Below are 459187 nucleotides of genomic sequence, written 5' to 3' on the forward strand. Positions count from 1 at the left end.
GCGTGCGAGGCTGGCGCAACAAGTTGCGCGCGCTGTTCGCACCGCCCGCATGGGCGGCGGCTTATCACGCGCGCCGCGCCGCCGGCGCGAGTGCCGATGCGGCGGCATCTAGCGGTGATAGGCGCATTGAAGAAAACCATACGGCCGCGTTTCAAACACCGCGCAGGCCGTAGACGATTCTGTAAGCATGTCGTCATGCCGCCGACGCGGTGGGCGACTGCCTGCAATACATGGCACAAGGGCCACACATACGAGGAGATGCAGCCAACATGAAACAAACAACATCGAAGCAACGCAATTTCGTGCGCGTCACGCAGATCGCTATTGCCAGTGCGGCGTTTGCGCTGCTCGCAGCATGCGGGGGCGGCAGCGATAACAACAGTTCGAGCAGCAGCACGCCGGCGGGCGGCGTGAAATTGCAGGTCGTGTCGTTCGGCGACAGCTTGTCGGATGTCGGCACGTACGCGCCCGTGATTCAGTCCAGCTTCGGCGGCGGCCGCTTCACGACGAACCCGGGTGAAGTGTGGACCCAGAAGGTCGCGGAATACTACGGCGGCACGTTGACCGCCGCGTATGTGGGCGGCTTTGGTCAGCCGCTGGTCGCGACAGGCGGGTTCGGCTACGCGCAAGGCGGCTCGGACGTCGTCAACGCCCAGGGCGAAGGCTGGGCGCCGAACAGCATGGCGGCGACAACCGTGCCGGTGGTGACCCAGGTGGCAAACTACCTGGGCGCGCATACGAGCTTCAACTCGAACCAGCTCGTGCTGGTGAACGGCGGCGCGAACGACATCTTCCAGTTCTCGACCACCGCCAATCTGACGGCGCTCGCCACCGCCCTGCAGACGCAATACCCGCTGCTCGTGCAGGCCGGCAAGCTGCCGAACACGCAGGCAGGTCAGGTCGAGTTCATCGCCGGCTACCTGCAGCAACTGGCCGACCCGCAGGTCGCGACAGCCGCCACGCAGCTCGCCGCGCAAATCCAGACCATCGTCAACTCGGGTGCGACTCACGTGGTGGTGTCGACGGTGCCGGACATCGGCAACACGCCGCAAGGCGTCACGGCCAACGCAGCCTCGCCTGGCGCAGCTGCACTCCTGTCGGGGATTACCGCGGCGTATAACGGCATCCTGGTCCAGAGCCTGACGACCCTTGGCCTGCTGGGCACGGGCAAGGTCATCGTGGTCGATGCGTTCACGTGGATCGATCAGCAGTTGCCGAACTTCCAGGCGCTGGGCTTTACGGTGTCCAACACAGGTACGGGCTGTAACCTGACGTCGATGGTGGCCAACGCAACCGCGTACGCCACCGCCAATCCGAGCGCAACGAACGGACTGACCGCAGCCCAGTACGGCGCCCAGTTCGGCTCGTCGCTGTTCTGCTCACCGCAGACCTACACGGTGGCTGGCGCCGACCAGACCTATATGTTCGCGGACCTGGTCCACCCGAGCACGCACCTGCACGCCTTGTTCGCGCAGTTCGTTCAGCAGCAGGTCGCCGCCACCGGGTTGGGGAAATAAGTTGAGGATTGCCGCGTAGCGGCGATGGTGTTTGTTCTGCGAACGCCCGGCTTGCTGATCGAGCCGGGCGTTTTTTATCGTTTTTTATTGCGTGCGCCGCGCTTCGGATCAGGTGCCTGCGGCGTTAGCGTGTTGTGATCGGTTTGCCTGCGCGGCGCTCGATGTCTATTCGCCTGCTGCGTGCAACGTTGGCGCCACGCAGGCAAGACGATCCAACCTTAACCTTGCGCTTCAAAAGCCGCCGCGGCCCTGCCTAGCCGGTCGTTCACCGCGATCCACTCGATGGTGTCCGGCAACTTCTCGATGAGAATCCGGCTCACGTCCGCGCGGTCGAGCGCCCTCAACAGGCCATATAACTCGCGCGCATAAACGTGCGGGTCTTCAGGCGCGGCAATGAAATGCACGCCCTCGGCATGGGCCCACTCCCCGGCGCGAGAAGCCCGCGCCACCAAGGCCACGCGTTCATCGCCCTGGCGCGCCGCAAGCAGAAGCTGCAACGCATCAAAAGGCAGCAAGACCAATGGCGTGCGCGGCGCATAGTGCGCCTTCAACGTCCCCGAGGCGCGCGGGGCCGTCGCATCCGAACCGTCCGGCAACCTCGGCGCCTCACCGAGTACATCCGCGATGTCCTGCGGCGTGACGCGGCCCGGTCTCAACAACGCCGGAAACCCGCGTGACAGATCCAGGATCGTGGATTCGATCCCGACATCCGACGCGCCGCCGTCCAGCACGTGAATCGCGCTGCCAAACTCGTCGCGCACGTGCTGCGCGGTGGTGGGACTGACGTGGCCGAAGCGATTCGCCGATGGCGCAGCCACGCCGCCGTGCCCACCGCGCAATGCACTGAACGCCTCGAGCAGGGCTTGCGCGACCGGATGGGACGGACACCGCAAACCCACCGAGTCCTGGCCACCGCTCACCGCTGCGTTAATCCGCTCGGCACGCTTCAGGATCAACGTGAGCGGCCCCGGCCAGAACGCATCGATCAGGCGACGTGCCTCCGCCGGCAAATGTTCGACCCAGTAGTTCGGATCGCCCTGCGGCGCCAGATGCACGATCACCGGATGATTCGCCGGCCTGCCCTTCGCCGCGTAAATACGCGCGACCGCGTCAGGACTTTCGGCGTCGCCGCCGAGTCCGTAGACCGTCTCCGTGGGGAACGCGACCAGACCGCCCGCGTCGAGCAGTGCGGCGGCGTGCGCGATCTGCTCGGCGCTTACAGGCAAGGCGCTCGCGGCGGGTTTCTGTTGATCCGGCATGGCGTTCGCGTCAGCTCGTGATGATATGCAGGAGCCGCGCGCAATCGCGCGCCGCCGTGCGGGCTTCTTCGAGCGTTGCAGCCGTGAAGTTCACGTGCCCCATCTTGCGGCCGCAACGTGCTTCTTCCTTGCCGTACAGATGCAAACGCGCCGCCGGCATCGCGGCGACTTCATGCCAGGGCGGCGTGACCGCTGCGCCCTTCGGGCCGCTCGGGAACCAGACGTCGCCGAGAATGTTCAGCATCACCGCCGGCGAGTGCTGGCGTGTGTCGCCGAGCGGCATGCCGGTCATCGCGCGGACCTGCTGTTCGAACTGGCTGGTCGCGCAGGCGTCGACGGTGTAGTGGCCGGAGTTGTGCGGACGCGGCGCCATTTCGTTGGCGACCAGCGACCCGTCTTCGAGAATGAAGAACTCGACGCACAGCACGCCGACATAGCCGAGCTTGTCCGCGATCTGCAGTGCCGCCTGTTGCGCTTGCCCGACCAGCGTCGGGCTTGCATCCGGCGCGGGAACGATGGTGTGCGACAGCACGCCGTCGCGATGGGTGTTCTGCGCCAGCGGATACACCACCGAAGCGCCGCTCGCGGCGCGCGCGATCAGCGCGGACACTTCGAACTTCAGCGGCAGGCGCTTTTCCAGCACGCACGGAACGCCCGCGAGCGACGCATGTGCCTCGCGCACTTCCTCGGCGTTACGCACGCGGATCTGACCTTTGCCGTCATAGCCCATGCGCGCGGTCTTGAGAATGCCCGGCAGCACGGCTTCGAGCGTCGCGTCGTCGAGCGCGGCCAGCGCGTCCGACGACTCGATCACCACGTGCGGCGCCACCGTCACGCCTGACGAAGCGATAAAACGCTTCTCGGCGATCCGGTCTTGCGCCACGGCGACGCAACGGCCGGCCGGACTCACAAACGTGGTTTTCGCAAGGAAATCGAGGCTCGCCGCCGGCACGTTCTCGAATTCGGTCGACACTGCCGCGCACAGCCGCGCGAGTTCGGTGAGCGACGCTTCGTCGTCGTAAGCCGCGCGGATATGGCGATCGGCAACCGCGCCCGCGGGACTGGTTTCGTCCGGGTCGAGCACGGCGACGCGGTAGCCCATCGCCTGAGCGGCAAAGCAGAACATGCGGCCGAGCTGGCCGCCACCGACCATGCCAAGCCATGCGCCGGGCAGAATCGGTGAAACCGGTGTGTTGTCTGGGTTCATCTTAGTGGTCGGTCGCGGCCGGGTGCTGCAATCACGCAATAGCAGCATCCGGCCGGGGGTCGGACGGGGGACGTCTAAAAGCAATCAGCCTTGGCGCTTACAGCGCCGGCAGCACCATTGCGTGGGCCGCTTCGTTCTGGCGCACGCGGAACGCGGCCAGTTTCTCCGCATATTCGGCGCTCGTGCCGCTCAGAATCGACACAGCGAACAGCGCCGCATTCGCCGCACCCGCTTCACCGATTGCAAACGTGGCGACCGGCACACCCTTGGGCATCTGCACGATCGAATGCAACGAATCGACACCCTTCAAATACTTGCTCGCCACCGGCACGCCGAGCACCGGCACCGTGGTCTTGGCGGCCAGCATGCCCGGCAGATGCGCCGCGCCGCCCGCGCCTGCGATGATCGCGCGAATGCCGCGCTCACGCGCGCTCTCGGCGTACGCGAACATCTCGTCGGGCATGCGGTGCGCGGACACGACCCTGGCTTCATACGGCACGCCGAATTCTTGCAGAATCGCCACAGCGTTCTTCATCACTTCCCAGTCGGAACTGGAGCCCATCAGCACGCCGACAATTGGCGCGCCGTGCGTATGGGCAGTTTGTGCTTCACTCATCTTACGGCTTCCTTGTTTCTTGAGAGCGCCCCCAACTGTCGCTTCGCGCCAGCCCCCCGAGGGGGTGAGAAAACTTGGGGCGGCCCGGCGTTTTGTTAATACGCCCCCCAATCTGTCGCTTCGCGCCAGCCCCCCGAGGGGGTGAGAAAACTTGGGGCGGCCCGGCGTTTTGTTAATACGCCCCCCCAATCTGTCGCTTCGCGCCAGCCCCCCGAGGGGGTGAGAAAACTTGGGGCGGCCCGGCGTTTTCTCATGCGGTGCAAATCCAACCAGACGCGCGCAATCAGGCGAGCTTGTGTCCGGTCAGGCGTTCGAGCGCTTCCTGATACTTCTCGCCCGTCTTCGTGACCACGTCGTCCGGCAGTTTCGGTGCGGGCGGCTCTTTCTTCCACGGTTGGGTTTCGAGCCAGTCGCGCACGAACTGCTTGTCGAACGACGGCGGGTTGGTGCCGACCTGGTACTGGTCAGCCGGCCAGAAACGCGACGAATCGGCGGTCAGCGCCTCGTCCATCAGATACAGCTGGCCGTGGTTGTCCAGACCGAATTCGAACTTCGTATCCGCGATGATGATGCCGCGCGTGGCGGCGTAGTCAGCGGCTTCCTTGTACAGCTTGATCGAGATGTCGCGGATCGTGGCCGACAGTTCGGTGCCGATGCGGCGCTCCATCTCGTTGTAGGTGATGTTTTCGTCGTGATGGCCCATTTCGGCCTTGGCTGCCGGCGTGAAAATCGGCTCAGGCAGCTTTTGCGCGTTTTGCAGACCCGGCGGCAGTTCCACGCCGCACACCGAACCGGTTGCCTGGTAGTCTTTCCAGCCACTGCCGGCCAGATAGCCGCGCACCACCGCTTCGACGAGGATCGGCTCGAGGCGCTTCACCACCACGGCACGGCCCTTGACCTGCTCGACTTCGTCAGCCGCCACCACGGATTCGGGCGCCACGCCCGTGAGGTGATTCGGCACCACGTGCTTCAGCTTCTCGAACCAGAAGTTCGCCATTTCGTTGAGCACGCGGCCCTTATTCGGAATCGGCTCGCCCATGATGACGTCGAACGCCGACAGACGGTCGGTCGTGACGATCAGCAACTGGTCGTTGCCCACCGCATAGTTGTCGCGGACTTTACCGCGGCCGAGCAGCGGCAGCGAGTGGAGCGTGGATTCGTAAAGGGTAGACATCGTCGTGGTTCGCTAAAAGTGGGGCAGAAAGTGTGACCGGAACAAAAGGGAAACGCCGTTCCCCGGATGATGCGGGAACGGCGATCGAACGACAACCTGGCCAATCAGCCAGGTGCAGAGCCTGGATATAGCTTAGCGGACGACTTGCGCGAGCTCGCCCGATTTGTACTTCTCCGCGATTTTATCAAGCGAAACCGGCTTGATCTTGCCGGCCTGGCCTTCGCAGCCGAATTGCGTGAAGCGGTCGAGACAGATCTTCATCGCGGCTTCGCGCGCCGGCTTCAGGTAGTCGCGCGGATCGAACTTGCCCGGATTGGTCGCCATGTAGCGGCGGATCGCACCGGTGATCGCCAGACGCAGGTCGGTGTCGATATTGACCTTGCGCACGCCGTTCTTGATGCCTTCCTGGATTTCCTCGACCGGCACGCCGTAGGTTTCCTTCATGTCGCCGCCAAACTCGCGGATTTCCGCGAGCAGTTCCTGCGGCACCGACGACGAACCGTGCATCACAAGGTGCGTATTCGGAATGCGCTGGTGAATTTCCTTGATGCGCTGGATCGACAGGATGTCGCCCGTGGGCTTCTTGCTGAACTTGTACGCGCCGTGCGACGTACCGATCGCGATCGCCAGCGCGTCGCATTGCGTCAGCTTGACGAAGTCGGCAGCCTGCTCCGGGTCGGTCAGCAGTTGCTCGCGGGTCATCGTGCCTTCGGCGCCGTGGCCGTCTTCCTTGTCGCCCTTCATGGTTTCCAGCGAACCGAGCACGCCCAGCTCCGCTTCCACCGTGATGCCGATCGAGTGCGCCGCTTCAACCACCTTGCGCGAGACTTCGACGTTGTATTCGTACGATGCGACCGTCTTGCCGTCGGCTTCGAGCGAACCGTCCATCATCACGCTGGTGAAACCGCTGCGGATCGCCGCCATGCAAACTGCCGGCGACTGGCCGTGATCCTGGTGCATCACGACCGGAATGTGCGGATACGACTCGACCGCGGCTTCGATCAGATGGCGCAGAAACGGCTCGCCCGCGTACTTACGCGCGCCGGCCGATGCCTGCATGATGACCGGGGCGTTGACCTTGTCGGCCGCCGCCATGATCGCCTGCACCTGCTCCAGGTTGTTCACGTTGAATGCCGGAATGCCGTAGCCGTTTTCGGCGGCATGGTCCAACAGTTGACGCATTGATACGAGAGGCATGCTTAACTCCTTAGATTGAAACGAATTCTGTGCCGTCGGCATCTTTTAGGGCGATTTTATCGCGAAGCAAGCTGCATACCCGTTCACACATTCCCTAAAGCACGTTCCTGCGGACCCTTACCGCACGCGCGATTGGAGTCTGTGCGCCGCCTCTCGCGGGGCATCACAGCCTGCTTCGCTCAATCAAGCCTGTGTCGATCGAGCAGTTTCCGGTGTCGATCGGAGTTAGCGCTTTAGCGCTTACTCCGATCCCATGCAGGATGGTTGCTACTCAATCAATACGGCTCGCCGACGCGCACGATCTTCAGCGTATTCGTGCCGCCTGCCTGGCCCATCGGCTCGCCGACCGTCAGCACCACCATGTCGCCGCGCGACGCGTAGCCCTTGCTGACCACGGTTTCCAACGCCTGCTGCAACGCGGTGTCGCGGTCGGTGCTGGTGTCCAGGTGCAGCGACCTGACGTTGCGGTAAATCGCCATGGCCCGTTCGCTGCCGACGCGCGGCGTGAGCGCGAAAATCGGCACGTGCGTCCAGTGACGCGACATCCACAGCGCGGTCGAACCCGATTCGGTCAACGCGACGATCGCCTTCGCGCCCAGATGGAACGCCGTGAACAGCGCGCCCATGGCGATGGACTGGTCGATTCGCGTGAACGTGCGGTCGAGGAAATCCTTGTCCAGCTCCGACTGCTCCGACTTTTCGGCTTCGAGGCAGATCGCGGACATCGTCTCGATGGTCTGCACCGGGTATTTGCCCGCTGCGGACTCCGCCGACAGCATCACCGCATCCGTGCCGTCGAGCACCGCGTTGGCGACGTCCGACACTTCGGCGCGGGTCGGCACCGGCGCGTAGATCATCGATTCCATCATCTGGGTCGCGGTGATCACGAACTTGTTCGAATCGCGCGCCATACGAATCATGCGCTTTTGCAGCGCGGGCACGGCGGCATTCCCCACTTCCACGGCCAGGTCGCCGCGCGCAACCATGATGCCGTCGGATGCGTCGAGGATGCCTTGCAGCGCCGGAATCGCTTCCGCGCGCTCGATCTTCGCGATCATCTTCGGCTTGATGCCGTAGGGCGCGCCCGCGATGTTCGCGAGCTGGCGGGCCATTTCCATGTCGGTGGCGTTCTTGGGGAACGATACCGCGACATAATCCACGCCGAGCGACATCGCCGTGCGAATGTCTTCCATGTCTTTGGCCGTCAGGGCCGGCGCCGTCAAGCCGCCGCCCTGGCGGTTGATGCCCTTGTTGTTCGACAGATCGCCGCCGATCTTCACGGTGGTGTGGATCTCGCTGCCGAGCACGCGCACGACGTCCAGCACGATCAGGCCGTCGTTGAGCAACAGCACGTCGCCCGGTTTCAGGTCGCGCGGCAGGTCTTTGTAGTCGAGGCCGACGCGGTCGTCGTTGCCGAGTTCGCACTCGGCGTCGAGGATAAATGCGCTGCCGGGCACGAGCGTGGTCTTGCCGTTTTCGAATTTGCCGACCCGAATCTTCGGGCCTTGCAAGTCAGCCATGATGGCCACTTCACGGCCGGCCTGACGGGCCGCCTCGCGCACGAATTCGGCGCGCTGGCGGTGGTCGTCGGCGGTGCCGTGCGAGAAATTGAGCCGCACCACGTCGGCCCCTGCCTGAATCATTTGCAGCAGGATTTCCGGCGTGCTGGAAGCCGGTCCGATAGTAGCGACAATCTTGGTAGCGCGATGCATGAGTCTCCTCGTCTGGATGGGATCGCTGGGATGAGCGCTGCGAGTCGGATGCGGAGGCTGCGCACCGAAGGGTGCTGCTGGGGGCTGCGCGCCGGTTGAAACCAGCGTCGCTTTATGGGGTGAAGCGGTATTCGACACCGGCACGGGGGATGCCGGCGGGGGGGCGAGCACAACCGCCTGATCCGGGAGTTCTGCCCGCGAGTGGGCGGTTTGTCCGGCGGACAATTCCGCTGCCTCGCCGGCAGTGGTCAACTCCGCGAGCGCGAGGGACGACTCGGATTCCTGCGGCTGCCGGGCCGCAGCTTCAGCCACGGCCGTTGTGGCGGCGGAGCGCGCTTCGCGCTCCCCTGCCGCTGCTGCTACGGTGTTGCGCGGCTTGCCGGTAGGCCGGCTGCCGCGCGCTTTTGCAGACTTCGCCGAGGGGGAGCGCGTCGCCACGTTAAGCCCGCGATTCCAGCACTTCGACCGCGGGCAGCTTCTTGCCCTCGAGGAACTCGAGGAAGGCGCCGCCGCCCGTCGAGATATAGCTGACCTTGTCGTGGATGCCGTACTTGGCAATCGCCGCGAGCGTATCGCCGCCGCCTGCAATCGAGAACGCCGACGATTTGGCGATCGCGTCAGCCAGCGTCTTCGTACCGTTGCCGAACTGGTCGAATTCGAACACGCCGACCGGACCGTTCCACACGATCGTGCCGGCCTTTTCCAGTTGCGCGGCGAGCACCTTGGCGGTTTCCGGTCCGATGTCGAGGATCATGTCGTCGTCTTCTACATCGGCGACGGCCTTCACTTCAGCCTTGGCGGTCGGCGAGAACTCTTTCGCCGTGACCACGTCGGTCGGGATCGGCACCGAGGCGCCGCGGGCTTTCGCTGAGTCGATGATGGCTTTGGCTTCGGCGACCAGATCGGCTTCGGCAAGCGACTTGCCGATCTTCAGGCCGGCCGCCAGCATGAACGTATTGGCAATGCCGCCGCCGACGATCAGCTGATCGACCTTGTCGGCCAGCGACTTCAGAATGGTCAGCTTGGTGGACACCTTCGAGCCGGCGACGATCGCCACCAGCGGCCGCTTCGGCGCGCCCAGCGCCTTGCCGAGCGCTTCGAGCTCGGCGGCGAGCAGCGGGCCCGCGCAGGCGACCGGCGCGTATTTGGCGATGCCGTGCGTGGTGGCTTCGGCGCGGTGCGCGGTGCCGAACGCGTCGTTCACGTAGATGTCGCAGAGCTTCGCCATTTTCTGCGCGAGCTCGTCGGAATCCTTCTTTTCGCCCTTGTTGACGCGGCAGTTTTCCAGCAGCACGAGCTGGCCCGGCGCGACGTTCACGCCGTTTTCAACCCAGTTGGCGACCAGCGGCACGTCACGGCCAAGCAGTTCGGCCAGGCGCTGCGCGACCGGCGCGAGCGAATCTTCCGGCTTGAAATCGCCTTCGGTCGGGCGGCCCAGGTGCGACGTGACCATCACGGCGGCGCCCGCGTCCAGCGCGGCCTTGATCGCCGGCACGGAGGCGCGGATACGGGTGTCTTCGGTGATGTTGCCTTGATCGTCCTGCGGCACGTTCAGATCGGCGCGGATGAACACGCGTTTGCCGGACAGCTTGCCTTCGGCGATCAGATCGGAGAGACGCAATACCTTGTTCATGGGCGTGTATGTGCGAGTTGATGGGAAGGCGGTGGCGGACGACGCGCTCGACACCAGGCGCGGCAAACTCCAGCGCCTCGGCACGGCAGCGGCTCCACTGAGCCGGGCGCCGGCGGCCAAGCCGCGGCTGTCGCGCCATGCAGCGGCGCGCTTATCCCGGAAAGGGCCATTTTAACTGATCCGCACTGCCTTCTGACCCGCAACCAGGCGAATGTCCCGTATTTGAAGAATGCGCCGCGCATGTCGCGACGCAGCATTTCCGACCCAACCAACTACATGAACAGGCGCAAGAGCGTAAACACAGCCATTCCCACCACAATCGTACCGAGCATGGTGCGCCGCCACATAAACCACGCAAAGGCGGCCAGCGCCGCGTAAAACTCGTGATTCGACGGTGCGAACGAGAGCCCCTCCGGCGTCGCCAGCACATCGGGCAGCACGACGGCGGCCAGCGCCGCGGCCGGCGCGTAGCGCAGCATCCGCTGGACGCGCGCCGGCAAAACCGTGCGCTCGCCGCCGATTAGAAACATCGCGCGTGTCACCGCGGTGACGAAAGTCATGCCGATAATGGCCAGCCAGATCTGCGTGGATGTCATTGGGAATCTCCGGCGCTGTTGCGGATGCGGCGCAAATCGGCGCGCTCGACCATCAGGTCGGCCGCACTGCCGGCGACAATCGCCGCAATGACCGCCAGCGGCAGCGCGAGCCGGTACGGCAGGTCGAAAGCGAGTAGCGACACCAGGCCGGCAATGCTAACCGCGACCAGCGTGGAGCGCGTGGCGATCGCCGACACCATGATGGGCAGCAGCGCCAGCGTGCCGGCCAGCGCCAGCCCCCAGTTGTCGGGAATCAGGCTCGCCAGCAGGATGCCGGCAATCGACGACACCTGCCACGACAGCCAGCTGCATATCGCCATGCCCCAGAAGTACGCCTCCTTGCCCGGCACGTAACCGGTCTGAAAGCTCTTCTTCTGGAACAGCAGATAGATCACGTCGCCGTTGAAGTAGCCGAGCAGGATGCGCCGCCACATCGGCAGATAGGAAAAATGCGGCGCGAGACCGGCGCTGAAGATCACAAAACGCGTATTGACCATCGCGGCGGTGAGCAGCGCGGTCCAGACCGGCAGCTTGGCGGCCAGCAACGGCAGCACGGCCAGTTGCGACGAACCGGCGTAGCACAGCAGCGACATGGTGAGCGCCTGCGGCAGCGTGAGCACGGACTTGCTCATCGCGATGCCGGTGACGAGGCCCCAGGAGAAGATCGCCATGAGCGTGGGCGAATAGTCGCGCGCGCCCTCACGGAAGGCACGGCGATCGGTATCTGACAAACGAGCGAGCATGAGGCGAAACGCGGGCGCCGGACAGCGGCGCAATGAAGGGAGGTCGGCGCCAGGTCGTCAAGCACCCGCTGGCGCATCCGGATCTGAATTATGCGTGCGCCGAATTATAGCGCCCGGCACGCGGCCAAATGCCCGTTCCTTGTGCAAAAGACGCTAAAATAACGCTCTTTCACCGCACCGCTGGAGAATCGTATGTCAATGGCCGACCGCGACGGCAAGATCTGGATGGATGGCAAGCTCATCGACTGGCGCGACGCCAAGATCCACGTGCTGACCCACACGCTGCACTACGGCATGGGCGTTTTCGAGGGTGTACGCGCCTACAGGACGGCGGACGGCGGCACGGCGATTTTCCGCCTCCAGGAACACACCAAGCGCCTGCTGAACTCGGCCAAGATCTTCCAGATGGACGTGCCGTTCGACCACGAAACGCTGGCGGCCGCGCAATGCGAAGTGGTTCGCGCCAACAAGCTGGAATCCTGCTACCTGCGCCCGATCATCTGGGTCGGCTCGGAAAAGCTCGGCGTGTCGGCCAAGGGCAACACGATCCACGTGGCGATCGCCGCCTGGCCGTGGGGCGCCTACCTCGGTGAAGACGGCATTGCCAAGGGCATCCGCGTGAAGACCTCGTCGTTCACGCGCCATCACGTGAACGTCTCGATGGTCCGCGCCAAGGCATCGGGCTGGTACGTGAATTCGATCCTCGCCAACCAGGAAGCGATCGCCGACGGGTACGACGAAGCGCTGCTGCTGGACGTGGACGGCTACGTGTCGGAAGGCTCGGGCGAAAACTTCTTCCTCGTGAACAACGGCAAGCTGTACACGCCTGACCTGTCCTCCTGCCTCGACGGCATCACGCGCGACACGGTCATCACGCTGGCGCGCGACGCGGGCATCCAGGTGATCGAAAAACGCATCACGCGCGACGAGGTCTATACCTGCGACGAAGCGTTCTTCACCGGCACCGCCGCCGAAGTCACGCCAATCCGCGAACTCGACAACCGCACCATCGGCTCGGGCGCACGCGGCCCGATCACCGAGAAGCTGCAATCGGGCTTCTTCGATATCGTCAACGGCAAGAGCGAGAAGTACGCGCACTGGCTCACCAAGATTTAACGCGCGCTGCGCCGGCCTCCGGGCCCTCGGCTTTCTGGCCGGCGCAACGCACGCCCCCTGCATACAACGAGAAAGTCCCCATGAGCGAAATCAAGGAAATGCCGCTGGTCGAATTGTCGGCAAAGGATCTGCCGGCGTACTGCCCGAATCCGGCCATGCCGCGCTGGAGCGCGCATCCGCGCGTCTTTATCGACGTCACGCACGGCGAAGCAAAGTGCCCGTATTGCAGCACGCGCTACAAGCTGCGCGACGGCGAAGTGGTCAGGGGTCACTAATCTTGAGCACCGCGCACTGAGCGCTGATCGCTTGCGGCGCCCGTTGTTGACGCGCCCGTTGCTGGCGCATCCATTGTCGGCGCGCCTGTTGCGCGGGCCGTCATGCGACGGGCCGGCTGTGCTTCGGCAGCAGGCGGCGACAGCGCAAGCGCTTCGCAGCAACGCCGCAGCCGCGGCGGGGCCGGCCCTGCCGGATCCGCGCCGCAAGGCTCGCGGCTTCTCCCTTTTTACACAATCGAACGCCACGCGCTTGGTGCGCGCGGCGCTTCGTTTCGACACCGGACACTGACTCTGATGCGTCGCGCGTTGGTTATCGCACCGAACTGGATCGGTGACGCATTGATGGCGCAGCCGCTGTTTGCGCGCCTCGTGAAATTGCATCCGCGCATCGTGATCGACGCGGTCGCGCCCTCGTGGGTCGCGCCCGTGCTCGAACGCATGCCCGAGATTCGCGACGTCTACGCAACCGACCTCGCGCACGGCAAACTGCAGATGCTGCGCCGCTGGCAACTGGCGAGCGACTTGCGCGATGTCGGTTACGACGCGGCCTATGTCCTACCCAACTCGCTCAAGTCGGCGCTGATTCCGTGGATGGCGGGCATTGCGCTGCGCATCGGCTATACCGGCGAAAGCCGCTACGGCTTGCTGAACGTACGTCACGCGAATCCGCGCAAAGACGAGCGCCCGCCGATGGTCGGCCATTACGCCGCGCTCGCCTACGCGCAAGGCGCCAAGGTCCCCGACGACCTGCCGATGCCGCGGCTCGACGCGGACCTGAACGAAACGTCGCGGGTCTCGGCGCGTTTCAATCTGGATACGCGTGTGCCGCTGCTGGTGTTCTGTCCGGGTGCCGAGTACGGTCCGGCCAAGCGCTGGCCGCCTGAGCATTTCGCCGCGCTCGCGCAGATCGTCGGCCAGTCGTTCCCCTACACGCAGATCGTCGCGCTGGGCTCGCCGAAAGATGCACCGCTTGCCCAGGCGATTGCCGAGAAGGCGCCGAACGTGCGCAACCTGTGCGGCCAGACCGCGCTGAGCGAGGCTTGCGCGCTGATCTCGCGGGCCAATGCGGTCGTCACCAACGATTCCGGCCTGATGCACGTGGCCGCCGCGCTGCGCCGGCCGCTGGTGGCCGTGTACGGTTCGACCGATCCGCGCCACACGCCGCCCTTGTCCGAGCTTGCGAAGGTACAATGGCTTCATCTCGAATGCAGCCCCTGTTTTCAGCGCGAGTGTCCGCTCGGGCATCTGAACTGCCTGAAGCAGTTGAGTGCCGAGCAGGTGTTCAGCGATTTGCGCGGCATGTTGCTTGCGCAACGTTGAACCAGACTGATCCAGCTGATACTTGCACGCAACACCGCACGCCCCTGAACGCGTCGCGTCATGTTCGCGCCTTGCGGCGCGGGCATCCTCGCGCTTGGGTGCGATTGTCCGGTGCTCCGGACTGTCCCGCTGACCGCTGCCCCGCAACCGCGCGCCGCGCACAAGAGACTGACGAGCCATGCCACGTTTTGCCCATATCTTCGAAGCCGCCGCCGATACGCTGAACGCCTATTACCAGGCCGTCGCCGAGCTGAATATCGACAGCTTGATGGGCCTGTGGATCGATGAGGAATTCGTCAGCTGCATCTGCGCCGACGGCTCTCACCTGCACGGCCTCGACAGCATTCGCGCCGGCTTGCAAATCCAGCTTGAAGCCGCGCCCGTTTCGATTGAGCCGCTCGATATTCGCGTCTACGACAGCCTCGGCACCGTCGTGTACGCCATTGCCGAAGCACACCGCCCGGCCGATCCGAAAGCGGCGCCCGCCATGGTGTTCACCACTTACGTGATGGTCCACGAACGCGGCGAGTGGCGGATCGCGCATATTCATGCGAGTCCGATGCCGAATGAGGCCGCCAGTCAGTTCGCGACCAAGATGCGGCATGGCCAGGGATCGCTGCACTGACGGCTGACGGGCGCATTTCGCCTGTTCGGCCTGTTTCAACGGTTTTATCTTTTTGCTTTGAAGCCGGCATGAGCACGCCCCGCAGAGAGTCACCCGTCCCGAACGCAGTCCCCTCGGGGGAATGGGGGGCGACGCACGATCAATCCGCTTCCACCGGCGCAGCACGCGCGGTGAGCGCCGTCGAAGCGACCGTCGAGTTGCTCTACCGCGCGCCGCTCTGGCTGCCGAACCGGCACGTGCAGACCATTGTCCCGGCGCTGTTTGCGCGCCGTCCGGCTATCACGTTCCGGCGCGAACGCTGGGATACGCCTGATGGCGATTTCATCGATCTCGATTGGGTGGTGCACGACGGCAAGCCGGCCTCTACGCCGACCTCGGCCACCCCCGCCAGGATTCCCGCCGACAACGCGCCGCTATTCGTGCTATTCCACGGCCTCGAAGGCGGTTCCACCTCGCACTACGCCGCCACGTTGATGGCAGCCGCACGCGAGTACGGCTGGCACGGCGTGGTACCGCACTTTCGCAGCTGCAGCGGGCCGCTGAATCGGTTGCCGCGCTTCTATCATCTCGCCGACAGCAACGAAGTCGACTGGATCCTGCGGCGCTTGCGCGCCTCACATCGCGGGCCGATCGTGGCGGCGGGCGTATCGCTCGGCGGCAATGTGCTGCTGCGCTGGCTCGGCGAGCGGCGCGAAGATGCGTCGCCGGTACTCTCGGCGGCCGCGGCGATTTCGACGCCGATCGACGTGCACGCCGGCGGCCGTGCGTTGTCGCAGGGCTTCGGCATGATCTACACGCGCAGTTTCCTGAAGACGCTGAAGCAGAAGGCCGAGCAGAAGCTGACGCAGTTTCCGGGTCTGTTCGACCGCGACGCCATGCTGGCGAGCCGCACAATGTACGACTTCGACAACGTGGTGACCGCGCCGCTGCACGGCTTTCGCGATACTGACGACTACTGGAGCCGTGCGACCACGCGGCCGTTGCTGCCGGGAATCGCCGTGCCGACCCTGGTGCTGAACGCGCGCAACGACCCGTTCCTGCCGGCCGAGGCGTTGCCGGCACGGCATGAGGTGTCGGCCGCGGTAGAACTCGATCAACCCGAACACGGCGGCCACGCCGGCTTTATGACCGGGCCGTTTCCGGGCCGCATCGACTGGTTGTCGCAGCGCGTGCTCGGCTATCTGGAGCAGTACGTCGATCATGGATGACATCGTCAAGCAGGCGCTGGCCAAATGGCCCAACGTGCCGAGTTGCACAGGGTGGTTGATGTTGGACCGGCGTGGCAACTGGCGCATGCGTGATGAAGCCGCTCAGGCTAGCGGTGCGCCCGGTACGGCGATCCGGCATGAGGCGTTGCTCGGGTTTATCAATCGGAATTACGACGCCGACGAACGCGGGCAGTGGTTTTTCCAGAATGGGCCGCAGCGCGTGTATGTCGAGTTGGGCTATACGCCGTGGGTGGTGAGATTGTCAGCCGATCGTGCCGGAGTACTTTCCTTGACGGACCAGGCCGGTGGGGCCTTCGAACCTTCGGCTGTGTTCGTCGACGATGAAGGTGGGATTCTCTTTGCCGATGGCTCGACGCCGCCGAGGGTCGCCGTTTTGCACGACCACGACCTCGAGGTTTTTTCTGATCACGCCGCGTTGGGCGACGACTCGATGAGCGGCGCGTTTCGCTGGAACAATGGGGTCGTGTTGCCCTTGCAAGGCGTGCAGCGAAATGCGGTTGCCGCGCGGTTCGGGTTTGTCGAGAGTCCGGCGGCCAGCGCTTAAGTATTTTGCCTGCCTGGCACCTGATTCCTGTGCAGGCCGCAGCGGTTCCGGTCAGATAGCGAAGGCCAAAAGCGGCCCTCAACTCTTCTCGTCAAGCCGTTCCTCTTTATAGCGGCTCTCCATTTCATGTAACCGGGCGTCGACGGTCGCGAGATCGTAGTAGCCGATCGTCTTCAGATCCCGCGCTTCCTTCAGTTGCCGGATGGCCGACGGCCACGCCCCCTCGAGCGCGAATTTTTCGGCCAGCGCCCGATGCTGCGTCAATGCATCGCCGCTGCCTGCGCTTGCCTGCGCGAGATACATCCACCAGGCGGGCTGATCGGGTTGCGCACGCGTTTCCTTCAGGGCCAAAGCCTGCGCGCCGGCAAATCGTTTCAAGTTCAGCAAGGTCTGGATATGCATGTCGATCGCGGCGTTCGACTGCGGCCAGCGCTTCTGCGCGAACTCGGCCAGACGCGCCGCCTCGTCATCACGCCCGGCGCGGCGCGCGATATCGGCTGCCAGCACGTCGAGGCTCGGCGAACTGCGCATGGGCTCGCCCTCCCCGCGTTCGCTCGTGGCAAATGCGGCACGCGACGAAGCCAGCGACGCGGTCGCATCGTCATAACGCTCGAGCAGCATCTGCCCATACGCGATCCCGTACCAGTTCGCGGCGATGTTCACTGCGGTGCGGTCCTCGATTTCGGAGCGCAGGCGCGAAATCTCGTCCGCGTATTCGCTGCGCGAGCGATCCTGCAGCAAGCGCGCCCGAGCCCGCACGAAACCGTACTCGGACGTCTGGTGCGGTTGCCGGTAAGGCGCGCGGCGCGCCCGGTCCTCCATGTCGGCAATCCGTTCGCCCGTCAACGGGTGGGTGCGCGCGTAGGCCGGTATGCCCGTGTCGCTCATCGCCGCGCGATCGAGACGGCCGAAAAATGTCGTCATGGCATAAGGGTCGTAGCCGGCGCCGGCCAGCAGCAGAAAGCCGACGCGGTCCGCTTCATGCTCGGCGGAGCGCGAGAAACGCAACTGGTTGTCGACTGCATAAGCCTGGCCGCCAATCGCAATCGCGCTGCCGAGGTCGCCGCTGTGCGCGAGCACGCCCGCCAGAATGCCGAACAACAGGCCGGCGAGCGCGGCATAGCCGCCGCGCTCGCCGGTGGTGATCATCCGCGAAATGTGCCGTTGCAAGACGTGCCCCATCTCGTGGCCGAGCACGGAGGCGAGTTCGGACTCGGTTTGCGTCGTCACGATCAAGCCGGTGTTCACGCCGATAAAACCGCCCGGCAGCGAGAAGGCGTTGATTTGCGTGTCACGGACCGCGAACAGCTCGAAGTCCGGACGATAGCCGCCGATGTAGAGCGCGTTCGCCGCCGCGGAGAGTTTCGCGGCGACCGAGTTCAGGTAGTCGCGCACGAGCCAGTCGTCGAGATAGTCGGGGTCGCGGCGCAACTCGCGCATCACGCGTTCGCCGAGCTTGCGCTCGGCTTGTGGCGTCAGCGAGCCGGAGCCGCCGTTGCCGAGGTCGGGCAGTTGCTGCGTGACGATCGGGGCGCGCCAGCCGGTGGCCGTGCCCGCGTTGCCGGAGAAGCGGCTCTGCGCGCCGCCATAAACGCCAAATACGCCTTGGGCGATGTCTGACGGCACGATGGGGTCAGCGAAAGTGTCGGCCGGGCCGCTTACCAAAGGCGGTTCCGTGGGCTGGATGTTGAGCGCGACGATTGTGCTTGTGCTTGTGCTTGTGCTTGTGCTCGTGCCCGTGTTCGACACACCGCGCGATTGCGCGTACGCGCCCGGCGGCACCGCGAGCGCGACAGCCAACAACGCAGCAAGAACCCGTTTCGAACGCATCGCGAGGTCGATATGACGAAGTCGAAAATCGACGCCCGCCGCTCGGACTAAGATAGCGGGCATGGGGCAATTGTAATCATCTCAACCGGCCCAATCACGCTGCTATGATAGGCGCCCTCTGAAGGAGCCCAACCATGCCCGAACTCACTCATTTCGACGCTGCCGGCCAGGCCCATATGGTGGACGTCGGCGGCAAGCAGGAGACCAGGCGCGTCGCCATCGCGCGGGGCTCGATTCGCATGCTGCCGGAGACGTTCGCGCTGATCCGCGACGGCAACGCCAGGAAAGGCGACGTGATCGGAATTGCGCGCATCGCCGCGATTCAAGGCTCGAAGCGCACCGCCGATCTGATCCCGCTATGTCACCCGCTCGCGCTGACCCGCGTGAAGGTCGATTTCGAACTCGATGAAACGTTGCCCGGCGTACATTGCACGGTGCAAGTGGAAACGCTGGGACGCACGGGCGTGGAGATGGAAGCGCTAACCGCCGTGCAGGTCGGGCTGCTGACGGTGTACGACATGTGCAAGGCGGTGGATCGCGGGATGACGATTACCGAGGTGAAGGTGCTGGAGAAGCACGGCGGGAAGTCGGGGGATTGGGTGGCGGGTTGATGACAGCCAACGTCATCGCCCCGCTCCACAGCTACAGCTACAGCTACAGCTACAGCTACAGCTAAGGATATCAAACGGCGGCGCGCCTCAATCGTCGTCGCTGTCGTCGTCCTGATTGATGTCGCCTGGCGGCATGCCATACCGCTTGAGCAGTTCCGCCTTGAAACCGGCCAGCGTCTTTTGCTCGTCGCACAGCTCGTACACATAGGCCAGCTGCGACGGCCAGTCCTTCAACTCCTGGGCAAAAATCTTCAGGCGCTCGACGGTGTCGAACGCCCCCGCCGCATCCCCGCTCAGCGCCTGCAGGACCGCATACCGGCGCAGCACGGTTTCGCCCGGCAGCAGCGCGATTGCCTGCTTGTGCATGGCGAGCTTGTGTTGCAGGTTCATCGAATTCATGGGCTCCAACGTCGCAAGGCCATACTCGCCCCACGCCCGGAACAGAAACGACGGATCCGCGCGGTACTGCTCGGCAGGCCGCGAACCGTAATACAGCACCTCGGCGCGAGTGTAGTCCTTGAACACGGGATACAACGCAGCCAGCCCGCCGACCACCACCACCACGAACGCGCCGAATGACACGCGGCCAGGCACGAGGCGCAGCGGCCGTGTCTCGAGCAATCCGAACACGAACATCGCCGGCAGCAGGAAGAACATGTACTGCTGCGGATATTCGACCAGCGCGTGCATGACCAGCACGCCGATCAGCGCGATGCCGAACACGCGCGCCGCGCTCTGCGGCGCGCGGACCACGCGCACCAGCCACGTGATCAGGCCGAACAGCACGATCGCGAGGCCAATCAAGCCCGTCTTCGCGAGCAGGTCGATGAAGATGTCGTGCGAGTTGTTGGCGATCTCGACGCCGCCCAGCGACTTCACATATTCGAACTGATAGCTCGGAAACTCGCCCCAGCCGACACCCAGCAGCGGATGCGCCTTGAACATCGTCCAGCCGTACTTCCAGAGCGCGAGGCGCGGCGCGATCTGGCCGGCGTCCTTGAAACGCTCGGCCGCCGACTGCCCAAGCTCCAGGTGATAGTGCACATTGGCCCAGCGGATCAACGCATTGATGACGAAGAACAGCAGCGCCAACGCGACCGGGATCAGCCATTCGCGATTGCTGCGGCGGAGCAGCGGCTGACTACGCGTCTGCGCGAAGGCCATCCAGAAACCCGCCACCACGATCACGCCCATCTGCAGCCAAGGGCCGCGCGACACGGTCAGCGCGAGTCCAATGGCGAAAATCGTCGACGCGAGCAGCCAGATGCTGACGGCAAGGCGGCGCGTCTGCACGAGGAACAGCGCTCCCGCCATCGCAAATGCAATATAGGTGGCGAGGTGGTTCGCCTGCGCCATATTGCCGAACGGCCGACGCTCGACGGTCACGTTGTAGGCGACGACCAGCGGCGACACGCGCGTCTCGAGGTGAAACAGCTGGATCACCTGGCAAAACACCGCAAACAGACCGCCGACGATCAACGCCCCGGCTGCCCAGCGCAGCGCTGTTTCGTTCAGCTTGGCGCGTGTGAAACCGTAGCCGGCATGCGTCGCCATGAATGCGGCAAGCAGGTAGCCGCCGCCGAGCCAGTTCATCGACGGCTGCGAGACCGGCAGCAGCACCGACTGCGCCACCAGCACCAATCCGAATAGCAACGGCACCAGCGCGACCACGGGCGAAGCAAACGTCACGCTCGGGCTCGCCGTCCACACCAGCAGCACGACGCCCGCGCCCGTCAGCAGATACAGCGCGAGCGCCGTGAATTCAGCGTAGAAGGTTGGAATCGGATACGTGTGATTGGCGACTGCGTAAGGCAGCACCAACGCGAGAGCCAACAGGATGAGAGACAGATAGCGCGCAAATGGGGTGGGCATCGAGTAACCGGAGGGCGTCAGCAACCGGCGCACTATACAAAAAAATTCTCCTGCTGTGCGCCGGCTGGGCTGAAATATCCCGAAAATCAGCCCTTTACGTTCGGATAACAACTCTCCCTATCTTTCGCCCCATTGCTTACGCACGACACTCCGGCGGCGCGAGATTCGACGGCAAGGAAGGCGCATCGGCCGGTGCGGGCCCTGCACCTGGCGCGGGCAACGAAGAGGCCGTTTTGCCGCCGGTGAAACATTCCCAGGTGACCGCGCCCGCCTGCACGACACCCTTGCTCAACGAAATGCGCGCAGTCGGTGCGTCGGCATTGTCCGGCACCGAAGGCACCAGGGTCAGCGTGTTCGACCCGGCCGGCGCGACGCGTGTCGTGAAGGCGACGGTAATCTGACCGGTGTCGTCGTCGACGTGCACGGATTCGACGTTGCGGGTGGCAGGCGGCGACGCATAACCGCCACCGAACGCATTGCCGCTCGCGGCGTTTTCGGACACCGCGAGCCGCGCGGATGCGGCCAGCGAGAGACCCTCGCCGACGCGGCTGCGGGCCAGATAATCCTGATACGCCGGAATCGCATAGGCCGCGATCACGCCGACAATCGCCAGCACGATCATCAGCTCGATCAGTGTAAAGCCGGAACCGAAACCGGAACCGAAACGGCGGCAGGCGCGTGCGAACGGCACGGTCCAGCGCGCCCGTTCGAACGCGCTCCGCGGTGAAAGCGTGGACTGTGAATAAGGGGAGTACGGCAAAGTGACGGTCATCGGCAGGCTCCTGAAACGAAAAACGCCTGCCCCTCGAATCGGGGACAGGCGTTTCAATCGTAACCAGCGGCGCGCGTTCGACACAGTCAGCCGAATGGCTAACGTAGCGCCGACGCGGCGGTGCTCAGGTCAGTCCAAGTCAGCTCAGGTCGGCGTGCGGCACGCATTGCGCTGGATCGCTGATGCCGTGGTTCAGGTTCAGGTTCAGCCCGCCACGCGGCCCGTGCCGCGACGCTCGACCGAAACCCGGATTCTGCGTCAAGCCGCCGCACGATGCGCGTTGCGGCGCTTGAGCAGATAACCGAGGATCACGACGAACAACGCACCGGCGATGCTCGTGCCGTACTCGGCCACCGGCGTATCGAGGATCGGCCACCGGTCGCCAGCGGGATCATTGATGATCAGGCCACCCGCAATCCAGCCGAGAAGCGCGGCACCGAACGTAATGATGACCGGAAAGCGGTCGAGCAGCTTCAGCACCAGCTGGCTGCCCCACACGATCAGCGGAATGCTCACCACCAGACCGAAAATCACCAGCGCCAGGCGATGCTCGGGGTCGGCCGCCTCCGCCGCGCCGGCAATCGCGATCACATTGTCGAGACTCATCACCGCGTCCGCGACGATGATGGTCTTGATCGCCGATATCAGCTTGTCGGCCGGCTTGACGTTCTCGTGGATGTCATGCGCAGGCGCCATCAGACGCACGCCGATCCACAGCAGCAACAGGCCGCCGGTGAACTTCAGCAACGGCACGTCGAGCAGCGCCACGGCAAACGCAATCAGCGCGATGCGCAGTGCGATGGCGCCGGCCGTGCCCCACAGCACGCCTTTCGTACGCTGCGCAGGCGGCAGGTTGCGGCAGGCAAGCGCGATCACGACCGCATTGTCGCCACCCAGCAGGATGTCGATGACGATGATCTGAATGACTGCGCCCCAATGGAGCGTGGCGAAAAACTCGAGCATGAGTAAAAGAATAAGAAGGAATCGGACGCGCGGGCAATAAAAAAGCGGAGGAGTTTGCACTCCCCCGCTTTTTACGACTTCCCGCTCACGAAAGGGTTTCGTAAGCGTATCAAAAACGCGCCGTGACTGCGCGCGAATTTCGTTTTTACAGCATCGCCTTCAGAAGACGCGCCATTTCCGACGGGTTCTTCGTGACCTTGATGCCGCAGGCTTCCATGATTTCCAGCTTGGCTTCAGCCGTGTCCGCACCGCCCGAGATCAGCGCGCCGGCGTGGCCCATGCGCTTGCCCGGAGGCGCCGTGACGCCGGCGATGAAGCCGACCACCGGCTTCTTCATGTTGTCCTTGATCCACTCAGCGGCATTCGCTTCGTCCGGACCGCCGATCTCGCCGATCATGATGACGGCGTCCGTTTCCGGATCGTCGTTGAACATCTTCATCACGTCGATGTGCTTCAGACCGTTGATCGGGTCGCCGCCGATACCGACTGCCGACGACTGGCCGAGGCCGATCGCCGTCAATTGACCGACTGCTTCGTACGTCAGCGTGCCCGAACGCGACACGACGCCGATGCGGCCCTTGCGGTGAATGTGACCCGGCATGATGCCGATCTTCAGTTCGTCCGGCGTGATCGTGCCCGGGCAGTTCGGTCCGAGCAGCAGCGTCTTGCTGTTCTTGGCGCGCATGCGTGCCTTGAGCTCGATCATGTCACGGACAGGAATGCCTTCCGTGATACAGATCGCCAGATCCAGATCGGCTTCCACCGCTTCCCAGATCGCAGCAGCAGCGCCTGCCGGCGGAACGTAAATCACCGACACGGTCGCGCCCGTTTCAGCCTTGGCTTCAGCGACGCTAGCGTAGATAGGAATGCCTTCGAAATCTTCGCCGGCCTTCTTCGGGTTCACGCCTGCAACGTACGCTTCGCGGCCGTTTGCATATTCACGGCAAGCACGCGTGTGGAACTGACCGGTCTTGCCGGTAATGCCCTGCGTGATGACCTTGGTGTCTTTGTTAATCAGAATCGACATGTATTGACCTCTGTTCGTTTGGCGCCGCGTGGTGGCGCCGCGAGGCAGGATGTTCTCCGCCCGCGTCGCTCACGCGCCGCCATTCGTAATCCTGGTTATCCTGGCAGGAGCGCCTAAAAACAGCGCCCTGCAACAGCCGCCTGGAAATCGCTTGGCTCAGTCTGGCTTACGCCTTGCCCGAAGCGGCCGCGACGACCTTCTGAGCCGCTTCTTCCATGCTGTCTGCCGCAATGATCGGCAGGCCGGATTCAGCGAGCATCTTCTTGCCCAGGTCTTCGTTCGTGCCCTTCATGCGAACCACGAGCGGCACCTTCAGCGACACGGCCTTCGACGCCGCGATCACGCCTTCCGCGATCACGTCGCAGCGCATGATGCCGCCGAAAATGTTGACCAGAATCGCGGTCAGGTTCGGGTTCTTCAGCATGATCTTGAACGCTTCCGTGACCTTCTCGGTCGTGGCGCCACCGCCCACGTCCAGGAAGTTCGCCGGTTCGCCGCCGAACAGCTTGATGGTGTCCATCGTTGCCATTGCGAGGCCGGCGCCGTTCACGAGGCAGCCAATGTTGCCGTCGAGCGAGATGTACGCGAGGTCGAACTTCGACGCTTCGACTTCAGCCGGATCTTCTTCGTCCAGATCGCGATACGCGACGATTTCCGGGTGACGGAACAGTGCGTTCGAATCGAAGTTGAACTTGGCGTCCAACGCGATGACCTTGCCGTCGCCGGTCAGGATCAGCGGATTGATTTCGGCCAGCGATGCGTCGGTTTCCCAGAATGCCTTGTACAGGCCTTGCAGGATCGAGCGCGCTTGCGGCAGCGACGCGGCGGGCACGCCGATCTTCGTTGCGAGCTCGTCGGCTTCGGCGTCTTTCAGACCGGTCGACGGGTCGACGGCGATCTTGTGGATCAGCTCAGGCGTCTTTTCCGCGACTTCTTCGACGTCCATGCCGCCTTCGCTCGATGCCATCACGACGATCTTCTGCGAAACGCGATCGATTACCAGGCCGACATACAGTTCCTTCTTGATGTCAGCGCCTTCTTCGATCAGCAGACGATTCACCTTCTGGCCTTCCGGACCGGTCTGGTGCGTGACGAGCTGCATGCCGAGGATCTGGTTCGAGTATTCGCGAACCTGATCCAGCGACTTGGCGACTTTCACGCCGCCGCCCTTGCCACGGCCACCCGCGTGGATCTGAGCCTTCACGACCCATACCGGGCCGCCGAGCTCTTCCGCGGCCTTGACCGCATCATCCACCGAGAAGACCGGCTTGCCGCGCGGTACCGCGACGCCGAATTTCCGCAGGATTTCCTTACCCTGGTACTCGTGAATCTTCATGCGTGATTCCCTTCAGTCTGAGAGTTGGATTGAACTTCGTTTCCGCTGCCGTCGTTCATGCCGGACGCGTTGCCGCCCTCACCTGTCTGGCGGGCTGCCCCGTCGCCTGACGAAGCCGCGCGATCCGCTGTATACGGAGCGCGGCTATACCAGCGCGGATAAAACTGTTGCACCGCCTCGCCGTCGAAACGCAGCGCGTGGCAGCGTCCCAACTGGAATGGCGGTTTGTTGTTGGAATGCTCGTCTGTGCTGTCTTTGCTTCTGGACTGCTCGTTCCCGGAACTCGCCGCTGCGCCCGGCGTGTCGTCATTGGTGTTCCACACGTCGCCGGCGAATGCCTGGATTGCGGCAGTCGGCAAGAGCGCACACAACTCCGTGAGATGCGTGCAGCCGGCCGTGCCGGCCAGCAAACGGGCAGCATCGCGACGGAAGTTGTGGAACAGATTGAGCCCGATGAGGGCACGGTAGGCGGGATTGCTGGCTTGGCACAAACCTGGATAGGGCACCCAGTCGGACGACGCCTCGGCGTCGACGACATTGAGCTTGCGATCGATGGTGATGCGAAGCCAGAGTTCATGGATCGGCTGACCATTGGGCCGGACGCCCGACGCAAGCACCACATCGCGCGGTTTTTCGTCGGTCAAGCACGCTTCCACATCCCACAGGCCATCGGCTCGCTCATAGGCTTCCGCTCGGATTGCGCGACGATGGCGCAACTGGCGGGATACGGGCTGGGAGAGCGGCATGCGGGAAGGAAAGGCCGGATTGGAAAACCCACGAATTTTAGCATACTGGGTATTTGAGACAGACCGGAATGCGCAGGGCCGCCCGGCAGGCCGGTGAGCGCGGCAGACGCTATCTCAAAGTGGGAACCGCGCAGGTATCCGGCACGAGCCGTGCGCCAAACAGGATGGCGCAGCTAGTCGCCACGTCACTCCTCGTCGAACCCTTTGAGGATTTTGCCGATCGTGGCGCCCGAGAATCCACGCGATGCCAGAAAGCGCGCCTGCTTGGCGCGCTCGGCCGGCGTTTCGGGAAGCCGGTCGAATTTCTTCCGCCAAACGGCTTGAGCGCGCGCCAGTTCGGTTTCGCGCAGTTGCGCACTGGCTTCTTCAACCAGCGTTTGGTCCACGGCATGTTGCTTCAATTCGCCGACGATCCGGCTCGCGCCCAACCGTGACGAGCGCCGATGGATCAGGCTTTCAGCAAACCGTGAGTCGGACAGCCAGTTTTCGGCTTCCAGCGAGTCGAGCAAGGTATCGAGCGAATCGGTTTCTTCGACGAACGGTTTCAGCTTGCGCGCCAGTTCGGAGCGGCTGTATTCACGTCGGGACAAATAGCCGAGCGCGCGTCCTTTTAACGAACGGGCCGGGCGTTGGGATTTCTTTGCGTCGTCCTGCCCCGGCTTCGCCTCGCCAGGTGTGCGACGCGAGCGGGTATAGGTGGTTTCGGTGGCTTCGGTGGCTTCGCTGGTTTCGGACGGATCCGTTGCAGGCTGCGCGGATGGATCAGACTGCGGCCGGCGACCTGCGGCGCGATCGTGCGCGTCGAACGACTCGAAGGGATCGTCATCGCGATCACACGGGCCGTCCGTGTTGCGTCCAGCGTTAGCAGCGTTGGACAACGGCCGGCCCTTGCGTATCACGTGCTGGTTACTCTTCTTCGCCTGCGACTTCAGCAGCCGCGCCGGTCGCCACTTCCGCCATGGCATTCACACCCAGCGATTCGCGGATACGGTTTTCGATCTCACGGGCGATGTCCGGATTTTCACGCAGGAACTCGCGTGCGTTGTCCTTACCCTGACCGATCCGTTCGCCGTTGTAGCTGTACCAGGCGCCGGCCTTGTCGACGATCTTCGCTTGCACGCCAAGGTCGATGATTTCGCCCTGACGCGAAATACCTTCGCCGTACAGGATGTCGAAAATCGCTTCCCGGAACGGTGGCGACACCTTGTTCTTCACGACCTTCACACGCGTTTCGTTGCCGATCACTTCGTCGTTCTTCTTGATCGAACCGATCCGGCGAATGTCCAGACGCACCGACGCGTAGAACTTCAACGCGTTACCACCCGTGGTGGTTTCCGGGTTGCCGAACATCACACCGATCTTCATACGGATCTGGTTGATGAAGATCACGAGGCAGTTGGTGCGCTTGATCGTACCGGTGAGCTTGCGCAGCGCTTGCGACATCAGACGCGCTTGCAGACCCGGCAGCGAGTCGCCCATTTCGCCTTCGATTTCAGCCTTTGGCACAAGTGCCGCGACCGAGTCGATCACGATCATGTCGATCGAGCCCGAGCGCACCAGTGCGTCGGCGATTTCGAGCGCCTGCTCGCCGGTGTCCGGCTGCGAAACCAGCAGCTCGTTCACGTTCACGCCGAGCTTGCCCGCGTACTGGATGTCCAGCGCGTGTTCGGCGTCGATAAACGCTGCCGTACCGCCGATCTTCTGCATTTCGGCGATGACTTGCAGCGTGAGCGTGGTTTTACCGGACGATTCCGGACCATAAATTTCGACCACACGGCCACGCGGCAAACCGCCGACGCCCAGCGCGATGTCGAGGCCGAGCGATCCGGTTGAGACCACCTGGATGTCTTCGACTACCTCACCTGCGCCGAGCCGCATGACCGACCCTTTGCCGAACTGCTTTTCGATCTGCGCAAGCGCGGCAGCGAGTGCCTTGCTTTTTTCAGCAGTCAGTCCAGCCGAGCCTTTCTTGCTTTCTTCCATGAATCGTCCTTTGCTATGATGAACGGCGTCTGAGGCAGATGTGCAGCCCGAGTTTCAACCCAAGTTTGACTTGTCCTTAATGTGTTCACCAAGGACAGCACACGAGACCCAGACACTGTATAAAAAAACAGTAGTTTTGGCAAGCGCGATTCTCATGCGAACGCGCATTTTTACCGTCGCGCTGCCCAACTACCCACAATAATTTTCGGAGACCGCTGTGCGCCGGGGGGATCACCCCACGGTGCCGGCAAGGCCAGGCTGGCGCACCATGCGAATTCTGATTGCCGAAGACGACAGCATACTCGCGGACGGCCTGGTTCGGTCCCTCCGCCAATCGGCCTATGCCGTCGATCACGTGAAGAACGGCGTCGAGGCCGACACCGCGCTGTCGGTGCAGACTTTCGACCTGCTGATCCTCGATCTGGGCCTGCCGCGCATGTCCGGGCTCGAGGTGCTGCGCCGCCTGCGCGCCCGCAACTCGACCGTGCCCGTGCTGATTCTCACGGCGGCGGACAGCGTCGACGAACGCGTCAAAGGCCTCGACCTCGGCGCCGACGACTACATGGCCAAGCCCTTCGCGCTGAACGAACTCGAGGCGCGCGTGCGCGCCCTGACGCGGCGCGGCGCGGGCGGCGGCCCGACGGTGGTGCGGCACGGTTCGCTGTCGTTCGACCAGGTCGGCCGGATCGCCTATGTCAACGAGCAGGTGATCGACCTGTCGGCGCGCGAACTCGGTTTGCTCGAAGTGCTGCTGCAGCGGATCGGCCGACTGGTGTCGAAGGAACAGCTCGTCGACCATCTGTGCGAATGGGGCGAAGAAGTCAGCAATAACGCGATCGAAGTCTACGTGCACCGGCTGCGCAAGAAGATCGAGCCGAGCGGCGTACGCATCATTACGGTGCGGGGCCTCGGGTATTGCCTCGAGAAAGCCGCCCTGCCGTCAAACGCGAACCCGAACCCGAACCCAAGCGCCGACGCGCCCGCTGAACCCGATCCGTCCTCCTCGTCCCCGTCGGCCGCAATGCCGGCGAGCCACCACTACAAATAGAGGCCGCCCATGTCCGCACGCGCAGACCGCGCTACGGCGCACGCGGCGGACCTCGACGAGGTGCGCGACGAGCGCTACGCCAATCCGTTCGCCCCGCCCGACGAGACCGAAGCCGCCGCTGAAGCGCGCCCGCGCTCGCTGTTCGGCGAGATTCTCGACTGGATGCTGGCGCCGCTGCTGCTGCTTTGGCCGATGAGCCTCGCGGTCACCTACCTCGTCGCCAAGTCGATCGCCAACGGCCCGTTCGACCGCGCGCTCGAAACCGACGCCTACGTGCTCGCCCGCCAGATCCATCCGATCAACGGCGTGGCGGAGCTGTCGCTGCCCGATTCCACCCGCGACTTTCTGCGCGCCGACAATGTCGACAGCGTGTTCTATCAGGTGCTCGGCACGCGCGGCGAGCTGGTGGGCGGCGAGCGCGACATGCCGCTGCCGCACGAGGAGGATCGGCCGCAACCGGGTCTCGTCGAATTCCGTGACGACGTATTGCGCGGCAACGATATCCGCGTCGCCTATACGACCGTCGAGTTTCCGCAGACGCCCGGTGCGCAGCCGGTGCTGGTGCAGGTCGCCGAGACGCTCGACAAGCGCAGCCAGCTTGCCAACGACATCATCAAAGGTGTGATCCTGCCGCAGTTCGTGATCCTGCCGCTGGCGATCGTGCTGGTGTGGTTCGGCCTGTCGCGCGGACTCGCGCCGCTGCATGCCCTGCAGGCGCATATCCGGGCGCGCCGCCCGGACGATCTGTCGCCGCTCGAAGCCCGCCGCGCGCCGCCGGAAATCGAGCCGCTGGTGACGTCGTTCAACGATCTGCTGACGCGCCTCGAACAGAACATGGAGTTGCAGAAGCGCTTTATCGCCGACGCCGCGCATCAGATGAAAACCCCGCTTGCCGGCCTGCGCACCCAGGCCGAGCTCGCGCTGCGCCAGGACGCCTCCGCGGAAGTCCACCGCTCGCTTGAACAGATCGCCACCAGCTCGGAGCATGCGGCGCGCCTCGTCACCCAGTTGCTGGCGCTGGCGCGCGCGGAAAACCGCATGTCAGGCCAGATTTTCACGCCGGTCGAGGTGACCGAGGTGGCGCGCAGCGCGGTGCGGGACTGGGTTCAGGCCGCGCTCGCCAAGCAGATGGACCTCGGCTACGAAGCCCCCGAAGAGCCGGTCGAAGTCGACGGCAATCCGGTCATGCTGCGGGAAATGCTGTCGAATCTGATCGACAACGCGATCCGTTACACGCCGGCTGGCGGGCGAATCACCGTGCGGGTGCGGCACGACGTGGCGGCGCGGCTCGTGCATCTGGAAGTAGAAGACACCGGACTCGGCATTCCGGTAACCGAGCGCTCGCGGGTGGTCGAGCGGTTTTACCGGATTCTCGGCCGCGAAGGCGACGGCAGCGGCCTCGGGCTCGCGATCGTGCGCGAGATCACGACGATGCACGGTGGGGAGATGACGATCGACGATAACGTCTATCAAACCTCCCCTCGGCTTGCCGGAACGCTCGTGCGCGTCAGCTTGCATGTGCTCGAGCGGGCCCGGGACTTACCCTAAGGGCGCAAGAACCCACGCCTGAGGCGCCGCCATATTGAGATACGTTTGCCAAAACTTAAGCGAACTTGCCGGGGCATTATCGAATTTTGACGGCATATCCCGTCACACACCCGAAACCGCTATTTCACCCCTCCACGTCAGTACGCCGTAAGTTTCCACTCCAATAATCGGTTCCACGGGAACGCCTTTGCCGGCGGATCGCGTGCACATATCAATATTGGAGACGACATATGGCTACCGTTGGCGGGCAACTCTCCCACGCGCCGATGACGCGCGATGAGAAGCGGGTGATCTTCGCATCGTCGCTAGGTACGGTTTTCGAGTGGTACGACTTCTATCTGGCCGGCTCACTCGCCATCTTCATCAGCAAGAGCTTCTTTTCCGGCGTCAATCCGACTGCCGCCTTCATCTTCACGCTCCTCAGTTTCGCCGCGGGCTTCGCGGTGCGGCCGTTCGGCGCAATCGTGTTCGGCCGTCTCGGCGACCTGGTCGGACGCAAATACACGTTTCTCATCACGATCGTGATCATGGGTTTGTCGACCTTCCTGGTCGGCTTCCTGCCCGGCTATGCCTCGATCGGCATTGCGTCGCCGGTGATCTTCATCGCGATGCGCATGCTGCAGGGTCTGGCGCTCGGCGGCGAATACGGCGGCGCGGCCACCTACGTCGCGGAACACGCACCGGCGGGACGCCGCGGTTTCTACACCGCGTGGATCCAGACCACCGCCACGCTCGGCCTGTTCCTCTCGCTACTGGTGATTCTCGGCGTGCGCACGGCCATGGGCGAAGACGCGTTCGGCGCATGGGGCTGGCGCGTTCCGTTCCTCGCGTCGATCATCCTGCTCGGCGTGTCGGTATGGATTCGCCTGCAACTGAATGAATCGCCGGTGTTCGCGCGCATCAAGGCCGAGGGCAAAACCTCGAAGGCGCCGCTGACCGAAGCATTTGGCCAGTGGAAGAACCTGAAGATCGTGATCCTCGCGCTGATCGGCCTGACCGCCGGCCAGGCCGTGGTCTGGTACACGGGCCAGTTCTACGCGCTGTTCTTCCTGACGCAAACGCTGAAGGTCGACGGCGCATCGGCCAACATCCTGATCGCAATCGCGCTCCTGATCGGCACGCCGTTCTTCCTGTTCTTCGGCTCGCTGTCGGACCGCATCGGCCGCAAACCGATCATCATGGCCGGTCTGCTGATTGCCGCCTGTACGTACTTCCCGCTGTTCAAGGCGCTGACTCACTACACGAACCCGGCGCTGGAGGCCGCTACAGCAAAGGCGCCGATTGTCGTGATTGCCAACCCGGACGAGTGCTCGTTCCAGTTCAATCCGGTCGGCACGGCCAAGTTCACGAGTTCGTGCGATATCGCCAAGAGCGCGCTCTCGAAAGCCGGCTTGAACTATGAGAACGTCGCGGCGCCGGCGGGCTCGCTGGCGGAGATCAAGGTCGGCGATACGGTGATCAACACGTATGACGGCAAGGCCGCCGACGCCAAGGACCAGGGCAAGGCGTTCGACAAGACCCTGGCTACCACGCTGAAGACCGCCGGCTATCCGCCGAAGGCCGATCCGTCGCAGATCAACTGGCCGATGAGCGTAGTGATCCTGACGATCATGATGATTTACGTGACGATGGTCTACGGGCCGATTGCGGCGATGCTGGTGGAGATGTTCCCGACGCGCATCCGCTATACCTCGATGTCGCTGCCCTATCACATCGGCAATGGCTGGTTCGGCGGCTTCCTGCCGGCGACCGCCTTCGCGATCGTGGCGGCCAAGGGCAACATCTACTCAGGGCTGTGGTATCCGATTGTGATTGCGCTTGTCACGCTCGTGATCGGTATGTTGTTCGTCCGCGAAACCAAGGACTCGGACATCTACGCGAAGGACTGAAACGCCTGATGGCCGGGGCAATTTAAAAAAGTTGCGCATCGGGGGTTGACAGCCCCCGGCCCTATCCTCATAATCTCGCTTCTTTCGGCGAATTAGCTCAGTTGGTTAGAGCGACGGAATCATAATCCGCAGGTCCGGGGTTCGAGTCCCTGATTCGCCACCAGTTGCAAGGAAAAGCCGCTGATCCACAAGGTCAGCGGCTTTTTTGTTTTGGCTTTCCAAACAGCAACTTCAAGGAGGTTTCTTGATGACGTTCCGCACTGCCGCGCTTGCCGTGGCCACCGCATCTCTCACGCTTTTCACCGCCGCCTCTCCGCTCACCGTCAACGCCCAAACGTCGCCCGACAGTCAGTGGCGCGCCAGTTCGCTCATGCTTTCGACGCTGCTGCAGGACGGCTACAAAATCGTCGCGGTAGTAAATGACGCGCACGGAAATGCCAGCCCGGCCGATACGATTTTCGTCCAGCGCGATCAGAGCGCGTTCAAATGCATCGATCCGTCGCCGGCCGATACGAAAACCAAGGCAGCCTGTTACGAGCTGGTCCAGCCGTCCGGTGCGGTTGCGGCGTCTGAGGCCAAATAGGCAAGTACTCGCAAGCGGCGACGACGGCAGTGAAGTAGTCGCGCACTTGCGGCGTTCGAGGTCGACTAGTCGAGCGCGCGCCGTGCCCGAGATGGGAGAGTCGCCCTTGCCGTACGCTTGCGGCAATCGCGCCCTGCCCAATCGCGGGCGCAGCCGTGCTTTCACCGATCCACCAACCGGCTCAAATTCCCGCGCACCCGCTGCAACAACGCGATCAACTGCTTCGCCTCGTCATCGCTGAAACCGCTCAGCGCTTCCAAAGCGACTACATCGCCCACTTTGCGAGCCTTGCCTAGCGTGCGCTCGGCTTTCGGCGTCATGCGCACCTGGCGCTCGCGGCGATCCTCCGGATTGGCGATGCGCTCGATCCAGCCGCCCTCTTCCATGCGATCCAGCAGCCGTCCCGCCGAAATCGGCGCGACTTCGAGCAGATCCGCGAGCCGCGCCTGATTGATGTCGCCGTAATGGGCGAGATAGGCCAGCGCGCGGCATTGCGCACGCGTCAGATCGACCGACGATTTCGCGAGATCGTCGTAACGCTTGCCTGTCAAGCGGCCGACGTCGGAAATCAGAAAGCCGAAGCGCTCTTCGAGTTGAGTGGTCATGGTCGGATTATACGAAAGGCCGCTGTTTGCCAGCGTCGGAATGGGTACACACGAGCGCCACTCAGGCTCCGCACAATTCCTGGTGGGCGCCTGTTCTCGCTACCGATATAATAAGCATGCTTACTATATTGAAGACCCCACTCCCCCATGCCCACCGACTCCGCGTCGACGAGCGCCGCCGTCCCGCTCAACCGGCCGATGATCACCGTCTCGATCATGCTCGCGACGCTGATCCAGACGCTCGACAGCACGATCGCCAACGTCGCGCTGCCGCATATGCAGGGCACGCTGTCGGCGTCGCAGGATGAGATCACGTGGGTGCTGACCTCGTATATCGTCGCGGCCGCGATCGCCACGCCGCTGACCGGCTGGCTATCCGACCGGCTGAGCGTCAAGCGGCTGCTGATTTTCTCGATCGGCGGCTTTACGGTGGCCTCGGCGCTGTGCGGGTTGTCGGAAACGCTGACGCAAATCGTCGCGTCGCGTTTGCTGCAGGGGATTTTCGGGGCCTCGCTGGTGCCGCTGTCGCAGTCGATCCTGCTCGACATCAATCCGCGCGAAAAGCAGGGCCAGGCGATGGCGGTATGGGGCATGGGCGTGATGGTCGGGCCAATTCTCGGGCCGACGCTCGGCGGCTGGCTCACCGATAGCTACAACTGGCGCTGGGTGTTTTTCATCAACGTGCCGATCGGTGCGTTCGCGCTGTTCGGCGTGGCGACCTTCCTGCCGGCACGCGAACCAAAGCACGACGCGAAGTTCGACGCGTTCGGCTTTGCCACCCTCGGTCTCGCCATCGGCGCGCTGCAGGCGATGCTCGACCGCGGCGAGCAGCTCGACTGGTTCGGCTCGCATGAGATCGTCATCGAGGCGCTGGTCGCGGCGATCAGCTTCGCGTTTTTCCTCGTGCACACGGCGACGGTCGGCGAGAAATCGTTCTTCAAATATGAGTTGCTGAAGGACCCGAACTTCGCCACCGGCACGTTCTTCATCTTCGTGATCGGTGCGGTGATGTATGCGACGCGCGCATTGCTCCCGCCGATGCTGCAAAACCTGATGAACTATCCCGTCGCGACCACGGGCCTCGTCACGGCGCCAAGCGGCGCGGGAACCATGGTCGCGATGCTGTTTGCCGGACGGCTATTGAGGCGGATCGATGCGCGGCTGTTGCTGCTCGCCGGCTTTCTGATCTCCGCGTTCGCGCTGTGGCAAATGATGCATTACACGATCGTGCTGTCGGCGTCGGACATTGTCTGGCCCGGCGTGATTCAGGGCTTCGGTCTCGGCCTCGTGTTCGTGCCGTTGAGCGCGCTGACCTTCTCGACGCTCACGCCCGAACTGCGCGCGGACGGCACCGCGACCTACAGCCTGATGCGCAACATCGGCAGCAGCATCGGCATTTCGATCGTGCAGACGCTGATGACCCGCAACACGCAGGTCTCGCATGCCGACCTCGCGGCGAATGTCACGCCCTTCAATCCGGCAATCCAGCCGATGCTCAATAGCGGCTCGAATTACGATCTGGCGGCGCTGAACGCATCGATTACGCAGCAGGCATCGATGATCGCGTATCTGAACGACTTCAAGCTGATGTTCGTGGCGACGCTGCTGGTCATTCCGCTGCTGCTGTTGATCCGCCCGGCGCGCCAGGCGCCGGATGCATCAGTGGCGCATGCGGCGATGGATTGAGCACGAAGGATGAAGTTGCGGGACTCGCGCCCCCGCGCTCACCCTTCGATTCTTCCGCGCGTCACGCCCAGCAATCCGGCCATCGCCTCTCGCGCCGCCGGTGCATCACGGTCGCGAATCGCTTCGAACACCGCCGTGTGCTCGGCCAGCGATGCATTGAACACATCCGCGCGTTTCGCGTTCAGGCGTAGCTGCGCTTCGAGCGTTCGCTCGATCAGCGTGCCGAGCGGAATCAGCAATTCATTGCTGCAGGCCGTCAGCACGCTCAGATGAAACTGCAGATCGGCGCGCACCCATTCATCGACATTGCGCGCCCCGACCATCGACGCATGCGCTGCCGCGAGCGCATTGAAGGTGTCGCCGGTGTGCGAGGCCGCCGCCAGACCCGCCGCGTACGGCTCGATCATCTCGCGCATTTCCTGCAGCTTGAGTGCGAAGGCCATCGGCTCGGCGACCCGCGAATACCAATCGAGCACATCGACGTCGAGCAGATTCCACGCATGTTTCGGCCGCACCCGCGTACCCACTCGTGGCCGCGATTCGATCAGCCCTTTCGACGTCAGCGTGCGCAGCGCCTCGCGCAACACCGTGCGGCTCACGCCGAAGGTGTCCATCAATTCCGCCTCGCGCGGCAGGATCGAGTCGGGCGCGTAGTCGCCACGCAGAATCGCGGTTGCCAGCAGATGGGCGACGCGCCCATGCAGATCGTGCTGAATAGCTTTCTCCCAGCAGCCTCTCGGCGCTATTGATATCGGACCTGAGTCCGGAATGGACCGCGATTATCAGGCATCTCAACCCGCCAACCTCTGGCTTCGGCGCCGCTCCGGCCTGGGCGATGCTGGCCGGCGCCCGGCTGCGGCCCTGTCGTCGCCCGGCAGGTATCCCGCCGTCCCGGCCAATATCGCCACGGATACCCGGCCACTATTTGGCAAATAGTACTATTAATAGTACTTAAACGCGATTTTGTTGTAGCATGTGAATCCTCGAAATTGCCCGCACTCAGGCATCCAAGCCGCAAGGAGACGCACACCATGAAAATCACCAAGCTCGAAACCTTCATCGTCCCGCCGCGCTGGTGCTTCCTGAAGATCGAAACGGACGAAGGCATCGTCGGCTGGGGCGAGCCGGTGGTCGAAGGCCGCGCGCATACGGTGGCGGCCGCTGTCGAGGAACTGGCCGACTATCTGATCGGCAAAGACCCGCTGCTGATCGAAGACCACTGGCAAGTGATGTATCGCGCGGGCTTCTACCGCGGCGGCCCGATCAGCATGAGCGCGATCGCCGGCGTCGACCAGGCGCTGTGGGACATCAAGGGCAAGCATCATGGCGTGCCGATTCACGCGCTGCTGGGCGGCCAGGTACGCGACAAGATCAAGGTGTACTCGTGGATCGGCGGCGATCGTCCGAGCGATGTCGCGAACAACGCACGCGCTGTGGTCGAACGCGGCTTCAAGGCGGTGAAGATGAACGGCTCGGAAGAGTTGCAGATCATCGACACCTTCGACAAGGTGCAAGGCGTCATCAACAACGTCGCCGCCGTGCGCGAGGCGGTCGGGCCGAACATCGGCATCGGCGTGGACTTCCACGGCCGCGTGCACAAGCCGATGGCGAAGGTGCTGGCCAAAGAACTCGACCCGTACAAGCTGCTCTTCATCGAAGAGCCGGTGCTGTCGGAAAACGCGGAAGCCTTGCGCGACATCGTCAACCAGACCAACACGCCGATCGCCCTGGGCGAACGTCTGTATTCGCGCTGGGACTTCAAGCACATCCTGGCGGGCGGCTACGTCGACATCATCCAGCCGGACGCGTCGCACGCGGGCGGGATCACCGAGTGCCGCAAGATCGCCTCGATGGCCGAGGCGTACGACGTCGCACTCGCGCTGCACTGCCCGCTCGGTCCGATCGCGCTGGCCACCTGCCTGCAGATCGACGCAGTGAGCTACAACGCGTTCATCCAGGAACAGAGCCTTGGCATTCACTACAACCAGGGCAACGACCTGCTCGATTACATCAAGAACCCTGAAGTGTTCAAGTATGAAGACGGCTTCGTGTCGATTCCGCAAGGCCCCGGCCTCGGCATCGAAGTCAACGAAGAGAAGGTGCGCGAGATGGCGAAGGTCGGCCACCGCTGGCGCAATCCGGTGTGGCGCCACGAGGATGGCAGCGTCGCGGAATGGTAAGCGCGTGACTGCTTGATGGAGCGCCGCCTGCGGGCGGCGTTTTGTTTTGAACGGCCCACGGCCATCGTCAGAAAAACTCGTCTGAAGGTCAAGGTCCCGAGTGTGGGCGCCGCCAGCCATGAAGAAGGCTTAGCCCAAGCTCACCGGCGCGCACGTTACGGCAGACGTAGCACGCGCCGTCTCAGTTACGTAACATCGCGGACCGGAACGGTCTGAAGTCGCGCTCTCCGGCTTCTTAAAGGCCCCGTCTCGCGTTGCGCAAAGCCTTATCCACAAAGGCTTTCAAGCCGTTTGTTCGGCACCGGACATACGTATGGCCCACTCCTTGCTCCAATGCATTCAAAACGACACATGCATCGGGGAACATCATGGGCGAATTCCTTCCAGACTATCTGCTCCGCGAACAGGCCGCCGTCGGCGCGCTGGTGGTGTTCGGCGTGCTTCGCATCATCGGCGCGATGCTCGCCTATGAACGCGGCTGGCGCATTTCCGTGGTCGAAAAATGCTTTATCGCCGCCGCGGTCCTGTACTGCCTGCCGCAACTCTTCGATCTGCTGACGCATACGTACGGCTCGCGTGCCGCAGGCGCGGAACTGGAAGGCAAGGCAGCGGGCTGCGCGATCGCGCTCTTCTGCGCACCGATTCTCGGACATCGGCTCGGCCTCGAATGATTGGGTTCATCGAACGGATGCTCACCATGCGACAGGGAAAGAAACCTGCACGGCGCGCGAAACCCGGGGAACCCGCAAAACCCGCTTACCGCGCCGGCGACGTCCTGACGCTCAAATCCGGCGGACGTCCGATGACAGCCACCTGGACCGGACCTGTGCTGTTCGCGCCGGGCAACTGGTTGATCTGCCAGTGGTTCGGCGACGACGGCGAATTGCAGCAGGAGATGTTTCCGGAAGAGATGCTGAAGCGGGTGCACAACGTGTTCGCCGCCTAGAGAGCAGTACGGATCGGCCGGCCACCGCCGGGCGACCGTGTGTATTGCGCCGCACGCATTTGCTGTGCGGCGCTTTTTTTAGCCTCAGCCCAGTGCGGCGAATGCCGGCACGCTATGCGACAACACGGCCGCGGCGACGAACACACCGACCATCGCGAGCGCTTCCAGATACAGCACGTTGACGAAGGTATGCGCGTCCATCGTCGAGGCCGTGCGGCGCAGGCGCGGCAACGCCGAAAAGCGGTTGAGTCCGCCGAGCACCAGCGCAAGCGCGACCAGCGCAAGCTTCAGCGTCAGCACATGGCCCCACGTGCTCACCTGGATCGCTTCGAACGAGCCGCCCGATCCGCGCGCGGCATTGAAGACACCGGTGAGCAGCACCAGCCCGACCGCCACCACCGATACATGCGACACCTGCGTCGCCGTGCGGATCAGTATCCCGCGTGCGGTCGAGGTGCCGAGCGCGGGCAATATCGCGAGCCCCGCCGCCATCGCCAGCCCGCCCCAGACGCTCGTGACCAGCACATGCAGCGTCTGCATGCCGATCGCCGCCGAGGCCGGGCCGGCATCGGCCGCATGCCCGAGCGACGCCTTGCCCGCCGCGATCGCGATCACCGCGAGCCACAGCAGCGCATTGCGCAGCATGCCCGTATGGCCGGCCAGCGCCGTGCCAAGCAACACCAGCGCGCCGGCGAACGCCACGCTCCAGCCGAAGCCAACATGGGTTTGCGTCAATACGGTCGGCACCACGCCAAGCGCCGACGGCAACGCGACGCCGCTCATCGACGCCGCCTGATACAGCAGCCAGCCGAGATCCGCGAGCACCAGCACGACGCTGGCCGTCAACATCGACCGTTGCGCGCGCAACCAGGCGGGCCGGGCGGGGGCGATCTTGGCTTGCGCGTCCTTGGCGAGCCACGCACCGAGCAACGCCGAACCGACGGCAAACGCAAACGCGACGTTCATGAGCGCGGCCATGGCGACCTGCCCGATCCACAGTCCGTCGACGCTCATTTGACGATGAAGGCGAAGTCGCCTTGCGTACGGTGGCCATCCGTGGCAACCGCGATCCAGTGCACCGCGTAGCGGCCGGCCGCCAACTGCGGCAGCGCCAGGCGCATCACCTTTGCATCACTTTGGTCGACTTGCGACGCAGCCGGCGCAGCAGGCTTGCCGCCGGCATCGCTCAGTTCGATGCGGCTGAAAGCCGGCTCGAGCGGCTCGGTGAAATGGATCATCACTTCAGTGGCGGCGGCCACTGCGGCGTTCGCCGCCGGCTCGCTCGACACCAGATGCGCATGCGCAAATGCCGTGGACGTCATGACCAGCGCCGCGGCGCCGAACGTCAACGCGCGTAGCGCCGGATGGGAAAAATTGAATAGCTTCATGTAAGGCCGATAGCTTGTGGAAAAGAAAACGGTAAGCGGTGAGTCAAGGGGGCGTCCGTCCCGGACGGACGCCGGCGCGCCCGGAAGTGTACGCTTCGATGGCCCGCACGCGCGTCGGTTCAACCTGCTTTGTCATGCGGGCCCGCTAGAACGGCATGTGCGCCGGCGATCCGGCGAACAAAATCGAAATGGCCGCCCCACTTGCGGCGCGGCGGCGCGCGTCAAACTGTCGCATCGCCGTGACACCCGGAACCTTCTCTAATGTGGCAAATAGTCACCATCACCCTTCGATGATAGAATGCTGCGTCGCCGCAGCGCCGGCTGCCCTTCACACCGAGCCGCTCGAAGTTCGGTCAGGTCCCCGATTTTGATGGAGTTACGCGTGTCTTCAAGACGCATTTTCCGCCCGCTGCTTGCCCTTCTGCTGATCGGCACCGCGGGTGTCTATAGCGCTGCGAAAGCGCAGACTCAACCGAAGGCCCCCGATACGATGGAAGCGCGCGTGCAAGGCTGCACGGCCTGCCACGGCTCGCACGGCCAAGGTACCGACAACGACTATTTCCCGCGTCTGGCGGGCAAGCCGGCCGACTATCTTTACAACCAGTTGCAGAACTTCCGCGAAGGGCGCCGCAAGTACCCGCCCATGAACTATCTCGTCACGTATCTCTCGGACGACTACCTTCATCAGATCGCCACGTACTTCTCGCAGCAACGCCCGCCGTACCCCACGCCGGCCAAGCCGACTGTGTCGGCGGCCATCGTCGCGCGCGGCCAGCAGATCGTCCTGAACGGCGACGCATCCAAACAGATTCCGGCCTGCGCGGCGTGCCACGGCAAGGCGCTGACCGGCATGGAACCCGCTATCCCGGGTCTGGTCGGCCTGCATGCTGACTACATCAGCGCGCAATTGGGCGCATGGCGCTCGGGCTCGCGCCATGCCATCGCACCTGATTGCATGCACACCATCGCCACCCGTCTGACTGACGAAGACGTGAACGCCGTCGCTGCCTGGCTTTCCACGCAAAAGGCGCCACAAAACCCCGTGCCGGCTCCGGCCCGCTCGTTGAAGACTCCGCTTGCCTGCGGCAGCGAACCGCAATAAGGCACCGGGAGAGACACTCAAATGAAACGCAAGTCTTTGTTCGCCCTCTCGGCAGTCGTCGTCGTTGCGGCTGCCGCACTCGTTCCCGTCCTGTGGTCGGGCGGCGACAATCTGCACAACGGTACGGCCGTGGCGGCAACGCCCGCCGACCAGGCAGCCCTGATCAAGAAGGGCGAGTACCTCGCCCGCGCTGGCGACTGTATCGCCTGCCACACGGTGCGCGGCGGCAAGCAGTTCGCCGGCGGCCTGCCCATGCTCACGCCGTTCGGCACGATGTTCACGCCGAACATCACGCCTGACGACCAGTACGGTATCGGCAAGTGGACCCAGGACGACTTCTACCGCGCCATGCACACGGGCCGTTCGAAAGACGGCAGCCTGCTGTACCCGGGCTTCCCGTTCACGAGCTATACGAAGGTCACGCGCGCCGACTCGGACGCGATCTACGCCTACCTGCGCTCGGTCACGCCGGTCAATGTGCCGAGCCGCCCGCACGAGCTGAAATTCCCGTTCAACCAGCGCAACATGCTGATCGGCTGGCGCACGCTGTTCTTCCGCGAAGGCGAGTACAAGGCTGATCCGACCAAGTCGGTGGAATGGAACCGTGGCGCTTACCTGATCGAAGGCCTCGGCCACTGCGGCATGTGCCACACCTCGATCAACGCCATGGGCGGCCCGGTCAACTCGGCGGCGTTTGCCGGCGGCCTGATCCCGCTGCAGAACTGGTACGCACCGTCGCTGACGTCGAACAAGGAAGCCGGTCTCGGCGACTGGGAAACCAAAGACATCGCCGACCTGCTGAAGACCGGTGTGTCGAACCGCGGCGCGGTGTTCGGTCCGATGGCTGAAGTGGTTCACAACAGCCTGCAGTACATGTCGGACGAAGACATCAACGCGATGGCTACGTACCTGAAGACGATTCCGCAGAAGAGCGAAGCACCGGAATCGCTGCAGCTCGAAACTTCGGAAAAGTTCGGTGGCGAACTGTTGAAGCAAGGTCAGAAGATCTACGCTGACAACTGCGCAAAGTGCCACGCGGAAAACGGTCTGGGTATGCCGCCGTCCTTCCCGCCGCTGGCAAATAACCAGTCGATCCAGATGCCGTCGGCCGTCAACCCGATTCGCATGGTGCTGAACGGCGGTTATCCGCCGAGCACGAACGCCAACCCGCATCCGTACGGCATGCCGCCGTTCGCGCAGGCATTGTCGAACACGGAAGTGGCAGCCGTCGTGACGTACATCCGTATGTCCTGGGGCAACCACGGTACGGCGGTGTCGCCGCAGCAAGTGTCCGATCTGCGTTCAGCGCCGCTCGACTAAGCAGCGTCAGATGTATCTGGGGCGCGGCCTGCGAATCACGCGGCCGCGCCCTTCGTTTTTTGCAGGACCGGTATCATGTGGGTATAAACCCTTATGAAACCGCGCAGGAGGAAAGAGCCGTGCATGTCGGAGAGCGTTTCAACAGCATTACCCATCTCGTCGGCGCCGTGCTGTCGGTGGCGGGGCTGGCCACGCTCGTGACAATGGGCGCGCTCGACGGCGACGCGTACAAGGTGGTGAGTTTCAGCGTCTACGGCGCAATGCTGTTCGTGCTGTATGCTATCTCGACGCTCTACCACAGCGTGCGCAACCCGCGTGTCAAAGCGGTTCTGCAAAAATGCGACCATTCGGCGATCTATTTGTTGATCGCCGGCAGCTACACCCCGTTCACGCTGGTCACCTTGCGTGGACCGTGGGGCTGGTCGCTATTCGGCGTAAGCTGGGGGCTTGCCGCGCTCGGCATCGTGCAGGAACTGACGCTCGGGCGACGCACCCGCAGCGTTTCGATGGTGCTGTATGTCTTGATGGGATGGCTCGCGCTCGTTGCCGTCCGCCCGCTGGTTCAAGCTTTACCGGCAGCGGGTACCGCCTGGCTCGTGGCCGGCGGGGTCATCTACAGCGCCGGCATCTACTTCTTCATCAACGACGAGCGCATCCGGCACGGACATGGTATCTGGCACCTGTTCGTACTGGCGGGCAGTCTGTGTCAATTCGTCAGTGTTGCGCGCTACGTCGCGTGACATCCCACGGCGGCGAAATGCAACTTAAGGCCAGTCAACGTGTCTGCATAGCGCGTTGAAGCATTCGGCACGCACTTGAGCGTGCCGCCGATTTCTCTGCGACCGGAACTGGGCTCTGGCCTCGAACGCGCCATGCGGGCGTGTTCATGCCGTGCCTGCACCCGCTGGTTCCCGCCTGGGTCCATTGGGTGCCGTCTGGTGCCGTTCGCGAAACTGCATTGCAAAGAGCATTTATGTCTTTTGATTCCCTCGGCTTGTCCGAACCGCTGGTCCGCGCCGTACACGAACTCGGCTACACCACCCCGACTCCGATCCAGACGCAAGCGATCCCCGCCGTGCTCAACGGCGGCGACCTGCTGGCCGGCGCGCAGACCGGCACCGGCAAAACCGCCGGCTTCACGCTGCCGATCCTGCAGCGTCTGAACACCATGCCCGCTGTCGCCACGGCGTCGGGCAAGCGCGCCGTGCGCGCGCTGATCCTCACGCCGACGCGTGAGCTGGCCGCACAGGTCGAAGAAAGCGTGCGCGCCTACGGCAAGTACCTGAAGCTGAAGTCGACCGTCATGTTCGGCGGCGTCGGTATCAATCCGCAAATCGGCGCACTGCGCAGTGGCGTGGACATCGTCGTCGCGACGCCGGGCCGTTTGCTCGACCACATGCAACAGAAGACCATCGACCTGTCGCATCTCGAGATTCTCGTGCTCGACGAAGCCGACCGCATGCTCGACATGGGCTTCATTCACGACATCAAGCGCGTACTCGCCAAGTTGCCGCCGAAACGTCAGAACCTGCTCTTCTCAGCCACTTTCTCCGACGAGATCAAGACGCTTGCCGACAACCTGCTGGACTCGCCGGCGCTGATCGAAGTCGCCCGCCGCAACACGACGGCTGAAACGGTCGCGCAGAAGATTCACCCGGTCGACCGCGACAAGAAGCGCGAGCTGCTCACCCACCTCATCAAACAACACAACTGGTTCCAGGTACTGGTGTTCACGCGCACCAAGCACGGCGCGAACCGCCTCGCCGAACAACTGACCAAAGACGGCATCAGCGCACTGGCGATTCACGGCAACAAGAGCCAGTCGGCTCGTACCCGCGCACTCGCCGAGTTCAAGGACGGCACGCTGCAAGTGCTGGTCGCAACCGACATCGCGGCGCGCGGCATCGATATCGATCAGCTGCCGCACGTGGTCAACTACGATCTGCCGAACGTGCCGGAAGACTATGTGCACCGCATCGGCCGCACGGGCCGCGCAGGCGCGACGGGCGAAGCGATCTCGCTGGTGTGCGTCGACGAACTGCAACTGCTGAAGGACATCGAGAAGTTGATCAAGCGTCCGGTGCCGCAGGAAGTGATCGCCGGTTTCGAACCGGATCCGACTGCCAAGCCGGAGCCGATTCTGCGCCGTGGTCAGGGTGGCGGCGGTGGTGGTGGCAATCGTCAGCCGCGCCAGAGCCAAGGTGCGCCGAAGCGCGATGGCGCGTCGTCGGCAAAGCCTGCGCAACGTTCGGGCCAACGGCCGGCGAATGGTCAGCAACAACCGAAGCCGCAAGGCGCGAAGCCGGCCGGCAACGGCGGCCAGCCGCGCCGCGACGGCCAGCGTCATGACGGTCAGCCGCGTGCGGCGGCGCACGAAGGCAGCGCTGCGCAACACGCACCGCGCAAGCCGCATGGCGCAAAACCGCAAGGCAGCAATCCGGGCGCGTTGCTGGGTGGCGCGAAGCCGCGCAACGACGCGCCGCGTGGCGGCCAGCCGACGCGCAGCGGCCAACGCGGCCGTTAAGTGTCAAGCGCTGCTGCTCGCTGGCCGTAGTCGCAGACTATCGGCTAGCCGCAGCGGCGGCCTGCTTCAGGTGCTCGATCTGCCGTTCCCATCGATCGAGCACCGCCTTCCCGTCCCCCTCCAGTTCAAACGTAATGCCGCCTGTCAGGCGCGCATAACGCACGCTCTGCGCCTCCCCTGTGTCGATCGAGCCGATGAGGTACACGAGGCCGCTGTCATCGCCTGTCACGCGCGTTAGCGGCGTCAAACGCAGCTGCACCTGATAGAACGCCTCGTCGCAGACGAACGTCAGCGCGGCCCGGCCGGTTTGCCCGATTACGCGCGCCGTCCGGGACTGCGGCCACAAGGCGACACACAGCGATCGCGAATCCGGCGCGTACAACTCGCCGGCGCCCAGCAGCGACGTACGCACGTGGCCGTTCGCATCGACGGTAAGCAGCGACGCGGTGAACCCTGTCTTGCTCGCGAGAGACGAGCCGTCGAACAACGTGCGGGCGGCGTCGGGCCATTCGTCGAACACGTTCTGTTCGAGCAGCCGTTCGGGTGAAGAAGAATCGCTCATCGTATCGATCCGGTCAGTGGCGGGTTGCCGAGGTTACGAGGGTTGCCGGTGTTGCAAGGATCCATCATGCCTCGAAAGACGAATGGCCCGCACAAGCGGGCCATTCGTCTTCATCTCTGTACGCCGCGAACTCAGCAGAAAAACATCAGCGAAAGAACACGTGCTGCGTGATTTTGGCGAGCGGGTAATGCACGCCCGGCTGAATCTTGGCCGGAATGTCGAGCGGTTTGAGCAGCATCTTCACGCACATATCCGCCGACAGATTGCGCCGCACCAGCGCACTGATGCGCGCGGCGCGTTCGCGGTTATAGGCCGAATCGTGCACGCGCTCCGGATAACGAATCGCGAAGACGTGACGCAAGGCGATCTCCGAGTCTTCGTTCTTGATCTCCATCACACGCCGCATCAACGCGCCGAGAACCGCAAGGCGGCCGTTGCCTTCGATCTTGTTGTACTTCTTGAAGAACTTGAAAAAGTGTTTGTAGTGACGAACTTCGTCGGTGCGAATGTTGTCGGTGATCTGCTTGAGCACCGGCTCGTCCGAACACTCGCCGATCGCACGGTAGAGCGTTGCGGTGCCCGTCTCCACCACGCAGCGTGCAACCATTTCGAGCGCGCGGGTCTTTTCGAAGTCTTCGACCGAGCAGGTCAGCGAGTACTCCTCCATGAAATTGCGGAATGCCGTGTCCCAATCGAACTCAGGCCAGACGTAAGCGACATAGGTCTTGAGCGCACGGCCGTGCTGCATTTCCTCCGGCTCCCACTCCTGATTGAGCCAGGCGGAAACTTCCGGGTCGCCGTCGAAGAAGGTGCTCAGATTGCTGGTGTAAAGATCGGTGCCGCTTTCGATAAACGAAGCGGCGCACAGCAGAAGCAGCAAGTCTTCGTTGGCCACTGCCTTCTGACGATCTATGCGGGTGAGGTCGATATCCTCGATCCGCCAGGGCATCACATGGTTCAGCTCAGTGTGCATTGTGTCTTAGCTCCGAAACCTGTATCGACTCGTGGAGCGCTCGAAACCGCCCACTATCGCAAAGGCAGTTCGCCGGGCCAGATACAGCGCCTTGATTAGAGTTAACCCCTTGTATCTTGCATCTTAGCCGGTGTTTCACAATTCTGCAGATAACCCAGCACAGACCGTGCCGAACCGCCGCAGTTCCAATTTCACGGTAGTCGAATACTGCGGATAGTTACAAGCAGCGCATGCAAGGCAAAAAAAAGCCAGCTGGAAGAGCTGGCTTTGACCCGAGCTGAGCGACAAGTACCTCAAGCGCGACAAGGCTCGCTACGAAGCCTTGTATGTGCCGCGCGAGCAGAATCAACACGAGCGCCGCCAGACCGGTCGACGCTTACGGCGGCATCACCGCCATCGCGAAGGTGCCGCAAAACGCGGCGGCCCAGGCGGCGCCGCGCTTCGAATGAAACGTTCAGAACCCGGCTGCCAGCCCATCGCGGCGGCTGTCGCTCGCCGCCACATAGCCGCGATCCGGATCGTTGCGGTCGAGCTTCCAGATGTACTGACCGGAGCCGAAGTCCATGTACGGATCGTCGACCGACTTGATCGTGTGGCCCAGCTTCTGCAGCGCCGCGGCGGTCGTCGGATCGAGCGTCGATTCGATGTCGATCGTGAAGTCGCGGTTGACCTTCCAGCGCGGTGCATCGCAGGCGGCCTGCGGTTGCTGACCGTAGTCGAGCATCCGCACGATCGATTGCAGGTGGCCTTGCGGCTGCATGTCGCCGCCCATCACGCCGAAGCTCATCACGGCTTCCTGCCTGCCGTCCACCTGCTGCGTGAGGAACGACGGGATGATCGTGTGGAACGGCCGTTTGCCGCCCTCCACCACGTTCGGCGACTTCGGGTCCATCGAGAAGCCGCAGCCGCGGTTCTGCATGGCGATGCCGCTGTCCGGCACCACGATGCCTGAGCCGAAGCCCATGTAGTTCGACTGGATGAAGCTGACCATCATGCCGCGCTCGTCCGCCACCGACATGTAGATCGTGCCGCCGGCCTTCGGCATGCCGAAGTCGAACTGCGTGGCACGCTTGTGATCGATCAGCTTCGCGCGCGACGTGAGGTACGCTTCGTCGAGCATCTGTTCGGGCGTCACGTCCATCGAACGCGGATCGGCGACGTAGCGGTAGACATCGGCGAACGCCAGCTTCATCGCTTCGATCTGCAGATGCTGCGACTCGACGCTGTCGACGGTGAGCTCTTTCACGTCGAACTTTTCGAGGATGCCCAGCGCGATCAGCGCCGCGATGCCCTGGCCGTTCGGCGGAATCTCATGCACGGTGTAGCCGCGATAGTCCTTGCCGATCGGCTCGACCCAATCCGCTTTGTAGTTGCGCAGATCGTCGAAGGTCAACGCGCCGCCGCCTTCGCGCGCAAACGCCGCGATCCGCTCGGCGATCTCGCCTTCGTAGTACGCACGCGGACCTTGTTCGGCGAGCTTGCGCAAGGTCTTCGCGTGACCGGGAAAGCGCACCAGTTCGCTGACTTCCGGCGCGCGGCCGCGCGGCATGAAGGTTTGCGCGAAGCCGGGCAGGTCTTTCAATTCTGGTACGGCGGCCGCCCATTTGTAGGCGACGATGCTCGCCACCGCGTGACCACGCTCGGCGATCTCGATCGCCGGCTCCATCAGATCGGCGAACGGCAGCGAGCCGAATTTCCGATGCAGCGCCTCCCAGCCGGCGATCACGCCCGGCACCGTCACGGCATCCCAGCCACGCTTGGGCTGCCTCGCGAGACCGTTTTCCTCGCCGTACTTGCGCCTGAAATAGTCGACGTTCCAGGCCGCCGGCGACACGCCGGAAGCGTTCAGGCCATGCAGCTTTTTGCCGTCCCACACCAGCGCGAAGGCGTCGCCGCCAAGACCGCACGACACCGGCTCGACCACCGTAATGGCGGCGGCCGCCGCGATCGCCGCGTCGACGGCATTGCCGCCTTTCCACAGCATCCGCAGGCCGGCCTGCGCGGCGAGCGGATGCGAAGTCGAAACGATGTTGCGCGCGAATACGGGCAGACGCGGCGTCGGATAAGAGTTTTGCCAGTTGAAGCCAGTCATGTCGAACACTCTCGAAAGCGTGGTCCGGCGCGTTCTCGATCGCCGGACACCATGGGAAACGGGTAACACGCGGGTGAATCGCGGGCACATCGCGGGTAAAGCGCGAAGCCTTGGATTGCAGCGCGATCCGGCCCAAAAAACAAATTCATTTATCAAATGAATAAATGCGCAAACGACCTGAATGGATCGTCGCGCGGTCGTCCCGGATCCGAACCATGACGCATGAGTTGGCAGACAAGGGGGGCGATGGTCTTACAATACGCTCACCCTCGTTCACGCATTACCCGTTTTCCGGACCCGCTTATTGGGCCGGCGGCGGGCAGCGCCGATAAAAACCCACGACCCGAAACCCATGACCCGAGACCCCCGCCTGACTCTCAATGCCCGGCAACAGGAACTGCTGGAGTGGGTGCAACGCGATGGCTTCGTGACCGTGGACGACCTTGCGGCCCACTTCGACGTGACGCCGCAGACGATCCGCCGCGACGTCAACTGGCTCGCCGACATGAACCTGTTGCGTCGCTATCACGGCGGCGCCAGTCTGCCGACCAGCTCCGAGAACGTCTCGTACACGGCGCGTCAGCGGATGTTCCACGAAGAGAAGCGGCGCATTGCAGCGCTAGTGGCCACTCACATTCCGGACCAGGCGTCCCTCTTCATCAACCTCGGCACGACCACCGAGGAAGTCGCACGCGCGCTCAACCGGCATCGCGGTCTGCGCGTGATCACCAACAATCTGAACGTCGCCAGCATGATGAGCGGCTATCCGGATTGCGAAGTGCTGGTGACCGGCGGCATCGTGCGGCCGTGGGACAAGGGCATCGTCGGCGAACTGGCGATCGACTTCATCCGGCAGTTCAAGGTGGATTTCGCGATTATCGGCACCTCGAGCATTGAAACGGACGGCACGCTGCGCGATTTCGACACCCGCGAAGTGCGCGTGGCCGAGGCGATCATCCAGCACGCGCGCACGGTGTTTCTCGCCGCCGACCACTCCAAATTCGGCCGTCCGGCGCTCGTGCGTCAAGGACATCTCGATCAGATCGACGCGCTTTTCACCGACGCCGCACCGCCGGCCGAGATGAACGAAACGCTCGCCGCCGCCAATTGCCAGGTGTATATCGCCGGGTAATCCAGGCGTCTTCGGCCATGCTGCAGTGCACGCGAAACTTCGAGTGAAATCAAGGATCTGGCCGCTGCTCCAAACCGCCTCTGCAGGTTCCATTTGTCAAAGGGAAAATTTACTGGGGCCCATTTGGGGTTTAACGGGCGGTTGACTACACTCCAGTTCCCCGGCGTCCGTTCCGCGTTACGCGGAGCGCCGGCAGCGTGAACTTGTCGTGATAGCCGCACCTCCCGCCTGATCCTCTAGCGGACTTCACTGGCATCGTGCCAGTCGCCGGCATGGCCGTCCGCGTTTGCTTGACATGGAGAGAACGATGCTGAGTCCGCATGAATTCGCCACGTTGTTGCTCGTCAAGGACGCTCCCAATCAAGTCGACATGGAGCGAGAAGAACTCGACGCCCTGCTGGAACGCCAGCTTGTGCAACTCGAACGGCTCGCGTCGGGCAACGAACAATGGCGCGTAACCGAAACCGGCGACAGTGCGCTTCGGGCCATCAAGCGTTTTTCCTAGTACGTTGGATTACAAAGCAAAGCGGCCGCATGAACGGCCGCTTTGTTGTGCCCAATTCATTTACACAGTAAATTGACGCGACGGACCTCCTGCCTTCGCGCATGCCAAAAACACTCTCCTCCGACGACATCCAGCAATTCCGCGAAACCATGCGGCGCGTGGCCGAAAACGCGTTCGCCACACGCGGCGCGCAAGGGGTGACGATGCGCGAACTGGCGAAGGAGTTGGGATGCAGCGCGATGACGCCCTATCGCTACTTCCGCGACAAAGACGAAATCCTTGCGATGGTCCGCGCGGCCGCGTTCAACCGCTTCGCGGCGCGGCTCGAAGCAGCGGCGAAAGAAGCAGCCGCAGCTGACCGCTCCGCCGTCAGCGACGCCTACGTGGCGTTCGCGCTCGACGAACCACACGCCTATCGCCTGATGTTCGATCTAACCCAGCAAGACGGCGCCTATCCAGAGCTCAGAGCAGCATCGCAGCGCGCCTGGAGCATGCTCGGGGCGCACTTCGAGCAGCTCGTTGCCGCGGGCATTCTGGAAGGCGACCCACAATTGATCGGCTACGCCTACTGGGCAAGCCTGCACGGCTTCACCATGCTGGCGCTCGCCAATCAGTTGCCTTTGCCACAGGCGCAACAGGCCCCAGGGAGCGACGCGCCGACGCGCGAGGCCGTATTCGCGCAGATTCGCCGGATGTTGTGGCGCGGCGCGCAGCCGCAGCGCGGCTAGCCCGGGTCAGCCCATCCACTCATTCGACACGGAATAACGCGCCGAAAAGTACAGGGTGGCAAAAACCGAACTCGAAGTTCAGCCCGCGCGCAGGGTCGGATCGGCCGCCGCGCGCCAGCTCAACGCCTTGGCCCGCTGGTCGGTAAAGAACGCGACCCACTGATTGCGCACCTGCGGATCGGCGCTCACCCCCTGGCTCGCATAGTGCTGCGCGAGCGACGCCTGGAACGCGCAGTAATCGTCCTTCGACAACTTGCCGCGCCGGTTCGCCACGTACGCATCGAACAGCGTCGCGTAGACGCCTTGCGAGTCGCGACCGTAGTCGACTGTCTGGGCACTGCACATCTGCTGCAACGATGCGAACGAGGGTGCGCCCATCGTCCCATTCAAGCCCGGCGAGCTGACGCATCCCATCAGGAACGCAGCGGCGCCGATCATCCAAAGTCCACGCATGAATTCACCTCGAAATGACTTCTGCCGAGAGTATCGTCCGTGACCGCGCGTTACGCCATATCTTCGCGAACGCTAGAAACGCACCTAAGAAAATCGAACTTTACTTTTTCGAATATGTTCACTAAAGTTCGCAAACGAACACTATCGGTTCGATAGTTTTTCCAAACCGCTTTCTGAATACGACGCAGAGGACACAGCAGGTGACGCAAGGCTCGAGATACGATTTGCTCGTCGTGGGCGGCGGGATCAACGGCGCAGGCATCGCACGCGATGCGGCGGGCCGCGGCCTGTCTGTGCTGCTCTGCGAACAGGACGATCTGGCGGCCCATACGTCGTCGGCCAGCACCAAGCTGATTCATGGCGGCCTGCGGTACCTCGAGTACCGCGAGTTCGGGCTGGTGCGCAAAGCCCTGCAGGAGCGTGAAACGCTGCTGCGCGCGGCGCCGCACATCATGTGGCCGCTACGCTTCGTGATGCCGCACATGCCCGATCTGCGTCCGGCCTGGCTGATCCGCGCCGGCCTGTTCCTTTACGATCACCTCGCCAAACGCGAGCTGCTGCCCGGCTCGCGCGGCATCGTGATGCGCAACCATCCTGCCGGCGCGCCGCTGGTCGATTCGATCAAGCGCGGTTTCGTGTATTCGGACGGCTGGGTGAACGACGCGCGTCTGGTCGTGCTGAACGCGCTGGATGCGAAGGAGCGCGGCGCGGAGATTCTCACGCGCACCAGGCTGCTGAGCGCGGTGCGCGCCGGCGGCGAATGGCACGCGCAACTCGAACGCGCGGACGGCACGCTCCTCGACGTGCGCGCCGCCTCGATCGCGAATGCGGCCGGGCCGTGGGTCGGCGAATTGCTGCAGGGCGCGCTCGGCCGGGAAGCGACGCATAGCGTGCGTCTCGTGAAAGGCAGCCATATCGTCACGCGCCGTCTGTTCGAACACGACCACGCGTACATCTTCCAGAATCCGGACAAGCGGATCATCTTCGCGATTCCGTACGAACACGATTACACGCTGATCGGCACGACCGACCTCGAATATCGCGGCGACCCGTCGCAAGTGGCGATCAACGCCGACGAAACACAGTACCTGTGCGATTCGATCAACCGCTACTTCAAGCAGAAGATTTCGCCGAAGGACGTGCGCTGGACTTACTCGGGCGTGCGTCCGCTGCTAGAGGAGGAAGGTGCGGACAATCCGTCGGCGGTCACGCGCGACTACTCGCTCGAGCTCGACGCGCCGGCGGGCGAAGCACCGCTTCTGTCGGTGTTCGGCGGCAAGATCACGACCTTCCGCAAGCTGGCGGAAGAAGCCGTCGACAAACTCGCGCAGGCGCTGCGTAACGGTACGCCTTCCTGGACAGCCGGTGCGCCGTTGCCTGGCGGCGATATTCCGCAAGCCAACTTCGAGCGCTTCCTTGCTGGTTTCAAGCAGCAGCATGCATGGCTGCCCGCCGATCTGGCTCACCGCCTCGCGCGTGCGTACGGCACGCGCGTGAAGCATATCATCGGCAATGCGCGCTCGGTGGCCGACCTCGGCCGCGCGTTCGCGCCGGGTCTCTACGAAGCCGAACTCACTTACCTGCGCGACACCGAATGGGCGCGCAGCGCGCAGGACGTACTGTGGCGCCGCTCCAAGCTCGGCCTGCACGTCGAACCGGGCACGCTCGATTCGATCACACACGACATTGACGCATGGTTCGCCCGCGAGCCGTTCCGACAGAGTGCCTAGCCAAACCAGTTAGTTAACTCGTTCAGTTAAGCGATTTAGATAAACCACTTAGTTTGGTTATTTAATCAGGTCACTCAGTTAAACCATTTAGCTGAGCCATTTAGTCAGACCGCCTGGTCAGGCTATAGCAACACGGCCTGGGCACGTGAATGAACCCGCACGAACCGAATCGATTTTCATCCCTCGGCTACTGACAAAGCCGGGACGCACAACCGCAAGCTGTTGCAGCCCGCTTAAAACAATAAGCCGTTCCCGTCGCCGGTCAGCAAGCCGGCGATTCATAAAACGCATGGAGAAGAGACAATGCAGGATCAATACATCCTCGCGCTTGACCAAGGCACCACCAGCTCACGCGCGATGCTGTTCGATCGGCTCGGCAATATCGTGTCGACCGCTCAGAAAGAATTCCAGCAAATCTATCCGCGTCCGGGTTGGGTGGAACACGACCCGCAGGAGATCTGGTCGACGCAGGCCGGCGTCGCCGCTGAAGCGGTTACGCGTGCCGGCATGAACGGTACGTCGATCGCAGCGATCGGCATTACCAATCAGCGCGAGACCACCATCGTGTGGGATCGCGAAACCGGCCATCCCATCTATAACGCGATCGTCTGGCAAGACCGCCGCACCGCCGACTTCTGCGACCAGCTCAAAGAGCAAGGTCTCGAAGAAAAAGTCCGCGCGAAAACCGGTCTGCCGATCGACTCGTACTTTTCGGCCACCAAGATCCGCTGGATTCTCGACAACGTCGAAGGCGCACGCGAAAAAGCGAAACAAGGCCGCCTCGCCTTCGGCACGGTGGATAGCTGGCTGGTGTGGAATTTCACCAAGGGCGGACTGCACGTCACCGACGTAACCAACGCGTCGCGCACCATGCTGTTCAACATCCACACGCTGAAGTGGGACAACGAACTGCTCGAAGCGCTCGACATTCCGCGCAACATGCTGCCGGAAGTGCGTGCGTCGTCGGAAGTGTACGGGCCGACCAAGACCACCGTGTTCGCCTCCAAGATTCCGCTCGCGGGCATTGCGGGCGACCAGCACGCGGCCCTGTTCGGCCAGATGTGCACGGAGTCCGGCATGGTGAAGAACACCTACGGTACCGGCTGCTTCCTCGTGATGAACACCGGCGACAAGCCGATCGAATCGAAGAACAATCTCGTCACCACCATTGCGTGGCAGATCGGCGACCAGATCAACTATGCGCTCGAGGGCAGCATCTTCATCGGCGGCGCGGTGGTGCAATGGTTGCGCGACGGCCTCGGCATCATCAAGAACGCGGCCGAAATCGAAACGATGGCGCGCAGCGTGCCGCATAGTGACGGCGTGTATCTGGTGCCTGCGTTTGCAGGCCTCGGCGCGCCGCACTGGAATGCACGCGCGCGCGGCACGCTGTTCGGCGTGACCCGCGGCACGAGTTCGGCGCATATTGCCCGCGCCGCGCTCGACTCGATCGCCTATCAATCGCTCGACGTGCTGAAAGCGATGGAAGCCGACTCCGGCATTCGCATCGGTGAATTGCGCGTGGACGGCGGCGCTTGCGCAAACAATCTGCTGATGCAATTCCAGGCGGACATTCTCGGCGTCGACGCAGTGCGTCCGAAGATATCGGAGACGACCGCACTGGGCGCGGCGTATCTGGCCGGCCTCGCGGTCGGCTACTGGAAAGACGTGAACGAACTGAAAAGCCAGTGGGCGCTCGATCGTCGTTTCACGCCTGCATTGCCGCACGCCGACGTCAAGGAATGCCTCGACGGCTGGAAGCGCGCGATCCGCGCCGCGAAGGCCTGGGCCGACACGCCCTGATTGCGGTCGATCATCGCCACAAGACATCTTTCGCCATAACGAAGCCGCTTATCCAGTGGCTTCCCCAACAACAATATTTCGGATAACCAATCATGTCTCCTTACATTGCGGAATTCATCGGCACCGCACTCCTGGTGCTGCTCGGCAACGGCGCGGTTGCCAATGTGCTGCTCGCGCGCACCAAGGGCAAAGGCGCGGACCTGATCGTGATCGTGATGGGCTGGGCGATGGCCGTGTTCATCGCTGTGTACGTCACGGCATCGTACAGCGGCGCGCACCTGAATCCGGTGGTCACGATCAGCCTCGCGCTGGCAGGCAAATTCGCGTGGGCCAAAGTGCCGGGTTACGTCGCGGCTCAGATGCTAGGCGGGATGGCGGGCGCCCTGCTCGTGTGGGCCGCGTATCGTCAGCACTTCAATAAGGAAGGCGATGCCGACGTGAAGCTCGGCGTGTTCTGCACGTCGCCGGCAATTCGCAGCGTGCCGCATAACCTGCTCACCGAAATGATCGCAACGTTCGTGCTGATTCTCGGCGTGCTGTATCTGGCTTCGCCACAAGTTGGCCTCGGTGCGCTCGACGCACTCCCGGTCGGCCTGCTGGTGCTCGGCATCGGCATTTCGCTCGGCGGTCCGACCGGTTACGCCATGAGCCCCGCACGCGACCTGTCGCCGCGTCTGATGCATGCACTGCTGCCGATTCCGGGTAAGCGCGACAGCGACTGGCGCTATTCGTGGATTCCGGTGTGCGGTCCGCTGCTGGGCGGCGCGGCGGCAACAGGGCTGTATTTGTACCTCCACGCGCACTGATCCTGCAGCGCGCATGGGATGCACGTAGCGCGCACATTGGCGCACTAACGGCACACCAAGGGCACACCAGGGGCGTAATCAGCGCCGACGGAAAGCGACGGCGCCGCGCACGCGGCGCCAAAGCACGTATCATGATGCTTTCAATCTCCGCGTATGAGCTTGCAATTGCCTTGCCTGCGCGCCTCTCGCTTTCCGTTTTAAAGCATGATCGACCACCTCATCTGTGACTGCGACGGCGTACTCGTCGACAGCGAAATCATCGCTGACCGCGTGATGCTCGAAACGCTGTCCGCCGCCTTCCCCGGCCTCGACTTCGAACCCGTCGTCAAGACAGCGTTCGGCCAGCAGACCTCGCGCTTTCTCGACGGTATCGAGAAGTCGTTCGATATCACGCTGCCTGCCGACTTCTTCAATACGATCGAACACAACGTCGAGCTTGCGCTCGCGGCGTCGCTCAGTCCGATTAACGGCGTGCGCGACGCCTTGCAACGCGTAACGCTGCCGGCCGCGGTCGTGTCGAACAGCCGGATGGCGCGCGTGAACGCGTCGGTGCGGCGAGCGGGCTTGCAGCAGATTTTCGGCGAGCGGATTTTTAGCGCCGAACAGGTCGCGCGGCCGAAACCTTTTCCGGATGTGTATCTGTTCGCTGCAAAGACGCTGGGCGTGGAGCCCTCGCGTTGCGTCGTCGTGGAAGACAGCGTGGCCGGTTTGAATGCCGCGCGGGCGGCGGGGATGAAGACGATTGCCTTCGTCGGCGCGAGTCATATCCCCGACGGCTATGCTGACGCGCTGCGCAAGATGGGTATGACACGCATCATGAAGCATATGGATGAGCTGCCCGCGCTGGTCGAGGCCGGTGTGCGCGGCGAGTTCGGCGACGTGCAGTCTTAGCGGATGCCTCAATAAAAAAGCCGGCTTCGACAGCCGGCTTCAGATTCCTGCGAGACCCCGCGCTTTTTTCGAGCGTGGGGGTTTTATCAAGCCTCATCCGCGACGCATTCGCGCGCCGTCGCCAGCGCCTGGCGGAATTCCGCCAACTCGGCGATCGTCAGCATCGGCAGATTGTGTCGTTGAGCGAAGCGCTCCACGTCCGCGCCGCGCGTCATCGTGCCGTCCGCGTTCATCAGTTCGCACAGCACGCCGGCCGGCTTCAGACCCGCGAGAACCGCCAGATCGACCGTGCCCTCGGTATGGCCGCGGCGCGCGAGCACGCCGCCGGGCTGCGCACGCAGGGGAAACACATGTCCCGGACGCACGATGTCGGCAGGCTTCGCCGTATCGCTGATGGCCGCGCGAATCGTCGTCACGCGATCGAGTGCGGACACGCCGGTGGTCACGCCGTCGCGCGCTTCGATCGAGACCGTGAACGCGGTGCCATGACGGCTTTCGTTATTGACAGCCATCGGCGGCAGTTCGAGTGCACGGATCTTGTCGTCGGGGAGGCACAGGCAGACGATGCCGCTGCATTCGCGAATCAGCAAGGCCATGGTTTCGACGGAAAGACGCTCCGCGGAGACGATCAGATCGGCTTCGTTCTCGCGGTCGTGATCGTCTTGCAGGACGACGGCGCGGCCTTCGCGCATGGCTTGCAAGGCGGCGGCGATACGCGGCGGAACGGGCTCGGTGGCGAGCAGCGGGAGATCGAGCGATGCGTCATCCGCAATCACCGACGGAGCAGGAAAAGTAGCAAAGGACATAGTTGAAACGCTCATCGCAAAAGTTGGGCGAAAAACGTTTCAGGGCATTGCAAACAGACAAAGACGCGCCGTTGAGCGCCGCGCAAAGCGACGCTCATGCACCGCCTCAACTTCTGGCGGCGTCACGGAAACGAACATGACTATCTGCACATCTTCTTCCATCCGGACTCTAACCGTCGGCTCTGGCTTTTCACCAGATCTGCTGACCCCGTGTGTCGATCTGAGTGAGTGCAAAGCGCTTACTCTGATCCCAGCAACGTAGTTGCCCGAACAACCACATTGACGACGCGGGCGCTCGCGGGCTCACCGGCTCACGCTTTCGCGCTGCCGGCATACCGCCGGTGGGGAATTTCGCCCCGCCCTGAAGACGCACTGATTGCCGGATCAACCGGCGGGCAAAGAATACAACAGTCGCGCGGAACCTGCAGCGCAACCCTCACTGACTGGACGGACACCCCGGCTTCCCGGCGCATCCGCCTGAAAAATATTGCCCGTCAGACCGGCTCAGCCTGCCGCGTCAAATCGTGCGGCGCGGGCACATCCCAGCGCGGCGGCGTTTCCGCCTTCAGCGTGACGCGAAACGCGCGCGCTTCGGTGTCGCCGGGATTGCGCAGACTGTGCGGCTGGTCGGCATCGAACACGATCGCGTCGCCGGTGGCCAGCAATTGACGCTGGTCGTGCACACTGACTTCCAGCGTGCCTTCGCTCACCACCAGATTCACCGTGGTGCCCGGCGCGCGGCGCGTGCCGGCCTCGGTATGCAGCGGCGCGATGCGTAGCTCGTGAAATTCGGCGGCGGTCGGCTCGGCGTCGGGATAAAGCGGCCGGGCCGAGTAGCGTCCATTCGAACTGACGAGCCGCGACGAACGATCCGCGGGCAAATGCTCGAAGCCGTTGGTCGCATGACGCCGCAAGAACGCCGCCACCGATACTTTCAGCGCGGCTGCCACCTTGCACAGCACCTTGATCGACGGCACGCTGCGCGCCGATTCGATTTGCGCGAGCATCGCTCGCGAGACGCCCGAGGCGCGGGCCAGGGCGTCGAGCGAAAGTTGGCGCTCGGCGCGCAAACGGGCGAGATTCACGCCGACCAGATGTTCAAGAGCATCGAAAGGTTCAGCAGCACGCGGCGACGCATCGGTGTCAGCCGTGGGATCGCGAACCAGCGCAAGCGGGGAATGCATGATTGCCTCCAGGAGCGCCGCCGGACGGCGGGCAAGCGGTTAGTGGAAGCAAGATAGCATCGCGACTTGCCGCGCCCAACGAAGTTATCTTCACACTGTTATCAGCATTGCGGAGGACGATTCTCGCAAAGCTTGTGCGAATTTTTCATATGGGCGGGTTCGACCCAGAGGCGTTTGAGCGCGAACACACGCACTCAGGCACATCCGTGGGCATCAGGTGTGCTCGCGCAAACTCAGGCGCTTTGCGCCACAGTGGTTGCCGGCGCATCCATCCGCGCCGCGAACCATGTCAGCAGCAACGCCACGACGCTAACCGCCGCCGCAACCCACGGCAGGGTATCGAGCGAATGGCCGTGATTGATCACCAGACCGCCGAGCCACGCGCCACCCGCATTGCCCACATTGAACGCACCGATGTTCAGCGTCGAGGCCAGATTCGGCGCGGCAGCGGCTTTCTCGACCACACGCATCTGCAACGGCGGCACCGTCGCGAACGCCGCAATGCCCCACACGAAAATCGTAATAGCCGCGGCCACCTGCGAGTGGCTGGTGCGCGCGAAGATCGCCATCACCACCGCGAGCGCCACCAGAATGCCCATCAGCGAAGGCATCAACGCGCGGTCCGCGAGCTTGCCGCCCACGGTATTGCCAATCGTGAGGCCAATACCGAACAACACCAGGATCAGCGTCACGCCGCGGGGCGAAAAGCCGCTGACCTGCTCCAGAATCGGCGCGATATAGGTGAACACGACGAACACACCGCCGAAACCGAGCACCGTCATCGCGAGCGCGGTCCATACTTGCGGATCTTTCAGCACGCGCACTTCATGGCCCAAGCCGACCGGGCCGGAATCATGGCGATTCGGCACCAGCAGCGACACGCCCGCCAGCGACAACACGCCAAATGCGCTGACGATCCAGAACGCCGCACGCCAGCCGAACTCCTGGCCGACGAACGTCCCGAACGGCACGCCGAGCACATTCGCGAGCGTCAAACCGGTGAACATCAGCGCAATGGCGCTTGCCCGCTTTTCGGCCGGCACGAGCGAAGCCGCCACGACCGCGCCGATGCCAAAGAACGAGCCATGCGCGAACGACGTCACCACCCGCGCGATCATCAGCACCGAGTAGTCCGATGCGACCGCGCACAGCGTATTGCCGACGATGAACACGCCCATCAGCAACTGCAACGCGAGTTTGCGCGGCATCTTGCTGGTGACCACCGCGAGCAGCGGCGCGCCGACGGCCACGCCGAGCGCATAGCCGCTCACCAGCAAACCCGCCGACGGAATCGACACGGCCAGGTCCCGCGCGACCTCGGGCAGCAAGCCCATGATCACGAACTCGGTGGTGCCGATCGCGAAAGCGCTGATCGCGAGCGCCAGTAATGGAATGGGCATGTTTCTACTCCTGGTTCTAAAGTTGAGCGTGTTAGCTGCGGTGGGCGTCGCGCAACGCAGTCACGAATTCGATGACCACACCTGGCGCGAGCGCGACGAAAAGTTGCTGTTCGGCTTGCCGCGCCCCCATCTGCGGCACGTCGGCAAGCTGATAAGGCACGTCCGCCGCATGCAGGCGCTGCAAGAGCGTCTGCCATCCGTCGGCGCTCTCCAGCCGGAAGGCGATATGGTCGATGCGCGGCGTGGCCCGGCCCGCTATGGCGGATGGGGTCGCGTCGATCAGATGAATCACCGGGCGGCCGTTTGCATACAGCCAGTAGCCGCCGATCGAAAACGGTGGACGCGCGCCCGCCGTCAACCCGGCGACGTCGACGAAAAAGCGTCGCGCGGTCTCGAGGTCGGCCGTGACGATCGTTGCGTGATCGAGTTGCATGGCGTGGGCTGCACGGAGCACAAAGGGTTGACGAGGGGTGGATTGTGAGCGGAACACACCGATTTGATAATTGGCGTAGCATTTGAAGCATTTTCAAATTAATTTGAAAGATCGCGATGGATAACCTCGGTGACATCCGCCTGTTCGTCGAAGCGGCGCAGCAAGGCAGCCTGTCGGCGGCGGGTCGCAAGATGGGCCTGACGCCGGCCGCCGCCAGCGCGCGGCTGGCCAAGCTCGAGGCCGGCCTGAAGGCGCGTCTATTCGAGCGCACGACCCGTCAGCTGAGGCTCACGGACGAAGGCCGCCTCTACCTGAACTGCTGCCGCCAGGCGCTGCAATCGCTCGACGACGCCGAAGCCGCGCTGCAAGCCGGCCAGGGCGTGGTGCGCGGCAAGGTGCGGATCTCCGCGACCTCGGACTTCGGCCGCAACCTGCTGATGCACTGGCTCGACGAGTTCAACGCGCTTTACCCGGAAGTCACGTTCGCGCTGACGCTGTCGGACTCGCTCTCGAATCTGGTGCAGGAAGACATCGATCTGGCAATCCGCTTCGGCGTGCCGCAGGACAGTTCGCTGGTGGCCCGCAAGCTGGCTCCGAACCGGCGTGTGCTGTGCGCGTCGCCGGACTACATCGCACGCAAGGGCGAGCCGAAGGACCCGAACGATCTGGCGAATTTCGACTGCATCGTGCTCGGCACCGCGTCCGGCCCGGCCAACGAATGGCGTTTTACGCGCGGCGACGAAGTGCAACACTACACAGTGCCGTTCGAAACATCCCGGGAAACCAACGACGGCGCCGTCGCCCGCGAATGGGCGCGGCGAGGCTACGGGATCGTCATCAAGTCGATGTGGGACGTGGAAGCGGACTTGCGGAGCGACTGCCTGAAAATCCTGCTGCCCGAATGGCGCTATCCGGACGCGCCGCTGCACGCGCTCTACCACCGCAACCGTTTCATGGCGCCGCGCGTGCGCGTTCTGCTGGATTTTCTGAGCGAGCGCTTCGCGCAGGTGTCGGACGAACTGGAAGGCCTGCTGGGCTTGCCGCCGGAGCGGCCGAGCGCGAAGGCCGCCGCGGAAACCGCATCCGGTGAAGGGCTATAATATTGAGCTACGCTGCAAACGTGCATTGAAAGCGGACCGAAATAGGCTCAAGCGGGCTCAATCAAGCCCAAGCGGGCTCAAGCGCCGCCCCGCGGCCCGTCCGCGCGCTACCCGCACGTTTGGCCCCTCATCACCTTTTAAACGACGCCCCCAGGTTAACCACTGCGACCGGCGAAAATCGATGACCAAGAAAGTTTATGTAAAGACCTACGGCTGCCAGATGAACGAGTACGACTCCGACAAGATGGTCGACGTACTCGGCGCGGCTGAAGGCCTCGTCAAGACCGACACCCCGGAAGACGCGGACGTCATTCTCTTCAACACCTGCTCGGTGCGCGAAAAAGCACAGGAGAAAGTCTTCTCCGAACTCGGCCGTGTGCGCGAATTGAAAGAGGCGAACCCGAATCTGATCATCGGGGTGGGCGGTTGCGTGGCGAGTCAGGAAGGCGCGTCGATTGTGGCGCGCGCACCGTATGTCGATCTGGTGTTCGGGCCGCAAACGCTGCACCGTCTGCCGCAAATGATCGACAAGCGCCGCGAAAGCGGCCGCGCTCAGGTCGACATCTCGTTCCCGGAAATCGAAAAGTTCGATCACCTGCCGCCGGCGCGCGTCGATGGCGCGAGCGCGTTCGTGTCGATCATGGAAGGGTGCAGCAAGTACTGCAGCTACTGCGTCGTGCCGTACACGCGCGGTGAGGAAGTGTCGCGTCCGCTCGACGACGTGCTGACCGAAATCGCCGGCCTCGCCGACCAGGGCGTGCGTGAAGTCACGCTCCTCGGCCAGAACGTGAACGCTTACCGCGCCGGCATCACGCTCGGCTCGTCGGAGATCGCCGACTTCGCCCAGTTGATCGAATATGTCGCGGACATTCCCGGCATCGAACGGATTCGCTACACCACGTCGCATCCGAAGGAATTCACGCAGCGCCTGATCGACACCTACGCCAAGGTGCCGAAGCTCGTCAGCCACCTGCATCTGCCGGTGCAGCACGGTTCCGACCGCATCCTGATGGCGATGAAGCGTGGCTACACGGTGCTCGAATACAAGTCGGTGATCCGCAAGCTGCGCGCGATCCGCCCTGACCTGTCTTTGTCGACGGATATGATCGTCGGCTTCCCCGGCGAGACGGAAGAGGACTTCGACAAGATGATGGCGTTGGTGCACGAGATGAAGTACGACACCAGCTTCTCGTTCGTCTACAGCCCGCGCCCCGGCACGCCGGCTGCGAATCTGCACGACGACACCCCGCACGAAGTGAAGCTCAAGCGTCTCTACCATCTGCAGGCTACGATCGAAGAAAACGTGCAGCGCATCAGCGATTCGATGGTCGGCAAGGTCGAGCGGATTCTGGTCGAGCGCCCGGCGCGCAAGGACCCGAACGAACTCGCGGGCCGCACCGAGAACAATCGCGTGGTGAATTTCCCGGCGCCGGTCGCGTCGCACGCACGGCTGATCGGCCAGATGGTGGACGTGAAAATCGTCCATGCGTACCCCCATTCGTTACGTGGCGAGCTCGTGCTGGTGCACGACGACGCGCCCGCCACCACCCACTGAGCGACGCCCGCCAGCGTCACGAACCCGACAGGATCGATCCTCCGCCTTGAAGACCACTCAGCAGCATCTGGAATTCACCGCACCGCGCGACGACAACGCGCGGCTCGCCAACCTCTGCGGACCGCTCGACGAAAATCTGCGGCAAATCGAGCAGGCGCTCGACGTGACGCTGCAACGCCGCGGCCACCGCATCACGATTCGCGGACGCGGCGCAAAACTCGCGCTCACCGCGCTCGAAAAGTTCTACAACAACTCGCAGAAGCCACTGTCGGTCGACGACATCCAGCTCGCGCTCGTTGAAGTGCGTCAGCCGGCGCGCCGTCGCACGAACGGCAACGGCCATGGCGCGGAAGCGCTGGACCCGCGCTTTCCGGGCAATCCGGATCACCCGTTCGACCAACCCGCCGACAGCGACGACGAAGACCTCGAAGAACTCGGCCCGAAGCTGTACACACGCCGCGCCGACCTGCGCGGCCGCACGCCGATGCAACGCGAGTATCTGAAGCAGATCATTTCGCACGACGTGACTTTCGGCGTCGGCCCGGCAGGCACGGGCAAGACGTATCTGGCCGTGGCTTGCGCGGTGGACGCGCTGGAACGCGATCAGGTCAAACGCATCGTGCTGACGCGTCCCGCCGTCGAAGCGGGCGAGCGCCTCGGCTTCCTGCCGGGCGATCTGGCGCAGAAGGTGGATCCATATCTGCGTCCTCTGTATGACGCGCTGTACGACCTGCTCGGTTTCGACAAGACCGCCAAGATGTTCGAGCGGCAGATGATCGAAATCGCGCCGCTCGCGTACATGCGCGGCCGCACGCTGAATCACGCGTTCATCATCCTCGACGAGGCGCAGAACACCACGCCCGAACAGATGAAGATGTTCCTCACGCGGATCGGCTTCGGTTCGAAGGCCGTGGTGACCGGCGACACGACCCAGGTCGACTTGCCGCGCGGCCACAAGAGCGGGCTGATCGAAGCCCAGCAGGTGCTGGCGAACGTGCGCGGCATTGCGCTTACGCGCTTCACGAGCGCGGACGTGGTGCGGCATCCGCTGGTCGCGCGAATTGTGGAGGCGTACGATGCGCATTCGCAGAAAACCGCCAGTCCGGCGGATTCGCGCTGATTTGCGCCGCTAGTTTGCGTCGCTAAATTGAGCCGAACTCCACTGGATAAGCCGCAGCAAACCGGGCAACAAACCGATCAAGCATGAGCCGTGCACCGAAACTGACGTTGAATCTGCAATTCCCCGCCGCCAAAACCTGGCCGGAACACAAGGCGCTGCTGCCACGCGCCACGGTGGCCGGCTGGATCAAGGCGGCGCTCTTCGCGGACGGCGAGCTGACCGTGCGTTTCGTCGACGCCGAAGAAGGCCGCACGCTGAACCGCACCTATCGCGGCAAGGATTACTCGACCAACGTGCTGACCTTTGCGTACGCCGAATCGGAAGACGATCCGGTGACGGGCGACCTGATCCTGTGCTGTCCGGTGGTCGAAAAGGAAGCCGCCGAACAGGGCAAGCCGCTGATCGCGCACTACGCGCATCTATTGGTGCACGGCACTCTCCATGCTCAAGGCTACGACCACGAGGTCGAGGAAGAAGCCGAGGAAATGGAAGCCATCGAAACCGAAATCCTCGGCAAGCTCGGTTTCCCGGATCCTTATCAATAAATAGCCGTTGCCATCGTCTTTATCATCACCGTTAGAAGCCACCGTGAGCACCTCCTCCCCTGAAGCCGAGACGCGAAACACACCCTGCCCGGACTATCCGCCCGCGCTCGGCGAACCGCGGCTGCTGACGGAAGATGAGTTGCGCGCGTCGCTCGAATGCACGTTGCGCGACTGGGACCGCAAGAGCGATCTGTGGCTGTTCGGCTATGGTTCGTTGATCTGGAATCCCGGTCTGCCTACCGTCGAAGCCGCCCGTTCCAAAGTCCACGGTTATCACCGCGGCCTGTATCTGTGGTCGCGCGTGAATCGCGGCACACCCGAACAGCCGGGCCTCGTACTCGCGCTCGATCGCGGCGGCTCGTGCACCGGCATCGCCTTCCGCCTCGCCGCCGAGGGTGCGATGCCGCACCTGGAAGCGCTGTGGCGCCGTGAAATGCCGATGGGTTCATATCGCCCGATGTGGCTGCCGTGCGTGCTCGCGGATGGCCGGCGCGTCGACGCCCTCGCGTTCGTGATGCGCCGCGACGTGCCGACCTACACCGGCAAGCTGCGCGACGAGGTCGTCAAAACGGTGTTCGGCTGCGCGTCCGGTCGCTACGGCACCACGCTTGATTACGTCAGCCGCACCGTGCATGCGCTGCGCGAGAGCGGCATGCCGGATCGCGCACTGGAAGCGCTGCTTGAACGCTGCCGCGAGGCCGATTGTGAAGTTGACCGGCAAACGAGCCAGGGGCCGACGCGATAAGCCGCGAACCGGCTGGCGCGGAAGTCGCCGCTTACTCGGGCACGGCCGGGCCGGGCGCCGCCGGGACACTGCCGAACGGGCGTCCCGAAGGAAAGTAGGCCGCTCCAGCCAAACCCGCATCGGCAGCGCGCACGCCGCCACAATCCGTACTTTTTTGCTCGAAAACGCTTTTCCCCGCGCAATCAGTTAGGATTGACCCATGCCCACCGCACGCGGCCGGGCGGCAGCATCACAGCTTCACCCATCGCCCAGCCCGTCAGGACACGGTCCTGCCATGTGCCTGGTGTATCCTTAATGCTCTGCAACAGCGCGCCCAGTCTCGCCGGGCGCACTACCATGAACGACACGTATCCCAGTCGACACCGAACTAGCGACAAACCACAGGAAAAACGCTCACTCCTCGAGCGTCTGACCGACTTCATCTCGCCCGAACCCGATTCGCGCGCCGAACTTCTGGAAATCCTGCAGGACGCGCACGAGCGCAATCTGATCGACGCCGACTCGCTGTCGATGATCGAAGGCGTGTTCCAGGTGTCCGAACTCAGCGCGCGCGACATCATGGTGCCTCGCGCGCAGATGGACGCGATCAACATTGCGGACAATCCCGCCGAATTCATTCCCTACGTGCTGGAAAAAGCGCACTCGCGCTATCCGGTCTACGAGGGCAATCGCGACAACGTCATCGGCGTGCTGCTCGCGAAAGACCTGCTGCGCTACTACGCCGAAGAGGAATTCGACGTACGCGGCATGCTGCGCCCCGCCGTCTTCATTCCGGAATCGAAGCGCCTGAACGTGCTGCTGCACGACTTCCGCGTGAATCGCAATCACCTCGCCGTGGTGGTCGACGAATACGGCGGCGTGGCCGGCCTGATCACGATCGAAGACGTGCTGGAGCAGATCGTCGGCGACATCGAAGACGAATACGATTTCGACGAGGAAAGCGGCAATATCATCGCCTCGCCGGACGGCCGCTTCCGCGTGCGCGCGCTCACGGAGATCGAGCAGTTCAACGAGTCCTTCGGCACGCATTTCCCGGACGACGAAGTGGATACGATCGGCGGCCTCGTCACGCATCATTTCGGGCGGGTGCCGCATCGCGGCGAAAAAGTCCGCCTCGACGATCTGATCTTCGAGATTCTGCGCGGCGACGCTCGCCAGATTCACATGCTGCTGGTGCGCCGCGACCCGCTCGCCGGCCAGCGCGAGCGCGAAGCACAGCACGTGCAAACCTGATCCGCTTCTTGTCCTCGCTTTTTCCACTCCTCACGCCGACCGCGCAACAATGGCCGACCCGATTACATCCCGTTCGCGCCGCGGCGTGAGTGCCCCTGCCGCCCCGGAAGCGCGCGGCCGTGCACTGCCCCGCTGGCATTACCTCGTCGCGCTGGCCGCCGGTGCGGCCAATACGCTGTCGTTCGCACCGACGCCGCACGGCGGCTGGCTCGAACTCGTGATCTTCGTGTTCTTTTTCGCCTGGCTCACGCGGACAACCGGCTGGAAAAGCGCCGCGCTGACGGGCGGCGCGTTCGGCTTCGGCAACTACGTCACCGGCGTGTGGTGGCTGTACGTCAGCATGCACGACTACGGCGGCATGGCCGCGCCGCTGGCGGGCGCGGCGGTCGTGCTGTTCTCGCTGTATCTGGCCGTGTATCCGGCGCTGGCTGCGGGCATCTGGTCGTTCTGCGCAGGGCACGCACGCAATGGCGCGCCCGATACCGACCAACCGTTCTCGCCGACCTGGCACGGGGCGCTGGCGTTCGCAAGCGCGTGGGCGATCGGTGAATGGTTGCGCGGCACAGTGTTCACCGGCTTTCCGTGGCTTGCGAGCGGTTATGCGCAAGTCGACGGCCCGTTCGCCGGGTTTGCGCCCGTGGCGGGTGTGTACGGCGTCGGCTGGATACTGGCGCTGGCCGCTGCGTTGATCGTACAGGCGCTGGTGCCGCTGTTGGCTTCGCGCGGGCGGTTCGATGCCATCGACGCCGGCCATGCGGGAACTGCCGGCCAGGGAGGCAGGCGCGGTGTCGCGCGCGTTGCCGTGCCGGTGGCAATCTCGATTGCGCTGATCGCCGCCGGCCTGCTGCTGCCGCTCGCGCAATGGACCCTGCCGGCCAACGCGCCGCTGACGGTGCGCCTGCTGCAAGGCAACGTCAAACAGGAAATGAAGTTCGAGGAAGCCGGCATGCGCGCCGCGATCGACCAGTTTCAGCAGATGATCACGTCGAAGCCGGCCGACCTGATCGTCACGCCGGAAACCGCCATTCCGGTGCTCGCGCAGCAATTGCCGCCGCAGTTCGCGTCGGCGGTGCGCAACTTTTCGGATACGACGGGCAGCGCGATCGTATTCGGCGCAATCGGCGGCACCATCACGCCAGAAGGCCAGGTAGTCGACTACACGAACAGCCTGTTCGGCGTCACGCCGGGCACGCGCGAGGTCTATCGCTACGATAAACACCATCTCGTGCCGTTCGGCGAATTCGTGCCGTGGGGCTTCCGCTGGTTCGTCAATCTGATGAGCATTCCCCTCGGCGATTTCGCACGCGGCGCGCCCGTGCAGAAGCCGTTCATCGTGCATAACCAGCCGGTGGCCGTCGACATCTGCTACGAGGATATTTTCGGCGAAGAGATCGCACGGAGCATTCGCGAGAGCGATACGCCGGCGGGTGTGCTGGTCAACTCGACCAATCTCGCCTGGTTCGGCGACACCATCGCGCTGGATCAGCATCTGCAGATCGCGCGCATGCGTTCGCTGGAAACCGGCCGGCCCATGCTGCGCGCCACCAACACCGGCATGACCGCCGCGATCGACGCCCACGGCAAGGTGATCGGGCGCCTGACGCCGTACACGATCGGCTCGCTCGACGTAACGGTACAAGGCACCTCGGGCAGCACGCCTTATGTGACCAGCGGCAATAACACAGTGCTGGCGGTTTCGTTGCTGCTGCTGGCGTTCGGGTTTGCGTTCGGGCCGGGGATTACGCGGCGGCAAAACGGCAAGAAATAAATCGCGCTAGATCGCGTGACTGCACCCATGCCGCGTATACGCGATAACGCCGCAGTGAATCGCGGCGTTATCTCATCCCTTACCCGTCACGCCAATAGAAAAACGCGCGCTCCGAAACACCGTGAGCGCGCGCTTATAAGAAAATCAGGCTTTACTGATTCGACGCAATCCGCTGCTGAATATGCTGCGCACGCGCCGGTGAAGCCGGATGCGAACTCAACATGCTCGACTTGCCACCGTCCAATTGGGCAAGCTTGTTGAACGCCGTCACCAATCCCGACGGATCGAGATTTTTCTTTTTCTGCAAGTCGAATGAATAATCGTCGGCCGCGCTTTCCTGGGTTTGCGAGAACTGCGCATTAATCAGCTTCTCGGAAAAATCGCCCAGCTGCGAACCGGACAACGCCCCCGCCACACCACCCGCCGACGAAGCCACCGAGCGCGCAGCCGAGGTCGCGTACGCCACCTGCATTGCCTTCTTCGTATGGCCGAGCGCCACGTGGCCCATCTCATGGCCGACCACGCCGCGCACCTCGTTGTCATTCATCATGTCCATCAAGCCGCTATACACGCGCACGCAGCCGTTGGCCATCGCCCATGCGTTGACGTCCTTGGTGATGTACACCTTGTAGTTCACCGGCACACCGTTGATGTTATCGCCCAGTTGCGCGGCGATCTTGTTCAGACGTTTCTGGTACTTGCTGTTCGCAGCGGCAATCTGATTTTCGCTGTCCAGCTGTGCACATGACTTGTCGGTCAGCGCGCGCACGTCGGCGTCGCTGAGTGTGGCGGCCTGAGCGGCCTGCTGGCCGGACTGGATCAGCGCGGTCGGGTTAACGTTGCCGACGTTCGAGCACGCGGCAAATAGTGCGCAGGCAGAAACGGCAATGACAAAGCGGTACGTTTTCATGGTGGAAGTCTCTTTTGCGGACGTTATTAACATCGACGGCACGTTTTAATGCACCGCCCATTCGCAATGGCCGCATATCACCGGAGAAAAACTCCAAATATGTCGATTGCATAAACCATTGCCTCACGCGACAGACAAAAAATGCGCCTGACGGGCAGGCGCATTTTTACCACAAACGTAATCTTAAATTCATGCTTATGAAAGCAGGAATGACATCATTTTGCAATTTAGCGGAAATTGCGGGCAGCGCGATGCAGATAACCGCATCGCTGCGAACCTGCGAGTACTTCGCTCAACCCACCGGCACCGTATCGATGAACGACTGACGCAGCGACAGTTTCTGGAAATGTTTATCCAGATTCGGATAGCCTTCGCGCCAATTCAGCTCGGGCATGCGGAAATCGAGGTAGCCCAGCGCGCAGCCCACTGCGATATCCGCGAGCGTGTAGTGATTGCCCGTGCACCACGGCTTGGTGCCCAAACCCTGCGACATGGCAATCAGGCCTTCGTCGATCTTGCGCTGTTGCCGCGCGACCCATGCGTCCACTCGCTGCTCGGGCGTGCGCTGGGTGCTTTCGAGGCGAATCAGCACCGCGGCGTCCAGCATGCCGTCGGCGAGCGCCTCCCAGCAACGCACTTCGACGCGCTCGCGACCGGACGGCGGAATCAGCTTGCCGACCGGCGACAGCGTATCCACGTATTCGCAGATCACCCGCGAGTCGAACACGGCTTCGCCGTCTTCCATCACGAGGCACGGCACCTTGCCGAGCGGATTGAAGGTGTGAATCGTGGTGTCGGGCGCCCAGACGTTCTCGGGCACGAGTTCGTAGTCGATCTTCTTGTCGGCCAGAACGATCCGCGCTTTGCGCACGAACGGGCTGGCGAGCGAACCGATGAGTTTCATCATTACCATCTGCCTTTTCTTGAATTCGGCGAAAGTATAAGTGGTCGGCGGCATTCCCGAACACAGCGCAGTCGCTTCGCAAGCCGCATGGATGCTCGCTGTGGATGGATTGCAACATTGCCGCTGCGAGCGCGCGCCGTCTACCCGGCCAAATGGCCAACACGGGCCAACGCGGCTGGCGTGCCCCTCTCTCCCCGTCAGTATCCACGCAGAATAAGTCGCCGCATTGGGCGCTACAATCGCAAGATGAACCAGCCGACCGAACCCACCATCGCCATCGACGTCTACCGCACGCGCCGCGAGCGCGTCCTCGCCGCGCTGCGCGCGGCGGGCGGGGGCGTCGCCATCGTCCCCACCGCGCCGGAAAAGCTGCGCAACCGGGACGCCGACTACCCCTACCGGCACGACAGCTACTTCTACTATCTGACGGGCTTCACGGAACCCGAGGCATGGCTGGTGCTCGATGCAAGCGCCGCGCCAGGCGAGCCGGCTTCGATCCTGTTCTGTCGCGAGAAGAATGTCGAGCGTGAAACGTGGGAAGGTTTCCGGTTCGGGCCGGACGGCGCGCGCGAGGCGTTCGGCTTTGACGCCGCCTTCGCGGTAAGCGAAGTCGACACGCAACTGCCGCGCATTCTCGCCGACAAACCCGCGCTGCATTACGCGCTCGGCACTTCGGCGGAACTGGACGAGCAGGTGCGCGGCTGGCTCGACGCGATACGCTCGCTGGGCCGCAGCGGCGTCGCCGCGCCCGCGGCCGCGCGTGACCTGATCCCGTTGCTCGACGACATGCGGCTCGTCAAGGACCCCCACGAACTCGCCATCATGCGCCGGGCCGCGAAGATTTCGGCGCAAGCACATCGCCGCGCGATGGCCGCCTGCCACCCCGGCGTGCGCGAGTACGAACTCGAAGCCGAGCTGCTCTACACCTTCCGCAAATTCGGCGCGCAAGCGCCGGCCTACACGTCGATCGTCGCCGCGGGCGCCAATGCCTGCGTGCTGCACTACCCGGCCGGCAACGCGATTGCCCAGGACGGCGACCTGATCCTGATCGACGCAGCCTGCGAACTCGACGGCTACGCGTCCGACATCACCCGTACCTTCCCGGCGAGCGGCCGCTTCACGCCTGCGCAGCGCGAGTTGTACGACATCGTGCTGGCCGCGCAGCAGGCTGCCGTCGACGCCACCCGCGTCGGCGCAAGCTTCGACGATCCGCACCAGGCCGCCGTGCGCGTGCTGTCGCAGGGGCTGCTCGACACGGGTATCGTCGACCGCACGAAATTCGCTTCGGTCGACGCGGTGATCGCGGAGCGCGCCTATGCGCCGTTCTACATGCACCGTACCGGCCACTGGATCGGCATGGACGTGCACGACGCCGGCGACTACCGCGAACGCGGTGCGCCGCGCGACGAAGCGGGCGCACTGCCGTGGCGCACGCTGCAGGCGGGCATGGCACTGACTGTCGAGCCCGGCCTGTATATCCGTCCGGCCGAAGGCGTGCCCGAGCGCTACTGGAACATCGGCATCCGCATCGAGGACGACGCGATCGTCACGCCAACCGGCTGCGAGCTGATCACACGCGACGTCCCGGTGGCGGCCGACGAGATCGAGGCGTTGATGCAGGAAGCCCGCGCGGCCCAGGAAACAAAGCAGTAATCCAGGCAGTAACCCAAGGAAGCAACCCGCAATGAACGACGTTTCCCAGTCGACGGTGATTCTGAAACCCGCCGCGTCCGACCGTCCCTTCGATTTCGACGTGACGATCGTCGGCGCCGGGCCGGTCGGGCTGGCGCTCGCCGGCTGGCTGGCGCGCCGCAGCGCGACGCAGGCGCTGAAGATCGCGCTGATCGACGCGCGCGAGCCGGAAGATTCGATTGCCGATCCGCGCGCGATCGCCGTCTCGCACGGCAGCCGGATGATTCTCGAGCCGCTGCGCTGGCCCGCCGACGCTACCGCGATCCAGCGCATCCACGTATCGCAGCGCGGCCATTTCGGCCGCACGCTGATCGACCATGGCGAACACGGTTTGCCGGCGCTCGGCTACGTGTTGCGTTATGGCTCGATCGTACATGGTCTCGCCGAAGCGGTTCACGCAACCTCCGTGCACTGGTTCCGCTCCACTTCCGCGGCGGCGCCGACCCAGGACCACGACGGCGTCACGCTGCCGATCGAAACCGCGGGTGTCACGCGCAATCTGCACACGCGAATTCTGGTGAGTGCCGAAGGCGGCCTGTTCGGCGACCAGAAAACCGGCAAGCTCGGCGATGACAAGGACAAGGGCGTGAGCGGCAAAGCCGGCAGCCGCACTGGCGAGGTCGGCACCCGCGATTACGGGCAAACCGCGCTGGTCGGTACGGTCACGGTATCCGCGCCGCAACCGCATGTGGCCTGGGAGCGCTTCACGTCGCAAGGGCCGATCGCGCTGCTGCCGATGGGCGGCGTGCGCGGCGCGAACTATGCGCTGGTCTGGTGCTGCGCACCCGACGAAGCCGCACGGCGCGCGCAACTTTCCGACGACGAATTCCTGCGCGAACTCGGCACCGCATTCGGCAGCCGCATGGGCCGCTTTACGCAAATCAAGGGGCGCGCGTCGTTCCCGCTGGGACTGAACGCAGTCGACACGCTGGTGAACGGTCATGTCGTTGCAATCGGCAATGCGGCGCAGACGCTGCATCCGGTGGCCGGTCAGGGTCTCAATCTGGGCTTGCGCGACGCGCACGCGCTCGCCGACGCCCTGTCGGCGGAAGGCCCCACCCCACTCGCCTTGGCGACGTTCGCACAACGCCGCGCGCTCGACCGCCGCCTGACGATCGGCGCGACCGACACGCTCGCGCGCCTTTTCACCGTCGACTTCCCGCCGCTCGCCGCCTTGCGCGGTCTCGCCCTCACCGCGCTCGAATTCGTGCCGCCGGTGAAAACCGCGCTGGCGCGGCAAATGATGTTCGGTCAGCGTCGCTGAGCGCGCCACTGGCTCACGCCCTACAGCCGCGGCGGCCTTTTTCAGGCGCCGCAGTCAGGCACATGAGTCAGGCGCATGAGCGGTGCCGCGCGAACGGAGCCGGTTCTATGAAACGGACCACTTTCATAGAAGATTTAATGAGTTACGGCAGATTCAAGTCGGGTGTCGACTATCCGTTAACGCTAAAATGGTGGTTTTCCTTCGCATTTCGCGCACGCTCCGATTGACAGAAACTTAACAATCGGCCACAAGCGCGTCCAAGTCATGCCTACTCTCGGCTCCCACAATCTGCGTAACAACCTGTTCGTCGCCCCCATGGCCGGCGTGACCGACCGGCCGTTCCGGCAGCTGTGCAAACGGCTGGGCGCGGGCTATGCGGTGTCGGAAATGGTCGCCTCGAACGCGCAGTTGTGGAAAAGCGAAAAAACCATGCGCCGCGCCAACCACACGGGCGAGGTCGAGCCGATTGCCGTGCAGATCGCGGGTGCCGATCCGGTGATGATGGCCGAAGCCGCTCGTTACAATGTGGCGAACGGCGCGCAGATCATCGACATCAACATGGGCTGCCCGGCCAAGAAGGTGTGCAACGTGGCCGCGGGTTCTGCCTTGCTGCAGAACGAACCGCTCGTGCAGCGCATCGTCGAGGCGGTGGTGGGCGCGGTGGGCGTCGGACCGGACGCGGTGCCCGTCACGCTGAAAATCCGCACCGGCTGGGATCGCGACAACAAAAATGCCTTGTCGGTCGCGCATCTGGCCGAAGCCGCCGGCATTGCCATGCTCACCGTGCACGGCCGCACACGCGCCGACCTGTATCACGGCGACGCCGAATACGAGACCATCGCTGCCGTGAAAGCAGCCGTGCGCATTCCGGTGGTCGCCAATGGCGATATCACGTCGCCGCAAAAAGCCCGCGAGGTGCTCGCCGCCACCGGCGCCGACGCCATCATGATCGGCCGCGCTGCGCAGGGGCGTCCGTGGCTGTTCCGCGAGATCGAGCATTTCCTGCAAACGGGTGAGTTGCTGCCGCCCCCGCGCATCGACGAAATCCAGCAGGTCATGAACGAGCATCTCGAAGATCACTACGCGTTCTACGGCGAATTTACGGGCGTGCGCACTGCGCGCAAGCATATCGGCTGGTACACTCGCGGCCTTTCTGGCGCCAACGTGTTCCGGCACCGCATGAATACGCTGGACACCACGCGCGAACAACTCCTCGCCGTCAACGAATTCTTCGACGCCCAAAAGGCGATCTCAGACCGTCTCGTCTATGTCGACGAGACGCTCAGCAAGGACGACGGCGAGCCGGACCATACCGACCGACTAGCAGCATGAGCAAGAACAATATCGAACAATCTGTCCGCGACAGCCTGGGCATGTATTTCCAGGATCTCGACGGCTCCAATCCGCATGACGTCTACGACATGGTTATTTCATGCGTGGAAAAACCCTTGCTCGAAGTGGTGCTCGAGCAGGCCGGCGGCAACCAGTCGCTGGCCGCCGAGTATCTCGGCATCAACCGCAATACGCTGCGCAAGAAGCTGCAACAGCACGGTCTTTTGTAGTTCGTTGTAGTTTCAGGCGCCCTGCCACGTTTCCCTTCGGCTTTTCGTCTTCATCATGATCAAGCAAGCGCTCATCTCCGTTTCCGACAAGTCCGGCATCGTCGACTTCGCCAAGTCGCTGTCGGACCTCGGCGTCAAGATCCTGTCGACCGGCGGCACCGCGAAACTCCTCGCGGACGCGGGTCTCTCCGTCACCGAAGTCGCCGACTACACGGGCTTCCCGGAAATGCTGGACGGACGCGTGAAAACGCTGCATCCGAAGGTGCACGGCGGCATTCTCGCGCGCCGCGACCTGCCGGAACACATGGCAGCGCTTGAAAAGCACGACATTCCGACGATCGACCTGCTGGTCGTGAACCTGTACCCGTTCGTGCAGACCGTGTCGAAAGAAGAGTGCTCGCTGGAAGACGCGATCGAGAACATCGACATCGGCGGCCCGACCATGCTGCGCTCGGCCGCGAAGAATCATCGCGACGTGACGGTCGTGGTCGATCCGGCGGATTACGCGGTCGTGCTCGACGAAATGCGTGCAAATAGCAACGCGGTTTCGTACAAAACGAACTTCCGCCTCGCCACCAAGGTGTTTGCGCACACCGCCCAGTACGACGGTGCGATCACGAACTACCTGACGAGCCTGACCGACGAACTGCAACATTCGTCGCGCAATGCCTATCCGGCCACGTTCAACCTGGCGTTCAACAAGGTGCAGGATCTGCGCTACGGCGAAAACCCGCATCAGAGCGCTGCGTTTTACCGTGACCTCTCCGTGCCGGCGGGCGCACTGGCGAACTACAACCAGTTGCAGGGCAAGGAGCTGTCGTACAACAACATCGCCGATTCCGATGCAGCGTGGGAATGCGTGAAAACGTTCGACGTGCCGGCTTGCGTGATCGTCAAGCATGCAAATCCGTGCGGCGTGGCAGTCGGCGCGGACGCGAACGAAGCGTACTCGAAGGCGTTCCAGACCGACCCGACCTCGGCGTTTGGCGGCATCATCGCGTTCAACCGTGAAGTCGACGAAACAGCCGCGCTTGCGGTGGCCAAGCAGTTCGTCGAAGTGCTGATCGCCCCGTCGTTCAGCGCGGCGGCTCGCCAGGTGTTCGCGGCCAAGCAGAACGTGCGTCTGCTGGAAATCGCGTTGGGTGAAGGCCATAACGCGTTCGATCTGAAGCGCGTCGGCGGCGGCCTGCTGGTGCAATCGCTCGATTCGAAGAACGTGCAGCCGCGCGAATTGCGCGTGGTCACGAAGCGTCATCCGACACCGAAAGAGATGGACGACCTGCTGTTTGCGTGGCGTGTGGCGAAGTATGTGAAGTCGAACGCGATCGTGTTCTGCGGCAACGGCATGACGCTCGGCGTCGGCGCGGGCCAGATGAGCCGCGTGGATTCGGCGCGCATCGCCAGCATCAAGGCGCAGAACGCGGGTTTGACGCTGACGGGTTCGGCCGTGGCGTCGGATGCGTTCTTCCCGTTCCGTGACGGTCTGGATGTAGTGGTGGCGGCAGGCGCGACCTGCGTGATTCAACCGGGCGGCTCGATGCGCGATGACGAAGTGGTCGGCGCCGCGGACGAGCACAACATCGCCATGGTGTTGACGGGTGTGCGTCACTTCCGGCATTGAGCGACTAACTTCACTGTCTACGCAATCCGGCGATATGGCATATCGCCGGATTATCTTCCTGGCTCCCGCCATTCTGCTGGACCTCTGAACCACGTTCTGTGGTTTTCAACACTTCTCAACACTTCTCAGTTCGCTCATCGACTGCGTTTCTCCACGTAGATCGCTGACTACCTGCGCTTCACTTCCTGCAATTTCTTAATCCACAACAGGTTCGCCCTCCGCGCCGTTGCTAAAGGCTTAACTAACGCCACGATCCTGACCGCAACAGACATGGCAGGCAGACACGACCTCATCATGCCAATTATTTCGGCATCCTTCGCATATTGTTTTGAGATGAAGTTCCACACAAAATAGTAGAGCACGGCAGGATGCGCGGGACGAGATCCACACCCAGGCACATGCCAGACACCTGGTGGCAATCCGCATCCCAGCCTGCTCACTCAACAGGCGAAAAGTGTTTTAACTTCGCATTATCCGGAAACACCATGTGCATAAGAACCAAATCGGCAATTGTTATTCTGTTGCCCGCTTTGCTAGTCGCCGGCTGTAGTGGCGGCGGCAATAGCCTGGATACTCCTTCGCCAGCGGTGAACAACGCACAGGTCGAACCTGATCCGCTTGTTCAATATCAATGGCATCTGAAAAACACCGGTCAAACCGCGTTCTCAGCCGCTGCGGGTGTTTCGGGCATCGACCTGAATGTCACCCCCATCTATAGCTCGGGGCTGAGTGGCAACGGCGTCAAGGTCATGGTGGTCGACAGCGGAGTCGAGATTCTTCATGAAGATCTTGCACAGAACGTCGACCACTCGATGCTCCACAATTTCGGCGCGGACGCAACCGACGCCAACGACCCCACCCCCGCCAATGGCACGATCACAGACGCACATGGCACCATGGTAGCCGGCATCGTCGGCGCCGCCGCAGGTAGCGGGTTAGGTGGCCAGGGTGTCGCCCCGCGCGCGTCGCTCGGGGCGGTCAGGCTTGTCGGCTGCGGCGACAGTTGCAACAGTCCCGTCGCGGAGCTGGACGCATTCGGCGGAGCACCATTTTCGAATGGTGCGGATATTTTCAATGGATCGTTCGGCAAGGCTCCCACGTCGCCTATGTCCGTTGACCCGCTGACCGATTATTCCGCAGTCATGCTTCAGCACCTTGAGACGCTTCGGGGCGGCAAAGGCGCAATCAATCTGCAGGCAGCCGGCAATGAATTCGACAACAATAATGGCGAGAGAGACGTCTGCGAGAAATCGATCGCCGCTGGCGTAAGTTGCTCGAATGCGAGTTTCGACCCGAGCCGCACGTTTCCGCAAACGATCGTCGTCGGCGCGGTGAATGCATCCGGCGTCCGCTCCAGCTACTCCACAGCCGGTTCAGCCCTGTTGATCTCCGGCCTGGGCGGCGAATTCGGCAACGCAACAGGCCCTGCAATCCTCACAACCGATCTATCTGGCTGTTCGAAGGGAATGGTTCAACGGCGATCCGATCCCACCGCATACAGAAATGCCTTCGAAAATCCGGATTCCGATATCGGCAAGGCGCTCAATCGGGACTGCAAATACACGTCGACAATGAATGGCACGTCTGCGGCGACGCCAACCGTCGCTGGCGTCGTGGCATTGATGCTTGAGGCCAATCCGAATCTGACATGGCGCGACGTGCGGACAATTCTTATGAAGACGGCACGACGAGTTGATTCGTCCCGCGTTGCAAAGACGCTCTCGTTGCCATCCGGCCAATCGTATGTTGGAGAACCTGCCTGGACGCGCAATGCGGCAGGCCTTTGGTTCGACAACTGGTACGGCTTCGGTCTCGTTAACGCCAGCGCCGCAGTCGCGATGGCGCGCGGTTACACCGGCTATCTGAAAGGTTCGATGGTAACAAGCACGCTCGGTGGTCCGCTGGAAAACGCGATGCCTGTCCCGCTCGGTTCGGCGGATGGGCTCACCCTACCCGTTCCGAACTCTGGTTCGTCGATCGGGACAATCGAATCGATTCAAATAGTGCTCTCGCTCGGCAAGGCAAACATGGGTGACATGGCAATTGAGGTCCTCTCGCCATCCGGCACGCGTAGTGTGCTGCAACAGCCCTTCAATGTATTGAAGAACGACGGCGCGGACGTGGACAACTTTTTGTTGGCGTCGAATGCGTTCAATGGGGAATCTGCGCAAGGCACGTGGAAGATACGCCTCATCGATGTCAACGCGCGAGCAGGCACGGAGCCGGCACAGGTCCAGCTAGCCGCCTTGCGCGTTTTTGGACACTGATTTCGCTAATCGCACACGACACGTCGAGGTATTGCATGAATACATTCATTTCGTTTCTAGTCACTGTCGCGACTGCGACCGTGGCATGCGCGTCAGCCGCAAACGCCCTTGCAGATACAGTTCAACCAGGAACTACCGCGCCTGCATCCGTGGTCAAACAAATCAGCGCCAACGCCGCCGTTACGATCGGCTCGGTGTCTGTTCGCCCCATTCCACGCTCAATCGAAGGGGTCCGTTCCACCACACCGCCCGGAACCACGCTAGTCGCACGAGCGACAGACAATCTCGTGGGCACGAGCACAAACGACCTCGTGGTGATTTACGGCGACGTCGACGCAATCACGGGGCGCGCCGCGACAATGGGCGGCGGCGTATCAACGAGAGCGTATCCGACTATGGGCATGACTGTTGTCCACGTAGCCAGTTTCGATCAATTGCAATCAGTCCAACGACAAATTGCACAAGCATTCCCAACCGCAACGTTCGATTTGCCAGTTCGGTATTTCGACACAAAACCTCGATAGAACACGCACGCCTCTTCAAACCGGCCTGAGTCGGAACGCCGGATCGGCTCGCTTCTTCAACGCGTCTTTTGCGCAATGAGTGCGGGCGAGGTGCGCAATGATTCCCTGTCATTGCGCACCTCATTCGTTGTAGTATCACAGGCTATATAAATCCCGCCGTCAGCAATGAGAATTCTTGGCATCGACCCTGGCCTGCGCGTGACCGGCTTCGGCGTGATCGACCAAAACGGCCACACGCTCAGCTACGTGACGAGCGGCGTAATCAAAACCGCCGACGCCGATCTGCCGTCGCGCCTCGGCACCATCTTCGACGGCATTTCCACATTGATCCGCCAGCATTCGCCGGACCAGTCGGCGATTGAAAAAGTATTTGTCAACGTCAACCCGCAATCCACCCTGCTGCTCGGCCAGGCACGCGGCGCGGCGATCTGCGGACTGGTGGCGGGCGGCGTGCCGGTCGCCGAATACACCGCCCTGCAGTTGAAGCAGGCCGTGGTGGGTTACGGTCGCGCAACCAAGGAGCAGATGCAGCAAATGGTGGTACGCCTGCTCAATCTCTCCGGCGTGCCAAGCACCGACGCCGCCGACGCGCTCGGCATGGCAATCTGTCACGCGCACGGCGGCACGACGCTAAGCACCTTGGGCGGCATCGCCCCTTCGCTGGCGAAGAAGGGGTTGCGCGTGAGGCGCGGGCGTTTGGTCGGATAACGCGCCAAACGTCAACCACGCAGCCCCTCAGCCACTGGCGCCTCACGCGTACGGAGTTCGCGGCTCGCGTGCCCAGGTGCGCAACAGCGCCGCGTCGCGCGCCCGGCGCGCACTCACTGCGCTACACTCGCCCTTTCTCTCGAGATTGAATCCGCCATGATCGGTCGCATTGCCGGCGTTCTGCTGGAAAAAAACCCGCCGCATCTGCTCGTCGACTGCAACGGCGTCGGTTACGAAGTCGATGTGCCGATGAGCACGTTCTACAACCTGCCCTCGACCGGCGAACGCGTGGTGCTGCTCACGCAAATGATCGTGCGCGAAGACGCGCACCTGCTGTACGGCTTCGGCACCGCCGAGGAACGCTCGACGTTCCGCGAACTGCTGAAGATCACGGGCATCGGCGCGCGCATGGCGCTCGCCGTGCTATCCGGCATGAGCGTGCATGAACTGGCGCAAACCGTCACGATGCAGGACGCAGCGCGCCTGACTCGCGTGCCTGGCATCGGCAAGAAGACAGCGGAGCGGCTACTCCTCGAACTGAAGGGCAAGATCGGCGCCGACCTGGGCACGATGGCCGGCGCGGCGTCTGCAACCAACCATGCCTCCGATATCCTGAACGCGCTGCTCGCATTGGGTTACTCCGAAAAAGAAGCGTTGACCGCCGTCAAAAACGTACCGGCCGGCACCGGCGTTTCGGAAGGCATCAAGCTCGCGCTGAAGGCCTTGTCCAAAGCTTGAATCCCAACCTTGGGCCTCGACATGCACGCGATGGATGAAGCTTCGCACAAGCCGGCAAGCCGAGCACCCTGGCCATTCGGCCGAGTTTCGCAGCGGGCGGCTCGCGGTACAATGACCGCATGATCGAAACCGACAAACTCGCCGCCGAGCGCATCATCGCGGCCACGCCCGTCTCGCCGAACGAAGAAGCGTTCGAGCGCGCGTTGCGCCCGCGCCAGCTCGAAGAATATGTCGGGCAGGAAAAAGTGCGCGGTCAGCTGGAAATCTTCATCGAGGCCGCCAAGCGTCGCTCCGAATCGCTCGACCACGTATTGCTGTTCGGGCCGCCGGGTCTCGGCAAGACCACGCTCGCGCACATCATCGCGCGGGAAATGGGCGTCAATCTGCGACAAACGTCAGGCCCGGTGCTCGAACGCGCCGGCGACCTTGCCGCATTGCTCACCAATCTCGAAGCCAACGACGTGCTGTTCATCGACGAAATCCACCGGCTCTCGCCCGTCGTCGAAGAAATTCTGTATCCGGCGTTGGAGGACTATCAGATCGACATCATGATCGGCGAAGGACCGGCCGCGCGCAGCGTGAAGCTAGATCTTCAGCCGTTCACGCTGGTCGGCGCGACCACCCGCGCGGGCATGCTGACCAATCCGCTGCGAGATCGCTTCGGTATTGTCGCGCGGCTCGAGTTTTATAACGCCGAGGAACTGGCGCGCATCGTCACGCGTTCGGCGTCGTTGCTGCATGCGCAAATCCATCCGGATGGCGCATTCGAAATCGCCAAGCGCGCACGCGGTACGCCGCGGATCGCGAACCGGCTCTTGCGCCGCGTGCGCGATTTCGCCGAGGTAAAAGCGGACGGCAACATCACCGCGCAAGTGGCGGATGCGGCACTCAAAATGCTCGACGTGGATGCGGTCGGCTTCGACCTGATGGACCGCAAACTGCTCGAAGCGATTTTGCACAAGTTCGACGGCGGCCCAGTCGGCGTGGACAATCTGGCGGCGGCAATCGGCGAAGAGCGCGACACGATCGAAGATGTGCTCGAGCCGTATCTGATCCAGCAAGGCTTCCTGCAGCGAACGCCGCGCGGCCGCGTCGCCACGCTGCTTACTTACCGGCATTTCGGTCTCGCCGCGCCGGACGCTTCGAGCCCTATCTCCGGCCTGTGGGATTCGGCCGAAACGTAAGCCGGATGGGCGAGTTGAAGTAAGCCTCGCCGCTCAACGCCCCGGTTCCGGCACCCTCTTCCTGAAACTATCGTCGTCGCTCGGCGCGTCGAGATGCGACACGTCCGCCCACGACACGATCGTCGCCTTGCTGGCGTCGTCGGCATAGTCCACCACATTGACGCTCGTGTTCAGCAACGCGTAATCACGCGGCGCATCGAGCGACAACCCGCACGCAAAACGACGCACGCAATCGAGCACACCGCCGTGCGCGACGACAGCGATCCGTCCACCCGGATGCACGGCCACCAGAGGCTCGATCGCATGCAGCACGCGATGGTAAAGCGTGCGCTGCGATTCACCTTCAGGCGGAGCAAAACCCGGATCGCGGGTTTGCCAGTGCGCGTATTCATCGGGGAAACGGACAGAGATCTCGTCGCTGTCATGCCCCTGGAACGCGCCGTACGAACGCTCACGCAAACCTTCGCGCAATTGCAGCGCCAGGCCGAGCGCGTCGGCGATCGGCTGCGCCGTTTGCTGGGCACGTAGCAGATCGCTCGAATAGATCGCGTCGAGCCGGGCGCCCTCTTTCACCTCATTCGCGATGCGGCGTGCAAGACGCTGCGCCTGCGCGAGGCCGGTCGTTGCGAGTGGAATGTCGATGTGACCTTGAATGCGCTTGATGCGGTTCCAGTCGGTCTCGCCGTGGCGGATGAACAGAATCTGCGTGGTCATGAGATGAGAGTGGGCGCCAGTAGCCGGTTATGCCGAGCCGCTATTGTCGCAAAAAGCGGCTGGAGCAGTGGATGCACGCCGCCTACCCCATGCGGCGGCGGTTGAATCTCACGCGTTCGTCTGGAGCCAGAACGTAACCGGCCCGTCGTTGACGAGCGAGACCTGCATATCGGCGCCGAACTCGCCCGTCTCGACGATCGGATGTTTGGCGCGCGCTGCCGAGACGAAGTAGTCGAACAGCCGCTTGCCCTCGTCGGGCGGCGCGGCGGGCGTGAAACTGGGACGCAGGCCGCTGTTGGTGTCGGCGGCCAACGTGAACTGCGAAACGAGCAGCAAGCCGCCTGCACGCCCTGCGCCGTCGAGATTCTGCACGGAGAGATTCATCTTGCCGGCCGCATCGCTGAAGACGCGATAACCGAGCACCTTGGCGAGCAGCCGGTCGGCTGCCGCGTCCGTGTCGCCGCGTTCGGCGCACACGAGCGCAAGCAGACCCGCCTCGATCGCGCCCGTCACGCGGTCGCCCACGCGCACTTCCGCACGCCGCACGCGCTGGATCAGCGCGATCATGGGTGCGAGTCCTGCCGCATGGCTCGATTCGTCATCGCGTTAGCGCTGGACCAACAAACCATCAAGCCGTCAGCGTGACGCGCGCAAACCGGCGCTTGCCGACCTGCACGACATACTCGCCGGTTTCAACTTTCAGGCCCTTGTCAGACACGGTCGTGCCATCGATCTTCACGCCGCCCTGCTCGATGTTGCGCAGCGCCTCGCTGGTCGACGGCACGAGGTTGGCTTGCTTGAGCAACTGGCCGATTGCGAGCGGAGCGCCCGCGAGCGTCACGGCCGGAATGTCGTCCGGCACGCCGCCCTTCGCGCGGTGATTGAAGTCTTCGAGCGCGCGTTCGGCATCCGCTTGCGAGTGGAAGCGCGCGACGATTTCCTGACCGAGCATCACCTTGAAATCGCGCGGATTGCGGCCCGCTTCAATTTCTTTTTTAAAGCCGGCGATCTCGTCCATCGGACGGAACGACAGCAGTTCGAAGTAGCGCCACATCAGCACGTCGGAAATGCTCATCAGCTTGCCGAACATGTCGGTCGGCTTTTCGCTGATGCCGATGTAGTTGTTCTTCGACTTGGACATCTTCTCGACGCCGTCCAGGCCCTCGAGCAACGGCATGGTCAGGATGCACTGCTGATCCTGGCCGTACTGCTTCTGCAGTTCGCGACCCACCAGCAAGTTGAACTTCTGGTCCGTGCCGCCGAGCTCGAGGTCGGCATTCAGCGCGACCGAGTCGTAGCCTTGCATCAGCGGATACAGGAATTCGTGGATCGAGATCGGCACGCCGCCCTGGAAGCGCTTGGTGAAATCTTCGCGTTCGAGAATCCGCGCCACCGTGTAGCGCGAGGCAAGCTTGATCATGCCGTCGGCGCCGAGCGGCATCGACCACTCGCTGTTGTAGCGGATTTCGGTCTTGTCGCGGTCGAGCACGAGCGCGGCCTGCTCGAAATACGTCTTCGCGTTCGATTCGATCTGCTCCCGCGTGAGCGGCGGCCGGGTGGCGTTGCGGCCCGATGGATCGCCGATCAGCGACGTAAAGTCGCCGATCAGGAAAATCACCGTATGACCGAGGTCCTGCAACTGGCGCATCTTGTTCAGCACGACCGTGTGGCCGATGTGGATGTCGGGCGCGGTCGGATCGAGGCCGAGCTTGATGCGCAGGGGCACACCGGTGGCCGCGCTCTTCGCGAGCTTCTGTGCGAATTCGTCTTCAATCAGCAGTTCGTCGACACCGCGTTTGGTGACGGCGAGTGCGTGGCGGACTTCGTCGGTGATCGGGAAGGCGGGGCTGGGCTTGGTGGACTCGGTGGTCATGCTGGAAACGTGAAGTCGCAAAAAAGAGATTGTCCCATAGATGCGCGCCGCCGCGCCCACTGACTCGGCCGCAAGCGCGCCCCCGGCGCACGATTTCGACATGTCGGGACGCGCCAATGGCATCGCAGCGCTTTATATTCGGCCGCGCTTGCGCGGATAATCTGCTAAAACAGATCGCAACAGAACCTCGAGAGGAGCGGCAACGTGGCGCAAGACCCCGCAGACGGCGTCTACTTTGGATTGATGTCCGGCACGAGCATGGACGGCGTGGACGGTGTCGCCGTCAGATTCGCCAAAGGAAAGCCGCCGGTGGTGCTGGCCGAAGCGTTTGTCGGCTTCGCGGCAGGCTTGCGCGAAGCGCTGTTCGCGCTTCAACAGCCCGGCGACAACGAGATCGAGCGTGAAGCGCTGGCCGCCAATGCGCTCGCCACGCGCTATACCGTGTGCTGCCACGAATTGCTGGGCGCCAGCCGCGTGCCGGCCTCAGAAGTCCGTGCAATCGGCGTGCACGGTCAGACGGTGCGGCATAGGCCGGAAAAGGGCTACACGCGGCAGATCAACAGCCCCGCGCTGCTCGCGGAAATGATGCACATCGACGTGGTTGCCGACTTCCGCAGCCGCGACGTCGCGGCCGGCGGCCAAGGCGCGCCGCTCGTGCCGGCGTTTCACGCCACGGTGTTCGGCGCGAAAGACGAGACGCGGGTGGTCTGCAATCTCGGCGGCATCAGCAATATCACGATCCTGAACGCGACCGGCGGCGTACGCGGTTTCGACTGCGGGCCGGCTAATGCGCTGCTCGACGAGTGGGCGCAGCGCCATCTCGGCAAGCCTTTCGACGAAAACGGCCATTTCGCCGCGGGCGGACAGGTCGACCGCACGTTGCTTTGCGCGTTGCTCGACGAACCCTTTTTCGCGCAACAACCGCCGAAAAGCACCGGCCGCGACCTGTTCAATCCGCAATGGCTGGATGCCAAGCTCCAGCCGTTCGCCGCCCTCGATCCCGCCGACGTGCAAGCCACGCTGGTCGCGCTGACCGCCGTAACGGTGGCGCGCGAAATCGAACGGCATGCATCGGACGCCAAAGCGGTCTATGTGTGTGGTGGCGGCGCACGCAATCCGGAGATTCTGAAAGCGCTGCGCCAGGCGCTGGAGGACAGCGGCGTAAGCGGCGTGCCCGTGATGACAACCGACGCGCTCGGCGTACCGCCAAGCCAGGTCGAGCCGCTGGCCTTTGCCTGGCTGGCGATGCGCTGCGTGGCGCGGCTACCGGGCAATTTGCCGGCAGTCACCGGTGCCGCGGCCGAGCGCGTACTGGGGGCGATCTACCCGCGCTGATGGGGCGAGCGAGTTCAGTTCAGGCAAAAAGAAACGGGGCCGAAGCCCCGTTTTCTCTTACGACCTGCCGACGACCAATCAGCCATCAAACCGAGAACGACGAGCCGCAACCGCAGGTGGTCGTGGCATTCGGGTTCTTGATGACGAACTGCGCGCCGTTGATGTCGTCCTTGTAGTCGATCTCAGCGCCGACCAGATACTGGTAGCTCATCGAATCGATCAGCAGCTGGACGCCGCTCTTGTTCATGACGGTGTCGTCTTCGTTGACGGCTTCGTCGAACGTAAAACCGTACTGAAAGCCCGAGCAGCCGCCGCCCTGCACGAAAACGCGCAGTTTGAGGTCCGCATTGCCTTCTTCTTCGATCAGTTGCTTGACCTTGTCAGCCGCTGCGTCGGTAAAAACGAAGGGGGCGGGCATCTCGGTCACGGGTGTATCGGTGACTGCGTTCATTCGAACTCTCCAAAAAGCTTTAACCGCTATTGTAGGGCTGATCTGAATATCGTGCTGAAGCCCACAGAATCAATGGGTTTTTCCAGGAAATTCAATGACCGGCCTCGGTGCCGCCACCGGCCTGCCTGAGCTGGCCACAACGCCCGCCGGCACCACAATCCCTGTCGTGAGGCCAGACCGCAAACCCATGAAAAAAGCCGCCTTCGCGAAAGCGTTGGCGGCTTTTGCAGCATTCCAGCCCGAAAGCCGGATTGCACCCGAAGCGATTAACGCTTCGAGAATTGCTTCCTGCGACGTGCCTTGTGGAAGCCGACCTTCTTACGTTCGACTTCACGAGCGTCACGCGTCACGAAGCCTGCGTTCGACAGTTGCGGCTTCAGCGTTGCGTCGTAGTCCATCAGCGCGCGGGTGATGCCGTGGCGAACCGCACCGGCTTGACCCGTTTCACCGCCACCCGTCACGTTGACCTTGATGTCGAACGTAACGCCGTGGTTCGTGAGTTCCAGCGGCTGACGCACGATCATCAGCGACGTTTCGCGCGAGAAGTAATCGGCGATAGGCTTGCCGTTCACAACGATATCGCCCTTGCCTGCCTTGATGAAGACGCGTGCGACGGCGCTCTTGCGGCGGCCCGTGCCGTAATTCCAGTTACCGATCATGTGGGCTCCCCTTAGATCTCGAGCGCTTTCGGCTGTTGTGCCGAATGCGGATGCGTTGCTTCAGCGTAGACCTTCAGCTTCTTGATCATCGCGTAGCCGAGCGGGCCCTTCGGCAGCATGCCCTTGACCGCTTTCTCGAGCGCACGGCCCGGGAAGCGTTCTTGCATCTTGCCGAACGTCGTTTCATAGATACCGCCCGGGTAACCCGAGTGACGGTAGTACTTCTTGTCAGTCGTCTTGTTGCCCGTGACTTTCAGCTTGCCGGCGTTGATAACGATGATGAAATCACCGGTGTCGACGTGCGGAGTGAATTCAGGCTTGTGCTTGCCGCGAAGACGGTGTGCCACTTCGCTGGCGACACGCCCGAGAACCTTATCCGTCGCGTCAATCACGTACCATTCACGCGTAACCTCATGGGCTTTTGCGGAAAACGTCTTCATGATCGATCCAAAAAAATTGCTGCGCCCAATGATTTTTTTCCTGCTTGTAGTGTGCGCATCGAGGCGCGTGCAGGCTCTCCCTGGTTCTTCCTCCGCGGGCGCGGATGCGGAAAAGCTCTGAATTATAAAGGAATTTGTCACGCCGAGTCAAAACTTGCGGAGGCTCGGGCGAGAAACCGGGCGATCCGGCACCCAGATACCACCATTTGCCCTTCACACCAGCCCCGAAACCGGCGTCGGCAGATCGAAGCTGCGGGCGAAAAAAAACCCGAACGAGCGGTTCGGGTTTAATCCACCAAAGGAGGAGGTGGAGGAGACAGCGGAGGTTGCAGAACTGCTGCAACCGATGGAGCTGATTATATGAGGCGCCCTTGTGCGACGCAAGAACATTTGCATTGTGAAATGTGATTTTACAATGTGGCAGATAGGCCGGCTGACCAAAGATTCCAGAATTCTTTTTAAAATCAAACACAAAAGTCTTCTTAAGGGCTTGCATACACAGACATCATCTAGAGTAAAACCCCTAAATCTGTCAGGGCATTCCCGAATCGCCGAAACATGCCGCACCGCAACACGCAAGCCATCATTGCGCATAAGTTCCTGCGAAAGTCCCTTCGGGCGGACGCGCAAACACCGGGCTACAATGCGTTTTCGATATAAGCGCAGCGCGGTGGAGCACAGCATGGAATGCAAAGTTAGCTGGATGGGGCAAGACGGGATGGCATTTGCGGCCGAGACGGGCAGCGGTCATCTGGTTACGATGGACGGCGCGCCGGAAGGCGGCGGCCGCAATCTCGCGCCGCGTCCGATGGAAATGGTTCTGCTCGGCACGGGCGGCTGCACGGCGTACGACGTCGTGATGATCCTGAAGAAGAGCCGCCAGGAAATCGCCGGTTGCTCAGTGACGCTGAAAGCCGAGCGCGCCAGCGAGGACCCGAAAGTGTTCACCAGGATTCACTTCCACTTCACCGTGACGGGCAAGAATCTGAACCCGGCTACCGTGGAACGTGCGATCAACCTGTCGCACGACAAATACTGCTCGGCGTCGATCATGATCGCGAAGACCGCTGAGCTCACGCACTCGTTCGACATCGTCGCGGGTTGAGCGCGGCACTTCGGCCTCGGCTTCTGCACGGATAACCGCGCATTTGGCCAAACCAGCGCGTCAAAATAAAAATGCCGGCGTCCACACGGACGCCGGCATTTTTTGTTGGGTGGCAAAGCTGGCCGATAAGCCGGATTCTGTGCACGCGCCACATCCGAAGACGCGACGTGCGTAGCAGTCATTCCTCTAGGCGCGCCATTACTGACGCGCTCAAGCTTCCTACCCGCTGACGTGACGGGGGCCCCGTCCTGCATCTCGAAGATGCTAGCCAGCCTACTTGGAATTGCTCCGGGTGGAGGTTACCGTGCCGGTCTGCCTTGCAGCAGCCGCGGTGCGCTCTTACCGCACCGTTTCACCCTTACCTGATCCCGGCTTGCGCCGGGCCATCGGCGGTTTGCTTTCTGTTGCCCTGTTCCGCGTGTCGCCACGGATGGCCGTTAGCCATCACCCTGCCCTATGGAGTCCGGACTTTCCTCGCCCTCTTTGACCGAAGCCGCAGAGGCCGCGACTGCCTGGCCTGCTTTGCTGGGGCGCATTTTAACATCTGCAGGAACGGGAAGCCGCCTCGGCGGGAGAAATAGCATGATGGCGGATGGCGAGACGCAAGCAATTCGGATCGCACCGCGACGCCGCGACGCCATGTCCGTGCGGCCAGTGTGTGTGCCTGGCCATTTACCGACGCCGCTGAACAACGTCAGGACTGGGAAAGCTTGTCGCGTGCACGCCCCCAATGCAGCCACTTTCAGGCAATTTCACGTGGACCGACAAGCCCTACCGCGTGCGGCGTCCTGCTCGAAATACCGAGGCATCCTCGTAAAACGCCGGCGCTTCGTTCTCGGGCCACCACCCCGGAATTCCCAGTACGGGAAGCGGCGCGAACATGCGGCTCGTCAATGCTTCGGTGCCCAAAAGCGCCGTGCTGACAGACTCGTCGAGCCATGCATCGCGCGTCGCGGCGCCCCATTCGAAGTACTCAGACGGCACGTCGACGATCCAGGCGTGGCCCGTGCAAGCCTTGAACGGCGCGATCAGCTTTTCCAGCAACGCGTGTCCGAAGCAGCGCACTTCGCAGCGCGCCCCCCAGGCATCACGCTGAGCAACCAGCAGCGTCTGCCAGTCAAATCCGCGCAACGCCGCGCTCAATGCCGGATCGGCACAGGCGAACAGCAGCGCGTTTTCGTCGAACAAGGTCAGCGTGTCGCGAACGCCGCCGCGGGTCGGGCCGACGCCTAACACGTCGATCGCCGCCGACTGCCGCGCATTCAGCGCCGCCTTGATACGCGGAAACGCAAACCACATCGACCCGTTGAAGAAGTCATGCAGGTTGTGGCGCGTCGGCACGCAGCCGGTCGACGCGATATGCGCCTCGTAAGCCGCGCCGGGCGGCAGATCATCCTGCGCGATGAACGCGAGACGCTGGCTGCGGCCGGTACGTTGCCGCATGGCGAGCGCATCCGCATTCATCTCGGCGAGCAACGCCGCATGGCTTTGAAGCGCGGCCTGCTGCCAGCGCTCGCCGCGCGCCGCGAACTGCGTGAACCACGGCGTCGACCAGTCGATATCGGCGAAACCGGAGCCCACGCCCGGCGCCTCTTGCACCTGCATCTAACGCGGCCTCAGACGAGGCGCCAGCCAATCGACTCGCCGCCACGCAGCGGCACAACAGGTGTGTCGCCGACCGGCAATTCGGCGGGCAGCGTCCATTCCTCGCGACGCAGCGTGACCTTCTCTTCGCTGCGCGGCAGGCCGTAGAAATCCGCGCCGAAGAAGCTGGCGAAGCCTTCGAGCTTGTCCAGCGCGCCAGCCTTGTCGAACGCTTCCGTATAGAGTTCAAGCGCATGCAGCGCCGTGTAGCAACCCGCGCAGCCGCACGCGTGTTCCTTCAGGCCCTTCGGATGCGGCGCGCTATCCGTGCCGAGGAAAAAGCGCGGATTACCCGAGGTCGCCGCCTCGACCAGCGCCACGCGATGCGTCTCGCGCTTCAACACCGGCAGGCAGTAGTAATGCGGGCGAATGCCTCCCTGGAAGATCGCGTTGCGGTTGTACAGCAGATGGTGCGCGGTAACCGTCGCGCCCAGCAGCCCCGGCGCCACGCCGGCTTCGCGAATGTAGTCGACCGCATCTTTCGTGGTGATGTGCTCGAACACCACCTTGAGCGCCGGAAATTCGCGGCGCAGCGGCGTCATCACGCGGTCGATGAATACTTTCTCGCGGTCGAACAGGTCGATCGACGAATCCGTCACTTCGCCGTGCACCAGCAGCGGCATGCCGGTTTCCTGCATCACTTCGAGCGTTTTGGCGCACTTCATGATGTCGGTGACGCCGGCGTCCGAGTTGGTCGTCGCTCCCGCCGGATACAGTTTCACGCCATGCACGAAGCCGCTTTCGCGCGCGCGGCGGATCTCGTCCGGCGGCGTGTTGTCGGTCAGGTACAGCGTCATCAGCGGCTCGAACTTCGCCCCGGCCGGGATCGCGGCGACGATGCGCTCGCGGTACGCCTGCGCCATCGCGGTCGTGGTGACCGGCGGCTTCAGGTTCGGCATGATGATCGCGCGGCCAAACTGGCGCGCGGTATCCGGCAGCACGGCCGCGAGCATCTCGCCGTCGCGAACGTGCAGGTGCCAGTCGTCCGGGCGGGCGAGCGTAACGGTGTCGATGGAATCGAGGGGGGCGTTGGAAGCGGTCATGGCGAGAGGAGAACGAGATTCGGCGATAAAAGCGTGATTGACGTGGGCACGCCGCGGCAATTCGTGCCGTTGCGGCCTAAACACACGTCAATTTTGCTATTTGGCGCCTTTGGCTCGGTGATATGCTTGGAAAATCATCATTGTAACGGCTTGCCCCGTTCACAGGCTTACCCGCAACATGTGCCAACTTCTCGGAATGAACTGCGCCGCGCCGACGGACGTCACGTTCTCGTTCACCGGCTTTGCGGCGCGCGGCGGCGTCACCGATCACCATGCCGACGGCTGGGGCATCGCCTTCTTCGAAGACAAAGCCTGCCGCCTGTTCATCGACCATCAATCGTCGGCCACCTCGCCGATTGCGGAAATGGTCAAGCGCTACCCGATCAAGTCGAAGAACACGATCGCGCATATTCGCAAGGCGACGCAAGGGCACATTCTGCTCGAGAACTGCCATCCGTTCATGCGCGAACTGTGGGGGCGCCACTGGATCTTCGCGCACAACGGCGACCTGAAAGATTATTCACCGGCGCTCAACGGGGTCTATCAACCTGTCGGCACGACGGATAGCGAGCTCGCTTTCTGCGCGTTGCTGCAAGGTTTGCGCAAGGCTTTCCCGGGCACGCAGCCGCCGCTCGAGGAATTGTTCGCCGCGCTCGAAACCCTCACGCGCGAAATCACGCAGTTCGGCGTATTCAATTTCCTGATGTCGAACGGCCAGGCGCTGTTCGCGCATTGCTCGACGCATCTGCACTACATCGTGCGGCGCTGGCCGTTCTCGACCGCGCATCTGGTCGATGCGGACGTGTCGATCGACTTCGCCAAATACACGACGCCGGAAGACCGCGTCGCCGTGATCGCAACCAAGCCGCTCACCGACAACGAAGTGTGGACCGCCTTCAAACCGGGCGACCTGATGATGTTCCAGCACGGCGAAGTGATCGGCCGCGTCAACGTGCCGGTGCCGGCCTCCGTGCTGGAAAAGCTGCGCAATCCGGCGTTGGACGCGTCGGCTTCCGCAACCACGATCGCGGCTTCGGCTGGGGCGGTGGCCACGGCCGAAGTCAATGCCGACGTCGACCTCGAAGCTGCGGACGATACCGCCGCTTTCGAATCCTGATTTGCGAATGCGCTCACTGGAGTCGGAACACCTGGCTCAAGCCGCCATTCGCGAGCACCAGAATGCCTGACCCGCGCCCATCGTCACAAAGGCCGGAACGCGTCACATACGTCCGCCTGGGTGCGCTTTATCCCTGATTCCTTTTGACTCTCCTTCGAAGGCTGGCAAAGTGTCAACGCGCTTCAGGACGAGTTATCAGAAATAAAAAAAGCCGCTTCTTTCGAAGCGGCTTTTTTTTCGCCTTGCCCAAACCACGCCATAAAAGCAGCGTGGCCAGACAAAGACCTCAGTGCAGGATCTTCGCCAGAAAGTCCTTCGCGCGATCCGACTTCGGATTCGCGAAGAAGTCTTCCTTCCTGTCGTCTTCCACGATCAGGCCCTTGTCCATAAAGATCACGCGGTGCGCAACCTTCTTGGCAAAGCCCATTTCATGCGTGACGCACATCATCGTCATGCCTTCCTGCGCGAGCTCGACCATCACGTCGAGCACTTCGTTGATCATTTCCGGGTCGAGCGCGGAAGTCGGCTCGTCGAACAGCATCGCGATCGGGTCCATCGACAGCGCGCGCGCAATCGCCACACGCTGCTGCTGACCGCCCGACAACTGCCCCGGAAACTTATCCGCATGCGCACGCAGACCGACGCGATCGAGCAGCTTCAGCCCCTTCGCCGTGGCTTCGTCTTTCGAGCGACCGAGCACCTTGACTTGTGCAAGCGTGAGATTTTCGACGATCGACAGATGCGGGAACAGCTCGAAGTGCTGGAACACCATCCCGACCTTGGCACGCAGCTTCGACAGATTGGTTTTCTTGTCGGTCAGCGATTGGCCGTTGATCACGATCTCGCCCTTCTGGAACGGCTCGAGGCCGTTGACCGTCTTGATCAGCGTGGACTTGCCCGAACCCGACGGCCCGCACACCACCACCACTTCACCTTTTTTGACTTCCGTCGTGCAGTCGGTCAGCACCTGGAACTGGCCATACCACTTCGAAACATTCTTGATAGAGATCATCTTGCGACCTTTTTCTGAAGACCTTTGACGAGGCTCGACGCGATCACGCAGATCACGAAATAACATGCTCCCGCGAACAGTACCATCTCGACATTCGTCCCGTCACGGTCGCCAATATTCGTGGCGGTGCGGAAGAAGTCGGCAAGGCTGATCACGTAGACGAGCGACGTATCCTGAAACAGCACGATACCTTGCGTAAGCAGCAGCGGCACCATCGCGCGGAATGCCTGCGGCAGCACGATGAGGCGCATTGCCTGCGGGTAGCTCATGCCGAGCGCAAACGCGGCATTGACCTGCCCGCGTGGCACGGCCTGAATGCCCGCACGGATAATTTCCGAATAGTACGCGGCCTCGAACAGCGAGAAAGCGACCATTGCCGACGCCAGCCGGATGTCGATATCCGGCGACAAGCCCAGCACGTTCTGCAGCACCTGCGGCACGATCAGGAAGAACCACAGCAGGACCATCACCAGCGGGATCGAACGGAAGATCGTGACGTAGCCCTTCGCGAACCATTCGAACGGCTTGAACGGCGACAGCCGCATGATCGCGAGAATCGTGCCCCAGACAATGCCGATCACGATCGCGATCAGCGTGATCTTGAGGGTGACGATAGCGCCGGTCCACAGCGTAGGCAGTGCGCCCGGAATACCGCTCCAGTCGAAATGATGCATCACTTACCTCCGATATAGCCGGGCAGCCGGGTCTTGTGTTCGACCCAGCGCATCAGTTGCATCACGATCAGATTGATCAGCACGTAAGCCAGCGTGACCGCGATGAACGACTCATACGTCTGCGACGTGTAGTCGACCAGTTGGCGCGCCTGGGCCGACAGATCCAGCAGACCGATGGTCGACGCGACCGCCGAGTTCTTGAAGATGTTCAGAAACTCGGACGTGAGCGGCGGTACGATGATCCGGTAAGCCACCGGCAGCAGCACGTAGCGATACGTCTGCCATTGCGTGAAACCCATTGCCAGACCGGCGGCGCGCTGGCCCTTCGGCAGCGCGTTGATGCCCGAGCGCACCTGCTCGCACACGCGTGCGGCTGTGAACAGCCCGAGACAGACGATCGACGACGAGAAGAACTGCGCACTCGGCGGCAGTTGCTTATACCAGGTACCGATCGACACCGGCAGCAATTCCGGTATCACCAGATACCAGATGAAGAACTGCACGATCAGCGGAATGTTGCGGAAAATCGCGACATAGAGCGTGCCGATGCCCGACGCCCACTTGTTCGGCACTGTGCGCAGCACGCCGAATAACGAACCGACGATTAGCGCGATCACCCAAGCCGACAACGACACGGTAATCGTCACCCAGAAGCCGGACAGCAACCAGCCCAGATAAGTGGTCGGCTCGCCGGTGGAGACCGGACTCAGCAGAATGCCCCAGTTCCAGTGATATGACATGGCCAAGACTCCAGCAAAAAGAAACGGAAGAAGCGCGCGGCCCCTTCCGTTTCGTTCAGCGTTTCAAAAAAACAGCTAAGGTTTAGTCGATAGCCTTGTCATTCGGGCTCTTGTAGAGCGCCTTGATGTCGTCGCTTTCCGGGAAGTTCAGGTTCAGGCCCTTCGGCGGAATCGGCGATTCGAACCACTTCTTGTAGATCTGATCGGCTTCGCCCGAGGTTTCGACCTTCGCGATCGCGTCGTCGACGACCTTCTTGAATTCCGGATCGTTCTTGCGAATCATGCAGCCGTACGCTTCATGCGATTGCGGCGCGCCGACGATCACGAAGTCGCCCGGGTTGTTCGACTTGGCGCGCTCGCCTGCCAGCAGCGCGTCGTCCATCATGAACGCAGCGGCGCGACCCGTGGAGAGCGTCAGGAACGACTCGCCGTGGTCCTTCGCGCTGATGATGTTCATGCCCATGCTCTTGTCCTGGTTCATCTTGCGAAGCAGGCGCTCGGAGGTGGTGCCGGCCGTCGTGACGACGGTCTTGCCCTTCAGGTCGGCGAAGTCCTTGATACCGGAGTCTTTCTTGGTCATCAGGCGCGTGCCGATCACGAAGATCGTGTTCGAGAACGAAGCCTGTTGCTGGCGTTCGGCGTTATTCGTGGTGGAACCGCATTCCATGTCGACCGTGCCGTTCTGCACCAGCGGAATACGGTTTTGCGACGTGACAGGCGTCAGCTTGACCTTCAGGTTAGGCATGTTCAGCTTCTGCTTGACCGCCTCGACGACCTTCAGCGCGAATTCCTGCGAGTAGCCGATGACATTCTGCTTGTCGTCGTAATACGAAAACGGGATCGACGATTCGCGGTGGCCCAGCGAAATGACGCCCGTGTCCTTGATCTTTTTCAGTGTACCGGCGTCTTGCGCATGCGCGCCAACCGTAAACAGTCCGAGAGTCGCGAGCAGCAGCGCAGCTTTTTTAACCTTCATGTGTGATCTCCTTGGCAAGAACCGGCGCCAGTTTAGCAAAGTAATTATTCTGAAAGTATTGCTACAAACCATGTTTGTTGCGTACGCGCGCCGCTACGGGATTACAACACCTTAATCCGGCGATGCAAACACAGCGGACACGCAAAGGCGGGCGGCATCGATAAGATGCCGCCCGCCGGGTGAAACACGCGGTCTTGTGAACCACGTCAAAGCAAGGATTCACAGCGGCCCGCGAGGTGGCGGACCGCCGTTTCGTGCCGATCGATCAGGGATACAGGCCGCGCAGTTCACGCGCTTCGAGGATCCGCTTACAGGCGACGATAAACGCCGCGGTCCGCACGGAGACCTTCTGTTCGCTCGACACTTGCCACACGGCAGCAAACGCTTCGCGCATGACGCGTTCGAGACGCTGGTTGATCTCGTCTTCGGTCCAGAAGAAGCTCGAGAAGTCCTGCACCCACTCGAAGTACGACACCGTCACGCCGCCGGCGTTGGCCACGACGTCCGGAATCACGAGGATGCCGCGGTCGTGCAGAATGTCGTCCGCTGCCGTGGTGGTCGGGCCGTTGGCGCCTTCCACGACGATCTTCGTCCTGATCTTGCCGGCGTTCTTTTCGGTGATCTGGTTTTCCAGCGCGGCCGGAATCAGGATGTCCGATTCGACGGTCCAGAATTCTTCGTTCGTGACTGCATCGGCTTCCGGGAAACCGCCCACGCCGCCCGTCTTCGCAACGTGATCCAGCAGCGCGACCGCATCGATACCGGTCGACTTGTAGAGCGAGCCGGTATGGTCTTGCACCGCGACCAGTGTCGAGCCGGCTTCCTGGAACAGACGCGCAGCGATACCGCCCACGTTACCGAAGCCTTGCACGGCAATCCGTGCGCCTTCGATGTCGACGCCGATACGGCGTGCGGCTTCGGAAGCCACGACGAACACGCCGCGGCCGGTCGCTTCGCGGCGGCCCAGCGAACCACCCAGCGTGATCGGCTTGCCCGTCACGACGCCCGTGGCCGTTTGGCCCTGGTTCATCGAGTACGTGTCCATCATCCACGCCATGATCTGCTCGTTCGTATTCACGTCCGGCGCGGGGATGTCGGTGTTCGGTCCGATGATGATGCCGATTTCGCTCGTGTAGCGGCGCGTCACGCGCTCCAGCTCGCCACGCGACAGCGTGCGCGGATCGACGCGGATACCGCCCTTCGCACCGCCGTACGGCACGTTCACAGCAGCATTCTTCACCGACATCCACGCCGACAACGCCATCACTTCCGAGAGCGTCACGTCCTGGTGGTAACGCACGCCGCCCTTACCTGGACCGCGCGACACGTTGTGCTGCACGCGATAGCCTTCGAAGTGCGCGACCGTGCCGTTATCGAGCTCGATAGGCACGTCGACGACCAGAATGCGCTTCGGGCGCTTCAGGGTTTCGAGCCAGCGGGACAGCGAGCCGAGGTACGGCGCGACGCGGTCGACCTGGCGCAGGTAGTTGCCCCAGGGGCCGAGGTCGTCTTTGTTCAGGTAGGAAGGAACAGACTGCAACATTGATGCGGATTGTGCGGCTTGTTGCTGGGATGACATGAACGCTCCGGCGTTGATCAAGTGACAGCATTGTCGAAAAACGCTGTTTTGAAATCCAATGCCGTTTCCTTATCCGATTATGTTTTTATTGCATAACCATCAAGAAGCCGCAAATTCGCGTCGCCGGGAGGCAGGTTCTCAGGCAGCGCCCGCGCGTTGGGCCAACTCCTCCGACACCACGTCCCACAGTTGCCGCACGAGCATCTGCCGTGCATCGTCACTCTTCGCCGCAAGCTTGTCACGATAGAGCCTGATCTCCATGGTCAGCGTGAGTTGCCCTTCGGGCGTGCCGCGGATCGCGCGATCGAGCCGGATCAGCTTGCCTTCGGCGACTGCGTCTTCCACCGCGCTGTGCGGCAGGAAAGCAATGCCGTGGCCGGCCAGCGCCATGGCCTTGAGTCCCTCGGCCATATCCGTTTCGTACAAGCGGTCGAGATACAGACGCTCCGGTGCGTTGGCGAGGATCACCTCGGTCATGCGGCCCAGATACGCGTTCGGCGTGTAGGACAAATAGGGAGTGGGCGCCTCGGCGCTGCCCGGCAACGTGTGACGCGCCCGGCCGGCACGGCCCGGCGCCGAGAACGGACTGAGCGGCTCGTTGCCGAGCGCGAGCATGTCGTAGCGCGCCGGATCGAGTGCGATTGGATGGCTCGGATGGTGATAGGCCATCATCAGATCGCAGCCGCCCTCCACCAGCGCCAAAGCCGCGTCGTGCACGTTCAACGCCCGCAACCGGGTGTGGATCGGTCCCATTTGCGCTTCGAACCGCTGCAGCCAGCGCGGGAAGTAGGTGAGCGACAGGGTGTGCGGCACCGCGAACTCGATGGTGGCCTGCGGCGTCGCCGTGTGCCCGCGCAGCAAAGCGCGCGCCTCGTGGAACTGCGACAGCATGGTGAGCGCCTGCTCGTAGAACACCTGGCCTGCCGCCGTCAGCCGTGTCGGGTAAACCGAACGATCGATCAGTTCCGTGCCCAGCCACGCCTCCAGCGCCTGAATCCTTCGAGAAAACGCCGGCTGCGTGACATGACGCGATTCGGCCGAGCGGCTGAAACTACGCGTTTCCGCGAGCGAAACGAAGTCTTCGAGCCATTTCAGTTCCATGCGGAGCCTGCTGCCAGCGGGAGTGAGGAAGTCAGCATTCTAGCGGCGCGGCTAAGGCGCCGGGGTTGAGTGGTAAAATCCGCGATTCCCTCCGTTCCCGATCCGCTCCCTGAGCGCTCACGCCCCCATCATGTCCGACACCCGCCCCGACACCCTGTTCGCGCTGAACGCGCTCTCCCCGCTCGACGGCCGCTACGCCTCGAAAACCGAAGCCTTGCGCGACTGGCTCTCGGAAGCCGCTTTCATGCGCAATCGCGTGACGGTTGAAATTCACTGGCTGATCGCGCTCTCGCATGCCGGTTTCGCCGAAGTGCCGCGCTTTTCCGAAGCGTCCGAACAATTCCTGCTGCAGCTGGCCGAGCGCTTCACCGCACACGACGCCGCACGCATCAAGGACATCGAGCGTGTGACGAATCACGACGTGAAGGCGGTCGAGTACTGGCTGAAAGAATCGGTGAAGGGTCAGGAAGAGCTGGAACGCGCGAGCGAATTCATTCACTTCGCCTGCACGTCGGAAGACATCAACAACACCTCGCACGGCCTGATGCTCGCGGGCGCCCGTGAGCACGTCATTCTGCCGGCGCTGCGCTCGGTGCATCAGCGTCTCGTCGCTCTGGCCCACGCGCACGCCGAGCAGCCCATGCTGTCGCGCACGCACGGCCAGCCGGCCAGCCCGACCACCCTCGGCAAGGAACTCGCGAACGTCGCGGCACGCCTGGAACGCGCCATCGACCGTATCGCCAAGGTCGAACTGCTGGGCAAGATGAACGGCGCGGTCGGCAACTTCAACGCGCATCTGTCCGCGTATCCGGAGTTCGACTGGGAAGCGTTCTCGCGCGAAGTGGTCGAACAGCGCCTGAAACTCACGTTCAATCCGTATACGATCCAGATCGAGCCGCACGATTACATGGCTGAACTGTTCGACGCGGTATCGCGCGCCAATACCATCCTGCTGGATCTGGACCGCGACGTGTGGGGCTACATCTCGGTCGGCTACTTCAAGCAACGCACCAAGGCGGGGGAAATCGGTTCGTCGACCATGCCGCACAAGGTCAACCCGATCGACTTCGAAAACTCGGAAGGCAACCTCGGCCTCGCGAACGCCACGCTGCGCCACCTCGCCGACAAGCTGCCGGTGTCGCGCTGGCAGCGCGACCTGACTGACTCGACGGTGCTGCGCAATATCGGCGTCGCGTTCGGTTACTCGCTGCTCGCGTACGACTCGCTGATTCGCGGTCTGGATAAGCTCGAGGTGAACGCACAACGTCTGAACGAAGACCTCGACAACTGCTGGGAAGTGCTGGCCGAGCCGGTGCAAACGGTGATGCGCCGTTACGGCATTGAGAATCCGTACGAGCAGCTCAAGGAACTGACACGCGGTAAAGGCATCACGCGCGAAGCGCTGCAAACGTTCGTCAATGGTCTGGCGATTCCGCAGGACGCGAAAGATCGCCTGCTCGCGATGACCCCGGGTTCGTACATCGGCAAGGCGGTCGAACTGGCCAGGCGGATTGCCTGATGCAATGACGTCTGTATTATCGGCGCTGTCCGGCTGAACAACAGGCGGTGCGAACTGGAAGGGCTCGCTTGCGCGAGCCCTTTTTATTGCGTCCGGTACGGACCGAAGCTTCAATGATCGAAGCTTCGGACGTGCGTCAACTTAGTAGGTGTAGCGCGCCGATACCATGTACTGCTGCGCCTGGGGTGCATAGTTGGCCTGCTGCTGGCCCTGAGCGGCTTGCCACGCCTTAAGGGCCGCTTGCTCGTTCTCCCGACGCTGTTGCTCGGCTTGCTGCGCCGCCCGCGCTGCTGCTCTCGCTTCTTCCGCACGCTGCTGCTCAACTTGCTGGTTGGCCAGCCAAGCCTTGTAGTCCGCCTCCATCTGGGCCTGACGGGCTGCTTCCTCGTTCGCCAGACGCTGTTGCTCGGCTTGCTGGTTGGCCTCCCACGCCCGGTGATCCGCTTCGATCTGGGCCTGACGGGCGGCTCGTTGGGCCGCTTGTTCGTTGACGAAACGCTCCACCTCGGCTCGCTGCGCCGCATCTGCTGCGGCCCGCGCTTCTTCCGCACGCTGCTGCTCGGCCTGCTGGTTGGCTTCCCAAGCCTGGCGACCCGCTTCGTTCTGAGCCTCACGGGCCGCTTGTTCCTTCGCCAGACGCTCCTGCTGGGCTTCCCAAGCCAGGCGATCCGCTTCCCCCTGTTTCTGCTGCTGGTCCACGCGCGCCGCGTCTTCCGCTGCCGCGCGTCCAGCGTCGCTGACGCGCCATGCGATGTCGTTGATCAACGCAATCTTGCTGCTATCGGACAGACTTGCATCGTCTGCGGGCGAATAGTTGATATATTCGTTTGCCTTGACACGCTCAGCGGCAGCTTCCTGTTTCTTCGCCGTGAAATATTGCGCCTCGTCAGGTCCAGCATGCTCAGCGCTGCGGACGAAGCTTGTGAGGCCTTCAGCGCCAGCAGTCGCATGGTTGCCTCGCAGGGTGATATCCGAGCCGTACATTTGCACGGCGAGGCCGCCACGGCCCGCCACGATCTTACCGGCGCTGTTCACTCCCAGACCATGCTCCGAACCTTCCAGCACGATCTTGTTCGCGTACATGCCTCCCAACTCCGAGACGTCGAGCGCAATCACCGGCTTGACGCCCGCCGCGTTCGACGTCAGCTTGCCCGCGAAGTTGCCGTCCGCGTCGCCGTCGAACTGCGTGCCGTTTTGCGAATTGATCGTCCAGCCCTTGACCGCGGCGTTCACCAGCGTCGCGCGTGACAGCAGGTTGACCTGCCCCGCGCCGACGTTCAGGCCGTCGCCGTCGATCTGGATCGTCGCCGGCGTTGCGCGGCTCGTATCGACGCTCAAGGCGAGCGGGCTGTCTGCGCGCGGGTTGAAGCTGGCTGCCGCGAGCGTGAGCACAGGCGCGTTGATGGTCGTTGCGCCGTTCACGGAGATGCCGGCCGCATTGGCGATCAGCAGATGCGCGGGCGCACCGGCGACTTCCATTGTGCCGTTCAGCTTCGATGACTGTGCCGAGTTGACGTCGGCGACGATTACCTTGGCGGCCGTGCCCTTCAGGTTCGCGTTGGCGGCGAGTTGGCCCGCAAGCCGGCTTACGCCCGCCGCGGTCAGGTTGTTGAAGACGACGCCATTTTTGTCGACGTCGAAATTGCTGAATGTGTTGCGCGAAACGCCCACTGAGTTGGCGCCCGCAATGTTCACGATCGGCGTGTTGCCTGGCGTGACGACCTGAGTCTGTCCGCCCGCGCTGACGATGCCGCCGGCGATCGCACTGCCGCTTGCACCCAGCGCCGCGAGTATTGCCAGATTCAATACGTTGAGACGATGTTGTTTCATCAAGATTCCTAAAGGTTAAAAAGAAGAACTCAACCGGACGTTGAGGACGATCGGATCAGCGTTCAGCCGTTTGGGAGCAAACAACGGAGCACCGACCGAAAGCGAGGCGGTAACGCCTTTCCAGGAGGTCGATGCGCCGATTGCGGCACCGACCAGGTTTCCGCTTGCATTGGGTTCGCCGCTTACCGGGACGACGCGGCCCGCGTCGACCGCAGCCGTCATCGTCACGCGCGTACCGAGCGACGGAAGCGGCACGCTCCAGTCGACTTCGTTGCGCAGATAAGCACCGGTATTCGCGTACAGGTATTGATCCCGGAAACCTCGAACGGAGGTGTCGCCGCCCACCACCATGCGCTCGCTGCTGAACAGTGCGGCAGGCGCCCACTGCGCGTAAGCCGATGAGAGAAACGCCACGTTCGGCGTGATTTGCGTGTACAGGCTGGCGCTTGCCGCCAGTTTGCGAAAGCCCGCCGACGGGCCGCCGTCCTCGCTCATATCGCGAGTGGCAAACGGCAGGCCCTGCGTGAACGCCGGACTGAATGTGAAGTAGCTCCTGCTTCCGACTCGTGTCGCGAAGTTGACGCCGACCTGCGCAGTGCTGGTCCGCTCCGAGCCGTTCTCCAGTTGAAACTCTTCGATGAACGAGTTGCCGACGTAACTGGACAATGACGCAAACACGTCTATCTTGCGGGCGGCGTTGCGCTCGACCGTCCTGGTAACGGTGAAGCGGTTCTGGAAGCTGCTGCCGTGGTAGCGAAGCTTCACGCCGGAGACGTCGAGCGGCACCGCAAAGCTGCCCGCCGCGCCCGAGTAGCCGAAGCTCCAGTAGCCAAGTGGCACGGTTGCAAAGGCGCCAAAGGTTCGGCGAAATCGGTCGCCGTGCAATGCGGGGGTTGTTGTCGCCGATACGCCCAATTGCTCCGCCCGGCCAAGGGCGTTATTCACCGTCACCGCGGCGTTGAAATTTTGCCGGCCGGTACTTTTTTGACCGCTATTGTCGATGCCGGCAACGAAGTTGAGCAGGCGCACGGGCTGGCCGCTCAACACCACATCCGAATAGCCTTCCTGCGGCGCCGCGCGCACGGCCGCCTTCACGCCGCCAGGCACGATGCGGTCGATCTGGTCAACCCCCTGTTCGATATCGCGCAGATTGAGCGGTTCGCCAGCCGTGCCCGCAAACGCCATGCGCGCGGCGCTGTCGGCACGGCTCGCGCCATCGCCATCGCCATCGCCATCGCCATCGCCAAAGTACACGCGTGACAGCTTGCCTTCCACCGCGGCAATCACCAGTGCGCGGCTTCCGGCTTCTCGCGTCGGCAGCCAGGCGTGGCTCGTGACGTAGCCGTGCTGCACATACCAGTCGTTGACTTCGTCGAGCAGATGGGTGAGCTCAGCGTTGTCGAGACAACGGCCTGCGGCGTTGAGCGCAATTTGATACTTCAAGCCATCCGGCAGCAGCGCCGCGCCGCTAAAACCAACGTTTTCTACTGGCAGGCAGGTCTGCGCACCGAGTATGTCCAGCGTCTGCGGCGTCGCTGCGCGCCGCGCCACGGCAGGCGACGCGGGCTCACGCGCACTGAGACCTTCACGCTGTTCACGCGCCTGGTCGAGCAGCCTTTGTTGCTGCAGGTCCAGAATGGCGTGGTTGGCGGGATCGGCTGCTTCAAATGCGATCGCCGAACTTGCCGTGCTTGCTAGCAGCGCGCCGACATAGGTCATCGATACCAGCTTCGGGGCGCCGCGTGTCGATATGCGCAGCCGCTTTGCGTCGGGCGCGTGCGCATCGAACCCGACGCAAGTTGAAGCGATCGGTTTGGGGGAAGTCTTCACAGCCTGTACATTTCATCCGCTAATCAAAACACTGCGCCAAGGAGCGCAAAAATCAGCGCGGACTGTAAGGCATCCGAATGGAAATATGCTTGAGAAATGTCAGAACGCGCTCGCCTATTTCCACCACATGAGCGACGTCAAATGGCATCGGTACGGTGTGGCAAATGGCGCGCGTTTGTCGCAGCAAGACGACGGCTCAAACGAAGGAAGACAAATGTGCGCGACTTCCATGCAAAACTTTGGCGCACACGTCAATGAAGAAGTATCGTGGACGGCACACGGCCGTGGCGCGCTAGAACGCTGCCCGGCAATTGAAACTCGACGGCAAATAATTTTAACGAGAATCCACCTCGCGTTGCAGCGAGGCGGATCAACAACAGAACATCAAAATCTATACGGGCGGAGAAGCACCCTTAGCGGACTTCCATCTGCTTCAACACCTCGTCGACGATTTCTTCCGGCGACAACTCGATGCTCACCGTGATCGCCTCGTCCGGGCCCGGCTCTTCGAGCGTATCGAGCTGGCTTTGCAGCAACGATGGATCGAAGAAGTGACCGGTACGCGTGCTCAGCCGCTCACGCAACATCTCGAACGAACCCTTCAGATAGACGAAGCACACGTCCTTATCGCCGTTGCTCCCACCGCGCAGAACATCGCGGTACGAGCGCTTCAGCGACGAACACGTGAACACCGCTTTCTCGCCCGCCCTCCGCTTCTCTTCGATCGCCGCGCGGATGGTTTGCAACCACGGCCAACGGTCTTCGTCGGTGAGCGGAATGCCGTGGTGCATTTTCTCCTTGTTGGCGGCGCTGTGAAACGCGTCGCCGTCGGTGAACGCGCAGTGCAGGCGTTCCGCCAGCATTTCGCCAATCCTCGTTTTGCCGGCGCCCGACACGCCCATTGCGATCAGAATCATCAAAAACTCCTTACACGACCGTCGCGAGCGCGAAAGTCAAACCCAAACCCATCAGCGAAATGACGGTTTCGAGGAGCGACCATGTCTTGAAGGTCTGCCCCACCGTCATACCGAAGTACTCCTTGATCAGCCAGAAACCGCCGTCGTTCACGTGCGAGAAAATCAGCGAACCCGAACCGGTGGCAAGCACCAGCAATTCCGGCGTAACCTGCACGCCGCTGGCGGCCGTGATAGGTGCGACGATGCCGCAAGCGGTCGTCATGGCGACGGTCGCCGAGCCCGTGGCCAGACGAATCAGCGCGGCCACCAGCCAGCCGAACAGCAGCGGCGACAGGTGCATGGCCGTCGCGACCGTGACGATTTCCTTCGAAATGCCGCTATCCATCAGCACGCGCCCAAAACCGCCACCCGCGCCAACGATCAGCGTGATACCCGCGATCGGCGCGAGACATTCGCCACAGAACTTCTGGATCTGCTCGCGATTGAAGCCGCGGCTCGCACCGAAGGTCCAGAAGCTGACCAGCACGGCGATCAATAGTGCGACGTCCGAATTGCCGACGAAATGCAGCAGATCGTTCGGCAAGGTCTTCGGCGTGGAGACGAGGTCGGCCCAGCTGCCGATCAGCATCAGGATCACCGGCAAGAGAATCGTGAACAGCGTGACACCGAAACTCGGCAATTCGCGCTTCGGCGCCGCGCTCTTCGCGTTATTTTGCGCGTCGTCGCCGTGGCCGAGAAATTGCGCGGCAAGCGGGTTGTTGTTCGGCAGCTTGATGTAGCGGCTGATCAGCAGCGCGAACAGCGGACCGGCGACGACCGCCGTCGGCACACCGACGATCAGACCGTACGCAATCGTCTTGCCGATGTCGGCGTGATACGCCTGCACCGCGAGCATCGCGGCCGGATGCGGCGGAATCAGACCGTGCACGACGGACAGGCCCGCGACCATCGGCAAGCCGACCAGCAGCAGCGACTTGTTGGTGCGTTTGGCGACGTTGAACGCGATCGGAATCAGCAGCACGAAACCGACTTCGAAAAACACCGGCAAACCGACGATGATCGCCACCACCATCATCGCCCAGTGAATGTTCTTCTCGCCGAACTTGTCGATCAGTGTGGTCGCGATGCGCTCCGCACCGCCCGATTCGGCCATCATCTTGCCGAGCATCGTGCCAAGACCGACCACGATCGCAATGTGGCCGAGCGTATTGCCGTTGCCGGTTTCGAACGATTTGACGATCGTGCCGATCGGCATGCCCGACACGAGCCCCAGCAGCAGCGAAACGATGATCAGGACGAGGAACGGATAAACCTTGTAGCGGGTGATCAGCAGGATCAGAAGTGCGATGGCGATCACCGCGAAGACCAGCAGCGTGCTGCCGTGGACAGCTTCCATGAAGCGCCTCCTTTGCGTTATTGATTGTCGGTGCTGAACACGGCCAGCACCTGTCTCACGGCGACCTCAAGCGGTGCCTGAAAACCCGGCAAGCCGCGCGGACGCTGAATTTTACTGTTTGTTGTCTCTAAAAGCGCGCGAATCCGGCACACATATCGAAAAAGGAGCCTCGCCGTGGCAGCCTGACGGGCTGTTTCGACGAGGCTCCTTTGCATAGAAGCTAGCGAACTATCGTGTCGTGCGCCAACGCGGTTTAGTGAGCGGGCGCGGCCAGCTCGCTGGCGGCACGCGCCAGACGCGTGACCTCGTCCCAATTTTGCGCGGCCAGGGCCGCTTTCGGCGTCAACCACGAGCCGCCCACACACACCACATTCGGCTGTGCGAGGAAATTGATGGCGCTTTCGGACGTGATGCCGCCGGTCGGGCAGAATTTCAGCGTCGGGAACGGGCCGTAGAAAGCTTGCAGCATCGGTATGCCGCCGGCTTGCTGCGCCGGAAAGAACTTGACGATTTCGTAGCCGAGTTCGAGCGCCGCGATGATATCGCTTGGCGTCATGACACCCGGCAGTAGCGGCAAACCCGCATCCTGCGCGGCCTTGTGCATGTCTTTCGTCAGGCCCGGCGATACGCCGAATTGCGCGCCCGCTTTCTTCGCCTGAAAACAATGCTCGGGCTTGGTGATCGTACCGACCCCGACCACGATGTCTTCAGCCAGCTGGCTCGCGCGTTCGATCGCGCCGAGTCCGGCTGCCGTGCGCAGCGTGATTTCCAGCACTTTCACACCGCCAGCGTGCAGCGCGCGTGATACGTTTTCGCCCTGCTCGACCGAGTCGAACGCGAGCACCGGAATCACCGGGCCGAGGCGCACGATATCGCTTACTGTTTTCGCTGTCATAGTCAGACTCCTAGTTTCTGCAGCGTTTAGCTGGCTTGAGTGGTGCTTGAGTGTTCTTCTGCGTGAGCTTTGACCCGCTTACCGTGTTGCGCCGCGTGCTCTCCTACCATCGGACCGAACACCGAAGCGCCCTGCTCCGCGGGCGCTGCCGCCGCACGGAACACGCCGAACAGTTCGCGGCCGAAGCCGACTTCGTTTTCCGCCTGATGCTGCGGCAACGCTTCCTGCCGCGCGGCCCATTCGGTTGCATCGATTTCGATGTCGAGCACGCCCGCGTCCGCGTCGATCACCAGCAGGTCGCCCGTGCGAACCTTGCCGATCGGACCTTGCAGCAACGCTTCCGGCGACAGATGAATCACCGCCGGCACCTTGCCCGACGCGCCCGACATGCGGCCGTCGGTCACCAGTGCAACGTGGAAACCTTGATCCTGCAACACACCGAGCAACGGCGTCAAACGATGCAACTCGGGCATGCCGTTTGCGCGGGCGCCCTGGAAGCGCACCACAGCGATGAAATCGCGCTTCAGTTCGCCGTTGTCGAACGCGGCCTGCACCGCTTCCTGCGAATCGAACACGATGGCCGGCGCCCTTACCTTGCGATGCTGCGCTGCAACTGCCGAAATCTTGATCACGCCGCGACCGAGCTTGCCCTGCATCAGACGCAAGCCGCCGTCTGGCTGGAACGGTTCCTTGATGCCGCGCAGCACCGCCGTGTCTTCGCTTTTTTCCGCGCCCGGCACCCATTGCAGCTTGCCGTCGATCAGCTTCGGCTCTTCGGTGTAGTGATGCAGTCCCTTGCCGGCGACCGTGTTCACGTCTTCATGCAGCAAGCCGCCTTCCAGCAGATTGCGAACCAGGAACGCGACGCCACCGGCCGCGTGGAAGTGGTTCACGTCGGCCTTGCCGTTCGGGTAGATCTTGGCCAGCAACGGCACGGCTTGCGACAGCGTGTCGAAGTCGTCCCAGTCGATCACGATGCCGGCCGCCCGCGCGATCGCGACCAGATGCAATGTGTGATTGGTCGAGCCGCCCGTTGCCAGCAACGCGACGATGCCGTTGACAATCGCCTTCTCGTCGACCACATGGCCGATCGGCGTGTAATTGCCGCGCTCCACCGTCAGATCGAGCACACGGCGCGCGGCCTGGGCGGTCAGCGCGTCGCGCAGCGGCGTATGCGGATGCACGAACGCGGAACTCGGCAGATGCAGGCCCATGACTTCCATGAGCATCTGGTTGCTGTTTGCGGTGCCGTAGAACGTACACGTGCCGTGGCTGTGATAGGCGGCGGCCTCCGCTTCGAGCAGCGCGTCGCGACCGCACTGGCCGGTGGCGAAGAGCTGACGTGTCTTGGCTTTGTCGTCGTTCGAGAGGCCGCTGCCCATCGGGCCGGCCGGCACGAAGATGGTTGGCAGATGGCCGAACTGCAGTGCGCCGATCAACAGGCCCGGCACGATCTTGTCGCAAATGCCGAGGCACAGCGCCGCGTCGAACATGTTGTGCGTCAGCGCGACTGCCGTACTCATCGCGATGACTTCGCGCGAGAACAACGACAGTTCCATGCCCGCGTTGCCTTGCGTGACGCCGTCGCACATGGCCGGCACGCCACCCGCGAATTGCGCGACGCCGCCGTTTTCACGCGCGGCCGCTTTGATGATGTCGGGGTAGTTTTTGTACGGCGCGTGCGCGGACAGCATTTCGTTGTACGAGGACACGATACCGATGTTCGGCTGACGAATCTGCTTGATGGCGAACTTGTCGTCGCCTTCGAGTCCAGCAAAACCGTGAGCCAGGTTGGCACAGGAGAGCGCGCCGCGTGCCGGAAATTTGCCTTGAGCCTGGTGAATGCGGGCCAGATACGCCTCGCGAGTGGGCTTGCTGCGCTCGACCACGCGTTGCGTGACCTTCAACAATTGCGAATGCGGGGAAACCATCGGAGCTCCTTCGTCGCTGGCTAAAGGGACGGGCGGGCATGCGCGCACTGTGCCAGGTAGGTATCGCGGGGATGTCGAATCAGTCGACGATGCAATGTTAGTAGAAAAACTACATGATCGCAATGGTGATTCCTGTTGCACTGCGACATCGTTGAAACGGTCATATCACCTTACTGACATTGCCTTAGCGGCATTCACAGTAAAACCTAGGGATTACACCTAGAGCGCGATATGTAGTTTTTGTACCTTATTCGGCAATCAGATATAGTCCATGCATTCTTCAGCATAGTGCGAGTTTTCCGATGATGCTGTCTCAGGTGGAAGAGATGCGCGATCAGTTGCGGCCGTCCGAGCGTAAGCTGGCCGACTACGTGATCGAGGCGCCGCGCGAGGTGCTGGATCTGTCGATGACGGAAGTGGCCGCGCGCGCCGGCGTCAGCCAGCCGACCATCGCACGGTTCTGTCACGCGCTCGGTTTTTCGGGCTTTCGTGAGTTCAAAATACGGCTCGCGCAGGGGATTGCTGCGGAAGTGCCCGCCGTCTATCGCGACGTGCGGCCGGACGAGCCGACGCCGGGTGTGGCCGCAAAGGTGCTCGACCGGACCATCGGCGCGCTGATTCAGGTGCGCAACAATCTGTCGTCGGATAGCGTCGCAGCGGCGATCGCGCTGCTGGCGCAGGGGCGGCGCATCGAGTTTTACGGCGCGGGTGGTTCCGGCATCGCGGCGTTGGATGTGCAGCACAAGTTCTTTCGCCTCGGCATGCCGAGCGTCGCGTATTCGGACCCGCATACATTTTTGATGTCGGCGGCGCTGCTGGGCGAAGGCGATGTAGTGGTGGCGATTTCGAACACGGGCCGCACGCGCGATATTGTCGATGCGGTGAAGTTGGCGCTGGCAACCGGCGCGAAAGTGATCGCGATCACCCACGGTAATTCGCCGTTGGCGCGGCTTGCTACTGTAGGCTTGTTCGCCAACGTCGACGAAGACACGGATATCTTTTCGCCGATGACCTCACGGGTCTCGCATCTGGCGATTGGCGACATTCTGGCGGTGGGTGTGGCTTTGAGCCGGGGGCCGGAGCTCGTCGAAAAGATGGCGCAAGCGAAGGAAGTGATCACCCGAAGAAGGATCGATCCGTAAGCCTAACGGCGAGACGCACGCCAGCGCCTCATCCGAATCGACTTCCCGCAATATCAAATCAAAAAATATTCCTACTTTAGAACGGCTTGATCACCACCAACGCCACGGCCGCGAGCATCCCCAGCACAGGCAATTCATTGAACATGCGATACCACTTGTCCGAGCGGCGATTCTCGCCGCGCTCGAAGGTCCGCAGCAGTACGCCGCAATAAGCGTGGTAGATGATCAGCAGCATCACCACGCCCACCTTCGCATGAATCCAACCCTGCCCGCGCCCGATGCCGATCGCCAGCCACAACCACAGCCCGCACGCCAGCGCCGGTACCGCGATGAACGTCATGAAGCGGAACAGCTTACGCGCCATCGTCAAAAGCCGCGCCGTCGCGGCAGGTTCCGTCTCCATCGCCAGATTGACAAAGATGCGCGGCAGATAGAACAGGCCGGCGAACCAGGAAGCAATCAGAACGATGTGAAACGTTTTTACCCAAAGCATCAGCGGTCCTTGCGACTTGTATCGTGGAAATCAGCGCTCTTGGCGGCGCGTTCGTGGTGAAAGACGTGACCGGCCGCGCTTATCAACGGCGTTCGCGATCAAACGCGCGGCAGACGGCGGCTTATTGCCGGCCTTCGCCATGCCCGAGCACGACGTACTTCAACGACGTCAATCCTTCCAGCCCCACCGGGCCGCGCGCGTGCAGTTTGTCGTTCGAGATGCCGATTTCCGCGCCCAGACCGAATTCGAAACCATCGGCGAAACGGGTCGATGCGTTGACCATCACGCTTGCCGAATCGACCTCACGCAAGAAGCGCATCGCCCGGTCGTGGTCTTCCGTGACGATCGCGTCAGTGTGGTGCGAGCCGTACTCGTTGATGTGGTCGATCGCCGCATCGAGACCATCTACCACCTTGATCGCCAGCACCGGCGCGAGATATTCGGTGCGCCAGTCTTCTTCGGTGGCATCGACGAGCGGTCCCACTCCCGCATCCGCCAACACCGTGCGCGCCGCAGCGTCCACGCGCAACTCGACTTCCTTGTCGCGATACAGCTTACCCAAAGGCGGCAGCACCTCAGCCGCGACACCACGCGCGACGAGCAGCGTCTCCATGGTGTTGCAGGTGCCGTAGCGGTGCGTCTTGGCGTTGTCGCAGACGGTCAGCGCCTTGGCCAGATCCGCGCGGTCGTCCACATACACGTGGCAGATGCCATCAAGGTGCTTGATCATCGGCACGCGCGCTTCGTTCATCAGCCGCTCGATCAGGCTCTTTCCGCCACGCGGCACGATCACGTCGACGAATTCGGTCATCGTGATCAGTTTGCCGACGGCCGCACGGTCCGACGTTGCCACTACTTGCACGGCGTCTTGCGGCAATCCCGCCGCTTCCAGCCCTTCGCCGATCAGCTTGGCCAGCGCCGTATTGCATTCGAGCGCTTCCGAACCGCCGCGCAGAATCGTCGCGTTGCCGGACTTCAGGCACAGCGCAGCTGCGTCGATCGTCACGTTCGGACGCGATTCGTAGATGATGCCGATCACGCCCAGCGGCACGCGCATCTGGCCGACCTGAATACCGCTCGGCCGATACTTCAGATTGCTGATCTCGCCGATCGGATCGGCCAGCGCGGCGACTTGCCACAACCCTTCCACCATCGTATTCAGCGCCTTGTCCGATAGCGTCAAACGGTCGATGAACGCGGCATCGTGGCCTTTGTCGCGAGCCCGCGCGAGGTCGCGCGCGTTGGCCTCTTTCAGCAGCGCGGCATCGCGTTCGATAGCCTGTGCGACTGCCGCAAGCGCGGCGTTTTTTGCCGCCGTCGACGCGCGCGCCATCGCACGCGAAGCGTGACGGGCGCGACGGCCGAGGTCGGTCATGTACTGGTCGATATCCATGGTGATTCTCGTGGTGCCGCGCACGTCGAGGTGCTACGGACAGGCAGAATTAGCGAAAGATCAAACGATTGTAAGTCGGGTGGCGAAGCTTTGCTTGGCCCGGCGCCCGTAGGACCCAAGGACTTCAAGCTCTGCACCGCGACGTTGCTCGAGAATGCGGCCGCAGGAGGGCGATCGCACCGGCAATGGATTCCCGGCATGGACGCTGTACGGTTGACGAGCACAGTAAGCGTCGCTGGCGTGAAGACCTGCCGGAGATACTGGTGGTGAGACTCACACCCTGGCGTCCTGCGCATTGCGCCGCGCGAAGCCGCCAGCTCAAACCATGTCCTCAGCCTGGCCTTCGAACCGGCGCACCTGCTGCAGGGCGAGGTCGTGGCGGCGGTACAGGCGCCGCTTTTGCCGGCGACGCCACCGTCATGGCCAGTTCGAACAAGCCATCCCACGGATCCGGCGGAGGATCATTGCGATGATTGCCCGGCGTACCGCCCGACAATCCCTTCACCTGCCGATCCAGCCGCGCCGCCAGAGCAAGTGCCTTTTCAAGCGCACTCTCGGTGACGCGCGACAACGCCGGTCCAATCAGCCGCTCGCGCGGCCCCCATACGCGGTTCTCGCGTACCAGCATCGCGAGCGGCTTGCCGGCCGTGACGCCGCGCTTGATACGCAGCAGCGTCCGCACTTCTTCGACCACTGCCCACAGCACCAGCACGGCCGCCTCGCCTTCGCCGCGCAGGCCGTCGAGCATGCGCGCGAGGCGGCCGACATCGCCCGCCAGCATTGCCTCGTTCAGCTTGAAAACGTCATAACGGGCGACGTTCAGCACAGCGTCCTGAATCTGCTCGAAGCTCAACGAACCAGCCGGATACAGCAGCCCGAGCTTCTGGATTTCCTGATGCGCGGCAAGCAAATTACCTTCTACGCGCTCGGCAATGAACGCCAGCGCGCGCCGCCCTTCCTCACCGGCAACGACCCGCTGGCCCTGAGCCGCGAGCCGTTGACCCACCCAATTCGGCAACTGCGCGCGCTCAACGGGATCGATTTTCAACGCGACACCCGCATCGGACAGCGCGGTGAACCATGCCGACTTCTGCGTGGCCGCATCGAGCCGCGGCAGCGTGATCATCGTGAGCACGTCGTCATTCACGGCGGCGGCGAGCGCCTTCAGCGCATCCGCGCCTTCCTTGCCCGGCTTGCCCGACGGAATGCGCAACTCGACCAGTTGACGGTCGCCGAACAGCGACATCGACTGGCTCGCGCCAAGCAGCGAGCTCCAGTCGAAGCCGCGCTCGACGGTGAACACCGAGCGGTCGGTAAAACCGGCTGCTCGCGCCGTCGCGCGAATGCGGTCGCTGGCTTCCTGCGCGAGCAGGTGCTCGTCGCCGTACACGACGTACAGTCCGGCGAGTCCCTTGGCGAGATGCGCTTCGAGCGCGTCAAGTCGCAGTTGCATGGCTACCGATCGGCGAGGTTAAACAAGTGCATGGGCGAGTGCGTGAGCACGTGCAGCAAGCTAAACAAAGACACAGCACGCCGCTCACAACGGCGGCGGCGGCAACGGCGCGCGCGGCGCAACCGACGGCACCTGCTCACCCGGCGCCGGATGCAGCGAGCGCACCAGCGACAGACGGCGCGTCAGCTGATCGATCGCGTCGTTTTCCATGTCCGCGAACAGAATGTCAGCTTCAGCGGCCTTGGCCTGCGAGTACTGGTCGCTATAGGTCATCGCGCGGTTCAGCGCGATCACGCTCGGCGGAATCAGCACCGTGCCATCCTTGCCGACCAGCGTGTAGGTCATCGAGAGATTCATCGCGTACTCTTCGACGACGCCAAGCGTATTCAGCGTGAGCGTATTGATGCCGCGGCCTTCGGTGATCTGCAAGGTTGCGTCGGCATTCGCGACGGAAGTGACCACCACCGTGTCGCTGCCGCCCTGCACGATACGGGTCAACCGCGCGCCGGCCGCGGCCGAACCGCCGGAGATAAAGAGTCGTTTGAATGCGTAGTCCTGCTGCCCGCGCAACTGGAAGCCGCAGGCGGACAACATCAGCACGCTGCACACCAGCGTCAATAACGATCTGCGAGTCACTTTGGCTCCTGGTTCGCAGTAGATTCCGCAGCGCGGACAAGCGCCGCCGCACGCGGCGGCGTCCTGTCTGCAATCATGTTTGGGTGCGCCGTCAAACGACCACGTTCACAAGACGGCCAGGCACCACGACGATCTTCTTCGGGGCCTTGCCTTCGCTGAACTTCCCGACCGCCTCATGCGCGGCGGCGAGCTGTTCGATCGCTTCACGCGAAGCGTCTTTCGCTACCGTGAGCGCGCCGCGCACCTTGCCGTTCACCTGCAGCACGAGCTCGATTTCGGCCTGTTCGAGCGCCTGTTCGTCGACCTTCGGCCATGCCGCGTCGAGCAGCGAGCCGAATTCGTCGGCGTAACCGAGTTCCTGCCACAACTGGAAAGTCTGATGCGGCACGACCGGATACAGCACGCGCAGCAATACGCTGTACGTCTCGCGCAGCACCGCCGGTTGCGCGCCCTTCGCGCTGTCGAGCGCGTTGAGCATCTTCATCGCCGCCGACACCACCGTGTTGTATTGCAAACGTTGATAGTCGAAGTCGGCCTGCTTCAGCACGCTGTAGATCTCGCGGCGCAGCACCTTGTCGACTTCGCCGAGTTGCGCGGCGTCGATGTTGCCGCCGGTGCGCAGCGCTGCTTCGTTCGAATGACCGAAGCCCCACACGCGACGCAGGAAGCGGCTCGCGCCTTCCACGCCCGAACCGGACCATTCGAGCTGTTGCTCCGGCGGTGCGGCAAACATCACGAACAGACGCGCGGTATCCGCGCCGTGCTGGTCGATCAGCAACTGCGGATCGACGCCGTTGTTCTTCGACTTCGACATCTTCTCGACGCCGCCGAGCACCACCGGCTGGCCGTCCTCGTTCAGCACGGCGCCGACCGGGCGGCCCTTGTCGTCGAACGAGACGGTGACGTCAGCCGGGTTGTACCAGGTCTTCTTACCCGCTTCGCTTTCGCGATAGTAGGTTTCGTTGAGCACCATGCCCTGCGTGAGCAGGTTCTTGGCCGGCTCGCCGAAGTTGACCAGGCCCATGTCGCGCATCACCTTCGCCCAGAAACGCGAGTACAACAGGTGAAGGATCGCGTGCTCGATACCGCCGATGTACTGGTCCATCGGCGCCCAGTAGTCGGTGCGCTCGTCGACCATGGTCTTCGCGTCCGGCGCCGCATAGCGGTAGAAGTACCAGGACGAATCGACAAAAGTGTCCATCGTGTCGGTTTCGCGCTTGGCCGCGCCGCCACAGGTCGGGCACGTGCAGTTCACGAATGCCTCGGACTTCGCGAGCGGATTGCCCGAGCCGTCCGGCACGAGGTCTTCCGGCAGCACGACAGGCAGATCTTTTTCCGGCACGGGCACGTCGCCGCACGTCGGGCAGTGAATGATCGGAATCGGCGTGCCCCAGTAACGCTGGCGCGACACGCCCCAGTCACGCAAACGCCACGTGATCTGCTTGTCGCCGAGGCCGAGTTCTTTCAGATCGGCGGCGATCGCGTCGACCGCCTGCGTGTAGTTCAGGCCGTCGTACTTGCCGCTGTTGACACAGACGCCGCCCTCCTTCTCGCCATACCATTCCTGCCAGGCTTCGGTGGAGAATTCCTTGCCTTCAATCTCCACCACCTGCTTGATCGGCAGACCGTATTTCTTCACGAACGCGAAGTCGCGCTCGTCGTGCGCCGGCACGCCCATCACCGCGCCTTCGCCGTAGCTCATCAGCACGTAGTTGCCGATCCACACTTCGACCTGTTCCTGCGTCAGCGGATGCGTGACGTAGAAGCCGGTGGGCATGCCCTTCTTTTCCATCGTCGCCATGTCGGCTTCGGCAACGCCGCCGCGCTTGCACTCTTCGATGAAGGCTTGCAGTTCCGGCTTGTCTTGCGCGAGACGCGTGGCGAGCGGATGCTCGGCGGCAACCGCGCAGAAGGTCACGCCCATGATCGTGTCGGCGCGCGTGGTGAACACGCGCAGCAGCTTCTGCTCGCCGTCGATTTCATACGGGAAACCGAAGTTCACGCCGAAGCTCTTGCCAATCCAGTTCTGCTGCATGATCTTGACGCGCTCGGGCCAGCCGAGGCCTTCGAGGTCGTTCAGCAGTTCATCCGCGTACTGCGTGATGCGCATGTAGTACATCGGGATTTCGCGCTTTTCGATCAGCGCGCCCGAACGCCAGCCGCGGCCGTCGATCACCTGCTCGTTGGCGAGCACGGTTTGATCGACAGGGTCCCAGTTGACAGTACCGGTTTTCTTGTACGCGATGCCCTTTTCGAGCATCTTCAGGAACAGCCACTGATTCCACTTGTAGTAATCCGGGCTGCAAGTCGCGACTTCGCGCGACCAGTCGATCGCGAGGCCCATCGACTGCATCTGCTTCTTCATGTAAGCGATGTTGTCGTAGGTCCACTTCGCCGGCGGCACGTTGTTGGCCATGGCGGCATTTTCCGCCGGCATGCCGAACGCGTCCCACCCCATCGGCATCAGCACGTTGTAGCCGTTCATCCGCAGATAGCGGTACATCACGTCGTTGATCGTGTAGTTGCGCACGTGCCCCATGTGCAGCTTGCCCGACGGGTACGGCAGCATCGAGACGCAATAGAACTTGGGCTTATCAGTGGTTTCTGACGTCTTGTACGCGTCGATGGCGCGCCATTGCCCTTGCGCGGCGGCTTCGACGTCGGAGGGAACGTATTTTTCGTGCATGGTGTGATGAGATCGCTGGGTTCGGTGCTTTCGCACCGGCCGCTTTGGTGCTCTGCTGGATGAAAATGGCGTCGTTTCCCCTTCTGCGGGGAAAGGGCTGATTATACCGTTCGCGGACGGGCACGCCGCGCGGCGTGGTGCGCGAGGGCGACGGCGTTCGGCCTGAGCGGGCGCGGTATCGCCGGCGCCGCTATGGCTTCGCGCCCGGCGGCGGCGGATCCGTCACGAAACCGATCCGCTCAAGCCCAGCCTGTTGCGCCGCGCCCATCACCTGCGCGATCACCTCGTAGCGCGTCGAGCGCTCGGCACTCAGGTGGATCTCCGGCTGGTCGCCCTGCGCCGCTTTGCCCGCTGCCATGAATTGCGCACGCATCTGCTGCAGCGTGATGACGTTGCCGTTCCAGTACAGCTTGCCGGCGGCGTCGATTGAAAGAGAGATGGTTTGCGGCGTTTGCCGCGCGGGCGCCGCCGCAACCTTAGGCAGGTCGAGCCGGATCGCGTGCGTGAATAAAGGCGCCGTAATGATAAAAATTACCAGCAGCACGAGCATCACGTCGATCAACGGCGTCATGTTGATCTCGGCCATCGGCGCGGCCGTCTGCTTTTTCTCGAGTCCGCCGAATGCCATATCGCCTCCGTCTCTCTTCCAGCTTCAGCGCTGCGCGTGGTGGCTCAGGGCCGGCGCTGGCTGATGCTGCGGCCGGGGCTGATCCGCGGGCGCGCACACATAGGCGTGCAGATCGTGCGCGAAGCCGTCGAGTTCTTCCGACAACTGCCGCACCATCCGCCCGAGCACGTTATAGGCGAGCACCGCCGGGATCGCGACCACGAGGCCGAAGGCCGTCATGATCAACGCCTCGCCGACCGGCCCCGCGACGTTTTCGATCTGGGCCTGACCGCTCGCCGCAATGCTGCCGAGCGCGTGATAGATGCCCCACACGGTGCCGAGCAAGCCGACGAACGGTGCCGTACTGCCCACTGAAGCCAGCAGCACCTGGCCGAATTCGAGCCGCCGCTGCGACGCGTTGAGCGCCTGACGCAGCGCTCTCAGCACTCGCTCACCGCGCTCGACGCGCGCGAGCAGCGCGCCCGGAATGTCCACTTCAGCCGCATGCAGCGCGGCCTCGGCGAGCGGCGTGAAAACGCGCTCGCGATCCGCGCGCTTCAACGCCGCGACGCCGTCCGCCAGCGTCGACGCCTGCCAGAACTGCGCAATCGCCGGCGCAGCCTGACGTTTGGCGCGCGTGAGGATCCAGCTTTTGACGATCAGAAAGCACCAGCTCGCAATCGACATAGCCAGCAACACGTACGCGACGCCATGCGTGATCGCGTCGCTGGTTTCCAGGTAATGGATGATGCCGCTGCTACCTGCCATCTGACCTCGCCGTTAGAAAGTGACTTCGGGGGCGCTGCTACTAACGAGCAAAACGGGGCCGAAACCGGCCCCGTGGGACGCTCAACGCAGGCCGAGCACGTCCTGCATGTCGAAGAAGCCGTTCTCGCGGCCTTCGAGGAAACGTACGGCACGAAGCGCGCCTTGCGCATACGAGAGGCGGCTCGCCGATTTGTGCGTGATCTCGATGCGCTCGCCGATGCCGGCAAACAGCACCGTATGGTCGCCGACGATATCGCCGCCACGAATGGCCGAAAAACCGATCGTGGACGGATCGCGTTCGCCAGTTACGCCTTCGCGGCTGTAGACCGCGCAGTCGTCGAGATTGCGGCCGAGCGCGTTGGCGATCACTTCGCCCATGGTCAGCGCGGTGCCGGACGGCGCATCGACCTTGTGGCGATGATGTGCCTCGATGATTTCGATGTCGTAGCCGGTCGCGAAATGCTTGGCGGCGTACTCGAGCAGCTTCAGCGTGACATTGACGCCCACACTCATGTTCGACGAGAACATGATGGCGATCTTGTCCGCCGCGGCGCGCAGTTGCGCTTTCTGTTCGTTATCGAAACCGGTCGTGCCGATCACCATTTTGACGTTGTGGCGCTGCGCGGCTTCCAGATGCATCAGCGTGCCTTCGGGACGCGTGAAGTCGATCAGGTAGTCGGATTCCGCGAACACGCGTTCCACGTCGTCCGTCAGCAACACGCCCGTCTGTTTGCCGAGAAACGCGCCGGCGTCCTGACCGAGTTGCGGGGAACCCGCACGGTCGAGCGCGCCGGACAGCGTGGCATCTGAATCATTGAGGACGGTTTCGATGAGCATCCGGCCCATACGGCCCGATGCGCCAGCAATGGCAATTTTCATGGCTACGAGGGTTCGAAAGGGGTAAAACGCGGCAAAACCCGTCAAACGCGGGCAAAAGCGGCGGCGGGCACACACCCGGCGCCGCACATACCGGGCCAGCGGACGACCCGCACAGGCACAGCGAAAAGGCCGACGGGCGCGGCGTACAGTGCATTCCGACGCAGCGCCCGTCTAACCGTCCCAAGAGAAAGACAGCGTGCTTAGCCGCCCGTTCCCACGGTGGATGAAGATGACGTCAACGGCGCGTTATGCGTTGGGCCGCCGTTATCGCTTTGCGGGCCCGTCGGTCCCACCGGATTGTCCTGCGTACCCGGAACCTGCGGCGGCGGCGGACGCGTGAACTGGAACTGCGGCTGGCCGGCGGCCGTTGGGCCTTGCGGCGGAATACCGCCACCATTGGCGGTCGGCGCGGTAGAGCGCACCGACGACTGCGTTTTGCCCGACGGCGATTGCACCGCATTGGTCAGCCGATTGGCGGCTTGCGCGGCTTCGGCGTTGGCATCCGTGGACGGCACGGCCACCGCGGTGGCGCCTTCGACGGACGGCGAGCGCGTGGTGTCCACGGCAGCCGGCGCTGCGGCCACCGGCGCGCTGGCGCCAGTTGCAGCGCTTGCCACGTTCGGCGCGGCAGCCTTCTTCTTGCCGGACTTGTCGCCGTCGATTTCCGCCAGCAACTCGAGGTTGGACGGCAGATCTTCGCCGCCCGACCAGCTGGCGACGCGGTCGCCCGCGAAGATGATCACGAAGTCGCGCTGCTGCACGACGTTAGTCGAGCCGCGCTTGAAATAGAACACGTAGTCCCAGCGGTCCGCGTGGAACATGTCGGTCAGCAAGGGCGTGCCGAGCAACTGCTTCACCTGCGCGCGCGACATGCCGACCTGCATCTGTGCAGCCGCTTCCTGCGAGACGAAATTACCCTGCACCACCGTAATCCGGTACGGGGTGATGCTTTGGGCAACGCGCTGCGTCAAGCTGTCGTAGGTGGAACATCCGGCAAGAACCGCGACAGTCGCAACAGCGATCAAGGTACCCCGCATGCGGCTCCCCCGGTAGATCAATTGAGATTTTGAAATCATTTCACTCACCGTGCGGGCCCGCTGACGAGCCGCGCGAGATTCATTCCATCGAAGATGACCAGAACGGCAAAAACACATTACTATGAGAGCCCAGCATTGTACTCTAGGGATCCCTTGTCATGACCAATCCAACCGATCTCAAGAATATCGGGCTCAAGGCGACCCTTCCGCGCCTCAAAATCCTTGAGATTTTTCAGCATAGCCCAGTACGCCATCTGACTGCAGAAGACGTCTACCGCAACCTGCTGCACGAAGAACTCGATATCGGCCTCGCAACCGTGTATCGCGTGCTGACGCAGTTCGAGCAGGCCGGCCTGCTCTCGCGCAGCAATTTCGAATCGGGCAAAGCCGTGTTCGAATTGAACGAAGGGTCGCATCACGACCACCTCGTTTGCCTCGATTGCGGGGTCGTCGAAGAGTTTTTCGACTCCGAAATCGAGAGCCGGCAGCAATCCATCGCGAAGGAACGCGGCTTCAAGCTGCAGGAACATGCGCTGGCGCTGTACGGCGCGTGCACCAAGGAAAATTGCCCGCATCGCAAGCACTAATGTCGGATTAGTGGGCTGCCGGCCGCGTCGGGGTGCGCGGTTCGGTGGACAAACAAAAGACCCGGCCGATGACAATCGGCCGGGTCTTTTTACGTGCGTGGCGGCTGTCGTAGCGCCGGAATGCGGGCGCTTCCGTGCGTGCACGGCAGATTCTGGCCTATTCCGGCAACTCCACACTCGCCGATCCGCCCGACTTCGGCAACGTGACGCTCGCCGATTGCGGCCTATTCAGCCAACTCCACACTCGCTTCAAACAGCAGGCGCCAAGGTTCGGCCAACGGCAGTTCATCGCAGTTGGGCTGCTCGCCGCCACGATCCACCACCACAAAATCGCTCACCTGATCGAGTGCGAGCAGCGGATGGTGCCAAACCCCTTTCGCGTAGTTCACACCCTGCCAGCCGTCGCTCCAGAACGCCCGCATTCGCGCCGGATCGAGTTCGCCCGCCGGCGCGACGACCACCAGATAACGGCGCGCCGTTAAGGGAATGAAAGCCTGGCTGCCGAGCGGATGCCGCTCCATCATCGCGATTTCGATCGGCAACGCGCGCGGCTGCGCCCGAAACAGATTGATCAGCGGCCGGCCGCCGTGCTCCATCACGTCGACGTTCGCGAGGTCGTGATAGCGCTCGGTCGTGCCGCCGTTGATCGGGAAATGGCGCGCGCCGTCCAGTTCGATGACGTCGCCGAACGGCGCGAAGGCCGCGCGCGTCAGACGTTCCACATGCAAGGTCTTCATCGGCATGGCTCCGTCAGGCGATCTCGCCCCACAACCGCAGGCGCGACACGCCGCCATCCGGAAAGATATTGAAACGAACATGCGTCACCGGCCCGAGCGACGCGATGCCGTCCGCGAACGTGTGCACGTGGTCCATCTGCAGCTTCTGTTCGCCAAGCAGCACCGGCCAGAACATCGCCTGCGTGACGAGCGAATCGTCCGTGCCGCCCGTGACCGAGGCCGCCTGCAGCGAACAGCGATCGGGATAATTACCCTTGAAGTGGGCCGTATCCACTTCGATCTTACGAATCACGCCCGGCCGCGCGAGCGCGACGATCGCCCAGTCGTTGCCCGGCTCGCGACGGCGTCGCGTCTCCCAGCCGTCACCCATATTGACGCCGCGGCCCGGCATCAGCATCTGCGAGGCCGGCCCGAAATGCTGGTTGTTCGCGGCAACGAGGTATGCGCCGTTCTCGATCGCGGCGAGGTCGAGCAGCGTGCCGCGCTCGACGCGTTCCCAGTCGCGTTTCGGCTGACCATAGACGCGCAGACGCGCGAGACCGCCATCCGGATACAGATTCACCCGCAGATGAGTGAAAGCGCGCGCGTCGCTCACTTCGACGTAATGGTGATGGTTGCCCTGCAGCGTGGTGGCCGGCACCAGGACCTGCCAGTCGGCGTTGTCGGGCGGAACGTCGCCGTCCACGTAGCACGCGTCGATCGACGCGGCCGGCGGGAAATTGCCGGTGAAGTGGCTCGTGTCCAGATCGACGCCGTGCACGACGCCCGGCCGCGCGAGCCGGATCACGCAATAGTCGTGGCCGGTGGTGCGCTTGCGGCGCGTTTCCCAGCCGTCCATCCATTTGCCGTGGTCGTCGTATTTGCCGGGAATGAACACCGCCGGCTGCGGCTCGAGCATGCGTTCTTTCGGCGCGAAGAATTCGTCGCTCGCGTGGAGCGCCTGGGCGCCCAGACGCGGGTCGGCGAGGTTCATGTAGCGACGAGTAAAAGCGGGGGCGTTGGGGTCGAGGATCGGATTAGCCATAGTCTCGGTCAGGCAGCGAAAAGTAAGGAAGAGGCGGCGGAGTCGGAACATCCGCCGGAGCAGAACGCGCGCTGCGTTGGCGCGCGATTGATTAGCGAAGAATCTGGCGACAGGGCGGTGTGATCGGAACCCGCTCAGACGGCCGGCACGTGTTCGCCGGCGGCCGGCTCGGCGCCTGCGTCTTCGCCTGCGGGCACATAGCGCAGCGCTTCGTCACGGTTCAGCACGCGATGGGCGCGCGCCCGGTCGATATCGTTTTCCCACACGGCGACCACCACCGTCGCGACGCAGTTGCCGATCAGATTGGTCAGCGCACGGGCAATGCCGACGAACCAGTCGACCGGCAGAATCAGCACGAGGCCGAGCACGGGAATGGCCGGAATCGCCGACAGCGTCGCAGCCAGAATTACGATGGCCGAGCCGGGAATGCCGTGCGCGCCCTTCGACGTCACCAGCGACACCAGCACCACCACGATCAGGTCATGCACGGACAGCGGCGTGTTGGTGGCCTGCGCGATGAAAATCACCGCAAGCGTCAGATAAATGGAGAAGCCGTCGAGATTGAAGGAGTAGCCAGTCGGAATCACCAGCCCGACGGTCGAATCCTTGACGCCCATCCATTCGAGCTTGCGCATGATCTGCGGCAGCACCGCATCCGACGAAGCCGTGCCGAGCACGATCGACAACTCTTCGCGCAGATAGCGGATCAGCTTGAAGATGCTGAAGCCGGCCAGACGCATCACCACGCCCAGCACGACGACCACGAATGCGAAGCAGCTCACGTAGAACACCAGCACCAGCATGCCGAGTTGCTTGAGCGACTCGACGCCATAGGTGCCGGTCGTGAACGCGATCGCACCCAGCACGCCGAGCGGCGCGAGCTTGATGATGAAACCCATCACGCGAAAGAACACCTGCGCAAGCTCGTCGATCAGGCTGCTCACGCGCTGCGCCTTATTGCCCAGCAGCGACAGCGCCGAGCCGAACAGCACCGAAAACACGAGGATTTGCAGGATGTCGCCGGTCGCGAATGCGTTGATGGCCGTGTCGGGAATGATCTTCAGCAGAAAACCGGCCGTGTCCTTCAGGCTCTTCGCGTTCTCGGTGTAAGTCGACAGCGAAGCGGGGTCGAGCGAATGCAGGTTGATATTCATGCCGACGCCAGGCCGCGTCGCGTAGGCCAGCACCGCGCCGATGACGAGCGCGATCGTCGTCATGACCTCGAAGTAGATCACCGCCTTCAGCCCGACGCGGCCCACTTTGCGCAGATCGCCGGCATGCGCCATGCCGCCCACCACCACGCAGAAAACGATCGGGCCGATCACCATCTTGATCAGCTTGAGAAAGCCGTCGCCGAGCGGGCGCAGCGATTGGGCGAAATGCGGAAACACGGCACCGATCACAATGCCCGCCACCAGCGCGATGACGACCCGGCCAAACAGTGAATTGAAGAACTTCAACACGGCTTCCTCCTGAGTAGGATTCACATCTGTTCAGACTGGTCCGACCAGTACTGTTATGGCGAATAGTAGGAAGCCGATATACTGACGTCAAGGATTCAATAAATAGCGTTTACCCGCTGTCTTTTGCGTATTTCCTAGTCTGATTGCCCATCCTGGACGGCTACCCGTATGAGCGTCCAGAACGCGTATTACAATGCTGGTCAGACCGCCCACCCAAGTGAGCCACGATGAAAAACGTTCCGCATACCGTTACCGATGCCGCCATCGCGACCATCCGCGAACGGATCGAAGCGGGCGTCTATCCGGTGGGCAGTTTGCTGCCGGCGCAGCGTCAGCTCTCGGAGGAACTGGCGATCAGCCGCGCCTCACTGCGCGAGGCGCTCTCGACGCTCGAAGCGCTCGGTCTGCTGATGATCCGGCCCGGCAAGGGCGTGTATGTGGAAAGTGCGCAGGCCGCAGCCGCGCAATCGTGGCGCTTCGCGGAACAGTCGTCGCTGCCGGACACCTACCAGATGCGTTTCGCGCTGGAAGGCTTTATCGCGCGCATGGCGGCGCTGGCGGTCAGCGATTCCGACCTCGCCTGGCTCGAAGACAACATCGCGGCCATGCAAACGGCGCTCGCCTGCGACGAACTCGATGAAGCCGCCCGCCTCGACTACGACTTCCACATGCGCATCGTGAGCATTGCCGGCAACGCGGCGATCGAGTCGATCCTGAGCAGCGCTGCGGAAATCATGAAGGAAAGCCAGCGGATGCCCTTTTACCGGCGCGAGTTAGTGCTGTCCACGTACACCGAGCATCGGGCGATTCTCGACGCGCTCCAGGCTCGCGATTCCGCCGCCGCCGGCAAGGCGATCGAAACGCATATCTCGAACGCCGCGCAGCGCGCCGGCGTTTATTTCCCGATTCCGCAGGCGTAAAAAAAACCGCTCCTAGGAGCGGTTTTCTTTTGCGGTTGCACCGCGCCGCCGGCCCAAGGCCAGCAGCAGAGGCGCAGCTAAAATATCCGCTTACTTCGCGTTGGCCAGCGCCACAGCCGTGTCCAGCATGCGGTTCGAGAAACCCCACTCGTTGTCGTACCAGCTCGACACCTTCACCAGACGGCCCGACACCTTGGTCAGCGTGGCGTCGAACGTCGACGAAGCCGGGTTGTGGTTGAAGTCGATCGAAACCAGCGGCGCCTCGTTGTAACCGAGGATGCCCTTCAGCGCGCCTTCCGATGCCTCCTTCATGATCGCGTTGACTTCCTCGACCGTCGTGTCGCGTGCAGCGATGAACGACAGATCGACGACCGACACGTTGATCGTCGGGACGCGAATCGCGTAACCGTCCAGCTTGCCGTTCAGTTCCGGCAGCACCAGGCCGACTGCCGACGCAGCGCCGGTCTTGGTCGGGATCTGGCTGTGCGTGGCCGAACGCGCGCGGCGCAGGTCTTCGTGATACACGTCCGTCAGAACCTGGTCGTTCGTGTACGCGTGGATCGTGGTCATCAGACCGTTCACGAGGCCGATCTTGTCGTTCAGCGGCTTGACGAGCGGTGCGAGGCAGTTGGTCGTGCACGATGCGTTCGAGATCACCGTGTCCGATGCCTTCAGCACGTTGTGGTTCACACCGTAGACGATCGTTGCGTCGACGTCCTTGCCGCCCGGCGCCGAGATGATGACCTTCTTTGCGCCGCCCTTGATGTGCGCGCTCGCCTTTTCCTTGGTCGTGAAAAAGCCCGTGCATTCCATCACGACGTCGACGTTCAGCTCGCCCCACGGCAGTTCTGCCGGATTGCGGTTAGCCAGCACGCGGATCTTGTCGCCGTTGACGACCAGGTAGTCGCCGTCCACCGACACTTCACCCGGGAACTTGCCGTGCGCCGTGTCGTATTGCGTCAGGTGAGCGTTGGTCTTGGCATCGCCGAGATCGTTGATGGCGACGATCTCGATATCGTGCTTCTTGCCGTTTTCATAGAAGGCGCGCAGCGTGTTGCGGCCGATCCGGCCGTAGCCGTTGATTGCGACGCGAATCGTCATGGTCTATCTCCTGATGGCTGAAAAAAAATCTTCCATGTTCGTCTGCCCTTGCGGCGCAACCGCGTGTGGGGTACACGCGGCGGCGCTTACCGAAGGTCAGCCGAGTGCGGCTTTAGCCGTCTCTACCACGTGCTCGACGGTGAAGCCGAAATGCTTGAACAGCACGCCAGCCGGGGCCGATTCGCCGAACGTGTCGATCCCGACCACGCCGCCTTCCAGGCCCACGTACTTGCGCCAGAAATCCGTCACGCCCGCTTCGATCGCGACGCGGCGCACGCCGCGCGGCAAGACGCGTTCGCGGTACTCGGCGTCCTGCTTGTCGAACACGGTGGTCGACGGCATCGACACGACTCGTGCCGCGATGCCTTCACGAGCCAGCGGCTCGACCGCGTTCAACGCCAGTTCGACTTCCGAGCCGGTGGCGATCAGGATCACCTTGCGCGCGACGATCTCGTCGTTCCAGTCGCGCAGCACGTAGCCGCCCTTCTCGATGTTGGCGATCTGCGCGTCAGTACGCTCCGAGAACGGCAGGTTCTGACGGCTGAAGATCAGGCACGACGGACCGTGGTGCTCGACCGCATGGGTCCAGGCCACCGCCGTTTCGACCGTATCGGCCGGGCGCCACACTTGCAGATTCGGAATCAGACGCAGGCTCGCGACGTGTTCGATCGACTGGTGAGTCGGGCCGTCTTCGCCCAGGCCGATCGAGTCGTGCGTGAACACGAAGATCGACGGCGCCTTCATCAGCGCGGCGACGCGCAGCGCGTTGCGGCTGTAGTCCGAGAACGTCAGGAACGTACCGCCGAAGGCCTTGAAGCCGCCGTGCAGCGCGACGCCGTTGATCGCGGCGCTCATGCCGAATTCACGCACGCCGTAGTTCACGTAGTTACCGGCGGCCTTGCCTTCAGCGTTCACACGTACCGGCTTGGCGGCCTTCCAGTTGGTCAGGTTCGAGCCGGTCAGGTCGGCGGAACCGCCCAGCAGCTCCGGCAACACGGCCGACAAACCTTCGATGGCCTGTTGCGATGCCTTGCGCGTCGCGACCGTTTCCTTGCGCTCGTTCGCGCCGGCGATGATGGCCTTGGCCTTTTCCTTCCAGTCGGCGGGCAATTGCTTCGCGTCGCGGCGCTTGAATTCAGCGGCTTCCTGCGGGTATTTGGCTGCGTACGCAGCGAATGCCTTGTCCCAGTCGGATTCGTTGCGCGCGCCGGCTTCCGTCGCGTCCCATGCTGCGTAGACCTCTTGCGGGATGACGAACGGCTCCCACTTCCAGCCGATCGCTTCGCGGGTTGCGGCGATTTCCTTGTCGCCGAGCGGCGAGCCGTGCGAATCGTGGCTGCCGGACTTGGTCGGCGCGCCTTCGCCGATCACCGTCTTGCAGCAGATCAGCGTCGGCTTGTCCGACAGCTTGGCTTGCTTGATCGCGGCGTCGACCGCGTCGACGTCATGACCGACCACGTTCGGGATCACGTTCCAGCCGTACGCTTCGAAGCGCTTCGGCGTGTCGTCGTGGAACCAGTGAACCACTTCGCCGTCGATCGAGATGCCGTTGTCGTCGTAGAGTGCGATCAGCTTGTTCAGCTTCAGCACGCCCGCGAGCGAGCACGCTTCGTGCGAGATGCCTTCCATCAGGCAGCCGTCGCCAAGGAACACGTACGTGTGGTGGTCGACGATCTTCGCGTCAGGCTTGTTGAATTCGGTGGCGAGCAGCGATTCGGCGAGCGCCATGCCGACTGCGTTTGCCAGACCCTGCCCGAGCGGGCCGGTGGTGGTCTCGACACCCGGCGTGATGCCGTATTCCGGGTGGCCCGGCGTCTTCGAATGCATCTGGCGGAAGTTCTTCAGCTCTTCCATCGGCAGGTCGTAGCCGGTCAGGTGCAGCAGCGAGTACAGCAGCATCGAGCCGTGGCCGTTCGACAGCACAAAGCGGTCGCGATCGGCCCATTGCGGGTTCTTCGGGTTGTGACGCAGATGGCGCGACCACAAAGCCACGCCGATTTCGGCCATGCCCATCGGCATGCCGGGGTGGCCGGAATTCGCTTTTTGAACGGCGTCCATGGACAACGCGCGGATTGCGTTGGCCATCAGGGAGGTGGGTGCGGGAGACGGGGTCGTCATGTCGAGTCCGGAGACAGAGTCAGAAGGCGGTGCGCGCTTGAGGCCCGGATGCTCGAATGCCAGTCCACTTCGGCGCACGGTGCGGCGCCAGGAGACGCGAAACGGGCAGAGCAAACGGACAAGGCTGAAAGCGTGACATTCTAACAGAACGTTGACCGGCCCCTCGCGCGCAAAGCCACCCAGCGGCCTGGTTTCGGGCTGGTTCAGCGCTGGTTCAGGGCTTATTCCGGCCTGGCAGTGCGCCGGTTTTTGGCCGCTTGAGCAATTATTGCTGGCTGGCGGTGCGCCGGTTCCGAGCCGTCGCTGCACACGGACGAGGGGCCACGCCGCGCCTGCGCCTTTACAATTGAGCGACATCAACCCACCGCGCTCCCGACGGAGCCCGCCATTCGTGAGCGCTCCCCTGCTGTTCCACCCCACCGCCGGCGCAGTCTACGGATTTTCGAACGCGCGGCGGCTTGCGCAAGTCGATTCGCCCTACCAGCGTATCGAGGTATGGGACACGCCACAGCTCGGCCGGCTGTTTACGCTCGACGGCCGCCCGATGAGCGCCATCGGCGACGAATTCATCTACCACGAATGCATGGTGCATCCGGCCGCGCTGGCGCATCCATCGCCGAAGGCCGCGCTGGTGCTGGGCGGCGGCGATGGCGGCGCCGCGCGGCAATTGCTGAAACATCCGGGCATCGAGCGGATCGTGGTGGCGGAGCTCGATGCGGAAGTCGTGCGTCTGACCCGCGAGTATCTGCCTGAGATCCATGGAGGCGCTTTCGACGATCCGCGCGTCGAGCTGGTGATCGGCGACGCTGCGGATTACGTCGCGGCCGTCGCCGTCGCCGCCCAGTTCGATCTGGTCGTGTTCGATCTGACGCCACCGGACTCACCCGCCGCAGGCCTGTACACGCCCGACTTCTACATGCGGCTCAAGCGCGTGATGAGTCCGGCAGCCGTGCTCTCGCTGCACCTCGGGTCGCCGTACTTCCATGCCGAACGCGTCGCCGGTCTGCTCGACGATCTGCGCGACACCTTCGCGATCGTGCGCACGATGAGCACTTTCATCCCGCTCTATGGCTCGCTCTGGATGATGGCGACCGCCAGCGACACGCTCGACCCCGGGGGCGTCACCGTCGAAGCACTCTCCGAGCGCCTTGCCGCGCGTCGAATCGACGCGTTGCGGTACTACGAGCCGGCCCTGCATGCCGGACTGCTCTCGGCATCTGGGTCCGTGCGCGATAAACTAAGTCAATTCTTAAAGCCATCAAGCTAACGCCCGGGCAAAATGCGCGGTTCGGTCGGCGCTCGCTATCGGTGCGCCGACACGCGACCGACCTCCCGCCTGGCCTCGCCGCATGCATCCCGCAACCGCAATAGATCCGGAGAATCCCATGACCGCCCCCCGCCCAGCCGGTGTGCCCTGGTTGACCCCCTATCTGACGGTGCGCGACGCGCGTGCCGCGACGGCGTTCTTCGAAGCGGCATTCGGCTTCGAGGTACGCGACAGCGTCCAGGACGACGGCGTCGTCATGCATGTCGAGATGACCTATCAGGGCCAACTGATCGTGATGTTCGCGCCGGAAGGCGCGTTCGGCTCGGCGGCGAAAACACCCAAAAGCGCGGGCGCGATTGCGCCGCAATCGTTCTATGTCTATGTCGACGATGTCGACGCGGTTTACTCGCGGGCGCTAGCCGCCGGCGCAAAATCGCTGAGCGAGCCACAGGATCAATTCTGGGGCGACCGGTTCGCCCAGGTCGAAGATCTGGACGGCTACCGTTGGGCGCTCGCTCGCCACCTTTCCTGAACCAATGAGTATTTTTCTGATGCCTCGCTTCTTCGTCGGTACGCCTCTCAAGCCCGACGACATCATGCAGTTGCCCGATGACGTCACGCGCCACATCCTCGTACTGCGCTTGCAGCCCGGCGATTCGATCGTGCTTTTCAACGGCGAAGGCGGCGAATACAGCGCCGAACTCGTCGAGGTCGAACGCCGCTCGGCCAAAGTGAGGATTCACGAATTCCGCAATATCGAAGTGGAAGCGCCGTATCACCTCACTCTCGCGCAAGGCATCGCCGGCGGCGACAAGATGGACTGGCTCATCGAGAAGGCCGTCGAACTCGGGGCATCGTGTTTTGTACCGCTCACGACCACCCGCAGCGTCGTGCGTCTGTCCGGCGACCGCGCGCAGCGGCGGCACGTGCATTGGCAAGGCATCGTGCGCGCGTCGTGCGAGCAGTGCGGGCGCAATCGCCTGCCGGAAGTGATGCCGGTGCGCGAGATCGCCACGTGGCTCGGCGCGTTGCCTCGCACGCCTGAAGAAGGTGAAATGCGCATTCTGCTGTCGCCGCGCGCCAGCATCAGCTTTTCGGCGCTGCCCGCCGATCCGCCGTTCGGACGCGTAACCGTGCTGGTCGGCCCGGAAGGCGGCTTTTCAGCGGCGGAAGAAGCCGCTGCGACCGACCACGGATTTACCGCCGTCGGCCTCGGTCCGCGGGTGCTGCGCACGGAAACCGCGGGCATCGCCGTGCTTTCGGCGCTGGCGGCGCGCTGGGGCGGCTGGTAAGCCAAAAGCAAAGGCCCGCCAATTGGCGGGCCTTCTCTTTGTTTTGCTACGGTTGGCGGGGTTCCGGCGAACCGTTCAGGCAGCCTGTCGGATGTACCTCAGGCAAACGAATAAAACACCCGGAACGCCACCTTGCGCTCGGCCCAGAACTCGGCCGCTTCGCGGAATACGTCCAGTAGCGTCTCGCGCCCTTCCTTGTCGAACTTTTGTGCAACCGGCAACTGCTCAAGCACGATCACGAACCCGGGCTGCGCGCCTGCCTTATGGACCAGATCGGTCAGGCAATCATAAAGCGCGTCGTAATTCTTGCCGAAATGCTTCGGAAACAGGAACGACGTAGCAATGGTCTCCAGCACTTCCTGTTTGGACTGAGCGTTCGCGCAGTAGGCGTACAGAAAATGCTGGCCGAGTTGATTGGCCTCGTCAGCGAGATCCTGCACGCGAAACGCGCGGATCGACTGTACGATGTTCGGTCGTACGGTCTTGAAAAGGCTCATGGGCTCCTCGTTCGATGAAAGCACAGTGCTGGCTTCGCTCTGGTTATCCCGGCCCTGGTCGCCGGCGCGCATTCGCATGACGCGTTGGAACAAATTGCCGTCGCCGGCCGCGAAAAGATCCGTCGCGACTCCGGAGTCGTGCGCGTAGACGTTGTCGCTCATGCCGTTCATCCCGATGTCATTCAACAATACGATTAAAACTGGTGTAATGGTCGTCCGAGTAGTAACAGTTGTCGATCCGCTGTAGCGGACCTCCGCAGACGATGCGACGCGCCCCGCGGTTTCGTGAACGAGGCGTGGGAACGGTGTATTCGTGGTAATAGCCGCGCCGATGCGGCGGTAGCAACCGTTCGCGATTGCCGAATACGATGCCGTCCTTCTCATACGGGTAAGGCCCGCCTGCGGCAATCAAGTTCAATGTATTGACCGCTTCGCGTGGCAACTGCGCCGCCGCGATGGTGCCCTGCACCTGTGCTTGTGTATCGGCAGGTGCCGTGTAGTCGCGCGCAAACGCGCCAGGCACGGAGCCGGATAAAGCGCAGAGCGTCAAAGCACCGATCAGCACGCCTTTAATGCGCAGCCACTTGCGTGCCATGAATCAAGGTTCCCCGCTGTTAGATCACGAGTTTGACGACCATGAAAGTCGTAAGGGTATCGCTAAAACCCCACAGAATCAACGTTCGCCGGACAGGCAAAAGCCTCCAATCGCGCGGGAAAGAGCCACGGATCGGGCTTTGACGACTTTTGACAGAATATTTAGCCTGTACAAGCTAAAATTAATCTAACGAAGCAAATCAGGGTGACCCCAAACCCACGGGTCGCCCATTGCGCAGTCCATTTCCTGTAGTAGGAGCCTTACGGCTTCCACAGTCTCTCAAAGGCGGAATGGTTTTATTCGGCCTTTTTTAGGGTGGCTATCCCCTGTTCACCCGCAGGCGTGCCCGTTGCGGGCACGCCTTTTTTTTGCATGGCGTCCGTTCACTCGACGCCACGCTTCAGTCCCGGATCGAGAATCAGCGGGAAGCGATCACGTCTGCCACCAGCAGCGCCGTCATGTTGACGATACGGCGAACCGTGGCCGAAGCCGTCAGCACGTGCACCGGCTTGGCCGCGCCGAGCAGCATCGGCCCGATCGCGATGTTGTTGCCCGCAGCGGTCTTCAGCAGGTTGTACGAGATGTTGGCCGCGTCGATGTTCGGCAGCACCAGCAGGTTCGCGTCGCCTTCGAGCGTCGAGTCGGGCAGCACTTCGCGGCGCAGATTCGCGTCGAGCGCGAGGTCGCCGTGCATTTCGCCGTCCACTTGCAGTTCCGGCGCGCGCTCGCGCAGGATTGCCAGCGTGTCGCGCATTTTCTGCGCGGTCGGGGCATTGCTCGAGCCGAAGTTCGAATGCGACAACAGGGCGACCTTCGGTTCGATACCGAAGCGACGTACTTCCTCGGCTGCCATGATCGTGATCTCAGCGAGCTGCTCCGGCGTCGGATCGACGTTCACGTGCGTGTCGACCAGGAAAATCTGGCGGTTCGGCAACACCAGCGCATTCATGGCCGCATAGACCTTCGCGCCTTCCTTCTTGCCGATCACCTGATCGATGAAGTGCAGGTGGCGATGCGTGGTGGACACCGTGCCGCAGATCATGCCGTCCGCCTCGCCCTTCTCCACCATCATCGCGCCGATCAGCGTGGTGCGGCGGCGCATTTCGAGCTTCGCCATCTGCTCGGTGATGCCCTTGCGGGACATCATCTTGTGATATTCCTGCCAGAAATCGCGGTAGCGCTCGTCGTGGTCGGTGTTCACGACCGAGTAGTCCTGACCCGCGACCAGACGCAGGCCGTAACGCGCGATGCGCTGTTCGATCACCGCCGGACGGCCGATCAGGATCGGCTTCGCGAGCTTTTCGTCGACGATGATCTGCATGGCGCGCAGCACGCGCTCTTCTTCGCCTTCCGCGAACACAATGCGCTTCTTCTCCGGCTCGACGCCACGCGCCAGCTGGAAAATCGGCTTCATGGTCGTGCCGCTGTGATACACGAACTGCTGCAGATGCTGTTCGTACGCTTCCATGTCCTCGATCGGACGCTCAGCCACGCCCGAAGCCATCGCGGCCTTCGCCACAGCCGGCGCGACCTTGACGATCAGGCGCGGGTCGAACGGCTTCGGAATCAGATATTCCGGACCAAACGAGAGATCCTGGATGCCGTACGCGGTCGCGACGATATCGCTCTGCTCCTGGCGGGCCAGCTCGGCGATCGCATTGACCGCCGCAATTTCCATTTCACGCGTCACCGTCGTCGCGCCCGCATCCAGCGCGCCGCGGAACAGGAACGGGAACACCAGCACGTTGTTCACCTGGTTCGGATAGTCCGTGCGGCCCGTGCAAAGCACGGCGTCCGGACGCACTTCGAGCGCCAGTTCCGGCATGATTTCCGGCGTCGGGTTGGCCAGCGCGAGGATCAGCGGCTTGTCCGCCATCTGCTTGACCATGTCCTGCTTCAACACGCCGCCGGCCGAGAGACCCAGGAAAACATCCGCGCCGCCGATCGCCTCAGCGAGCGTGCGAGCGTCGGTTTCGCGTGCGAAGCGTTCCTTGTCCGGGTCCATCAGTTCGACGCGACCCTTGTAGACCACGCCGGCCAGGTCGGTGACGGTAATGTTTTCGAGCGGCAGGCCGATGTCGACCAGCAAATCCAGACAGGCCAGCGCCGCCGCACCCGCGCCGGACGACACCAGCTTGACGTTCTTGATGTCCTTGCCGACCACCTTCAGACCGTTGGTGATGGCCGCCGCGACGACGATCGCCGTACCGTGCTGGTCGTCGTGGAAAACCGGAATCTTCATGCGCTTGCGGCATTCGCGCTCGACGATGAAGCAGTCCGGCGCCTTGATGTCTTCGAGGTTGATACCGCCGAAGGTCGGCTCCAGCGCGGCGATGACCTCGACCAGCTTGTGCGGATCGGACTCGTTCAGCTCGATATCGAACACGTCGATGCCGGCGAACTTTTTGAACAGGACGGCCTTGCCTTCCATGACCGGCTTCGAGGCGAGCGGCCCGATGTTGCCGAGACCCAGCACCGCGGTGCCGTTCGTGACGACGCCGACCAGGTTGCTGCGCGCGGTGAAGCGTGCGGCGTTCAGCGGGTTTTCGACGATTTCCTCACACGCGAACGCGACGCCCGGCGAGTACGCCAGCGCGAGGTCGCGCTGGTTGATCATCTGCTTGGTCGGGGCGATCGCGATCTTCCCGGGGGTCGGGAACTCGTGATAATCGAGGGCGGCTTCGCGGAGTTTGCTATTGGCGGGAGTCGTCATAAGGCGGGCTTCGAAGTGCGGATTAGAATAGATGTTCGACGGCATTGTAGCCCCAATTGCCGGCTCAATTCCTTCAATACGGGTACAACTGCCGCGACTGAAACATAGCGAAAGGCAGACTCGGCGCGCTTTGGGCCAGCCGCCAGTTGAATCGGAGTTGAGTGCGAATAGAGTGTTTACCCGCAGACATCTCCGTACAATGCGCGCCGTTAGCGGTTTTTCGTTGCACTTACCCGTTCATCCATTGCCACCATGCTCTCCGAGTTTTCGCTGATCGATCGCTTCTTCACCCGCCGCGCCGCCGCTGTGTCGACCCGTGTCGCGGAAGGCGCGCTCGGCATCGGCGACGACTGCGCGCTGCTTGCGCCGCGCCCGGGAGAAATGCTGGCGATATCGACGGACATGCTGGTAGAAGGCCGCCACTTCTTTCCCGACATCGATCCCGAGGCGCTCGGTCACAAGGCGCTCGCGGTGAACCTGTCGGATCTGGCCGCCATGGGCGCAACGCCACAGGCGTTCACGCTGGCGTTCTCCTTGCCCAAAGCCGACGAAGCGTGGCTCGCCGCCTTCAGCAATGGCCTCTTCACGCTGGCTGAGCGCTACGGCTGCGATCTGATCGGCGGCGATACGACCGGCGGGCCGTTGAATCTGTGCATCACCGTCTTCGGCAGCGTGCAGCCGCACGTTGCGCTGCGCCGCGACGCCGCGCAACCGGGCGACGACATCTGGATCTCCGGCACGCTCGGCGACGCACGCGCGGGCTTGGGCGTCATGCGCGCCGAGTGGCCAGCGGATGCCGGCGACACTGCGACGTTTCGTCGCGCCCTCGAGCGCCCGGAGCCGCGCGTCTTCCTTGGTCTCGCGTTGCGAGGCATCGCGCACGCAGCGCTCGACCTATCGGATGGACTTGCCGGCGATCTGCTGCACATCCTCAAGCGCTCTGACGTGCAGGCCACGGTCGACGTCGACGCCGTGCCGCGTTCGGCCGCGCTACGCCGCCTCTCGCCCGAGATCCAGCGGCGCTGCACGCTGGCCGGCGGCGACGACTACGAGTTGTGCTTTACCGCGCCGGTTGCGGCGCGCGCCAAGGTCGAAGCGGCCGGCCGCGAGGTCGCCGTACCCGTCACCCGCATCGGTACAATAAGCGCTCTCCAAACGGCGGCCGACCGCCCCTCGATCGGCTGGCGCGATGCCGCCGGCGCGCCGCTTACTCTGACGTTGCAAGGCTTCGACCATTTCCATGCAGACTGATCCCCCGCTGGTTCCCACCGACGATCTGATCGGCCATCCGCAGCCCAACGGGTCCGGCCCGCGCGCGCCGCGTCCTCAGCCGCGCCGCGCCACCGCGCGTTTCATGCTGTCGCATCCGCTGCACATGCTGTCGCTGGGTTTTGGCAGCGGCTTGTCGCCGATTGCGCCGGGCACCGTCGGCACGCTGTTCGCCTGGGCTTCGTTCACCGTCCTGAGCCGTTATCTGACCGTGCTCGAGTGGGGCGTGCTGATCGTCGCCGGGTTTTTCGGCGGCATTGCGATTTGCGGTTTTACCGCGAAGAAACTGGGCACCGACGATCCGTCGCCGGTGGTCTGGGATGAAATCATCGCGTTCTGGCTGGTGCTGCTGATGGTCACGCCGGTCACGCTGGCCGGGCAGTTCGCCGCGTTCGTCGTGTTCCGTTTCTTCGACATGGTGAAGCCGCCGCCCATCGGCTATTTCGATCGCCGACTGAAAGGTGGCTTTGGCATCATGTTCGATGACCTGGTCGCCGCGTTCTTCACATTGCTCGTGATTGCGCTCTGGCGCATGTCGGTTTAACCGTTGGCCGTTGGCCGGCGCCGGCGCGTAGCTGCGCGCCGGCACCGGTGGCCGACTGCCTCCCGCAGCAGTTCCCCGTTTTTCCGGATTGACGCCATGCCTACCGATTCCGTGGTTCACCAGCTTGCGATTCGCGTAAGCAACCGCCTGCGCGACGAACGCCTGATGCTCGTCACCGCCGAATCCTGCACGGGCGGCATGGTAGCGACCGCGATCACCGATATTTCCGGCAGCAGCGGCTGGTTCGACCGAGGCTTCGTCACCTATTCGAATCAGGCGAAGTCCGAGATGATCGGCGTGCCGGCCGACCTGATCGAAAAGCACGGCGCGGTCAGCGAGCAGGTGGCCCGCGCGATGGCCGAGGGCGCCCTGCGCAACAGTCGCGCGCAGGTGTCCGTATCGATTACCGGCGTTGCCGGCCCGGGCGGCGGGACGGAAACGAAGCCGGTCGGCATGGTGTCGTTCGGCTGGAGCAATCGGCTCCATACGTCGGTGGAAACCAAGGTCTTCAAGGGCGACCGCGAGAAGATTCGCGTGCAGGCCGCCGCGCATGCGTTGCGCGGCCTGCTGGCCTTGCTCGACGAGCGCGAACATTAACGTGAACATCAGCGTCTGGTTCAAAACCTGAGGCGCCGCCTACGATGGCCAATATGCCGACTTCGCAAGCAGCCAAAGACGAGTTGATCCGCCGCTTCGATCTGAAGCCGCATCCGGAAGGGGGATTTTTCAGCGAGACGTATCGGTCCGCGGAATCCGTGCTCCGCGCTGACGGTTCAACGCAGACGCGCTCGGCGTCCACCGCGATTTACTACCTGCTCTGTGACGGCGCGCATTCGGCGTGGCATCGGATCAAGTCCGACGAGGTCTGGCATTTTTATGCCGGCGAGCCGTTGAATGTCCACGTCCTCGACGAAGCAGGCTCGCTGATTACGCACAAGTTGGGCAACGCACTGACGCATTCGGATGCGGTATTTCAGGCGGTGGTGCCCGCGGGGTTGTGGTTTGCCGCGGAATGCGCGGACCCGGCGACGTTCGCGCTGGTGGGCTGCACGGTCGCGCCGGGGTTTGAATTCAGCGAGTTCGAGCTGGCGGATGTCGAGGCATTGAAGGCGCAGCATCCGCAGCATGCGGCGTTTATCGAGCGGCTGGGGCCGATTACCTGACCAGCATCCGCCGAAGGCAGGGGCTCAAGCCGGCCACTTGATCAGCTTGGACAGACGCAAAAGCTACGACTAGCGGCAGCATGAGAATCAACAAAACGCCAAGGCTGCCACCGTTTGCCTGAACAGCCTCGGCAGAGACAAAGATTCAAGCCGGCCACTTGACCCGTCCGAGCAAAACTGAAATCGATTCTAAGGCCGTCGCTCACGACGGCCGCCATCCATCACCGGAACGCGTTGATCCGGTCACGCGTTGCCATCGCGGCTTTCGCTGCTGCTTCCGCGAAATCGTCATCCTTGCCGGCGTAGATAATCGCCCGCGACGAGTTGATCAGCATGCCCGTGCCGTTCGCCGTCCGGCCGGCGTTGACCGTCGCCTGGACGTCGCCGCCTTGCGCGCCGATGCCCGGAATCAGCAGCGGCATATCGCCGACGATCCCACGCACCACTTCGATTTCCTTCGGGAAAGTCGCGCCGACCACGAGTCCCAACTGCCCGCTCGCGTTCCACTTGTCCGCCGCCAGTTGCGCGACGACCTGATACAGCGGACGTCCGCCCGTCTCCAGGAACTGCAGGTCCGAACCGCCTGCGTTCGAGGTCCGGCACAACACGATCACGCCCTTACCCTCATGCTCCAGATACGGTTCGATCGAATCGAAACCCATATACGGATTCACTGTCACCGCGTCCGCCTGATAGCGCTCGAAGGCCTCGCGCGCGTACTGCTCGGCGGTGCTGCCGATATCGCCGCGCTTCGCGTCCAGAATCACCGGCAGACCCGGGTGGTTCGCATGAATGTGCGCGATCAGTTGCTCGAGCTGGTCTTCCGCGCGATGAGCGGCGAAGTAGGCGATCTGCGGCTTGAACGACGACGCATAGGGCGCGGTCGCATCGACGATAGTGCGGCAGAAGTCGAAAATCGCTTCGGGGCGGCCGGCAAGCGCGCCTGGGAATTTGCTGGGCTCGGGATCGAGGCCGACGCACAGCAGCGAGTTCGTGCGCCGCCAGGCGTCGTTGAGTGTCTGAATGAAATTGGACATGGTGAGTCTCGCGGCGAGCCGATAACGGAAGAGGCGCGTATTTTACCTGTCCTGCACGGCGGGCCGGAACGCGTGCGCCCGTTCCGTACCGCCCCGCTCGCCTCTACTGCCGCCGCCGCGAACTACGCGCGCCCGGCATCGAGCGCAAACCCGTGCGTTCGACGGTAAAGCGGAACGTGCGCGTGAGCCGTTCGCCGCGCGCGAGCATCGTCATCCCGTTCTCGCACGCGCCGCCCGCCAGATTCATCGCGTTGATCGGATGGTCGACCGGCTCGAAGCAGAAGAAGTCTTCGCGCGGCGGCGTGTACAGCACGTAGTAGTCGGTGTCGGCGGCGATATTCAGCGACAGGCGCCGTTTCGGCCACACCACTGCCGCCTGCCCGCTCCAGCCCGTGAACGCGTGATTGACGATGGTCTCCGGCAGCGGATACGCAACGCCGAATTGCCACGCGGGCGGTGCCGGCACATGGCGCACCGGCAGCCAGTCGTCGCCGGAGAGCCACAGTCCGCCGGCCGCCGCCGACAGCTCGGTATCGGCGTCACGCACGAAAAATGGATGCACGCCCAGCCCGAAAGGCAGCGCCTCGCGGCCGGCATTCTCGATGTCCAGCGTGATGACGAGCGTGGGACCGTCCAGCGTATAGGTTTGCGTCGCGCGGAACGCGTACGGTTTGCCGTCGTGGCGATCGAGCGTCAGCCGGACCCTTTCACGGTCCGACTCCGCGACCTGCCAGGCCGAGAGCCAACCGTCGCCGTGAATCGGCAAGGGTTCGTCGGCGCGATTTTGCGGCACCTCGACGCGCCGCCCCGCCACATTGAATTGACCGCCGCCGATCCGGTTCGAATACGGCAGCAGCGGATAGCAGGCCAGCTGGTTCGGCTGGGTATCCGAGGCGACATGACGGCAGCGCCGGAAAATCGGCGTGAGCGCGCCATCGTTGCGCCAGTCGAAGCGGGTGACGCCGCCACCGAGCGTCGGCGCGACGTCGAGGCGCAAATGCGCGTTGGCAAGCGTGATGCAAGCGAGTTCGCCACCGCTCGTCTCACCGACCGCAACCGCGGAAGTACTGGGACCCGGAAGCACCGGATTGGCCGCCGCGTTGAGTCGCGCGCGCCGGCTCTGAGAAGAGGCGGAAACAGGATTCGCAACAGTCATATCTGGCTCCATCGAGAGGCGTGGGACATGGCCGTCATTGCTGACGGATGCTGTTGGGCGATTTTTTTGCACCGGTCGCCTCTGGGTCCGAACTGCATGCTGCCGATTTGCTGGCACTGGGTTTGCGACATCAACGGCTGATTCATGTTCAAGATTACGGCTCGACTGCACTCCGCGGCCTCGCGACTGAGGCTGCGTCATTCTGCGCTATGCGGGCGCGCCCTGGAATACCGGCTCGGGCAAACCTTGTTGCCCGGGCGTTGCGATGAACACGCCGCCCGCATGGAAATCGCCCGCGAGCGCGGCGGCATCGAGATCGATACGCGCGCTCGTGATGTAAAGCGTGTCCAGTTCCGGGCCGCCAAACGCGACACAACTCGGCTGCGCGGTCGGCACGTCGACACGCCCGGTTTCCACGCCATCGGGGCCATACCGCACCACTCGGCTGCCGCCCCATTGCGCGTTCCACACACCGCCGTCGCGGTCGACGGTCGAGCCGTCGGGTTCGCCGGTCGCGTCCGTCAATCTCGTGAACACGCGGTCGTTGGCGATGCCGCCGTTCGCGAGATAGTCGCAGACGCGAATTTCACGCGTCGGCGAGTCGCAGTAGTACATCGTCGCGCCGTCGGGGCTGAACGCAATGCTGTTCGAAATCGCCGGTGCGGGCAACGGCAAACGCTCCAGCGACAAATCGTGGTTCAGACGATAAAACCCGCCGATCGCCTGCAGCGGCGAGCCCTCGTCTTTCGTGCCGAATACGAAACGACCCTGACGATCGCAGCGGCCGTCGTTCACACGTGTGTTCAAGCCAGGTTCGACGTCGACGATACGCTGCGTCTCGCCGGTTGCCAGATCGAAGAACGCCAGATGCGTCGCCAATCCGAGCAGCAGATAGCGCGGATTGGCGCACAACGCAAAACTCCCGAGACGCTCGGGCATGCGCCAGAACGTGCTGCCGCCGTCGCTCGCGTCATGGCGCCACAGCCGCGCGCCTTCAATGTCGTTCCAGTAGAAGCGCTCGGTCCTCGCGCACCACGTCGCGCCTTCGCCGAGCGTGCACTGGGTGTCGAGCAGCAGCGCCGCGTCATGTGCAGGCAAACCCGCATTCGAACCCGCACTCACGCCCAGCCTCCGTCGACGATGATGTCCTGCGCGGTGATCATCCTGCTGTCATCGGCTGCGAGGAACAGCGCCATGCGGGCAAGATCGGCGGGTTGCAGTTCAGCGTCGATGCACTGGCCTTCCTTGATCGAGCGACGGCCAGCGTCGTCGAGCCACAGGCGCTTCTGCTTTTCCGTCATTACCCAACCCGGCACGAGCGTATTGACGCGGATATTGAAGTGGCCGAGGTCGCGCGCGAGGCCGCGCGTCAAACCCTGCACCGCCGATTTCGACATCACGTACACCGGATAGCCGCCGTTTTTCAGCATCCAGCTGATCGAGCCCAGGTTGATGATCGAACCCGCATTGGCGGCTTTCATGTCCTCCATCACGGCCTGCGCCGCGAAGAACTGGTGGCGGATATTCACCGCGATACCCGCGTCGAAAGACTCGCGCGTCACGTCGCCAATCGCGTGGCGTTTGTCGTTCGCCGCGTTGTTCACCAGCACCTGAATCGGACCGAGTGCGGCTTTGACATCGGCGATCGCCTTTTGCAGCGCGTCGATATCGGTCAGATCGCAGGGCAGGAACAGCGGCTTGTGTTTCGAATCGCCGAGTTCATCGGCGAGCGCTTCACCCGCGGTCGCATCGATATCGAAGAACGCGACGCGCGCACCCTGCGCCGCGAAATGCTCGACGAACGATGCACCGATACCGGTCGCGCCGCCCGTGATCAACACCGTTCGATCAACGAGACTCGGATAGCGGGCAAACGCGTTGTCCGCGAGGCGGTCGTTTGCATTGGCCGGAGACGACATCGTTCGATTCCTTTTAGAACAAGGTGGGTGAGCCGCGGGTTTAATCCCGGGAGCCGCGGTTCTTCAACTGATCGAGCAGCACGGCGGCGAGCAGGATCGCGCCGCGCACGAGGTACTGATAGAACGCGTCGATGTTCATCAGGTTCATCACGTTCTCAACAGTTCCCATGATCAGCACGCCGATCACGACACCGGAGATCGTCGCGCGACCGCCGAGCAGCGACACGCCGCCCAGCACGCAAGCCGAAATCACGTTGAGCTCGAAACCTTCCGCCGCATTCGGCTGACCCGATGTAATCCGTGAAGCCAGAATCACGCCGGCCAGCGCGGTGACGGCGCCCTGAATCAGGAAAATATAAACGCGCGTGCGTTCGACATTGATACCGGCCAGACGCGAGGCTTCCGGATTGCCGCCGATCGCCAGCGTATTGCGGCCATACACGGTCTGATTGAGCATCACGCCAAACACGATAAAGCACAGCAGCGTGACCCAGATCGGCAGCGACACGCCGAAGAAGCTCAAACCGCCGAGCGCGATAAACGTATCCGACGATACGCCCACGGCTTGCCCATGCGACACGATAAAGCCGAGACCGCGCACGATTTCCATCGTTGCGAGCGTCGTGATCAGCGCATTGATACGCAGATACGCGATCACCGCGCCGTTGACGAAGCCGATCACGGCGCCCGCCGCCACCGCCGCGATGATGGCGATGAACGTGTTACCGGTCGCGTTCAGCACCATTGCGCACAACACACCGGCGAACGCGACCGTCGAACCCACCGACAAGTCGAAATCGCGCGACGCCAGACAGAACATCATCGTGCACGCGACCATGCCGATCTGCGAAATCGACAGGGCGAGACCGAGCATGTTCTCGATCGAGAAGAAGTGGTCCACCGTCAGCGACATCGTGATGAACATCACGACGAAGATCAGGATCAGGCTGTACTCGGTGATCTGCTGCCACCATTTCGCCTTATCGTTGCCCTGCGGAATCAGCGCTTCGGCCGCACTTTTTGCGGCTTGTTGCGCGAGGTTTTCTCTGGCTTGCATGTTGAAGACTCCTCCCGTTCCCCACGGGTTGCCGGACTTTCGTCCAAATAATGTTCAGGCCGCTTGCTGGGCGGCTGCGGTTCCGGGCAGCGCAGTCGAGCTCTGCGGCAAGGCGAGGCCCAACACGGCTTGTTCCGTTGCGTCCTTACGCGCCAGCTCGCCGGAAATCCGCCCCTGGCGCATGACGACGATCCGGTCGGACACGCCGAGCACTTCCGGCAATTCCGACGAAATCATCACGATCGCGCAGCCGCGTTCGGCAAGCTGATAGATCACGTTGTAGATCTCATGCTTCGCGCCGACGTCGATTCCGCGCGTCGGCTCGTCGAGAATCACCACCTTCAGATCCGGCTCGGCCAGCCAGCGCGACAGAATCGCCTTCTGCTGGTTGCCGCCCGACAGGAAACGAATCTTCTGGCGGCGGCTCGGCGTCTTGATCTTCAGCAGCTTGATAAACCGGTCGGCGGTATCCGCTTCTTTCTTGCGGTCGAGAAACATCCCCGCGCGCAGATAGTGACGACGGCAACTGATGTTGATGTTCTCCGACACCGTCGCCATCGCGACGATGCCTTCTTCCTTGCGGTCTTCCGGGCACAACACGATCCCGTGTCTGATCGCTTCACCCGCGCTGCGCACCTTGATCGGCTTGCCGTCGAGCACGATTTCGCCGGCCTTCTTGTGATCCGCGCCATACACCAGATGCATCAGTTCGCTGCGCCCGGCGCCCACCAGACCGAAGAAGCCGACGATCTCGCCGCGCCGCACCTCGAAGCTGGCCGGCTGCGCGAGCGCATGTCCTTCGATCGCTTTCGCCGCGAAGCGCACTTCGCCGAGCGGCCGTGCCGAATAGTTGTAAATATCGGCGATTTCCCGTCCGACCATTTCGCTCACGATGGTGTCGCGCTTCACGCCTTCGAGCGTCGGATGCGAAGCAATTTTGCGGCCGTCGCGGAAGATCGTGCAGGCGTCGCACAGCTCGTAGATCTCGTCCATGCGGTGCGAGATGTAGATCATCGCGCGGTTGTCGGCACGCAGATCGCGCACCAGCTTGAACAGCACTTCGGTCTCGCGATGCGACAGCGAGCTGGTCGGCTCATCCAGTGCGATGACGCGTGCGTTGCGCAGCAGCGCCTTGCAGATTTCGACCATCTGCCGTTGCGCGATCGAGAGCTTTCTCAGCTTCGCGTTCGGATCCAGCGCCACGCCCATCGCTTCGAGGCGTTCACGCACGAAGCGTTTGGCCTCGCGCTTGTTGACCCAGCCGAGCGAGTTCGGCAACTGGCCGAGCAGCAGATTTTCCGCGACCGTCAGATCGGGCACGTATTGCAGTTCCTGGTGAATCACCGCAATCCCCGCCGCGATCGACGATGCCGCGCTCGTAAAGCGCACCTCATTGCCGTCGATCATCACGCGGCCCGAATCGGGCTGGTATTCACCGCCGAGAATCTTCAGCAGGGTCGATTTCCCCGCGCCGTTTTCGCCCATCAGGCCGTGCACCTGGCCGACGTTGACGTCGAAGGACACACCGTCGAGCGCGCGCACGCCTGGAAAGACTTTGCCGATATTGTCAAAACGTAGCGTCGCTGACACTTCGCCTCCTCTGTCGACCGGAGTTAGCGCTTCGCGCTCTTACTCCGGTCCCATGCAAGTTAATTGCTGCTTCGTGTGAACCGTGCGTGTTTTGCGAGGCGGTCACGCCACCGGCAAACACGGTCTGTCTCAACTGCCGATCTTGTATTGCTGTTGCCGGCGCGCCCAATCCCTGGCGAAACGACGCACCGGCAGTTCACTTCATTCGACTACGCTACAGCCGCTTAATTTGCCGCGAGGCCCATCTTCTGGCGCACATCGGCGACGTTGTCACGCGTAGCCAGCATGCCGGTCGTCAGCGTGAGCATCGGCGGTTCCTTGCCTTGCGTGATCCAGTCGTACATCAGCGTCGAGGTTTCTTCGCCGTGGCGCTTCGGGCTGATGATGACCGTGCCGAAGAAGCCCGTCGGCGACGGCTTCTTGAACTCGTTCAATGCCGATTCCGAGCCGCCGATGCCGATACCGATCATGTTGTCCGCCTTGAACCCGCGGCCTTCCGCTGCGCGCACCGCGCCGAGCACGCCTTCGTCGTTCAGTGCATAAGCGATCCAGTGCTTGAAGTTCGGGTTCTTCGTCAGCGCGATGTTGGCGGCGTTGAACGCGTTTTCCGTGTCGGTCTTCGCTTGCGGCGCGGCAATGATGTTGGCCTTCGGGAAGCCGGCAGCGACCAGTGCGTCGGTCGCGCCGCTGGTGCGGTCATGCGCGGTCGGCAGCTGTTCGTAGGTCACGTCGATCGCGCCGACGTCCTTCATGTCCCAGCCGCGCTTCTTGATTTCCGCAGCCAGCCCGTCGCCCACCTGCTTGCCGATGTTGTACGCCGAAATGCCCATATGCGGCACCGATGCGATCGGCTTGCCCGCGCCGTCGACGAGGCGGTCGTCGACCGTCATCATCTTCAGGCCGTCAGCCTTGGCCTTGGCGACGATGCCCGGTCCGAGCTTGACGTCGGGCGTGCAGATCACAAAACCTTGCGCTTTCTGAGCCGACAGGTTGTCGATTGCGCTCATCACCTTCTCGCCCGACGGCGCGCCGATTTTCACCAGCGTGAAGCCCTTTTCCTTGGCGGCGATCTCGGCGAACTTCCACTCGTCCTGGAACCACGGTTCTTCCGGTTGCTTCACGAGGAAGCCGATCTTCACCGGATCGGCGGCCTGCGCGACCGGTGCGTTGAAGAGCACACCCGCCGCCGCTGCTGCCAGCGTGAGGAAAATTCTTCGTTTCATAATGCGTGTCTCCTGACTAATTGATAACGAGAAGGTATCGGCCGCGTCTTCTTGTACCGGGTGTGACACACGCGGCCAGCGCGTCGTCCGGTGAAACTGTGCTGCTTTGTTCTTGCTGCTTGTTCGCTTCGTGTTTCTTTTAGTGCTTCGTTTCCCGCTTGCTGTCGCGCGCTGCTCCGCGGCGTTCAACTACGTTCAGTCGTGATACAGCACCGAGCGGCCGCCATCCACGGTGATACAGGTGGCGTTGATGAACGGCGCTTCGTCCGAGGCGAGAAACACCGCTGTCATCGCCACTTCTTCCGGGCGGCCGATGCGCTTCATCGGTTGCAGATCGAGCGTCGCCTGTTTCGCGGCGGCCGGATCGGCTTGTTCGTTCCACCAGTCGTGCGTCAATTGCGTTTCGATGTACCCCGGCGCGATCGCGTTGACCCGCACGTTGCGCGGCGCGTATTCGATGCCGAGCGCGCGCGTCAAGCCGATGACGCCGTGCTTCGCGACCGGGTACGGAAAACATCCCGGAATGATCTTGAAGGCGTGCGTCGAAGCGATATTCACGATGCTGCCCGCGCCGCGTTCGACCATGCCCGGCAACACCGCGCGACATCCGTTCCAGACACCGTCGAGGTCGACCGCGAAGCAACGCCGCCAGTCGTCGTCTGTCATTGTCAGCGGGTCGCGGAACACGTTGATGCCGGCGTTGTTGACCAGCACGTCGAGCGCGCCGAACGCATGTTCGGCCTCGCTCACCGCGTGCTGAACCGACGCCGGTTGCGTCACGTCCGTCTGCACCGCGAGCACTTTTACTTCGCTCGATCCGTGCGATCCAAGCGTGCCATCTACACTTGCGCCAAGCGCCGCCCGGATTTCGCGGGCGGTCCCCTCGGCCGTTTCGATATCCAACTCCGCCAGCACGACCGCCGCACCCTCACGCGCAAACGCGAGAGCGATCGCCGCACCGATGCCGCGCCCGGCGCCGGTGATCAACGTGACTTTGTCGGCGAGCCGCTTCATTTCTTCGCGCCCGCCCGCGCGATGCGCAACCCGTTGATGAAAGCTTTTGCGTGCGAGGCGGTCACCGCCACACTCTGCCCCGGTTTGTACAGCGCCGAGCCGAGGCCGAAACCGTTCGCGCCGGCACTCAAAAACGGGCCCATGTTGTCCGGCGTGATTCCGCCGACCGGCACCAGCGGCACTTCCGCCGCGATCACCGCGCGCCACGCCTTCACAACCTGGCAGCCGAGTTGTTCGGCGGGGAACATCTTCAGCACGTCCGCGCCGTTTTTCAGCGCGATGAAGGCTTCGTTCGGCGTCGCGACGCCCGGCGCGCAAGCCATGCCTTGCGCTTTCGCCGCGCCTACGACCTCCGGATCGCTATGCGGCATCACGATCAGCTCGCCGCCCGCCGACTTCACGTCGTTGACGAAACTCGGATGCAGCACCGTGCCCGCGCCGACGATCGCATCGGCCGGCAACACCTTGCGGATCGCCGCGATGCTGTCGAACGGCTGCGGCGAATTCAACGGCACTTCGACGATGCGAAAGCCGGCTTCGTACAGCGCCTGGCCGTGCTCGGCAGCATCGGCGGGCGTCACGCCACGCATGATCGCGATCAGCGGACAGACCTCGAACGCCGCGATCAACCCGGCATGCGGCATGTACGGGGCGGGCAGATTGATGTGAGGTTGCATGTCGTCGGTTCCTTGTTTCATGAGCGGCGGCGCTGCCGGTTAGTCGACATGCGCCGCTTGGGGCATGGGCTTGACGAGCCCCGCCTGGGTGGCGACGCGCCACAAGCCGCGCTCGGTGGCGTGCTTCACCAGCTCCGAGTGAGTGCAGCCGAATTGCACCAGTGCCACGCGATAGCGCTCGCACAGCGCTTCGTTGCCGATCAGACGCAGATGCTGGCCGGCAAGCGAGTTTTGCTGCTGCGCCAGCACGGCTTCGAGACCGGCGAGTTCGTGCCCGATCAGCAATCCCGACAGATAGTCGGGCTGCTGTTCGCGCGTGAGTTGCCCGGTGAGACCCAGCGTGCGAGCGCTGAATACGGTTGCCAGCGGACCCGCCTGACCTTTGTCGCGGGCAATGTTCACGCCATGCAGGAACGCAGCGGTATCCGGGCGATCCGGCGTCATCATCGTGCGGCCGAGGATGGTGTGCTCGCGCAATGCCGCGAACACTTCGCCCGTCATGAAGGTATGAAAACGTTCGATGCGGCCCGCCTGCACCACGGCCCATTTCGCGTGCGTGCCAGGCAGACCGATCAGTGCGCGCTTACCGCTGTCGGCCGCACCCGCGTCCTGCCCCAGCGCGCCGAAAATCTGGGTTTCTTCGCCGCGCATCACGTTGGGCAGCTCGCCGCGCTGCAGGACGCCCGGCACGATGTGCAGCGTCACACCACACGCAGCTTGCACACGGACGATGCCGGCCACCAACGCATCGGCATTTGCCGGCGCGTCGACATAGGGCGCTTCCACCCAGCCTTGCGCGCTGCCGACCATACCGGCCGCGATCACCGACACGGAGGGCGCCTGTTCGAGCCAGGCGCCGCACGCATCGTCGAAGGCGGCGTCGAAGCCGCCTTGCTCGGCGCTATGCGGCAGATTCATGATGCCGGCCGTCGATGCCCGCGTCGCCAGCACTTCGCCGGCTGCGTCGTACAGATACGCGCGCAGCGAGGTCGTGCCCCAGTCGAGCGCAATGAGCGCGGCGTGCTGGAGGTTGGCGTCGGCGACCGCGGCGGTGTCGTGCACTGGATTAACCGCTTGCGTCTGGGAGGCCGCTCGCTTCATCGCTTGATCCTGCGGGTTGCCGGTTGCGGGGCGCGCCAGCCGAGTTCTTCCGAGATCGCACGCGCTTCGCGCTGCACGACCGGAATCAGTTCATCCATGCGTTCGAGCGACATATACGGAATCGTGCTCGCCACCGACAGCGCCGCCACCACCGCGCCCGATGCGTCGCGCACCGGCGCCGCGACGCAACGGATCGACGCCTCGTTTTCTTCGAGGTCGAAGGTGTAGCCGCCGGCGGCGTAATTGGTCATGCGCTGCATGAAAGTCTGCGCGTCGGGACGGTTGTCCGGCTTGAAACTGACGCCGGCAAGCGCACGCCGCGATGCTTCGAAGAGCGACTGCCAGACGTCCGGCGTGAGGTCGAGCATCATGGCTTTGCCGATACCCGTCGACGCCAGCGGCATCCGGTGACCGACGCGCGAACGCATTTCGAGGCCGCGGGTGCCGGGGATCTTGTCGATGTACAGCACGTCGTCGCCGTCGCGCACGCCGAGGTGGATCGTGTCGAGCGTTTTCTCGGCAAGCGATTCGAGATGCTGCCGGGCCACGGCCGTGAGCGGCATCTGTTCGAGCGCGATGGTGCCGAGTTCGATCAGCTTCGGGCCGAGCAGATAGCCGCCTTGCACTTGCCGCAGATAGCGCGCTTGCACAAGGCTGCTCACCAGCCGGTGCGTGGTGCTGCGGGTCGTGCCGAGCGCGGCGCCGAAGGTGCGCAGATCGCGCACACCGGCGGCGGCGGCTTCCAGAATCGCCAGACCGCGCAGCAGCGTTTGCGTGCCGGCCTGCTGCGGCGTGATATCGAGCAACGTGCTGGGCAAGGCGATCTCGTCGGCCACGGGCGGATGCAGGACGCCGGCGCGTGAAGCTTTCGCCGCGTTGGCAGCCTGCCGCGGCGCGGCGCTGGAAGCGCGATCGGCCTGCGGCGCCAGGTCGGCGTCAGACTCGCTTACGACGTGAGTGGGCATCGCTTTGTTCATGGCGATTCGCTTTCAGGTAGTTTTTTGCGCTTGCAGCGCGGGGCCGGAGAGGAGGCCTGCTTTGCTCGCGGCACGGTGCGTGTTGCCACTGGCGCGAGTATGCGGTTGCTGCCTTTGGGTCTTAGGCATGGTTCGGCTTGTCTCCGGTTTTTTTCTTGCTGTCGCTGTCCGCAGCCGGTTTTTTCGGCTCACGGTGCGTGTTGGGTTGGATTGTAGGGCGGTTTTTCAGAAAGCTCCAATATGTGAGTGTTTGATTCATATATTGGGAAAATTAGACAAGGACGGACGCGTCGATAGATGACGGCGCTCAAAGGAGCGCGCTTGCTTCGGGTGGGTGGATGAATCGGTTGATCAGCCGTGACGGCTCGCCCGCTGCGAGCCGAATGGCCGACGGACACGATTGCTACTCTGGCGTATTTGCGCTTCTCGCTGACGCGCCGCGCACGAGACTGCGAGTCGGGCGACCTGGGTCAGCGAAGCATGTCGGCGGCGTAATGCGCCGATGGGAACGTCACTGTGAATCCGGCAATTCCGCGGCGCCCATCCTGCGAGCGATCACCCCGGCGCGCTGCCTGAGGTAGGCCGACCCGCGATGCTCATCGAAATACTTCGGCTGCGGCAGCATCACGGCCAGCCGGGCCGACTGCCCGGCAGTCAATTTGGCGGCGGAAGTCTTGTAGTAATAATGCGCGGCCGCCTCAGCGCCATAAACGCCATTCCCCCACTCGACGGAGTTGAGGTAGATCTCGAAGATCCGCTGCTTATCCATCAAGGTTTCGAGCATCCAGGTAATGATCAGCTCCTGCCCCTTGCGGATATAGCTCTTTTCACGGGATAGAAAAAGATTCCGCGCCAACTGCTGCGTAATCGTCGAGCCGCCGCGAACGATCTTGCCCTTGGCCTTGTTCTTCTCCCACGCCTGCAAAATGGCGTCGGTCTCGTAGCCGTTGTTATTGACGAAGTTCGCGTCTTCGGAGGCGATAATCGCGCGCTTCAGATTGTGCGAGATCTGTTCGTACGACACCCACGTATGCTGCACCGAAAGATCCGGCCGATCCGCAGACAGGCGCCATGCGTCCGATCGCATGAAAGCCGTCGACCTGGGATTCACGTAATTCCACACCGCGATCTGCGCGAAGTAAAACGCCTGCGTCGCGAACCACGCGATCGCCGCCACGGCGCCCAGATAAAACACCCATCGCACCGGACCTGGCCGGCTCGCGCGCCGCGTTGCTGTCATCGTGCCGGGATTCCTCGAGTCAGTGAGTCGGCGTGTTCTGGAAAGTAAAGCGAGCGGCCTAGGCGTGCGACGGCGTCGTCAGCAACGCCCGCAATTCGGCCAGCACCGGCGCGCCGTCGGGCCGTACGCCCCGCCAGACATAAAACGATTCGGCCGCCTGCTCGACCAGCATGCCGAGTCCGTCGGCACCGCGCGCACCCAGCTTCCGCGCGTGTTCCATGAACACCGTCGGATGCGCGCCGTACATCATGTCGTAGGCAAGCGTGCCGCTGCCGAACGCGCGGTCGTCGCACTCCGGCAACGACGCATCCAGACTGCCCGCCGTCGCGTTGACGATCACGTCGTACTCGCCCGCCTCGATCGCTCGCGCGCTGCCGCCTGTCAGACGGCATGCGGCATCGCGTGCGGCTTGCGCGAACTGGCCGACAAGCGCTTCAGCCTTTGCCGCCGTACGGTTGACGATCGTCAGCGCGTGCGGCCCGCGGTCCAGCATCGGCAGCACGACGCCACGGGCGGCGCCGCCCGCGCCGAGCAGCAAAATCCGTGCGTCCTTCAACGGCACGCCGAGATTCACTTCGATGTCGCGCACGAGACCGAAGCCGTCCGTGTTGTCGCCGTAGACCCCGTTCGCGTCGAACCGCAGTGTATTCACCGCGCCCGCTGCCGCCGCACGCGGCGACAGGGTGTCGGCGAACGCATGCGCGTCGAGCTTGAACGGCACGGTGACGTTCATCCCGCAGCCGCCCGCTTCGATAAAGGCGCGCACGTGCGGTACGAATGCATCTACCGGCGCGAGCAGGTGGCCGTACTCGATCGGCTCGCCGGTCTGCGCGGCAAAGCGGCCATGAATGAACGGCGATTTGCTATGGCCGACCGGGTTGCCGATGACCGCGTAGCGGTCACGTGAATCATGGGCGCTCATCGTCCTGGCTCCGCGACATGCTGCTGATCGGCTGCCGCATCGCCGGCGCCATTTTCGGCGTCGCCCTGTTCAGCCGCGCCGCCGTCGAGGTCGGCTTCCGCCTGGGCCTCGGCTTCGCCTTCGGCGCTTTCGTCCGCCGCGTCGATGATTTCCTCTTCGCCCTCTTCGGCTTCCTCAGCTTCGGCGCCGCCCGCCACGGTGGGCGCGTCGAGCACGTGCAGCAAGCGCACGGACGCTTCGACGGTCAGTTCGTCGATCGACATCACTTCCATCTGCAAGCGCGTACCCCGTGCGTGCACACCGAGACCCGGCACGTGCAGCAGCAGCGGAATCTCTTCCAGACGCACGAGATCGCCCTTCACGACCGACGCCACCACCTGCTTCCGGTTCTCCTGCTTCAACCACCGCAGGCACCAGAAGTACTCCATGCGACGCTGGTGATCGGCGTAGGCGCTGTAGGTGTCGTCGAAACCTTGCACGACGGCGAACAGATCGGCGTCCTTCGGCTTGAACGGCGCGGCCAGTTTCGCGGTGACGCCATGCTGCACGCAGGCGAGCAACTGCCACTGGTTGACGAGGTCGACGTAGCGGCGCAGCGGCGACGTGCTCCACGCGTATTGCGTGACGCCCAGGCCTTCGTGCGGTGCGGCATTGGTCTGCATGCGGGTGCGCTTCGGGCCGCTCGGCGCGCCGAACGCGCGTTGCGTGCGGTAGATGCCCGGCACGCCATGGTCGTGCAGGAACGCGCCCCACGACGAGTTGGCGAGAATCGCGAGCTCCGCGACGATCGTGTCGAGCGGCGACCCGCGCCGGCGCGGCGTGATCGTGATGTGCTCGCCTTCCACGTAGAAGTTGAAGTCGGTGTTGCGCTGCACTTCGCGGCGCAGGCCGTAACCGGCGCGCGCGGTCTGACGCTTTTCGAACAGCGCCTGCGCGAACGGCCACAGCACGGCGATGTCTTCCTTGTGCGGATAATCGCCGGTACCGGCCGCGAGCGCTTCTTCGGTGACCAATTCGTCAAGCGTGTTGTGGCGCAGATTGTTCTTCACGAACACGCGCTCGGCGCGCGTTTCGCTCGCCACGATTTCCTGCGTCTCGCGATTGATGATCACGTACAGCGACAGAGCCGGACGCAAGCCGCCTTCAGCCAGCGTGAATGCTTCGACGACGCTATCGGGCAGCATCGTGATCTTGTCGCCCGGCATATAGACAGTCGACAGACGCGTGCGCGCGATCGCATCGACCTCGTCGCCGCGCGCGATGCCGAGCGCCGGCGCGGCGATGTGCACGCCAATCCGCACACGGCCGTCGGCCAGATGCTCGACGGAGAACGCGTCGTCGATTTCAGTGGTGGTGATGTCGTCGATCGAGAACGCCTGCACATCGGCTTGCGGCAGATCGTCCGGCAACGCGCCCGCCGTGACCGGCGGAAAACCGATGCCGTGCGGGAAAAACTCGGAGAGGAATTTCGCCTCGTGCAGCGCGCGAGCCGACGGAATACCGCCGCATTCGAGCATCAGCCGCGCTTGCGAGATGCCGCGCGCCGCTGCCGCGCCTTCGAGCGCCTTGTACTCGATCGTGTTCTTGTCGGGCCGGGTGAGCAAAGCCAGCGCCTTGCTGCCGCTGAAGCCTTCCGGCAGACGGCCGGCCTTCAGTTCGTCTTCGTAGCCGGCTTGCACCAGCGCCTGCTGACGCTTGCGCTCCAGCCCGGCGAGCGCCATCTTGAGCTGCTCCTGCGGGGCGCGCTGATACATGCCGCGCCCCTTGCGACGGAAGTACACCGGCGCGCCGTGCATGCGCAGCACCAAGGCCGCGCGCTCGATGGCGCCGAAGCCTTCGCCGAAATACTCGGCGCCTAGCGTGGCAAACGGAAATTCGTCATCGGGCGCGCATTCCCACAGGAAGTCCAGATCGATGTCCTGCGCGGCGGCGTCAGCCTGTTGCATCAACTCGCCGGCAGTCGGTTTTTCGAATTCGATCAGCACGTCTTTCGCGCGCACCTTGGCGCGCCGGCCGCCCGGCAGCTCGACCTGGAAAGCATCGCCCTGGCGCGACAGCACGCTGCCCGCCTTGAAACTGCCCGATTCCTCAAAGAAAACGTTCACTCAATACTCTCGTTCTGTCTTGCATCTGCCGGCGCGCCCGATTGGGTTCAGCGATCGGTCGCTGCGTGCGCGGCACGGCAACGTGTTCGTGGTAGTGGATCCGCGGCGCGATACGCACGCGCCGGCGGCATGATTCTGGTAATCCGCAACGGCCTCGCTGCGGAATCGTCGGTACGGTCAGGCCGCTTCGCGCGGCGCCGGCGGCTCGACTTCCTGGGCATCGCAAAAGGCCAGCACATCGTCGACGTATTGCGCGAATTCGCTGATCGCGTGGTCGCTTCCCTCGATCAGCGTAGTGCGCGCGCCCGGATAGTGCGCAAGCATTTCGCGGTAGTCGAGCACTTCGTCGCCGGTGGCAGCCATCAAATAATAGCGTTCGGGCCGCGTGATCGACGCGACGCCAAGCGCACGCAACTCGTCCAGATGATGCGGCTCGACGGTGATACTGCCCCCGCCGTGCCACAACGGCTGCTCGCCAAGATAGGCGCTCAGATCGCGTTGCGGCACGACCGCGGGATTCAGCAGCACCGCCGGCCAGCCGTGCTTCTCGGCAAGATGCGTGGCGAAGTAGCCACCGAGCGAGCTGCCGATCACCGTGACGTCTTTCGGTTTCGCGGCCGCCACCAGCGACTCGGCGAGCGCCACGGTCTCGAATGGCGAGACCGGCAGCATCGGGCAGCACCATTCGTCGCCGCGGCCAAGTTCGACGAGACGCGCCGCCAGCACACGCGCCTTGAACGAATTGGGCGACGAGCGAAAACCGTGCAGATAGAGGATCACGAAGTGCCTCGCGCGGAAAGTGCCGTGGACAATGCGTCAAGCAGCCTCTGATGGACACCGCCGAAGCCGCCGTTGCTCATCACCAGAACCTGGTCGCCGGGGCGCGCTGCGTGGACTACCGCTTTGACCAGCGCGTCGAGATTGTCGAAAGCCTGCGCTTTGCCGCCGAGCGGCGCGAGTGCTTCGCCGAGATCCCAGCCGAGTGCGTCGCGGCCGGCCGGCGCGCCGTAGCCGAACACCAGGTCGGCGTCGGCCAGACTCGCCGGCAGTTGCGCTTTCATCACGCCGAGCTTCATGGTGTTCGAGCGCGGCTCCAGCACGGCCAGGATTCGGGTGTTTTCGCGGCCGACGCGTGCGCGCAGTCCGGCCACCGTGGTGTCGATTGCCGTGGGGTGATGGGCGAAATCGTCGTAGACCGTCACGCCGTCGACGCTGCCGCGCACCTCCATGCGGCGCTTCACGTTCCGGAAGCTCGCCAGCGACTTCGCGGCTTGCGCCGGCGGCACGCCGACATGGCGCGCGGCGGCAATCGCGGCAAGCGCGTTCATGCGGTTGTGCTCGCCCTGCACCTGCCAATCGACCACGCCGACGCGCTCGCTGTTGTGATACACCGCGAAGCGCTCGTCGACCGGCACGCCGCCTTCCGCCGGCAAGGTTTCCCAGCCGCCCTGCACGCCGAAACGCTCCACTTCGCTCCAGCAACCACGCGTCAGCACGCGCTCCAGCGCGTCTTCACGACCGTTCGTGACGATGCGGCCGATGCCCGGCACCGTGCGGATCAGGTGATGGAACTGCGTTTCGATCGCCGCCAGATCCGGGAAAATGTCGGCGTGATCGAACTCGAGGTTGTTCAGGATCGCGGTTTTCGGCCGGTAATGAACGAATTTGGAACGCTTGTCGAAGAAGGCCGTGTCGTACTCGTCCGCTTCGATCACGAAGAAGCTCGAATCGGTCAGCCGCGCCGACACGCCGAAATTCAGCGGCACGCCGCCGATCAGGAACCCGGGATTGAGACCCGCATCGTCGAGCAGCCAGGTCAGCATCGAGCTGGTGGTGGTCTTGCCGTGGGTGCCCGCCACGGCCAGCACCCACTTGCCGTTCAGCACGTGCTCGCCCAGCCACTGCGGACCGGAGACGTAAGGCAGGCCGCGATCGAGGATCGCTTCCATCAGCGGGTTGCCGCGCGAGACCACATTGCCGATCACGAACAGGTCGGCGTTGAGGCCGTTCAGCTGCTCAGCGTCATAACCTTCGATCAAACGAATGCCCTGTGCCTCGAGCTGCGTGCTCATGGGCGGATAGACGCCGGCGTCGCAGCCCGTCACGGTATGACCCGCGCCGCGCGCGAGGACCGCGAGTCCGCCCATGAACGTGCCGCAGATACCGAGGATGTGAATGTGCATAAGCCTGTCGTGCCGCGCGGGCGTATTTTTTGCGTGGGATGGGAGTGCAGAAGAGCGGTCGAAACGACTGTCCGCAAAGGACGCTATTGTAACCGACGCCTCTGAATCGCCCTACGAACGGGGCCGCCAGGATGGCTGCCCGCCCCGCCCCCGCGAAATGCCCGGCGTGAACCGCCCAGAAAGGGCTGTCATCAATCTCTAGTATGATTGAGAGATGGTTCGCAAATCACATTTCGATCCGCAGCGCGTGCGCGAGGAAATCGCCATTGCAGCTGCCCGGATGATCGCTGAAGACGGTCTGGACTACGCAACGGCCAAGCGCAAAGCGGCACGGCAGGTAGTCGGCGAGAGCCGTGTTGCCGGCGAATGGCTGCCGGATAACGATCAGATCGAAGAAGAAATCCGTGAATACCAGTCGCTTTTCCAGGGCGACAGTCAGCCGGCGCTGTTGCGGCGGCTGCGCTGCATCGCGCTCGACTGGATGGAGCGGCTCGCGCCGTTCAATCCCTATCTGACCGGCGCGGTGCTCGGCGGCACTGCCGGCGAACACTCGGATATCCACCTTCAGGTGTTCTGCGACAACCCGAAAGAAGTGGCGATCTACTTTTTGAACGCCAACATTCAGTATGACGTTTCGGAGACGCGGCATTTTGCCGGCCGCGGCTACGTCGAGACGCTGAGCTTCCTGTGGCACCCAACAGACGAAGGGCGCGATGCGGAGCCGGCCGGCATCCACGTCGCCCTGTACGAAACGGACGACTTGCGCGGCGCGGTTCGAGCCGACGCGCGTGGCCGCACGGCCCGGGCGAATCAGCAGGCGGTTCAGGCGCTGCTCGACAGCAGCGACGTCACCTCTTCAACTAATTAGACAGACCTGGGATGAATACGAGACGGATTCTGGCAGGCTCGCTTGTCGCGATCGCCGCCGCGGGTGGCGGTGTGCTGGCCAATCATTGGCTGAACGGCGGCCCGGAAGTCGCGCACGCGGCGCAGCCGGGTTCCACGCAAAGCGCGGTCGAGCAACTTTGGACCGCGCCCGTCACGAATGTCGACGGCAAGCCGCAATCGCTAAGTTTGCTTAAAGGCCACCCAATCGTCGTCAACTTCTGGGCGTCGTGGTGTGGGCCGTGCGTCGAAGAAATGCCCGCTCTTTCGCAACTTCAGCGCGAATATGCAAAGAAAGGGATCCAGTTCGTAGGACTTGGCGTCGATTCCGATAAAAACGTCCAGGCGTTCCTGCAGAAAGTGAAAGTAGCCTACCCGGTCTACGTGACCGGATTCGGTGGCGCCGACCTCGCGCGCGCGTTTGGGAACACTGCCGGCGGCCTGCCCTTTACCGTCGTCATCGACGCGAAGGGCAATATTCGCTCGACAAAATTAGGGCAAATCGACCCGCAAGCGCTGAAACAGACGCTCGACGCGCTCTAAATTTCACATTCTTTTGACGATCGAATAGGGGCAAAAGGCGTGAAATTACGCGCCAATCGCTCAAATTTGAGAGAAGATGGGCGCCCGGAGAGGTGGCGAAAGGTCGCCGGGATCGTTTCCATCGCGCATGAAACTAGACAAGTTTCTCTAATCAGCGCTAAAGTGCGCCCAATTCCACGGAAAAAGAAGCGACCATGACGCGACTGCTGGTACTGCACGGCCCCAACCTCAACCTTCTCGGCACCCGGGAACCGGAGGTTTATGGCCGAGTAACGCTGCCGCAGATCGATCAGGCACTCGCGGACCGCGCAGCGGACGCAGGCGTCGAACTCGCGTCGTTCCAGAGCAATCATGAAGGCGCGCTCGTCGATCGCATCCAATCCGCCCGGACTGAAAAAACCGATTTCATACTGATCAATCCCGCCGCGTACACGCACACCAGCGTGGCCATTCGGGACGCACTGGCGGGGGTCGGCATCCCGTTCGTCGAGATTCATCTGTCGAACGTACATCGCCGCGAACCGTTCCGGCATCACTCGTATTTCTCCGACCAGGCTGAAGGCGTGATTTGCGGCCTCGGCTGGAAGGGATATCTGTACGCGCTCGAATTCGCGCTCGACCGGCTGGCCGCCGGTTCGTCGCGCGGCTGATTCCAAACACATCCAATTTAAGCCGGGTACTGCGATTGCACGCGCCGGCACTTTACGCATTGAAAGGGGCTTCCTGATGGATCTACGTAAACTGAAAACTCTGATCGACCTCGTCTCGGAGTCCGGTATTTCCGAACTCGAAGTGACCGAGGGCGAAGGCAAGGTCCGCATCGTCAAGAATGCGCCGCCGGTTTACGTGCAACCGTCCGCTTCGTACGCGCCGCAATACGCGCAGCCGGCACCGATGGCGAGCGGTGAAGCCCCCGCCGCCGCCATTGCAGGCGCTCCGGCTGCACCGGCCGCCGCCGCGCCGCAAGGCCACGTGGTGACCTCGCCGATGGTCGGCACCTTCTACCGTGCGCCGTCGCCGGGCGCCGATCCGTTCGTGCAGGTAGGCGACACGGTCAAGGAAGGCCAGACGATCTGCATCATCGAAGCGATGAAGCTGCTCAACGAAATCGAGTCGGACAAGTCCGGCGTGGTGACGGAAATCCTCGTCGAAAACGGCCAGGCGGTCGAGTACGGCCAACCGTTGTTCGTGGTCGGCTAACGCGGCACGCTTTGCGCTTTTTGCGCCTGCCGCCCGCGCGCCCGCTGTCCGGGGCGCGCGACCGATCCTCTGAGGCAGCCCGCGTTGTGATCGACCGGGCGCCCATTGATGAGTCGAAAACCCGCTATGTTTGAAAAAATTCTCATTGCCAATCGTGGCGAGATCGCGCTTCGTATCCAGCGCGCCTGCCGCGAACTCGGCGTCAAGACGGTCGTCGTCTATTCGGAAGCCGACAAGGAAGCCAAGTACGTGAAGCTCGCCGACGAGGCGGTCTGTATCGGCCCGGCGCCTTCGAATCTGAGCTACCTGAACATGCCGGCGCTGATTAGCGCGGCAGAAGTGACGGACGCCGAAGCGATTCACCCCGGCTACGGCTTCCTGTCGGAAAACGCCGATTTCGCCGAACGCGTCGAGCAGTCCGGCTTCACCTTTATCGGCCCGCGCCCGGAAACCATCCGGATGATGGGCGACAAGGTGACCGCCAAGCAAACCATGATCAAGACGGGCGTGCCCTGCGTCCCGGGTTCGGAAGGCGCGTTGCCGGAAGATCCGAAAGAGATCGTGAAAATTGCCCGCCAGGTCGGCTATCCGGTGATCATCAAAGCCGCCGGCGGCGGCGGTGGCCGGGGCATGCGCGTGGTCCACACGGAAGCGGCGCTGGTCAACGCGGTCAATATGACGCGCGAAGAAGCCGGCCGGGCGTTCGGCAACCCGCAGGTCTACATGGAGAAATTCCTGGAGAACCCGCGGCACATCGAAATTCAGGTGTTGTCGGATTCGTTCAAGAACGCGGTCTGGCTGGGCGAGCGCGATTGCTCGATGCAGCGCCGCCACCAGAAGGTGATCGAAGAAGCGCCGGCGCCGGGCATTGCGCGCCGCCTGATCGACCGCATCGGCGATCGCTGCGCGGACGCCTGCAAGAAGATGGGCTATCTTGGCGCGGGTACGTTCGAGTTCCTGTACGAAAACGGCGAGTTCTACTTCATCGAAATGAACACGCGCGTGCAGGTCGAGCATCCGGTGACCGAGCTGATCACGGGCGTCGACATCGTTCAGGAACAGATCCGCATCGCGGCCGGCGAGAAACTCGCCTTCCGTCAGCGCGACATCGTGTTCAAGGGCCATGCAATCGAATGCCGGATCAACGCGGAAGATCCGTTCAAGTTCACGCCGTCGCCGGGACGTTTGACGTCGTGGCATATGCCGGGCGGCCCCGGCATCCGCGTCGATTCGCACGCCTACAATGGCTATTTCGTGCCGCCGAACTATGATTCGATGATCGGCAAGCTGATCGCTTACGGCGCGACGCGCGAACAGGCGATCAAGCGGATGCGCATCGCGCTGTCGGAAATGGTCGTCGAAGGCATTTCGACCAACATCCCGCTGCACCGCGAATTGATGCTGGACGCGAAGTTCGTCGAAGGCGGTACCAGCATTCATTACCTCGAAAACCGGCTGGCCGCGAAACAGCAAGCCGCGCCGGAAGAAGCATAAGTCATGAGCTACCGGGAACTGATCGCCGAGCTGGCACGCGAGCACGCGGAGGAATTCTCCGACGCGCTGCTCGAGCTGGGCGCGCTGTCCGTATCGGTTGAAGATGCGGACGCCGATACGCCCGACGAGCAGCCGCTGTTCGGCGAGCCCGGTCTCACGCCGGATCGCACGGCGTGGCAGCGTTCACGCGTGATCGCCCTGCTCGCGCCGGAACACGAGCCGGCTGTGCTGCTGATGGCGGCGGCCAATGAGTTGGGACTGGAAACCGCACCGTCGTTTACCGTGCGCGAGGTCGAAGAGCAGGATTGGGTGCGTCTCACGCAGTCGCAATTCGATCCGATTCCGATCGGCGAGCGCATCTGGGTCGTGCCCTCGTGGCACGATGCACCGGACCCCGACGCACTCGTGCTGGAACTCGACCCAGGCCTCGCATTCGGAACCGGCAGCCATCCCACCACGCGCCTGTGCATGGAATGGCTGGAGCAATCGGTGAAGCCGGAGCAATCCGTGCTCGACTACGGCTGCGGCTCGGGCATCCTCGCGATCCTCGCGAAGAAGTGCGGCGCCAACCCGGTCTACGGCATCGATATCGACCCGCAAGCGGTCGAATCGGCGCGTCACAACAGCGAGCGCAACCGGGCGGAAGTCACGTATGGTTTGCCTGACGAATGCCCTACCGGCGAGTTCGACATCGTGGTCGCCAACATCCTGTCCAATCCGCTCAAGCTGATGGCCTCGATGCTGTCGTCGAAGGTCAAGCCGGGCGGCCGGATCGCGTTGTCAGGCATTCTGGCGCGCCAGGCGGACGAAGTGGCGCAGGTCTATTCGCGATGGATCGACATCGGCGTATGGCGCGAACACGAAGGTTGGGTATGCCTGACGGGAACGCGCCGCGAAAGCCATTAGAATAAGGCGTATTGTCCAACCAACGGCCTTTCGGCTTACCGGCTCAATATGCTCCTGGCGACGCGTTGCCCCTTCTGCGAAACCGTCTTCCGCCTGCAACCGGCGCAGCTCGCGCTGCGCCGCGGTCTCGTGCGCTGTGGGCATTGCCATGAAGTATTCGACGCATCGAGCAGCCTGTTCGAACTGGACGAGCACGGCGACTTCTCGTCCGCCAAGCCCGTTGCCGCGGCTGCGGCGATCGAGGCGTTGTCCGGCGTACGCCCCAAAGACCCCGATTTCAGCGCTGAAGCATGGGATCCGTGGGCGCCGGCGCCCGACGCCGCGATCGACAACCGCCTGCTTCACAACGCCAGCAATCTGCCGCTTACGCCGGTCTCCACCGGCGCAGGCATCGCTGTCACGCCGCGCCACGCAACCGAGCCGGAACTGCCGGCGAGCGCCTTCACCACACCGATTCCTCCCGACGACGAACCCAGTCTGGCGAGCGCGCCGCCCGACCCTCTCGCCCACTCGGCCCACGCGGCCGAGGCGCCCGCGGACGTCCCGAGTGAACCTGCCGCCAGCAAGGCCGATCTGTCTGCGGAGGCCGCGCCGCGAGTCTGGCACAAGACCGAACGCGCTTCTGGACACCTCGCTGATGCCGACGAGCCGGTTTTGAACGAGCCCTCCCCCTTGCGGGGCATTCCCGACAATGAACCGCATTTCGGTGCGGCCGGAACAGGTCGAGCCGGCCCAGGCGGCCCTGCAGGCATAGGTGCGGCGGCCGGCGCGGGCGGCGGCTCGACGCCGGGTCCGGCCACATTTGGATCAAGCGGCGAACCCTTTTCCGTCCAGCCGGTACATGACGGCGTCGATCCCTTCCCGGTGGTACGCGAAACACGCCCGGCCGAACCGCGCCGCCTCGGCTGGATCATCTTCGGCTCGGCGGTCGCCGGGCTCTTCGCGATCGCCCTGCTCGCGCAACTTGCCTGGTGGCAGCGCGAAACCGTGCAGGTCTTCTTCCCACGTTCGCAGACGCTCTACGCAAAAGCCTGCGCGCAGCTCGGCTGTCAGATCACGCCGCCGCACGACATCGACGGCTTGCAGGTCGAGCCGTCCGATCTGCGGCAGATCGACGGCCCGCACAAGCTCGAACTGAAGATGCCGCTGCGCAACCGCTCCAATATTGCGCTGGCCTACCCGGCCATCGAACTCACGCTGCTCGACGACCAGAACAATGTCGCCGTGCGACGCGTGCTGTGGCCGCAAGACTACGTCGCACCCGGCACGCCGATCGCGGCCGGACTGCCGGCACACACGACCCAGACCATGATCGTGCACCTCGACACGGGCAATGCGGTCGCGTCCAATTTCCGCGTACAGATTTTTTATCCGTAACGCATCCTCGCGCGCCCGGTACCGACCGGGCGTATTCACCGTCATCACTGACGAATTTTCGGAGCACGACAACATGAGTCAAGTCACGCTGGGTGGCAACCCGATCGAAGTAGCCGGCACGTTCCCGACCGTGGGCCAGAATGCCCCCGCCTTCTCGCTGGTCGGCAAGGATCTGAAGCCGGTATCGCTGGCCGACTTCGCCGGCAAGCGCAAGGTGCTGAACATCGTCCCGAGCCTCGACACGCCGACCTGCGCCACGTCGACCCGCAAGTTCAACGAGGCTGCGGCCAAGCTGAGCAACACCGCTGTGATCGTGGTGTCGGGCGACCTGCCGTTCGCCGCATCGCGCTTCTGCACGACCGAAGGCATCGAGAACGTCGTGACGGCGTCCACGTTCCGCGGCCATGAGTTCGCGCAAGCCTACGGCGTCGATGTCACGAGCGGCCCGCTGACGGGTCTGACGGCACGCGCCGTGGTGGTGGTCGACGAGAACGACAAGGTCGTGCACGCTGAACTGGTCGGCGAGATCAAGAACGAGCCGAACTACGACGCAGCACTCGCCGCGCTGAAGTAAAACCTTCGCGCACGAACCCCGGCGCCGCGCTTCATGCGCGGCGCTGTCACGTCGTCGCGCCTATTCCCTTTATCGATTTTTACAGGAACGCTCGCCTTGGCTACGCTGATTTGCGGTTCGCTCGCCTACGACAACATCATGACTTTCGAAGGCCGCTTTCGGGATCACATCCTGCCGGAGCAGGTCCACATCCTGAACGTGAGCTTTCTCGTGCCGACGATGCGCCGCGAGTTCGGCGGCTGCGCGGGCAATATCGCCTATTCGCTGCATCTGCTGGGCGGCGATGCGCGCATCATGGGGACGCTCGGCGCGGTCGACGCGCAGCCCTACATGGACCGCTTCAAGCAACTCTGCCTGTCGACGGAAAGCGTGCTTCTCGTGCCGAACACCCACTCGGCGCAAGCAATGATCACCACCGATCTGGAAAACAATCAGATCACCGCGTTCCACCCCGGCGCGATGATGCAGTCTCATCTGAATCGCGCCGACGAAGCGAAGAACATCACGCTCGCTATCGTCGGGCCTGACGGCTACGACGGCATGATCCAGCATTCCGAGCACCTGGCAGCGGCCGGCGTGCCGTTTATCTTCGATCCGGGTCAAGGTTTGCCGCTGTTTGACGGCGAATCGCTACGCCGCATGATTGAACTTGCTACTTATGTAGCTGTCAACGATTACGAAGCCAAACTGGTGAGCAACAAAACGGGCTGGTCGATCGAAGAGATCGCCGGCAAGGTCGAGGCGCTGGTTATCACGCTCGGCGAACAAGGCGCACAGATCCATCACGCCGGCGGTATCGAAGAGATTCCCGCGGTAAAGGCGCAGCAGGTGCTCGATCCTACAGGCTGTGGCGACGCGTTTCGCGGCGGCTTGCTGTACGGCATCGAGAACAAGCTGGGCTGGGCGACCACCGGGCGGCTCGCGAGCCTGATGGGCGCGCTGAAGATCGAACACCAGGGCCCGCAAAACTACGCGCCCAGCCGGGCGGAGATCAACGAACGGTTCAAGCAGGCGTTCGGATACGACCTGCAGTAATACCGCAAGCTATTGGAGTTAGGGAATGAGAATAACGAGTCGCCTGGTCGTGGCCGCCTTGATTGCCGGTTCGCTGGCCATGTCGGGGTGTGCGTACAACAGCAGTTCCGCAGACGTCTACACGGCATCGCAGGCACAGCGTGAAGAGACGGTCCGCATGGGCACGGTCGACAGCGTTCGGGCCGTGAAGATCAGTTCGAACAACGGCCAGCCGAGCGGCCTGGGCGCGATCGGCGGCGGCGCATTGGGCGCGGTGGCCGGCAGCGCGATCGGCGGCGGACGCGGCTCGATCGTGACGGGCATCATCGGCGGCCTGGCCGGCGCGGTGGCGGGCAATGCGGTCGAGAACGGCGTCGCGGTGCACGACGGTCTCGAGATCACCGTGCGACTCGATAACGGCGACATGCGCGCCATCACGCAAAGCGCCACCGGCGAAATCTTCCGCGCCGGCGAGCGCGTGCGACTGCTCTCCAGCGGCGGCGTCACACGCGTCACGCACTAAAGTTTCCCCTCTCGTGCGGTCGCGCTTCACGCGCCGCCGCGACGACCTCAAACGCATGTCCGCCCCCGTCGACCGGAGTTAGCGCTTTAGCGCTTACTCCGGTCCCATGCAATGTGGTCGCGGTGCATGCGTTTTTTTCGCCCGCAGATTTGACGCGTTCCTTGTAGCCGGCGCCTTCGCCAGATAAAAAAAATCCCGTCGCCAGAAACCCGGCAACGGGACCCTGACCGAGTAGCGCTCGGTCTTGCTGCTACAAGCGCTACTCGATCATCGACACAGGATACAGCGTGTCGAAGTACTTCTACCGCTCATTGGCCACTCATCGGCCACTCGACGGCCAATTACGGACGGCTGCCCGTCGGGAACGGCCATGCCGCTGCCGGGTTCAGCGCGGTCTTCACCGTCGCCGCCGGTGCGCTCGAGACAGAAGTCGCAGCGGGTGCAGGAGCCGCCTTCTTGGCGACAGCCTTCTTCGCAGGGGCAGCCTTCTTGGCAGGAGCAGCAGCCTTCTTCGCGGCAGCCTTCTTGGCAGGCGCAGCCTTTTTAGCGGCAGCCTTTTTCGCAGGCGCAGCTTTCTTGGCAGCAGCCTTTTTCGCAGGCGCAGCCTTCTTGGCAGCAGCCTTCTTAGCCGGCGCCTTCTTTGCTGCGGCCTTCTTCGCCGGTGCTGCCTTCTTTGCTGCAACCTTCTTCACTGCGGCCTTCTTAGCCGGCGCTGCCTTCTTTGCCGGTGCCTTCTTCGCTGCAACCTTCTTCACGGCGACTTTCTTGGCTGCAACCTTCTTGGCCGGCGCAGCTTTCTTCGCTGCAACCTTCTTAGCCGGTGCCGCCTTCTTCGCTGCAACCTTCTTCACTGCGACTTTCTTTGCAGCGACTTTTTTCGCCGGAGCGGCCTTCTTTGCCGGAGCAGCTTTCTTTGCTGCGGGTTTCTTAGCTGCGGCTTTCTTGATCGTTGCCATCATTTTCTCCTTCAGGTTTTCAGATGAGAGTCAGTTCAAACTACACCCTTCGTCAAAACCCGCTTCCCGCGGACGCTTCTCAGGGCGCGCGCTACGAAGCGGGCTATTCATCGGCGTACGCAGGTGCTGCGCGCTTACGCTAATGAATGCGGTAAGGCGCGCCGTGCCCTTGGGCACCGCGCGCCAGATCTGGTCGGCGCTGGATCTCAGCGCCGGCAATTGCTTGATCGGGCCGCTGGCGGCGACGCCAGCGGCTTTTTCCGGGGGGAAGTTTGCCCATCCCACTGAAGGGTTCGCAAAGTGCCAGCCATGTTTGTGGGCCGCGAAGGCACGCGACGCACCGGGCACAATTTGCATCAGGCGGTTCTGCTCCTAACTAAATTGCCGCGGCCGAAGCCTGCCGGCATCCCCAAAATGAATGCATCTGCGACACGAACCCGGATCACTCCCAGGTCAGCGCGCCGCCAGTCTGATATTCGATCACTCGCGTCTCGAAGAAGTTGCGTTCCTTCTTCAGGTCGATCATCTCGCTCATCCACGGGAACGGGTTTTCCTCGTTCGGGTACAGCGGATCGAGACCGATCTGCTGGCAACGGCGGTTGCAGATGAAGCGCAGATAGCTCTTGAACATCGACGCATTGAGGCCGAGCACCCCGCGCGGCATCGTATCTTCTGCGTAACGATATTCAAGTTCGACCGCTTGCTGGAAGATCTCGCGGATTTCCGCGCGGAACTCAGCCGTCCAGAGTTGCGGGTTTTCGAGTTTGATCTGGTTGATCAGGTCGATGCCGAAGTTGCAGTGCATCGACTCGTCGCGCAGGATGTACTGGTACTGTTCCGCCGCGCCGGTCATCTTGTTCTGACGACCCAGCGCCAGGATTTGCGTAAAGCCGACGTAGAAGAACAGGCCTTCCATCACACAGGCGAACACGATCAGCGAGCGCAGCAGGGTCTGGTCTGCCTCGAGCGTGCCGGTCTTGAAGGCCGGGTCGGTCAGCACGTGGATGTACGGAATCAGGAATTCGTCTTTCGCGCGGATCGAGGGGACCTCGTGATACGCGTTGAAGATTTCGCCTTCGTCGAGGCCCAGGGATTCGACGATGTACTGGTAAGCGTGCGTGTGAATCGCCTCTTCGAACGCCTGGCGCAGCAGGAACTGGCGGCATTCGGGCGCCGTAATGTGGCGGTAGGTGCCCAGCACGATATTGTTGGCGGCGAGGGAATCGGCCGTCACGAAGAAGCCCAGGTTGCGCTTGACGATGCGGCGCTCGTCTTCGGTCAGACCGTTCGGGTCTTTCCAGAGGGCGATGTCGCGCGACATGTTCACTTCTTGCGGCATCCAGTGGTTGGCGCAGCCAGCCAGATACTTTTCCCAGGCCCACTTGTATTTGAACGGCACCAACTGATTGACGTCGGTCTGGCCGTTGATGATGCGCTTGTCGGCGACATTGACTCGCGCTTCCGAAACGGCAGCCGTTCCAGCTGCCGCGTTGGTCACATGAGCGACGGGAGCGACAGCGATGTCGTTCGCGAAGATGTCTTGAGCCGAGGGAGCATGAGGAGCGGAACGCGTTCCGACTTGCGAACCGACAGCCGATCCCGCAGCGTTGCGCAACACATTCTGTTGCGTAGCGCTCGAGGGAGTTACGGCAGTGATCTCGTCATCCCAGTTGAGCATAAATGTCACCATCAATTTAGAACGGTTTGTACCATCTTTTCACGAGCGATAAAAGAGTTCGCTGATGAAAAATCCTGTTTTCGATTCGCGTTGCTACGTTCATACAACACTTTGTTCAACAGACTGTGTGTATCGCCTCATGTGAAGCGTGTTGAACGCGTGTCGTCGAGGTGCTTCGCGAGCTCGAAGAGCAACGTGTCGAAGCGACGTTTCGCTGCTCTATCTATCTGTATTGCGGAGCGTGCTTGCAGCGTTTTGCGATTGCTTCCTGCTGTCTCGCCGACGCGGCGGTTGCCTCGTGCTTGCCTGCTCGTCCGTGCTGGCGAGGTGAAGTTCAATGCAAGGTCGAGCGATGCATCGGGCCGGCTGTGTCGACCGACCATCGACCGGAGCGTTTGCTGAGCGCTTCATGTCGAGCGCTTCGTCTGTGGTGCCGATTGCTGACTGCGTCATCTACTACGCGCTTACTGCTTGTCTGTCGCTTCACGGCTTCGGTTGCTTGCCGTGCTTCGCTGCTTTTCGACGAGCGGCGCAACGTCGATTTCGTTTCGCCGCGCCGCTCATCCACTTCGCTTGTGCATCACTTCTGTCAGGCTGGCGATCGCTGCATGCGGGTCTTTACCTACCGCCCTCAGTCAGGCAGCGATCCTGCCGCCTGCTTCGTGCTTGCCTAACGATCGCCACGCGTCTTACTGGCAAGCCTCGCACTCGTCGAAACCAGGATCGCCCGGGCGCATCATGCACACCGGCCCGTCCGCTTCCGGCGCTGCTTCGACCGCAACAGCGGGCGCTGCCGCCGCTACCTGGATGCCGCCCGATGCTGCACCGCCGCTCACGCCGAAGCCGCCGGCCGCGCCACCGCCGACACCACCGGCACCGCCCGACCCTTCGCCACCACCCGAGCTCACCGCGTTCAGCGCGCCGTGCGCCACCGTCGACTTCTCGACGTGAGTCGCTGCCATCGTGCGGAGGTAGTACGTCGTCTTCAGGCCGCGCACCCATGCGAGCTTGTAGATCTCGTCGAGCTTCTTGCCCGACGCGCCGCCCATATAGATGTTCAGCGACTGCGCCTGGTCGATCCACTTCTGACGACGCGACGCCGCCTCGACCAGCCACTTCGGATCGACTTCGAACGCGGTCGCGTAGATCGCGCGCAGGTCGGCCGGGATGCGGTCGATGCGCGACAGCGTGCCGTCGAAGTACTTCAGGTCGGCGACCATCACTTCGTCCCACAGACCGCGTTCCTTCAGGTCGCGCACCAGGTAGTCGTTGACCACCGTGAACTCGCCCGACAGATTCGACTTCACATACAGATTCTGGAACGTCGGTTCGATACAGGCCGACACGCCGATGATGTTCGAGATCGTCGCCGTCGGCGCGATCGCGATGCAGTTCGAGTTGCGCATGCCGTAGGTGGCGATGCGCGAACGCAGTTCGGTCCAGTCCATCGATTCGCTCGAATCGACTTCGACATACCCGCCGCGCGCTTCGGCCAGCAGCTTCACCGAGTCTTGCGGGAGGATGCCGCGATCCCACAGCGAGCCGCGGTAGCTGGAGTAACGGCCGCGCTCCTGCGCCAGTTCGGTCGACGCGTAGTAAGCGTAGTAGCAAACCGCTTCCATCGACGTATCGGCGAACGCGACCGCCTCTTGCGACGCGTACGGCGTGCGCAGCAGGTGCAGGCAGTCCTGGAAGCCCATGATGCCCATGCCGACCGGGCGGTGCTTCAGGTTCGAGTTACGCGCCTTGGCCACCGCGTAGTAATTGATGTCGATCACGTTGTCGAGCATGCGCATCGCGACGCTGACGGTGCGCTTGAGCTTGTCGTGGTCGAGCACCAGGGTGCCGTCGGCCTGTTCCTTCAGGTGAGCGACGAGGTTCACCGAGCCCAGGTTGCAGACGGCGATTTCGGTGTCGCTGGTGTTCAGCGTGATTTCCGTGCACAGGTTCGACGAGTGGACGACGCCGACGTGCTGTTGCGGCGAGCGCACATTGCACGGATCCTTGAACGTGATCCACGGGTGGCCGGTTTCGAACAGCATGCCCAGCATCTTGCGCCACAGTTGCGCCGCCGGAACCTTCTTGAACAGCTTGATCTCGCCGCGCGCGACCTTGTCCTCGTAAGCCGTGTAAGCCGTTTCGAACTCAGCACCGAACTTGTCGTGCAGGTCCGGGCAGGTGGACGGCGAGAACAGCGTCCAGTCGCCGCCTTCGTGCACGCGCTTCATGAACAGGTCGGGAATCCAGTTCGCCGTGTTCATGTCATGGGTGCGGCGACGGTCGTCGCCCGTGTTCTTGCGCAGCTCGAGGAATTCCTCGATGTCCAGGTGCCACGTTTCCAGGTACGCGCAGACCGCGCCCTTGCGCTTGCCGCCCTGGTTGACCGCCACCGCCGTGTCGTTGACGACCTTCAGGAACGGCACGACGCCTTGCGACTTGCCGTTGGTGCCCTTGATGTGCGAGCCGAGCGCACGCACGCGCGTCCAGTCGTTGCCCAGACCGCCGGCGAACTTCGACAGCAGCGCGTTTTCCTTCAGCGCTTCGTAGATGCCGTCGAGGTCGTCGTCGACCGTGGTCAGGTAGCACGACGACAGTTGCGAGCGGCGGGTGCCCGAGTTGAACAGCGTGGGCGTGGACGACATGAAGTCGAAGCTCGACAGCACGTTGTAAAACTCGATCGCGCGCGCTTCGCGGTCGATCTCGTTCAGCGACAGACCCATCGCGACACGCATAAAGAATGCCTGCGGCATTTCGATGCGCACGCCGTCGTGATGCAGGAAGTAGCGGTCGTACAGTGTTTGCAGGCCGAGGTAGCCGAATTGCAGGTCGCGGTTGTTGTCGAGCGCGGCGCCGAGGCGCTTCAGGTCGAACTGCAGCAGCTTGTCGTCGAGCAGCTCGGCTTGCACGCCGCGCTTGATGAATTGCGGGAAGTACTCGGCGTAGCGCTCGCCCATTTCCGTTTGCGTGACTTCCTCTTCGAGGATCTCGCGGCGGATCGTGTGCAGCAGGATGCGGGCGGTGACCTGGCTATAAGCCGGGTCTTTTTCGATCATCGTGCGGGCAGCCAGGATCGCCGAGTCGTAGACCTGGGTCATCGGCACGCCGTCGTACAGATTTTTGACCGTTTCCGCGATGATCGGATCGGCGCTCACGGCGTCGCCCAGGTTCGAGCAAGCCAGTTCGATGATGCCGCGCAGCGCAGCCAGATCGAGCGGGCGCGTCACGCCGTTGTCCGTGACGTTCAGACCCGGCGCGCTGGCGGCGACCTGCTCGTCATGACCGCGGGCTTGCGTGCGCTTCTCGCGATACAGCACGTACGCACGCGCGACGTTGTGCTCGCCGCCGCGCATCAGCGCGAGTTCGACCTGATCCTGGATGTCTTCAATATGGAACGTGCCGCCGTTCGGACGGCTGCGCACAAGTGCGCGCACCACGTTCTGCGTAAGTTGCTCGACCAGTTCGCGCACGCGCGCCGACGCCGCGCCTTGACCACCGTTGACGGCCAGAAATGCCTTCGTCACGGCAATGGCGATTTTCGACGGCTCGAACGACACCACGCTGCCGTTACGACGGATCACCTTGTAGTCGGCGTAGGTCACTTGCGGCGCGAGCGCTTGTGCGCCTTGTGCCTGGCCAAAGGCCTGGCCAGTCGGTGAGCCCTCGTACCGGGTCGTCACGTTGTCGGTGGTTTGCATGTGCAAAGCTCCTGGTCCTGGAAATGTTGCGGGAAGATCCGCGGATTAAAACGAACGCTGCGCCGCCGCGTGCGCATGCGATGGGGTGCAGGAAAAAGGCCGGCTGAGCCGGGTGGCGGGATGCGACAGCGATGAAGCCTGATTCGAATTGGTAACGGTCTTCATCACGTGTGTCGCGATCACTTGCTGGCCTTTTTCTGAATGTTTCTGGACGCTGCCGGTTCTCTCGACCCGCCACGCCGCAGGAATTTTTCGCTGCCTGGAATGCTTGCGGCGCCGTACTCGGAGAGCGGGGCGCCGCGGACTTATGCACTCAGTTATGCACAGAGTTATACACACCAGACACAAGATCTAGTGCGAAACTGAATTTCTGGCACCAAGTATAGTGTAGTTTCAGGACAGGTCAAATCGTTTTATTTGCTTTCGGAGGCTTGACTTTTGGATGGCGCGACGCGCAGCCGACTCCCCGGAGAACAAGGCAGCGCCTTGTTCTCCACGCATCGCGTGAACGCGCGCGAAGGTCGTTACGGCGTTTTGGAAAACTTGAGATAGGGGAAGTACCGATCCGCCAACGCGGTGTCGCGCTGCAGACGCTGCCACTCGAAATAGGGCCCTGGATCGGTCTTGCGGCCGGGGGCAATGTCCGAGTGACCGGCGAGCCCTTCGACCGGATAGCGAGCCTTGAGCGCCGTCACAAGCGCCCCGAGCGTGCAGTATTGCGCTGCTTCGAAAGCAGTCGTGTCACTGCCCTCCAGCTCGATGCCAATCGAGAAATCGTTGCAGCGCTCGCGGCCGAAAAAATTCGACGGGCCGGCGTGCCATGCCCGTTCGTTGCAGGACACAAATTGCTCGAGCGCGCCGTCGCGATGAATCACGAAATGCGCCGACACCCGCACGCCGCGCAGATGCGAGTCGTAGTACGGGTGAGCGTCGCAGTCGAGTGTGTTCAGGAACAGGTCGGCGATCGCCGTGCCGCCGAACTCATTGGGCGGCAGGCTGATGTTGTGGACGACGATCAGCGTCGGCACGGCCCCTTCGGGCCTCGCTTCGAAATTCGGCGAGGGCAGTTTGCGTGCGGCGGCGACCCAACCGTCGGCATCGACGGTGAACGCGACGCTCATCGAGCGTCGCGGCCCGTGGGACGCGCGCCGTGACGCTGCGCGTGCGCGGCGCTGCAGAACGGCTGCCCGCCCACCACCACGGAGTCGCTCTTGGGCGCGTGCACGCCGCACTCGGCGCAGCGGATCATCGGCTCGGCGAGCTGCGGCTGCGCTTGCCGCGCATTGGGCCCACGCGCGCGGCCATTCGGCCCGCTCTGGCCTCTTGCACCGTTGGCACCGCCGGCGCCCGCCGCGCCATTGGCGCCTGCGCCGGTGCGTTGCGACGCTTGCGCGTCATGACGACGCAGCGCCTTGACCAGCCACTGGCCAACGATAAACAACAGGATCAGCAGAAAAATTTGTCGCATGGCAGGACACTCACACTACAGCACGGTGCAACAGCACCTCGAATACAAAACGGCTGCCTACGTACGCCAGCAACAACGCGACGAACGACGCCAGCACCCAGCGCAATGCCGCGCGGCCGCGCCAGCCGGAAACCTTGCGCGCAGTCAGCAGCGCGCCGAACATCACCCAGGAAAGAATCGCGAAGACCGTCTTGTGATCGAGCCGCAAGGCACGGTCGACCAGCTGCTCGCTGAACAGGATGCCCGACACCAGCGTCAGCGTGAGCAGCACGAAGCCGGCGCCGATCAAACGGAACAGCAGCTTTTCAAGAGTCAGCAGCGGCGGCAAGGTATCGAGCCAGCTCGACAGCCAGCCGTTGCCCGCCGCAGCCGCATTGCGTTGCGACATGCCGCCGCGCATGGCATGCAGACGCCGCTCGACCAGCAGCATCAGAATCGCGTGCAGCGCTGCGATCGCGAACAAACCGTACGCGATATTGGCGATCAGGAAGTGCAGCTTGAACATCGGCGCCGCCGAATACGGCAGCACGCGCACGCCATTGAACGCCAGTGGCAATAAGGAGGCGACGCAAGCGAGCGGCAACACCAGCAGGCGCAGGCCGTCGAGCGGAAAGAAAAAGCTCTCGATCCAGTAAATGCCGGCGCCGAGCCAGAACATCGCCGACAGCGCGAACGCGAAGCCGAACACCATCGCGTTTTGGGGAAAGATGGTGGTGTGCAGCAGCGCGCCGTGGGCGAGCAGCGCGACAAACAGCAGCGCGCGGCCCGAGGTGCTCATGCCCGAGGCCGCCGATGAGGTCAATGCGCCCGCAGCGACGGGCACCGGCGGCACGCTCTCGAGCATGGGGCGCAACGCGGCGTGCCGGTGCGAGCGCCATCCGACCACGGCGAGACCGCCGTAGAGGAGCGCAGTGAGGGCATACAGTACAATATCCATATTCGAAGTTTACACTAGGCCCCTGCTCCGCGACGTCTCCCGCATCGCGCCCCGCTCCGGCCGCACAGTTCATCGCTCCCCATGCTCGATAATCTGACTCAACGGATGGCGCGCGTCGTCAAGACGCTGCGCGGCGAAGCCCGGCTCACCGAGGCGAACACCCAGGAAATGCTGCGCGAGGTGCGTCTCGCGCTCCTCGAGGCGGACGTGGCGCTGCCGGTCGTGCGCGAGTTCATCGCCAAGGTAAAGGAAAAAGCGCTCGGCGAGGAGGTGATCAGCAGCCTGTCGCCGGGTCAGGCGCTGGTCGGCGTGGTGCAGCGCGAGCTGACCGCGATCATTGGCGGCGACTATGAAGGCAAGGCGGTCGAACTGAATCTCGCCGTCACGCCGCCGGCCGTCATCCTGATGGCGGGCCTGCAAGGCGCCGGCAAAACGACCACGGTCGGCAAGCTCGCCAAGCTCCTGCGCGAGAAGTACAAGAAGAAGGTTCTCACCGTGTCGTGCGACGTCTACCGCCCGGCTGCTATCGCGCAGTTGAAGACGGTGACCGAGCAGGTCGGCGCGGACTTCTTCCCGTCGGAACCGGATCAGAAGCCGGTGGATATCGCGATCGCCGCGGTGGATTGGGCCAAGCGCCACTACCACGACGTGCTGCTGGTCGACACGGCCGGCCGTCTGGGTATCGACGAAGCGATGATGCAGGAGATCGCCGCGCTGCACAGCACGCTGAAACCGGCGGAAACGCTGTTCGTCGTCGACGCGATGCTCGGCCAGGATGCGGTCAACACCGCGAAGGCCTTTAGCGACGCATTGCCGCTCACCGGCGTCGTCCTCACCAAGCTCGACGGCGACTCCCGCGGTGGTGCCGCGCTCTCCGTGCGTCACGTGACGGGCAAGCCGATCAAGTTTGTCGGCGTCGCCGAGAAGCTCGACGGCCTCGAAGTTTTCTATCCGGATCGAATGGCGAACCGGATTCTCGGCATGGGCGACATTCTCGCCCTCGTCGAAGAAGCGCAACGCGGCGTGGATGTCCAGGCCGCGCAGAAGCTCGCCGACAAGGTCAAGAAAGGCGGCGACTTCGACCTCAACGATTTCCGCGCGCAACTCACGCAGATGAAGAGCATGGGCGGCCTGTCGTCGCTGATGGACAAGCTGCCCGCGCAGTTCCAGCAGGCAGCGGCCGGCGCCAATATGGGCATGGCCGAATCGCAGATGCGCCGCATGGAAGGCATCATCAATTCGATGACGCCGTTGGAGCGCGCCAAGCCCGAGCTGATCAAGGCCACCCGCAAACGCCGCATTGCCGCCGGCGCGGGCGTGCAGGTGCAGGAAGTCAACCGCATGCTCAATCAGTACGACCAGATGCGCACGATGATGAAAAAGCTGAAGGGCGGCAATCTGCAAAAGATGATGCGCGGCATGAAGGGCATGATGCCCGGCATGCGCTAAGCTTTAGCAAGACGGCGGCGCGCGTGCTTCCGTGCACGGACAACGGCACGCGCGGCTGACTCCGGATTTGTGCGGGTTTATTCTGTACCGCACACCGCCGTTCTCACCCACACTATGTATACAGTTACCGCCCGTCAGACGTCATGAACCGCGAAGAAGCTCTCCACATTTTTAGCCACTCCGAAGAAATCGTTTCGGCCGACGACGTCAACGCGTCGATCAGCGGCATGGCGGCCGCCATCCGCGATGAGATGAGCGAAGACTTCCCGCTCGTGCTGTCGGTGATGGGCGGCGCGGCAGTGTTCACCGGCATGTTGTTGCCGCACCTCGATTTCCCGCTCGAGTTCGACTACATCCACCTGACCCGCTACCGCAACACCACCAAGGGTGGCAACGAGATGCAATGGCGCGTGGCGCCGGCTGAGTCGGTGAAGGATCGCGTCGTGCTGGTGCTCGACGACATCCTCGACGAAGGCGAGACCATGGCCGCGATCCGCGACCGCATCCTCGCAATGGGCGCGAAGCGCTTCCTGAGCGCGGTGCTGTGCGAGAAGATCATTCCGAAGGTCAAGCCGCTGCGCCCGGATTACTGCGGTTTCGAAGTGCCGGACCGCTACGTGTTCGGTTGCGGGATGGACGCCAAAGGCTACTGGCGCAACCTGCCGACCATTCGGGCGCTGACCGACGGCGCTTAAGGCCGGGTTGTTTTGGCGGCGCCTTTTTACGGCGCGCATCGGCGTAAAAAAAGCGGCTTGCGGGCCGCTTTTTGTTTGCCGGGCTGGTGATGGCGATACCACTGCTGCGCCGGCGTGCCGAACTCCGCACTGGAGCTTGCTCAAAGTTGATGCACAAAAGAGCGAATACCGCCGAGCATCATTTCAACCGAGATCGCCACCAGCACCAATCCCATCAGCCGTTCGAAGGCCATCATCGCGCGCTCGCCGAGCCACGCCTGAATCCGCTCCGCCAGCATCAGCACGATCGCGCAGACGATCATCGTGACAGTCAGCGCGCCGATCCACTCGAACATCTTGCCGGGCGCCTGCGACGTCAGCAGCATCACCGTTGCGAGCGCCGACGGGCCTGCCAATGCCGGAATGGCCAACGGGACGATCAGCGGCTCGCCGCCGCGCGTGTCGTTGCCGAACGGCCCGTCCGGATGCGGAAACACCATCCTGAGCGCGATCAGAAACAGCACGATCCCGCCGCCGATACGCAATGACTGGTCGGTCAGACTCATCATGCGCAGAAAACCGTCGCCGACCACCATGAAGATCAGCAGGATCGCAAAGGCGATCGCCACTTCACGCAGGATGACGATCGTGCGCCGCTTCGGCGACACGCCCCGCAGGCAACTGATAAAGAGCGGAATGTTGCCGAGCGGGTCTGTGATCAGAATCAGCAGGATCGTCGCGGACAGGAAGGTGTACTCCACCGTCCGCTCCGCTTAGCGGGCCAACGCGGCGCGAACCTTGCCGATCACCGTTTGGGCGGCGTCTTCGACCGGCAGCAGCGTTGCTTCGGCATCGCGGCGGCCTTGATACTCGAGCTTGCCGTCCTTCAGGCCACGATCGCCGATCACCAGACGATGCGGCACGCCGATAAGCTCCCAGTCGGCAAACATCACGCCCGGGCGCTCGCCGCGATCGTCAAGGATCACGTCGACACCCGCTTCGACCAACTCCGCGTACAGCTTGTCGGCCTGCTCACGCACGGCTTCGCTGCGGTCGTAACCCATCGGGCACAGCACGACCTCGAACGGCGCGATCGACTCCGGCCAGATGATGCCCTTGTCGTCGAAGTTCTGTTCGATCGCCGCGCCCAGAATACGTGTGATGCCGATACCGTAGCAGCCCATTTCCATCGGCTGCGGCTTGCCGGTTTCGTCGAGACAGGTCGCGTTCATCGCTTCCGAATACTTCGTGCCGAGCTGGAACACGTGGCCGACTTCAATGCCGCGGCAGATGTCGATCAGGCCCTTGCCGTCCGGCGACGGATCGCCCTTCTTCACATTGCGGATATCGGCGACGACCGGCTCCGGCAGATCGCGGCCCCAGTTCACACCAGTGGTGTGGTAATCCACTTCGTTCGTGCCCACCACGAAGTCGCTCATGTTCGCGACCGTGCGATCCGCGACGACCTTGATCGGCTTCTTCGTGTTGATCGGACCGAGGTAACCAGGCGGCGTGCCGAAGGTCTCGATGATCTCGGCTTCGGTCGCCATGCGGAAGTCCGCCAGACCCGGCAGCTTGCTTGCCTTGATCTCGTTCAGATCGTGATCGCCGCGCAGCATCAGCAACCAGATGGTCGGCTCGGCGCCTTCGTTTTCCGTGGCGAGAATGATCGACTTGATCGTGCGCTCGAGCGGAATGTTCAGCAGCTCGGCCACGGCCTCGCACTTCGCTTTACCCGGCGTTGCCGTCTTCTTCATCTCTTCGGTCGGTGCCGCGCGCTCCTTGTAAAGCGGCAGCGCTTCGGCCGCTTCGACATTCGCGGCGAAATCCGAGGTCGGGCAATAGGCGATCGCGTCTTCGCCGGTCTCGGCGATCACGTGGAACTCATGCGAGCCGCTGCCGCCGATCGAACCGTTGTCCGCTGCCACGGCGCGGAAATCCAGACCGAGGCGCGTGAAGACACGCACGTACGCCTCGTACATCTTGCGATACGACTCGCGCAGACCTTCCGCGTCCTTGTCGAACGAGTACGCGTCTTTCATGATGAACTCGCGGCCGCGCATCACGCCGAAGCGCGGACGGATTTCGTCGCGGAACTTCGTCTGGATCTGATAGAAATTCACCGGCAACTGGCGATAGCTCTTGATCTGGCCACGCGCGATATCCGTCACCACTTCTTCATGGGTCGGTCCGAGCACAAAATCGGATTGCTTGCGATCCTTGAAGCGCAGCAGCTCGGGGCCGTACTTTTCCCAGCGGCCCGATTCCTGCCACAGTTCGGCCGGCTGTACCGACGGCATCAACAGTTCGATCGCGCCTGCCCGGTTCATTTCTTCGCGCACGATGGCTTCCACCTTGCGGATCGAACGCAGCCCGACCGGCAGGTAGTTATAGATGCCACCGGCGACGCGGCGGATCATGCCGGCGCGCACCATGAGCTTGTGGCTGACGATCTCGGCGTCGGCGGGCGCTTCTTTCAGCGTGCCGATAAAGAAACGGGAAGCTTTCATTCAGATTTTCCAAAAGCGGCGGCTCCGGAGGGACCGCCCGAAAGGTGAAAACGGTGGGGAAACCGACACAGACCCGGCCTCGCGCCGGCACGAACTCGCCGCATATCCGGCCAAAGTCTGGCCAAAAATCCAGCTCGGACCTGGCAAACAGCCTGCGCATACCAGGCAAAACCCCGGCAAAACCGCCCCGATCGCGGCGCCGAAGCCACCGCGCAAAGCCTTTGCAGCAAGGGATAAGGCACGGAAAGACTGACAGGCTACCGCAAACGCGGGCCTTTTGCGGCGAATCGTTCCAATCTGGTGCGAATCGGTGCGTCGGGTCCGTTATCTGTTTATAATCAAAGCAATTTTAAAGGATTCGAAGGTGGTTGTATGCTGGATCGTGAAGGCTTTCGCCCGAACGTCGGCATCATCCTCTTGAACGCGCACAACGAGGTGTTTTGGGGCAAACGGCTCCGTGAACATTCCTGGCAGTTTCCGCAAGGGGGCATCAAGTACGGAGAGACCCCCGTGCAAGCGATGTATCGGGAGTTACACGAAGAGACCGGGCTGCTCCCTGAGCACGTCAAGGTGATTGGTCGCACGCGCGACTGGTTGCGTTACGAGGTGCCTGACAAGTTCATCAAGCGCGAAGTACGCGGTCATTACCGCGGCCAGAAACAAATCTGGTTTTTGCTCCGGATGGTTGGACGCGATTGCGACATATGCTTGCGCGCCACCGACCACCCTGAGTTCGATGCGTGGCGCTGGAACGAGTACTGGGTGCCGCTCGACTGTGTGATCGAGTTCAAGCGGGATGTATATCAGTTGGCGCTGACGGAGCTATCCCGTTTCATGCGCCGGGCTGCGCCGCGTGCGGAAAAACCTGGCGGGCACCATGGGCCGCGTTATCCCCGGATAGCGTCGTCGATGGAAAGTCCGCCGGATTCGACAATGATGACGGTCACCGCCTCGGTGACCACCCTCAGCATCGAAACGTCAATTCACACGACGATCGCGTCTGATTGCGGTCCGGAGTCCGGGTCGGTTGCCGAAGTTGGCTCCGCGCCGGAACCCGAAGACGAATCGGAGCGCGAAACCGCCAGCTCGCTGTTCCGCCCTGGCGTGCGCAATTAACAATCCTGTGCGGCTGTCCATGCCGCCTCTGCGGGTGCGGCTCAATGAGCCGCACCCGTATTTCGAGGAAACCATATTGAAAGCATTTGCTCTCGTCGTGGCGTGCGTCGCCACCGGCGCCCTGCTGGCTGGATGTTCGAGCGCCGGCAAACCCACCAACAAAGACGACAGCGCGTTTGCCTACCTGCTGGACCGGCCGAGCAACTGGGTAGAGAACAAGGTGGACACCTTGCCGCCGCTGCCCCAAGACTCGAATCTTCTGCCCTTCGACGTTTCCGGCAACACGCCGCTGCAGTTCGCGATCGATAAAAATTCGCTTAGCGTCGGCACCGACGGCGTGGTGCGCTACACCGTCGTCGTCACGAGTCCAAGCGGCGCGCGCAATGTGAACTACGAAGGGATTCGCTGCGACACATACGAGTGGCGCCAGTACGCGGGGCTGAACGCCGATCACGACGGCTGGGATCAAACCGTCGCCAACGACTTCAGACGCATCGAGAACGGCGCGCTGAACGCCTATCAGGCATCGCTGTATCAGGACTATCTGTGCGCGAACAAAATACCCACGGGCAACGCAAAGCAGATTGTCGAGAACATCCGCTACAAGCGCACGCAGACCTCGCTGATTCACTAACGCAGTTTTCGCGAGCGGACTTCCTCGAAAGTGGAAGCCGCCGCGAGCGTGAAAAAGCCGTTCCAGCTCACGCTGGAACGGCTTTTTTCTGTCGCGCGAATCTTGCTCGGGAGTCAGACCAGCACAAGATTGTCGCGATGAATCACCTCAGGCTCGAGCATATAACCGAGCACCGATTCAATGTCGCCGCTCGGACGCCGCTGGATCAGCTTGGTCTCCGCGCTGCTGTAGTTCGTCAGGCCCCGCGCGACTTCACGCCCTGCCGCGCTCAGGCATGCGATCACTTCGCCACGCGCAAACGCGCCCTGCACGCCGACGATACCGATCGGCAGCAAGCTCTTGCCGCCTTCGGTCAGCTTTTCGACTGCGCCATCGTCGATCACCACGTGGCCGCGCACCTGCAGGTGATCGGCCATCCATTGCTTGCGCGCGGCCATGCGTGCCGTGCGCGCGATCAACTGCGTGCCGATCGCCTCGCCCGAAGCCAGCCGGGACAACACATCTGCTTCACGCCCGCTCGCGATCACCGTATTGGCGCCGCTGTGCGCCGCGCGTTTAGCGGCAAGAATCTTGGTCAGCATGCCGCCGCGGCCCAGGCTCGAACCCGCGCCGCCCGCCATGGCTTCGAGTTCCGGCGCACCGGCGTCGGCCTGCTGGACGAGCGTTGCGTTTGGATCCTTGCGCGGGTCGGCAGTGAAAAGCCCCTGCTGATCCGTGAGGATAATGAGCGCATCGCCTTCGATCAGATTGGCGACCAAGGCGCCTAGCGTATCGTTGTCGCCGAACTTGATTTCGTCGGTGACGACCGTGTCGTTCTCGTTGATGATCGGCACGACGCCCAGCCGCAGCAGCGTCAGTAACGTGGACCGCGCGTTCAGATAGCGCTCGCGGTCGGCCAGGTCGGCGTGAGTCAGCAGAATCTGTGCGGTCTGGATCGAATGTTCGGCAAAACGGCTTTCGTAGACTTGTGCGAGACCCATTTGACCGACAGCCGCGGCCGCCTGCAATTCGTCGATTTCGCGTGGCCGCTTAGTCCAGCCGAGCCGCTGCATCCCTTCGGCAATGGCGCCTGAACTGACCAGCACCACTTCCTTGCCTTGCGCGCGCAGAGCGGCAATCTGCGCGGCCCAGCGGCCGATCGCAGCATGATCGAGGCCGCGCCCGTCATTCGTGACGAGGCTCGAGCCGACTTTCACTACCAATCGCCGTGAATCTGCGATAACGGAACGCATTGTGCGCGGTCTCCCAAGATGACGCGTCATGCATGCCGGCAGCCCTTGCAGGCGCCGGCGCTCAGGCTTGTTATTGCTGCGGGTCGACGCGCGAGTCGTCCGCCGCTTCCGGCTTTTCGCGGAAGCGCACGTCGGCAGCGAGATCTTCGGCTTCAGCCGCGCGCTGCGCGTCCGAATGGGCGGCGATGTGGTCATACACCGCGTAGCAAAGACTCTCGCAACCCTGGCCGGTCAGCGCCGAGATTTCGAACACCGGGCCGTCCCAGCCGAAGCCTTCGAGGAAGGCCGACACCCGCGCTTCGCGCTCGTCCTCCGGCACCATGTCGAGCTTATTGAGCACCAGCCAGCGCGGCTTCTCATAAAGCAGCTCGTCGTATTTGCGCAACTCGTTGACGATCGCCTTGGCTTCCGCGACCGGATCGACCGTCTCGTCGAACGGTGCGAGGTCGACGATATGCAGCAGCAAGCCCGTGCGCTGCAAGTGGCGCAGGAACTGGTGCCCCAGGCCGGCGCCTTCCGCCGCGCCTTCAATCAAACCGGGAATGTCGGCGATCACGAAGCTGCGGCTCGGACCGACGCGCACCACGCCGAGATTCGGCGCGAGCGTCGTGAACGGATAGTCCGCGATCTTCGGCCGCGCGTTCGACACCGACGAGATAAAAGTCGACTTGCCGGCATTCGGCATGCCGAGCAGACCGACATCGGCCAGCACTTTCAATTCGAGGCGTACCATGCGGCGCTCGCCAGGCTTGCCGTCGGTTTTCTGACGCGGCGCGCGGTTCGTACTGGATTTGAAATGCAGGTTACCGAGACCGCCCGCGCCGCCTTGCGCGATCTGCACGCTCTGGTTGTGCTCGGTCAAGTCGGCGATCAGCTCGCCGGTTTCCATGTCGGTGATGGTCGTGCCGACCGGCATGCGCAGCGTGATATCGTCGCCGCCCTTGCCGTAGCAGTCCGCGCCGCGGCCGTTTTCGCCGTTGCGCGCCAAATGTTTTTTCGCGTAGCGGTAGTCGATCAGCGTGTTGATGTTGCGGTCTGCAACCGCGATCACGCTGCCGCCCCGGCCGCCATCGCCGCCGTCCGGGCCGCCGAACGGAACGAATTTCTCGCGGCGCATCGACGCGCTGCCATCCCCTCCGTCGCCGGCGATGACTTCAATCCTCGCTTCGTCAATGAACTTCATGCGTAACTCCGTCCCGTGGTGTACTGCTAGATGGTGCTGCTGGGTTGATGCTTTCAGATGCTGCTATTTTGCCGCGCCCGCCTTGTGGTGAGCAATCAGCCGATCGGCTAACCATGCCGACATGGCCATTCGGTCTGCCAGTTCTTCCGGCAGAGAGCGCCGCAATAAAAAAAGCCCCGCGAACTTCGCGGGGCCTTTTTCCGGTCCTGAAGCCCGTGCCTGATTAAACTCAGACTGCTGCCGGGACGACGTTGACCACGTGCTTCTTCGCTGCGCCCTTCGTCGAGAAATTGACGTGGCCGTCCGTCAGCGCGAACAAGGTGTGATCCTTGCCGATACCGACGTTTTCGCCCGGGTGCATGCGCGTGCCGCGTTGGCGAACGATGATGCCGCCAGCGTTGATGGCCTGACCGCCGTAGACCTTGACGCCGAGACGCTTCGATTCAGAGTCGCGGCCGTTGCGGGATGATCCGCCTGCCTTTTTGTGTGCCATTTGATTTGCTCCTTAACCGGTGCGCTTACGCGTTGATCGCGTCGATGCGCAGTTCGGTATAGTTCTGGCGGTGGCCGCCATGCTTCTGGTAGTGCTTCCGGCGACGCATCTTGAAGATGGTCACTTTTGCGTGACGACCTTGCGACACGACGGTAGCCTTGACGGAAGCCCCACTGACCAGCGGCGTACCGAACTTAATCGATTCGCCTTCGCCCACTGCGAGAACCTGGTCGAGCGTGATTTCAGCGTCAATGTCTGCCGGTATCTGTTCTACTTTAAGTTTTTCGCCGACGGCAACTTTATACTGCTTGCCACCGGTTTTTATGACCGCGTACATTGAGAACCTCACTCTGTGTTCATTTTTCCCACGCACCGCGCGCGGAAACCCGTGATTATACATAGAGTTAGCTACTCGGTCAAAACTCATTGAGAGTTGCCGCGCGCACCGCCCGGCGCCTTGCCGTCCAGTGCCGGTACGCGGCCCTGCCGCTGCCTCCGTCGCGCCGTAGCGCAGCCTGCGACCCGGAACTATCGCGATTCGCCTTATAATTCGCGGCACTACCCAATTCAGCCATCATGTCGTCGACTGCCACCCCCTCCTCCAACGCCGCCAGCCTGCTCGCTCCGATCGCCGAAGACATGCAGCAGGTCAATCGCGTCATACGGCACCGTCTGGCGTCCGACGTGATGCTGATCAATCAGATCTCCGAGTACATCATCAGCGCCGGAGGCAAGCGGCTGCGGCCCGCGCTGCTGCTGCTGGTGGCGGGTGCGCTCGGTGAAACCACCGGGCATCGGCACGAACTGGCCGCGGTGGTGGAATTCATCCACACGGCCACGCTGCTGCACGACGACGTGGTCGACGAATCCGATCTGCGGCGCGGCCGCCAGACGGCCAATGCGCTGTTCGGCAACGCTGCGAGCGTGCTGGTGGGCGATTTCCTGTACTCGCGCTCGTTCCAGATGATGGTCGGCGTGGGCAAGATGCGCGTGATGGAAATCCTCTCGGAGGCGACCAACATCATCTCCGAGGGCGAAGTGCTGCAGTTGCTGAACATGCATGACGCCGACGTGGACGAAGCGCGCTACATGCAGGTGATCCGCTACAAAACCGCCAAATTGTTCGAAGCCGCGGCCCAACTCGGCGCCGTGCTGGCCGGTTCGGATGCGAAAACCGAAGCCGCCGCGGCGGAATTCGGCCGCCGCATCGGCACCGCGTTCCAGATCATGGACGATTGGCTCGACTACACGGGCACCGCTGAATCGATGGGCAAAAACGCCGGTGACGATCTGCGCGAAGGCAAACCCACGCTCCCGCTGATTTATCTGATCGAACGCGGCACGCCGGAGCAGTCGGCGCTCGCGCGGGAAGCCATCGAGCAAGGCGGTACGGACCGTTTTGACACGATTTTCGAAGCGATCACGCGTTCCGGCGCGCTGGACCACACACTCGAGTGCGCCAAGCAGGAAGCGCAGGCAGCCGCCGCAGCAATTTCTTCATTTCCCGATTCCATTTTCAAAGATAGCCTGCTAGAATTATGTTCTTACTCGACGGCAAGACAGTCTTGAACTAGACTGAAACACCGTAAGAGTCCAGCAGTACGAATCGGGGTGTAGCTTAGCCTGGTAGAGCGCTACGTTCGGGACGTAGAGGCCGGAGGTTCGAATCCTCTCACCCCGACCAGATTTGCCTTGTTAGTTCAAGGCTCGAAAAACCGCCCAGCTTGCTTGGCGGTTTTTTGTTTTGGGCCGCGTTTTTTCTGCGCATGGCCGATGCCTTGCCGTTGCGTACGATCTGCCTTAAACGTCTCAGACCATTCGCGCCGGCGGCTCGCCCAGCCCCCTCTGCTATATTCTCTCCATCCTCTCCCCTATTCTTCACTACGCGTGGAACAACTTCCCTTATGGGCGCAGATCGGCGCCGTCTTTCTGCTGCTTATCTGCTCCAGCTTCTTTTCGATTTCCGAAACGGCGATGATGGCGATCAACCGCCATCGCCTGAAACACCTTGCCAACCAGAATGCGCTCGGCGCAAAGACCACTCAGGGCCTTCTGGCGCACACCGACCAGCTGTTGAGCGTGGTCCTGATCGGCAACAACCTCTTCAACACGATCATTCCGGTGCTCACCACCTCGATCGCGCTGCATACGTTCGGCCGCAATAACATCGTGCTGTCCATCGCGACCGGCATCGTCGCGTTTCTGATCATCGTGTTCGCGGAGATCACGCCGAAAATTGTCGGTGCGACCTTCCCCGAAAAGATCGCGCTGCCGGCCAGCCTGCTGATCGCACCGATGATGCGCGTCGGCAAGCCGCTCGTCTGGTTCGTCAATCTGTTCGCAAATTCGATCTTGAGAGTGCTGCATATCAACACCAAGGGCGCGCACGATCAGCGGCTTTCCACCGAAGAGTTGCGCACCATTGTGCTCGAATCGGGCAGCTTCATGCCGACCAAGCACCGCAGCATTCTGCTGAACCTGTTCGACCTCGAAAACATTTCCGTCGACGACGTGATGATCCCGCGCCGCCGCATCGAGGCGCTCGACTTCGACGCGCCGTTCGAGCAGATCCTGCATCAACTGGAAACCTGCTATCACAACAAGCTGATCGTCTACCAGGGCGACATAGATCGCGTGCTCGGCGTGCTGCACGTGCGCAAGACGCTGGCAGCCCTGCACAATCAGGAACTGGAGCGCGAGACGCTGCGCGAATTGCTGGCCGAACCGTATTTCGTGCCGACCGGCACGCCGGTATTCCAGCAACTGCAGTACTTCCAGGAGAGCCGTCACCGCACGGCGCTGGTCGTCAATGAATACGGCGAATTGCAGGGACTGGTCACGCCGGAAGACATCATCGAAGAGCTGATCGGCGAATTCACCACCTCGATTCCGCGCGGCGCCAATTCGCGCGGCGGCTGGAGCGAGAAGGGCGAATGCATCGTGGCGGGCAGCATGCCGCTGCGCGAAATGAACCGCTGGCTACATCTCACCCTGCCGACCGACGGGCCGAAAACGCTCAACGGACTGATTCTCGAGATACTCGAAGACATTCCCGATGGCGATGTGTGCGTGCAGATCGGCGAGGTAAAACTCGAAGTGATGCGCAGCGACGACCAGGCGATTCGCACCGTCAAACTGTTCAAGCCACCCACTCGCGCAGGCGCGAAATCCGTCAAGGCTGCGCGCAGCTAAGCCCGGCACGCCGCAGCATCGCACATGGGCGCCGCGCGCGCCATTAGCCGATCGGCTGAATGGCGGTGCTGGCGGCCTTGCTGGATGATGAAGCCGTCGTGTTCTACAGGCGGTTCATCTCCGGTTTCCCATGCAAGATTCTTTTCAACGCGCGGCGTCGCTGCGGCCCATCGCCGTCGACAGCGAAAGCGCAGCCAAATCCAGGCACAACGCCTTTGCGGCCGACGCCAGTGCCAGCGCCAACCTCAACTCGAGCCTCACCGATTCCGACAACGCGCCGGCCGTACGCCTCCTGACTGACACGTTGCAGGAGGCAACCCGCCGCAATGCATCGGACCTGCACGTCGAACCGGCCGAGCATGGTTGGCGCATGCGTTTGCGCATCGACGGCGTACTGCATGAAATCCCTCAGCCCCCCGCGCATCTGCGCGACGCGTTCATCACACGTGTGAAAGTGCTGGCGCGCATGGATATCGCCGAGCGGCGCGTGCCGCAAGATGGCCGGCTGCGTATCGCCACGTCGCCCGGCCGCGTCGAAGACTATCGCGTCAACTCGCTGCCTACGCTGTTCGGCGAAAAGCTGGTGTTGCGCAGGCTCGACGCGTTGCCCACCGATCTTTCGCTCGACTCGCTCGGCCTCGACCCACAACAACGTGAAGCAGTCGATGCCGCAATCCGCGCGCCGCACGGCCTCGTGCTGGTCACCGGGCCCACCGGTAGCGGCAAGACGCTGTCGCTGTACTGTTTCCTGCACATGCTCAACGACGAGGCGCGCAATCTGTGCTCGGTGGAGGATCCGGCGGAAATTCAGTTGGCGGGTATCAATCAGGTCAGCGTGCGCGAAAAGGCTGGCCTGACATTCGCGGTGGCGCTGCGTGCATTTCTCCGTCAGGACCCCGATGTGATCATGGTCGGCGAGATCCGCGACGACGAAACCGCCGACGTCGCCGTGAAGGCAGCGCAAACCGGCCACCTCGTGCTGTCCACCTTGCATACGAACGACGCGCCCGCTGCCGTCGCGCGCCTGATCGACATCGGCGTCGAACCGTACAACCTGGCCGCCGCACTAAGGATGGTGACCGCGCAACGGCTGGTGCGGCGGCTCTGCCCGGCGTGCCGCGCCCCCGCGCCGCAATCGGCGGCCGCGTTGCGAGCAGCGGGTTTCGCCGATGAGCAGCTCGACGGCTGGCTGCCATTCGGCGCCACGGGATGCGCAGCGTGCCATGGCATCGGCTACCGGGGCCGCGTCGGGATTCATCAGGTGATGCCTGTCTCAGACGCGATGCGTGAGCTTATCGTGGCACGCGCAGGCACTCATGAGCTGGCTGGGCTCGCGCAATCTGAACAGGTTGTCACCTTGCGCATCGCAGCCTTGGCGCGTGTGCGCGACGGCACGACGAGCCTTGCTGAAGCGCTGGCCGCCACCGAGGTCGCATGAGCACCACGACGACTCACCCGCCGCCAGCGGCCGAGATGCGCTTCAGATGGCGCGGCGTCGATATGGACGGCGTGCAAAAAAACGGCGCCCTCATTGCGCCGGACATCAGCACCGCACGAGCCATACTCAAGCGCGAAAAGCTGTTTATCGTCGAGCTCGCGGCACGCGGGCCGGCGCCGCGCCCTCAAACTGGCACAACCGACGTCACGGTGTTCACGCGACAGCTCGCCAGTCTGCTGCGCGCCGGCTTGCCACTCGCGCCCTCGCTGGACCTGCTGGCGCAAGCGCAGGGTTCGCGCCGGCAAGGCATGCCGCGGATCGTCGGTGCGCTGGCGCGCGACATCACCGCGGGTCTGCGCTTTTCCGCAGCGTTGCAGCGATATCCTGCGCAGTTCAACGCGCTGTACTGCCAGCTCGTCGAAGTGGGCGAAGCAGCCGGCGCGCTACCGGCCGTCCTCGCCCGGATCGCCGACGACCGCGAGCGCGCCGCCGCGCAGCGTGCCAAGGTACGTGCGGCGCTCACCTATCCGGTCGCGATCCTGCTGCTGGCGATTGCGATAACCGCAGCGTTGCTGGTTTGGGTCGTCCCCACCTTCAAGCAGATCTTCGACGGCTTCGGTGCGAAACTGCCCGCGCCGACCCAGTTCGTGCTGGCTTTGTCGGCGAATGCCGCGCGCTGGAGCATTCCTATGATCGTCGCGACCTTCGCAGCGAGCTCGGCTATGACGTTTCTGCTACGACGTTCCGAAGCGGCGCGCATCCGGTTCGCGCGCTTATCACTGACAATGCCGGTCGCCGGTCCTTTGCTGCGCACCTTGTGCGCAGCGCGCTGGAGCCGCGCGCTCGGCACCTTGCTGACCGCCGGCACACCGCTCGCGGACGCGTTCGATTCACTGACTCACGCCACCGGCAACGCTTTCTTCGACCGCGCCACCGTGGAGATTGCCACCCGGCTGCGGCGCGGCGAACGGCTCGCCGCCGCAATGCGCGCGGTGCACTGCTTTCCACCCGAGGTCGTGCAGCCCGTGGCGGTTGCCGAGGAATCCGGAGCGCTCGATACGATGCTGATCGACGTGGCGTCGCTCGCCGATCGTCAGGTAGATGAAAAGATCGGCACGCTTTCAAGCCTGTGCGAGCCGCTTGTCATCATCGTGCTGGGTGCGCTGGTCGGCGGCCTCGTGATCGCGATGTATCTTCCCATCATTCAACTCGGCAACGTGGTGTAGCATCGCAGCCGAATCCCACCCTTTATATACCGGCTACCCTTCCGCTCGTGTCAGATACTTCTTCCAGCCTGCTTTCGGGCCTGCTGCCCGGCGACGTCACAACCGGCTTCGGTCTCGCGTTCGGCAGCTTGCCCAACGGCCTGCAGATTGCTTTCGCGATCATATTCGGTCTGGTGATCGGTAGTTTCCTGAACGTGATCGTGCATCGGGTGCCGATCATGCTGGAGCGTGCGTGGCGCGAGGAAGTCAGCGAGGCCACCGAACAACCGCTCGAAGACGACGGCTTGCCCGCCCGCTACAACCTGTGGGTGCCACGCAGCGCGTGCCCTCACTGCGGCCATGTGCTCCACGCGTGGGAGAACCTGCCGGTGCTGAGCTATCTGCTGTTGCGCGGCCGGTGCTTCGCGTGCAAGACACGCATCAGCCTGCGCTACCCGCTGATCGAAATCGCCAGCGCCGGCTTCGCGGCCGGAGCGCTCGCGCTGTATGGGCCGACCGGCATGGCACTCGCCGCCTTCGGACTATGCGCGGCGCTGCTCGCGATGAGTGCGATCGACATCGACACCCATTTGCTGCCGGACTCGATGACGCTGCCGCTTTTGTGGGCCGGCTTGATCGTGAACTTCAACGGCATGTTCGCGAGCCTCCACGATGCCGTGCTGGGCGCGATATTCGGCTATCTGGTGCTGTGGGCCGTGCATTGGCTGTTTCGTCTGGTGCGCGGCGTCGAAGGTATGGGTTATGGCGATTTCAAACTGTTGGCGGCACTCGGCGCATGGCTTGGCTGGGCGGCGCTGCCGCAGATCGTGCTGATCGCGGCGGTTGCCGGCGCAGCGGTCGGTCTCACGGCGACGTGGCGCGGCCGCATGCGCTTCGAAGAGCCGCTGCCGTTCGGGCCGTTTCTCGCTGCAGGCGGTGCTGTTACGCTATTTCTCGGCACGCCGCTTCGTCTGGCGTTGGGAGGCTGAATCATGTTTGCTGTGGGATTGACCGGCGGCATCGGCAGCGGCAAATCGACTGTGGCCGACCTGTTTGCCGCGCACGGCGTGCCGCTTGTCGACACAGACCTGATCGCACACCGCATCACGGCGCCGCACGGCATTGCAATGCCGCAGATCGCAGCGGAGTTCGGCGATTCGTTCGTAGCGGCAGACGGCTCGCTAGACCGCGCCCGCATGCGCACGCTGGTATTCAGTGACGACGGCGCGCGCAAACGCCTCGAAGGCATCACGCACCCGTTGATTCGTGCGGAGACCGAACGCGAACAGCGTGAGGCGCACGGGCCGTACGTCATCGTGGTGGTACCGCTGCTGGTGGAGTCGGGTAGCTGGAAGACGCGCGTGAATCGTGTGCTGACGGTCGATTGCAGCGTCGAGACGCAAATCTCGCGCGTCATGAACCGCAACGGGTTCAGCCGTGAACAGGTGCTGGCGATCATCGCCCGTCAGGCGTCGCGCGAAGCACGCCTCGCCGCGGCCGACGACGTCATCGGTAACGACAACGCACCGCTCGACGTGCTCAAGGCCCACGTCGACGCGCAGCATCGCGTCTATCTGTCGCTAGCGGGCGCCTGAACATACGCGAAGCGTGGCTTGCTGCGTGATTCGTTTGGCCGCCCAACGGCGCGCACGCAGGCAAGGCACGCGGAAAACCGCTCTAAACACGTGAAAGAAATTGCGAAGGTGCGCCGAAAAAGTGCGTGATTGCTAGGGTAGTCTCACGGCATTAGAATGTTCTGCATTCCCGTCACCGACCACGCCCGAGGCGAGCCCGCTTGATCCTTTACGAGTATCCCTTCAACGAGCGAATCCGGACGCTATTGCGCCTCGAAGATCTGTTCGAGCGCTTCACGTTCTTTCTGACTCAGGAAGACGCCAGGGAACATCACGTCGCACTGACAACGTTGTTCGAAATCTCAGAGGTTGCGGGTCGGGCGGACCTGAAGTCCGATCTGATGAAAGAGCTCGAACGCCAGCGGCAAACGCTGGCGCCGTTCCGCGGCAATCCGGGTATCGAGCAGAACGCGCTGGAGGCCGTGCTGGGAGAAATCGAGCAGACCTTGTCGGGGCTTTCACAGATGCAGGGCAAGACCGGCCAGCATCTGGCTGACAACGAGTGGCTCGCCAGCATCCGCAGCCGCGCGATCATCCCGGGCGGCACCTGCAAGTTCGATTTGCCTTCGTACTACGCCTGGCAGCAGATCCATCCTGATCAGCGCCGCCAGGACATCGCCAAATGGGTCACGCCGCTGCTGCCATTGCGCGATGCGGCAACAATCGTGCTGCGCCTCGCACGCGAGTCGGGTCAGGCGTCCAAGGTCATGGCCATGCAGGGCAGCTATCAGCAGATGCTGTCAGGCCGTTCATACCAGTTGATGCAGGTACGGGTGGCGCCTGAATTGCGGGTGATTCCGGAGGCTAGCGCCAACAAGTACATGCTCTGGGTGCGGTTCACGGTGCAGGACGGCGATTTGCGTCCGCGCGCCGTGGATGTCGACGTGCCGTTCCAGCTCACGCTTTGCAGCCTGTAACGCCTGCGCTGTAGAACTGAATCGCGGGGCTGCGCCTTTAAAGCGGTGAAAAATGCCCCTATATTCTTCACTTGTTCCGTTTCCGATTGACTGCCTGACCGTATGCCTACCGTCGTCAAATGCCCCACTTGCGGCAAGGATGTCCGCTGGACTCCGGAAAGCCGCTTCCGCCCGTTCTGCTCCGATCGCTGCAAGCAGATCGACCTCGGCGCCTGGGCCGCCGAGAAGTACAAGATAGGCGGCACCGAGGAAGAAACGCCGCCGGATGAGTCGCCCGGTGGGGACCACCACCCGCATTGAGTACTTCAGGCGGCGGACACACGCTGCGGCGTGCTGCAGTTGCGCGGGACGACGCTGCGCACGCAACGCCGTTTAAATCCGCCGCTCGTTTTTCTAGTTATTCTCAGCGGCGAGCCATTCCAGCACGGGAATCGTCGCCGGCAACAGTGGCGAGACATCCGCCGGCAGCGCCTGCCACACAAATGCCTGGCCTTCGCGGCCGTGCGGTTCGCCAGACCACTGCGTCACCTTGCAGAAGAATAACCGCACGTAGGCATGCGGGTAATCGTGTTCGAGCGTATGCCAAAGATGACTCGCCTTGACGTCGATACCCAGTTCCTCGTGCAGCTCGCGGGCTAGCGCGGCCTCGACCGACTCGCCCGCTTCCAGCTTGCCGCCCGGAAACTCCCAGTACCCCTCGTACGGCTTGCCCGCCGGGCGTTGCGCCAGCAGATAGCGTCCGTCCGGCTGAATCAGCACGCCGACGGCGACTTCAGTCACAGGACGGTCAGTCACGTTCTTGTGTGCTTCGCTCATGCCGGGGCCTTCCGTCCGGACCAGTCGCGAGCGAATTGCCACGCGACGCGCCCGGAGCGCGAACCGCGCTCCAGCGCCCACACCAGCGCATCGCCACGCGCCGCTTCGACTTCCGCGTCGTCGCAGCCGAAATAGCGCAGCCAGTGGCCGATGATCGACAGGTAGTCGTCCTGCTTGAACGGATAGAAGCTGACCCACAGACCGAAGCGCTCGGACAGCGAGATCTTTTCCTCGACCAGTTCGCCCGGATGAATCTCGCCGTCGGCCGTGTGCTTGTACGTCTCGTTGTCGCTCATGTACTCGGGCAACAGGTGGCGACGATTCGACGTGGCGTAGATCAGCACGTTGTCGGACTGCGCCGCGATCGAGCCGTCGAGCGCAACCTTCAGCGCTTTATAGCCCGACTCGCCGTCCTCGAACGACAGGTCGTCGCAGAACACGACGAAGCGCTCCGGCCGTTGCGCGATCAGATCGACGATGTCGCCGAGATCGTGCAAATCGTCTTTATCCACTTCGATCAGACGCAGGCCGTCTTTCGCATAGGCGTTCAGGCAAGCCTTGATCAGCGACGACTTGCCGGTGCCGCGCGCGCCCGTCAAAAGCACGTTGTTGGCCGGCTGCTTGCGCACGAACTGAAGGGTGTTCTGCTCGATCAAGCCTTTCTGACGATCGATGTTTTGCAGGTCGCCGAGCGTGATCGACGAAATGGCGGGCACCGGCTGCAGATAGCCGCGCCCCTGGCGCTTGCGCCAGCGAAAAGCGACCGCCGCCGACCAGTCGATCTGCGGCGCAGCGGGCGGAAGCATGGCTTCCAGGCGAACGAGCACGGCTTCGGCCCGGGTCAGAAACTGTTCGAGTTTGTCCATGGCTGTGAGATAAGTGGCCAAAGCGGCGGCCAAAGCGGAGACCGAAGCGCCGCGTAGTGAACCTGGTTACGAACGATAGTCGGCGTTGATGCTCACGTAGTCGTGCGACAGATCGCAAGTCCAGATCGTGGCTTGCGCATTGCCGCGGCCGAGTACGACACGGATGCCGATCTCGCTCTTTTTCATGACGCGCTGGCCGTCTTCCTCACGGTAGGCCGGATTGCGGCCGCCGGCAGTGGCGACCAGCACGTCGTCCAGATACAGATCGATCTTGCCGACGTCGAGATCGTCCACGCCGGCATAGCCGATGGCCGCGAGAATGCGACCGAGATTCGGATCGGATGCATAGAAGGCCGTTTTCACGAGCGGCGAGTGGCCGATCGCATATGCGATCTGGCGGCATTCGCCGACGCTCGAGCCGCCTTCGACTTGCACGGTCATGAATTTGGTCGCGCCTTCGCCGTCGCGCACAATCAGTTGCGCGAGGGTCTGGGCGACGTCGGTCACCGCGTCGCGCAGCGCTGCATAAGCAGGCGAATCGGTGGATGTGATCGCCGGCAGGCTCGATTTGCCCGAGGCGATCAGGATGAACGAATCGTTGGTCGACGTATCGCCGTCGATCGTGATGCAGTTGAACGAGCAGTCCGCCACGTGCTTGACCAGCGCGTCGAGCACCGGTTGCGCGACGGCGGCGTCGAACGCGAGGAAGCCGAGCATGGTCGCCATGTTCGGCTTGATCATGCCGGCGCCCTTGCTGATGCCGGTAAGCGTGACCGTGTGGCCGTCGATCGTGACCTGGCGCGAAGTGGCTTTCGGCAAGGTATCCGTGGTCATGATCGCCTGGGCGGCGTCGTACCAGTTGGCTTCCTTGCGATTCGCCAGCGCGGCCGGCAGACCCGCTTTCAGACGATCGACCGGCAGCGGTTCCAGAATCACGCCCGTCGAAAACGGCAGAACCTGTTCCGACGTAATGTCGGCGAGGCGCGCGAGTTCGGCACAGGTTTCGCGCGCAGCCACGAGGCCCGGTTCGCCCGTGCCTGCATTTGCGTTGCCGGTGTTGATCACCAGCGCACGAATCGGCTTGCCACCCGCGCGCACGCGCTCCAGATTCTCACGGCACACCGTGACGGGAGCCGCGCAAAAGCGGTTCTGCGTAAACACGCCGCCAACCGTCGCGCCTTCGCCAACGGAAATGACCAGCACGTCCTTGCGGTTCGGCTTGCGGATATTCGCCTCCGCCCAGCCCAGCGTGACGCCGGCGACGGGGTGAAGTTGAGCGGGATCGATCGAGGGGAAATTGACAGCCATGGTCGCGACCTGTCGAAGAAAATGCCGGCGTGGCGCCGGCATCGAGGGATCGGTAACTGATGGCTCGAGCCTGTAGCCGAACCACCGCGAATTCATCAGCAAAACATCGTGTAAAACGAAACGGCGCGCTTAAAGCGCGCCGCCTTCGGCATTATGCAATCTTGCCGTGACACTGCTTGTACTTCTTGCCGCTGCCGCACGGGCACGGGTCGTTGCGGCCGACCTTCGGCACGTTGTCCGCGCTCACGTCCGACGCAATGGCGTGCGACGAGCCATGGCTCATCGCGTCGCCGATCATCGCAGCGGTGGCCGCTTCCGCAGCGGCAGGCGCTGCGGCTCCCGCTTCAGCAAATTCGGCGTGACGGAACTCGACGTTTTCGAGGTGGCTGCCCTGTTCTTCGTATTGCTCGGCGGCCTGTTCCAGCTGTTCCGGCGACTGGATCTGCACGTTCATCACCACACGGGTGACTTCGAGCTTCACGGCGTCGAGCATCGCAGCGAACAGTTCGAACGCCTCACGCTTGTATTCCTGCTTCGGATTCTTCTGCGCATAACCGCGCAGATGGATACCCTGACGCAAATGATCGAGCGCGGCCAGATGTTCGCGCCAGCTGCGGTCGAGCGTTTGCAGCATGATCGAGCGTTCGAACGCGCTGAACGATTCGCGGCCGACCTGCTCGACCTTCGATTCGTACGCTTCGTCCGCGGCGGCTTCGACGGCTTCGAGAATCTCGTCCGCGTTGATCGAGTTCGACTCGTTGATCATTTCCTGGATCGCGAGGTCGAGCTGCCATTCGTTGCGCAGCACTTCCTCCAGCTCGGGCACGTCCCACTGCTCCTCGATGCTGCCGGCCGGCACGAACTGATGAACGATATCGGCGATCACGCCATGACGCATGGCGCCGATGGTTTCGGTGATGTCGTTCGCTTCGAGCAATTCATTGCGCTGCTGGTAGATCACCTTGCGCTGATCGTTCGACACATCGTCGTATTCGAGCAATTGCTTGCGAACGTCGAAGTTGCGCGCCTCAACCTTGCGCTGCGCCGATTCGATCGAACGCGACACGATGCCCGCCTCGATCGCCTCGCCTTCCGGCATCTTCAGGCGGTCCATGATCGCGCGCACGCGATCGCCCGCGAAAATGCGCAGCAGCGGATCTTCCAGCGACAGATAGAAGCGCGACGAACCCGGGTCGCCCTGACGGCCGGCGCGGCCGCGCAACTGGTTGTCGATCCGGCGCGATTCGTGACGTTCGGTACCGATGATGTGCAGACCGCCCGCGGCCTTCACCTGGTCGTGCAGCGCCTGCCATTCGTCGTGCAGCTTCTGAATGCGGCTTTGCTTGTCTGCGTCAGAAAGCGTTTCGTCCTGCTCGATGAACGACGCCTGCTTTTCGGCGTTGCCGCCGAGCACGATGTCGGTACCGCGACCGGCCATGTTCGTGGCGATCGTGACGCGCTTCGGACGGCCCGCTTCGGCGACGATCTCGGCTTCGCGCGCGTGCTGCTTGGCGTTCAGCACTTCGTGCGGCAACCCGGCCTGCTTCAGCAGATGCGACAGCAGCTCGGAGTTTTCGATCGACGTCGTGCCGACCAGCACCGGCTGACCGCGCTCGTGACAATCGCGGATGTCGCGGATCACCGCGTCATACCGTTCCTTGGCGGTCTTGTAGATCTGATCCTGCTTGTCGATCCGCTTCGGCGGACGGTTGGTCGGGATCACGACCGTTTCGAGACCGTAGATCTCGTTGAACTCGTACGCTTCGGTGTCGGCCGTGCCGGTCATGCCGGACAGCTTCGCGTACATGCGGAAGTAGTTCTGGAACGTGATCGACGCGAGCGTCTGGTTTTCGCTCTGGATCTTGACGTGTTCCTTCGCCTCGACAGCCTGGTGCAAGCCGTCCGACCAGCGGCGGCCCGACATCAGACGGCCGGTGAATTCGTCGACGATCACAACTTCGCCGTTCTGCACGACGTAGTGCTGATCCTTGAAGAACAGCGTATGCGCGCGCAGTGCGGCGTACACGTGATGCATCAGCGTGATGTTCTGCGGCGCGTACAGGCTCTCGCCCTCGCCGATCAGGCCCCATTCGGCGAGCAGACGCTCGGCCTTTTCGTGGCCCGATTCCGTCAGGAAGACCTGGCGGCCTTTCTCGTCCAGCGTGTAGTCGCCCGGCTTTTCGACTCCGGTGCCATCCGCTTTCTCTTCGCCGATCTGGCGTTCGAGCAGCGGCGGCAGCGCATTCATGCGCACATAGAGTTCGGTGTGATCTTCGGCCTGGCCGGAGATGATCAGCGGCGTGCGGGCTTCGTCGATCAGGATCGAGTCGACCTCGTCGACCACCGCGAAATTCAGGGCTCGCTGCACGCGCGCATCGGTCTCGTAGACCATGTTGTCGCGCAGGTAGTCGAAGCCGAATTCGTTGTTGGTGCCGTAAGTGATGTCGGCCGCGTACGCTTGCTGCTTCGCGCCGTGATCCATCTGCGACAGGTTGATGCCGACCGACAGACCGAGGAAGTTGTACAGACGCGCCATCCATTCGGCGTCGCGCTGTGCGAGGTAGTCGTTGACCGTGACCACGTGCACGCCGCGGCCGGACAGTGCATTCAGGTACACGGGCAGCGTGGCGACGAGCGTCTTGCCTTCGCCGGTGCGCATTTCGCCGATCTTGCCGTAATGCAGGACCATGCCGCCGATCAGCTGCACGTCGAAGTGGCGCATTTTCAGCGTCCGCTTGCTGGCCTCGCGGCACACCGCGAAAGCCTCCGGCAGGAGCTTGTCGAGCGACTCGCCACTCGCGACGCGCTGGCGGAATTCACCCGTTTTGGCGCGCAGTTGGTCGTCCGTCAATTGCTCGATCTGCGGCTCGAGCGCATTGATCGCCGTGACGGTCTTTTGATATTGCTTGACTAGCCGCTGGTTACGGCTGCCAAAAATCTTCTGTAGAAAACCGGTGGTCATCGGATCGGTGTCTGCGTCGCGGCTTCGGCTGGTTCGCGGCGTGCGGTTCATGCACGTGCGCTCCGGGGACGGAAGGGCCTCGGCGGCTTAGTCCAAGAGTGAATTCGAATCGCGCATTTTAGCACGCGCCCCCGCCCGCGCCTGTGTCAGCAGTGCGACGCTGGGAAGGCACAGAAACCCCGTCGCAGCGACCTCCAACGGTACGCATTGAGGGGAGTCCGCGTGCATCCCGCGCGGTACAATCGCGGCGTGAGCGCACATTGGGTGCGAACACGCCGTCACGATCGAACATGAGCCGTTTTCCGTCCTTTTCAAGGCCGCCGCCCAAGCAGTTCCAGGCGCGCCGCCCGCAGCCCGTCGCCGAAGTGCTGAAGCGCACCGATGCGTTCGTGGCTCTGCGCGCGGGCGTCGAGCAGATTGCGGCGCTGGAAAAGGATCTGCGCGAGCTGCTGCCGGATTATCTGGCAACCAGCGTGGAGCCCAGCTTCATCAAGGAAGGCGTGCTGGCCCTGTTTGCCGCGCACAATGCGCTGGCTGCCCGCCTGCGCCAGATTGAGCCGCGGTTGCTGTCGGATTTGCAGCAGCGCGGCTGGCCGGTCAACGCGCTGAGGATTCGCGTGCGGCCGCAGCCCTTGAAGGAGCCGCCGCCAGTCAAGCAGGCGCGCATGACGCCGGCCGGCGCGGACGCGCTACACGCGCTCTCCGAGTCGCTCGCACCCTCGCCGCTGCAAGAAGCTTTGGCGAAAATGGCAGCACGGCATCGGCGAAATCGCTGAACAAAAAATAAGCGGCCCAGATGGGCCGCTTATTTTTCATCCATTCGCTTCGGAAATTTCATCCGAAACCGCTACGCAAATTACGCAAACGCCGTCTGCGTTTCGTACGCAAAGCCGCGCGGTGCTTTCTGCGTGTCGTCGAACGTGACGATTTCGTATGAATCCTCGTGCGCCAGCAGCTCGCGCAGCAGCGCGTTGTTCAGGCCGTGGCCCGATTTGTACGCCGTGTACGAGGCCAGCAACGGATGGCCGACCACGTACAGATCGCCGATCGCGTCGAGCATCTTGTGCTTTACGAACTCGTCGTCGTAACGCAGGCCGTCGTTGTTCAGAATGCGGTATTCATCCAGCACGATGGCGTTATCCATGCTGCCACCGCGCGCCAAACCGAGTTCGCGCATCATTTCCACTTCATGCGCAAAGCCGAACGTACGCGCACGAGCGATTTCCCGCACATACGACGTATTGGCAAAATCCACTTCCAACGCCTGGCCGGTTTTATCCACAGCCGGGTGACGGAAATCGATGGTGAATTTGAGCTTGAAACCGAAATACGGATCGAGGCGCGCGAATTTATCGCCGTCGCGAATTTCGACCGGCTTGGTAACCTTGATGAATTTTTTCGGCGCGTTCTGTTCTTCAATACCGGCCGACTGGATCAGAAACACGAACGAACCCGCGCTACCGTCCATGATCGGAATTTCTTCAGCCGTGACGTCGATATAAAGGTTGTCAATGCCGAGGCCTGCGCATGCGGACATCAAATGCTCGATGGTCGACACGCGCGCGCCGTCTTTCTGCAGCACGGAAGCCAGACGTGTATCGCCAATCGCCATGGCCGACGCGGGAATATCCACCGGCGTGGGCAAGTCCACCCGCGAAAACACAATGCCGGTGTTCGCCGCCGCCGGGCGGAGCGTCAGTTCGACCTTGCGGCCGGAGTGCAGACCGATGCCGACTGTCTTGACGATGGATTTGATAGTGCGCTGCTTCAACATGGTGATCTTCTATTCGATTGAAAATCCCAATCGGGACTTTTTATTCCATAGCGCGAAGTATACTCCATAACCCTAAGGAGCGTCGTTGCACGGAACGTATCAATCTGTTTCGCTCCATTACCCGAAGGGCGCCCATCAGGGAAAGCGTGACGGGCCGATGTCCGGAACGGAGGCGTTTCCGGTCATCGGCCCGAGTAACGGCCCGTCACAAAAGCGTCTTATGCGCCGTTGCCCTGATACAACGCGCTACCCGCGCGGGCTCTGGACGTTGGCACAAAACGCAACCGTAACTAGCTCAACGTAGCGAGGATACTCCCTGCATCGCTGACTTCGAATTTGCCGGCAGCCTCGACGTTCAACGTCTTGACCACGCCGTCGTCGACAACCATCGCGTAGCGCTGGGAACGGATTCCCATGCCGCGCGCCGACAAATCCTGCTCGAGACCGAGCGCCCGCGTGAAAGCCGCACTGCCATCCGCCATCATGCGCACCTTGCCCGAGGCGTGCTGATCGCGTCCCCACGCGCCCATTACGAACGCGTCGTTGACGGACACGCACCAGATCTCGTCGATGCCGAGCGCGCGCAACTGCTCGGCGTGTTCGACGTAACCCGGTACATGTTTGGCTGAACAGGTCGGCGTGAACGCACCCGGCAACCCGAAGATCACCACGCGCTTACCCGCCGTCTGCTTGCGCACGTCGAAGCTGTTGGGCCCCAGCGTGCAACCCTCCCGCGCGTCTTCGACAAACTCGAAGAGCGTCGCGTCGGGCAGCTTTTCGCCTACTTGAATCATGCTCAGTCCTTTGCATCGATGCGAAGCACGCTCGCACGCTGTCGTGTCGCAGTGAATTTCAGCGTCCGCCTAACTACAGGCTCCGCCATCCGGCGACAGTCGCCCTATCCGCTTCGCGAATCCGAAGAGGGCACTGTTCCCTGCCGCGAATCAGACGATACGCGGCGTGTTCGCCGTTCACCCGCCACGCTCGTGCATTCGTCAGCCAGCGCTGCGCTGCTGTACAACCCGCAGCACGGCAACGAAAGCCTGCTCGTGCGCTCAGTCCGCCTGCTTGCGCAAGAACGCCGGAATGTCGTACGTATCGACGCCCTTTTCCTGCAGCGCCTGCACGTGCGAAGCCGCCGTATCGCGCGACGTGCGCCACACAGCCGGCGTATCCAGCGCGCCATAATCAGCCGTGCTCGCGTGCGACTGCGACGGTGCGTAAGCAGCGTGCGCGCTGATCGGCTGATTGTCCGTGCCGGTGCGCAGCAGCGTCATCGGTGCCGATTGCTGCTTCTTCGCCGCACGGCCCAGACCCGTTGCCACGACCGTCACGCGCAGCGCGTCGCCCATTGCATCGTCGTACACCGCGCCGAAGATCACGGTTGCGTCTTCTGCTGCGTAGCTCTTGATGGTGTTCATCACTTCGCGCGTTTCCGACAGACGCAGCGAACGGCTCGACGTGATGTTGACCAGCACGCCGCGCGCGCCCGACAGATCCACCCCTTCCAGCAGCGGGCTGGCCACAGCCTGCTCGGCGGCCAGACGCGCGCGATCGACGCCCGCAACCGTCGCCGTGCCCATCATCGCCTTGCCCTGCTCGCCCATCACCGTCTTCACGTCTTCGAAGTCGACGTTCACCAGACCGTCGACGTTGATGATTTCCGCGATGCCGGCAACTGCGTTGTTGAGAACGTCGTCTGCGCACTGGAAGCACTTGTCCATCTCGGCGTCATCGCCCATCACCTCGAACAGCTTGTCGTTCAGAACGACGATCAGCGAGTCGACGTGATCCTCCAGTTGCTGCGATCCGGCTTCTGCTACACGCATGCGCTTGCCGCCTTCGAATTCGAACGGCTTGCTGACCACGCCAACAGTCAAGATACCCATTTCCTTGGCGATCTGCGCGACCACCGGTGCTGCGCCCGTGCCCGTGCCGCCACCCATGCCTGCGGTGATGAACACCATGTGCGCGCCGCGCAGTGCGTCGGCGATGCGCTCACGTGCTTCTTCTGCTGCGGCGCGGCCCATTTCCGGCTTGGCGCCGGCGCCCAGACCCGTGTTGCCGAGCTGGATCACCGCGGAAGCGCGCGAACGCGACAGAGCCTGCGCGTCCGTGTTCATCACGATGAAGTCGACGCCTTGCACGCCTTTGTTGATCATGTGCTGAACGGCATTGCCGCCAGCGCCACCTACTCCGATCACCTTGATGATGGTGCCGTTCGTTTCGGTTTCCAGCATCTGGAATTCCATGTTGCCTCCGTCAAGATAAAAAATTGCAGCCACTTCGGCCGTTATTCGGCAGGAGATCGGGCAACCCCCTGTCGCGCGCCGGCCGCCGGCACCAGCGCGTGTTTAAATAAAACCGTTCAAAACCAGAATTCGTTAGAAGTTGCCGAGGAACCAGTCTTTCATTCGCGTGAAGACCTGGCCCATCGACCCCGACTGCACCGCGACCTTGCGGCCGCGCATTCTTTGCGAGCGTCCTTCGACGAGCAGACCCATCGCCGTCGAATAACGCGGGTTACGCACGACGTCCGCAAGGCCGCCCGCGTATTCCGGCACGCCAATGCGCACCGGCTTCAGGAAAATGTCCTCACCGAGTTCGACCATGCCGAGCATCATCGACGCGCCGCCGGTCAGCACCACGCCGGAGCTCAGCAGTTCCTCATAGCCCGACTCGCGCACGACTTGCTGCACGAGCGAAAACAGTTCTTCGACACGCGGTTCGACCACCGCCGCCAGCGCCTGGCGCGACAACGTGCGCGGCCCGCGCTCGCCGAGACCCGGCACTTCGATCATTTCGTCCGGATCGGCCAAGGCCTGCTTCGCAATGCCGTAGTCGACCTTGATGTCTTCGGCGTCCGGCGTCGGCGTGCGCAAGGCCATCGCGATGTCGCTCGTAATCTGGTCGCCGGCGATCGGAATCACCGCCGTGTGACGAATCGCGCCTTCGCTGAAAATCGCAATGTCGGTCGTGCCGCCGCCGATATCGACCAGCACCACGCCGAGTTCTTTTTCGTCTTCCGTGAGCACCGCCAGCGACGAAGCCAGCGGCTGCAGGATCAGATCGTTCACTTCGAGCCCGCAGCGGCGCACGCACTTCACAATGTTCTGCGCCGCGCTCACCGCGCCGGTGACGATATGCACCTTCACTTCCAGCCGGATGCCGCTCATGCCGATCGGCTCGCGCACGTCTTCCTGGCCGTCGATGATGAATTCCTGCGTCAGGATGTGCAGCACCTGCTGATCGGTCGGAATGTTGATCGCCTTCGCCGTCTCGATCACGCGCGCAACGTCCGTCTGCGTGACTTCCTTTTCCTTGATCGCCACCATGCCGCTCGAATTGAAGCTGCGGATATGGCTGCCGGCGATCCCGGTGAAGACGTTCGTGATCTTGCAGTCGGCCATCAGCTCGGCTTCCTCGAGCGCGCGCTGAATGGACTGCACGGTGGCTTCGATGTTCACCACCACGCCCTTCTTGAGCCCCTTCGATTCGCTCTGGCCGAGGCCGATCACCTCGTAGTGACCCTCGCCCTTCAACTCGGCGACGATAGCCACTACCTTCGACGTCCCAATGTCGAGGGCGACCAGCAGATCTTTATAGTCTTTACTCATAGCGTGCTCATTGCGTGTGATGTCCGTTTACTTCTTGCCCTTGTCGGGTTCGCTGATAAAGCGCATGCCAGCGGCACGAACCGCGAAACCGTTCGGATAGCGCAAGTCCGCATACTCGATATCCTTTCCCCAACGTTGCGTCACCGCGTTCCACGCCGCGGTCAGGCGCCTGCTCCGATCGAGCAGGGTGTCCTGATTGCGTTCGCGCCCAAGCTCCACCTGCATGCCGTTCGACAGCTTCACCGTCCACGCGTAACGCGGCGACAGCGTGACTTCTTCGGGTGTCGCGCCCAGCGGCGCAAACCACTTCTTGAAGTCGCCATAACGCGCGACGACTTCTTTTGCCGTGCCGTCCGGGCCGTCGAAGGCGGGCAGTTCTTCTTCGAGCTCGCCCTGGTTCGCGGTGAACAATTCGCCGTCCACGCTCACCAGCTGATCGCTGCCCCACGTTCCAAGCGGTTTGTACTCTTCAAGCGTGACAGCCAATGCATTCGGCCAAACCCGCCTTACGCTTGCGTGACGCACCCACGGCATCTGCTCGAACGCCTGCCGCGCGACGTCGAGATCCACCGTGAAAAAATTACCCTTCAAGCGCCCTACTACGCCGGCGCGCACCGTCGGCGAATTGATGTGCTCGGTGTCGCCGTCGATCTGAATTTCGCGCAATGCGAAACTCGGACGCTGGATCAACCAGTAACCGCCAGCCGCCAGCAGCACGAGCACCAGCAACGCATGCAATGCGTTGGCGGCAAGATTGAGCTGGCGAACGTTGTTCCACATGGTGTTGCTTTCGGGTCGCCCCGGTTAGTCCTTTGTTAGTCCTTGAGCGTCAACGCCAACACGCCGACAACCAGTTCCTGATAGCTGATGCCCACCGCACGCGCCGCTTTCGGCGGCAGCGAGTGATCGGTCATGCCAGGCGCCGTGTTCACTTCGAGGAAGTACGGGTTGCCATCCGCATCCAGCATGAAATCGGCGCGGCCCCAATCGGTGCAGCCAAGTACGTCGAACGCGCGGCGCGCCAGCACTTTCAGGCGTGACTCTTCTTCAGCCGCCAGACCGCACGGAATCAGATACTGCGTGTCGTTCGCGATGTACTTCGCGTGGTAGTCGTAGAACTCGCCAGCCGGCACGATGCGGATCACCGGCAGATCCAGATCGCCGGCGATGCATGCCGTGTATTCGCCGCCGCCTTCGATGCTCTTTTCCACGACGACGATCTTGTCGTACTTGACCGCTTCGAGCAGCGCTGCCGGCAATGCGTCGGCGCTTTTCACCTTGATCACCGCGACGCTCGAGCCTTCGCTGGCCGGCTTCACGAACAGCGGCAAGCCGAGCCTGGCGACGAGGTCTTTCGCACGCGCTTCGTAGTCGTCGCCGCGCAGCACGGCCTCGAACGGCGGCGTCGGAATGCCGAGTTGCTGCCACACGAGCTTGGTGCGGAACTTGTCCAGACCGAGCGCCGAGCCAAGCACGCCACTACCCGTGTAACGAATGCCGTAGAAGTCGAGCGCACCCTGAATCTGGCCGTTCTCGCCATAGCCTCCGTGCAGCGCGTTGAACGCACGCACAAAGCCTTCGTCCTTCAATGCGGCGAGCGGACGCTCGGCCGGATCGAATGGATGCGCGTCGATACCGGCGTCGCGCAGGCCTTGCAGTACGAGGCGCCCGGAATTGAGCGACACCTCGCGCTCGGCGGAATCCCCACCGAGCAGCACTGCCACTTTGCCGAATTGTTTAGGATCGATGCCGCTCATTTCACTCACACCTTCGTCTCTTGCGCGAGGCGTCCCGGCACACCGCCGATCGAACCCGCGCCCATCGTGATCACTACGTCGCCGTCGCGCACTACTGTTGAGAGCGCGTCCGGCACTTCATCCACCGTATCGACAAACACCGGCTCGACCTTGCCCGCCACGCGCAGCGCACGCGCGAGAGCACGGCCGTCCGCAGCGACGATCGGCGCTTCGCCGGCCGAATAGACTTCGGTCAGCACGAGCGCGTCGACGGTCGACAGCACTTTCACAAAGTCTTCGAAACAATCGCGCGTACGCGTGAAGCGGTGCGGCTGGAAGGCCAGCACCAGACGCCGCCCCGGAAACGCACCGCGCGCCGCCGCGACCGTAGCCGCCATTTCAACCGGGTGATGACCGTAGTCGTCGACCAGCGTGTACGCGCCGGCAGGTTTGCCTTCCGACACGACCGGTACTTCGCCGTAGCGTTGAAAGCGCCGGCCCACGCCGTTGAAATCCGCCAGCGCTCGCTGGATATCGGCATCTTTCACTTCAAGTTCAGTCGCAATTGCAATTGCGGCCAAAGCGTTCTGCACGTTGTGCTCGCCCGGCAGGTTCAAGACGATGTCGATCGGCGCCGCGTCTTCGCGCATCGCCGTGAAATGCATCTTGCCGCCGCGCGCTTCGACGTTGACCGCGCGCACCTGTGCGTCCGGCGCAAAACCGTAGCGGATGATCGGCTTCGACACGAACGGCAGGATCTCCTTCACGTTCGGATCGTCGACGCACAGCACAGCGATGCCATAAAACGGCAGACGGTGCGTGAACTCGATGAACGCCTGCTTGAGCCGCGCGAAATCGTGGCCGTAGGTGTCCATGTGATCGGCGTCGATGTTCGTGATGACTTCGATCACCGGGAACAGGTTCAGGAACGACGCATCCGACTCGTCCGCTTCGGCGACGATGAAGTCGCCCGTGCCCAGACGCGCATTCGCGCCCGCGCTGATCAGGCGCCCGCCGATCACGAAGGTCGGGTCGAGCCCGCCCGCCGCCAGCACGCTCGCCACCAGCGAAGTGGTCGTGGTCTTGCCGTGCGTGCCGGCAATCGCGATGCCCTGCTTCAGGCGCATCAGTTCCGCCAGCATCACCGCGCGCGGCACGATCGGAATGCGGCGATGACGCGCGGCCAGCACTTCCGGGTTGTCGCTGCGCACCGCCGTGGAAACAACCACGGCGTTCGCGCCTTCGATGTTCTCCGCCGCGTGGCCGATCGCGATCCGCGCGCCGAGTGCGGCGAGGCGATCGGTGATCGCGTTGCCCGACAGATCCGAGCCGCTCACCTGATAGCCGAGGTTGACCAGCACCTCCGCGATGCCGCTCATGCCGACACCGCCGATGCCGACAAAGTGAATATGTTTGACGATGTGTTTCATTGCTTTCCTTCTGGGCTCGCGCCCGAAATCGAACCCGCCACAGTCGCGCAAATCTGCGCGACCTGTTCCGTGGCGTCGGGTTTCGCGAGCGAGCGCGAACGCTCTGCCATCTCCGCGAGGGTCTCCCGGGTCTGGCTGTGCAACCAGTCGGCGAGCATTTCCGCCGACAGATCGCGTTGCTGCACGACCAGCGCCGCGCCGTTATCGGCGAGGAACGCTGCATTAGTGGTTTGGTGATCGTCTACTGCAAATGGGAACGGCACGAAGAATGCCGCCACCCCTACTGCTGAAATCTCCGAAACGGTCATCGCACCCGAGCGGCAGATCACCAGATCCGCGTTCGAGTACGCGCTCGTCATGTCGTCGATGAAGGGCACGAGTTCTACATCGGCGCCAGCCTGCAGGCCCGCTGCCGCATAGTTCTCACGCAGCGCTTCGATATGCTTTGCGCCCGCCTGATGCACGATGCGCGGACGTTCATTCGGCGCCAGCCGCGCAACCGCGCGGGGCACCACTTCATTCAACGCCGCCGCGCCCAGACTGCCGCCCACCACCAGCACATTCAACGGACCGCTGCGTTCTGCGTAGCGTGCTTTGGGTGCAATTGCGCGCGCAAGTTCCGCACGAATCGGGTTTCCGGTCCATTCGCCGTGCGGCAGCGCGTTCGGAAATGCGACCAGCACGCGTTTCGCGACTTTCGCGAGCACCTTGTTGGCCAGACCCGCAATCGAATTCTGTTCATGCAGCACCAGCGGACGGCCACTCAGCGCCGTCATCAAACCCGCCGGGAATGTGATGTAACCGCCCATGCCAAGCACGACGTCCGGCTTCACGCGACGCAGCACGCTCAAGCTTTGCGAGCAGGCGCGCAGCAGATTCAGCGGCAACATCAGCTTGGTCTTCATGCCCTTGCCGCGCAGTCCGCCGAAGCGCACGTATTCCATCGGGATGCCGTGCTTCGGCACCAGCGTGGCTTCCATGCCCGCCGGATTGCCGAGCCATACGACCTTCCAGCCCCACGCCTGCATCAGATGCGCGACCGCGAGCCCAGGGAACACGTGTCCTCCGGTGCCACCGGCCATCACCATCAGCGTGCGTTGCGGGAGAGCCGTCATACCTTCCCTCCACGCATCAACACCCGGTTCTCGTAATCCACACGCATCAACACCGCCACCGCCACGCAGTTCAGCACGATGCCCGAGCCGCCGTAGCTGACGAGCGGCAACGTGAGACCTTTGGTCGGCAGCAGGCCGAGGTTCACGCCCATGTTGATAAAGGTCTGCGCGCCGAACCAGATGCCGACGCCCTTCGCGACCAGCCCCGCGAACGTGCGATCAAGTGCGAGCGCCTGACGGCCGATCTCGAACGAGCGGCGCACGATCCAGTAGAACATCAGGATCACGACCAGCACGCCGACAAAACCCAGTTCCTCGCCGATCACCGCGAGAATGAAGTCGGTATGCGCTTCCGGCAGGTAGTTCAGCTTCTCGACACTGCCGCCCAAGCCCACGCCAAACCATTCGCCGCGCCCGAAAGCGATCAGCGAGTGCGTCAATTGATAGGCCTTGCCTTGCGCGTAACGGTCGTCCCATGGATCGAGGTAGGCGAAAATCCGCTCGCGACGCCATGGCGACGCCCACACCAGCAAACTGAACGTGCCGACCGCAGTCGCCACCAGGCCGCCGAACAGCTTGCCGTTCACGCCGCCGAGGAACAGCACGCCCATCGCGATCGCGGCGATCACCATGAACGCGCCCATGTCCGGTTCGAGCAGCAGCAACGCGCCGACCAGCCCCACCGCCACCGCCATCGGCAGAAAGCCCTTGGCGAAGCTGTGCATGTATTCCTGCTTGCGCACCGTGTAGTTCGCCGCGTAAATCGTCACGGCCAGCTTCATGATTTCCGACGGCTGCATGTTCGTGATGCCTAGCGGAATCCAGCGACGCGCACCGTTCACGCCCTTGCCGACGTGCGGAATCAGCACGATCACGAGCGCGGCCAGCGAGATCAGGAAGAGCTTCGGCGCGTACTTGTCCCACGTCGAGATCGGAATGCGGAACGAGACGACGCCGATCACCGAGCCCATCACCACGAAAATGATCTGACGCACGAGGAAAGCGTAGTCGCGGTACGACGCATACTTCGGCGAATCGGGCATGGCGATCGACGCCGAATACACCATCACGACACCGAGCCCCAGCAACGCGACGACCACCCACAGCAGCGAGTGATCGTAGTCGAGCATCCGCGAACGCAGCGGACGCACGCCGTTCACGGCGCTCGCGAGACCGCTGCCGCCGGTACGGCCGGCGGTGCGGCCCGTGCCGCCCGCATCGCCATTGCCGGCACGGGAGCCGGCGAGGCGCGAACCGAAGCGTTCCGACCAGCTCATATCATTGTTCCCCGTTCAGCCGCGATGTCTTCCACCGTGCTGCGGAACACCGCCGCGCGATGGGCGTAACCCTTGAACATATCGAAGCTCGCGCAAGCCGGCGACAGCAGCACGGCGTCCCCTGGCTGCGCCAATGCAGTGGCGGCCCGCGTCGCGTCTTCGAGCGTCGCGTGGTCGGTCATCGCGATGCCGGTGTCTTCCAGCGCGGCGCGGATCTGCGCCGCGTCGCGGCCGATCAGCATCACAGCGCGGCACCAGCGCATCACCGGCTCGGCGAGCGGCTCGAAATCCTGCCCCTTGCCGTCGCCGCCGGCGATCAGCACCGCGCGTTGCGCGAGGCCGTCGAGCGCGGCAACCGTCGCACCGACATTGGTGCCCTTGCTGTCGTCGACGTAATCGACACCTTCGATCGACGCGATCAATTCCACCCGATGCGGCTCGCCACGGTATTCGCGCAGGCCGTGCAGGAGCGGCGCGCCAGGCAGACCGATCGCGCGAGCCAATGCATACGCAGCCAGTGCGTTGGCGGCGTTGTGCAGGCCGCGGATACGCAGCGCGTCCGCCGGCATCAGACGCTTGAGCGCGATGTCCTTCGGCGCCGCCACGTCGTTCTTGCGACGGCGCGTCGGCGCGGGTTCGTCGCTGGCGTCGCGATCGTGCGCTTCGACCAGCCAGATCATGCCGTTGTCGCGCAGCAGACCATAGTCGCCGTCGTTCTTCGGCTCGGTGAGCCCGAACGTGACCATCGCAACGTCGCCGTCCGACGGCGCCAGCGCCATCACGCGGGCGTCGTCGCGATTCAGCACCCGTACGGTTTGTGGTCCGAAAATGCGGCCCTTCGCGGCGGCGTACGCATCGAGGCCGCCGTGCCAATCCAGGTGATCCTGCGTGATATTCAGCACGACGGCTGCGTCTGGGGAAAACGTGTGCGCGGTTTCCAGCTGGAAGCTCGACAGTTCCAGCACCCACACGTCGGGCAACGCGGTGTTGTCGATCGCTTCACTGAGCTTGTCGAGCGCGGCCGGGCTGATGTTGCCCGCCACGCCGACCTTCTTGCCGGCGCGTTCGCACAGCAGGCCGGTCAGGCTCGTCGTCGTGGTCTTGCCGTTGGTGCCGGTGATCGCGATCACCTTTGGCACGTAACCGCTCTCTCCGAGCGTCTTCAATGCTTGCGCGAAGAATTCGAGTTCACCCCAGACAGGGATATCACGCTCACGCGCCGCGGTGATCAGCGGCAGCAAATCGGCTGCGAGCGGCGACAAACCCGGGCTGATCGCCACGAGCTCGACGCCTTCGAGCAGCGAAAGCGAGAACGGGCCGCCGACGAACTCGGCATCGACGCTGTGCGCTTCCAGCGCGGACAGGTTCGGCGGCACCTCGCGCGTATCGGCCACACGCAGCCGACAGCCGTGCCGCGCGCACCAGCGCGCCATCGCGAGACCGGATTCACCGAGTCCCAGCACGAGCACCATCGGCTTTTGCCGATCCCGAAACTTCTCGCCAAACATCGCCTGCTTCCCCTAAATACGACTTAACGCAACTTGAGCGTGGACAAACCGAACAGACACAGCATCAACGTGATGATCCAGAAGCGCACGACCACCTGCGTCTCCTTCCATCCCGACAATTCAAAATGGTGATGCAGCGGCGCCATCTTGAAGAGACGCCGTCCTTCGCCGAAGCGGCGCTTGGTGTACTTGAACCACGTCACCTGCAACATCACGGAGAGCGTCTCCGCGACGAAAATGCCGCCCATGATGAAGAGCACGATTTCCTGGCGCACGATCACGGCGATCGTGCCGAGCGCGCCGCCGAGTGCGAGCGCGCCGACGTCGCCCATGAACATCTGCGCCGGGTGCGTGTTGAACCAGAGGAACGCGAGCCCTGCGCCACCCATCGCCGAACAGAAGATCAGCAACTCGCCGGCACCGGGGATATGCGGAAACAGCAGGTACTTCGAATAGACCGAGCTACCCATCACATAAGCGAACACACCGAGCGATGCGCCGACCAGCACGACCGGCATGATCACGAGGCCGTCGAGGCCGTCGGTGAGATTGACCGCGTTACTCGCGCCGACGATCACCAGATACGTCAGCACGATGAAGCCCCACACACCGAGCGGATAGCTGATCGATTTGACGAATGGCAGCATCAGGTCGGCGCGCGCCGGCAAGCCCATCGACAAGCCGCTGCGCACCCACGCCATGAACAGGTCGAACACGCGCACGTTGCTCGCTTCGGACACGCTGAACGCGAGATACACCGCCGCGAACAGGCCAATCACCGACTGCCAGAAATATTTTTCGCGCGACGACATGCCGCGCGGGTCCTTGTAGACCACCTTGCGGTAATCGTCGACCCAGCCGATCACGCCGAAACCGAACGTGACGAGAATCACGATCCAGATGAAACGGTTGGTCAGATCGGCCCACAGCAACGTTGCGACGGCGATGCCGAGCAGAATCAACACGCCGCCCATCGTCGGCGTGCCGGATTTGACGAGGTGCGTTTGCGGACCGTCTTTGCGAACGGCCTGGCCGACCTTCATCGCGGTCAGCTTGCGGATCACCGCCGGGCCGCAGACGAGCCCGATCAGCAGCGCGGTGATGGTGGCCATCACCGCACGGAAAGTCAGATAACTGAACACGCGCAAGAAGCTTGCGTCATTCTGCAGCCATTGCGCCAGCGCCAGTAGCATGCTTCGGTCCTTCTATTTCAATGTGCCGCGGGCGTGCTGCCCGCTGCGTTGGGTTGTGGACTCGTTACGGCGTCCACCACGCGTTCCATTTGCATGAAACGCGAGCCTTTCACGAGAAGCGTTGCCGCAGAACCGAAACCGGCCTGCTGCAATTGCGCGACCAGCGTGCCGACATCGGTCACGTGATGCGCGTTTGCGCCATACGCGCTGCAGGCGTCGCGCGAAGCGTCGCCCAGCGCGTATAGCGCGTCGATACCGCGTTCCTTGGCGTACGCGCCAATTTCGCGGTGAAATGCCGGGCCGTTGTCGCCGACTTCGCCCATGTCGCCCATCACCAGCACACGCGGCGATTCGCGCGACGCGAGCACGTCGATTGCCGCACGCATCGAATCGGGGTTGGCGTTGTAGGTGTCGTCGATCACGGTTGCGCCGGCGAGTGTGCCGAGCGCTGCGCGCTTCACCTGCAAACGGCCTTTCACCGCGCCGAACGATTCGAGGCCACGCCTGATCGCGTCGAGCGACACGCCTGCGGCGAGCGCGGCCGAAGTCGCGGCCAACGCGTTGTGCGCGTTGTGGTCGCCGAGCACTTGCAGCGTGACGTCGACGTGGCCTTCCGGCGTGTCGATACTCAGAACATTGCCGTTGAACGTGCCGGTCACGGCGGCTTCGGTCGCGCGCTCGGCGGTGTTCAACGCGAAGTCGACAATGCGGTTGCCGGTTGCCGCGACGCGCCAGATGCTCGCGTACGCATCATCGGCCGGGAACACGGCGACACCTGCCGGCGTGAGCGCGTGAATCACGCTGGCGTGTTCGAGCGCGACCGCTTCGACCGTCGCCATGAATTCCTGATGCTCGCGCTGGGCGTTGTTCACCACCGCAACCGTCGGCTCGGCGATCTTCGCGAGCAGCGCGGTCTCGCCCGGATGGTTCATGCCGAGTTCGACCACCGCCAGTTGATGCGCGGCGTGCAGGCGGAACAGCGTGAGCGGCAAGCCGATATCGTTGTTGAAGTTGCCGGCGGTCGCGAGACGCGCGTCCGCGCCGACCGCGGCGGCGAAGATCGACGCGATCATTTCCTTGACCGTCGTCTTGCCGTTGCTGCCCGTCACGGCGACGAGCGGCATGCTGAACGTGCGCCGCCAGCCGCGTGCAAGCGCGCCGAGCGCGACACGCGTATCGGCCACGCGCAACGCGGGCGCCTGCCAGTCTTGCGGCGTGCGCGTCACCAGTGCCGCCGTGACGTTGCGCGATGCGACTTCCGGCAGGAAGTCGTGCGCGTCGAAACGCTCACCCTTGATTGCGACGAACAGATCGCCGGGACCGGCACTGCGGCTATCGGTCGACACGCGTTCGAACGTGACACTGTCGTCACCCAGCACGGTGGCGCCGGGGATCAGTGCAGCAGCTTCACGCAGCGAGAACATGGTCATTCGCCACCTCCGCGTACGTGCGTTGCCCGTGCGGCGAGCGCAAGGCGAGCATGGTCCTGATCGGAGAAAGCGCGCTTCTTACCCATGATTTCCTGTGTTGCTTCATGCCCCTTGCCGGCCAGCACGATGACGTCTTCCCGGGCGGCGCCGCGGATCGCTTGCAGGATCGCGCTCGCGCGGTCCTCGATACGGCGCGCCTTCGACGCGTCTTTCATGCCTGCAGCGATTTGCTCGATGATCGACTGCGGATCTTCGCTGCGCGGGTTGTCGCTGGTCACGACCACGCCATCGGCCAGCTTCTCGGCGATCGCGCCCATCAGCGGACGCTTGGTCGCGTCGCGGTCGCCGCCGCAGCCGAACATGCAGATCAGTTCGCCGCCGCGTGCGGCCGCCATCGGGCGCAAGGCTTCCAAGGTCTTTTCCAGCGCGTCCGGCGTATGCGCGTAATCGATCACGACCAGCGGCTCGTCGTTCTGCAAGCGGCCGCCAAGACGTTGCATGCGGCCATTTACCGGCTCGAGCTTCGCCAGTTCGGCAAGCGCGGCGTCGAAGGGCACGTCGGCGGCGAGCAATGCGCCGAGTACGCCGAGCAGATTGCTGACGTTGAATGCGCCGAGCGTTTGCACGTCGACTTCCGCACTGCCCCAGTCCGATGTGGTCAGATGGAACGCGGTGCCAGTCGCGGTTGCTCGCACATTCGAAGCGAGCAACCAGGCATCGGCTTGCGGCCCATCCTTGAGCACTTCATCGAGACCGTAGGCGATCGTGCGTGCATGGCTCTTGGTACTCGCGAGCAGGCGGCGACCGGCGGCATCGTCGCGATTGATCACCGCGGCGCGCAATTCCGGCCACGCAAACAGACGTGCCTTGGCGGTTTCGTAAGCTTCGAACGTGCCGTGATAGTCGAGGTGGTCTTGCGTGAGATTCGTGAACACGGCAATGTCGAACGCCGTGCCGTTCACACGGCCTTGGTGCAGCGCGTGCGACGACACTTCCATCGCCACTGCTTGAGCACCCGCGTCGCGCAATTGCGCGAGACTGCGTTGCAGTTGCGGCGCGTCGGGCGTCGTGAAGCCCGTGTGCACCAGTTGCCCCGGCAGACCGGTGCCGAGCGTGCCGATGATCGCGCAACGCTTGCCGAGTGCGGTCAAGGCCGCGGAAATCCATTGGCTGCAGGACGTCTTGCCGTTCGTGCCGGTGATGCCGATCGCCAGCATGCCGTCGCTCGGATCGGCATACCAGGCGCTCGCAATCGAACCGGCCAGTTCGTTCAATGCCGGCACGGCCAATGTCGTAGATGAATCGATCGCACCGCTAAAGCCTTCGGGCTGCACCAGCACGGCCGCCGCGCCACGCTCGATCGCGCCGTCGATAAACGGGCGGTTATCCGCGCCGTCGACGGCATAGGCAAAGAACGCGTCGCCCGCGGCGAGCGAGCGCGTGTCGGCGTGCAGATGCGCGCCTGGCTGCACGTGGGCGTGCAGCCAGTTGAGTGCGTCGGCGATTTGCCGGTGCGCCGGATGCTTCTTACGCAGCGCGCTCATCGCACAACTCCGGGATGGCTTTTCGCGTTGGCGGCAATCGTCATCTTCTTTGCGCCGGCGCTGGTGGAGAGTTTCTTGACCGCCGCGGGCGAGGGTGGCGCGCTCGGCGCGGCAGGCGCTGAATCGTCCGACACGACCATCTGCTTGACCGGCATATCCGGCGGCACATTCAGCGAACGCAGCGTATCGCCGACGATCGCCGAGAACACCGGACCCGACACCTGACCACCGAAGTGGCTGCCGGCCGTCGGTTCGTCGACCGACACGGCGACGACGATGCGCGGATTCGGCATCGGCGCCATGCCGACGAACGAAGCGCGGTACTTGGAGTGGTCATAGCCGTGAGCGCCATGCTTGTAGGCAGTACCGCTCTTGCCGCCGACCCGATAGCCCGGCACGGCCGCGTCCGGCGACGTGCCGCCCGGCGCAGTAACGGTTTCGAGCATCGCGCGCACTTCGCGAGCGGTGGTGGGCGCGAAAATCTGCGGCCCCGTGGCCGGTTGATCGCCAGGCGTGCGGAAAATCGATACCGGCATGATCTCGCCGTCATGCGCGATCGCGGTGTACGCACGCCCCAACTGGAACAGCGACACCGACAAGCCGTAGCCGTACGACATGGTCGCCTGCTCGATGCGGCGCCAGCTCTTCCACGGCCGCAGACGGCCCGCCGCCGCGCCCGGGAAGCCGACCTTCGGCGCCTGGCCGAGACCGATGCTGGTATACATATTCCACATCTCTTCGGGCTTGAGCTGCATGGCGATCTTCGTCGCGCCGATGTTGCTCGACTTCTGGATCACGCCGCCTACCGTCAGCACGCCGAACGCGCTATCGTCGGTAATCGGCGCACCGTCGAGCACAAAGCGGCCCGGCCCCGTGTCTACCAGTGTAGTCGGCGTCACGCGGTGCAGGTCGAGCGCGAGCGACACCGTGAACGGCTTCATGATCGAACCCGGCTCGAAGGTGTCCGTGAGAATGCGGTTGCGCAGTTGGTCGCCCGTAAGGTGCGAACGGTCGTTCGGGTTGTACGTGGGGTAGTTAACCAGTGCGAGCACTTCGCCGGTCCGCACGTCGATCACCATCGCCGCGCCGGCCTTCGCCTTGAATTTCTCGACGGCCGCTTTCAGGTTCGTATATGCGATGTACTGGATCTTGCTGTCGATCGAGAGATCGACGTCCTGGCCGTTATGCGGCACGACCTGCTCGTCCACGTCCTCGATGATGTGGCCCATGCGGTCTTTAATGACGCGGCGGCTGCCCGACATGCCGGCCAGCAACTTCTGATCGCCGAGTTCGACGCCTTCCTGGCCCTCGTCTTCCACATTGGTGAAGCCGATCAGGTGGGCCGTGATTTCGCCTTCCGGATAGAAGCGTTTGTACTCGTCGCGCGCATAAATGCCGGGGATGTCCAGCGCGGTGACCTTCTCGGCGACGTCGACCGGCACCTGGCGCTTCACATAAACGAAGGTCTTGTCTTCCGACAGCTTGGCGCGCAGCTCCTTGTTCGTCATGCCGAGCAGCTTGCCGAGCGCAGTCAGCTTGTCGGCGCCCAGGTCGTCCGGCACCGACTCGGGAATCGCCCAGATGGCGCGCACCGGCAGACTCGTGGCAAGCACGAGGCCGTTGCGATCGAGAATCTTGCCCCGCGTGGCCGGCAATTCGAGGCGGCGCTGATAGCGGATTTCACCCTGCTTCTGATAGAAGGCGTTGCCGGGTCCCTGAATCCAGAAGGCGCGCGCGGTCAGCGCGACAAACGCCATGAAGAGCATGAACACGACGAGTTTCGAGCGCCACATGGGCAGTCGCACCGACAGGATCGGGTTCGCCGAAAAAGCGACGCTTTTGCGAGTCGACGATTTTTTCATCGCACGCCTCCGCGACGGCTCGCGACCGGCGCCGACGCCGGGCCGGAAGTTGGGATCGGCGCGTCTTCAGCCTTGGCGGCGCCCGGATCGAGCGTCAGGTACTGGGTACGGCCGGTCGTGACCGATTGCATCTTCAGGGAATCAGTGGCGATCTGCTCGATGCGCGACGTCTTCGACAACGCGCTCTGCTGATATTGAAGCTGTGAATAATCCTGCTGCAGCTGGCGCTCCTGCGATTGCGCGCGCTGCAACTGAATAAAGATCTGACGCTGCTGATTGGTAGCGTTGACGACGGACAATGCGCAGCCCATCACGATCATCAGCAGGAAGATATTGAGGCGGCTCATGGTGCGATCCGCTCCGCCACACGCATCACGGCAGAACGGGCGCGCGGGTTCGCGGCGACTTCAGCGTCGCTGGCGAACACGCGGCCGATGATTTTGAGCGGAGGGCTCGGCAGATCGACTGCGCGAATCGGCAGACGGCGGTCCACCGCGGGCGTACTGGCGTGCGCCTGCATGAATCGTTTGACGATCCGGTCCTCGAGCGAATGAAAGCTGATGACCACCAGCCGCCCCCCTTGCTCCAACAGCGACAACGCTGCTTCTAAAACGACTTGCAGCTCCGCAAGCTCTTGATTGATGTGAATCCGTATAGCCTGAAAGGTGCGGGTTGCCGGATCCTTGCCCTTCTCACGGGTTTTGACGACGTTAGCCACGATTTGGGCAAGCTCGCCCGTGCTGACGAGAGGCCCAAGACGGTCGGACTCTGCCCGGCGAGCAACAAGCGCCTTTGCAATCTGAAAAGCAAACCGTTCTTCCCCATAATCTCGTATCACCTCCGTCAATTCCTGCACCGTGGCCCGCGCCAGCCAGTCAGCAGCGGACTCGCCGCGCGTCGGGTCCATCCGCATGTCGAGCGGGCCGTCGGCACGGAAACTGAAACCGCGCTCCGGATCGTCGACTTGCGGCGACGACACGCCCAGATCCAGCAAGACACCCGACACCCGCCCTACCCCACGCGCCGCGATCGCGTCGCGCAGCGAAGCAAAACTCTCGTGCACGATGCCAAAGCGCGGATCCGCAATCTGCTGAGCCGTGGCAATGGCGAGCGGGTCTTTGTCGAACGCGATCAGCCGCCCCGCTTCACCCAGCTTCTCCAGCACCAGCCGGCTATGGCCGCCGCGCCCGAACGTTCCGTCCACATACACGCCGTCCGCGCGCGTGACCAGCGCCTCGACCGCCTCTTCCAGCAGCACCGTGCGATGCTGCAATTCGTTTCCCATCGCAGGTGCCATATATGTAGTCCGCGATCAGAACGTGAAATTCTTTAACGCTTCGGGCATGCCCTCGGCGATCGCTGCCTGTTCCTTTGCTGCGTAAATTTGTGCGTCCCACAACTCGAAGTGACGGCCCATGCCAAGCAGGTTCACTTCCTTCTCCAGCGAGCCGGCCGCGCGCAATTCCGGCGACACGAGCACACGACCCGCGCCGTCCATATCGACGTCCATGGCATTGCCGAGAAAAATGCGCTTCCACCAGGCCGCGTTCATAGGCAGCTTGTCGACCTTGTCGCGAAAGATCTCCCACTCCGGGCGAGGAAAGAGCAACAGGCAGCCGTCCGGGTGCTTGGTGATCGTCACCCGGCCCTCTGCCTGTGTTTGCAGCGCATCCCGATAGCGAGAGGGAATCGACATCCGCCCTTTCGCATCGAGCGTCAGCGCCGACGCCCCTTGGAACACTTCACTCTCCCTGTCGACCGGAGTTAGCGCTTCAGCTGTCGGCTGGAGTTGGCGCTTTAGCGCTTACTCCAGCCCCATGCAGAGCACTTACTCCGGTCCCATGCAACCTAGTTGCCCGGCGCTTTTGCGCCGGCTGCCCGATTCGTGAAAATCTACCCGAAACCACCCGTGAGATCACACAAAAATACACTTTCTCACACTGTCTCCCACTTTAGAGGAACGCTAAACAGGGGTCAAGGGAGATACGCGCTTTTCGGGTGAATTTTGTTTGTTAGAACAAGGACTTAGCGCGACTCCTTCACGTCAGACATAAAACGGAAAACCGTTATAAATGAATGAGCTAGTGAGACTTGTGAAGGTGATACGTGAAAAGTGCGAGGGAAAGGCGCGGAATGTAAGAGATCGTGAAGCGGGATCGGGAGGTGTTTGCTGGCGTTCCGGGGATTTCGGGCGGACGGCGCGCGAGGCGCCGTCCCACTCTCAGGCGGTGCGTGAGCGGAGGTCTCGAACTTATAGGTAATAGGCGGTGCGGGTCATGACTTTCGATACCGCACGCATCAGCGCGCGTGCAGGGAACGGCAATTCGACGCCACCCGCGTCCATCGCGGATTTACCATGCTCCATTTCATCTACGCGCATCTGTTCGACGATCGCGCGCGATTCACGGTCCGCCGCGGGTAGCTGATCCAGATGGCTATCCAGATGCTGTTCGACCTGGCGCTCAGTCTCGGCCATGAAACCGAGACTCACTCGATCACCAAGACGGCCTGCCGCGAGGCCGATCGCCAACGCGCCGGTGTACCAGAGCGGATTCAATAGACTTGGACGGGAATCGAGTGCTTCGAGGCGTTTGGCGGTCCACGCCAGATGATCCTCTTCTTCCATGGCAGCGTGATTAAACACGGCCCGCAAAGACGGCGACCTGGTCGCGAGTTTCTGAGCCTGGTAAAGCGCCTGGGCGCACACCTCACCGACGTGGTTCACACGCATCAACCCGGCCGCATGCGCACGTTCCGTCGGGGAGAGTTCGGCATGCTCCGCAGCCGATTCTTGCGGAACCGGTAATGGACGACTCATCCGCGACACGCCGGTCATTGAGCGTAAACCCCGATCAAACTCGCTAATCAACTCGTCCAGAAACATTCAACACTCCCTGATTCCACAACCGGCCCGCCGCGCTGACAGCGCCATGCGACAAGGCTTTACGGGGTAAACCCGGCCTCACGAAGACCTTGAATTCACACGATTCCGGCGGCCAATTTGGGATTTTAGACCATGTTGCGTAAACGAAACAGGACCCGTCCCGGCCGTCTCCTTTTTCTTTGTGCCATGTATGCCTTTTGTTACATTACGTGCAACTTCTCGCGAAGTTGGACAAGCAAGGCCTCAACGCTAGACAAAAATTCGCCTTGTTCAAAAGATTCGTAATCCTTGGAGATCATTCGATGAAAAAGTCGCTTCTCGCTCTCGCAGCACTGGGCGCATTCGCAGGCGTCGCACATGCTCAGAGCAGCGTGACCCTGTACGGTATCATTGACGAAGGCTTCAACATCAACACCAACTCGGGTGGCAAGCACCTGTACAACCTGTCCAGCGGCGTCATGCAAGGCTCGCGTTTCGGCCTGCGCGGCACGGAAGATCTGGGCGGCGGTCTGAAGGCAATCTTCGTGTTGGAAAACGGCTTTGACGTGAACAACGGCAAGCTGGGTCAAGGCGGCCTGCTGTTCGGTCGTCAAGCTTACGTTGGTCTGTCGAGCCAGTTCGGCACGGTTACGGCGGGTCGTCAGTATGATTCCGTCGTCGACTACGTCGGTCCGCTGGAAGCCGGCGACCAGTGGGGCGGCTACATCGCTGCTCACCCGGGTGACATCGACAACTTCAACAACGCGTACCGTACGAACAACACCATCAAGTACACCAGCGTGGATTACGGTGGCCTGAAGTTCGGCGGCACGTACAGCTTCGGCGGCCAGGCAGGTAACGTTACCGGCAACCAGATCTGGTCGTTGGGCGTTGGCTACAACAACGGCCCCCTCGTTCTCGGCGCCGGTTACTTGAACGCACGCACCCCGGCAGCTTCGGGTGGCCTGTTCAATACCGGCAGCACGGCTGCGACGAACACGGGTGCCCTGTCGAACTTCGCTGTGACGTCGCCGGTCTACGCTGGCTTCGCTTCGGCTAACACGTACCAAGTGGCTGGCCTCGGTGGCGCATACACGTTCGGCGCAGCAACGATCGGTGCAACGTACTCGAACATCCGCTTCGGCAACCTGGGCGCTACGTTCACGTCGCCGTACAAGGGCCAATCGGCTACGTTCAACAACGCGGAACTCAACTTCAAATATCAGTTGACCCCGGCGTTGCTGGTCGGCGCAGCGTATGACTACACGCGCGGCGCGGAAATCAACGGTGCATCGCGTGCTCAGTACCACCAAGGCTCGCTCGGCGTGGACTACTTCCTGTCCAAGCGTACCGACGTGTACGTGATCGGCGTGTACCAACACGCTCTGGGCGAAACGCTGAGCGTTACGGGTGCTACGGTCAACGCAACGGCAGGCATCAACGGCCTGACGGGTTCGTCGAACCAGAACCAACTCGCAGCTCGCGTCGGTATCCGCCACAAGTTCTAATAAGTCGTAATAAAGCAGTTTGCCTCAAAGGCGCCTTCGGGCGCCTTTTTTTGTGACTGCTTCAAGCGCAGGTCGACTTGGTTCGCGTGAAGATGACGGGCCAAAGAAAAAGATCCGGCAGACTTTCGTCTGCCGGATCTTTTTCTTTTCTCGTCCAATGCGCTTTAGTTGGTGCCGGCTTTGATCGGACCGATGGGCTTGACGCGCGTGATGCGCTTACGCCCGACCGTCGCGCAATTCGCGACGCAGAATCTTGCCGACATTGCTCTTGGGCAGTTCAGTCCGGAATTCGACGATCTTCGGCCGCTTATAGCCCGTCAATTGCTGTTTGCAATACTCGAAGATGTCCGCATCGGTAAGCGCCTGGTCCTTCTTCACGACAAACAGCTTCACCGCTTCGCCAGAATGCTGATCCGGCACGCCGACTGCAGCGACTTCGAACACACCCGGCAACTTGGCAACCACATCCTCGATCTCGTTCGGATAGACGTTGAAGCCGGAGACCAGAATCATGTCCTTCTTCCGGTCGACGATCTTGACGAAGCCATTTTCGTTCATGAAGCCGACATCACCCGACTTAAAGAAGCCATCCGGCGTCATCACTTTGGCCGTCTCGTCCGGGCGGTTCCAGTAACCCGCCATCACCTGCGGGCCGCGGATGCAGATTTCTCCCGGCTCGCCGAGCGCGACCTCGTTGCCTTCGTCGTCGCGGATCGAGATTTCCGTCGACGGCAGCGGCAAACCGATCGTGCCGCTATATTCCGTTACCGTAACCGGATTGCAGGTGACGCACGGCGACGTTTCCGACAGACCATAGCCTTCGATGATCGGCGTATGCGTATGCTCGAACCAGCGCTTGGCGACCGCTTCCTGCACCGCCATACCGCCGCCATTGGCTGCGATCAGCTTCGAAAAATCGAGCTTGTGGAAGTCCGGGCTGTTCAGCATCGCGTTGTACAGCGTGTTGACGGCGGGAATTGTTGTGATCGGATAGCCTTCGAGCGCCTTGATCATGCCGGGGATATCGCGCGGATTTGGAATCAGCACGCCGAGGCCGCCGGTGCGGATCGTCAACAGCCCGCAGACCGTCAGCGCAAAGACGTGATAAAGCGGCAGCGCGACAACCGTAATGAACTGATCGATGTCCGTGCGGTTAGCGCGAACCGGATCGAGCCAGATTTCCGACTGCAGCACGTTGGCGATCAGATTCCGGTGCAAAAGCGTCGCGCCCTTGGCCACGCCGGTCGTGCCGCCCGTGTACTGGAGAAACGCGACGTCGTCCGGACCTTGCTGGACTGGCTTGAAACTCTGGCGGCCGCCCTCGGCGATTGCCACGTTGAACTTGATGTGGCCGGGCAGACTCCACGCCGGCACCATCTTCTTCACGCGCCGCACGACGAAGTTCACCAACGCGCCCTTGACGCCCATCAGATCGCCCATTGCGGCGACGACAACGTGCTTGACCGACGTATTGCGCACGATCGACTGCAGCGTGACAGCGAAGTTTTCGAGCAGGATGATCGCTTCCGCACCGCTGTCCTTGAGCTGATGCTCGAGCTCCCGCGGTGTGTAGAGCGGGTTCACATTCACCACCACGTAGCCCGCGCGCAGGATCGCAGCAATCGCGACGGGATACTGCAGCACGTTCGGCATCATGATCGCGATGCGCGCGCCGCGGACAAGGCCCTTTGACTGAAACCACGCGGCCAGCTTGCGCGAGAGCGCGTCGAGCTCGCCGTAGCTGATCTCCTTGCCCATGCAGACGAACGCCGGTTTTGCGCGGTGGTCACGGAAAGCTTCTTCAAGCAGTTCGGCGACCGACGAATACCGAGTCGGGTCAATCTCTGCGGGAACGCCGGGCGGATAAGATTTCAGCCAGATTTTGTCCATGCAGCGTCTCCTCCTTTATTTTCGAATGGTCGTGCTAAAAACGCATCGTAGCATGGGCATCCCGTTGCTATTCGCGAAAAGCGGCTAGGTTAGACTGCAGCCTCGAACCCGTTGCGGGCCGTTGCCACGGGATTTTTAAACCTGTTTTCAGGCACGTTCGACTTCGACGAGGCAGTCGTAGAACGTGGCCGAGCCGCCCAGATCGGTGAGCGCCTGGCTGGTGACCTGATTGGCGTTTCGGCCGTCAGGGGCGAGCTTCTTCCACCAGATCGACAGGCCGACTACGAGGCCTTTGCGTGTCTTGTCGGTGACACGGGCGCGCGCCTGCATCGCGCCGCGGTCGTTGAATATGCGCACCTGGTCACCGTTGGCGATGTTTCGCTGTTGCGCGTCGGCCGGGTGGATGTCCAGATGCGGCTCGCCCTCCGTTGAGCGCAGGCTTTCGATGTTCACAAAGGTGCTGTTCAGGAAGTTGCGGGCAGGCGGCGAGATCATCGCAAGCGGGTAACGAGCGGCGAGTTCGGGCGCACCGTCTTCGGACTCGTAAGGCGGCAGGTAGTCGGGCAACGGATCGAGTCCCTGCTGCGCGAGGCGCTCACTGAAGAACTCGCACTTGCCGGACGGCGTGCGAAAGCCACCCTCGGCGAATGGCGCGTCCGGCAGGTTCAGCGCTGCCCAGCCGGTTTTCTTTAACGAGTCCCAGTTGACGCCTTTGAGGGTCTTGTCGTTCCAGCGGAAAGCCGACTGTGCAATAGCATCGTCGCTCTCGTAAAGCGCCGGCTCCTGCAGGCCCATGTGACGCGCCAGGCCGCGAAAGATCTCCGTGTTGGGGCGTGCATCGCCGACCGGCGCGATCGCCGGCAGGTTGACCATCACGTGAGTGTGTCCGTACGACTTGTGCACGTCGAGGTGCTCCAACTGCGTTGTGGCAGGCAGAAGCAGATCGGCGTAGTCCGCGGTATCGGTCTGAAAGTGCTCGAGGACAATCGTGAACAGGTCTTCACGTGCAAAACCTGCGGCGACTCGTTCAGAGTCCGGCGCGACCGCCACCGGATTCGAGTTATAGACAATGATCGCCTCGACTTTCGGGCCGAACGCGACATCGCCGGGGTGCAGCAGCGCGTCGCCAATGGCGTTCATATTGATGACGCGCGAAGTCCGGGTGGGCCAGCCCGGCATCAGGTCCGGGCGCTGCAACGCGTGCGAATCCACCGGCGCCCACCCGCCCGAAGATAGCAGCACACCACCCGCTCGCTCGCGCCATGCACCTGTCAGCGAAGGTAAGCAGGCAATGGCGCGCACAGCGTTACCGCCGCCGCGCACCCGCTGCAAGCCATAGTTCATCCGGATCGCGGCCTTTTTCGTGCCGCCGTAAAGACGCGCGAGATCGACAATCGCCTGCTCGTCGACACCGCAAATTTGAGCAACACGTGACGGCGGATAGCTGAACGCACGCGCCTTGAGTTCGTCGAAACCCAGCGTATGAGCAGCGATGTAGGCGTGATCGAGCAGATTTTCTGCGATCAACACGTTGATCATGCCTAGCGCTAGAGCACCGTCGGTTCCGGGTCTCAGTGCAATGTGCTGGTGGCATTTTTCCGCCGTCAGCGACCGGTACGGATCGATCGCGATCAGTCGCGCACCGCGACGTTTGGCCTCCTGGGCACGTGTCCAGAAGTGCAGGTTCGACGCAATGGGATTCGAGCCCCAGATCAGGATGACCTCGCTCTCGGCGAAAAACTCGGTGAGCATGCCGAGGCTGGCGCCGTAGGTGTATTTCAGCCCCGCCGCACCGGCTGCTGCACAGATCGTGCGGTCTAACTGCGACGCTCCGAGTTTGTGAAAGAACCGCTGCGCGATGCTGTCGCCCTGAACCAGGCCCATTGTGCCGGCGTAGCTATACGGCACGATGGCTTCTGGCGCCCGGTTCGCTATCTCCGACAGGCGCGCTGCAGCCAGCTCGAGCGCCTCATCCCAGCTGATCGGCTCAAAACGGCCTTCGCCTTTGCGGCCGACGCGTTTCATCGGTGTCGTCAACCGGTGCGGATGGTGCACCCGCTCGGCATAGCGACTGACTTTGGTACACAGCGCGCCTTGAGTCGGCGGGTGATCGGGATCGCCGACGACCTTGATCGCCCTTCCGCCTTCGACGGTCACGCGCATCGCGCAAGTATCGGGGCAATCGTGCGGGCACACTGCGCGGGCGAATTCAGTCGGAGCATTCATTGGCGATCCGTCCAGGAGAGCGGCAAACGGTGGGGCAATCCCGAATTTTATTACGGCTGTTGGCCGGTGATCCGCCCGGTGCCGCCAAAAACGCCTTCGGCGTAGAATCGGTTATCAACGTGCCCGGGCGATACGGCCCCGAGCGACTCCACGCAAAGCAAAGCACAAGCGCACCATCATGAAACTGATCCCGGAAATTCAGGCCGCCCACGGCGAAATTCAGACCCTTCGACGAACAATTCATGCCCACCCTGAGTTGCGTTACGAAGAAACGGTAACAGCAGATCTGGTTGCGAGGACACTTGAGTCCTGGGGCATCGAAACTCATCGCGGGTTGGGCAAAACGGGCGTAGTCGGCGTACTGAAGCGCGGTAACGGATTGCGGTCGATCGGACTGCGCGCCGATATGGATGCGCTACCGATTCAGGAGCTGAACAGCTTCGACCATCGCTCGCAGAACGACGGCAAAATGCACGCGTGCGGTCATGACGGACATACCGCGATGCTGCTCGGCGCGGCGCGGCATCTGGTCAAGCATGGCGAATTTGACGGCACGATCGTGTTCATCTTCCAACCGGCAGAGGAAGGCGGTGCCGGCGCACAGGCTATGATCGACGACGGCCTGTTCACGAAGTTTCCAGTCGATGCGGTTTTCGGAATCCACAACTGGCCGGGCATGCCGGCGGGCAACTTTGGCGTGACCGAAGGTCCGATTATGGCGTCCAGCAACGAATTCCGCATTGAAATCAAAGGCGTGGGTTCGCATGCGGCACTGCCACACAACGGCCGCGACCCCGTCTTCACGGCGGTTCAGATCGCGAACGGGCTGCAGGGCATCATCACGCGGAACAAGAAGCCGCTCGATACCGCGGTACTGTCGATCACCCAGATTCATGCCGGCGACGCCCTCAATGTCGTCCCGGACGATGCGTGGATTGCAGGCACTGTGCGGACTTTTACCACTGAAACGCTCGATCTGATCGAAGCGCGCATGCGCAAGATCGCGAAGAGCACGGCCGAGGCTTACGACTGTTCGGTCGATATCCACTTTCATCGCAACTACCCGCCTACCATCAACAGTAGCGAGGAGGCCCGCTTCGCGGCTGAGGTCATGAAGGAAATCGTCGGCGCGGAAAATGTCGACGACGCGGTCGAACCGACAATGGGTGCCGAAGACTTTTCGTTCATGCTGCTCGCGAAACCGGGCTGTTATGCATTTCTCGGCAATGGCGACGGTGGGCACCGGGATTCAGGACATGGCGCGGGGCCTTGCATGCTGCATAACGCAAGCTATGACTTCAACGACGAGCTATTGCCAATCGGCTCGACATATTGGGTTCGACTTGCACAACGATTTCTGGCGCAAGAGACATAGGGCGGTTGGGTGTATGTGGAACGGCGATTTACGCATCGCCGCTTTGTAGATGCCATGCATATCGATGCGCGGCTTTATTGGGGAAGATGCCGTGCGGGTGAACCGCGACGGCGTGGACGTCGGACGTGCCTATCTGGAGCTGACGGGTTACGCGAACGCGCTGTGGATCGGGAAGGAGTGACGGTGGGAGAGCGGGTGCGTATCGGGCAGGGACACGCGGGGCGATGTGCCATCTCGGGTCATCCGGACGCAGTGCCGGTGTGAGCATGCGATCGCAGTCGTGATGGCATGGCCGGGGGGCAGCGCCCCGTTCTGCGTGCGCTTCCTGCGGGCTGTTTTTGTCGCGCTGTTTGCCGCGCCGTGTTTCTGCCGGGCTGTTTCTGCCGCACTGTTTCTGCCGCGCGGTTTCTGCCGCGTAAACGCAGAAACCCCACCGTTTCGGGGTGGGGTTTCTGCTGCTGCTGGGGAGCCTGACGATTACCTACTTTCACACGGGAATCCGCACTATCATCGGCGTGGAGTCGTTTCACGGTCCTGTTCGGGATGGGAAGGGGTGGGACCGACTCGCTATGGTCATCAGGCATGACTTGTTGCCGTACTGCCTTTGGGCAATACAGCCAATCTGGAAGAAGTAGTTTCTGGTGATGCTCACCAGAGGGAGTTGTGTTGTTCGAGGCACAACATCGATCTCTCAACCGTGTGTGGTCTGCATAAGACCCTGCGCGTGGCGCAGGGTGGGGCATCCATAAGTGCTGAAGCACTAACGGCTGCCGACACACACCTGTTATAGGATCAAGCCTTACGGGCAATTAGTATCAGTTAGCTTAACGCATTACTGCGCTTCCACACCTGACCTATCAACGTCCTGGTCTTGAACGACCCTTCAAGGGGCTCGAAGCCCCGGGGATATCTCATCTTAAGGCGAGTTTCCCGCTTAGATGCTTTCAGCGGTTATCTCTTCCGAACATAGCTACCCGGCGATGCCACTGGCGTGACAACCGGTACACCAGAGGTTCGTCCACTCCGGTCCTCTCGTACTAGGAGCAGCCCCCTTCAAATATCCAGCGCCCACGGCAGATAGGGACCAAACTGTCTCACGACGTTTTAAACCCAGCTCACGTACCTCTTTAAATGGCGAACAGCCATACCCTTGGGACCGGCTACAGCCCCAGGATGAGATGAGCCGACATCGAGGTGCCAAACACCGCCGTCGATATGAACTCTTGGGCGGTATCAGCCTGTTATCCCCAGAGTACCTTTTATCCGTTGAGCGATGGCCCTTCCATACAGAACCACCGGATCACTATGACCTGCTTTCGCACCTGCTCGACTTGTCGGTCTCGCAGTTAAGCACGCTTATGCCATTGCACTATCAGCACGATTTCCGACCGTACCTAGCGTACCTTCGTACTCCTCCGTTACACTTTGGGAGGAGACCGCCCCAGTCAAACTGCCTACCATGCACTGTCCCCGACCCGGATCACGGGCCAAGGTTAGAACCTCAAACAAACCAGGGTGGTATTTCAAGGACGGCTCCACGCAGACTGGCGTCCACGCTTCATAGCCTCCCACCTATCCTACACAGATCGGTTCAAAGTCCAATGCAAAGCTACAGTAAAGGTTCATGGGGTCTTTCCGTCTAGCCGCGGGGAGATTGCATCATCACAAACACTTCAACTTCGCTGAGTCTCGGGAGGAGACAGTGTGGCCATCGTTACGCCATTCGTGCAGGTCGGAACTTACCCGACAAGGAATTTCGCTACCTTAGGACCGTTATAGTTACGGCCGCCGTTTACCGGGACTTCAATCAAGAGCTTGCACCCCATCATTTAATCTTCCGGCACCGGGCAGGCGTCACACCCTATACGTCCACTTTCGTGTTTGCAGAGTGCTGTGTTTTTATTAAACAGTCGCAGCCACCAGTTTATTGCAACCCCTTCACCCTCCTGGCGCAGGCCAGTCAGGCTACAGGGGCGTACCTTATCCCGAAGTTACGGTACCAATTTGCCGAGTTCCTTCTCCCGAGTTCTCTCAAGCGCCTTAGAATACTCATCTCGCCCACCTGTGTCGGTTTGCGGTACGGTCCTGTTAAACTGAAGCTTAGAGGCTTTTCTTGGAACCACTTCCGATTGCTTCGTCGCCTAAGCGACTGGCCTCGCACCCTTGAATTCCGCGCCCGGATTTGCCTGAGCGCCTTCTCCAATGCAAGGACCGGGACTTCCAACACCCGGACAACCTTCCGCGATCCGTCCCCCCATCGCATTTAACAATGGTGCAGGAATATTAACCTGCTTCCCATCAGCTACGCATTTCTGCCTCGCCTTAGGGGCCGACTCACCCTACGCCGATGAACGTTGCGTAGGAAACCTTGGGCTTACGGCGAGGGGGCCTTTCACCCCCTTTATCGCTACTCATGTCAGCATTCGCACTTCCGATACCTCCAGCACACTTTCCAGTGCACCTTCGCAGGCTTACGGAACGCTCTCCTACCATGCACATTACTGTGCATCCGCAGCTTCGGTATATGGCTTAGCCCCGTTACATCTTCCGCGCAGGACGACTCGATCAGTGAGCTATTACGCTTTCTTTAAAGGATGGCTGCTTCTAAGCCAACCTCCTGACTGTTTTAGCCTTCCCACTTCGTTTCCCACTTAGCCATATTTGGGGACCTTAGCTGGCGGTCTGGGTTGTTTCCCTCTTGACACCGGACGTTAGCACCCGATGTCTGTCTCCCGTGATTGCACTCTTCGGTATTCGGAGTTTGCTATGGCGTAGTAATCCGCAATGGACCCCACAACCATGACAGTGCTCTACCCCCGAAGGTGATACACGAGGCACTACCTAAATAGTTTTCGGAGAGAACCAGCTATTTCCAGGTTTGTTTAGCCTTTCACCCCTATCCACAGCTCATCCCCTAACTTTTCAACGTTAGTGGGTTCGGACCTCCAGTACGTGTTACCGCACCTTCATCCTGGCCATGGATAGATCACCTGGTTTCGGGTCTACACCCAGCGACTGAACGCCCTGTTCGGACTCGCTTTCGCTACGCCTGCCCTAATCGGTTAAGCTTGCCACTGAATGTAAGTCGCTGACCCATTATACAAAAGGTACGCCGTCACCCCTTGCGAGGCTCCGACTGTTTGTATGCATGCGGTTTCAGGATCTGTTTCACTCCCCTCCCGGGGTTCTTTTCGCCTTTCCCTCACGGTACTGGTTCACTATCGGTCGATCACGAGTATTTAGCCTTGGAGGATGGTCCCCCCATCTTCAGACAGGATTTCACGTGTCCCGCCCTACTTGTCGTACACCCAGTTCTTTCATAATGTTTTCGCCTACAGGGCTATCACCTGCTATGGCCGCACTTTCCAGAGCGTTCGGCTAACACTACAAATAAAGAGTACAGGCTGGTCCCATTTCGCTCGCCACTACTCTGGGAATCTCGGTTGATTTCTTTTCCTGCGGTTACTTAGATGTTTCAGTTCACCGCGTTCGCTTCACGTAGCCTATGTATTCAGCTACGGATGACCCATACGGGCCGGGTTTCCCCATTCGGATATCGGTGGATCAAAGCTCGTTTGCCAGCTCCCCACCGCTTTTCGCAGGCTACCGCGTCCTTCATCGCCTGTGATCGCCAAGGCATCCACCACATGCACTTGTTCGCTTGACCCTATAACGGGTGTGTCTCTGCATCATTCTCTGGGAATGATGCGTTCGCCACCACCGCTACAGGTTGAGTATTCGTGTTGCGCCGTATTCCAAAGCAATCTTTCGATCACCTTTTCATACATTGATACAATCACAACCCTGATTCACCTACTCGAATACCCATCTCTAAGTATCCTTTCGTGAATCTCTTTACTACTTCTTCCTGATTGTTAAAGAACGACAGCCGATATCGCAGTTGCTATAACCGCGTATCACTCTGACTGGCTCAATCGCCAATGCAAAACCCTCTGCTTTTTTACTTCAGCAGAACGCTGCGCATTGAAGATTGGTGGAGGATGACGGGATCGAACCGACGACCCCCTGCTTGCAAAGCAGGTGCTCTCCCAGCTGAGCTAATCCCCCAGTCATGCACAGACCATCATCACACTTCGGGGTTCATCGACCAGCGCAGCCATCGCAGACAAGACAATGGTGGGTCTGGATGGATTCGAACCATCGACCCCCGCCTTATCAAGACGGTGCTCTAACCGACTGAGCTACAGACCCCTCAGTCTGTCTGACTTACTGTCTGATTTCACAGCCGATAAGCGTGAGCGCTCAACGCATTGACACGTTAGCTCGAGAAAGGAGGTGATCCAGCCGCACCTTCCGATACGGCTACCTTGTTACGACTTCACCCCAGTCATGAATCCTACCGTGGTGACCGTCCTCCTTGCGGTTAGACTAGCCACTTCTGGTAAAACCCACTCCCATGGTGTGACGGGCGGTGTGTACAAGACCCGGGAACGTATTCACCGCGGCATGCTGATCCGCGATTACTAGCGATTCCAGCTTCACGCACCCGAGTTGCAGAGTGCGATCCGGACTACGATCGGTTTTCTGGGATTGGCTCCACCTCGCGGCTTGGCGACCCTCTGTTCCGACCATTGTATGACGTGTGAAGCCCTACCCATAAGGGCCATGAGGACTTGACGTCATCCCCACCTTCCTCCGGTTTGTCACCGGCAGTCTCCCTAGAGTGCTCTTGCGTAGCAACTAGGGACAAGGGTTGCGCTCGTTGCGGGACTTAACCCAACATCTCACGACACGAGCTGACGACAGCCATGCAGCACCTGTGTTATGGCTCCCTTTCGGGCACTCCCACCTCTCAGCAGGATTCCATACATGTCAAGGGTAGGTAAGGTTTTTCGCGTTGCATCGAATTAATCCACATCATCCACCGCTTGTGCGGGTCCCCGTCAATTCCTTTGAGTTTTAATCTTGCGACCGTACTCCCCAGGCGGTCAACTTCACGCGTTAGCTACGTTACCAAGCCAATGAAGGCCCGACAACTAGTTGACATCGTTTAGGGCGTGGACTACCAGGGTATCTAATCCTGTTTGCTCCCCACGCTTTCGTGCATGAGCGTCAGTATTGGCCCAGGGGGCTGCCTTCGCCATCGGTATTCCTCCACATCTCTACGCATTTCACTGCTACACGTGGAATTCTACCCCCCTCTGCCATACTCTAGCCCGCCAGTCACAAATGCAGTTCCCAGGTTAAGCCCGGGGATTTCACATCTGTCTTAGCGGACCGCCTGCGCACGCTTTACGCCCAGTAATTCCGATTAACGCTTGCACCCTACGTATTACCGCGGCTGCTGGCACGTAGTTAGCCGGTGCTTATTCTTCCGGTACCGTCATCCCCCCACCATATTAGGGCGGAGGTTTTCTTTCCGGACAAAAGTGCTTTACAACCCGAAGGCCTTCTTCACACACGCGGCATTGCTGGATCAGGGTTGCCCCCATTGTCCAAAATTCCCCACTGCTGCCTCCCGTAGGAGTCTGGGCCGTGTCTCAGTCCCAGTGTGGCTGGTCGTCCTCTCAGACCAGCTACAGATCGTCGCCTTGGTAGGCCTTTACCCCACCAACTAGCTAATCTGCCATCGGCCGCCCCTGTAGCGGGAGGTCCTAAGATCCCCCCCTTTCCTCCGTAGAGCGTATGCGGTATTAATCCGGCTTTCGCCGGGCTATCCCCCACTACAGGACACGTTCCGATGTATTACTCACCCGTTCGCCACTCGCCACCAGACCGAAGTCCGTGCTGCCGTTCGACTTGCATGTGTAAGGCATGCCGCCAGCGTTCAATCTGAGCCAGGATCAAACTCTTCAGTTCAAACCTGTTACTGTTTTTCGGTCTCTTCCGAGACCGGTCGCTCACTCAACGTACTGACGAATGATTAATCTGTCTCTCGACAGAAAAACCTTCCTTTCATTACTGTGTGAGACTTGATACTTTCGCTTTGCGCCAGACCCCGAAGGGCCCGGCTCGCGTCGCGCATCAAGCGCCCACACTTATCGGCTGTTAGTTTTTAAAGATCAATTACGCATCCACCACCAAAACCGCACCGGGTCGCATCCTTCACCTCCCGGCACCGCTTCGTTCTGCGTCGCTGCATCAGCAGCAGAGAAACGAGATTATGGAGAACTTTCACTACGCCGTCAACAGGTTTTTCCAACTTTCCCAACCCGCTCACTTCGCGCAAAGCCTTGCCACTGCTGGCTCTCCCGCTTCCCGCACCCCGCTGTCCGGAGCACGAAAGAGCGAGATTCTAGCGAGCCGCACGGCCCCTTGCAAGCGTTATTTTGACAAGCGTATTAACGATGCTTGAAAACCGGTTTGCGCTTCTCGACGAACGCGGCCATCCCCTCCTTCTGATCTTCCGTAGCGAAGAGCGAATGGAAGAGGCGACGCTCGAAATGCACGCCCTCTGCAAGCGTCGTTTCGTATGCGCGATTAACCGATTCCTTGACCATCATCACCGCAGGCAACGGGAATTCAGCGATGGTTGCGGCGGCCGCCACCGCCTCGTCAAGCAGCGAAGCCGCTGGAATCACCCGCGAAACCAATCCGGCGCGCTCGGCCTCAGCAGCATCCATGAAGCGGGCGGTCAGGCAAAGGTCCATCGCTTTCGCCTTGGAGACTGCGCGCGGGAGCCGTTGCGTGCCGCCCGCACCCGGCATGATGCCCAGCTTGATTTCCGGCTGACCGAACTTCGCAGTATCGGCGGCGAAAATGATGTCGCACATCATGGCTAACTCGCAGCCACCGCCAAGCGCGAATCCCGCCACCGCAGCAATGATCGGCTTGCGAATCGAGCGCACCGTTTCCCAGTTGCGGGTGATGTAGTCGCCCTTGTAGACGTCCATATAGGAATAGGTCGCCATCATGCCGATGTCGGCGCCGGCGGCAAACGCCTTCTCGCTGCCGGTCACCACGATCGCACCAATCGCGTCGTCGGTATCGAACTCCCGTAGCGCTACACCCAGTTCGTCCATCAACGCGTCGTTCAGTGCGTTCAACGCCTTCGGGCGATTCAATGTGACCAAACCGACCCGTCCACGCGTCTCAACCAGAATGTTCTCGTAAGCCATGTCGCCTCCTAATGGTTAATGGCGCGCAAAAAACGCTTCGCGCGGCCGTCTCAGTAATGCTACCATTCACCAACCAACCGGTCGGTCAATTATTCGACAGGCTTTTCCCAACACACAGCCAAGCCCTCTGCCATGACACATCCGCTATTCACCAAGCACGAAGACACGCTGCAAAAGGCACTCACCGCGGTTGAAACGCGCGGCTACTGGAGCCCGTTCGTCGAGATGCCCAGCCCGAAAGTGTACGGGGAAACAGCTAACGCGGACGGCGAAGCCGCATTCAAAGCGCATCTGAACAAAGCGTTTGAACTGGATCAGCCGTCGACCGGCGAAACGGTCGGCGCCGAAGTCTCGCCGTTCGGGTTTCCGCTCGGCATACGCTATCCGAAGGCCAATCCCGACTCGCTGATCTCCGCAGCCGCCGCCGCACAACGTGGCTGGCGCGCGGCCGGTCCTCAGGCATGGATCGGCGTATGTCTCGAAATTCTCGCGCGCGTTAATCGCGCCAGCTTCGAAATCGGCTACAGCGTGATGCACACAACGGGTCAGGCATTCATGATGGCCTTCCAGGCGGGCGGCCCGCACGCACAAGACCGTGCGCTCGAAGCGGTCGTATACGCGTGGGACCAGCTACGCAGTATTCCCGCCGACGCCCACTGGGAAAAGCCACAAGGCAAAAATCCGCCGCTCGCCATGCACAAGCGCTACACCGTCGTGCCGCGCGGCACCGGTCTGGTGCTCGGCTGCTGCACCTTTCCGACATGGAATGGCTACCCAGGCCTCTTCGCCGATCTGGCCACAGGCAACACCGTCATCGTCAAGCCACATCCGGGCGCGATTCTGCCGCTCGCGCTAACCGTACGCATTGCGCGTGATGTGCTGCGCGAGGCCGGATTCGATCCGAATGTCGTCACGTTGCTAGCCACGGAACCGAACGACGGCGCGCTCGTCCAGAGTCTGGCACTGCGCCCTGAAATCAAGCTAATCGACTTCACAGGCAGCACGCAAAACGGCACGTGGCTCGAACGCCATGCGCATCAAGCGCAGGTCTACACCGAAAAAGCCGGCGTCAACCAGATCGTGATCGACTCGGCTGACGACATCAAAGCCACCGCTCGCAATATTGCCTTCTCGCTCGCGCTGTACTCGGGCCAGATGTGCACCGCCCCGCAAAACATCTATGTACCGCGCAACGGCATCCGCACCGCTGAAGGCACGCTCAGTTTCGACGAAGTCGCCCAGACTATCGCCGGCGCAGTACAAAAACTGGTTGCGGACCCTGCGCGCGCAGTCGAACTACTCGGCGCGATCCAGAACGAAGGCGTAACGCAACGTATCGACGAAGCGGCCAAGCTTGGCCACGTTCTAGTAGAAAGCCAATCGCTCGAACATCCGGCTTTTGCCGGCGCTCGCGTGCGCACACCGCTCGTGCTCCAGCTGGACGCCGCCACCGATCACGCCCAGTTCACCAAAGAGTGGTTCGGCCCGATCTCGTTCGTGATCGCGACGGACTCGACAGCGCAGTCGCTCGACCTTGCCGGCGCAATTGCCGCTGAGCACGGCGCGCTGACGCTGTCGGTCTACAGTACAGATGAAGCCGTGCTCGAAGAGGCGCACGAAGCATCGATCCGCGGCGGCGTAGCACTCTCAATCAATTTGACGGGCGGCGTTTTCGTCAATCAGTCGGCCGCCTTCTCGGACTTCCATGGCACGGGCGCAAACCCGGCGGCAAATGCCGCGCTGGCCGACGCAGCCTTTGTCGCGAACCGCTTCCGCGTCGTTCAAAGTCGCGTTCATGTTGAACCGAAAGCGGCACCGGCGGTACCTGGCTGATTGGCATAAGACAAGAGCACGGCGTTCGTCCTATGCCGTCTGGCCGAATGGACCGGGCTGTGCGCCCCAACTAACGTGAGACATCGGATCGGCATGTCCCGCCGATCCGTCCACGCAGGAACCCACATGAACGACGCCTTCATTTGCGACGCGATTCGCACTCCAATCGGCCGTTACGGCGGCGCCCTGAAAGATGTCCGCGCGGATGACCTGGGTGCGGTGCCGATCAAGGCACTGATCGAGCGCAATCCGGGAGTCGACTGGCGGGCAATCGACGACGTGATCTACGGTTGCGCCAATCAGGCGGGTGACGACAACCGCAACGTCGCGCGTATGTCCGCATTGCTGGCCGGCCTGCCCACTGATGCCCCCGGTGCAACCATCAACCGCCTGTGCGGATCGGGCATGGACGCGGTCGGCACCGCTGCTCGCGCCATCAAGGCGGGCGAAACGCGGTTGATGATCGCCGGTGGCGTCGAAAGCATGACACGCGCGCCGTTCGTGATGGGCAAGGCCACTAGTGCGTTCTCGCGGCAGGCCGACATTTACGACACGACCATCGGCTGGCGCTTCATCAATCCGCTGATGAAACGCCAATATGGCGTCGACTCGATGCCGGAGACCGCGGAAAACGTGGCCGTCGAGTTCGGCATAAGCCGCGCGGATCAGGACGCCTTTGCTCTGGCGAGTCAGCGGAAGGCGGCTCGCGCGCAGCGTGACGGCACGCTCGCTCAGGAAATCGTCGCCGTCGAAATAGCGCAGAAGAAGGGCGACCCCGTCCGCGTGACGCTCGACGAGCATCCGCGCGAGACGTCGCTCGAAAGCCTGGGCAAGCTCAAGGGCGTGGTCCGTCCCGACGGTAGCGTAACGGCCGGCAATGCATCCGGCGTGAACGACGGCGCGTGCGCAATGCTGCTCGCAAATCAGGAAGCTGCCGAGCAATACGGGCTGCGTCGCCGCGCACGTGTCGTGGGCATGGCGACGGCGGGTGTCGAGCCGCGCATCATGGGCATCGGCCCGGCACCGGCCACGCAAAAGCTGCTGAAGCAACTGAACATGACGCTCGACCAATTCGACGTGATCGAGTTGAACGAAGCGTTCGCGTCGCAAGGGCTGGCGGTTTTGCGCACACTCGGTCTGCGCGATGACGATCCGCGTGTCAATCCGAACGGCGGAGCGATTGCGCTTGGCCATCCGCTCGGCGCATCCGGCGCGCGTTTGATCACCACGGCGCTTTACCAGCTAGAACGAATCAACGGCCGATTTGCGCTTTGCACGATGTGCATCGGCGTGGGTCAAGGCATCGCGTTGGCGATCGAGCGGGTCTGAAACAACGCCACCGCACCCACCGGTCAAAGAGACTTTGAGGAGACACCCAATGTCATATGAAGCGATTCGCGTCGACCTGGACGCATCGAGCCGCGTAGCGACCATCACACTGAACCGCCCGGACAAGCTCAACAGCTTTACGCGCGCGATGCACCTGGAATTGAGCTCAGCACTCGGCGAGGTCGAAGCGTCCGGCGCTCGTGCGCTCGTGCTGACCGGTGCTGGCCGCGGCTTCTGCGCCGGACAGGATCTCGCGGATCTCGACTTCACGCCGGGCGCGATGACCGATCTGGGCGAACTGATCGACGCACATTTCAATCCGCTGATTCGCCGCCTTCAAGCACTGCCATTGCCCGTGATCGCTGCGGTCAACGGCACGGCCGCCGGCGCCGGCGCCAATCTGGCGCTGGCTTGCGATCTCGTGCTTGCCGCGCGTTCTGCCAGCTTCATTCAGGCATTCGTGAAAATCGGCCTCGTGCCGGATTCGGGTGGCACCTGGTTTCTGCCGCAGCGCGTCGGCATGGCGCGCGCCTTGGGTCTTGCCATTACAGGCGACAAACTGAGCGCGGAGAAAGCCGAGAGTTGGGGGCTGATCTGGCAAACGGTCGATGACACCGAGCTAGCCACCACGGCAAGCAAACTCGCGGCACAACTGGCGCAGCAACCCACGCGCGCCATCGCCGCGATCAAGCAGGCGATGCGCGCCGGTGCGACACAAACACTGGATCAGCAGCTCGATCTCGAACGCAACCTGCAACGCGAGCTCGGTGCTTCGCGCGACTACGCGGAAGGCGTGCAAGCATTCGTGGAAAAACGCGCGCCGCGCTTCGAGGGTCGCTGATATGTCCACACAAATGTCCGCGCAACCAGACCACCCCGCCCAGATGACACCTGACGAACTCGCTCGCGCAACCGCGGCCGCCATGTATGAAAACGACGCGTGCAGCCAGGCGCTCGGCCTCGAAATCGTAGAAGTGCGCCCAGGGTACGCGCGCCTGCGCATGGCCGTGCGCGACGACTTCCTGAACGGCCATCAGATCTGCCACGGCGGTCTGATCTTCACGCTCGCTGATTCGACGTTCGCTTTCGCTTGCAACACATACAACGTCAACACCGTTGCAGCGGGCTGCTCGATCGAGTTCCTGCGGCCTGTGCGAGGCGGCGACGTGTTGACGGCTGAAGCGGTCGAACAGACGCTGAGCGGCCGCACCGGTATTTACGATATTCGCGTCACGAATCGCGCAGAAGAGACCGTTGCGATGTTTCGCGGCAAATCCGCGCAGATCAAAGGCACCCTGATTCCCACGGGTACGGGTGATTGAATAACAGATTGAACCGCCGAGCCACGCCCCGTTCGCGCCACGTTGGCCGTGCCCATACAGATTAGATAGCAGCGAGTCCCAGGTTTTTGCGCGCAAGCGCACCGCACCCCAGACCCAAGCATTGAGGCAGCAAGGAGACATTCGATGACCACCGCCCTCCCGCTCGATCCCATCGAGACAGCCAGCCGCGACGAACTTGCCGCGCTCCAACTCGAGCGGCTCAAATGGTCGCTGAACCACGCTTATGAAAATTCGCCGGTGTATCGGCAAAAATTCGATGAAGCCGGCGTTCACCCGAGCGAAGTGAAAACTCTTTCGGACCTGGCACGCTTCCCCTTCACCACCAAGAAGGATCTGCGCGACAGCTACCCGTTCGGCATGTTCGCGGTACCGCAGGAACAGATCTCGCGGATCCACGCGTCGTCAGGAACGACGGGCAAGCCCACAGTTGTTGGCTACACGGCCCGCGATATAGACACATGGGCGAATCTCGTCGCACGTTCGATCCGCGCCGCGGGTGCAAAACGCGGCGACAAGGTTCACGTGAGCTACGGCTACGGCCTGTTCACAGGCGGCCTGGGCGCACACTATGGCGCCGAACGCGCGGGGCTGACGGTGATTCCGTTCGGCGGCGGCCAGACTGAAAAGCAGGTGCAACTGATTCAGGACTTCCGGCCTGACATCATCATGGTGACGCCGAGCTATATGTTGTCGATCGCCGACGAGCTCGAACGGCAAGGCATCGATCCGGCGAATTGTTCGCTACGTCTCGGCATCTTCGGCGCGGAACCGTGGACCAACGACATGCGCCAGGCAATCGAAAAGCGCATGGGCATCGATGCTGTGGATATCTACGGTTTGTCTGAAGTGATGGGACCTGGCGTCGCGTCAGAATGCGTCGAGACCAAAGACGGCCCGACCATTTGGGAAGACCATTTCTACCCCGAGATCATCGATCCTGAAACCGGCGAAGTGCTGCCCGACGGCGAGCTCGGCGAGCTGGTATTCACGTCGTTGACGAAGGAAGCGCTGCCGATCATCCGCTACCGAACGCGCGACCTGACCCGCCTCCTGCCGGGCAGCGCGCGCACCATGCGCCGGATGGAAAAGATCACAGGCCGTTCGGACGATATGATGATCGTGCGCGGCGTCAACGTGTTCCCGACGCAAATCGAAGAATTGCTACTCAAGCAACACGCCCTCGCGCCGCACTATCAAATCGTGCTGACGAAGGAAGGGCCGCTCGACGTATTGACGTTGAACGTCGAGCCCTGCCCGGAATCAGCGCCGGATACTGCAGCGTTGACCACGGCAAAACAGGCGTTGACCTACGACATCAAGGCGCTGATTGGCGTTAGCGCGATCGTGAACGTGCTGGGTGTGAACGGCATCGAGCGTTCTGTAGGCAAGGCACGGCGCGTGGTGGACAAACGGAAGTCGGGGCTTTAAGCGGAAGCGCCGAAGGTTGATGCTTGATAACGGAGCTGATCAGTGTCAGCGCCGTTATCAAACCAGAAGCCAGAAACCAGCGATCGGGAAAACCCCGCCGCCACTCCGCCAACCCCTCACGAATTCGGCAACAACAACCACATCCGGCCGCCCTGCTTCATCTTGCCGGCCAGATCGCCGGCATCGTCGCCGAGGCCCCAGAAGTAGTCCGCGCGTACGCCGCCTTTGATCGCGGAGCCTGTGTCCTGCGCAAAGACGAGACGATTCATCGGCGAGTTCGTCAACGGACGCGTGGTCTGCAGGAACACCGGCGTACCCAGCGGAATCGAAGTCGGATCCACCGCGATCGAGCGCTCCGGCGTCAGCGGCACGCCCAACGCACCGATCGGACCGTCCGCCCCGCCGCTCGGCACACTCTCGGCAGAGGGCATCTCGCGGAAGAATACAAAGCGCGGATTCGTATCGAGCAATGCGTCGACCCGCGTCGGGTTCGCGCGCGCCCATGCCTTGATACCCTGCATGGTCGCCTGCGCCGGCGTCAGTTCACCACGATCGAGCAGCCACCGCCCAATCGACTTGTACGGTTGATTGTTCGTCCCGCCAAATCCGACCCGCATCACGCTGCCGTCTTCCATCACGACGCGCCCGGAGCCCTGCACTTGCAGGAAGAACGCTTCGATCGGATCGTCGACCCACACGAGTTCATTGCCGTTGAGCACGCCCGCACGCTCGAGTTGCGCACGCGCCGGCAGCGGCGCACCCGCGCGATAACCGGATGGCCAGCGGTACAGCGCCGTCTGATATACGCCATGCCGCGTGCGCGAACCGCGCAGCAACGGCTCGTAGTAACCGGTGACGAGACCATCGAGCGTGCCGTCGTTATTGGCTAACTGGAACGGCGTGAAGTACGCCTCGAAAAACGCCCGCGCGCTGGTGACGTCCAGATCGTCGATCTGCGAGGCCGCCGCGCATGCGCGAGCCCAGTTCGGTTGACGCGCAAGTCTCAGGCAGTTTTGCCGCAACGCTGCCGTCGCGCCGATCAGCGAATCGTCCTGCCACCCTGGCACCTGCTGCCAGGCCACGGCGGTGAGCCGCGTCGCGGCGATTTGCCCAGGTATGATTGCGGCACCCGTGGGCGGCGAAACCGAAGGCCGGACTGCGCCGCCGCCGCCGCAGGATGCCAGCATGACCGCAACCGAAAGCGCGCCGAGCCATGCTCCGGCCGCGCGGACAAAACGCATACAATGTTCGTTCTTGATGGAAACCGCCATGTCTGATCTGTTCGACGAATACCCGATGCTCATCTTCGCGCTGGAATCGCTCCTCGCGCTCTTCCTGCTCGTCTTTATCGTTGTCTGGACGTCGTCCGGCAAGAAAAAGGCCGCGCGCGCCGCCACCCATGAACAGCAAGAGCAGCAAAACTCCCGGTAAAGCTGCGCTATAAAGCTTTTTAGAGACCTCGAGCCGCGCCCTCGGTTCAATGCAAAGTGCGCGGCATCCGCAGAATGAACTCGGGCACGGGTGCGTCGAAACGCTCGCCGTCCTCCGCTACGCAGAAATAGTCGCCGCGCATGGTCCCGACGGGTGTCGCGATCACCGCCCAACTCGTATATTCGAAGTGTTCGCCCGGCTTGAGCAGCGGCTGATGCCCGACCACGCCCAACCCTTTCACTTCCTGCACATTGTTTTCGCTGTCGGTGATCACCCAATGACGCGCGATCAACTGCGCAGGCACCTGACCGCTATTACGGATGGTCAGCGTGTACGCAAACGCATACTGGCGGCGCTCCGGGTCCGACTCTTCGGGCAGAAACTGCACCTGCGCCGAGACGCTGAATTCATACTGGCTCATCCTGATTCCGGTCTGATGAAACGGGGTGTGAAAAATCGCGGGAAGCCCCGAACGCCAATGGTTTGCGGGCACATTGGCGAAGCGGCGCTTATGGTTTGGCATTCTGCTTGATGCGCGGCACGCCCGCAACCGGACAAATCCCTCTGGCCAAGGGCCGCTAAGGCGTTTTGTCACTGTTGCCGCGTGCTTTCGGCGCAGGCCTCAAACCGCCCGCAAGCCGGTTCCGGGACGCACAAAACGGTAAAATAGCGTTTTCCCGCATGTATCCGCCCCCACCATGACGCAATTCCGCATCGCCCCCAGCATTCTGTCCGCCGATTTCGCCCGCCTCGGCGAAGAAGTCCGCAACGTTGTCGCCGCCGGCGCCGACTGGATTCACTTCGACGTGATGGACAACCATTACGTGCCGAACCTGACGATCGGCCCGCTCGTCTGCGAGGCGATCCGCCCGCACGTGGACGTGCCGATCGACGTGCATCTGATGGTGCGTCCGGTCGACCGCATCGTGCCGGACTTCGCCAAGGCCGGTGCGAACCTGATCAGCTTCCACCCGGAAGGCTCGGACCATATCGACCGCACGCTGTCGCTGATTCGCGACCACGGTTGCAAGGCCGGTCTCGTGTTCAACCCGGCCACCTCGCTGAGCTATCTGGACTACGTGATGGACAAGGTCGACCTGGTGCTGATCATGTCGGTGAATCCTGGCTTCGGCGGTCAATCGTTCATTCCCGAAGCGCTCGTTAAATTGCGCGAAGCGCGCAAGCGGATCGACGCCTACAAGGAAAAGACCGGCCGCGAGATCCATCTCGAAGTGGACGGCGGCGTCAAGGTCGACAACATCGCCGAGATCGCGGCGGCTGGCGCGGATACGTTCGTGGCAGGCTCGGCGATCTTCGGCGCGCCGGATCACAAGGTGGTGATCGACAAGATGCGCGCCGCGCTCGCCAACATCCAACACTGAAGCCCCGCACCCACCCCGCACGCAATATGACGACTCCGTTCCCTGCTCCGACCTTCACCGGCCCGCGCCTGCAAGCCGCGATCATCGACCTCGACGGCACGATGATCGATACCGCAGACGATTTCACCGCCGGCCTGAACGGCATGCTTGCGCAACTCGACGCGACGGAAACCTCGCGCGAGGAAGTGGTCGGCTACATCGGTAAGGGTTCGGAGAATCTGATTCGCCGCGTGCTGGCCGAGCGCTTCGAAACGGACCACGCACAGGACCGTTTCGACGAAGCGCTCGCGATCTATCAGGAGGAGTACGCCAAGATCAACGGTGTGCACACGCGGCTGTACCCCGAGGTCGAAGCCGGTCTCAGCGCGATGCGCGACGCCGGCCTCAAACTCGCCTGCGTCACCAACAAGCCCCACCGTTTCGCGGTCGAATTGCTGGAGCAATATGGGCTCAGCCAGTATTTCAGCGTCGTGCTCGGCGGCGACAGCCTGCCGAAAAAGAAGCCAGATCCGCTGCCGATGCTCACCGCCGCCGCGGAGCTAGGCGTTGCGCCACAAGCCACGGTCGCCATCGGCGACTCGGAAAACGATGCGCTGGCAGGCCGCGCGGCGGGTATGGCAACGCTGACGCTGCCGTACGGCTACAACCACGGCCGAGCTATACAAGAAATAAAATCCGATGGTATAGTTGCCTCGCTGCTCGATGCCGCCAAGGCTATCGCAGCGCACCATTCCACGACCTGAAAAGTCCCTCATCCTCATGTTTCTGAATAAAAAACGGAGTCTGATTAGCATCGACCGGGGAGCCTGGCCCTGGCGTCGCTGGTCGCGCTAACCTCGCTTGAGGTACGCTGAAGCTCGTCTTCGGCAACCGTTTTTTACTTCGCTGCGCTCACGCGTTTTTTCCATCACCTTGTTTCGCTGCACCGGTTGATTCGGCCTTCGTGTACCCGCAAAGTACAGCTGCGCGCTGAACCCCTTGCATGCGTCGATGGGAAACTCGCGCCGGTCGGTATCATCGTATCGAAACGTCGAACGAACGCCTGACCGGGCGCGCCGCGCCCCGCTTTGTCCGACGCATAGTGCCGTCTGACGTACGTACAGGATCGGAACATGACCGAACTCGAATTCCAGTCCCTCGCCAACGAGGGTTTCAATCGCATCCCGCTGATCGCCGAAGCGCTCGCCGACCTCGAAACGCCACTCTCGCTGTACCTGAAGCTGGCTCAGCCCGAGCGCAACGGCGCCAACTCGTTCCTGCTGGAATCGGTGGTGGGCGGCGAACGCTTTGGCCGCTATTCGTTCATCGGACTGCCGGCGCGCACGCTGCTGCGCACCCGCAACGGCGTGTCTGAAGTCGTACGGGACGGCCAGGTCGTCGAAACGCACGAGGGCGATCCGCTCGAATTCATCCAGCAATTCCAGGGCCGCTTCAAAGTGGCGCAACGCCCCGGTCTGCCGCGTTTCGCGGGCGGCCTTGCGGGCTACTTCGGCTATGACGCGGTGCGCTACATCGAGAAAAAGCTCGCGCACACCGCACCGAACGACGATCTGAACCTGCCGGACATTCAGTTGCTGCTCACGGAAGAAGTCGCGGTGATCGACAACCTCGCGGGCAAGCTGTACCTCGTGGTGTACTCGGACCCAACGCAGCCCGAGGCGTACACGAAAGCGAGGCAGCGTCTGCGTGAATTGCGTCAGCGCTTGCGCACGACCGTGCAGCCGCCGGTCACCTCGGCCAGCGTGCGCACCGAGACCTACCGCGAATTCGCGAAAGACGATTATCTGGCCGCCGTGCGCAAGGCGAAGGAATACATTGCCGCCGGCGAGCTGATGCAAGTGCAGGTCGGCCAGCGCCTGACCAAGCCTTACCGCGACAACCCGCTGTCGCTATACCGTGCGCTGCGCTCGCTGAATCCGTCGCCGTACATGTACTACTACAACTTCGGCGACTTCCACGTGGTCGGGGCGTCGCCGGAAATCCTGGTGCGCCAGGAAAAGCGCGGCGAGGACCGCATCGTGACGATCCGGCCGCTCGCCGGCACACGTCCGCGCGGCAATACGCCGGAACGCGACGCAGAACTCGCCACGGAACTGCTGAACGATCCGAAGGAAATCGCCGAACACGTCATGCTGATCGACCTCGCGCGTAACGACGTGGGCCGCATCGCCCAGATCGGCTCGGTGGTCGTCACCGACAAGATGGTGATCGAAAAGTACTCGCACGTGCAGCACATCGTGAGCTCGGTCGAAGGCAAGCTGAAGCCCGGCACCACCAATTTCGACGTGCTGCGCGCCACCTTCCCGGCCGGCACGCTGTCCGGCGCGCCGAAGGTGCGCGCGATGGAACTGATCGACGAACTGGAGCCCGTGAAGCGCGGCCTCTACGGCGGCGCCGTCGGCTATCTGTCGTTCACCGGCGAAATGGATCTGGCCATCACGATCCGCACCGGCGTGATCGCAAACGGCAATCTGTATGTGCAGGCGGCAGCGGGCGTAGTCGCGGATTCGGTGCCGGAATCCGAATGGCAAGAGACCGAGAACAAGGCGCGCGCCGTGCTGCGCGCCGCCGAGCAGGTTCAAGACGGCCTCGATAGCGACTTCTGACCGGAGACACACCATGCTGCTAATGATCGACAACTACGACTCGTTCACCTACAACCTGGTGCAGTACTTCGGCGAACTCGGCGAAGACGTGCGCACCTATCGGAACGACGAAATCACGCTGGCCGAAATTGCGAAGCTCAACCCGGAGCGCATTTGCCTCTCGCCCGGTCCGAGCAACCCGCAACACGCCGGCATCACGCTCGACGTGCTGCGCGAATTCGCCGGCAAGACGCCGATTCTGGGCGTATGCCTCGGCCATCAGGCGATCGGCGAAGCGTTCGGCGGCCGTGTGGTGCGCGCGCAAACCATCATGCACGGCAAGGTGAGCACGATCGAAACCGACTGCAAAGGCGTCTTTGCCGACCTGCCGAAGCATTTCGTCGTGACCCGCTACCACTCGCTCGCGATCGAACGCGAATCGCTGCCTGACTGCCTCGAAGTGTCCGCATGGACCGAAGACGGCGAAATCATGGGCGTGCGTCACAAGGAACTGGCCGTTGAAGGCGTGCAGTTCCATCCGGAATCGATCCTGTCCGAACACGGCCACGCGCTGCTCGAAAACTTCGTGAAGCAGTCAAAGTCCGCTCACCGCACCGCTTGATAAAGAGAGACGAAATCATGTCGATTACGCCCCAGGAAGCGCTGCAACGCACGATCGAGCACCGCGAGATTTTTCACGACGAAATGCTGCATCTGATGCGGCTCATCATGCGCGGCGAACTCTCGCCCGTGATGTCGGCGGCGATCATCACCGGTTTGCGCGTCAAAAAAGAGACCATCGGCGAAATCACCGCTGCCGCCACGGTGATGCGTGAATTTGCCCGGCACGTCGACGTACCGGACAACTCGAACTTCGTCGATATCGTCGGCACCGGCGGCGACGGTTCGCAGACGTTCAACATTTCCACGGCAACCATGTTCGTGTCGGCGGCTGCAGGTGCGAAGGTCGCGAAGCACGGCGGTCGCGGCGTGTCGAGCAAATCTGGCAGCGCCGACGTGCTGGAAGCGCTCGGTGTGAATATCGATCTGCAGCCGGAACAGGTGGCGGCCTCGATTGCGGAAACCGGCATGGGCTTCATGTTCGCGCCGAACCATCATCCGGCGATGAAAAACATCGCGCCGGTGCGCCGCGAACTCGGCGTGCGGACGATCTTCAACATCCTCGGGCCGCTGACCAATCCGGCCGGCGCGCCGAATCAGCTGATGGGCGTGTTCCACGGCGACCTTGTCGGCATTCAGGTGCGCGTGATGCAGCGCCTCGGCGCGAAGCACGTGCTGGTGGTGTACGGCATGGACGGCATGGACGAGGTCTCGCTCGGCGCGGCCACGCAAGTCGGCGAGTTGCGCGACGGCGAGGTGCACGAATACGAAATCCATCCGGAAGACTTCGGCATGCAGATGGTGTCGAACCGCACGCTGAAAGTGGCGGACGCCACCGAATCCAAGCTGATGCTGCTCGAAGCGCTCGACAACAAGCCGGGGGTCGCGCGTGAAATCGTCACGCTGAACGCGGGCACAGCGCTCTATTCGGCGAATGTGGCGACGTCGATTGCGGACGGCATCCAGTTGGCGCGCGAAGCGATCGCGAGCGGCAAGGCACGGGCGAAGGTCGACGAGCTGATCCGCTTCACCCAGCAATTCAAGCAGTAACTACGTAGCGAGACACTCATGAGCGACATCCTCGACCGTATCATCGCGGTCAAACGCGAAGAAGTCCGCGTAGCTGAACAGAGCGCGCCGCTCGAAGAACTGCGCCTCGAAGCATCCTCGCGCGACATCCGCGATTTCGTCGGTGCATTGCGCGCGAAACACGCGGCCGGTCTGGCCGCGGTGATCTCCGAAGTGAAGAAGGCGAGCCCGTCGAAAGGCGTGCTGCGCGAAAACTTCGTCCCCGCCGAGATTGCGCGTTCGTATGAAAAACACGGCGCAGCCTGCTTGTCCGTGCTCACCGACGTGCAATTCTTCCAGGGCAGCGTCGCGTATCTCGAGGAGGCACGCGCCGCCTGCAATCTGCCGGTGCTGCGCAAAGACTTCATCGTCGATCCGTATCAGATCGTCGAAGCCCGCGCGATGGGTGCCGACGCGATCCTGCTGATCGCGGCCGCGCTCGAAACCTCGCAGATGCAGGACCTCGAAGCGCTCGCGCATTCGCTGGGCCTCGCGGTGCTGGTCGAAGTGCATGACCACAATGAACTGATGGAATCGCTGAAGTTGAAGACGCCGCTGATCGGCATCAACAACCGCAATCTGCGCACCTTCGAAACGTCGATCGAGACGACCATCGGCATGCTCGAATCGATTCCGGACGACCGCATCGTGGTCACGGAATCGGGCATTCTGTCGCGCCTGGATGTCGACCGTCTGCGGGCAATGGACGTGCATACGTTCCTCGTCGGCGAGGCGTTCATGCGCGCGGAAGAGCCGGGTGTGGAACTTGCGCGGATGTTTTTCTAAGCGCGTTTCAACATTCAGCGGACGCTGCGGAGCACACAATGGCGATGGAACGTGAAATCAAGCTGGCGCTGCCGGCGAGCCAGGTGAAAGCGGCGACGCGGTGGTTCGTCGCGCGCACCGGCGACGAGGGTCGCCCGATCGAATTGGCGAATATCTACTTCGACACGCCCAAGCTTGCATTGGCTACGTCGAAAAGCGCGCTGCGGTTGCGGCATACGCCCGACGGCTGGCTGCAAACGTTCAAGACGGTGGGCAACGCGAAGGACGGGCTGCATAGCCGGCACGAATGGGAAATGCCGGTGGCCGGCGAAAAGCTGGAAATCGATGCATTGCTGCGCCAATGCGACGAGCCCACCGCCGCTGAAGCCCTGCGTCGGGCGGCGCCCGAACTGATCGAACTGTTCCGCACGAATTTCACGCGCACGCTGTGGGAAGTCTCGCTGGGCGGCTCGGAAGTCGAAGCCGCGATCGACCAGGGCGACGTTATCGCCGAGGTGAACGGCGAGACGCGCCGCGCGCCGATCTCCGAAGTCGAACTCGAACTGAAGTCGGGCGACGAAGCGGCGCTCAACACGCTCGCGACAGAACTCGGCAAACAGGTGGCCGGCCTCGCGCCGGACAACATCAGCAAGGCGCAGCGCGGGTATCAGTTGCGGGCGGCTTAAGACCTCGGCGTGTGTGATCAAGGCCGGGCGCGTCTTCGGTTCGGTGTGGTCGTCCTGCCGTGATCGTTTTGCCGTGATCGTCCCGAAGTATTGCTTCCAACGTGTTCTTTTCAGCATTTGACCCACGCGCCGAAGCCCTGCCTCGCGCTACGCCTCAGCGCGCCGGCGCACGCCGGCAAGGTACACAACGCCCGCACGGCATTCACACCTTGAGCCAGCTCGCATTTGCTGCGACACTTCCCCGCCATGACCTCAGCTTCCCGCACCCGCTCCGATTCGTCACAGGCCTCGCTGTTCGGCGACGCCTCAGCCACGCCGGCCGGCGCAACAGCGCAGCCGTTGCAGACATCAACACCCGCCGGCCAACCGCCCCCGACGCTCGAAGCCCAATTCGCCGCTCTGCCCCCGGCCTGGCGCGCACACCTCAAACCGTTCATCGAAAGCGACGCCTACGCGCCCCTGTGCCGCTTCGTCGACGGCGAGCGTGCGGCCGGTAAAACCGTCTATCCCGCCGACGTCTTCCGGGCCCTGCGCCTCACCAGCCCCGACGAAGTCAAAGTCGTGATCCTCGGCCAGGACCCGTATCACGGCGAAGACCGCGGCACGCCGCAAGCGCACGGACTGGCGTTTTCCGTAGCGCCGAACGTGCGCACGCCGCCGTCGCTGCGCAACATTTTCAAGGAAATCGCCGCGAGCCTCGGCCACGAGCCGCCGCGTCATGGCTGCCTCGACACCTGGGCCAAACAGGGCGTTCTGCTCCTGAACACCGTGCTGACCGTCGAGCGCGATGCAGCCGCGAGTCACGCGAAGCGCGGCTGGGAGAAATGCACCGACACGCTGATCCACGAACTGGCCATGCGCCATGACGGTCTCGTGTTCATGCTGTGGGGCGCACATGCGCAAGCCAAACGCGCGCTGCTCGGCGGCAAGTCGCACTACGTGCTGGAGGCGCCGCATCCGTCGCCGCTGTCGGCGCATCGCGGCTTTCTCGGCTGCGGGCACTTTGCGTCGGCCAACGAATATCTCGTGAAGCAAGGCCGCGAGCCGATCGACTGGCGCTTGCCCGACGAAGCGCAAATGCTGGCATAGCGCCCGGCGCGCGCAACAACGCACCGACACCCGCCAAAGGCCAGAGACCGAAAACCGGAAACCTGGACCCATGAAATAGAAACCGAGGGCCGGGAGCTGGAAACTGGGCACCGAACACCGAGCACCAGGCACCAGGCACCAGGCACCAGGCACCAAAGATCACCGCCACAAAAACAAAAACGCCACGGAATTCACACCCCGTGGCGTTTTTTCATTCCACCGCGCCGCAATCACGCAGCGCGAGGCAAACCTCACACCTTACGCAGCGGCGATCGCTTCACGCGCGCCGGCCAATGCGGCAGACGCGGCGTCCGGGCCCATGTTCAGGCCTTCGGCGTAGATGAAGCTCACATCGGTCATGCCGAGGAAGCCGAGGAAGCTCTTCAGGTACGGCGTTTGGCTGTCGTTCGGCGTGCCGAGATACTTGCCGCCGCGCGCCGACACCACGAACACCTTCTTGCCCTTCACGAGGCCTTCCGGACCGTTCGCCGTGTACTGGAACGTGATGCCGGCGCGTGCGATGAAGTCGAAGTACGTCTTGAGTTGCGACGAGATGCCGAAGTTGTACATCGGGGCGCCGATCACGACGATGTCGGCGGCTTGCAGTTCGGCGATCAGCGCTTCGCTGCGTGCAGCGATCGCGGCTTGTTCCGGCGTGCGCTGGTCAGCCGGCGTGAAGAACGCGCCGAGGACGGCATCGTCCAGGTGCGGCAGCGGCTCAGCTTGCAGGTTGCGGACGACGACTTGCGCGCCCGAATTCGATTGTTGCAGCTTTGCGGTCAGCTCGTTGACGAGAAGCGTCGAGTTCGCGCCTTGCGAGCGGGCTGCCGAGTTGATTTGCAGGATCGTGGTCATGGTTGACTCCAGTAGGGGCGCGCAGTTTTGCGCGAGTGGAGCCATTGTGATTTTTTACCGACCCAGGAAAAAGCCGTCCGGCAGCGAAGGATTGTTGCACTGATAGAACAATCCCCCACTCCGAACCGTCGATTAACAACGGCAAAGATTACGATCAGCTTGCCAGCCAACTGTCCCGCGCCTTGCGCGCGGCGGGCCGCTTATCGCTGACGGTCAGCTTGTAGCGCGACACCTCAGGCCCGTCCAGCTTGACTTGCGCGGTGCGCAGCTCGTCGCGGCGGAAGGCGTGGACTTCGACCTTCGCGCCCGGCAGATAGCGCGACAGCAGCGAATCAAGATTCGAGCCGGTGACGCGCAAACCGTCGAGCGCGATCAGCACGTCACCCGCTGAGAGGCCGGCTTTTTGCGCCGCGCTGCCGTCGTGAACGGCGGCCAGCGTGCAATCCGCACCGCCGCGCACACGCGCGCCGAGCGACGGCTTGCCGTTTTTCTCGAGGTCGGGTGCGAGCGTAACGCCAAACGGCGCGAGCAGCGTGTCGAGGGGCAGATCCCGCGTGCCGTGGACGGCTTCGGCAAACAACTCGCCCAGTTGCACGCCGGTCGCCTCGGCAAAAATCGCCTCGATCTCGCTGGCTTCGACGCCGACCGGCTTGCCGCGATAAAAGTCGCGCCCGAAGCGCTGCCACAGCAGACGCATCACGTCGTCGAGCGAATTGCGGTGGTTAGTCTGCGCACGAATCGTCAAGTCGAATGCCAGCGCGACGAGCGAGCCCTTGGTGTAATAGCTGACGATCGCGTTAGGCGCGTTTTCATCCTGCCGATAATATTTGACCCAGGCATCGAACGAGCTTTCGGCCACCGTCTGCTTCAGACGACCACTGCCGCGCAGCACGCCGCCGACGACCTTGCCGAGCATGCCGAGATACTCGTCTTGCGAGATCAGGCCGGCGCGCACGAGGATCAGGTCGTCGTAGTAAGAGGTGAAGCCTTCGAACAGCCACAGTAGCGACGTGTAGTTTTCGACGCTCAGATCGTACGGTGCGAACACGGCCGGTTTGATGCGCTTCACGTTCCAGGTGTGGAAGTACTCGTGGCTGCACAGACCGAGGTAGGTTCGGTAGCCCTCCGTGGTTGCGTCGCGGCCTTCCACCGGCAGATCGCCGCGGTTGCAGATCAGCGCGGTCGAGGCGCGATGCTCCAGCCCGCCGTAACCGTCGGCGACAGCCTGCGTCATGAACACGTAGCGATCCATGGGCGCCTTCTTCGATTTCGGCTCGAACAACGCGATCTGCGCTTCGCAGATACGCTTCAGGTCGGCGGACAGACGCGCCATATCGAGTCCGATCACGCGCCCCGCGATCACGATGTCGTGCGGCACGCCGTGCGCCTTGAAGCTCGCCAACGCGAATTCGCCCAACGTCACCGGATGGTCGATCAACTCATCGTAGTTCTGCGCGCGATACTCGCCGAAGCCATAGCGCTTCGTGCCGCGCGCTTCCGGCAACGCGGTGGCGACGCGCCAGTCGCGATACGCCGCGCCTTCCGGCTTCTGGATATCGACCAGGCACTGCGCTTCCTCGTGACCGAGCGGCGACAGAAATACACTGGTGCCGTTGAAAAATCCCGTCGTGTCGTCAAGGTGCGCGGCGCGCACCGACAGATCCCATGCATACACCTCGTAGCGCAGCGTCAGCGCGCCTTTGACCGGCGCGGCCTGCCACGTGTGTTTGTCGGTCTTTTCGACACGCACCTTGCGGCCCGCGTCGTTGGTGGCTCGCAACGCGACGATGTTGCGGGCGAATTCGCGCACCATGTAGCTGCCCGGAATCCACACCGGCAGCATGAAACGCTGGCCGGCCGGATCGGGATCGGCGACGGTCACGGTGACTTCGAACAGATGGGCGGCGGGTTGTTTCGGAACGATGGTGTAGCGGATCGGCTTCATCGGCGGCGCTTAGGAGGTTTCTGGCGGGGATGTTCGGGCTTGATGTGAAAGGAGGCGCACGGCGCGCCTCCTTTCTTCGACGGGTGCTGCGTGCTCAGTGCACGGCGGACATTTCCTTGTCCAGCCGATCCGCCGGCACGGCGCCGGGCAAGCGGCGGCCGTCGGCGAGGAACACGGTCGGCGTGCCGTCGACATTCATCGCATGGCCGAGCGCCAGGTTCTTGTCGATCGCGGCGGTGTCGCAAGTGCCGGCTGCCGTGGGCGCCTGATGATCCTGCATCCACGATTCCCACGCCTTCGCGCGGTCGGTCGAGCACCAGATCGACTTCGACTTGGCGGTCGAGTCCGGCGACAGCACCGGGTACAGGAAGGTGTAGACCGTGACGTTATCGATCGACTTGAGCGTCGTTTCGAGCTGCTTGCAGTACGGGCAGTTCGGATCGGAGAACACCGCGATCTTGCGTGTGCCGTTGCCCTTGACGACCTTCACCGCGTTCGCGAACGGCAGGCTCGCGAAGTCGATGCGGTTGGTCTCCGCGAGACGCGCTTCCGTCAGATTCTTGCGGGTCTTCGCGTCGACGATGTCGCCGAGCATGAGGTAGTCGCCGTTCGCATCGCTATAGATGATCTGCGTGCCGAGATTCACCTCGTAGAGGCCGGCAATCGGCGACTTCGCCACGCTTTTGATCGTCACGTCGGTCAGACGCGTTTGCAGTGTGGCTTTGAGCTTGTCGGTGGCCTGGTCGGCCTGCGCGGAGCAGCCAATTGCCACGGCAGCGATCGCGAGCACGGCGGCCGCGATGCGAAAGGATTTTTTCATGCTGAATTCCTGGAGTTCGATCGCGCACGAGGCGCGTTTTTTGGGACGCTTCTGGTCTGACCAGAGCGGCGTCCATCCGTTCATGATACCCGTCTCGCCGGCCGGGTCTGCGGGCTGGGGCGCATTACCCCAGCGCGGCCGACACCAGCCAGCGCTTGATGAACGGCTGCGCGCCGACAAACGCCATGCCGGTATTGCGCAGCGCCTTGGCGAATGGACCGGGCGCCGAGAAGAGCTTTTGCAGGCCGTCGGTGGCGATCATCAGCGCGCGGATGTCTTCGCGGCGGGCGCGTTCGTAGCGGCGCAGCAGCACCATGTCGCCGAGATCGCGGAATGCTTCCTTGCCGGCGACCGTCTCGGCAAGCGTCGCGACATCGCGCAAACCGAGGTTCATGCCCTGACCCGCCAACGGGTGAATCAGATGCGCGGCATCGCCGACCAGCGCGACGCGCGGCGCCACGAGCTTATCGACGGTTTGCAGCGCCAGCGGGAAGCCTTGCGCCGGCGTCACGCATTCCAGAGCGCCGAACTGCTCGCCCGTCACGCGTTCGACTTCCGCCGCGAGTTGCGCCGGATCGAGCGCGAGCAGTTGCCCGGCGTGCTCGGTGCGCGCCGACCAGACCAGCGACACGTGGCCGCCCGGCATCGGCAGCAGCGCGATGATCTCACCGTCCTTGAACCATTGATAGGCGGTTTCGCTGTGCGGCTTTGCCGCCTTGAAATTCGCGACCACGCCGGTTTGCTTATAGTCGCGCCGGTTCATCTTCGAGCCGATCTGCGCGCGCACCCACGAATGCGCGCCGTCCGCACCGACCACCAGATCGGCTTCGATGACGTTGCCGTTGGCGAGACCGACGCTCGCGCCGTCGGCGGCAAAGTCCAGCGCCTGCGCGCGTGTATCGATCCAGGTGAGATTCGGCTGGAAACGCAGCGCGGCATCCAGCGCACGCTCGATCACCGAGGACTCGACGATCCACGCCAGTTGCGGCACGGACGCCTGAAACGCGGAGAAATGGAGTTCAACGTGCGCATCGCCATAGACACGCATGTCGTAGACAGGCCCGAGCTTTGACAGATCGAGCGCCTGCCAGACCCGCAATCGTTCCAGCAAAGCCTGCGAACTCGACGACAGCGCGTAGACCCGCGAGTCGAAGGTGGCGCCGGCGGGCAAAGCCGCACAGGGTTGCGCGAGCAGCGCCACGCGCAGTCCGCCTTGCGTCAGCGCGAGCGCCGCGGTCTTGCCGACGAGCCCGCCGCCGATCACGGCGGCATCAAAGGTCTGGTGGTGTGCGTTCATCCGCGCATTATAGCCGCGGGGGTTGCGGGGGACGGATCGAGCGCCGGCTTTACCGCAGGCAGATCAAGAACCCGATCCGAACGGGTTACAATTGCGCTTTCCGTGACAGAACTCGCCCAGAATCGTCGAGGCAACGCCCCGATCTGGTGTCTTGTCCCGCTCCGCTGCACTTGCTCCGCCACGCCAAACGCGAAGGCTTTCCGAATCCTGCACACAGCGTCGAGCGCATCACGCAACTTACTGATTCACTGAAGGATTTCCATGAGCCTCAAATGCGGCATCGTCGGCTTGCCTAACGTCGGCAAGTCCACTCTGTTCAACGCGCTGACCAAGGCGGGCATTGCCGCCGAAAACTATCCGTTCTGCACGATCGAGCCGAACGTCGGTGTCGTCGAAGTACCGGACGCGCGTCTGAAGGCCCTCGCCGAAATCGTCAAGCCGGAGCGGATCCTGCCGGCTGTGGTGGAATTCGTCGACATCGCCGGCCTCGTCGCCGGTGCGAGCAAGGGCGAAGGTCTGGGCAACCAGTTCCTCGCGAACATCCGCGAAACCGATGCGATCACGCACGTGGTGCGCTGCTTCGAAGACGAGAACGTGATCCACGTCGCGAACAAGGTCGATCCGCTGTCGGATATCGAAGTGATCAACACCGAGTTGGCGCTGGCCGACCTCGCGACCGTCGAAAAAGCGCTGTCGCGCTATTCGAAGGCCGCCAAGTCGGGTAACGACAAGGAAGCCATCAAGAACGCCGCCGTGCTGGAAAAAGTGCGCGCTCAGCTCGACCAGGCCAAGCCGGTCCGCGCGCTCGACCTGTCAGACGAGGAAAAAGCCACCCTCAAGCCGTTCTGCCTGATCACCGCGAAGCCGACCATGTACGTCGCCAACGTGAAGGACGACGGTTTCCACAACAACCCGCACCTCGACGCCGTCACGAAGTTCGCGGCAGCCGAAGGCGCGCCGGTCGTCGCCGTGTGCGCGGCAATCGAAGCGGAAATCGCCGACCTCGAAGAAGCGGACATGGAAGTGTTCCTCGCCGACATGGGCATGGAAGAGCCGGGCCTGAACCGCGTGATTCGCGCGGGTTTCAGGTTGCTGGGCCTGCAAACCTACTTCACGGCCGGCGTGAAGGAAGTGCGCGCATGGACGATCCATGTCGGCGATACCGCGCCACAGGCAGCCGGTGCGATCCACACCGACTTCGAGCGCGGCTTCATTCGCGCGCAGACGATCGCCTTCAACGACTTCGTCACCTACAAGGGCGAACAAGGCGCGAAGGAAGCCGGCAAGATGCGCGCGGAAGGCAAGGAATACGTCGTGCACGACGGCGACGTGATGAACTTCCTGTTCAACGTTTAAGGCGTGGTCTCGGCGTGAGGCGCGCAATTGGCAGAAGGCCGGACGAACGTTAAACGCCGCCGCCCGCAACGCCGCCCCCGAAAAGCCCGCTCAAAGCGGGCTTTTTGTTTTACTGTGCGCCCGCTCCGTTGGCTGCGGCACACCGGAGCGGCATCGGGATACCGTCCCTGACGGCTGCCATGCGGGAGGGCGAATCCGCCAGCACGGCATCGATCCCCAGACACGCTGCCGTCCGATAGTCCCCCCCATCGTTCACCGCAATCGCCACGATCCGGACATCGGGCTTCTGCCGGAAGCAGGCCACGGTTGCCGGCGTCCACAGCGTTGCGTTCACGTCGGAGCGGCCTTCGCCCAACGTGAACTTCTCCACCACCGTCATCGCACGGTGCAACTCGAACGCTGTCATTGCGTGTTCGGCAGGCGCATCCACACAGCCCTGATTCAGCAACACGCGCACGAGCCGCCCACGGGTCGCGTCGCGCGATTCGAACACTTTCGCCCGCGGATAACCGGCGAAACTCTGCTGATACTCGGCTTCGGTCGAATAGATCGACACACGCGACCACGCGTTTTCTTCGTCTAGAACACGCGCCACTGCCTGCGTCTGCGGCGCGGCGGGCAACGCTTTCATATCCAGGATGATTGGCATGGCCGGCGGGATTGCGCGCAACGCTTCGCGCAGCGTCGGAATGCCGGCCGGGTGGTCGCGATAGGGATACGCGTCGCCGCTGCGAAAACGCCAGCCGGCATTCACGCTCGCGAGTTCTGCCACCGTGAAGGCGGACACCGGCCCCTTCGCGTCTGTCAACGCCGACAGATCGGCCGGACGGTACAGCACCGGCACGCCGTCCTTGCTCAACTGAACCGTAAGCCACATTGCGTCGGCATGATTTGCGATCGACTGACGAATCGCTTCCAGCGTGTTTTCGGGCGCATCGCCTGTGCCGCCGCGATGCGCAATGATCCTCGGCAACGAAGTCACCGTCGCCGGCCCACCGTTCGTCGTGGTGGGCATCAGCGCACATCCGGCGAGCATGAGACCCGCTATCGAACCGCACACCGCCAATCGTACTGAACTCAGCATCTGTAATCCTGATTAATAAACACGCTGATCAAACGCGCATGATCTTGCAAAGTGCCTTGCTCCTTGCTCCTTGCTCCTTGCTCCTTGCTCCTTGCTCCTTGCTCCTTGCTCCTTGCTCCTTGCTCCTTGCTCCTTGCTCCTTGCTCCTTGCTCCTTGCTCCTTGCTCCTTGCTCCTTGCTCCCAGCTCCCAGCTCCCAGCTCCCAGCTCCCAGCTCCCAGCCATCATGCCCGTAGACGGACGGCCTGCATCGAGTCGTGACGTCGCACGCCCCCGTTACTATCTTCACTCCTCGATAATTGAGGATTTGGCCAGCCAGGCCCGGCATGATTCCCGCCCCCAGTCGCAGTCATGATCCGGGGGGTGTTGTCACCGGGTCTGGTGGGTGGCTGGTGATCGCTAATAGGGGCTCGGCCGGGCACATCTTGAGGCCGTCCGTAACGTGGATGCCGAGACTTGCCACCGATGTTGCAGGCCAACCAGCTCAATCTGCACAAACACTTCGATGCAAGAAAACCAACAACATGACTCCGTCGATGTCTTCGTCGGCGTTGACGTAGGTAAAGGCCATCATCACGCCGTCGCTCTCGATCGGACCGGAAAGCGCCTGTACAACAAAGCGCTTCCAAACGATGAAACCAAACTGCGCGCCCTAATCACCGAACTCAAGGAGCACGGCCAACTTCTATTCGTCGTCGACCAGCCCGCCACCATCGGCGCGCTGCCGCTGGCAGTCGCTCGGGACGAAGGCGTTCTGGTCGCCTATCTGCCAGGTCTGGCCATGCGCCGCATCGCCGATCTGCATGCGGGCGAAGCCAAGACCGACGCCCGCGATGCCGCCATCATTGCAGAGGCCGCCCGCTCGATGCCGCACACGCTGCGCTCGCTTCGACTTGCTGACGAGCCGCTTGCCGAACTCACCATGTTGTGCGGTTTCGACGACGATCTCGCCGCGCAGATCACGCAGACCAGCAACCGCATTCGCGGCCTGCTTACCCAGATCCATCCCGCACTGGAACGGGTTCTGGGGCCGCGCCTCGACCATCCGGCCGTGCTCGATCTGCTTGAGCGGTACCCGTCGCCCGCCGAGCTTGCCGCGACCAGCGAAAAAGCACTCGCCAACCGCCTCACCAAACTTGCACCTCGCATGGGCAAAAGCCTTGCTGCCGAAATCGTTCAGGCGCTCAGCGAACAGGCTGTGGTCGTACCCGGTACGCAGGCAGCAACCATCGTCATGCCGCGTCTGGCCCAGCAGCTCGCGTCTTTGCGCAAACAACGCGACGAGGTTGCCAGCGAAGTTGAACGCCTGGTGCACGCACACCCTCTTTGGCCGGTCCTGACCAGCATGCCGGGAGTCGGCGTCAGGACCGCCGCCAGACTCCTCACGGAAGTCGCCCACAAAGCCTTCGCTTCAGCTGCGCATCTCGCAGCCTACGCCGGCCTCGCCCCGGTCACCCGACGCTCAGGCTCGTCTATCCGTGGCGAACACCCCTCCAGACGCGGCAACAAGGTGCTCAAGAGAGCGCTCTTCCTCTCCGCCTTTGCTGCCCTGCGAGACCCGACTTCGAGGGACTATTACGCCCGCAAGGTCCAGCAGGGCAAGCGCCACAATCAGGCGCTCATCGCTCTTGCCAGACGGCGCTGCGACGTGCTGTTCGCGATGCTGCGCGACGGAACCTTCTACCACCCGAAATCAGCCCCTAATGCTTGACGAAACACATAGGGGCACCCTCCCCCGCCCTGACATCCAATATTTCCGTTCCGTGACAGCCGATGTTAAATTGCGGCATCCGGCGCCGGTCGAAAGCGCACTGACGCTCGGTCATTGACGCCGGACTGTCATCGAACACAACTAGAATCGCGCGATTCCCATCAGCGCCCGTTCCAATCAGGAGATCAATCGATGCGTTGCAAGCCGTTATTCCGTTCGCTTTCCGTTGCCGCCGTGTTGAGCCTCGGCATTAGCCAGGCAGCCCATGCCGCCACCGAAATCCAGTTCTGGCACGCCATGGAAGCCGCTCTCGGCGAGCGTCTGAACGACATCGCCAACGCGTTCAACGCGTCGCAAAGCGACTACAAGATCGTACCGGTGTTCAAGGGCAGCTACGACCAGACCCTCGCCGCCGGCATCGCGGCCTATCGCAGCGGCAACGCGCCGGCCATTCTGCAGGTCTACGAAGTCGGCACCGCGACAATGATGCAGGCAAAGAAAGCCGTGATTCCGGTCTCCGAAGTGTTCAAGCAAGCCGGTGTGCCGCTCGACGAAAAGGCGTTCGTGCCGACCATCGCCAGCTATTACAGCGACGCCAAATCCGGCGAACTGATCTCGATGCCGTTCAATAGCTCGACGCCGGTGCTGTACTACAACAAGGACGCGTTCAAGAAGGCCGGACTCGACCCGAATCAGCCGCCGAAAACCTGGGCCGAACTGCAGGTGGACGCGCAGAAGCTGAAGGCCTCGGGCATGGCATGCGGCTATTCGTCGGGCTGGCAGAGCTGGATTCAGCTCGAAAACTACAGTGCCTGGCATGGCGCGCCGTTCGCGTCGGAGAACAATGGTTTCGACGGCGCCGACGCGCAGCTCGAATTCAACAAGCCGGTGCAGGTCGCGCATATCCAGTTCCTGCAGAACATGCAGAAGGAAGGCACCTTCACATACGTCGGCCGCAAGGACGAACCGATATCGAAGTTCTATAGCGGCGACTGCGGGATCATCACGAACTCGTCGGGCTCGCTTGCCACGATCAAGAAGTACGCGAAGTTCAGTTTCGGCACCGGCATGATGCCCTACGACGCCAGCGTGAAGGGCGCGCCGCAGAACGCGATCATCGGCGGCGCAAGCCTGTGGGTGCTGTCGGGTAAAGATCCGGCGGTGTACAAGGGCGTGGCGAAGTTCATGTCTTATCTGTCGTCGGCGCCGGTCGCCGCGAAGTGGCATCAGGACACCGGCTATCTGCCGGTCACGACCGCCGCGTATCAGTTGACCCAACAGCAAGGCTTCTACGAGAAGAATCCGGGCAGCGATACCGCGATCAAGCAGATGCTCAACAAGCCGCCGCTGCCGTACACGAAGGGCTTGCGTCTGGGCAACATGCCGCAGATCCGCACCGTGATCGACGAAGAACTCGAACAGGTCTGGGCGGACAAGAAGACGCCGCAACAGGCACTCGATTCGTCGGTGTCGCGTGGCGACGAGTTGCTGCGCCGCTTCGAAAAAGCCGCTAACTAAGCACTAGCCGGCAAGGTTTCGGTGCGCCCGCACCGAAACCCGTTGTTGCTGCAGAACCTAGGAAACTTCGATGGAAAAGCGCTCCAGCTTCGGCACTAGTGTGCTGCCCTACCTGCTCGTCGCGCCGCAACTCCTGATCACGCTGCTGTTCTTTCTATGGCCGGCAGGCGAGGCGCTGTGGCAATCCACGCAGAGTCAGGACGCGTTCGGCACGTCGAGCGAGTTTGTCGGGCTTGCCAATTTCAAGCAGTTATTCGCCGATCCGCTTTACCTGTCGTCGTTCTATACGACGCTGATTTTCTGTGCGCTCGTCACCGTGTCCGGATTGGTGATTTCGCTCCTGCTGGCGGTCTGCGCGGATCGCGTGACACGCGGCGCCAAGGCTTATCAGACGCTGCTGATCTGGCCGTATGCGGTCGCGCCCGCGATCGCCGCCGTGTTGTGGTCGTTCCTGTTCAACCCGAGTATCGGCATCGTCACCTATGCGCTCGCCAAGTACGGCATCGTGTGGAATCACGCGTTGAACGCGAGTCAGGCGATGTTTCTGGTGGTGCTGGCTTCGGTGTGGAAGCAGGTCAGCTATAACTTCCTGTTCTTCTACGCCGGCTTGCAGGCGATTCCGCGTTCGCTGATCGAAGCGGCGGCCATCGACGGCGCCGGCCCGGTAAGGCGCTTCTTCGGCATCGCCCTGCCGCTGCTCTCGCCGACCAGCTTCTTCCTGCTGGTGATCAACATCACCTACGCGTTCTTCGACACCTTCCCGGTGATCGACGCCGCCACCGGCGGCGGCCCGGCGCAATCCACCCGCACGCTGATCTACAAGATCTTCGCGGAAGGCTTCCAGGGGTTGGACATCGGCAGCTCGGGCGCGCAGTCGGTCATCCTGATGGTGATCGTCGTCGCGTTGACGGTCGTGCAGTTCCGCTTCATCGAACGGAGGGTTCAATACTCATGATCGAGAACCGCCGCGGTTTCGACCTCTTCTGCCACGCGGTGCTGATTCTCGGCGTCGTGCTGGTGGTGTTTCCGGTGTACGTCGCGTTTTGCGCGGCGACGATGAGCGACCACGAGGTGTTCAGCGTGCCGCTGTCGCTGGTGCCGAGTACGCATCTGTTCGAGAACATCGCGACTGTCTGGTCGCATGGCAGCGGCAATGCGGCGGCGCCGTTCGGCCGCATGCTGTTCAACAGCCTCGTGATGGCGCTCGTGATTTCGATCGGCAAGATCGCCATCTCGATGATCTCCGCGTACGCGATCGTGTTTTTCCGCTTTCCGTTTCGCAATCTGTCGTTCTGGTTGATCTTCGTCACGCTGATGCTGCCGGTCGAAGTGCGTATCTTCCCGACGGTACAGGTCGTGTCGTCGATGCATCTGAGCAATACGTACAGCGGTTTGACCTTGCCGCTGATCGCATCGGCCACCGCCACGTTCCTGTTCCGTCAGTTTTTCATGACGCTGCCCGACGAATTGATGGAAGCGGCTCGCATCGACGGCGCCGGCGCGCTGCGTTTCTTCTGGGACGTCGTGCTGCCGCTGTCCAAAACGAATATGGCTGCGCTGTTCGTCATCACGTTCATTTACGGTTGGAATCAGTATCTGTGGCCGATCCTGATTACGAGCCAGCAGTCGCTGACCACAGCCGTGGTCGGCATCAAAAGCATGATCGCGTCCGGCGACACCGCAACCGAATGGCATCTCGTGATGACCGCGACGCTCCTCGCCATGCTGCCGCCGCTCGCCGTCGTGCTGACGATGCAGCGCTGGTTCGTGCGCGGGTTGGTGGACTCGGAGAAATAAGCCGCTTCATGGCGAACTCCGGCATTCAAATCAAGAACACCGCGCAAAGCGTGGCACGCGCGGCAAGCTACGAAAAGGCTAAAACGGCATGGCTGCACTGACTCTGCAAGGCGTTAAAAAGACCTACGACGGCAAACAGTTCGTGTTGCACGGTATCGACGTGGACGTCGCGGACGGCGAGTTCGTGGTGATGGTCGGTCCATCGGGGTGTGGCAAATCGACCTTGCTGCGCATGGTGGCCGGGCTCGAAGGCATTTCCGACGGCACCGTCTCGATCTCCGGCAAAGTGGTCAATCGGCTGGAGCCGAAGGATCGCAACATCGCAATGGTGTTCCAGAACTACGCGCTGTATCCGCATATGAGCGTCGCCGAGAACATGGGCTACGCGCTGAAAATCGCGGGCGTCGACCGCGCGCAGATTGCGAAGCGCGTGGACGCCGCGGCGCAGATTCTCGAACTTGGACCGCTGCTCGCACGCAAGCCGCGCGAGTTGTCCGGTGGGCAACGACAACGCGTCGCCATGGGCCGCGCGATCGTGCGTGAGCCGGCAGTGTTTCTGTTCGATGAGCCGCTGTCCAATCTCGATGCACGCCTGCGCGTGCAAATGCGCCTCGAAATCCAGCGCCTGCATGCACGGCTTGCCACCACCAGCCTCTACGTCACCCACGATCAGATCGAAGCGATGACGCTGGCGCAACGCGTGATCGTGATGAACAAGGGCCACGCTGAGCAGATCGGCGCGCCGACCGAAGTCTACGAGCGGCCGGCGACGGTGTTCGTTGCGAGCTTCATCGGCTCGCCGGGGATGAATCTGCTGGAAGGCCGGGTGTCGGACGACGGTTCCGTGTTCGAGGTTGCCGGCAACGGTCCGAAACTGCCGCTCACAGGCGTGGCGCCGATCGGCCGGGAAGTGGCCAAGGGTCGCGAATGGACGCTGGGCATTCGCCCCGAGCACATGACACCGGGACAAGCGGACGCTGCGCAAGCCACGTTGACCGTCGAGTCCTGCGAACTGCTCGGCGCGGACAACCTCGCGCACGGCCGTTGGGGCAATCGCGACGTGACTGTGCGGCTGCCGCACACGCATCGGCCCGCGGCCGGCGAAACGCTGCAAGTCGCGCTGCCCGCGCAGCATCTGCATTTCTTCGATCCGTCGACAGGACGACGAGCGAACTGACGTCACCGCGGCGGCCCTCTGCCGCCGCATCCCCGCCCCGAAGTACAATGCCACCTGCACAACCCGCCCGCGCGCGGGGCGTCGCGGGGTTCGAAGCCGCGCCCGACGCCGCGCCGGCCGGGGCCGGGCGCACTGCCCGGCCACAACACCCATTACCCATCCACCCACGACCGCCCGCCCCCACGCGGCCGGCGTCGTCAACGTCTATTGCAAGCAAATGGCCCAATACGTCTTCACCATGAACCGGGTCGGCAAAATCGTGCCGCCCAAGCGTCAAATCCTGAAAGACATCTCGCTGTCGTTCTTCCCCGGCGCGAAGATCGGCCTGCTCGGCCTGAACGGCTCGGGCAAGTCGACGCTGATCCGCATCATGGCCGGTGTGGACAAGGACATCGAAGGCGAAGCCACGCCGATGCCGAACCTGAACATCGGCTATCTGCCGCAGGAGCCGCAACTCGATCCGAACAAGACCGTGCGCGAAGCGGTCGAAGAAGGTCTCGGCGACGTCTTCGGCGCGCAAAAGAAACTCGACGAGATCTACGCGGCCTACGCGGAGCCGGATGCCGACTTCGATGCACTCGCTGCGGAGCAAGCGAAGTACGAAGCGATTCTGGCCACGACCGACGGCAGCGCCGAACAACAGATCGAAATCGCTGCCGACGCGCTGCGTCTGCCGGCGTGGGACGCGAAGATCGAACACCTGTCGGGCGGTGAAAAGCGCCGCGTCGCGTTGTGCAAGCTGCTGCTCGAAAAACCGGACATGCTGCTGCTCGACGAACCGACCAACCACCTGGACGCGGAATCGGTCGACTGGCTCGAACAGTTCCTCACGCGCTTCCCGGGCACGGTGGTCGCCGTCACCCACGATCGCTACTTCCTCGATAACGCCGCCGAGTGGATTCTCGAACTCGACCGCGGCCACGGCATTCCGTGGAAGGGCAACTACAGCAGCTGGCTCGACCAGAAGGAAGAGCGCCTGAAACAGGAAGAGTCGTCGGAATCGGCACGTCAGAAGGCGATCAAGAAGGAACTGGAGTGGGTGCGCCAGAACCCGAAGGGCCGTCAGGCAAAGTCGAAGGCGCGTATCGCCCGCTTCGAGGAACTGAACAGCCAGGATTACCAGAAGCGCAACGAAACCTCGGAAATCTTTATCCCGGTCGGCGACCGCCTGGGTAACGAAGTCATCGAGTTCAAGAACGTCAGCAAGTCGTATGGCGATCGTTTGCTGCTCGACGACGTCAGCTTCAAGGTTCCGGCGGGCGCGATCGTCGGCATCATCGGACCGAACGGCGCCGGCAAGTCGACGCTGTTCCGTATGCTGACCGGCCGCGAACAGCCGGATTCGGGCGAGATCGTGCAAGGCCCGACCGTCAAGCTCGCGTACGTGGATCAAAGCCGCGACGCGCTCGACGGCTCGAAGACCGTGTTCGAAGAAATCTCCGGCGGGGCGGACGTGCTGACCGTGGGCAAGTACGAGACACCTTCGCGTGCGTACATCGGCCGCTTCAACTTCAAGGGTGGCGATCAGCAGAAGACGGTCGGTAACCTGTCGGGCGGTGAGCGCGGCCGGCTGCATCTGGCGAAAACGCTGATCGCGGGCGGCAACGTGCTGCTGCTGGACGAACCGTCGAACGACCTGGACGTCGAAACGCTGCGCGCGCTCGAAGACGCACTGCTCGAATTCGCCGGCTCTGTCATGGTGATCTCGCACGATCGCTGGTTCCTCGACCGCATCGCGACGCACATCCTGGCGTTCGAAGGCGATTCGCAAATCACGTTCTTCGACGGCAACTACCAGGAATACGAAGCGGACAAGCGTGCACGCCTCGGTGAAGAAGCTGCACGTCCGAAGCGTCTGCGTTACAAGCCGATCGCGCGATAAATCGCCAGTTTGGCGGCCCGCTCGTCGGCTGATGAGCGGGCAGTTTTGCGGGTCCTTTTTTTGCTGACGGTGTTGCGAACCCAGCGCGGCGACGAGGAGGCACGCATGGCGATTTCGCAGAGCAAGCGCTGGGCCATTGCCGTCGGTGGCGTGTTACTCGTGTTAATTGCCGTCGCGCTCGGTGCGCTGCAGTTCGCGCAGCGCGAAGTCAAGGAACGCGTCGTTGCAGCGCTCGGGCCATTAGGCAGCGCCGAAAGCATCCGGGTCGGCCTCACTTCGGTCCATCTCACCAACGTTCTGCTCAAGGCGCCGCCCGGCTGGCCCGCCGGCGATCCGCTACGCGCCGACGAAATCATCATCACGCCCGATATCCGCGATCTGCTCGCGCAACGCATGCATATCCGCAGCGTGGTAGTGCGCGGCTTCGACATCGCCGCGCTGCGAACAAAGGACGGTGCGATCCGTCTGATGCCGAATCTGCGGCAAACGATCAACCGCGTCAACGACAACGAGGCCAGCAGCGCGGCACCCTCCGGCTCGCGCGAAAAGCGGGTTGACCACATTCGCTTCGAGCAGGGCAACTTCCATTTCTACGACATGACAGTCGGCCCACCGGCATTCAAAGTGACCGTCAGCAACGCCAACGCGACTGTCGATCACCTGCATCTGCCCGCGCTCACCGAACCGACCAATGTCAGCGTCACCGGCTCGATCAAGGGCCCGGCGCACACGGGCACCGTTGCGTTCGGCGGGTGGATCAAGATTGCCAGCAAGGATTCACAGACCACCAGCACACTGCGCGACGTCGACGTCGCGATGCTGGATCCATACCTGCTGAAAAAAACCGGCGCGAAGGCGCAAGTGACGGGCGGCACGGTCGATCTGACGATCGACTCGACGGTGCGCAACTATCAGCTGCACGCACCCGGCACGGTGACCCTCCATCATCTGCAACTCGCCGACAGCGACAACCCGCTCGACACCTTCATGTCGATTCCGACCAAAGCGGCCATCGCCGCACTCAAGACGCACAACGGCGACGTCACGCTGCATTTCGTGCTGGATGGGAATTTGCGCGACCCGAAGTTTTCGGTGCAGGAAAGTCTGATGACGCGCCTTGGCGCCGGTTTTGCGAATGCGATGGGCGTAAGCGTCGAAGGCGTGGCGAAGGGCGCCGGGGAGACCGTGAAAGGATTGGGTAACGCGTTGAAGAATCTGCTCGGTCAGTAGCCAGACGCTGGTCGAGGCAGGCGGGGTCGTTCGTTAGTCGTTAAAGTGGAAACGCCCGCTCGCCGCTTAAATCATGATGCCCTGTGACCCGGCACGCCTCTAAACCCGGCCGCCCACGCTTAAACCGGCAATCCTAAGTCGCGTAGTTTCGCTTCGGTCTGCCCGGCGTTCACGTGATGCACGCCGTGCCAGCCGAGCGCCGTCGCGGCCTCGGCGTTTTTCAGATTGTCGTCGATGAAGACGAGTTCGCCTGGATGAATGCCCGGCAGTTGCGCCTCGATCCGCTGACGCATTTCCGCGAAGATCGCCGGATCGGGCTTGACCAGCTTCACCCGCCCCGACACGACGATGTCGCGGAAACGCCGCAACACCGGGTAATGTTCCCACGCATACGGAAACGTCTCCGCCGACCAGTTGGTCAGCCCAAAAAGCGGCACATCGGCGGCCTCGAGCTTCTCCATGATCGCCACGCCTTCTTCCAGCACGCCGGCCACCATCTCGTGCCAGCGCTCGTAGAACGCGTGGATCAGTGCAGCATGATCGGGAAATTTCGCGATCAACTCGTCCGTCCCCTCGGCGATCGGCTGGCCGCCGTCCTGACGGATCACCCAATCCATCGAACAGACATGTGTCAGAAACCAGCGGCGCTCTGTTTCGTCCGGAATAAGCTCGCGATACAGATACTCGGGGCTCCAGTCGATCAACACGCCGCCGAAATCGAACACGACTGCTTTGATGGCCATGCACGCTCCGTCAGTAAGGTCGTGGCGACGAGATCAGACAGGTTGCGTGCGCAATTCCAGCCACGCCTTCGCCTCACCCGAAACATGCGGCGACAGGCGCGCGCGCACCGTCTCGTGATACGCGTTGAGCCACGCGCGCTCGTCGTCACGCAACAGCGAGAGGTCGAGGCAGCGCGTGTCGATCGGGCACAGCGTCAGCGTCTCGAACTTGAGAAAGTCGCCGAACTCGGTTTTCTCCGCGGGCACGTTCAGCACCAGGTTCTCGATCCGCACGCCCCACTTGCCCGGCCGGTAGAGACCCGGTTCGACCGAGGTGATCATGCCTTCTTCCATCGCGGTCCACGGTTCGGCCGGCGCGTAGTGCGAAATCACCTGCGGACCTTCGTGCACGTTCAGGAAATAGCCCACGCCGTGACCGGTGCCATGACCATAGTCGGCGCCGGCTTCCCAGATCGGCGCGCGGGCAATCGCGTCGAGCATCGGCGAACGGATGCCGCGCGGGAATTTCGCACGCGACAACGCCATGGTGCCTTTCAGCACGATCGTGAAATCGCGCCGCTGTGCCTCGCTGATGGTGCCGACCGGCACGACGCGGGTGATATCGGTCGTGCCGCTCAGATACTGCGCGCCCGAATCGATCAGCAACAGGCCGTTGCCTTCGATCAACGAATGCGATTCATCGGTCGCGCGATAGTGCGGCATCGCGCCGTTCGCGTTGAAACCGGCAATCGTGGCAAAGCTCAGCGACACGAAGCCCGGACGACGCGCGCGGGCTGCCGTCAGGCGCTCGTCGATCGTCAGTTCGGTGATCGTTTCACGGCCCAGCGCGCCTTCGAACCACGCGAAGAATTCGGCGAGCGCCGCGCCGTCCTGTTCCATCGTCTCGCGCACATGCTCTGCTTCCGCTTCCGTCTTGCGCGATTTGAAGAACGTGGACGGATTGACCGCCTCGACGACCTCCACCGTGGACGGCACCGACTGCAGCGAGCCATAGGTAATCCGGCGCGGGTCGATCAACAGCGTGCTGCCGGCCGGCAACGCGGCCAGTGCATCGGCCGCCTTTGCGTAGGGCTCGACGCTGATGCCGTCACGCGCGAGCGCATCGGCCAGCGCTTGCGGCACCTTGCCGTCGGCGACGAAGAGCGACGCGCTTTGCAGACCGACCAGCGCGTGCGCCACGAATACCGGGTTGTAACTGACGTCGGCACCGCGCAGATTCAACAGCCATGCGAGGTCGTCGAGCGTGGAAATGAAGTGCCACTGCGCACCCTTCTCCGCCATCGCACCGCGAATCTGCGCGAGCTTTTCCGAACGGGCGACGCCCGCATGCGGCGCGGCATGTTCGAACACGGCGGCGGCCGGCAGCGACGGGCGCTGCGGCCAGATCGCGTCGAACAGATCGACGTCGGTGCGCAGCTTCACGCCGCGTGCGGTAAGCGCCTGGCTCAAAGCACGCGCCGCCGACACACCCAGCACCGCGCCGTCCACACCGACCGTGCCGCCGGTCGCGACGTTCTGCGCAAGCCATTCGAAATGCGGCGCGGTCTGCTGGCCGCCGGTCATCTTCATCAACTGAACGCCGGTGCCGGCCAGTTGCGCGTTGGCTTGTTCCCAGTAGCGGCTGTCGGTCCATACGCCGGCGAAATCGGCGGTCACGACCAGCGTGCCGGCCGAGCCGGTGAAACCCGACAACCACTCCCGGCCTTGCCAGCGCCCGGGTAGATATTCGGAAAGATGCGGATCTGCGGACGGCACCAGGTAAGCGGCGACGCCTTCACGCGCCATCGCGTTGCGCAATGTCGCGAGCCGTTCGGGGATGGAGGAGGTTTCGGGGAGTCGGGCATTCATCGGAGTCACCTGCAAGTATTCATCGACGGGAAAGCAAGCCGACCGTCACGGCAACCGCGACCAGCGCGACGGCGGTACATACCGGCCATTCGAGCGTATCGCCATCATGAAAGAGACCAACCACGTTGCCGGCCATGCGCGCGACACCCGCGCCCAGCACGCCGGTCAGTAGCGCCACCCACCATTGGGCACGGCTCGACCGGCGTAGCGGGTGCAACCACCAACCCGCGAAACCGATCACCGCGCCCAGCACCAGGATTCCGGGCCACCCCATCAGGGGCAACTCTCGCGCAGTTTCAGATTCGTCTCATGGGCGCAAGGGGCCAGGACAGCTAGCATTTTTGTCTCGTTAACTATAGAGGTTCGGCACGGCGCTTTCCGCATAGCGGATGAGTTTAGGGGTCGGGGTGATGTTAGGCAAGCTGTAAGCCTTACGGAGAAACCTAGCCCCGGGTAATTGCCAAGCTGAACGCGCCCCATGCGAATCGCCCTTATCGAGCCGGACCTTCGGCACGCCACCCTGGTCGACCGGCTGATCTTCGCCGGCGGCCATGCGTGCCAGCACTTCACAGCGAGCGCGCCGTTTCTGCATCGCGCCACCGACGAATTCTTCGATCTTCTCATCACTGAAAACTGGGCCGGCGATCATTCGGCCGAAGACCTGATTCCGCGCGCCCGCTCGATCCTGCCGAGCTTGCCGGTGATCGTGCTGCTGTCGGAGCCACGCGAGAGCCAGATTGTCGCCGCGCTGCACGCCGGCGCCGACGACTGCCTGACCAAACCGGTCCGCGGCCCGGAAATGCTGGCCCGAGTGGACGCGCTGCTGCGGCGCGCTGGCTTGCGGCGCCCGTCCAACCGGCGGCGCGACACGATCGGCGACTATGCGTTCGACGCGGCGCAGTTCGCCGTCACCTTCCGTAATCAGACGGTCAGCCTGACCCCGAAGGAATTCCGCTTTGCGCTGCTGTTATTTACCAATCTGTCGCGGCCGGTGTCGCGTGCGCATATTCTCGAAGCGGTCTGGACGCGCCGCCGCGACGTACAGTCGCGCACCGTCGACACCCATGCTTCGCGCGTGCGAACCAAACTGCAGTTGCGGCCCGAGCACGGGTATTGCCTGACACCGCTGTACGGCTATGGCTATCAACTCGACGCCATCCCGCCGGACGCCATTGTGAGGGCTGGGTAACGCATCCACAATGTAAGAATCGTGGAAACGCTATAATATTGAGCTAAACCATAGCCCCCCATATGCAGCTTCTAACGATCGGAATCAATCACCACACCGCGCCTGTCGCCTTGCGCGAACGCGTGGCGTTTCCGCTCGAACAGATCAAACCTGCGCTGGATACCTTCAAGAGCATCTGGCTCGGCCGCACCGCCCGCACGGCGCCGGAAGCGGCGATTCTGTCCACCTGCAATCGCACCGAACTCTACTGCGCGACCGACGACCACGCCGCGCGTGAAGCCGCGATCCAGTGGTTCTCGAAGTACCACAACCTGCCCGTCAACGAACTCGCGCCGCATGTCTACGCGCTGCCGCAGTCGGAAGCCGTGCGCCACGCGTTCCGCGTCGCCTCGGGCCTCGATTCAATGGTGCTGGGCGAGACGCAAATCGTCGGACAAATGAAGGACGCCGTGCGCACGGCGTCCGAGGCCGGCGCGCTCGGCACCTATCTGAACCAGCTGTTCCAGCGCACCTTCGCTGTGGCGAAGGAAGTGCGCAGCACGACCGAAATCGGCGCGCAGTCGGTTTCCATGGCGGCCGCCGCCGTGCGGCTCGCGCAGCGGATTTTCGACAAGGTCTCGAACCAGCGTGTGCTGTTCATCGGCGCGGGCGAAATGATCGAGTTGTGCGCGACGCACTTCGCGGCGCAGCAGCCGCGTGAACTCGTCGTCGCCAATCGCACGGCCGAGCGTGGCGCCCGCCTCGCCGAACGCTTCAACGGCCGGGCCATTCCGCTCTCCGAACTGCCCGCGCGCATGCATGAATTCGACATCATCGTGTCGTGCACGGCTTCCACCCTGCCGATCATCGGTCTGGGCGCGGTCGAGCGGGCCGTGAAAGCGCGCCGTCACCGGCCGATTTTCATGGTCGATCTGGCTGTTCCGCGCGATATCGAACCCGAAGTCGGCAAACTCGAAGACGTGTTCCTGTACACCGTCGACGACCTCGGCGCGATCGTGCGCGAAGGTAATGCGTCGCGGCAAGCCGCAGTCGCGCAGGCCGAGGCGATCATCGAAACGCGCGTGCAGAACTTCATGCAATGGCTCGACGCGCGCAGCATCGTGCCCGTGATCCGCCACATGCATACGCAGGCCGACGTGCTGCGCCGCGCCGAAGTCGAACGCGCGCAGAAAATGCTCGCACGCGGCGAGGACCCGGCAGCAGTGCTCGAGGCGTTGTCGCAATCGCTCACCAACAAACTGATCCACGGCCCGACGCACGCGCTCAATCGCGCGAGCAGCGAGAACCGTGACACGCTCATCGAATTGATGAGCGGTTTCTACAAACACTCCGGTTCTACGGAGCGTTAGCGGCGCAACCACCGCCGCACCGTCCGCGCCACACTGAGTGGCCCGCGACATGCTTCTGACCAGGGCATCTGCCCACTCCCCTAGTCGTCGTCTTTGCCGGAGTCCGCTCCGATACCCGTCCGATGAAAACGAGCATGCAACGCAAGCTCGACCAGCTCACTATCCGGCTGGCCGAACTGAACGATCTGTTGAGCCGCGAGGACATCACCTCGAATCTCGACCAATACCGCAAGCTCACGCGTGAACACGCCGAGCTCGGGCCGGTCGTCGAGCATTACGCACTGTGGCGCCACGCGATGAACGACGCGGCGACCGCGCAGGAATTGCTGGCGGACACGTCGATGCGCGACTTCGCGGAAGAGGAAATCCGCACGGCTCGCGAGCGGATGGAAAAACTCGGTGCCGAATTGCAGAAAATGCTGCTGCCGAAAGACCCGAACGACGATCGCAACATCTTCCTCGAAATCCGCGCCGGCACGGGTGGCGACGAATCGGCGCTGTTCGCGGGCGATTTGCTGCGCATGTACCTGCGCTTCGCCGAGCGCAATCGCTGGCAGGTCGAGATGATGTCGGCGAGCGAATCGGACCTCGGCGGCTACAAGGAAGTGATCGTGCGGATCGCCGGCGAGGCGGCCTATTCCAAGCTCAAGTTCGAGTCGGGCGGCCATCGCGTGCAACGCGTACCCGCCACCGAAACGCAGGGCCGCATTCACACCTCGGCGTGCACGGTCGCGGTGATGCCGGAAGCGGACGAAATCGGCGAAGTCGAAATCAATCCGGCCGATCTGCGCATCGACACGTTCCGCGCGTCTGGCGCGGGCGGACAGCACATCAACAAGACCGACTCGGCGGTGCGCGTCACGCACTTGCCGACGGGCATCGTCGTCGAATGTCAGGACGACCGGTCGCAGCACAAGAACAAGGATCGCGCGCTGAAGGTGTTGGCCGCGCGCATCAAGGACAAGCAGTCGCACGAGCAGCAGGCGAAGGAAGCCGCCACGCGCAAGAGCCTGATCGGCTCGGGCGATCGCTCGGAGCGGATTCGCACCTACAACTTCCCGCAAGGACGTCTGACGGATCACCGGATCAATCTGACGCTGTATCGCCTGGACGCGATCATGGACGGCGATCTCGACGAATTGATCGCGGCTTTGGTGAGCGAGCATCAAGCCGAGTTGCTGGCATCGCTGGGCGACGCGGACTAAGCGCGGATGGATCCCATCACGCCCGCCGCGCTGTTGCGCGCCTCGCCGCTGCCGTCGCTCGAAGCGCGGATTCTGCTCACGCACGTGCTCGGCTGGCGGCATACGCAATTGATTACACGCAGCGATGAGGCGCTCGACGGCACCATAGTCGAGCGATACCGGAATCTGGAAGCGCGGCGTGTCGCCGGTGAACCGGTGGCGCAACTGGTCGGCGTGCGCGAATTTTTTGGGCTTGATTTCGAAGTGACACCGGACGTGCTGATTCCACGTCCCGAAACCGAATTGCTGGTCGAAACGGCGTTGGCTGCAATGGAAAACGTCTCACGGCCGCGCGTGCTCGATCTGGGCACCGGCACCGGTGCGATCGCCGTGGCCATTGCGTCGATGCGGCCCGACGCGCCGGTCTGGGCGCTCGACCGTTCCGCCGAAGCGCTGACGGTGGCCACACGCAACGCCGCGCGCCTGCTGGATGCCAAACGCCCCGGCGGCGCCGTGAACCTGCGGCAAAGCGACTGGTACAGCTCGCTCGACACGGCGTTGCGCTTTGACGTGATCGTCAGCAATCCGCCGTATATCGCGAGCGGCGATCCGCATCTGTCTGAAGGCGATCTGCGCTTCGAGCCGCGCGGCGCGCTCACCGACGAAGCCGACGGCCTCAGCGCGATCCGCAAGATCGTCGCGGGCGCGCCCGCACGTTTGGCCGCCAATGGCGTATTGTGGATCGAACACGGATACGATCAGGCGCAGGCCGGGCGCGACCTGCTGACGTCACAAGGTTTTGCAGACGTCCGCTCGGAGCAGGATCTCGCCGGCATCGAGCGAATCAGCGGCGGACGGTGGCCCGGCTGACCTCGATGTCCAGCCCTGATTGCCGAAGTGGCAAAGCGACCCTCGGCCGGTCTTACCGAAATCCGCTATCATTTCAGCCTACTCCCTACACATAACGGAACCGCAAGGTCAGTCATGGATACGCAACAACGCATCAAGCAAATCGTCGACGAAAACAGTGTCGTGCTCTTCATGAAGGGCACCGCCCAGTTCCCGATGTGCGGCTTTTCCGGCCGCGCCATCCAGATTCTGAAGGCGTGTGGCGTTAACGAAATCAAAACCGTCAACGTGCTCGAAGACGACGAAGTCCGCCAGGGCATCAAGCAGTTCTCGAACTGGCCGACCATTCCGCAGCTCTACGTGAAGGGCGAATTCGTCGGCGGCTCGGACATCATGATGGAAATGTACGAATCGGGCGAACTGCAGCAACTGTTCGCCGCGGCTTAAGCGGCTGCCGCTGTCCGAACCTTTGCTGTCCTCCGCTTTGCCGTCCTCCGATAAGGCGCCGCGAGCCATGGAAACACGCGCTGCAGCGCCACGCCGGCTGATCGTCGCGATCACCGGCGCAACCGGCGCCATCTACGGCATCCGGTTGCTCGAGACGTTGCGCAAGCGGGGCGGCGTCGAAAGCCATCTGCTGATATCGAGTGCCGGGTGGCTCAATATCCAGCACGAACTCCAATTGAGCAAAGAAGACGTGCATCCGCTCGCGGATGTCGTCCATTCGGTGCGCGACGTCGGCGCAAGCATCGCATCAGGTTCGTTCGCCACCGACGGCATGGTGGTCGCCCCCTGCTCGATGAAGACGCTGGCAAGCGTCGCACACGGTTTTTCCGACAACCTGATCACCCGCGCCGCCGATGTCACGCTCAAGGAGCGCCGCCGGCTCGTCCTTCTCGTGCGCGAAACGCCGTTCAACCTCGCGCATCTGCGCAATATGACGGCCGTCACCGAAATGGGCGGCGTGATCTTCCCGCCCTTGCCCGCGTTCTACAACCACCCGGCCTCGATCGACGAAATGGTCGATCACACGGTGGCGCGCGTGTTGGATCTGTTCGCGTGGGGACCGGCCATGTCGCCCGCATGGCAAGGGTTGCGCGACACGCAGGAGTAATTCGCCAGGCGACGTGCCGCCACGATGTGTAGGGCGAAGGCAGGCACCGCATGGCCGTGGCCTCACGAGCGGGACGACCGACACCCGAAAATCGCTCCACTCCCATTAATAACAGCTGCGACACAATCAATTCCGTTTTCACCCGTTTATCAAACGTCGGTACGGACCTATATTGATAGCAACCCCACTTCTGCGCCGCGCTCCCGCGGCGGCGTTGCTGCCATGACTCGCTTACCGTCGCTATTCCTTTCCCACGGCGCGCCTACGCTGCCGATCGATCCGTCCCTGCCGTCCGCCGAATTCGGCGCGCTGTCGGCGCAATTGCCGCGCCCTGAGACCGTGCTGATGCTGTCGGCCCATTGGGGCACGGCGCAACCGGTTGCGAGCACGTCCACGTCGCCCGAGACCATCCACGATTTCTACGGCTTCCCGCGCCAACTGTATGAGATTCAGTATCCGGCTCCCGGCGCCCCCGATCTGGCACGCCGTGCCGCGGTGCTGCTCGGCGAAAACGGCATCCTCGCCGACGCCCAGCCGCACGGGCTCGACCACGGCGCGTGGGTCCCCATGCTGCTGATGTTCCCGGACGCCGACGTACCGGTCGCGCAACTGTCGATCCAGCCGCACCTGGACGCCGCCCATCACTTTCGTGTGGGTCGCGCGCTGCGCTCGCTGAAAGATGACGGCGTGATGGTGATCGGCTCGGGCCAGATCACGCACAACCTGCGCGCCGCGGACTTTTCCGCGCGCCCGGAAGACGCCGATCCGCGCGTGGCCGAATTCACCGACTGGTTCGAGGCCAGGCTCGCCGCGCACGATATCGACGCCTTGCTCGACTACCGCCGTCTGGCGCCGCACGCGGTCCTGATGCATCCGACCGACGAGCACCTGCTGCCCGTGTTCGCGGCACTAGGTGCGGCGGACGACGACTATTCGCTGGCGATTCAGTCGCTCGGAACCTATCAGCGCTCGCTCGCCATGACGAATTACGTGTTCGGCACCGCCTGACTCGACGCCAATGCGGCGCCGTCGAAGCGCCACCGCAAGGTCAAACCTGCGCCAACAAAAAAGCCCGCCTGAGTTGCTCAGGCGGGCTTTTTTTCGTGCCGGGCCGAATCACGACGATTCGGCGAACGACTCAGCGTTGCAACTTAGTGTGCGCCGATGCCCTCGAGCACTTCGTCGTGCGTCTGACGTTCCTCGAGGTATTCCGAACGGTAGCCGCTATGCACGCCCCAGTAATAGAACACCAGCGAGAGCACGGCCACCACCAGCATGTCCCAGCCGTACGGCAGAATGCCGTAGCCGCCGAACTCCTTGCTACCGATCAGCGACAGAATCGCCATCACCGGCAGGTAGGCCACAAGCCACCATGCAGCCTTCAGGTCACGCCCCCAGCCGCCAAAACCCGACTTCGCCTGGAAATAGAAGTACACCGGCAGCGCGACGACCATCAGCAGAATGATTTCGCCCGTCAGCGGCCATTTCGCCCAGTACAGGATCAGCGACGCGCACACGAAAGCGAACGGCGCAATGAGTTGCATGCCCGGAATGTGCAGCGGGCGCTCCAGATCCGTCGCCGCGCGGCGCAGCGCCATCAGGCTGATCGGGCCGGTCAGGTACGAAATCACGGTCGCAACCGAGATCACCGCGGCCAACGAGCTCCAGCCACGGAAGAAGAACAGGAAAATAAACGACACCAGCAGGTTGAACCACATCGCCTGACGCGGCACGCCGTAGAACGGGTGCACGTTGCCGAACATCTTCGGCATCGTGTTGTTGCGCTCCATGGCGTAGATCATGCGGGTGGTGGTCGCCATGTAGGTCGTGCCGGTACCGCTCGGGCTGACGAACGCGTCGACGTACAGCAGGATAGCCAGCCAGTTCAGGTTCAGCGCGATGGCCAGTTCGGCAAACGGCGAAGCGAAATTGAAGTGGCTCCAGCCCTTCATCACGTCGCTCGGGCTCACTGCGCCGATGTACGCGACCTGCAGCAGCACGTAGATCACCAGCGCCAGCAGGATCGAGCCGATCACTGCGAACGGCACGCTTCTCGCCGGATTGCGCGCTTCACCCGCGAGGTTGATCGGGCTCTGGAAACCGTTGAAGGCGAACACGATGCCGCTCGTCGACACGGCTGTCAGCACAGCCGACCAGCCATACGGTGCAAAGGTACTCACCTCGCCGAAGTTTTCCTTGTGGAAACCCGACAGCATCAGGCCAGCGATGGTCGCACCCGGAATCAGGAACTTGAAGACCGTGATCGCCGAATTGGCGCGCGCGAACAACTTCACGCCCCAGTAGTTCAGCAGGAAATAAATGATTACGAGAGCGGCGGACAGTAATAGCCCATTGGTCGTTAATGACCCGTCCACGAATAGCGCATGCGCCCATGGATACGGCCAGGTGCTCATATATTGGATGGATGCTTCAGCCTCGATAGGAATCACCGAGACAATGGCGATCCAGTTGGCCCACGCACTGATGAACCCGACCAGCGCGCCGTGCGAATAGCGCGCATAACGCACCATGCCGCCTGACTCCGGGAACATCGCGCCGAGCTCCGCATAGGTCAATGCAATCGCAAGAATCACGACCGCCCCGATGACCCATGCACAAATGGCAGCCGGGCCTGCAATTTTTGCGGCCTTCCACGCGCCGAACAGCCAACCCGATCCGATGATTGAACCCAAGCCGGTCAGCAACAGCGCGACCGGTCCGATGTTCCGTTGTATAGAACTTTTCACTTCTTCTCCTGTGTCGACCAGAGCTGGCGCTGTAGCTGTCGGCCAGAGTCAGCGCTTTAGCGCTTACTCTGGTCCCATGCAAAGCACTTACACTGGTCCCATACACCGTATGTCGGCCGGAGTGAGTGCTTTAGCACCTAGTCCGGTCCCATGCAGATTGCATCAGAACCATGTCGACACCGCGTGACATCGCTTGTGGCGCTGGGAACGGGGTGACGTACATGTATACGCGACGGCCCGTACCAACCAGGTGCAACCGACGCGGGCGCGTAGTTTAACGGTTGCACCCGCACAGTGCAGCGGAACTAAGGGTTCTCCCTAGCAAAATTCTCGGACGAATAGCAAGCTTCGTAAGCAATTTTTGCACCATTCCGTCGAAATATTGTAAAGTTGGGATGAGAGTGTTGACCTTCGCCCGAAATCGCCGTATAACGTTCGGGCAGGATTTCAAGCGGCGAGTGAATTGGTCTTTCGTAGTTCGCCCATCAACGGTACTCCGGTTGGTCCCATTACCCCCTTCCTTGATTTTCATGCGCACCCATTGGGCTTCGGCCTTATTTACCATCTTTAGGAACAAGTAATATGGAAACCGGTACCGTCAAGTGGTTCAATGACGCAAAGGGCTTTGGCTTCATCACGCCGGACGGCGGCGGCGAAGATCTGTTCGCGCATTTCTCGGAAATCCGCACGGAAGGCTTCAAGACGCTGCAAGAAAACCAAAAGGTTACGTTTGAAGTGAAGACGGGCCCGAAGGGCAAGCAAGCTGCCAACATCAAGCCGGTGTAAGCAAGCACGCTTCCTTCTGGACGCAAAAAACCCCGCCTTGGCGGGGTTTTTTTATATTCGTCGCCACTACATGCGGCGATTATCTCCGCAGTATGTGTTTGATCAATCCGGTTATCCAAACAGACGCCGCGCGTGAATACCGAGACCGGTCGCGACGCTGGCGAGACGATCTCCGAATACCGCTTTCGCATCCGGAAATGCCGCGGCCAATGCGCCCGATAGAAACGCCAATCCGGTTGAGCCACCCGTGAAATAAACGGCGTTGACGTCGCGCGGAGCCACGCCGGCCGCCTGGACCGTATCGCGCGCCGCTTGCACGATGCGCTGTGTCTCGTCCTGACCGGCCTTGATGAGTTGCGCTTCGTCGAATGCAAGGCGCAGATCGTCTTCCACCTCGTCGAGGTCGATCACGGTCTCGCCGCCCGCCGCCACACCGATCTTCGCTTCTTCCGCATGGGCCGCCAGCGCATGGCCCAGGCGGCGCTCCACGACACGCATCAGGCGGTCGTGATGTTTGACCTCGGTGAACAGATGCCGCATGAGCGCGAGTTCGCTGACGCGCTTCGGTGCGTAGACCGTGTTGATCAGGTGCCAGGTCGCCAGATCGAAATAGATGCGGTTCGGAATCTCACGGCCTTCCGGGTCGAGCGTCTGATAGCCAAGTTCGCGCAGGATCGTGACCAGTTCGACGCGACGGTCGAAATCCGTACCGGCAACGTGCACACCGTGGTGGGCCAGCACGTCGTCTTTACGCTCGACGCGCGTCATCCGCTCCGGCCCCACCCGCACCAGCGAAAAGTCCGATGTACCGCCGCCGATGTCGGCCACCAGCACGAGCCCCTCTTCCGTCAGATGCGATTCGTAGTCGAATGCGGCCGCGATCGGCTCATACTGAAAGTGAATCTCCCGCAAGCCGACTGAACGCGCCGCAGCTTCGAGTTGCTGCTGCGCCATGTGATCGGCACGCGGATCGTCGTCGACGAAGAACACCGGGCGGCCCAGCACGGCGCGGCTGATCGGACCGCCGGTGCTCGTCTCGGCCGAGCGCTTCAGGTGGTCGACGAAAATTGCGATGATGTCCGTGTACTTGATCGCCGAGCCGTCGCCGAGATCGGTCGAATTCTCGGCAAGCGGTGAGCCGAGAATACTTTTCATCGAGCGCATCAAACGGCCGTCGAAACCGTCGATGTAAGCCGCCAATGCCGCACGCCCGAATTCGCGGGTGTTCTCGTCGGTGTTGAAAAAGACGGCGGTCGGCAGCGTCGTATAGGCGCCCTCGACCGGCGCAAGCCTAAGCGCAGCGCCGTCAGGAACGGCGACGGCCGAATTGGAAGTACCGAAGTCAATCGCGCAATAGTTCATGGCAGGAATCGCCGCTCACGGCTGGCGCGGACAGAAAGGGGAGCGGCTTTGTATCACGAAAGCCCAATCAGCATCAACTGACGCTTTCCGGGACGCCCACAATCGTGTCCAGAGCCCGCTCGGCGGAACAAAAATTGCTGAATTCGACAGGATACGCCACCAATTTTCAGCAATGAGGAGACTTGCACCAATGAGCGCGCCGCCTAACGCCGTGGTCCACGAGAAAAACGCCGCTGTGATCGAAACCGACCTGCCCTCGCGGCTCGACCGTTTGCCATGGGGACGCTTTCACTCGCTGATCGTTGTGGCGCTGGGCGTGACGTGGCTGCTCGACGGTCTTGAAGTGACGCTCGCAGGCGCCGTCGCGAGTGCGTTGAAGTCTAGCCCATCGCTGCACCTGACCAATGCCGACGTCGGCCTCGCCGGCAGCGCCTACATTGCCGGCGCCGTGCTCGGCGCGCTCGGCTTCGGCTGGATGACCGACCGGCTCGGCCGTCGCAAGCTGTTCTTCATGACACTCGCGGTGTACCTGGCGGCTACCGCAGCGACCGCTTTTTCGTGGAATCTGGCCAGTTTTCTGCTGTTTCGCTTTCTCACCGGCGCCGGTATCGGCGGCGAGTATACGGCGATCAATTCGACGATTCAGGAGTTCACGCCCGCACGGTTGCGCGGCTGGACCGATCTCGGCATCAACGGCACGTTCTGGGTCGGCGCAGCGCTCGGCGCGGCGGGCTCCTTGATCCTGCTCGACCCGAATCTGCTGCCGGGCGACTGGGGCTGGCGCGCCTGTTTCTTCATCGGCGCGGTGCTGGCGCTAGGGATTCTGCCGATGCGCATCTGGGTGCCCGAAAGTCCGCGCTGGCTGCTGACGCACGGCGGCGAACGCGATGCGCGCTCGATCGTCGACGGCATCGAAACGCGCTTTCGCACCGCCGGCCATGCACTCGCCGACGACGGCCTCACGCGGCTAAGACTGCGGGCACGCGGACACACCCCGCTGCGCGAGGTGTTTCACACGCTGTTCAACGTGCATCGACAACGCGCGCTGGTCGGCCTGTCGTTGATGACCGCGCAGGCGTTCTTCTACAACGCGATCTTTTTCACCTATGCGCTGGTGCTGACCGATTTCTATCAGGTTCCGGGCGACCATATCGGCTGGTATCTGTTGCCATTCGCGCTCGGTAACTTCCTCGGACCGCTGGTGCTTGGCCGGCTTTTCGACGTCATCGGGCGACGCAAGATGATCGCCTCGACTTACGCGCTGTCCGGCATCCTGCTGACGCTGAGCGGCTACCTGTTCGAGCAGCATCTGCTCACCGTCGTGACGCAGACGATCGCGTGGATGGTGGTCTTTTTTTTCGCCTCGGCGGCAGCGAGCTCGGCATATCTGACAGTCAGCGAATCATTTCCACTGGAAATCCGCGCCTTGGCGATCGCGGTGTTCTACGCGTTCGGTACGGCGCTGGGCGGCATCATCGGCCCGGCGTTTTTCGGCCGGCTGATCGATACGCATCAGCGCAGCGAAGTGTTTTTGGGCTATCTGGTCGGCTCGGGGCTGATGCTCGCCGCTGCGGCGATCGCCGCGATCTGGGGTGTGGATGCGGAGCGCAAGCCGCTTGAGCATGTGGCCGCGCCGCTTTCGAGCGTCGCGGACAACGTGGAATGAATGACGCTGCTTGAGCGAAGCAGACGACTCAGAATAGAAAAACGCGCAGTCAGCGCCGCGCGTTTTTTACCACTACCCAAGCTGCAAGACGCTCAGAACGCCTTCTTCCACCCACCGCCATAAGCAATATCGGCCAGCGGCAGACGTTGACGCACCGACTTCTCGCGCTCACGCAGCACCGGATCGAGTTTATCGACGTCGCCGTAGTGGCCGAGCGAAATGATGGCAATCACGTCGACGTCGTGCGGCAGTTTGAACGCCGTGCGGAACGCGTTCGGGTCGAAGCCGCTCATCTGATGCGCGGCGAGGCCGAGCGCATGCGCCTGCAGCACCAGCGCCATCGCCGCGGCACCCGCGTCGTACGGTGCGCAACGGTTCACTTCGCCCTTGCTGGTGAGCGTGTGCGTGGTCACCGCGATCAGCACCGGCGCCGACGCATTCCAGCCCTGATTGAACGGCACCAGCGTGGCGAAAGCCTGCTTGAACGAGACTTCATCGACGCCACGGTCGAATACGAGGAAACGCCACGGTTGCGCGTTATACGAAGACGGCGCCCAGCGTGCCGCTTCGAGTACTGCTTGCAGATCCTCGCGGCGCACCGGCTCGCTCGAATACGCACGCGGGCTCCAGCGACCTGCAATCAACTCGTGAATGGCAACTGCGGTAGGGGCGGGTTTGTTGGTCATGCGCTTCTCTCGGTCGAAATTCATGATCGACGGGCGGCTGCCCGGGGTGTCATAGCATAACCGGGCTGAGCCTCTCGCGCGCCAACTCGTGTCAGTTAGTTTTCACGTGGGCTGCAATGGCAAACGGCCTCGTATGAGGCCGTTCGCGCAGGTTTGCTTCGTTCACCGTGCACACGGGCGCAGCGTCACGCCGCTTGCGGCTCCGGCACCTTGGCCGGCCGGTTGATCCGCAGCACGATCACCGCGGCAACCAGACACAACCCGCCGGAAATCATCGATGCGACCGTGTACGTGCCGAGGCTCGCGCGCAACATGCCCGCACCGAGCGCCGCGAAGGCCGCGCCGAGCTGGTGGCCGGCGACCACCCAGCCGAACACGACCGGCGCCGAATCCTTGCCGTAGACATCGGTCGCGAGACGCACGGTGGGCGGCACCGTGGCGATCCAGTCGAGTCCATAGAACACCGCGAACAACGGCAGGCCGAAGAAGTCGATGCCGAAGGCGTGCGGCAGATACATCAGCGACAAACCACGCAGACCGTAATACCAGAACAGCAACACGCGGCTATTGAAGCGGTCCGACAGCCAGCCCGACAGTGTCGTACCGAACAGATCGAAGATGCCCATTGCAGCAAGCAGGGAGGCGCCCTGCACTTCGGTCATGCCGTAGTCGCCGCACATTGCGATCAAATGCGTGCCGACATAACCGTTGGTGCTCGCGCCGCAAATGAAGAAGCTGAAGAACAGCAGCCAGAAATCACGCGTCTTGCTCGCCATCGCGAGTGTGCCGAAGGCGATTGCCAGCGGATTCTGTTTCGTCACCGAGGTGGAGATCGGCGCGTCGGCCGGTTCGCCGAACGGGCGCAGCTTCATATCCGCGGGCCGCTCCGGCAACAGGAACGCAACCAGCGGCAAAACGATCGCCGCCGCGCCCGCGACGACCCACACCACCTGGCGCCAGCCGTAATGCTCGGCGATGGCCGCGAGCATCGGCAGGAACACCAGTTGGCCGGTCGCCGAACTGGCCGTGAGAATCCCCATCACCAGCCCGCGATGCGTAGTGAACCAGCGCGTCACCACCGTCGCGGACAACGACAGCGCCGCCACACCCGTCGAGCCGCCAACCATCACGCCCCAGATCAGAACCATTTGCCACGGATGCGTCATCAGCGACGACAACGCCACACCCGCGGCCATCGTGCCGAGCGCGGCCAGAAGCGTGGGACGCACGCCAAAACGCTGCATCGCCGCGGCGGCGAACGGCCCCATCAGGCCGTAGAGCGCGATGTTCACGGAGATCGCGAGCGAAATCGTCGCTCGGCTCCAGCCGAATTGATGCTCCAGCGGCACCATCATCACGCTCGGCGTGGCGCGCGTGCCGGCCGCCGCCAGCAGCACCAGAAACACCACCGCCACGGTCAACCAGCCGTAATGGAAACGTCCGCCAATCAGTCTCGCTGCCCAGTTCATCGGTTCTCCAATCGACGCCCGCCCGCAGGCCGCGCCGCTCGCATTGTTACGACTTCGGTAAAGGACTTGTGACTGATCTGTCACAATGGTGTTGCGATCTTAGTTACTGCTCGGTAACATGTCAAGGCATCAATTCAATTCAGGTGGCATCCATGTCCGACAGCGAAACATCCAAGCCAACCGGCGCACGGCGAGCACGCAGCACGCAGACGGCCGGCCCGGAGGCGCAGCAGCATCTGCTGCGCGCCGCAGACGAACTGTTCTATCGCGAGGGTGTGCGCTCGGTCGGCGTCGACGCGGTGGTCGAGCGCGCGGGCGTGAACAAGATGAGCTTGTACCGCCAGTTTTCCTCGAAGGACGAATTGGTGCTGGCGTATCTGGAGCGCAAGGACGAGCAGTTTTTCGGCTACGTGGAAAAGAGCTTTGCAAAGCATCCGGGCGAACCGGCCAGGCAGCTTCAGCAATATTTCGACGACCTGGCGGTGCGTGCATCGGTCGACAACTATCGTGGCTGCCCGTTCGTGAATGTGTCGGTGGAGTTTTCCGATGCGACGCATCCGGCGCGGCAATTCGTGTTTCGCAACAAGGAACGGTTGATGGCGCGGCTTCTGGAATTGGCAACCGCGGCAGGCGCCGACGATCCGGCGGCGTTGGCAAACGGACTGGGTCTGATGATCGAAGGCGTATACGCGGCCAGCCAGACCTACGGCCCGGGCTGCGGACCGATCCTTGCCGCCCCGAAGGTGGCGGCGCAGTTGATCGCCGCGGCGTGCGGCGGGACGCAAGCGGGTTGAGGTTTCGTCGTCGTGTTGCGGCCAGGTGCGGATCGGTGCCGTTCCGCACCGTTAGAATGGCACTTTCCTCTTTCGCTGCTTGCCATGTCGTCGCCCGCCGAATCTCATGATGCTGTTATCGCCGCCACGCGTCATTGGCTGACGCAGGCCGTGATTGGGCTGAATTTGTGCCCCTTTGCGAAATCCGTGCATGTGAAAGGGCAGATTCGCTATGCCGTAAGCGACGCGGTGGAGATGGAAGGGGTCTTGGCCGATCTCGAAACCGAGATTCAGACGCTCGTCGCGGCGAATCCCGATGCGCTGGACACCACGCTTCTGGTTATACCGCGCGCGCTCGGCGATTTTCTCGACTATAACGATTGCCTGTTTTTTGCCGAGAGGATGATCAAACAACTACGGCTGGAAGGCATTATTCAGATTGCCAGCTTTCACCCGAATTATCAGTTTGAAGACAGCGAACCCGACGATATCGAGAACTACACGAATCGGGCGCCCTATCCGATTTTGCATCTGCTTCGCGAGGATAGTATTGAACGGGCGGTTCAGGCTTTTCCCGATGCCGAAGCTATTTATGAGCGGAATCAGGAAACCCTTCGGCGGATTGGTCTTAAAGGCTGGAATGAATTGATGAAAAGGTAGTGCGCGCGGTGGCGGTGAAAAAGCCACCGCCGCGGGACGGATCAGGCTGGGACAAAGAACCGCTCTTTCAGCTCCTCGATCCCGAGCGTCTCCATCACCTCATTCAGCCGTTCGGCCGGCCGCCGTCTCGGCAAGTCCTTGAACTGGGCAATAATCAGCTCATTCTTCATGGAATGCTCCCACCCCACCAGCTCGGTCACACTCACCTGATATCCATGCGCTTCCAGCTGCAGGCAGCGCAGCACATTGGTAATCTGGCTTCCAAATTCCCGGGTATGCAGCGGATGCCGCCAGATTTCGGTCAGCGCATTTCCCAGCGATTTACCCTTGTTCTGCCGCAAGACGCCCGCCACCTCGGCCTGGCAGCAGGGCACCACCACGATGTACTTCGCACGCTTTTCCAGAGCAAACCGGAGCGCGTCGTCAGTTGCCGTATTGCACGCGTGCAGCGCCGTCACGATATCGATCTGCGCCGGCAAACGGTCTGACGTAATCGACTCCGCCACCGACAAATTCAGGAACGACATCCCCTTGAAGCCCAGCCGGTTGGCCAGCTCCTCGGATTTCGTCACGAGGTCCTCGCGCGTCTCGATGCCGTAAATGTGCGATGCCCCACCAGCGGCGCCCTGAAACTCCTTGAAGAAAAGGTCATACAGGATAAAACCTAGATATGACTTGCCCGCGCCATGGTCGACGAGCGTCACCGCGCCCTGCTGGTCCTTGAGGTCTTTCAGCAGCGGCTCGATGAACTGGAACAGGTGGTAGACCTGTTTCAGCTTGCGGCGGCTATCCTGGTTCATCTTGCCGTCGCGCGTGAGGATGTGAAGCTCCTTCAACAGCTCGATGGACTGGTTCGGACGGATTTCGTGGGTTTTGCTGGACATCGTGGGAACCGCCACCGATTGCAACGCGAACGTGCGACAGATGACGGAAAAAAGGAAAAGTTGCTGTCAGTTTACCCAAAGCGCGGCCCGCTTACCTAAGGGGCCGCGTCGACCCTGCGAGAAATGCCACAAACCTGGAACACTTCCTGCTCAAAAGACGATATGCGGGACGTTTGCCGACGTGGCTTGAAAGTATCTTGCGGGCCGGCTCACCCGAAGGCGTAAGCCGCGTCGCGCATAACAACAGACTGTCGGCCGTGACATCGGTCACGCGAACCGAATTCATGTGGGGAGGACGGTCCCGGAACACGGACCGAACGTTACGTAACCAGCAGCGCGCCACGATCTCAAACGGACGCGCGCCGGGATAATAGAAGAGGCAGCGATGGACACGGTACCCAACGGAAACGTCGAGCAGAAGTTTCAGGAAATGCTGGCGAAGCTCACCGCCGCCCCTGCGTGGTCGGAAAAGCAGCAACTCGAACTGGAAATGGCCCGCGACATCTCGACCGAAATGCTGCGGCTGGCCGAAGTCATGCGCGATGGCAGCGTCGACATGGAGACGTGCCTGACGATGCTCAAGTACGCGAAAGTACTCGACTTCGTGATGACAACGCTTGCTTCGCGCCGCGACATCAAACCGCAAACGCTGCGGGTCATTTTCAAGCTGGCCGGACTGAAGGTGGATGAGGCCTATCCCGGCTAGCACGCTCACGCAACGCCGCGACCCGCACAAGCGGCGCGCTGCCCGCTCGTGCTGGTCAGCCGGCCTCCATCCTCAAGGAAAAGGACAGCGAATCACGCGCGCGGCGCCTCGACCGGTGGCGTGCCCTCGTGAAAGAGCGTCTTGAGCTGCGCGCGCAGTTCCGGCGAATCCGTATGTTTGTGCACCGCGACGGCATGCTGCACGGCTGCGTCGAGCAACTCGCTCTCGCTGTCGGCGGACAGCGCAACGGTGCAATTCGTTTCGCTCGGAAACTCGCGACAGTCGATGTATTTGCGAGTCATGGCAATCTCCTTGATCAAACGTCGAAACATCCGGACAAACCGCGGACGCGCAGACTACGTCGCCCGCCGCGACGCGGCTGCGTTGGCTACGTCGGGCGAAATGAAAGCGGTGCGGTAGTTTGACGCGGGGAAGAAGCGGGCTGCGTCCGGTGGAAGGTATTTGAAAAGTATAGTTCGCGCGGTTGAATAGCAAAGGATCGAACGTGAGCGCAGGGGATTGCGGCACGCCCGAACCCGGCGCTTTTTTTGGCCGCTAGCTCGTTAGGCTGTTCGCGGGTGGCGGGTGGCGGGTGGCGGGTTGAAGGTTGAAGGTGGCTGGCGATAGGTCGCAGGTCGCAGGTCGCAGGTCGCAGGTCGCAGGTCGCAGGTCGCCCAGTTTGCCCTGCGTTGCCGGCGGTGTGAAAATAGCGCCCTTCGCGCCGCCTGATTGTCAGATCAGGCCAACGCGCCGTCCCCCGCTCATCCGCAGGACCGCATGTCATCCTCCTTCGCTTTCGCCCGCGTCGCCGTGATCGGCGGCGGCCCCGCCGGCTTGATGGCCGCCGAGGCGCTCGCCCGGCACGGCGTACAAGTCGACGTCTACGACGCGATGCCATCGGTCGGCCGCAAATTCCTGATGGCGGGCAAAGGCGGTATGAACATCACGCATTCGGAACCGCTCGAACCGTTTCTTGGCCGCTACGGCGCGCGGCGCGAACAGATCGCGCCGCTACTCGATGCGTTCGGTCCCGACGCCCTTCGGGCCTGGTTGCAAGGGCTTGGCGTCGAAACCTTCGTCGGCAGTTCGGGGCGGGTTTTTCCGACCGATATGAAAGCGGCGCCGATGCTGCGTGCGTGGCTGCATCGGTTGAGAGAAGCCGGTGTGCGATTCCACATGCGCCACAAGTGGACCGCCTGGGACAACGATGGCGGCGACACCGCCGCACACACGTTGCGCTTCGACACACCCGACGGCGAGCAACGCGTGATTTGCGATGCCGTGGTATTCGCACTCGGCGGCGCAAGCTGGCCGCGGCTCGGATCGGACGCTGCCTGGGTGCCGCTGCTGAGCGCGCGCGAGGTGCCGGTGGCGCCGTTGCGGCCCGCGAACTGCGGCTTCGAAGCGGACTGGAGCCCCTATCTGCGTGAGCGTTTCGCCGGTCAGCCGGTGAAATCGGTGGCCATCACGCTGACCGATGTAGACAATAATGTCCACAATCGACAAGGTGAAATACTTCTAACCGAAACCGGCCTCGAAGGGAGCCTGATTTACGCGCTGTCGGCAGCCATCCGGGAGCAGATTCTCGCCGACGGCGACGTCACGATCACGCTGGACCTGGCGCCAGGCTTGACGTTGGAGCGTGTCGTGGCCGAAGTCACGCGACCGCGCGGCTCACGCTCCATGTCGACTCACCTGCATGGCAGAGTCGGCATTGGAGGCGTCAAGCTGGCCTTGCTGCACGAGATTCTGTCGAAGGAAGCCTTCGCCGATGCGAATGGCCTCGCGCACGCAATCAAGGCGCTGCCGGTGCGGCTCACGCGCGCCCGGCCTATCGCGGAAGCCATCAGCACGGCGGGCGGCATCCTCTTCGAGGCGCTGGACCGACATTTGATGATCCGGCATCTGCCCGGCGCGTTCTGCGCGGGCGAGATGCTCGACTGGGAAGCGCCGACCGGCGGCTATCTGCTCACGGCCTGCTTCGCCAGCGGGCTGGCGGCCGGACGCGGCGCATTAGCGTATCTCGAGGCGCGCGGCTTCCCGGTCTGACACGCCGCTCGTCAGCGGCGCCTCGTTGCGCGTCATCGCGCTCCCTCTGCCTGCCACCGTTTAGCGCGCCTTCAGACGCCACAGCGACGTCACTTCAGCCATGCGCGCCGTATGCAGCGCGTCGGTTTCATCGGTCGACTTCGGGTGCCGTGGACGAATATCCTCGCGACCCACCACGGTCAGCCCCGCCTTTTCTATGGCGGCAAGCAGCCACTCGCGCGTACGCAATCCGAGATGCTCGGCGAAGTCCGACATGATCAGCCAGCCTTCCCCGCCCGGTGACAAATGCTCCGCCAGGCCGTTCAGGAAGCCGAGCAGCATGCGGCTTTCCGAATCGTAGATCGCGTATTCGATCGGTGACGCGGGCCGCGCCGGCACCCACGGCGGATTGCAGATCACCAGCGGCGCACGGCCTTCCGGAAACAGATCGGCCTGCACGACCTCGACTTGCTGATCGTAGCCGAGACGCGTGAGGTTCTCGCGCGCGCACGCCAGCGCTCGCGGGTCCTGGTCGGTCGCGATGATTTTCTTCACACCGCGTTTGGCGAGCAGCGCGGCCAGCACGCCCGTACCCGTGCCGATATCGAACGCCTTGTTCAGCGACGGCAACGGCGTGCGCGCGACCAGATCCACATATTCGCCGCGCACCGGTGAAAACACGCCGTAGTGCGGATGAATGCGCTCGCCCAGCACTGGAATTTCCACACCCTTCTTGCGCCACTCGTGCGCACCGATCAGACCGAGCAATTCGCGCAGCGACACGACCGAGGGTTCGTCGGTCGGCAGCCCGTAGGTTTCGATGCAGGCCTGTTGCACGTCTGGCGCTCGGCGCAACGGAATCGTGTAGGCGGCGTCGAGCGGAATCAGGATCATGCCGAGCGTGCGGGCGCGTTGCGACTGCGCCTGACGATGCAGGTTGAACGCGTCGATCGGCGTTTCGCCCTGCCTGCGCGGCTTGCGCTCCAACCGGCGCGTGACCGCCTGCAGCAACTGACGGGCGTTCTGAAAATCGCCGTTCCAGAGCAGCGCGGTGCCTTCGCACGCGAGACGGTAGGCGGAGTCGGCGGTAGTGCGGTCGTCGGCGACGATTACGCGCTTGGGCGGCGGCACCGCGGCTTCGGAGCGCCAACGCGCAGTGCGGGGGCCGTCGGCTTCGGGCCAGGTGAGGGTTGCGGGGCTGGTCATGATGAAGGTGGGGTCTGTGTTGCGGAAGTGACGCGGCGAAACACCGCGTCTTGGGGGCGTTGCCCGCCGGAGTGACTGATCGTGATGCCGACTGACGCCCGAATAGTACCTCTGTCGGTCAGATTCGCGGGGCGGTATCTGTTGGCGGCCGCCCGAAGAGGCTGATGCCACCGTCTCCTGCTGCGGTCCACCGGCAAGACGTAGACTAAAATGTCCACAATCGACAAGGTGAAAGAGATATGGCGAAAACGAGCCTTCTGGGGTCTCGCCAATACCTTGAGTCGACAAGCCTTCAAGTCCCCCAGTCGTGAAGCAAGGGCCGCCGCAAGCAAACCCAACACGTCTCGGACAGCATCCAGCCGTTCGCTTGCAGCGCACTCGCGGCCGGATATCTGAAATAAAAAACGGGTTTCTGAAATGATTCAGAAACCCGTTTTCATACTACTGGTGCCGGCTGCAGGACTCGAACCCGCCACCTCATGATTACAAGTCAAGCGCTCTACCTGATGAGCTAAGCCGGCATGAGGCCGTGATTCTACTTCATTTCACGATCTTGAGGCGAGCCCTTCCGCCACCTTTTGATCCGTCATCGTCAGGCTGCGGACCTTCGGTCGCGCTATCCGCCTTGGCGGAGGCAGCATCGGCGGCGGAAGACGACGTTTCGACCGCACGCGGCGCCACGCTGACGGGCGCGGCGGGCGACTCGGTTTCGTCGGCCTGTTCCGCGTCCGCGCCCGAATCCTGCGCTTCACCGCCCGCCGATTCGACCGGGAACGCCATGCCCTGCCCATTTTCACGCGCGTAGATCGCGAGAATATTGGCGATCGGCACTTCGATCTTGTGCGACTTGCCGGAAAAGCGCGCGCTGAACTCGATCCATTCATTGCCCATCTGCAACTGGCTGGTCGCCTCGAAGCTGATGTTCAATACGATCTCGTTATCGCGCACGAACTGGCGCGGCACGCGCGTCTGATTGTCGACCCGGACCGCGATATGCGGCGTGTAGCCGTTATCCGTACACCACTCGTACAGCGCGCGCAGCAGATAAGGCTTGGTGGAAATCTCTTGCATCAACAGTCCTCTTACCGGGTTTGGGCGCACACGGAAAACAATCGAGACGCGGCGCCCTCACCCCAAAGCCAAACTCAACGACGCATCACCTTTTCCGAAGGTGTCAGCGCTTCGATATAAGCCGGGCGGCTGAAAATGCGCTCGGCGTACTTCATCAGCGGTGCAGCGTTCTTCGACAGCTCGATGCCGTAGTGATCCAGACGCCACAGCAACGGCGCGATCGCGACGTCCAGCATCGAGAACTCTTCGCCGAGCATGTACTTGTTCTTCAGGAAGATCGGGGCGAGCTGCGTCAGGCGATCGCGGATCGCGAGACGTGCCTTCTCGTGATTCTTTTCAGCGGCCTTGCCCTTTTCGTTTTCGAGGGTGCCGACGTGAACGAACAGTTCCTTTTCGAAGTTCAGCAGGAACAGACGGGCGCGGGCGCGCTGAACCGGATCGGCCGGCATCAGTTGCGGGTGCGGGAAGCGCTCGTCGATGTACTCGTTGATGATGTTCGATTCGTACAGAATCAGGTCCCGTTCGACGAGAATCGGCACCTGACCATACGGATTCATCACAGCGATGTCTTCCGGCTTGTTAAACAGGTCGACGTCGCGGATCTCGAAGTCCATGCCCTTTTCGAACAACACCAGCCGGCAGCGCTGGGAGAACGGGCAAGTTGTGCCGGAATACAGAACCATCATATTTACGTTTCCTCAAAAAGCTGAAAGGCCAGCGCGCGGAAAAACCGTTCAGCAGGTTTTTCCTGGCGCCGGCCCCACGCCGGGTGACGGCGTGATTATTTGATATGTTTCCAGTACGCGGCGTTCAGTCGCCAGGCGAAAAAGCTCAGGATGCCGAGGAACAGCAGCACCCACACGCCAAGCTGTTTGCGGGTTTTCTGCGTCGGTTCGGACATCCATGACAGGTACGACACGAGGTCGGCCACAGCAGAATCATAATCTACCGGCGACATCGTCCCCGGCGTGACCTGTTGGAAGCCGACAAATTTGTGCACCGTTTCGCCTGTTTTTTCGTCGACTGCGTCACCGAATTTCGCGGTACGTTGCCCCTGAAGCTGCCACAGCACATGAGGCATGCTCACGTTTTCATACACCAGATTGTTCCAGCCGGTCGGCCGCGTATTGTCGCGATAGAAGCTGCGCAGGTACGTGTACAACCAGTCCTTGCCGCGCGCCCGTGCTTCCACCGACAAATCCGGCGGACTCGCGCCGAACCACGCTTTCGCGTCGTCCGGGCGCATCGCCACAGTCATGGTGTTGCCGACTTTATCCGTGGTGAACAGCAGGTTGGACTGGATTTCGCTCGGCTTGATGCCAAGGTCGGTCAGCCGGCTGTAGCGCATCAGATTCGCGCTATGGCAATTCAGGCAGTAGTTTACAAACAATTGGGCGCCGTGCTGCAACGAAGCAAAATTCTCCGCGTTATCGGGCGCGCGGTCGAGAGGGAAATTCTCGTCCGCGTGCGCCGGTCCAGCCAGCACCGCGAGCAGTGTCGCGCCGATCAGCGCGCACTTCGTAAGCAGTTTTTTCATCTTCGTATTCTCCTGGCTCGCGATTAGTGAGGCTTGAACCGCACCCGTTCGGGCGGCTGCTTGAACGTGCCAAGCCGCGTCCAGAACGGCATACCGAGGAAAAATGCGAAGTAGATCAGGGCGCAGATCTGGGCGATCAACGTGGCGGCCGGCGACGGCGGCTTCGTGCCGAGGAAGGCCAACGTCAGGAACGCGGCCACGAAGATTCCGTAGAACACCTTGTGAAAAAACGGCCGGTAACGGATCGACTTCACCGGCGAGCGATCGAGCCACGGCAGGAAGAACAGCGAAATCACCGCGCTGCCCATCACCACCACGCCCCAGAACTTCGATTCGGTGAACGCCATGGCCAGAATCACCAGCACGGCGAGCACGGGCAAGCCGAGCTTCCATTTGCCGCGTGCGCGGACCAGCGCGAGCAGGCCGAGCAACGCGATCACAACCATCAGCACGATCTTGAACGGATCGGTCGTGGCGCGCAGCATCGCGTAGAAAGCCGTGAAGTACCACACCGGGGCGATCTCCGGCGGCGTTTGCAGCGGATTGGCCGGGACGAAGTTATTCGCCTCGAGGAAGTAGCCCCCCATCTCCGGTGCGAAGAAGATGATCGCCGCGAAAATCAGCAGGAACACCGACACGCCCATGAAATCGTGCACCGAGTAATACGGGTGGAACGGGATGCCGTCGAGCGGAATGCCGTCCGGACCCTTCTTCGCCTTGATCTCGATGCCATCGGGGTTGTTCGACCCCACTTCGTGCAGCGCCACCAGGTGCGCGACCACCAGCCCGATCAGCACCAGCGGGATCGCAATCACGTGGAACGCGAAGAAACGGTTCAGCGTGACGTCCGAGACCACATAGTCGCCACGAATCCACAGCGACAGGTCCGGTCCGATGAACGGAATCGCCGAAAACAGGTTCACGATTACCTGCGCGCCCCAGAACGACATCTGGCCCCACGGCAGCAGGTAGCCGAAGAACGCCTCGGCCATCAGGCACAGAAAGATCGCGCAGCCGAAGATCCACACCAGCTCGCGCGGCTTGCGGTAAGAGCCGTACATGAGCCCGCGGAACATGTGCAGATACACGACGACGAAGAACATCGACGCGCCCGTGGAGTGCATATAGCGGATCAGCCAGCCCCACGGCACCTCGCGCATGATGTACTCGACCGACGAAAACGCGAGCGTCGCGTCGGGCTTGTAGTTCATCGTGAGGAAAATGCCGGTGACGATCTGATTGACCAGCACCAGCAGCGCGAGCGAACCGAAGAAGTACCAGAAGTTGAAGTTCTTCGGCGCGTAGTACTCGGAAACGTGCTTTTTCCAAGTGGACGTCATGGGAAACCGGCGGTCGATCCAGCCGGCCAGCCCGGTTGTCTCTACTTCGTGTTCGATCGCCATTACGCTTCTCCTTTCTCGTCCTTGCCGATCACGAGGCCGGTGGCCGACGTGAACATGTAAGGCGGGATGTCGAGGTTCTGCGGCGCAGGTTTGTTCTTGAAGACGCGGCCGGCCATGTCGTAGGTCGAGCCGTGGCAAGGGCACAGAAAGCCGCCTGGCCAGTCGTCGGGAAGATTGGGCTGCGCGCCCTCCTGGAAGCGCGGCGTCGGCGTGCAGCCCAGATGGGTGCACACGGCGACGGCGACGAAAAGGTTCTTGTGATCGGTGCGCGAACGGAATTCGTTGTTGCAGTACTCCGGCAACGGCATCGAAAAAGGATTCGTGGTGTGAGGATCCGCTACTTCGTTATCGGCTTTCTGAACATCGGCGAGCATTTTGTCGGTGCGGTTGATGATCCACACCGGCTTACCGCGCCAGGCGACGGTCTTCATGTCGCCGGGTTTGAGATCGCTGATATCGACTTCGACCGGGGCGCCCGCCGCCTTGGCCTTTTCAGATGGTGCAAACGAACTAACAAAGGGTACGACAGTGGCAACGCCTCCTATGCCACCTGCTACGGTCGTCGCTATCAGCCAGGTACGGCGGCCGCCGTCGACGCGTTCATCTTCCTTGTCTCGCATTACACGCCCCACTTCTGAGTTGGATTTTTCCTTCACGTCGCTTCTACCGCCGCTAGTTTGCGCGAATGGAGTCGGCATTTACAAGGCCCCATTGCCAAAAACCGTGCGAAGCCCTTGATAAGTCAGGGTTTCTCCGTACGCATCGCAAACTTTTTCGTACCTCCTTTTAAGCGCCCTCTACGTTATTCGTGCCTTTTTCTTATCTAATGCCGAATTTCAATTCAAACGGGATTGGGGATATCGATAAACACGTGTTCGATGTCGAACTGCTCGGACAGATGCTTGCCCACCGCCTGCACACCGAAACGCTCGGTGGCGTGATGGCCGGCCGCGAGGAACGCCACCCCGCTTTCCGCTGAGGTATGCATCACCGACTCCGACACTTCGCCGGTCAGGTAGACGTCGGCGCCGGCATTGATCGCGGCGTCGAACATGCCTTGCGCGGCGCCGGTGCACCAGCCCACGCGGCGCAATTCGCGATCCGGGTCGCCGAACACGAGCGGCGTGCGGCCGAGCGTCTGCTCGACTTGCGCGGTGAAGTGCGCGAGCGTGATCGGCATCGGAAACGTGGCGAGCCAGCCGAGATCGTTCTCGCCGAAGCGCGCGTCGCTGATCCAGCCCATCTTCGCGCCGATCTGCGCGTTGTTGCCGAACTCGGGATGGTCGTCGAGCGGCAGGTGATAGGCGAACAGGTTCAGGTCGTTGGCGATCAGCAGCTTCAGGCGCGCGTGTTTGCGGCCGACGATCTGCGGCGCCTCGTTGCGCCAGAAGTAGCCGTGATGAACCAGCACGGCGTCCGCCCCCCAGTCGAGCGCGGCCTCGAGAAAGGCGACCGAAGCCGTCACGCCGGTCGCGAGCTTGTTGACCCGGCGACGCCCCTCCACCTGCAATCCATTGGGGCAATAGTCCTTGAAGCGCGCGGTTTCAAGGAGATTGTTCAAGTACAATTCAAGTTCGATCCGATCCATATAAACCTCTAGTCTTCAGATGCTTAGACGCTTTTGGCTGTTCTTTGCCCAAGCGGTGACTGTGCTGTTGGCGCTGATGTTCATCATTGCGACCCTCAAACCGCAGTGGCTCCAGCGTCAAGGGCAATTCGGCAAGCAACTCGCCGAACCGATCGTCGCTCTTCGGGAAGTGGCGCCAGGCATCGGCACCGGCCCGGCACAGGCGTCTTATGCAGACGCCGCGCAAAAAGCCATGCCCGCGGTGGTCAACGTGTTCTCCAGCAAGGATGGCTCACTGCCGCCCGATCCGCGTGCGAAAGATCCGCTGTTCCGCTACTTCTTCGGCGACAAGAACAAAGGCAAGCAGCAGGAGCAACCCGCGTCGAATCTCGGCTCTGGGGTGATAGTGAGTTCGGAAGGTTACATTCTAACGAACCAGCACGTCGTGGACGGCGCCGATCAGATCGAAATCGCGCTCGCCGACGGCCGCACCACCAACGCCAAGGTGATCGGCGTCGATCCCGAGACCGATCTGGCCGTGCTGAAGGTCAACATGACCAATCTGCCCACCATCACGCTAGGCCGCATGGAGCAGACGCGCGTGGGCGACGTGGTGCTGGCGATCGGCAATCCATTCGGTGTCGGCCAGACGGTGACCATGGGCATTGTCAGTGCGCTCGGGCGCAATCACCTCGGCATCAACACGTTCGAAAACTTCATTCAGACCGACGCGGCCATTAACCCGGGCAATTCGGGCGGCGCGCTGGTCGACGTGAACGGCAATCTGCTCGGCATCAATACCGCCATCTATTCGCGCTCAGGCGGCTCGCTCGGCATCGGCTTTGCGATTCCTGTCTCGACCGCGCGCAGCGTGCTGGAGAGCATCATCACAACGGGCTCGGTCACGCGCGGCTGGATCGGCGTGGAACCCCAGGACGTGACGCCGGAAATCGCCGAATCGTTCGGGCTCGAGCAGAAGTCGGGCGCGATTGTCGCAGGCGTGCTGAAGAACGGACCGGCCGACCGTGCGGGCATCAAGCCGGGCGACATCCTGGTGAGCGTGAATGGCCAGGAGATCACCGACACCACGCGCCTGTTGAACGTGATCGCACAGATCAAGCCGGGCACGGCGGCGAAGATTCATCTGGTGCGCAAGAGCCACGAGATCGATCTGGACGTGACCATCGGCAAGCGCCCGCCTCCGCCGAAGCAACCGGCAGAAGACAATGGCGGCGGCGATCAGGACGACGACGGCGGTTGAAGAATACATACGCAACCGCCTCCGCAAAACAAAAAAGGGCAGTCCATTACGGACTGCCCTTTTTGATTCGCGTGGTCGTTGGCTTACCCGCCTGCGCCAACTAGCGTGTGAAGTGCGTGTCGTTCAATTCGGCGAACTTGCGTCTTCAACAACTGCCGGCTGCTTGCCGACAATCAACCGCGCCGCAATGATGCCCGCCTCGTACAGCACGATCAGCGGGATCGCCAGAATCAGTTGCGAGAACACGTCCGGCGGCGTCACCACCGCTGAAATCACAAACGCGCCCACGATCACATACGGACGGATTTCCTTGAGTTTCTTGATGGTCAGCACGTTCATGCGGACCAGCAACACCACGACAATCGGCACTTCGAACGTCACGCCGAATGCGATGAACATGGTCAGCACGAAGCTGAGGTAATTGTCGATATCCGTGGTCATCTCCGCGCCGAGCGGCGCGTTGTAATGCGCCATCACGCGGAAGATGGTCGGAAACACCACAAAGTACGCGAACGCCATGCCGCACAGGAACAGCGTGTAGCTGCTGCCCACCAACGGCCCGACCAGCTTCTTCTCATGCTGATACAAGCCCGGCGCGACGAACGCCCAGATCTGGTACAGCACGATCGGCAGCGCGATCACGAAGGCGACGAGCATGGTCACCTTCATCGGCACGAAGAACGAGCCGGTGACGTCGGTGACGATCATCTTGCCGTCCTTCGGCAGATTCTGCATCAAGGGTCGCGCCAGCAGCCGGAAGATATCCGGCGCCCAATACACGAGCCCGACAAACACCACGATAACGGCAAGGCCGGCGCGGATGATGCGGTCGCGCAATTCAACGAGGTGCGAAATGAAGGTCTCTTCAGTGCCTTCGTCCTGGGTTTGCTGGGGGTCGCTCACACCGGCCCTCGGTTGGAGATTGTCGTTCTGATCATCAGAAGAACCGCGTCGGACGACGCATGGTGGCCGGCGTATGCCGCGCCACGCGCGCCGCGCCCGACTGCACACGCGTGCGGCGCGTGGTGGCGCGCTTGTACCAGGTGGGCATGGCGGTCTGTTTGACGCGCCAGTTCTTGCGTTTGGGGCCTGCCGCCGGCGTGCTGATCGGCCACGAGGCATTGCCGGCATCTTCAAGCGCGCCGCCGGCAATGCTCGGCGACACCGACGTCCCGCTATTCCACGCGTCGTTCAGTTCGGTCTCGTGCTTGCGCAGATTGTCCTGAACGCTGGTTTCGACGTTGCTGGCCGCCGCTTCAAACTCGGTCTTCATGCGACGCAATTCGTCGAGTTCGATTTCACGGGTGACTTCAGCCTTCACGTCGTTGATATACCGCTGCGCGCGGCCGAACAGCGCGCCGGCCGTGCGGGCGACGCGAGGCAGGCGCTCAGGCCCGAGTACGACCAGCGCGACGACGCCGATCAGCGCCATCTTGGTTAGACCGAGGTCCAGCATGAAGTGGAGTGTCCGTCAGTAACGCGCGGTTGGGCCGCGGCTTAGCGGTAATCGCCGGAACGCGGCGTCTTTTCCTTCGCGTCCACGTCCACGGTGCCGTTGCGCGGCAGTTCGCGCTGCTGCTGCGCTTCACCTGCGGGCGTTTCGGCTTCCTTCATGCCTTCCTTGAAGCCCTTCACCGCGCCGCCCAGATCGGTGCCGATATTGCGCAGCTTCTTCGTGCCGAACACGAGCGCCACGATCAACAACACGATCAGCCAATGCCAAATGCTCAACGAACCCATGACTACTCTCCTTAACCCCGACACCGCTTCTCGATGCGGCAAAACTCGTGCGCCTTGCGGCGTGAATCGAAGCGCGTACGCTCCATCTATACGTTGCCGCGAGCTATCCGATTCAGCCCGCGACACGGTGTGCCATTCTGACCTGACGATCGCGTCGGCGTCGTTACAGTGCAGCAAAAACAACGGCCGTAGTATTGTCGACGGCCAAAACTCGCCGCGCGCCTCACAGCCCGCACTTATTTTTCTGAGCCGGTTCTGCTGTCAGCCCATTCGGTGCCACGGACGCGGCCCAGCGAGGATGTGCGCGTGCAGGTGATACACCTCTTGCCCGCCGCCCGGCCCCGTATTGATCACCGTACGGAAACCGGTCTCGCCGCCGGTGTACGCCACGCCCAGCTGGTCGGCCAAACGCGCCACCAGAACAAGCATTCTACCAAGCAGCGGTGCCTCGCTTTCGGTGCAATTCGACAGCGTGGCGACGTGTTTGCGGGGAATCACCAGCACGTGCGTTTCAGCTGCCGGACGGATGTCGCGGAAGGCAACGAATTCCTCGTCTTCATGGACTTTGGTCGACGGAATCTCGCCGGCGGCGATCTTGCAGAAAAGGCAGTTGGGGTCGTGGCTCATCGTATTCCTGACACAGTATGGCTAGAGCGCGAAGCGTGCTGCGGGACGGCTCATGTCTCGCCCGGCCGCAACCGGACCCGACTCAAACCCACCCGCGCGGATTCGCGAACGGCTTGTTATCGTACAGATACAGCCAGCCTTTGATAATACGGTACAACATCCAGATACTGACGGCCCATAGAACCGGAATGCCGATCACCACGAACAGCAGCACGCCGCCAATCGCGTAACCCAGCAAGGCCATCCAGAACGAGCGGATCTGCCACTCGAAATGCGCTTCGTAAGGCGTGCCCACCACATCAGGCCGCTTCACGTAGTTGATGATGATCGCGATCAGAATCGTCAGACCACCCGTCAGCCAATGAACCGCATACAGCGCGTACAGGATATGCGTGAGCGTGCGCAGACTGCGTTCGCGCTCGGGCTCGGTCGCGTTGCGGTAGGCCGGCGGCGGATAATTTCCTTGCGACTGTTCCATGCTTGCGTCCTCCCGAGGATGCGATCCGATGCGTTCAGTGCAATGTGGGTGCCGACGTTCGCCAGTTCAAGACGCGGCTGACACGGTAACGACAAGGCGGCAACAAGGCGGCGACAATCAGTCGCCGTTTTCCTCGCGCTCGCGGCTCTTGCGCAGCGCCTTTTCCTCGATACCCGACAGGCCTTCACGGCGCTCAAGTTCGGCAAGCACGTCAGCCGGGCTCAGGTCGAAATGCGACAGCATCACGAGGCAATGAAACCACAGGTCCGCCACTTCGCCGACCAGCGCTTTCGGCGCGCCGCCGTGACGCGTGTCTTTGGCGGCCAGCACGACTTCGGTGGCCTCTTCACCGATCTTCTTGAGAATCGCGTCATCACCCTTGTGGAACAGGCGCGACACGTACGAGACGTCCGGATCGCCGCCCTTGCGGCTGTCGATGATCGCCGCGAGGCGCAGCAACGTGTCGCGAGTGGACGAAGCGGGTTCCGTGGAGTGCGTGGATTGCGTGGATTGCGTCATTTGTAGATGTGTTCGGGGTCTTTCAGCACGGGATCGACGGCGACCCAATCGCCATCTTCGACCGTGCCTTCAAATTTCTGGAAAAAGCACGAGTGGCGGCCGGTGTGGCACGCGATGCCCGACACCTGCTCGACCTTCAGCAGCACGACGTCTTCGTCGCAATCGAGCCGCACTTCATGCACATGCTGCACATGGCCGGATTCTTCGCCCTTGAACCACAAGCGCTGGCGCGAGCGCGAGAAATACACCGCGCGGCCCAATTCAATGGTTTTCGCCAGGGCTTCGCGGTTCATCCACGCGAACATCAGCACGTCGTTAGTCGACGCCTCCTGCGCGATCACCGGCACGAGGCCGTTCGCGTCCCACCTGACCTTGTCGAGCCACTCTACCGCCGAGGGATTCACCACGTCACAACCTCACCGAAATGCCTTGATCGGCCATGAAGCGCTTGGCCTCGCCCACGGTGTGTTCGCCGTAGTGGAAGATGCTGGCGGCGAGCACTGCGTCCGCGTGGCCGTTCTTGATGCCGTCGGCCAGATGCTGGAGCGAGCCGACGCCGCCCGAGGCGATCACGGGAATCGGCACCGCGTCGGACACCGCCCGCGTGAGCGCCAGGTCGAAGCCGCTCTTCGTGCCGTCGCGGTCCATGCTGGTCAGCAGGATTTCGCCCGCGCCCAGTTCGGCCATCTTGCGCGCCCATTCGACGGCTTCAAGGCCGGTAGCCTTGCGGCCGCCATGCGTGAAGACTTCCCAGCGCGGCGCCTCGCCGTCCGCGGAGACGCGTTTCGCGTCGATGGCGACGACGATGCATTGCGAGCCGTATTTGTCCGTCGCGTCGCGTACGAGTTGCGGATTCGCGACCGCCGACGAGTTCATGCTGATCTTGTCCGCACCCGCGTTCAACAGACGCCGCACGTCTTCGACCGCGCGCACGCCGCCGCCGACCGTGAGCGGAATGAACACCTGGGAGGCGACCGCTTCGATGATCGGCAGGATCAGATCGCGCTGGTCGGAGGTGGCGGTGATGTCGAGGAAGGTCAGTTCGTCGGCGCCCTGATCGTCGTAGCGGCGCGCGATTTCGACGGGGTCGCCGGCGTCGCGCAGCTCGACGAAGTTGACGCCCTTGACCACGCGTCCAGCCGTGACGTCGAGACAGGGGATGATGCGTTTAGCTAGAGCCATGATCTTGCAATTCTGCCAATACCGCTGATGAGGCCGCTCGCGTCAACCTTGAGCGAGCGGCACAGTGCCGGCGCGGCTAGCCGCGTCAGGCCGTAAGGATGTCGAACAGCGACGCCTGCGGCTTGACACGATTTCAGAACGCGCCGTTGCGTGCGCCTTTAGTTCCGCCGCAGCGTCGTCTTCAAATCGATCGCGACGCCTCGCGCTTCGAGCCTTGATTCGAGCCTTAAGCGTCGTCCGATTCGCGCAACCGGTCCGCATGGGTCTGCGCCGCCGCGAAGTCCAGATCGCCCGAGTAGATCGCCCGGCCGCAAATCACGCCTTCGATGCCTTCGTCCTCGACTTCGCATAGCGACTCGATATCGGCGAGGTTCGACAAACCGCCGCTCGCGATCACCGGAATCTTCACCGCGCGGGCGAGACGCACCGTCGCTTCGATGTTGATGCCCTGGAGCATGCCGTCGCGACCGATGTCCGTGTAGATGATCGACTCGCAGCCGTAATCCTCGAACTTGCGCGCCAGATCGGCCACTTCATGGCCGGTCAGCTTGCTCCAGCCGTCTGTCGCGACCTTGCCGTCTTTCGCATCCAGACCGACGATGATATGGCCGCCGAAAGCGGTGCACGCATCCTGCAGGAAGCCGGGATTCTTCACCGCGGCCGTGCCGATGATGACGTACGACAAGCCGTCGTCCAGATAGCGCTCGATCGTGTTCAGATCGCGGATGCCGCCGCCCAGCTGGACGGGAATCTCACCGCCCACTTCCTCGATGATCGCGCGGATCGCGTCTTCGTTTTTCGGCTTGCCGGCGAACGCGCCATTCAGGTCGACGAGGTGCAGACGGCGGGCGCCGCGATCGACCCAATGCCGGGCCATCGCCGCCGGTTCCTCGGAAAATATCGTCGCCTGGTCCATATCGCCCTGTTTGAGGCGTACACAGTGACCATCTTTCAGGTCGATGGCGGGAATCAGCAGCATAGCAATCGGGTGTTGTCTGGGAGGTGGTTGAAGGTCGGCGGCAGCGGCTGACAAGCCAGCCCGCCGCAACGCCGTTTCGCTAGTTTAGTACAACTCTTTCGACGCCCTTGCGCAGCGCCATATTGGAACGCATGGAGCGAAATCGTCTTGCTGCGGTTGCGGCGTGCAACCTCCGCTCCGCTGATGGCGGAACGGCGCACGGCAACGGGATGAAGAAAGGCGCTCACGGGTTCCAGTGCACGAAGTTGCGATACACGCGCAGCCCCGCTTCGGCGCTCTTTTCCGGGTGGAATTGGGTCGCGAAGATGTTATCCCGCGCCACCGCCGAGGTAAAGGGCACACCGTACACCGTTTCGCCCGACGTGTGGGCCGCATTGTCCGGCACGACGTAATAGCTGTGCACGAAGTAGAAGAACGCGTTATCCGCGACGCCGTCCCACAACGGATGCGGCTGCGCCTGGCGCACGCGGTTCCAGCCCATTTGCGGGACCTTGAAGCGCGAACCGTCGTCCTGTACCTGGCCTTCCAGATCGAAGCGCAGCACCTTGCCGGGCAACAGACCCAAGCCGGGCGTACCGCCCTCGGCACTCCAGTCGAACAGCATCTGCTCGCCGACGCACACGCCCATCAGCGGCTTGGTGCGCGAGGCCTCGACGACCGCTTCCTGCAGGCCGGACTCGGCCAGACTGCGCATGCAGTCGGGCATCGCGCCCTGGCCGGGCAGCACCACGCGGTCGGCCGAGCGGATCGCTTCCGGCTGATCGACGATCGCCACGTCCGCTTCCGGCGCGGCGCGGCGCAATGCCTGGGCAACCGAGCGCAGGTTGCCCATTCCGTAATCCACAATCGCTATCGAAGTTTTCATTTCAAGTTAGGCAGCAATGCCTTCAATCCGTCGACGATGAATTCCACTGCCAGCGCCGATAACATCAAACCCATGAGCCGCGTGCCGATATTGATACCCGTGCGACCGACCCAGCGGGCAATCGGTTCAGCGAGCCGCAGCGAAAAGAAGCAGATCGCCGCCAATACGGCGCCGATCGCCACGAGGCTCAACCGGTCGTACCAGTGCGCCGAGCCGGCCGCATAAATGATCGTGGTGCTGATCGCGCCCGGGCCGGTCAGCAGCGGAATCGCCAGCGGCACAACCGCGATGTTGTTCTTCTGCTCGGCTTCATCGCGCTCTTCCGCCGTCGAACGGCTGTTGCCGATCTGCGCGTTCAGCATGTTGATGGCCATCAGCAGCATGATGATCCCGCCGCCCACTTCGAGCGACCCGACCGAAATGCCAAAGAAGCTGATGATCTGCTGTCCGAGCAGCGTCGTCACCGCAATCACGCAAAACACCGAAATCGCCGCGATCTGGATGGTTCTACGCCGCTCGACGTCGCTCTGATTTGCCGTCAGGCTCATGAAGAACGGGATGGCGCCGACCGGATTGATCAGCGCCAGCAGCGAAATAAACGACTTCAGAATATCCATCGCACACCGGGCGCGAGGAAGCGCGGCCGGTCCTGGTCACGAGGCTGGTAAATGAGCGCTTAAAGGCTGCCCTTGGTCGACGGAATCTGCCCCGCCGCGCGTTCGTCCATCTCGACGGCCATGCGCAATGCACGCCCGAACGCCTTGAACACCGTTTCCATCTGATGATGGGCGTTCAGGCCGCGCAGGTTGTCGATATGCAGCGTGACGCCGGCGTGGTTCACGAAGCCGCGGAAAAATTCGATGGAGAGATCGACGTCGAACGTGCCGATGCGCGCGCGCGTGAACGGCACGTGGAATTCGAGGCCCGGACGCCCGGAAAAATCGATCACGACGCGTGACAGCGCTTCGTCGAGCGGCACGTAGGAATGACCGTAGCGGCGGATGCCCTTGCGGTCGCCGATTGCTTTCGCGACGGCCTGGCCGAGCGTGATGCCGACGTCTTCGACCGTATGGTGGTCGTCGATTTCGAGGTCGCCATGCGCTTCGATGTCCAGATCGAACAGTCCATGCCGTGCGATCTGGTCGAGCATATGATCAAGAAACGGCACACCGGTGGCCAGCTTCTGCTGACCGGTGCCGTCCAGATTGATCTTCACACGGATCTGCGTTTCGCTGGTGTTGCGAACGACTTCCGCAAGGCGCATGGTAATTCCTCGAATCTAGCTAGAAAGCGATAGTAGTGTGGGATGGAAAAACGGCGGCCCGCGCGCGCTTTCCGCAGCTTGGGAAAGCGCTCACGCAGCCGTCTGGTACGTCATTCAGTGCAGCACAAGCTTCAGTCCGGCGACCAATTGGGCGTTTTCTTCGGGCGAACCGACAGTCAAACGCACGCAATTGACCAGCAATGGATGCATTTTACTCACGTTTTTGATCAAAACCCGCGCCGCCAGCAGCGTTTCGAACATAACGGATGCGTCAGGCACCCGCACCAGCAGGAAGTTGCCGGCACTCGGGAACACTTCGGCGCCCGGCAATTGGGCCACGGCTTGCGCGAGTTTCGTCCGCTCTTCGCGCAGTTGCTCGGCCTGGGCGTCGAGTACGTCGACGTGGTCGAGCAGGAAGTCGGCGGCGGCTTGCGTCAGCACGTTGGTGTTGTAAGGCGGGCGCACCTTGTCGAACTCGGTGAGCCAGGCGGGCCTGCCGACCAGATAACCCAGGCGGATGCCGGCCAGGCCGAGCTTGGACACCGTCCGCATCACGACGACATTGTCGAACGCATCGGCGCGTGGCAGCCAGCTTTGCTGCGCGAACGGCTGGTACGCCTCGTCGATCACCACGAGGCTTTTGTTTGCCGCGGCGATGATGCGCTCCATGTCCGCGCCGTCGTACAGCGTGCCGGTGGGGTTGTTCGGGTAGGCCAGATAGACGACCGCCGGCTCATGCTCGGCGATCGCCGCCAGCATCGCTTCCGTGTCGAGCGTGAAATCGGCCTTGAGCGGCACGCCGATGAATTCCAGATTCGCCAGCTTCGCCGACATCTGATACATGACGAAACCCGGCATCGGCGCGAGCACCTTGGCGCCCGGCTTCGCGCACGCCACCGACACCATGCTGATGATTTCATCCGAGCCGTTGCCGAGCAGCACGTCGCAACCCGCGGGCACGCCCATCACACGCTTGATCTTTTCAATCAGCGCTTCCGGGCGCGGCGCCGGATAGCGGTTTAGCGCGACGCCGGCCAGATGCTCGCCCAGATGGGCGGCAAGCACCGGAGGTAGTCGAAATGGGTTTTCCATCGCATCGAGCTTGATGTAGCCCGTGGCGTCCGGAACCGGATAGCTCGTCATCGCGAGCACGTCGCGGCGGATGATGTCTTGAGGTGTCGTCATAAGTCAGTGGACCGGGCCGCACGGGAGACGCCGGCCGGGTATCGAGGTATCGGCGGCTTGCGGACTGCCCCAGCTTGGTCTGTATTGTCGTTATTTAACGGGAAATTACGCGAAATCCGTCGGCGGAGTTCGCGGACACCGGTTCGATGCCCGCTTGCGCCATCTTCGGGTTCGCCGCTTCCGGGCGCTTGTTCCTCACCTTCAGCCGTTCTGCCGCATCCGGTATTCGGCGCTGCGGGCATGTGCCTGCAGGCCTTCGCCGTATGCGAGTTCGGCGGCGATCTCGCCAAGCGTCTGCGCGCCGTCCGCGCTGACCTCGATTACGCTCGACCGCTTGAAAAAATCGTAGACGCCCAGCGGCGACGAGAACCGCGCGGTACGCGACGTAGGCAGCACGTGATTCGGCCCCGCGCAGTAGTCCCCGAGGCTTTCGCTGGTATAGCGGCCAAGGAAGATCGCACCGGCGTGACGGATCAGCTGGCCCCATTGATGCGGCTCCAGCGCGGAGATTTCGAGGTGTTCCGGTGCGATGTCGTTGGCGATCGCGCAGGCTTCGGCCATATCGCGCACCTTGATCAACGCACCGCGGCCTTCGAGCGACGCGCGGATCACGTCCTGGCGCGGCATGGTCGGCAGCAGCTCGTTGATCGCGTCGCGTACGCGGGCGATGAATGCATCGTCCGGGCACAGCAGGATGGATTGCGCGAGCTCGTCGTGCTCCGCTTGCGAGAACAGGTCCATCGCGACCCAGCGCGGGTCCGTCGTGCCGTCGCACAAGACGAGAATTTCCGACGGCCCGGCGATCATGTCGATCCCGACCGTGCCGAACACGCGGCGCTTGGCCGAGGCGACATAGGCATTGCCCGGGCCGCAGATCTTGTCGACCGCCGGCACCGTTTCCGTGCCGTACGCCAGCGCGCCCACCGCCTGCGCGCCGCCGATCGTGAACACGCGATCCACGCCGCCCAGCAACGCGGCCGCCAGCACGAGCGGATTCTTCACGCCGTCCGGCGTGGGCACGACCATGACGATTTCGCGCACGCCGGCCACGCGCGCCGGAATCGCGTTCATCAACACCGACGACGGATACGCCGCCTTGCCGCCCGGCACGTAGATACCCGCGCGATCCAGCGGCGTGACCTTCTGGCCGAGCACCGTGCCGTCGGCTTCCGTGTACTGCCAGCTATGGCTGCCGCACTCGATCTTCTGCTTCTCGTGGTAACCGCGCACGCGCGCCGCCGCCGCTTCGAGCGCCGCGCGGCGCTTCGGCTCGAGGCCTTCCAGCGCCGCTTCCAGTTCGGACATCGGCAACTCGAGCGACTCGACGCTCTTCGCCTCGACGCGGTCGAAGCGGTTCGTGTACTCGAGCACCGCGGCGTCGCCGCGCGCCTTCACGTCGTTCAGAATCTGCGCGACCGAGCGCTCGATTGCTTCGTCTTCGCTCGCCTCGAACGCGAGCACCGCGTGCAGCAACTTCTGGAAGTCGGGCGAGCTGGAATCGAGTTTGCGAATCTTGATAGACATACGGGTATCCGTTTCGGTAAGGCGCGCGTTAAAAGTTCGACCACGCGCGTGGCCAAACTGTTCAGGCTGCCGCAGTGCCGGCTTTCGACGCGCGTTCGAATGCGTCGAGGATCGGCCGCAGCGCGGCGCGTTTGAGCTTCAGCGCCGCCTGGTTCACAACGAGGCGCGACGAAATCTGCATGATCTCTTCCACCTCGACAAGATTGTTGGCACGCAAGGTATTGCCCGAACTCACCAGGTCGACGATCGCGTCCGCGAGGCCGACCAGCGGCGCCAGTTCCATCGAACCGTACAGCTTGATCAGGTCGACGTGGACGCCCTTGGCGGCAAAATGCTCACGTGCGGTTTCAACGTACTTGGTGGCCACGCGCAGGCGTGCGCCCTGGCGCACCGCGTTCGCGTAGTCGAAACCGGCCGCCACCGCGACCGACATCCGGCAGCGCGCGATATCCAGGTCGACCGGCTGGTACAGCCCGCTGCCGCCGTGCTCGAGCAACACGTCCTTGCCGGCCACGCCGAAGTCGGCCGCGCCGTACTCGACGTAGGTCGGCACGTCCGTTGCGCGCACGATGATAACGCGCAGGTTCGCGTCTGTTGTGGGCAGAATCAGCTTGCGTGATGTTTCCGGATCTTCCGCGACCTCAATACCGGCTGCGGCGAGCAGCGGCAGCGTCTCTTCGAAGATACGCCCTTTCGACAAAGCCAGCGTGAGCGGTGCGCTCACAGCCGGCGAAGACGACGTTTGCGGCATCGAGCTCATGCCTGGCTCCCCGAGATACGGCGCACCCTGGCGCCGATGGCATTGAGCTTGGTCTCCATCCGGTCGTAGCCACGATCCAGGTGATAGATACGATCGATCAGCGTTTCGCCTTCGGCACGCAGCGCGGCGATCACGAGACTCGCCGACGCACGCAGGTCGGTGGCCATCACCTTCGCGCCGGACAGCTTCTCGACGCCGGTCACGAGCGCAGTGTTGCCGTCGATCGTGATGTTCGCGCCGAGGCGGTTCAGTTCCTGCACGTGCATGTAGCGGTTCTCGAAGATCGTCTCGACGACTTGCGAGGTGCCGTCCGCGATCGTGTTGAGCGCCATGAACTGCGCCTGCATGTCGGTCGGGAACGCGGGGTATTCGGACGTGCGGAAGCTCACCGCGCTCGGACGCTTGTCCATGCGCACACGGATCCAGTCATCGCCCTCTTCGACCGTGACGCCGGCTTCGCGCAGCTTCTCGATGACGGCTTCGAGGATCAGCGGACGCACCTTGCGCAACGTGACATCGCCGCCGGCAGCAGCGACGGCGCACAGGAACGTACCGGCCTCGATGCGATCCGGAATCACCGTGTGCTTTGCACCATGCAGCTTATCGACGCCCTGGATCACCAGACGGTCGGTGCCGATACCTTCGATCTTCGCGCCCATCTCGACCAGCAGATGCGCGAGGTCACCCACTTCCGGTTCACGCGCGGCGTTCTCGATGACCGTTTCGCCTTCGGCCAGCACCGCTGCCATCAACAGGTTTTCGGTGCCCGTCACGGTAATCATGTCGGTCACGATGCGCGCGCCCTTCAGGCGCTTCGCACGCGCTTCGATGAAGCCGTGCTCGATCGTGATCTCGGCGCCCATGGCCTGCAGACCCTTGATGTGCTGATCCACCGGACGCGCGCCGATGGCGCAGCCACCCGGCAGCGACACCCGGGCGTGACCGAAGCGCGCGACCAGCGGGCCGAGCACGAGGATCGACGCACGCATGGTCTTCACCATTTCGTAAGGCGCAACGAGGTTGTCGACCTTCGACGCATCCAGCGACACGCCCCCCTCACCGCTCTCGATCTGCACGCCCATCTGACCGAGCAGCTTGAGCATCGTGCGCACGTCCTGCAAGTCGGGCACGTTGGCCAGATGCACCGGCTCCGCGCTGAGCAGACTTGCGCACAGGATCGGCAACGCCGCGTTCTTGGCGCCTGAGATGACGACTTCACCCGACAGCGGGTAGCCACCTTCAATGACGAGTTTATCCATGCCTGTCAGTTCCTGATTGACCCGGACTTCGGCCGGGCCTGCTTTAACCGTGTTCGGCGCGCCGCTACCGGCATCGCGCCCTTCCTGAGTAATTCGCACTAAATTTCCAGATTACGCGTTCTGCCATTCGGCGGGCGTCAGCGTCTTCATGCTGAGCGCGTGGATTTCTTCGCGCATGCGGTCGCCGAGCGCCGCATACACGAGTTGGTGGCGCTGGATCAGACGCTTGCCTTCGAAGCTCGGCGAGACGATGGTCGCAAAGAAATGCTGACCGTCGCCCTCGACTTCGAGATGCTGGCAAGCGAGCCCAGCTGCGATGTATTGCTTGACCTGTTCGGGAGTCGGCAACATGAGAGATGCTCCTGATCAGTGGCGCAGTTTGTAGCCGGAGGCGAGCATGCGCATCGCCACCACGGCCAGCACCACAAAGAAACCGGCAACGATCGCAAGGCTCGCGAGCGGATTGATATCCGACATCCCGAAGAAACCGTAGCGAAAGCCGTCGATCATGTAGAAAAAGGGATTGAGCCGCGACACTTCGCGCCACACCGGTGGCAGCGTGTGCGTCGAGTAGAACACGCCCGAGAGGAACGTGAGCGGCATAATCAGAAAGTTTTGAAACGCGGCGAGCTGATCGAACTTCTCAGCCCAGATGCCCGCGATCAAGCCCAGCGTGCCAAGAATCGCCGCGCCGAAAATCGCGAACGCGATGATATAAAGCGGCGCGCTGAAGCTGACCGGCACGAACCAGATCGTCACGATGAACACGCCGAAGCCTACCGCGAGACCGCGGGCCACGGCCGCGAGCACATACGCACCGAACATCTCGTAGTGCGACAACGGCGGCAACAGCACGAACACCAGGTTGCCGGTGATCTTCGACTGGATCAGCGAGGACGAGCTATTCGCAAATGCGTTCTGCAACACGCTCATCATCACGAGGCCGGGAATCAGGAAGCTCGTGTACTCGACACCCGGATAGACCTGAACGTGGCCACGCAACGCGTGGCCGAAGATCGTCAGATACAGCAGCGCAGTGATGACCGGCGCCAGCACGGTCTGGAACGCCACCTTCCAGAACCGCAGGATTTCCTTGTAAAACAGCGTGCTGAAACCACTGTAGCCGCTCATGCCAGCCCCTCGATCACTTCCGGACCGTTCATCACCTGAACGAACACATCTTCGAGATCGGCTTTGCGAACCTCGATTTCTTCGAATGCGCAGCCCGCCGCGCGGCACTGCGCGAGAATCCGCTCGACGTCGTCATAGCTCGCGAGCCGCAGCAGATGCTGGCGGCCGTTGCCGTTGCCCGAACCACTTTCCACTTCGAGCGGACGCAACTCAGCCGGCAACACGCCTTGCGCAAAACGCAGGAACAGCTGCATGCCGGCGAAGCGCTGCAGCAGCGTGCTGGTGCGCTCGAGCGCGACGACCTCGCCACGCCGCAGCATCGCGATGCGGTCGCACAGCGATTCGGCTTCTTCCAGATAGTGCGTGGTCAGCACGATCGTGTGCCCTTCGCGATTCAGGCGCGAGATGAACTTCCACAAGGTTTGACGCAGTTCGACGTCGACGCCCGCGGTCGGCTCGTCCAGTACGATCACCGGCGGCCGATGCACCAGCGCCTGCGCCACGAGCACGCGGCGCTTCATGCCGCCCGACAGCGCGCGCATGTTGGCGTCGGCTTTCTCGGTGAGGTCGAGATTGGCCATGATCTCGTCGATCCACGCGTCGTTATTGCGCAACCCGTAATAGCCGGACTGGATGCGCAAGGTTTCGCGCACCGTAAAGAAAGGATCGAACACGAGCTCCTGCGGCACCACGCCGAGCGCGCGGCGCGCGTCGCGGAAATCGCTGACTACGTCATGGCCGCGGACCGCGATGCTGCCTTCGTCGGCGCGCGCGAGACCGGCGAGTATGCTGATGAGCGTCGTCTTGCCCGCGCCGTTCGGACCGAGCAGTCCGAAGAACTCGCCTTCTTCCACCGTGAGGCTGACGCCCTTGAGCGCTTGCAAATCTTTGTAGCGCTTCTTGACGTTACGAATTTCTATGGCTGACATGACTGTGGGCCGCGTGCGTCGCGGCGCCTAAAGGAGCCCCGAGGGGGCGCAAAAGTGCTGGGAGGGACGAAATTGGGGCCGGTTATATGCCCCGAAAAACGTTTGATTATAGGGCAAAAATCGGCAGCCCCGGCTCGGCCGGGGCGATTGGAAGCGACGCTATGGGAGCGTCAATGTCGCGCCGGCGCAACCAGCTTGCGCGGAACTCGAGCAAGCGCCAAAGCGCTAGCTCCAGTCGACAAGGGTATCGACGCCGTAGGCTTGTGCGAGGCTGGCGAGACCAGCCGGCAGGTTGACGATCTCGAACGCGATGCCGCGGGCCTGAGCGGCACGCGTCCACGCGAGCAGGACGGCAAGCGCGGACGAATCGAATTGCGCGAGCGGCGCGCAATCCACGCCGTTCGCACCCGCGGCAATGCGCTGCAAACCCGCTTCGAGCGCGGCTTTCGCGCTCTCGTGGGTCAACGTCGCGCCGCTTTCGAAGTGGCTTACGACGGCGTTCAGCACTTCGCTCACGACTGCTTGCCTGCGGCGAGTTGCTGGTTACGCTGCGTGAGGAACTGGATCAGTCCGTCCACGCCCTTCTGCTGGATCTGCTCGCTGAACTGCTGCTGATACGCCTGGATGAGCCACGCGCCGAGCACGTTGATGTCATACACGCGCCAGCCGTTCGGCGTCTTGTACAGACGGTAGTCGAGTTCGATCGGCGAGCCGTTGTTCATCACGACCGAGCGCACCACCGTGTCGGTGTCGTCCGGATTCATGCGGAACGGCTTGTACTGGATCTGCTGGTCGCGCACTTGCGCCAACGCACCCGAATACGTGCGGATCAACAGCATCTTGAATTGCTCGACCACGGCGTTTTGCTGCTCCGGCGTCGCGGTGCGCCAGTTGCGCCCCATCGCCAGTTGCGTGGTACGGCGGAAATCGGTGTACGGCAGGATCTTTTCGTTGACGAGCTGCGTGATATGGGTGATGTCGCCTTGCTGGATCGACTTGTCGGCGTGGATCGAGTCGATCACCTGCTGGGTGACGGTCTTAACCAAAGTATCGGGCGAACTCGAATCGACAGTTTGTGCCGATGCACCAGCACTGGCGAACGAGAACAACGCAGCAAACAGCGGAATCAGGAAGAATTTTTTCATATCGAACCTTGCCTTAAAAATAGTGCAACCGTTTGAACCGACATTAGCACGCGAGTTCAGCAGCAATCCATGCGCAAACTGCGAGAGTCGTATCGAGGTGTTACGGCCGCACGATCAACGCAATTTGAATGACGGAAAGCTGAAACGCGTCGGCGGAACCAGTTGACCGGCTGGAATCTGCGTCGTTTCCGGACCGCCGTTCAGGTCGAGCGGCGGCGTTTCCGAGCTGCCGGAGGCGGCTTCAGGTGCGGCCGCCGTGCCGGTTGCACCCGTGGTAGCCCCGGTGGTTGCACCCGCTGCCGAAGCAGCTTGCGGCGGCGTTGCCGCTGCCGTACCGGACGCAGGCGCCGCCTTTGCCGCGGCACCTTGCGTGCCAGCCGCACCGCTATCGACGTCCTCGTACTTCGGCAGCGGCGCTTCATCGCCGTAGTTCGGCAGCGACTGCGATTGCTTGCCGTCCGACAGCAAATACTGGCGGCGTTGCAGATACGCGTTGCGCACGAACGAATACTTATCCAGCGCGGCGCCTTCCAGCACGTCGCTCGCGTTCAGCAGATTCGCACGCGTGTTGATCACGTTCAGGCCGTACAGCGCCCAGCTCAGGCCATCCGGGTGAATGTAGCTAAGCGGATTCACGTAGTAATTGCCGATCGAGCCGACCGCGTCGCGCAGCGTGCTCGGCCCGAACAGCGGCAGCACGAGGTAGGGACCCGACGGCACGCCGTAGTGGCCGAGCGTCAGGCCGAGGTCGTTGTCGTGCTTGGGCAGCTTGGCGAGCGTCGCCACATCGAACAGACCGCCGACGCCGAACACCGTGTTGATCACGATCCGCATGATGTCTTCGACGCCATCGGTGATCTTCAGCTGCAGCAGATTGTTCGCCGCGATGTAGACGTCGCCGATGTTCGAGAAGAAGTTGGTGACGCTGTCGCGCACCGGTTGCGGCGTGATGGACACGTAGCCCTTCGCGACCGGCTTCAGCGCGTACTGATCGAGCTTGTCGTTGACGGTGAAGATGGTGCGGTTCAAGCCCTCGAGCGGGTCGCCCTTGGTCGGCGTCTGCACGGTCGAGCAGCCGGCGAGCGTAGCGGCCGCGAGCGCGAACGTCGCTATCTGGACGGTGCGCGCACCTCGTTTGCGTAGGGTCTGCATTTTTATTCTCCTTATTGACCGGCCGCGCCAGAGGCGGGCGGAGTCGGCGCCGCCGGCGCGGGCGCCGTGGCAGGGGCGGCCGCAGGTGCAGCCGAGCCCGCGCCCGGCTTGGATGCGCCCGAGTCCGCGGCCTTGCTATACAGGAATTGTCCGATCAGGTTTTCCAGCACGATTGCCGATTGTGTCATCGAGATCGTGTCACCCGCTTTAAGCGTCTCGCTGTCGCCACCGGGTTCGAGCCCGATGTATTGCTCGCCGAGCAGACCGGAGGTCAGAATCTTCGCCGACGTGTCTTTCGGAAACGGGTATTGCTTGTCGATATCGATCGTGACGACAGCCTGATAGGCATTGCTGTCAAAGCCGATCGAGGCAACCCGGCCGACCGTCACGCCCGCGCTCTTCACCGGTGCGCGCGCCTTCAGTCCGCCGATATTGTCGAACTTGAGCTTGATCGGATACGTTGCCTGAAACGACAACGAGCTCATGTTGCCGGCCTTCAGCGCGAGAAACAGCAACGCCACGAAACCCAACACCACGAACAAGCCGACCCAGAAGTCGAGAGCAGTCTTTTTCATCGTCATCCCAAAGTGAATCCGCCACGCTGCTCCCGCTCGCGTCACGCGCAACCTGAGGCGCGCCCCTGAGCGAAAACGTGCAGCGCAGTTTTAGCTGAACATCAGTGCGGTCAACAGAAAATCGAGGCCGAGCACCGCAAGCGACGCGTACACGACCGTCTTGGTCGTGGCGCGCGACACGCCCTCCGGCGTCGGCTTGGCTTCATAGCCCTGAAACAGCGCCACAAAGGTCACCGCGAGGCCGAACACCACGCTCTTGACGACCCCAGCGCCGACGTCGCGCCAAACATCGACGCCGCCTTGCATCTGCGACCAGAAAGCGCCGGCATCGACGCCGATCAGCAGCACACCCACCACATAACCGCCGAGCACGCCGACCGCGCTGAAAATCGCGGCCAGGATCGGCATGGAAACGATGCCCGCCCACAGGCGCGGCGCGACGACGACCTTGACCGGGTCCACCGCCATCATTTCCATCGCGGTCAATTGCTCGCCCGCCTTCATCAGGCCGATCTCGGCCGTGAGCGACGTGCCGGCGCGCCCCGCGAACAGGAGCGCCGTGACCACCGGCCCGAGTTCGCGCACCAGCGAAAGTGCGACCAGCAGCCCCAGCGCCTGTTCGGAACCGTACCGGTTCAGCGTGTAGTAACCCTGCAAGCCAAGCACAAAGCCGACGAACAGTCCCGACACGGCGATGATCACCAGCGAATAATTACCCACGAAGTGGATCTGCTTCGTGACAAGACGCGGCCGGCGCAGCAACGGGAAAAATTCGAGCAGCAAGCGGAAAAAGAAGCGTGTGGCATAACCGGCCGTGCCCAACCCGTCGATCACCGAGCGACCAAGCGCACTGATCATGACTGACCTCCGCCAATGCCGAAGTCCGCCGCGAGCGGCGTCTTGCTGGGGTAGTGAAATTTGAACGGGCCATCCGGCGCGCCGTCGATGAACTGGCGCACCGTAGGATCGGTCGACGCCCGCAGCTCAGCCGGCGTGCCTTCGGCATGCACCCCGCCGTTGGCAAGGAAATAGACGTAATCGGCAATCGCGAACGACTCCGGCACGTCGTGTGTGACCAGGATCGACGTTGCGCCAAGTGCCTGATTCAGCGCGCGAATCAGGTTTGCGGTAATGCCCAGCGAGATCGGATCGAGGCCGGCGAACGGCTCGTCGTACATCATCAGTTCGGGATCGAGCGCAATCGCCCGGGCCAGCGCCACGCGCCGCGCCATGCCGCCTGAAATCTCCGACGGCGCCAGGTCGCGCGCGCCACGCAACCCGACCGCGTTGAGCTTCATCAACACGAGGTCGCGGATCAGTTCTTCGGGAAGGTCGGTGTGCTCGCGGAGGGCAAAAGCGACGTTTTCGAACACCGACATGTCGGTGAACAACGCGCCGAACTGGAACAGCATGCCCATCTTGCGGCGCAGCGCATACAGGCCGTCGCGCGTCTGTTGGCCGATGTCCTGGCCATGAAACAGGATCTGGCCGCGCTGCGCGCGCACCAGACCGCCGACCAGGCGCAGCACCGTGGTTTTACCGCAACCCGAGCCGCCCATGACCGCAACGACCTGGCCGCGCTTGAAGCGCAGATTCAGGTTCGACAGGACGAGCCGGTCGCCATAACCGAAGTCGACGTCGCGCAGCTCGAGTAAGGTCTCGGGGGAGGAAGACACGAAACTGACAGTCCTTTTACACGGAAGGCCGAATTATAGGGCCATCATGGAAATGCTGCCGTGAGGTGCCCTGTCCCTTTACTGAACGTACCGATTATTGCGTAAACGCATGTTGCAACGCAGAAACCGCGGCAGCCGGGTCGGCGGCCTCGGTCACGGCGCGCACCACGGCCGCGCAGCCCACGCCGGTCGCCAGCACGTCCGGCAGCACCTGCAGGTCGATTCCGCCGATCGCCACCAGCGGCACGACGCCGTCCAGCAGCCGCACATACCGCGCCAGACGCTTGAGTCCTTGCGGCGCGGTCGGCATGACCTTGGTGGTGGTCGGGAACACCGCACCCAGCGCAATGTAGCTTGGCCGGAAGTGCAGCGCCTTCAGAATCTCGTAGAAACCGTGCGTCGACAGGCCGAGGCGGATGCCGGCGGCGGCAAGTGCCGGCAGATCTGCCGTATGCACGTCTTCCTGGCCGAGGTGGACACCGTAGGCGCCCGCTTCCAGCGCGGCTTGCCAGTGATCGTTGATGAAAACCTGGGCATCGTGCTCACGGCCCGCGGCGACGCAGCGGGCGATTTCGCGCTTCAGTTCGTCAGCGGGTTCGGCCGATTTGCGGCGCAACTGGACCGTTTTGACGCCCAAACCCACCACCCGTTCGACCCACTCCGCGGTCGGCAGCACCGGATACAGACCGAGCCTGTCAGGGCACCGCGCGAACGCTTGCGCCGGAGCCGCCGGCAGGCCGGCGAGGCGGGGGAAGTGCGCGATGTCGGCCGGAAAGGCGTCGTCCGCCCTGGTTTCGTCGCCGTCGCGCCAGGCCAGCGCCAGAACCAGCGCGTCGTGCGGATCGAAGCCGCAGTCGAGAAACGCCGCCAACGCGGGAATCCAGTCTTCCGCCAGATGACTTTCCAGCGCGTATTTCTCCCCGCCCAGATGCAGCGTGGCCGCATTCTCGGCGGCCACGATCACGCCGGCGCCCTGCACCTGCCAGCGCGCCACCTGCTCGCCATGCTGCTGCGCGTCGGCGACGACGATCAGGTCGCCGCCATTCGGCTCGTCCGGCGCGGTCAGGCAGATGCGCCACGGGGCGTGCGTGGGCGGCCACTCGCCCAGGCGGGCGCGGATCCGCTCAGCGGCTTCCGTGAGTTCATCGGCGGGCGGCCAGAAGAGATCGCGGCTAGTCAAAGGCAAAGCTTGCGTCATGCGGCGCTCCCATCCTGATGCCAGAACGGCATGCCGACGACCGGCGTGCTCGCGTGCGCGCTTTCGCGCTCGGCCATCGGTCCCGCCAGAAAAGCCTGGCGGCCCGCTTCGACGCCCAGCGCAAAGGCGCGCGCCATCGCGTCGGGGTGCGTCGCCTGCGAAACAGCGGTGTTCAGCAGCACGCCATCGAAGCCCCATTCCATCACTTGCGCCGCGTGCGACGGCACGCCGAGGCCGGCATCGACGATCAACGGCACGTCGGGCAACCGTTCGCGCAAGACCCGCAGGCCGTACGGATTGATCACGCCCTTGCCGGTGCCGATCGGCGCGCCCCACGGCATCAGCGCTTCGCAGCCCGCATCGAGCAGGCGGCGGCCGATCACGAGATCTTCGGTGCAATACGGCAGCACCTTGAAGCCGTCCTTGATTAGCTGTGCTGCCGCCTCGATCAGACCGACCGGGTCGGGCTGCAACGTGTAGTCGTCGCCGATCAGTTCGAGCTTGATCCACTCGGTTTCGAAGATTTCACGCGCCATGTGCGCGGTCGTCACCGCCTCGCCGACGGTCAGGCAACCGGCCGTGTTCGGCAGCAGCGGCACGCCGTGGCGCTTGAGCAGATCGAAGAAGCCGGCTTCGGCGCCGCCTTCGTTCATCTGCCGGCGCAGCGCGACGGTCACCATGCCGGGCCGCGCCGCATCGATCGAATCGGACAGCGATTGCAGCGACGGATAGCGCGAGGTGCCGAGCAGCACGCGGCTCGCGAAAGTCTGGCCGTAGAGCGTGAGCGCGTCGGCGGTTTGAGTGGAAGTCATTTGCATAATTCTGGTCTCCGGCAAGGCGTGGCGCGGACTTAACCGCCGGCCACGGGTTGCACGACATCGAGCTTGTCGCCCGGCTGCAGCGCGCGCGCCGCATGCTGGGCACGCGCGACGAAATCGCCGTTCAGCGCGACCGCGAACGGCGGACGCGCGCCGAACGCGGCGAGCGCATCGGCGACAGTCGCGCCTTCGGGCAACGACAACGGCTTCTGATTGATGTGAATGTCCATGGTGTTCGAATACGGTTCAATCGATGGCGGGAACGGCACGGCGCGCGCTGGTTTGCCCGCGGCTATTTCGCCGCGGGCGCGCCACGCTCATGCCGGTTCCCGCGTGGAATCCAGTTGGAACAGTTCGCTCCAGCGCGCCGCGCTTTGCCAGTCGGCAAAAGCGTCGGCATCGCCGATGCGGCCGTCGAGCAGTGCCGCGGCGAAGCGCACGGCTTCGTCGGCGACTTCGGGCACGATCATGTAGCCGTGCCGGTACAGGCCGTTCACGCGCAGCGTCTGCGCGCCATCCCACAGCAAGGCCGGACGGTGGTCCGGCAAAGTCGGGCGGCACTGCGAATTCAGTTCGAGGATGCGCGCCTCGCCGAAGCCGGGATGCACGGAAAACGCCGCGCTCAGCAGTTCGAGCGCCGAGCGCACGCTGACCGGCGACATGTCCTCGCCTTCCACTTCGGTCGCGCCGATCACGTAGAGATCGTCCTGCTTCGGCGCGATATACAGCGGGTAGCGCGGATGCAGCAGGCGCACCGGTCGCGTCAGCTTGATACCCGGTGCATGCACGCGCGCGACTTCGCCGCGGATGCCGCGCAGCGTAGGCAGCACGGACTTCGCGCCCAGCCCCCTGCAGTCGATCGTGACGCGAGCGGGCGGCAACGCATGATCGTCGACCGGCGTGTTCCAGTGCGTTTCGACGCCGCGCTGGGCGAGGCCCGCGGCGAGCGCGGCCAGCACCTGCCGGTTATCCAGCTGGCCTTCGCGCGGCAGCAGCCAGCCCTGGTTGAAGCGCCCCGCCAACGCGGGCTCGGCGGCGCCGACCTGGGCGCCCGCCAGTTTGAGAAAGCCGCCGTCGAGCAATTCGGCAGGCGCGTTCGAGCGCACCCGGCGCTCGAACAGCGGCGCTTCAGTGCGGTCGGCGTGATGCCATACGACCAGCGTGCCGTTGCGCTGGAAGAACACCGGTTCGGGCAATTCGGCCAGCACGCGCGGCCAGGTGTCGAGCGAACTCGCGCCAAGACGCGTGATCAGCAGTTCAGCACTGGCGGCTTCGGCCAGCGGCGCCAGCATGGCAGCGGCGACCCAGGCCGCGGCTTGCGAGCCCGTAGCATCGCCACGCTCATAGAGCGCCACGCGATGCCCTTCACCGGCAAGACGCCACGCGACAAGGCGCCCGCACAGCCCACCGCCGAGCACGGCGAAATCGGGTTGAGCAGAACGATTCATCGCGCGCACTCCGAGTCACGACGGCAAGCAAGGCCAAAGCAGCACGGCGCGCCGACATAACCGACGAAAGCGTGGCGAAGAACGAAACACATGTCTGAAGAATAGGCGGTCATCGAATCCTTTCCGTACGGCCAAAAAACGCACGTACCCAGGACGAAACCGGCGGGTGAGGCCGGCCGGGCAATACGCGCGTCCAATGACGGACGCCGCCCGGCGGGGAATGGAAGACTGGCTGCTTCCGGAAACTTCCCGCGCCGGTATTACCCGGATCGGGTGCAAAGGGTCTCTCTCAGCCTCGCCGCCGCTGCATGAAAATCACGCAGCCTGTGGGCAAAGCACCCCTGTTTCGTCGAAGGTCATTAGACCATAAAAGGCGCGGCGCCCGCAAACCAGCGGCCGGCGCCATCACATGCCGTTGATCCGTCACCATCTTTCGTTTCATCAATACGGCCGGATGCAGCGCTCTGGCACAATGCCAGGACCGGATGCCGCTGTCGCGCGGGCGGCATGCTTGACCGCCCGCGCGACAGCGGCATCGAGGCGCGACCTGTGGGCCGAAATTAATTTTCACTTAAGGGCTTCGCGCCAGAATTGGGCGCTCACCCGGACGTGCGTTCGTCGAGCACGACGCCCGGGGCACGCACCGCAAACCCGCCGTGGGACCGGCCCGACATGGGCCAGTCCAGATGGGCCAGCTCTTCACCAGGATGCTCATGACACCGAATACCGCTTCCAGCCCCGCGCTGCCGCCGGACGAAAAAGTCTCCGCCTGGAGTCTGATCAAACCTTACTGGGTTTCTGAAGAACGAAAAACGGCGTGGGGCCTGCTCATCGCGATCATCGTGATGAATCTGCTCATCGTGTGGATCAACGTGCGCCTGAACCGCTGGAGCGCCGACTTCTACAACGCGCTGCAAACCAAGAACGTGCACGATTTCCCACACCTGCTGATGGTGTTTTCGGGGCTCGCGTTCGGCTTCATCATCCTTGCGGTGTACGGCCGCTATCTACGGCAGATGCTCGGCTTCCGCTGGCGCCAGTGGCTGACCACGCGTTATCTCAACGAATGGCTGCACGACAGCGCCTTCTATCGGATCGAACGCGACCGGCTCGCCGACAATCCCGACCAGCGGATCAGCGACGACCTGCAATCGCTCGCCACCAGCACGCTCTCGTTGACCCTCGATCTGCTGTCCACCATCGTCACGCTGGTCTCGTTCATGACGATCCTGTGGTCGCTGGCCGGTGCACTGACCGTCACGCTCGGCGGCATGCCGGTGCAGATTCCAGGCTACATGGTGTGGGCCGCGGCGCTGTACGCGGTAGTCGGCTCAGTGATCATCCAGAAGGTTGGCCATCCGCTCGTGTCGATCAATTACCAGGCGCAGAAAGTCGAGGCGGATTTCCGTTTCGGCCTGATCCGTTTGCGTGAAAACGCCGAGCAGATCGCCTTCTACAACGGCATGGAGACTGAGAAGAAGAACACGCGCTCACTGTTTGGCCGCATCCGCGACAACTGGTGGCAGGTGATGAAGTACACCAAGCGGCTCACCTTCGTAACGGCCTTCTACAGCCAGATTGCAATCATCTTTCCGCTGGTGGTCGCCGCGCCCCGCTACTTTGCAGGAGCGTTTACGTTCGGTGTGCTGATGCAGATTTCGAGCGCGTTCGGCACTGTCAGCGACTCGTTTTCGTGGTTCATCAATAGCTACGGCTCCCTGGTCGAATGGCGCGCTACCGTGAACCGGTTGCGTGAATTCAAGCGCATCGTGCACGCACCGCGTCTGAAGGAATCGGTGTCGCCCGCTACCGCACATGGCGGCATCAATCTGCATTTCGTCGACGAAGACAAGCTCACCACAGCGGGCCTCCAGCTTGCGCTGCCGAACGGCAACCCGTTGTCGCGCATTCGCGATATCGCGATCAAGCCGGGTTCGCGCTGGCTGGTGAGGGGTCCTTCCGGCTCCGGCAAGAGCACGCTGATGCGCGCGCTCGCCGGCTTGTGGCCGTTCGGCGACGGCTCGATCGACGCCCCGGTCAACGCGCGCATGATGTTCATCCCGCAGGTCAGCTACATGCCGATCGGCACGCTGAAAGCCGCGCTCGCCTATCCGTCCCCCGCGGACACCTACACCGAGGAAGAATGCCGCGAAGCACTCGTCACCTGCCATCTGTCGGAGTATGCCGACCGCCTGCAGGAATCGGGACACTGGACGCGCATTCTCTCGCCGGGCGAACAACAACGTCTCGCCGGTGCCCGCGTGCTGCTTCACAAGCCGGACTATCTGTTCCTCGACGAAGCGACCAGCGCGCTCGATGCCGAAAACGAAGCACGTCTCTATCACCTGTTCACCGAGCGGTTGCCGAAGGCTGCGATCGTCAGCGTCGCGCATCGCGAATCGCTGGCGGCGTTCCATGGCGAAACCCTCGAAGTCGAGCGCTCGGGCGAACCGATTGCCGCGTGAAGAGCATGAACAACGTGAGCGACACGACCAGCACCGATGAGGCGAGCAACCCGACTGGCATGACCACCACCGAGCTCAATCGCGTCGTCCTGATCACCGGCGCGGGCTCCGGCATCGGCGCGGCACTGGCCCGGCGCATCGCCGCGCCGCGCACCGCGTTGATGCTGCACGCACGCGGCGCCGACGACGAATCCCGCCAGCGTCTTGCACAAGTCGCCGCCGATTGCGGCGCGAACGGCGCGCGCTGCGCAACGGTGTTCGCCGACCTGGCCGAACGCGGCGCCGCCGAACACGTGATTCATCAAACGCTCGCGAGCTTCGGCGCGCTCGATCAACTGGTGGCGAACGCCGGCCACGCGCAACGGCAAACGCTTCACGCGCTCGACGCGGATGCGCTCAGCGCCGCCTTCGCCGCCATGCCGGCCGCGTTCGCCGCGCTCGTCAAGCGTGCCACGCCCGCCCTGGAAACGTCGAAGCGGGGGCGCGTGGTCGCGCTCAGTTCGTTCGTCGCGCATCGCTATCGCGCGGAAGCGCCTTTCGCCGCCACGGCTGCAGCGAAAGCGGCGCTCGAATCGCTGGCTAAAACCGCAGCCGCCGAACTGGCGCCGCATGGCGTGACGGTCAATTGCGTGGCGCCCGGCTATACCCGTAAAGATCGCGGCCCGAGTGCCGACAATGCATCAGTGTGGACCCGCGCCGCAGAAGCGACGCCGCTCGGTCGCGTCGCCGAGCCCGCGGATGTCGCCGCGCTGGTCGCGTTCCTGCTCTCCGATGAAGCGCGTCACATCACCGGCCAGGTGATCCATGTCGATGGCGGCCTCACGCTCGGCTAGGCAACACGGCGCCGCCCCACCCGCCGCAACATCCAGAAACACGCGTGAAGAGTTCGAAAGCATTTGCGAAGCGGGCAAGCTGTTCCGCGCTTTGAAAATCCCTTGCTGCAGCGACGATAGTCGTGCGGGCCGTACCCTGCGCGACCCGCCCCGCCACTCACTGCTACTGGACTCTCCGCACATGTCACTCGATCGCCGCTTCCATCATTTGACCCAGCGCGCAGCGCTTGTTCTTGGCGCAGCCCTGCTGCTCACGAGCACCGCGTACGCTGCGCAAGCCACCCAGCCCACTGAGCCGGCAGACGTTTGCCCCGCGCTCAAACACATCGTCGACGCCCCCGACTTCAAGCAGCTGCACGCGCAAACCGCCGCGCAACTGCCGGGCGTATCGGCCGCGGACGACTGCCGCGCCAACTCGCACGCCTACGATTGCCACTGGCGCGCACACTGGCAAGCTGACGGCGTCGTCAGCGATCCGCTCGAAGAGTTCGGTGCCGATATCGCCGCCTGCTTTCCGAACGTCGTGCATGACGTCAACACGCCGACGCGTCAGCATTTCATCGTGACCACCGAGGATCGTCGCGTGAACGTGACGGCAAGCGTGCAAGGGCAAAACGAATTGCGCCTGCGCGTTACGCGCTGAGCGTGGCCCGCTTTTGCCGCGATCCGCTGCAATCCGCCAAGACCCTCTGTTATTCGCCGCACTTTCTCACCGCCACCAGGCACCGCATCATGATTTCTACGCCGAGCTTGCGCGCTTACGCTTTCACGCGGGCCCCATTGGCCGCGTGGGTCATGCTGCGGCGGCCTGGTGTCCGGCTCGCCGCCTCGGCCACCCTCGCACTCGGCCTGAACGGCTGTGCGTGGACGCTGATCTCAGCCGCCGACGCCACCGGCTCCGTGATTCAGGCGGGCTATGCGATCGCGGCAAACTACTCGTCGCCGACCTTCATCAACGGCTCGCGCGCGGACCTGCATCACGTCTGCATCGAAGTGAATCAGACCGTATCGGTCGGCGATTTCGTGCCGGCGCTGCAACTTGCGCTCGATAGGCACGGCGTTCGCTCCGATGTCTATAATCCGGGCACATCGCCCGCCGGATGCGAGGCGCGCCTCGTCTACAACGCCGCGATCGATTACGGCCGCCGTTCGTTCAGCGACGAAACGATCCAGTATCTGTCGATCATCGATCTGACGCTGATCCAGCACGGACGCATTCTCGTCACCGCGCGTTACCAGACTGGCGGCCTCAACACCGACCGTTTCTCCACCGCATCGACCAAGCTCAATGGTCTGATCGACAAAATGGTGGTCGACCAGACCGATCTGGTGCGCCAGCCGATGCAAACCATCCAGACGTCGCTGGCAAACTAGGCGTACGGCCTGCTTGCCATTTCTTACGCGAGAAAGAATTCGAAAGCGTTACGTGCTTTGCGCCGCTCGCGCAGATCACTAAGATGACCTGGATGAACCAATCCATTCTGGTCGTCGACGACGACCCCGTCGTCCGTGAGCTCGTCAGCGAATATCTGCTAGGACGTGGCTTCAAGGTATCCACGCTCGAGCACGGCATGGCGCTGCAGCGCGCCTTGCAGGAGGAGCGTCCCGCGCTGGTCGTGCTCGACATCATGATGCCGGAGCTCGACGGCATCAGCGCGCTGCGCGCACTGCGCGTCGCCGGCGACGATATTCCCGTGATCCTGCTTACCGCGCGCGCCGATCCGATCGACCGCGTGATCGGCCTCGAACTCGGCGCCGACGACTATCTCGGCAAGCCATTCGAACCGAGCGAGCTGGTCGCGCGGATTCGCACGGTCCTGCGCCGCCGCGGCACGATTGCGCCAAGCGCGCCGGAGCATCGCGCGCCCTATCGTTTCGGTCGTTTCGAGGTGAATTTTCCGGCGCGCGAATTGCGCCGCGACGGCGAGCGGATTCCGCTGCGTTCGAGCGAATTCGCGATGCTCAAGGTGTTCGTCACCCATTCGATGAGCGTCCTCACGCGCGCGCAGTTGCTGGAGAAACTGCACGGCAATAGCGATGTGCATCGCAATCGCAGTCTTGACGTCTCGATCTGGCGCTTGCGCCGGCTGATCGAAGTGGATCCGTCCGAGCCTCGCTACGTGCAAACCGTCTGGGGACGCGGCTATGTGTTCGTGCCTGACGGTGAAATTGGCGCGGCGGAACGCAGCGCGCCGCCGCTTGCATGATGCTTGTCCGGCAGGCGCCCGGCGCCTGTCCTTGCAGCTTGAGAAAACCTGTGCGGCGTGCCGCGCGGTTCGCGCGCACCCCGCATCGACACTAGAACGTCAGCACGCTGAGAAACATTCTCTGCAGCCAGCCCATCGTGGTGGCGTCGGACACCATTCCCACGCCGGCCTGCTCGATGCGCGCATTCGCGACCTTGCTCGACGCCACATAGTTGCCTGCTTCGATATCCTTCGGATTGATGATGCCCGACAGGCGCAAGCGGTCGCGGTTGCCGCTCATCGAGATCACCTTCTCGCCCGACACCACCAGATTGCCGGTCGACATCGTCCCGATCACAGTCACGGCCAGCGTGCCGGTCATGCCGCTAACGTCGGTGAGACTGCCCTGCCCCTTATATTCAGTGCTGGCCGAGCCGATGTTGAACAGCTTCGCGAGCCGCGCGGCGGCGTTGGTCGACTGATCGGCGGCGGTCGCCGTGATGCTGCTCGAACGGCTCGCAGCGGCCGTCGCGCTATTGTTGCCGCTGTACGATTCCGACAAGCGGATCGTCAGCACGTCGCCAATATGCTGCGCACGCGGCGTTTCATAGAGCAGCAACGCCGTGCCGGCCTGATAGATCGCACCCTGCGTATTGACGTTCAGCGGCGCCGACGTGAGCGGCGGCGACATCGGCGTTTCGACGATTGACGGCTGCTGGCTGCTTCCGCAAGCCGCGAGACAGGCTGCCGCGCCTAGCGCAACAGTGAGACGTAGCGCAGTCATACATGCTCCTTGGCCCGATCGGCCGGATTGAAAACGGACTTTGCGATCGTGGTGCCGACGCTTTGTTCAACGACGCAATCGGGTTCACGCGTGAACCCGCGAATAACGCGACGGATAAGGCGGGGCATCAACCCGCCTCGGCACCGCTCGCCTGCCATTGCCGCACGACCGACTTCACCCATGCGTCCGAGCCTTTCAGCAGATAGGTGAGCGTGCCGTTGCGGGTGCCCGGCAGAAAACACAAGGTGATCGAACTCACCGCGTTTTCCCACATATAAACCGGCAGCGCGCCCGACGACGACACGCTTTGCGTCACCAGGCGCGGCGCGCCATAACGGTCCGCGAGCGCTTCGCGCAGGTCTTCGGCGGTGATCTCGTCGATCACGAAAGAAATCTCGTACAGACGCAGTGCGCTCTGGCCGTCGACACGCGCAAAGCGCAGCACATGCTCCAGTGCCGGCGCGCCGTCGACGACGGCTTGCGACACCGCCCAACCGTCGTCCGCGCGATGCGCCCAGCGGCAGGCCACCGTCAGACTCTCGCGCGACTTGAGCCGCATGCCGAGCGCGCCTGCCTGCACATCCGTCTCGCAGACAGGCACGCTGCCGATCGGCGTAGCGCGCACGGTCGAGCCCGCGCGGAACTCGTCGAGCGTGATGCCGAGCGCTATGCCGCGAAACGCAAACGGCGTGTCCGGCGAGCGGCGGCGTGCTTCAGCGGAAGCACCCTTCGACGCGGCGCTGGCCGGGCTCGTTTCGCGCGAGACGGGCTGCGCCTCAGCGAGCATCGAGAACGCGCCGCCCAGCAGCGCCAGCGCGCAGACAAACCGTTTGAGTGTCATGATTCAGTCGATGGCGGATGAACACATGTCGAACGGGGTGGCCGCGGCATGGCCGACGACCGGAACGATTTTCAGCGCGGACGACGTCAGCCGGCACGGCAGCGCGACAACGGCGCAGCCGCCGAGCGGCAGCAGCGCCGCGCCGAGCGTCAACCACGCAGCGACTCGGATGAAACGATCAGGAATGCTCGAGGTCGACACACGGGCCTCGATGCGTCAGGCAGTCGTGTTGACGTGATGCCCGACAAGCCCCGACGGCAGCGACGGGGCCGCCTCGCCAGTGGGCTCTTGCGCCTGCGACGTAGTCGTTGAGTTGTTTGGTGTTGCGGGCTTTTCTGCGGCCCGCGTCGGCGCGAGCGAAGAAAAGCGGGTTGAACTGAGATTGCTGTGAACGGTCATGATGAGCCTCGCGTGGCGCTAGGTTTCGGTTTCACGCCGCCTGCCGTGGGCCCAAGGCGTTAGGCTGTTTTCGACATGCGGCGCAACGTACTGCATGACGAATCATCTCGCCGCGCATACGGTGGCGATGCACGAAGAAACGCGCGCTTTCCGGCGGTTCTTACGACCCATTGCGACCCCTTGCCGCCAGTAGCAATTACGCGCAAATTCTTTCCCCGGAAAAATTTAAGCGATGCAAAATGACTTCCGCGCCGTGCTGCGGGTTGGCAAAATACGCCAACCATTACGCACGCGTTGCCAAATATGGCGACCGTGAAATATGCCGTGAGCCTTTGTTGGCGGGCCTCGCGCCCGAACCGGCGGGCGTGGCGCGAGTTTGGGTAAGCATTGGTAAGAAAACAGTCGGTCGCGCGCCGCGCGTGCCAGTCTAAAATTTGGCCATGAATCCACAGGTCCTTATCGTCGACGACGACCCGGTTGTGCGCGATCTGCTTTGCAAGTTTCTGCAGACGAACGGCTTCGACGCGTCGGTGCTGCACGACGGCACCCATCTGCAACGCCGGCTCGAACGCGAACGACCGTCGGTCGTCGTGCTCGACATCATGATGCCGAACACCGACGGCTTACGCGCGCTCACTGCGCTGCGCGCCGCCGGCGACGACATTCCGGTGATCTTCGTGACGGCGCGCGGTACGGTGGCCGACCGCATCGTCGGGCTTTCGCTCGGTGCGGACGACTACCTGACCAAGCCGTTCGACCCACGCGAACTGCTCGCGCGCATTCACACGGTGCTGCGCCGCCGTGGGCCGTCCACCACGAGCGCGCCGGAAGCCCGCAAGCCGTACCGCTTCGGGCCGTTCGAACTCGACTTCGCCACGCGCTCGCTGTCGCGCGACGATTCGAAGCTGCCGCTGCGCGACAGCGAGTTCGCGCTGCTGAAGATTTTCGTCAACAATCCGTACAAGGTGCTGTCGCGCGTGCTGATCCACGATCTCGTGCATCGCGACAATCTCGCCTTTCGCGACCGCAGCCTCGACGTGCCGATCTGGCGCCTGCGCCGCGTGATCGAAGACGACCCGTCCAATCCCTGCTACGTGCAGACGGTGCGCGGCAAAGGCTACGTGTTCGTGCCCGACGCCGACGGCACGCCATTCGCTGACGAGGCCGCCTCAAGCGCATGAAAAACCCGCTGAACACGCTATTCGGCAGAATGGCGTTGCTGTCGACAGCGGTGTTGTTGGCGATTCAGGCCGGCTGGTTCGTGCTGGTGGTGATGCAGCCGCCGCGTCACGAAATGGACGGCTTCGCGCGTGGCATTCTGCTGGTGCTGCAGGCAATCAACGGTGAGCCGATGAAGGGCGCCGCGCTCGCGCCCGCCATGCGCGTGCACCTCGTGCCCACCTGGAACATGCCGTCGCGCGTCCATCTGCGCACGCCGACCGATCATCCGCTGGTCGAATTGAGCCGGCATCTGCGCGAGAACCTGCCGCCCGGCACGCAGATCGCCGTCGACGACCTGCGCCCACCGCAGTTATGGGTGCTGTTTCCCGGCAAGCCGAACTGGGTCGTCGTGCCGGTCGACGTGCCGCCGCGCCCACGCTTCCTGATCGAATCCATTTCGATGCTGCTGGCCGCGCTGATCCTGTCGCTGTTCGCGGTCTGGCAGATGCAGCGGCCGCTGTCGCGCGTGGCCGATGCCGCCCGCGCGTTCGGATCGGGCGGCCGGCCGGAACCCGTGACGGTGCAGGGCCCGCGCGAGCTGCGCGATCTGATCGGTTCCTTCAACGACATGATGCGGCGCCTGAACGAGGCCGGCGACGACCAGGCGGTGATGCTGGCCGGCGTCGCGCACGATCTGAAAGCGCCGCTCACGCGGCTCAAGCTGCGCGCGAGCGTACTGGTTGCGGAAAAAGAGCGCGCCGGCCTGATCCGCGACGTCGACTCGCTGACCAACATCGTCCAGCAGTTTCTGGAGTTTGCCGGCCAGTCCGCCGACGCGGGGCCGCCGGTCGAGGTCGACGAATTCCTGCAGGAACAGTTTTCCGCCGGCGACAGCACCGAGACGCCGCTGTTTACGCTCGATCTGCGCGCCGGTTCGTCGTTCACGCTGCCGCGCACCTTGCTCGACCGGCTGGTCACGAACCTCGTCGACAACGCACTCGAGCACGGCTCGCCGCCGGTGGATATCGCCACGGAGCGCGATGACCGGCATTGGGTGATTAGCGTGCGCGATCACGGCCCGGGCATTCCCGACGACCGCATCGCCGCGGCGATGAAACCGTTCGTCCGGCTCGACGCCGCACGAGGCGGCGAAGGTCATTGCGGCCTGGGTCTCGCGATTGTCGCGCGGCTCGCGCATGATCGCGGCGGACGCTGCCATGTGCGCAATCACGCGCAAGGCGGGCTGGAAGTGCGGATCGAATTGCCGGTTGGACCGGCACACGCGTAAGGATGATGGAGAAGGGGGAAGCGGGGTTTAGCACGGGCGCTTACACGCCCTTACTGGATGGGCTTTCGTGAGGGTTGTGGCCTTATAGTCGCCCCCGGCAACCTCGATGCCGCCCTTCTCTGTCCGCCCGGTTACTTGGGGCGGACTTTTTTTCGTCCGCACCCGCCGACGTAGTCCGCGCAACACCAGGCGCGGCGAGCGCGCGTCAGACGACCAGGCGGTCGCGCAACGTGTCGATCGTCGCCTGAGATACACCGAGGCCTTGCGTCAGATAGCTCGCCATCGTGCCGTAGCTCGCCTGCACCTGATCGAACCCCGCCTGAAGATAACTTTCCTGGACGCTGAACAAGGGCGACTCGTTCGCGGCGGCCGCGTCACCATTCTGCGCACGCAACGTGGCGATCTGTGCCGCAATCGACTGGGCCAGATAGACGTTGCTCAGCAGATAGTCCTGCATGATGACGTCGAGCGGCACATTGGCGATGCTGAGCAGGAGCGCCGAGACCCAACCGGCGCGATCCTTACCCGCGTTGGAATGAAACAGTTGCGCGCCGGCGCCATTGGCGAGTCGCGTGAGGAGTTCGCCGTAGCCGACGCGCTGGGCGGCGCCGGTGACGTAGCTGCGTGCCTGGGCTTCCATGAACGCGACGGCCGCGCCCGCCGTATCGAACGTTGGCGCAACGAAGTCGCTGACACCCAGGACGTCGAGCGCCTGCGACGTCGCGCCGGTCGGCAGGATATCCGCGATGCGCGCGATTTCGCCGGGCGTGCGCAGATCGTAGACCGAGGCGATGCCGAGTTTGTCGACGGCGGTCGCGTCGGCTGCACTAAGCGTCAGCGCGTTCGCGCGATAAAAGACGCCACGGCGCATCTGCTTGCCGTCGACAGTGGGATAGCCGGCAGCCGCGCCCGCCACGTCGCGAAAGTTGCTCACGGAGGCGAGGCGCGGCGTTTCCGGTTGGTCGGCGTCCAGATTTCCGCCTCCGCAAGCCGACAGCAGCGAACTGCTCATGCCGGACAGCAGCAACACGCTTGCCGAGGATTTCAGGAACGCGCGGCGCGATTGATAGGCCCGCAAAGGCGTGCTCGCGGAGCGGCGGGATGGCGAGCAGGTTTTTGCGATTGCGTGCATTAAAGGTGGTGAGCGCGGGCGTGAGAGGACTTTCGCAGCTCGAGCGCTGCGGGCGCAGTTTAACGGGGAAAAATAATTTTTTGGTTACATCGTAGTAGTTGGTAAGGAACCGGAACGGGATTTCTTACCTTTTCGCCATTTTTGACCACAACTGGCCGCACAACACCCCATCCCCTTAGAATACAAAAACCCCCGATCACGCCGCCGGAAGGCGAAAACCGCCTGGAGACCACAAAAACACATGCCTTCTCTCCAATGGTTCACCGAACTGACCCAGCGCGAACGCCGCACGCTCTACGCTGGCTTCGGCGGCTACGCAGTCGACGCCTTCGACTTCATGATCTACTCATTCCTTATCCCGACGCTGATTGCGACGTGGGGCATGACCAAAAGCGAAGCCGGCATGATCGCGACCAGTTCGCTGATTTCGTCGGCAATCGGCGGCTGGCTCGCGGGTATTCTGGCTGACCGTTACGGACGCGTCCGTGTGCTCCAGTGGACCATCGCCACGTTTGCGATCTTCACCTGCCTGTCAGGCTTCACTCACTCGTTCTGGCAACTGCTCGCCACCCGCACGCTGCAAGGCATCGGCTTCGGCGGCGAATGGTCGGTCGTGACGATCATGATGGCAGAAACGATCCGTTCACCTCAGCATCGCGCGAAAGCCGTCGGCACCGTGCAGAGCAGCTGGTCGTTCGGCTGGGCCGCGGCGGCCATCATCTATTGGGCGTTCTTTGCGTTGCTGCCGGAACAGGTTGCGTGGCGCGCCTGCTTCTGGATCGGCCTGCTGCCCGCGCTGTGGATCTTCTATATCCGGCGCAATGTCAGCGATCCGGACATTTTTCTCGAAACCCGTCGCGCCCGCGAAAGCGGTTTCGATACCTCGCACTTCCTGCAGATTTTCTCCTTCCCCCACCTCAAAACCACCCTGCTAGGCAGCGTGCTCTGCACCGGCATGCTCGGCGGCTATTACGCGATCACCACCTGGCTGCCAACTTATCTGAAAACCGTGCGCCATCTGTCAGTCTTCAACACCAGTGGCTATCTGATCGTGCTGATCGTCGGCTCGTTCACCGGCTATATGGTCGGCGCGATTCTCTGCGACAAGATCGGCCGGCGCGCGTCGTTCATGCTGTTCGCGATCGGCTCGTTCGTGCTCGGCATGGTCTATACGATGCTGCCGGTCACCAACGGCATGATGCTCGCACTCGGCTTCCCGCTCGGTATTGTCGTGCAAGGGATATTCGCGGGCGTCGGCGCGTATCTGTCGGAGCTCTATCCGAACGCGATCCGCGGCTCGGGGCAAGGCTTCTGCTACAACCTGGGCCGCGGTCTCGGCTCGTTCTTTCCGATCCTGGTGGGTACACTGTCGCAAACCATGACGCTTGTTAAGGCGATGGGTATCGTCGCCGGTTCGGGCTATCTGCTGGTGATCGCCGCCGCCGTGTGTCTGCCGGAAACCAAGGGCAAAGTGCTCGGCGCGACCAGCCCGACCGCCTGAAATCGCCGTACACAACCATGAAAACGATTGTTCTGGGCGGCGGCGTCATTGGCGTCGCCACCGCGTTTTACCTGCGCCAGCAAGGCTGCGACGTCACCCTGATCGAGCGTGAGCCGGACGTTGCACTCTCCACCAGCTTCGGCAACGCGGGCGTGATCGCGCCGGGCTATGTCACGCCGTGGGCCGCGCCCGGCATGCCGGCGAAGATTCTCAAGTATCTGTTCGAGCCGGCCTCACCGCTGATTTTCCGCCCCACCCTGGATCCGGCTCAATGGCGTTGGATCGCTCGCTGGCTGCGCGAATGCGACCTCGAACGTTTTCGCGTCAACAAGCAGCGCATGCAACGCATCGCGTATTACAGCCGCGCGTGCCTGCTCGAATTCCGCGGCCGTCACCCGTTCGACTATGGTCGCAGCCAGGGCTATCTGCAATTGTTCCGCAGCGAGTACGACGTCGAGCTTGCGCAACCGGCGCTGGCTGTCTTGCGTGACGCGGGCATCGCGCACCGCGAGGTGAGCGCCGCGCAGTGCGTCGAGATCGAACCGGGTTTGCGCTGGGCGCGCCAGACGCCGCTCTCAGGTCTCTATCTCCCCGACGACGAAGCCGGCGATTGCGCCCGCTTCACCCGCGAATTGCGCGCGATCTGCGAGCGCAACGGCGTGCAGTTTCGCTTCGACACGCGCGCGAGCTCGCTCGACGTGCGAGGCGGTACGGTTCGCGCGGTGCATATCGAGAGCGAACGCGGTAGCGAGACCTTGCAAGCCGATGCGGTAGTGGTGGCACTGGGCGTCGACAGTGCGGCGCTGCTCGCGCCGCTCGGTGTGAAGGTGCCGCTCTACCCGGTCAAAGGCTACTCGGCGACGCTGCCGGTCACCGACGACGAAAAGGCCCCGCATGCGGCACTGATGGACGAGTCGCTGAAAACAGCGATCACGCGCTTCGGCAACAACCTGCGCGTGGCCGGCACCGCGGAGCTCGGCAATCGCCAGACGACCTTGCGCGAGCAGGCCTTGCAGACGCTGATGAAAGTACTCCGCGACTGGTTTCCGCACGCGGCCAATCCGACCTCAGCGCACTTCTGGGTGGGCCGCCGGCCGATGACGCCCGATGGCGCGCCGTTGCTCGGCCCATCCGGCGTGGCCAATCTGTGGCTGAATCTCGGACACGGCTCGACGGGCTGGGCGATGTCGATGGGCTCGGGCCGGGTGGTTGCAGATCTGATCACGCAGCGCACGCCGGAGATCGATCTGGAAGGGCTGACGTTGGCGCGCTATCGGAAATAAGCGCGAGCCGACGTTAAAAAGCCGGGTCACCCTCTCGGGTTCCCGGCTTTGTTTTTTACCGCTTTGTTGTCTCCACCTCGTCCTCAGAGACGTTAGCGCGGCAGTTCTGAATGCCCCATCAGGAACGCGTCGACCGACCGTGCGCACTGACGGCCTTCGCGGATTGCCCACACCACCAGCGACTGGCCGCGGCGCATATCGCCCGCGGTGAAGACCTTGTCCACCGACGTGTAATACGCCTTGTCGCCTTCAGTCGAGGCGCGCACGTTGCCGCGCGCATCCTTGTCGACGCCGAACGCTTCGAGCACCGGCGACACCGGTTGCGTGAAGCCCATGGCCAGCAGCACCAGATCAGCCTTCATTTCGAATTCGGAACCCGGCACTTCCTGCATCTTGCCGTCCTTCCATTCGACGCGCGCGGCGATCAGCTTTTCGACCTTGCCGTTCTTGCCTTCGAGGCGCTTGGTGGCGACCGCCCAATCACGCGAGCAGCCTTCGTCGTGCGACGACGACGTGCGCAGCTTGATCGGCCAGTACGGCCACACGAGCGGCTTGTTCTCTTCTTCCGGCGGTTGCGGCAACAGTTCGAATTGCGTGACGCTCTTCGCGCCATGACGGTTCGACGTACCGACGCAGTCCGAACCCGTATCGCCGCCGCCGATCACGACCACGTGCTTGCCCTTGGCGAGCAACTGGTTCGCGACCTTGTCGCCGGCGTTGACCTTGTTCTGCTGCGGCAGGAATTCCATCGCGTAGTGGATGCCTTCCAGCTCACGGCCGGGCACCGGCAGATCGCGCGGCGTTTCCGAACCGCCGGCGATCACCACCGCGTCGAACTGTTCTTTCAGTTCGGCCGGTGTGATGGTTTCCTTCGCGGTGTTGCCGATGTAGGCCGGCAGAGAATCCGCCTTGCCGACGAACACGTTGGCGCGGAACGTCACGCCTTCAGCTTCCATCTGGCGCATGCGGCGGTCGATCAGCCACTTCTCCAGCTTGAAGTCAGGGATGCCGTAACGCAGCAAGCCGCCGATTCGGTCGTTCTTTTCGAACACGGTGACATCGTGCCCCGCGCGCGCAAGTTGCTGCGCAACGGCCAAACCGGCGGGGCCGGAACCGACCACCGCGACCTTCTTGCCGGTCTTGTGCTTCGACGGCAGCGGCGCGACCCAACCTTCGGCCCACGCTTTGTCGATGATCGCGTGTTCGATCGACTTGATGCCGACCGGGTCGTTGTTGATGCCGAGCGTACATGCTGCTTCGCACGGCGCCGGGCAGATGCGGCCCGTGAACTCGGGGAAGTTGTTCGTCGAGTGCAGCACTTCGATCGCGTTCTTCCAGTCCTGATGGAACACCAGGTCGTTGAAGTCCGGGATGATATTGTTCACCGGGCAGCCGTTGTTGCAGAACGGAATGCCGCAGTCCATGCAACGCGCGCCTTGAATCTTCGCTTCGTCGTCGGTCAATGCCGCGACGAATTCCTTGTAGTGCTTCACACGCGTGAGCGGAGCTTCGTACGCCTCGTGGCGGCGCTCGAACTCGAGAAAACCGGTTGCCTTGCCCATGTGGTTCTCTTCTCTATCTGTATCAGGTGAGGTGATCTACACCCGCCGCGTCGAAATTTCGATAGTCGAGCGCGGCGGGTACGGCTAAGTGTGACGTCTCTGCGGGTCGAACCGCTGGCGGGCCACGGGCGGATTAGGCGGCGAGCACTTCCTTGTTCGCCTTCTTCGCGGCCATCTCGCCCAGTGCGCGCTTGTATTCGGTCGGGAACACCTTCACGAATTGACGGCGCGACGCATCCCAGTTTTCGAGCAGCGCCTTTGCACGCGGCGAACCCGTGAACTGGAAGTGACGTTCGATGAGACCCTTGAGCAGGGCTTCATCGGTCGTGCCGCTGTGCCACAAGCCCTTGTCGACCGTGCGTTCCTGTTCGGCCTGTTGCAGAACCGGATCGAGCGCGACCATCGACTTGTTGCACTTGCCCGCGAACGTGCCGTCCGGGTCGTACACGTAAGCGATACCGCCCGACATGCCGGCCGCGAAGTTGCGGCCCGTTTCGCCGAGCACGATCACCGTGCCGCCCGTCATGTATTCGCAACCGTGGTCGCCCGTGCCTTCGACAACCGCCGTCGCACCGGAGTTACGCACGCAGAAACGCTCGCCGGCCACGCCGCGGAAGAACGACTCGCCTTCAATCGCGCCGTACATCACCGTGTTGCCGCAGATGATGTTTTCTTCCGACTTGCCGCGGAAATCGTTCGTAGGACGGATGATGATGCGGCCGCCCGACAGGCCCTTGCCGACGTAGTCGTTGCCGTCGCCGACCAGATCCAGCGTGATGCCCTTGGCGAGGAACGCGCCGAAGCTCTGACCCGCGGTGCCCTTCAACTGGATATGGATCGCGTCGTCGGGCAAGCCGTCGTGGCCATACTTCTTGGCGATCGTTCCGGACAGCATCGCGCCGACCGTACGGTTCACGTTACGCACCGGCTGGATGAACGAGACGTGCTCGCCCTTGTCGATTGCAGCCTTCGCCTTCTCGATCAGCGTGTGGTCAAGCGCCTTGTCGAGACCGTGATCCTGCACGTCGACATGCTTGCGCGCCACTTCCGCCGACACCTGCGGCAGATAGAACACGCGCGAGAAGTCGAGACCCTTCGCCTTCCAGTGCTCGATGCCCTTCTTCATGTCGAGCAGCTCGGCATGGCCGATCAGATCGTCGAACTTGCGGATACCGAGTTGCGCCATGATTTCGCGCGCTTCTTCCGCAACGAAGAAGAAGAAGTTCACGACGTGTTCCGGCTGGCCCTGGAACTTCGCGCGCAGCACCGGATCTTGCGTCGCGACGCCGACCGGGCAGGTGTTCAGGTGACACTTGCGCATCATGATGCAGCCTTCGACGACGAGCGGCGCCGTCGCGAAGCCGAATTCGTCCGCGCCGAGCAGCGCGCCGATCACCACGTCGCGGCCGGTCTTCATCTGACCGTCGGCCTGCACGCGGATACGGCCGCGCAACTGGTTCAGCACCAGCGTCTGCTGCGTTTCGGCCAGACCGAGTTCCCACGGCGTGCCGGCATGCTTCACGGACGACAGCGGCGATGCGCCCGTACCGCCGTCATGGCCGGCGATCACGACGTGATCGGCCTTCGCCTTGGCGACACCCGCAGCCACCGTACCCACGCCCGATTCCGACACCAGCTTGACCGACACGCTGGCCGCCGAGTTGGCGTTCTTCAGGTCGTGAATCAGCTGCGCCAGATCTTCGATCGAGTAGATGTCGTGGTGCGGCGGCGGCGAGATCAGGCCGACACCCGGCACCGAGTAACGCAGCTTGCCGATGTATTCCGACACCTTGTGGCCCGGCAGCTGACCGCCTTCGCCCGGCTTAGCACCTTGCGCCATCTTGATCTGGATCTGATCGGCCGAGGCGAGGTATTCCGCCGTCACGCCGAAACGGCCCGACGCCACCTGCTTGATCTTCGAGCGCAGCGAATCGCCTTCTTTCAGCGGAATATCGACGATCACTTCGTCGCCGATCACGGACTTCATGGTGTCGCCGTTCTTGATCGGAATGCCGCGCAGTTCGTTGCGATAACGGTTCACGTCCTCGCCGCCTTCGCCGGTGTTCGACTTGCCGCCGATGCGGTTCATCGCGACAGCCAGCGTGGCGTGGGCTTCGGTCGAGATCGAGCCCAGCGACATGGCGCCGGTGGCGAAACGCTTGACGATTTCCTTCGCCGATTCCACTTCGTCGAGCGGGATCGCCTTGGTCGGATCGAACTTGAATTCGAACAGGCCGCGGAACGTCATGTGGCGCCTGGTCTGGTCATTGATCAGATGCGCGTATTCCTTGTACGTCTGGTACGAGTTGCTGCGCGCCGAGTGTTGCAGCTTGGCGATCGCATCCGGCGTCCACATATGTTCTTCGCCGCGCACGCGATAGGCGTACTCGCCGCCCGCATCGAGCATGGTCGCGAGCACCGGGTTGTCGCCGAACGCATCGCGATGCAGACGGATCGCTTCTTCCGCGACGTCGAACAGGCCGATGCCGCCGACCTTCGACGACGTGCCCTTGAAGTACTTCGACACCAGGTCTTCAGCAAGGCCGACCGCTTCGAAAATCTGCGCGCCGGTGTACGACATGTAGGTCGAAATGCCCATCTTCGACATGACCTTCTGCAGGCCCTTGCCGACTGCCTTGGTGAAGTTGTACACCGCCTTTTCCGCCGACAGGTCGCCCTTCAGACCCGCTGCGAGCTGGCCGAGCGTTTCCATCGCGAGGTACGGGTGCACGGCTTCCGCGCCGTAGCCCGCGAGCAACGCGAAGTGGTGCGTTTCACGCGCCGAGCCGGTTTCCACGACGAGACCCGCGCTCGTGCGCAGACCATGCTGAACGAGGTGCGTGTGGATCGCGGCGGTGGCGAGCAACGCCGGAATCGCGACGTTGTCGCGGTCGGTCTTGCGGTCCGACACGATCAGCATGTTGTAGCCGGACTTGACCGCATCCACGGCTTCCGCGCACAGCGAGGCCAGACGCGCTTCAATACCTTCCTTGCCCCAGGCCACCGGATAGCAGATGTTCAGTTCGTACGAGCTGAACTTGCCGCCCGTGTACTGATCGATCGCGCGGATCTTGGCGATGTCCTTGAAGTCGAGCACCGGCTGCGACACTTCGAGACGCATCGGCGGGTTGATGTTGTTCGTGTCCAGCAGGTTCGGCTTCGGACCGACGAACGACACCAGCGACATCACCATGTTTTCACGGATCGGGTCGATCGGCGGGTTCGTGACTTGCGCGAACAACTGCTTGAAGTAGTGATAGAGCGTCTTGTTCTTGTTGGACATGACGGCCAGCGGCGAGTCGTTGCCCATCGAGCCGACGGCCTCTTCACCCGCTTGCGCCATCGGCGCCATCAGGAACTTGAGGTCTTCCTGCGTGTAGCCGAACGCCTGCTGGCGATCCAGCAAGGCAGCGGCTTCGCGGCGTTCCGTCACGACGTCTTCGGCCTTCGGCTCGATTTCGTCGAGCTTGATCCGGACCGCATCGATCCAGCTCTTGTACGGCTTGGCGTTCGCGAGGTTGTCCTTCAATTCCTTGTCGTCGATGATGCGGCCGTGTTCCATGTCGATCAGGAACATCTTGCCCGGCTGCAGACGCCACTTCTTGACGATCTTCGACTCGGGAATCGGCAGTGTGCCCGCTTCCGACGCCATGATGACGAGGTCGTCGTCCGTGACGATGTAGCGCGCCGGACGCAGACCGTTACGGTCGAGCGTCGCGCCGATCTGACGGCCATCTGTGAAGGCGATCGCGGCGGGGCCGTCCCACGGCTCCATCATCGCGGCGTGATATTCGTAGAACGCGCGGCGGTTGTCGTCCATCAGCGTGTGCTGTTCCCACGCTTCCGGGATCATCATCATCACGGCGTGGACGAGCGGGTAGCCGGCCATCACCAGCAGTTCGAGACAGTTGTCGAACGATGCCGTGTCGGATTGGCCCGGGTAGATCAGCGGCCACAGCTTCGGCAGATCGTCGCCGAGCACGTGCGACGCGATCGCGCCGGTACGGGCGTTCAGCCAGTTGACGTTGCCTTTCACCGTGTTGATCTCGCCGTTGTGGGCGATCATGCGGTACGGGTGAGCCAGTTCCCAAGCCGGGAACGTGTTGGTCGAGAAGCGCTGGTGCACCAGCGCCAGCGCCGACACCGTGCGCTCGTCCTGCAGGTCGCGGTAGTACACCCCAACCTGGCCGGCCAGCAGCAGGCCCTTGTAGACGACCGTGCGCGCCGAGCACGACGGCACGAAGTATTCCTTGCCGTGCTGGAGCTTGAGCGCCTGGATGCGGTGGCTCGCGGTCTTGCGGATCACGTACAGCTTCCGCTCGAGCGCGTCCGTCACCATGATGTCCTTGCCGCGGCCGATGAAAATCTGGCGGATCAGCGGCTCGCTCGCCTTGACGGTAGGCGAAATCGGCATGGTGTGGTCGACCGGCACGTCGCGCCAGCCCAGCACGACCTGGCCTTCGGCCTTCACCGTGCGCTCCAGTTCCTGTTCGCAGGCGAGACGCGACGCGTGCTCCTTCGGCAGGAACACCATGCCGACGCCATATTCGCCGTGCGGCGGCAACACCACGCCCTGCCTGGCCATTTCCTCACGATAGAAACCGTCCGGGATCTGGATCAGGATGCCCGCGCCGTCGCCCATCAGCGGATCGGCGCCGACGGCGCCCCGGTGGTCGAGGTTTTCGAGAATCTTCAGGCCTTGCTCGATGATCTCGTGGCTTTTCTTGCCCTTGATATGAGCAACGAAGCCGACGCCGCAGGCGTCATGTTCATTTTGCGGGTCGTACAGACCTTGCGCGGCGGGAACCGGGTGAGTCGGTTGCTGGTGGTCGTTCATGGGGACACCGTCTGTGAGGGGCCGGACAGGCCGTTAAAACCGTTTTTCTATTGCCGCAGTGCGCACCGCAACCGCGTCGGCGACTCGGTACGCTCGAATGCTGCGCGTGCCAAAAAGTGCCGGAATTCGGAATATACGCGACGAATCAATGGAATAGCAAATAAAACGTGATGGTCGATCCCCAATTATCAAATTGGTGCATTGCGGCTATTTTTTATTGGTTCCACATCAAAAAGGTGCAAAAGAAAACGGCATGCGAAGATGCCGTTCCGGGTGCAGCCCTTTGATATGAAACGCTTTATTGCGTTTGCGGCGTTTCGCGCACCTTGCGTGGCCGGCCGCGCGGCAGCGGTGAAACGCGCCGGTTGGCGGCCCGTGCCGCCCATTCACGGTAGGTGTCGCTGCCCAAAACCCAGCCTTTCAAGGTGGCCTGCTGAAGCTGGCTGGCTTCGCGTTCGTCGAGCGGCTGCTCGCACAACTCCCGGTAAGCGCGCTGTCGCTCGAACGGCGTGTTGCCGAGCGACCAGTACAACGGGTGATCGGTAATCAGGCTATCGAGCGTGAGGCCGATGTGATGACGGTAGCTCGACCAGCGGTAGTCTTCCGGCACGCTCACGAGCCCGGCGCGCACCGGACACATCTCGACGACCCGGCTCGCGAGCAGGAAGTAACGCTCGCCTTCGATCACCGTGGCACGGTAGCGCCCCTCCCACAAGGTGCCGCGGCGTGCGTAACGCCGGTTGAAGTGCGCAACGTAGCGGCGTCCCACCGCCTGCATCGCCTTCGGCAGGCTCGACTCTTCAGTCGGCGTGACGAGCAGTTGCACAGCGCCGGGCATCAGCGCATACGCGTGGATGGACAAGTGATGGTCGCGTGAAGCCGCTTTCAGACAGTCGATGAAAAGCTCGTAGTCCTGGTCGTCAACGAATGCGGGCTGCTGATCGAGTCCGCGGAGGATGACGTGCTGCGGCTGGTCAGGGACATAGAGACGTGCAAGCCGTGCCATGCTGGAGTATCCAATAGTCGCGTTGGTACATACCCGAAGGTCCGAAGAACCGCGTACGCCCAGGGTTCGGCGCGGCGCGGCTAAGCCAGAAACCGCGCGGAGCCTAGGGAGAAAGCTCTAACCGCCGCGTATGGTTTGTTTCAAACGTTGTAGTCATAATGAGCGGGCCTTTTTTGGAGGAGCACATATGAAATTAAAACAGGCCGTAACGGGGATCGCGGCGCTTGCCTGCATGACAACGGCAGCACACGCGCAATCGGCCGGTAGCTTTTTCGTCACGTCAGGCTGGTTCCATCTTGCGCCTCAATCGAGCAGCGAACCGTTGAAGGTGACAAGCATCGGCGGCAGCCCGACCAACATCACCGAAGCCAACACCGGCGCAACACTCAGTTCAGCCGACACTCTCGGCTTCACTGCTGGCTACTTCGTCACAGATCACATCGCAGCCGAGTTCGTGATTGGCGTCCCGCCTTCGTTCGACCTGGAAGGCTCGGGCAGCCTCGCCCAATTCGGCAAGCTGGGTCAGGCAAAACAATGGAGCCCGACTCTGCTGTTCAAGTACTACTTCAATGCTCCGACTGCCACTTTCCGCCCGTATCTCGGTCTCGGTGTGAGCCGCATCTGGTTCACGGACGAAAAGATCACCAACGGCGTATTCGAGGCAAACGTTCTGCATGGTCCGACCAGTGTCTCCACGGATAGTTCGTGGGAGCCGGTATTTAATGCGGGTTTCACCTATGCGTTCAACCAGCACTGGTTCGCGGGCGTCTCGGTTTCGTACCTGCCGCTCAGCACGACCGCCAAGCTGAACACCGCCGCAAGCACCCCGGTCGGCACGCTGAATGTGCAATCGCAAACCAAGATCAAGCTGAACCCGATCGTTACCTACGTCAACATCGGTTACCGTTTCTAACGCGTCACGAAATTGGGGCCGTTTAGTTAGGGTAGTCGAATTTTCGCGGCTTGGACAACGCTGTCATCTATCCAATGACGGCGTTTTTCAGTTTGTGCGCGCCGAAGGGCCTTTGCGTCGTGTAGAGCTCACCTGACGGGCTGGCGCGAGCATTTGTAAATTTGACCAGCAACCGGGTCAACCCGTGCAATATCTGCTGAGGAATGGGGGCCGCGCCACGTTGCACGGGGGCTGCGGGTTTGGCACCGAAGTTGCGCTCTCGAGGTGTCTCCTGCTGGCAACGTGTGTCTGCGTGACGGCGTGGGACTTTTTCATCCTCATCGACGGAGCGATCATGACAACACTTCCGAACACGCGAGACGCCCTCGGCGAATCCTGGACCACCACCAGCCGCCGCGCGCGGCGTATCGCTCGCCATAGCCGGCATGCGGCCGAAGATATCGCTGGTGAACTGCGCACCCTGATGTCGGAACTCGAATCCACCCTGGCGGACGGCACCCAGGCCGACGCGGCGGCGTTGCGCGGCAAACTGCGCAAGCAGCTCGACACGGCACGCGACCGCCTGAACGACACCCGTGAGGCCATGCGCGAACGCGCTGAAGTGGCGATCGCCGACGCCGACGACTACGTGCATGAAAACCCTTGGCAAACGATCGCGATCGTCGGCGGCGTTGCGCTGATCGCGGGCGCGCTGTTTGCGTCACGGCTGCGCTAGGCGGGCTGCGCCAGGCGTGGAAGCAGGGAGAAGGGCTGCCGCCGGCGCGAACCCGTTCAGTTGTCGTCGATCACAAACAGCCGCTGATACTCCTTCACGGCGTATCGATCGGTCATGCCCGCGATGTAATGCGCGATCAGGCGCGGTTGCTGCGACGCGTCCGCCGATTGATAGCCGGGCGGCAATAGTCGCGGATCTTCGGTGAACGCATCGAACAGACCGGCCACGACGCGGCGCGCCTTATTGGCCATGCGCATCACGCGGTAGTGACGGTACAGGTTTTTGAACAGAAAACGCTTGAGCGCGGCCGCCTGCGCGGCGATTGTTTCGCTATGCGCGACCAGCGGCGGTGCGGCGCGCACTGCCTCCAGCGAGGCCGGCGCGTGGCTTGCAAGATTGAGTGAGGTCGTATCGATCAGGTCGACGATCAACGTATTGATGATGCGGCGCACCGTTTCGTGAATCAGCCGGCGCCCCTCGATCTGTGGAAAGTCGCCACGCGCCGCCGCATAGTGCGTCTGCCATAACTCGACTTCGGCGAGCTGCTCCACCGTGAGCAAGCCGGAGCGCAAGCCGTCGTCGACGTCGTGGTTGTTGTAGGCAATTTCATCGGCGACATTGGCGATCTGCGCTTCGATGGAAGGCTGCCGCCCCTCCAGAAAACGCTCGCCGAGCGCGCCGAGCCGCCGCGCGTTCTCGCGCGAGCAGTGCTTGAGAATCCCCTCCCGCGTTTCGAAGCAGAGATTCAGGCCATTGAACGCACCGTAGTGCTCCTCCAGATCGTCGACCACCGCCAGGCTTTGCAGGTTGTGCTCGAAGCCGCCGTGTTCCCGCATGCATTCGTTCAACGCATCCTGGCCCGCGTGGCCGAACGGCGTATGACCGAGATCGTGCGCGAGCGAAATGGCTTCTACAAGGTCTTCATTGACGCGCAGGTTGCGAGCCACCGAACGGGCGATCTGCGCGACTTCCAGGCTATGGGTGAGTCGCGTGCGAAACAGATCGCCCTCGTGATTCACGAATACCTGCGTTTTGTATTCAAGCCGGCGGAACGCCGTCGAATGAACGATACGGTCGCGATCGCGCTGGAATTCGGTGCGCGCGCTAGGCGCGGCTTCGGGATAGCGGCGGCCGCGCGATTGAGCGGAATGCGCCGCATACGGCGCGAGATGCGCTTCGAGTGCTTCCTGCGACGGCACGCCGCTCACGGGCGTGCCTGCCGGATCATGCTTTACTTCGTCGCTGCGCCTGTCAGTCACCGGACTCTCCGAAACATGGGCGGCGCCTCGTGACGCTCGTGCGTGCTGCCTTGCTGCGAAGCTACCGGGTCGGTCTAGACCGCGGCGGCCAGCGTGGCGTGCACCTCGGCGTCGGGTGCCTGGGTGATTAGCGTCTCACCGAAACGCTTCAGCAGAATGAATTTGATCGCGCCGGCCTCCGCCTTCTTGTCGACCCGCATGAGATCGACATAGCGCGAATCGCCGAGCGCAGGCGCCCGGGTGGGCAGATGCGCTGCCACGATCACGTCGACCAGACGCTTGCGCGCGGTTTCGTCGAGATAACCCATGCGCACGGACAGATCAGCCGCCATCGCCATCCCGCAGCCGACCGCCTCGCCATGCAGCCATTCGCCGTAGCCGAGTCCTGCTTCGATCGCATGGCCGAAGGTGTGGCCGAAATTGAGGATCGCGCGCAATCCGCCTTCGCGCTCGTCCTGCGCCACGACCGACGCCTTGATCTCGCACGACCGCTTGACCGCCTCGGCCAGCGCTTCGGGCTCGCAGCGATTGAGCGCCTCGACATTCGCTTCGATCCAGCTGAAGAAACCGGCATCGGCAATCGCGCCGGTCTTGATCACTTCGGCGACGCCCGCAGCCAGTTCGCGCGCCGGCAGCGTGCGCAGCGCGCCAATGTCGGCGATCACGGCTTGCGGCTGATAGAACGCGCCGATCATGTTCTTGCCGAGCGGGTGGTTGATGCCCGTCTTGCCGCCCACCGACGAATCCACCTGCGACAGCAAGGTAGTCGGCACCTGGATGAACGGCACGCCGCGCATGTAGCAGGCCGCGGCAAACCCCGTCATGTCGCCGATCACGCCGCCGCCCAAGGCAATCAGCGTGGTCTTGCGATCGGCGCGCGAGCCTAGCAGTGCGTCGAAAATCAGGTTCAGGGTGTCGAGGTTCTTGTACGCTTCACCGTCCGGCAAGACGACCGTGGAGACTTGCTTGCCGAGCGGCGCCAGCGCGGCGCGCAGCGTGTCGCCGTAGAGCGGATCGACCGTGGTATTCGTGACGATGGTGACCGAACTGCCGGCGATATGCGGCGCGAACAACGCGGTCTGGCCGATCAGATCGGCACCGATATGGATGGGGTAGGCGCGCTCGCCCAGTTCGACATTGACGGTAATCATACGGTCCATTATGACGCAGGATGTTTGGCGACGCCGACCATCTCGAGCTGCATCAGAACCATGTTGACGAGTCCGTTGACCGATGGCCGGCCGGTTTCGATCACGAAGTGCGCGCATTCCCGGTATAGCGGATCGCGCACTTCGTAGAGCGCCTCCAGGCGCGCTTTGGGATCTTCGGTCTGCAAAAGCGGGCGATTCTTGTCGCGCCGGGTGCGCAGCCACAGATCGTGCGGATTGGCGCGCAAGTAGATCACCACGCCCCGACTTTGCAGCGCTTCGCGGTTTTCTGGCCGCAGCACCGCGCCGCCGCCTGTGGCCAGCACGATATTGTCGCGCGCGGTCAGGTCGGAAATCACGTGCGCTTCGCGATCGCGAAAGCCCGCTTCGCCTTCCAGCTCGAAGATCACCGGGATGCGCGCACCCGTACGCGCCTCGATTTCATGGTCGGAATCGAAGAACGGGCGATCGAGACGGCGCGCAATGGCCCGGCCCACGGTGGTTTTGCCTGCCCCCATGAGCCCTACAAAAAATACGTTGGCGTGTGCGTCCCGCGCTTGCAACGGTGTCCCTCTGGCTAATCCGGTATGGTTCGTGCCGCAGCTTACTGGCAAAGCGGCTGCCTTGTCGAGCCTGCAGGCCGCCGCTGGATGGCGGCGGCAGCGTGCCCCTAATTTGTCTGAACGACGCGCGGCGTGATGAAAACAGCCAGTTCACTGCGCTGGTCCCGATGGGCCCGATGGCGGAAAAGCGCACCCAAAACCGGTATTTTGCCCAGGACAGGCACTCGCGTCACATCGTCCCGGTTGTCAGTTGCGTAAATTCCGCCGATCGACACCGTACCACCATCCTCGACTTCGACGCGCGTTTGCACGTGCTTGGTGTTGATCGCGGGCCCGGCGTCGGTCTGCTCGCCGACGCTGTCCTTGGCGACGTCGAGGTCCAGCACCACTCTGCCGTCCGGCATGATTTGCGGCTCGACCTCCAGTTTGAGCGTGGCGCGGCGAAACTGCACGCCCGACACGCCCTGTCCCACTTTCGCCTGATAGGGCAGCTCGGTGCCCTGCTCGACAACCGCTTTCATCCGATCCGCCGTCACGACCCGAGGGCTCGAGACGATTTCACCGCGCCCTTCGGCCTCCAGCGCGCTCAGCTCGATGTTCAGGAGCCGCGTCGCGCCGGCGGCGAACAAGGTCAGCCCGGCCGTGGCGGCGTCGAAACCGGAAATCGGCCGCGCCGACAGATCGTACACGGCACCGTCCTTGCCTCCGGTCAAGCCTCGCGCAGTGCCGTCGGCGTTGACAGCCGCCATGGAAAGCCGCACACCGAGATTGCGCGAAAACCCATGCTCACCCTCGACGATACGCGCCTCGATCAATACCTGGCGGGTCGGCCGGTCGATGGAAGCAAGCAATGTCGTGATCTGCGCGAGTCGTCCTTCGAGATCGGTGACGAACAGCAGATTGGTGCGCGGATCGGCAGTCGCGGCACCGCGTTTGGACAGCACGCGCTGGTTTCCGGCGCCGGTCAGCAGACGCCGCACGTCTTCGGCGCGCGCGTAGTGCAGCTCGAATGTGCGGCTTGCGAGCGGCTCGAGATCGGCGGCACGGGCGTGCGCTTCGAAACGCTGCCGTTCACGCGCGGCCAGATCCGTGATCGGCGCGACCCAGATCACGTTGCCGTGGCGTTCCATCGCGAGTCCGTTGACGTCGAGCAAGGTATCGAACGCGGTACGCCACGGCACCTTGTCGAGCCGGAGTGAGACAGCGCCGCGCACCCTCTCGCTCGCGACGATGTTCAGGCCGGTGAACTGGGCGAACGCGCCAAGCACCGCACCGAGTTCCGCGCGCTGGAAGTTAAGCGAGATCGGCTTGTCGTCGGCGGCGAGTTTGGCGTCGGCGGGTGTTTTCGGGGCGCCGCTCAGTCTCGCAAGCGGTGGCAGCGGGACCGGAGGGCCTTCGAGCGCCGAGGTTCCGGTGGGGTCGTCGCGCGCCGAGGCTGCGGATTGCCTCCGTAGCGGCACTGAGCCGTCGGTGTCGCCGGCCGGGTCGTCGGTGCTTCCGATGCCGGCGGTTGCTGCCCTTCGCGACACGCCAGTGTCAGCGGCGGAGTCATCCAAGGAATTGTCGTGGAACGGATTCGGCACTTCGGCAGCGATGCCGCGTGGTAGCGGCGGCACGTCGTATCGAGCATCGGGCGGCGCAGTGGCATCGTCGATCGGCATGTATGTGGGCAGCGGCGGGGGCGATGCGTGCGCGATGCCGACGCTTATCGCCATGCTCACGACCAGACTGCGAGCCGGGTTGCGAACCGGGTTACGAATCCCGCTGCAAGCCAGGCTGCGAACCGGATTGCGAATCCCGCTGCGAGCCGGGTTACGAATCCCGCTGCAAGCCAGGCTGCGAACCGCGGTCCCACGCATACTTCCAGACAAGCCGCGACATACGCCAAAACCTGAACACACTCGAATGCCGGCCCGCGAGACAGCGACGCCGAACGCCTTCATCAGCCTCATCAGGACGCCTCCGTCAGTGCCAGCGTGCGCGTCGCGCCGCCATTGGCCAGCGTGATGCTGAGCGCGTCGAGCCGCGTGACCCGTTCGGCACCGAATTGTTGCCCAGACACGACCGTGGCGGCGCCGTCCGGCGTATCGAGCAAGGCAAGTCCATGTGTGCGATCGTGCAGCACGCCGACCAGGCGCAGTTGCGAAGCATCCGGCTGCTGCTCGCCGGATGCGAGCATCTGCGGAAGCGAGAACGGGTCGAAAAACACGATGTCTTCTTCGTCGTCCGAATCGAGGCTTTCATCGGCAAACGCGTCCGCCGTCGCGGTTAATGGCATCGGCATCGGCTTAAGCGCACCGAATACGCGCAGCGTCGCCCTCACCGCTAGCGAACCGGCATCGCGCTTGACCGTCACGTCGACGGGCACGATCAGCACCGGCAGATCAGCCAGGCCGCGCAGAAATGCCATCAGGTGGACGAAATCGGTATGCGCGGTGAGCTGGACAGGACGCATGCTGTCAACACCCGAGCCGCTAGTGGCGCCCGGCTCTACCGAAAGCAACGAGACGCCATTCTGCGCCGCGAGTTCGGACACGATCCGCACGTCGTCCGCAGAGGTCCATGATGCAGGCAACTGCGCGCCCGGTGCGGCCGCAGCTTCCTTGCGCAGCGCTGGCAATTGCGACAGCGCACGGCGCGCATCCGCGAGATGCCGCGTGGCCGCCTCCAGTGCCGTGCGGCTCGCCTCGACTCCGCCGAAATCGGCCACAACCCAGCCATGCGCGCCAAGTCCGAATACCAGCGCAGCGATCAGTAGCGCGACCAGCCAACGGCGCCGACGACTCCAGGCAGCGAGCGGCAGGCGCACACCCTTGGTCCACTGGGAAAAAGAAAGCCGCGCGCTCGCCGCGCCGCCGAACTCGGCAAAAGTCGTGCTCATTTCGTACCTCCTGATTGTTCAGATTTCATGAGACGTTGCGCCGCCGGGCCGAACGCAGAGGCCGTTTTCTTTGGCGGGTCGTCCCAGCGCAGATGCGCTCCGAATTCGATCGGACCGGTCACGCCGGCCGCCGCAACCGCGCCGCTGCGTGACGCCGAGGGATGCAGGTCGCTCACCTCGGCGCCCCTCACGCCGCGGATCGCACTCAAGCGTTTGAGCCACTCCGCCGACGCGATGTGTCCACGCGAGGTCGCGAGCAATTCCGTCTCATGCTCGCGCTGCCGCAACTGCTGCAACACCACGCCGTCACCGGGTTCGAAACTCAATGCATCCAGCAAATCGCGCAGATGCATAAGCGGTTCGGACAGGTTCATCGCACGCGCCATGCCTTTGCGTTGTTCGTCCTGCACCCGCAGCAACCTGGCGTGCTCCGCGAGCGGCACAGTCATTTCCGCGAGCGATCGTTCGATCGATGCGCGTTGCGCATCGAGCCGCGCCCTTTCGAATGCCTGCCACCCGACCAACGCGAGCACGGCCGCAAAACCGGCAAGCGCGGCGGCAAACCATTCGAGCAGACGCCGCCGGCGCGCGAGCCGCGCATTGCGTTGCCTGTACGGCAGCAGATTGAAGCCGCCGAGCCACGGTCGTGCAAAGCGTGCGCCACGCGTAGAAGCACGCCTATTCGGGCCCGCCGGATCGAGACGAAGAGATAAGCCGCGCATCATTCGAGTACGCCGCGCAACGCAAGTCCGAATGCGACTGCGGCGGCGGGCTCGTGCAACAGCGGATCGCGCAGTTGACGTGCAAGCGCAGCAAGCGCCGCGCATTCGAACGGCAACACAGTGCAGCCCAACACGTCAGCGATATCCGCAATCGAAAAACCCACGCCGTCGAGCAGATCGACTTCGCCGCTCAACAACGCGCAGTCGAGTACGGGGCCGTGGACGAGATCGCGCAACGCGTCGGCGAGATCGGCATGTTCGGGAGCCGGGTAGCGCATTTCGCCGACCAGGCAGTCGTCGACGATGCGCCAGCCATACACGCCGTCCGTACCGATCCAGAGCGCGACGTACGGGTCGTGCGGATCGAGTTCGTGACTCGCCGCGTAGCGCATTGCGCGTAGAGCCGCATGCGGCTCGCCGTCGATCGCGGTGAGCGAGATACCGGCGGTCGCGGCGCATTCGATACGCGCTTCGAGATGCTGGCGCGCGGTTGCGGCGATCGTCACCGAACGAATGGGTGAACGCGTTTCGTCGACGAACCAGTCGACCGCCAACGCATGCCGCTCGAGTCCTGCGATGCGCTCGACTTCGCTCATCACCGCCGGCTCGAGTTCGGCAAGCTCATGCCCGCCGTCTCCCGCGCAACCGGCGAGCGCGGCGAGCCGCGTGAGCGGCACGGTAGTGGTCAGCGTGGCCGAAGCGGGCAATGCCATCGCGCACCGCAATGCATGTGTCGCACACGCGCGCGGCAGTCCCGCGAATGCGTCGCGCAAGGCACGCGCCACCGCGTGCCGGTCGGCGATCTCTGTGCCGGCCATCGCGCCCGTGCCGAGCGGCACGGTGCTCGCATGTTCGATATGCAGCGCGGCACGGGCGCGCGAATGCTGACTCACCACGATCAGCCGCACGGCCTGCGAACCCACATCGATTCCCGCAGCAAAACGCTGCGCGCCGAGTTGCACACCTTGAAGCCACGAACTTTTGAACGCCATCACGCCCTCCCTCAGACTCACGCGACGAACCATTCGAACGCGAGTAACGAGGGAGGATTGTGCTTAGGCGCGCCGCTGCGCGACACTCAGCCGAATGGCTAACGTTGCGCGACGTGCGCCCTGCACGTCATCAAAGCGTCTACAGTGAAGTCATTCCCGCGCGACGTGCAGACTTGTCAAGAACTGTCAGTAAGCATGCCGAAAGCTGAAAAGCGAGGCGGCTATAATCGCGGGACTGTTTTTTGGTGCCCATATGCAATCCACGTCTCCTACGTCCCCGCCGCCCGCGCCGCAGAAGCGCAAGCGCCCCCTGTGGCTCAAGCTGATCATCGGCTTTGTGGGTCTGATCGTCGCAGGCATCCTGTGCGTGCTGCTGGTGCTCGGTTATGCGTTGGTCGTGGCAACGCCGAACCTGCCGTCGCTCGAAGCGCTGACCGACTACCGGCCGAAGGTGCCATTACGCATCTATACCGCCGACCACGTGCTGATCGGCGAATTCGGCGAAGAGCGGCGCGACATCGTCCATATTCAGGACGTGCCCGACAGCCTGAAGAAAGCGGTGCTGGCGATCGAAGACGCGCGCTTCTACGATCACGGCGGCGTCGACCTCACAGGCATCGCGCGAGCCGGTATCGTCGCGCTGACCAACGGCCATGCCACGCAAGGCGCCAGCACGATCACCATGCAGGTGGCGCGCAACTTCTTCCTCTCGAGTGAGAAGACCTACACGCGAAAAATCTACGAGATGCTGCTCGCGTACAAGATCGAGTCGAAGCTGACAAAAGATCAGATTCTCGAGGTGTACATGAATCAGATCTATCTTGGTCAGCGCGCATATGGTTTCGCGAGCGCAGCGCGCGTGTACTTCGGGAAAGATCTGAAGGACCTGACCCTGGCGGAATCGGCGATGCTGGCGGGTTTGCCGAAGGCGCCATCCGCTTATAACCCGGTGGTCAATCCGAAGCGCGCGAAGATCCGCCAGGAGTACATCCTGCAGCGCATGTACGAATTGCACTACATCACTCAGGAACAATACGACGAGGCAAGCAGGCAGCGGCTGGTCGTCAAGGGCGCGGGCAAGGAGTTCAGCGTACACGCGGAGTACGTCGCGGAAATGGTGCGGCAGATGATGTACGCGCAGTATCGCGAAGAAGCGTATACGCGCGGCCTGAACGTCGTGACCACCATCGACTCCGCCGATCAGGACGTCGCTTACCGGGCGCTGCGCAAAGGTCTGATGGACTACGAACGGCGCCACGGCTATCGCGGCCCGGAAGCGTTCATCGATTTGCCGTCCGATGCGGACGACCGCGAACAGGCCATCGACGACGCGTTGCTCGAGCATCCCGACAACGGCGAAATCATCGCCGCGGTGGTCACGGCGGCGAGCCCGAAGCAGGTGCAGGCCACCTTCATCGACGGCAACGTCGCGACCATTCAGGGCGACGGCCTGCGCTTCGCGCAGTTCGCGCTCGGCACGCGCGCGCAGCCGAATCAACGCGTACGGCCTGGCGCGATCATTCGCGTCGTGAAGGATGACGACGGCAACTGGTCGATCACGCAGTTGCCGCAAGTGGAAGGCGCATTTGTTTCGGTGGTGCCGCAGGATGGCGCGATTCGTGCGCTGGTCGGCGGTTTCGACTTCAACAAGAACAAGTTCAACCACGTGACCCAGGCGTGGCGCCAGCCGGGTTCGAGCTTCAAGCCGTTCATCTATTCGGCCTCGCTCGAAAAGGGACTCGGACCGGCCACGGTGATCAACGATGCGCCGCTCTTTTTTAGCGCCGCGGAGACGGGCGGCCAGGCGTGGGAGCCAAAGAACTACGGTGGCGGTTTCGATGGTCCGATGACCATGCGCACCGCACTGCAGAAGTCGAAGAACCTCGTGTCGATTCGCATCCTGAACCACATCGGCACCAAGTACGCGCAGCAATACATCACGCGTTTCGGCTTCGACGCGGATCGTCACCCGGCCTATCTGCCGATGGCGCTCGGCGCGGGTCTCGTCACACCCTTGCAGATGGCGGGCGCATTCTCGGTGTTTGCTAACGGTGGCTATCGCATCAACCCCTATTTGATCGCTGAAGTCACCGATCAGCGCGGCATCGTCGTAGCGCACGCGCAACCGCTGATCGCCGAGCAGAGTGCGCCGCACGCGATCGAACCGCGTAACGCGTACGTGATGAACAGCCTGCTGCAAAGCGTCGCGCAACGGGGTACGGGCGCGAAGAGCAACGTGCTCAAGCGTACCGACCTCGGCGGCAAGACCGGCACGACCAACGATTCGCGCGATGCGTGGTTCGCCGGCTATCAGCACACGCTCACGGCGATTGCGTGGATCGGCTACGACAACCCGCGCAGCCTCGGCGACAAGGAAACCGGCGGCGGCCTCGCGTTGCCGGTGTGGATCGAGTACATGGCGCGTGCACTGAAGGGTGTGCCGGACTACAAGATGCCGATGCCCGACGGTGTGACCGAGGTCGGCTCAGAACTGTATTTCGACGACTTCACGCCGGGCCACGGTTTCGTCGCCACGGTCGGCGTCAGTCAGGCAGCGCTGGATGCCGAGGCAAGCGGCGCGTCCACGGCAGCGCCCGAGCAAGTCGGCGAGCAGGAAAAGCAGGACATCATGAATCTGTTCCGCGGGCACTAAAGACGCGCTCAGAAAAGACGGCAAAGTCCGCCCGAAAAAGAAAATCGCCGCGCTCGATTCGCGGCGGTTTTCTTTTGAGCGGTCGCGTCGGCGGTCGCTTGAGCAAGCGACCCGTCCGGCGATCGCATCATCGGCTGCTTCAGCGGTTCCCCAAGCGGTCCCTCCCGAATCCCATTCAGGAAGGAACGGGCGCTTTACGCTTCGAAGTGAACCGGCTCGCCGGCCTGCTGCGTCGCGTACTCCGACAGCGCGGCAAAAAACTCCGTGCCGCTGCGCGTATCGCGCCATTCACCGTCGATGAAACGGAAGTGGAAACCACCTGCTTTCGCGGCGATCCAGATCTCGCTCATCGGCGGCTGCAGGTTGACGATGATCTTCGAGCGGTTCTCGAATTCGAGGGTCAGGACATTGCCGCTGCGATCGAGTTCGATGTCGGCTTCCGTGTCGTCGAGCGCGCGTTCGATGGCGGCTAGCGCGGCTTCCGCGCGGGTCAGGTATTCACTATCGGACATGCTAAACTCCATCGATTATTTATTCAGGGACAGTCATGCGAGTCGTATCTCGGATGCGCGCGGCGGTGCCCGGCCGCGCGATTGTAGCGGGTTTAGCCATTCTCGCAGGTTGTGCACTTGCCGGCTGCGGCCAACGCGGTTCGCTCTATTTGCCCACTGTGCCGCCGCTGCCGGCCAAGCCGGTTGATCGCACACAACCGCCGTCGCCGGATCAGGTGAAATCGGGCACGGGAACCCCCTCCACGACGACTGAGGTGCCGGATACGTCTGGCGCACCGCTCTCGTTGTCGCCGGAAAGCGAACTCGCCGCACCGCCCTCCGCTGCCGCGTCCGCCGCTACGCCTGCGCAGCCTGCCTCCGCCGTCACTCCCGCTCAATAAGACTTTCGCATGACTCGATCCGCATTTGACTACGTCGACGGCGTGTTCCACGCCGAGGGCGTGTCCGCCGTCTCACTCGCCGAACAGTTCGGCACGCCGCTGTATGTCTATTCGCGCGCCGCGCTCACCGAAGCGTGGAACGCCTACGCAGGCGCTTGCGCCGGCCGCCGCGCAACCGTGCACGTCGCCGTCAAGGCCAATAGCAATCTCGCGGTGCTGAACGTATTCGCTCGCCTCGGCGCGGGCTTCGACATCGTGTCGGGCGGCGAACTGGCGCGCGTGCTGGCCGCCGGCGGTAAAGCGGAGAACACCGTGTTTTCCGGCGTCGGCAAGCATGCGGACGAGATGCGTCAGGCGCTCGCGGCCGGCGTCAAATGCTTCAACGTCGAATCGATTCCCGAGCTCGACCGCCTGAATGCGGTGGCGGCGGAAATGGGCAAAAAGGCACCCGTCTCGCTGCGCGTGAATCCGGACGTCGATGCGAAAACGCATCCGTATATTTCCACCGGACTGAAGTCGAACAAATTCGGCGTCGCGTTCGAAGATGCACGCGCGACGTATCGGGCCGCCGCGGCAATGACACATCTCGACGTGGTCGGCATCGACTGCCATATCGGTTCGCAGATCACTGAAGTCGCGCCGTATCTGGACGCGGTCGACAAGGTTCTCGAACTGGTCGAGCAGATCGAACAGGACGGCGTGAAGATTCGCCACATCGACGTAGGTGGCGGCCTCGGCATCACGTACGACGACGAAACGCCGCCGGAAATCGGCGACTTCGTGCGCACCGTGCTGGATCGCATCGAAGCGCGCGGTCATGGGCATCGTGAAGTGTATTTCGAGCCGGGCCGTTCGCTGGTCGGCAACGCAGGTGTGCTATTGACGCGCGTTGAGTTTCTGAAGCCCGGTGCGGAAAAGAACTTCGCCATCGTCGATGCGGCGATGACCGATCTCGCGCGCCCCGCGATGTACGAGGCGTATCACGCGATCGAAGCTGTCGTTAAGCACAACGTGCCCGCTCATGTGTACGACGTGGTCGGCCCGGTTTGCGAAAGCGGCGACTGGCTGGGTCGTGAGCGTCTGCTGGCGGTCGAACCGGGCGATCTGCTCGCGATTCGCTCGGCTGGCGCGTATGGCTTTGTGATGAGCTCGAACTACAACACCCGTCCGCGTGCAGCCGAGGTGATGGTTGATGGTACACAGGTGCACGTGGTCCGTGCACGCGAAGAGGTGAAGCAGCTGTTTGCGGGCGAAACGATCTTGCCGGCGTAAACGTCAGAGCTTGGAACCTTCGATAAAAAAGGCGATGCAACTACGGCATCGCCTTTTTTCATTTACGCGCCGTACCGGGTGGTTCAGTGCGACTTTAACGTCCGCTCGCGCAGCCAGACGAGCAAACGCCACCCTAACAACGCGACCATGATCGCGCCGTATAGCCTCGGCAAAATCAGGTCGTGCTTGCCCGCCTTCATCCACCAGAAGTGCAGGATCGCGAGCCCGCCGATCGCATAGATCGCGCGATGCAGCGCCTGCCAGCGGCGTCCGAGTTTGCGCACCATCGCCCGCGGCGACGTAACGGCCAACGCGATCAGCAGCACGAACGCCGCGAAGCCCACCGTGATGAACGGCCGCTTGCCGATGTCCTTGAGAATCGCGGCCACGTCGAACCACTTGTCGAACCACAGGTACGTGGTGAAGTGAAGCGTCGCATAGAAGAACGTAAAAAGACCGAGCATCCGGCGAAACCTCGCCAACGCCGTAACGCCGGTCAATCGACGCAACGGCGTCACGGCCAGCGTGATGCAAAGAAAGACGAGCGTCCACAGACCCGTCGAGCGCGTGATGAACTCGATCGGATTCGCGCCCAGCCGGTCAGTCATGCCGAACAGCACGATGCGCGCGAGCGGATACCACGCCAACATAAACACCGCGATCTTTGCGGGTACGATCCAGCGCGCGCCGCTTGGGGGGCGTTTCGCAGTAGCAGCGGGGTGCACTGCCTGCCGCGCCCTGTGGTCGGTTTGCGTAGCGGTTCGAGCAACAGGTTGAGTATCGGAAGCCATAGTCGCGCCGTCGCCTAGAAGTTTTTCTTCAAGTCCATGCCCTGATACAGCGACGCGACCTGATCGCCGTAGCCGTTGAACATCAACGTCTTGCGCTTGGGCGTGAAGAAACCGTCCTCGCCAATGCGCCGCTCGGTGGCCTGGCTCCAGCGCGGGTGATCGACGTTCGGATTCACGTTCGAATAGAACCCGTATTCGTTCGAAGCATAGGTGTTCCAGCTGGTCGGCGGCTGCTTATCGAGGAAGCGGATTTTCACCAGCGACTTCGCGCTTTTGAAGCCGTACTTCCACGGCACCACGACCCGAATCGGCGCGCCGTTCTGATTCGGCAGCACCTGGCCGTAGAGGCCCATCGTCAGGAACGTCAGTGGGTTCATCGCTTCGTCCATCCGCAGGCCTTCGGTGTACGGCCAGTCGAGTACCGGCGTCGACAGCCCGGGCATTTGCGAGGGGTCAGCGAGGGTGATGAATTGCACGTATTTGGCATTGCCGGTCGGCTGCACGCGCTTGATCAACTCGGAAAGCGGCACGCCGATCCACGGAATCACCATCGACCAGCCTTCGACACAGCGCAAGCGGTACACGCGCTCCTCGAGCGGGGCGAGCTTCAGCAATTCGTCGATGTCGTACACCTTCGGGTTCTTGATTTCGCCCTCGACGCTCACTTTCCACGGGTGCGGACGCAAGGTACCGGCGTTGTGTGCGGGATCCGCCTTGTCGGTACCGAACTCGTAGTAGTTGTTGTACGTCGTGATGTCCTTGTACGGCGTGATCTTGTCGAGCGCGACGAACTTCGCGTTGGTCTTCGCCGCGAGCTTCTGCGCCTTCGGATCCGGCGACGAATACGCTGCGAGCGCTTCGCCGTTCACGCCGATCAGACTGCCGAGCGCCAACGCGCCCGCAGCCTGCAACACGCGCCGCCGGTTCTCGAAGACTCGCTGCGGCGTGATTTCGCTGCGCGCGATGTCATCGCCGACGAGTTGAATTTTGTCGCTTCGCCTGATCCACATCCTGCTGCTCCTTGCCGGCCCATCGGGTTGTTTATCTTACGGAGCCATCTTGATGATCGGCTCGTCTGGTCATCCGCCCAGCCATCCTTGGATACTGCTCTAACGAACACGCCGGATGCAGCGAATATTCCGCCAGACGTAAAAAAACCGCCGGTGCGAAGCACGCGGCGGTTCTTGGTCGGTTCAGAACGGCCGATCTTACAGCTTGCCGTAGCTATGCAGCCCCGACAGGAACATATTGACGCCGAGGAACGCGAAGGTCGTCACCAGCAGGCCGGTCAGCGCCCACCATGCCGCCACCGCGCCGCGCAGCCCCTTCATCAGGCGCATATGCAGCCAGGCCGCATAGTTCAGCCACACGATCAGCGCCCACGTTTCCTTCGGGTCCCAGCTCCAGTAACCGCCCCATGCTTCCGCGGCCCACAGCGCACCGAGAATCGTCGCGATCGTGAAGAACGCGAAGCCGACGGCGATCGACTTGTACATCAGGTCGTCGAGCACGTCGAGCGGCGGCAGGCGGTCTGCCAGCACGCCGCGCTCCTTCGCCAGATACGCGACCGCGACCATTGCCGACAGCGCGAAACTGCCGTAACCGATGAAGTTGGCCGGCACGTGGATCTTCATCCACCAGCTCTGCAGCGCCGGCACGAGCGGCTGGATCTGCTGGGCGTCCCGCGCGACCGAGTACCACATCAGGAACCCCACCGCCGCGCCGATCACCAGCAGCACGAATGCGCCGAGCGCACGCGTGTTGTAGTGCTGCTCGTAGTACAGATAGAACAGCGCGGTGATCAGGCTGAACAGCACGAACACTTCGTACAGGTTCGAGATGGGAATATGACCGACGTCCGCGCCGATCAGGTACGACTCGTACCAGCGCACCATCAGACCGACGAAGCCCATCACCACCGCGGCCCACGTCATTTTCGACCCGATCGCGGCGCCGGTCGGCGAGCGCGACAGCAGGCCGATCCAGTAGAAGACGGTGGCGAAGACGAAGAGCGCGCTCATCCACAGAATCGCGGACTGGCTCGACAGGAAATATTTGAGGAAGAACGCGTTATCCGCACGCGTCAGATCGCCGTGATAGAGCTGGATCGCCAGCAGCGACAGCGCGGCGATGCCCACCATCAGCGGACGCACCGGCTTCCAGCGCCAGCCCAGCACGACGAACACCGGCACTGCGCAGCACAGCACCAGTTTGTCGTAGTAGTTCATGAACGGGTAATAGCGCGACAGCGCGAACCCCGCGCCCGCGACCATCACGACGGCGAACAGCCAGTCGACCACACCGAGGCGTTTCAGGAAGGGACGCTCGTCATACTGCGCGACGTTGAGCGCCTCGTTCGCGAACGCCTTCTGCGGCCGCGAAGGCGAAGAGGAGGATGAAGAAACCTGAGTCAAGTCCATGATCTTACCGGGTCGAATCTTGTGAGCGTGCGGACGGCGCGCCGGCATGGCCGGGTTTGTCGGAGACGCTGGCGGCGTCGGGTGCTTCAATGAGTTTGGCGGCCAACGCGGCGCCGACAGCGTCGCGCGTTTGGACGAACTCCTTTTCGAAATCGAGCGTTTTGCGCGCGCTCGACATCGCCATCACGACATTCGTGCCGTGATCGGTATCTTTGAGCCAGAACCAGAGGCGCCGTTCGCGGACGTAGAACATCGAAAAGATGCCTAACACGAGGAGCAGGCTGCCAAGATACACGACTTTTTTGCCCGGCGCGCGCGTCAACTGAAATACCGAAGCTTGCACCTGCTTGAATGAGTCAAGCTGTAAATAGACTGGCGAACCATACAAAAAGCTGTCGGATATCGCATTGATCGAGCTTTGGATGAAGCGGCTGGCGTCAGCATTGGCCTGAGCGTCCGGCTCGCCCAGCTGCTCACGCGACAGTTGCCACAGGTCCCACGTCGCGCCTTCCAGCATGCGCAGCAGCAAGCCCGCGGCTTTTTCCTGCTCGCCCTTCGGCACCGAATGATCGATGAAGCCGGCGATCGCCTGGAAGCCGCCAACCGTCTGGCCGTTCGCCATCTTGATACTGTTGTCCCCACCCGCAAACAGGGTCAGGACACGCAACGCGCTTTCTTCCAAATGCTGCTGCAGTTCGGTATTCGAACCCGGCACCGAACGCAGCGCGAAACGGTGAGCAGCCGCGGCGCGCATGGCCGGATTTTCGAGCGTGGCGCGCAGGTTCATCCATTCCTTGACCGTGCCGCCAGTGTCGGCGGGAATACGCAGGTAACGGAACGGGTCGTCCGGATTCAGGCGCATGCCGGCGAGGAACATCTTTTCGCCCGCGACGTCCACCGGCAGCATGTAGTTGTTGTACTCGCGCGCCTGGCCGTCCTTGTCGCGCACCTTGTATTGCACCGACGGGCCCACGTTATGTAGATCGAGCGGCTTCGAACTCTTCGCGCCGGAGCCGAGGCGCTCGTCGAACGCCTCTTTCAACGTACGATTCGCGGCGACGCCACGCGCGTCGTTCTGGCCGCTGCCGTTGGAGACGTTTTCGACGTTGATCGCGCGGAAATCGGTGAATTCGACGGTCTGGCCGTCAGCCAGCGGCGTGGCCGTGCTCAACGGCGCGTTGCCGCCGATCGTGCCGCCAAACGGCGCGGTCTTCGCGCTCGCGCCGGACATCGGGAACGCGGTCATCTGCATCTGCGAACCGCCGTCCTGGAAGCTCGACTGGTAGATCGACACGCCGTCGTAGGTGAACGGCTTGTTCACTTCGACCCGCGCGGGTACGCGCGCGCCCGTCTTATGGTCGACCACGACGATGTCGCTCGCGAACAGCTTCGGCATGCCGGTCGAGTAATAGTCGACGATGAACTTGTTCAGCTCGATCGAGAACGGCAGGTCCTGGATCAGCGAGCCGTCCGGCTGGTTAAGAATCGCCGTCGACACGTGCTGCCCCTCCGGCACCCACGCATAGCCGCGGAAAGTCGGGTTCGATTGCGACAGGCGATGTTCCGGCGGAATGTCGTTGATCACCGTATTGGCGCGAATCGGCGATTTGTCGAACAGCCACATTTGCAGCTTGATCGGCAGATTGCTGTCGAGCAGGCCACCCAGACAGATCACCACAATCGCAATGTGCGCGGAAATGTAACCGAACTTGGTCAGGGCACCGCGTTTGGCGGCGATCAGCGTTGCGCCGTCCGACTCGCGTGTGACGAACTTGTAGCCAAGCTTGGCCGAGAGTCTCGCGAGCACCGCCGAGGTCTGCGCGCGCGTGCCGTGCACCGCGAACTCGCCCTTATGATGGAACGCGCGCAGGCTGCCTTCGCGAACCTTGTCCTTCCAGCTCTTCGCGTCCGCGATCATCTTCGGCGCATTGCGGATCACGCACAGCGACACCGACACCATCAGGAAGCCGAGAATCAGCATGAACCACCACGAGCTGTACACCGTGTACAGGCTCAGCGAGCGGAAGATGTCCGCCCAGAACGGGCCGAATTGATTGACGTAGTTGGGATACGGATCGTCCTGCGTGAGGACGGTGCCGATAATGCTGGCGATCGACAGGATCACGAGCAACGCGATCGCGAAGCGCATCGAACTCAATACTTCGATGATGCTGCGCATGATGCGATTGCCCGACTTCGACTGCAAACCCGACGTGGTGAAGCTCATTCATACTCCGACTGAACAGCAAAAAAGGGTGAAGGGCTGTCGTAGGCACGACGCCCTCACCCTTTTCTTGTTTTGTACCGGCCTCGCCGGGCCGGTTGCTTGCGCGCGGACTTCTTAGTGCAAGCCCGCGATGTAATCGGCTACAGCCTTGATCTCGCTGTCCGAAAGACGCGATGCAACGGCGTGCATCGCCTCATTGTTGTTACGTGCGCCCGGGCCCTGCGTGAACGCGGTCAATTGCGCCACCGTATATTCGGTCCACTGCCCCGACAGACGCGGATACTGCGACGGAATCCCTTGACCGGTCGGCCCGTGACAGCTTGCGCACGCCGGCACGCCCTTGTCCCCAATACCGCCGCGGTAAATCTTCTGACCGAGCGGGACGGTGTCCTTGTTATGCGCATAACCTGGCTTCGGGGTCTGAGTCGAGAAATACGCCGCCACGTTGACCACGTCCTGCTCGGACAGTGCCGCAGCCATGCCCGCCATGATCGCATTGTTGCGCGTGGCCTGCTTGGCGCCCGGCTGCGTCTTGAAATCCATCAGTTGCTTGACGAGATATTCGGGATGCTGACCTGCCAGCTTCGGATACGCACCGCCAGCACTGTTGCCGTCTGCACCGTGACATGACGCGCAAACCTGCACTGCGATTGCCTGCCCCCGATTAACGTCCGGCTTTGCCGGATCTGCTGCTCGTGCCTGAATTGCCAAACCTGAAAGACCTGCCGCTACTTGAAGCACCATCAGAGTCTTGCACAGTCGATTCATTCGCACACCCTGTCTCGTCTTGTGGGATTTTAGAGGTTTTGCAAGATACGACAGCGACTGAGTGACCGCAAAGGGCCGCCAAGGCACGCGGGCTGGCCCCCTCAGGTTTTCAGTAAACCATCGTATTGTACAATAACTCGCTAATCGCTAAGACGCCAGTCGGGCTTGACCCGTCCCCACTCCGGGTTCCCCGGCGTCTCGAATCCTGGCCTGATCATGTCCTTCCTGCTCCACCAATCCCGCTTTTTCACCACCGTCAATCACCTGCGTGATCTGCCGGCCACCGCGCAACCCGAGATCTGCTTTGCGGGGCGCTCGAATGCGGGCAAGTCCACGGCTATCAATATTCTGTGCAATCAGAAGCGTCTGGCGTTCGCCAGTAAGACCCCTGGCCGCACGCAGCACATCAATTATTTCTCGGTGGGAAAAGCGGACGAGCCGGCTGCGCACCTGGTCGACCTGCCGGGTTACGGTTATGCGGAAGTGCCGGGCGCCGCCAAGGCTCACTGGGAGGCGCTGCTCTCCACCTACCTGCAATCGCGCTCGCAACTGCGCGGCATGATCCTGATGATGGACTCGCGCCGCCCGTTGACGGATCTGGACCGGCGGATGATCGAGTGGTTCGCGCCGACCGGCAAGCCGATCCACACGCTGCTGACAAAGTGCGACAAACTGACGCGCCAGGAAAGCGTCAACGCCTTGCGCGCGACGCAGAAAGGTTTGGCCGAATATCGCACCGCCGGCTACCAGGGCGAACTGACCGCACAGCTGTTCTCGGCGCTCAAGCGGGTCGGGATCGACGAAGCGCACGAACTGATCGAAAGCTGGCTGATCCCCGATGCGAAGGGCGAAGCAGACGCACCGCAGTAACCGCATGGCATACACGTGCCCAGGCAAAAAACGCCATTCCAGCCGCCCATAAAAAAACCCGCCGCTTTAACGGCGGGTCAAACAGCCTAATCGAAAAAACGACAGGCACCCGCTCAGGGAGGAGAAGCGGGGAGGTCAGCGCAGGGCGCCTTGCTCGATCGGTATGATATACCATTGTCTCGAAAAGTTTCCGGGAGCGGAGGCACGCGTTACTTGTCCACCCCACACATCCACGTTTCTTCGATTCGGTTATGAGCTTCTTTCCGCACTACCGTCCGCGCCGCATGCGCCGTGACGACTTCTCGCGCCGCCTGATGCGAGAAAACATCCTCACCACCAACGATCTGATCTATCCCGTGTTTATCGTCGAAGGCACCAACGTGCGGCAGGCAGTGCCGTCGATGCCGGGCGTCGAGCGCGTGTCTGTCGATCTGCTGATGGGCGTGGCCGAACAATGCGTCGAACTGGGCGTGCCGGTGCTGTCGCTCTTCCCAGCCATCGAGCCGTCCTTGAAGACGCCTGATGGCCGCGAGGCGACTAATCCCGCCGGTTTGATCCCGCGCGCGGTCCGCGAGCTGAAAAAGAACTTTCCCGACCTCGGCGTGCTGACGGACGTCGCGCTCGATCCGTACACGAGCCACGGCCAGGACGGCGTGCTCGACGAGTCGGGCTACGTGATCAACGACGAGACCGTCGAGATCCTCGTGGAACAGGCGCGTGCGCAAGCTGAAGCGGGCGTCGATATCGTTGCGCCCTCGGACATGATGGACGGCCGTATCGGCGCGATCCGCGAAATGCTCGAGAGCGAGGGACATATCCACACGCGCATCATGGCTTACTCGGCCAAGTTCGCATCGGCGTTTTACGGCCCGTTCCGCGATGCCGTCGGCTCCGCGACGAACCTCGGCAAGGGCAACAAGATGACCTACCAGATGGACCCGGCCAATTCGGATGAAGCGCTGCGCGAAGTGCACGCGGACATCGAGGAAGGCGCGGACATGGTGATGGTCAAGCCTGGCATGCCGTATCTGGACATCGTGCGTCGGGTGAAGGACGAGTTCAAGTTCCCGACCTACGTGTACCAGGTCAGCGGCGAATACGCGATGCTGAAGGCGGCCGCGCAAAACGGCTGGCTCGATCACGACAAGGCGATGATGGAATCGCTGCTGGCGTTCAAGCGGGCTGGCGCAGATGGCGTGCTGACCTACTTCGCGCTGGATGCCGCGCGGATTTTGCGCTCGCAGAAGTGATTTGACGTGTCGCCTTGCCGGCGACGCGGGTTTTCTGAAAACCGCAAAAAAAAACGGAGGCCGACTTCAAGTCGCGCCTCCGTTTTTTATATGCGCTCTGCCACGCACCTCTTACAGGCGCACCGGCACGGGGTTCTTTGCGCGCGGACGGGCGAGCCGCTTCAAGTTACGCCCCGGGCGCGCTCGCGCGATCGAGGGTGCGCAAAAACCTGTCCGCAGACTCGTAGCCGACAACGCGCAGCACTTCCTTGCCGCCCTGGTCGAAAAAGATGATGCCCGGCGGCCCGAACAGGCTGAAGCGCTTGAGCAGCATCTGATCGTCAGCGTTGTTCGCGGTGACGTCGGCGCGCAGCAGGTTCATCTGCTTCAACTTCGCCTGAACGCGCGGATCGCTGAAGGTGAACTTCTCCATCTCTTTGCAGCTCACGCACCAGTCTGCGTAGAAATCGAGCATAGCGGGCTGTGCAGCCGTTTTGACGGCCTCGTCGAGCTCGTTCGAGGAACGAACCGGAGCGAACGTCAGATCGCTCTGTGACACCGCATTCGGCTTGTTGGCGGCACTTGCCACACTAGCGTCTCCGCCGCCGCGCGCGGCCAGGACAGCTAGCGGACGCAGAGGGTCAGACGAGCCGGCAGCCAGGCCGACCAGCAGCACCGCCGCCCAGATTGCGAGCGCCGCGCCGATACCACGGCCGAGCCGGCGCCACACCGAAGCGCCAGTGGCTGGGGCCGAAAAAACGCCGAGCCCCGCGGCGGCGATCAGCAACCAAAGCGCGCTCAACAGCATTGCCGCGGTCGCACCGAGCACCGGCCAGACGATCCACAGGGCCGCCGCAAGCAGCACCACGCCGAAAAACACCTTGACGCCGTCCATCCATGCGCCAGCGCGCGGCAGCAAAGTACCGGCGCCAAGACCGATGATCAGCAGCGGCACGCCGAGCCCTAGTCCCATCGAGAATAGCGCCGCGCCGCCGAGCAACGCGTCGCCCGTATGCGCGATGAATGCCAGCACGGCGAAAAGCGGCGCCGTCATGCAGGCCCCGACCACCAGCGCGGACAACGCGCCCATAACAGCCACAGCGGCAAACTTGCCGCCGGAACGTCCCGTCGACGCGCGCGACACGCCTTCCTGCCAGCGCTGCGGCAACACGATATCGAACCCCGCAATCAGGGTCAGCGCGAAAACTGTCAGCAGTACCCCGAAAGTACCCAGCACCCACGGATTCTGCAGCCACGCGCCGAGGCTCTGCCCAACGAGCGCCGCCGCAATGCCAAGCGCCGTGTACACCAGCGCCATGCCGATCACATACGCCAGCGACAGCGCAAAGCCACGGGCACGCGTCACCCGCGCGCCCTCGCCGATGATGATCGCCGACAGGATCGGGATCATCGGATACGAGCACGGCAGCAGGCTGAGCACTGCGCCGGCCACGAAATAAAGTCCGACGATCGCGAAGAATCCGCCGCCTTGCAGTAGCGACTGCGCATAGTCAGCGCTGGTGGCACGCTCATACCACGGCGCGCCGGCCGCCGCGGATTGCTGCGGGGCGGCAACCGGCGCCACGCTGCCGGCCGCTTGCAGCGCCTCACCGCTTACGTGGTACACGCGCTCCATCGGCGGATAGCAGATGCCTGCATCGGCACAGCCTTGGGACGTGACGGCGAGATCGAACGGCCCGTGGGCCTGTTTCACAGGAATGCGGATCGTCAGTTCATTGCGATAGGTTTCGACGTTCTTGTTGAAGGTCTGATCGAACTTGACATGACCGGCCGGCAATTGCGGCTCGCCGATCGTCGTCGCGCCGTTGCGGGTCGCGAACGCGAAGCGCTCGCGGTACATGTAGTAGCCGTCCGCTATCTTGTAGGTAACGTCGACTTCGCCCGGCTTCTCGGTCGCGCTGAATTTGAAGGCGACGGCGGGATCGAGAAAATCGTCGGCTGCGCGGGCCGGCGTGCCAACCTGCACGAAGACCAGGCAGCCAAGTAGGAGGAGGACGGCGTGCAATGCATGGTGTGCACGTCGATTAAGACTGTTAAACATGGAGAGGACGTTGGGTTTCAGCAGTGATCCACTGGCCGTACGCGGCCGATGCCGTCGCTTGCCATGAAAGGACTTCCGGCGTGTCGTAAGGATGGTGCAGCTGAATGTACTGCTCGAGTTCGAACGCGCGTGCCGCGCTTGTCTTGAACAGCAACTGGATCTCCTGCGCTGTTTCGACCGCGCCCTGCCAGTGATAGCTGGACTGGACGGTGCCTAACTGGGTGACGCAGGCACACAGCCGCGCAGCCAGGGCCTCCGCCGCCAGCTTCTGAGCAACGGCGGTATCGGGTACCGTCGTCAGAATCAAGGTCACATTCACGGTCACAAGGGCTCCGGCGAGGCACGATTCACATACCGATATCGTATCACCTAGCTTTGCGGTGCCGCAGACGCCCCTGCCGCAGGCGTGCGGCATTTGGCCGCCGCAATCGCCATGCTCGACATACCGCAGCGAAATTCGCCTCTATAAACAAAAAAGCCAGGCTTGGCGCCTGGCTTTTTCTTCGATGCTAAAAAGCTTACTCAGCTTCTTGCACTTCAACTTCTTCGACTTCCGGACGATCGAGCAATTCGACCAGTGCCATCGGTGCGTTGTCGCCGACGCGGAAGCCGAACTTCAGGACGCGCAGGTAGCCGCCCGGACGGGTAGCGTAGCGCGGGCCGAGAACTTCGAACAGCTTCGTGACCGAGTCACGATCGCGCAGGCGGTTGAACGCCAGACGACGATTTGCCAGCGACGGCTTCTTGCCGAGCGTGATCAGCGGCTCGACGACTTTACGGAGTTCTTTCGCCTTCGGCAGCGTCGTCTTGATGACTTCGTGCTCGATCAACGAGTTGGACATGTTACGGAGCATTGCCAGACGGTGGCTGCTCGTGCGGTTCAGTTTCCGCAGACCATGACGGTGACGCATGTTAATTCCTTCGATTCAAAGTTTTGGTCCAGCTCTTCTATCGCGCTCGGCGAAACCGGAGGGTTTGCGAGGGCACGGGCCGGTAGTGAAAAAAGACAAGACGCGGATTTTAAAGGAAAATCCGCGTCTTTGCCAGTGCAGCAACGGGTCTTGTCCCGAGATGACTTCTCGAATTACTTGTCCAAACCTGCAGGCGGCCAGTTTTCGAGTTTCATGCCGAGCGTCAAACCACGCGACGCCAGTACTTCCTTGATTTCGTTCAACGACTTGCGACCCAGATTCGGGGTCTTGAGCAACTCGTTTTCCGTACGCTGGATCAGGTCGCCAATGTAGTAAATGTTCTCGGCCTTCAGGCAGTTCGCGGAACGAACCGTCAGTTCGAGATCATCAACCGGACGCAGCAGGATCGGATCGATCTGCGGCGCACGCGACGGCGCTTCCGCCGTTGCTTCAGTGCCTTCCAGTGCAGCGAACACCGACAGTTGGTCAACCAGAATACGCGCCGATTGACGGATCGCTTCTTCCGGCGAGATCACACCGTTGGTCTCGATGTTCATCACGAGCTTGTCGAGGTCGGTACGCTGTTCGACGCGCGCGCTTTCAACGGCGTAGCTCACGCGGCGAACCGGCGAGAACGACGCGTCCAGCACGATGCGGCCGATGATCTTGGCCGACTCTTCGCCGTAACGACGCACATTGCCCGGCACATAACCACGGCCCTTTTCGACCTTGATCTGCACGTCGAGCTTACCGCCCTTCGACAGATGCGCGATCACGTGATCCGGGTTGATCACTTCGCAATCGTGCGCGAGCTCGATGTCGCCAGCGGTGACAACGCCTTCGCCTTCCTTGCGCAGCGTAACCGTCACTTCGTCACGGTTATGCAGCTTGAACACCACGCCCTTCAGGTTCAACAACAGGTTGACCACATCCTCTTGCACACCGTCGAGCGTCGAATACTCATGTACGACGCCTGCGATCGTCACTTCGGTCGGCGCGTAGCCGATCATTGACGACAGCAGCACGCGCCGGAGCGCGTTACCCAAGGTGTGGCCGTAACCGCGTTCAAACGGTTCCATGACCACTTTCGCGTGGCTCTCACCAAGCGATTCAACTGCGATGATCTTGGGCTTCAACAAACTGGTTTGCATAGGTTTTCCTTTTCAATACCCTCGGCTCGTTACACCGATAAGGCTGACCGGTAACAACCTGAAAATAAACAGCCGAGACGCCCCCTTGCGCAACGCAATCGGGGTGCCCCGGCCGTTAATCCGATTACCGCGAATACAATTCGACGATCAGGCTTTCGTTGATATCGCCAGCGATGTCGCTGCGTTCCGGCTTCTGCTTGAACGTGCCTTCGAACTTCTTCGAATCGACAGCGACCCAGCTCGGCAGACCGCCTTGCTCAGCCAGCGACAGCGCTTCGAGAATACGCGCCTGCTTCTTCTTTTGTTCGCGCACTGCGACGACGTCGCCTGCCTTCACTTGCATCGACGGAATGTTCGACACAACGCCATTCACCATGATCGCCTTGTGGCTCACGAGCTGACGCGCTTCAGCGCGCGTCGAGCCGAAGCCCATGCGATACACGACGTTGTCGAGACGCGATTCGAGCAATTGCAGCAGGTTTTCACCCGTGTTGCCCTTCAGGCGGTCGGCTTCAGCGAAGTAACGGCGGAATTGACGCTCGAGGACGCCGTAGATGCGCTTCACTTTTTGCTTTTCGCGCAGCTGCGTACCGTAGTCGGACGTACGTGCACCCGACGTGCGGCCGTGTTGGCCAGGCTTGCTGTCAAGCTTGCACTTGTCAGCGAGCGAACGACGGGCGCTCTTCAGGAAGAGGTCAGTGCCTTCACGGCGGGACAGCTTGGCCTTAGGGCCGATATAACGTGCCACGTTGATTCCTTCTATGATTGATCACACGAATGCATGCACTCGCGCTAGTCCGAACCCTTTGGGTCGAACGGTGGGCTTAGTCAATTTAATAGCGCAAGCAGCCTGTGGTCGCCGGCTTGAACACCGGCGGCAACAGGCGCTAGCGAAAACAGCGTCTTAGATACGACGACGCTTCGGCGGACGGCAGCCGTTGTGCGGGACCGGGGTCACGTCGGAGATCGCGGTGATCTTGATGCCAAGACCATGCAACGCGCGCACCGCCGATTCGCGGCCAGGACCGGGGCCCTTGATACGCACTTCGAGGTTCTTCACGCCGTATTCCATCGCCACGCGGCCAGCCGACTCGGCTGCCACCTGGGCTGCAAACGGGGTCGATTTACGCGAACCCTTGAAGCCCTGACCACCCGACGTTGCCCAGGCAAGTGCATTGCCTTGACGATCGGTGATCGTGATGATGGTGTTGTTGAACGACGCGTGAACGTGAACCACGCCCTCGGCGACGTTCTTCTTGACCTTCTTGCGAACGCGTTGCGCCGCGGAGTTGTTCGAAGCCTTAGCCATTACGTTTTCCTGTAACTGTCAGTTCCGCTTACTTCTTCAGCGATTGCGCTGCACGACGCGGACCCTTGCGCGTACGGGCATTCGTACGCGTGCGTTGGCCACGCAGGGGCAGGCCCTTGCGATGACGCACGCCACGGTAGCAGCCGAGATCCATCAGGCGCTTGATGTTCATCGTCGTTTCACGGCGCAGATCGCCTTCAACGATGAACTTGCCGACTTCTTCACGCAGCTTTTCGAGGTCTGCGTCGTTCAGGTCCTTGACCTTCTTCGAAAATGCCACACCAGCAGCGACGCAGATGTCGCGCGAGCGCGTGCGGCCGATACCGTAAATTGCCGTCAGGCCGATTTCGGTATGCTGGTGATTCGGGATGTTAACCCCTGCGATACGAGCCATTGTTTTTCCTCAAACAAAAAGCGCAGCAAAAAGCGCGGCGTTCAGCCTTGACGCTGTTTGTGGCGCGGATCAGAGCTGCAAATCACGCGCACAACGCCTTTGCGCTTGATGATCTTGCAATTGCGGCAAATGCGCTTAACCGATGCCATCACTTTCATGATATTACCCTTTTTTCAAATCACTTCGCCCGGAACACGATCCGCGCACGCGACAGATCGTAAGGCGTCAATTCAACCGTTACCTTGTCGCCCGGCAAGATTCGGATGTAGTGCATCCGCATCTTGCCGGATATGTGTCCCAATACGACATGGCCGTTTTCCAGCTTCACCCTAAAGGTAGCGTTAGGCAGGTTTTCGATGACTTCACCCTGCATCTGGATAACATCGTCTTTGGCCATAAGTCCTTTCAACGCATCGGGACGCCGCCGCCTTTGAAATTAGCTTTCTTCAGCAGCGATTCATACTGTTGCGACATAACGTACGACTGCACCTGCGCCATGAAATCCATTGTGACGACGACAATGATCAGCAGCGACGTTCCACCAAAATAAAACGGCACGTTCCAGCGCAGTACCAAAAATTCAGGCAGCAGACAAACAAACACGATGTAGATCGCACCAGCCAGCGTCAGACGCGTCAAGATGCGGTCGATGTATCGCGCCGTTTGATCGCCCGGGCGGATGCCTGGGACGAAAGCGCCACTCTTTTTCAGGTTGTCGGCCGTTTCTCTGCTGTTGAACACCAGTGCGGTGTAGAAGAAGCAGAAGAAGACGATCGCCAACGCGTACAGCAACACGTACACAGGTTGACCGGGCTTAAGGGCTTCGGCCACGTTGTGCAACGTGTCTGCGAACCAGCTGGCACGCGACCCTGAACTAAACCAGTTCAGGATGGTTGCCGGGAAGAGAATGATCGACGACGCAAAGATCGGCGGAATCACGCCCGACATGTTCAACTTCAGCGGCAGATGTGAAGACTGTCCGCCGTAAATCTTGTTACCGACTTGCCGCTTGGCGTAATTCACAAGGATCTTGCGCTGGCCGCGTTCGATGAACACCACCAGATACGTCACACCGGCAATCAGCGCGACCACGATAATCGCCGAGATGATGCTCATTGAGCCGGTTCGCACCAGTTCGAAAAGACCACCGATCGCGTTCGGGAAACCCGCCGCAATACCGCCGAAAATGATGATCGAGATACCGTTGCCAAGCCCGCGTTCCGTGATCTGCTCACCCAGCCACATCAGGAACATCGTGCCGGTGACCAGCGTCACGACCGTCGTCAGCCGAAATACCATCCCCGGATCAATCACCAGGCCCGGCTGATTTTCCAGTGCGACGGCGATGCCGAACGCCTGAAACGTCGCCAGCAGGACCGTAAAGATACGCGTGTACTGCGTAATCTTCCGTTGACCCGCCTGCCCTTCCTTTTTCAGCGCTTCCAGCTGCGGCGAGACAATCGCCAGCAACTGCATGATGATCGACGCCGAAATGTACGGCATGATCCCCAGCGCAAAAATCGTGAACCGCGAAAGTGCACCACCCGAGAACATGTTGAACATGCCAAGGATGCCGCCCGACTGGCTTTGGAACAACTTTGCCAGTTGGTCCGGGTCAATACCCGGCACCGGAATGTGCGCGCCGATACGGTAGACGATCAACGCCAGCAGCAGGAACACTGCACGCCGACGCAGATCGCCAAACTTCGCCGCGCTGCGACCGGGTTTTGCGAGACTCGGACTGTTAGCCAAGTACCTTCTCCGATGCAAATGCTAGTGACGGCAAATAACTTGCTCGTTACTCGGCAAAAGAGCCGCCGGCTGCTTCAATAGCAGCGCGCGCACCCTTCGTCGCACCCAGACCCTTCACAACGATCTTGCGCTTCAGCTCGCCCGTCGCGATGATCTTGGCGCTCTTGATCAGCTCGCCGACCAGGCCGGCTTGCTTCAGAGCCAACAGATCGATTTCGTCGACCGGCAGCTTTTCCAGATCAGAGAGACGCACTTCACCGACGAATTCCTTCGTCAGCGAGGTGAAGCCACGCTTCGGCAGGCGACGTTGCAGCGGCATTTGACCGCCTTCGAAGCCAACCTTGTGAAAGCCGCCCGAACGCGACTTCTGACCCTTGTGACCACGGCCAGCAGTCTTGCCCAGACCGGAGCCGATACCGCGGCCGACGCGACGCTTAGCGTGCTTCGAGCCTTCAGCCGGCTTCAGGTTATTCAATTCCATTATCAACTCCTTGAGTCCTGGTCAGCCGCTTAGCCGATGACCTTAACGAGGTACGAAACCTTGTTGATCATGCCGCGCACAGCCGGCGTGTCCTGCAACTCGCTAACCGAATTGAGTCGGCGCAGACCCAAGCCACGCACCGTTGCACGGTGCGTTTCACGGGTGCCGATCAGGCTCTTGACGAGCTGGACCTTGACAGTTTTATCAGACATGGTGTCCACCTTAGCCCAGAATATCTTCGACGGACTTGCCGCGCTTCGCCGCGATATCACCCGGCGTCGACTGCTTGCGCAGACCGTCGAGCGTTGCACGAACGAGGTTGTACGGGTTCGTCGAGCCGTGGCTCTTGGCCACAACGTTCTGCACGCCCATCACGTCGAACACTGCGCGCATCGGACCACCGGCGATCACACCGGTACCGTCCTTCGCCGGAGCGAGGAGGACCATCGATGCGCCGTGCTTACCGTGCACTTCGTGTTGCAGGGTACCGTTCTTAAGCGGCACCTTGAACATGTTGCGGCGAGCCTGTTCCATCGCCTTCTGAACAGCGACCGGCACTTCCTTCGCCTTGCCCTTGCCCATACCGACGCGGCCATCACCGTCGCCAACCACGGTCAGTGCGGCGAAACCGAGAATCCGGCCGCCCTTCACAACCTTGGTCACGCGGTTGACCGAAATCATCTTTTCGCGCAGGCCGTCGTCGCGTTCGTCAGCCTGAACTTTCGCTTGCATCTTTGCCATGACGAATTCTTCCCTTAGAACTTGAGTCCGGCTTCGCGCGCCGCATCAGCCAGCGCTTTCACGCGGCCGTGGTAACGGAAACCCGAACGGTCGAAGGCGACGGATTCGATGCCGGCAGCCTTAGCCTTTTCTGCAATGCGCTTACCGATCAGGGTCGCAGCAGCGACGTTGCCGCCCTTGCCTGTCTGATCAGCCAGTTGCGCACGCACTTCGGCTTCGAGCGTCGACGCGCTGGCGAGCACCTTGGTGCCGCACGGCGAGAACACTTGCGCATAGATGTGCGTGTTCGTGCGATGCACGGCGAGACGCGCGACCTGCAGCTCAGCGATCTTGATACGCGTCTGACGAGCGCGGCGCAGGCGAGATTGAGTCTTATCCATGATTGCGCACCCTTACTTCTTCTTCGTTTCTTTGAGGATCACAACCTCATTGGCGTAACGCACACCCTTGCCCTTGTAGGGCTCCGGCGGGCGATAGCCGCGCACTTCTGCAGCGACCTGGCCAACTTGTTGCTTGTTGATCCCCTTGATCACGATTTCGGTTTGCGTCGGGGTTTCAGCCTTGACGCCTTCCGGCATCTGGTGCACCACGGGGTGCGAGAAACCCAGCGACAGGTTCAGCTTGTCGCCTTGCGCCTGTGCGCGGTAACCGACGCCAACCAGCGTCAGCTTGCGCTCGAAACCCTTCGTCACGCCGTTCACCATGTTCGCAACCAGTGCGCGCATCGTGCCCGACATCGCATTCGCTTCGCGGCTTCCGTCCACCGGCTCGAACTTCAGCGTGCCGTTGTCGTTCACCACCTTCACGAGGCTGTTTGCAGCCTGCGAAATCGTACCCAGCGGGCCCTTGACGGTAATGCGTTCGTCGCTCAGGGCCACTTCTGCGCCTTGCAGCGCGATCGGGCTTTTACCTACTCGAGACATGTTTCTCTCCTTTCGGCCTTAAGCGACGTAGCAGATGACTTCGCCGCCAACGCCCGTTGCACGCGCCTTGCGGTCCGTCATCACGCCCTTCGGCGTCGACACGATTGCCACGCCGAGGCCATTCATGACCACGGGGATGTCGTTACGGCCGCGGTACACACGCAGACCAGGCTTCGAAACGCGTTCAATGCGTTCGATCACCGGACGGCCAGCGTAGTACTTCAACACGATGTTCAATTCAGACTTCGCACCTTCGGACTTCACTGCGAAATCATCGATATAGCCTTCGTCCTTCAGGACCTGCGCAATCGCAACCTTGACTTTCGACGAGGGCATTGTCACCGAAACTTTCTCAACCATCTGCGCATTGCGGATGCGAGTCAGCATATCGGCGATAGGATCACTCATGCTCATTTACGTTTCTCCTATTACCAGCTCGCCTTGGTCAGGCCAGGGATCTCGCCGCGGAACGCGATTTCGCGAATCTTGTTACGCGCCAGCCCGAATTTACGGAACGTGCCACGCGGGCGACCGGTAATTGCGCAACGATTGCGCTTACGGGTCGGGTTAGAGTTGCGCGGCAGTTGTTGCAGTTCCAGACGTGCTGCGTAATGCTCTTCGTCCGACTTGCTCATATCGCCGATAATCGCTTTCAGCTCAGCACGCTTGGGAGCGTACTTAGCGGCCAGGCGAGCACGCTTCTTTTCACGTTCGATCAGTGCCAGTTTAGCCACGGTAACCTCAGTTTCTGAACGGGAACTTGAAGCTGGCGAGCAGAGCCTTTGCTTCGTCGTCGGTCTTCGCAGTCGTCGTGATGCTGATGTTCAGCCCACGCAGTGCGTCGATCTTGTCGTAGTCGATTTCGGGGAAAATGATCTGCTCTTTCACACCGATGTTGTAGTTGCCGCGACCATCGAACGCACGACCCGACACGCCACGGAAGTCGCGCACACGGGGGAGCGCAACCGTCACGAAACGGTCCAGAAATTCGTACATTGCCTGACCACGCAACGTGACCATTGCACCGATCGGATAGCCCTGACGGATCTTGAAGCCAGCGATTGCCTTGCGTGCCTTCGTGATCACCGGCTTCTGGCCTGCGATCTTCGTCAGGTCGCCAACGGCGTTTTCGATGATCTTCTTGTCAGCAACCGCTTCGCCAAGGCCCATGTTCAGGGTGATCTTGGTGATGCGCGGCACTTCCATCACGGACTTGTAACCGAACTTCTCGATGAGGCCGGGTACAACCTTCTCTTTGTAAAACTCTTGCAAACGAGCCATTTTTTTACTCCGCAGCGTCAGGCGCTCAGCACAGCACCGGTCGTCTTAAGGAAACGGACCTTCTTGTCTCCCTCGACCTTGATGCCTACACGCGACGCCTTGCCATTCGCGTCGACCAATGCGACGTTCGAAATTTGCAGCGGCATCGTCTTGGCTTCCACGCCACCCGTCGTACCCTTCATCGGGTTCGGCTTGACGTGCTTCTTGACGAGGTTGATGCCCTCGACAATGACCTTGCCTTCGCCAACGGACAGCACGACGCCGCGCTTGCCTTTATCTTTGCCGGTGATGACGATAACTTCGTCACCTTTGCGAATCTTGTTCATCGCGACTCCTTACAGCACTTCAGGTGCCAACGAAACGATCTTCATGAATCGTTCGCTGCGCAACTCGCGCGTAACAGGCCCGAAAATACGGGTGCCAATAGGTTCGAGCTTGGCATTCAACAGCACTGCTGCATTGCCGTCGAACTTGATCAGCGAGCCGTCCTGACGGCGCACGCCCTTGGCGGTGCGAACCACCACGGCGTTGTAAATTTCGCCTTTCTTCACGCGCCCGCGCGGCGTTGCTTCTTTGACGGTCACCTTGATGATGTCGCCAATGCTGGCATAACGACGCTTCGAGCCGCCGAGAACCTTGATGCACATGACTTCACGCGCACCGGTGTTGTCGGCCACTTCAAGCCGAGTTTCGGTCTGGATCATGGTTTATCTTTCCCAACTTAATCCGGCCACACCACCATGGCGTACCCGGTCAGTCTTGGTCCCGTCAGCCAATCGGCTGCTTGGGTATGAACAGCAGCGACGGCAAACGAAACCCGCCATCGCAATCCGGTGAATCCTTCGGAACAGACTGGCGCCTGAACCGCTTCCCCCACCAACTTCGCCCGCGACGGGGCTCCCATAAAAGAGGGAAGACCGAGATTATAACAAATAATCTCGGTCTTGCAAGCGAAACTTACTGCGATTTCAACTACTTCTACAACTTGCGGCGTCAGATGACGCGAGCAGCCTCAACCAGGCGAGCCACGACCCAGGCTTTCGTCTTCGAAATCGGACGCGTTTCCTGGATTTCAACGAGGTCACCCTCGTTGTATGTGTTCGCATCGTCGTGCGCGTGGTACTTCTTCGAACGCACAACGTACTTGCCGTAGATCGGGTGCTTCACGCGGTGCTCAACCAGCACGGTGACCGTCTTGTCCATCTTGTTGCTGACGACCTTGCCGACCAGCGTCCGCTTGAGCGAGGTTTTTACGCTATCGTTCATTTCTGGTTCGCCTTCTCAGTCAGGACGGTCCGCACACGTGCGATGTCGCGACGAACCTTCTTCAGCTGGCTCGTGTTCGTGAGCTGCTGGGTCGCGAGTTGCATGCGCAGGCCGAATTGCGCCTTCAACAGGTCCGACAGCTCCTTGTTGAGCGCGGCCTGATCTTTCTGGTGAAGTTCGGAAGCCTTCATCATTTGCTCCTTAGGCGCCGAGCTGACGCACGATAAACGTCGTCTTGAGCGGCAGCTTAGCTGCAGCCAGACGGAACGCTTCGCGTGCCAGCTCTTCGGTTACGCCGTCCATTTCGTACAGCATCTTGCCCGGTTGAATCTCTGCGACGTAGTACTCAGGGTTACCTTTACCGTTACCCATACGTACTTCAGCCGGCTTGTGCGAGATCGGCTTGTCCGGGAAGATGCGGATCCAGATGCGGCCACCACGCTTGATGTGACGCGTCATTGCACGACGTGCCGCTTCAATCTGGCGCGCGGTCAAGCGACCACGACCGATAGCCTTCAGGCCGAACTCACCGAACGACACCGCGTTGCCGCGGGTGGCGATACCGGTGTTACGACCCTTCTGCTCTTTGCGATACTTTCTGCGTTTCGGTTGCAGCATCGTTATTCTCCAGTCTTCCCGTCGCCGCCGGCACCGCCAGCACGACGAGGAGCGCCACGGCGTGCACCTGCCGGGCCACCACCTTCACCATCACGACGCGGACGGCGATCGCCACCCGGACGTGCGTTGCGGCGCGGACGCTTTTCTTCGGCGACTTCTTCAACCACCGGTGCGTCATTGCGGCCGAGCGTGTCGCCCTTGTAGACCCACACCTTCACGCCGATGATGCCGTACGTCGTCTTCGCTTCCGAAGTTGCGTAGTCGATATCAGCACGCAGCGTATGAAGCGGCACGCGACCTTCGCGATACCATTCCGTACGGGCGATTTCGATACCGTTCAGACGGCCAGCGCTCATGATCTTGATGCCTTGAGCACCCAGACGCATGGCGTTTTGCATCGCACGCTTCATCGCGCGGCGGAACATGATCCGGCGCTCGAGCTGTTGCGTGATCGAATCAGCGATCAGTTGCGCATCGGTTTCCGGCTTGCGGATTTCTTCGATGTTGACGTGAACCGGAACGCCCATGCGCTTTTGCAGCTCGGACTTCAGCAGTTCAATGTCTTCACCCTTTTTGCCGATCACGACACCCGGACGCGAACTGAAAATCGTGATGCGCGCGTTCTTTGCAGGACGCTCGATCACAACGCGGCCGACGGACGCGTTCTTCAGCTTCTTCTTCAGGTATTCACGAACACCGATGTCTTCCTGCAACATCGCCGCGAAATTGTTGTTGTTCGCGTACCAACGCGACGCCCAATTGCGGCTGACGGCCAAACGGAAGCCAGTCGGATGAATTTTCTGTCCCATCGTATGACCCCTTAATTCCCGACCGTCACAGTGATGTGACAGGATTGCTTCTCGATGCGGTTACCACGGCCTTTAGCGCGCGCGGTGAAACGCTTGAGCGACGCAGCCTTGTCGATGTAGATGCTCGTGATCTTGAGCTCATCGATATCGGCGCCTTCGTTATGCTCCGCATTCGCGATCGCCGACAGCACGACCTTTTTCACGATTCCCGCAGCCTTCTTCGGCGAGAACGTCAGAACGTTCAGCGCCTTGTCGACCGGCAAACCGCGGATCTGGTCAGCCACAAGGCGCGTTTTCTGCGCCGAGATGCGGGCACCGCGATGAATTGCTTTCACTTCCATCATGAGCCCCTTATTTCTTAGCCTTCTTGTCGGCTGCATGACCCTTGAACGTCCGGGTCAATGCAAACTCGCCAAGCTTGTGGCCGACCATGTTTTCCGAGATGTACACCGGGACGTGTTGACGGCCGTTATGCACAGCAATCGTCAGACCGATGAAATCCGGCAGAATCGTCGAACGGCGCGACCAGGTTTTGATCGGCTTCTTATCCCGCGAAGCTGCAGCCGCCTCAACTTTCTTCAGCAAATGGGCGTCGCAGAACGGACCTTTTTTTACAGAACGTGCCATTGCCTACTCCTTAACGCTTGTGACGGCGCTGGACGATCATGCTCGTCGTGCGCTTGTTGCTGCGGGTGCGATAACCCTTAGCAGGCGTGCCCCACGGGCTCACCGGATCGCGACCTGCAGCCGTCTTGCCTTCACCACCACCGTGCGGGTGATCGACCGGGTTCATTGCAACGCCACGCACCGTCGGGCGGATACCGCGCCAGCGGTTCGCGCCAGCCTTACCGATTTGACGGAGGCTGTGCTCTTCGTTGCCAACTTCACCAATCGTCGCGCGGCATTCAACGTGAACGCGGCGGATTTCACCCGAGCGCAGGCGGACCTGTGCGTAGATGCCTTCACGAGCGAGCAGCATCGCCGACGTACCAGCCGAACGCGCCATTTGCGCGCCCTTGCCCGGCAGCATTTCGATGCAGTGAATCGTCGTACCGACCGGAATGTTGCGGATCGGCAGCGTGTTACCTGCGCGGATCGGAGCTTCCGAACCCGACATCAGTTGCTGGCCAACCGTCACACCCTTCGGAGCGATGATGTACTTGCGCTCGCCGTCTGCGTACAGAACCAGCGCGATGTTCGCGCTACGGTTCGGATCGTACTCAAGACGTTCGACCTTTGCCGGAATGCCGTCCTTGTTGCGACGGAAATCGACGACACGATAGTGATGCTTGTGACCACCACCCTTATGACGCGTGGTGATGTGACCGTTGTTGTTACGGCCGGCGGTCGAAGATTGCGAGTCGAGCAGCGGTGCGAACGGCTTGCCCTTATGCAGATCCTTGTTGACCACCTTGACCATCGCACGGCGACCCGGCGAAGTCGGCTTAACTTTAACGATTGCCATGATTACTTGGCCTCCGCTTCAAAGTTGATTTCCTGGCCGGGCTTCAGGCAGACGTACGCCTTCTTCACGTCCTTGCGCTTGCCCATGAAGCGGCCAAAGCGCTTTGCTTTGCCCTTCGAGACCAGCACGTTGACGGAATTGACTTCCACCTTGAACAGCAGCTCGACTGCAGCTTTCACTTCCTGCTTCGTGGCATCGGGCGCGACTTCGAACACAACTTGCTCGTTCTTGTCGGCCACCAGCGTCGCCTTTTCGGAGATCACCGGCGCGAGCAGGACCTGCATCAAACGATGATCGTTCTTGCGAATCTCGCTCATGACAGCAACTCCTCGATCTGGGCGACCGCAGCCTTCGTGATCAGGATCTTCTTGAAGTAGATCAGCGACAGCGGGTCGGCGTAACGCGGCTCGACAACCGCCACATGGGCGAGGTTGCGCGACGCGAGGTACAGGTTTTCGTCAACCGTGTCGGTAATCACCAGCACGGAGTCGAGACCCATCGCCTTGAATTTTTCGGCCAGCAGCTTCGTCTTCGGCGCTTCGAGCGTCAACTCGTCGACCACCGAGATGCGGCCTTCGCGGGCCAGCTGCGAGAAGATCGAGCAGAGACCTGCGCGATGCATCTTCTTGTTGACCTTGTGCGAAAAGTTTTCTTCCGGCGAATTCGGGAAGATCCGGCCACCGCCACGCCACAACGGGCTCGACGACATACCGGCACGGGCGCGGCCCGTACCCTTCTGGCGCCACGGCTTCTTGGTCGTGTGCTTGACTTGCTCACGATCCTTCTGCGCACGGTTGCCGCTACGGGCATTCGCCTGGTACGCCACCACGACCTGGTGAATCAGGGCTTCGTTGTAATCGCGACCGAACACGACGTCCGACGCGCTAACGCCTGCACCTTCCTGACCATTGGCATTCAGGAGCTTAAGTTCCATTATTTCGCTCCTTTCACGGCACGCGTCTTCACGGCCGGCGTAACGAATACCTTGCCACCCTTCGCACCCGGAACGGCACCCTTGACCAGCAACAGCTTGCGGTCGGCGTCGATACGAGCGATTTCGAGGTTTTGCACGGTTACCGTATCGTCACCCATGTGACCGGTCATGCGCTTACCCGGGAAAACACGACCCGGATCCTGCGCCATACCGATCGAACCCGGCACGTTGTGCGAGCGCGAGTTACCGTGCGATGCACGGCCGGATGCGAAGTTGTAACGCTTGATGGTACCGGCGTAGCCCTTACCGATCGACACACCTTGCACGTCGACTTTCTGGCCTACTTCGAACAGGTCGGGACCGACCACGGTGCCGTTCGACAACTCGGCAGCCTTGGCAGCATCGATCTGGAATTCTTTGAGGATTTCACCGGCTTGAACACCGGCTTTGGCGAGATGACCGGCCAACGGCTTCGTCACACGCGATGCACGGCGCGTACCGAATGCAACCTGCACGGCTGTGTAGCCGTCGGTTTCAACAGTCTTGATCTGCGTCACGCGGTTGTCGGACACGTCCAGCACGGTAACGGGAATCGAATCCCCTTCTGCCGTGAAGATACGGGTCATGCCAACCTTGCGACCTACGAGTCCAAGGCTCATCGTTTTCTCCATTCCCGACTGCGATTGGTCGGGGCTAATTTACAAAATGCCGGTGCCGTTTCGGGCATGAATTCATGCTGCAGCACACCGACTTTTTTGCGCAAATGCGCGAAAAGCCTTGCATTATAGCGAGGCTTTTCGTTTTCCGCAAGCAATCAATGACTTAGCGTTGCCCAGCACACCGGGCAACCTCTGGAAGCCTTATTGCAGCTTGATTTCCACGTCCACGCCAGCCGGCAGGTCCAGCTTCATCAGTGCGTCAACGGTCTTGTCCGTCGGGTCGACGATGTCCATCAGACGTTGGTGCGTACGGATTTCGAGCTGATCGCGCGACGTCTTGTTGACGTGCGGCGAACGCAGGATGTCGAAACGTTGAATACGGGTCGGCAGGGGCACCGGACCGCGAACGATTGCGCCAGTCCGCTTTGCCGTGTCGACGATTTCAGCTGCCGATTGATCGATCAGGCGATAGTCGAAAGCCTTCAGGCGAATGCGGATTTTCTGGTTCTGCATGACAATTCCTTGGAAAGAGCGAGGCGGTATTGCGCCGCCAGATAGTAAAAGAACGTAGAGCCGGACACCTGCTGTGGTGCTGGCGCCCGGCTCCAGGCACCACTTATTGCAACTTCAACCCTCGATTTTACTCGAGAATCTTGGCGACGACACCTGCGCCGACCGTACGGCCGCCTTCGCGGATTGCGAAGCGCAGACCTTCTTCCATCGCGATCGGGTTGATCAGCTTCACCGTGATCGACACGTTGTCGCCCGGCATGACCATTTCCTTGTCCTTCGGCAACTCGATCGAGCCCGTCACGTCCGTCGTACGGAAGTAGAACTGCGGACGATAGTTGTTGAAGAACGGCGTGTGACGGCCGCCTTCGTCCTTGCTCAGCACATACACTTCAGCCGTGAAGTGCGTGTGCGGGTTGATCGAGCCCGGCTTCGCCAGAACCTGACCACGCTCCACGTCTTCACGCTTCGTGCCGCGCAGCAGGATACCCACGTTGTCGCCTGCCTGACCCTGGTCGAGCAGCTTGCGGAACATTTCCACGCCCGTGCACGTCGTCTTCACCGTCGGCTTGATACCGACGATTTCGATTTCTTCGCCAACCTTCACCACGCCGCGCTCAACGCGACCCGTCACCACCGTGCCGCGACCCGAGATCGAGAACACGTCTTCCACCGGCATCAGGAACGAGCCGTCAACTGCGCGCTCCGGCGTCGGGATGTACGTGTCCAGCGCATCGGCCAGATTCATGATCGCCACTTCGCCCAGCTCGCCCGCGTCGCCTTCCAGCGCCAGCTTGGCCGAACCCTTGATGATCGGCGTGTCGTCGCCCGGGAAGTCGTACTTCGACAGAAGTTCACGAACTTCCATCTCGACGAGCTCCAGCAGCTCAGCGTCGTCCACCATGTCGCACTTGTTCAGGAACACGATGATGTACGGAACGCCAACCTGACGCGCCAGCAGGATGTGCTCACGCGTTTGCGGCATCGGGCCGTCTGCAGCCGAACACACCAGGATCGCGCCGTCCATCTGCGCTGCGCCCGTGATCATGTTCTTCACATAGTCAGCGTGGCCCGGGCAGTCGACGTGTGCGTAGTGGCGGTTAGCCGTTTCGTACTCGACGTGTGCCGTGTTGATCGTGATACCACGCGCCTTTTCTTCCGGCGCCGCGTCGATCTGGTCATACGCCTTTGCTTCGCCGCCAAACTTCTTGGTCAGCACCGTCGTGATCGCTGCCGTCAGCGTGGTCTTGCCGTGGTCAACGTGACCGATCGTGCCGACGTTCACGTGCGGCTTGGTCCGTTCGAATTTACCTTTAGCCATGTTTCTCTTCTTTCAAAAAGTTAATCGTTGAATGACTTGCCGCGCGATTACTTCGACTTGGCGTTGATGATCGCTTCCGACACGTTACGCGGTGCTTCGGAGTAGTGCTTGAACTCCATCGTGTACGTTGCACGACCTTGGGTCAGCGAACGCAGCGACGTCGAGTAGCCGAACATTTCCGACAGCGGCACTTCGGCGCGAACGATCTTGCCGCCACCAACCATGTCGTCCATGCCCTGAACGATACCGCGACGACCCGACAGATCGCCCATCACGTTGCCCATGTAATCTTCAGGCGTTTCGACTTCCACAGCCATCATCGGTTCGAGGATGACCGGTTGAGCCTTGCGCATTGCTTCCTTGAACGCCATCGAACCGGCCATGCGGAACGCATTTTCGTTCGAGTCAACGTCGTGGTACGAACCGAACGTCAAGTGAACCTTCACGTCAACGACCGGGAAGCCAGCCAGCACGCCGGCCTTCAGCGTTTCCTGGATACCCTTGTCGACTGCCGGAATGTATTCGCGCGGGATCACACCGCCCTTGATTTCGTCCAGGAACTCGTAGCCCTTGCCTTGTTCATTCGGCTCGAGCGTGATGACCGCGTGACCGTACTGGCCGCGACCACCCGACTGCTTGACGAACTTGCCATCAACGTCTTCAGCCTTGCCGCGGATCGTTTCACGATACGCCACTTGCGGCTTGCCGACGGTTGCTTCGACGCCGAATTCACGCTTCATCCGGTCAACCAGAATTTCCAGGTGGAGCTCGCCCATGCCCGAAATGATGGTTTGACCCGATTCTTCGTCCGTTTGAACGCGGAACGACGGATCTTCCTGAGCCAGACGGTTCAGTGCCAGACCCATCTTTTCCTGGTCCGGCTTCGTCTTCGGCTCAACAGCCTGCGAAATCACCGGTTCCGGGAAAATCATGCGTTCGAGCACGATCGGGCTTTGCGGATCGCACAACGTGTCACCAGTCGTAGCGTCTTTCAGGCCGACCGCTGCAGCGATGTCGCCTGCACGGACTTCCTTGATTTCTTCACGCTGGTTCGCGTGCATCTGCAGAATACGGCCCAGACGTTCCTTCTTGTCCTTGGTCGCGTTCAGCACCGTGTCGCCCGAATTCACAACGCCCGAGTACACACGGAAGAAGATCAGTTGACCGACGAACGGGTCGGTCATGATCTTGAATGCCAGTGCCGAAAACTTTTCGTCATCAGCAGCGCGGCGCTCGCCCTTTTCACCGTTTTCCAGCTCGCCGGTAACCGGCGGGATGTCGATCGGCGACGGCAGGAAGTCGAGCACGGCGTCCAGCATACGTTGCACGCCCTTGTTCTTGAACGCGGTACCGCACAGCATCGGCTGGATTTCGCAAGCGATCGTACGGTCGCGCAGACCCTTGACGATTTCCGCCTCAGTCAGCTCGCCCTCTTCGAGGTACTTGTTCATCAGGTCTTCGCTCGACTCAGCCGCCGCTTCGACCATCTTCTCGCGCCACTCGTTGCACGAGTCGACCAGTTCCGCCGGGATCTCTTCGTACGAAAACTTCGTGCCTTGCGACGCGTCGTCCCAAATGATCGCCTTCATCTTCAGCAGATCGACAACGCCCGTGAAGTTTTCTTCAGCACCGATAGGCACCACGACCGGAACCGGGTTCGCCTTCAGACGCAGCTTGAGCTGATCGTAGACCTTGAAGAAGTTCGCGCCGGTACGGTCCATCTTGTTGATGAACGCGAGACGGGGAACCTTGTACTTGTTAGCCTGACGCCACACGGTTTCCGACTGCGGTTGCACGCCGCCCACTGCGCAATACACCATGCATGCACCGTCGAGCACGCGCATCGAGCGCTCAACTTCAATCGTGAAGTCAACGTGGCCCGGGGTGTCGATGATGTTGATGCGGTGCTCAGCGCGGTCGCCGGCCATGCCTTTCCAGAACGCCGTGGTAGCAGCGGACGTGATCGTGATGCCGCGTTCCTGCTCCTGCTCCATCCAGTCCATGGTGGCAGCGCCGTCGTGAACTTCACCAATCTTGTGGTTCACGCCGGTATAGAACAGGATGCGCTCGGTCGTCGTCGTTTTGCCGGCGTCGATGTGAGCGCTAATACCGATGTTACGGTAGCGCTCGATAGGTGTCTTGCGAGCCACTTTGATCCTCTATTGGGATGACGCGATGCGAGAAAATACCCATCGCGCTGTAACACAAACGGGCGAGGCGCTTTGTAAGCGCACCCGCCCGGAATTTCTTTCCGTTTTTTCCGCTAAACCCGAGTTCGGGAAGCTTAGAAACGGAAGTGCGAGAACGCCTTGTTGGCTTCTGCCATCCGGTGAACTTCGTCGCGCTTCTTCATCGCGCCGCCACGGCCTTCGGCCGCTTCGGAGAGTTCACCTGCCAGACGCAGGGCCATCGACTTCTCGCTGCGCTTCTTCGCGGCTTCACGCAACCAACGCATCGCCAATGCCATACGACGCGACGGACGCACTTCGACCGGAACCTGATAGTTCGCACCACCAACGCGGCGGCTCTTGACTTCGACCACCGGCTTGACGTTGTTGAGCGCTACCGTGAACACCTCCAGCGGGTCCTTGCCACCCTTGGTCTGGATCTGTTCGAAAGCGCCGTACACGATGCGCTCAGCAACCGACTTCTTGCCGGACAGCATCAGCACGTTCATGAACTTAGCTACATCTACGTTACCGAACTTCGGATCCGGCAACACTTCCCGCTTGGGGACTTCGCGACGACGCGGCATGTTTCTTCCTTTAACTTTTCAGTTGGAGCTGTTTATCAGCCCCGCGGCCACCAACTAACCCGATTCATCTCTAACGACTTACCAGCCTGGTCGGGTGACCACTTACTCGACAGCACCGGCGATTCCGGCACCACCGCTATTACCGCCCTTGCAGGCGACCTGAAACTACTCTGACCGGCTAATTACTTGCCAGCCTTGGCACGCTTCGCACCGTACTTCGAGCGAGCCTGCTTACGATCCTTGACACCCTGGGTATCCAGCGAGCCGCGAACCATGTGGTAACGCACACCCGGCAAGTCCTTAACACGGCCGCCGCGAATCAGCACGACCGAGTGTTCCTGCAAGTTGTGGCCTTCACCACCGATGTACGAAATGACTTCGAAGCCGTTCGTCAGACGAACCTTGGCAACCTTACGCAGTGCCGAGTTAGGCTTCTTCGGCGTCGTGGTGTACACACGGGTGCACACGCCGCGACGCTGGGGGCAGTCCTGCAAAGCCGGGCTCTTGCTCTTCGTCGTTTCCGACGCGCGGCCTTTGCGAACCAGTTGATTGATGGTTGGCATTGTTTATTCCTGAAATTGAACAAAATCGACGCATCTGTTTCCGGGCAAAGCAGAAACGACTGCGCATCGAACTTCCAGACCGGGATGTCAGCGCACGAATTGACTTCGCTCGCAGGCATTCCAAGAACCGGAACCTAGCATAATATTCCGAAAATGCTAAGCGAGTCAACAGGTTGCAATGTTTCGCACGCCTGCCGACCTCAAACAGCACTCGCCGGTGCTCAATCGGCGGCGACGACTTCCAACAACTCGTCACCAAAACGGTCGAGTTTGCGCGCGCCCATACCCGGAATACCGCGCAAATCCTCAATGGAATCGGGGCCGTTGCGAGCAATTTCCGCCAGCGTGGCATCGTGGAAGATGACGTAGGCCGGCACGCCGTCGCTTTTCGCCGTCTCCGTGCGCCAGGCGCGCAGGCGTTCCCAGCGGGCGCGCTCGCGCGGCCCCATGCCGATCGTCGGGTCGGCGCGCTCGCTGGTGCGGCCGGACGATTGGCGGGTACGCGTGGGCTTCACGTAGCGGCGCATCGTGACGCTCTGCTCGCTCTTCAACACGGCTTTGGCAGCCTCCGTCAGGACCAGCGAGCCGAAACCTTCGTGGTCGACGGTGAGGTAGCCGAAAGCGACCAGTTGGCGAAAGATGGCGCGCCATTCCGGCTCGCCGAGTGCCGCCCCGATCCCAAAGGTGGTGAGCTTCTCGTGGCCGCGTTGCAGGATCTTCTCGCTGCGGTTGCCGCGCAAAATATCGATCAGATGCCCGGCGCCGAAGTGAAAGCCACTCGCCCGCTGCGCCCGGAACACGCATGACAGCGCCATCTGCGCCTCCCGCGTCGCGTCCCATGTGTCGGCCGGCTCGATGCAGTTGTCGCAATTGCCGCACGGCTTGCTCGACTCGCCGAAGTACGCGAGCAGCCGCACCCGGCGGCAGTTCGCCGCTTCACACAGTCCGAGCAACGCGTCGAGCTTGCCGGTCTGCACGCGCTTATGCGCATCGTCTGCGTCGGACTCGTCGATCATCTTGCGCTGCTGCACGACGTCGCCCAGACCGTACGCCATCCACGCATTGGCCGGCATACCGTCGCGGCCGGCGCGCCCGGTTTCCTGGTAGTAACCTTCGACACTCTTCGGTAAATCGAGGTGAGCCACGAAGCGCACATCCGGCTTGTCGATGCCCATGCCGAACGCGATCGTCGCGCACATCACGATGCCCTCCTCGCGCTGGAACATCTCCTGATGCTTCTGGCGGATTTCGAACTCCATGCCGGCGTGGTACGGCAACGCGCGCATCCCCTTCTCTTTCAGCCACTCCGCTGTTTCTTCGACCTTGCGGCGCGACAGGCAATAGACAACGCCGGCGTCAGTCGTACCGTCTGGTTTCGAGTGTTCGGCGCGAATGAAGTCGAGCAGTTGCGTGCGTGCATTGTCCTTTTCGACGATGCGATAGCGGATGTTCGGACGATCGAAGCTGGATACAAAAATGCGCGCGTCATCGAGCGCGAGACGGTGAATGATTTCGTCGCGCGTAATCGCGTCGGCCGTCGCGGTGAGCGCTATGCGCGGTACGTTCGGAAAACGCTCGTGCAGCACCGACAATTGAATATATTCAGGACGGAAATCGTGACCCCATTGCGACACGCAATGCGCTTCGTCAATGGCGAACAGGCCGATGCGCGTGCGCTCGAGTAGCTCCTGGAAACGGGGCGTCATCAACCGTTCCGGCGCCACGTACAGCAGATCGATTTCGCCTTCGCGCAGTGCGCGCTCCGTGGCCATCGCCTCGGCGCTCGACAGCGTGGAATTCAGATACGCGGCCCTAACCCCCACCTCCTTCAGCGCAGCGACCTGGTCTTGCATCAGTGCGATCAGCGGCGACACGACGATCCCCGCTCCGCAGCCCGCTTCGCGCCGCACCAGCGACGGGATCTGATAGCACAACGATTTGCCGCCGCCCGTTGGCATCAGCACGAGGCAATCGCCGCCGCCGGCGACGTGTTCGACAATTTCGCCCTGCTGTCCTCGGAATGCGGGATAGCCAAAAACTTCGTTGAGGATTTCGAGCGGACGGGACATGAATAGGAGAGAAGCAGCGTGATGCCGGTGACACGAATTTTACCAACGCATTCGTGCTGCGCCCGCGCTTTGATGCAACGTTAGCCGTTCGGCCTACGAAACCACCGGGGAGCGCAAGGGAAAGCGGCGCATAAAAAAAGCCGCTCAGTCGAAACTGAGCGGCTTCGCTGGCTGGTGAGCCCAAGCGGCTTGCGCCGCCGGGACTTACTCGCCTGAGTGCTGCTGTTCGGCGGCCGGGGCTTCCGGCGTACCGAATTCGAACGACTCTTCCGCTGCGATCTGATCGAAACGCTCGCGGTCGGACAGTTCCTTGCTCTTGCGTGCCTTGTGGAACGCGAGACCCGTACCAGCCGGGATCAGACGACCAACGATCACGTTTTCCTTCAGCCCGCGCAGATCGTCGCGCTTGCCCATGATCGCCGCTTCGGTCAGCACGCGGGTCGTTTCCTGGAACGACGCCGCGGAGATGAACGAATCGGTCGACAGCGACGCCTTCGTGATACCGAGCAGCACGTTGTCGTAGGTTGCCGGGATCTTGCCTTCCGCCGCCATCCGGTCGTTCTCATCGAGCATATCCGAGCGCTCGACCTGCTCGCCCATGATGAAGCGCGTGTCACCGTTATCGACGATTTGCACACGGCGCAGCATCTGACGGACGATCACTTCAATGTGCTTGTCATTGATCTTCACGCCCTGCAGACGATACACGTCCTGCACTTCGTCAACGATGTAGCGCGCCAGCGCTTCGACGCCCTGCAAACGCAGAATGTCGTGCGGATCAGCCGGTCCGTCGACAATCATTTCGCCCTTGTTGACGACCTGACCATCGTGCACCAGAACCTGCTTTTCCTTCGCGATCAGGAACTCGTGCTGATTGCCTTCGAGGTCCGTGATAACGAGACGCTGCTTGCCCTTCGTGTCCTTACCGAACGACGTCGTGCCCGTGACTTCCGCCAGAATGCCGGCGTCCTTCGGCGAGCGCGCTTCGAACAGTTCGGCCACACGCGGCAGACCACCGGTAATGTCACGGGTCTTCTGCGACTCAACCGGGATACGTGCCAGCACTTCACCGACCTGCACCTGCTGACCGTCCTTCACGGTGATCAGAGCGCCGACCTGGAAGCCGATCTGCACCGAGTGCTCGGTGTTCGGGATCTTGACTTCTTCGCCGTTCGCGTCGAGCAGCTTGACCTGCGGACGCACCGTCTTCGATGCTTGCGAACCGCGGCGCTTCACGTCGATCACGACCAGCGTCGAGAGACCCGTCACGTCGTCGATCTGCTTGGCGACCGTCACGCCTTCTTCGACGTTTTCGAACTTCACCGTACCACCGTACTCGGTGATGATCGGACGCGTCATCGGATCCCACGTCGCCAGTTGCGTGCCGGCCTTGATCTGCGCGCCGTCCAGTTGCAACAGCGTCGCGCCGTACGGCACCTTGTGACGTTCACGCTCGCGACCGTGGTCGTCGGTGATCATCGCTTCGCCCGAACGCGAGATGACGATCTGCTCGCCCTTCGCGTTGGTGACGTAACGCATCGTTGCCGTGAAACGCACCGTACCGTTCGACTTCGCTTCAACCGACGAAGCCACTGCTGCACGCGATGCCGCACCACCGATGTGGAACGTACGCATCGTAAGCTGCGTGCCCGGTTCACCGATCGACTGAGCAGCGATCACGCCAACTGCCTCGCCGACGTTGACGGACGAGCCACGACCCAGATCGCGGCCATAGCAAGCTGCGCACAGACCGTAACGCGTTTCGCAAGTCAGCGGCGTACGCACGCGCACTTCGTCGATGCCGAGGCGTTCGATTTCTTCGACCGCGTCTTCGTCGAGCAACATGCCCGTTTCGTACAGCGTTTCCTGCGTTTCCGGATTGACGACGTCAGCCACCGTCACGCGACCGAGGATACGGTCACGCAGCGCTTCGACCACTTCACCGCCTTCGACCAATGCCTTCATGGCGACGCCGTTGGACGTACCGCAATCGTCCTCGACCACCACCAGATCCTGCGTCACGTCGACCAGACGGCGTGTCAGGTAACCCGAGTTTGCCGTCTTCAGCGCCGTATCAGCCAGACCCTTACGTGCACCGTGGGTCGAGATGAAGTACTGCAACACGTTCAGGCCTTCACGGAAGTTCGCCGTAATCGGCGTCTCGATGATCGAGCCGTCCGGCTTCGCCATCAGGCCACGCATACCGGCCAGCTGACGAATCTGAACTGCGGAACCACGAGCGCCCGAGTCCGCCATCATGTAGATGGAGTTGAACGATTCCTGACGCGTTTCGTTGCCGTCGCGATCCACAACCGGTTCCGTCGACAGTTGTTCCATCATCGCCTTGCCGACCGCTTCCGACGTTGCCGACCAGATGTCGACCACGTTGTTGTAGCGTTCTTGCGACGTGACGAGACCCGACATGTACTGACGGTCGTATTCCTTCACCTTCTTCGCGGCGTCGCCGACAATGGTTTCCTTTTGCGGCGGCACGAGCATGTCGTCGACGCAAATCGAAATACCAGCGCGCGTTGCCAGACGGAAACCCGATTGCATCAACTGGTCGGCGAAAATCACCGTTTCACGCAGACCGCACTTGCGGAATGCGGTGTTGATCAGACGCGAGATTTCCTTCTTCTTCAGCGGCTTGTTCAGCACCGAGAACGGCAGGCCCGGCGGAAGGATTTCCGACAGGATTGCGCGGCCGACGGTCGTCGCGTACAGCGAGATCTTCGGCACGAATGCCGGTGCGCCTTCCGACTTGTCGTCGTTGTGGACCATTTCCGTGATCCGCACATTGACGCGTGAAGCCAGCTCGACTTCCTTGTTCTCGTACGCACGCAGCACTTCCGACACGCCCGTGAACGACAGGCCTTCGCCCTTCGCATTCACGGCTTCGCGCGTCGCGTAGTACAGGCCGAGCACGATATCCTGCGACGGCACGATCGACGGATCGCCGTTGGCCGGGAACAGGATGTTGTTCGACGCCAGCATCAGCGTACGCGCTTCCATTTGCGCTTCGAGCGACAGCGGCACGTGCACAGCCATCTGGTCACCGTCGAAGTCGGCGTTGAACGCCGCGCAAACGAGCGGGTGCAGCTGGATAGCCTTACCTTCGATCAGCACCGGCTCGAAAGCCTGAATGCCAAGACGGTGCAGCGTCGGCGCACGGTTCAGCATGACCGGATGTTCGCGGATCACCTCTTCGAGGATGTCCCACACCACCGGCGTCTGGTTCTCGACTTCTTTCTTCGCAGCCTTGATGGTGGTAGCAACACCCATCACTTCGAGCTTGTTGAAGATGAACGGCTTGAACAGTTCGAGCGCCATCAGCTTCGGCAGACCGCACTGATGCAGCTTGAGCGTCGGGCCGACCACGATCACCGAACGGCCCGAGTAGTCAACGCGCTTACCGAGCAAGTTCTGACGGAAACGACCGCCCTTACCCTTGATCATGTCAGCGAGCGACTTCAGCGGACGCTTGTTCGCGCCGGTCATCGCCTTACCGCGACGGCCGTTGTCGAGCAGCGAATCGACGGCTTCCTGCAACATCCGCTTTTCGTTGCGAACGATGATTTCAGGCGCCTTCAGCTCGAGCAGACGCTTCAACCGGTTGTTACGGTTGATCACGCGGCGATACAGGTCGTTCAGGTCCGACGTCGCGAAGCGGCCGCCATCCAGCGGCACCAGCGGACGCAGTTCCGGCGGCAGCACCGGCAGCACTTCGAGGACCATCCAGTCTGGCTTGATGCCCGAACGCTGGAAAGCCTCGAGCACCTTCAGGCGCTTCGCGTACTTCTTGATTTTCGCTTCCGAACCCGTGTTCTTGAGTTCGGTGCGCAGCAACTCGACCTGTTCGTCGATGTTGATCGCGCGCAGCAGTTCGCGAACACCTTCTGCGCCCATCTCGGCGCGGAATTCGTCACCGTACTCTTCGACCTTGTTGTAGTAATCCTCTTCCGTCATGATCTGCCGCGCTTTCAGCGGCGTCATGCCCGGATCGATCACCACGTATGCTTCGAAGTACAGCACGCGTTCGATGTCGCGCAGCGTCATGTCGAGGACCATGCCCAGACGCGACGGCAGCGACTTCAGGAACCAGATGTGAGCGACCGGTGAGGCCAGCTCGATGTGACCCATCCGTTCGCGACGCACCTTCGCGAGCGTCACTTCGACGCCGCACTTTTCACAGATCACGCCACGGTGCTTCAGGCGCTTGTACTTGCCGCAAAGGCATTCGTAGTCTTTGATCGGTCCGAAAATCTTCGCGCAGAACAGACCATCGCGTTCCGGCTTGAACGTCCGGTAGTTGATGGTTTCCGGCTTCTTGACTTCACCGAACGACCACGAACGGATCTTGTCCGGCGAGGCCAGACCGATCTTGATCGCGTCAAAAACTTCAGGCTGTTGGACTTGCTTGAATAGATCGAGCAGAGCTTTCATTGCTTTCTCTCCGTAGTCCGATTAGTTGCGGTCGAGGTCGATGTCAATACCGAGCGAGCGGATTTCCTTCACGAGCACGTTGAAGGATTCCGGCATGCCGGCGTCGATTACGTGATCGCCCTTAACCAGGTTCTCATACACCTTGGTCCGGCCTGCCACGTCGTCCGACTTCACCGTCAGCATTTCTTGCAGCACGTACGATGCGCCGTACGCCTCGAGCGCCCACACTTCCATTTCACCGAAACGCTGGCCACCGAACTGCGCCTTACCGCCCAACGGCTGCTGCGTCACGAGCGAGTACGGACCCGTGGAACGCGCGTGCATCTTGTCGTCGACCAGGTGGTGCAGTTTCAGGTAGTGCATGTAGCCGACAGTCACCGTACGTTCGAACATCTCACCCGTGCGGCCGTCATACAGACGCACCTGGTTCTTCGACGGCGTCATGCCGAGGTTCTTCGCGATGTCGTCCGGGAATGCCAGATCCAGCGCGCGCGACATTTCTTCTTCCGTCGCACCGTCGAACACCGGCGTGGCAAACGGAACGCCTTCGCGCAGGTTCTTCGCCAGTTCGACGATTTCGTCGTCCGTGAAGCTGTCCAGCTCTTCAGCGCGACCCGACTCGTTGTAGATCTTGGTCAGGAATTCGCGCAGTTCAGCGATCTTCGCCTGACGCTGCAGCATTTCTGCAATACGCCAGCCGAGACCCTTCGCGGCCCAACCCAGATGCACTTCGAGAACCTGACCCACGTTCATCCGCGACGGCACGCCGAGCGGGTTCAGAACGACGTCAGCCGGACGGCCATCGGCCATGTACGGCATGTCTTCGATCGGAACGATCTTCGACACCACACCCTTGTTACCGTGACGGCCGGCCATCTTGTCGCCAGGCTGCAGACGACGCTTCACAGCCAGATACACCTTGACCATCTTCAGCACGCCCGGCGGCAGTTCGTCGCCCTGGGTGAGCTTCTTGCGCTTTTCTTCGAACGCCAGATCAAACTGGTGACGCTTCTGTTCGATCGAATCCTTGATCGCTTCGAGTTGTGCCGCTGCTTCTTCGTCCGCGAGGCGGATGTCGAACCAGTGGTAGTGGTCGAGATCTTCCAGGTAAGCCTGTTCGATCTTCGTACCCTTCGCGAGCTTCTTCGGACCGCCGTTCGCGACCTTGCCGGTCAGCATACGTGCAAGACGCTGGAATGCATCGCCTTCCACGATACGCAGCTGGTCGTTCAGGTCGAGGCGATAGCGCTTCAGTTCATCGTCGATGATCTGTTGCGCACGCTTGTCGCGCTGAATGCCTTCACGCGTGAACACTTGCACGTCGATCACGGTGCCGCTCATGCCCGACGGCACGCGCAGCGACGTGTCCTTCACGTCCGAAGCCTTTTCACCGAAGATCGCGCGCAGCAGCTTTTCTTCCGGCGTCAGCTGGGTTTCGCCCTTCGGCGTAACCTTACCGACCAGCACGTCGCCTGCTTCGACTTCAGCGCCGATGTAGACGATGCCCGACTCGTCGAGACGGCCAAGTTGCACTTCAGCCAGGTTCGAGATGTCGCGCGTGATTTCTTCCGGTCCGAGCTTCGTATCGCGAGCTACGACGTTCAGTTCTTCGATGTGGATCGACGTGTAGCGATCGTCAGCAACCACCTTCTCCGAGATCAAGATCGAATCTTCGAAGTTGTAGCCGTTCCACGGCATGAACGCGACCAGCATGTTCTGGCCGAGAGCCAATTCGCCGAGATCGGTCGATGCACCGTCAGCCAGCACGTCGCCACGCGACACGATGTCGCCGACCTTTACGATCGGACGCTGGTTGATGTTCGTGTTCTGGTTCGAACGCGTGTACTTGATCAGGTTGTAGATGTCCACGCCGACGTCACCAGCAACAGCTTCATCGTCGTTCACGCGAATCACCATACGGCCTGCGTCGACGTAATCGACGACACCACCGCGGAATGCCTGAACCGTCGTACCCGAGTCGACTGCCACCGTGCGTTCGATGCCCGTACCAACCACGGCCTTTTCAGGACGCAGACACGGCACAGCCTGACGCTGCATGTTCGAACCCATCAATGCGCGGTTCGCGTCATCGTGCTCGAGGAACGGAATCAGCGATGCCGCCACCGAGACGATCTGCGACGGCGCCACGTCCATGTACTGGATGCGGTCCGGCGTGACCATCAGCGTTTCGCCTGCTTCACGCGACGACACCAGTTCGTCGGTCAGCGAGCCATCGGCAGCAACCGCAGCGTTCGCCTGAGCGATCACGTAACGGCCTTCTTCGATCGCCGACAGGTAGTCGATCTGATCGGTCACCTTGCTGTCCACCACCTTGCGATACGGCGTTTCGAGGAAGCCGTATTCGTTCAGGTGCGCGTACAGTGCGAGCGAGTTGATCAGGCCGATGTTCGGACCTTCCGGCGTTTCAATCGGGCACACACGACCGTAGTGAGTCGGGTGCACGTCGCGGACTTCAAAGCCAGCGCGCTCACGCGTCAAACCGCCCGGGCCAAGAGCCGAAACACGGCGCTTGTGGGTGATTTCCGACAGCGGGTTGGTCTGGTCCATAAACTGCGACAGCTGCGACGAACCGAAGAACTCGCGAATCGCCGACGAAATCGGCTTCGAGTTGATCAGGTCGTGCGGCATCAGGTTTTCGCTTTCGGCCTGGCCGAGGCGTTCCTTCACAGCACGTTCGACACGCACGAGACCGGCGCGGAACTGGTTTTCCGCCAGTTCGCCGACGCAACGCACACGACGATTGCCCAAGTGGTCGATGTCGTCCACTTCGCCCTTGCCGTTACGCAGTTCGACCAGGATCTTGATCGTGGCGAGGATATCGTCGTCTTGCAGCGTCATCGGGCCGACGATTTCGTCGCGACCGACACGGCGGTTGAACTTCATACGACCCACCTTGGACAGGTCGTATGCGTCTTCGCTGTAGAACAGACGGTTGAACAACGCCTCGACCGCTTCTTCGGTCGGCGGTTCGCCCGGACGCATCATGCGGTAGATTGCGATGCGAGCGGCCATCTTGTCCGCGGTTTCGTCGATGCGCAGCGTCGACGAGATATACGGACCTTGATCCAGATCGTTCGTGTAGAGCGTCTGAATGTCTTTGATCTTCGATTCGCGGAGCTTTTCGAGGACGGTTTCGGTGATTTCGTCGTTCGCGTTAGCGATGACTTCGCCCGTGTCGCCGTCGACGACATTCTTCGCGAGCACGCGGCCGAGCAGATAGTCTTCCGGCACGGAGATGAACTTCGTCTTCGCGTTGTCGAGATCGCGAATGTGCTTGGCGTTGATCCGCTTGTCCTTCTGGACGATCACGTTGCCGTCACGATCCGTAATGTCGAAACGTGCGACTTCGCCACGCAGACGCTCCGGCACGAATTCCATCTGTGCGCCTTCCGGCATCAGCGTGAAATTGTCGAACACGAAGAAGTTTGCGAGGATCTGTTCCGGCGTCAGGCCAATTGCCTTCAGCAGGATCGTGACCGGCATCTTGCGACGGCGGTCGACGCGGAAATACAGTACGTCCTTCGGATCGAATTCGAAGTCGAGCCACGAACCGCGGTAAGGAATGATACGTGCCGAGAACAGGAGCTTGCCCGAGCTGTGCGTCTTGCCCTTGTCGTGTTCGAAGAACACGCCGGGCGAACGGTGCAGCTGCGAAACGATCACACGTTCCGTGCCGTTGATGACGAACGAACCTGTCGGCGTCATGAGCGGAATTTCGCCCATGTACACTTCCTGTTCCTTCACCTCCTTGACGACCGGCTTGCTCGGCGATTCCTTGTCGAGCAGCACCAGACGCACTTTCGCACGCAGTGCCGAGCAGTACGTCAAACCGCGCTGCTGACATTCCTTGATGTTGAATGCCGGCGGCGACAGCATGTAGCTGACGAACTCTAGACGAGCGAACCCGTTATGCGAAACAATCGGGAAAACGGATGTGAACGCAGCTTGCAGGCCTTCCGGCTTGCGCTGTGTGGACGACGTGTCTGCTTGCAGAAACGTGCTGAATGATTCAAGCTGGGTAGCCAGCAGGAAAGGTACTTGGTGAACGATGGGGCGCTTCGCAAAACTCTTGCGAATGCGCTTCTTCTCGGTGAAGGAATATTGCATACGATCTCCGAATCACGGCGGGCATTGTTGTCGAGGCAGGATACCTTGATGAGACAACCCGAGTGTTCACCGACTGAGACCCGATGGCCGTCCGATGGCTTGAACGAGCCTAGAAGCTTGGTGGTTGGCCGCTACCAACCGCTGGCTGACGGCAGCGGATGCCTGTGTTGCCCGCTGCCCGACCAAACTTGCCTTCTGCAGTCGCTTCAGAAGACAAAGAAAAACGCCGGTCAATATTCCCGATAGGCGATTTTCTTTGGCTTCTGGGACCCCGTCTTTGCCGAAATCGGCTGGCAAAAACGTGGTTCCCACAAAGCACAAAAAGGCCGGCGGTGGAAAACCGCCAGCCTTCGCACAACGCGCCGAAACTTACTTGATTTCAGCCTTCGCGCCGGCTTCTTCCAACTTCTTCTTCGCTTCTTCAGCAGCAGCCTTCGGTACCGATTCCTTAACAGGCTTCGGTGCACCGTCGACCAGGTCCTTCGCTTCCTTGAGGCCGAGACCCGTCAGTTCACGAACAGCCTTAATGACCGAAACCTTGTTCGCGCCGACTTCCGTCAGGTTGACCGTGAATTCGGTTTGCTCTTCAGCAGCAGCAGCAGCGCCGCCGCCTGCCGGGCCTGCCACAGCCACAGCAGCTGCCGACACGCCAAACTTTTCTTCGAACGCCTTAACCAGCTCGTTCAGTTCCAGAACCGACATCGAGCCTACGGCTTCGAGGATGTCTTCTTTTGCGATTGCCATTTGAAATACTCCTAAATTGAATTCGGATACAGCCAGCGATCAATTACGCTCGACCGAAGTGCGTTACGCAGCGGTTTCTTCGCCTTGTTTCTTTTCTGCCAGCGCGGCCAGAGCGCGCGCAAAGCCGGAAACAGGTGCCTGCATAACGAACAACAGCTTGGAGAGCAGCTCTTCGCGGCTCGGGATGTTTGCCAGCGCTTGCACGCCAGCCTTGTCCATCACCTTGCCTTCGTAGGAACCAGCCTTGATGACCAACTTGTCATTGCTTTTGCTGAAGTCATTGACGACCTTTGCAGCAGCAATTGCATCTTCCGAGATGCCGTAGATCAGGGGGCCAGTCATCTGCTCTGCCAGCGGAGCAAACGGGGTACCTTCGACAGCGCGACGCGCCAACGTGTTTTTCAACACGCGAAGGTAAACCTGTTGCTCACGCGCTTTCGCGCGCAGCTTGGTCAGATCGCCAACCGCGATTCCACGATACTCAGCCAGAACCACGGTCTGGGCTTTCGCGACTTGCGCGGCAACCTCAGCGACCACAGCCTGCTTGCTTTCTTTGTTGAGTGGCACGGTTAACCTCCAGATTCGATACACGCAGCGTGCGCCTTGTGTACCGCGTTCAATAACGGCGTCCGACCAGTCAGGAGTATTTCGACCGCCTGAAACCCACATTGCTGCAGATATCAACCGGCTTCATCACTACAAAACCTTTTCGGGTTCGCCATCTGCGTTGGCTTTACATTAAGGGCGCGCCTACCTGCTGCGTGCCCGCCAACGGTCTTTGACAACCGGTCGCTCGATGCAAATTGCCATCTTGCGACCGCCCAAAGCCCATAAAACCGCCTCGATTCACATCGAGGCGATGAAATTTATTACTGTGCTGCGAGCGATGCCTGATCGACGCGAACGCCGACACCCATCGTGCTCGACAGTGCAACCTTGCGCAGGTACACACCCTTGCTCGTTGCCGGCTTCGCCTTTTGCAGCGCGTCGACGAGAGCGTTCAGGTTGCTACGCAGAGCCGTCGGCTCGAACGAAGCGCGGCCAATGGTGGCGTGAATGATACCGGCCTTGTCGACACGGAATTGCACTTGACCAGCCTTGGCATTCTTGACAGCAGTCGCGACGTCCGGCGTAACCGTGCCAACCTTCGGGTTCGGCATCAGGCCGCGCGGGCCGAGGATCTGACCGAGCGTACCGACAACGCGCATCGTGTCCGGCGAAGCGATCACGATGTCGAAGTCCAGCTTGCCAGCCTTGACTTGTTCAGCCAGGTCTTCCATACCAACGACTTCTGCGCCAGCTGCACGGGCCTGTTCAGCCTTTTCGCCTTGTGCGAACACTGCCACGCGAACCGACTTACCAGTACCAGCCGGCAGCACGACCGAGCCGCGAACCACTTGGTCCGACTTCTTCGCGTCGATGCCGAGTTGCACTGCAACGTCGATCGACTCGTCGAACTTGGCGCTTGCGCATTCCTTCACGAGCGACAGAGCTTCGTCGATCGCGTACAGCTTTTGACGATCAACCTTGGCTGCAAATGCTTGCAGACGCTTTGAAAGCTTAGCCATTTACACGCCCTCCACGGTGATGCCCATCGAGCGGGCGCTACCAGCGATCGTACGAACCGCTGCGTCCAGATCAGCTGCCGTCAGATCGGGCATCTTGGTCTTGGCGATGTCTTCAGCTTGAGCACGGGTGATCTTGCCGACCTTGTCGGTATGCGGCTTGGCCGAACCCTTGTCGATCTTCGCTGCCTTCTTGATCAGAACCGTAGCCGGCGGCGTCTTCAGAACGAACGTGAAGCTCTTGTCCGCAAACGCTGTAATCACGACCGGAATCGGCAGACCCGGCTCCAGTGCTTGAGTCTGGGCGTTAAACGCCTTGCAGAACTCCATGATGTTCAGGCCGCGTTGGCCCAGTGCCGGACCGACCGGCGGCGACGGGTTGGCTTTACCTGCAGGAATCTGCAGCTTGATAAAGCCGATGATTTTCTTTGCCATTTTGAAAACCTCTTAGGAACGCCAGCTAGGTACAAGCGGACATTCAGTGAGTAGTAGCGCGCGTTCGCCGAAAAGCAGACTACTTACGCTCCTCAACGGCCATTACGCGGACCGTAAGCGCGAAATACGGAACGCACCGACTGGTGCGCCCCGTGGAATTCTGGATTACAACTTTTCGACCTGGCCGAATTCCAGCTCGACCGGCGTTGCGCGGCCGAAGATCGTAACGGAAACACGGACGCGCGACTTTTCGTAGTTCACTTCTTCGACGCTGCCATTGAAATCCGTGAACGGACCGTCCTTCACCCGCACCATCTCGCCTACTTCGAACAGGGTCTTCGGACGCGGTTTTTCCACGCCTTCCTGCATTTGCGACATGATCTTCTCGACTTCCCGCGGGGAAATCGGGCTCGGACGATTACGCGCACCGCCCACGAAACCCGTCACCTTTGCCGTGTTTTTTACAAGGTGCCACGTTTCGTCTGTCATTTCCATTTCCACGAGGACGTAGCCCGGGAAGAAACGACGCTCGGTCACCGATTTGTGACCGCCTTTCACCTCGACCACTTCTTCAGTCGGAACGAGGATTTGACCAAATTGGTCTTGCATGCCAGCACGTTCGATGCGCTCCTGAAGCGCACGTTGCACGCTCTTCTCCATGCCGGAGTAGGCGTGCACCACATACCAACGCTTGCCGCTCGGGGATGCCGGAGTATCGCTCATATCATTTCCAACCCAGAATCACCGAGAAAATCGCCCATTCAATGGATTTATCGCTAACCCAAAGAAAGATCGCCATCACGAACACGAAGCCGAACACTACGAGCGTTGTCTGGGTGGCCTCTTTACGAGTCGGCCAAACAACCTTGCGAACTTCCTTGTACGAGTCTTTGGCGAAAGCGATGAAACCCTTGCCAGGCGCGGAGAGAAGACCGACTGCAACACCCGCGATAGCGCCAACAGCCAAGGCGGCTCCGCGGACGTACCATTCCTGGCCGCTGAGCCAGAAGAACCCCACGAACCCGGCCAAGACCAACAATACGCCCGCGACGAGCATCAGCTTGTCGCCGGATGTATTTACAGTTTCGACGGAAGGATTCGCCATAACACCTTAACGAAGCACCCTATACGGTGCGAGAGTTGGCAGGGGCAGAGGGAATCGAACCCCCAACCTTCGGTTTTGGAGACCGACGCTCTGCCAGTTGAGCTATACCCCTAAACCATTTTGGGGTTGACGACACCGCCAACCCCGAAACTACCGATCAACGAGAACTTTCTGGCGTTACTCGAGGATCTTGGCAACCACACCTGCGCCGACCGTACGGCCGCCTTCGCGGATTGCGAAGCGCAGACCTTCTTCCATCGCGATCGGGTTGATCAGCTTCACCGTGATCGACACGTTGTCGCCCGGCATGACCATTTCCTTGTCCTTCGGCAACTCGATCGAGCCCGTCACGTCCGTCGTACGGAAGTAGAACTGCGGACGATAGTTGTTGAAGAACGGCGTGTGACGGCCGCCTTCGTCCTTGCTCAGCACATACACTTCAGCCGTGAAGTGCGTGTGCGGGTTGATCGAGCCCGGCTTCGCCAGAACCTGACCACGCTCCACGTCTTCACGCTTCGTGCCGCGCAGCAGGATACCCACGTTGTCGCCTGCCTGACCCTGGTCGAGCAGCTTGCGGAACATTTCCACGCCCGTGCACGTCGTCTTCACCGTCGGCTTGATACCGACGATTTCGATTTCTTCGCCAACCTTCACCACGCCGCGCTCAACGCGACCCGTCACCACCGTGCCGCGACCCGAGATCGAGAACACGTCTTCCACCGGCATCAGGAACGAGCCGTCAACTGCGCGCTCCGGCGTCGGGATGTACGTGTCCAGCGCATCGGCCAGATTCATGATCGCCACTTCGCCCAGCTCGCCCGCGTCGCCTTCCAGCGCCAGCTTGGCCGAACCCTTGATGATCGGCGTGTCGTCGCCCGGGAAGTCGTACTTCGACAGAAGTTCACGAACTTCCATCTCGACGAGCTCCAGCAGCTCAGCGTCGTCCACCATGTCGCACTTGTTCAGGAACACGATGATGTACGGAACGCCAACCTGACGCGCCAGCAGGATGTGCTCACGCGTTTGCGGCATCGGGCCGTCTGCAGCCGAACACACCAGGATCGCGCCGTCCATCTGCGCTGCGCCCGTGATCATGTTCTTCACATAGTCAGCGTGGCCCGGGCAGTCGACGTGTGCGTAGTGGCGGTTAGCCGTTTCGTACTCGACGTGTGCCGTGTTGATCGTGATACCACGCGCCTTTTCTTCCGGCGCCGCGTCGATCTGGTCATACGCCTTTGCTTCGCCGCCAAACTTCTTGGTCAGCACCGTCGTGATCGCTGCCGTCAGCGTGGTCTTGCCGTGGTCAACGTGACCGATCGTGCCGACGTTCACGTGCGGCTTGGTCCGCTCAAACTTACCCTTGGCCATTTTCGACTCCTAAGAGGATTTATCCGTACGTTGCGCCGCGCGCAAACAATCACCGAGTACTTCTGGTGCCCATGGGCAGGATCGAACTGCCGACCTCTCCCTTACCAAGGGAGTGCTCTACCACTGAGCCACATGGGCGCTACTTCTTTGTTACTGGAGCGGGTGAAGGGAATCGAACCCTCGTCGTAAGCTTGGAAGGCTTCTGCTCTACCATTGAGCTACACCCGCAAGGATCCATGGATTCCCAACTACTGCTACAGCTTGCATTCTGGTGGAGGAGGTTGGATTCGAACCAACGTAGGCGTAAGCCAACAGATTTACAGTCTGCCCCCTTTAGCCACTCGGGCACCCCTCCGCAGAGAACTGATGATTATGAGGGAACAACCGCTTGCTGTCAAGGCTTGCTTGACCGTTCCAAACTCATAGCTCTCACTTATATGGTGATTCCAGCCCCGACCGTAAACGCAGAAACCCCACCGTTTCGGGGTGGGGTTTCTGCTGCTGCTGGGGAGCCTGACGATTACCTACTTTCACACGGGAATCCGCACTATCATCGGCGTGGAGTCGTTTCACGGTCCTGTTCGGGATGGGAAGGGGTGGGACCGACTCGCTATGGTCATCAGGCATGACTTGTTGCCGTACTGCCTTTGGGCAATACAGCCAATCTGGAAGAAGTAGTTTCTGGTGATGCTCACCAGAGGGAGTTGTGTTGTTCGAGGCACAACATCGATCTCTCAACCGTGTGTGGTCTGCATAAGACCCTGCGCGTGGCGCAGGGTGGGGCATCCATAAGTGCTGAAGCACTAACGGCTGCCGACACACACCTGTTATAGGATCAAGCCTTACGGGCAATTAGTATCAGTTAGCTTAACGCATTACTGCGCTTCCACACCTGACCTATCAACGTCCTGGTCTTGAACGACCCTTCAAGGGGCTCGAAGCCCCGGGGATATCTCATCTTAAGGCGAGTTTCCCGCTTAGATGCTTTCAGCGGTTATCTCTTCCGAACATAGCTACCCGGCGATGCCACTGGCGTGACAACCGGTACACCAGAGGTTCGTCCACTCCGGTCCTCTCGTACTAGGAGCAGCCCCCTTCAAATATCCAGCGCCCACGGCAGATAGGGACCAAACTGTCTCACGACGTTTTAAACCCAGCTCACGTACCTCTTTAAATGGCGAACAGCCATACCCTTGGGACCGGCTACAGCCCCAGGATGAGATGAGCCGACATCGAGGTGCCAAACACCGCCGTCGATATGAACTCTTGGGCGGTATCAGCCTGTTATCCCCAGAGTACCTTTTATCCGTTGAGCGATGGCCCTTCCATACAGAACCACCGGATCACTATGACCTGCTTTCGCACCTGCTCGACTTGTCGGTCTCGCAGTTAAGCACGCTTATGCCATTGCACTATCAGCACGATTTCCGACCGTACCTAGCGTACCTTCGTACTCCTCCGTTACACTTTGGGAGGAGACCGCCCCAGTCAAACTGCCTACCATGCACTGTCCCCGACCCGGATCACGGGCCAAGGTTAGAACCTCAAACAAACCAGGGTGGTATTTCAAGGACGGCTCCACGCAGACTGGCGTCCACGCTTCATAGCCTCCCACCTATCCTACACAGATCGGTTCAAAGTCCAATGCAAAGCTACAGTAAAGGTTCATGGGGTCTTTCCGTCTAGCCGCGGGGAGATTGCATCATCACAAACACTTCAACTTCGCTGAGTCTCGGGAGGAGACAGTGTGGCCATCGTTACGCCATTCGTGCAGGTCGGAACTTACCCGACAAGGAATTTCGCTACCTTAGGACCGTTATAGTTACGGCCGCCGTTTACCGGGACTTCAATCAAGAGCTTGCACCCCATCATTTAATCTTCCGGCACCGGGCAGGCGTCACACCCTATACGTCCACTTTCGTGTTTGCAGAGTGCTGTGTTTTTATTAAACAGTCGCAGCCACCAGTTTATTGCAACCCCTTCACCCTCCTGGCGCAGGCCAGTCAGGCTACAGGGGCGTACCTTATCCCGAAGTTACGGTACCAATTTGCCGAGTTCCTTCTCCCGAGTTCTCTCAAGCGCCTTAGAATACTCATCTCGCCCACCTGTGTCGGTTTGCGGTACGGTCCTGTTAAACTGAAGCTTAGAGGCTTTTCTTGGAACCACTTCCGATTGCTTCGTCGCCTAAGCGACTGGCCTCGCACCCTTGAATTCCGCGCCCGGATTTGCCTGAGCGCCTTCTCCAATGCAAGGACCGGGACTTCCAACACCCGGACAACCTTCCGCGATCCGTCCCCCCATCGCATTTAACAATGGTGCAGGAATATTAACCTGCTTCCCATCAGCTACGCATTTCTGCCTCGCCTTAGGGGCCGACTCACCCTACGCCGATGAACGTTGCGTAGGAAACCTTGGGCTTACGGCGAGGGGGCCTTTCACCCCCTTTATCGCTACTCATGTCAGCATTCGCACTTCCGATACCTCCAGCACACTTTCCAGTGCACCTTCGCAGGCTTACGGAACGCTCTCCTACCATGCACATTACTGTGCATCCGCAGCTTCGGTATATGGCTTAGCCCCGTTACATCTTCCGCGCAGGACGACTCGATCAGTGAGCTATTACGCTTTCTTTAAAGGATGGCTGCTTCTAAGCCAACCTCCTGACTGTTTTAGCCTTCCCACTTCGTTTCCCACTTAGCCATATTTGGGGACCTTAGCTGGCGGTCTGGGTTGTTTCCCTCTTGACACCGGACGTTAGCACCCGATGTCTGTCTCCCGTGATTGCACTCTTCGGTATTCGGAGTTTGCTATGGCGTAGTAATCCGCAATGGACCCCACAACCATGACAGTGCTCTACCCCCGAAGGTGATACACGAGGCACTACCTAAATAGTTTTCGGAGAGAACCAGCTATTTCCAGGTTTGTTTAGCCTTTCACCCCTATCCACAGCTCATCCCCTAACTTTTCAACGTTAGTGGGTTCGGACCTCCAGTACGTGTTACCGCACCTTCATCCTGGCCATGGATAGATCACCTGGTTTCGGGTCTACACCCAGCGACTGAACGCCCTGTTCGGACTCGCTTTCGCTACGCCTGCCCTAATCGGTTAAGCTTGCCACTGAATGTAAGTCGCTGACCCATTATACAAAAGGTACGCCGTCACCCCTTGCGAGGCTCCGACTGTTTGTATGCATGCGGTTTCAGGATCTGTTTCACTCCCCTCCCGGGGTTCTTTTCGCCTTTCCCTCACGGTACTGGTTCACTATCGGTCGATCACGAGTATTTAGCCTTGGAGGATGGTCCCCCCATCTTCAGACAGGATTTCACGTGTCCCGCCCTACTTGTCGTACACCCAGTTCTTTCATAATGTTTTCGCCTACAGGGCTATCACCTGCTATGGCCGCACTTTCCAGAGCGTTCGGCTAACACTACAAATAAAGAGTACAGGCTGGTCCCATTTCGCTCGCCACTACTCTGGGAATCTCGGTTGATTTCTTTTCCTGCGGTTACTTAGATGTTTCAGTTCACCGCGTTCGCTTCACGTAGCCTATGTATTCAGCTACGGATGACCCATACGGGCCGGGTTTCCCCATTCGGATATCGGTGGATCAAAGCTCGTTTGCCAGCTCCCCACCGCTTTTCGCAGGCTACCGCGTCCTTCATCGCCTGTGATCGCCAAGGCATCCACCACATGCACTTGTTCGCTTGACCCTATAACGGGTGTGTCTCTGCATCATTCTCTGGGAATGATGCGTTCGCCACCACCGCTACAGGTTGAGTATTCGTGTTGCGCCGTATTCCAAAGCAATCTTTCGATCACCTTTTCATACATTGATACAATCACAACCCTGATTCACCTACTCGAATACCCATCTCTAAGTATCCTTTCGTGAATCTCTTTACTACTTCTTCCTGATTGTTAAAGAACGACAGCCGATATCGCAGTTGCTATAACCGCGTATCACTCTGACTGGCTCAATCGCCAATGCAAAACCCTCTGCTTTTTTACTTCAGCAGAACGCTGCGCATTGAAGATTGGTGGAGGATGACGGGATCGAACCGACGACCCCCTGCTTGCAAAGCAGGTGCTCTCCCAGCTGAGCTAATCCCCCAGTCATGCACAGACCATCATCACACTTCGGGGTTCATCGACCAGCGCAGCCATCGCAGACAAGACAATGGTGGGTCTGGATGGATTCGAACCATCGACCCCCGCCTTATCAAGACGGTGCTCTAACCGACTGAGCTACAGACCCCTCAGTCTGTCTGACTTACTGTCTGATTTCACAGCCGATAAGCGTGAGCGCTCAACGCATTGACACGTTAGCTCGAGAAAGGAGGTGATCCAGCCGCACCTTCCGATACGGCTACCTTGTTACGACTTCACCCCAGTCATGAATCCTACCGTGGTGACCGTCCTCCTTGCGGTTAGACTAGCCACTTCTGGTAAAACCCACTCCCATGGTGTGACGGGCGGTGTGTACAAGACCCGGGAACGTATTCACCGCGGCATGCTGATCCGCGATTACTAGCGATTCCAGCTTCACGCACCCGAGTTGCAGAGTGCGATCCGGACTACGATCGGTTTTCTGGGATTGGCTCCACCTCGCGGCTTGGCGACCCTCTGTTCCGACCATTGTATGACGTGTGAAGCCCTACCCATAAGGGCCATGAGGACTTGACGTCATCCCCACCTTCCTCCGGTTTGTCACCGGCAGTCTCCCTAGAGTGCTCTTGCGTAGCAACTAGGGACAAGGGTTGCGCTCGTTGCGGGACTTAACCCAACATCTCACGACACGAGCTGACGACAGCCATGCAGCACCTGTGTTATGGCTCCCTTTCGGGCACTCCCACCTCTCAGCAGGATTCCATACATGTCAAGGGTAGGTAAGGTTTTTCGCGTTGCATCGAATTAATCCACATCATCCACCGCTTGTGCGGGTCCCCGTCAATTCCTTTGAGTTTTAATCTTGCGACCGTACTCCCCAGGCGGTCAACTTCACGCGTTAGCTACGTTACCAAGCCAATGAAGGCCCGACAACTAGTTGACATCGTTTAGGGCGTGGACTACCAGGGTATCTAATCCTGTTTGCTCCCCACGCTTTCGTGCATGAGCGTCAGTATTGGCCCAGGGGGCTGCCTTCGCCATCGGTATTCCTCCACATCTCTACGCATTTCACTGCTACACGTGGAATTCTACCCCCCTCTGCCATACTCTAGCCCGCCAGTCACAAATGCAGTTCCCAGGTTAAGCCCGGGGATTTCACATCTGTCTTAGCGGACCGCCTGCGCACGCTTTACGCCCAGTAATTCCGATTAACGCTTGCACCCTACGTATTACCGCGGCTGCTGGCACGTAGTTAGCCGGTGCTTATTCTTCCGGTACCGTCATCCCCCCACCATATTAGGGCGGAGGTTTTCTTTCCGGACAAAAGTGCTTTACAACCCGAAGGCCTTCTTCACACACGCGGCATTGCTGGATCAGGGTTGCCCCCATTGTCCAAAATTCCCCACTGCTGCCTCCCGTAGGAGTCTGGGCCGTGTCTCAGTCCCAGTGTGGCTGGTCGTCCTCTCAGACCAGCTACAGATCGTCGCCTTGGTAGGCCTTTACCCCACCAACTAGCTAATCTGCCATCGGCCGCCCCTGTAGCGGGAGGTCCTAAGATCCCCCCCTTTCCTCCGTAGAGCGTATGCGGTATTAATCCGGCTTTCGCCGGGCTATCCCCCACTACAGGACACGTTCCGATGTATTACTCACCCGTTCGCCACTCGCCACCAGACCGAAGTCCGTGCTGCCGTTCGACTTGCATGTGTAAGGCATGCCGCCAGCGTTCAATCTGAGCCAGGATCAAACTCTTCAGTTCAAACCTGTTACTGTTTTTCGGTCTCTTCCGAGACCGGTCGCTCACTCAACGTACTGACGAATGATTAATCTGTCTCTCGACAGAAAAACCTTCCTTTCATTACTGTGTGAGACTTGATACTTTCGCTTTGCGCCAGACCCCGAAGGGCCCGGCTCACGTCGCGCATCAAGCGCCCACACTTATCGGCTGTTAGTTTTTAAAGATCAATTACGCATCCACCACCAAAACCGCACCAGGTCACACCCATCACCACCCGGCACCGCTTCGTTCTGCGTCGCTGCATCAGCAGCAGAGAAACGAGATTATGAAGACTCTTTTTCGTTTCGTCAACAACATTTTTTTCGCTTTCGCTTAAAACCTCGTTGACGCTACGGCCGCTGGTTTCCGCCGCGGCCCTCGTTCGCAAACGAGGAGGCGAACTATAGGCGAACATCAGCCATGTGACAAGAGTTTGACGAAAATCTTTTTTTGGCGACTCACTTCCTGGTTGAATTCACCAAAGCAGCCACCGGAATTGCTTCCGCCATTGCGGCGTACCCGGTGTCGCTGGGATGGATATGGTCACCACTGTCAAAGGCTCGCTGCAGGCGATTCTGTTGTGCCGGGTCGCGCAGCGCGGCGTCGAAGTCGACAACGCCGTCGAAAGCGTGGCTGGTTCGAATCCACTGGTTGACCGCAAGCCGGATAGTCTCCCGCGGCGCAGGCAGCGACGCCGGCGTCAACGTTGCGCCGAACACCTTCACGCCGCGGCGCCGTGCATCCGCAATCACGCGCTGGTAGCCGGCAATCAGATCGGCAGCTGTCACCGACGTATGCGGGAAGTCGCAATCGAGGCCACTACGAGCCGGCATCTCCGCGAAGTTGATGTCATTGACGCCGATCAGCAGAATCGCCGTCTTGACGCCCGGGCGTTCCAGCACGTCCCGCTCGAACCGGCGGACGAGCGCGTCACCGTAGCAGGGCGAGTCGCTCAGCAAGCGATTGCCGCTGATGCCAAGATTAACGATCGCCGTCGAGTGGTCACCCGTGCCGGCGAACCGGCGAGCCAGCGCGTCCGGCCAGCGTCGGTTCTGATTCAGGCTCGAACGCATGCCGTCGGTGATCGAATCGCCGATCGCGGCGACGGCGGCAGATGACAGCGCATCCACCGACAACCCCGTCACCCACACATATTGCGTGAACCGGCCACGAAACGAATCGGCGGAAGCATCGGCCGTGTGATTACCCGGTGAGGAAACGTAGTTCAGTTGATTCGAGACGCGATGCCACGCCACGATCCGCTGTTCAGGTCCCATGAATGCACTGATCGCATAAGGCGCACCTTCGGTGATGTCGACAGCAACCGGGTCGCTGTCCAACTCCCCACCCGCAGGTACGCTCACCGAGCTTTTGCCGCCAAACGTTACGCGCGCGTCACCATTGCCCAGCGCTGCCGCGCCGCCGACCGAGCGCGCAATGCGCAACTCCTCGATGACGAGCGCCGTCTTGCCGTACTCGTTGCTGAGATGGATTCGAGCGGATTTGCCGGACAACGTTGGATAGACGATCTGGCGGACCGTTCGCCCAGCTACCTCTGGGGCGCGATATAAGGGCGGCAAATCCGGCCGCTGCGGGATGGGTTGCAACGCCGTCGCCCATGCCGTGACCCAGTGCGACGGGGTGTCGGCGGCAAAAACAGTCGAGGAAACAGCGAATTGGCAAAGCAGCGCCGCGCCACATGCGGCAGCCAGGGTGCGAATGGTCATTCGGGCGGTCAGTTCGAGGCGAAACGTGCATTGTGCCCGATCGCCATGGCCGCCGCGGCTGACCGTTCGAACGCCACCGTGCGGCCACCCACGCCCGGTATCAAGGCTGCCGAATCGAACGTGCCGCGAGAAGCGTTGGGTATCGGGTGATATCGTTCACAGCCTGACGTATTCAGCCCGCCCGACACTAAAGTCCCCACCCAAAACTCTAAGCGCGACGTCCGCGAAGCAGCCATTCGGGCCGGGAGGACACAGCACGCTCACGTCAGGCCGTCCGCGCCACCGCCGCCCCGTGAAACGTAGACGGATTGCTTATCAGGCCGCCGCCGGAACCCCAATCATCTTCAGCGCGAGCGCTTCCGCCACTTCGATCCCGTCGATGGCCGCCGAGTAAATTCCACCGGCATACCCCGCGCCCTCGCCGGCCGGATACAGGCCCTCGACATTCATGCTCTGATAGTCATCCCGGCGACGCACACGAATCGGCGACGACGTTCTCGTCTCGACGCCCGTCAGCACCGCGTCATGCATGGCAAAACCGGCAATCTTCTTGTCCATCTGCGGCAACGCTTCTCTGATCGCCTCGATCACGTAATCCGGCAGCGCCTTGCTGAGATCGGTCGGATGCACGCCCGGTTTGTACGACGGCACCACCGAACCCAGCGACGTAGACGGCCGCCCGGCAATAAAGTCACCGACCAGCTGGCCCGGCGCCATATAGTTACCGCCGCCCAGTTCGAACGCCCGCTCCTCCCATTTGCGCTGGAACGCGATGCCGGCGAGCGGGCCACCCGGATAATCGTTCGGCGTAATGCCGACGACAATCCCTGCATTGGCGTTGCGCTCGGCCCGCGAATACTGACTCATGCCGTTGGTCACCACGCGGCCGGGCTCGGAGGTTGCCGCGACCACCGTGCCGCCAGGACACATGCAGAAGCTATAAACGGTGCGCCCGTTGCTGCAGTGGTGCACGACCTTATAGTCGGCAGCGCCCAGTTGCTTGTGGCCTGCGAACTTGCCGAAACGGCTGCGATCGATTAACCCCTGCGGATGTTCGATCCGGAAACCGAGCGAAAACGGCTTCGCTTCGATATAGACGCCGCGGTCGCTCAGCATCTGGAAGGTGTCGCGCGCACTATGGCCGACCGCCAGCACGACGTAGTCACAGCGCAAATGCTCCCCTGTCGACAGCTTGAGTCCACGCACCTTGCCCTGATCGATTTCGATATCGTCGACCCGCGTCTCGAAGCGCACCTCGCCGCCCAGCTCGTGAATAGTCGCACGCATCTTTTCGACCATGCTGACGAGACGGAACGTGCCGATATGCGGCCGGCTCAGATAAAGAATGTCCTCGGGCGCGCCCGCGCGGACGAATTCATCGAGCACCTTGCGGCCATAGTGTTTCGGATCCTTGATCTGGCTGTAAAGCTTGCCGTCCGAGAACGTGCCCGCGCCGCCTTCGCCAAACTGCACGTTCGACTCAGGATTGAGCACTGACTTGCGCCACAGCCCGAAAGTATCCTTGGTGCGCTCGCGCACGGCCTTGCCGCGCTCGAGAATGATCGGACGAAAACCCATCTGGGCGAGGATCAGCCCGGCAAACAGCCCGCACGGCCCCATGCCGATCACGACCGGGCGCGGAGCACTCAGTTGCGCCGGTGCTTTGGCGACAAAGCGGTAGGCCATGTCCGGAGTCACAGCGCAGTGCGGCACGTCGGCAAGCCGCTTGAGCACGGCCGCTTCATCCTCCACCTCGACGTCGACGATGTAGGTGAGCTTGATGTCGGCGCGCTTGCGCGCGTCGTGCGCGCGGCGGAACACGGTGTATCGGATGAGCCCGTCCTCACTCACGCCGAGTTCAGCGAGGCGCGCGCGCACGGCGGCTTCGAGAACGCTATCGGGATGATCGAGCGGGAGTTTGATTTCGCTTAGACGTAACATGAGTACCGGGGGATGCATGAAGGCCGCAAATCGCGGCCAATTCGCAATTTTATAGGTTATGTGTCGGCGCGGGGCGGCTACGCTCGCGAAACGCCTCGGCGGCCAACCCAAGGTCTCCCTATCGGTAAGCGTCGTTCGTCTCAAAAAATTTATTAACCGACCGGTCGGTTGATTTATACTGCGCAAACACAGACAACTTCCGCTGAGAGCGTCCCCATGTATACGCAATCCCTGGATATTCCCGGTCATGCCACCCCGCTCGACGCGGCAGCGAGTTCGCCCGAACAGGCGCAATTCGATGCGGTCATGACCGCCGACGGCAAGATCGAAGCGCAAGACTGGATGCCTGAGGCCTACCGTAAGACGTTGATCCGGCAAATCTCGCAGCACGCGCATTCTGAAATCGTCGGCATGCTGCCGGAAGGCAACTGGATCTCGCGCGCGCCCAGCCTGAAGCGCAAGGCGATCCTGCTGGCCAAAGTGCAGGACGAAGCCGGCCACGGCCTCTATTTATATAGCGCGGCCGAAACGCTCGGCGTGTCGCGCGACCAGCTGATCGCGGCGTTGCACTCGGGCAAAGCCAAATATTCAAGCATCTTCAATTACCCGACGCCCACATGGGCCGACGTCGGCGTGATCGGCTGGCTGGTGGACGGCGCGGCGATCATGAACCAGATTCCGCTGTGCCGCTGCACCTACGGCCCGTACGCCCGCGCGATGATCCGTATCTGCAAGGAAGAGTCGTTCCATCAACGCCAGGGCTTCGACGCGCTGATGTCGATGATGAGCGGCACCGAAGCGCAACGCGAGTTGGTCCAGCAAGCCGTGAACCGCTGGTGGTGGCCGGTGCTGATGATGTTCGGTCCGAGCGACAAAGACTCGATCCACAGCAACCAGTCGTCGAAATGGGGCATCAAGCGCATCTCGAACGACGATCTGCGCCAGAAATTCGTCGACGCCACCGTCGACCAGGCCAAAGTGCTCGGCGTCACGCTGCCGGACCCGGACCTGAAGTGGAACGAAGCCCGCGGCCACCACGACTACGGCGACATCGACTGGGAAGAATTCTGGCGCGTCGTGAATGGCGACGGCCCGTGCAACCGCGAACGTCTCGCGACCCGAGTGAAAGCCCACGACGACGGCGCCTGGGTCCGCGAAGCCGCCCTCGCCCACGCCGAAAAGCAGCGCCAGCGCGCACAACAGCAAGCTGCCTAACCGCGGCGACAAGCCAGGAAGAAACAGTAAGCACCCTTCATGGGACCGGACTAAGCGCTAAAGCGCTAACTCCGGTCGACCGCTTTGCATGGGACCGGACTAAGCGCTAAAGCGCTAACTCCGGTCGACACAGGAGATCAGCGATGAACAAGGAATGGCCGATTTGGGAAGTCTTCGTGCGCAGCAAGCAGGGACTCGACCATAAACACTGCGGCAGCCTGCATGCCGCCGACGCGCCGATGGCGCTGCGCATGGCGCGCGACGTCTACACGCGCCGCCAGGAAGGCGTGAGCATCTGGGTAGTGCCGTCGTCGGCGATCACAGCGTCCGCGCCGGAAGACAAGGCGGAGCTGTTCGAACCGGCTGGCGACAAGATTTACCGCCACCCGACGTTCTACACGCTTCCCGACGAAGTCAACCACATGTAAGCGCGGCCATGACCATCACGCCCCAACATCTGCAATACGTGCTGCGCCTCGCCGACACCGCGCTGATCCTCGGTCAGCGTAATGCCGAGTGGTGCGGTCACGGCCCGATCCTCGAAGAGGACATCGCGCTGTCGAACATGAGTCTGGATCTGATCGGCCAGGCGCGCCTGCTGTACACGCACGCCGCCTCGCTGGAACAGCAACTCACCGGCAAAAGCCGCACGGAAGACGACTACGCCTACTTCCGCGCGGAACGCGAATTCGCCAGCTACACGCTGGCCGAATTGCCGCATTACGGCCCGCTCGCCGGCACGGCGCAAGCCGAGAAGGACTATGCGGTCACGATCGTGCGCAATTTTCTGTATTCGACGCTGATGGCGCATTTGTGGACGGCCCTCACCACGTCGAAGGACGAACAGCTTGCGGCCATCGCCTCGAAGTCGATCAAGGAAGCCAGCTATCACGTGCACCATGCGAGCGAATGGCTGATTCGTTTCGGCGACGGCACGGACGAGTCGCATCGCCGCGCGCAAGCCGCACTCGACTATCTGCTGCCGTACACACGTGAGTTTTTCAGTGCCGACGCCGTGGAGGAAGCCATCGCCGCCGCCGGCATCGGGCCACTGACGTCGGAGCTTGAGGCCGCATGGCTCGAAGACGTCCAGGCCACGCTCGACACAGCCACACTCAAGCTCCCCGAAGCGGTCAAGCACGTCACGGCCGGCAAGCATGGCGAGCACTCGGAGCACATGGGTTTCGTGCTGGCTGAAATGCAAAGCCTCGCGCGCCAGCATCCCGGCGCGACCTGGTAAGCGCACAACCGGAACCCGACGGAATCTCACGATGACGACCTCGACCGCCATGTCCACCACTGACGCCACGCTGGAACGCGCTTGGGCCGCGCTCGAAGCGGTGCCCGATCCGGAAATCCCGGTGGTATCGATTCGTGAACTCGGCATTCTGCGCGACGTGCGCCGTGCCGCCGACGGCACGCTCGAAGTCGTGATCACGCCGACCTATTCCGGTTGCCCAGCGATGTCGCAGATTGCCGAGGACGTCGCCCATGCGCTCGACGTGGCCGAACTGAAGCCGTATCGGATCGCCACGGTGCTGGCGCCAGCCTGGACCACCGACTGGATGACCGCCGACGCCCGCGAAAAACTCCGCGCCTACGGCATCGCGCCGCCCACGGGCAATTGCGGTTCAGCCGTGCCGTCGCAAGAAAAAGTGCTGCGCTTCGTACCGCGCGCGCTGCCGGCGCCGTCGTGTCCCCGCTGCGGCTCAGCGCATACCGAGCGTCTCGCGCAATTCGGCTCGACGGCCTGCAAGGCCCTGTATCGCTGCATCGACTGCCGCGAACCCTTCGACTACTTCAAACCATACTGATATGGCTACCCCGCAATTTCATCCGCTGCGTATCCGCGAAGTGCGGCCCGAAACCGCCGATGCGGTCTCGGTCGCTTTCGAAGTCCCTGTCGAACTGCGCGATCAATATCGCTTCACGCAGGGCCAGTTCGTCACGCTGAAAACGCACATCGACGGCGAGGAAACACGCCGTTCGTATTCGATCTGCGTCGGTGTCACCGATTACGATCGTGACGGCGAACTGCGCATCGGCATCAAGCGCGTGCGCGGCGGGCGCTTCTCGAACTTCGCGTTCGACACGCTGCAACCCGGCCACACTATTGACGTGATGACGCCGGACGGCCGCTTCTTCACGCACCTGAACGCCGACCAGGGCCAGCAGTACATTGCGTTCTCCGGCGGCTCGGGCATCACGCCGGTGCTCGCGATCATCAAGACCACGCTGGAGGTCGAGCCGCGCAGCACCTTCACACTGGTGTACGGCAACCGCAGCGTCGATCAGATCATGTTCGCGGAAGAGCTCGAGGATCTGAAGAACCGCTTCATGAACCGCTTCGTGCTCTACCACGTGCTGTCCGACGACCTGCAGGACGTCGAGCTGTTCAACGGCGTGCTCGACCAGCAGAAGTGCGCCGCCTTCATCGAAAACCTCCTGCCCGCCGATGCCATCGACGAAGCCTTCATCTGCGGCCCCGCCCCGATGATGGATGCCGCCGAAGCCGCGCTGAAAGCCGCGGGCGTGCCTTCGGAGAAAGTGCATGTGGAACGCTTCGGTTCGCCGCTGCCGCAAGCGGGCGTGCCGCCGGTCGAAATCACCGACGACACCCCGGCCGCCGACCTCGAAATCGTCCTCGACGGGAAACGGCGCAAGCTGCGCCTGCCGTATCAGGGCGTGAGCGTGCTCGACGTCGGCTTGCGCGCCGGCCTCGCCCTGCCGTATGCGTGCAAGGGCGGCGTCTGCTGCACCTGCCGCGCGAAGGTACTCGAAGGCGAGGTGAAGATGGAGAAGAACTACACCCTGGAAGAACACGAAATCCGCGACGGTTTCGTGCTGACCTGCCAATGCCATCCGATCAGCGATCGGGTGGTGGTGAGTTACGACGAACGTTGAGTCGAGCGCGGCGGGTGGCCATGCGACGCCCGCAACGCTTTCAGCAGGTCCGCGATGCGCTTACACTAGGGGCCGCTCGCGATCGGACATCCGTCCCGATCGACGAGCGGCCCCTTTTGCTATTTGCGTTTTTTGCCAGCCCAAGCCACCGCTGATGAGCACCATCCACCTCACTAACGGCGATGTCGCCGCCGAATCATTGCGCGCCGCGCTGGCCGAGGCTGGCCGCGACGATCGCGTGCACGCATTGCGCGACGATCTGGCGGTCGGTCCGCTACGCGGCATCGACGACGGACCCGACGTGCGAGCAGAGTTCTGGGACCGAGTCAGCTCGGACACCCGGCGCGACTTTCTGCGCGAATTCCGCGAACAGGCGGCAGCGCTTGAGAACATCGCGCGGGGCGATGCGAACCTCGTGGTCTGGCACGGTGAAAGCGCAGCCGATCAATTGATGCTGCGCCGCGTGTGCTATCACCTTCGCAACAGCCCGCAACGGCTGAATGAGGTGCGCCTGTCGATTCGCGATCTCACCGATCAGGGCGCATGGGCGCACAGCCGCAAAGATCGCGCGACATCCGTCGGCATGTTCGCGCCGGCTGTCCTGCAAGAGCGTCTGGACGACGCGGCGCCGATTTCGGTTCTGCGCATCAGCCGGCTCGCGCTCGAATGGCAGGAGGCCAAGCACGCGAACGGCGAGACGCGGCGCTGGCGCGACAACACGTTCACGAGCGGCAGCTTCGCCGATCTGGACGCGCTGATTCTCGAGCATGTCACGGGCGACTGGCAGCCGGCCGCGCGCGTTGCCGCGGAACTGATGACCGCCGAACTCTGGTATCTGGTGAGCGACAGCATCGTGCTGTGGCGCTTCCGCGAACTGGCCGCGACCCGTCGCATCAAGCTGCGTGGCGACACTAGCGCATGGCGCACGCTGGAACTGTGTGCGGCGCTGGCCCCCTGTCCACACTAATACAATACAACCATGGCCCGCACCCGAGCGCCCGACCACGAAACCCAGCGCGACCAGATTCTCGAACTCGCCGCGGAGAAATTCGCCCAGACCAGCTACGCAAGCACCTCGATGGCGGATCTCGCCGCCGCGAGCGGCACCTCGAAAGCGCGCCTGTACCACTACTACGCGAGCAAGGAAGCGATCCTGTTCGATCTGCTGGACCGCTACACAAAGCGGCTGATGCTGATCATCGCCGAGGTGGAGGGCGCGAGCCAACGCCGCGGACTGTCCGAACGGGACACTTTCGCCGAGCTGATCCGGGCGTTTCTATCCGAGTACGAGACATCGCATAGCCGCCACGTCGCGCTTCTGAACGACGTGAAGTATCTCCTCGACACCCAGCGCGAGGTCATCCTGAACCGTCAGCGAGATGTCGTCGCGGCATTTGCCCGGCAACTGGCGCGCGCCTATCCGGAACGCACTACTCGCGAAAATCAGACCGCCCTCACGATGATGGTGTTCGGCATGATCAACTGGACGTTCACCTGGCTCAAGCCCGACGGCCGGATGGGCTACCGGGAATTCGCCGAGCAGGTGGTCGACATGGTGGACCACGGATTGCGCTCCCCCGAGGGCTGATTGCGCACAGCAACATTGTTCAGAAGGAATCGTTGCCGCGAGTTGCCCGGATGCGACATCGTGTCACGAACGCTCGTTCAATTTATTTTTCTTTAATAATCAATATATTAAAAATAGGGCGCTAACTTTCTAGACACTGCCCTCAGTTTTGATACGGGTTTTCCCTAGTGCGAAATCAGCATATCCGCTAAAATCGTTTTTGCGGTGCACCACGCCGCTCGATTAAAAGGAGAACCCGACCATGAACATGATTACACCCCGCACCGCTGAGCCGATTGTCGCGCACGATCGGCTGTTGCAGTCAGGCGGTCGTGCGCCTGCTCTGGTCCGCGAACTCACCGCCATCGATCGCGAGCGGCTGCTGACCCACTTCCTCGCGCTCGACGAAGACGACCGCCTTCTGCGTTTCGGTCAGGTCGTGCCGGACCACGTCATCGAAAACTACGTCCGCGCGATCGATTTCACGCGCGATACGGTCTTCGGCGTGTTCGATAGTCAGTTGCAACTCACCGGTGTCGGCCATCTGGCGTATCTGCCGGCCGAAGGCGACAAGCGCACCGCCGAATTCGGCGTGTCGGTGCTGGAAAGTGTACGCGGGCAAGGTATTGGCTCGAAGCTCTTTGAGCGCGCCGCCATCCGCAGCCGCAATACACATGTCACCACGCTGTACATGCACTGCCTGTCGCGCAATTCGACCATGATGCACATCGCGAAGAAGGCCGGCATGAAGATCGAGTACGCGTACGGCGAAGCAGACGCCTATCTGACGCTGCTGCCGGCGGATCAAACGAGCATCATCGCTGAAATGCTGCAAGAGCAAGCCGCCGTGTTCGACTACGCCCTCAAGCGCCAGGCACGTCAGGCGTCGAAGTTGTTCGAATCGTTCTTGCCGACCGCTGAGGCCGCTTAACCGGTCTGCGCTTCGGCACAAAAGGGCGGCCTTGCGGCCGCCCTTTTTGTTTGTCCGTCGCCAGATCGCGGCGCGGTGCCTACAAAATCGGCAGCGCCGTCGTCTCCTTGAACTTCTCGAGCGAAAAGCTCGTCTTCACGTCGATGACAGACGGATGGTGCAGCAACTGATCCTGCACGAAACGTGAAAAGTGCGCCATATCCTCGACCTGCACACGCAGCAGGTAATCCATGTCGCCTGTCATCGCGTGACATGCGACCACTTCAGGCCAGGTCTGCACTGCTGCGCGGAACAGATCGGCATGCGTGGCGCCGCCGCGCGGACTGAGCCCCGGACCGCTACGCTTTTCCAGTCGCACGTTGACGTACGCCAGCAGATCGAGCCCAAGCTTTTGTGCATCGAGTAACGCGACATAGCCGCGAATCACCCCGCTTTCTTCCAACCGGCGGATACGCCGTAGACACGGACTCGGCGACAGGTTGATGCGCTCGGCGATTTCCTGATTCGACAGCCTGCCATTCTCCTGAAGGATTGCCAGGATACGTCTGTCGATGGCGTCTATCTCTATGCTGGCCATTTTCTGCCGTCCATGTAAAAAATTGAGCTAGAAAATAGCGCAAGCGTATCGGTACGCGATTAAGTTCGCAAGTTTTCGTCGTCAACCGGCCTTTACACTTGCGTCATTCAGTCGCGCTAGCTTGCAGATTCCGCGCCGGCGCTTGGCTTTGTATGGGACCGGACTAAGCGCTGAAGCGCTAACTCTGGTCGACACAGGAGACAGACAATGCAGGTTTCAACTTGGGAAAACCCGCTCGGCACCGACGGCTTCGAATTCATCGAATACACCGCGCCGGACCCGAAAGCGCTCGGCAAGCTGTTCGAGCAGATGGGTTTCACCGCCGTCGCCCGGCATCGCCATAAAGACGTGACGCTGTATCGCCAGGGCGAGATCAACTTCATCGTCAACGGGGAACAGCATTCTTTCGCGCAACGCTTCACGCGCCTGCATGGCCCGTCGATCTGCGCAATCGCGTTCCGTGTGCAGGACGCAGCGAAGGCTTACCAGCAGGCCCTGGAAAAAGGCGCCTGGGGCTTCGACAACAAGACCGGCCCGATGGAGCTGAATATCCCGGCGATCAAGGGTATCGGCGACTCGCTGATCTATTTCGTCGACCGCTGGCGCGGCAAGAACGGTGCTGAGGCGGGCAGCATTGGCAACATCGACATTTACGACGTCGATTTCGAGCCGATTCCCGGTGCGAATCCGAATCCGGTCGGCCACGGCCTGACCTACATCGATCACTTGACGCACAACGTCCATCGCGGCCGCATGCAGGAATGGGCGGAGTTCTATGAGCGCCTGTTCAACTTCCGCGAAGTGCGTTACTTCGACATCGAAGGCAAAGTGACCGGCGTGAAATCGAAAGCGATGACCTCGCCGTGCGGCAAGATCCGCATTCCGATCAATGAAGAAGGCTCGGACGTCGCCGGTCAGATCCAGGAATATCTCGACGCGTACCACGGCGAAGGCATTCAGCACATCGCACTGGGCAGCAACGACATCTACCGCACGGTCGACGGTTTGCGCGCGGCGAACATCTCGCTGCTCGATACGATCGACACGTACTATGAACTGGTCGACCGTCGTGTGCCAAACCACGGCGAGCCGCTCGACGAATTGCGCAAACGCAAGATCCTGATCGACGGCGCACCCGACGACTTGCTGCTGCAGATCTTCACCGAGAACCAGATCGGGCCGATCTTCTTCGAGATCATCCAGCGCAAGGGTAATCAGGGCTTCGGCGAGGGCAACTTCAAGGCCCTGTTCGAATCGATCGAGCTGGATCAGATTCGCCGTGGCGTGGTCCAGGACAAGGCCTAACGACTAACGGCCGGCTTGGAATCTGGAACACATAAAAAAGGGCGAAGATCTTGCGATCCTCGCCCTTCGTCGTTTTTGCCGTTGTCCGAAGTCCGAAGTCCAGATAACGGCCGATTTTCAACCGATGCGCCGCTTCAGCGACGCATCACGAATTCTGCTCTTCCTCGTCGGCCTTCGTGGATCGTGTAATACGCGCCACCGCAATGCGGGCGGACGCGACCTGCGCCGTGCTGGTGATCGCGTTCGACAGCGTCCCTGCGCTGTTCGTGCCTGGACTCGAGCGCACCGGCGCGCTCATGGCGAAGAAGGCGGCCGAAACCATCAGGAAGGTCTGGATGTTTCTAGTGTTCATGCGTACTCCTTTTCTGACTGCCCTGCTGTCCTGAAGCTCCACCGAATGCAGAGCGTTGGCAGACATTGCTCGCAGGTGGGGTATTAGACAGACATTTCAACTGCGGTTCCATAGATTTGTAGTTTTTACAGCTTGTTACAGTGGCGTTCCGGGGCTGAAAACAATCCTGGGCGCTCCGTGGGAATTACGCTAAGCCGCTGCATTGCTAGCGCGCTGCGGCGGGTTTTCACCAGTGCTACCATCACTTAAAACACGTCAATATGGCGACCCCGGCCCCAAGCATTCACAAGATGCCGCGGCCAAAAAAAGTTTTGGTGATCCCAAACTGGTTGGAGGAGTACACATAATGAATGCCCCGCTAGACGCAGATCAGCGAGCTTCGCTCGAAGCCGCGCTATCTTCCGTCACGCTCGACGACAAATACACCCTCGAACGCGGCCGCGCGTACATGAGCGGCATCCAGGCGTTGGTGCGCCTGCCGATGCTGCAGCAGGAACGCGACCGGGCCGCCGGGCTCAATACCGCCGGTTTTATCTCCGGTTACCGCGGATCGCCACTCGGCGGACTCGACCAATCCTTGTGGAAGGCGAAGCAGCATCTCGCATCGCACCAGGTCGTGTTCCAGCCCGGCGTCAACGAAGACCTCGCGGCAACCTCCGTCTGGGGTTCACAGCAGGTCAATCTGTACCCGAGCGCCAGGTACGATGGCGTGTTCTCGATGTGGTACGGCAAAGGCCCGGGCGTCGACCGTTCCGGTGACGTCTTCAAGCACGGCAATTCGGCCGGCTCGGCGCAACATGGCGGCGTTCTCGTGCTCGCCGGCGACGACCACGCCGCCAAATCCTCGACGCTCGCGCATCAGTCGGAACACATCTTCAAGGCGTGTGGCCTGCCGGTGCTGTTTCCGTCGAACGTGCAGGAATATCTGGACTTCGGCCTGCACGGCTGGGCGATGAGCCGCTACTCCGGCCTGTGGGTGGCGATGAAGTGCGTGACCGACGTGGTCGAATCGTCGGCTTCGGTCGACATCGACCCGCACCGCACGAAAATCGTTCTGCCGGACGATTTCGCGATGCCCGAAGGCGGTCTGAACATCCGCTGGCCGGATCCGCCGCTGGTACAGGAAGCGCGTCTGCTCGACTACAAGTGGTACGCGGCGCTCGCCTACGTGCGCGCGAATAAACTGGATCGCGTCGAGATCGATTCACCGCAAGCGCGTTTCGGCATCATGACCGGCGGCAAAGCGTATCTCGACGTGCGCCAGGCGCTGACCGATCTCGGTCTCGACGACGAAACCTGTTCGCGCATCGGTATCCGGCTGTATAAGGTCGGCTGTGTCTGGCCGCTCGAGGCGCAAGGTGCGCAATCCTTCGCACGCGGTCTCGAGGAAATTCTGGTGGTCGAAGAAAAGCGCCAGATTCTCGAGTACGCGATCAAGGAAGAGCTGTACAACTGGCCCGATGCGCAGCGTCCGCGCGTGTTCGGCAAGTTCGATGAAAAGGACGGCGCGGGCGGCGAATGGTCGGTGCCGATGGGCAACTGGCTGCTGCCGGCGCACTACGAACTCTCGCCGGCAATCATTGCCAAGGCGATTGCCACGCGGCTCGACAAGTTCGATCTGCCGTCCGACGTGCGTGCGCGCATTGCGATGCGCATCGCCGTGATCGAAGCAAAGGAAAAGGCCTTGGCGCGTCCGCGTGTCGAAGCCGAGCGCAAGCCGTGGTTCTGCTCAGGCTGCCCGCACAACACGTCGACGAATGTGCCGGCAGGTTCGCGTGCAATGGCCGGCATCGGCTGCCACTACATGACCGTGTGGATGGACCGCAGCACCAGCACCTTCAGCCAGATGGGCGGCGAAGGCGTCGCGTGGATCGGTCAGGCGCCGTTCACCAACGATAAGCACGTATTCGCCAACCTCGGCGACGGCACCTACTTCCACTCGGGTCTGCTCGCGATTCGCGCAGCAATCGCGTCGAAGGCGAACATCACCTACAAGATTCTCTATAACGACGCGGTCGCCATGACTGGCGGCCAGCCGGTCGACGGCGTGCTGACCGTGCCGCAGATCACGCATCAACTCGCAGCCGAAGGCGCGACGAAGATCGTGATCGTCACCGACGAGCCGGAGAAGTACACCGCAAACGTCGGCCTCGCGCCCGGCATCGACATTCACCATCGCGACAAGCTCGACGAAGTTCAGCGTCAGCTTCGCGAGATTTCCGGCACCACGATCCTGATCTATGACCAGACCTGCGCGACCGAGAAGCGCCGCCGCAGGAAACGCGGCACGTATCCGGATCCGGCGCGGCGTGTCGTGATCAACGAAGCGGTGTGCGAAGGTTGCGGCGATTGCTCGGTGAAGTCGAATTGCCTGTCCGTTGAGCCGCTCGATACCGAGTACGGCACCAAGCGTCAGATCAATCAGTCGACCTGCAACAAAGACTTCTCGTGCGTGAACGGGTTCTGTCCGAGCTTCGTATCCGTCGAAGGGGGTCAGTTGCGCAAGCCGAAGGCGGCCTCGGGCATCGTCGGTGACGCGATGCCGCCGGTGCCGGAACCCGAACTGCCGTCAATCGCGCGCCCTTATGGGGTGCTGGTGACGGGCGTCGGCGGCACGGGTGTCGTGACGATCGGCGCCTTGCTCGGCATGGCCGCGCATCTGGAAAACAAGGGCGTCACGGTACTCGACGTCACCGGCCTCGCGCAGAAGGGCGGCGCCGTGATGAGCCACGTACAGATTGCCCAGAACCCGGCCGACATCCACGCGACCCGCATCGCAATGGGCGAAGCCAGTCTCGTGATCGGCTGCGACGCGATCGTCACCGCCAGCGACGAATGTGTCTCGCGGATGCAGGTGGGCCGGACCCGTGTCGTGCTCAATAGCGCGCACACACCGACCGCAGAGCTCATCAAGAACCCGAACTGGCGCTTCCCGGGCAGCAGCACCGAAGCGGACGTACGTGCCGGTGCGGGCGACGACGGCGTCGATATGGTCGATGCGAATCACTTCGCCGTCGCCCTGCTTGGCGATGCGATTTACACGAATCCGTTCGTGCTCGGCTACGCGTGGCAACGCGGCTGGGTGCCGCTGACGTATCAATCGCTGATGCGCGCGATCGAACTGAACAACGTCCAGATCGAGAAGAACCGTGCCGCATTCGAGTGGGGACGCCGCGCCGCGCATGATCTGGCCGCGGTACGCAAGCTCGCGCAGTCGCAAGCACGCGGCGCCGCAGCGGAAACGGTGAACAGCAAGATCATCTCGCTGCACACGCCGAAGGCACTCGACACGCTGATCGACAAACGCGCCGCCTACCTTGCAGCATGGCAGAACGAGGCGTATGCCGACCGTTACCGCGCCCTGGTGTCGCAAGTGCGCGTGGCGGAATCAGCGCTCGATTCGATCGACGGCCAGTTACCGTTGACCGAAGCCGTCGCGAAAAACCTGCACAAGCTGATGGCTTACAAGGACGAGTACGAAGTCGCGCGGCTCTACAGCGACCCCGCGTTCATCGAAAAACTGAAGGCGAATTTCGAAGGTGACTGGAAGCTTCATATTCACCTCGCGCCGCCCACGTTTTCGAAAAAAGACGCGCAAGGTCACCTGGTGAAGAAGAAGTACGGACCTTGGGTGTTCAGCGCCATGCACGTGCTCGCAAAACTCAAGTTCCTGCGCGGGACGGCGCTCGACGTGTTCGGCAAGACGGAAGAACGGCGCATGGAGCGTGCGTTGGTCGTCGAATACGAGGCGCTGGTGCGCGAGCTGATCGGCGGCCTGACCGCGCAGAAGCGTGAGCTGGCGGTCGAACTGGCGAATCTGCCGGACGGCATCCGCGGCTATGGGCACGTGAAAGAAAATAACCTGAAGGGCGTGCGGGTCAAGTGGAACGACTTGCTGACGCGCTGGCGTTCGCCGGAGACGGGGAAGTCGCAGCACGCGGCATGATCTTGCCGGCTTGACCGGCTGATATTGGCCTGAAATGGAAAAGGCGGCTGTCCTCGCGGACAGTCGCCTTTTTTTGCCTGTGTTGCCACGTGATGCGTGTGTACAAGAACAAGCGGTACTGCTCCTTCCAACAACACAACAACAACCAACTACCAAAACAAACCGCTACTGCTACTACTACGAACTGCTACTTCAACTACCAACTGCCATTTCAACTGCTACTTCAACTGCCAACTACGCACACCTACCGCCAATACTGCAACCCATTGATACTACTGTCTTCACCACCAGAACTACTGTTACTGCCACTACAAACTTCCCAACATGAGGGGAAGCGCGACGCCAGCCACGATGCAGGGATTGACCAGCCGACTGTTCCGTTGCCATCGCGATGTGTTGCGCTTCAGAAGTAACTTTACAAAAGTGTCACAGCGAATCGAATAGGAGCATTCTTAAATGCTCACCTCATCGCATAAGAATCTCTCAGATCAACGGCCACCAGAATAAGAACGCATGCATAAAAAAACGCCACGGAATCAACTTCCGTGGCGTTCCCAGAGGCTTATCGCAAACGCCGCCATGCGCGGCGTCGCTTCAACCATCAACCTGTCCGCGTTACTGCGCGTTCACCGCCTTGCGTGCGTTTGCCGAAGCCACCGCCGTCATGTTGATGATCCGGCGCACGGTCGCAGCCGGCGTCAGGATGTGCACCGGCTTTTCCGCGCCCAGCAGGAACGGACCCACCGTCACGCCTTCACCGCCGATCATCTTCAGCAGGTTGTAGGTGATGTTCGCCGCTTCCACGTTCGGCATGATCAGCAGATTCGCTTCGCCGCTCAGCGTCGTGCCCGGGAACGCAGCCTTGCGGACTGCTTCGGACAACGCCGCGTCGCCGTGCATCTCACCGTCGATCTCGAGCGAAGGCGCGCGCTCGGCGATCAATTTGCGAGCCGCAGCCATACGTTGCGACGACGCAGACGGCGCGCTGCCGAAGTTCGAATTCGACAGCAAGGCAACCTTCGGCGTGATGCCGAATTTTTCGATTTCGCGCGAAGCCAGCATCGTCATGTCCGCGAGCTGTTCGGCGGTCGGCGTTTCGTTCACGTACGTATCGCAGATGAACAGATTGCGGCCCGGCAACATCAGCAGGTTCATTGCAGCGAAGTTCTGCACGTTGTCCGCCTTGCCCAGCACCTGCTCGATGAACTTCAGATGCGTGTGGTACTGGCCGATCATCCCGCAGATCATGCCGTCGGCTTCGCCGAGACGCACGAGGATCGCGCCGATCAGCGTGTTGAACTTGCGCATCGCGGCCTTCGCGACGTCCGGCGTCACACCTTCGCGCGCGCCGAGCTCGTGATACGCCTGCCAGCATTGCTGATAGCGCGGATCGTCTTCCGGATCGACGATTTCAAAGTCCTCACCGCACTTCAGCTTCGAACCCATCTTCTTCAGACGCATCTCGATCACTGACGGACGCCCGACCAGAATCGGCTTGGCGATCTTTTCCAGCAACACGAATTGCGCGGCGCGCAGCACGCGCTCGTCCTCACCTTCGGCGAACACGATGCGCGCCGGCTCCGACTTCGCCGCGGCGAACACCGGACGCATCACCATGCCGGTGCGGTACACGGTCGCGCCGAGTTCTTCGCGGTACGCGTCCATATCCTTGATCGGACGCGTCGCGACGCCTGAGTCCATCGCGGCTTGCGCGACGGCCGGGGCGATCTTGATGATCAGGCGCGGATCGAACGGCTTCGGGATCAGGTATTCCGGGCCGAATTCGAGCGAGTGGCCTTCGTACGCCTTGGCGACTTCATCGCCCTGATCGGTTTCCTCGGCCAGTTCCGCAATCGCGCGCACACATGCGAGCTTCATTTCTTCCGTGATCGTGGTTGCGCCGACATCCAGCGCGCCGCGGAAGATGAATGGGAAGCACAGCACGTTGTTGACCTGGTTCGGGTAGTCCGAACGGCCGGTCGCGATAATGCAGTCCGGGCGCACCTTCTTCGCTTCTTCCGGGCGGATCTCCGGTTCCGGATTCGCCAGCGCCAGAATCAGCGGCCGCGTGCCCATTTCGACGACCATTTCCGGCTTCAGCACGCCCGCGCTCGAGCAGCCGAGGAACACGTCTGCGCCGCGAATCGCATCAGCCAGTGTGCGCGCTTCGGTGTTCGCCGCGTAACGCTCCTTCGACGGATCAAGATTGCCGCGGCCTTCGTAGATCACGCCCTTCGAGTCCGTGACCAGCACGTTCTTTTTCGACAGGCCCAGATTCACCAGCAGATCGAGACACGCGATGGCCGCTGCGCCCGCGCCCGAGCACACCAGCTTCACTTCGTCGAGCTTCTTGCCGACTACTTTCAGGCCGTTCAGGATAGCCGCCGAAGCGATGATCGCGGTGCCGTGCTGATCGTCGTGGAAGACCGGAATCTTCATGCGCTCGCGCAGCTTCTTTTCGATGTAAAAGCACTCCGGCGCCTTGATGTCTTCAAGGTTGATGCCGCCCAACGTGGGTTCGAGCATCGCGATGGCTTCAACCAGCTTGTCCGGATCGGACTCGCTGAGTTCGATGTCGAACACGTCGATACCGGCGAACTTCTTGAACAGGCAACCCTTGCCTTCCATCACCGGCTTCGCGGCGAGCGGGCCGATATTGCCGAGACCGAGCACGGCCGTACCGTTCGTGATCACGCCCACGAGGTTGCCGCGCGAGGTGTACTTCTGCGCGTCGAGCGGGTCTTCGTAGATCGCCGTGCAGGCCGCGGCGACGCCCGGCGAGTACGCGAGCGACAAGTCGAGCTGGTTCGACAGCGGCTTGGTGGGCGTGACCGAAATCTTGCCGGGCTTCGGAAACTGATGGTATGCGAGAGCGCTTTGCTTAAGTTGTTCGTCCATTTTTTAGCCTGCGAGACGTAAGTAATTGGGCCCGGCACACCGCACCGTTGGGGCGCTTCGCGTCTATCGAATGGATAATCGACTGCAGCGGTTTTCGCATGCGCCGGTTGGGCGCGGCGTCGAACCTCGGCGGAGGACAAGACGATGCGGAGTGCTACGCGGGTCGGTTAGTGTACACCCCGAATGCGTCGATGCACTGAGTGGTTAACACGGCTCGCCATCGGCGAAACACCGGTCGGCAATGCTGCAGCGCCGCATCCGGCAGCCGATGTGCGGATGGCCATGCGTGCTGAATGGCCATGCAAAGCATGGATCAAGCGCGAGTCATGCGCATGTCATTCGAGCTCGGCGCCGCGTCGTTCGGGGATCAGAAAGAGCGTAGCGAAGACGTCGAGCAGATAGATCGACGCGAGCAAGGCGAGCGCGGCGCCGAACGAATAGCGTGCGGCCAATGCCCCTACAACCACCGGCCCGAAACCGCCGACCGCCCGGCCGACGTTGAACAGCACGTTCTGCGCGGTAGCCCGCGCATCGGTCGGATAAAGCTCGGAGATCAACGCCCCATAACCGCCGATCATCCCGTTGACGAACACGCCCATTGCCGCGCCGCCGATCAGCAGCGCCGCCGGCGTTGTCAGATGGGCGTACACGAATACCATCACCATCGCGCCCGCCTGGTAGATCAGGAACGTCGGCTTGCGGCCGAACCGGTCGGCGGCCATGCCGAACAGCCAGATACCGCACGCCATGCCGAGAACCGTCGCGGCCGTCCACACGCCGGAGCGGGTCAGCGAATAGCCGAACGTCTTCGACAAATAGCTCGGAAGCCAGATCATCAGACCGTAATAGCCGAAGTTCTGCACAGAACAGAGAATCGCGACGCCGATGCTGGCGCGCGTGGTGCGTCCATCGGCCACCAGCAATCTGAGCGGAAGTTTGCGCATCCCGCGTGCGACACGTTCGGTGAAAAGCACCGGCTCCTCGACGCGGCGCCGCACGAAAAACGACACTACGGCCGGCAGCAATCCAAGCGCGAACATGCCGCGCCAGCCGATCGCCGGCAACAGCAGCGGCGTCAGTAACGCGGCCGCCAGCACCCCGAGTTGCCACCCCAGCCCGACATAGGACGACACCCGCGCCCGCTGCGACGCCGGCCACGCCTCGGCCACCAGCGTCATGCCGATGCCGAATTCGCCGCCAAGACCAATGCCGGCAATGGTCCGATAAACCAGCAGATCGGCATAACCCTGCGCCAGCGCGCACAGTCCCGTGAAGACGGCGAAGATCAAGATCGTCCACGTCAGCATCCGCACGCGGCCGAAATAGTCGCTCAACACGCCGAAAATCAAACCGCCCGCTACTGCGCCAATCAGCGTCCACGTGACGAGCGAACCGGCCTGCGCGGAGCTCAGGTGCAGATCGGCGGCAATCACCGGCAGCATGAAACCGAGGATCAACAGATCGAAGCCGTCCATCGCATAACCGAGTACCGAAGCGACCAGCGCCCGGGCGGGATAGCCATTGGCAGATTCGCGGGCCTCGGCGGCAGAAGAAACGGCGGTCATTGAAAGCATTCCGTAGGACATGGAGGCGGCAAACATGCGAGGCCGCCAGGGAAAGTCGCGTGAGTGTAAGGGCGCCTCAAGCCGCTCACAAGCAAGCCAAAAAGCAGGCCAAAAAACACCCCGAAAAGCAGCAGCCAGGCGACTCAGGACGAACCGCACAAGCGCCGCCCAGCAAGGCCGTTATGGCCGCCATTCGCTGCCGGCACGCACGGGGACCTCCTCGGGAGAGCCCGTTTCGGGTAAAATGTCGGCCTACGCGCGTAGCAAAACCGGTCTGCGCTCCACTGACCGGCTACGTATTCCGCCCATCATGGCGCGGCATACCCCGCTTGCTGCGCCACCGGGCCTCGCGCCCGCTTCTCCCCGCTCATACCCAAGGATCCGCCCATGACAGGCTTCGATCGCCAGACGATCTCCGACACGACCGCCAAGATGCTGCTGGAAGTGCAAGCAGTGCACTTCAACGCGGAGAAACCGTACATTTTCACGTCCGGCTGGGCGAGCCCGGTTTATATCGACTGCCGCAAGCTGATCTCATATCCGCGCGTGCGCCGTGGCCTGATGGAAATGGCCGAATCCACCATCCTGCGCGACGTCGGCTACGAACAGATCGACGCGGTGGCCGGTGGCGAGACCGCCGGCATCCCGTTCGCGGCATGGCTGTCCGACCGCCTGATGGTGCCGATGCAATACGTGCGCAAGAAGCCGAAGGGTTTCGGCCGTAACGCGCAGATCGAAGGCCTGCTGACCGAAGGTCAACGCGTGCTGCTGGTCGAAGACCTGACCACGGACAGCCGCAGCAAGATCAACTTCATCAATGCGCTGCGCACCGCCGGCGCAACGGTGAACCACTGCTTCGTGCTGTTCCACTACAACATCTTCAAGGAAAGCGTGTCGGTGCTGAAAGACATCGACGTCGATCTGCATGCGCTTGCCACGTGGTGGGACGTGTTGCGGGTCGCGAAGGCCAACAACTACTTCGACACCAAGACGCTCGACGAAGTGGAGAAATTCCTGCACGCACCGGCCGAATGGTCCGCGGCGCACGGCGGCGCCAACGCGGCGCCTCAGTAAGCGCAATCGCTTGATACGAATGGAATGAAAAGGCCGCCTGTCGATAAGACAGGCGGCCTTTTTTATCGGGCTCGTCAAACTGGACGAAGGTTCGGTCGCGACTAGGGCGCGACGCCGGTGTCGTCGACCGAATGCGACGACAGATTCAGCAGACCGTTGCTCTGCGCGTACTGAAACAACTCGGAATCGCGTTCGATGCCAAGCTTGCGCATGGCCGAATTCTTCTGCGTGCTAATCGTCTTGATGCTGCGATTGAGTTGCTCCGCGATCTCCTTGATCGTCATACCGGACACAAACAGTCGCACCACCTCGAGTTCGCGCCGCGACAGCATCACGTCGTCGTTCTTACCGCCGGCATTCATGCGCAGCGTATCGAGCGACGCCTTGACCGACGGGCTCATGTATTCCAGGTTGCGACTGACGTGCTGCACCGCGAGTCCGATATGGCTCAGATCGTCCGACTTGTTGACGACCGACGTCACGCCGAGTTCGCTCAACCGTTTGAGCAACGCGGCGTTTTCCAGCATCGTCAGCACGACGATAGGAAGATTGGGAAAATTGCGGCGCAGATAGCCGATCAGCGGCAACCCGTCGCCGTATTGGCCGCCTGGCATGGCCAGGTCCGTGACGAGCACATCGCACGCAACGGTTTGCAGCACCTTGACCAGTTCGGTCGACTGTCGCGCACGCGCGACGACCTGCAGACCTGGAAACTTGAGCAAAGCCTGTTCGGCGCCGAACAGAATCACCGGGTGGTCGTCTGCGACCACGACCCTGACTGGATCTTGCATTGCCCTCCCCTCGACAGAAAAACCACTCTCCAGAACGTCTGACATGCCTTTCTATTCTTGGTACTTGAACTGATCGGGTACGCCGTCTGTATTCGCGCGGATAATTCCTCCGACTATAGCCGATTTCGCGTCCGCCAAGCCCGCTGGCGGCAACAATGATCCATCACGAAGCGAATGTTAGACTTGATTCGACCTTGGGGCACAAAATAGGGACAATAATCTTTGCGAGGACTACCGCCTCGCGCCCTCACAGGAGAACCGGCACATGCGCTCGCGTTGCCTGGTTGTTTCGCTTGCTTCGCTTTTCCGCCGTATGCCGTCCCTCGCCTGCGCGATGCTGGGCGTCACGCTGTTCGCGGCGCATGGTCCTGACGCATTCGCCGCGGGTGTGTTCACGCTGACCAGCGCCAGTTTCCGTGCCGGCGGTACCGTCGATGCCGCTCAGGTTTTCGATCAGGACGACTGCAAAGGCGGAAACCGCTCCCCCCAATTGACGTGGCACGATGCGCCGGCCGGCACGCGCAGCTTCGCGGTCACGGTGTTCGACGAGGATGCGCCCGGCCGCGGCTGGTGGCACTGGGCCGTGGCGGCGATTCCGGCCACCGTCGACAGTTTGCCGGAAAACGCCAGTTCGTCGGGCTTCCTGAAGAAACTCGGCGCAGTCGAAGCACGCAACGACTTCGATATCGACGGCTACGGTGGCCCCTGTCCGCCACCGGGCAAACCTCATCGCTACATCGTCACTGTTTATGCGCTCAGCAGCGCGAACCTGCGCCTCGCTCAAGGACGCCCGGCGCTCATGTTCGATCACGAGATCAGCACTGCCACGCTCGGCAGCGCGCGAATGGTGGTCAACTACGGACGATAGCGGTGTCCGTCGGCACTTGACTCGAACCGCACCGCCTACGAACCGAAGCGCGACGCAAGTCGCGCGGCGAGTCGAGTCCCGCGAGTCACGCTGGCTCGACACGCCACCGGACATACAGCTCGCGTCGCATTGCCGACGCAGCCGAATTTCTGTCATCCACGCACGCTACTGTGCGACAAGGCGGCATAGGCGATGCTTGTCGATGTCGCGTCGCCACGCGCGCGCACCGTTGCCGTACTCACCTCTACTTTTTCATCTTGCCGGAGAATGCCATGTCGAAGATCGTCATCGTTTATCACAGCGGCTACGGCCACACGAAGAAAGTGGCCGAGGCCGTGCTGGCCGGCACGCTCGAAGCCGGCGCGGACGCGAAGCTCGTGCCGGTCGGCGAGATCGACGACGCGGCCTGGACAGAGCTGGCGGCCGCCGACGCCATCATCTTCGGCGCGCCGACCTACATGGGCGGTCCCTCCGCCGACTTCAAGAAATTCGCCGACGCGAGTTCGAAACCGTGGTTCGGCCAGACGTGGAAGGACAAGATCGCGGCCGGCTTCACCAACTCGGCGACGATGAACGGCGACAAGTTCTCGACGATCCAGTATTTCGTCACGCTGGCGATGCAACACAGCATGATCTGGGCGGGCACTGGCATGATGCCCTCGAACACCAAGGCGGCGACCCGCAACGACCTGAACTACGTGGGCGGCTTCACGGGTCTGCTGGCGCAGTCGCCGGCGGACGCGTCGCCGGAAGAAGCGCCACCCGCCGGCGATCTGGAAACGGCCCGGATGTTCGGCAAGCGCATCGCCGACGTGACGGCGCGATGGAACGCGGGGGCTCGATAACGCAGCGTCCAAAGGCTCGCGCCGGGAAGCAGTAGCCAGATCGCGCATTCGAGGTGGGCGCGGCGCTTGCCCGGCCGCGTGCTACCCGGCCCGTGGAAAGCGCCGCAATCTGCCACGAACCCACTCGCATCGGCTTGCATCTGCCGCATAACCGGTCACGCCGATGTCATTTTCGGCGTGCATCGTCGTTTTTTCACCCCGTTTCGCACGTCCGCCGCTATCACGTCTTAAAATAGCGTTCCGGCGCGGTGTCGCGCCCCGTTTCCAGCAAGCCAGTGAGATCGAGATGAGCACGAAAGTTTTTGTCGACGGACAGGAAGGCACGACCGGCCTGAAGATTTTCGAATACCTGTCGCAGCGCGCCGACGTGGAGATCCTGCGTATCGAAGAAGCGAAGCGCAAAGACCTCGAAGAGCGCCGTCGTCTCATCAACGCATCGGACGTCACGTTCCTGTGCCTGCCGGATGCCGCCTCGCGCGAGTCGGCCTCGCTGGTCGAGAACGACCACACCGTGCTGATCGATGCCAGCACGGCCTTCCGCACGTCGGCCGACTGGGCCTACGGGCTGCCCGAACTCGCACGCTCGCAGCGCGAGCGTCTGCGCACCGCGAAACGTATCGCCGTGCCGGGCTGCCATGCATCGGCGTTCGTGCTGGCCATGCGTCCGCTCGTCGAAGCTGGCGTCGTGGCGGCGGAGTTCGCTGCGCACGCGTACTCGATCACCGGTTACAGCGGCGGTGGCAAGAAGATGATCGCCGACTACGAAGCCGGCGGTAATGACAAGCTCAAGAGCCCGCGCCCTTACGCACTCGGTCTCACGCACAAGCATCTGCCGGAAATGGCGGCGCATACGGGCCTGAAGTCTGCGCCGGTGTTCACGCCGATCGTCGGCGACTTCTACAAGGGTCTCGCGGTCACCACGTTCTTCTCGCCGAACCAGTTGGCCAAGAAGGCCACGCCGCAAGACGTACAGGCATTGTTCGCCGAGTACTACGCGGGCGAGGCCTTCGTGCACGTCGCGCCGTTCGACGCGGAAGCGAATCTCGACAGCGGCTTCTTCGACGTACAGGCGAACAACGACACCAACCGTGTCGACCTGTTCGTGTTCGGCAATGAAGAGCGCTTCGTGACCGTCGCGCGCCTCGATAACCTGGGCAAGGGTGCGTCGGGCGCGGCAATCCAGTGCATGAACCTCGCAATCGGCGCCGCCGAAGAAACCGGCTTGAAACGCTGAACGGGTTCGAGATACAGACTGCAATTCGCCGTCAATCCGCAAAAAAGCCGGTCTTTGCAGACCGGCTTTTTTGTTTTAAAAACCTGCCGTCAGAATCTCCCTTTCACAGTTAATCAGTAGTAGCCCGAATTACTTTAAAAAGAAAAATCGGACTGCTCATCAAGCGCCGGTAATACATTCCTTGAATTGACCCACTCAGCATAGTTTTCCGCATAGGGAAACTCCGGATTTTTTGTCGAACGGTCGTTCGAAGATCATAGAGCCATTTTGCTGCAACGCTTGTCTGGCAAGGGTGTGCGGCGAAGCAACGGTGTCGCTGTCGAACCCGAAAATCCTTTTTTGTTTAAAAGGGCCGCGAGGCCCCACATGGTGCGCATCCGCCAAACATTTCGCTGTTTGAATCGATCTTTTTAGACGGCTCATTCAATTGACAGGCATTAACTGCGCAGCGAAATTAGTTCGCACAATTACAGGAAGGGAGACAACAGCATGTCGCACGGCATTACTCGAGGCCTGGCGATGGCCATTGCCACGGCCCCATTTCTCATCGCTTGCGGCGGCGGCAAGGCCGACAATCCCGGCACGATCAACTCGGCGCAATGCTCCGGTGCGAGCTGCGGCGTGCAAGGTCCGCCGACTTCGAACAGCGGTACGACCGCGCTCTGTCCGGCTACGGCCGACATCGTGAAGACCACGTTCCTGGGTGGCGCGGGTAGCGGCGAAGTGGTGCAGGTGAACATCGACGCGACCGCGATGACGTACACGCTGAAGTGGCTCGAGTCGCCGATTCCGTTGCGCACGGGTGAAGTCACGCCGACGCGCGCGGGCACACAAATCACGGGCGCGGTGATCCACCCGCCGACCGGCGCGCTGCCGACCGCCGAACAGACGCGCTGCGCGTTCATTCTCGGCGCGGGCACCGGTACAGGCGTCGGCGACGGCCAGCCTTATACGACACCCGACTACGTCAACAATCCGAATCCCCCAATGATCCTCGTCGGCCAGGGCGTGGCCGGCGGCGGCATTCCAGGTGCGACGGTCGAGTACGACGGGCTGACGATTGCCCCGCTGCCCGGCCTGGAGAACATCGGCGCCGTTCCGAACCGGCACTTCGATTTTTACCCGTTCCTTGGTTTTGCCAGCACGACGACGGATATCACCAAGTTGCCCGGCACTTACAACGGGCTGCTCTACCACATCGTGCCGTCAGGCTCCTATGCGGCCACAGCGACGAACACGGTTGAAACCTTCGACGCCAGTGGCAATTGCACCGGCTCCAATGCGAGCAACGCAGCGTTTCATCCGAGCGCAAGCGGCTGCCTGACGACCGGCACCGCCTGGACACTCAACAGCAGTGGCTACTTCGATAGTCAAAACACACCGCAGATCGGAACTCAGCTGACGCTGCCCACTGGGACGAGCGGTTCCGTAGCGCCGGCGCACATGATCCTCGGCCAGATCAACGGCGCAACCGTGCCGGTCGTTGTCCGCACTGGCCTCGTGAATCTCGGTACGGCGCCGCTGCATCTCGACGCCAAGGTCGACGACGAATCCGGCATCGCGATGCTCGCCGCCGCCACGCCGCTCGCATCCGGCGGCTTCGACGGCGGTTATGTCGGCGCGGATTCGAACTTCAAATCCACTGCGACATTGATCCAGGGCGGAGTAGGCACCTTTATCAACCCGTCGACTTCTGCGGCGGAAGACGGCTTCGGCCTGGGTTACGGTCTGCAGAGCCCGGGACTGGTCGGCGTCCAGCAAGCGAACGGGCAAACCGGTTTGGCGATTGCCTCAGGCGGACTGTACGCAATCGAGATTCAAGGCACGGTCAATGGCGGCCAGGCGCCAACTTCGCAGCTCAGCAGCACTGCTTCCAGCGCCCCCTACTTCGGCATCGGCGCGCAAATCAGCAAGTAACGAACGAAGAGAACGAAGAGAACGAAGGACCGGCAGTTCGCAGTACGAGACATAAATAGAGCAAAAGGTGGCAGGACAGGGAGTCGGCCACACACAACGAGAAAATTCTGGAGGCGGTATGAAATCGAGATTACTTTCGGTGCTCGCTCTTGCAGCACCGTTACTGGGGGCGTGCGGTGGTGGTGGCGGCGGCAACGGAGACGGGCCCGTGACGGAAGTTCGCCTGTGTCCCGCGTCGCTCGACTACGGCACGGTGTTCACGGGCGGCGGCGGCGACGGCGAATTGGTCAAGCTGCAGATGGACACGACCAAGATGACCTGGCAGATCAGCTACATCGAATCGCCAATTCCGGCGACCACCGGCACCGTCTCACCGACGCGCGCCGGCCAGAGCGCAAGCGGCACGCTGACCCAGGAAACCTTGCTGCCGACGCAGAAGCTCAACCAATGCGCCTTCCGTCTGAACGGCGCCAGTCTCGACCCCAATCGGCCGGCGCGTATTTTCGTTGGCGAAGGCGTCGCAGGCGGCACGATCCCGGGTGCGGAAATTTCATTCGGCGGGATTTTGGGTGTCGGCGCGGTGCCCGACACCACGTTCCCGTACTACCCGTTCATCGGTTTCTCATCGATTGAAACGAACCTCGCGAACGTGGCCGGCACCTACAACCAGCTCGGCTATCACCAGGTTCCGTCGCAGAACTTCGCGCCGGTCGCGGTCGATACGAAGATCACGATCAACGCGGACGGCACGTGGACCGAATGCGACAACTCCGGCGTCAACGCGGGCAAGTGCCAGCAGCCGGGTACGAACCTGGTGCAGTCGTCGGACGGCAGCGGTGCGTTCGAAACCGACAAGTTCCTGGGCCAGGCGAAACCGACGCTCGCCACGACACCCAAGGCTCGCGGCTACATGATCGTCGGCAAGCTGCGCAACCAGGTCGTGCCGATCCTGGTGCGAACCGGCGCGGCGAACTCGTCGGTGACGACGCCGGTGAATGGCGAACTCGGCCCGTATGCGGACGACGAATCGGGCATCTCGATTCTGGCGCCGCAAACCTCGATCGCGGTGAACTCGCAAAACGGTGAGTACATCGGCGTGGATAGCCAGTTCGACTATCGCACCACAGCGCTCGAAGGCACACAGGCCACGCTGCTCGATCCGTTCAACGCCTCGCAGGCCTCGCTCGCGACCGCGCTGAATCTGGACTTCACGCAGGCCGTGCCGGGCGTCGTGACGACCACGCAAGTGGGCGCCTCGACGGGTACCACGCCGACCGGAAAGATGATCTTCACGGGTGGCGTGTTCGGCTACCTCGATCTGACCAACGCGGCCTCGCCGTACTTCACGATCGGCGCCTTCGTCCAGTAATGGACGCAGCACGCGCCGCCGACACGCAACGAGGCGTTCGCGTCCCGGCTGCTGCGCACAACAATCGCGCGGCAGCCGGCGCCCACCGAGTATCCAGCGCAGCGGCGAGCAGCCAGGCCGCCGTCGCTCGCCGCGCGCGACGAATGCAACGCGCGCCCCTGGGAGGAATAACATGAAAAAAATCTATTTCGCGCTACTGACCGCTTGCCTGTCGGTCAGTGCGCACGCACAACACGCGGGCGACAACGTCGCCGTGCTCGGCTGGTTCCACGTCATGCCACAGGATTCGAGCACGCCGCTGACCACGAACGTCGCCCCGACGCCGATCAATACGCCGCTGCGTCTGCCGAGCTCGTTCACCTCTAGCGGCACAGGGTTGTCGACCAGTACCGCCAATACCGTCGGCCTCGTATTCAGTCATTACCTCACCGATCACATCGCCGTGTCGACGGTGGCGGGCGTGCCGCCTGTTTTCAAGCTCTACGGCCACGGCACCGTGAAGCCGCCAGGACCGGCAGGCGCGCTCGGCCAGCAGAATCTGGGCGATCCGCAGGCTAATCCGATCGTGAAGAGCGTGCGCCAGTGGAGCCCGGCGCTGCTGTTCCAGTACTACTTCAATGCGCCAACGGCCAAGTTCAGGCCGTTCGTGGGTATCGGCGTGTCGTACAACTGGTTCTCCGACGTTCAGCTGAGCCAGAACTTCGTCACCGCGACGCAGAACAATCTCGGTTCAGTGCTGGCAGCGGGCGCGGGCAAGCCGGGGCAGACGCAGGTGTCGGCGAAGGCGTCGTCGTCGTGGCAGCCGGTGTTCAACGCGGGGCTCTCGTACAACATCACCAACCATTGGGGTCTCGTGGCATCGGTTACGTACATTCCGCTGAAGACCACCTCGTCGGTCATCATCAAAGCGGCGGACGGCACGGAATTGAGTGTCTCGAAGGCGGAGCTGAAAGCCGATCCGATCATTTCGTTCCTGGCCGTTTCATACAAGTTCTGAGTTCAGCGCAGACGCGATAAAGCCGGCGGCCTCGTGGAGAGGGCCAGCCGGCTTTGTCTTTTCTGGAGGACGCGGGAAATTCGGGGCAAAAAAAAGCCCGCCTAGTTTGGCGGGCTGAATCCACATCAGAGGAGACATGGAGGAGACAAGACCGACTATAGCAAATGCTTTGGTGCGTCGCAACATACAAATTAGGGTTGACCCTCGTCGTTGTATAAGTGCAACACTTTCGCCAGTACATTGCCGCCCGCGCGGACGGCCACGCCGGTTGTTCGTCTAGTGCCGCACCAGCGCCATCATGGCGCCAAAGCCGACGAACACGCCTCCCGTCAGACGATTGAACATCCTCGCGACGCTGCGGCTCTTTAGCCGGGCGCCGATCCGCGTGCCGAAGCCGCCGTACACCAGGTACCAGCTCACCTCGATAACCGCGAATGTCGCGACGAGCACACCGAACTGCGGCAGCTTCGGCTGCGCGGCGTCGATGAATTGCGGCAGCAGCGCGGCGGCGAACAGAATGGCTTTCGGGTTGCTGCTCGCCACCAGGAAGCCACTGCGAAACAGCGCGAGGCGCGAGCGCGCGGGCCTGGCGGCGAGTTCGTCGACAGCACCGGCGGTGCTTTCGTCAGCCGGCGCCCGCCATGCCTTGACGCCGAGGTAGACGAGGTAGGCCGCGCCGATCATCCGCAGCGCGTTGAACATCGTCGGCCACGCCGCGAGAAAGACGCCCAGGCCCGCCGCCGACACCGCCAGCATCAAAACCAGCGCCGACAGGCAGCCCGCCATGGTCGCACTGGAACGGCGCAACCCGTGCTGGGCGCCATGGGTCATCACCAGCAGCATGTTCGGACCGGGAATCGCGGAAACGATGAAAACAGTGGCGGCGAACAGCCACCAGGTGTGCAGACTCATTGGGATCGAGACAAATAGGGATCGGACGGCTATTATGCCCGCCCAGGCGGATCGTCGGCGACGCCACATCGCGCGCATTCCGACGTGGACTATGACGTGCATTCCGGCGCGTGCCACGGCGTGCGTTTCGACGCGAACCATGGCGCGCATCCCGGCGCGGACCAACGCGCGCACCGATGCTGCCCGTGACGGGCATCCCTGCAACGGCCACGGCGTGCAACCCAACGCGGACCATGGCGCGCAAGCGCCATAGCGTCACAGCGAAGCGCGCCGGTTCACTGCCCACGTCCAGTCTTCGCCTCGGATACCGCGACGCGTCCTCAAGAGCGGCGCCCCAAGCACCCGCTCAGCGCCCTGCCCGCCGCGCCGCCACCTGCCCCAGCACCGCGAAGTCCTTCTCGCCGTCGCCATGCGCTACCGCTTCGATCAGGCTGTCACGCACGACACTCGCAACCGGCAGCGGCGTGTTGACCGCATCTGCGGCCGCCAGCGCGAGGCGCAGGTCCTTCAGTCCAAGACGCGCCTTGAACAGCGCTGGCTCGTAGCGCTGCTCCGCGATCATCTTGCCGTAGCCCGAATAGACCGGTCCCGGAAACAGGCCGCCCGTGATGACGTCGAGGAAATCCTGCATCGCGAGGCCGTGGCCGGTCACGAGCGTGGCCGCCTCGCCAAGCGCCTCGACAGCCGCGCCCAACATGAAGTTAGCCGCAAGTTTCATCACGTTCGCCTGCTGCGGCAGCGAGCCGATGCGCCAGGTCTTCTGGCCGATGACGTCGAAAATCGGCTGCACGCGGTCGATCGACTCGGCTGGGCCACCCGCCACGATCGTCAGCTTGCCCGCAGCCGCGACGTCAGGCCGCCCCATCACCGGCGCCGCGACGTAATGGACGCCGCGCGACGCGTGCGCCGTCGCCAATTCCTCGGCCAGCGCCACCGAGATCGTCGCCATGTTCACGTGGATCAGGCCGCGCGGGGCGTGTTCCAGCAACGACGCGGTGATGACTTCGCGCAGCGCGGTATCGTCGGCGAGCATCGAGAGCACCGCGTCGCCCGCAAACGCTTCAGCCGGCGTCGCGACGATCCGCGCACCCGCGTCGGCAAGCGGCTGCGCGCGTTCCGGCGAGCGGTTCCACACGCGCACCTGATGCCCAGCTTTCAAAATGTTGGCAACCATCGCGGCGCCCATCTCGCCGAGACCGATAAAACCGATGTCCATCTGTCGCTCCGTCTTCTAAGGAACTGGAAGTAAAGCACACCCATGCGACACCTGCAGGACAGCGCGCAATTAAACACGGTGCGATACTGATGCGATGGTCACCGCGACATTCCGCTTCTATGAGGAGCTTAACGATTTTCTCGCCCGGCCCCTGCGCCGGCGCGCGTTCAGTTGCGCCTGCGCGCACGGCGCGACCGCGAAACATATGATCGAAGTGCTCGGCGTGCCGCATACTGAGGTTGAACTGATTCTGGTGAACGGTGAATCGGTCGGTTTCAATCATCCGCTCGCCGACGGCGATCGCGTCGCCGTTTATCCGAAGTTTGAAGCGCTCGACATCCAGCCGCTGTTGCGCGTGCGCGAACATCCGCTGCGCGTGGTGCGCTTCATCGCCGATGCGCACCTTGGCGGTCTCGCCCCGCTGCTGCGGCTCGCCGGCTTCGATACGCTGTACGACAACCACTATCCCGACGCCGATATCGAAGCGCTCGCCGCCGCGCAACAGCGCATCGTACTGACGCGCGATCGGGAGCTATTGAAACGCCGCACCATCACGCATGGCTGCTACGTGCGCACACTGCGGCCGCGTGAACAATTGCGCGAAGTGTTTGAACGGCTCGATCTGGCCGGCAGTGCGCAGCCGTTCCGTTTGTGTCTGATGTGCAATGCGCCGCTACGGCGGATCGCCAAGAATGAAGTCGGCGATCGGGCGCCGGATGGCGTGCTCGAACGGCATGACCAGTTCGTCACCTGCGACGTGTGCCGGCGCGTGTTCTGGGAAGGCACGCACTGGCAACGCATGCGTGCACTGATGGACAGCGTGGCCGGCGGGCCGGAGCGGCCGATTTGAACGCCGCTCGAGGGCCCGGCCTCCACGAAGCCTGAGCGCCGCCCCAACGCCGTCCGGGTGAGGAATCGGCGCCGCTGGCTCGACGCGCGGCGCGATGCGTACAATGCGGGATTACTTATCTGGCAGAGGCCTTCCGTATGGCGATGAAAAAAACCGACCTTGAAAAGAACAAGGCGCTCAAGCTGAACAACGCAATGAAACTGTCGACCGCCGACCGCTTCGGCAAAGCCGCTGCCGCGGAGCCGAAGCTCGATCGCCGCGAACAGCGCAAGCTCGATCAGGCGCAGGGCCTCGTCGCGTTCGCCTGCAAGCTGAACGGCGACCTCGTGACCGAACTGAAAGAACGGGCCGCCACGCATCCGGAAGGCATGACCGGCTTGCTGAACGAGGTCATCAAACGCGGCCTCGCAGGCTAAACGCCGCTCAAAACCGCCGCCCAATACAAAAAGGCCAGAGTAAAAGCTCTGGCCTTTTTGCTGGCGACATTTAACCGGAACTACGCTGCACTCGCCGACAGGCGGCGCACACCGGAGAACCGGCAGGGTTCGCCCGACGCAACCAAGCGTGAGCTTAGTTTGCCGCGCCCTTGTCGTTCGTGCCGGCTGCCGAAGCTGCCGCCGAAACCGGAGCACGCTTGCCGTGCGTCTTCAGCTTCTTGATGTGGTGCTTCTTCGGCGCGCTAGCGGCAGCGGCCGGCGCTGCTGCGTCCGATGCCTGTGCGAAAGCTTGAACGGAGACCAGCGCGATCGAAGCGGCTGCGAGCGAGACGATAACTTTTTTCATGTGTTGTTCCCCAAACCTGGACGACTGAGTCAGTGTGAATGAAATAGCTGCACGGTGAAGCAGACAGGGCTTGAGGCGCCTTACCGCTCCCCGCGGGAGAGTATTACGCAGCGTAGGCGGTTTGTCATGCCCAAAACTCGATATGTATTTTCCGGGAGACAGCTTGCTTTCGACATGCTTTCACTCGCTAAACACGACGCACCAGGGAAATTACCTGGTCCCGCGTTCAGACCAGATTTCGCAGCAAACTGGCGGTTTCCTGGAGAGTCGGCAGCACCCGGTGCAACGCCGCATTCGCCGACTCCTGCCCGATCGGCATGCTCACGCTGATCGCCGCCACGACCGAGCCATGCCGGTCACGCAAGGGCACCGCGACACCGCGCATACCCAATTCCAGTTGTTGGTCGGTGACGACATACCCATCGCGGCGGATTTCACCCAGCACTTCGCGCAAACGCGCCGTGGTCGAATAGGTATAGGGCGTGAATACCTTGATCGGATAAGACGCCAGCCACTGTTCGATGCTTTCCGGCGGCTGGAAAGCCAGCAGGATCAAACCCGCCGACGACAGCGGCGCGCTCGCCCGCGAGCCGAGCACGAAACCGACCGCCATCGCCCGGTTGACGCCGTTGCGCGCCACGTAGACCACGTCATGTTCGTCGAGAATCGCGACCAGCGCGGTTTCCTGCACCGTCGCGGTGATGCGCTGAAGAAACGGCTGCACGGTGCGCGGCAAGCGCGCCGAATCCAGATACGACTGACCGAGCCGCAATACGCGCGGCGCGAGCCAGAACAGCTTGCCGTCGGTATCCACGTAGCCGAGTTCGCGCAGCGTCAGCAGATAGCGGCGCGCCGCCGTGCGCGAGAGCCCGGCACGGGCGGCCACCATGGTCGGCGTCATGCGCGCATGCTCTTCGTCGAATGCTTCGATGATCGTCAGCGCCTTCGCCGCGCCGGCAATCCAGTCTTTCTCGTCCATTGCGTCTGCCTGAAGGTCGGCTTGCCCGGTGGTCGGTGGCGTTTCGAGCCGTCTAGCCGTTGCGCGATTATCGCGCGAACCGCTTGCCGTGCAACCGGCTAAAGGCTCATTTGAAGTCCCAGCGCATCTGCTCGGCGATCCCCACCCCGCGAGACGTCCGCACACATTCACTCACATAATCGGTGAACGGCAGCGGCTCGAAGCCGATTTCGTCACGCAAACGGCAATTGTCGAACGCGTAGTCCAGTTCCGCGAAACCGGCGTACACACGCAGCGCGTGCTCGATCAGGCGGCCGCTGCCACACCGGTCGCGGCCCACCACCTCGCGTGCGATCTTGCCGAAGTCGCGCACGCGGCACATCGAATAGCGGCGGCCCGACGTGCCGGTGGCCTCGTCCATTGCACTGATGATCTGACCGATGGTCGGCGCCTCCGCCCCCGCCGACACGTGATACGTATCGAAAGCCAGCGACGGCTTCACCGTCAGCAGCACGAGCGCACGGGCGCAGTCGTCGGCGGACACCACGTCAATGCGGTTCATCGCCCGCGCCGTGAAGCGACGCGCGCCGTGCACCACGCGAAACACCCAGAACAGGCTCGCCGACGGCAACGTGCCGAGCACCGTGTGGCCGACCACGCTCGACGGCCGCACCACCACCAACGGCAAACGGGGATACGTGCTGCGCAACAGACGTTCGACTTCGCGTTTGCTTTGCGTGTAAGGCACGAGGTGGCGCGTCTCGCTGTAGCCGAATGGAGATTCCTGCACGTTTGCGCCGCATTGCGTGCCGCACGCCATCGCCGTGCTCACATGCAGAAAACGCCGCAGCGTTTTGCTGCCGGCAAAACGCGATGCAAAGCGCAAGGTGTCGCGTACATTCGTATCGAGTACTTGCGGATGCGTCGAGAACGACGCGAGCCCGGCACAGTTGATCACATGCGATGCTTTCGCGAGCCGCGCCAGATTGATCTCCGAAAACGCGCTGCCGAGTTCGCCGACCATTACGTTCGCTTCGGTGATTCGCTGCACGCGAGAATATGGCAACCCGCAGCGCACCGCCGAGGCGCGCAGCCGCGCGAGCGCGTCGGTCACGCTGACGCCGCGCACCAGACACACCATGCGCTCGGCCAGGCCGACGTTGATCAGGGTCACAAGCAGATTGCCGCCGATAAAACCGGTCGCACCGGTCAGCAGCACACCGTCGACACCCATCGCCTTCGCACGCGCCGACGATACCAGGCTGTCCTGCCAGGCGTTGGATAAAGGGGTTTGCCATGCAAACATCGCGAGCTCCTGGCCGGGGACGTCAAAGCGTCGAACGTCGAACGTCGATCCGGACAACCGATCAATAGCAATAGACGCATCGGCACGCGCATCAATACCGATACGTCAGCGCCGAGACCGCGAAGTAGTTGTTCTTCGACTGCACGATCGGGCTGTTCGCCGACGCACCGAGCAGCCACGCCACGCCGCCGGCCAGCGAAAACATATAGAAATTCTCGGCGTAGACCATCGGCGGGCAGATCAGGCAAAACAGCGGAAGACGCAGATAAAAGAGGCGTTTGCGCACGATCATGACTTTTTTGGGACGGAAGCCGCAGTCTAGGGACGCCGCCTCGCCGCGTCTGTCCTGAAATTGAGGGAATGTGTGCGCGATTGTGTTCAAGTGTTCGCGAATGTCCGCGGCGTATCCGGCACGCGTGCGCGCAGATAGAATCGGTGCCTGATAGCGGAGACCGATATGACCGAAGCCCTCTCAACACTGGCGTGCTACTGATCGAGGATGACGATCGCCTCGCGCCGTTGATCGAGGAATATCTGAACAGCTACGAATCCAGCGTGACGATCATCCGAACCGACTTCGAAAGCCGCCTTTGAAACCCGACACACGCCAACATCTGCGCGCCAATCTGCTGATGCTGATCGCAGCGATGATCTGGGGCTCCGCATTCGTCGCGCAACGCTTAAGCGTCGATGCGATCGGACCGTTCCTGTTTACCGGACTGCGTTTCCTGCTCGGCGCGCTGGTCGTGCTAACGATGATTGTCTGCGTGCGGCGCTCCGCACTGGCCGAGCTGTCGAAGCGCGAACCCGGCGGCGCACGCGAGCTGCTCGGGGCCGGTGCGCTGCTTGGCGTCGTGCTGTCGGCGTCGATCTCGTTGCAGCAGATCGGCTTGCAATACACGAAGATCGCCAACGCCGGCTTTATCAGTTCGTTGTATGTGGTGCTCGTGCCGCTGCTGGGCGTGCTGTTTCGTCATCGCACGGGATTCGGCACGTGGCTTGGTGCGACGCTCGCTGCGCTCGGCATGTACTTTCTGAGCGTCAACGAGCACTTCTCGATCCTGTACGGCGACTGGTATCAGCTAGCCGGCGCCCTGGTGATTTCCGTGCAGATGATGCTGGTGGGCCGCTTCGCGCTGCGACACGACACACTCATGTTGGCGCTCGTACAGTTCGTGACTTGCGGGCTCGCATGTGTGGCCGTCGGTCTCGTGATCGAGCCGGTCAGTCTCGCGGTGATCGAGCGCGCCGCACCGACGATTCTGTACGGCGGTGCGCTGTCGGTGGGTGTCGCCTATACGATTCAGGTGGTGGCGCAAAAGTATGCGGCACCCTCGCATGCCGCGGTGATCTTCAGTATGGAAGGTGTGTTCGCGGCGCTGGCCGGGTGGCTCGTGCTCGGCGAAACGTTGTCGGCGCGGGCGCTATTCGGATGCGCGCTGATGCTCACCGGGTTGATCGTGTGCCAGGTCATGCCGGCCTGGCGACGCGGGCACAAAGCCGATCGCTTGCCTCACGAGGCGTGAGGGCTTGGCCAGTCGCCCGCGCGGCAGTCTCGGCTAAGCGGCGCGCGGTTGCGCGAAAAGCTTGGGCGTATCAGCGGTGGGGGGAAACACACACCAGCAGCCGTCGTCGTGACGAAAGAAAAAAAGGCCGCGCGATTCACCTTCCTGAGAAGTCTCCACCCGCACGTAACGCCTTCCGCCGACACGGGTGCGGCTGAATTCGGTCACGTGAACCGGAACCGAAGGCGCCGGCGCCAGCCATTTCTCGACCAGAAAACGCAGTGATTGTTCGCTGGCGGCTCTCATGATCCGCTCCGGGCCGGCTTGTCGTGACTTGCCTCGCGCGTGGCGTCGCTGCTTTCGTCGCGTTCGGTGCCTTCCTCATCATGCTCGGAGGATGCGAGGGATATGGCCCGGTTGGTGGCCGCCGCCCGCAGCGTCGTGCAGTGACGGGCATGTCGGATATCCGAAAGAAGACGGACTAGCTGTCGTGCTGTTCTGCGTTTCATTGCACACCCCCGCACTGCACCAATAACTTCAGAAAACACTTTAACTTTATGCCTGGATAGGGCGTTGCCGAAATGATTTTGACTAAATAGCAACAGTTGCGCTTGCAAAAACATCGACGCAATCTTTGTACCTTCCAGCTTCAATGTGCACCTTCGGGGAAGCGCAGTCTGTACGGTGGCGAGCGGATGGCATCGACAAAAAAACCGCGCCGCCACCCGCGCGATAGACGCCTGGATGCGCAAGTTATCCACAATTGCCTATGAATAACTTCGGGATAGCGCATCGGACAGCCTGTGCGCGAAATCTTGATAAGACGCGAGGCCAGGCAAGCCCCGTCAAAGTTATCCCAGCTCTGTAGTTTTTCTACAGACATGTTCCGCAGGGTTATGGGTTTCGCATGACGTTGATGTGACGGGGAATTTGAGACTTATCCACAGGCGGGGTTAACCCTTGTTAACTATTACTACATATATATACGTATGAAGTAAAAGACATAGGAAAAGTACCGCGGCGTGATGAAATCAAAGGCTGATCACCTCATGATCAGCCGACACCCCGCAGCATCGGTGAATGCATCAAGGCGCGACGCCGGCTCCACTGGCGGGTTGTGTGGCAGCGGCCTTGTCGATTGCATCAGGCATATCCAGAAGCGGGACTGGAAGCGGCGCTTCGACCGGCACCGGCAACATGCGCGTCTCGATGCGGCTGTTCACCACCGGCTGTGTGCGCACCACCGTTTGCAGATAGTGGTCGACGAGGCCGAAGAAACGATCGTAGAACTTGCCCGACGGGATGGTCTCGCTCGATATTTTGACCATCGCATCGTTGTTCGAGCGGATCGGCAGCGACAGCGAACCCAGCACGCTCAACCCGACGCTCGCCGACGTATCGCTTTTCTTCAACGCAAAGCCATTCTGCACGGCGTTGACGTAAACAATGCTCGTATCGCTCGCCTCTTCCCCCGGCGTGCACACCACATGAAACTCGACGACGACGTGCGTGTCGCCGGTCGGCTGGAAATTTTTCGTTCCGTCGACGGTATCGGTACGCGTCATCGTCGTCAGATAGCCCTGACTCAGCAGTGCGCGGCGCGCGGCCTCGCAGGTATCCGTGGAGCTTGAGTTGAAATTTCGGGCGTACGGGTTCGCGCCCGTTTCGAACAATTCCTGCTGGAATTTCGGCTGCGGGGCGCTTTTGCAAGCGGCAAGTGCCATCAGGCCAAGAAGCGCGGCGGCGGTGGCTTTGGAAAACGAGGTGAACATGATCGATCGGAGAAGGCGCAGCGTGAGCTCGAATGGGAATGCATTGTAGAGCCGTTGCCGGATATGCGTAAAAAGCGCGCAGCGCGCAGCCCGCGCGGCCTTACACGGCGTGACGCGTCAATTCCGCGACTTCAGCGCGGAAGCAGAACATTGGGGAAAAAGTGGAGCTGCCGCTCAGTGCGGCATGGCAGGCGATGCGCCTGGCAGGGCCGTCGCGCCATTCATCCCGGCGGCGGTGTCGGCCGGTATCGTAAAAGCGTCGGCCCAGTTGCCCGGCGCCGGGCAACGGTCGGCTTCGCACATACTGGCTTGTGCGCCGGGATGCGAGGCGACATCTTGCGGTCCCGCGACGCCGGCGAAATCCTCCACGCGCAAGCTGACCTTCTTCGCGTACGCCTGCGATCCGCCGTAACTCTTGAGCGCCGCGTTCATGTCGCCGTTGGCCGAGCGCATGTAGCCGTACAGGATCGCCGAACCCACCTCGATGTTGGTGGTCGGCTCGGTAAGGTCTTTGACGTTCCTCAGCAGCCCCCGATGGGCGCCCGGCACCACCTGCATCAGCCCGGTCGCGCCGTTGGCGCCCCTGGCCTTTTCCTTGAAGCGGGATTCGATCGAGATGATCGCCAGCAGCAGTGCCGGCGGCAGCGAATATTTCGAAGCGGCCGACTGCACCGCGTCGGAAATCTGCTGGGCCTTTTCCTTTGCCAGACCGAACTTCTGCGTCAGATACGCGGACATGCGGTCATTGTTTTCGTCGGCCGTAGCGGTTTGCATCAGGCCGAGCGAAAGCACGATCAGGCAAAGTAACCGGCTCATAACGGAGGACGGGGAAGGAAGGGGATTTGCGCATTATAGCTCTGCCCCCAAAAGAGGCCCCCAAACGGCCAAAATTCGTCTGAGGAAAAGATGACCGGCGGGTCGTTATGTTTATCGACCTTGGCGCGCGCGTCTTTCGGATACCACCATGCCGAATTCGTATCGCGCTGAACGTAAAAACGCAGCGCGTCCTTCAGCGTAGGGACGCGGCCGTTGTGGAAGAACACGCGGCGCGTCGGCTGTGAACGGGCGCTCTCATTGCGCGTAGCGACGATGCAAGGCGGCCGCCACCTCCGCAAAACGCGCACGCAACTCCGGCGGCGCCAGCACGTCGGCCTCGGTGCCGAAGCGCAGCAATTCCGCGCATGCCTGCCTTGCCGAACCGACCGGCAGCGTGACCGTGCGCCAGCCGTCGGACGGATCGGGCTCGCCGATTTTCGCGGCTGAGCGTGCGAACGGCGAGACGAAGACTTCGAGCATCTGCATGCCCCACGGCGACAGGCGCAGCGTTGCCTCGCTCGCATGCATCTCTTCGGATAGGCGCTGTGTGCTGTCCTGCCAGTAAGCCGCCAGATCGAAGGCGGCCGGGCGCTCGAACGTCTCGTCGAGCATGCTCAATTCGAGAATGCGCGAAATGCGGTAGATGCGGATGTCCGCGCCGACCCGCCCAACCAAATACCAGGCTCCGCTTTTCAGCACGATGCCGAGCGGTTCGATCCGCCGGAATTTTTCCGCCTTCCAGCTCTGATAGCGAATCTGCAGCGGATGCTGTTCCCACACCGCGCCGGCGATCAACGGCAGATTCGCGGGCTGGTCAGCTTCGGAAAACCAGGCCGGGGCGTCGAGGTGAAAACGTGAGCGTATGCGCTCCGCGGTCGAGCGCAACTCAACCGGCAGCGCGGCGAGCAATTTGGTTTGCGCGCCGGCCATCACGGCGCCGAGACCGAGTGCCTGCACCGGCCCCGGCAAGCCCGCGAGGAACAGCGCCTCCGCTTCCCGCGACGACAGGCCGTTCAGACGGGTACGGTATCCGTCGAGCAGGCGATAGCCGCCTTCAGCGCCACGTTCGCTCTGGACAGGAACACCTGCGGCGCTCAAGGCGTCGATATCGCGATAGATCGTGCGCAAGGAAACCGCGCACTCCTCGGCGAGCGACTGCGCGGTCACGCGTCCGCGCGCCTGCAAGGTCATCAGGATGGAAAGGAGGCGGCTGGCTCTCATACAGACAAGTTTAGTCATACCTGACACAAACTGACAGGTATAGGCGCTTAGGATGGGGACGTCCGGCGCCAGATGGACGCCGGCTTTACCAACGAGACGCTCACTCAGAAGGCTCCCGCCATGACCACCGATCGCACGATCACGCTGTTCCACTCACCGCAATGCCGCTCGGTCAGCGCACTTACGCTGCTCGAGGAGCTGGGCGCCCCGTATCAGTTGAAGGTGTTGAACATGAAGGCCGGTGAGCAGCGCAAGGCGCCATATCTCGCGATTAATCCGCTCGGCAAGGTACCGGCGATCCTTCACGGCGACGCGCTGATCACCGAACAGGTCGCCATCTTTATCTATCTGGCTGACCTGTTTCCGGAAGCGGGTCTCGCGCCGACGCTCGACGATCCGTCGCGCGGGCCGTACCTGCGATGGCTGGTGTACTACGCGGCATGTTACGAACCGGCGCTGGTCGACAAGGCGATGAAGCGCGACCCGGCGCCGCCCGCCACGTCGCCCTACGGCGATTTCGATTCGATGCTCGGGACGGTGACGAGCCAGTTGCAGGCGTCACCCTATTTACTCGGGGACAGGATGTCGGCGGCGGATATCTTGTGGGGCATCGCGCTGCATTGGGGGATGATGTTCAAGCTGGTGCCTGAGACGCCGGTCGTGCTCGAGTATGCCCGGCGCGTTTGCTCACGGCCGAGCTTCGTGAAGGTGAGCGAGCGGGATGTTGCGCTCGCGGCGGAGCATGAGGCGGCGGTCAAAGGGATTTGAGACAATGAGGGCCGCCGGTGAATATCTTCCCGGGACAACCGGGCGTGCCTTGACCTTTCCGGCAAGCACCGCCTCATTGAACAAGAGATGTTTTCAGGTATGAGCAAGACCGTATTCATTCCGAGCGTGCCCGCGACGTCAGAGGAAGATTTCGAAGTGTCGGCCACGTCGAAGCTGGCCGGCTACCGGCGTTTCTTCGGCGTGTTGAAAGTGGTTCGAACCACCGACGGCCGCGTGTTGTTCCCATTCGACGGCGCGCCGGAACTCGGACCTTACCCGACCAAGCTGGAAGCCGTCGCGGCGGCGCAAGTGTATGGCGAGCACATCGTGACCAGCGATCTGGCGTGTCCGGAGTTGTAAACGCGCAAGTGCTGCGAGGGAGCGAGGTGCGCCATCGAGGCAAAAAAACGGCCGCCCAAAGGCGACCGTTTTTTCAGCGCGGAGTGTAGCTAGCGATAGCCGCCTCCAACCTCACTCCACCGTAACCGACTTCGCCAGGTTCCGCGGCTTGTCCACATCCGTGCCTCGCGCACAAGCTGTGTGATAAGCCAGCAACTGCAGCGGCACCACGTGCAGGATCGGCGACAGCAGGCCGTAGTGTTCCGGCATCCGGATCACATGCAGACCTTCGTCGTTGACGATCTTCGTATCCGCATCCGCGAACACATAAAGCTCACCGCCCCGCGCACGCACTTCCTGGATATTCGACTTCAGCTTCTCCAGCAGCGCGTCATTCGGCGCCACCGTCACCACCGGCATCGCTTCAGTCACGAGCGCCAGCGGCCCGTGCTTCAGCTCGCCGGCCGGATACGCTTCCGCGTGGATATAGGAAATCTCCTTCAGCTTCAGCGCACCCTCGAGCGCGATCGGGTAATGCAGACCGCGCCCGAGGAACAGCGCATGTTCCTTGCGCGAAAACTCTTCCGACCACGCGATGATCTGCGGCTCCAGCGCCAGCACGCTATTCAATGCCGCCGGCAGATGACGCAGCAGTTTCAGATACTTGGCTTCCTGCTCCGGGGCCACCTGCCCACGCAGCTTCCCAAGCGTCGCGGCAAGCACGAACAGCGCAACCAGTTGTGTCGTGAAAGCCTTGGTCGACGCCACGCCGATTTCGCGACCTGCGTGGGTCAGGAACGACAATTCGGTCTGGCGCACCATCGCGCTCGTGCCGACATTGCATACTGCCAGCGTATGTTTATGCCCCAGCGACTGCGCATGCTTGAGCGCCGCCAGCGTATCGGCCGTTTCGCCCGACTGCGAGATCACCACTACCAGCGACTTTGGATTCGGCACGGACTCGCGATACCGATACTCACTGGCAATTTCCACCTGAGTCGGGATCTTCGCGACCGACTCGAGCCAGTACTTCGCGGTCAACCCCGAGTAGTAGCTCGTGCCGCACGCGAGAATCAACAGACTGTCGATGTCCGCGAACACCTTGCCGGCACTCTCGCCGAATAGCGACGCTTCGAACGAATCGCCTTGCGGGATCGTGTCCGTAATGGCACGCGGCTGTTCGAAAATTTCCTTCTGCATGAAGTGGCGGTACGGGCCAAGCTCGACCGCGCCGCCATACGCCGCGACCTGGCGCACTTCGCGCTGTGCTTCGTAACCGTCACGATCGACGATACGCACACCCTCGAGCGACAATTCGCAGACGTCGCCTTCCTCGAGGAAGATGAAGCGTTCGGTGCTGCCGGCAAGCGCCAACGCATCCGAAGCGAGGAAGTTCTCACCGTTGCCGAGTCCGACCACCAGCGGCGAACCTTGCCGCGCGCCGACCACCGCATGCGGCTGATCCTTATGCAGCACCGCGATCGCATATGCGCCGTGCAATTGCCCGACGGCTTCACGCACCGCGGCAAACAGATCGCCGCGATACAGGCTGTGGATCAAATGAGCGATAACCTCTGTGTCGGTTTGGGAAACAAACATGTAACCCTTGCCCCGCAGCATTTCGCGCAGTGACTCGTAGTTCTCGATGATGCCGTTGTGTACCAACGCGAGCGCGTCTTTCGAGAAGATCGGGTGAGCGTTGTCGGTTACCGGCGCGCCGTGCGTCGCCCAGCGCGTATGCGCGATACCCGTGATGCCTTCGAGGTGGCTCTCCTGCACCTGCTCGTCCAGATCGGCCACGCGCGCGACGCTGCGCGCACGACGCGGTCCGTCGCTACCGAGTACCGCCACGCCGCACGAATCGTAGCCGCGATACTCGAGGCGGCGCAGTCCTTCGATCAGGACGGGAACGATGTTACGTTGCGCAACCGCGCCAACAATGCCACACATGGCTAATTCCTTTTCAGTGCCGGGTGTCAGGGCGCGCGCTTGAGGCGCGCGTCACGCCCATCAACTTTTCTTCTTGATCGGGCGTACATAGCCCGGCTTGCTTGTTTGAGTCTTATCGTTCAGGACCAGCATGTCTTGTTCGACGTCTTTCCAGACCGTGGTGCCCGCCGCGATTGTCACACCGCGCTTCACGCGCACGGGCGCGACGAGTTGCGTGTCCGAACCGACGAACACGTCGTCTTCGATGATCGTGCGGAATTTGTTCGCGCCGTCGTAGTTACAGGTGATGGTACCCGCGCCGATATTCACGCGCGCCCCGATATCCGCGTCGCCGATATACGTAAGATGGTTCGCCTTCGAGCCACGACCGAGCACCGCGTTCTTCACCTCGACGAAGTTGCCGACGTGCGACTCGTCCTGCAACGACGCGCCCGGACGCAGCCGTGCATAAGGGCCAAGCACGACGTTCGCACCGACGTCGGCGCCTTCGATATGCGTGAACGCGTCGACGCGCGTACCGGCGCCGATCGTCGCATTGCGGATTACGCAGTTCGGCCCGACGGTCACATTGTCGGCCAGTGTGACGCGGCCTTCGAACACGCAGTTCACGTCGATCGAGACGTCGCGGCCGCATTCGAGCGTGCCGCGCACGTCGAGACGAGCCGGATCGGCAAGCGTCACGCCGGCCACCAGCAGTGCCTCGGCAACATTGTGCTGATGAATCCGTTCGAGTTCGGCAAGCTGCTGCTTGCTGTTCACGCCGAGCGTTTCCCACGCTTCGTCAGGCTGCGTGGTGACGACTTCGAGTCCCGCTTCGATCGCCATCTCGACCGCGTCGGTCAGGTAGAACTCGCCTTGCGCGTTGTCGTTCTTTAACGCGGCGAGCCAGCCGCCCAACCGCTCGGTCGGCGCGACGATGATGCCGGTGTTGATCTCGGCGATCCCGAGCTGCTCGGCCGTTGCGTCTTTCTGTTCGACGATGCGCGACACCTTGCCGTGCTGATCGCGCACGATGCGGCCGTAGCCGCTGGGGTCGTCGAGCGTGACGGTGAGAACGCCATAGCCGCCGGGGCCCGCGCGATCGGTCAGCGCCTGCAGCGTGCAGGCGCGCGTGAGCGGCACGTCGCCGTACAGCACCAGCGTGGGTTCGGAAGGATCGAGCAGCGGCAACGCCTGCTGCACCGCGTGGCCGGTGCCGAGTTGCTGCTCCTGTGCGGCGAACTGGATATCCGGCGCCGCTACCGCTTGACGCACGGCTTCGGCGCCATGACCGACCACCACGACCAGACGCGTGGGCTTGAGCGCACGAGCGGTGTCGATGACATGAGCGAGGAGCGGCCGGCCGGCCAGGGGATGGAGCACCTTGGGAAGCGCGGACCGCATGCGCTTACCGGTGCCTGCCGCCAAAATCACGATGTTCATGGCGTCGGCAATCAGACAAGTTTCGAGCCGACGATTCTATCATGCAGCCTATGCCTACCAAGGCCGCTCGCGCGGCTCCCGCATGGTGACATGACCCTGCTGAATCACCCGGAAATCCTTGATTCCCGGGCACTTCGCGACCCGATCAAAGATCGTCGAACTGGACGATCGAGATCGATTTCGACCCGGTGAGCAGCGTGCCCTCGCCGGTATCGGTCGAGCACGGCTCTTCGTCGAAGGCGATATCGCCTTGCGGATCGGCCTCGCCGCTCGCGCGCAGACCGGCGAACGGAAACAGCTTGTGATCCATCAGGTGCGACGGCACGATGTTCGACAAGGCATTGAACATGTTCTCGATGCGGCCCGGGAAGCGCTTTTCCCAATCGCGGATCAGCGCCTTCATTTCCGCGCGCTTCAGGTTTGGCTGGCTGCCGCACAGGTTGCACGGAATGATCGGGAATTCGCGCAGCTCCGCGTACTTTTCCAGATCGGTTTCCTTTACGTAGGCGAGCGGGCGAATCACGATGTTCTTGCCGTCGTCCGATTGCAGCTTGGGCGGCATGCCCTTCAGCTTGCCGCCGTAGAACATGTTCAGCAGCAGCGTTTGCAGAATGTCGTCGCGATGATGGCCGAGCGCTATCTTGGTCGCGCCGAGTTCGCCCGCCACGCGATACAGAATGCCGCGACGCAGCCGCGAGCACAGCGAGCAGGTGGTCTTGCCCTCCGGCACCAGCCGCTTGACGATGCTGTAGGTGTCCTGGTTCTCGATGTGAAACGGAATGTCGAGTTGCTTCAGGTACTCGGGCAGCACGTGCTCGGGGAAGCCCGGCTGCTTCTGGTCGAGATTCACCGCGACGATGTCGAAGTTGATCGGCGCGCGCTCGCGCAGCCGCATCAGGATGTCGAGCATCGCGTAGCTGTCCTTGCCGCCCGACAGGCACACCATCACCTTGTCGCCTTCCTCGATCATGTTGAAGTCGCCGATCGCTTCACCGACCTGGCGCGCAAGCCGCTTGAACAGCTTGTTGTTCTCGTAGGCTTCTTTCTGCTCGCGACGCGTGAGCGGCGCTTTGCCCGTTGAGGTGTGCGCGGTCTGCGCAGCGCCCAGGGCTGCGGTGTCGTTCAGGATTTCCTGAGCATTCATGGCTCAATCCTCTTTGATACGGAAGACTTCGACGCCCACCGCGTCGCAGTCGGGATAAACGTCCGGTTTTTCGGTCGACACGCACACGGCGCGCACCTGCGGATGATCGAGCAGCACCTTGACGAGGTCGTCGCAGAGCGTTTCCTGCAGGTGGATATGACCTTGTTCGACACGGCGCGCGATGGTCGAGCGCATGAAGTCGTAATCGACGACTTCGTTCAATTTGTCCTGAACCGGCGTGGACAGCGCGAGCGGCACGAATAGTTCGACGTTGATCACGACGCGCTGTTCGCCGCGCTTTTCGAAGTCGTGCACGCCGATGTTGATGTGCACTTCGTAATTGCGCAGAAAGAGCCGGCGGCAATCGGCGAGCCGGGGATGCGAAAGAGCGGCAAACATGTTCGTTCCAGTCGAAAAAAGAGCGCGGTGCACTCAAATGGGCGCTTCAACGCGCGGGCGGCCGCCGGTTCACCCGGCAACCAGCGCGCACACGCTTCAGGCGCCCGTCAAAAACATAACGTCGCGCGGCAGCGGCACAAGGTGCTGCCCGCCGTCGACCACCAGCGTCGTTCCGGTGACGCCCGCTGCATCGGCGAGATACAGCGCGGCGGCGACAATATCCTCCGGCCGCGACGCGCGGCCCAGAGGCGTAGCACGGTGAGCTTCTTCAAAGCCGGCCGGCGTTTGATCGCCGGACTGCATCGTCAGACCAGGGGCGAGTCCGACCACGCGCACTTTCGGCGCCAACGCCTGCGCCAGCGCAACCGTGGCTGTCTGCAACGCTGCCTTCGACAGCGTGTAGGACAGATAGTCCGGATTCATGTTGTACAGCTTCTGGTCCAGCACGTTGATGACCACGCCGCGCTGGCTCTCGTCGGTGCGCGCGGCCTCCGGCGTCGCCTCGAACAGCATACGCGCGAGTACGAGCGGCGCGCCGAGATTCATCGCGGTCAGCTTCAGCAGAAGGTCGTAACCGACGTTGTGCGCCGTGTCTTCTTCGAAGCGCGACGCATTGTTGACGATACACGCCGGGCGGCCTAGGGCCGCAATGCAGGCCGGCATGAGCCCCTCGACCTGAGCCTCGTCGCCCAATTCCGCGTGCAAAGCCACCGCCCGGCGGCCCAGGGCGACAATTTCCGCGACGACCTCATCGGCTTCCTCTCGCGACGCACCGTAGTGGACCGCCACGTCCCAGCCACGCGCGGCGAAGCCGAGCGCGAGCGAGCGCCCGATACGGCGGGCGGCGCCGGTAATCAGCACGATGCGCGGCGTGTCAGGCGCGCGGGCGGCGGCGGTGTCCAGAGAGGCGGTCATTTACAATGCGGGGATGAATCCGAAAGCTCACCAACCCGATAGTTTACCTGCTCCCGGCCCGAGCGCGCTTGCGCAGTCCGAAGCGCTGGTCGCACAGGTCCGCGCCGATCTCGAAGCGGCTGGCGGCTGGCTGCCATTCGACCGCTACATGGAGCGCGCGCTTTACGCGCCGGGACTCGGCTATTACAGCGGCGGAGCCCGCAAATTCGGCCTGCGCGGCGACGACGGCAGCGACTTCGTCACCGCGCCCGAAATGTCGCCCCTCTTCGCCGCGACGCTGGCCCGTCCGCTCGCCGAGGCGTTGCAGGCGAGCGGCACGCGCGACGTGATGGAGTTCGGCGCCGGCACGGGCAAACTCGCCGCCGGCTTGCTGAATGCGCTCGACGGGCTAGGTGTCGAATTCGACCGCTACTCGATCGTGGATCTGTCCGGAGAATTGCGCGAACGCCAACGCGAGACCATCGAGGCCGCCGCGCCAACGCTGGCTGCGAAGGTGCGCTGGCTGGACGCGTTGCCGGAGCAATTCGAAGGCGTGGTGATCGGCAACGAGGTCTTGGACGCAATGCCCGTGCGGCTTTTCGCGTATAGCCGTGGCGTCTGGCACGAGCGCGGCGTGGTGTGGCGCGATGAGGCCTTTGCGTTCGACGACCGCCTGGTATCGGAGGCGGCGGACATTGCGCTTCTGGCTGGGCTTCTGGCCGAGATCGACACGGCCGGCGACGACTACCTGACCGAAACGCACGACGCCGCCCGGGCATTCACGCGGACCATTTGCACGATGCTCACGCGTGGCGCGGCGTTCTTTATCGACTACGGCTTTCCCCGCCACGAGTACTACCACGAGCAGCGTGCGCAGGGCACGTTGATGTGCCATTACCGGCACCGGGCGCATGCTGACCCGTTTGTCTATCCGGGCTTGCAGGACATTACCGCGCACGTGGAATTTACCGGCATCGCCGAAGCCGGCGTCGAGGCCGGCGCGGATTTGTTGGGATTCACTTCGCAAGCGCGCTTCTTGTTGAATGCGGGGATTACCGAGACGTTGTCGGCGCTCGATCCAACGGACACGGCGAAGTTTTTGCCCGCGGCGAATGCGGTGCAGAAGTTGTTGTCGGAGGCGGAGATGGGCGAACTGTTCAAGGTGATCGCGTTTTCGCGCGGGCTGGATGACGCGCTGCAGGCATTTTCCAGCGGCGACCGGTCACATACGCTGTGATTTTTTGCGTTAGGGATTTGCGATGATCCGCTGGCTGTTAACTACGTTTGTTGCGGTGGCGGTGTTGTCGGCCTGCTGGCCGTGGCTCAGGAAGATCGGGATTGGGCGGATGCCCGGCGACGTTACTTTGCGTCTCTTCGGGCGGGAGTATCCGTTTCCGTTTATGTCGACGCTTGTGCTGTCGATCGTGTTGTCGTTGCTTGCCAAGGTTTTGTAAGGGTTTTTGCCTTTGGCGGCGGTATGGTTCTGTTTGCCTGTGGCGGTGGGGTTTGATTGAGCTGTTTGCCTGCTCGGCGCGTTTTTGTCTGTACGCTTGCGGCTTTGGCCTTTCCTTGAGTTGTTAGTGGTCTATTAGCGTTCGCCCCTGTGCGGGGCAGGCACCTACTTTCTTTGCCGCCGCAAAGAAAGTAGGCAAAGAAAGCGGCTCACACCGCTAATGCTAAGTGGGCGCCGTAGCGCACAACGGGTAGTGGTGCATCTGGAATCTGTGTTTGTGCACCTGCCTGTGCGTGTGACAAGGGAGTCATACTTCCGGCGGCGCTGCGCGCGCCGAAGCGTACTTCATAAAACCACCCGCTACGTTTTGACGCGCGTGTTTCGCCACCGAGCCGTAGGTCGTCATAGCATCGCCACTGCCATCGCGCGATTGCAACCGTGCCTGTGATCGGGATCGGGACCGTGGCGGTGATTTCAGCGCACCGACAAATCATTTGAAGTGCGGGTACCCCTATAAGTACGGAGGCGCGTCGCCGAGGCGAAGCCGATGGCTCCACCAAACCCAAACGAAGCCGCTGGTTTCCCGTGCAGCCCCGTCCGCGACGCACGCAGTGCGGAGTGGGAGCTGATGAGTCCCTTGTCACTAACGCCTGAAGGTGCGAGGGCACGGATTCCAGATGCACCACTACCCTGTGCGAGCTACGGTGCCCGCTTAGCAGGAGCGGTGTGAGCCGCTTTCTCTTGCTTACTTCTCTTTGCGGCGGCAAAGAGAAGTGAGTGCCCGCCCCGCACAGGGGCGACACTAATAGACCACTAACAATTCAAGGAAAGGCCAACACCGCAAGCGTACAGACAAGAACGCACCGCGCAGGCAAACAAAACCATGCCGCCGCCAAAGGCAAAAAAACAGACCCTCACATAAGAGCCACTTCAACCGCTCGAACCCGCTCCTGATGCACGGCATCCCTGATTCCAGCGGGCGCATCTGCAAGCCGCCCGGCCACTGCCCCAGCATCCACGCCCCGCGCGGCAACAAGCGCAATCCGCAGCCGCTCAGCCTGCGGATACGCCTGCATCTCAAACCCGAGCCGCCCACGCGCATCCGCCTCGCAAGCCTGCAAGGCTTCAGCAAAGCGCGCCGGTTTCCGGATAGCGTCGCTGCGCTCGAGCAGTCTCACCAACGCGGCTGCCCCCATCTCCATCACGCGATGAATATTCCCATGCTCCCGCGCGACCAGCAGCGCCAGATCGCGACATTCGTTCGGCACCCGCAGCCGCTCGCACAAAGGCTTCAGCAGATCCACGCTGCGCCCCTCATGCCCGATATGCCGCGGCAATATGTCGTCGGGCGTCGTTGCTTTGCCGAGATCGTGCGTGAGCGCGGCGAACCGAACCGGCAACGCGTAACCCTGCTGCGCGGCATGGTCGACCACCATCATCACGTGTACGCCCGTATCCACTTCGGGATGATAGTCAGCCCGTTGCGGCACGCCGAACAACGCATCGATCTCCGGCAGAATCCGCGCCAGGGCGCCGCATTCCCGCAGCACCTCGAACATGCGGGACGGCTTCTTCTCCATCAATCCGCGTGACACTTCCTGCCACACGCGCTCGGCGACCAGTGCATCGACCTCACCGTCGGCCACCATCTTGCGCATCAACGCCATCGTCTCCGGCGCCACCGTGAAATCGACGAAGCGCGCCGCGAACCGCGCAATCCGCAAAATCCGCACGGGGTCTTCTAAAAACGCGTCGCTGACATGACGAAAGAGCCGCGCCTGAAGGTCTCCCCGGCCATTGAACGGGTCGATCACCGGTCCGGTCAATTCGCCGTCCGGGCGCACCTCGCGCGCCATGGCGTTGATCGTCAGGTCGCGGCGGGCGAGGTCCTCTTCGAGCGTGACGTCCGGCGCGTAGAAGAACTGGAAACCGTGATAGCCGGCAGCCGTCTTGCGCTCGGTGCGTGCAAGCGCGTATTCCTCGTGTGTCTGCGGATGCAGAAACACCGGGAAATCCTTGCCCACCGGACGATAGCCCTGCGCCACCATCTGCTCGGGCGTCGCGCCGACCACCACATAATCCCGGTCCTGCACGGATACGCCCAGCAACTCGTCGCGGATTGCTCCGCCCACCGCGTAGATATTCATGGGCATACGTCTTGGTACGGAATCGCATGCGTTTCGCGCAGCGAGTCGTTGATCCATGCCTTCACCGCCGGCAACGCCGTCACGCGAAGAACATACGCCGCGGCAGTTTCGGAGAGCGCAGGTTGCCACGTGTTGAAGCGCATCACGACCGGCGCGTACATCGCGTCGGCAATGCTGAATTCGCCGAACAGGAAAGGACCGCCGTAGGTATCGAGACACCGGCTCCAGATCGCGTCGATGCGCGCAATGTCGGCCAGTGCGCCCGGTGTGGCGTTCTTGCCGGGAAACGACGCGCGAATGTTCATCCACATGTTCGAGCGCAATTCGCCAAAGCCCGAATGCATCTCGGCGCTGATGCTGCGCGCGTGACTGCGCGCCGCCGGGTCGCGCGGCCACAGCGCATGCTGCGGGAAGCGCTCAGCCAGCGTCTCGGCGATCGCCAGCGAATCCCATGTGGCCGATCCGTCTTCGCTGATCAAACACGGCACCTTGCCGGAGCCCGTCGGCGCGTAAGCCAGAATCGCGGACTTCGTGCCGGATTCATTCAGATGAATCAGCACCTCTTCAAACGGGATGCCGAAATGCGTAACCAGCAGCCACGGACGCATCGACCACGACGAATAGTTCTTGTCACCGATAATCAGCTTCATGCCTGGTATAAGAGGTAGAGATAAAAAGGTTCAACGCCCCGCGCCGGCGCGAAACGCGTCGAAGCGCGAACGCGTCGACGCGCCGGTCAGATACACGGGCGCGATCGTTTCGATGCTGGCGGGTTCAATGCCGAGTTCAGGCGCTAGCGGTCCGCTCAACACGTTGTCGACTTTCATCGAATCGAGATTGTCGCGCGAAATCACCGGTTCGCCCGGCGCCATTTCAAACGTCAACGCCTGCAAGCGCGCCAGCGCCTCCGGCAGGCGAATGATTCGCGCATGCCGGCCGATCACATCGCCGCAATACTTGACGAGGTCTTCGAGTGCATAGACGGTCGGGCCGCCGAGTTCGTAAGTATGGCCGCTGGCCGCGTCGAGATCGAGCACGTTGCAGATCGCTTTTGCCACGTCGCCGACGTACACCGGCTGGAACTTCGCGTCCGGCATCGCCAGCGGAATCACCGGGAACATCCGCTGCAGGAACGCGAACTTGTTGAGGAACCGGTCTTCAGGACCGAACACCACGGACGGACGGAAGATCGTCCACGCCAGATTCGCCGCATGCACGGCCTTTTCACCGTCGCCCTTCGAGCGCGAATACATGCTCGGGCCGTTCGAGTCGGCGCCGAGCGCGCTGATATGAATCAGTCGATGCACGCCCTTGCCTTCGCACGCCGCAACGATTTTGGTCGGCAACTCGACGTGCGTGCGCGCGAACTCCGGACCGTAGGGCGTGCCGCGCCTGCCATGCAGCGTGGCGACGAGGTTGATCACGCAATCGGCGCCTTCGACGAAACGCGCGAGCTGCACCGGATCGAACACATCGGCTTCGATCACGTCGATAGGGAGCAGGGTGAGATGGCGGGCGTTATAGCGCCGCCGGGTGGCAATACGCACGTCTTTGCCCATTTCAACGAGGGCATTGACGAGATGGCTGCCGATAAAACCAGAACCGCCGATAACCGCAATGGCTTGATGTCGCATTTTTCGACTCCCTGGTGGAAGCCGCGGCAACGGCTGGCGTGGCGCACCGCCGCATCAGAAGACATGACGCGGCGGAGGCACGGCGCTTACGGCGCGATATAACCCAGACGCGCCTTCAGCGATTGCGGACGGCCTTCGAACAATGCCGCGTAGTAGACCGTGTTGGACAACACATTCTTGACATAGTCGCGCGTTTCCTGGAACGGAATCGCCTCGGCGAAGATCGCGCCTTCAACCGGATGCTGCAACGATTGCCGCCAGTTGCGCGGACGGCCCGGACCGGCGTTATAACCGGCGGTAGCCAGCACGGCGGACCCGTCGAACTGATTGTAGATCATGGACAGATAGTTCGTTCCGAGCAGGATGTTGGTGTTGATATCGTTCATCTGCTCGCGTGAAATCGGGCCGAGACCGATCTTCTTCGCCACGAGTTGCGCGGTGCCCGGCATCAGTTGCATCAACCCGCTCGCGCCGACTTCCGAGCGCGCGTTCATGATGAAGCGCGACTCCTGACGAATCAGCCCGTATGCCCATTCGACGTCGAGCCCATTCGACTGCGCATCGCGCTCGACGATATCCCTGAACGGCGACAGATAGCGCAGCGAGAAATCATGCTCGCTCTTCGTGCGGTCCGCCGTGTTCACGGTACGGTCATACAACTCGATGCGGCGCGCGTATTCGGCCACGGCGATCAGTTGCCGGTCGCTCATGTTGCGCAGCGGCCAGTTCCATTCGCGATTGCCTTCGAGCCGCAGATTCAGCGCATAGAAACGCTGCGCCAGATCGAAGCCCGGCGTGTTGCCGGCCTGTTGGATTTCGGCGTCGGTCACCGTGGTTTTAGGCGGCACGGTGATCTTCTGGCCGAGCTCTTCCGCGGCCAGTTGGCCGTAAAAGTTGAAGCCCTGCGAGATCGACTCGAATTCCTGGTTGGCCGTGGTCGTGTCGCCGGCCTGCTTGAGCGCACGGGCATGCCAGTACACCCACGACGGCTGATTGCGCAGCGCCGCCGGCATCTGTTCGATCGACCAGCGCACCATCGTCCAGTCGCCGGCGAGCAGCGCGGTGCGGGTGCGCCATTCGTAGGCCGCGGTCGACAGCGGCGCATTCACCGAAAGCCGGTACCAGTCCACCGCGCTCGGCATCTGCTTGAGGGCGGCCTGATAGGCAATCGTGCCCCAGCCGATGGCGCGCTCGGGCGAGCTCAGCGACGGCGCCACCGAAGCGAACGTGGCTGCGGCCATGGCCGGGTCGTTGCGCGCCATGCGCGTGATCGCGAGCAACGCCAGTTGGTGCGATTGCGTATCCGGGCCGACACCACGCGCCAGCAACAATGGCGGCGTATTCGTGGCCTGGTCGAACAGCACCGGATCGGGCGGCTGGTTGCTGAGCGCATCGACGAGCTTGCTGCCCGTGTTCGTGTAGTTCTGTTCGTATACGAGGCGGATCTGTTGCCACACGTCGTCAGAACTGAATTGCTGGTTGACTGCCAGCGAGGTGATCAGGTCGACGCAACCGTCGCCGTACCACTTCGGATCGACCAGTAGCGCGCGCGCCGCGTCGGCAACGTTTTCGCCACGCGCGGCACGCGATTCGAGCGCGTAGCACTTCACCTGCGTATCGTCGTTCAGCACGAAACGCGCGTATTGCTGATCGAAGTTGCGCCAGTCGTGACGCGCGCCGAGCACCGTGAGGTAGTCGTTGCGCAGACGGTCGGCGATGGCCTGGCCGTCGTACTTCTGCAAGAACGACAGCACCGGCGCATCCGGCGCGTCGATGCGCGCGTGGCCGCTGGAATCGAACAATTGCGGCTTGAGCTGGAAGTATTCCAGATACGAAGGCGCCGGATAGTTCGGGATCGTGCTCGCCAGTTGCGCCGCGCGCGCCGCATCATTATTGCGGGCGGCTTCGCGAAGCTGGACGAAGGTCTGATCGTCGTTCGTAAGCTGGGAAAGGGGAATGGGCTTCACGGCGGAGGCCGTGCTGCACGCGACGAGTGCCGCAGCGGCAAGCGTCAGACCGGCCGCGCGATATACTCGATAGAGGCGTTTTGACATCGTTGTTTCTGGAGCGCGAATTGAACCCAAGCATAGCATGCAACCCTGTCGCAGAATCGAAAAAGGCGCTGCGTCGAATGCTATTGGAAGCAAGGCTACAAGCGGCTTCCGAGCCGGCGCACAACGCCGCGCTCAACCATCGCGTACTCGATGCGTTGAAACACTACGGCGTGAGCCGCGTGGGGTTCTATTGGCCGCTGGCGGGCGAGTTCGACGCGCGCGCCGCGATTGCAATCTGGCTCGCGGCCGACTCGCAACGCGAGGCGAGTTTGCCGGTCGT

Annotated in this window: 429 protein-coding genes, 11 tRNA genes, 6 rRNA genes, 1 other RNA gene, 2 pseudogenes and 2 riboswitches (2 of these 451 cut by a window edge); of the genes and pseudogenes, 164 read left to right on the top strand and 285 right to left on the bottom strand. The window is 62.2% G+C overall.

The window, feature by feature from the left end:
- Positions 1-173: the end of a sterol desaturase family protein gene (locus tag DSC91_RS22470; RefSeq protein WP_115780933.1), read on the top strand. 790 nt of this gene lie to the left of the window's left edge; the window shows 173 of its 963 coding nt (coding positions 791-963); its start codon lies beyond the left edge, outside the window; it ends in the stop codon at positions 171-173.
- 96 nt (positions 174-269) lie between these two features.
- Positions 270-1517 carry an SGNH/GDSL hydrolase family protein gene (locus DSC91_RS22475; protein WP_115780934.1) on the top strand — a complete coding sequence of 416 codons (1248 nt, stop codon included), beginning with the start codon at positions 270-272 and terminating at the stop codon, positions 1515-1517.
- Between the two features lie 218 nt (positions 1518-1735).
- On the opposite strand, the gene DSC91_RS22480 is transcribed toward DSC91_RS22475, so the two are convergent.
- The 9 genes from DSC91_RS22480 to DSC91_RS22520 form a co-directional block, all read right to left on the bottom strand.
- Positions 1736-2776: an L-threonylcarbamoyladenylate synthase gene (locus DSC91_RS22480; RefSeq protein ID WP_115780935.1), complete on the bottom strand. Its 1041-nt coding sequence runs from the start codon at positions 2774-2776 to the stop codon at positions 1736-1738.
- A 10-nt stretch (positions 2777-2786) separates the two neighbouring features.
- Positions 2787-3983 (bottom strand): 5-(carboxyamino)imidazole ribonucleotide synthase, encoded by a 1197-nt coding sequence (locus DSC91_RS22485; RefSeq protein ID WP_115780936.1) that lies wholly within the window; start codon positions 3981-3983, stop codon positions 2787-2789.
- A 97-nt stretch (positions 3984-4080) separates the two neighbouring features.
- On the bottom strand, positions 4081-4599 hold the full coding sequence (purE, locus tag DSC91_RS22490; protein WP_115780937.1) for a 5-(carboxyamino)imidazole ribonucleotide mutase: 519 nt from the start codon (positions 4597-4599) through the stop codon (positions 4081-4083).
- 283 nt (positions 4600-4882) lie between these two features.
- Positions 4883-5773, bottom strand: a complete 891-nt coding sequence (locus DSC91_RS22495; RefSeq protein ID WP_028196245.1) for a phosphoribosylaminoimidazolesuccinocarboxamide synthase — start codon at positions 5771-5773, stop codon at positions 4883-4885.
- A 132-nt stretch (positions 5774-5905) separates the two neighbouring features.
- Positions 5906-6970: a class II fructose-bisphosphate aldolase gene (gene fba / locus DSC91_RS22500; RefSeq protein ID WP_115780938.1), complete on the bottom strand. Its 1065-nt coding sequence runs from the start codon at positions 6968-6970 to the stop codon at positions 5906-5908.
- Between the two features lie 275 nt (positions 6971-7245).
- Positions 7246-8682: a pyruvate kinase gene (gene pyk / locus DSC91_RS22505; protein WP_115780939.1), complete on the bottom strand. Its 1437-nt coding sequence runs from the start codon at positions 8680-8682 to the stop codon at positions 7246-7248.
- Between the two features lie 439 nt (positions 8683-9121).
- Entirely contained in the window at positions 9122-10315 is a 1194-nt protein-coding gene (locus tag DSC91_RS22510) for a phosphoglycerate kinase (RefSeq protein ID WP_115780940.1), read from the bottom strand.
- Positions 10316-10587: 272 nt separating this feature from the next.
- Positions 10588-10911 (bottom strand): AzlD domain-containing protein, encoded by a 324-nt coding sequence (locus DSC91_RS22515; protein ID WP_115780941.1) that lies wholly within the window; start codon positions 10909-10911, stop codon positions 10588-10590.
- On the bottom strand, positions 10908-11654 hold the full coding sequence (locus tag DSC91_RS22520; protein WP_115780942.1) for an AzlC family ABC transporter permease: 747 nt from the start codon (positions 11652-11654) through the stop codon (positions 10908-10910). The genes DSC91_RS22515 and DSC91_RS22520 overlap by 4 nt, the downstream gene beginning before the upstream one ends.
- A gap of 192 nt (positions 11655-11846) precedes the next feature.
- Between DSC91_RS22520 and DSC91_RS22525 the strand changes: the two genes are divergently transcribed.
- The 6 genes from DSC91_RS22525 (at position 11847) to DSC91_RS22555 (ending at position 16763) form a co-directional block, all read left to right on the top strand.
- Entirely contained in the window at positions 11847-12770 is a 924-nt protein-coding gene (locus DSC91_RS22525; protein ID WP_115780943.1) for a branched-chain amino acid transaminase, read from the top strand.
- A gap of 80 nt (positions 12771-12850) precedes the next feature.
- Entirely contained in the window at positions 12851-13045 is a 195-nt protein-coding gene (locus DSC91_RS22530; RefSeq protein WP_042321180.1) for a zinc-finger domain-containing protein, read from the top strand.
- Positions 13046-13339: 294 nt separating this feature from the next.
- Positions 13340-14365, top strand: coding sequence for a lipopolysaccharide heptosyltransferase II (gene waaF / locus DSC91_RS22540; protein WP_115780945.1), 1026 nt, complete (start codon positions 13340-13342; stop codon positions 14363-14365).
- Between the two features lie 178 nt (positions 14366-14543).
- Positions 14544-14990 carry a nuclear transport factor 2 family protein gene (locus DSC91_RS22545; RefSeq protein ID WP_115780946.1) on the top strand — a complete coding sequence of 149 codons (447 nt, stop codon included), beginning with the start codon at positions 14544-14546 and terminating at the stop codon, positions 14988-14990.
- Between the two features lie 68 nt (positions 14991-15058).
- Positions 15059-16198, top strand: coding sequence for a hydrolase (locus tag DSC91_RS22550; protein ID WP_115780947.1), 1140 nt, complete (start codon positions 15059-15061; stop codon positions 16196-16198).
- Positions 16191-16763, top strand: coding sequence for a DUF2946 family protein (locus tag DSC91_RS22555; protein WP_115780948.1), 573 nt, complete (start codon positions 16191-16193; stop codon positions 16761-16763). The genes DSC91_RS22550 and DSC91_RS22555 overlap by 8 nt, the downstream gene beginning before the upstream one ends.
- A gap of 78 nt (positions 16764-16841) precedes the next feature.
- Here DSC91_RS22555 and DSC91_RS22560 read toward each other — a convergent pair whose 3' ends face one another.
- A complete protein-coding gene (locus tag DSC91_RS22560) occupies positions 16842-18593 on the bottom strand; it encodes a M48 family metalloprotease (RefSeq protein WP_115780949.1) in 1752 nt (583 codons plus the stop codon).
- A 134-nt stretch (positions 18594-18727) separates the two neighbouring features.
- Here DSC91_RS22560 and moaC point away from each other — a divergent pair, with 134 nt between their 5' ends.
- Positions 18728-19204 (top strand): cyclic pyranopterin monophosphate synthase MoaC, encoded by a 477-nt coding sequence (moaC, locus tag DSC91_RS22565; protein WP_115780950.1) that lies wholly within the window; start codon positions 18728-18730, stop codon positions 19202-19204.
- A gap of 87 nt (positions 19205-19291) precedes the next feature.
- Here the strand turns inward: moaC and DSC91_RS22570 are convergent, their stop codons facing one another.
- The 8 genes from DSC91_RS22570 to recA all read right to left on the bottom strand — a co-directional run bounded on the left by DSC91_RS22570 (position 19292) and on the right by recA (position 27903).
- Complete coding sequence (locus tag DSC91_RS22570; RefSeq protein ID WP_115783435.1) at positions 19292-21076, bottom strand: PglL family O-oligosaccharyltransferase; 1785 nt, start codon at positions 21074-21076, stop codon at positions 19292-19294.
- A gap of 136 nt (positions 21077-21212) precedes the next feature.
- The gene (locus DSC91_RS22575) at positions 21213-21848 is read right to left on the bottom strand and encodes a pilin (RefSeq protein WP_115780951.1); all 636 of its coding nucleotides are present in this window, start codon (positions 21846-21848) and stop codon (positions 21213-21215) included.
- Between the two features lie 258 nt (positions 21849-22106).
- Complete coding sequence (locus DSC91_RS22580; RefSeq protein WP_115780952.1) at positions 22107-22811, bottom strand: TerC family protein; 705 nt, start codon at positions 22809-22811, stop codon at positions 22107-22109.
- 145 nt (positions 22812-22956) lie between these two features.
- Positions 22957-23838 (bottom strand): succinate--CoA ligase subunit alpha, encoded by an 882-nt coding sequence (gene sucD, locus DSC91_RS22585; protein ID WP_111929475.1) that lies wholly within the window; start codon positions 23836-23838, stop codon positions 22957-22959.
- A gap of 166 nt (positions 23839-24004) precedes the next feature.
- Positions 24005-25174 carry an ADP-forming succinate--CoA ligase subunit beta gene (gene sucC / locus DSC91_RS22590; protein WP_115780953.1) on the bottom strand — a complete coding sequence of 390 codons (1170 nt, stop codon included), beginning with the start codon at positions 25172-25174 and terminating at the stop codon, positions 24005-24007.
- Positions 25171-25920: a DUF2889 domain-containing protein gene (locus DSC91_RS22595; RefSeq protein WP_115780954.1), complete on the bottom strand. Its 750-nt coding sequence runs from the start codon at positions 25918-25920 to the stop codon at positions 25171-25173. Before DSC91_RS22595 ends, sucC begins: the two co-directional genes overlap by 4 nt.
- A 185-nt stretch (positions 25921-26105) precedes the next feature.
- Positions 26106-26819, bottom strand: coding sequence for a recombination regulator RecX (gene recX / locus DSC91_RS22600; protein WP_115783436.1), 714 nt, complete (start codon positions 26817-26819; stop codon positions 26106-26108).
- A 7-nt stretch (positions 26820-26826) separates the two neighbouring features.
- Positions 26827-27903 (bottom strand): recombinase RecA, encoded by a 1077-nt coding sequence (recA, locus tag DSC91_RS22605; protein WP_115780955.1) that lies wholly within the window; start codon positions 27901-27903, stop codon positions 26827-26829.
- A 268-nt stretch (positions 27904-28171) separates the two neighbouring features.
- Between recA and DSC91_RS22610 the strand changes: the two genes are divergently transcribed.
- The 5 genes from DSC91_RS22610 (at position 28172) to DSC91_RS22630 (ending at position 32971) form a co-directional block, all read left to right on the top strand.
- Entirely contained in the window at positions 28172-28951 is a 780-nt protein-coding gene (locus DSC91_RS22610) for a response regulator transcription factor (RefSeq protein ID WP_115780956.1), read from the top strand.
- Positions 28952-28960: 9 nt separating this feature from the next.
- Positions 28961-30499, top strand: a complete 1539-nt coding sequence (locus DSC91_RS22615; RefSeq protein WP_115780957.1) for a sensor histidine kinase — start codon at positions 28961-28963, stop codon at positions 30497-30499.
- A 230-nt stretch (positions 30500-30729) separates the two neighbouring features.
- Positions 30730-32388, top strand: a complete 1659-nt coding sequence (locus tag DSC91_RS22620; RefSeq protein ID WP_115780958.1) for an MFS transporter — start codon at positions 30730-30732, stop codon at positions 32386-32388.
- Positions 32389-32474: 86 nt separating this feature from the next.
- Positions 32475-32551 (top strand) — tRNA-Met (locus DSC91_RS22625).
- Between the two features lie 84 nt (positions 32552-32635).
- On the top strand, positions 32636-32971 hold the full coding sequence (locus tag DSC91_RS22630) for a hypothetical protein (protein ID WP_115780959.1): 336 nt from the start codon (positions 32636-32638) through the stop codon (positions 32969-32971).
- 161 nt (positions 32972-33132) lie between these two features.
- Here DSC91_RS22630 and DSC91_RS22635 read toward each other — a convergent pair whose 3' ends face one another.
- Complete coding sequence (locus DSC91_RS22635) at positions 33133-33576, bottom strand: MarR family winged helix-turn-helix transcriptional regulator (protein ID WP_115780960.1); 444 nt, start codon at positions 33574-33576, stop codon at positions 33133-33135.
- Between the two features lie 216 nt (positions 33577-33792).
- Between DSC91_RS22635 and DSC91_RS22640 the strand changes: the two genes are divergently transcribed.
- The gene (locus tag DSC91_RS22640) at positions 33793-35262 is read left to right on the top strand and encodes a DHA2 family efflux MFS transporter permease subunit (RefSeq protein WP_373291896.1); all 1470 of its coding nucleotides are present in this window, start codon (positions 33793-33795) and stop codon (positions 35260-35262) included.
- 38 nt (positions 35263-35300) lie between these two features.
- Here DSC91_RS22640 and DSC91_RS22645 read toward each other — a convergent pair whose 3' ends face one another.
- Complete coding sequence (locus tag DSC91_RS22645; protein WP_308422857.1) at positions 35301-35978, bottom strand: FadR/GntR family transcriptional regulator; 678 nt, start codon at positions 35976-35978, stop codon at positions 35301-35303.
- Positions 35979-36293: 315 nt separating this feature from the next.
- Here DSC91_RS22645 and dgoD point away from each other — a divergent pair, with 315 nt between their 5' ends.
- The 3 genes from dgoD to DSC91_RS22660 all read left to right on the top strand — a co-directional run bounded on the left by dgoD (position 36294) and on the right by DSC91_RS22660 (position 38388).
- Complete coding sequence (dgoD, locus tag DSC91_RS22650) at positions 36294-37442, top strand: galactonate dehydratase (protein WP_115780963.1); 1149 nt, start codon at positions 36294-36296, stop codon at positions 37440-37442.
- A gap of 368 nt (positions 37443-37810) precedes the next feature.
- The gene (locus DSC91_RS22655; protein ID WP_115780964.1) at positions 37811-38113 is read left to right on the top strand and encodes a hypothetical protein; all 303 of its coding nucleotides are present in this window, start codon (positions 37811-37813) and stop codon (positions 38111-38113) included.
- Between the two features lie 26 nt (positions 38114-38139).
- On the top strand, positions 38140-38388 hold the full coding sequence (locus DSC91_RS22660; RefSeq protein ID WP_115783438.1) for a YodC family protein: 249 nt from the start codon (positions 38140-38142) through the stop codon (positions 38386-38388).
- A gap of 84 nt (positions 38389-38472) precedes the next feature.
- On the opposite strand, the gene DSC91_RS22665 is transcribed toward DSC91_RS22660, so the two are convergent.
- Complete coding sequence (locus DSC91_RS22665; RefSeq protein ID WP_115780965.1) at positions 38473-39402, bottom strand: CopD family protein; 930 nt, start codon at positions 39400-39402, stop codon at positions 38473-38475.
- Complete coding sequence (gene copC, locus DSC91_RS22670) at positions 39399-39776, bottom strand: copper homeostasis periplasmic binding protein CopC (RefSeq protein WP_115780966.1); 378 nt, start codon at positions 39774-39776, stop codon at positions 39399-39401. Before copC ends, DSC91_RS22665 begins: the two co-directional genes overlap by 4 nt.
- A gap of 370 nt (positions 39777-40146) precedes the next feature.
- On the opposite strand from copC, the gene DSC91_RS22675 reads away from it, so the two are divergent.
- From DSC91_RS22675 to DSC91_RS22690, 4 genes are all read left to right on the top strand, one after another.
- Positions 40147-40878 (top strand): c-type cytochrome, encoded by a 732-nt coding sequence (locus DSC91_RS22675; protein ID WP_115780967.1) that lies wholly within the window; start codon positions 40147-40149, stop codon positions 40876-40878.
- A gap of 21 nt (positions 40879-40899) precedes the next feature.
- On the top strand, positions 40900-42198 hold the full coding sequence (locus DSC91_RS22680) for a c-type cytochrome (RefSeq protein WP_115780968.1): 1299 nt from the start codon (positions 40900-40902) through the stop codon (positions 42196-42198).
- 119 nt (positions 42199-42317) lie between these two features.
- Entirely contained in the window at positions 42318-42938 is a 621-nt protein-coding gene (gene trhA, locus DSC91_RS22685; protein ID WP_093635539.1) for a PAQR family membrane homeostasis protein TrhA, read from the top strand.
- Between the two features lie 233 nt (positions 42939-43171).
- Entirely contained in the window at positions 43172-44722 is a 1551-nt protein-coding gene (locus DSC91_RS22690; RefSeq protein WP_115780969.1) for a DEAD/DEAH box helicase, read from the top strand.
- 37 nt (positions 44723-44759) lie between these two features.
- Here the strand turns inward: DSC91_RS22690 and DSC91_RS22695 are convergent, their stop codons facing one another.
- Together DSC91_RS22695 and DSC91_RS22700 are read right to left on the bottom strand one after the other, a co-directional pair.
- Positions 44760-45284, bottom strand: coding sequence for a hypothetical protein (locus DSC91_RS22695; protein ID WP_115780970.1), 525 nt, complete (start codon positions 45282-45284; stop codon positions 44760-44762).
- Between the two features lie 145 nt (positions 45285-45429).
- Entirely contained in the window at positions 45430-46257 is an 828-nt protein-coding gene (locus DSC91_RS22700) for a ferritin-like domain-containing protein (RefSeq protein ID WP_115780971.1), read from the bottom strand.
- Positions 46258-46583: 326 nt separating this feature from the next.
- Here DSC91_RS22700 and DSC91_RS38550 point away from each other — a divergent pair, with 326 nt between their 5' ends.
- Entirely contained in the window at positions 46584-46706 is a 123-nt protein-coding gene (locus DSC91_RS38550; RefSeq protein ID WP_268238861.1) for a hypothetical protein, read from the top strand.
- 5 nt (positions 46707-46711) lie between these two features.
- On the opposite strand, the gene ggt is transcribed toward DSC91_RS38550, so the two are convergent.
- Positions 46712-48349, bottom strand: coding sequence for a gamma-glutamyltransferase (gene ggt / locus DSC91_RS22705; protein ID WP_115783440.1), 1638 nt, complete (start codon positions 48347-48349; stop codon positions 46712-46714).
- Positions 48350-48701: 352 nt separating this feature from the next.
- Between ggt and DSC91_RS22710 the strand changes: the two genes are divergently transcribed.
- The 3 genes from DSC91_RS22710 to DSC91_RS22720 all read left to right on the top strand — a co-directional run bounded on the left by DSC91_RS22710 (position 48702) and on the right by DSC91_RS22720 (position 50714).
- The gene (locus DSC91_RS22710; RefSeq protein ID WP_115780972.1) at positions 48702-49481 is read left to right on the top strand and encodes a DeoR/GlpR family DNA-binding transcription regulator; all 780 of its coding nucleotides are present in this window, start codon (positions 48702-48704) and stop codon (positions 49479-49481) included.
- A gap of 307 nt (positions 49482-49788) precedes the next feature.
- The gene (locus tag DSC91_RS22715) at positions 49789-49986 is read left to right on the top strand and encodes a hypothetical protein (protein WP_054034465.1); all 198 of its coding nucleotides are present in this window, start codon (positions 49789-49791) and stop codon (positions 49984-49986) included.
- Positions 49987-50087: 101 nt separating this feature from the next.
- Positions 50088-50714, top strand: a complete 627-nt coding sequence (locus DSC91_RS22720) for a TetR/AcrR family transcriptional regulator (protein WP_115780973.1) — start codon at positions 50088-50090, stop codon at positions 50712-50714.
- A gap of 78 nt (positions 50715-50792) precedes the next feature.
- Here the strand turns inward: DSC91_RS22720 and DSC91_RS22725 are convergent, their stop codons facing one another.
- Positions 50793-51167: a hypothetical protein gene (locus tag DSC91_RS22725; protein ID WP_115780974.1), complete on the bottom strand. Its 375-nt coding sequence runs from the start codon at positions 51165-51167 to the stop codon at positions 50793-50795.
- Positions 51168-51367: 200 nt separating this feature from the next.
- Between DSC91_RS22725 and glpD the strand changes: the two genes are divergently transcribed.
- From glpD to DSC91_RS22745, 4 genes are all read left to right on the top strand, one after another.
- Positions 51368-52897 (top strand): glycerol-3-phosphate dehydrogenase, encoded by a 1530-nt coding sequence (glpD, locus tag DSC91_RS22730; RefSeq protein WP_115780975.1) that lies wholly within the window; start codon positions 51368-51370, stop codon positions 52895-52897.
- A gap of 303 nt (positions 52898-53200) precedes the next feature.
- On the top strand, positions 53201-54700 hold the full coding sequence (gene glpK, locus DSC91_RS22735) for a glycerol kinase GlpK (RefSeq protein ID WP_115780976.1): 1500 nt from the start codon (positions 53201-53203) through the stop codon (positions 54698-54700).
- Between the two features lie 92 nt (positions 54701-54792).
- Positions 54793-55506, top strand: coding sequence for an MIP/aquaporin family protein (locus DSC91_RS22740; protein WP_115780977.1), 714 nt, complete (start codon positions 54793-54795; stop codon positions 55504-55506).
- A gap of 204 nt (positions 55507-55710) precedes the next feature.
- Positions 55711-56397, top strand: coding sequence for an HAD family hydrolase (locus tag DSC91_RS22745; protein WP_115780978.1), 687 nt, complete (start codon positions 55711-55713; stop codon positions 56395-56397).
- A gap of 86 nt (positions 56398-56483) precedes the next feature.
- Here the strand turns inward: DSC91_RS22745 and ribB are convergent, their stop codons facing one another.
- The 4 genes from ribB to DSC91_RS22765 all read right to left on the bottom strand — a co-directional run bounded on the left by ribB (position 56484) and on the right by DSC91_RS22765 (position 60220).
- Complete coding sequence (gene ribB, locus DSC91_RS22750; protein ID WP_115780979.1) at positions 56484-57203, bottom strand: 3,4-dihydroxy-2-butanone-4-phosphate synthase; 720 nt, start codon at positions 57201-57203, stop codon at positions 56484-56486.
- A gap of 146 nt (positions 57204-57349) precedes the next feature.
- Positions 57350-57576: riboswitch (FMN riboswitch) on the bottom strand.
- 121 nt (positions 57577-57697) lie between these two features.
- Entirely contained in the window at positions 57698-58387 is a 690-nt protein-coding gene (locus DSC91_RS22755) for a helix-turn-helix domain-containing protein (protein WP_115780980.1), read from the bottom strand.
- 233 nt (positions 58388-58620) lie between these two features.
- Complete coding sequence (locus tag DSC91_RS22760) at positions 58621-59787, bottom strand: MFS transporter (protein ID WP_115780981.1); 1167 nt, start codon at positions 59785-59787, stop codon at positions 58621-58623.
- 31 nt (positions 59788-59818) lie between these two features.
- The gene (locus tag DSC91_RS22765) at positions 59819-60220 is read right to left on the bottom strand and encodes a VOC family protein (RefSeq protein WP_115780982.1); all 402 of its coding nucleotides are present in this window, start codon (positions 60218-60220) and stop codon (positions 59819-59821) included.
- 116 nt (positions 60221-60336) lie between these two features.
- Here DSC91_RS22765 and DSC91_RS22770 point away from each other — a divergent pair, with 116 nt between their 5' ends.
- The 7 genes from DSC91_RS22770 (at position 60337) to lnt (ending at position 68286) form a co-directional block, all read left to right on the top strand.
- Positions 60337-61320, top strand: a complete 984-nt coding sequence (locus tag DSC91_RS22770; protein WP_115780983.1) for a LysR family transcriptional regulator — start codon at positions 60337-60339, stop codon at positions 61318-61320.
- Between the two features lie 181 nt (positions 61321-61501).
- Positions 61502-62875: a tRNA (N6-isopentenyl adenosine(37)-C2)-methylthiotransferase MiaB gene (gene miaB / locus DSC91_RS22775; RefSeq protein ID WP_115780984.1), complete on the top strand. Its 1374-nt coding sequence runs from the start codon at positions 61502-61504 to the stop codon at positions 62873-62875.
- Positions 62876-62921: 46 nt separating this feature from the next.
- Positions 62922-63995 carry a PhoH family protein gene (locus tag DSC91_RS22780; RefSeq protein ID WP_115780985.1) on the top strand — a complete coding sequence of 358 codons (1074 nt, stop codon included), beginning with the start codon at positions 62922-62924 and terminating at the stop codon, positions 63993-63995.
- Between the two features lie 83 nt (positions 63996-64078).
- Positions 64079-64540 (top strand): rRNA maturation RNase YbeY, encoded by a 462-nt coding sequence (ybeY, locus tag DSC91_RS22785; RefSeq protein WP_054034485.1) that lies wholly within the window; start codon positions 64079-64081, stop codon positions 64538-64540.
- 43 nt (positions 64541-64583) lie between these two features.
- Entirely contained in the window at positions 64584-65285 is a 702-nt protein-coding gene (locus tag DSC91_RS22790; protein WP_115780986.1) for a gamma-glutamylcyclotransferase, read from the top strand.
- A 336-nt stretch (positions 65286-65621) separates the two neighbouring features.
- Positions 65622-66518 (top strand): HlyC/CorC family transporter, encoded by an 897-nt coding sequence (locus DSC91_RS22795; protein WP_115783442.1) that lies wholly within the window; start codon positions 65622-65624, stop codon positions 66516-66518.
- Positions 66519-66567: 49 nt separating this feature from the next.
- Entirely contained in the window at positions 66568-68286 is a 1719-nt protein-coding gene (lnt, locus tag DSC91_RS22800; RefSeq protein WP_115780987.1) for an apolipoprotein N-acyltransferase, read from the top strand.
- 151 nt (positions 68287-68437) lie between these two features.
- Here the strand turns inward: lnt and loiP are convergent, their stop codons facing one another.
- The gene (gene loiP, locus DSC91_RS22805) at positions 68438-69196 is read right to left on the bottom strand and encodes a metalloprotease LoiP (protein ID WP_115780988.1); all 759 of its coding nucleotides are present in this window, start codon (positions 69194-69196) and stop codon (positions 68438-68440) included.
- Between the two features lie 292 nt (positions 69197-69488).
- Positions 69489-70103, bottom strand: coding sequence for a glutathione S-transferase C-terminal domain-containing protein (locus tag DSC91_RS22810; protein ID WP_175171958.1), 615 nt, complete (start codon positions 70101-70103; stop codon positions 69489-69491).
- Positions 70104-70346: 243 nt separating this feature from the next.
- On the opposite strand from DSC91_RS22810, the gene DSC91_RS22815 reads away from it, so the two are divergent.
- The 10 genes from DSC91_RS22815 (at position 70347) to ruvB (ending at position 81660) form a co-directional block, all read left to right on the top strand.
- Complete coding sequence (locus DSC91_RS22815) at positions 70347-71753, top strand: aminopeptidase P N-terminal domain-containing protein (RefSeq protein WP_115780989.1); 1407 nt, start codon at positions 70347-70349, stop codon at positions 71751-71753.
- A gap of 31 nt (positions 71754-71784) precedes the next feature.
- Entirely contained in the window at positions 71785-73056 is a 1272-nt protein-coding gene (locus tag DSC91_RS22820) for a UbiH/UbiF/VisC/COQ6 family ubiquinone biosynthesis hydroxylase (RefSeq protein WP_115780990.1), read from the top strand.
- 264 nt (positions 73057-73320) lie between these two features.
- Positions 73321-74388 (top strand): tRNA dihydrouridine synthase DusB, encoded by a 1068-nt coding sequence (gene dusB / locus DSC91_RS22825; RefSeq protein WP_115780991.1) that lies wholly within the window; start codon positions 73321-73323, stop codon positions 74386-74388.
- Complete coding sequence (locus tag DSC91_RS22830; RefSeq protein ID WP_007180440.1) at positions 74385-74618, top strand: Fis family transcriptional regulator; 234 nt, start codon at positions 74385-74387, stop codon at positions 74616-74618. The genes dusB and DSC91_RS22830 overlap by 4 nt, the downstream gene beginning before the upstream one ends.
- A gap of 55 nt (positions 74619-74673) precedes the next feature.
- Positions 74674-76239 (top strand): bifunctional phosphoribosylaminoimidazolecarboxamide formyltransferase/IMP cyclohydrolase, encoded by a 1566-nt coding sequence (purH, locus tag DSC91_RS22835; protein WP_115780992.1) that lies wholly within the window; start codon positions 74674-74676, stop codon positions 76237-76239.
- A gap of 485 nt (positions 76240-76724) precedes the next feature.
- Positions 76725-78506, top strand: coding sequence for a S8 family serine peptidase (locus DSC91_RS38555; protein WP_162831454.1), 1782 nt, complete (start codon positions 76725-76727; stop codon positions 78504-78506).
- A 35-nt stretch (positions 78507-78541) separates the two neighbouring features.
- Positions 78542-79030: a hypothetical protein gene (locus DSC91_RS37590; RefSeq protein WP_162831455.1), complete on the top strand. Its 489-nt coding sequence runs from the start codon at positions 78542-78544 to the stop codon at positions 79028-79030.
- A 165-nt stretch (positions 79031-79195) separates the two neighbouring features.
- On the top strand, positions 79196-79738 hold the full coding sequence (gene ruvC, locus DSC91_RS22850; RefSeq protein ID WP_115780995.1) for a crossover junction endodeoxyribonuclease RuvC: 543 nt from the start codon (positions 79196-79198) through the stop codon (positions 79736-79738).
- Positions 79739-79894: 156 nt separating this feature from the next.
- Complete coding sequence (gene ruvA, locus DSC91_RS22855; RefSeq protein ID WP_115780996.1) at positions 79895-80476, top strand: Holliday junction branch migration protein RuvA; 582 nt, start codon at positions 79895-79897, stop codon at positions 80474-80476.
- Positions 80477-80595: 119 nt separating this feature from the next.
- Complete coding sequence (gene ruvB, locus DSC91_RS22860; RefSeq protein WP_115780997.1) at positions 80596-81660, top strand: Holliday junction branch migration DNA helicase RuvB; 1065 nt, start codon at positions 80596-80598, stop codon at positions 81658-81660.
- A gap of 33 nt (positions 81661-81693) precedes the next feature.
- On the opposite strand, the gene DSC91_RS22865 is transcribed toward ruvB, so the two are convergent.
- The 3 genes from DSC91_RS22865 to tyrS all read right to left on the bottom strand — a co-directional run bounded on the left by DSC91_RS22865 (position 81694) and on the right by tyrS (position 84247).
- Positions 81694-82374 carry a histidine phosphatase family protein gene (locus DSC91_RS22865; RefSeq protein ID WP_115780998.1) on the bottom strand — a complete coding sequence of 227 codons (681 nt, stop codon included), beginning with the start codon at positions 82372-82374 and terminating at the stop codon, positions 81694-81696.
- Between the two features lie 108 nt (positions 82375-82482).
- Positions 82483-82941 (bottom strand): D-aminoacyl-tRNA deacylase, encoded by a 459-nt coding sequence (dtd, locus tag DSC91_RS22870; RefSeq protein ID WP_115780999.1) that lies wholly within the window; start codon positions 82939-82941, stop codon positions 82483-82485.
- A 61-nt stretch (positions 82942-83002) separates the two neighbouring features.
- Complete coding sequence (gene tyrS / locus DSC91_RS22875) at positions 83003-84247, bottom strand: tyrosine--tRNA ligase (protein ID WP_115781000.1); 1245 nt, start codon at positions 84245-84247, stop codon at positions 83003-83005.
- Positions 84248-84451: 204 nt separating this feature from the next.
- Here tyrS and DSC91_RS22880 point away from each other — a divergent pair, with 204 nt between their 5' ends.
- Positions 84452-85582 (top strand): anhydro-N-acetylmuramic acid kinase, encoded by a 1131-nt coding sequence (locus tag DSC91_RS22880; RefSeq protein ID WP_115781001.1) that lies wholly within the window; start codon positions 84452-84454, stop codon positions 85580-85582.
- Positions 85583-85667: 85 nt separating this feature from the next.
- On the opposite strand, the gene erpA is transcribed toward DSC91_RS22880, so the two are convergent.
- The 4 genes from erpA to DSC91_RS37595 all read right to left on the bottom strand — a co-directional run bounded on the left by erpA (position 85668) and on the right by DSC91_RS37595 (position 87628).
- Positions 85668-86033, bottom strand: coding sequence for an iron-sulfur cluster insertion protein ErpA (gene erpA / locus DSC91_RS22885; RefSeq protein WP_007180424.1), 366 nt, complete (start codon positions 86031-86033; stop codon positions 85668-85670).
- 266 nt (positions 86034-86299) lie between these two features.
- Positions 86300-86692, bottom strand: a complete 393-nt coding sequence (gene rpsI / locus DSC91_RS22890) for a 30S ribosomal protein S9 (protein WP_115781002.1) — start codon at positions 86690-86692, stop codon at positions 86300-86302.
- A gap of 11 nt (positions 86693-86703) precedes the next feature.
- Complete coding sequence (gene rplM / locus DSC91_RS22895; protein WP_007587440.1) at positions 86704-87132, bottom strand: 50S ribosomal protein L13; 429 nt, start codon at positions 87130-87132, stop codon at positions 86704-86706.
- Positions 87104-87628, bottom strand: coding sequence for a hypothetical protein (locus DSC91_RS37595; RefSeq protein WP_162831456.1), 525 nt, complete (start codon positions 87626-87628; stop codon positions 87104-87106). The genes rplM and DSC91_RS37595 overlap by 29 nt, the downstream gene beginning before the upstream one ends.
- Before the next feature lie 186 nt (positions 87629-87814).
- Between DSC91_RS37595 and DSC91_RS22905 the strand changes: the two genes are divergently transcribed.
- Positions 87815-88237, top strand: coding sequence for an OsmC family protein (locus tag DSC91_RS22905; protein WP_074302834.1), 423 nt, complete (start codon positions 87815-87817; stop codon positions 88235-88237).
- A gap of 110 nt (positions 88238-88347) precedes the next feature.
- On the opposite strand, the gene rnpB is transcribed toward DSC91_RS22905, so the two are convergent.
- The 3 genes from rnpB to pyrC form a co-directional block, all read right to left on the bottom strand.
- Positions 88348-88761: RNase P RNA component class A (rnpB, locus tag DSC91_RS22910), an RNA gene on the bottom strand.
- 247 nt (positions 88762-89008) lie between these two features.
- Positions 89009-89842, bottom strand: coding sequence for a DUF3025 domain-containing protein (locus tag DSC91_RS22915; RefSeq protein ID WP_115781004.1), 834 nt, complete (start codon positions 89840-89842; stop codon positions 89009-89011).
- An 11-nt stretch (positions 89843-89853) separates the two neighbouring features.
- A complete protein-coding gene (pyrC, locus tag DSC91_RS22920; RefSeq protein ID WP_115781005.1) occupies positions 89854-90924 on the bottom strand; it encodes a dihydroorotase in 1071 nt (356 codons plus the stop codon).
- A gap of 178 nt (positions 90925-91102) precedes the next feature.
- On the opposite strand from pyrC, the gene DSC91_RS22925 reads away from it, so the two are divergent.
- Positions 91103-92041 carry a class II glutamine amidotransferase gene (locus DSC91_RS22925; protein WP_115781006.1) on the top strand — a complete coding sequence of 313 codons (939 nt, stop codon included), beginning with the start codon at positions 91103-91105 and terminating at the stop codon, positions 92039-92041.
- Positions 92042-92327: 286 nt separating this feature from the next.
- Here DSC91_RS22925 and DSC91_RS22930 read toward each other — a convergent pair whose 3' ends face one another.
- From DSC91_RS22930 to DSC91_RS22955, 6 genes are all read right to left on the bottom strand, one after another.
- A complete protein-coding gene (locus DSC91_RS22930) occupies positions 92328-93053 on the bottom strand; it encodes an amino acid ABC transporter ATP-binding protein (RefSeq protein ID WP_115781007.1) in 726 nt (241 codons plus the stop codon).
- The gene (gene gltK, locus DSC91_RS22935) at positions 93050-93727 is read right to left on the bottom strand and encodes a glutamate/aspartate ABC transporter permease GltK (protein ID WP_115781008.1); all 678 of its coding nucleotides are present in this window, start codon (positions 93725-93727) and stop codon (positions 93050-93052) included. Before gltK ends, DSC91_RS22930 begins: the two co-directional genes overlap by 4 nt.
- A complete protein-coding gene (locus tag DSC91_RS22940) occupies positions 93727-94467 on the bottom strand; it encodes an amino acid ABC transporter permease (protein WP_115781009.1) in 741 nt (246 codons plus the stop codon). Before DSC91_RS22940 ends, gltK begins: the two co-directional genes overlap by 1 nt.
- Positions 94468-94549: 82 nt before the next feature.
- Positions 94550-95443 carry a glutamate/aspartate ABC transporter substrate-binding protein gene (locus tag DSC91_RS22945; protein WP_115781010.1) on the bottom strand — a complete coding sequence of 298 codons (894 nt, stop codon included), beginning with the start codon at positions 95441-95443 and terminating at the stop codon, positions 94550-94552.
- Positions 95444-95708: 265 nt separating this feature from the next.
- Positions 95709-97022, bottom strand: a complete 1314-nt coding sequence (locus DSC91_RS22950) for a Glu/Leu/Phe/Val family dehydrogenase (RefSeq protein WP_115781011.1) — start codon at positions 97020-97022, stop codon at positions 95709-95711.
- 138 nt (positions 97023-97160) lie between these two features.
- Positions 97161-98123, bottom strand: coding sequence for a LysR substrate-binding domain-containing protein (locus DSC91_RS22955; RefSeq protein ID WP_115781012.1), 963 nt, complete (start codon positions 98121-98123; stop codon positions 97161-97163).
- 130 nt (positions 98124-98253) lie between these two features.
- Here DSC91_RS22955 and purB point away from each other — a divergent pair, with 130 nt between their 5' ends.
- Positions 98254-99642 carry an adenylosuccinate lyase gene (gene purB / locus DSC91_RS22960; RefSeq protein ID WP_115781013.1) on the top strand — a complete coding sequence of 463 codons (1389 nt, stop codon included), beginning with the start codon at positions 98254-98256 and terminating at the stop codon, positions 99640-99642.
- A gap of 141 nt (positions 99643-99783) precedes the next feature.
- Here purB and DSC91_RS22965 read toward each other — a convergent pair whose 3' ends face one another.
- The 6 genes from DSC91_RS22965 to edd all read right to left on the bottom strand — a co-directional run bounded on the left by DSC91_RS22965 (position 99784) and on the right by edd (position 108441).
- Entirely contained in the window at positions 99784-101472 is a 1689-nt protein-coding gene (locus tag DSC91_RS22965) for a filamentous hemagglutinin N-terminal domain-containing protein (RefSeq protein ID WP_115781014.1), read from the bottom strand.
- Between the two features lie 15 nt (positions 101473-101487).
- Positions 101488-103302 carry a ShlB/FhaC/HecB family hemolysin secretion/activation protein gene (locus DSC91_RS22970; RefSeq protein ID WP_115781015.1) on the bottom strand — a complete coding sequence of 605 codons (1815 nt, stop codon included), beginning with the start codon at positions 103300-103302 and terminating at the stop codon, positions 101488-101490.
- A 413-nt stretch (positions 103303-103715) separates the two neighbouring features.
- Positions 103716-104219 (bottom strand): gluconokinase, encoded by a 504-nt coding sequence (locus DSC91_RS22975; protein WP_115781016.1) that lies wholly within the window; start codon positions 104217-104219, stop codon positions 103716-103718.
- 10 nt (positions 104220-104229) lie between these two features.
- Positions 104230-105615 (bottom strand): GntP family permease, encoded by a 1386-nt coding sequence (locus tag DSC91_RS22980; RefSeq protein WP_115781017.1) that lies wholly within the window; start codon positions 105613-105615, stop codon positions 104230-104232.
- Positions 105616-105868: 253 nt separating this feature from the next.
- Complete coding sequence (eda, locus tag DSC91_RS22985; RefSeq protein ID WP_115781018.1) at positions 105869-106510, bottom strand: bifunctional 4-hydroxy-2-oxoglutarate aldolase/2-dehydro-3-deoxy-phosphogluconate aldolase; 642 nt, start codon at positions 106508-106510, stop codon at positions 105869-105871.
- 26 nt (positions 106511-106536) lie between these two features.
- Positions 106537-108441 carry a phosphogluconate dehydratase gene (gene edd, locus DSC91_RS22990; RefSeq protein WP_115781019.1) on the bottom strand — a complete coding sequence of 635 codons (1905 nt, stop codon included), beginning with the start codon at positions 108439-108441 and terminating at the stop codon, positions 106537-106539.
- 302 nt (positions 108442-108743) lie between these two features.
- Here edd and DSC91_RS22995 point away from each other — a divergent pair, with 302 nt between their 5' ends.
- Positions 108744-109583, top strand: coding sequence for a MurR/RpiR family transcriptional regulator (locus DSC91_RS22995; protein ID WP_115781020.1), 840 nt, complete (start codon positions 108744-108746; stop codon positions 109581-109583).
- 76 nt (positions 109584-109659) lie between these two features.
- On the opposite strand, the gene DSC91_RS23000 is transcribed toward DSC91_RS22995, so the two are convergent.
- The 9 genes from DSC91_RS23000 to DSC91_RS23040 form a co-directional block, all read right to left on the bottom strand.
- Entirely contained in the window at positions 109660-110076 is a 417-nt protein-coding gene (locus tag DSC91_RS23000) for a CopD family protein (RefSeq protein WP_115781021.1), read from the bottom strand.
- Positions 110077-110197: 121 nt separating this feature from the next.
- Entirely contained in the window at positions 110198-111469 is a 1272-nt protein-coding gene (locus tag DSC91_RS23005) for a glutamate-5-semialdehyde dehydrogenase (RefSeq protein WP_115781022.1), read from the bottom strand.
- Between the two features lie 331 nt (positions 111470-111800).
- On the bottom strand, positions 111801-112922 hold the full coding sequence (gene holA, locus DSC91_RS23010) for a DNA polymerase III subunit delta (protein ID WP_115781023.1): 1122 nt from the start codon (positions 112920-112922) through the stop codon (positions 111801-111803).
- A gap of 84 nt (positions 112923-113006) precedes the next feature.
- Positions 113007-113558: an LPS-assembly lipoprotein LptE gene (locus DSC91_RS23015; protein ID WP_115781024.1), complete on the bottom strand. Its 552-nt coding sequence runs from the start codon at positions 113556-113558 to the stop codon at positions 113007-113009.
- 91 nt (positions 113559-113649) lie between these two features.
- Positions 113650-116244: a leucine--tRNA ligase gene (gene leuS, locus DSC91_RS23020; protein WP_115781025.1), complete on the bottom strand. Its 2595-nt coding sequence runs from the start codon at positions 116242-116244 to the stop codon at positions 113650-113652.
- A gap of 190 nt (positions 116245-116434) precedes the next feature.
- Positions 116435-116872, bottom strand: coding sequence for an ExbD/TolR family protein (locus DSC91_RS23025; protein WP_115781026.1), 438 nt, complete (start codon positions 116870-116872; stop codon positions 116435-116437).
- Between the two features lie 24 nt (positions 116873-116896).
- Positions 116897-117619: a MotA/TolQ/ExbB proton channel family protein gene (locus DSC91_RS23030; protein WP_115781027.1), complete on the bottom strand. Its 723-nt coding sequence runs from the start codon at positions 117617-117619 to the stop codon at positions 116897-116899.
- Positions 117620-117700: 81 nt separating this feature from the next.
- The gene (gene dapB / locus DSC91_RS23035; RefSeq protein WP_115781028.1) at positions 117701-118498 is read right to left on the bottom strand and encodes a 4-hydroxy-tetrahydrodipicolinate reductase; all 798 of its coding nucleotides are present in this window, start codon (positions 118496-118498) and stop codon (positions 117701-117703) included.
- A 200-nt stretch (positions 118499-118698) separates the two neighbouring features.
- The gene (locus DSC91_RS23040; protein ID WP_115781029.1) at positions 118699-119535 is read right to left on the bottom strand and encodes an outer membrane protein assembly factor BamE domain-containing protein; all 837 of its coding nucleotides are present in this window, start codon (positions 119533-119535) and stop codon (positions 118699-118701) included.
- 158 nt (positions 119536-119693) lie between these two features.
- Between DSC91_RS23040 and fur the strand changes: the two genes are divergently transcribed.
- Positions 119694-120122 carry a ferric iron uptake transcriptional regulator gene (gene fur, locus DSC91_RS23045; RefSeq protein WP_115781030.1) on the top strand — a complete coding sequence of 143 codons (429 nt, stop codon included), beginning with the start codon at positions 119694-119696 and terminating at the stop codon, positions 120120-120122.
- Positions 120123-120346: 224 nt separating this feature from the next.
- Here fur and DSC91_RS23050 read toward each other — a convergent pair whose 3' ends face one another.
- The 3 genes from DSC91_RS23050 to DSC91_RS23060 form a co-directional block, all read right to left on the bottom strand.
- Positions 120347-120859: an ureidoglycolate lyase gene (locus tag DSC91_RS23050; RefSeq protein ID WP_115781031.1), complete on the bottom strand. Its 513-nt coding sequence runs from the start codon at positions 120857-120859 to the stop codon at positions 120347-120349.
- Between the two features lie 13 nt (positions 120860-120872).
- Positions 120873-121883 (bottom strand): allantoicase, encoded by a 1011-nt coding sequence (alc, locus tag DSC91_RS23055; protein WP_115781032.1) that lies wholly within the window; start codon positions 121881-121883, stop codon positions 120873-120875.
- A gap of 134 nt (positions 121884-122017) precedes the next feature.
- Entirely contained in the window at positions 122018-123346 is a 1329-nt protein-coding gene (locus DSC91_RS23060; RefSeq protein ID WP_115781033.1) for a C4-dicarboxylate transporter DctA, read from the bottom strand.
- A 227-nt stretch (positions 123347-123573) separates the two neighbouring features.
- On the opposite strand from DSC91_RS23060, the gene DSC91_RS23065 reads away from it, so the two are divergent.
- Entirely contained in the window at positions 123574-124266 is a 693-nt protein-coding gene (locus tag DSC91_RS23065) for a FadR/GntR family transcriptional regulator (RefSeq protein ID WP_115781034.1), read from the top strand.
- A 90-nt stretch (positions 124267-124356) separates the two neighbouring features.
- On the opposite strand, the gene gap is transcribed toward DSC91_RS23065, so the two are convergent.
- Both gap and tkt read right to left on the bottom strand, forming a co-directional pair.
- Positions 124357-125367: a type I glyceraldehyde-3-phosphate dehydrogenase gene (gene gap, locus DSC91_RS23070; protein WP_028196421.1), complete on the bottom strand. Its 1011-nt coding sequence runs from the start codon at positions 125365-125367 to the stop codon at positions 124357-124359.
- A gap of 96 nt (positions 125368-125463) precedes the next feature.
- Positions 125464-127485 (bottom strand): transketolase, encoded by a 2022-nt coding sequence (tkt, locus tag DSC91_RS23075; protein WP_115781035.1) that lies wholly within the window; start codon positions 127483-127485, stop codon positions 125464-125466.
- Positions 127486-127876: 391 nt separating this feature from the next.
- Here tkt and speE point away from each other — a divergent pair, with 391 nt between their 5' ends.
- The 3 genes from speE to DSC91_RS23090 all read left to right on the top strand — a co-directional run bounded on the left by speE (position 127877) and on the right by DSC91_RS23090 (position 130044).
- Positions 127877-128752: a polyamine aminopropyltransferase gene (speE, locus tag DSC91_RS23080; protein WP_115781036.1), complete on the top strand. Its 876-nt coding sequence runs from the start codon at positions 127877-127879 to the stop codon at positions 128750-128752.
- A gap of 118 nt (positions 128753-128870) precedes the next feature.
- Positions 128871-129284, top strand: coding sequence for a VOC family protein (locus DSC91_RS23085; protein ID WP_115781037.1), 414 nt, complete (start codon positions 128871-128873; stop codon positions 129282-129284).
- A 19-nt stretch (positions 129285-129303) separates the two neighbouring features.
- The gene (locus DSC91_RS23090) at positions 129304-130044 is read left to right on the top strand and encodes a 16S rRNA (uracil(1498)-N(3))-methyltransferase (RefSeq protein WP_115781038.1); all 741 of its coding nucleotides are present in this window, start codon (positions 129304-129306) and stop codon (positions 130042-130044) included.
- A 98-nt stretch (positions 130045-130142) separates the two neighbouring features.
- Here DSC91_RS23090 and DSC91_RS23095 read toward each other — a convergent pair whose 3' ends face one another.
- The 3 genes from DSC91_RS23095 to DSC91_RS23105 form a co-directional block, all read right to left on the bottom strand.
- Positions 130143-130703: a barstar family protein gene (locus DSC91_RS23095; protein WP_115783446.1), complete on the bottom strand. Its 561-nt coding sequence runs from the start codon at positions 130701-130703 to the stop codon at positions 130143-130145.
- Positions 130704-130719: 16 nt separating this feature from the next.
- A complete protein-coding gene (locus DSC91_RS23100; protein ID WP_115781039.1) occupies positions 130720-131136 on the bottom strand; it encodes a ribonuclease in 417 nt (138 codons plus the stop codon).
- Positions 131137-131554: 418 nt separating this feature from the next.
- Positions 131555-133894 (bottom strand): NADP-dependent malic enzyme, encoded by a 2340-nt coding sequence (locus DSC91_RS23105; RefSeq protein WP_115781040.1) that lies wholly within the window; start codon positions 133892-133894, stop codon positions 131555-131557.
- A 207-nt stretch (positions 133895-134101) separates the two neighbouring features.
- Here DSC91_RS23105 and thiL point away from each other — a divergent pair, with 207 nt between their 5' ends.
- From thiL to DSC91_RS23125, 4 genes are all read left to right on the top strand, one after another.
- On the top strand, positions 134102-135100 hold the full coding sequence (gene thiL, locus DSC91_RS23110) for a thiamine-phosphate kinase (protein ID WP_115781041.1): 999 nt from the start codon (positions 134102-134104) through the stop codon (positions 135098-135100).
- Entirely contained in the window at positions 135090-135662 is a 573-nt protein-coding gene (locus DSC91_RS23115) for a phosphatidylglycerophosphatase A family protein (protein WP_175171960.1), read from the top strand. Before thiL ends, DSC91_RS23115 begins: the two co-directional genes overlap by 11 nt.
- A gap of 96 nt (positions 135663-135758) precedes the next feature.
- Positions 135759-136259 (top strand): CinA family protein, encoded by a 501-nt coding sequence (locus DSC91_RS23120; RefSeq protein WP_115781042.1) that lies wholly within the window; start codon positions 135759-135761, stop codon positions 136257-136259.
- 53 nt (positions 136260-136312) lie between these two features.
- Entirely contained in the window at positions 136313-136825 is a 513-nt protein-coding gene (locus DSC91_RS23125; RefSeq protein WP_115783449.1) for a cupin domain-containing protein, read from the top strand.
- 221 nt (positions 136826-137046) lie between these two features.
- On the opposite strand, the gene pyrF is transcribed toward DSC91_RS23125, so the two are convergent.
- The 16 genes from pyrF to mpl form a co-directional block, all read right to left on the bottom strand.
- Positions 137047-137862, bottom strand: coding sequence for an orotidine-5'-phosphate decarboxylase (pyrF, locus tag DSC91_RS23135; RefSeq protein ID WP_115781044.1), 816 nt, complete (start codon positions 137860-137862; stop codon positions 137047-137049).
- A gap of 103 nt (positions 137863-137965) precedes the next feature.
- The gene (locus DSC91_RS23140; protein ID WP_115781045.1) at positions 137966-139018 is read right to left on the bottom strand and encodes an aldose 1-epimerase; all 1053 of its coding nucleotides are present in this window, start codon (positions 139016-139018) and stop codon (positions 137966-137968) included.
- Positions 139019-139225: 207 nt separating this feature from the next.
- Positions 139226-140146, bottom strand: a complete 921-nt coding sequence (locus DSC91_RS23145) for an SMP-30/gluconolactonase/LRE family protein (RefSeq protein WP_373291897.1) — start codon at positions 140144-140146, stop codon at positions 139226-139228.
- Entirely contained in the window at positions 140137-140937 is an 801-nt protein-coding gene (locus tag DSC91_RS23150; RefSeq protein ID WP_115781046.1) for an SDR family NAD(P)-dependent oxidoreductase, read from the bottom strand. The genes DSC91_RS23145 and DSC91_RS23150 overlap by 10 nt, the downstream gene beginning before the upstream one ends.
- A 40-nt stretch (positions 140938-140977) precedes the next feature.
- Positions 140978-141994, bottom strand: a complete 1017-nt coding sequence (araH, locus tag DSC91_RS23155; RefSeq protein ID WP_115781047.1) for an L-arabinose ABC transporter permease AraH — start codon at positions 141992-141994, stop codon at positions 140978-140980.
- Between the two features lie 54 nt (positions 141995-142048).
- Positions 142049-143584, bottom strand: a complete 1536-nt coding sequence (gene araG / locus DSC91_RS23160) for an L-arabinose ABC transporter ATP-binding protein AraG (RefSeq protein WP_115781048.1) — start codon at positions 143582-143584, stop codon at positions 142049-142051.
- Positions 143585-143808: 224 nt separating this feature from the next.
- On the bottom strand, positions 143809-144807 hold the full coding sequence (locus DSC91_RS23165) for an arabinose ABC transporter substrate-binding protein (RefSeq protein WP_115781049.1): 999 nt from the start codon (positions 144805-144807) through the stop codon (positions 143809-143811).
- A 195-nt stretch (positions 144808-145002) separates the two neighbouring features.
- Positions 145003-145821 (bottom strand): SDR family oxidoreductase, encoded by an 819-nt coding sequence (locus DSC91_RS23170; protein ID WP_115781050.1) that lies wholly within the window; start codon positions 145819-145821, stop codon positions 145003-145005.
- A complete protein-coding gene (locus DSC91_RS23175; RefSeq protein WP_115781051.1) occupies positions 145818-146498 on the bottom strand; it encodes a 2-dehydro-3-deoxy-6-phosphogalactonate aldolase in 681 nt (226 codons plus the stop codon). Before DSC91_RS23175 ends, DSC91_RS23170 begins: the two co-directional genes overlap by 4 nt.
- Before the next feature lie 39 nt (positions 146499-146537).
- Positions 146538-147599 (bottom strand): 2-dehydro-3-deoxygalactonokinase, encoded by a 1062-nt coding sequence (locus DSC91_RS23180; protein WP_115781052.1) that lies wholly within the window; start codon positions 147597-147599, stop codon positions 146538-146540.
- Complete coding sequence (locus DSC91_RS23185) at positions 147596-148576, bottom strand: IclR family transcriptional regulator (protein ID WP_115781053.1); 981 nt, start codon at positions 148574-148576, stop codon at positions 147596-147598. The genes DSC91_RS23180 and DSC91_RS23185 overlap by 4 nt, the downstream gene beginning before the upstream one ends.
- A 511-nt stretch (positions 148577-149087) precedes the next feature.
- Complete coding sequence (gene mtgA / locus DSC91_RS23190) at positions 149088-149816, bottom strand: monofunctional biosynthetic peptidoglycan transglycosylase (protein ID WP_115781054.1); 729 nt, start codon at positions 149814-149816, stop codon at positions 149088-149090.
- Positions 149817-149874: 58 nt separating this feature from the next.
- A complete protein-coding gene (gene aroE, locus DSC91_RS23195; RefSeq protein WP_115781055.1) occupies positions 149875-150738 on the bottom strand; it encodes a shikimate dehydrogenase in 864 nt (287 codons plus the stop codon).
- On the bottom strand, positions 150735-152843 hold the full coding sequence (locus DSC91_RS23200; protein ID WP_115781056.1) for a ribonuclease catalytic domain-containing protein: 2109 nt from the start codon (positions 152841-152843) through the stop codon (positions 150735-150737). The genes aroE and DSC91_RS23200 overlap by 4 nt, the downstream gene beginning before the upstream one ends.
- 177 nt (positions 152844-153020) lie before the next feature.
- Positions 153021-153623 (bottom strand): YqiA/YcfP family alpha/beta fold hydrolase, encoded by a 603-nt coding sequence (locus DSC91_RS23205; protein WP_115781057.1) that lies wholly within the window; start codon positions 153621-153623, stop codon positions 153021-153023.
- Complete coding sequence (gene mpl, locus DSC91_RS23210; protein ID WP_115781058.1) at positions 153620-155026, bottom strand: UDP-N-acetylmuramate:L-alanyl-gamma-D-glutamyl-meso-diaminopimelate ligase; 1407 nt, start codon at positions 155024-155026, stop codon at positions 153620-153622. Before mpl ends, DSC91_RS23205 begins: the two co-directional genes overlap by 4 nt.
- 214 nt (positions 155027-155240) lie before the next feature.
- Here mpl and DSC91_RS23215 point away from each other — a divergent pair, with 214 nt between their 5' ends.
- The 10 genes from DSC91_RS23215 to DSC91_RS23260 all read left to right on the top strand — a co-directional run bounded on the left by DSC91_RS23215 (position 155241) and on the right by DSC91_RS23260 (position 163542).
- Positions 155241-155894 carry a UDP-N-acetylmuramate--alanine ligase gene (locus tag DSC91_RS23215; RefSeq protein WP_115781059.1) on the top strand — a complete coding sequence of 218 codons (654 nt, stop codon included), beginning with the start codon at positions 155241-155243 and terminating at the stop codon, positions 155892-155894.
- Positions 155895-155905: 11 nt separating this feature from the next.
- Positions 155906-156454 carry a TlpA family protein disulfide reductase gene (locus DSC91_RS23220; RefSeq protein ID WP_115781060.1) on the top strand — a complete coding sequence of 183 codons (549 nt, stop codon included), beginning with the start codon at positions 155906-155908 and terminating at the stop codon, positions 156452-156454.
- Between the two features lie 194 nt (positions 156455-156648).
- Positions 156649-157104 carry a type II 3-dehydroquinate dehydratase gene (gene aroQ / locus DSC91_RS23225; RefSeq protein ID WP_006051861.1) on the top strand — a complete coding sequence of 152 codons (456 nt, stop codon included), beginning with the start codon at positions 156649-156651 and terminating at the stop codon, positions 157102-157104.
- Between the two features lie 76 nt (positions 157105-157180).
- The gene (accB, locus tag DSC91_RS23230; protein WP_115781061.1) at positions 157181-157654 is read left to right on the top strand and encodes an acetyl-CoA carboxylase biotin carboxyl carrier protein; all 474 of its coding nucleotides are present in this window, start codon (positions 157181-157183) and stop codon (positions 157652-157654) included.
- Between the two features lie 126 nt (positions 157655-157780).
- Positions 157781-159148, top strand: a complete 1368-nt coding sequence (accC, locus tag DSC91_RS23235) for an acetyl-CoA carboxylase biotin carboxylase subunit (RefSeq protein ID WP_115781062.1) — start codon at positions 157781-157783, stop codon at positions 159146-159148.
- 3 nt (positions 159149-159151) lie between these two features.
- Positions 159152-160054, top strand: coding sequence for a 50S ribosomal protein L11 methyltransferase (prmA, locus tag DSC91_RS23240; protein WP_115781063.1), 903 nt, complete (start codon positions 159152-159154; stop codon positions 160052-160054).
- A 48-nt stretch (positions 160055-160102) separates the two neighbouring features.
- Positions 160103-161431 (top strand): zinc-ribbon and DUF3426 domain-containing protein, encoded by a 1329-nt coding sequence (locus DSC91_RS23245; RefSeq protein WP_115781064.1) that lies wholly within the window; start codon positions 160103-160105, stop codon positions 161429-161431.
- A 73-nt stretch (positions 161432-161504) separates the two neighbouring features.
- Positions 161505-162005 (top strand): thiol peroxidase, encoded by a 501-nt coding sequence (tpx, locus tag DSC91_RS23250; RefSeq protein ID WP_074285841.1) that lies wholly within the window; start codon positions 161505-161507, stop codon positions 162003-162005.
- A 96-nt stretch (positions 162006-162101) separates the two neighbouring features.
- Positions 162102-163040, top strand: a complete 939-nt coding sequence (locus tag DSC91_RS23255; protein WP_115781065.1) for a carbohydrate kinase family protein — start codon at positions 162102-162104, stop codon at positions 163038-163040.
- A 25-nt stretch (positions 163041-163065) separates the two neighbouring features.
- Complete coding sequence (locus DSC91_RS23260; RefSeq protein ID WP_115781066.1) at positions 163066-163542, top strand: outer membrane lipoprotein; 477 nt, start codon at positions 163066-163068, stop codon at positions 163540-163542.
- A gap of 341 nt (positions 163543-163883) precedes the next feature.
- Here DSC91_RS23260 and DSC91_RS23265 read toward each other — a convergent pair whose 3' ends face one another.
- From DSC91_RS23265 to DSC91_RS23295, 7 genes are all read right to left on the bottom strand, one after another.
- Complete coding sequence (locus DSC91_RS23265; RefSeq protein WP_115781067.1) at positions 163884-164498, bottom strand: histone H1-like repetitive region-containing protein; 615 nt, start codon at positions 164496-164498, stop codon at positions 163884-163886.
- A gap of 30 nt (positions 164499-164528) precedes the next feature.
- Positions 164529-164855: a hypothetical protein gene (locus tag DSC91_RS23270; RefSeq protein WP_115781068.1), complete on the bottom strand. Its 327-nt coding sequence runs from the start codon at positions 164853-164855 to the stop codon at positions 164529-164531.
- A gap of 85 nt (positions 164856-164940) precedes the next feature.
- Positions 164941-166176 carry a ribonucleotide-diphosphate reductase subunit beta gene (locus DSC91_RS23275; RefSeq protein ID WP_115781069.1) on the bottom strand — a complete coding sequence of 412 codons (1236 nt, stop codon included), beginning with the start codon at positions 166174-166176 and terminating at the stop codon, positions 164941-164943.
- A 689-nt stretch (positions 166177-166865) separates the two neighbouring features.
- Entirely contained in the window at positions 166866-169871 is a 3006-nt protein-coding gene (locus DSC91_RS23280; RefSeq protein ID WP_115781070.1) for a ribonucleoside-diphosphate reductase subunit alpha, read from the bottom strand.
- A gap of 524 nt (positions 169872-170395) precedes the next feature.
- Positions 170396-170992: a 1,6-anhydro-N-acetylmuramyl-L-alanine amidase AmpD gene (gene ampD / locus DSC91_RS23285; RefSeq protein WP_115781071.1), complete on the bottom strand. Its 597-nt coding sequence runs from the start codon at positions 170990-170992 to the stop codon at positions 170396-170398.
- Positions 170989-171339, bottom strand: a complete 351-nt coding sequence (locus tag DSC91_RS23290; protein WP_115781072.1) for a PP0621 family protein — start codon at positions 171337-171339, stop codon at positions 170989-170991. Before DSC91_RS23290 ends, ampD begins: the two co-directional genes overlap by 4 nt.
- 10 nt (positions 171340-171349) lie before the next feature.
- Positions 171350-172276, bottom strand: coding sequence for a cytochrome C assembly family protein (locus tag DSC91_RS23295; protein WP_115781073.1), 927 nt, complete (start codon positions 172274-172276; stop codon positions 171350-171352).
- A gap of 81 nt (positions 172277-172357) precedes the next feature.
- On the opposite strand from DSC91_RS23295, the gene ffh reads away from it, so the two are divergent.
- Both ffh and DSC91_RS23305 read left to right on the top strand, forming a co-directional pair.
- On the top strand, positions 172358-173725 hold the full coding sequence (gene ffh, locus DSC91_RS23300) for a signal recognition particle protein (RefSeq protein ID WP_115781074.1): 1368 nt from the start codon (positions 172358-172360) through the stop codon (positions 173723-173725).
- A gap of 143 nt (positions 173726-173868) precedes the next feature.
- Positions 173869-174420, top strand: coding sequence for a hypoxanthine-guanine phosphoribosyltransferase (locus tag DSC91_RS23305; RefSeq protein WP_115781075.1), 552 nt, complete (start codon positions 173869-173871; stop codon positions 174418-174420).
- Between the two features lie 140 nt (positions 174421-174560).
- On the opposite strand, the gene DSC91_RS23310 is transcribed toward DSC91_RS23305, so the two are convergent.
- Positions 174561-175160, bottom strand: a complete 600-nt coding sequence (locus DSC91_RS23310) for a MarC family protein (RefSeq protein WP_115781076.1) — start codon at positions 175158-175160, stop codon at positions 174561-174563.
- Positions 175161-175172: 12 nt separating this feature from the next.
- Positions 175173-176909 carry a proline--tRNA ligase gene (locus DSC91_RS23315; protein ID WP_115781077.1) on the bottom strand — a complete coding sequence of 579 codons (1737 nt, stop codon included), beginning with the start codon at positions 176907-176909 and terminating at the stop codon, positions 175173-175175.
- 372 nt (positions 176910-177281) lie between these two features.
- On the opposite strand from DSC91_RS23315, the gene DSC91_RS23320 reads away from it, so the two are divergent.
- A complete protein-coding gene (locus DSC91_RS23320; RefSeq protein ID WP_115781078.1) occupies positions 177282-178025 on the top strand; it encodes an RNA pyrophosphohydrolase in 744 nt (247 codons plus the stop codon).
- Between the two features lie 76 nt (positions 178026-178101).
- Complete coding sequence (locus DSC91_RS23325; protein WP_115783453.1) at positions 178102-178659, top strand: CNP1-like family protein; 558 nt, start codon at positions 178102-178104, stop codon at positions 178657-178659.
- A gap of 113 nt (positions 178660-178772) precedes the next feature.
- On the opposite strand, the gene proB is transcribed toward DSC91_RS23325, so the two are convergent.
- The 4 genes from proB to rplU all read right to left on the bottom strand — a co-directional run bounded on the left by proB (position 178773) and on the right by rplU (position 181904).
- A complete protein-coding gene (proB, locus tag DSC91_RS23330) occupies positions 178773-179891 on the bottom strand; it encodes a glutamate 5-kinase (RefSeq protein ID WP_093645233.1) in 1119 nt (372 codons plus the stop codon).
- 70 nt (positions 179892-179961) lie between these two features.
- On the bottom strand, positions 179962-181074 hold the full coding sequence (gene cgtA, locus DSC91_RS23335) for an Obg family GTPase CgtA (protein ID WP_115781079.1): 1113 nt from the start codon (positions 181072-181074) through the stop codon (positions 179962-179964).
- A 229-nt stretch (positions 181075-181303) separates the two neighbouring features.
- On the bottom strand, positions 181304-181567 hold the full coding sequence (gene rpmA, locus DSC91_RS23340; protein ID WP_115781080.1) for a 50S ribosomal protein L27: 264 nt from the start codon (positions 181565-181567) through the stop codon (positions 181304-181306).
- 25 nt (positions 181568-181592) lie between these two features.
- Complete coding sequence (gene rplU, locus DSC91_RS23345) at positions 181593-181904, bottom strand: 50S ribosomal protein L21 (RefSeq protein ID WP_007180329.1); 312 nt, start codon at positions 181902-181904, stop codon at positions 181593-181595.
- Between the two features lie 239 nt (positions 181905-182143).
- Between rplU and DSC91_RS23350 the strand changes: the two genes are divergently transcribed.
- From DSC91_RS23350 to yacG, 9 genes are all read left to right on the top strand, one after another.
- Positions 182144-183136, top strand: a complete 993-nt coding sequence (locus tag DSC91_RS23350; protein WP_011489900.1) for a polyprenyl synthetase family protein — start codon at positions 182144-182146, stop codon at positions 183134-183136.
- A gap of 38 nt (positions 183137-183174) precedes the next feature.
- Positions 183175-183251, top strand: a tRNA-Pro gene (locus DSC91_RS23355).
- Between the two features lie 203 nt (positions 183252-183454).
- Positions 183455-184759, top strand: coding sequence for an HlyC/CorC family transporter (locus DSC91_RS23360; protein WP_115781081.1), 1305 nt, complete (start codon positions 183455-183457; stop codon positions 184757-184759).
- A gap of 130 nt (positions 184760-184889) precedes the next feature.
- Positions 184890-186197, top strand: a complete 1308-nt coding sequence (locus DSC91_RS23365; protein ID WP_115781082.1) for a GspE/PulE family protein — start codon at positions 184890-184892, stop codon at positions 186195-186197.
- Positions 186194-187423 carry a type II secretion system F family protein gene (locus DSC91_RS23370; RefSeq protein ID WP_115781083.1) on the top strand — a complete coding sequence of 410 codons (1230 nt, stop codon included), beginning with the start codon at positions 186194-186196 and terminating at the stop codon, positions 187421-187423. The genes DSC91_RS23365 and DSC91_RS23370 overlap by 4 nt, the downstream gene beginning before the upstream one ends.
- Before the next feature lie 26 nt (positions 187424-187449).
- A complete protein-coding gene (locus DSC91_RS23375) occupies positions 187450-188391 on the top strand; it encodes a prepilin peptidase (RefSeq protein ID WP_115783455.1) in 942 nt (313 codons plus the stop codon).
- 3 nt (positions 188392-188394) lie between these two features.
- The gene (gene coaE / locus DSC91_RS23380; RefSeq protein ID WP_115781084.1) at positions 188395-188997 is read left to right on the top strand and encodes a dephospho-CoA kinase; all 603 of its coding nucleotides are present in this window, start codon (positions 188395-188397) and stop codon (positions 188995-188997) included.
- Between the two features lie 200 nt (positions 188998-189197).
- Positions 189198-189953: a cell division protein ZapD gene (gene zapD / locus DSC91_RS23385; protein WP_030100922.1), complete on the top strand. Its 756-nt coding sequence runs from the start codon at positions 189198-189200 to the stop codon at positions 189951-189953.
- Between the two features lie 102 nt (positions 189954-190055).
- Positions 190056-190253 (top strand): DNA gyrase inhibitor YacG, encoded by a 198-nt coding sequence (gene yacG, locus DSC91_RS23390; RefSeq protein WP_115781085.1) that lies wholly within the window; start codon positions 190056-190058, stop codon positions 190251-190253.
- A 93-nt stretch (positions 190254-190346) separates the two neighbouring features.
- On the opposite strand, the gene DSC91_RS23395 is transcribed toward yacG, so the two are convergent.
- The 4 genes from DSC91_RS23395 to secA form a co-directional block, all read right to left on the bottom strand.
- Complete coding sequence (locus tag DSC91_RS23395) at positions 190347-190769, bottom strand: NUDIX domain-containing protein (RefSeq protein WP_115781086.1); 423 nt, start codon at positions 190767-190769, stop codon at positions 190347-190349.
- Positions 190766-191635 (bottom strand): ATP-binding protein, encoded by an 870-nt coding sequence (locus DSC91_RS23400; protein WP_115781087.1) that lies wholly within the window; start codon positions 191633-191635, stop codon positions 190766-190768. The genes DSC91_RS23395 and DSC91_RS23400 overlap by 4 nt, the downstream gene beginning before the upstream one ends.
- A 66-nt stretch (positions 191636-191701) precedes the next feature.
- Positions 191702-192943 carry a bifunctional glutamate N-acetyltransferase/amino-acid acetyltransferase ArgJ gene (gene argJ / locus DSC91_RS23405; RefSeq protein WP_115783456.1) on the bottom strand — a complete coding sequence of 414 codons (1242 nt, stop codon included), beginning with the start codon at positions 192941-192943 and terminating at the stop codon, positions 191702-191704.
- 151 nt (positions 192944-193094) lie between these two features.
- On the bottom strand, positions 193095-195905 hold the full coding sequence (secA, locus tag DSC91_RS23410; protein ID WP_115783458.1) for a preprotein translocase subunit SecA: 2811 nt from the start codon (positions 195903-195905) through the stop codon (positions 193095-193097).
- Between the two features lie 290 nt (positions 195906-196195).
- Here secA and DSC91_RS23415 point away from each other — a divergent pair, with 290 nt between their 5' ends.
- On the top strand, positions 196196-196681 hold the full coding sequence (locus DSC91_RS23415; RefSeq protein ID WP_115781088.1) for a DciA family protein: 486 nt from the start codon (positions 196196-196198) through the stop codon (positions 196679-196681).
- An 80-nt stretch (positions 196682-196761) separates the two neighbouring features.
- Here the strand turns inward: DSC91_RS23415 and lpxC are convergent, their stop codons facing one another.
- From lpxC to coq7, 18 genes are all read right to left on the bottom strand, one after another.
- Positions 196762-197679 carry a UDP-3-O-acyl-N-acetylglucosamine deacetylase gene (gene lpxC, locus DSC91_RS23420; RefSeq protein WP_115781089.1) on the bottom strand — a complete coding sequence of 306 codons (918 nt, stop codon included), beginning with the start codon at positions 197677-197679 and terminating at the stop codon, positions 196762-196764.
- 290 nt (positions 197680-197969) lie between these two features.
- Complete coding sequence (locus tag DSC91_RS23425; protein ID WP_115781090.1) at positions 197970-198473, bottom strand: peroxiredoxin; 504 nt, start codon at positions 198471-198473, stop codon at positions 197970-197972.
- A gap of 261 nt (positions 198474-198734) precedes the next feature.
- Positions 198735-199931, bottom strand: coding sequence for a cell division protein FtsZ (ftsZ, locus tag DSC91_RS23430; protein WP_054040778.1), 1197 nt, complete (start codon positions 199929-199931; stop codon positions 198735-198737).
- A gap of 132 nt (positions 199932-200063) precedes the next feature.
- On the bottom strand, positions 200064-201296 hold the full coding sequence (ftsA, locus tag DSC91_RS23435; protein ID WP_007180311.1) for a cell division protein FtsA: 1233 nt from the start codon (positions 201294-201296) through the stop codon (positions 200064-200066).
- 27 nt (positions 201297-201323) lie between these two features.
- Positions 201324-202076: a cell division protein FtsQ/DivIB gene (locus tag DSC91_RS23440; protein WP_115781091.1), complete on the bottom strand. Its 753-nt coding sequence runs from the start codon at positions 202074-202076 to the stop codon at positions 201324-201326.
- A gap of 35 nt (positions 202077-202111) precedes the next feature.
- Positions 202112-203053: a D-alanine--D-alanine ligase gene (locus tag DSC91_RS23445; RefSeq protein ID WP_115781092.1), complete on the bottom strand. Its 942-nt coding sequence runs from the start codon at positions 203051-203053 to the stop codon at positions 202112-202114.
- A 5-nt stretch (positions 203054-203058) separates the two neighbouring features.
- Complete coding sequence (murC, locus tag DSC91_RS23450; protein ID WP_115781093.1) at positions 203059-204462, bottom strand: UDP-N-acetylmuramate--L-alanine ligase; 1404 nt, start codon at positions 204460-204462, stop codon at positions 203059-203061.
- On the bottom strand, positions 204459-205577 hold the full coding sequence (gene murG / locus DSC91_RS23455; RefSeq protein ID WP_115781094.1) for an undecaprenyldiphospho-muramoylpentapeptide beta-N-acetylglucosaminyltransferase: 1119 nt from the start codon (positions 205575-205577) through the stop codon (positions 204459-204461). Before murG ends, murC begins: the two co-directional genes overlap by 4 nt.
- Positions 205574-206854 carry a putative lipid II flippase FtsW gene (ftsW, locus tag DSC91_RS23460; RefSeq protein WP_115781095.1) on the bottom strand — a complete coding sequence of 427 codons (1281 nt, stop codon included), beginning with the start codon at positions 206852-206854 and terminating at the stop codon, positions 205574-205576. The genes murG and ftsW overlap by 4 nt, the downstream gene beginning before the upstream one ends.
- Entirely contained in the window at positions 206851-208362 is a 1512-nt protein-coding gene (murD, locus tag DSC91_RS23465) for a UDP-N-acetylmuramoyl-L-alanine--D-glutamate ligase (RefSeq protein WP_115781096.1), read from the bottom strand. Before murD ends, ftsW begins: the two co-directional genes overlap by 4 nt.
- A gap of 23 nt (positions 208363-208385) precedes the next feature.
- Entirely contained in the window at positions 208386-209555 is a 1170-nt protein-coding gene (gene mraY, locus DSC91_RS23470; RefSeq protein ID WP_115781097.1) for a phospho-N-acetylmuramoyl-pentapeptide-transferase, read from the bottom strand.
- 17 nt (positions 209556-209572) lie between these two features.
- Entirely contained in the window at positions 209573-210985 is a 1413-nt protein-coding gene (locus tag DSC91_RS23475) for a UDP-N-acetylmuramoyl-tripeptide--D-alanyl-D-alanine ligase (protein WP_115781098.1), read from the bottom strand.
- On the bottom strand, positions 210982-212529 hold the full coding sequence (locus tag DSC91_RS23480) for a UDP-N-acetylmuramoyl-L-alanyl-D-glutamate--2,6-diaminopimelate ligase (protein WP_115781099.1): 1548 nt from the start codon (positions 212527-212529) through the stop codon (positions 210982-210984). Before DSC91_RS23480 ends, DSC91_RS23475 begins: the two co-directional genes overlap by 4 nt.
- Positions 212526-214391 (bottom strand): peptidoglycan D,D-transpeptidase FtsI family protein, encoded by a 1866-nt coding sequence (locus DSC91_RS23485; RefSeq protein WP_115781100.1) that lies wholly within the window; start codon positions 214389-214391, stop codon positions 212526-212528. Before DSC91_RS23485 ends, DSC91_RS23480 begins: the two co-directional genes overlap by 4 nt.
- Entirely contained in the window at positions 214388-214738 is a 351-nt protein-coding gene (gene ftsL / locus DSC91_RS23490) for a cell division protein FtsL (protein ID WP_115781101.1), read from the bottom strand. The genes DSC91_RS23485 and ftsL overlap by 4 nt, the downstream gene beginning before the upstream one ends.
- Positions 214735-215688: a 16S rRNA (cytosine(1402)-N(4))-methyltransferase RsmH gene (rsmH, locus tag DSC91_RS23495; RefSeq protein ID WP_115781102.1), complete on the bottom strand. Its 954-nt coding sequence runs from the start codon at positions 215686-215688 to the stop codon at positions 214735-214737. Before rsmH ends, ftsL begins: the two co-directional genes overlap by 4 nt.
- Before the next feature lie 15 nt (positions 215689-215703).
- Positions 215704-216132, bottom strand: a complete 429-nt coding sequence (mraZ, locus tag DSC91_RS23500) for a division/cell wall cluster transcriptional repressor MraZ (RefSeq protein WP_025647927.1) — start codon at positions 216130-216132, stop codon at positions 215704-215706.
- 510 nt (positions 216133-216642) lie between these two features.
- Positions 216643-217275 (bottom strand): 2-polyprenyl-3-methyl-6-methoxy-1,4-benzoquinone monooxygenase, encoded by a 633-nt coding sequence (coq7, locus tag DSC91_RS23505; protein WP_115781103.1) that lies wholly within the window; start codon positions 217273-217275, stop codon positions 216643-216645.
- A 302-nt stretch (positions 217276-217577) separates the two neighbouring features.
- Here coq7 and DSC91_RS23510 point away from each other — a divergent pair, with 302 nt between their 5' ends.
- Positions 217578-218762, top strand: a complete 1185-nt coding sequence (locus tag DSC91_RS23510; protein WP_115781104.1) for a porin — start codon at positions 217578-217580, stop codon at positions 218760-218762.
- Positions 218763-218978: 216 nt separating this feature from the next.
- Here the strand turns inward: DSC91_RS23510 and DSC91_RS23515 are convergent, their stop codons facing one another.
- Both DSC91_RS23515 and DSC91_RS23520 read right to left on the bottom strand, forming a co-directional pair.
- Positions 218979-220652: a long-chain fatty acid--CoA ligase gene (locus DSC91_RS23515; protein ID WP_115781105.1), complete on the bottom strand. Its 1674-nt coding sequence runs from the start codon at positions 220650-220652 to the stop codon at positions 218979-218981.
- A gap of 147 nt (positions 220653-220799) precedes the next feature.
- The gene (locus DSC91_RS23520) at positions 220800-222878 is read right to left on the bottom strand and encodes a molybdopterin-containing oxidoreductase family protein (protein ID WP_115781106.1); all 2079 of its coding nucleotides are present in this window, start codon (positions 222876-222878) and stop codon (positions 220800-220802) included.
- A gap of 178 nt (positions 222879-223056) precedes the next feature.
- Between DSC91_RS23520 and DSC91_RS23525 the strand changes: the two genes are divergently transcribed.
- Positions 223057-224253, top strand: a complete 1197-nt coding sequence (locus tag DSC91_RS23525) for a M20 aminoacylase family protein (RefSeq protein ID WP_115781107.1) — start codon at positions 223057-223059, stop codon at positions 224251-224253.
- Positions 224254-224721: 468 nt separating this feature from the next.
- Here the strand turns inward: DSC91_RS23525 and rrf (DSC91_RS23530) are convergent.
- The 6 genes from rrf (DSC91_RS23530) to DSC91_RS23555 form a co-directional block, all read right to left on the bottom strand.
- Positions 224722-224834: ribosomal RNA gene (gene rrf / locus DSC91_RS23530) — 5S ribosomal RNA — on the bottom strand.
- A 207-nt stretch (positions 224835-225041) separates the two neighbouring features.
- Positions 225042-227920, bottom strand: a 23S ribosomal RNA gene (locus DSC91_RS23535).
- A 325-nt stretch (positions 227921-228245) separates the two neighbouring features.
- Positions 228246-228321: transfer RNA gene (locus DSC91_RS23540), tRNA-Ala, on the bottom strand.
- 67 nt (positions 228322-228388) lie between these two features.
- Positions 228389-228465 (bottom strand) — tRNA-Ile (locus DSC91_RS23545).
- Between the two features lie 77 nt (positions 228466-228542).
- Positions 228543-230073 (bottom strand): 16S ribosomal RNA (locus tag DSC91_RS23550).
- Together the 16S, 23S and 5S rRNA genes with 2 tRNA genes alongside form the textbook arrangement of a ribosomal RNA operon.
- A 482-nt stretch (positions 230074-230555) precedes the next feature.
- Entirely contained in the window at positions 230556-231332 is a 777-nt protein-coding gene (locus tag DSC91_RS23555) for an enoyl-CoA hydratase (protein WP_115781108.1), read from the bottom strand.
- A 132-nt stretch (positions 231333-231464) separates the two neighbouring features.
- Between DSC91_RS23555 and paaN the strand changes: the two genes are divergently transcribed.
- From paaN to paaK, 5 genes are all read left to right on the top strand, one after another.
- Complete coding sequence (gene paaN / locus DSC91_RS23560) at positions 231465-233165, top strand: phenylacetic acid degradation protein PaaN (protein ID WP_115781109.1); 1701 nt, start codon at positions 231465-231467, stop codon at positions 233163-233165.
- 126 nt (positions 233166-233291) lie between these two features.
- Positions 233292-234494: a 3-oxoadipyl-CoA thiolase gene (pcaF, locus tag DSC91_RS23565; RefSeq protein WP_115781110.1), complete on the top strand. Its 1203-nt coding sequence runs from the start codon at positions 233292-233294 to the stop codon at positions 234492-234494.
- 49 nt (positions 234495-234543) lie between these two features.
- Entirely contained in the window at positions 234544-235335 is a 792-nt protein-coding gene (paaG, locus tag DSC91_RS23570) for a 2-(1,2-epoxy-1,2-dihydrophenyl)acetyl-CoA isomerase PaaG (RefSeq protein ID WP_115781111.1), read from the top strand.
- A gap of 13 nt (positions 235336-235348) precedes the next feature.
- A complete protein-coding gene (paaI, locus tag DSC91_RS23575; RefSeq protein ID WP_115783459.1) occupies positions 235349-235816 on the top strand; it encodes a hydroxyphenylacetyl-CoA thioesterase PaaI in 468 nt (155 codons plus the stop codon).
- Between the two features lie 144 nt (positions 235817-235960).
- Complete coding sequence (gene paaK / locus DSC91_RS23580) at positions 235961-237265, top strand: phenylacetate--CoA ligase PaaK (RefSeq protein WP_115781112.1); 1305 nt, start codon at positions 235961-235963, stop codon at positions 237263-237265.
- Between the two features lie 116 nt (positions 237266-237381).
- Here paaK and mltA read toward each other — a convergent pair whose 3' ends face one another.
- Positions 237382-238506 (bottom strand): murein transglycosylase A, encoded by a 1125-nt coding sequence (mltA, locus tag DSC91_RS23585; RefSeq protein ID WP_115781113.1) that lies wholly within the window; start codon positions 238504-238506, stop codon positions 237382-237384.
- Here mltA and DSC91_RS38305 point away from each other — a divergent pair.
- The gene (locus DSC91_RS38305) at positions 238451-238696 is read left to right on the top strand and encodes a hypothetical protein (RefSeq protein ID WP_162831421.1); all 246 of its coding nucleotides are present in this window, start codon (positions 238451-238453) and stop codon (positions 238694-238696) included. The genes mltA and DSC91_RS38305 overlap by 56 nt on opposite strands.
- A gap of 46 nt (positions 238697-238742) precedes the next feature.
- On the opposite strand, the gene apaG is transcribed toward DSC91_RS38305, so the two are convergent.
- Positions 238743-239117, bottom strand: coding sequence for a Co2+/Mg2+ efflux protein ApaG (apaG, locus tag DSC91_RS23595; RefSeq protein WP_054036748.1), 375 nt, complete (start codon positions 239115-239117; stop codon positions 238743-238745).
- Positions 239118-239394: 277 nt separating this feature from the next.
- Between apaG and rpe the strand changes: the two genes are divergently transcribed.
- The 8 genes from rpe (at position 239395) to DSC91_RS23635 (ending at position 246892) form a co-directional block, all read left to right on the top strand.
- Positions 239395-240078 carry a ribulose-phosphate 3-epimerase gene (gene rpe / locus DSC91_RS23600; RefSeq protein WP_115781114.1) on the top strand — a complete coding sequence of 228 codons (684 nt, stop codon included), beginning with the start codon at positions 239395-239397 and terminating at the stop codon, positions 240076-240078.
- Between the two features lie 26 nt (positions 240079-240104).
- Positions 240105-240821: a phosphoglycolate phosphatase gene (locus tag DSC91_RS23605; RefSeq protein ID WP_115781115.1), complete on the top strand. Its 717-nt coding sequence runs from the start codon at positions 240105-240107 to the stop codon at positions 240819-240821.
- Positions 240822-241190: 369 nt separating this feature from the next.
- Positions 241191-242684, top strand: a complete 1494-nt coding sequence (gene trpE / locus DSC91_RS23610; protein ID WP_115781116.1) for an anthranilate synthase component I — start codon at positions 241191-241193, stop codon at positions 242682-242684.
- Positions 242685-242697: 13 nt separating this feature from the next.
- Positions 242698-243285, top strand: a complete 588-nt coding sequence (locus DSC91_RS23615; RefSeq protein WP_115781117.1) for an aminodeoxychorismate/anthranilate synthase component II — start codon at positions 242698-242700, stop codon at positions 243283-243285.
- Positions 243286-243302: 17 nt separating this feature from the next.
- Positions 243303-244334: an anthranilate phosphoribosyltransferase gene (gene trpD / locus DSC91_RS23620; RefSeq protein ID WP_115781118.1), complete on the top strand. Its 1032-nt coding sequence runs from the start codon at positions 243303-243305 to the stop codon at positions 244332-244334.
- 18 nt (positions 244335-244352) lie between these two features.
- Entirely contained in the window at positions 244353-245138 is a 786-nt protein-coding gene (gene trpC / locus DSC91_RS23625; protein WP_115781119.1) for an indole-3-glycerol phosphate synthase TrpC, read from the top strand.
- A gap of 38 nt (positions 245139-245176) precedes the next feature.
- Positions 245177-245803, top strand: coding sequence for a CYTH domain-containing protein (locus DSC91_RS23630; protein ID WP_115781120.1), 627 nt, complete (start codon positions 245177-245179; stop codon positions 245801-245803).
- 246 nt (positions 245804-246049) lie between these two features.
- Positions 246050-246892: a uracil-DNA glycosylase gene (locus DSC91_RS23635; RefSeq protein ID WP_115781121.1), complete on the top strand. Its 843-nt coding sequence runs from the start codon at positions 246050-246052 to the stop codon at positions 246890-246892.
- 258 nt (positions 246893-247150) lie between these two features.
- On the opposite strand, the gene DSC91_RS23640 is transcribed toward DSC91_RS23635, so the two are convergent.
- From DSC91_RS23640 to DSC91_RS23655, 4 genes are all read right to left on the bottom strand, one after another.
- Positions 247151-247747: an FMN-dependent NADH-azoreductase gene (locus tag DSC91_RS23640; RefSeq protein WP_115781122.1), complete on the bottom strand. Its 597-nt coding sequence runs from the start codon at positions 247745-247747 to the stop codon at positions 247151-247153.
- A gap of 154 nt (positions 247748-247901) precedes the next feature.
- A complete protein-coding gene (locus tag DSC91_RS23645; protein ID WP_115781123.1) occupies positions 247902-249692 on the bottom strand; it encodes a M61 family metallopeptidase in 1791 nt (596 codons plus the stop codon).
- 94 nt (positions 249693-249786) lie between these two features.
- Positions 249787-250512, bottom strand: a complete 726-nt coding sequence (locus DSC91_RS23650; protein WP_115783461.1) for a DsbC family protein — start codon at positions 250510-250512, stop codon at positions 249787-249789.
- Positions 250513-250636: 124 nt separating this feature from the next.
- Positions 250637-251809: a UbiH/UbiF family hydroxylase gene (locus tag DSC91_RS23655; protein WP_115781124.1), complete on the bottom strand. Its 1173-nt coding sequence runs from the start codon at positions 251807-251809 to the stop codon at positions 250637-250639.
- Positions 251810-252070: 261 nt separating this feature from the next.
- Between DSC91_RS23655 and ychF the strand changes: the two genes are divergently transcribed.
- The gene (ychF, locus tag DSC91_RS23660; protein WP_115781125.1) at positions 252071-253165 is read left to right on the top strand and encodes a redox-regulated ATPase YchF; all 1095 of its coding nucleotides are present in this window, start codon (positions 252071-252073) and stop codon (positions 253163-253165) included.
- A gap of 109 nt (positions 253166-253274) precedes the next feature.
- Here the strand turns inward: ychF and DSC91_RS23665 are convergent, their stop codons facing one another.
- Positions 253275-254249, bottom strand: a complete 975-nt coding sequence (locus DSC91_RS23665) for a glycerophosphodiester phosphodiesterase family protein (protein ID WP_115781126.1) — start codon at positions 254247-254249, stop codon at positions 253275-253277.
- 445 nt (positions 254250-254694) lie between these two features.
- Between DSC91_RS23665 and DSC91_RS23670 the strand changes: the two are divergent.
- From DSC91_RS23670 to DSC91_RS23700, 7 genes and pseudogenes are all read left to right on the top strand, one after another.
- Positions 254695-255959 (top strand): annotated as a pseudogene (locus DSC91_RS23670) (IS110 family RNA-guided transposase).
- A gap of 192 nt (positions 255960-256151) precedes the next feature.
- Positions 256152-257477 carry a sn-glycerol-3-phosphate ABC transporter substrate-binding protein UgpB gene (gene ugpB, locus DSC91_RS23675; RefSeq protein ID WP_115781127.1) on the top strand — a complete coding sequence of 442 codons (1326 nt, stop codon included), beginning with the start codon at positions 256152-256154 and terminating at the stop codon, positions 257475-257477.
- Positions 257478-257547: 70 nt separating this feature from the next.
- Positions 257548-258432 carry a sn-glycerol-3-phosphate ABC transporter permease UgpA gene (ugpA, locus tag DSC91_RS23680; protein ID WP_115781128.1) on the top strand — a complete coding sequence of 295 codons (885 nt, stop codon included), beginning with the start codon at positions 257548-257550 and terminating at the stop codon, positions 258430-258432.
- Positions 258429-259274, top strand: coding sequence for a sn-glycerol-3-phosphate ABC transporter permease UgpE (gene ugpE / locus DSC91_RS23685; RefSeq protein WP_115781129.1), 846 nt, complete (start codon positions 258429-258431; stop codon positions 259272-259274). Before ugpA ends, ugpE begins: the two co-directional genes overlap by 4 nt.
- A gap of 88 nt (positions 259275-259362) precedes the next feature.
- Positions 259363-260451: a sn-glycerol-3-phosphate import ATP-binding protein UgpC gene (locus DSC91_RS23690; protein WP_115781130.1), complete on the top strand. Its 1089-nt coding sequence runs from the start codon at positions 259363-259365 to the stop codon at positions 260449-260451.
- A 217-nt stretch (positions 260452-260668) separates the two neighbouring features.
- Positions 260669-262333 (top strand): energy-dependent translational throttle protein EttA, encoded by a 1665-nt coding sequence (ettA, locus tag DSC91_RS23695; RefSeq protein ID WP_115781131.1) that lies wholly within the window; start codon positions 260669-260671, stop codon positions 262331-262333.
- 105 nt (positions 262334-262438) lie between these two features.
- The gene (locus DSC91_RS23700) at positions 262439-263563 is read left to right on the top strand and encodes a DUF748 domain-containing protein (protein WP_115781132.1); all 1125 of its coding nucleotides are present in this window, start codon (positions 262439-262441) and stop codon (positions 263561-263563) included.
- A gap of 119 nt (positions 263564-263682) precedes the next feature.
- On the opposite strand, the gene DSC91_RS23705 is transcribed toward DSC91_RS23700, so the two are convergent.
- From DSC91_RS23705 to DSC91_RS23715, 3 genes are read right to left on the bottom strand one after another with little or no spacing between them, the layout of a single operon-like run.
- A complete protein-coding gene (locus tag DSC91_RS23705; RefSeq protein WP_115781133.1) occupies positions 263683-264306 on the bottom strand; it encodes an HAD family hydrolase in 624 nt (207 codons plus the stop codon).
- Between the two features lie 33 nt (positions 264307-264339).
- On the bottom strand, positions 264340-266154 hold the full coding sequence (locus DSC91_RS23710) for an aminopeptidase P family protein (RefSeq protein WP_115781134.1): 1815 nt from the start codon (positions 266152-266154) through the stop codon (positions 264340-264342).
- 19 nt (positions 266155-266173) lie between these two features.
- Positions 266174-266428, bottom strand: a complete 255-nt coding sequence (locus DSC91_RS23715) for a hypothetical protein (protein ID WP_115781135.1) — start codon at positions 266426-266428, stop codon at positions 266174-266176.
- Positions 266429-266632: 204 nt separating this feature from the next.
- Between DSC91_RS23715 and DSC91_RS23720 the strand changes: the two genes are divergently transcribed.
- From DSC91_RS23720 to DSC91_RS23750, 7 genes are all read left to right on the top strand, one after another.
- On the top strand, positions 266633-267343 hold the full coding sequence (locus tag DSC91_RS23720; RefSeq protein WP_115781136.1) for a response regulator transcription factor: 711 nt from the start codon (positions 266633-266635) through the stop codon (positions 267341-267343).
- Between the two features lie 62 nt (positions 267344-267405).
- A complete protein-coding gene (hemA, locus tag DSC91_RS23725) occupies positions 267406-268692 on the top strand; it encodes a glutamyl-tRNA reductase (RefSeq protein WP_115781137.1) in 1287 nt (428 codons plus the stop codon).
- Positions 268693-268814: 122 nt separating this feature from the next.
- Entirely contained in the window at positions 268815-269897 is a 1083-nt protein-coding gene (gene prfA / locus DSC91_RS23730; RefSeq protein WP_115781138.1) for a peptide chain release factor 1, read from the top strand.
- A gap of 6 nt (positions 269898-269903) precedes the next feature.
- On the top strand, positions 269904-270746 hold the full coding sequence (prmC, locus tag DSC91_RS23735; RefSeq protein ID WP_115781139.1) for a peptide chain release factor N(5)-glutamine methyltransferase: 843 nt from the start codon (positions 269904-269906) through the stop codon (positions 270744-270746).
- 114 nt (positions 270747-270860) lie between these two features.
- Entirely contained in the window at positions 270861-271172 is a 312-nt protein-coding gene (gene grxD / locus DSC91_RS23740; RefSeq protein WP_115781140.1) for a Grx4 family monothiol glutaredoxin, read from the top strand.
- Between the two features lie 67 nt (positions 271173-271239).
- The gene (locus DSC91_RS23745) at positions 271240-271839 is read left to right on the top strand and encodes a UbiX family flavin prenyltransferase (protein ID WP_115781141.1); all 600 of its coding nucleotides are present in this window, start codon (positions 271240-271242) and stop codon (positions 271837-271839) included.
- A gap of 222 nt (positions 271840-272061) precedes the next feature.
- The gene (locus DSC91_RS23750; protein ID WP_115781142.1) at positions 272062-272847 is read left to right on the top strand and encodes a DODA-type extradiol aromatic ring-opening family dioxygenase; all 786 of its coding nucleotides are present in this window, start codon (positions 272062-272064) and stop codon (positions 272845-272847) included.
- A 143-nt stretch (positions 272848-272990) separates the two neighbouring features.
- Here the strand turns inward: DSC91_RS23750 and DSC91_RS23755 are convergent, their stop codons facing one another.
- Complete coding sequence (locus tag DSC91_RS23755) at positions 272991-274586, bottom strand: APC family permease (protein WP_115781143.1); 1596 nt, start codon at positions 274584-274586, stop codon at positions 272991-272993.
- Positions 274587-275168: 582 nt separating this feature from the next.
- Here DSC91_RS23755 and DSC91_RS23760 point away from each other — a divergent pair.
- Complete coding sequence (locus tag DSC91_RS23760) at positions 275169-275372, top strand: cold-shock protein (RefSeq protein ID WP_007180251.1); 204 nt, start codon at positions 275169-275171, stop codon at positions 275370-275372.
- Between the two features lie 111 nt (positions 275373-275483).
- On the opposite strand, the gene DSC91_RS23765 is transcribed toward DSC91_RS23760, so the two are convergent.
- On the bottom strand, positions 275484-276734 hold the full coding sequence (locus DSC91_RS23765) for an Hsp70 family protein (protein WP_115781144.1): 1251 nt from the start codon (positions 276732-276734) through the stop codon (positions 275484-275486).
- Between the two features lie 190 nt (positions 276735-276924).
- Here DSC91_RS23765 and DSC91_RS23770 point away from each other — a divergent pair, with 190 nt between their 5' ends.
- Positions 276925-278400: an MFS transporter gene (locus DSC91_RS23770; RefSeq protein ID WP_115781145.1), complete on the top strand. Its 1476-nt coding sequence runs from the start codon at positions 276925-276927 to the stop codon at positions 278398-278400.
- 92 nt (positions 278401-278492) lie between these two features.
- Here DSC91_RS23770 and DSC91_RS23775 read toward each other — a convergent pair whose 3' ends face one another.
- Both DSC91_RS23775 and DSC91_RS23780 read right to left on the bottom strand, forming a co-directional pair.
- The gene (locus DSC91_RS23775) at positions 278493-279086 is read right to left on the bottom strand and encodes a nitroreductase family protein (RefSeq protein ID WP_175172121.1); all 594 of its coding nucleotides are present in this window, start codon (positions 279084-279086) and stop codon (positions 278493-278495) included.
- 185 nt (positions 279087-279271) lie between these two features.
- Entirely contained in the window at positions 279272-280555 is a 1284-nt protein-coding gene (locus tag DSC91_RS23780) for an MFS transporter (RefSeq protein WP_115781147.1), read from the bottom strand.
- Between the two features lie 152 nt (positions 280556-280707).
- On the opposite strand from DSC91_RS23780, the gene DSC91_RS23785 reads away from it, so the two are divergent.
- Positions 280708-281349, top strand: a complete 642-nt coding sequence (locus tag DSC91_RS23785) for a TetR/AcrR family transcriptional regulator (RefSeq protein ID WP_115781148.1) — start codon at positions 280708-280710, stop codon at positions 281347-281349.
- Between the two features lie 84 nt (positions 281350-281433).
- A complete protein-coding gene (locus DSC91_RS23790) occupies positions 281434-281988 on the top strand; it encodes a DUF1415 domain-containing protein (protein ID WP_115781149.1) in 555 nt (184 codons plus the stop codon).
- A gap of 41 nt (positions 281989-282029) precedes the next feature.
- Here DSC91_RS23790 and DSC91_RS23795 read toward each other — a convergent pair whose 3' ends face one another.
- Positions 282030-282872: a class I SAM-dependent methyltransferase gene (locus tag DSC91_RS23795; RefSeq protein ID WP_115781150.1), complete on the bottom strand. Its 843-nt coding sequence runs from the start codon at positions 282870-282872 to the stop codon at positions 282030-282032.
- A gap of 385 nt (positions 282873-283257) precedes the next feature.
- Between DSC91_RS23795 and DSC91_RS23800 the strand changes: the two genes are divergently transcribed.
- Complete coding sequence (locus DSC91_RS23800; RefSeq protein WP_074282059.1) at positions 283258-283578, top strand: type II toxin-antitoxin system HicA family toxin; 321 nt, start codon at positions 283258-283260, stop codon at positions 283576-283578.
- 92 nt (positions 283579-283670) lie between these two features.
- On the opposite strand, the gene DSC91_RS23805 is transcribed toward DSC91_RS23800, so the two are convergent.
- A complete protein-coding gene (locus DSC91_RS23805) occupies positions 283671-283880 on the bottom strand; it encodes a DUF1059 domain-containing protein (RefSeq protein WP_115781151.1) in 210 nt (69 codons plus the stop codon).
- A gap of 475 nt (positions 283881-284355) precedes the next feature.
- Here DSC91_RS23805 and DSC91_RS23815 point away from each other — a divergent pair, with 475 nt between their 5' ends.
- The gene (locus DSC91_RS23815) at positions 284356-285627 is read left to right on the top strand and encodes a TIGR03862 family flavoprotein (protein ID WP_115781152.1); all 1272 of its coding nucleotides are present in this window, start codon (positions 284356-284358) and stop codon (positions 285625-285627) included.
- Between the two features lie 60 nt (positions 285628-285687).
- On the opposite strand, the gene DSC91_RS23820 is transcribed toward DSC91_RS23815, so the two are convergent.
- From DSC91_RS23820 to DSC91_RS23855, 8 genes are all read right to left on the bottom strand, one after another.
- Complete coding sequence (locus DSC91_RS23820; RefSeq protein WP_115781153.1) at positions 285688-286812, bottom strand: methyltransferase; 1125 nt, start codon at positions 286810-286812, stop codon at positions 285688-285690.
- 445 nt (positions 286813-287257) lie between these two features.
- A tRNA-Thr gene (locus DSC91_RS23825) sits at positions 287258-287333 on the bottom strand.
- A gap of 19 nt (positions 287334-287352) precedes the next feature.
- Positions 287353-287883, bottom strand: coding sequence for a ClpXP protease specificity-enhancing factor (locus DSC91_RS23830; protein WP_115781154.1), 531 nt, complete (start codon positions 287881-287883; stop codon positions 287353-287355).
- A 74-nt stretch (positions 287884-287957) separates the two neighbouring features.
- Entirely contained in the window at positions 287958-288569 is a 612-nt protein-coding gene (locus tag DSC91_RS23835; RefSeq protein WP_006052302.1) for a glutathione S-transferase N-terminal domain-containing protein, read from the bottom strand.
- A gap of 95 nt (positions 288570-288664) precedes the next feature.
- Positions 288665-289420, bottom strand: a complete 756-nt coding sequence (locus DSC91_RS23840; protein ID WP_115781155.1) for a cytochrome c1 — start codon at positions 289418-289420, stop codon at positions 288665-288667.
- A 23-nt stretch (positions 289421-289443) separates the two neighbouring features.
- Complete coding sequence (locus DSC91_RS23845; protein WP_115781156.1) at positions 289444-290823, bottom strand: cytochrome b; 1380 nt, start codon at positions 290821-290823, stop codon at positions 289444-289446.
- Positions 290823-291443 carry a ubiquinol-cytochrome c reductase iron-sulfur subunit gene (gene petA, locus DSC91_RS23850; RefSeq protein WP_115781157.1) on the bottom strand — a complete coding sequence of 207 codons (621 nt, stop codon included), beginning with the start codon at positions 291441-291443 and terminating at the stop codon, positions 290823-290825. Before petA ends, DSC91_RS23845 begins: the two co-directional genes overlap by 1 nt.
- Positions 291444-291664: 221 nt before the next feature.
- Positions 291665-292411 (bottom strand): Nif3-like dinuclear metal center hexameric protein, encoded by a 747-nt coding sequence (locus tag DSC91_RS23855; RefSeq protein ID WP_115781158.1) that lies wholly within the window; start codon positions 292409-292411, stop codon positions 291665-291667.
- 19 nt (positions 292412-292430) lie between these two features.
- On the opposite strand from DSC91_RS23855, the gene DSC91_RS23860 reads away from it, so the two are divergent.
- Positions 292431-293651, top strand: coding sequence for a Do family serine endopeptidase (locus DSC91_RS23860; RefSeq protein WP_115781159.1), 1221 nt, complete (start codon positions 292431-292433; stop codon positions 293649-293651).
- Positions 293652-293774: 123 nt separating this feature from the next.
- Here the strand turns inward: DSC91_RS23860 and tatC are convergent, their stop codons facing one another.
- From tatC to DSC91_RS24005, 29 genes are all read right to left on the bottom strand, one after another.
- Positions 293775-294554, bottom strand: a complete 780-nt coding sequence (gene tatC / locus DSC91_RS23865) for a twin-arginine translocase subunit TatC (RefSeq protein WP_115781160.1) — start codon at positions 294552-294554, stop codon at positions 293775-293777.
- 34 nt (positions 294555-294588) lie between these two features.
- Positions 294589-295107 carry a Sec-independent protein translocase protein TatB gene (tatB, locus tag DSC91_RS23870; protein WP_115781161.1) on the bottom strand — a complete coding sequence of 173 codons (519 nt, stop codon included), beginning with the start codon at positions 295105-295107 and terminating at the stop codon, positions 294589-294591.
- Positions 295108-295148: 41 nt separating this feature from the next.
- Positions 295149-295391 carry a Sec-independent protein translocase subunit TatA gene (gene tatA, locus DSC91_RS23875; protein ID WP_115781162.1) on the bottom strand — a complete coding sequence of 81 codons (243 nt, stop codon included), beginning with the start codon at positions 295389-295391 and terminating at the stop codon, positions 295149-295151.
- A 261-nt stretch (positions 295392-295652) separates the two neighbouring features.
- Positions 295653-296018, bottom strand: a complete 366-nt coding sequence (locus DSC91_RS23880) for a histidine triad nucleotide-binding protein (protein WP_115781163.1) — start codon at positions 296016-296018, stop codon at positions 295653-295655.
- Between the two features lie 82 nt (positions 296019-296100).
- Complete coding sequence (locus DSC91_RS23885; RefSeq protein WP_115781164.1) at positions 296101-296496, bottom strand: DUF4870 family protein; 396 nt, start codon at positions 296494-296496, stop codon at positions 296101-296103.
- Between the two features lie 117 nt (positions 296497-296613).
- Positions 296614-297015: a phosphoribosyl-ATP diphosphatase gene (locus DSC91_RS23890; protein ID WP_115781165.1), complete on the bottom strand. Its 402-nt coding sequence runs from the start codon at positions 297013-297015 to the stop codon at positions 296614-296616.
- Complete coding sequence (gene hisI, locus DSC91_RS23895; RefSeq protein WP_175172124.1) at positions 297012-297422, bottom strand: phosphoribosyl-AMP cyclohydrolase; 411 nt, start codon at positions 297420-297422, stop codon at positions 297012-297014. Before hisI ends, DSC91_RS23890 begins: the two co-directional genes overlap by 4 nt.
- Before the next feature lies 1 nt (position 297423).
- Entirely contained in the window at positions 297424-298197 is a 774-nt protein-coding gene (gene hisF / locus DSC91_RS23900) for an imidazole glycerol phosphate synthase subunit HisF (protein WP_115781166.1), read from the bottom strand.
- A 226-nt stretch (positions 298198-298423) separates the two neighbouring features.
- Entirely contained in the window at positions 298424-299176 is a 753-nt protein-coding gene (hisA, locus tag DSC91_RS23905) for a 1-(5-phosphoribosyl)-5-[(5-phosphoribosylamino)methylideneamino]imidazole-4-carboxamide isomerase (protein ID WP_115781167.1), read from the bottom strand.
- Positions 299177-299399: 223 nt separating this feature from the next.
- On the bottom strand, positions 299400-300041 hold the full coding sequence (gene hisH / locus DSC91_RS23910) for an imidazole glycerol phosphate synthase subunit HisH (protein WP_115781168.1): 642 nt from the start codon (positions 300039-300041) through the stop codon (positions 299400-299402).
- The gene (locus tag DSC91_RS23915; protein WP_115781169.1) at positions 300038-300658 is read right to left on the bottom strand and encodes a MarC family protein; all 621 of its coding nucleotides are present in this window, start codon (positions 300656-300658) and stop codon (positions 300038-300040) included. Before DSC91_RS23915 ends, hisH begins: the two co-directional genes overlap by 4 nt.
- 59 nt (positions 300659-300717) lie before the next feature.
- Complete coding sequence (gene hisB, locus DSC91_RS23920) at positions 300718-301305, bottom strand: imidazoleglycerol-phosphate dehydratase HisB (protein ID WP_054036619.1); 588 nt, start codon at positions 301303-301305, stop codon at positions 300718-300720.
- A gap of 114 nt (positions 301306-301419) precedes the next feature.
- Positions 301420-302490, bottom strand: coding sequence for a histidinol-phosphate transaminase (gene hisC / locus DSC91_RS23925; RefSeq protein ID WP_115781170.1), 1071 nt, complete (start codon positions 302488-302490; stop codon positions 301420-301422).
- Between the two features lie 201 nt (positions 302491-302691).
- The gene (gene hisD, locus DSC91_RS23930; RefSeq protein WP_115781171.1) at positions 302692-304014 is read right to left on the bottom strand and encodes a histidinol dehydrogenase; all 1323 of its coding nucleotides are present in this window, start codon (positions 304012-304014) and stop codon (positions 302692-302694) included.
- A gap of 61 nt (positions 304015-304075) precedes the next feature.
- Entirely contained in the window at positions 304076-304774 is a 699-nt protein-coding gene (hisG, locus tag DSC91_RS23935) for an ATP phosphoribosyltransferase (RefSeq protein ID WP_115781172.1), read from the bottom strand.
- Entirely contained in the window at positions 304771-306042 is a 1272-nt protein-coding gene (murA, locus tag DSC91_RS23940) for a UDP-N-acetylglucosamine 1-carboxyvinyltransferase (RefSeq protein ID WP_308422884.1), read from the bottom strand. The genes hisG and murA overlap by 4 nt, the downstream gene beginning before the upstream one ends.
- A 102-nt stretch (positions 306043-306144) precedes the next feature.
- Entirely contained in the window at positions 306145-306384 is a 240-nt protein-coding gene (locus DSC91_RS23945; RefSeq protein WP_006052280.1) for a BolA family protein, read from the bottom strand.
- Between the two features lie 15 nt (positions 306385-306399).
- A complete protein-coding gene (locus DSC91_RS23950) occupies positions 306400-307164 on the bottom strand; it encodes an ABC transporter permease (protein ID WP_115781174.1) in 765 nt (254 codons plus the stop codon).
- Positions 307161-308093 carry an ABC transporter ATP-binding protein gene (locus tag DSC91_RS23955; protein WP_115781175.1) on the bottom strand — a complete coding sequence of 311 codons (933 nt, stop codon included), beginning with the start codon at positions 308091-308093 and terminating at the stop codon, positions 307161-307163. Before DSC91_RS23955 ends, DSC91_RS23950 begins: the two co-directional genes overlap by 4 nt.
- A 225-nt stretch (positions 308094-308318) precedes the next feature.
- Positions 308319-308609 (bottom strand): STAS domain-containing protein, encoded by a 291-nt coding sequence (locus DSC91_RS23960; protein ID WP_115781176.1) that lies wholly within the window; start codon positions 308607-308609, stop codon positions 308319-308321.
- Positions 308606-309238 (bottom strand): MlaC/ttg2D family ABC transporter substrate-binding protein, encoded by a 633-nt coding sequence (locus DSC91_RS23965; RefSeq protein WP_115781177.1) that lies wholly within the window; start codon positions 309236-309238, stop codon positions 308606-308608. The genes DSC91_RS23960 and DSC91_RS23965 overlap by 4 nt, the downstream gene beginning before the upstream one ends.
- Positions 309239-309352: 114 nt before the next feature.
- Positions 309353-310390, bottom strand: coding sequence for an MlaA family lipoprotein (locus DSC91_RS23970; protein WP_115781178.1), 1038 nt, complete (start codon positions 310388-310390; stop codon positions 309353-309355).
- Between the two features lie 11 nt (positions 310391-310401).
- On the bottom strand, positions 310402-310965 hold the full coding sequence (gene mlaD / locus DSC91_RS23975; protein ID WP_115783463.1) for an outer membrane lipid asymmetry maintenance protein MlaD: 564 nt from the start codon (positions 310963-310965) through the stop codon (positions 310402-310404).
- Positions 310966-311055: 90 nt separating this feature from the next.
- Positions 311056-311823: a lipid asymmetry maintenance ABC transporter permease subunit MlaE gene (gene mlaE / locus DSC91_RS23980; RefSeq protein WP_115781179.1), complete on the bottom strand. Its 768-nt coding sequence runs from the start codon at positions 311821-311823 to the stop codon at positions 311056-311058.
- Positions 311820-312641 carry an ABC transporter ATP-binding protein gene (locus tag DSC91_RS23985; protein WP_115781180.1) on the bottom strand — a complete coding sequence of 274 codons (822 nt, stop codon included), beginning with the start codon at positions 312639-312641 and terminating at the stop codon, positions 311820-311822. Before DSC91_RS23985 ends, mlaE begins: the two co-directional genes overlap by 4 nt.
- 94 nt (positions 312642-312735) lie before the next feature.
- A complete protein-coding gene (gene thiE, locus DSC91_RS23990; protein ID WP_115781181.1) occupies positions 312736-313839 on the bottom strand; it encodes a thiamine phosphate synthase in 1104 nt (367 codons plus the stop codon).
- Positions 313836-314651 (bottom strand): thiazole synthase, encoded by an 816-nt coding sequence (locus DSC91_RS23995; protein ID WP_115783464.1) that lies wholly within the window; start codon positions 314649-314651, stop codon positions 313836-313838. Before DSC91_RS23995 ends, thiE begins: the two co-directional genes overlap by 4 nt.
- Before the next feature lie 38 nt (positions 314652-314689).
- Positions 314690-314887: a sulfur carrier protein ThiS gene (gene thiS / locus DSC91_RS24000; protein ID WP_115781182.1), complete on the bottom strand. Its 198-nt coding sequence runs from the start codon at positions 314885-314887 to the stop codon at positions 314690-314692.
- An 87-nt stretch (positions 314888-314974) separates the two neighbouring features.
- On the bottom strand, positions 314975-316105 hold the full coding sequence (locus tag DSC91_RS24005; protein ID WP_115781183.1) for an FAD-dependent oxidoreductase: 1131 nt from the start codon (positions 316103-316105) through the stop codon (positions 314975-314977).
- 229 nt (positions 316106-316334) lie between these two features.
- A riboswitch (TPP riboswitch) is annotated at positions 316335-316458 on the bottom strand.
- 360 nt (positions 316459-316818) lie between these two features.
- Here DSC91_RS24005 and DSC91_RS24010 point away from each other — a divergent pair.
- The 5 genes from DSC91_RS24010 (at position 316819) to DSC91_RS24030 (ending at position 321610) form a co-directional block, all read left to right on the top strand.
- Entirely contained in the window at positions 316819-318570 is a 1752-nt protein-coding gene (locus DSC91_RS24010; RefSeq protein ID WP_115781184.1) for an ABC transporter ATP-binding protein/permease, read from the top strand.
- Positions 318571-318629: 59 nt separating this feature from the next.
- Complete coding sequence (locus DSC91_RS24015) at positions 318630-319403, top strand: SDR family NAD(P)-dependent oxidoreductase (RefSeq protein ID WP_115783466.1); 774 nt, start codon at positions 318630-318632, stop codon at positions 319401-319403.
- Positions 319404-319584: 181 nt separating this feature from the next.
- A complete protein-coding gene (locus DSC91_RS24020; RefSeq protein WP_115781185.1) occupies positions 319585-320046 on the top strand; it encodes a hypothetical protein in 462 nt (153 codons plus the stop codon).
- Positions 320047-320198: 152 nt separating this feature from the next.
- Positions 320199-320777, top strand: coding sequence for a hypothetical protein (locus tag DSC91_RS24025; RefSeq protein WP_373291971.1), 579 nt, complete (start codon positions 320199-320201; stop codon positions 320775-320777).
- A gap of 92 nt (positions 320778-320869) precedes the next feature.
- Entirely contained in the window at positions 320870-321610 is a 741-nt protein-coding gene (locus tag DSC91_RS24030) for a response regulator (RefSeq protein ID WP_115783470.1), read from the top strand.
- A 91-nt stretch (positions 321611-321701) separates the two neighbouring features.
- Here DSC91_RS24030 and DSC91_RS24035 read toward each other — a convergent pair whose 3' ends face one another.
- From DSC91_RS24035 to DSC91_RS24045, 3 genes are all read right to left on the bottom strand, one after another.
- Positions 321702-322373, bottom strand: coding sequence for a flagellar basal body L-ring protein FlgH (locus DSC91_RS24035; RefSeq protein WP_115781186.1), 672 nt, complete (start codon positions 322371-322373; stop codon positions 321702-321704).
- Between the two features lie 127 nt (positions 322374-322500).
- The gene (locus tag DSC91_RS24040) at positions 322501-323214 is read right to left on the bottom strand and encodes a hypothetical protein (RefSeq protein WP_115781187.1); all 714 of its coding nucleotides are present in this window, start codon (positions 323212-323214) and stop codon (positions 322501-322503) included.
- 3 nt (positions 323215-323217) lie between these two features.
- The gene (locus DSC91_RS24045; RefSeq protein ID WP_341869805.1) at positions 323218-323385 is read right to left on the bottom strand and encodes a DUF6726 family protein; all 168 of its coding nucleotides are present in this window, start codon (positions 323383-323385) and stop codon (positions 323218-323220) included.
- A 668-nt stretch (positions 323386-324053) separates the two neighbouring features.
- On the opposite strand from DSC91_RS24045, the gene DSC91_RS24055 reads away from it, so the two are divergent.
- The gene (locus DSC91_RS24055; RefSeq protein ID WP_115781190.1) at positions 324054-324794 is read left to right on the top strand and encodes a response regulator; all 741 of its coding nucleotides are present in this window, start codon (positions 324054-324056) and stop codon (positions 324792-324794) included.
- Positions 324791-326062, top strand: a complete 1272-nt coding sequence (locus DSC91_RS24060; protein WP_115781191.1) for an ATP-binding protein — start codon at positions 324791-324793, stop codon at positions 326060-326062. The genes DSC91_RS24055 and DSC91_RS24060 overlap by 4 nt, the downstream gene beginning before the upstream one ends.
- 205 nt (positions 326063-326267) lie before the next feature.
- On the opposite strand, the gene DSC91_RS24065 is transcribed toward DSC91_RS24060, so the two are convergent.
- Positions 326268-327194 (bottom strand): tyrosine-protein phosphatase, encoded by a 927-nt coding sequence (locus DSC91_RS24065; protein ID WP_115781192.1) that lies wholly within the window; start codon positions 327192-327194, stop codon positions 326268-326270.
- Positions 327195-327435: 241 nt separating this feature from the next.
- On the opposite strand from DSC91_RS24065, the gene DSC91_RS24070 reads away from it, so the two are divergent.
- Complete coding sequence (locus DSC91_RS24070; RefSeq protein WP_115781193.1) at positions 327436-328695, top strand: MFS transporter; 1260 nt, start codon at positions 327436-327438, stop codon at positions 328693-328695.
- 17 nt (positions 328696-328712) lie between these two features.
- Positions 328713-329978: a D-amino acid dehydrogenase gene (locus tag DSC91_RS24075; protein ID WP_115781194.1), complete on the top strand. Its 1266-nt coding sequence runs from the start codon at positions 328713-328715 to the stop codon at positions 329976-329978.
- 92 nt (positions 329979-330070) lie between these two features.
- Here DSC91_RS24075 and DSC91_RS24080 read toward each other — a convergent pair whose 3' ends face one another.
- From DSC91_RS24080 to DSC91_RS24090, 3 genes are all read right to left on the bottom strand, one after another.
- Positions 330071-331540: a glutamate synthase subunit beta gene (locus DSC91_RS24080; protein ID WP_115781195.1), complete on the bottom strand. Its 1470-nt coding sequence runs from the start codon at positions 331538-331540 to the stop codon at positions 330071-330073.
- A gap of 133 nt (positions 331541-331673) precedes the next feature.
- Entirely contained in the window at positions 331674-336377 is a 4704-nt protein-coding gene (locus tag DSC91_RS24085; RefSeq protein ID WP_115781196.1) for a glutamate synthase-related protein, read from the bottom strand.
- 298 nt (positions 336378-336675) lie between these two features.
- On the bottom strand, positions 336676-337383 hold the full coding sequence (locus DSC91_RS24090; protein ID WP_115781197.1) for a transposase: 708 nt from the start codon (positions 337381-337383) through the stop codon (positions 336676-336678).
- Positions 337384-337570: 187 nt separating this feature from the next.
- On the opposite strand from DSC91_RS24090, the gene DSC91_RS24095 reads away from it, so the two are divergent.
- Both DSC91_RS24095 and DSC91_RS24100 read left to right on the top strand, forming a co-directional pair.
- Entirely contained in the window at positions 337571-338296 is a 726-nt protein-coding gene (locus tag DSC91_RS24095; RefSeq protein ID WP_115781198.1) for an OmpW/AlkL family protein, read from the top strand.
- 334 nt (positions 338297-338630) lie between these two features.
- Complete coding sequence (locus tag DSC91_RS24100) at positions 338631-339011, top strand: ElaB/YgaM/YqjD family protein (protein ID WP_115783472.1); 381 nt, start codon at positions 338631-338633, stop codon at positions 339009-339011.
- Positions 339012-339067: 56 nt separating this feature from the next.
- On the opposite strand, the gene DSC91_RS24105 is transcribed toward DSC91_RS24100, so the two are convergent.
- The 8 genes and pseudogenes from DSC91_RS24105 to pilM all read right to left on the bottom strand — a co-directional run bounded on the left by DSC91_RS24105 (position 339068) and on the right by pilM (position 346576).
- Positions 339068-340270 (bottom strand): deoxyguanosinetriphosphate triphosphohydrolase, encoded by a 1203-nt coding sequence (locus DSC91_RS24105; RefSeq protein ID WP_115781199.1) that lies wholly within the window; start codon positions 340268-340270, stop codon positions 339068-339070.
- A 74-nt stretch (positions 340271-340344) separates the two neighbouring features.
- Positions 340345-341421, bottom strand: coding sequence for a 3-dehydroquinate synthase (gene aroB, locus DSC91_RS24110; RefSeq protein ID WP_425272053.1), 1077 nt, complete (start codon positions 341419-341421; stop codon positions 340345-340347).
- Positions 341422-341429: 8 nt separating this feature from the next.
- Entirely contained in the window at positions 341430-341981 is a 552-nt protein-coding gene (locus tag DSC91_RS24115; protein WP_115781201.1) for a shikimate kinase, read from the bottom strand.
- A 107-nt stretch (positions 341982-342088) separates the two neighbouring features.
- Positions 342089-343696: a type IV pilus secretin PilQ gene (locus tag DSC91_RS24120; RefSeq protein WP_115781202.1), complete on the bottom strand. Its 1608-nt coding sequence runs from the start codon at positions 343694-343696 to the stop codon at positions 342089-342091.
- A 97-nt stretch (positions 343697-343793) separates the two neighbouring features.
- Positions 343794-343904, bottom strand: a pseudogene (locus tag DSC91_RS38675) (hypothetical protein); the annotation flags it as partial.
- 28 nt (positions 343905-343932) lie between these two features.
- Complete coding sequence (locus tag DSC91_RS24130) at positions 343933-344862, bottom strand: type 4a pilus biogenesis protein PilO (RefSeq protein ID WP_115781204.1); 930 nt, start codon at positions 344860-344862, stop codon at positions 343933-343935.
- Positions 344859-345584 carry a fimbrial assembly protein gene (locus DSC91_RS24135; protein WP_115781205.1) on the bottom strand — a complete coding sequence of 242 codons (726 nt, stop codon included), beginning with the start codon at positions 345582-345584 and terminating at the stop codon, positions 344859-344861. The genes DSC91_RS24130 and DSC91_RS24135 overlap by 4 nt, the downstream gene beginning before the upstream one ends.
- Entirely contained in the window at positions 345584-346576 is a 993-nt protein-coding gene (gene pilM, locus DSC91_RS24140; RefSeq protein ID WP_115781206.1) for a type IV pilus biogenesis protein PilM, read from the bottom strand. Before pilM ends, DSC91_RS24135 begins: the two co-directional genes overlap by 1 nt.
- 253 nt (positions 346577-346829) lie before the next feature.
- Between pilM and DSC91_RS24145 the strand changes: the two genes are divergently transcribed.
- Entirely contained in the window at positions 346830-349229 is a 2400-nt protein-coding gene (locus DSC91_RS24145; RefSeq protein ID WP_115781207.1) for a penicillin-binding protein 1A, read from the top strand.
- Between the two features lie 194 nt (positions 349230-349423).
- On the opposite strand, the gene cyaY is transcribed toward DSC91_RS24145, so the two are convergent.
- Positions 349424-349741, bottom strand: coding sequence for an iron donor protein CyaY (gene cyaY, locus DSC91_RS24150; protein WP_115781208.1), 318 nt, complete (start codon positions 349739-349741; stop codon positions 349424-349426).
- A gap of 35 nt (positions 349742-349776) precedes the next feature.
- Between cyaY and lptM the strand changes: the two genes are divergently transcribed.
- Both lptM and lysA read left to right on the top strand, forming a co-directional pair.
- Positions 349777-350121 carry an LPS translocon maturation chaperone LptM gene (gene lptM, locus DSC91_RS24155; RefSeq protein WP_115781209.1) on the top strand — a complete coding sequence of 115 codons (345 nt, stop codon included), beginning with the start codon at positions 349777-349779 and terminating at the stop codon, positions 350119-350121.
- Positions 350122-350130: 9 nt separating this feature from the next.
- Positions 350131-351393: a diaminopimelate decarboxylase gene (gene lysA / locus DSC91_RS24160; protein ID WP_115781210.1), complete on the top strand. Its 1263-nt coding sequence runs from the start codon at positions 350131-350133 to the stop codon at positions 351391-351393.
- An 83-nt stretch (positions 351394-351476) separates the two neighbouring features.
- Here lysA and msrQ read toward each other — a convergent pair whose 3' ends face one another.
- The 5 genes from msrQ to DSC91_RS24185 form a co-directional block, all read right to left on the bottom strand.
- The gene (gene msrQ / locus DSC91_RS24165) at positions 351477-352184 is read right to left on the bottom strand and encodes a protein-methionine-sulfoxide reductase heme-binding subunit MsrQ (RefSeq protein ID WP_115781211.1); all 708 of its coding nucleotides are present in this window, start codon (positions 352182-352184) and stop codon (positions 351477-351479) included.
- A gap of 14 nt (positions 352185-352198) precedes the next feature.
- Complete coding sequence (msrP, locus tag DSC91_RS24170; protein ID WP_115781212.1) at positions 352199-353194, bottom strand: protein-methionine-sulfoxide reductase catalytic subunit MsrP; 996 nt, start codon at positions 353192-353194, stop codon at positions 352199-352201.
- Positions 353195-353392: 198 nt separating this feature from the next.
- Entirely contained in the window at positions 353393-354604 is a 1212-nt protein-coding gene (ccsB, locus tag DSC91_RS24175; protein WP_115781213.1) for a c-type cytochrome biogenesis protein CcsB, read from the bottom strand.
- Positions 354605-354608: 4 nt separating this feature from the next.
- A complete protein-coding gene (locus tag DSC91_RS24180) occupies positions 354609-356831 on the bottom strand; it encodes a cytochrome c biogenesis protein ResB (protein ID WP_115781214.1) in 2223 nt (740 codons plus the stop codon).
- Between the two features lie 114 nt (positions 356832-356945).
- Positions 356946-357599, bottom strand: coding sequence for a c-type cytochrome (locus DSC91_RS24185; RefSeq protein ID WP_115781215.1), 654 nt, complete (start codon positions 357597-357599; stop codon positions 356946-356948).
- Between the two features lie 216 nt (positions 357600-357815).
- On the opposite strand from DSC91_RS24185, the gene yihA reads away from it, so the two are divergent.
- Entirely contained in the window at positions 357816-358469 is a 654-nt protein-coding gene (yihA, locus tag DSC91_RS24190; RefSeq protein WP_115781216.1) for a ribosome biogenesis GTP-binding protein YihA/YsxC, read from the top strand.
- 251 nt (positions 358470-358720) lie between these two features.
- Positions 358721-359719, top strand: coding sequence for a porphobilinogen synthase (hemB, locus tag DSC91_RS24195; protein ID WP_115781217.1), 999 nt, complete (start codon positions 358721-358723; stop codon positions 359717-359719).
- A gap of 166 nt (positions 359720-359885) precedes the next feature.
- Here hemB and dsbD read toward each other — a convergent pair whose 3' ends face one another.
- From dsbD to DSC91_RS24475, 56 genes are all read right to left on the bottom strand, one after another.
- On the bottom strand, positions 359886-361760 hold the full coding sequence (gene dsbD, locus DSC91_RS24200; RefSeq protein WP_115781218.1) for a protein-disulfide reductase DsbD: 1875 nt from the start codon (positions 361758-361760) through the stop codon (positions 359886-359888).
- Entirely contained in the window at positions 361753-362085 is a 333-nt protein-coding gene (cutA, locus tag DSC91_RS24205; RefSeq protein WP_115781219.1) for a divalent-cation tolerance protein CutA, read from the bottom strand. The genes dsbD and cutA overlap by 8 nt, the downstream gene beginning before the upstream one ends.
- Before the next feature lie 193 nt (positions 362086-362278).
- Positions 362279-362671 (bottom strand): 50S ribosomal protein L17, encoded by a 393-nt coding sequence (gene rplQ, locus DSC91_RS24210; protein ID WP_006052227.1) that lies wholly within the window; start codon positions 362669-362671, stop codon positions 362279-362281.
- Positions 362672-362844: 173 nt separating this feature from the next.
- On the bottom strand, positions 362845-363822 hold the full coding sequence (locus tag DSC91_RS24215) for a DNA-directed RNA polymerase subunit alpha (RefSeq protein ID WP_006052226.1): 978 nt from the start codon (positions 363820-363822) through the stop codon (positions 362845-362847).
- 124 nt (positions 363823-363946) lie between these two features.
- Complete coding sequence (gene rpsD, locus DSC91_RS24220; protein WP_011490048.1) at positions 363947-364570, bottom strand: 30S ribosomal protein S4; 624 nt, start codon at positions 364568-364570, stop codon at positions 363947-363949.
- Between the two features lie 156 nt (positions 364571-364726).
- Positions 364727-365131: a 30S ribosomal protein S11 gene (gene rpsK, locus DSC91_RS24225; protein ID WP_006052224.1), complete on the bottom strand. Its 405-nt coding sequence runs from the start codon at positions 365129-365131 to the stop codon at positions 364727-364729.
- Between the two features lie 28 nt (positions 365132-365159).
- Complete coding sequence (gene rpsM, locus DSC91_RS24230; RefSeq protein ID WP_006052223.1) at positions 365160-365525, bottom strand: 30S ribosomal protein S13; 366 nt, start codon at positions 365523-365525, stop codon at positions 365160-365162.
- A 41-nt stretch (positions 365526-365566) separates the two neighbouring features.
- Positions 365567-365683, bottom strand: a complete 117-nt coding sequence (gene rpmJ / locus DSC91_RS24235; RefSeq protein ID WP_004199844.1) for a 50S ribosomal protein L36 — start codon at positions 365681-365683, stop codon at positions 365567-365569.
- A gap of 20 nt (positions 365684-365703) precedes the next feature.
- Positions 365704-365922 carry a translation initiation factor IF-1 gene (gene infA / locus DSC91_RS24240; protein WP_004521905.1) on the bottom strand — a complete coding sequence of 73 codons (219 nt, stop codon included), beginning with the start codon at positions 365920-365922 and terminating at the stop codon, positions 365704-365706.
- 8 nt (positions 365923-365930) lie between these two features.
- Positions 365931-367277: a preprotein translocase subunit SecY gene (secY, locus tag DSC91_RS24245; RefSeq protein WP_115781220.1), complete on the bottom strand. Its 1347-nt coding sequence runs from the start codon at positions 367275-367277 to the stop codon at positions 365931-365933.
- A gap of 46 nt (positions 367278-367323) precedes the next feature.
- Positions 367324-367758 (bottom strand): 50S ribosomal protein L15, encoded by a 435-nt coding sequence (gene rplO / locus DSC91_RS24250; RefSeq protein WP_074301421.1) that lies wholly within the window; start codon positions 367756-367758, stop codon positions 367324-367326.
- Between the two features lie 29 nt (positions 367759-367787).
- Positions 367788-367970, bottom strand: coding sequence for a 50S ribosomal protein L30 (gene rpmD / locus DSC91_RS24255; protein WP_028199571.1), 183 nt, complete (start codon positions 367968-367970; stop codon positions 367788-367790).
- A gap of 10 nt (positions 367971-367980) precedes the next feature.
- The gene (gene rpsE, locus DSC91_RS24260) at positions 367981-368499 is read right to left on the bottom strand and encodes a 30S ribosomal protein S5 (RefSeq protein WP_006052219.1); all 519 of its coding nucleotides are present in this window, start codon (positions 368497-368499) and stop codon (positions 367981-367983) included.
- A gap of 14 nt (positions 368500-368513) precedes the next feature.
- Complete coding sequence (gene rplR / locus DSC91_RS24265) at positions 368514-368879, bottom strand: 50S ribosomal protein L18 (protein WP_006052218.1); 366 nt, start codon at positions 368877-368879, stop codon at positions 368514-368516.
- Positions 368880-368891: 12 nt separating this feature from the next.
- The gene (rplF, locus tag DSC91_RS24270) at positions 368892-369422 is read right to left on the bottom strand and encodes a 50S ribosomal protein L6 (RefSeq protein WP_115781221.1); all 531 of its coding nucleotides are present in this window, start codon (positions 369420-369422) and stop codon (positions 368892-368894) included.
- 18 nt (positions 369423-369440) lie between these two features.
- Positions 369441-369836 carry a 30S ribosomal protein S8 gene (gene rpsH / locus DSC91_RS24275; protein WP_006052216.1) on the bottom strand — a complete coding sequence of 132 codons (396 nt, stop codon included), beginning with the start codon at positions 369834-369836 and terminating at the stop codon, positions 369441-369443.
- 14 nt (positions 369837-369850) lie between these two features.
- Entirely contained in the window at positions 369851-370156 is a 306-nt protein-coding gene (rpsN, locus tag DSC91_RS24280; protein WP_006052215.1) for a 30S ribosomal protein S14, read from the bottom strand.
- A 7-nt stretch (positions 370157-370163) separates the two neighbouring features.
- The gene (gene rplE, locus DSC91_RS24285; RefSeq protein WP_006052214.1) at positions 370164-370703 is read right to left on the bottom strand and encodes a 50S ribosomal protein L5; all 540 of its coding nucleotides are present in this window, start codon (positions 370701-370703) and stop codon (positions 370164-370166) included.
- Positions 370704-370720: 17 nt separating this feature from the next.
- On the bottom strand, positions 370721-371029 hold the full coding sequence (gene rplX, locus DSC91_RS24290; protein WP_115781222.1) for a 50S ribosomal protein L24: 309 nt from the start codon (positions 371027-371029) through the stop codon (positions 370721-370723).
- Between the two features lie 9 nt (positions 371030-371038).
- Complete coding sequence (rplN, locus tag DSC91_RS24295) at positions 371039-371407, bottom strand: 50S ribosomal protein L14 (RefSeq protein ID WP_006052212.1); 369 nt, start codon at positions 371405-371407, stop codon at positions 371039-371041.
- 289 nt (positions 371408-371696) lie between these two features.
- Positions 371697-371969: a 30S ribosomal protein S17 gene (gene rpsQ / locus DSC91_RS24300; protein WP_007180129.1), complete on the bottom strand. Its 273-nt coding sequence runs from the start codon at positions 371967-371969 to the stop codon at positions 371697-371699.
- Positions 371966-372160 carry a 50S ribosomal protein L29 gene (gene rpmC / locus DSC91_RS24305; RefSeq protein ID WP_007180130.1) on the bottom strand — a complete coding sequence of 65 codons (195 nt, stop codon included), beginning with the start codon at positions 372158-372160 and terminating at the stop codon, positions 371966-371968. Before rpmC ends, rpsQ begins: the two co-directional genes overlap by 4 nt.
- A 10-nt stretch (positions 372161-372170) precedes the next feature.
- A complete protein-coding gene (gene rplP, locus DSC91_RS24310) occupies positions 372171-372587 on the bottom strand; it encodes a 50S ribosomal protein L16 (protein ID WP_007180131.1) in 417 nt (138 codons plus the stop codon).
- Positions 372588-372589: 2 nt separating this feature from the next.
- A complete protein-coding gene (gene rpsC, locus DSC91_RS24315) occupies positions 372590-373396 on the bottom strand; it encodes a 30S ribosomal protein S3 (RefSeq protein ID WP_012434570.1) in 807 nt (268 codons plus the stop codon).
- 11 nt (positions 373397-373407) lie between these two features.
- Positions 373408-373740 (bottom strand): 50S ribosomal protein L22, encoded by a 333-nt coding sequence (rplV, locus tag DSC91_RS24320; protein WP_007180133.1) that lies wholly within the window; start codon positions 373738-373740, stop codon positions 373408-373410.
- 7 nt (positions 373741-373747) lie between these two features.
- Positions 373748-374023, bottom strand: coding sequence for a 30S ribosomal protein S19 (gene rpsS, locus DSC91_RS24325; protein ID WP_004199273.1), 276 nt, complete (start codon positions 374021-374023; stop codon positions 373748-373750).
- Between the two features lie 10 nt (positions 374024-374033).
- Positions 374034-374861, bottom strand: coding sequence for a 50S ribosomal protein L2 (gene rplB, locus DSC91_RS24330; protein ID WP_115781223.1), 828 nt, complete (start codon positions 374859-374861; stop codon positions 374034-374036).
- Positions 374862-374863: 2 nt separating this feature from the next.
- Positions 374864-375178, bottom strand: coding sequence for a 50S ribosomal protein L23 (gene rplW, locus DSC91_RS24335; protein ID WP_007180135.1), 315 nt, complete (start codon positions 375176-375178; stop codon positions 374864-374866).
- Entirely contained in the window at positions 375175-375795 is a 621-nt protein-coding gene (gene rplD, locus DSC91_RS24340; protein ID WP_007180136.1) for a 50S ribosomal protein L4, read from the bottom strand. Before rplD ends, rplW begins: the two co-directional genes overlap by 4 nt.
- A complete protein-coding gene (gene rplC, locus DSC91_RS24345) occupies positions 375795-376454 on the bottom strand; it encodes a 50S ribosomal protein L3 (RefSeq protein WP_007180137.1) in 660 nt (219 codons plus the stop codon). Before rplC ends, rplD begins: the two co-directional genes overlap by 1 nt.
- Positions 376455-376655: 201 nt before the next feature.
- Positions 376656-376967, bottom strand: a complete 312-nt coding sequence (gene rpsJ / locus DSC91_RS24350) for a 30S ribosomal protein S10 (RefSeq protein WP_006998489.1) — start codon at positions 376965-376967, stop codon at positions 376656-376658.
- A gap of 127 nt (positions 376968-377094) precedes the next feature.
- The gene (gene tuf, locus DSC91_RS24355) at positions 377095-378285 is read right to left on the bottom strand and encodes an elongation factor Tu (protein ID WP_115781224.1); all 1191 of its coding nucleotides are present in this window, start codon (positions 378283-378285) and stop codon (positions 377095-377097) included.
- A 47-nt stretch (positions 378286-378332) separates the two neighbouring features.
- The gene (gene fusA / locus DSC91_RS24360) at positions 378333-380435 is read right to left on the bottom strand and encodes an elongation factor G (protein WP_115781225.1); all 2103 of its coding nucleotides are present in this window, start codon (positions 380433-380435) and stop codon (positions 378333-378335) included.
- Positions 380436-380569: 134 nt separating this feature from the next.
- On the bottom strand, positions 380570-381040 hold the full coding sequence (gene rpsG, locus DSC91_RS24365; protein WP_006053291.1) for a 30S ribosomal protein S7: 471 nt from the start codon (positions 381038-381040) through the stop codon (positions 380570-380572).
- Between the two features lie 182 nt (positions 381041-381222).
- Positions 381223-381603: a 30S ribosomal protein S12 gene (gene rpsL, locus DSC91_RS24370; RefSeq protein ID WP_006998493.1), complete on the bottom strand. Its 381-nt coding sequence runs from the start codon at positions 381601-381603 to the stop codon at positions 381223-381225.
- 221 nt (positions 381604-381824) lie between these two features.
- Positions 381825-383672, bottom strand: a complete 1848-nt coding sequence (recQ, locus tag DSC91_RS24375) for a DNA helicase RecQ (protein ID WP_115781226.1) — start codon at positions 383670-383672, stop codon at positions 381825-381827.
- Positions 383673-383876: 204 nt separating this feature from the next.
- Positions 383877-388115, bottom strand: coding sequence for a DNA-directed RNA polymerase subunit beta' (gene rpoC / locus DSC91_RS24380; RefSeq protein ID WP_115781227.1), 4239 nt, complete (start codon positions 388113-388115; stop codon positions 383877-383879).
- 21 nt (positions 388116-388136) lie between these two features.
- A complete protein-coding gene (gene rpoB, locus DSC91_RS24385; RefSeq protein ID WP_054043374.1) occupies positions 388137-392243 on the bottom strand; it encodes a DNA-directed RNA polymerase subunit beta in 4107 nt (1368 codons plus the stop codon).
- A 369-nt stretch (positions 392244-392612) separates the two neighbouring features.
- A complete protein-coding gene (rplL, locus tag DSC91_RS24390; protein ID WP_091798332.1) occupies positions 392613-392987 on the bottom strand; it encodes a 50S ribosomal protein L7/L12 in 375 nt (124 codons plus the stop codon).
- 63 nt (positions 392988-393050) lie between these two features.
- Positions 393051-393554, bottom strand: a complete 504-nt coding sequence (gene rplJ, locus DSC91_RS24395) for a 50S ribosomal protein L10 (RefSeq protein ID WP_115781228.1) — start codon at positions 393552-393554, stop codon at positions 393051-393053.
- 302 nt (positions 393555-393856) lie between these two features.
- Positions 393857-394555, bottom strand: coding sequence for a 50S ribosomal protein L1 (rplA, locus tag DSC91_RS24400; protein WP_011490061.1), 699 nt, complete (start codon positions 394553-394555; stop codon positions 393857-393859).
- Positions 394556-394987: a 50S ribosomal protein L11 gene (gene rplK / locus DSC91_RS24405; RefSeq protein ID WP_115781229.1), complete on the bottom strand. Its 432-nt coding sequence runs from the start codon at positions 394985-394987 to the stop codon at positions 394556-394558. It abuts the gene before it with no gap.
- A 165-nt stretch (positions 394988-395152) separates the two neighbouring features.
- Positions 395153-395710 (bottom strand): transcription termination/antitermination protein NusG, encoded by a 558-nt coding sequence (nusG, locus tag DSC91_RS24410; protein WP_007180147.1) that lies wholly within the window; start codon positions 395708-395710, stop codon positions 395153-395155.
- 1 nt (position 395711) lies between these two features.
- Entirely contained in the window at positions 395712-396092 is a 381-nt protein-coding gene (gene secE / locus DSC91_RS24415; RefSeq protein WP_011490062.1) for a preprotein translocase subunit SecE, read from the bottom strand.
- A gap of 36 nt (positions 396093-396128) precedes the next feature.
- Positions 396129-396204 (bottom strand) — tRNA-Trp (locus DSC91_RS24420).
- A 65-nt stretch (positions 396205-396269) separates the two neighbouring features.
- A complete protein-coding gene (gene tuf, locus DSC91_RS24425) occupies positions 396270-397460 on the bottom strand; it encodes an elongation factor Tu (protein WP_115781224.1) in 1191 nt (396 codons plus the stop codon).
- A gap of 63 nt (positions 397461-397523) precedes the next feature.
- Positions 397524-397598 (bottom strand) — tRNA-Thr (locus tag DSC91_RS24430).
- Between the two features lie 16 nt (positions 397599-397614).
- A tRNA-Gly gene (locus DSC91_RS24435) sits at positions 397615-397688 on the bottom strand.
- A gap of 41 nt (positions 397689-397729) precedes the next feature.
- Positions 397730-397815: transfer RNA gene (locus tag DSC91_RS24440), tRNA-Tyr, on the bottom strand.
- A 156-nt stretch (positions 397816-397971) separates the two neighbouring features.
- Positions 397972-398084 (bottom strand): 5S ribosomal RNA (gene rrf / locus DSC91_RS24445).
- Between the two features lie 207 nt (positions 398085-398291).
- Positions 398292-401170: ribosomal RNA gene (locus DSC91_RS24450) — 23S ribosomal RNA — on the bottom strand.
- 325 nt (positions 401171-401495) lie between these two features.
- Positions 401496-401571 (bottom strand) — tRNA-Ala (locus tag DSC91_RS24455).
- Positions 401572-401638: 67 nt separating this feature from the next.
- Positions 401639-401715: transfer RNA gene (locus DSC91_RS24460), tRNA-Ile, on the bottom strand.
- Positions 401716-401792: 77 nt separating this feature from the next.
- Positions 401793-403323, bottom strand: a 16S ribosomal RNA gene (locus DSC91_RS24465).
- Between the two features lie 476 nt (positions 403324-403799).
- Entirely contained in the window at positions 403800-405068 is a 1269-nt protein-coding gene (locus tag DSC91_RS24470) for an SGNH/GDSL hydrolase family protein (RefSeq protein ID WP_115781230.1), read from the bottom strand.
- Positions 405069-405383: 315 nt separating this feature from the next.
- Positions 405384-407009, bottom strand: a complete 1626-nt coding sequence (locus DSC91_RS24475) for an NAD(P)/FAD-dependent oxidoreductase (RefSeq protein WP_115781231.1) — start codon at positions 407007-407009, stop codon at positions 405384-405386.
- Positions 407010-407225: 216 nt separating this feature from the next.
- Between DSC91_RS24475 and paaA the strand changes: the two genes are divergently transcribed.
- From paaA to DSC91_RS24515, 8 genes are all read left to right on the top strand, one after another.
- A complete protein-coding gene (gene paaA / locus DSC91_RS24480) occupies positions 407226-408224 on the top strand; it encodes a 1,2-phenylacetyl-CoA epoxidase subunit PaaA (protein ID WP_115781232.1) in 999 nt (332 codons plus the stop codon).
- Positions 408225-408367: 143 nt separating this feature from the next.
- Complete coding sequence (gene paaB / locus DSC91_RS24485; RefSeq protein WP_007179854.1) at positions 408368-408652, top strand: 1,2-phenylacetyl-CoA epoxidase subunit PaaB; 285 nt, start codon at positions 408368-408370, stop codon at positions 408650-408652.
- An 8-nt stretch (positions 408653-408660) separates the two neighbouring features.
- On the top strand, positions 408661-409464 hold the full coding sequence (gene paaC / locus DSC91_RS24490; RefSeq protein ID WP_115781233.1) for a 1,2-phenylacetyl-CoA epoxidase subunit PaaC: 804 nt from the start codon (positions 408661-408663) through the stop codon (positions 409462-409464).
- A gap of 31 nt (positions 409465-409495) precedes the next feature.
- The gene (paaD, locus tag DSC91_RS24495; protein WP_115781234.1) at positions 409496-410038 is read left to right on the top strand and encodes a 1,2-phenylacetyl-CoA epoxidase subunit PaaD; all 543 of its coding nucleotides are present in this window, start codon (positions 409496-409498) and stop codon (positions 410036-410038) included.
- A 1-nt stretch (position 410039) separates the two neighbouring features.
- Positions 410040-411128: a 1,2-phenylacetyl-CoA epoxidase subunit PaaE gene (gene paaE / locus DSC91_RS24500; protein ID WP_115781235.1), complete on the top strand. Its 1089-nt coding sequence runs from the start codon at positions 410040-410042 to the stop codon at positions 411126-411128.
- Between the two features lie 154 nt (positions 411129-411282).
- Complete coding sequence (locus DSC91_RS24505; RefSeq protein WP_115781236.1) at positions 411283-412095, top strand: DUF1835 domain-containing protein; 813 nt, start codon at positions 411283-411285, stop codon at positions 412093-412095.
- Between the two features lie 12 nt (positions 412096-412107).
- Complete coding sequence (locus DSC91_RS24510; protein WP_115781237.1) at positions 412108-412716, top strand: TetR/AcrR family transcriptional regulator; 609 nt, start codon at positions 412108-412110, stop codon at positions 412714-412716.
- 241 nt (positions 412717-412957) lie between these two features.
- Positions 412958-413626, top strand: a complete 669-nt coding sequence (locus DSC91_RS24515) for a GNAT family N-acetyltransferase (protein WP_115781238.1) — start codon at positions 412958-412960, stop codon at positions 413624-413626.
- Between the two features lie 79 nt (positions 413627-413705).
- On the opposite strand, the gene DSC91_RS24520 is transcribed toward DSC91_RS24515, so the two are convergent.
- Entirely contained in the window at positions 413706-414203 is a 498-nt protein-coding gene (locus DSC91_RS24520; protein ID WP_115781239.1) for an Lrp/AsnC family transcriptional regulator, read from the bottom strand.
- Positions 414204-414410: 207 nt separating this feature from the next.
- On the opposite strand from DSC91_RS24520, the gene hppD reads away from it, so the two are divergent.
- On the top strand, positions 414411-415508 hold the full coding sequence (gene hppD / locus DSC91_RS24525) for a 4-hydroxyphenylpyruvate dioxygenase (RefSeq protein WP_115781240.1): 1098 nt from the start codon (positions 414411-414413) through the stop codon (positions 415506-415508).
- Between the two features lie 145 nt (positions 415509-415653).
- Here hppD and DSC91_RS24530 read toward each other — a convergent pair whose 3' ends face one another.
- Positions 415654-415860 carry a hypothetical protein gene (locus DSC91_RS24530; RefSeq protein WP_115781241.1) on the bottom strand — a complete coding sequence of 69 codons (207 nt, stop codon included), beginning with the start codon at positions 415858-415860 and terminating at the stop codon, positions 415654-415656.
- A 346-nt stretch (positions 415861-416206) separates the two neighbouring features.
- Here DSC91_RS24530 and DSC91_RS24535 point away from each other — a divergent pair, with 346 nt between their 5' ends.
- A complete protein-coding gene (locus DSC91_RS24535; protein WP_115781242.1) occupies positions 416207-419806 on the top strand; it encodes an indolepyruvate ferredoxin oxidoreductase family protein in 3600 nt (1199 codons plus the stop codon).
- A 615-nt stretch (positions 419807-420421) separates the two neighbouring features.
- Here the strand turns inward: DSC91_RS24535 and DSC91_RS24540 are convergent.
- Both DSC91_RS24540 and DSC91_RS24545 read right to left on the bottom strand, forming a co-directional pair.
- The gene (locus DSC91_RS24540; protein ID WP_115781243.1) at positions 420422-422704 is read right to left on the bottom strand and encodes an NADP-dependent malic enzyme; all 2283 of its coding nucleotides are present in this window, start codon (positions 422702-422704) and stop codon (positions 420422-420424) included.
- Between the two features lie 335 nt (positions 422705-423039).
- On the bottom strand, positions 423040-424269 hold the full coding sequence (locus DSC91_RS24545) for an MFS transporter (RefSeq protein WP_115781244.1): 1230 nt from the start codon (positions 424267-424269) through the stop codon (positions 423040-423042).
- A gap of 387 nt (positions 424270-424656) precedes the next feature.
- Here DSC91_RS24545 and DSC91_RS24550 point away from each other — a divergent pair, with 387 nt between their 5' ends.
- Positions 424657-425343, top strand: coding sequence for an orotate phosphoribosyltransferase (locus DSC91_RS24550; RefSeq protein WP_115781245.1), 687 nt, complete (start codon positions 424657-424659; stop codon positions 425341-425343).
- Positions 425344-425444: 101 nt separating this feature from the next.
- On the opposite strand, the gene DSC91_RS24555 is transcribed toward DSC91_RS24550, so the two are convergent.
- Positions 425445-426134 (bottom strand): response regulator, encoded by a 690-nt coding sequence (locus DSC91_RS24555; RefSeq protein WP_115781246.1) that lies wholly within the window; start codon positions 426132-426134, stop codon positions 425445-425447.
- A 265-nt stretch (positions 426135-426399) separates the two neighbouring features.
- Between DSC91_RS24555 and DSC91_RS24560 the strand changes: the two genes are divergently transcribed.
- From DSC91_RS24560 to DSC91_RS24585, 6 genes are all read left to right on the top strand, one after another.
- Positions 426400-427002 carry a YbhB/YbcL family Raf kinase inhibitor-like protein gene (locus DSC91_RS24560; RefSeq protein ID WP_115781247.1) on the top strand — a complete coding sequence of 201 codons (603 nt, stop codon included), beginning with the start codon at positions 426400-426402 and terminating at the stop codon, positions 427000-427002.
- 272 nt (positions 427003-427274) lie between these two features.
- On the top strand, positions 427275-427847 hold the full coding sequence (locus tag DSC91_RS24565; protein ID WP_115781248.1) for a flavodoxin family protein: 573 nt from the start codon (positions 427275-427277) through the stop codon (positions 427845-427847).
- Between the two features lie 286 nt (positions 427848-428133).
- Entirely contained in the window at positions 428134-429081 is a 948-nt protein-coding gene (gene argC, locus DSC91_RS24570; RefSeq protein ID WP_115781249.1) for an N-acetyl-gamma-glutamyl-phosphate reductase, read from the top strand.
- A 489-nt stretch (positions 429082-429570) separates the two neighbouring features.
- Positions 429571-430998: a DUF2957 domain-containing protein gene (locus DSC91_RS24575; RefSeq protein ID WP_115781250.1), complete on the top strand. Its 1428-nt coding sequence runs from the start codon at positions 429571-429573 to the stop codon at positions 430996-430998.
- Between the two features lie 118 nt (positions 430999-431116).
- A complete protein-coding gene (locus tag DSC91_RS24580) occupies positions 431117-432367 on the top strand; it encodes a DUF2957 domain-containing protein (protein ID WP_115781251.1) in 1251 nt (416 codons plus the stop codon).
- Positions 432368-432539: 172 nt separating this feature from the next.
- The gene (locus DSC91_RS24585; protein WP_115781252.1) at positions 432540-433364 is read left to right on the top strand and encodes an OmpW/AlkL family protein; all 825 of its coding nucleotides are present in this window, start codon (positions 432540-432542) and stop codon (positions 433362-433364) included.
- 276 nt (positions 433365-433640) lie between these two features.
- Here DSC91_RS24585 and DSC91_RS24590 read toward each other — a convergent pair whose 3' ends face one another.
- On the bottom strand, positions 433641-434276 hold the full coding sequence (locus DSC91_RS24590; RefSeq protein WP_115781253.1) for a LysE family translocator: 636 nt from the start codon (positions 434274-434276) through the stop codon (positions 433641-433643).
- 346 nt (positions 434277-434622) lie between these two features.
- Positions 434623-435492, bottom strand: coding sequence for an NAD(P)-dependent oxidoreductase (locus tag DSC91_RS24600; RefSeq protein WP_115781255.1), 870 nt, complete (start codon positions 435490-435492; stop codon positions 434623-434625).
- 94 nt (positions 435493-435586) lie between these two features.
- On the opposite strand from DSC91_RS24600, the gene DSC91_RS24605 reads away from it, so the two are divergent.
- Positions 435587-436342 carry a Mut7-C RNAse domain-containing protein gene (locus DSC91_RS24605; RefSeq protein WP_115781256.1) on the top strand — a complete coding sequence of 252 codons (756 nt, stop codon included), beginning with the start codon at positions 435587-435589 and terminating at the stop codon, positions 436340-436342.
- Between the two features lie 137 nt (positions 436343-436479).
- Positions 436480-436758: a hypothetical protein gene (locus DSC91_RS24610; protein WP_012434605.1), complete on the top strand. Its 279-nt coding sequence runs from the start codon at positions 436480-436482 to the stop codon at positions 436756-436758.
- Between the two features lie 154 nt (positions 436759-436912).
- Here the strand turns inward: DSC91_RS24610 and DSC91_RS24615 are convergent, their stop codons facing one another.
- The 4 genes from DSC91_RS24615 to DSC91_RS24630 all read right to left on the bottom strand — a co-directional run bounded on the left by DSC91_RS24615 (position 436913) and on the right by DSC91_RS24630 (position 439681).
- A complete protein-coding gene (locus tag DSC91_RS24615; protein WP_115781257.1) occupies positions 436913-437125 on the bottom strand; it encodes a hypothetical protein in 213 nt (70 codons plus the stop codon).
- A gap of 226 nt (positions 437126-437351) precedes the next feature.
- Positions 437352-438104 (bottom strand): IclR family transcriptional regulator domain-containing protein, encoded by a 753-nt coding sequence (locus tag DSC91_RS24620; protein ID WP_115781258.1) that lies wholly within the window; start codon positions 438102-438104, stop codon positions 437352-437354.
- 106 nt (positions 438105-438210) lie between these two features.
- Entirely contained in the window at positions 438211-439389 is a 1179-nt protein-coding gene (locus tag DSC91_RS24625; RefSeq protein WP_115781259.1) for an SDR family oxidoreductase, read from the bottom strand.
- A 91-nt stretch (positions 439390-439480) separates the two neighbouring features.
- Positions 439481-439681: a MipA/OmpV family protein gene (locus DSC91_RS24630; protein ID WP_115781260.1), complete on the bottom strand. Its 201-nt coding sequence runs from the start codon at positions 439679-439681 to the stop codon at positions 439481-439483.
- A gap of 298 nt (positions 439682-439979) precedes the next feature.
- On the opposite strand from DSC91_RS24630, the gene DSC91_RS24640 reads away from it, so the two are divergent.
- Positions 439980-440915 (top strand): DMT family transporter, encoded by a 936-nt coding sequence (locus DSC91_RS24640; protein WP_115781261.1) that lies wholly within the window; start codon positions 439980-439982, stop codon positions 440913-440915.
- 33 nt (positions 440916-440948) lie between these two features.
- Here DSC91_RS24640 and DSC91_RS24645 read toward each other — a convergent pair whose 3' ends face one another.
- The 5 genes from DSC91_RS24645 to DSC91_RS24670 all read right to left on the bottom strand — a co-directional run bounded on the left by DSC91_RS24645 (position 440949) and on the right by DSC91_RS24670 (position 444703).
- Complete coding sequence (locus DSC91_RS24645; RefSeq protein WP_115781262.1) at positions 440949-441200, bottom strand: hypothetical protein; 252 nt, start codon at positions 441198-441200, stop codon at positions 440949-440951.
- Positions 441197-441547, bottom strand: a complete 351-nt coding sequence (locus DSC91_RS38310) for a hypothetical protein (protein WP_229758156.1) — start codon at positions 441545-441547, stop codon at positions 441197-441199. The genes DSC91_RS24645 and DSC91_RS38310 overlap by 4 nt, the downstream gene beginning before the upstream one ends.
- A gap of 432 nt (positions 441548-441979) precedes the next feature.
- On the bottom strand, positions 441980-442666 hold the full coding sequence (locus tag DSC91_RS24655) for a DUF2242 domain-containing protein (protein WP_115781263.1): 687 nt from the start codon (positions 442664-442666) through the stop codon (positions 441980-441982).
- A 174-nt stretch (positions 442667-442840) separates the two neighbouring features.
- Entirely contained in the window at positions 442841-443482 is a 642-nt protein-coding gene (locus DSC91_RS24660; RefSeq protein WP_115781264.1) for a lytic transglycosylase domain-containing protein, read from the bottom strand.
- Between the two features lie 255 nt (positions 443483-443737).
- A complete protein-coding gene (locus DSC91_RS24670) occupies positions 443738-444703 on the bottom strand; it encodes a helix-turn-helix transcriptional regulator (RefSeq protein WP_115781266.1) in 966 nt (321 codons plus the stop codon).
- A gap of 120 nt (positions 444704-444823) precedes the next feature.
- Between DSC91_RS24670 and DSC91_RS24675 the strand changes: the two genes are divergently transcribed.
- A complete protein-coding gene (locus DSC91_RS24675; RefSeq protein ID WP_115783476.1) occupies positions 444824-445471 on the top strand; it encodes a glutathione S-transferase family protein in 648 nt (215 codons plus the stop codon).
- A 99-nt stretch (positions 445472-445570) separates the two neighbouring features.
- On the top strand, positions 445571-445831 hold the full coding sequence (locus tag DSC91_RS24680; RefSeq protein WP_115783478.1) for a DUF6723 family protein: 261 nt from the start codon (positions 445571-445573) through the stop codon (positions 445829-445831).
- Between the two features lie 111 nt (positions 445832-445942).
- On the opposite strand, the gene glmS is transcribed toward DSC91_RS24680, so the two are convergent.
- The 5 genes from glmS to DSC91_RS24705 form a co-directional block, all read right to left on the bottom strand.
- Positions 445943-447760, bottom strand: coding sequence for a glutamine--fructose-6-phosphate transaminase (isomerizing) (gene glmS, locus DSC91_RS24685; RefSeq protein ID WP_115781267.1), 1818 nt, complete (start codon positions 447758-447760; stop codon positions 445943-445945).
- Positions 447761-447820: 60 nt separating this feature from the next.
- Complete coding sequence (glmU, locus tag DSC91_RS24690; RefSeq protein ID WP_115781268.1) at positions 447821-449182, bottom strand: bifunctional UDP-N-acetylglucosamine diphosphorylase/glucosamine-1-phosphate N-acetyltransferase GlmU; 1362 nt, start codon at positions 449180-449182, stop codon at positions 447821-447823.
- 145 nt (positions 449183-449327) lie between these two features.
- Positions 449328-450326 (bottom strand): tRNA 2-thiocytidine(32) synthetase TtcA, encoded by a 999-nt coding sequence (ttcA, locus tag DSC91_RS24695; RefSeq protein WP_115781269.1) that lies wholly within the window; start codon positions 450324-450326, stop codon positions 449328-449330.
- 3 nt (positions 450327-450329) lie between these two features.
- Positions 450330-450725 (bottom strand): dihydroneopterin aldolase, encoded by a 396-nt coding sequence (locus tag DSC91_RS24700; protein WP_115781270.1) that lies wholly within the window; start codon positions 450723-450725, stop codon positions 450330-450332.
- Positions 450726-450821: 96 nt separating this feature from the next.
- Complete coding sequence (locus DSC91_RS24705) at positions 450822-451640, bottom strand: SDR family oxidoreductase (RefSeq protein WP_115781271.1); 819 nt, start codon at positions 451638-451640, stop codon at positions 450822-450824.
- A 13-nt stretch (positions 451641-451653) separates the two neighbouring features.
- Here DSC91_RS24705 and DSC91_RS24710 point away from each other — a divergent pair, with 13 nt between their 5' ends.
- Positions 451654-452856, top strand: a complete 1203-nt coding sequence (locus DSC91_RS24710) for a class I SAM-dependent methyltransferase (protein WP_115781272.1) — start codon at positions 451654-451656, stop codon at positions 452854-452856.
- A gap of 22 nt (positions 452857-452878) precedes the next feature.
- Positions 452879-453073, top strand: coding sequence for a DUF2905 domain-containing protein (locus tag DSC91_RS24715; RefSeq protein ID WP_115781273.1), 195 nt, complete (start codon positions 452879-452881; stop codon positions 453071-453073).
- Positions 453074-453986: 913 nt separating this feature from the next.
- Here DSC91_RS24715 and DSC91_RS24720 read toward each other — a convergent pair.
- From DSC91_RS24720 to DSC91_RS24735, 4 genes are all read right to left on the bottom strand, one after another.
- Positions 453987-455219, bottom strand: a complete 1233-nt coding sequence (locus DSC91_RS24720) for a multifunctional CCA addition/repair protein (protein WP_115781274.1) — start codon at positions 455217-455219, stop codon at positions 453987-453989.
- A complete protein-coding gene (locus DSC91_RS24725) occupies positions 455216-455869 on the bottom strand; it encodes a glutathione S-transferase family protein (RefSeq protein ID WP_115781275.1) in 654 nt (217 codons plus the stop codon). The genes DSC91_RS24720 and DSC91_RS24725 overlap by 4 nt, the downstream gene beginning before the upstream one ends.
- Positions 455870-455899: 30 nt before the next feature.
- The gene (locus DSC91_RS24730; protein WP_115781276.1) at positions 455900-456853 is read right to left on the bottom strand and encodes a complex I NDUFA9 subunit family protein; all 954 of its coding nucleotides are present in this window, start codon (positions 456851-456853) and stop codon (positions 455900-455902) included.
- An 86-nt stretch (positions 456854-456939) separates the two neighbouring features.
- Positions 456940-458907 (bottom strand): lytic transglycosylase domain-containing protein, encoded by a 1968-nt coding sequence (locus DSC91_RS24735; RefSeq protein ID WP_115781277.1) that lies wholly within the window; start codon positions 458905-458907, stop codon positions 456940-456942.
- Between the two features lie 77 nt (positions 458908-458984).
- Here DSC91_RS24735 and DSC91_RS24740 point away from each other — a divergent pair, with 77 nt between their 5' ends.
- Positions 458985-459187, top strand: the 5' portion of a protein-coding gene (locus DSC91_RS24740; RefSeq protein WP_229758154.1) for a 5-formyltetrahydrofolate cyclo-ligase. Its footprint extends 346 nt past the window's final position; 203 of the gene's 549 nt are visible here — the first part of the coding sequence; its start codon is at positions 458985-458987; the stop codon falls past the right edge of the window.

This window comes from Paraburkholderia caffeinilytica, from assembly GCF_003368325.1.
GTDB classification, from domain to species: domain Bacteria; phylum Pseudomonadota; class Gammaproteobacteria; order Burkholderiales; family Burkholderiaceae; genus Paraburkholderia; species Paraburkholderia caffeinilytica.

Bases quoted from the DNA above. Each gene is read 5' to 3' on its own strand.
- DSC91_RS22475 (WP_115780934.1), top strand. From the start codon at position 270: ATGAAACAAACAACATCGAAGCAACGCAATTTCGTGCGCGTCACGCAG.
- DSC91_RS22480 (WP_115780935.1), bottom strand. From the start codon at position 2,776: ATGCCGGATCAACAGAAACCCGCCGCGAGCGCCTTGCCTGTAAGCGCC.
- DSC91_RS22485 (WP_115780936.1), bottom strand. From the start codon at position 3,983: ATGAACCCAGACAACACACCGGTTTCACCGATTCTGCCCGGCGCATGG.
- purE (WP_115780937.1), bottom strand. From the start codon at position 4,599: ATGAGTGAAGCACAAACTGCCCATACGCACGGCGCGCCAATTGTCGGC.
- DSC91_RS22495 (WP_028196245.1), bottom strand. From the start codon at position 5,773: ATGTCTACCCTTTACGAATCCACGCTCCACTCGCTGCCGCTGCTCGGC.
- fba (WP_115780938.1), bottom strand. From the start codon at position 6,970: ATGCCTCTCGTATCAATGCGTCAACTGTTGGACCATGCCGCCGAAAAC.
- pyk (WP_115780939.1), bottom strand. From the start codon at position 8,682: ATGCATCGCGCTACCAAGATTGTCGCTACTATCGGACCGGCTTCCAGC.
- DSC91_RS22510 (WP_115780940.1), bottom strand. From the start codon at position 10,315: ATGAACAAGGTATTGCGTCTCTCCGATCTGATCGCCGAAGGCAAGCTG.
- DSC91_RS22515 (WP_115780941.1), bottom strand. From the start codon at position 10,911: ATGACATCCACGCAGATCTGGCTGGCCATTATCGGCATGACTTTCGTC.
- DSC91_RS22520 (WP_115780942.1), bottom strand. From the start codon at position 11,654: ATGCTCGCTCGTTTGTCAGATACCGATCGCCGTGCCTTCCGTGAGGGC.
- DSC91_RS22525 (WP_115780943.1), top strand. From the start codon at position 11,847: ATGTCAATGGCCGACCGCGACGGCAAGATCTGGATGGATGGCAAGCTC.
- DSC91_RS22530 (WP_042321180.1), top strand. From the start codon at position 12,851: ATGAGCGAAATCAAGGAAATGCCGCTGGTCGAATTGTCGGCAAAGGAT.
- waaF (WP_115780945.1), top strand. From the start codon at position 13,340: ATGCGTCGCGCGTTGGTTATCGCACCGAACTGGATCGGTGACGCATTG.
- DSC91_RS22545 (WP_115780946.1), top strand. From the start codon at position 14,544: ATGCCACGTTTTGCCCATATCTTCGAAGCCGCCGCCGATACGCTGAAC.
- DSC91_RS22550 (WP_115780947.1), top strand. From the start codon at position 15,059: ATGAGCACGCCCCGCAGAGAGTCACCCGTCCCGAACGCAGTCCCCTCG.
- DSC91_RS22555 (WP_115780948.1), top strand. From the start codon at position 16,191: ATGGATGACATCGTCAAGCAGGCGCTGGCCAAATGGCCCAACGTGCCG.
- DSC91_RS22560 (WP_115780949.1), bottom strand. From the start codon at position 18,593: ATGCGTTCGAAACGGGTTCTTGCTGCGTTGTTGGCTGTCGCGCTCGCG.
- moaC (WP_115780950.1), top strand. From the start codon at position 18,728: ATGCCCGAACTCACTCATTTCGACGCTGCCGGCCAGGCCCATATGGTG.
- DSC91_RS22570 (WP_115783435.1), bottom strand. From the start codon at position 21,076: ATGCCCACCCCATTTGCGCGCTATCTGTCTCTCATCCTGTTGGCTCTC.
- DSC91_RS22575 (WP_115780951.1), bottom strand. From the start codon at position 21,848: ATGACCGTCACTTTGCCGTACTCCCCTTATTCACAGTCCACGCTTTCA.
- DSC91_RS22580 (WP_115780952.1), bottom strand. From the start codon at position 22,811: ATGCTCGAGTTTTTCGCCACGCTCCATTGGGGCGCAGTCATTCAGATC.
- sucD (WP_111929475.1), bottom strand. From the start codon at position 23,838: ATGTCGATTCTGATTAACAAAGACACCAAGGTCATCACGCAGGGCATT.
- sucC (WP_115780953.1), bottom strand. From the start codon at position 25,174: ATGAAGATTCACGAGTACCAGGGTAAGGAAATCCTGCGGAAATTCGGC.
- DSC91_RS22595 (WP_115780954.1), bottom strand. From the start codon at position 25,920: ATGCCGCTCTCCCAGCCCGTATCCCGCCAGTTGCGCCATCGTCGCGCA.
- recA (WP_115780955.1), bottom strand. From the start codon at position 27,903: ATGGAAGAAAGCAAGAAAGGCTCGGCTGGACTGACTGCTGAAAAAAGC.
- DSC91_RS22610 (WP_115780956.1), top strand. From the start codon at position 28,172: ATGCGAATTCTGATTGCCGAAGACGACAGCATACTCGCGGACGGCCTG.
- DSC91_RS22615 (WP_115780957.1), top strand. From the start codon at position 28,961: ATGTCCGCACGCGCAGACCGCGCTACGGCGCACGCGGCGGACCTCGAC.
- DSC91_RS22620 (WP_115780958.1), top strand. From the start codon at position 30,730: ATGGCTACCGTTGGCGGGCAACTCTCCCACGCGCCGATGACGCGCGAT.
- DSC91_RS22630 (WP_115780959.1), top strand. From the start codon at position 32,636: ATGACGTTCCGCACTGCCGCGCTTGCCGTGGCCACCGCATCTCTCACG.
- DSC91_RS22635 (WP_115780960.1), bottom strand. From the start codon at position 33,576: ATGACCACTCAACTCGAAGAGCGCTTCGGCTTTCTGATTTCCGACGTC.
- DSC91_RS22640 (WP_373291896.1), top strand. From the start codon at position 33,793: ATGCTCGCGACGCTGATCCAGACGCTCGACAGCACGATCGCCAACGTC.
- dgoD (WP_115780963.1), top strand. From the start codon at position 36,294: ATGAAAATCACCAAGCTCGAAACCTTCATCGTCCCGCCGCGCTGGTGC.
- DSC91_RS22655 (WP_115780964.1), top strand. From the start codon at position 37,811: ATGGGCGAATTCCTTCCAGACTATCTGCTCCGCGAACAGGCCGCCGTC.
- DSC91_RS22660 (WP_115783438.1), top strand. From the start codon at position 38,140: ATGCGACAGGGAAAGAAACCTGCACGGCGCGCGAAACCCGGGGAACCC.
- DSC91_RS22665 (WP_115780965.1), bottom strand. From the start codon at position 39,402: ATGAGCGTCGACGGACTGTGGATCGGGCAGGTCGCCATGGCCGCGCTC.
- copC (WP_115780966.1), bottom strand. From the start codon at position 39,776: ATGAAGCTATTCAATTTTTCCCATCCGGCGCTACGCGCGTTGACGTTC.
- DSC91_RS22675 (WP_115780967.1), top strand. From the start codon at position 40,147: ATGGAGTTACGCGTGTCTTCAAGACGCATTTTCCGCCCGCTGCTTGCC.
- DSC91_RS22680 (WP_115780968.1), top strand. From the start codon at position 40,900: ATGAAACGCAAGTCTTTGTTCGCCCTCTCGGCAGTCGTCGTCGTTGCG.
- DSC91_RS22690 (WP_115780969.1), top strand. From the start codon at position 43,172: ATGTCTTTTGATTCCCTCGGCTTGTCCGAACCGCTGGTCCGCGCCGTA.
- DSC91_RS22695 (WP_115780970.1), bottom strand. From the start codon at position 45,284: ATGAGCGATTCTTCTTCACCCGAACGGCTGCTCGAACAGAACGTGTTC.
- DSC91_RS22700 (WP_115780971.1), bottom strand. From the start codon at position 46,257: ATGCACACTGAGCTGAACCATGTGATGCCCTGGCGGATCGAGGATATC.
- DSC91_RS38550 (WP_268238861.1), top strand. From the start codon at position 46,584: ATGTGCCGCGCGAGCAGAATCAACACGAGCGCCGCCAGACCGGTCGAC.
- ggt (WP_115783440.1), bottom strand. From the start codon at position 48,349: ATGACTGGCTTCAACTGGCAAAACTCTTATCCGACGCCGCGTCTGCCC.
- DSC91_RS22710 (WP_115780972.1), top strand. From the start codon at position 48,702: ATGACCCGAGACCCCCGCCTGACTCTCAATGCCCGGCAACAGGAACTG.
- DSC91_RS22715 (WP_054034465.1), top strand. From the start codon at position 49,789: ATGCTGAGTCCGCATGAATTCGCCACGTTGTTGCTCGTCAAGGACGCT.
- DSC91_RS22720 (WP_115780973.1), top strand. From the start codon at position 50,088: ATGCCAAAAACACTCTCCTCCGACGACATCCAGCAATTCCGCGAAACC.
- DSC91_RS22725 (WP_115780974.1), bottom strand. From the start codon at position 51,167: ATGCGTGGACTTTGGATGATCGGCGCCGCTGCGTTCCTGATGGGATGC.
- glpK (WP_115780976.1), top strand. From the start codon at position 53,201: ATGCAGGATCAATACATCCTCGCGCTTGACCAAGGCACCACCAGCTCA.
- DSC91_RS22740 (WP_115780977.1), top strand. From the start codon at position 54,793: ATGTCTCCTTACATTGCGGAATTCATCGGCACCGCACTCCTGGTGCTG.
- DSC91_RS22745 (WP_115780978.1), top strand. From the start codon at position 55,711: ATGATCGACCACCTCATCTGTGACTGCGACGGCGTACTCGTCGACAGC.
- ribB (WP_115780979.1), bottom strand. From the start codon at position 57,203: ATGTCCTTTGCTACTTTTCCTGCTCCGTCGGTGATTGCGGATGACGCA.
- DSC91_RS22755 (WP_115780980.1), bottom strand. From the start codon at position 58,387: ATGCATTCCCCGCTTGCGCTGGTTCGCGATCCCACGGCTGACACCGAT.
- DSC91_RS22760 (WP_115780981.1), bottom strand. From the start codon at position 59,787: ATGCCCATTCCATTACTGGCGCTCGCGATCAGCGCTTTCGCGATCGGC.
- DSC91_RS22765 (WP_115780982.1), bottom strand. From the start codon at position 60,220: ATGCAACTCGATCACGCAACGATCGTCACGGCCGACCTCGAGACCGCG.
- DSC91_RS22770 (WP_115780983.1), top strand. From the start codon at position 60,337: ATGGATAACCTCGGTGACATCCGCCTGTTCGTCGAAGCGGCGCAGCAA.
- miaB (WP_115780984.1), top strand. From the start codon at position 61,502: ATGACCAAGAAAGTTTATGTAAAGACCTACGGCTGCCAGATGAACGAG.
- ybeY (WP_054034485.1), top strand. From the start codon at position 64,079: ATGAGCCGTGCACCGAAACTGACGTTGAATCTGCAATTCCCCGCCGCC.
- DSC91_RS22795 (WP_115783442.1), top strand. From the start codon at position 65,622: ATGAACGACACGTATCCCAGTCGACACCGAACTAGCGACAAACCACAG.
- lnt (WP_115780987.1), top strand. From the start codon at position 66,568: ATGGCCGACCCGATTACATCCCGTTCGCGCCGCGGCGTGAGTGCCCCT.
- loiP (WP_115780988.1), bottom strand. From the start codon at position 69,196: ATGAAAACGTACCGCTTTGTCATTGCCGTTTCTGCCTGCGCACTATTT.
- DSC91_RS22810 (WP_175171958.1), bottom strand. From the start codon at position 70,103: ATGATGAAACTCATCGGTTCGCTCGCCAGCCCGTTCGTGCGCAAAGCG.
- DSC91_RS22815 (WP_115780989.1), top strand. From the start codon at position 70,347: ATGAACCAGCCGACCGAACCCACCATCGCCATCGACGTCTACCGCACG.
- DSC91_RS22820 (WP_115780990.1), top strand. From the start codon at position 71,785: ATGAACGACGTTTCCCAGTCGACGGTGATTCTGAAACCCGCCGCGTCC.
- dusB (WP_115780991.1), top strand. From the start codon at position 73,321: ATGCCTACTCTCGGCTCCCACAATCTGCGTAACAACCTGTTCGTCGCC.
- DSC91_RS22830 (WP_007180440.1), top strand. From the start codon at position 74,385: ATGAGCAAGAACAATATCGAACAATCTGTCCGCGACAGCCTGGGCATG.
- purH (WP_115780992.1), top strand. From the start codon at position 74,674: ATGATCAAGCAAGCGCTCATCTCCGTTTCCGACAAGTCCGGCATCGTC.
- DSC91_RS38555 (WP_162831454.1), top strand. From the start codon at position 76,725: ATGTGCATAAGAACCAAATCGGCAATTGTTATTCTGTTGCCCGCTTTG.
- DSC91_RS37590 (WP_162831455.1), top strand. From the start codon at position 78,542: ATGAATACATTCATTTCGTTTCTAGTCACTGTCGCGACTGCGACCGTG.
- ruvC (WP_115780995.1), top strand. From the start codon at position 79,196: ATGAGAATTCTTGGCATCGACCCTGGCCTGCGCGTGACCGGCTTCGGC.
- ruvA (WP_115780996.1), top strand. From the start codon at position 79,895: ATGATCGGTCGCATTGCCGGCGTTCTGCTGGAAAAAAACCCGCCGCAT.
- ruvB (WP_115780997.1), top strand. From the start codon at position 80,596: ATGATCGAAACCGACAAACTCGCCGCCGAGCGCATCATCGCGGCCACG.
- DSC91_RS22865 (WP_115780998.1), bottom strand. From the start codon at position 82,374: ATGACCACGCAGATTCTGTTCATCCGCCACGGCGAGACCGACTGGAAC.
- dtd (WP_115780999.1), bottom strand. From the start codon at position 82,941: ATGATCGCGCTGATCCAGCGCGTGCGGCGTGCGGAAGTGCGCGTGGGC.
- tyrS (WP_115781000.1), bottom strand. From the start codon at position 84,247: ATGACCACCGAGTCCACCAAGCCCAGCCCCGCCTTCCCGATCACCGAC.
- erpA (WP_007180424.1), bottom strand. From the start codon at position 86,033: ATGAACGCAGTCACCGATACACCCGTGACCGAGATGCCCGCCCCCTTC.
- rpsI (WP_115781002.1), bottom strand. From the start codon at position 86,692: ATGATCGGTAACTGGAATTACGGCACGGGCCGCCGCAAGAGCGCCGTC.
- rplM (WP_007587440.1), bottom strand. From the start codon at position 87,132: ATGAAGACGTTTTCCGCAAAAGCCCATGAGGTTACGCGTGAATGGTAC.
- DSC91_RS37595 (WP_162831456.1), bottom strand. From the start codon at position 87,628: ATGCAAGCCCTTAAGAAGACTTTTGTGTTTGATTTTAAAAAGAATTCT.
- DSC91_RS22905 (WP_074302834.1), top strand. From the start codon at position 87,815: ATGGAATGCAAAGTTAGCTGGATGGGGCAAGACGGGATGGCATTTGCG.
- DSC91_RS22915 (WP_115781004.1), bottom strand. From the start codon at position 89,842: ATGCAGGTGCAAGAGGCGCCGGGCGTGGGCTCCGGTTTCGCCGATATC.
- pyrC (WP_115781005.1), bottom strand. From the start codon at position 90,924: ATGACCGCTTCCAACGCCCCCCTCGATTCCATCGACACCGTTACGCTC.
- DSC91_RS22925 (WP_115781006.1), top strand. From the start codon at position 91,103: ATGTGCCAACTTCTCGGAATGAACTGCGCCGCGCCGACGGACGTCACG.
- DSC91_RS22930 (WP_115781007.1), bottom strand. From the start codon at position 93,053: ATGATCTCTATCAAGAATGTTTCGAAGTGGTATGGCCAGTTCCAGGTG.
- gltK (WP_115781008.1), bottom strand. From the start codon at position 93,727: ATGCATCATTTCGACTGGAGCGGTATTCCGGGCGCACTGCCTACGCTG.
- DSC91_RS22940 (WP_115781009.1), bottom strand. From the start codon at position 94,467: ATGTCATATCACTGGAACTGGGGCATTCTGCTGAGTCCGGTCTCCACC.
- DSC91_RS22945 (WP_115781010.1), bottom strand. From the start codon at position 95,443: ATGAAGGTTAAAAAAGCTGCGCTGCTGCTCGCGACTCTCGGACTGTTT.
- DSC91_RS22950 (WP_115781011.1), bottom strand. From the start codon at position 97,022: ATGTCATCCCAGCAACAAGCCGCACAATCCGCATCAATGTTGCAGTCT.
- DSC91_RS22955 (WP_115781012.1), bottom strand. From the start codon at position 98,123: ATGGAACTGAAATGGCTCGAAGACTTCGTTTCGCTCGCGGAAACGCGT.
- purB (WP_115781013.1), top strand. From the start codon at position 98,254: ATGTCCGACACCCGCCCCGACACCCTGTTCGCGCTGAACGCGCTCTCC.
- DSC91_RS22965 (WP_115781014.1), bottom strand. From the start codon at position 101,472: ATGAAACAACATCGTCTCAACGTATTGAATCTGGCAATACTCGCGGCG.
- DSC91_RS22975 (WP_115781016.1), bottom strand. From the start codon at position 104,219: ATGATTCTGATCGCAATGGGCGTGTCGGGCGCCGGCAAAACGAGGATT.
- DSC91_RS22980 (WP_115781017.1), bottom strand. From the start codon at position 105,615: ATGGAAGCTGTCCACGGCAGCACGCTGCTGGTCTTCGCGGTGATCGCC.
- eda (WP_115781018.1), bottom strand. From the start codon at position 106,510: ATGACAGCGAAAACAGTAAGCGATATCGTGCGCCTCGGCCCGGTGATT.
- edd (WP_115781019.1), bottom strand. From the start codon at position 108,441: ATGGTTTCCCCGCATTCGCAATTGTTGAAGGTCACGCAACGCGTGGTC.
- DSC91_RS22995 (WP_115781020.1), top strand. From the start codon at position 108,744: ATGATGCTGTCTCAGGTGGAAGAGATGCGCGATCAGTTGCGGCCGTCC.
- DSC91_RS23000 (WP_115781021.1), bottom strand. From the start codon at position 110,076: ATGCTTTGGGTAAAAACGTTTCACATCGTTCTGATTGCTTCCTGGTTC.
- DSC91_RS23005 (WP_115781022.1), bottom strand. From the start codon at position 111,469: ATGGATATCGACCAGTACATGACCGACCTCGGCCGTCGCGCCCGTCAC.
- holA (WP_115781023.1), bottom strand. From the start codon at position 112,922: ATGCAACTGCGACTTGACGCGCTCGAAGCGCATCTCGCCAAGGGACTC.
- leuS (WP_115781025.1), bottom strand. From the start codon at position 116,244: ATGCACGAAAAATACGTTCCCTCCGACGTCGAAGCCGCCGCGCAAGGG.
- DSC91_RS23025 (WP_115781026.1), bottom strand. From the start codon at position 116,872: ATGGCATTCGGCGGACTCGAGAAAAAGCAGACGGCCGCGCCGATGGCC.
- DSC91_RS23030 (WP_115781027.1), bottom strand. From the start codon at position 117,619: ATGGCAGGTAGCAGCGGCATCATCCATTACCTGGAAACCAGCGACGCG.
- dapB (WP_115781028.1), bottom strand. From the start codon at position 118,498: ATGAAAATTGCCATTGCTGGCGCATCGGGCCGTATGGGCCGGATGCTC.
- DSC91_RS23040 (WP_115781029.1), bottom strand. From the start codon at position 119,535: ATGCGGGGTACCTTGATCGCTGTTGCGACTGTCGCGGTTCTTGCCGGA.
- fur (WP_115781030.1), top strand. From the start codon at position 119,694: ATGACCAATCCAACCGATCTCAAGAATATCGGGCTCAAGGCGACCCTT.
- DSC91_RS23050 (WP_115781031.1), bottom strand. From the start codon at position 120,859: ATGAAGACCTTGCATGTGGAACGTCTGACGCGCGCGGCCTTCGCGCCG.
- alc (WP_115781032.1), bottom strand. From the start codon at position 121,883: ATGGCTAATCCGATCCTCGACCCCAACGCCCCCGCTTTTACTCGTCGC.
- DSC91_RS23065 (WP_115781034.1), top strand. From the start codon at position 123,574: ATGAAAAACGTTCCGCATACCGTTACCGATGCCGCCATCGCGACCATC.
- gap (WP_028196421.1), bottom strand. From the start codon at position 125,367: ATGACGATTCGCGTCGCAATCAACGGCTACGGCCGGATCGGCCGCAAC.
- tkt (WP_115781035.1), bottom strand. From the start codon at position 127,485: ATGACGACCCCGTCTCCCGCACCCACCTCCCTGATGGCCAACGCAATC.
- DSC91_RS23085 (WP_115781037.1), top strand. From the start codon at position 128,871: ATGACCGCCCCCCGCCCAGCCGGTGTGCCCTGGTTGACCCCCTATCTG.
- DSC91_RS23090 (WP_115781038.1), top strand. From the start codon at position 129,304: ATGCCTCGCTTCTTCGTCGGTACGCCTCTCAAGCCCGACGACATCATG.
- DSC91_RS23095 (WP_115783446.1), bottom strand. From the start codon at position 130,703: ATGAGCGACAACGTCTACGCGCACGACTCCGGAGTCGCGACGGATCTT.
- DSC91_RS23100 (WP_115781039.1), bottom strand. From the start codon at position 131,136: ATGGCACGCAAGTGGCTGCGCATTAAAGGCGTGCTGATCGGTGCTTTG.
- DSC91_RS23105 (WP_115781040.1), bottom strand. From the start codon at position 133,894: ATGCCGTCGAACATCTATTCTAATCCGCACTTCGAAGCCCGCCTTATG.
- thiL (WP_115781041.1), top strand. From the start codon at position 134,102: ATGCTCTCCGAGTTTTCGCTGATCGATCGCTTCTTCACCCGCCGCGCC.
- DSC91_RS23115 (WP_175171960.1), top strand. From the start codon at position 135,090: ATGCAGACTGATCCCCCGCTGGTTCCCACCGACGATCTGATCGGCCAT.
- DSC91_RS23120 (WP_115781042.1), top strand. From the start codon at position 135,759: ATGCCTACCGATTCCGTGGTTCACCAGCTTGCGATTCGCGTAAGCAAC.
- DSC91_RS23125 (WP_115783449.1), top strand. From the start codon at position 136,313: ATGCCGACTTCGCAAGCAGCCAAAGACGAGTTGATCCGCCGCTTCGAT.
- pyrF (WP_115781044.1), bottom strand. From the start codon at position 137,862: ATGTCCAATTTCATTCAGACACTCAACGACGCCTGGCGGCGCACGAAC.
- DSC91_RS23140 (WP_115781045.1), bottom strand. From the start codon at position 139,018: ATGACTGTTGCGAATCCTGTTTCCGCCTCTTCTCAGAGCCGGCGCGCG.
- DSC91_RS23150 (WP_115781046.1), bottom strand. From the start codon at position 140,937: ATGTCGTCTCCGGCCAATGCAAACGACCGCCTCGCGGACAACGCGTTT.
- araH (WP_115781047.1), bottom strand. From the start codon at position 141,994: ATGCAAGCCAGAGAAAACCTCGCGCAACAAGCCGCAAAAAGTGCGGCC.
- DSC91_RS23165 (WP_115781049.1), bottom strand. From the start codon at position 144,807: ATGAAACGAAGAATTTTCCTCACGCTGGCAGCAGCGGCGGCGGGTGTG.
- DSC91_RS23170 (WP_115781050.1), bottom strand. From the start codon at position 145,821: ATGAAGCGGCTCGCCGACAAAGTCACGTTGATCACCGGCGCCGGGCGC.
- DSC91_RS23175 (WP_115781051.1), bottom strand. From the start codon at position 146,498: ATGCAACCTCACATCAATCTGCCCGCCCCGTACATGCCGCATGCCGGG.
- DSC91_RS23180 (WP_115781052.1), bottom strand. From the start codon at position 147,599: ATGAAGCGAGCGGCCTCCCAGACGCAAGCGGTTAATCCAGTGCACGAC.
- DSC91_RS23185 (WP_115781053.1), bottom strand. From the start codon at position 148,576: ATGAACAAAGCGATGCCCACTCACGTCGTAAGCGAGTCTGACGCCGAC.
- mtgA (WP_115781054.1), bottom strand. From the start codon at position 149,816: ATGACAGCAACGCGGCGCGCGAGCCGGCCAGGTCCGGTGCGATGGGTG.
- aroE (WP_115781055.1), bottom strand. From the start codon at position 150,738: ATGAGCGCCCATGATTCACGTGACCGCTACGCGGTCATCGGCAACCCG.
- mpl (WP_115781058.1), bottom strand. From the start codon at position 155,026: ATGCACATTCACATCCTCGGTATCTGCGGCACGTTCATGGGCGGACTC.
- DSC91_RS23215 (WP_115781059.1), top strand. From the start codon at position 155,241: ATGGTTCGCAAATCACATTTCGATCCGCAGCGCGTGCGCGAGGAAATC.
- DSC91_RS23220 (WP_115781060.1), top strand. From the start codon at position 155,906: ATGAATACGAGACGGATTCTGGCAGGCTCGCTTGTCGCGATCGCCGCC.
- aroQ (WP_006051861.1), top strand. From the start codon at position 156,649: ATGACGCGACTGCTGGTACTGCACGGCCCCAACCTCAACCTTCTCGGC.
- accB (WP_115781061.1), top strand. From the start codon at position 157,181: ATGGATCTACGTAAACTGAAAACTCTGATCGACCTCGTCTCGGAGTCC.
- accC (WP_115781062.1), top strand. From the start codon at position 157,781: ATGTTTGAAAAAATTCTCATTGCCAATCGTGGCGAGATCGCGCTTCGT.
- prmA (WP_115781063.1), top strand. From the start codon at position 159,152: ATGAGCTACCGGGAACTGATCGCCGAGCTGGCACGCGAGCACGCGGAG.
- DSC91_RS23245 (WP_115781064.1), top strand. From the start codon at position 160,103: ATGCTCCTGGCGACGCGTTGCCCCTTCTGCGAAACCGTCTTCCGCCTG.
- tpx (WP_074285841.1), top strand. From the start codon at position 161,505: ATGAGTCAAGTCACGCTGGGTGGCAACCCGATCGAAGTAGCCGGCACG.
- DSC91_RS23260 (WP_115781066.1), top strand. From the start codon at position 163,066: ATGAGAATAACGAGTCGCCTGGTCGTGGCCGCCTTGATTGCCGGTTCG.
- DSC91_RS23265 (WP_115781067.1), bottom strand. From the start codon at position 164,498: ATGGCAACGATCAAGAAAGCCGCAGCTAAGAAACCCGCAGCAAAGAAA.
- DSC91_RS23270 (WP_115781068.1), bottom strand. From the start codon at position 164,855: ATGCAAATTGTGCCCGGTGCGTCGCGTGCCTTCGCGGCCCACAAACAT.
- DSC91_RS23275 (WP_115781069.1), bottom strand. From the start codon at position 166,176: ATGCTCAACTGGGATGACGAGATCACTGCCGTAACTCCCTCGAGCGCT.
- DSC91_RS23280 (WP_115781070.1), bottom strand. From the start codon at position 169,871: ATGCAAACCACCGACAACGTGACGACCCGGTACGAGGGCTCACCGACT.
- ampD (WP_115781071.1), bottom strand. From the start codon at position 170,992: ATGAGCGTCGCGTTCACCGTCGATGCCGACGGTTGGGTCGCCGCCGCA.
- DSC91_RS23290 (WP_115781072.1), bottom strand. From the start codon at position 171,339: ATGCGACAAATTTTTCTGCTGATCCTGTTGTTTATCGTTGGCCAGTGG.
- DSC91_RS23295 (WP_115781073.1), bottom strand. From the start codon at position 172,276: ATGGATATTGTACTGTATGCCCTCACTGCGCTCCTCTACGGCGGTCTC.
- ffh (WP_115781074.1), top strand. From the start codon at position 172,358: ATGCTCGATAATCTGACTCAACGGATGGCGCGCGTCGTCAAGACGCTG.
- DSC91_RS23305 (WP_115781075.1), top strand. From the start codon at position 173,869: ATGAACCGCGAAGAAGCTCTCCACATTTTTAGCCACTCCGAAGAAATC.
- DSC91_RS23315 (WP_115781077.1), bottom strand. From the start codon at position 176,909: ATGAAAGCTTCCCGTTTCTTTATCGGCACGCTGAAAGAAGCGCCCGCC.
- DSC91_RS23320 (WP_115781078.1), top strand. From the start codon at position 177,282: ATGCTGGATCGTGAAGGCTTTCGCCCGAACGTCGGCATCATCCTCTTG.
- proB (WP_093645233.1), bottom strand. From the start codon at position 179,891: ATGCGTTCCGTTATCGCAGATTCACGGCGATTGGTAGTGAAAGTCGGC.
- cgtA (WP_115781079.1), bottom strand. From the start codon at position 181,074: ATGAAGTTCATTGACGAAGCGAGGATTGAAGTCATCGCCGGCGACGGA.
- rpmA (WP_115781080.1), bottom strand. From the start codon at position 181,567: ATGGCACACAAAAAGGCAGGCGGATCATCCCGCAACGGCCGCGACTCT.
- rplU (WP_007180329.1), bottom strand. From the start codon at position 181,904: ATGTACGCGGTCATAAAAACCGGTGGCAAGCAGTATAAAGTTGCCGTC.
- DSC91_RS23350 (WP_011489900.1), top strand. From the start codon at position 182,144: ATGTCGTCGACTGCCACCCCCTCCTCCAACGCCGCCAGCCTGCTCGCT.
- DSC91_RS23365 (WP_115781082.1), top strand. From the start codon at position 184,890: ATGCAAGATTCTTTTCAACGCGCGGCGTCGCTGCGGCCCATCGCCGTC.
- DSC91_RS23370 (WP_115781083.1), top strand. From the start codon at position 186,194: ATGAGCACCACGACGACTCACCCGCCGCCAGCGGCCGAGATGCGCTTC.
- coaE (WP_115781084.1), top strand. From the start codon at position 188,395: ATGTTTGCTGTGGGATTGACCGGCGGCATCGGCAGCGGCAAATCGACT.
- yacG (WP_115781085.1), top strand. From the start codon at position 190,056: ATGCCTACCGTCGTCAAATGCCCCACTTGCGGCAAGGATGTCCGCTGG.
- DSC91_RS23395 (WP_115781086.1), bottom strand. From the start codon at position 190,769: ATGAGCGAAGCACACAAGAACGTGACTGACCGTCCTGTGACTGAAGTC.
- DSC91_RS23400 (WP_115781087.1), bottom strand. From the start codon at position 191,635: ATGGACAAACTCGAACAGTTTCTGACCCGGGCCGAAGCCGTGCTCGTT.
- argJ (WP_115783456.1), bottom strand. From the start codon at position 192,943: ATGGCTGTCAATTTCCCCTCGATCGATCCCGCTCAACTTCACCCCGTC.
- secA (WP_115783458.1), bottom strand. From the start codon at position 195,905: ATGACCACCGGTTTTCTACAGAAGATTTTTGGCAGCCGTAACCAGCGG.
- DSC91_RS23415 (WP_115781088.1), top strand. From the start codon at position 196,196: ATGAGCCGTTTTCCGTCCTTTTCAAGGCCGCCGCCCAAGCAGTTCCAG.
- lpxC (WP_115781089.1), bottom strand. From the start codon at position 197,679: ATGTTGAAGCAGCGCACTATCAAATCCATCGTCAAGACAGTCGGCATC.
- DSC91_RS23425 (WP_115781090.1), bottom strand. From the start codon at position 198,473: ATGATTCAAGTAGGCGAAAAGCTGCCCGACGCGACGCTCTTCGAGTTT.
- ftsZ (WP_054040778.1), bottom strand. From the start codon at position 199,931: ATGGAATTCCAGATGCTGGAAACCGAAACGAACGGCACCATCATCAAG.
- ftsA (WP_007180311.1), bottom strand. From the start codon at position 201,296: ATGAGTAAAGACTATAAAGATCTGCTGGTCGCCCTCGACATTGGGACG.
- DSC91_RS23440 (WP_115781091.1), bottom strand. From the start codon at position 202,076: ATGTGGAACAACGTTCGCCAGCTCAATCTTGCCGCCAACGCATTGCAT.
- DSC91_RS23445 (WP_115781092.1), bottom strand. From the start codon at position 203,053: ATGAGCGGCATCGATCCTAAACAATTCGGCAAAGTGGCAGTGCTGCTC.
- murC (WP_115781093.1), bottom strand. From the start codon at position 204,462: ATGAAACACATCGTCAAACATATTCACTTTGTCGGCATCGGCGGTGTC.
- murG (WP_115781094.1), bottom strand. From the start codon at position 205,577: ATGACGGCTCTCCCGCAACGCACGCTGATGGTGATGGCCGGTGGCACC.
- ftsW (WP_115781095.1), bottom strand. From the start codon at position 206,854: ATGAGCTGGTCGGAACGCTTCGGTTCGCGCCTCGCCGGCTCCCGTGCC.
- murD (WP_115781096.1), bottom strand. From the start codon at position 208,362: ATGTTTGGCGAGAAGTTTCGGGATCGGCAAAAGCCGATGGTGCTCGTG.
- mraY (WP_115781097.1), bottom strand. From the start codon at position 209,555: ATGCTACTGGCGCTGGCGCAATGGCTGCAGAATGACGCAAGCTTCTTG.
- DSC91_RS23475 (WP_115781098.1), bottom strand. From the start codon at position 210,985: ATGACCATGTTCTCGCTGCGTGAAGCTGCTGCACTGATCCCCGGCGCC.
- DSC91_RS23480 (WP_115781099.1), bottom strand. From the start codon at position 212,529: ATGAGCGCGCTGCGTAAGAAGCATCCGGCGCACCGGCAAATCGCCGAC.
- DSC91_RS23485 (WP_115781100.1), bottom strand. From the start codon at position 214,391: ATGAAAAAATCGTCGACTCGCAAAAGCGTCGCTTTTTCGGCGAACCCG.
- ftsL (WP_115781101.1), bottom strand. From the start codon at position 214,738: ATGAGCCGCCTCAATATCTTCCTGCTGATGATCGTGATGGGCTGCGCA.
- rsmH (WP_115781102.1), bottom strand. From the start codon at position 215,688: ATGGCACCTGCGATGGGAAACGAATTGCAGCATCGCACGGTGCTGCTG.
- coq7 (WP_115781103.1), bottom strand. From the start codon at position 217,275: ATGTTTCTGGACGAGTTGATTAGCGAGTTTGATCGGGGTTTACGCTCA.
- DSC91_RS23510 (WP_115781104.1), top strand. From the start codon at position 217,578: ATGAAAAAGTCGCTTCTCGCTCTCGCAGCACTGGGCGCATTCGCAGGC.
- DSC91_RS23515 (WP_115781105.1), bottom strand. From the start codon at position 220,652: ATGGACAAAATCTGGCTGAAATCTTATCCGCCCGGCGTTCCCGCAGAG.
- DSC91_RS23520 (WP_115781106.1), bottom strand. From the start codon at position 222,878: ATGAATGCTCCGACTGAATTCGCCCGCGCAGTGTGCCCGCACGATTGC.
- DSC91_RS23525 (WP_115781107.1), top strand. From the start codon at position 223,057: ATGAAACTGATCCCGGAAATTCAGGCCGCCCACGGCGAAATTCAGACC.
- DSC91_RS23555 (WP_115781108.1), bottom strand. From the start codon at position 231,332: ATGGCTTACGAGAACATTCTGGTTGAGACGCGTGGACGGGTCGGTTTG.
- paaN (WP_115781109.1), top strand. From the start codon at position 231,465: ATGACACATCCGCTATTCACCAAGCACGAAGACACGCTGCAAAAGGCA.
- pcaF (WP_115781110.1), top strand. From the start codon at position 233,292: ATGAACGACGCCTTCATTTGCGACGCGATTCGCACTCCAATCGGCCGT.
- paaG (WP_115781111.1), top strand. From the start codon at position 234,544: ATGTCATATGAAGCGATTCGCGTCGACCTGGACGCATCGAGCCGCGTA.
- paaI (WP_115783459.1), top strand. From the start codon at position 235,349: ATGTCCGCGCAACCAGACCACCCCGCCCAGATGACACCTGACGAACTC.
- paaK (WP_115781112.1), top strand. From the start codon at position 235,961: ATGACCACCGCCCTCCCGCTCGATCCCATCGAGACAGCCAGCCGCGAC.
- DSC91_RS38305 (WP_162831421.1), top strand. From the start codon at position 238,451: ATGACCGCAACCGAAAGCGCGCCGAGCCATGCTCCGGCCGCGCGGACA.
- mltA (WP_115781113.1), bottom strand. From the start codon at position 238,506: ATGCGTTTTGTCCGCGCGGCCGGAGCATGGCTCGGCGCGCTTTCGGTT.
- apaG (WP_054036748.1), bottom strand. From the start codon at position 239,117: ATGAGCCAGTATGAATTCAGCGTCTCGGCGCAGGTGCAGTTTCTGCCC.
- rpe (WP_115781114.1), top strand. From the start codon at position 239,395: ATGACGCAATTCCGCATCGCCCCCAGCATTCTGTCCGCCGATTTCGCC.
- DSC91_RS23605 (WP_115781115.1), top strand. From the start codon at position 240,105: ATGACGACTCCGTTCCCTGCTCCGACCTTCACCGGCCCGCGCCTGCAA.
- trpE (WP_115781116.1), top strand. From the start codon at position 241,191: ATGACCGAACTCGAATTCCAGTCCCTCGCCAACGAGGGTTTCAATCGC.
- DSC91_RS23615 (WP_115781117.1), top strand. From the start codon at position 242,698: ATGCTGCTAATGATCGACAACTACGACTCGTTCACCTACAACCTGGTG.
- trpD (WP_115781118.1), top strand. From the start codon at position 243,303: ATGTCGATTACGCCCCAGGAAGCGCTGCAACGCACGATCGAGCACCGC.
- trpC (WP_115781119.1), top strand. From the start codon at position 244,353: ATGAGCGACATCCTCGACCGTATCATCGCGGTCAAACGCGAAGAAGTC.
- DSC91_RS23630 (WP_115781120.1), top strand. From the start codon at position 245,177: ATGGCGATGGAACGTGAAATCAAGCTGGCGCTGCCGGCGAGCCAGGTG.
- DSC91_RS23635 (WP_115781121.1), top strand. From the start codon at position 246,050: ATGACCTCAGCTTCCCGCACCCGCTCCGATTCGTCACAGGCCTCGCTG.
- DSC91_RS23640 (WP_115781122.1), bottom strand. From the start codon at position 247,747: ATGACCACGATCCTGCAAATCAACTCGGCAGCCCGCTCGCAAGGCGCG.
- DSC91_RS23645 (WP_115781123.1), bottom strand. From the start codon at position 249,692: ATGAAGCCGATCCGCTACACCATCGTTCCGAAACAACCCGCCGCCCAT.
- DSC91_RS23650 (WP_115783461.1), bottom strand. From the start codon at position 250,512: ATGAAAAAATCCTTTCGCATCGCGGCCGCCGTGCTCGCGATCGCTGCC.
- DSC91_RS23655 (WP_115781124.1), bottom strand. From the start codon at position 251,809: ATGAACGCACACCACCAGACCTTTGATGCCGCCGTGATCGGCGGCGGG.
- ychF (WP_115781125.1), top strand. From the start codon at position 252,071: ATGAGCCTCAAATGCGGCATCGTCGGCTTGCCTAACGTCGGCAAGTCC.
- DSC91_RS23665 (WP_115781126.1), bottom strand. From the start codon at position 254,249: ATGCTGAGTTCAGTACGATTGGCGGTGTGCGGTTCGATAGCGGGTCTC.
- ugpB (WP_115781127.1), top strand. From the start codon at position 256,152: ATGCGTTGCAAGCCGTTATTCCGTTCGCTTTCCGTTGCCGCCGTGTTG.
- ugpA (WP_115781128.1), top strand. From the start codon at position 257,548: ATGGAAAAGCGCTCCAGCTTCGGCACTAGTGTGCTGCCCTACCTGCTC.
- ugpE (WP_115781129.1), top strand. From the start codon at position 258,429: ATGATCGAGAACCGCCGCGGTTTCGACCTCTTCTGCCACGCGGTGCTG.
- DSC91_RS23690 (WP_115781130.1), top strand. From the start codon at position 259,363: ATGGCTGCACTGACTCTGCAAGGCGTTAAAAAGACCTACGACGGCAAA.
- ettA (WP_115781131.1), top strand. From the start codon at position 260,669: ATGGCCCAATACGTCTTCACCATGAACCGGGTCGGCAAAATCGTGCCG.
- DSC91_RS23700 (WP_115781132.1), top strand. From the start codon at position 262,439: ATGGCGATTTCGCAGAGCAAGCGCTGGGCCATTGCCGTCGGTGGCGTG.
- DSC91_RS23705 (WP_115781133.1), bottom strand. From the start codon at position 264,306: ATGGCCATCAAAGCAGTCGTGTTCGATTTCGGCGGCGTGTTGATCGAC.
- DSC91_RS23710 (WP_115781134.1), bottom strand. From the start codon at position 266,154: ATGAATGCCCGACTCCCCGAAACCTCCTCCATCCCCGAACGGCTCGCG.
- DSC91_RS23715 (WP_115781135.1), bottom strand. From the start codon at position 266,428: ATGGGGTGGCCCGGAATCCTGGTGCTGGGCGCGGTGATCGGTTTCGCG.
- DSC91_RS23720 (WP_115781136.1), top strand. From the start codon at position 266,633: ATGCGAATCGCCCTTATCGAGCCGGACCTTCGGCACGCCACCCTGGTC.
- hemA (WP_115781137.1), top strand. From the start codon at position 267,406: ATGCAGCTTCTAACGATCGGAATCAATCACCACACCGCGCCTGTCGCC.
- prfA (WP_115781138.1), top strand. From the start codon at position 268,815: ATGAAAACGAGCATGCAACGCAAGCTCGACCAGCTCACTATCCGGCTG.
- prmC (WP_115781139.1), top strand. From the start codon at position 269,904: ATGGATCCCATCACGCCCGCCGCGCTGTTGCGCGCCTCGCCGCTGCCG.
- grxD (WP_115781140.1), top strand. From the start codon at position 270,861: ATGGATACGCAACAACGCATCAAGCAAATCGTCGACGAAAACAGTGTC.
- DSC91_RS23745 (WP_115781141.1), top strand. From the start codon at position 271,240: ATGGAAACACGCGCTGCAGCGCCACGCCGGCTGATCGTCGCGATCACC.
- DSC91_RS23750 (WP_115781142.1), top strand. From the start codon at position 272,062: ATGACTCGCTTACCGTCGCTATTCCTTTCCCACGGCGCGCCTACGCTG.
- DSC91_RS23760 (WP_007180251.1), top strand. From the start codon at position 275,169: ATGGAAACCGGTACCGTCAAGTGGTTCAATGACGCAAAGGGCTTTGGC.
- DSC91_RS23765 (WP_115781144.1), bottom strand. From the start codon at position 276,734: ATGAACTATTGCGCGATTGACTTCGGTACTTCCAATTCGGCCGTCGCC.
- DSC91_RS23770 (WP_115781145.1), top strand. From the start codon at position 276,925: ATGAGCGCGCCGCCTAACGCCGTGGTCCACGAGAAAAACGCCGCTGTG.
- DSC91_RS23775 (WP_175172121.1), bottom strand. From the start codon at position 279,086: ATGACCAACAAACCCGCCCCTACCGCAGTTGCCATTCACGAGTTGATT.
- DSC91_RS23780 (WP_115781147.1), bottom strand. From the start codon at position 280,555: ATGAACTGGGCAGCGAGACTGATTGGCGGACGTTTCCATTACGGCTGG.
- DSC91_RS23785 (WP_115781148.1), top strand. From the start codon at position 280,708: ATGTCCGACAGCGAAACATCCAAGCCAACCGGCGCACGGCGAGCACGC.
- DSC91_RS23790 (WP_115781149.1), top strand. From the start codon at position 281,434: ATGTCGTCGCCCGCCGAATCTCATGATGCTGTTATCGCCGCCACGCGT.
- DSC91_RS23795 (WP_115781150.1), bottom strand. From the start codon at position 282,872: ATGTCCAGCAAAACCCACGAAATCCGTCCGAACCAGTCCATCGAGCTG.
- DSC91_RS23800 (WP_074282059.1), top strand. From the start codon at position 283,258: ATGGACACGGTACCCAACGGAAACGTCGAGCAGAAGTTTCAGGAAATG.
- DSC91_RS23805 (WP_115781151.1), bottom strand. From the start codon at position 283,880: ATGACTCGCAAATACATCGACTGTCGCGAGTTTCCGAGCGAAACGAAT.
- DSC91_RS23815 (WP_115781152.1), top strand. From the start codon at position 284,356: ATGTCATCCTCCTTCGCTTTCGCCCGCGTCGCCGTGATCGGCGGCGGC.
- DSC91_RS23820 (WP_115781153.1), bottom strand. From the start codon at position 286,812: ATGACCAGCCCCGCAACCCTCACCTGGCCCGAAGCCGACGGCCCCCGC.
- DSC91_RS23830 (WP_115781154.1), bottom strand. From the start codon at position 287,883: ATGCAAGAGATTTCCACCAAGCCTTATCTGCTGCGCGCGCTGTACGAG.
- DSC91_RS23835 (WP_006052302.1), bottom strand. From the start codon at position 288,569: ATGATGGTTCTGTATTCCGGCACAACTTGCCCGTTCTCCCAGCGCTGC.
- DSC91_RS23840 (WP_115781155.1), bottom strand. From the start codon at position 289,420: ATGAAAAAACTGCTTACGAAGTGCGCGCTGATCGGCGCGACACTGCTC.
- DSC91_RS23845 (WP_115781156.1), bottom strand. From the start codon at position 290,823: ATGGCGATCGAACACGAAGTAGAGACAACCGGGCTGGCCGGCTGGATC.
- petA (WP_115781157.1), bottom strand. From the start codon at position 291,443: ATGCGAGACAAGGAAGATGAACGCGTCGACGGCGGCCGCCGTACCTGG.
- DSC91_RS23855 (WP_115781158.1), bottom strand. From the start codon at position 292,411: ATGGATCGGATCGAACTTGAATTGTACTTGAACAATCTCCTTGAAACC.
- DSC91_RS23860 (WP_115781159.1), top strand. From the start codon at position 292,431: ATGCTTAGACGCTTTTGGCTGTTCTTTGCCCAAGCGGTGACTGTGCTG.
- tatB (WP_115781161.1), bottom strand. From the start codon at position 295,107: ATGCTGGACCTCGGTCTAACCAAGATGGCGCTGATCGGCGTCGTCGCG.
- tatA (WP_115781162.1), bottom strand. From the start codon at position 295,391: ATGGGTTCGTTGAGCATTTGGCATTGGCTGATCGTGTTGTTGATCGTG.
- DSC91_RS23880 (WP_115781163.1), bottom strand. From the start codon at position 296,018: ATGAGCCACGACCCCAACTGCCTTTTCTGCAAGATCGCCGCCGGCGAG.
- DSC91_RS23885 (WP_115781164.1), bottom strand. From the start codon at position 296,496: ATGGAACAGTCGCAAGGAAATTATCCGCCGCCGGCCTACCGCAACGCG.
- DSC91_RS23890 (WP_115781165.1), bottom strand. From the start codon at position 297,015: ATGACGCAATCCACGCAATCCACGCACTCCACGGAACCCGCTTCGTCC.
- hisF (WP_115781166.1), bottom strand. From the start codon at position 298,197: ATGGCTCTAGCTAAACGCATCATCCCCTGTCTCGACGTCACGGCTGGA.
- hisA (WP_115781167.1), bottom strand. From the start codon at position 299,176: ATGCTGCTGATTCCCGCCATCGACCTGAAAGATGGTCACTGTGTACGC.
- hisH (WP_115781168.1), bottom strand. From the start codon at position 300,041: ATGAAAACTTCGATAGCGATTGTGGATTACGGAATGGGCAACCTGCGC.
- DSC91_RS23915 (WP_115781169.1), bottom strand. From the start codon at position 300,658: ATGGATATTCTGAAGTCGTTTATTTCGCTGCTGGCGCTGATCAATCCG.
- hisB (WP_054036619.1), bottom strand. From the start codon at position 301,305: ATGCGCCTTGCGGAAGTCGTTCGCAACACCAGCGAAACGCAGATCCGT.
- hisC (WP_115781170.1), bottom strand. From the start codon at position 302,490: ATGACGACACCTCAAGACATCATCCGCCGCGACGTGCTCGCGATGACG.
- hisD (WP_115781171.1), bottom strand. From the start codon at position 304,014: ATGTCTATCAAGATTCGCAAACTCGATTCCAGCTCGCCCGACTTCCAG.
- hisG (WP_115781172.1), bottom strand. From the start codon at position 304,774: ATGAGCTCGATGCCGCAAACGTCGTCTTCGCCGGCTGTGAGCGCACCG.
- DSC91_RS23945 (WP_006052280.1), bottom strand. From the start codon at position 306,384: ATGTTGCCGACTCCCGAACAGGTCAAGCAATACATCGCAGCTGGGCTC.
- DSC91_RS23950 (WP_115781174.1), bottom strand. From the start codon at position 307,164: ATGAGCGGCTACAGTGGTTTCAGCACGCTGTTTTACAAGGAAATCCTG.
- DSC91_RS23955 (WP_115781175.1), bottom strand. From the start codon at position 308,093: ATGTCAGCCATAGAAATTCGTAACGTCAAGAAGCGCTACAAAGATTTG.
- DSC91_RS23965 (WP_115781177.1), bottom strand. From the start codon at position 309,238: ATGAAAAAATTCTTCCTGATTCCGCTGTTTGCTGCGTTGTTCTCGTTC.
- DSC91_RS23970 (WP_115781178.1), bottom strand. From the start codon at position 310,390: ATGCAGACCCTACGCAAACGAGGTGCGCGCACCGTCCAGATAGCGACG.
- mlaD (WP_115783463.1), bottom strand. From the start codon at position 310,965: ATGAAAAAGACTGCTCTCGACTTCTGGGTCGGCTTGTTCGTGGTGTTG.
- mlaE (WP_115781179.1), bottom strand. From the start codon at position 311,823: ATGATCAGTGCGCTTGGTCGCTCGGTGATCGACGGGTTGGGCACGGCC.
- thiE (WP_115781181.1), bottom strand. From the start codon at position 313,839: ATGACGCAAGCTTTGCCTTTGACTAGCCGCGATCTCTTCTGGCCGCCC.
- DSC91_RS23995 (WP_115783464.1), bottom strand. From the start codon at position 314,651: ATGACTTCCACTCAAACCGCCGACGCGCTCACGCTCTACGGCCAGACT.
- thiS (WP_115781182.1), bottom strand. From the start codon at position 314,887: ATGGACATTCACATCAATCAGAAGCCGTTGTCGTTGCCCGAAGGCGCG.
- DSC91_RS24005 (WP_115781183.1), bottom strand. From the start codon at position 316,105: ATGAATCGTTCTGCTCAACCCGATTTCGCCGTGCTCGGCGGTGGGCTG.
- DSC91_RS24010 (WP_115781184.1), top strand. From the start codon at position 316,819: ATGACACCGAATACCGCTTCCAGCCCCGCGCTGCCGCCGGACGAAAAA.
- DSC91_RS24015 (WP_115783466.1), top strand. From the start codon at position 318,630: ATGACCACCACCGAGCTCAATCGCGTCGTCCTGATCACCGGCGCGGGC.
- DSC91_RS24020 (WP_115781185.1), top strand. From the start codon at position 319,585: ATGTCACTCGATCGCCGCTTCCATCATTTGACCCAGCGCGCAGCGCTT.
- DSC91_RS24025 (WP_373291971.1), top strand. From the start codon at position 320,199: ATGCTGCGGCGGCCTGGTGTCCGGCTCGCCGCCTCGGCCACCCTCGCA.
- DSC91_RS24030 (WP_115783470.1), top strand. From the start codon at position 320,870: ATGAACCAATCCATTCTGGTCGTCGACGACGACCCCGTCGTCCGTGAG.
- DSC91_RS24035 (WP_115781186.1), bottom strand. From the start codon at position 322,373: ATGACTGCGCTACGTCTCACTGTTGCGCTAGGCGCGGCAGCCTGTCTC.
- DSC91_RS24040 (WP_115781187.1), bottom strand. From the start codon at position 323,214: ATGACACTCAAACGGTTTGTCTGCGCGCTGGCGCTGCTGGGCGGCGCG.
- DSC91_RS24055 (WP_115781190.1), top strand. From the start codon at position 324,054: ATGAATCCACAGGTCCTTATCGTCGACGACGACCCGGTTGTGCGCGAT.
- DSC91_RS24060 (WP_115781191.1), top strand. From the start codon at position 324,791: ATGAAAAACCCGCTGAACACGCTATTCGGCAGAATGGCGTTGCTGTCG.
- DSC91_RS24065 (WP_115781192.1), bottom strand. From the start codon at position 327,194: ATGCACGCAATCGCAAAAACCTGCTCGCCATCCCGCCGCTCCGCGAGC.
- DSC91_RS24070 (WP_115781193.1), top strand. From the start codon at position 327,436: ATGCCTTCTCTCCAATGGTTCACCGAACTGACCCAGCGCGAACGCCGC.
- DSC91_RS24075 (WP_115781194.1), top strand. From the start codon at position 328,713: ATGAAAACGATTGTTCTGGGCGGCGGCGTCATTGGCGTCGCCACCGCG.
- DSC91_RS24080 (WP_115781195.1), bottom strand. From the start codon at position 331,540: ATGGGCAAGGCAACCGGTTTTCTCGAGTTCGAGCGCCGCCACGAGGCG.
- DSC91_RS24085 (WP_115781196.1), bottom strand. From the start codon at position 336,377: ATGAACGACCACCAGCAACCGACTCACCCGGTTCCCGCCGCGCAAGGT.
- DSC91_RS24090 (WP_115781197.1), bottom strand. From the start codon at position 337,383: ATGGCACGGCTTGCACGTCTCTATGTCCCTGACCAGCCGCAGCACGTC.
- DSC91_RS24095 (WP_115781198.1), top strand. From the start codon at position 337,571: ATGAAATTAAAACAGGCCGTAACGGGGATCGCGGCGCTTGCCTGCATG.
- DSC91_RS24100 (WP_115783472.1), top strand. From the start codon at position 338,631: ATGACAACACTTCCGAACACGCGAGACGCCCTCGGCGAATCCTGGACC.
- aroB (WP_425272053.1), bottom strand. From the start codon at position 341,421: ATGATTACCGTCAATGTCGAACTGGGCGAGCGCGCCTACCCCATCCAT.
- DSC91_RS24120 (WP_115781202.1), bottom strand. From the start codon at position 343,696: ATGGCGATAAGCGTCGGCATCGCGCACGCATCGCCCCCGCCGCTGCCC.
- DSC91_RS24130 (WP_115781204.1), bottom strand. From the start codon at position 344,862: ATGAGCACGACTTTTGCCGAGTTCGGCGGCGCGGCGAGCGCGCGGCTT.
- DSC91_RS24135 (WP_115781205.1), bottom strand. From the start codon at position 345,584: ATGCGCGGCTTATCTCTTCGTCTCGATCCGGCGGGCCCGAATAGGCGT.
- pilM (WP_115781206.1), bottom strand. From the start codon at position 346,576: ATGGCGTTCAAAAGTTCGTGGCTTCAAGGTGTGCAACTCGGCGCGCAG.
- DSC91_RS24145 (WP_115781207.1), top strand. From the start codon at position 346,830: ATGCAATCCACGTCTCCTACGTCCCCGCCGCCCGCGCCGCAGAAGCGC.
- cyaY (WP_115781208.1), bottom strand. From the start codon at position 349,741: ATGTCCGATAGTGAATACCTGACCCGCGCGGAAGCCGCGCTAGCCGCC.
- lptM (WP_115781209.1), top strand. From the start codon at position 349,777: ATGCGAGTCGTATCTCGGATGCGCGCGGCGGTGCCCGGCCGCGCGATT.
- lysA (WP_115781210.1), top strand. From the start codon at position 350,131: ATGACTCGATCCGCATTTGACTACGTCGACGGCGTGTTCCACGCCGAG.
- msrQ (WP_115781211.1), bottom strand. From the start codon at position 352,184: ATGGCTTCCGATACTCAACCTGTTGCTCGAACCGCTACGCAAACCGAC.
- msrP (WP_115781212.1), bottom strand. From the start codon at position 353,194: ATGTGGATCAGGCGAAGCGACAAAATTCAACTCGTCGGCGATGACATC.
- ccsB (WP_115781213.1), bottom strand. From the start codon at position 354,604: ATGGACTTGACTCAGGTTTCTTCATCCTCCTCTTCGCCTTCGCGGCCG.
- DSC91_RS24180 (WP_115781214.1), bottom strand. From the start codon at position 356,831: ATGAGCTTCACCACGTCGGGTTTGCAGTCGAAGTCGGGCAATCGCATC.
- DSC91_RS24185 (WP_115781215.1), bottom strand. From the start codon at position 357,599: ATGAATCGACTGTGCAAGACTCTGATGGTGCTTCAAGTAGCGGCAGGT.
- yihA (WP_115781216.1), top strand. From the start codon at position 357,816: ATGTCCTTCCTGCTCCACCAATCCCGCTTTTTCACCACCGTCAATCAC.
- hemB (WP_115781217.1), top strand. From the start codon at position 358,721: ATGAGCTTCTTTCCGCACTACCGTCCGCGCCGCATGCGCCGTGACGAC.
- dsbD (WP_115781218.1), bottom strand. From the start codon at position 361,760: ATGTTTAACAGTCTTAATCGACGTGCACACCATGCATTGCACGCCGTC.
- rplQ (WP_006052227.1), bottom strand. From the start codon at position 362,671: ATGCGTCACCGTCATGGTCTGCGGAAACTGAACCGCACGAGCAGCCAC.
- DSC91_RS24215 (WP_006052226.1), bottom strand. From the start codon at position 363,822: ATGCAAACCAGTTTGTTGAAGCCCAAGATCATCGCAGTTGAATCGCTT.
- rpsK (WP_006052224.1), bottom strand. From the start codon at position 365,131: ATGGCTAAGGCTTCGAACAACTCCGCGGCGCAACGCGTTCGCAAGAAG.
- rpsM (WP_006052223.1), bottom strand. From the start codon at position 365,525: ATGGCTCGTATCGCAGGGGTTAACATCCCGAATCACCAGCATACCGAA.
- rpmJ (WP_004199844.1), bottom strand. From the start codon at position 365,683: ATGAAAGTGATGGCATCGGTTAAGCGCATTTGCCGCAATTGCAAGATC.
- infA (WP_004521905.1), bottom strand. From the start codon at position 365,922: ATGGCCAAAGACGATGTTATCCAGATGCAGGGTGAAGTCATCGAAAAC.
- rplO (WP_074301421.1), bottom strand. From the start codon at position 367,758: ATGGAATTGAATAACCTGAAGCCGGCTGAAGGCTCGAAGCACGCTAAG.
- rpmD (WP_028199571.1), bottom strand. From the start codon at position 367,970: ATGTCTGATAAAACTGTCAAGGTCCAGCTCGTCAAGAGCCTGATCGGC.
- rpsE (WP_006052219.1), bottom strand. From the start codon at position 368,499: ATGGCAAAGATGCAAGCGAAAGTTCAGGCTGACGAACGCGACGACGGC.
- rplR (WP_006052218.1), bottom strand. From the start codon at position 368,879: ATGGATAAGACTCAATCTCGCCTGCGCCGCGCTCGTCAGACGCGTATC.
- rplF (WP_115781221.1), bottom strand. From the start codon at position 369,422: ATGTCTCGAGTAGGTAAAAGCCCGATCGCGCTGCAAGGCGCAGAAGTG.
- rpsH (WP_006052216.1), bottom strand. From the start codon at position 369,836: ATGAGCATGAGTGATCCTATCGCCGATATGCTGACTCGCATCCGCAAT.
- rplE (WP_006052214.1), bottom strand. From the start codon at position 370,703: ATGGCTCGTTTGCAAGAGTTTTACAAAGAGAAGGTTGTACCCGGCCTC.
- rplX (WP_115781222.1), bottom strand. From the start codon at position 371,029: ATGAACAAGATTCGCAAAGGTGACGAAGTTATCGTCATCACCGGCAAA.
- rplN (WP_006052212.1), bottom strand. From the start codon at position 371,407: ATGATCCAGACCGAAACTCGGCTTGAAGTGGCCGACAACACCGGTGCG.
- rpsQ (WP_007180129.1), bottom strand. From the start codon at position 371,969: ATGAACGATAGCGTAAAAACCTCGCTCAAGCGGACGCTGGTCGGCAAG.
- rpmC (WP_007180130.1), bottom strand. From the start codon at position 372,160: ATGAAGGCTTCCGAACTTCACCAGAAAGATCAGGCCGCGCTCAACAAG.
- rplP (WP_007180131.1), bottom strand. From the start codon at position 372,587: ATGCTGCAACCGAAACGCAGAAAGTATCGCAAAGAGCAGAAGGGTCGT.
- rpsC (WP_012434570.1), bottom strand. From the start codon at position 373,396: ATGGGACAGAAAATTCATCCGACTGGCTTCCGTTTGGCCGTCAGCCGC.
- rplV (WP_007180133.1), bottom strand. From the start codon at position 373,740: ATGATGGAAGTGAAAGCAATTCATCGCGGTGCCCGCATCTCGGCGCAG.
- rpsS (WP_004199273.1), bottom strand. From the start codon at position 374,023: ATGGCACGTTCTGTAAAAAAAGGTCCGTTCTGCGACGCCCATTTGCTG.
- rplB (WP_115781223.1), bottom strand. From the start codon at position 374,861: ATGGCAATCGTTAAAGTTAAGCCGACTTCGCCGGGTCGCCGTGCGATG.
- rplW (WP_007180135.1), bottom strand. From the start codon at position 375,178: ATGAGCGAGATTCGCAAGAACGATCATCGTTTGATGCAGGTCCTGCTC.
- rplD (WP_007180136.1), bottom strand. From the start codon at position 375,795: ATGGAACTTAAGCTCCTGAATGCCAATGGTCAGGAAGGTGCAGGCGTT.
- rplC (WP_007180137.1), bottom strand. From the start codon at position 376,454: ATGAGCCTTGGACTCGTAGGTCGCAAGGTTGGCATGACCCGTATCTTC.
- rpsJ (WP_006998489.1), bottom strand. From the start codon at position 376,967: ATGCAGAACCAGAAAATCCGCATTCGCCTGAAGGCTTTCGACTATCGC.
- tuf (WP_115781224.1), bottom strand. From the start codon at position 378,285: ATGGCTAAAGGTAAATTCGAACGGACCAAGCCGCACGTGAACGTCGGC.
- rpsG (WP_006053291.1), bottom strand. From the start codon at position 381,040: ATGCCGCGTCGTCGCGAAGTCCCCAAGCGGGAAGTGTTGCCGGATCCG.
- rpsL (WP_006998493.1), bottom strand. From the start codon at position 381,603: ATGCCAACCATCAATCAACTGGTTCGCAAAGGCCGCGCGTCGGAAACG.
- recQ (WP_115781226.1), bottom strand. From the start codon at position 383,672: ATGTCCCGTCCGCTCGAAATCCTCAACGAAGTTTTTGGCTATCCCGCA.
- rpoC (WP_115781227.1), bottom strand. From the start codon at position 388,115: ATGAAAGCTCTGCTCGATCTATTCAAGCAAGTCCAACAGCCTGAAGTT.
- rpoB (WP_054043374.1), bottom strand. From the start codon at position 392,243: ATGCAATATTCCTTCACCGAGAAGAAGCGCATTCGCAAGAGTTTTGCG.
- rplL (WP_091798332.1), bottom strand. From the start codon at position 392,987: ATGGCAATCGCAAAAGAAGACATCCTCGAAGCCGTAGGCTCGATGTCG.
- rplA (WP_011490061.1), bottom strand. From the start codon at position 394,555: ATGGCTAAGCTTTCAAAGCGTCTGCAAGCATTTGCAGCCAAGGTTGAT.
- rplK (WP_115781229.1), bottom strand. From the start codon at position 394,987: ATGGCAAAGAAAATCATCGGCTTTATCAAGCTGCAGATTCCTGCAGGT.
- nusG (WP_007180147.1), bottom strand. From the start codon at position 395,710: ATGAGCGATACTCCGGCATCCCCGAGCGGCAAGCGTTGGTATGTGGTG.
- secE (WP_011490062.1), bottom strand. From the start codon at position 396,092: ATGGCGAATCCTTCCGTCGAAACTGTAAATACATCCGGCGACAAGCTG.
- tuf (WP_115781224.1), bottom strand. From the start codon at position 397,460: ATGGCCAAGGGTAAGTTTGAGCGGACCAAGCCGCACGTGAACGTCGGC.
- DSC91_RS24470 (WP_115781230.1), bottom strand. From the start codon at position 405,068: ATGACCATTCGCACCCTGGCTGCCGCATGTGGCGCGGCGCTGCTTTGC.
- DSC91_RS24475 (WP_115781231.1), bottom strand. From the start codon at position 407,009: ATGTTACGTCTAAGCGAAATCAAACTCCCGCTCGATCATCCCGATAGC.
- paaA (WP_115781232.1), top strand. From the start codon at position 407,226: ATGTATACGCAATCCCTGGATATTCCCGGTCATGCCACCCCGCTCGAC.
- paaB (WP_007179854.1), top strand. From the start codon at position 408,368: ATGAACAAGGAATGGCCGATTTGGGAAGTCTTCGTGCGCAGCAAGCAG.
- paaC (WP_115781233.1), top strand. From the start codon at position 408,661: ATGACCATCACGCCCCAACATCTGCAATACGTGCTGCGCCTCGCCGAC.
- paaD (WP_115781234.1), top strand. From the start codon at position 409,496: ATGACGACCTCGACCGCCATGTCCACCACTGACGCCACGCTGGAACGC.
- paaE (WP_115781235.1), top strand. From the start codon at position 410,040: ATGGCTACCCCGCAATTTCATCCGCTGCGTATCCGCGAAGTGCGGCCC.
- DSC91_RS24505 (WP_115781236.1), top strand. From the start codon at position 411,283: ATGAGCACCATCCACCTCACTAACGGCGATGTCGCCGCCGAATCATTG.
- DSC91_RS24510 (WP_115781237.1), top strand. From the start codon at position 412,108: ATGGCCCGCACCCGAGCGCCCGACCACGAAACCCAGCGCGACCAGATT.
- DSC91_RS24515 (WP_115781238.1), top strand. From the start codon at position 412,958: ATGAACATGATTACACCCCGCACCGCTGAGCCGATTGTCGCGCACGAT.
- DSC91_RS24520 (WP_115781239.1), bottom strand. From the start codon at position 414,203: ATGGCCAGCATAGAGATAGACGCCATCGACAGACGTATCCTGGCAATC.
- hppD (WP_115781240.1), top strand. From the start codon at position 414,411: ATGCAGGTTTCAACTTGGGAAAACCCGCTCGGCACCGACGGCTTCGAA.
- DSC91_RS24530 (WP_115781241.1), bottom strand. From the start codon at position 415,860: ATGAACACTAGAAACATCCAGACCTTCCTGATGGTTTCGGCCGCCTTC.
- DSC91_RS24535 (WP_115781242.1), top strand. From the start codon at position 416,207: ATGAATGCCCCGCTAGACGCAGATCAGCGAGCTTCGCTCGAAGCCGCG.
- DSC91_RS24540 (WP_115781243.1), bottom strand. From the start codon at position 422,704: ATGGACGAACAACTTAAGCAAAGCGCTCTCGCATACCATCAGTTTCCG.
- DSC91_RS24545 (WP_115781244.1), bottom strand. From the start codon at position 424,269: ATGACCGCCGTTTCTTCTGCCGCCGAGGCCCGCGAATCTGCCAATGGC.
- DSC91_RS24550 (WP_115781245.1), top strand. From the start codon at position 424,657: ATGACAGGCTTCGATCGCCAGACGATCTCCGACACGACCGCCAAGATG.
- DSC91_RS24555 (WP_115781246.1), bottom strand. From the start codon at position 426,134: ATGCAAGATCCAGTCAGGGTCGTGGTCGCAGACGACCACCCGGTGATT.
- DSC91_RS24560 (WP_115781247.1), top strand. From the start codon at position 426,400: ATGCGCTCGCGTTGCCTGGTTGTTTCGCTTGCTTCGCTTTTCCGCCGT.
- DSC91_RS24565 (WP_115781248.1), top strand. From the start codon at position 427,275: ATGTCGAAGATCGTCATCGTTTATCACAGCGGCTACGGCCACACGAAG.
- argC (WP_115781249.1), top strand. From the start codon at position 428,134: ATGAGCACGAAAGTTTTTGTCGACGGACAGGAAGGCACGACCGGCCTG.
- DSC91_RS24575 (WP_115781250.1), top strand. From the start codon at position 429,571: ATGTCGCACGGCATTACTCGAGGCCTGGCGATGGCCATTGCCACGGCC.
- DSC91_RS24580 (WP_115781251.1), top strand. From the start codon at position 431,117: ATGAAATCGAGATTACTTTCGGTGCTCGCTCTTGCAGCACCGTTACTG.
- DSC91_RS24585 (WP_115781252.1), top strand. From the start codon at position 432,540: ATGAAAAAAATCTATTTCGCGCTACTGACCGCTTGCCTGTCGGTCAGT.
- DSC91_RS24590 (WP_115781253.1), bottom strand. From the start codon at position 434,276: ATGAGTCTGCACACCTGGTGGCTGTTCGCCGCCACTGTTTTCATCGTT.
- DSC91_RS24600 (WP_115781255.1), bottom strand. From the start codon at position 435,492: ATGGACATCGGTTTTATCGGTCTCGGCGAGATGGGCGCCGCGATGGTT.
- DSC91_RS24605 (WP_115781256.1), top strand. From the start codon at position 435,587: ATGGTCACCGCGACATTCCGCTTCTATGAGGAGCTTAACGATTTTCTC.
- DSC91_RS24610 (WP_012434605.1), top strand. From the start codon at position 436,480: ATGGCGATGAAAAAAACCGACCTTGAAAAGAACAAGGCGCTCAAGCTG.
- DSC91_RS24615 (WP_115781257.1), bottom strand. From the start codon at position 437,125: ATGAAAAAAGTTATCGTCTCGCTCGCAGCCGCTTCGATCGCGCTGGTC.
- DSC91_RS24620 (WP_115781258.1), bottom strand. From the start codon at position 438,104: ATGGACGAGAAAGACTGGATTGCCGGCGCGGCGAAGGCGCTGACGATC.
- DSC91_RS24625 (WP_115781259.1), bottom strand. From the start codon at position 439,389: ATGTTTGCATGGCAAACCCCTTTATCCAACGCCTGGCAGGACAGCCTG.
- DSC91_RS24630 (WP_115781260.1), bottom strand. From the start codon at position 439,681: ATGATCGTGCGCAAACGCCTCTTTTATCTGCGTCTTCCGCTGTTTTGC.
- DSC91_RS24645 (WP_115781262.1), bottom strand. From the start codon at position 441,200: ATGAGAGCCGCCAGCGAACAATCACTGCGTTTTCTGGTCGAGAAATGG.
- DSC91_RS24655 (WP_115781263.1), bottom strand. From the start codon at position 442,666: ATGTTCACCTCGTTTTCCAAAGCCACCGCCGCCGCGCTTCTTGGCCTG.
- DSC91_RS24660 (WP_115781264.1), bottom strand. From the start codon at position 443,482: ATGAGCCGGTTACTTTGCCTGATCGTGCTTTCGCTCGGCCTGATGCAA.
- DSC91_RS24670 (WP_115781266.1), bottom strand. From the start codon at position 444,703: ATGAGAGCCAGCCGCCTCCTTTCCATCCTGATGACCTTGCAGGCGCGC.
- DSC91_RS24675 (WP_115783476.1), top strand. From the start codon at position 444,824: ATGACCACCGATCGCACGATCACGCTGTTCCACTCACCGCAATGCCGC.
- DSC91_RS24680 (WP_115783478.1), top strand. From the start codon at position 445,571: ATGAGCAAGACCGTATTCATTCCGAGCGTGCCCGCGACGTCAGAGGAA.
- glmS (WP_115781267.1), bottom strand. From the start codon at position 447,760: ATGTGTGGCATTGTTGGCGCGGTTGCGCAACGTAACATCGTTCCCGTC.
- glmU (WP_115781268.1), bottom strand. From the start codon at position 449,182: ATGAACATCGTGATTTTGGCGGCAGGCACCGGTAAGCGCATGCGGTCC.
- ttcA (WP_115781269.1), bottom strand. From the start codon at position 450,326: ATGAATGCTCAGGAAATCCTGAACGACACCGCAGCCCTGGGCGCTGCG.
- DSC91_RS24700 (WP_115781270.1), bottom strand. From the start codon at position 450,725: ATGTTTGCCGCTCTTTCGCATCCCCGGCTCGCCGATTGCCGCCGGCTC.
- DSC91_RS24705 (WP_115781271.1), bottom strand. From the start codon at position 451,640: ATGACCGCCTCTCTGGACACCGCCGCCGCCCGCGCGCCTGACACGCCG.
- DSC91_RS24710 (WP_115781272.1), top strand. From the start codon at position 451,654: ATGAATCCGAAAGCTCACCAACCCGATAGTTTACCTGCTCCCGGCCCG.
- DSC91_RS24715 (WP_115781273.1), top strand. From the start codon at position 452,879: ATGATCCGCTGGCTGTTAACTACGTTTGTTGCGGTGGCGGTGTTGTCG.
- DSC91_RS24720 (WP_115781274.1), bottom strand. From the start codon at position 455,219: ATGAATATCTACGCGGTGGGCGGAGCAATCCGCGACGAGTTGCTGGGC.
- DSC91_RS24725 (WP_115781275.1), bottom strand. From the start codon at position 455,869: ATGAAGCTGATTATCGGTGACAAGAACTATTCGTCGTGGTCGATGCGT.
- DSC91_RS24730 (WP_115781276.1), bottom strand. From the start codon at position 456,853: ATGCGACATCAAGCCATTGCGGTTATCGGCGGTTCTGGTTTTATCGGC.
- DSC91_RS24735 (WP_115781277.1), bottom strand. From the start codon at position 458,907: ATGTCAAAACGCCTCTATCGAGTATATCGCGCGGCCGGTCTGACGCTT.